The following is a 461,373-nucleotide window of genomic DNA, read 5'->3' as shown; positions in this document are numbered from 1 at the left end:
GTACATCCAAATGATGATGTAAACAAGTCTCAGTCTTCTAACGACACCTATCCTACAGCTATGCATATTGCAGCATATAAAAAGGTTGTAGAACATACTATTCCGGCTGTTGAAACATTAAAGAATACACTAAAAGCAAAATCGGAAGCTTTTAAAAACATCGTAAAGATTGGGAGAACACACCTAATGGATGCTACTCCACTTACGCTGGGGCAGGAATTTTCCGGTTATGTGGCTCAACTGGAATTTGGTTTGAAAGCATTAAAAAATACATTACCGCATTTAGCAGAGCTGGCACTAGGCGGAACAGCCGTGGGAACAGGGCTAAATACCCCACAGGGCTACGATGTAAAAGTAGCTGAATATATTGCTAAGTTTACCGGACTGCCTTTTATAACTGCGGAAAACAAATTTGAAGCTCTTGCTGCTCATGATGCTATTGTTGAATCCCACGGTGCACTAAAGCAACTTGCTGTATCTTTATTCAAAATAGCTCAGGATATCCGTATGCTGGCTTCCGGTCCAAGATCCGGAATCGGAGAAATCCATATCCCGGAAAACGAACCAGGATCTTCTATTATGCCTGGAAAAGTAAATCCAACACAAAATGAAGCTATGACAATGGTTTGTGCACAGGTCTTAGGAAATGACACAACCATTTCATTTGCCGGAACACAGGGAAATTATGAACTGAATGTTTTCAAACCTGTAATGGCCTATAACTTCCTGCAATCAGCACAGCTTATTGCTGATGCTTGTATTTCTTTCAACGACCATTGTGCAGTAGGCATCGAACCTAATGAACCACGAATAAAAGAACTGGTAGACAAATCACTGATGTTGGTTACAGCACTGAATACGCATATCGGTTACGAAAATGCTGCTAAAATTGCTAAAACAGCTCACAAAAACGGTACAACACTGAAAGAGGAAGCTATCAATCTGGGACTTGTAACAGCCGAGCAGTTCGATGAATGGGTGAAACCAGAGGATATGGTGGGCAGCCTGAAATAAGGTTAATTTGTTTTATCATTCAATAGACTCATGAAAATTCGGGATGAAAAACTCCGGGAAATAATAGACTGGGCTAATGGAAATGAAGATATCAGGGCTGTTATACTGACCAGTTCTCTTGTAAATCCTTTAGCTCCTGTCGACGATTTCAGTGATCTGGATGTAGAGCTTATATTTGAAGACAACCAAGCTTATATTGCAGATCGTAAATGGCTTAATCTTTTTGGCAAGCCAATTTCTATGATTGAAGAGGATGAAAGCTGTTTCAATGGAATACATGCCATGAAAATGGTTTTGTATGAAGACACTGTAAAGGTGGATTTCAAGCTTTATCGTAAGTCTTCTTTTCTACAGGAAATACAGTATGAAGAGCTTCCCGAAGACTGGGATATAGGATACAAAATATTGCTGGACAAAGATGGCATTACCCAAAATATGAAACCTCCGACACATCTGGTTTCAATTATCAAAAAACCAGATGAAAAAGATTTTACAAAACTGATCACAGATTTCTGGTGGGACTGTACCTATGTCGCAAAATGTCTGGCGCGTGGAGATATCTTCTATGCCAAATTCATGTCGGAAAATATCATCAGAACGGAATATCTGGTTCCGCTGTTGGAGTGGCATATTGCAAATCAGCACAATTGGGATATTACAACCAATAAACATGGAAGGCTTTTCAAAAAATATCTGTCGCAGGATCTCTGGCCTAAAACTGAGCAAACCTTTTCCGGAAGCAATATCGAAGAAAACTGGAAAGCCCTTTTCAGTATGACTGATATAGTAGGAGAACTTGGGGGGAATCTAGCAGAATCGCTTAATTATCCCTATCCTTCAGAAATGGAGAATAATATCAGAGCCTATCTGGAAACAGTATATAAATCCTGTAATTAGTTTGTCTTTTTGTTCATCCATAAAAGACACTAAGGAATAATAAAAAGCGGCCTCAATAATTTTGAGGCCACTTTTATATCTGTTTATATTCTAAACATTTACGATACAATCTGATCTGCAAAGTATTTCTCCAGATCCTGCAGTGTCTCCGGATTGGTTTGTATATCTCTTACTACCTCGCCTTTATTCAGAATCACAATCCTGTTGCAAACCTCCGTTGTATGGGAAAGGTCGTGACTGGAAATAAGAAATGTAACATTAGCATCCTGCGACCAGTTTCTGATCAGGTTTTTCAGTTTAATCTGTGTAGAAGGATCAAGATTGGCAAAAGGCTCGTCCAATACAATAATTTCCGGATTACCTATCAATGCACCTACAATACCAACTTTCTTCATATTCCCTTTAGAAAGATCCCGGATATATTTTCCGGCATTCAGAATTTCTCCATTAAACAGATCCGAAAATTGCTTCAGAAATTCGTCTACGCTAGCCCTGTTCTGCCCTCTCAATTCTCCCAGAAAATAAAAATACTCTTCTGGTGTAAGATAGCCAATAAGGAAGCTTTCATCTATAAAAGCACTAAGCTTTGTTTTCCAGGCTTCAGATTCGTTAACTTTAATATTATCAATACTGATAAATCCCGATGAAGGAGCTATAAGATCTAATAGTACACTGAATAAAGTAGTTTTTCCGGCACCGTTATTTCCTACCAGTCCGAATGTCTCACCTTTGGGAATGCTAAGCTCATGGATATTTAAAACTTTATTGGCACCGTAAACTTTTGATATATTTTGAATTGAAATCATTTTATTGAATTTGGATATTAATTTATAGTTATTCGTTAAACTGTATAATATTGTTAGTCTACCTTTTTGAAGGCTGCAAGTGTAGAATACTTTTCGGACCTATAGATCTTCACGATCTGATCAAAAATCTTATCTCTTAAAAGGAATCCAATAAGCCCAAGAATACCTAAACTGATTACTGCTGCAGACATTCCGGCAAAGTATTTTACAATCCCGAATACCGCCATCGGAACCAACATCTGCGGGATAATAATGATCAGAATCTTTATATTAAAATTATTTTGTCCTGCAGTGAATCCTTTTGAAGCTGAATTTAAATCAATCGGTTTTTTATTATAGGCACCGGCTAATAAAGTAAGGTAAGAGTTAACACCCAAGTTATACAGACCTGCCGCAAATATGGTGAAATAGAACTCCCAACTTGTGAAGAAAACGTAGAAAGTCGCCAATACCATAGAAACAGCTGTAACAATAACGAAAAGCCACCATTTAGCCTTCAGATACTCTTTATACGGAACATTCTGTGTCATCATCAGTGGATAATAGGAACTATCCCATGCCGGAACTCTTTGTCCGAACATTAAATTGAACCCACCGGTAACAAAAATCCCAAGAAATACCTGCATAAAGCTATGGGAATACCCTTTATTAAAAATAAGCAATCCGTAAAATAAGAACAGAAAACCACCAATAAGTGCACTTCTGGCAGCTTTACTTCTTTTAATAAGTTTAATATCATTATTAATAAAAGTTCCTATAGCACCAAAACGGTTTAGGTATTCAATATTTTCTGTTTTTCCAACCGTCTTCTTCATTTCCAAACCTTTATCCAGATAAAGATTCTGTTTAATAAAGCTAAAAGCCATTTTACCTAAAACAAGAACCAGAAGCAAAGGAATAAAAAACAACCACCATTTCTGATATACAGAATAGATTAGTGTTTCGGAAATATTCAATACATCAATAATCTTGAAATAATGTAATCCGCCTAATACAATAATAACTGCAAAAATGGAATACAACAGTGTATTATTCTTATTGATGAATGTATTGATAAAGGCATTGGAAAAGATAAGTGCTACTACAGAAATAAACACCGCCAGTACCGATAATATACTAAAACCGCCATCCACTAAAAGCAATACTGTAAACGGAAGCATAAACAACAAAAACACCCATGTAAAGAATGACAAAAGAATCTTTACCAGAGTATAGCTTGTAATTTTATTCTTGGGAATATTAAGGGTAAGTAATGGCTTTATATTATTGGCTGGCAGCTGTTGCATAAAATATTTAAGCAACAGATCCAGTACCCAGTATACGAGAAAAAATCTACTGAAAAGAATCAATGGATTGACTCCCTCTTTCCTGGCACCAAAAAATAAGGCAAATGCTCCTCCGAAGAATATTAATGCCATATAGGCGAAGATGAAGAACATACCAATCTTCATCAGGATACCGGCTCCTAACTGCGGACTTCTGAAAAAACTTTTAAATTCCAGACGAATTAGTTTTGCAAACATGTTAATTAGCTTTATCTAATTAGTTCATGATTTGCAAGAAATGTTACAAAAATTTATTTTTTCTGATCTGTATTTCTGAAAGGCATAGAACCCACGTTAAAGCTACCATCAACAACAGCTTTCTCCAGTTCCAGAATACCTTTTAGAGATTCATAATCAACCTTATCGGCATCATCCGTAGGTTTATGGTAGTCGTCGTGTCCGCCAGTATGGAAAAACAGAACAGGAATATCTTTTTCATAGAAAGATGTCTGATCCGATCCGCCACGTCCTTCATAGCCCGTATAGAATTTCACAAACTTATTAGGATCTATTTCTTTGAAAATAGTCTCAAATTCTGGTGATGTTCCGTAGCCAATAACAGAAACGCCTCTTTCTTTGTTCAATCTGCCAATCATATCCATATTCAGCATCCAAAGCACTTTACCAAGGTCATATGTTGGGTTCTTTACAAAATACCGTGAACCAACCAATCCTAATTCTTCTGCTCCGAAAGCAATAAACAGGAAATTCACTGGCTCTTTTATATTATTTTGGCTATATACGCGTGCTAATTCCAATAATCCGGCAACACCCGAAGCATTGTCATCTGCACCATTGTGTATCATACCATAACTGTCTTTTGCCAAAGAGCTTCCCTGTTTTCCTTCTCCAAGATGGTCATAGTGAGCCCCAATAACAACGGTTTTAGCCGCATTATTATCTAAAAAGCCAATCACATTTCTGGCAGGTCGGATGCTATCGGTAACTTTAACTTTTCTGACTTTAGCCTCAAAGTCCTGATAATAACCATTTACTCCTAAAGGCTCCAGTTTATATTTTTTAAATTGTGAAGTGATGTATTTTGCGGCTTCTTGATTTTGTTTGCTCCCTGTTCCACGGCCCTTCATTCGGTCACTAGCCAAAAAATAAACGTGCTTTTTCAGATTTTTAACTTCAATCTCCTGTGCATAAGAGCATAGTCCTAGTAATAAGAAAGTAAATAGAATAGTATTTTTCATGGGTATTAATTCGTACAAAAATAGAGAAAACCCTGCAACGTTGCCAGTTTTCGGAAAACGAAACTACAGCATCAGTTCTTTTGCCTGTTCTATTGCTGCTTCTGTAATCTTGCTACCACTAAGCAATTGGGCAATTTCCTGTAGCTTTTCGTCCTGATTCAGAGGAATAATGGTAGACTGTGTTTTTCCTCCTACTTCGGATTTCATTACTTTATAATTGTAATCTCCTTTAGCAGCAACCTGAGCCAGGTGGGTGATAACAATAAGCTGCATATCCTGCCCCATCTCATGCATTAATTTTCCAATTTCTTCGGCTACACGTCCGGAAACTCCGGTATCTATTTCGTCCAGAATCAGGGTTGGCAGTTCAGAATTTTCAGCCATAATCTTTTTAACAGCAAGCATTACACGGGATCTTTCTCCTCCAGAAATAGCTGTATGAACAGGTTTCATCGGAAAACCGGTATTAGCTTGAAATAAAAGCTGAATGGTATCACTACCATATTCATTAAATTCAGGATCTTCACTTAAATCTACTTCCATCCTGGCCTTTTCCAAACCAAGGCGCTGTAAAATATGCTGGCTTTTCTCAACAAATATTTTAGCTCCGGACTTTCTGTTTTTAGTAAGTTCCGCTGCTATTTTTTTGAGTTTCGTCTTTTGTTGTTCAATATACTGGAGCTGCTCTTTGATATGCTCTTCCAGATTTTCTGCAAGATTTTGCTCTTTAGCATACTCATCACGGATACTAACAAGTTCTTCCACAGTCTGTACCTGATGCTTTATCAATAATGTATTTACCAGATTGAGTCTGGTATTAAGCTCTGCAAGAGCTTCAGGATTCATTTGTACCTTTTCAAGTTCGTTTTCACAGGAATCTGCTATATCCTTTAGTTCAAAATACAAACTCTGGATTCGCTCTGAAAGTTGTTCATAATTCTCAGAATATCCTGTAATCTTTGAAAGTTTTGCTTTAGTTTCGTTCAGAATAGTAAGTACTCCGGCTTCATCCTGCTGCAAAAGCTGATAAGTCTGTGATAACTGTTCTATAATAGTCTCTGCATTTTCTTGTGCAGAAAGTTCATTCTTAAGTTCATCCAGATTCAACTGATCCAGTTGTGCTTCCTCCAGCTCCTGTAAAAGATATTGATGGTAATCTGCCTCTTTATTACCTTCCGCTAAGCGTTTTTCTAACTGCAGAAGCTTGGCTTTTGCCTGTGTATAAATTTTAAATTCCGACTGATAGTCGGCTAATAATTTCTGATTTTTTGCCAGTCCGTCGATTATTCCAAACTGGTATGTTTCTGAAAAAAGATTAGAAGTTTCAAACTGCGAATGAATATCTATAAGTCTTTCAGAAAGCTCTTGCAATACAGATAATGTAACCGGAACATCATTAACAAAAGCTCTCGATTTACCGGCAGGTGCAATTTCTCTGCGTATAAGTGTTTCTTTCTCAAAGTCAAGATCATTATCTTCAAAAAAGCTTTTAAACTTCGCTTCATCCAGTACAAAAGTTCCTTCAACGATACTTTTCTTTTCAGCATCGGCAATTGACTTCAAATCTGCCCTTTCGCCCATCATTAGGCGCAGTGCACCAAGAATAATCGATTTACCGGCTCCAGTTTCTCCGGTAATCACCTGTAGCCCCTTATGAAGGTCTACCTCCAGCCTATCGATCAATGCAAAATTCTGAATGAATATTTTAGATAACATTTTTCCTTCGTTTACGCTATTTATTTAGTGTAATTTTTCTTCTACTACGTTTAGGATATCCTCTGCTACTTCTGTCTTCTTTTTAAGGTCGAATACCTTACTTTCTCCTTCTTTTGTGAAAATACTGATCTTATTGGTATCTCTCTTAAATCCTGCTCCGGAATCCTGAAGTGAATTCAGTATAATAAGATCCAGATTCTTTTGTACCAATTTAGATTTAGCATATTCTACTTCATTTTGGGTTTCCAGTGCAAAACCTACTAATAACTGATGGCTTTTCTTTTCACCCATTGTCTTCAGAATATCAGGGTTTTTCACAAGCTCTATCATAAAGTCCTGTTCCTTCTTTTTGATCTTCTGATCCGAATAATATTTGGGGGTATAATCTGCTACGGCAGCACTCATAATGGCTACATCTACATTTTCATAATATTTGAAAACCTCTTCCAACATCTCTTTCGCTGAGATTACAGCATGTAATGAAATATTGGGATGTGTAGTATGCAAGCTGCTTGGACCAGATATAAGGATAACCTCAGCACCTCTGTCTGCAGCTGCTTCCGCCAATGCAAATCCCATTTTTCCGGAAGAGTGATTTCCTATAAATCGAACAGGATCTATTGGTTCAAAGGTTGGTCCTGCTGTAATCAGTACCTTTTTGCCTTTCAGCAGAGACTTTGAATTTTCTGTACTAAAGAATTGTTGTAAATGTCTGAATATAGTTTCTGGTTCAGCCATTCTGCCTAGCCCCGTAAGACCACTTGCAAGCTCACCTTCTTCGGCCGGAATAATCCGGTTTCCAAAGCTCTCAATCTTTTTCAGATTTTCGGTTGTTGTAAGATGTGCATACATATCCAAATCCATTGCGGGAGCTACAAAAACAGGACATTTAGCTGAAAGATATGTTGCCTGTAAAAGATTGTCACATAAGCCTGTAGACATCTTTGCCAGTGTATTCGCCGTACATGGAGCAATAAGCATTACATCTGCCCATAGTGCTAAATCAACATGATTGTTCCAGGTCCCCTCTGTATTATAAAAATCTGTATATACCGGATTTCTGGATAAGGTTGAAAGACTAAGAGGTGTAACAAACTGGTGTGCATCCTCCGTCATAATCACCTGCACTTCTGCACCGTTTTTCACCAGTTCTCTTATCAGAAAATGGATTTTATAGGCAGCTATACCGCCTGTAACGCCCACTAATACTTTTCTTCCTTGTAAGCTGTTCGCCATGCTGAAAAATTTGTAGTAATAATACGACAAAAAGATGTCTTAAAAAAACATCTTCCTGCCAATATTCATAAAAGTCGTTGTAAAACGCTTAGTTTCTGTCTTCTGTCTTACGGAAATAGATATCACCATCCATCCATTCCTGAACTGCAATTGAAGTTGGTTTTGGTAATCTTTCGTAGTTCTTAGAAATCTCAATTTGTTCTCTGTTTTCAAAAACTTCTTCCAGAGTTGAGTTATGAACAGCAAATTCATCTAATTTTTGGTGAAGTTCTGTTCTGATTTCAGCATTAATCTGCTCCGCTCTCTTACCCATAATTACGATAGCTTCGTAGATGCTACCTACTTTTTCTTCGATCTTATTCTTATCGTAAGTGATGGTGTTTACTGGTGCTTTAGAATCTTTAACGCTCATATCTGATTTACTTTAATTTAAAATTTTAGTTGCTTTTTCTAGGTATTTTGAAAGTCGCTGCCGGAGGTGGTGTATTCAATATAGCAGAATCCTTTTGCAACCCTCTTACCTTATCTTTATATTCTTTTACAGCTTTAGCCTTACGGTTATTCTCTGCTTTTTTTTCCATTTCAGCAGCTTGTTCAGCTGAAAGTCTTTTAATTCTTGCTTCTCTCTCTGCTCTTCTCTTATCGTATTCTACTTTAAGTTTAGCAAAGTTTTCTTTCTCATGCTCCAGAGACTCTCTTATTTTTACAGCATCTTTACTGTTATCAGAGTTAGGGAACTCACGTTCCACCTGTCTGGTAAAAGAAATAGCATTTTCAATTCTGTCTGATTTCAGATCATAACTAGACAATGTAGCCAATCTCTCTTTAGATCTCATCATATAATTAAAGATCTGCGGACGAAGTTTTGTAGAAGGATAATCTTCCAATACATTTTCAAATGCTATATCGGCAGCTTTATATTCCGCCATTTTATAATACTGACGGGCATTTTCGTAAGCTTTGAATTCTAGTTTGTAAGACAATTCATCTACAAGCTTAGAAATATTTTTTGATCTTTCCGAACCCGGATAAGTATTCAGGAACTCCTGAAGCTCATTAATCGCAGCAATTGTACTTTCCTGATCGAGATTATAATCTCTTGAATCCTGGTGGTAACAAAGCGCTGACATATAAGCTGCCTCTTCTCTGCGTGGATCTCTCGGGTTATTTACAGTAAAGCTTTTAAACTGGTGCCCTGCTAATTTATAACTTCTGTCATAGTAATTAGCATAAGCTTGTTTATAGCTCATATCGGCTAACTCATCGGTTCCTGCAAGCAGATTTGGTAATCTGTCATAAAGCGCTAGAGCCTGCTTCCAATTCTTTTTTTCGTAATATTTGTCAGCTGCTTTAAGAATAACTTCTTTGTCTGCGCTTTTCATTGCGTTGTCAAACTCTTTGTTACAAGAAACAACGATCAATGCAAGAGTAATAAAGGTTAGAATCTTTTTCATAAATATTTCCGGGCTTTACCTAAGGAATCTTTTCCTTATTAGTTTGCCTATTCGATCTGCAAAAATAAGATTTTTTTTACAATAGAATTGTTTTTATGATAGTTTAACAGTATAGTAATCTCTTTTTAAGAAACCACTACACTGTTATTATCTGTTTATTACGATTCCGGCACCTGTTTAGTGTGCTGCATCGGCAGGATTTATCTTTGATTTCCCCTGCTTGATGGAAAGCACAAACGGAATACAAATAAGGAATAGTATACCAAGATACAGGAATACATCTGCATAGGTCAGTACCATTGCCTGCTTCATCACCTGTCCCTCCAGTAGTTTATATGCTCTTCCTAATGCCTCCTGTGCTGTAGCTCCTTTTGACATCATCATTTGCTGATACATCTGTATTCTTTGTGCAACAATGTCTTTGGTGATATCAACATGGGCCATTAGGTTTACTCTGTGTTTTTGAGAGTCTCTCGCTATATATGTGGTAATAATTGCAATACCAAATGAACCACCTAACTGTCTCATCATCCCTGTAAATGCCGCTCCTTCTGCAATTTCTCTACCTTTTAAGGACGAAAGGGATAGTGTTGTAATCGGCACAAATAGCAGACCTAAACCAACCCCTCTAATTACCAGCGGCCAGAAAAACTCATCCGTAGAGGTATATGGGGTCATCTCATAGTACATCGCAAGACTGTACAGGAAGAATATCGCAAATCCAAGTGTAACCAAATATTTCTGAGGAACTCCTTTCTGTAGCAACTTCCCGATAATTGGCATCATGATTCCGGTCATAATAGATGACGGCACCAGTAGTAATCCGGCATCTGTAGCCGTCCACCCCAGGATAGATTGTGTATATATCGGGACAATAAATGTTGATCCGTATAAACCAAATCCTAATACAAAGGTAAGAACAGTTCCTACCGCCAGGTTAGTATTCTTCAGTACCCTCAGGTTTACAATAGGATATTTCGCTGTTAGCTCCCTCCATAAAAAGAAGATTGCAGACAATACAGTAACAATACTCAGGATAAGAATAATCTTATCATTGAACCAGTCGTCTTGTTGACCGTGCTCTAAAACGTACTGTAAAGATCCTACAGATGTAGAAAGCAGTATAATCCCCCACCAGTCTACCTCACTCGGTTTACGTTTCTCACCATATCTCGGACTTTTTACAAAGTTCATTGCCAGCAGTGCTGCAATAATACCAAGCGGAATGTTGATATAGAAAATATATGGCCAGGAGAAATTATCTACAATATATCCTCCCAGTGGTGGTCCCAATGTAGGTCCTACAATAACTCCCATCCCATAAATAGCTTGGGCCATACCTCTTTTCTCCACCGGGAAAATTTCGGTAATAATGGTTTGCGAGGTTACTAATAAGGCTCCCCCACCAAGTCCCTGTATAAACCTGAAGATAATAAGCTCTGCCATTGAGGTTGAATTTCCACAAAGGAAAGAAGCCGCGGTAAAGACAATGATCGAAGCTACAAAGTAATTTCTTCTACCAAACTGCTGAGAAAGCCATGCCGTCATTGGTACCATAATTACGTTTGCAATAGCATAAGCCGTAACTACCCAGGCAACATCTTCCAGTGTTACTCCCAGACTCCCTTTCATAGAGTCCAGAGCCACGTTCACAATGGTAGTATCTACGATTTCCAGAAGAGCACACAATACCGCCATTAAAACGATAATACCCCTTCTAAAACCATATTCTACCAGAGAATCCGGATTTTCCATTAATCAATTAAGGTATTTAGAACGGAGAAACCTCCGTTTCTTTTATTTATAAATTATTTAGTAGTCACATCAACATCCAGATTCATTCCCGGACGAAGATATTTCAGCATAGGATCTTTCGGGTTTACAAACTCGATAGATACTGGTAGTCTTTGTACCACTTTTACGAAGTTTCCTGAAGCATTATCCGGAGGTAAAAGAGAGAACTGAGCTCCTGTTGCCGGAGAGAAAGAGCTTACTTTAGCTTCGAATTTATGCTGTGGATAAGCATCCGCTTTAATTTCTACTTTCTGTCCGATTCTTATTTTTTCTAACTGAGTTTCTTTGAAGTTAGCAACAACCCAAATATGTTCGTCTACAATGTTAAATAATTGTTGACCAGGATTAAGCAATTGTCCCTGTTGCAAATCTACTCTTGAAACAAAACCTGAAACCGGTGCTGTAATTACAGTATAAGAAAGGTTGATTTTTGCAGCCTCTAAAGACGCTTTGCTTTTCTCCAGGTTAGCTTTTGCTACAGATACCTGAGATCCTACAGCGTGGCTTTGAGAAATTGTAGCTTGTGTCTGATTTTGAGTAGCTAATCTCTGGCTTTCATATCCTTTTACAGTTGCCTGAGCCTCTAGCATTGCTGTACGAGCTTGCTCAAATTGCTGTTTTGTAATACTGTGATCCTGATAAAGATTGCTGTATCTGTTATAATCTTGTGTTGCCTGCCAAAGTTTAGCTTTTGCAGCATCGATATTAGCGTTCATTGCAGCAACCTGATTATTTGTAATAGGTAATGTAGAAGTAGATGCCTCAGTCTGTGCCTGTGCTGCAGTAATACCGCTTTCAGCCTGAGAAACTCCGGCTCTTGCTTCTTCTACCCTAGTATTAATATCACTTGCATCAAGAATTAAAAGTGTATCTCCTTTTTTCACATATTGGTTATCTTTTACTCTTACCTCTTTTATAAAGGCCTGAATTCTTGGAGTGATAGCCGTTATATTTGTTTCTATCTGCGCATCATCAGTTGTCTGGTGCACTTGCGCATGCTGATATTTATAAAATCCAAATGCCCCACCTCCTACAATAAGAACCGCAAGGATGGCGATAAACTTTGAATTAATTTTCTTTTTATTTGGAACTTGTTCAGACATTTCTATGTTTATTATTTGCCGTTATTAATATTTTATTTCTCCTGTTTGTCTTAGTAAATTGAAATAAGACCATTTTTTATCTGCTTTTCCGTATACCAGATTAAGCTGAGCCTGAAGCTGCTCTACGTCTGCAGTAAGAAGATCTGTTGTTGTTGCAAGACCATTATCGAATTTGTTCTTCACAACTTTATAGTTTTCATTAGCCTGTCCCACAGCCTCTTCATAAACTTTAATCTTCTCGTTTTGCAGCTGATAATCTTCAAACGCATTGTGGATATCAGTTTTCACCTTATCGTTCAATGCTTTTTTATTCTCCTGAATTTCAACCTGCTGTAGTTTTGCTGTTTGTACAGTAGCTCTGTTCTTATACAGGTTAGCAAGATCATAGGAAAGAGATAAACCAGCCATTGTCATATGATTAATCTGCAAAATATTAGGCATCCATGCATTGATATACCCTGCAGTAAGAGAAACTGTTGGATAATATGCTGCTTTCGCAATTTCTACATTAGCTTTTCCAACCTTTTCCTGCTCCGAAAGAATTTTATATTCCTGTCTTTGTTGTAAAGACTGCTCCTGAAGATTTTGTTCGTTTACAAATTCCTGAGCCTCGTCTCCACCAATTTCAGGGTCTATTTCAGTTCCTTCAGCTAATCCTAAAAGGACTCCAAGATTGTAGTTTAGTACATTAACATTCTTTTTAGCATCCGCCAAAGACAATTTAACGTTACTTTCCTGAAGTTTTACTCTCATCAGATCGTTTCTGGCAACAACTCCGTTCAGTTCCAGTTTCTCGAAGTCAACACTTCTCTGATGTGATCTGGAAAGGTTTTCGTTGATTACACTGATAGCCTGCTTTGCCTTATAAAGGTTTACAAATCCCTGTGTTGCAGCTAAAGCAATATCCTGCTTGTCGTTTTCCAACTGATACTGCTGAATGCTCTTCTGATATTCCGCAACAGCAATTCCGTTCTTAATCTTAAATCCTGCAAAAAGAGGCATTCCAAGATTTAGCTGCTGTATTGCCACATAATCCGGAGCAGACGGAGATGCTCCACCACCATTCAGGAACGGAAGCTCTGATTTTATTTCCATTGTATTAAATGGCTTCATCAGGTTTCCGCTTAGTTTCAGATCTGGTAATCTTTTATTCTTTGCCTCCTGGACTTTCGAGTCCATTGTATTCAGTTGCGCTTCAGCAATTTTAACCTTAGAGTTATTTTTCATGCTTAGTACTATAGCTTCGGACAAAGTCAGCTTTTGTACTGTTTGCGCAAATTCCAAACCCGCGGCGCTAAATGCAGCCAACAGGAGAATTTTAGTTGTCATTTGTTTCATACCCTAGTAATGAAAATACGGTGTTGTATAAATGGGTTTTTAATCGTTCTTCTAATTTCTGATAGTAATCTTCCTCATTATGCTCAGGCAGGTAGGCCTGGTAAAACTCTCTGTTTCTGATGCTAAAGATGATCGTCCCGAGAATAGTTGCTAGAAGATTTTCAGGCTTTACAGCCTTTTTAAATTCACCTACTACTATTCCTTTCTGAACTACTTCTTCAAATTTGGTTACGCATAATGCGTAAAAATCACGAAGAAATTCTTTATTAGGTTCTGCAGTATGGCATTCATTAGTTACAAATCCATGGAAATAATTGAATTTAAGGATCTGTCCAAGGATAAAATTCAGAATTTCTTTCATTTGCATAGCCGGGCTTGCTGATGAAATCGTTTGTGTAAAATTGCTGAAATTTTCCTTTGCTTTCTGAACTCTGTACTGATACAAATGAAACATCATTTTATCTTTCGAACCGAAATAATATGAGATCATGGCAACATTTATATTCGCCTGACTACAAATTTCTCTTACTGATGTTCCTTTAAAGCCTTTCTCTGCGATAAGGCTTTCTGCAACTTCTAAAATATGCAGTTGCTTTTCACTAAGTTTTTTTATTTTTCTCATTTTACGGATGCAAATTTAATTCACTTTTATGTTATTAAACAAACGTTTAATTAATTTTTTTTCAATTATTTTATTTTTTAATTTTGGAAGATGATATTTGACTTTCATCATCACCATAAGATCCCTGACTATGAGGGAGTTTACAACAAATCTGTTCAGGAAGAATTTTCTCCGGAATTCTATTCCATAGGTTTGCACCCTCAGGATATCAATGAGGATTGGGAGTCTGTAATTGAAAAAGTACATACTGCGGCAAAAACCTCAAACTGCCTATCCATAGGCGAATGCGGCCTGGATGCTTTCGTAAATACATCTATAGAAGAGCAAATAAAAGTGTTTAAATCACAAATTGCAATAGCGGAAGAACTGCAAAAACCGCTAACAATTCACTGTGTCCGTCGTTACAACGAGGTTATAACAGTATGTAAGGGAGTTCGTATTCCAAAAATTATCCATGGATTTAATAAAAGAGAAACCATTGCAACACAATTATTGCAAAATGGTTTTTACTTGTCTTTTGGAGCTTCACTTCTGAATAATTTATCTTTGCAAAAAACTTTTCAGAAAATACCCAACGAAACTTTCGTATTAGAGACCGATACCGCGGAGATCAGCATTGAAATGCTTTATGAAAAAGCTGCAATGGTACGGGGTATTTCTATAATGGAGCTGGAAAATATAGTAGATTATAATTTAAAAACAATTTTCAGATGGTAGATATCTGGCTGGAGCGCACCGAATTACTAATAAAAGAAGCAGGCATAGAGAAACTAAAAAAATCCAATATCCTAATTGTAGGAATGGGTGGGGTAGGTTCTTTTGCAGCGGAATTTATAGCCCGTTCGGGTGTTGGTAATCTGACGATTGTGGACGGCGACGTTATAGATATCACCAATATAAACCGCCAGCTTCCCGCTCTTCACTCAACTGTCGGAGACGATAAAGTTGAATTAATGGCAAGAAGAATTCTGGATATTAATCCGGAATTAAACTTAACCAGAATTAATGAGTTTCTGAACCCGGAAAGAATGGAAGAAGTCATCCAGGCAGGAAACTTCGATTATATTTTAGATTGTATTGATAGTGTAAGTCCTAAGCTTGCGCTGATTAAAGCTGCCAAAAAAAATAAAATAAAAATAGTAAGCTGTATGGGCGCCGGCGGAAAGCTGGATCCAAGCAAAGTAATGGTACGTGACATCAGTAAAACTCGTAATTGCTTTCTGGCAAAGCAAGTTAGAAAAAGGCTGAAAAAAGAAGGTATTAATAAAGGATTCCGTTGTGTTTTCTCTACAGAAATACAGAGAGAAGACAGTCTGAAAATGACAGACGGCAGCAATTATAAAAAATCTTTTTACGGAACCATTAGCTATATGCCTGCTATATTTGGGCTGTATGCAGCATCAGAAGTTATAAGATATCTCATACAAGATAAAATAGCTGAATAAATAATCAGCCAAAAAAAATTAAATGAAAGAATTCGGGTTCCCATCTTCGGAAAAGTTAAAAGCGAAGAAAGATATAGACCGCCTTTTCAAAGAAGGCAAATGGGTTACTACAGGTAATCTTCGCATTATATGGCTTGCCAGTGAATCCGAGACCAAAGTAGGTGTAAGTGTCTCTAAAAGGTACTTTAAAAAAGCTGTATACAGAAACAGAGTAAAGAGATTGCTTCGTGAAGCTTACAGGCTGAATAAGCCTCTTTTGCATGAAAGATTCGGGGAGCATTTTCACATTATGCTATTTTGGGCATCCCCACAACTTCCTGAAAATCTGGATCAAGTAAAATATTTTTACGAGAAACTTTGTCGTAAAAATTAATCATCCTATTTGTTTTTTGCATACATTTAATAAAATTTATGGTATGCCGGAACATATTTCATACTTACAATATATTCTCGGAGCATTTATCGGAATAGGCTTAGCTGCTGCTTCAGGATTCAGGGTATTCATGCCACTCTTTGCAGTAAGTCTGGCATCATATCTTGGCTGGATTCCAATGAATGAAAGCTGGCAATGGCTAGCCGGGCTGCCAACTCTTATAGCAACAGGTATTGCCATGATCGTAGAAATACTAGCTTACTACATTCCTTTTATAGATCATTTACTGGATACTATCAATATTCCTTTAGCTACTATTGCAGGAACACTATTGTTTGCCAGTCAATTCACTCATCTCGGCACATTTCCACAATGGGCATTGGCCTTAATTGCCGGTGGCGGAACAGCCAGTGTAATAAGTTCAGGATTTGCGGGTCTAAGGGCTACATCTACAGCAACTACCGGCGGGACTGGTAATTTTATGGTAGCAAGTACGGAAACATTCGGCGGAAGTCTAATGTCTATACTGGCACTAGCTGCACCTATTATCGCTTTTATTATTACAATCTTATTGATTGTTCTGAGCATTCGGTACGGAAAAAAAATATGGCGCAGAATAAAGCAGTTCCGAAGCCCTGACACGGAAACAAAATAATCTGATACTATACCTGTTTAGATTTTAATCCAAAAAAATTAGCCTTCGGCAAGCTCAGTCTGACACCTCTAAAAGGAAGATATTTTGGGCTAGTAATGTTACTTTGAACCTGTCTAAGAACATTAACTATAAAGTTTAAACATATAATCAATAAAAAAGCCCGAAAGAAAATCTTCCGGACTTTTGTTTTATTTAATCTTCCTGCTGGATTTTACCAGACTTCAAATCTTTTATATAATTAATTTTCTCCTGGAATTCTTTCTTCTTTTCAGGGAATTTTCTCTGGAGAATCTCAAAGGCATTTATAGACTTATTATACAAACGCTGCCCCAAATATAAGTTGGCCAGAGTTTCCGTCATTAGATGCGAAATATCATCACCTTTATCTCTTATCACATAATCCGACTCGTCCTTTAAAGCACTAATTCTTGGATTGTTTTCGATAAACTTCTCAATTGCCTTATTCTTTTTCTCAACGTCTACATTCTCAGGCTTTTCTTTGTGCAGCCAGTTTTGCCAGGTGTTAATAAATGAAGAAACATTACTTGTTACAATTGTTTCTTGTTTAGGTTCAGTCATTATTTCCTCTTCCATTTTTTCTTCATTACTATCCTGTGGTTCTTCTGTTACAGCCTCAGGTTTTACTTCTTCTTTTCCTTTATCAGCGCCTGTTGCACCAAAGAAAGAATAGTTGATTACCGGTCTTTCAGAAGATTCTGTTGCAGAAACTTCTTCTACAATTTCGTTCTCTGTAACCTCTTCTGCTACAGGCGCTTCCGCATGAGCTTCTGCAACTTCAGGTTCCGGAATGGTCTCTTCTTTTAATTCAGGTTCTGGTAATTTTTCCTCTTTAACCTGCATTTCAGATTTTCCGATCAATGCATCAGGGATATGAGCATCAAAGCTCATTGGTTTCCAGTCGTCATTTATAACCGGAGCAGGTTCCGGAGTCGCATCTAATAGAGGCTCTTCTTCAATAATTTCATCAATTATTACAGGAGTATTTTCTTCAACCGCTTCTTCCTCTACTTTTATATCTTCCGGCTCTTGATTTTCAACTTTATCTGATATATCAGAAGAAATATTTTCTTCCACCGGTCTGCTTAGAAAATCAAAATGGGTATTGTCTGCAAAATCAAGCGTAGAGTGATCTATATGCTTCTCTTCTTCCTGTTGCTCCTCTACAGACGCAGGTGCATCGGTAATTATCGGTTGTGTAATTGTAGTAACAAATGAATGTTGGAATCCCGGAACAGCAGAAGGCTTTTTCTCCTTAGCATATTCGGTATGATTATCCGGTATACTGAACTTAACATCCGGAAGAAAATTATCTGCACCAGCGAAACTTGTCTGAGCCGACAAATGATCTTCTTCTGTATGTTCCGCTTCTTTCGGGAGATCTATAATACTTTCTTCTTCTGAATCCTGAATTACAGCAACTGGCTCTACATTCTCAGGAATAACCTCCTCTATTTTTTCTTCAAAAACAGGTTCTTTTTCAGGCTCAGTTGTACTTTCTTCAATTTCATCCACTTTTGGTTCTACAGCTGCAACAGTTATTTCTTCTGTAGCTTTCTGAACAGGCACTTCTGCCACCTCTTCCTGTTGATAAGACACCGGATTAATAAGCTGATACAAAATCTTTTTATCAGTTGTATAAGCTGCTGTTAATGCCAGTTCCTTTTGATAAGCCTCAGGCTGAAACTGATGTAACGCCATCAGAAATAAAGCCCGAATTGGCTGTACATATGGATAATTGGATATTTCTCTTCTGAGCTCTCCAATATCCGATGCTTTTAAACTTTCGGGGAACTTTATTATATGTAAAATTCGTTCATTCATCATTACCAGTTGGCTACAATATCATTAAAAATTTTATTTATAATTCTGTCTGTTGCTACCTTCACATAGGTTCCTTCTATTTCCTGCATGGATGCTGTATTACTAAAGACCGCTTCATCAGAATATGTTCTGTCAAAACTTTCGGTCGGATATTTAGCATTTTCATAATGCACTTTTACAGTAATTGTAAGCTTATTCTGTGCAGCCATCAGAACATTTCCTGTCGCCTGCGATGTAGAAGGGGTCGATATAGCTGTAGGTGTTGACGGCTGATAATCTACAATCTCACCTTCAATCAGGATATCCGGCATTTCTGTAGTACCCTTCAAGTTTGTTCTCTGTAAAAATCTGTTTTGCAAATCTGTTGAGAACTGCTGACTAAGATTGGGGTTAAAAGAAGTATTATTGGGAAAGTTCTTTATTAAAATTGTCTTTACATCCGGCTTTAAGGATGATCCCGTAAAGGAATAACAGGAAACCAAAAGCTGCGATATTAAAATCAAACTTCCTAAATGCAATATTTTAAATCTATTTTTAAAGGCTGCCTTCATAATCAATTTTTGGTTCTTCAAATCTAATCATAATATTTTTTGTTGCTGCATAACGCATACAAATTGCTAAGGGTAAAGTTAAAAGAATCCCTACACCACAAAGCAAAATTCCGACAGAAGTTATCATACCTATCATGATACTAAACAAAATGGAAGATAGTGCATTCTTCTTAAATAACTTCCAGGAAATCTTGAAAGCATTTGAAAAATCTTTTACACCAAAAAGAGCAACCACTGCAACATAATAGTACATTACAGAGCTTACAACCATCATAATAGCAAAAATGATAAGCACCGCAATAATCATAATCAAAACAAAAACCGGAGCTTGTCCCTGATTTCTTTCAGTAAGCACAGCAGAAACAAGAATTACAACCTCCACAGGTATCAGCAAAGCCAAGACACCGAAGATCATAATCCCGGCAAAGATAAGATAAGGGATCACATCATCGAAATTAAAAATATCTCCTGAGTCAGTCTTTTCTCCGTTTTCTATTTTACGGCAGGCCTTATAGAAATTACCCAGCCCCAAAAGACTGCATAACGGAATCATTCCCATAATAATCGTTAAAAGATAATTGATCAGAATAGTGCCTGTGTCTTTTTTGAAAAGCGCCAATCCATCCGAAAAAGCGTTTCCGATGTTTAGCTGATAGTCAGGATTAATAATGTATTTCGGTTGTGATAAATTCTCCACTTAATCTTCCAGGTTATATTGTTTTATTTTACGATAAAGCGTACGTTGTGAAATTCCAAGTTCATCAGCTGCTTTGTTACGTCTTCCTTTATGTTTTTCTAATGCTTTAATAATCAAATCTTTTTCATTATTCTGTAATGATAAAGATTCAGGTCTTGCTTCTTCCAATTCAATATCTTCTATGTCTTCATAGTTATCGTCGGCATTATTCGATATTATTGTGGGAGTCTGCGGTGTATTGTTGTTATTCTCGAAATACAATAAAGAATTCGGAACAACTGTCTGTTGAGGCTCAGGTGTATAAATCCTGTTGATCAGTGTTTTTTCCTGATTGCTAAGATCCGATGCTCCTCTGTTCTTTATAAGTTCTGAGGTCAGTGTCTTCAGGTCATTAATATCACTTCTCATATCGAAAAGGATCTTGTACATAATCTCTCTTTCGTTATTGAAGTCACTATTGCTATTATTCTGATTCGGCTGGGTAATAACCATTGGCGCGTTGGACACCATTGGAATATAATGGCTCAGTGCTTCCGATGTTATCTCTCGTTTCTGCTCTACAACAGTTAATTGCTCTACAAGATTCCTAAGCTGTCTGATATTCCCCGGAAATGAGTAATTTTCTATATAATGAACACCATCTTCAGTTAAATAAACCTCCGGCATCCTGTATTTCTCTGCAAAATCTATTGCAAACTTGCGGAACAAAAGGTGAATATCTCCTTTACGCTCTCTCAGAGGCGGCATATCGATTTGTACTGTGTTCAGACGGTAGTATAAATCCTCACGGAAACGTCCGTCCTGAATAGCCTTCATCATGTTTACATTGGTAGCAGCAACGATTCTTACATTGGTCTTCTGTACCACAGAAGATCCCACTTTCATAAATTCACCACTTTCCAAAACACGAAGCAAACGAACCTGCGTCTGTAATGGCAGTTCTCCAACCTCATCCAGGAAAATGGTTCCGCCATCGGCTACTTCGAAATAACCTTTTCTGGTTGTTGTAGCGCCTGTAAAAGCACCTTTTTCGTGGCCAAATAGTTCGGAATCGATAGTTCCTTCCGGAATTGCACCACAGTTTACCACAATATATGGCATGTGTTTACGATGCGAAAGGCTATGTATAATTTTAGGGATAAATTCTTTACCTACACCACTTTCACCAATTACTAAAACTGATATATCGGTGGGTGCTACCTGCATGGATTTCTCAAGAGCTCTGTTTAGAGCCGGATAATTTCCGATGATTCCAAAGCGGGCTTTTATATTCTGAAGTTCTGACATTTTAATTTAAGATTAAAGATTTTTGGTTTTTTACAAACCATGTTTTAGCTAAATAGAGTGTTCAATTTTTAAATTTTGTACACTGAATCCAGATAATCTTTATTTCTGATCTTTGAAAGCTTACTTTCTATTTTAAAAGGTGAACTTAAAAAAACGGTACTGTTATTTTTATCAAAAACAAAAGCTTTAACAGCATATTCATCTCTAAAACAAAAATTCTGTTTTTGTTGATTTTCTTTTAATTTGAAAAAGGTGAGTGAAACGAATCGACCAAGCTTTTCGATATGGACTGATGCCTGATCAACCTTAAAACATTCTCCTTGCTGTTTTTTACAATACTTTTCGAATGAAGCAGGTACACAAGAAGAACTTTCTGACTGGTAGCTACCAATCAAAGACATTAAAATGATAATGTATGAAAGACTTCTCATTTAATTTTTACTCAGCTGTTCTCCCCAAAAGCGTACCCTGAGTGTTATCATGTACAAAAACGGACACCATGTCACCTATTTTCTGCCCTTCCAGCTTATCGAATACACAAACTGCATTTTGGGAATTTCTTCCTTTCCACTGATTTTCATTCTTTCTGGAAGTTCCTTCAATCAGAATATCATGCTTTCTGCCAACGTAGGATTTCATCCGGTTTTTGGATAACTCTCCCTGTAATGCAATAACCTCAGCCAGACGCTTTTGCTTTATATCTGCAGGAATATCATCCTCCATCTTCTTATGTGCAGGTGTACCAGGTCTTTCGGAGTAAGCAAACATATAACCATAATCATACTCTACCTCTCTCATTAAGGAAAGTGTATCCTGATGATCTTCTTCTGTCTCTCCGCAGAAACCAATAATCATATCCTGTGAGAAAGAGATATCCGGTACAATTTTCTTTGCTTCCTTTATCAAGGACAAATATTCTGCACGTGTATGTTGACGGTTCATTGCTTTCAGCATATTGTCGCTTCCACTTTGTACAGGAAGGTGAACATACTTACAGATATTATCGTATTTTGCCATGGTATGGAATACATCCAGACTCATATCCTGAGGGTTGGATGTAGAGAATCTGATACGCATATCCGGAACAGCTGTTGCAACCATTCCTAATAAATTTGAAAAATCTACTGCTGTAGCTTTCTGCATTTCAGAAGCTTTTGCAAAGTCCTTTTTAGGCCCGCCTCCGTACCAAAGATAACTGTCTACATTCTGGCCTAGCAGGGTTACTTCTTTATAACCATTGTTAAATAGCTCCACGCATTCATTTAAAATAGAATGAGGATCACGGCTTCTTTCACGCCCTCTGGTAAATGGTACCACACAGAATGTGCACATATTATCACAGCCTCTTGTAATCGTTACAAAAGCTGTAACACCATTGCCGCCTAAACGTACAGGGTTAATATCAGCGTATGTTTCTTCTTTGGAAAGAATTACGTTAATAGCATCTCTTCCGCCTTCTGTTTCTTTTAAAAGATTGGGTAAGTCTCTGTATGCATCTGGCCCAACCACAAGGTCTACCAAATGTTCTTCTTCCAAAAACTTAGTTTTCAGACGCTCGGCCATACAGCCCAGCACTCCAACTGTTAAATTCGGATTGGATTCTTTCTGCTTTTTGAACTGAGAGAGGCGCATACGTACAGTCTGCTCTGCTTTTTCACGAATAGAACAGGTATTTAGTAATATAAGATCTGCTTCTTCTACTTTTAATGTTGTATTATATCCTTGCTCATTAAGGATCGAAGCTACAATTTCGGAATCAGAAAAATTCATCTGGCATCCATAGCTTTCCAGAAACAACTTCTTACCGTTTTCCGGTCTTTCAGCAATTGCAAAGGCTTCCCCTTGCTTGGTTTCGTCTATATATTTTTCCTGCACGGTTCTTATAATTTGAGAATCTGAAACATGAATTCTGTCGTCCATCGCAGTATCATACTGTCTGGAAAAATATTAACTCCTGTTTCGGATTAAGTTCAGTTTGCAAAGTTACGCTTTTTCTGCCAAAATGACAGAGCATTAATCTTTAAGAAAATTTATTTTTAAAGTATACCTGTGTCGAATTGGAATCCCTTTGTATTTTGCTGATGTCCAGCCTTTTCTCATCTTTTTCGTTACAGAATTAAGATCTTTAGGGAATATTCCTGTATTCTCCACCTTAGGATCTATATCGAATTCTGAAACTTAATCTCTTACAGTAACAAAAATAATTATTGTTCTTATCTCACTCCTTTAATCCAACAGATTATTGAATTCTTTCATTTTTTTGCGTCTTTCTGCTACAGCTTGATCTATAAAATCTTTGCTAAATCCACCGGCAATCTGAAACTGATTTCCGCTTTCGTCAACCATTGTTCCTTGCCTAAGCTTTACTCCCGGATCTTTAATATAGTTAGACAAAGCTTTTTCGTACTTGCTTTTGTCTACCACAATAGACTTTTCGTAGGCTGAGGGCAAGTATACTTTTTCAGCATTTTTATAAATCGCTTCAAGTACAAAACGGAAATCATTCTTTTCATCAGAAACCTCAACAATTAGCCCGGGAAGTCCGGAAAATTTATAAGGACCTTCAGGGAATAAAAGATCTGTAGTAAACCATGCTGTCCATTTTCTCCCCAAATATTCTGTTTCTGCTTTCTGACAATTCCAGTTTTTAATCTTTTTAGACTCTTTTAGTATTTTCCATGTCATTTTGCTTTCATCAGAAAATTTATATGAATCTCCATCTATAGTTTTAAATGAGTATTTCTTACCATTCTCTTTTATGTACACCAAAGGATATTTTGCTTTTGGCAGTGAATTGAGGTCAATATTAACACCACCTTCCCGTTCCGATTTTTCACTTAAAGCATTCATAATGGAGTCATTTTTATAATAACTATGATTATAAAAACTTGTCTTTTCCAGCTTCGGGAAAAGGTCCAGTGCGTAATAGTCTGTTATAACTGAATCTTTATCCTTATTAGGCTTAAATTTCAATTCATAAATAGCTCTGTAATTTTGGGCGGAAAGGACAAATGATATACTTATAAAAAGTAAAACATATATTTTCTTCATATCAACTTGGATTTAGAGTTTAGACAAAAGTAAATATTATCTGTTTTTATTGGTGAAAATTTTTTGCTCCTCCTCATTATCCGTATTTTAGCGGGGTTAAAAATAAACCGTAATGAAAAGATTATTCCTTTTGCTCACTTTTATGGTGAGTTTCGTACAAATGAGAGCCGACGAGGGAATGTGGCTAATGATGCTCATTAAGCGACTAAATGGTGTAGATATGCAAAAAGAAGGGCTACACCTTACACCGGAAGAAATTTATTCCGTGAACAACTCCAGTATGAAAGATGCTATTCTCCAATTCGGAGGGGGATGTACTGCAGAGATCGTATCTCCGCAAGGTCTTATTTTCACCAATCACCACTGTGGATACGGCGCTATTGCTGCTGCGTCTACCCCAGAGAAAGATTACCTTACCAATGGTTTCTGGGCAAAGAATAATGGTGAAGAAATTAATTCTAAAGGCTTATCAGTAAGATTCTTTGTAAGAATGGATGATGCGACAAAACGTATTACATCTAAACTGAACAATGATATGAGCGCTGATCAGAGAAAAGCTATTATCGATGCTGAAATCAAAGCTATCCAGTCTGAAAACTCTGAGAACGGAAAATACACTGTAGTGGTGAAGGATTTCTTCAAAGGAAATGAGTTTTACTACTTTGTATTTCAGGATTTCAAAGATGTTCGTCTGGTAGGTACTCCGCCGTCATCTATTGGTAAATATGGTGGTGATACTGATAACTGGGAATGGCCAAGACACACAGGAGACTTCTCTGTTTTCCGTGTTTATGCTGATAAAAATGGCAATCCTGCTGAATATTCAGCTAACAACGTTCCTTTAAAGCCTAAGCATCACTTACCAATTTCACTAAAAGGAAATAAGCCTGGTGATTTTGCAATGATTGTAGGATATCCTGGTACAACAAACAGATACCTTACTTCTTTCGGAATCGAACAAATGGTAAGCAAAGATTACCCGGCATGGGTTGAAGCTTCTAAAACAGCTATGGATGTTATGAAGAAGCATATGGATAAAGACGATGCTACAAGATTAGCTTACGCGTCTAACTATGCAAGTGTTGCTAACTATTGGAAAAACAGAGCCGGAACAATTGAAGCTGTTTATAAAAACGGAACAATTGGTGACAAAAAAGAAGTTGAGAAAAAATACCAACAATGGGCTGATAAAGCAGAAAACAAAGCTGTTTATGGAAATGTATTAGCGAATACTGATACCTACTACAAGCAAATTTCTAACAGAAATATCGAGAAAAATTACGGTGCACAGTTCCAGAGAAATGCTAAATACATCAGAAATTCTTTCCAGATCGGAGATGCCTTAACAAGCTACATGAAGCAGGATGCATCTGCTCAGGCAGCTATGAAACCTAAATTAGAAGCAGCTGTTAAGCAGGCTTATGAAGGGTTTAATACTCAACTTGAAGCAGAAATGCTATCTCAGATGGCTTCTTTATATCAGTCAAAAGTAGCAGCAGATGTTGCTTCTGCAACAGTAAAATCTGTAAATGTATCAGAACTTGCGAATATTGCACAGTCTTCAATTTTTGCAAACGCAGCTTCAGTAATTAACTTCCTGAACAATCCAAGCGCTGAAAAATTAGCGAATGATAAACTTTACAAGTTTGCTGCAGGCTATATCGGAGACAACAAAGTATTGGCTGAAAAATATGCTAAAACTGATGAAGGTTTCCAGAAAGACAGCCGTTTATTCATGGACGGATTAATGAAATCTATGCCTGAGAAAAAATTCTATCCGGATGCTAACTCTACGATCAGGTTAACTTATGGTCAGATCGAGACGCTTCCTAAAAGAGCAGACAGAGACTACACAGGTATCAAGCAGAATTACTATACCACAATGGAAGGTATGATTAAGAAGTACAAGAAAGGTGACGAAGAATTCGATCTTCCACAAGGACTTCTTGATCTTTATAAAAAGAAAGATTATGGTATGTACAAAGACAAAGACGGGCAACTTCATGTAAACTTCCTTTCTAATAACGATATTACAGGAGGTAACTCAGGTTCTCCAATTATCGATGGTTATGGAAGACTTATAGGTCTTGCATTTGACGGAAACAGTGAAGCTTTAAGTGGTGACATTGTTTTTGAACCTAAACTACAAAGAACAATTAACGTGGATGTTAGATACGTACTTTGGGTAATCGACAAGTTTGCAGGTGCTAAAAACTTAATTAGCGAATTGACTTTAGTAAAGTAGTCCTTTTGCAAATAAAATATAAACCTCACAATATTGTGAGGTTTTTTTGTGTAAATTCGTTAGACCTGATTGAAAAAGATGCTTATTGCTAAGAACATCACAAAATGGACGTTAATAGGATTGTTCATCTGGTTTTTCTTACTGATGTGTAGGATTACATTATTCTATGTACCCTTTTCGGCTACAGCTTCTTTTCTTAATATTAAACAAACTGAGGTTACTACTCTCCCTTTTTATCTTCCCTTTTTTTACACACATGTCTACAGCAGTATTTTTGTATTGCTCGCTGGATTCATTCAATTCTTTACAACACGTAAAAAGCATAAAACCATCCACCAATATTCAGGATACGTATATGTGGCAGGACTCTTATTATTTTCTGCTCCTTCAGGTATATATATGGGCATACATGCTAACGGGGGTTTCTGGGCACAATTGTCTTTTATTATTTTAGGCTGCTTATGGTGGTTTACCACTTTCATGGCAATGGTGAAAATTTTCAAAAAAGATATTAAGAGCCACCAGCAATGGATGAACAGAAGTTATGCACTTGCTGTTTCTGCTTTGACGCTGAGAATGTGGAAAGTTATTCTGGTTTATCTTTTTCAGCCCAATCCCATGGAAGTCTATCTGATTATTGCATGGCTAGGATGGGTTCCAAATTTATTAATCATCGAATTATTAATACTAAAAAAATATAAATATGAAAAAGCTCGTTATTTTCGGAGTCTTGCTCTCCCTGTTTTCGTGCAAAAAGGAAGCTAAGGTTACTTCCTTGGAGAATAAAAAAGATTCTGTTAAAGCGGCTCCGGAAAAAATTATGGCTCCGGAGTTCCATAAGGAATTGTATGGTATCTGGACAGGATCTTTCTATCCGGACTACAAACGGAATCCTGATGATGAAAGCGGAGATACCAAAAAAATAAGTATTAAAATAGACCGCATTACAGCAGATACTGTTTGGGCACAAAGTATTGTATCGGGAAATCAGCGCCCGTTAATCGGGAAAACCAGTGATCAGGGCAATAAAATTTCTTTTGTCCTGGATGAACCTGGGAATCGTAAAGACGACGGAAGATTCGAACTATTTACCCGAAACGATTCTTTAATTGGTCAATGGACAGCCTATAATACTACCGGTGTAAAATCTCCGTATAAAAAACTGGATCTTGCCCAAAAGCAATTTGTATACAATCCCAACTTTATGCTGAGTAAGGATACAGAATTCGTAGACTGGGCAACCCCTAAAGAGAAAAAGGAAACTTATAAAGATGATGACGGCAAAATGCAGACCTATACTCAGCAAGTATACCGTTCAGCATCCGATGATGTTTACAAGATCAATTCTTCTACTCAAAAACTTACTGAGAAACAGCTGAAAAATCTAAGAAAGCTGGATTTAGAAATTCTTCGTAACACCATTTTTGCCCGTCACGGATATTCTTTCAAAAAACAGACCTACCGTAACTTCTTTGAATATACAGACTGGTATGTACCTGTAAGCAATAATGTAGACAAAGAACTTTCGCCTTTGGAAAAAGAAAATGTACAACTCTTGAGCAGAATGGAGAAATACGCGAAAGACACCTATGATTCTTATGGCAGATAAGGTAAAATTTGATGCTATTATTCTTCAGCATCAGGATATGAATGCTGCTTATGTTGATTTTCCTTTTAGTACAGAAGAGTTATTTGGCAAAAAAGGACAGGTAAAGATAAAAGCTCTTTTTGATGGTGCCATTGAATATCGCGGAAGCCTTGCTAAAATGAAGTCTTCCTGTCATATGCTGGGATTAACACAGGAAGTACGAAAAAGTTTGAAGAAAACATTCGGAGACAGTGTTTCCGTTATTTTATGGGAAGACAAGGAGGAGCGTATTGTGGAAATTCCGGAGGATATCGCGGAACTTTTCGATAAGCACCCTGATGCCAAGGAACTTTACGATGCGATGTCTTATACACATCGCAAAGAATATATGCGTTGGATTACAGATGCTAAGAAACCGGAAACACGAGAAAACAGAAAGTCAAAATTAATTGACATGATAATTTCCGGCAAAAAAGGCATCTAAATTCATAGATTTTTTGTATATTGTGGCTATAACAAATTGAACATGTCTATCAAGATCTTTCAGCCTTTCTGGGCATTTATCCTCCCTCTTCTTGCGTGGGGGATTTATATGCTCGGAATCAATAATAATATAATTTCAGAAATTTTTGCGGGTGTTTTACTTATCGGTTCTGTACTTGCAGCAGTACACCATGCCGAGACAATTGCACACAGATTAGGAGAGCCGTTTGGAACAATCATTTTGGCGATAGCCATCACCGTTATAGAAGTAGCCCTTATTATTTCATTAATGGTAGCAGGTGGCCCCGAAGCGGAAACCTTGCCCAGAGATACAGTCCTTGCTGCAATTATGCTAATTCTGAATGGTATCATTGGTTTATGTTTATTGATCGGTGGTGCCAAATTTCATGAGCAGTATTTTGGAAAAAAATCTGCAAATACAGCCCTGATTACACTTATCTCTATTCTCGTTCTTACACTTGTACTTCCTAATTACACAACAAGTGTACGTGGTCCATATTATAACACTTCACAGTTAATCTTTGCAGCCGTTGTTTCCTTAATTCTATATGGCTCCTTTATTATGGTACAAACCGTAAGACACAAAGATTATTTTGTTACCGAAGGCGAAATCCAGCCACATGAAAAGGTTACCACACAAAAGATGATTTTAAGTCTTGTATTTCTTGTATTGTGTTTAGGAATTGTTGTACTACTCGCCAAAACACTTTCACCAAGTATAGAAAAAATGGTAATTGATATTGGTGCGCCAAAATCACTGGTCGGGGTGATTATTGCAGCTGTAGTATTGCTTCCGGAAGGGATTTCCGCTATTAAAGCAGCCCGAAAAAATCAATTACAAACCAGTCTTAACCTTGCATTAGGATCAGCATTGGCCAGTATTGGTTTAACTATTCCTGCTGTTGTTGTGGTATGTCTAATGTACGATATAGATCTTGTACTGGGTATAGATGTAAAGTCTATGGTATTACTGGCTCTGTCCTTCTTCATTGTAATGCTGTCGCTTAATCAGGGAAAAACCAACCTCCATTACGGAGTCGTATTATTAGTAAGTTTAGTCGCTTATATCTTTAATGTTATTGTCCCATAAATTATGAAAACATATGAAACTGAACGTCTGATTATAAAGCCTATAACGCTTGATGACGCCACTTTTCTTCTGGATCTGTATAACAGGCCTAAGTTCATTCAATATATCGGAGATAAAAATCTGCGAAGCATCGATGATGCTCAGACTTATATTCAGAACAGATTTCTTCCTCAACTGGAAAGATCTGGTTTCGGGAATTATACAATTACACTGAAAGAGAACAATGAGATTATTGGAGCTGTAGGTATTTTTGAAAGAGAGGGCCTTCCTATAATGGATATTGGCTATTCCTTTCTGGAAGAATATGAAGGAAAGGGCTACGCCTACGAAGCAGCCATAAAAGTAAAAGAAATCGGCATGAAAGATTTCGGGCTGGGAAAACTTTCCGCTATCACTTCCAAAGAAAACTTCGCATCGCAAAAGCTTCTTGGAAAGTTAGGATTAACTTATGTAAAAGATGTCTCCCTTCCAAATGACAATGAATTACTCATGTACTTTGAAACTGAATAAAATAAAAGACCGGCTCATTAGAGCCGATCTTTTTTGATAGATTTATATCTGAGTTTAATTTAGTTAAGGTTTTTGAATTCCTCAGCAGAAATCTCTCCACTTGCGATTTTCTTCAACTCAGCCATGTGCGCACGGATTGTTTTATCAATTTCAGGATTAACCTGGAAGTTGCTGGCACTAGGCTTCAAAGCAGGATCCTGTCCGTTTAACACATTGGAATAATAATAAAAGAAGTTCGAGTCAAAACCTGTTGCAGTTAAAGAATACTGACCTAATAAGAATCCTAAACGTACTGCAGCTCTTCTTTGAGGAGAAGTACCATGATGGTTAGGATTATTAACCTGGTTATCCCCAATAGATGCTGCAAACTCATAAGCTGCTGCAATCTGAGAGAAATCAGTTTTATTAAAACCTGCTGGTCTTCTTAGGTAATAACCTGCAAAACCATCGGCTTCCAATTCACTGGAACGCGCTGTACTTTCCTGAACTGAAGGAATATTGTATTTATATTGTAACTGATGCCCATATTCGTGAGCAAGGATCATAGCATTTACAATATTATCAGAACTTTTTGTTTTTGCATCCTGATAGATTGCATAGCCATAATAAATTTTCCCGGTTGAATACGAAATTGCATTGTAAGTAGATGAAGGATTTGATGGATCATCTACAAATCTAAGGGTAGGTGTACTTAGCCCCCAAAGCGATGCATTTTTCTGAACCTGAGTGTTCATAAAATTAGTATCAGCTGTTGTAGTAAGTCCAGTTTTTAAAACAGAACTAAAAGTCCAGTTTTGATCTACATAGCTACATAGCAATTCAGACGCAGAAGGCGATACCAGTGCTTCTGTTGTAATTGATTGTTCTGCTGTGTTGTCTTCTCTGCTACAGGAAACAAGAAGAGTCGTTGCTAGTGTCCCTACCAGCAACAGGGGAATGAATCTTTTTTTCATAATAAATTAATTTGTTATTTGGTTTATTCACACGATTAAATATGACTTTTATCATGCGGTGGTAAATCTACATTTATTCTACCAATCAACTATAATTTAATATTTTTTATTATTATGTTAAACATAATAATATCTTTACACCCCTTTATACAACACTATTCTTCTAATAATTGTTGCGCATGATCTTTGGTTTTGACCTTATCGATAACCTTTACACAGATCCCATTTTCATCAAAAACAAAAGTTGTACGTATAATCCCCATAAACTCTCTTCCCATGAATTTCTTTAGCTGCCATACACCAAAAGCCTCAATTACTTCTTTATTAGTATCGGCTAAAAGATCAAAAGGAAAACTGTATTTATCGGAGAAATTCTTTTGCCGTTTTTCATCGTCAGCACTAACACCCAGTAGCTGATATCCTTTTTCTTTTAGGATTGTATAATTGTCTCTCAGATTACAGGCCTCTGCTGTACATCCCGGAGTGCTCGCTTTAGGATAAAAGAAAACAACCAGCTTTTTACCTAAATAATTTTTTGAATCGATTTCAGCACCATTTTGGTTTATTCCTTTAAATTGAGGAAGCTTATCACCTACTTGTAACATATTCTTTATTTTTGTTTAAAATTACTACTTCTATGACCAAAAAGCAAAGAGCGGAAACTGTAATGACAGAACTTGAGAAGCTATACCCTCAGGTGCCAATCCCTTTAGACCACTTCGATCCTTATACGCTTTTAGTTGCTGTAGCGCTTTCTGCACAGACAACAGACAAAAAAGTAAATGAAGTAACACCTATGCTTTTTGCAAAGGCACAAACCCCCCAGCAGATGGCCCGTTTGGAAGAATTTGAAATTAAAGAGCTGATAAAAGAGATTGGTTTGTCGAATACCAAGGCTAAAAATCTGAAAAGAATGGCTGAGCTTCTTGTAGAAAGACATCAGGGAATTGTTCCGGAAAGTTTTGAAGATCTTGAAAATTTACCGGGTGTCGGCCACAAAACTGCATCTGTAGTAATGTCGCAAGCATTCGGACATCCTGCATTTCCGGTGGATACCCATATCAACAGACTCATGAAGCAATGGAAGCTTTCCGAAGGTAAAAACGTGGAACAAGTAGAGGCCGACGCTAAAAAATTATTCCCGAAAAACACATGGAACAAGCTTCATCTTCAGATTATATTTTACGGAAGAGAGTATTCTCCTGCCCGTGGTAAAGGCGAAAAAGACTTTTTAACTAAAATGTTATTTGATAAGTAGCGCTTATCTTTCATATAAAATAAACTCCATTTCAGGAGTGAAAATCAGCCCCGGTAAGAAAGTTCTCTTACCGGGGCTGTTATAAAGATTAATAATAATTTACAATTAAAGCTCATTGATATTAAAATTAATTCAATAATAATTATTTATTAAACAAAATATAACAAATAAATTACATCGGATTACATAATATTTTTTAATTTAGGAATGCTAAAGTGAAGGAATTGTTATTCTAAATACCCCCCCACAACACCAAATTACAACACAATGAGTACAAACAGGCAGAAAGAAAAAACATCGAACATTCTCTATAATTATGGCATATCCGAGGCTCTGATCGGAGGCCTTTATGAAGGAACCATTTCTGTTAAAAGCCTGAAGCAAAAAGGTGATTTTGGACTTGGCGCTCCCGGAATGTTGGACGGAGAATTAACAATACTGGATGGAAAGGCCTACCAGACGAATTCAGATGGAGAAACCATAATTCTGAAAGACGATCATATGGTTGCTTTTTCATCTGTTACATTTTTTGAGGCAGATTTAATTTCCCATATCAATGCCACAACAGCCAGAGAATCATTATTCAGAATTATCACGAATACTCTCGAGAACAAAAACGCTATGTATGCTATAAAAATAACCGGAGAATTCGAACATATAAGAACAAGAGCTTTTCCACCAACAGAAGCCCCTTTCCCTATTCTTTCTACTATTCTGGATAAACAGAGGGTATTTAATTTTAACAATGTCCAAGGGACACTTATTGGCTATTTTTTACCTGAATATTTAAACGGAATAAATGTGAGTGGTTTTCATTTCCACTTTCTCTCTGCCGATAAAAAGCATGGCGGCCATCTTTTAGACTTTACAGCTGAAAATCTTAAAATAGAGATTGCAGAACTAAAGAGTATGGAATTGGAAGTTTCTTCTGATCCTTCTTTTCACCAATTCAGATTCCGAAACAAACACAATGAGGATCTGGAAAAAGTAGGAAGAGGCTACTAAAACGTTTCTTCTTTAGTATTTCTATAAAAAAACATCATAGGTCAATACCTATGATGTCTTTATATTTAAAAGGATAATAAATCCGACTTTTATTGCTTCTTAGACCAAAGCTCCATTTTTCTTTCCAGAACACTTAGCGGCAGACATCCCTGACTTAGTACCTCATCATGGAAAGACGCCAGACTGAATTTAGCCCCAAGTTGTTTTTCATATTTTGTTCTTAGCTCTCTTATTTTTAAAGCTCCGGTTTTATAACTCAACGCCTGTCCTGGTATTGCCATATAACGTTCAATCTCCGCAGTTGCTCCCGCCTCATCATAAGCCACATTACTCAGAAAATATTTTATAGCCTGTTCTCTCGTCATTTGCCCTGTATGAATACCTGTATCAACTACCAATCGAACCGCTCTCATCATTTCGTCACTCAGCGAACCCAATTTTTGATAAGGATCCGTATAAAGTCCAAACTCTGGCCCCAGAGATTCACAATACAGCGCCCAACCTTCACCATAAGCTCCTAACCAGCCAAAACGCATAAACTTAGGCAGCTTTGTATTTTCCTGTTGCAAAGAAACCTGATAATGGTGTCCCGGAATTGCTTCATGCAGAAACAAAGATTCCATTCCACTAGTCACATTAAACTTCTTAGGATCAGGAATCGGAATATAAAAAATCCCCGGTCTCTTACCGTCAGGTGTTCCCTGCATATATTCTGCACTGGCAGTAGCCTCCCGGAATTTCTCTGTCTGACGTATTTCAAATGGAGTCTTTGGTGTTACGTTAAACATTGTTTTTAGCTTCGGGGTAATCTTTGTCAAAATCCCCTGAAATCCATCCAGAATCTCTTTTGAAGTTTTATACGGCATTGCTTTTGGATCATTTTTTACATGAGCCAAAAACTCTTCCAGCGATCCTTTATAACCTACCTGCGCTTTTACTTTTTCCATTTCTCTACGGATTCGTGCCACCTCTTCAAGACCGGTTTTATGTATTTCATCCGGAGTTCTGCTGGTTGTTGTCCATGTTTTTACATAATAAGCGTATATATCCTTACCATTTGGTAAAGCATTATAACCATCCGTATCACGGGCATTAGGCAAGTATTCTTCCTTCAAGAATTTACCCATACGAGAATACACAGGAATAATCTTATCTTTAATAGCTTCCTGGAAAAGTTTGGTATATTTCTGCTTCTGATCTGCAGTAAAGTCTTTTGGAAAATCCTTTATAGGTCCGTAAAAGATATTTTTATCAAATTCTGTTGTTATAATTTCAGTGGCATTCATCTGTGGAATCATTTTCACCACAAGCTTTTTAGGCAATACCATTTTATTTTTTATTCCTGTACGGAAGTTTTGCTCGGCAGTACCCATCCATGCAGGAAACTGATCTATACGTTTTAACCAGTTGTCATAATCTTTTGCTGTTTTGAAAGGCTGACTTCCCTTCCCACTTCCCAATAGAGGCATCGTAAGTGGCAGTCCATCAAATTGGCTAAACGGAATATATTCGGGATGATAAACATAGCTTTCGACCTTTGTTTTAAGCTGATTATCCAGCACATCAAAGATTACCTTGTGCTGATCATCCAAAGCTTCATAATTAATTTTAGAAAGCTCTTTTATCGTGTTATTGTAAAAATTAATTTCACCGGTAATAACTTTTGCATCGATATTATCAGGCAACAGATCATTATATCTTACATCTCCCTGATATGTAGCATCTAAAGGACTAAGCTTCAGATATGCCTCATAGTATTTATCTGCAAGTTTTACCAGTTTATCATTTTCTCTACTATCCGCAGCTTCATTTTTTGCAGAATCTTTCTTCTGACAGGATATCACAGCTAACGTCAATCCCATAGAGGCAAGCATTCCTATTTTAATTAGTTTTTTCATAGAAAAGATTGTTTACCCAAAAGTAACCATTCTTGGCATGATAAAAAACACAAAATCAATATTTACGTGTCATATCCTCTACCATCGGAGATGCTTTGGAAACTATGAACTACATGATAATGTCGAGCAGCCAGGCTGATCTCCTGCCCAGTCCGGTCGTTTCACAGAGAACTCCGGATATAATTCTTCATAGGGGTTCTCTAATGCTTTCAATAACTTGTTGAGCAATGTAAAATCTCCTTGATCTGTTTCTTCAATACATTGAAAAAGCAGGTAATTTCTTAAAATAAATTTAGGATTTGCACGCTGCATTTTTTGCAGGGATTCTTCTGTGGAAATTGTATTTTGTGATTTTCGGTCTACATAATGTTGCACGAAATTCTCCAGTTGTAATATTTGCGACTGGGTAAGATTATAATAAAAACAAGGCTCGAAATGAAGAGCTGCATTTGTTTGAGCATCCACTTTCTCTAATAAAGAAAAAAACAAAGTATAATCCAGTTTTAGCTCGTCCATTAGTTTTTGCCATTCCAGAAGAAGAGACTGATCACTTTCCTTAACACCATCTAACCCCAACTTTTCAGCCATCATCTTATCATAACCCGTCCAGAAGTATTTTGAAAAATCATTGAGTATTTCTTCTAAGCCTTCCTGATTATTCACAACAGGAAAAATAGCATTAGCCAATTGAAATAAATTCCAGTGTGCAATATTCGCCTGCTTTCCAAAGGCATATCTTCTTCCCGGCAGATCGGTCGTATTAGGCGTAAAATTCAAACTATATTCATCCAGCATACTGAAGGGACCATAATCTATAGTTAGCCCCAGAATGGACATATTATCGGTATTCATTACACCGTGAACAAAACCTACTCTAAACCAGTCAATAATAGTTTCAGCGGTTTTCTGAGCAACTTCCCGGAACCAACTCAGGTATTTATCAGCATCTGTTTCCCCTTTGATTTCCGGAAAATAGCGTTCTATTATCCAGTCCATTAACTGCTTTAGCGTATCCGTTTCTTGTCTTGCAGCCAATAATTCAAAATGTCCGAACCGGATGAAGCTTTCAGCTGTTCGTATAATCACAGCTCCGTTTTCTGCTTCCGGATGCCCATTATAAAACATATCCCGTATTACATTTTCACCTGTCTTTACAAGACTTAAAGCACGGGTTGTAGAAATTCCTAAATGATACATAGCCTCACTCATCATATACTCTCTGAGTGAGGAGCGGAAAACAGCTCTGCCATCTGCATTTCTGGAATAAGGAGTACTTCCGGCTCCTTTATATTGCAATTCTATATTCTTCCCGGATCGGCTCTTAACTTCTCCTATATTGATTGCGCGGCCATCTCCTAACTGACCAGCCCAGTTACCAAACTGGTGTCCGGCATAAGCTGTAGCATATGTTGTAACTCCTTCCGGAAGCATCTGCCCACTAAACAGACCGATGTTATCTTTAGCGATCATTAGTTGTTCTCCCAGTTCTTCATTGAAGAGAATCAGTTCAGGTTTTGGGAATTCCATCGGCTCAACAAGGGCATAAAGTACACCCGGAGTCTGCCGTGGATAGTTATCATATGTATTATCACCTGGAAAGGTTTCTTTAAAAGGCTGTTTGATTTCTGGCAAGTTCATCATGATAAAAAAAGCCGGATATTATCCGGCTAATGTTTATTTATTAAAATCAATATCGTCTGTCTTATTGATCTTATCGTTAATATTTTCTTCTTTTTTCGCCGGTTGCCCATTGTTATCAGGGTTACCATTATTCGATGGCGGTCTTGGGCTTCTCACCTCATCAATCGTCTGAAGTCCTCCTTCATCTCCATAACCTCCGAGCCCTTTTAGTGAGTTACAACCGTCATATGTGGAAGGTTTCACGAATCTGTCTTCCTGAGTTATACCCAATGATTTATCCTTGTAAACTCGCTGCATAAAGTATCCCCATATTGGTAGTGCCATTCTCGCTCCCTGTCCCTCACCAGTACTATAGAAGTGGGTTGCACGGTCTTCCCAACCTACCCATACACCGGTTGCAAGCTTAGGAGTAATCCCCATAAACCAACCATCGGAGTTGTTATTGGTTGTACCTGTTTTAGCAGCTATTTCAGCATTAATTCCTAATCTCTTTAGTCCGGAAGATGCCGTACCATACTCAGCAACACCTTTCATCATGTCAATCATTGTATAAGCATACACTTCATTCATGACTTCTTTAGACTCAGGCTTCACTTCTTTTATTAAACGGCCGTTTGGATCTTCAATACGCCATACCATTTCTGGTTTGGTATAAGTTCCAAAGTTAGCAAAGGTACTGTATGCACCCAACATCTCGTAAATGGTAATATCCGAAGAACCAAGAGCAATTGTATTATTTTTTGGAATATCACTTTGTACACCAAGATCACGTGCTAACTGTATAACCTTGTCTACACCTGTACTTTCAATAAGACGTGCAGCAACGGCATTCTGAGAATGTGCAAGAGCATCACGAAGCGCAAGAGATCCTCCGCTTCTTCCTCCTCTTACATTCCATCCTCCTTTGCTATAATTGGCATTAGATACTACCGTACAAGGCGTATACCCCAGGTTCATAATCGCAGTAGCATAAACAAATGGCTTGAATGTAGATCCTACCTGACGTTTACCTTGTTTTACGTGGTCGTACTGATAGTGCTGCCAGTTGATTCCTCCTACCCAGGCTTTGATGTTTCCTGTAGCAGGCTCCATAGACATTAAACCAGCCTGTGCAATTTGTTTATGATAACGGATCGAGTCCCAAGGAGACATTTCCACATCCTCTTCTCCATCCCATGTAAACCTTGTTAACTTAGTCTTTTTATGAAAATCCAGCATAATAGAATCTTCAGACATTCCTTCAGCCTTCATTTGCTTATAACGTCCTGTTCTTTTTACAGCTGCCATCATCAAATCATTTGCAGTTTTCTTACTGATCAGATAGTATGGTCTGTTTGGATTTCGTGCCTGTTCAGCATCAAAGTTTTTCTGAAGAACAGTCAAGTGTTGCTTTATAGCCTCTTCAGCATACTTTTGCATTCTTGAATCAAGTGTTACATAGATCTTTAATCCATCACGAAAAAGATTCAGAGGTCTTCCTGTTTCTTTTTCATAATCTTTAAGATATCCGTCAATTTCTTTTCTAAGATAGAACTTGAAATAAGCCGAGTAGCCTTCATTAACACTCTTTACCGGATGAAAATCCGTAACGATCGGTGTATTAATAGCCTGGTTATAGGTATTATCATCGATATATCCCGTATCCAGCATTTGCTTTAATACAACATCTCTACGAAGCTTTGCTCTCTCCGGATTTTTCAGTGGATTATTTGCATTCGGAGCTTCCAGCATTGCCACAAACATTGCAGCTTCAGGTAAGGTTAGCTCATTTGTATGTTTATTGAAATAGATTCTTGAAGCCATTTCAATCCCGTTTGCATTGTAGGTAAAGTCGAATTTATTGAAATACAGCGTTATGATTTCTTCTTTCGTATACCTCTTCTCCAAGCTTACTGCTACAGACCATTCTTTTAGCTTCTGGAATACCCTTTGAAACTTATTTTTAGAAACATTTCTTGTAAAAAGAAGTTTCGCCAACTGCTGGGTAATGGTAGATCCTCCACCACGTCCACCACCAAAACGAACAGCTCTGAAAATCGATTTCATATCAATTCCTGAGTGCTCTTTAAATCGCTCATCTTCTTTTGCCTGAAGTGCAAAAATAAGGTGAGGCGGCAGGTCTTTGTATTTAATCGGAATAACTTTTTCTTTTTCAAATTTCCCTAATGAAACACCATCGGATGAAATAATCTCTGATGCAACATAGATGTCAGGATTTTCAAGCTCTTTAACATCAGGCATTTCCCCAAGAAATCCCTGAGAAACCATAAAGAAAAGTCCGGCAATCCCAACGACAAAAGCCGCAAGAGCTAACCATATAAACTTTATCCATCTCTTCACCCCTTTATCCGAAGTTTGCTTTTTCTTTTTAGGGGGCAGCGGAAATGACTGCTGCTTATTTTTAGTGTTATTTTCCATTTAATATATTATGGCTTAACCGTTTCTATTTTTATTCCTATGTCTTCCAATCCCGTTAATGGGCTCTTAAACATCAGGTGCTTTAGTTCTATTTTATATTTCCCGTTACCCGGAAATCTGTAATTCATCTTATAACGACCTAAGGTCTCTTTTGTTGCACCAAATCCTGTACCGGTCCATATACCGTTAGGTTCTGCAAACATATAATTCAGAATTTCAGTTGCTTTTCCTTTTTCATTAATCTTTGATACAGAGGCCTGTAAGCGTAGATTCATGTAAGGATATTCATTATTATTCCGGATAACAAATATAATATTTTTTGGATTCTGTGCATCCTGAATATCAAACTCGAAACGAGCCGGATATTTAGACACCCACTTACCATCAAGAGAGATTGTTCTAACTTGTTCATCAGGAGATACACAACCCGTTAGTACTCCTAAAAAAGCAATAACTACAAGAAATTTATACCCCTGCATCAGGCCTTGGTGGTCTCTTTTTATTTTTATGGAAATTCGCTTTACTTTTATTATTCGGCTTATTCGGTTTCTTTTCTCCCTGAGGAGCAGTTTTAGCTGTATTTTCAGCTTCTTGCTTCTGTCTAGGTTTAGAAACTTGCTCTGCTTCCGATTTTGGCTGCGGCGGTCTGTTTTCCTGTTTATTGTTATTATTAGGTTTCTGCCCCTTTTGTCTGTTGCGGTTGTTTTTACTTTTCCTTTCAAAACGATCCACATTATTCTCCTGAATAAGATCTACAGTCTGCAAAGGTTTATCGTCTACCTTATAATCTTCTAAAGGTGGAATCTTTTCGCCTCTCTTATTCATACCGATAAACTTCTTCACAATCTGGATATCCAAATCGTACCAGCTCATAGAATTTTCTACATAAGCAAACCACATTTTTCTTTTGAAAACGTCAATTTTTATACAGAAAGCCCTTCCTTTTTCGGTATCTAAAACAGTCGATGAAGACGGGAAATCGCTAAGAGCATCTACATAACTATCCAACTCATAATTAAGACAACATTTCAATTTACCACACTGACCTGCCAATTTCTGTGGATTAATACTTAGCTGCTGGTATCTTGCAGCCTGTGTATTTACAGAACGGAAGTCTGTTAACCATGTGGAGCAGCATAATTCGCGTCCACAAGAACCTATACCTCCTACTTTAGCAGCTTCCTGGCGATAACCAATCTGTTTCATATCAATCTTAGTACGGAAAGCAACAGCATACTCCTTGATAAGCTGTCTAAAGTCTACTCTTCCTTCCGCAGTATAATAGAATGTTATTTTTGCGCCATCTCCCTGATATTCGATATCCGTAATCTTCATTTCAAGATTGAGATTTCGTGCAATTTTTCTTGCCTCCAGCTTAATAGCATCCTCCTTTCTGCGAGCTTCCTGCCAGATTTCGACATCTTTAGCTGAAGCAACTCGGTATACTTTTAAGGCCTGATCTTCTGAGGTCTTTTTCTTTTTCATTTGGATTTTCACCAGTTCTCCGGTGAGGCTCACTACACCTATATCATGTCCGGGACTTGATTCTACTGTGACAACACTACCTATATGAAGCGGCAGCTTATTTACATTATGATAAAAAGCTTTACGGTCATTCTTAAACCTAACTTCTACATAATGACATTGATTCGATGTAGGCTGAGCTACATTGGATAACCAGTCAAAAACGCTTAATTTATAACTATTCCCGCAGGTATCTACATTTTCACAGCCATTCGAGGAGATTTTCGGCCCACACGAATGGGAAGAATCGCCGGATGTCTTACATCCACAACTCATATTTTCTATTTATATTAATTACTGCAAATTTATAATATTTTTTTGATGCTTTTTTTATTTTATATTTTTCACAACTAGGCATATTTTAATAACATTTTCTCAAATAATAAAACCTATTATTAAAAATATAAAAACAGTACAATTTCTGAATACTCCGCTAATTTAACAAATACAAAAATTAAACAAAAAAACAAAGACTCCTAAACGCTCCTAATATAGTATATTTGTAGCTAAATAGTATTTTAAACATAGTTTTTCTTCCGATAAAACCTTAAATATTAACGAAGAATTAACAATTGTAAATAAAATAATTTTATATTTGAGAAAATTAATTATTCCAGTAATTATGAAAAAAGTTTTTTTATCTGTAGCACTAGCAGCAAGTATGGCAACATATGCAGGTGGTTTCAGGCTATCCTTACAAGGGGTTAAGCAACTTGCAATGGCTCATACCAGTGCTCACACAGAAGATGCCAGTGTAGCATTCTTCAACCCGGCAGGTATTTCATTTATCCCTTCTAAGCTTAGCGTTGCAGCTGGGGGCTTTGGGGTAAAAACATCAATGACATTTCAGAATCCTTCAACATTACAATCTTACAAAACAGACAATCCTATAAGTACTCCGATCTATGCGGCAGTAACTTATAAGGTTTTAGAGAATGTTTCTGTTGGTTTCAGTTTCACAACACCATATGGCAGCCACTTGGTTTGGGATAAGAACTGGGAAGGCAGAGAGGTTGTCCAGGAACTAAATCTAAGATCTTTCTTCTTCCAGCCTATGATCTCTGTGAAATTAGCACCATGGATGTCTGTGGGGGTTAGCTATATCCACGCAACAGGAAAACTGGACTGGACAAAAACAGCAACACTTGTTAATGGTGAAGCAAATCTGAAAGATGAAAAAGCAAAAGGAAACGGATTTGGATTAGGTTTCTATTTCCGTCCGGACGAAAAATTAGACATTTCTGTTGCATACCGTTCTGCAGTAGATATGAAAGCAGACAACGGTACTGTACAGCTTAGCAACGTATCACCAGCATTATATCCTGCATTAGGATTAAACAGCACCGGAGCAGATTCTTTCAAAGCAATGTTACCATTAGTTGACGAATATACAATTGGTTTAACTTATAAGGTAACTCCAAGATGGTCAGTGTCAGGAGACTTCAACTATTACGGATGGGATCGTTACAGCAAGCTGAACATCAACTTTGCTAACGCTAAATTAGGAAACGACCCAAGCGACATGAGAGTTTATTCAGCTCCTAAAAACTTCAAAAACACGAAATCTTACAGAGTAGGTACACAATACTGGTTTACTGATATGATTGCCGGAAGACTTGGATATTACTATGATGAGTCTCCTTACAATGATAACCAGTTTAGCCCGGAAACTCCTTCCATGAATAACAATGTATTAACAGGAGGTATCGGACTTAAGTTTGGAAAGCTTGGAGTAGATTTAGCAGCCAGCTACAACTTCTACAAGAGCAGAACTGTTAGCAATGACTTTTACAACATGAGCGGACAGATAAAAGGAAGTGCTTTTATCTTCGGACTTGGTCTTTCATATAATGCATTTTAATATTGAATAACATGAAAAAATATATTTTAACATCATTATCCGTTGCTTCATTTCTTGCTTTATCGAGCTGTAAAACAGACTTCGATCAAAATGTATCAAGTATAAAGCCTACCAACGGTGATGCTGACTTCAGTAATTATATCTCTTTAGGAAACTCTTTGACTTCCGGATATAGAGATAACGCTCTTTACCTTGACGGGCAGAAAGAGTCTTATCCTTCCATAATCGCAGCCCAGATGAAGCTTGCAGGTGGAGGTGAATTCAAACAACCATTAATGCCAAATAATACTGGTGGTTTTTCTAACCTTCCAGGTTTCTCAGGAAAATTAGAATTGAAAGTTGTTGACGGAGCACTAACTCCTGTACCTTCAGATCCAGGAGCAGCATTAGATAATGTAGCAGCCGGAAGACCTTACAATAATATGGGTGTACCAGGAGCAAAAGTTGCACATTTACTTGCTCCGGGATATGGTAATCCGGGTGGTCTCGCTGCTAAAACTGCAAATCCGTATTTTGTGAGATTTGCATCTAGTGCTACAACTTCTGTTATTGCAGACTTCATTTCTCAGAAACCAACATTCTTCTCATTATGGATCGGGAATAACGATGCTCTATTATACGCTCTGGCAGGAGCTGATGATACGAAAGAAACATTGACTCCTCCGGATATGTTTAAAACCTATTACAATGCTCTTGTTGCTCAGATTGCCAGCACAAAAGCAAAAGGTGTTATTGCAAATATCCCGGATGTTACAACAATTCCGTCTTTAACAACTGTACCTTATAATCCGCTTACAGCTGCTTCATTAGGTAAAGGAGATGTTACCGTTGGTAATGCAACCATTGATCAGTTAAACGCTAGTCTTTACGGACCTTTAAATCAGATATTAACAGCTTTTGGAGCAGGAGACAGAATTAAACCTCTATCCAAAACTGCAGCAAATCCTTTATTAATTCAGGATGAAAGTTTACCTAACTTGGGTGCACAGATTACAGCAGCAGCTCTCGCTAGCGGAAATCCAACGTTAGCAGCACTGGCTCCATATTTAGGAGCAACATACGGGCAGGCTAGACAGGCTGCTCCGGGAGACTTAGTTCCATTGACTACTAGAAGTGCTATCGGAGCGCAGGTTACATTACCTCCTGGAATTCCTGCAGCATTAGGAGCTAATGGTGTTGCTTATCCTTTCGCTGACAATTATGTATTAACTGTTAAAGAAGTTACAACTATAAATGCAGCAATTGCAAGCTATAACACAACTATTCAGGCAGCAGCTACTGCCAATGGTTATGCCTTCGTAGATGCTAACGCAAAAATGAAAGAATTGAGCTCTCAGTCAGGAATTCAGTACAATGGCGTAAAATATACTGCAACATTTGTTACAGGTGGAGCTTTCTCTCTTGATGGTGTACATTTAACAGGCCGTGGTTATGCAGTTATTGCAAATGAGTTTATTAAGGCAATTAATAAAACTTACAGATCTACTCTAACACAGGTTAATCCTAACGATTACTCTGGTGTTAAATTCCCGTAAATCAAATATTTAAATATTAATTATAAAAACCACTCGAGCAATTGGGTGGTTTTTTTTAAATTTGCACCAAATAAAAAGTAAAGATGATTGAGAGTCAACCAACCTACCTTTTCTCTACAAGAACTAGTAAAGAACTGGCAGAGAAAATTGCTACCCACTATGGCCAGAATCTTGGAGCCATTAATATCTTAAATTTTAGCGATGGCGAATTTGAGCCTATATTAGAACAGTCTGTAAGAGGCGGAAGGGTATTCTTAATTGGATCAACATTTCCTCCGGCAGACAATTTATTAGAGCTTCTTCTAATGATTGATGCTGCAAAGAGAGCTTCTGCAAAAAACATTACTGTTGTTATCCCTTACTATGGATTGGCAAGACAAGACAGAAAAGATAAGCCAAGAGCTCCGATAGGTGCTAAATTAGTGGCCAATCTTTTAACAGCAGCTGGTGCTACAAGAATCATGACAATGGATCTACATGCAGATCAGATTCAGGGATTCTTCGAAATTCCGGTAGACCATTTGTATGCTTCTACAATTTTCATAGACTACATTCAGTCTTTAAATATCGAAAACCTTACTATTGCATCTCCGGATATGGGAGGAGCTAAAAGAGCTAAAAACTATGCTGGCCACCTTGGTGCAGAAGTAGTAATTGCCTATAAGGAAAGAAAAAAGGCAAATGTTGTAGAAGAAATGTTCCTTATTGGTGATGTAAAAGACAGAAACGTTGTTCTTATAGACGATATGATCGATACAGCGGGAACTCTTTGCAAAGCAGCCGATATCCTTATGGAAAAGGGTGCTAAAACTGTAAGAGCAATGGCTACACACGGTGTACTTTCCGGAAAGGCATACGAAAACATCGAAAAATCTCAACTTTTAGAAGTAATCGTTACAGATACAATTCCTGTAAACACTGAATTATCCTCTAAAATAAAGGTATTATCGTGTGCTCCGTTATTTGCAGATGTTATGAGAAGTGTTCACGAACATCAATCTATTAGTGATAAATTTATTATTTAAAAAATAATTAATATCTTTGCACTCGAAAAATTTTAAACATTTTAAAATTCATTTATAATGAAATCTATTACAATTCAAGGTACAAAAAGAGAAAGCGTGGGCAAAAAGTCTACAAAAGCTTTACGTGATGCTGAATTAGTTCCTTGTGTTGTTTATGGAGGTACTGAAATTTTAAACTTCTCTACTGAAGAGAAAAGTTTTAAAGCTTTAGTTTACACTCCTGAAGCACACACGGTATCTATTGAGGTTGATGGTCAGGTAATCCCAGCTGTTCTTCAGGACATTCAGTTCCACCCAATTACTGACAAAATTTTACATGTTGACTTCTACCAATTATCAGAAGATAAGCCTGTAATTATGGAAGTTCCTGTAAGAATTACAGGACGTGCAAAAGGTGTTGTTAGAGGTGGTGTTTTACGTCAGTCTTTCAGAAAACTGAAAATTAAAGCTCTTCCAGCTAACTTACCAGATGAAGTTGTTGTTGATGTTACTAAACTAAACATCGGTAACAAAATTTATGTTGGTGATATCAAAACTGACGTTTATGCATTCATGCACCCAGACAACGCAGTTATTGCAGCTGTTAAGATGTCTAGAAATGCAATGAAAGCAGGAGCTGCTGCTGATGATGACGAAGAAGAAGAAACTGTATCTCCAGATGTTCCGACAACTGAAGAAAAATCTTTCGAAGGATAAGATCCCCAGAATATTTAAAAATAAAATCCCGCGTTATGCGGGATTTTTCATTTAGAACCTTATTTAAAAAATATTTGAAGAATAATTTTTTCTCTTAATTATAAACTCAGTGGTATACCTGCATAGAAATTCAGTAATTTCTGACTAAACAGATAATTGTACTTTGCCTGTGCTACAGACCCCTGAGCATTCGCATAGTTATTACGGGCAATATTCAGGTCATAAATTGTAGTTTTCCCTGCATCATAACTTTTCTGAGCAAAATCCAAAGCTAACCCCGTACTCTTTTCTGCTTCCTGTGCAGCCAAATACTTTTCATAATTAGCATTAACATCAAATGCAGCCTTTTGTACATTTTCTTTTACTGCTTGTTTCTGCTGAGCCAATGAGTTTTTCGCAATCTCTTCATTAATTTTAGCCTGCTCTACCTGTACTTTTGTATTTCCCTGATTAAAAATCGGAATATTAGCAGAAAGACCTAACTGTTGAGAAAAGTTGTCTTTATACTGTTTAAACAATGGTGGTGCAGTATACTGATTCTGATTCAGCGACGTATAATAGTTAGTTCCTATACCCGCATTTCCTGTTATTGTCGGCCAATAAGAGGCTTTTGTTATCAAAGTCTGGGTTTCAGAAGATTTTATTCTTGATTCTGCCGCTTTAATCTGAGGCTGAGTTTCGTATGCTTTGTTCAAAACACTATCATCAGATACCAAAGGAGCAGTTAAGCCATCTATTCTATGGTCTTCTACATCAAAAGTTTTATAATCTGCCAGTTGTAATAACTGTGCCAGATTAAACAAAGCTCTCTCAGTTTCGATACGGGCATTACTAAGATTTTGCTTTTCTCTTGCTAATGCAGCTTCAGCTTCGTACTGGACAGTCAATGGAGTTGTCCCTACATCTGTTGTCATCTTCGCTTTATCAAAAGCCTTCTGGGCATTGTTTACAGCACTCTCATTAATCTTTATAATTTCTTTATTCAGTAAAACCGAAAGATATTGCTGAGCAATCTGTAGTGAAACATCATTTTTTACCGTTTCCAGATCATAAATGCTTGCTTCTATATCATAGTTAGCTTTACGTACCTGCTTTTCAAGCCTGCCATTATTATAGATAAGGATATTAGCCCCTAGTCCGATAGAGTTATTGTAGTTATCGGTACGGTTAACAATACCTGTATTTGTTATGTTCTGCCCAAAGTTGGCATTATTGGATATAGACCCTCCCAGCGTAGGCAAAGAAGAATTTTTAGCCATTGAAAGGTTTTTATCCTGAATCTGTTTATTGTACTGATTCTGTATGACTTTCAGATTATTTTTCATTGCATATTCTACGCATTCCTGCAAGGTCCATTTTTTTTGGGCGCTTGCTGAAAAATAAAGTCCAACGCATAACAATAAACAACAGATTTTCTTCATAGTCTTGTTTTACTTCAATTAGACGTATAAAATATTGGTTTGTTACAATAACTTCTGAAAATTATTTTCCTACCTCATTTTCCATTATAATCAAGGCTTCCGTAAGGCTTTTAGGCCTATATCCTAATCGTTCTTTTGCACGAGAAAGATCAAATCCTGTTCTCACTGGTCTGTTTTTATCCTGCCCTATATCTTCTGATGAAATAGCTGTAATTAAACTCTCGTCTAAATGGTAAAACTGTGCAATTTTTCTGGCAAATTCTTCTATGCTGTATTCTTCCTCTCCACTAATGTTAAAGATTCCTCTAGCTTTCTTTTCTACTACCTGGCGACAGGCTACGGCAAGATCGTTAATAAACGTAGGCATCCTCCAATGGTTATTAACGACTTTAATTTCATTTCCTTCAGATAACATTTTCCTTACCCATAAAACAAAATTCCCTCTGGCCGGGTCGTCTGAATTTCCATACACCAGAATAGTTCTTAGTATGGCATAGTCGCATCCGGCCTCTTCCAACTTCTCTTCAGATAAAGCTTTAGTCCTTCCATATTCATTCACCGGACATTTCTTATCATCTTCTTTGTAGGGTCCATTCTGTCCATCAAACACAAAATCTGTTGATAATTGTATGACAAGACTCTTATGCTTTTTAGCCTGTTCTGCAATATTCACTACTGCATCAACATTAATAGCATAGGCAAAATCTTTATCTTTTTCACAGCCCTCTACATTTGTTACAGCTCCTGCATTGATTACAAAAGAAGGTTTGTATTCATTAAAAATATTATTTACCTCTTCTTTATCAGCAATATTCAATTTTCTGAAGGTTGTATTCTCTGGTAAATCTGAAATTTTGTTCTCACTAAGAGATGTTGCTATAACTTTATAATGCAGCCCCGAAAATTCTTTTATCAGGCGCCTTCCTAAAAAACCGTTACTGCCTGTAATAAGAATTATCTGAAGATTATCATTTTTACCATTCATTTTTATTATATTTATTGATACGAAGCTAAAAAAGATATTTTAATATTTTACTAAATTAGCGCAATGTTTATTAAGGAATATATTTCTAAAGACTATCCCGCCTTTCATCTATCAGATTCTCTGGAAGAAGTTAAGGCTATTGTGCGGGACTTTGGCTACTCCCATATTTTTGTAAAAAAGAATAGTGTATTTCTTGGAAATATAAGTACCGAACTTATAGAAGAAAGTGAAGCCAAGCATCTTAATGAACTAAGTCATCATCTGGAAAGATTTGCGATGCTGGAAGACAGCACTTCTCTGGACAGCATCAGACTTCTGCATACATTCAACGCGAATGTTGTTCCGATTATCAATCAGAATGAAAAGTATTTAGGTTACATTTCCTGCGAAGATGTCTTTGCGGACTTCTCTAAATATCCTTTGTTTTCAGAAAACGGAGCTGTTTTAATTGTCGAGACTGCTACCCGGAATTACTCCATGACCGAGATTGCTAAAATTGTAGAAAGCAATAACGGAAAATTTTACGGAGCCTTCATCTATCACATGACAGAAGAAACTATCCAGATAGCACTGAAAATAAGCAGCGAGAACCTGAGCTCTATTGATGAAACATTTGACCGGTACAACTATATTGTGGTTCACAAATTTTACCACAATGAAAAAGATGACTTATTAAAAGATCGTTTTGGTTTTTTACAAAAATATATGGAATTTTGATTTATGAAGGCAGCTATATACACACAAAAGAGAGATCTGGACACATTTCTATATCTGAGCAGGTTTATCTCTGAACTCAACAAACGAAATGTTACTGCTGTACTTCATAAGGACACTGCTGAAGGATTACAGTTTTCCAAGGTTTTTCCTATTTTTTCAAACAAAGAAGATCTTAAAGATCAGGAGATTGATTATTTTTTTAGTTTCGGTGGGGACGGTACCATTCTGAATGCATTAATTTTTGTTCAGGATTTGGGCATTCCTGTAGTCGGGGTCAATACCGGAAGATTAGGATTTCTGGCAAGCTTTACCAAAGAAGAAGTTTTTGATAATATAGATAAAGTTCTGAATAAGGAACTTATCATTACTCAAAGATCAGTCATTAGAGTAAACGGAGTGAATATAGATTTTCCGTACGCATTGAATGATGTCACTATTTCCAGAAAAGAAACAACCTCCATGATTACGGTTAATTCTTATATCAATGATGAGTTTCTGAATGTTTTCTGGGGAGATGGACTTATTATTTCTACTCCGACAGGATCTACTGCTTATTCATTGAGTTGCGGCGGACCTATTATCTCTCCTGAGAATGATAATTTTGCCATTACACCCATTGCACCACACAACCTTAATGTAAGACCGCTGATATTAAAAGACGATGTAAAAATCCGTCTGAAAGTAGAAAGCCGTGTACCACAGTATTCTCTTTCTCTGGATTCCAGATTATACCACATCGATACTTTAGAAGAAATTTCTCTTGAAAAAGCGCCATTCACACTATCTTTAGTGCAGCCTGATGATATCAGCTTTTTCGAAACAATAAGACAAAAACTACTTTGGGGGAACGATAAAAGAAATTAACCTGAATTTCTTATCTTTACCAAATAAAATTTCAAATAACCTACATCAAATAAAAAAATAAGAAAATGAGCAAAATGTTTCCAGCTGGCGTGGCCACAGGTTCAATGGTTACTGACATTTTTCAGTATGCAAAAGAAAACAAATTTGCCTTACCGGCAGTAAATGTTATCGGTTCCAGCAACATCAATGCAACAATGGAAACAGCCGCTAAACTTAACGCACCAGTTATTATCCAGTTCTCTAATGGTGGAGCAATCTACAATGCAGGAAAAGGATTATCTAATGAGGGACAAAGAGCTGCAATACTTGGAGCTATTGCCGGAGCACAACATATACACACATTAGCAGAAGCTTATGGAGCAACTGTTATTTTACACACTGACCATTGTGCAAAAAAATTACTTCCTTGGATCGACGGACTTTTAGATGCTAGTGAAGCATTCTATAAGCAAAACGGAAAATCTCTATATTCTTCTCACATGCTTGACCTTTCTGAAGAGCCCTTAGAAGAGAATCTGGAAATCAGCGCGAAATATTTCGAAAGAATGGCAAAAATGCAGATGACTTTGGAAGTAGAAATCGGTGTAACAGGAGGTGAAGAAGATGGTGTAGACAACTCTGGTGTAGACAACTCATTGCTATATACTCAGCCGGAAGATGTAGCTTACACATATGAAAAGCTAAAAGCAATTTCTGATAACTTTACTATTGCAGCAGCTTTTGGTAATGTTCACGGAGTATACAAGCCAGGTAACGTAAAACTTACACCAAAAATTTTAGATAATTCTCAGAAATATGTTCAGGAGAAATTCGGAACAGCGGATAAACCAATAAACTTTGTATTCCACGGAGGTTCAGGTTCAACACTTGAAGAAATTCGTGAAGCAATTGGTTATGGTGTTATCAAAATGAATATTGATACTGACCTTCAGTTTGCTTATGCAGAAGGAATCAGAGACTATATGAATGAAAAAATAGAATATCTGAGACATCAGATTGGTAATCCGGAAGGAGCAGATGTACCAAACAAGAAGTTCTACGACCCAAGAGTATGGGTTAGAAAAGGAGAGGAAACATTCTCTAAACGTCTTGTTCAAGCTTTCGAGGATCTAAATAATATTGATACCCTTAAATAATAAATCAACAGAAACAGAGTTAAAATTTTAGCTCTGTTTCTTCTCTTAAATAAATTAGAAAATGGCTTTTGACTGGTTTAAAAGAAAGAAACAAAACATCAACACACCAACGGAGCAGAAGAAAGATTCTCCGAAAGGATTGTGGCACCAAACACCAACAGGAAAAATTATTGAGCATGAAGAGCTGAAGAACAATAACTTCGTTTCTCCTGAGGATGGATTCCACGTGAGAATTGGAAGCAGAGAGTACTTCGATATGCTTTTCGATGGCAACAAGTTTAAAGAATTAGATGCTAATGTAGAAAGTGTAGATATTCTTAATTTTAAAGATACTAAAGCTTATACTGACAGACTAAAAGAAGTAAAAGGCAAGACAAAATTAACGGATTCTGTACGTAATGCTGTTGGTAAAGTAAACGGATTGGAACTTGTAGTTTCCTGTATGGATTTCTCTTTTATCGGAGGTTCATTAGGCTCTGTGATGGGAGAAAAAATTAGCCGTGCTATCGACTATGCAATGAAGCATAAATTACCATTTATGATTATTTGCCAGTCAGGTGGAGCAAGAATGCAGGAAGCGGCTTATTCACTAATGCAGTTAGCAAAAGTTCAGGCTAAATTGGCTCAGCTTTCAGACAAAGGCTTACCATATGTAGCTTATTTAACAGACCCTACTTTTGGTGGTATTACAGCTTCTTTTGCAATGACTGCTGATATCATTATGGCTGAACCTGGTGCACTTATCGGTTTTGCTGGTCCTAGAGTTATCAGAGAGACTATCGGTAAAGATCTTCCTGAAGGTTTCCAGACATCTGAATTCCTTTTAGAAAAAGGTTTTGTAGATTTTATCGTAAGAAGAAACGAAATTAAAGATACGGTATCCAGATCAATGAGGCTACTGATGAATGTTAACGCTTAAAACACAAGTTAATGAAAACCCTAAAAGTTTTTATTAATACTTTTAGACAATTAACATTTAAAAAATTTATAAGGTTGCTTAAACTCTCTTTAAGCAACCCTATTTTTTCTATATTGTCCTTTGTCGCAACTGTTCGGGCATATCTTATTGCAAAAAAATATTTCCCGAGAACCAATAGTACAGATGGTAAAGGAAATGCCTTCAGACATGCTTTATGGTGTTGTCTGATTCTGATGTATTGCTGTAAGGTATCTTCACCCCAAAAGTGTATCCGTTGGTGCAAAAGAGTCACAGATTTTCATGAAGAGCTTTTTCCCAATGAGCCCTTACAAACCAAGATGGACCTGCACAACAACGCAATAGGAATTCAGTTTTTTGAAAGCCTGTTACCTGGAATACACCGTCAATTTTTCGAAACTTCATTTTTTATCAACGGGCTTATCGAAAAAACACGCCATGCTGTATTTATTTCCAGTATGGATGAAGATGCTGGAGATCAGTTAATGTATATTCAGTTATAGTATTCCGGCACCTTATACTTAGTTTGTAAGTGCGAAACTTCCGTATTTGTATCTGGCAACAGGATCTGTTTTTTCTGCATAAATGATTTTATACCCACTATCCAAAACTATCGGTAAATACATTGCATTGAAATACAGAATTAATATTTTTCTGGGGTTTCTTATAAGAGACAATTCAATATTGTACAAAACAACCTTTAAGACAGGTGGTGCAAAAGGATTAAAAAAATAGAATACATTTACATCATCAGGAATTGCATATTTTGTGGCATCACAGTTATAAACGGCATAATCTATTTCTTTCTTTCCTATAAATTTTCTGATATTTTTCCGGCATTCTTCAGCCAATAAGGGAGATAATTCTACACCAATATATCTTTTAAAATTATAGCGTGTAGCCAATAAAATAGCAGCTCCTTTCCCACATCCAATATCTATAAAGGTACTCTCCTTCCAGTCCCAATCAATTCCTTTCAGCATTCTGTTGAATGAATAATGCATAATAGGTTCATACTTATAGGCATACATATTGGGCAAGTTAAGCTCATCCGGAGTAAATACTTTGGATAACTTTATCCCATATTTTAAGAAATAACCATAGCGGGAATACATAAACTTATAACTGTTAACAACTCCTCTTTCTTTAATCAGAAAAATTGTTCTTTTGATAATATATGGTATACTTCTCATTGTATATTGTGTGAAATGGTTTTAATGCAGATAAACAGCTATTATACAATCAAATATAAGTTTTTCAGCACTTATGATTGATTATTTAACAAAATTTTTATCATAACCTTACTGTACTTGCGAATAAGAAGCAGAATCAATATATTTTGATATTACGTAATAAATATTTAATTTTACACGTAAACCAAATTGTAATGAATACTAAATTAACGTTAAATTTAGATAAAAATATTATCGAAAGTGCCAAAGATTATGCAAAAAGCAACCATACCAGTCTTTCAAAACTGATCGAAAATTATCTAAATTCTTTAACAACAAAGGAAGAAATAGAAAGGAAAGTAAGTCCGCTGGTGCAAAGCCTAACGGGTTTAATCCCATATGAATCTGAAGAAGATTACAAAAGAAACTATTCTGAATATCTAAGCAAAAAATATTTATAATGGAAAATATTTTTGTAGATACTAATATTGTTATCGACTTACTTCAGAAGCGCCCGGAGTACTATGAAGAAGCTCAGGAATTATTTACACTTGCTGATAAAAAAGAATTAAAACTTCATATATCAGCTCTAACAATAGCCAATACTTATTATCTTTTGTCAAGGCACTACAATATTAATGATACAAGAAAGATTATTTCACAATTTAAGGTATTAGTGAATATTCTTGCTGTCGATGATAAAATAATAGAATTGTCTTTATCATCTGATTTCCGGGATTTTGAAGACGGAATACAATACTATACAGCTATTGAAAATAACATGAGTCATATTATCACAAGAAACAAAAAAGATTTTAAGTCTTCTATATTGCCTATACTAACAGCAAAAGAATATTTAAAACTCTAAATTGTATCGTAATAAGAATTCATCAAAAAGACAAAGAACAGAATTACAAATTTCTTACATTTACTAAAATTTAGCATAAATGGCTTTAAGCAGAATCTGGAGTGCTTTCATTATCGTTGCAATTGCCGTTGCAAGTATTAAATACCTCAGCTCTAATGATTATAAATCGGTCTACAATGACATGATTGTAGGAAAAAGCGGAGATACTATACAAATCGGAAAGAAAAATCTGTCACAATTTTCACCGATAATCCGGGATTCAATTGCTAAAAACCCGAATTATCAGGAGAGCAGAATTCACTATAGCAAGAAAGAAGGCAGTGAAGACGTTAAGATATACCGGATTCAAGCCTCAGACGGGGTAATTAGCACCAGTAAAACTGCTGTTGATATTTGTATTGGGTTGATCGGTATCATGACCTTATTCATGGGTTTTATGAGCATTGCCGAAAAAGCAGGAGGTATCAATTTCCTTAGCCGCTTAATACAACCTTTTTTCTCAAAATTATTCCCGGAAATCCCGAAAGGACACCCCTCTTTTGGTCATATGATGCTAAACTTTAGTGCTAACCTTCTGGGATTAGATAATGCAGCGACACCTTTTGGTCTAAAAGCCATGGAAAGCCTGCAATCCCTAAATCCAAATAAGGACAAAGCCAGCAATGCACAAATCATGTTTTTGTGCTTACATGCCAGCGGATTAACCTTAATTCCCGTTAGTATTATTGCTATCCGGGCTTCTATGAAGTCTGCAACGCCTACAGATATCTTTCTGCCATGTATGATTGCAACCTTTTTTGCAACAATGGCTGCAATGATCATAGTTTCTTTTAAACAAAAGATTAACCTGTTACAGCCAGTTGTTTTGGCTTATTTAGGTGGTATTTCTGCTATTATAGCGCTATTGGTAATGTTTCTTGTTCGCCTGAACAAGGAAGAGCTGGATGACTTTAGTAAGCTTCTGAGCAATGGTATTATTCTGTTAATCTTCTTACTTATTGTATTAGGCGGTATTTATAAAAAGATCAATATTTTCGACGCTTTTATAGAAGGCGCAAAAGAAGGTTTCTATACCTGTGTAAAGATTATCCCTTACTTAGTAGGAATTCTTATCGCCATCTCTTTACTTAGAACCAGCGGTGTTTTTGATATTATTATCGACGGAATGAAATATCTGGCAAACCTTTCACATCTAGATACGAGATTTGTAGACGGACTTCCGACAGCATTGATCAAGCCTTTAAGCGGCTCCGGAGCACGTGGTATGATGGTAGATACCATGCAGACTTTTGGACCCGACAGTTTTCAGGGAAGACTTTCTGCTATATTACAGGGGAGCTCTGATACTACATTTTATGTAATCGCTGTATATTTTGGAGCTGTTTCTATTCGTGATACACGCTATACAGTAGGTGCAATGCTTTTAGCAGACTTAGTAGGCGTTATTACCTCTATTTTATTAGCTTATATGTTTTTTGGATAAATTAAAAATATGATTCAGGATAAAGATTTTACAATACGATTAATCAGACAGCTTTCTCAGGCTTTGGAAAAGCTGCTTTTAGGAAAACCAGAAGAGAGCCTGATGCAGAAAGAACTGGATTTTGATTCTCTTATGAGGGATATTTTCAAAATGAATTTCCAGGATGTATCTTCCAAAACTTTGGAAGAACTGATTCAACTGGTTGAGGAAAGAGAACCAAAAGATCACCCCGATTATTACGAAATGCTGGGAAATCTTTTTTATTTCCATTACCAACAGGAAAATAACGCTGAATATGGAGAGAAAGCAAAAGCTATGTATCAGAAATACCTGCAAACCAGCGGAATCTTCGCTATGCCTGTTATCAACAGAATAAACAGTATTCAATAGCAATATTTCTCAGATTTATTTAGAAAAACAACATAAAAAAACTCCCTGAAATTCAGGGAGTTTTTATTTTATTTAGCTTTCTTCTGGTTTGCTTTTTCAATAATCTTTTCCAGAATTCTTAATGTAATCAGATATGTCGGTTTTACACCTGTAAGACCCAATCCGCCTGAAGATAGTGTACTACCTGTTTCCAGTGGATTATCCGATGCATAATAAGCATAGATTACAAACAAATCTTCTTCAATGTGATTTCTGATTTTAGATGCAATCTGAATTGCTTTCTGATAATGTGCACCCTCCATTTCAAGTCCTACAGCTTTCCATGAAGTCGTCATAAAGTAAGAAAGGATATCTTTATTCTGAAGTGAAGTTCCCAAAACGGTAATCATGCTTCCTTCGAATGCCTTCAGCTCATTGTCTGTAAAGTCATCTTTGCTCAATGCATTTTTGAAAACATAGTTATCTGCTGTTCCTTCAAAAATATGAGATGTAGGAATCATAATATCTCCTTTACCTCCGGTAAGAATACCAGCTTTACCCATTACAGAAACAGATTTCACATTCATTTTGAATGTAATGCTGTTTGTTTCAAACGGACGAAGCAATTCATCCATTACTTCAAAAGCCTGCTCTCCAAAAGCATAATCAAAGACCATAATAACATCGTCTCCGGAATACTTATAGTGTCCTAGCGGGCTATTTTTAAGATCTGTTTTTGCCAGATCAATGATCTGAACATCGATATTACTTCCACTGTTATCATCAATATAGATAACGCTTTTATTCTGAGCATAATCTGATATCTTATCTCTAAGCTCTTTTGTATTACTTATCTTCTGATACAGAAGGTAATCTACTTCTTTTGTAACTTTTTTGTTGAGTGCATCATTTGCAAAAAGCATATTCTGTACACTGTGCATATTGGCACTTATAATATGTAAAGGTCTTTCGTGAAGGTTATTTTCTACCAAGACTGTCTTTACATTATTCGCCCATTTCTCACCAAAGAAGTGATGCCCTACACGCTCCTGAAGAATTGAACTGAAATAAATTTCACGCTCTCTGCTTTCCTTCCAGTCTTCAAGACTTATCTGGCCTAACCAGTAAATAATCTTGAATAAACGATCTGGGTTGTCATCATCACCAAAGTTATTATAAGCTTCTAAAGTTTCATCAAATGGTCTTCCCAGCAATGCTGAAAGATGAACCAATGCCACTTCTTTTTCCTTTCTGGAAAACTTTTTTTCTCCTAATGCAACCTCTTCAATAATTTTCCAAACACGTTTAGGACGCCCGCCTTCATTCATATCGAAGCCAATATCACGTATTTTATCCGCTTCAAGATATAAGAATGTAAGGTGAGTTAGAATATCATAGATTTCTGATCTTCCCAAAAGAACTTCAATATTCATTTGGTGTTCATCTATACGATAACAATTTCTTCGACGTTTTTTAGGAACTATAGGGTCAAAGCTTCCTTTTTCGAAGCCTTCATCTGAAGTTAAATGAATAAAAGCACATTCTTCTATTCCTTCCGGAAGTCTGTCCAAAACATATAAAAGACCATTAAGCTCTACTTTGTTGGGATTCCCCATACTACCGTAGATCTCTGGTTGAATGATCATTAAAAGTTTTCGTAATGCTTCGCCGGAAATACCTCCAGGTTTGAAAAACCCTCTGTAGAATAAGTGTCGCATGGAAACATAGATACGCTCGATAGCCTCTGTCGTTTCTCTCGCTCTTGAATTTACCATACTATTTCTTTTAGCAAATATAGGAGATATTCTCATTCCGTGAAAGTTTTCTATCCTCTGCCCCACGTAAAAAAGCCTTTATTAAATAAAATTAATGATGCTTAAAGATCTCTTAAAACTATTTTACAACAAGGCAAATAACCCAGTATTTTTTCAGCCAAATAAAAAAGCCCTTACAGAATACTGTAAGGGCTTTATACTTATATCGTTAAGATTAGATTTTACTCAAAAGATTTCTGAAGTTAACCTTATCATCAATAATTCTTCTCAGTTCAGAAACCGGAACTCTTTCCTGTTGCATTGTATCTCTGTCTCTAAGTGTTACAGTATGATCATTTAACGAATCATGATCAATTGTAATACAGAATGGCGTTCCTATAGCATCTTGTCTTCTGTAACGTTTACCAATAGCATCCTTTTCCTCATAATAAACATTGAAATCATATTTCAAATCATCAAATACTTTCTCTGCATATTCAGCAAGACCGTCTTTCTTCATTAATGGTAATACCGCTACTTTAAATGGTGCTAAAGCTGGAGGAAGAGAAAGAACAGTTCTTTCAGATCCGTCTTCAAGCACTTCATCTTTCAGACAGTGAGAAAGGATAGAAAGGAATAATCTGTCCAAACCTACAGAAGTTTCCACTACGTATGGTACATAGCTTTCATTTCTTTCCGGGTCAAAATATTGTAGTTTTTTACCCGAGAACTTCTCGTGTGCAGAAAGGTCAAAATCAGTTCTACTGTGAATACCTTCCAATTCTTTGAATCCAAATGGGAATTTAAATTCTATATCAGCCGCAGCATTTGCATAGTGCGCTAATTTTTCATGATCGTGGAATTTGTAGTTCTCTTCACCAAGACCTAAAGCCAGGTGCCATTTCAAACGCGTTTGTTTCCATTTTTCATAATACTCTAGCTCTGTTCCAGGAGGTACAAAAAACTGCATTTCCATTTGTTCGAACTCACGCATTCTGAAGATAAATTGTCTGGCTACAATTTCGTTACGGAATGCTTTACCAATCTGGGCAATACCGAAAGGTAGCTTATGGCGGGAAGTTTTCTGAACGTTCAGGTAGTTTACAAAAATACCTTGTGCTGTTTCCGGGCGAAGGTAAAGATCCATTGCTGTTTCTGTCGTAGCACCTAGCTTAGTACCAAACATCAGGTTAAATTGTCTTACTTCTGTCCAGTTTTTAGAACCTGTATCCGGATCTGCAATTTCCAATTCTTCAATCAGAGATTTCACATCTGCCAGATCTTCATTTTCAAGAGATTTTGCCAAACGAGACAGAATAGTTTTCTGCTTCTCTCTGTACTCTATTACTCTTGGGTTTGTAGCTTCAAACTGAGCTTTATCAAAAGCTTCGCCAAAACGTTTTGCCGCTTTATCAATCTCTTTCTGAGCTTTATCTTCTAGTTTTGCGCAATAGTCTTCTACCAGAACATCTGCACGGAAACGTTTTTTAGAGTCTTTATTATCAATTAACGGATCATTGAAAGCGTCCACGTGTCCGGAAGCTTTCCAGATTGTAGGGTGCATAAAGATTGCTGAATCGATTCCCACAATGTTTTCGTTCAGTTGTACCATTGCTTTCCACCAATATTGTTTGATATTGTTTTTCAGCTCAGCACCATTCTGTCCGTAGTCATAGATTGCAGAAAGTCCGTCATAAATTTCACTTGACGGAAATATAAAACCATACTCTTTCGCGTGAGAAATCACCTTCTTGAAAACGTCTTCCTGTTTAGCCATAATATTATTTAAAGTGCAAAAATAAGTTTTTTAGGGAGTTCTTTCAATTTTTTCATAAAAGTCATGATTATTTAGATACTAAATAGTTCTTCTTTTCCGTTTCAGAATACTAATTTTACCGAAAATGAAATTTTTTTTCCAAAATCTTATATGTATTTTTGACATTAGAAAAATAAAAATCTACAATGCCTGATATCATTAGACTCCTTCCCGATCATGTAGCTAACCAGATTGCCGCCGGCGAGGTGGTGCAGAGACCTGCATCCATCGTTAAAGAGCTTTTGGAGAATGCTATTGATGCTGGTGCAACGTCCATAGAACTGATTGTAAAGGATGGTGGCCGGACTCTGGTGCAGGTTGTAGATAACGGAAGCGGAATGTCAGCTACGGATGCCAGACTGGCTTTTGAGCGTCATGCTACTTCCAAAATAAGAACGACGGAAGATATTTTCCGAATTGCTACTAAAGGTTTCAGAGGTGAGGCTTTAGCTTCTATTGCAGCTGTTGCTCAGATAGACCTTAAAACCAAACAGACTGATACTTCCTACGGAACACATATTATGATCCACGGTGGAGAATTGATTGAGCAGGAACCTGTACAAAGTACAGACGGGAGCAATTTCGCCGTAAAAAATCTGTTTTATAATGTTCCTGCAAGAAGAAAGTTTTTAAAATCAGACAATGTTGAAATTCGTCATATTATGGATGAATTCCAACGTGTTGCTCTTGCGCACCCGGGGTTAGAGTTTTCACTTTACAATAATGATTCCGAAGTATTCCGTTTACGAAAAAGTACAGAATTACAAAGGATCGTCGACATTTTCGGGAGACGCTTACATTCCCTTTTAGTTCCAATTAAAGAGGAGACTGACTGGGTAAGACTTAGCGGATATGTAGGAAAGCCTGAAGCTGCAAGAAAGAACAGAGGTGAACAGTTTTTCTTTGTTAATGGACGTTACTTTAAGAGTCCTTATCTTTCCCGCGCAGTTCAGGAAGCATTCGAAGGGCTTTTACAGCCTCAGTATATCCCAAGTTATTTCCTGTTTTTAGAAATAGATCCGGAGAAAATAGATGTAAACATTCACCCGCAAAAAACGGAAGTAAAATTCGAAGATGAGAATGTTATTTTCGCGATGTTGCGTTCCTCTATCAAGAGATCTCTTGGGATTTATAACATCTCCCCAAGCTTGGATTTCGATAGAGAACCCATGCATGATGAAATGATTGTTTCCCGTTCGCCTAGTGACAGAGTTGTAATCCCTACTATTCAGGTAGATCGCAATTATAATCCTTTTCGGGAAGAAACTACTACCCCAAAACCTCAGGAAATAGTTAGTCTTACAGAAATGTACCAGACCAGTGTTTCGCCTTCGCCCTCAAAAATCAACTTATTTGATGAAGACGATACAGAAGATGAGCTGATGCGCCTTCCTAACGGGTTTTGGCTTTACAATCACAACAACAAAACATTAATGCTCGATTTGGGCAGAATGCACCAATTGGTGCTTTATGAAAGAAAACAAAAGAAGAAAACTTCTCAAACACATAGTCAGAAATTATTGTTCTCTCACGAGATTTATCTTAATGAGATAGAAAAAATGACATATCTGGCCGTTCGTGAGAAGTTGATTAAAATAGGTTTTGATCTGAATCTGGATGGTAGTGAGCATGTTTTGCATGTACATGCCGTACCGGAAGACTTATCGGACAAAGATATTATCCCTCTTTTACAGAAAATTTTTGCAGAATATGAAGATGAAAGCTTAGACTTTTTTGAATTCTTTGAAAGCAAACAGGTAAAATTACAATCTAAATCCAACTTCGACTTTCATCAGAAAGAAGACGTAGAAAGCCTTATTCAAGATTTTTCAGCACTGGGATTCCCGGAATATAACCACAATAAAAAGAAGTGTTATATAGAGCTTCCTATTGAAGAACTGAAAAATAAACTTAAAATGTAAAAAATATGCAAAGATATATTCCACCTATTACCAAAACCCTCCTGATCGTTAATGTACTACTCTTTGCAGCTACTTATCTGATAAAATCGCTTGGCGTAAATTTAGAAGTCGTTCTGGGGGCTTTTTTCCCGGGATCACCTAACTTCCAGTTTTATCAGGTTATTACCCACATGTTTATGCATGGTGGTTTTGCACATATCTTATTCAATATGATTGCTTTATGGTCTTTCGGGTCAGCTATTGAGATGACTTTAGGGCCTAAAAAATACGCTATATTCTATTTTGTATGTGGTATCGGTGCTTATGTTTTATTTAATGTCGTTAACTATATCCAGGTAGACAGTCTTATTAACAGCCTTGTTGCACAGGGAACAGATATCGAACAGCTTTTTCACCTTTCAAAACTCGGCATTAATGGTAATCTGATAAATGATACTACAAATGCTACTTTCAGAGGAAATCCTGAGGAAGTTAAAGAGCTTTTCGGGTATTTAATAACACCTATGGTAGGAGCTTCGGGAGCTATTTATGGGCTTTTAGTCGCTTTTGCCATGCTTTATCCGGATGCTAAGATTATGATGCTGATTCCGCCAATTCCTATTAAAGCTAAGTATCTGATGCCTTTCCTTATCATCGTTGAGTTTTTCTTAGGTGTGAGAGATTCTCAGGGAGATAATGTTGCACACTTCGCGCATCTTGGTGGCGCAGTTATTGCTTTTATCCTGATCAAAATTTGGACTAAAAACAGATTCAGGATAAATCGCCGATGAAAGTTATTCGACTTATACTTACATTATTGCATCTGGTGCTATTTTTTGCCCTTGCTGCAATGTTACTCAATAGTTTTATACCACCTAAGGTTTTTAAGTGGTTTAATTTTATCCCGTTAGTATTTCCACCGCTTATAATCTCATATATTGTACTTACCATTGTATGGATTGCAACCTGGAAAAAGAGGGCTATATTTTTCCTTATTGGTCTTCTTTTCTTTTTCAATCCTATCAGAAGATGGGTTAATTACAGCCCCGGTTCTGCAGCAGGAAATCTAAAAGTTGTCACCTATAATATTCATGGCGGACAGGATCTTCCTGCCTTAAAATCCTTTTTGGAAAATGAAGCTCCTGATGTTATATTTTTTCAGGAAAAAGGCTATCACAATAAAGAATCTTTATCTATTCCTGGGTTTAAACATGTTGTAGAAGAACGAGTTGTCTCTATATATTCTAAATATCCGGTGAAAAATCAGGGTGAAATCATAAATGATGGCAGTAATGGACATTCTCTGTATGCAGATATCAGTATAAATGGAAAAACCATTCGTTTTATTAATGTTTATCTCGAGCCTTTTTATCTAAAAAAAGACATGCTTCGTCCAACTGGTGACAATAAAATTAATGAAGAAAAAGCAAAAATTTTAGGTTCCCGAATGGCGGAAAGTTTCAGAATTCACCAGGACCAGGTAGCTGCTGTGCGGGAATTTGTACAAAACTCCCCCTATCCTGTTATCCTGGGAGGAGATTTCAATTCTGTACCAAGCTCCTATGAATATTACCATTTAAGCAAAAACCTTAATGACGCATTCATGGATGCGGGCTCTGGATCTGCTACAAGTTTTCACGATTACAAATTTCCAATTCGTATAGATTATCTCTTCAGCAGCCCTGCAATAAAGGCAATGAGCTATACAGTAGACAGAGAATTAAAAATTTCTGATCACTTTCCTGTAATTTCTTCTTTTAAAGTGAAATAAATATCATTTTTTTGCGTTAAATTCACATCTCAAACATTTAATCAACTAAATATGAAAAAAACAATTTTAGGTGTAGCAGTATTCTCTGCACTAGCTCTTACTTCTTGTAAAAAAGAAACTACAAGTACTGAAACTAAATCTACAGATTCCGGTACAGTTACAACGACTACAACTACTGAAACAAAATTAGATAGCGCGAAAGTAAAAGAAGGCGTTCAGAAAGCTGAAGACAAAGTAGACAATGCAGCTAACAAAACTGGGGATGCAATAAAAAATGCAGCTGATAAAACTGGTGACGCTGTAAAAGACGCTGCTAACAAGACTGGGGATGCAGTGAAAGATGCTGCTCATAAAACTGGGGATGCTGTAGACAAAGCTGGTAAAGATATTAAGCAAGGTGCTCAGAAAGCAGGTGACAAAATAGACAGAGCTGCAACTGCTGCTAAAGAAGAGTTAAAAAAATAATTTAGATCTTCTTTTTCACAAGATATAACGGGCATTTCAATTGAAACGCCCGTTTTTTGGTTACGATTATTATATTTATCTATCAGAACAAGGCATTTCCATAAATGAAATTTTTCATATTTTTGACGACAATTCTTTATTTTTCCAACACTCAATTTAATACAACTACCAAATGATAGAAAACTATTTACTATGGGGAATAGGCATTGCCTTTGGCGTAATGCTCCTGGTGATGCTTGGACAAAGAATCCGCATTGCCTATCCTATATTCCTTACAGTCGCCGGACTACTGATAAGCTTTATCCCTGGTATCCCGACTTTTCAGGTAGATCCTAGTATTGTTTTCCTTATCTTCCTGCCTCCTATTCTTTTTGAAGCGGCATGGAATACCTCATGGAAAGATTTTCTAAGGTTCAGAAGACCCATACTGGGACTGGCCTTTGGTTTGGTCTTTCTGACATCCATAGTAGTAGCATATCTCTCTTCTAATATGATTCCGGGGATAACTGTAGCAATGGGGTTCTTACTGGGCGGGATTAATTCCCCACCGGATGCTGTTGCCGCTACATCCATCTTAAAACACCTAAAGATTCCTAAAAGAACTCTTAGCATTCTGGAAGGAGAAAGCTTAATAAACGATGCCTCGAGTTTAATTGTAATGAAGTTTGCACTGGCAGCCATACTTACCGGACAGTTCGTAATGCAGGAGGCCATAGGAAACTTCTTTGTAATGGCTATTATGGGAGCACTTGTAGGTCTTATAGTTGCTTTTCTGCTCATGCTGATTTTCAGAATACTGCCAACAACTTCTGATATCGACACTATCTTTACACTGATTACACCTTATATTATGTATATTGTTGCGGAACACTTCCATTATTCGGGGGTTCTGGCAGTTGTTACCGGTGGACTTGTTATGTCGTATAACTCTAACCGTTTCCAGACCCATACAACACGTATACAGGCTGTAAATGTGTGGAGCACGATTATATTCCTGATGAATGCTTTTATCTTTATTCTGATAGGTTTGCAAATGCCCGGCATTATAGATGAAATGTCTCCGGAAGCTATAAAATCTGGTTTAGGTTATGCCGTAATCATTGGCGGGGCTATTGTATTAACCCGCTTTGTGTGGACCTTTACCTGGACCTATCTCCCGCCTTTATTATTTAAGAGCATCCGTAAAAAAGACAAACATTTGGACTGGAGGGAACCTTTTATATTAAGCCTTGCGGCCATGCGGGGTGTTGTATCCCTTGCCGGAGCGTTGGCTATTCCTTTAGCTCTGCCATCAGGAGAAGCCTTCCCCCATAGAGATATGATTATTTTTGTAACGTTTATTATTATCCTGCTCACCCTAGTAGGACAGGGGCTTTTATTACCTATCATTCTGAAATATATTGATATTAAAGAAGTTGGAGCTACCATGTCTGAAGAAGAGCAGGAGACAAGAATATTGTGGAAATTAAAAAGAATTGCACTGCATACTCTGGATAAGAACTATTCGGAAGAAGTACAAAAATATTCTTTGGTCAATAACCGGAAAATGCAATTGCAGGCAGATCTGGAGCTACTGGAAAATCGATTAAAATGCATTAACAATAGTTTTCATGGCGATGCAGTAAAATCGGTTACAGAAATCCGAAGAGAGATTATAAAGGAGCAGAGAAAACTCCTCTCAGAGCTTCGCAGAATGGACGAATTTGACGATTCTGTCCTTCGAAAGCAGGAACTGAGTCTCGATCTGGACGAAGCAAAGATTACAGGATTCCAGCATTAAAATAACATCATAAAAAAATGATCGGAAAATTTCCGATCATTTTTATTTTATAAGAAAGATTTATCTTCTTGTTTTATGCCAGCATTTTTTGAGCTTTTTTTACACCCTCTGTTAAGATGTCTATTTCTTCAAATGTATTGTAAACAGCAAAACTTGCTCTTACTGTCCCTGCAACACCAAAGAATTCCATGATTGGTTGTGTACAATGGTGTCCTGTTCTTACAGCAATGCCTAATTTATCCAGGATCATACCTACATCCGAGGCAATACCTATTCCGGACAGATTAAAGGAGACAACACCTGCTCTATTGGCTTTTTCACCATATACTTTTAGACCTTCTATTTCCAGAAGCTTACGTTGTGCATATTCCAACAATGCATGTTCATGTGCTGCAATATTAGATCTTCCTACTTTTTCCATAAAATCCACTGCAGTTCCTATTGCAATATTACCCGCAATATTTGGCGTTCCAGCTTCAAATCTGAAAGGGAGCCCTGCATAAGTGGTTTTCTCGAAAGTACAATGGTCAATCATCTCACCTCCTCCATGGAAAGGATTTAACTGTTCTAAAACAGCTTCTTTACCGTATAAAATTCCGGTTCCTGTTGGTCCGTACATTTTATGACCAGAGAAAGCGAAGAAATCGCAGTCCATTGCCTGAACATCTATTTCGAAATGTGGTGCCGACTGTGCGCCGTCTATGAATACAAAAGCATTAGACTTTGCTCTTACTTTTTTAATAATTTCATCTATCGGGTTAATGATTCCAAGAGCATTGGAAACCTGATTTACAGAAACCAATTTCGTTTTCTCAGAAAGCCATTCATCCAGAACATCTATTTGTAAAATTCCATCTTCATTCATTGGAATTACACGAAGCCTTGCCCCTGTTCTCTGACATAGCATCTGCCAAGGAACAATATTAGAATGGTGCTCCAGATAAGAAATAATGATCTCGTCATCTTTCTTAATCAGATCAGTAATAGCATAAGCAACAAGGTTTATACCTTCTGTTGTGCCTTTGGTAAAAAGTACTTCATAGTCATGCTTTGCATTGATAAAGTGCTGTACCTTCTTACGGGCATCTTCCATCATCTCTGTAGCAACCTGACTAAGTGTATGAATACCTCTGTGAACATTTGCATTGTAATGTTCATAGTAGTTATTAATAGCATCCAAAACCATTTTAGGTTTCTGGCTGGTTGCTGCATTATCCAAGTAAACTAAATCTTTACCATTAACCTTTTCCTGAAGAATAGGAAACTGCGAACGGATTTCTTGTACATCAAACATTACTTTTAGTTTTTTTGTTCTGTTAAAGCCATTATATAGGCATCAACTTCTGCTTTTTCATCAGCATATTTCTGTTGAAGTTCAGAGCCCTCACCCATTCTTCCGTAATATATGTAAGCTTTGTCTGCAAAGAATTTTTTATGAAAGTCGGATAGTTCCGGTAACTGAGGAAAGCGTTTATGAAACAGCATTTCATAATAAGCCTGCCATTCTCTTTCATTTTTATCTTCAACAAAGTCTTTAGCTGCTCTTTGTGAAACATGAACCATCTCGTGGGCAATCACATTCATTACAAGAGCTAAATCAAAATCAAACAGATTTCGCGGAATTATAATCCGCTGAGCTTCTCCAAATTCTCCTTCTGTGGTTAACAAAATAGAATTTAGCTCTATTTCTTCCCGAAAACCGAAACCTTCAAAATCTTTATTCTCAAGACCAAACTGATGTACAACAAAATTTGCAGCATCCAGAATCTGGTTGTGCTCTTTATAAGCTTTGAGATTAAAGCTGATCTGATCCAGGTCCATTTTTCGGTCTATATAACTACTGCTGTTCCGCTTGCAGTAACCATCAACATTCCTCCATTCGGACCTACAGTTTCGTAGTCTAAATCGATTCCGATAACCGCATTAGCACCCATTTGTGCAGCGCGCTCCTGTAATTCTCTTAAAGCAGTATCTTTTCCTTCGATAAGAACTTTTTCATAAGTCGTAGATCTCCCGCCAAAAAAATCGGTTAATCCTGCCATGAAATCTTTAAGAGCATTCGCTCCGATAATAGTTTCCCCGGTAACAATTCCTTTGTATTCTTTTACCGGATGTCCTTCGATTGTGTTGGTGGTTGTTAGTATCATCTTTATGTTAATTAGAATTCGATATCTACTTCTAACTTTTCAGCTAAAAGTTTAGATACTTTCAGCTTCAAAGGTTCAATGTCAATATTCTGCATTGCATCATGAGCAAATGCATATAACAATAATGCTCTTGCTTCATTTTTAGAGATACCTCTTGCTCTCAGATAGAATAATGCTTCATCATCCAGCTGTCCTACTGTACAACCGTGAGAACACTTCACATCATCTGCAAAGATTTCTAACTGAGGTTTGGTATCTATTGTTGCTCCTTCGCTTAACAAAACATTGTTGTTTTGCTGATAAGCATTGGTTTTTTGTGCAATTTTATCTACAAATACTTTCCCGTTGAATACACCGTGTGATTTACCATTATAAACACCTTTATAATTCTGGTAGCTTTCACAGTTAGGGAAGTTATGATGTACAGCTGTATGGTGGTCTACTAACTGATCGTTATTAATGATCGTAATCCCGTTCATAAAGCTGTTGATATTCTCTCCGTTATGAATAAAATCCAGGTTGTTTCTTACCAGCTTACCTCCGAAAGAGAAAGTATTTACCGTTGCAAGGCTGTCTTTTTCCTGTCTTGCATAGGTATTATCCACTAAATAAGAAGTATCGCTGTCATTTTGCAGTTTATGCCAGTCTGCTTTAGCATTTGGATAAACAAAAATCTCGGTTACAGAATTGGTGAAGGTAAATGTATCGTCGAAGTTATGATGACTTTCAATAACCTCAATTTTAGATCCTGCTTCAGCAATCAGTAAATTTCTTGTATTGTAGAAAGTGTTTTCTTCCTGATTTTGTGATAAATAAAATACGTGAATTGGTTTTTCAATTACTGTATTTTTCGGTACATGAAGGAAAAAACCATATTTGCAGTACGCAAGGTTTAGGTCTGCAAACGGATTATCCTCATGGGTAATTGTATTGAAATACTTCTCAAAAACTTCTTTGTGTTTTTCATCATTCAACGCATAATTGAAAGATAAAAATTCTACATTTTCAATTGAAATCTTTGAAAACTCTTTGCGTAACTCTCCGTTAATGAAAACAATATAATCAAAGTTCTCTTCACCAATATGTAAAGCATCCAGATCCTTTTTAGATACATTATGCTCTTTTTTAGGAAAGAAATTATATTCCTTGTTAACAATTTCCGCAAGGTTGGTATATTTATATTCTTCGTTTTTCTTTTTAGGAAATCCTATCTCCTGGAACTTAGCCAAGGCCGCCTTTCTTTTATCATCCAGAAAGCGGTGTTTTAGGCTTTCTAAAAAAGCTTCGTGTTGTTGTAAAACTTGTTCTTGTAACATTGTAATGATTTAAGTTTGAATTTGATTATGATCTTCTTACTCTCCTTTTAAGGATTAGATAAGCCAGTCATAACCTTTAGCTTCAAGCTCTAATGCTAAAGTTTTATCTCCTGTTTTTACAATCTTACCATCTGCCAAAACGTGTACAAAGTCTGGCTGAATATAGTTCAGTAGTCTCTGATAGTGAGTGATAACTAAAACGGCATTTCCTTCGTTACGGAATTTGTTTACACCATCTGCTACAATTCTTAATGCATCAATATCCAAACCTGAATCCGTTTCATCCAGAATAGCTAATTTCGGGTCTAACATCATCATCTGGAAAATTTCATTTCTCTTTTTCTCTCCTCCAGAGAAACCTTCATTTAAAGAACGAGAAAGGAAATCTTTTTTGATCTCCAAAAGCTCAGATTTTTCACGGATTAATGCTAGCATCTCTTTTGCCGGCATTTCCTCCAAACCTTTTGCTTTTCTGGTTTCGTTCATTGCTGCTTTAATGAAGTTTGTTACAGAAACTCCAGGAATTTCTACCGGATATTGGAAAGAAAGGAAAATACCTTTATGTGCTCTTTCTTCAGGAGCATCTTCAAGAATTTCTTCACCCTCAAAAAGAATTTCACCTTCAGTTACTTCATACTCTTCTTTCCCTGCAATAACAGAAGAAAGTGTAGACTTTCCAGCACCGTTAGGCCCCATAATAGCATGAACCTCACCTGGTTTTATTTCTAAGTTGATTCCTTTTAAAATTTCTCTTTCTTCAATTCCTGCATGAAGATTCTTTATATTTAACATGTTAAATGTGGTAAATTATTGTTGATTATTTTTTATCCTACTGATCCTTCTAATGAGATCTCTAAAAGTTTCTGTGCTTCAATAGCAAATTCCATTGGCAGCTTATTCAGAACTTCTTTACTAAAACCATTTACAATTAATGCAATTGCTCTTTCGGTATCTATACCTCTTTGGTTACAGTAGAAAATCTGATCTTCACCAATTTTAGAAGTTGTCGCTTCGTGCTCTAGCTGAGCCGTAGGGTCTTTAATTTCTATATAAGGGAAAGTGTGTGCTCCACATTCGTTACCCATTAACAACGAGTCACATTGTGAGAAGTTTCTTGCTCCTTTTGCAGAAGGCATTACCTTCACCTGTCCACGGTATGAATTGTTAGACTTACCGGCAGAGATACCTTTAGAAATAATTGTCGATTTGGTATTCTTACCAATATGTATCATTTTAGTTCCGGTATCTGCATACTGATGGTTATTAGTAACTGCTATAGAATAAAACTCTCCTACAGAATAATCACCTTTCAGGATACAAGAAGGATATTTCCATGTAACTGCAGATCCTGTTTCAACCTGCGTCCAGGAGATTTTTGCTCTTTTCTCACAAAGACCTCTTTTTGTCACGAAGTTGAAGACACCTCCTTTACCGCTTTCATCACCAGGATACCAGTTCTGTACAGTAGAATATTTAATCTCAGCATCGTCCATTGCGATTAGCTCTACAACGGCAGCATGCAATTGGTTTTCATCTCTGGATGGTGCTGTACACCCTTCCAGATAAGAAACATAACTTCCTTCATCAGCAATAAGCAAAGTTCTTTCAAACTGCCCTGTTCCTGCCTGGTTAATACGGAAATAGGTAGAAAGTTCCATTGGACATCTTACCCCTTTCGGAATATAACAGAAACTACCATCAGAAAATACTGCAGAATTAAGTGCAGCATAGAAGTTATCTCCTCTTGGTACAACTTTACCAATATATTGTTTTACTAAATCTGGGTGATTTTTAATCGCTTCAGAAATAGAGCAGAATATAATTCCTTTTTCAGCAAGTGTTTCCTGGAATGTAGTTTTTACCGAAACGGAATCCATTACGATATCTACAGCAACACCTGTTAAACGTTTTTGTTCATCAATTGAAATACCTAGCTTTTCAAAAGTTTTCAGTAATTCCGGATCTACTTCATCAAGATTAGCAAGTTCCGGTTTAACTTTTGGTGCAGCATAATAACGAATCGCCTGAAAATCTGGCTTTTCATATTTAATATTTGCCCAGTCCGGTTCTTCCATTTTCAACCAGATACGGTAAGATTCCAGTCTCCATTCCGTCATCCATTCTGGCTCTTCTTTTTTTGCCGAAATAGCACGAATAATATCTTCATTCAGTCCAATCGGGAAATCTTCGTAATCGATCTTTGTTTCCCAACCGAATTCATATTTTTTATTCTCGAGGTCAACCCTTAGGTCGTCTTCTGTGTATTTACTCATTATTTATTTTGTTTTGGAAATTATGGACAAAAAAGTCCTAATCTCCGATGTCTCCTGTATTTTTATAAATTTATAAACTAAAGCTTTCTCCACATCCGCATGTTCTTGATGCATTTGGATTATTGAAGATAAAGCCTTTACCATTAAGCCCTCCGGAATATTCTAAAGTTGTTCCTACCAGATAAAGAAATGATTTTTTGTCTACGATAATTTTGATCCCGTTGTCTTCAAAAACCTGGTCAATATCGTGTTTTTCTTTATCAAAATTCAGAACATACTCCAATCCAGAGCATCCACCACTCTTCACTCCAACACGGATATAATCTTGTGTTGGATCAAAGCCATCCTCAGTCATTAACTGAACAGCTTTTAATTTTGCCTGATCGGATACTTTTATCATTATTTCAATAATTTAGAATAAATTTAGATTGCAAAATTAAGACAAATAATACCAAATTCAAATCTGTCCATCATATATTTATCTATAACAAGAATAGATAGCTTTAACTTTTTACAGGATACATCATCAAACCGGCATAAATTCTTTCTTAAAATGAAAAAGATATTTTTATTATGCCTTACCTTCATAACAGTTTCTTTATGGGCACAATCCCGTCGGTTTGTATACGAAGTAGCCATGAATCCTGATTCTACACAGCTTGTTCCTATGATTAAGGAACGAACACTATTGCAGATACAGAAGGACAAATCTTATTTCCTAAGCGAAAACAAACTCCGACGAGATTCCCTACTCAGTACTTTAGCCCCGGAATTAAAATCAGAAAACAGGAAAGACAAAAACAAAGCTCAACCATGGCCTGTTGCACACACTAATTACAATTACATTATTGAGAAAGATTACAATCCTGAGAAAATTGTTTTTGCTGAGAATATTGGTCCACAAGCCTCTGCCTACACTGAAGACCGACCGATGAAATGGACATTAACAGAGGATACAGATAATATTTCTGGTTATAAAGTTTTTAAAGCAACATGCAATTTTGGAGGAAGGAAATGGATTGCATGGTATACAAAAGATATTCAGATTTCCGATGGCCCATATAAGTTCCGAGGACTTCCGGGTCTTATCATAAAAGTTCAGGATGATAAAGGAGACTATATTTACACCCTCCTTGCGGAAGAAAAGATGAACAATAGCTTTCCATTAAACATAAAAGAGGATACAAAAATGTTATCCCGGTTAGATTTTGAACGTCAGCAAATAATTTTTGAGAGTAAGCCCCAAGATGAAAAACAAAAACTCTTTGCTGACTCTGGTTTCTCTGGAAAAAGAGGAGGCAATTTTCGCGGCAATAGTGGCCGTGGTGGTGGCGGTGGAATGAAAGGCTTCGGCAGTGGTGGACAAGGAAGAATTCGGGGTATGCAGGAAGGTTCTCCAAGCGGAGAAATGCCCCAGGATTCCGGTACAATGAGTTCTTATGAAAAGAATTTCAATGCTTTCAAACATAAAAATCCAACAGCACAAAATCCTATTGAGATTGGTCTGTAAATTTTTTATAGTTTCAATAATCCTATTGAACTTTATTAAATATTTTTTTGTTGTCATTTTTAACATTATATCTTTTTTACAATCCAAAAAGACAGAAATAATTACAATGAAAGTATTCAAACTATTACCAATATTTATCGTTTCTCTTGCATTTTCGCAGAGTACAAGGTTTGTATATCAGGTAAGCATGAAGCCTGACGCTACAAATAAAGGAGATATTAAAACAGAACAGGCCAACCTGGACGTAACACCACAAGGGTCTATATTTTATAGTGCTAAAACAATACAGAGGGATTCTATAATGGATCGTATGCGCCAAACAAGAAATTTTGACCGTACTCAGATGCAGGATCTTCGTTCTGCCATTAATTATATTATTGAGAAAGACTATCCAAAACAAAGTATAACTCTTAAAAACAGAATCGGCAGAGATCAGTACTCTTATTCTGAAGCTCAGCCATTCCAATGGAAAATACTAAACGAAACTGCCAAAATTGGGGAATACAATACCCAGAAAGCAGAAACACAATATGGGGGCAGAACTTGGTATGCATGGTTTACGACAGAAGTTCCTTTTCAGGATGGTCCATATAAATTTAGTGGGTTGCCAGGTCTTATTGTAAAAGCTGAAGATAGTAATGGCGACTATTCTTTTGACCTTATGCAGACTAAAAAAATTGCAGAGCCATATGCTATTCAAAACAGAGGCGGCCAAGTAATAACTGTAAAAAAAGCCGATTACCTGAAAATGGAAAAGAGATTCCAGGACGATCCCGGATCTTTCTTCACCAATAATTCAGGTGGTGGAGGTGGAAACGGCCGAAGAATGAACATGGATCCTCAGCGGATGAAACAAATGCAGGACCGTTTTAAAGAAGAACAGAAAAAGAACAATAATCCTATTGAACTAAATTAAAAAAGAGCGCCTATCGGCGCTCTTTTTAGTTATTTGCTAAACTTGCTTTTTCCATGTTTAATTCCTCAATAGGAGCTTTTAGCCATTGTGAAGAAGCAAGGTAGTTCTGATCCGGATAATATATAAATAATATATTCTTTTCTTTTATCGTATTGATAAGAGAAACTGCGATATCTCTTGGAACGGCCGGGCAGCCCCAGCTCCTTCCGATACGTTTGTGTTGTAATGCAAATGCCTCGTTAACATAATCTGCACCATGCATTACAATCGCTCTTTTATATGCAGCGTCGTTATAGCCTGTATCTAATCCTTCTAATTTCAGAGAATATCCATTATCACCTTCATAAGTGTTTTCAGTGGTGTAAAAACCTAAGCTACTCTGATGCGAGCTTTCTCTGTTTGAAAACTTTTCTGCAAACTCTTCTCCGGTACCTTTTCCATGTGCCACCAAAGAGTTGAAAATAATCTTCTTCTCTTTTACATCAATCACCCATAATCTTTTAAGATTGGACGACAGACTAAAATCGCAGATTGTTAGAAGATTGCTATTTTCAGGCACTTTTCCTGCCTTTTTCAGATTTACATATCCAAGATATGCTTTTTCGAAAACTGTTTCTGATAATTTGTTGAAGCCGGTAAAGTCAATTGCCCCGTACAATACTGAGGAGGAAGAGACAGCTTCATGTTTTGTTTCTGTTTTTTTTACTGTCACAGCAACGTCTTTCTTTACCAAAGATTTTGATGTCTCAAAATTGGTATCGTTGACAAAAAAAGAGGTTGACACAACATAAACAGAAATTAATGAAATGATTAATTTCTTCATGTAATACTATTTAAGATGTCTTTTTTGAAAATTGCTTCGGCAAAATTAGAACAAATTCAATATCAACACTTTAAATAGACACAAGTTTAACTTTATTTAAGAAACTTTAACGCTGAGATTCACTATCCGGAACAAAATCCAGACTAACAGAATTCATACAATAGCGTACCCCGGTAGGCTCCGGTCCATCGTTAAAAACATGACCTAAATGAGAGTCACATCTGCCACAAACTACTTCTATTCTTTCCATTCCGTGAGTAGAGTCTCTTTTATACTTTACTGCATCTTTTTCAGATTGAAAGAAGCTAGGCCATCCGCAACTGCTTGCAAATTTTGAAGATGAACGAAAAAGATGATTTCCGCATACGGCACAATAATACTCTCCTAACTCATCCGTTTCGTTATATTTTCCGGTAAAAGGACGCTCTGTAGCAGCTTCTCTGGCAACCGCATAAAGATCCGGAGACAATATCTTTTTCCATTCCTCATTGGAAACATTTAGTTTCGTTTTATCTGTTCTGGAATAGTATGGATTGTTTTTTGATGTTTCTGTATTCATAGAATTGGTTTTAACAGGCATTTTTATTTCTGAGCATTGTAAGAACAAACTCAGAATGCATAGATTAAATATAAGATGCCAGATTTTCATATTTCAAATTTACTAAATTTGTTCAGATGACAGAATCACAAAAAAGAAAACAACTCTTTAAGTACAAAGCTCTGGCTACCGGATTATTTCTTCTGATGGCCTGTATCTTTATAACAACAACTGTATTACAAAAACAATATACCTCTCACTGGATTGGCTATATACATGCGTTTTCCGAAGCTGCCATGGTGGGTGCTCTTGCAGACTGGTTTGCTGTTACTGCATTATTTCATTATCCTATGGGTATAAAAATACCTCATACCAATCTGATTGAGAACAGCAAACAGAAAATTGGAGATAACTTGGGGAATTTTGTAGTCGAAAATTTTGCTTCAGCAGAAAATATCCGTCCATATATAGAAAAAATAAAGGTAACCGGTTTTCTAAGTGAATGGCTTTTAAAAGAAAAGAATCAGGAAGTACTGGTTAAAGAAATTGCTGTTTTACTTAAAAATGCCATCTCCCAGTTTCAGGATCCGGATATCATCAGCTTTATTGCCGGAAAAATAAAAGAGGCTGGAGAAAATTTAAAAATCAACCATATCCTTTCTAATGGTATTTTCTATCTTCTGGAGAAAGGTGAGCAACAGGCAATTATAACCTTTCTGTCCTCAAAAATCAAGAATTATATCCTTGAAAATGATAAATTGATACGCGACAAAGTGCACCAGAACAGTTATTCGCTGGTTCCAAAATTTGTTGATAATAAGATAGCAAACAAGATCACGACAGGACTGGCCAGCTTTTTTGAAGATATAGAAAACAACCCTGATCATAAGGTAAGAAATGAAATCTCAGACAGTATTTATCAATTTGCAAACGAAATAAAAACTTCTGATCGATGGGAAAACGAGCTGAGCAAAATAAAAGCATCCATTCTGAATGAGGATAAACTAAATGATTACGCTACAGATATATGGCATTCTCTGAAGAAAACACTGATGTCCGAGCTGGACAATGATCATTCGGCGCTAAAACAATATGCACAAAAAAACATACGCCAGTTTGCAGAGGATCTGAACAAAAATGAATCCCAGCAAAACAAAATTGATCAGTGGATCCGTTTTAACGCCTACAGACTCATTCTAAAAAACACAGGAAAGGTATCTGAACTTATCAGTACTACTGTTGGCAACTGGGAAGGCAAGGAACTTAGCCGAAAGTTAGAATTAGAAGTGGGCAAAGACCTCCAATTTATTAGAATCAACGGAACCATAGTCGGCGGATTAGTTGGGCTAATTATATATACCCTGGCTGCTTTCATTTAGTAGCTAATCGACAAAAACAATCATTGAATTTATTTCAATAATTTATATAAATAATTATCCAACAATTCAATTTCACTGTTTAGCTTTAAAAATTAGATAATAAAACTAACATAATACTAGTTTTACCATAAATATATTTAAGCTTTTTCAATTCAAATTTTAACGCCATAACAGTAAAAAGTAAAAAGGTTCATACTTACAATAAATAAATAGATTAATTTTTTTCTTATTTAACAATTCATTAAATTTTATTCCTACATTCGTTAACATTGTGTTAATATAAACTTGACACAAGAAGTTATTAGTCCAAATTATAAAATTTAAGTTAGTATGAAAAAACGATCCATTATGATGGTTCTTTTAGCATCCTCTATTGGCCTATACGCCCAGGAAGGAAAAGCTAAAGATTCTACAAAAACAGCCAATATCCAAGAGGTAGTAATCACCTCTCTGGGTATTAAAAGACAAGCCAGATCACTGACATATTCCTCACAGCAAATTGGAGGAGATGACCTTACAGAAGTCAAAACTCCAAACTTACTGAACTCCATCAACGGAAAAGTATCCAATGTACAAATTAACAGAGCATCCGGAGGTGCTGGTGGATCTGTAAGAGTAATTATGAGAGGGGACAAGTCTACTAGAAACAGCTCCCCTCTATTGGTAATTGATGGTATACCGGTAACCAACTCTATCGGAGGTGGTCCCGGGGCTCCAACAGCAGATGCCTATAACGGAGGAACAGATTCAGGAGATATTTTCAGTACCATCAACCCTGAAGACATCCAGAGTATTAACTTTTTAAAGGGAGCTTCAGCTGCGGCACTATATGGCTCCCAGGGTAGTAATGGTGCCATTCTGGTTACCACTAAAAAAGGAGTTGCAGGACGAAGCAATATTTCATTCTCTTCCAGCCTTACTTTTGACAAAGCCTATAGCCTTCCAAAACTGCAACATAATTATCTACAAACTACACCTTATGATCCAAGTACAGGTTCTGCTGGCTCTACAGGAAGCTGGGGAAAAGAAGGTTCCTCTAAAGACTATGTAAAAGATTTTCTTCGCACTGGGACAACATGGACCAACAGTATTACATTCTCAGCAGGTACTCAAAAGTCTACAAACTTCTTCTCTCTTGCTAACACAACCAACAAAGGAATTGTTCCTAATTCCAAGTTTGACCAATACAACATTAACTTTAGAAATTCAAGTAAATTCTTTGATGATAAGTTAACTTTAGATGCCAACTTAATGGGATCTATTCAAAAGGTAGAAAACAGAATTGCTCCGGGACTTTATTTTAACCCTCTTTTCCAACTTTATACATTACCAAGAGGAGTAGACTTCGACCAATATAAAGATTATGAATATTTGGACAGAACCCGATATATACAGGATCAAAACTGGTTTGACAAAACCGGGAGCACCAGACAATATTCTCAAAACCCGTATTGGATTCTTAACAGAAACAAAGTTACCTCCAATAACAAAAACTTATATACATCTGTTGCTTTAAGCTATGCCATTAACGACTGGTTAACAGCAAAACTAAGAGGTAATTATACTTACTTCAATTCTGAAACCAGTAGGAATCTGTATGCCAATACAGCAAAACTTCTGGCAAATCCAAACGGAAAACTCTATTACGACCAGCTTGAAACTACAGCATTGTACGGAGACTTCTTGTTAATTGGTAGCCCACATATTTCTGATAACATAAGTTTTGATTTTACCGTTGGTACAAGTGTTAATGACAAGAAAGATAAGATCACTGCTATTCAAAATAATAATTTAAAGAATGCCAATTATTTTGAATTAAACAACCTTAACTGGACACCAACAGACACTTACAGAATTTATTATCCGCATGGAAAAACCACTTCTGTATTTGCCAGTACAACTTTTGGTTATAAGAAACTGGCATATATAGATTTAACTTTCCGTAATGACTGGTCTTCTACATTATTTGGAAGTTCCCAAAACGCATTTGATTATGAATCTATTGGTGGAAACCTTATCATGAGCGACATTCTCCAGATGCCAAAAGCTATTACTTTCTGGAAATTAAGAGCTTCTTATGCAACTGTTGGTAACGCCCTGGAACCTACATTTGCAAATCCACAGCCTACATTTAACAACGGTGTATTTGGGAATAGTGCAAACCTTCCTGACTTGCAACGCTATCCGGAACTAACTCCAAAGCCGGAATTAAACAGAACTTTTGAAGTTGGTACAGAATTCAGAATGTTCAACAATCGATTAAATTTTGATTTTACGTATTATAACTCAAATGTATCTAACCAGTATTTAACAAAAGTAGAAGCAGCTCCGGGACTTAGTAAGCAATCTGGAACATTGATAGATATGAATGCCGGAAAAATTCAGAATACTGGATTTGAATCTTCTTTATCCTATGATATTTTCAAAACTTCTTCATTCAACTGGACAGCTACATTAAATGCTTCGGCGAATAAGAACAAAATAAAGGAATTACTTCCTTCCAACTTCTATGATGCAAGTAAGTCACTATTCACATTAGCCGGAGGTAATTACAACAAACTAAAAGTTGGGGGCTCTTTCGGAGATTTATATGGCAAAGGATTTATGCGCAATGCTGATGGTAAAATTGTGGTAAACAAAGATGGTGTTCCATTAACTAATACCGACAACAACATCTACCTTGGCAATCCAAACCCTAAGTTTATCATTGGGCTTAATAATTCCTTTACTTACAAGAATATCAACCTAAGCTTCCTGATTGATGGTAAATTTGGCGGACATGTTTTAAGTCTTGCAGAAGCCGCTTATGATTATGCAGGAGTAAGTCAAAGATCTGCTGATGCCAGAAAAAATGGTGGTGTAAGTATTCCGAATGCCGTATATGAAGATGGTACAGCATATACAGGAAAAACAGATGCTAAAAAATATTACGAAGGAATTGGTGGACAAGACGCACCTAATATAGATGAAGCTTATATCTATAAAGCTACTGCGATAAGATTGAGACAAATTTCTTTATCCTATACTTTCAAAATGAACTCTAAGTATATGCAGGATGCAACTGTCAGCTTTATTGGTTCAAACTTATTCTTCTTCTACAAAAAAGCACCATTTGATCCGGAACAAGTTTCAGGAGTTAATCCCGGAGGTGTTGGTGTAGACGTATATGGAATGCCAATCACACGTTCTTTAGGACTTTCTGTAAAACTAAATTTTTAAAATTATGAAACTTAACATATTAAAAACATATTTACCTCTACTTGCATTAATTGGAGTATCCTCCTGTACAGGTGACTTTAAGGACATCAATTCCGAGTACGCCAATGTTACAGATGGAGTATTGCAGGCAGATTTCACCGGCTTGGTCAACAGATTAAACCAGGCACAAAGAAATATCATTTATCAGACAGATTACATGTACCAGCTTCAAAATAATCTGAACTCAGATTTTTACAGTGGCTATTTTAGTACTGCAACCGGAGGCTGGAACTGGAACAATAACTACTTCATGAATAGTGGATGGAATGAATGGATTATGAAAAATCAATTGGAAGAAGCTATGCAGCGCTATGTTGATTTTGAAGAAACACAAAAAAAACTATATCCGAATGTCGATTTCAAAGGCAGCTACGCTGTTTTCAATATTATAAAAGTATTGTCTTCAGCAGTTGTATCTGACAAACATGGACCAGTAATCTATAGTAAATTTGGTAAATCTAATCCTGATTATTCTGTAGACTATGACTCTCAACAAGATGCTTACAAATATTTCATGCAGGATTTATCGAAAGATATTGAAACGTTACAGTCAAACTTAGGTGTAGAAGATAAAGCTGTTATTCAGAAATCTGATGCAATTTTTAATGGCACTGCTCTATCATGGGCTAAATTTGCCAACTCTCTAAAGCTAAGACTTGCAATGCGTATGTCATATGCAGATCCTGCAGCATCAAGAAAATATGCAGAAGAAGCATTAAATTCTCCGATTGGGCTTATTGACAACAATAGCCAAAATGCACTAGCTCGCTATGGAGCCATATCACCGGTATACGTTGTTATTTTCAACTATGGGGACTCCAAATCCGGAGCATCCTTAACCTCTTATCTTAATGGCTATAATGACCCCAGAATTTCTTCATATATTACCAAAGCAACTGATCCGAGCGTGAAAGATCAATATGCGGGAGTACGTTTAGGGATAGATCTCGGAGGTAGTAAAGACCGTTATGGTAATTTCTCCAACAACATTGCACAATCTGCTTACGGAGATTATTTTTCTCAGTCCAATGGCCAAGCTAAACTATTCACGGCCGCTGAATCATGGTTCCTAAAAGCTGAAGCTGCACTTAGAGGCTATGCCGGAGCAGGAGATGCAAAAACAAACTATGAAAAAGGAGTACAAACTTCTTTGGATGAATGGGGCAAATCTGGCGCATACAGCACTTATATAAACGATGCTACATCCACTCAGCAACCTTATACAGATCCTAAAAACGCAACCAATAGTGTTGCTGCTGGAGATCCTGTACTAAGTACAATTACTATTAAATGGAATGATGCCGATAGCTTCGATAGAAAGTTGGAACGTATTATTACCCAAAAATGGATAGCTCTTTATCCAGACGGCTCTGAAGCTTGGGCAGAGCAAAGAAGAACGGGATATCCTAAAATATTACCTAATATTATTAATAATAGTCAGGGAACAATTAGCACAAAAGATTTCATCAGAAGGATACCTATTCCATTAAAATATCGTGAAAATAACGGACCTGGTTATCAAAGAGCAGCAGCTACACTCGGCGGACCAGATACTGGCGGCACCAAATTGTGGTGGGATAAAAAATAATTAAAAAAGGGACTCTTCTGGAGTCCCTTTTCTATTATAATTATGATCCCGGACAGAATTCATACCAACATCCCAATGGTCCGAATCCTACAGAACCATTAACTTTAGTATAGTTGATAAAACAAGCTACATAGCCGTCGTAACTACTATTAAAATTACAGGTTGCGGGTCTGCATGGCACATCTGCACATGTTTTCTGGGTTCCTCCGATAATGTTTTTCAACTGTCTTCTTGTTAAAGAAGTCGTTTTCAGGTTTTTCATAATAAATATTTTATTGATTAGTCCAACCAAAATACAACTTTTTCATTATCAACAACCTACCATTAGTCAAAGGCAATATTCTTCTTAAATATAACATCTAATTATGAAGATATTCTTGATTTCCTTTATTTTTCGTCTGTAAATATTCTTTTTTTATCACTGAATATGAACAGTATCCTTTCCAAAACAGCAATCCCTTTATCATAATTTTTTATCTTTGGGAAAAATTAATAAAATGGTTAGAAACTTCCTTTCTATTGCTCTTATGCTGGTTTTCGGACTGGGATTGGCTCAAAAAGGGCCTTACTATCAGCAAAAGGCAAAGTACAAGATGGATATTGATGTAGATGCTGCAAAGTTCACTTACCTTGGAAAACAAAGCATTCAGTATACCAATAATTCACCTGACGAATTAAAAGTTATTTATATGCATCTTTATTGGAATGCCTTTAAATCAGGCTCCATGATGGATGAAAGAGTAAGAAATCAGGGTAAAAATTCTGATAAAAGATTACAAAAGGACGGCGTATCACGTTTAGCATCAATTCCCGCAGATCAGGAAGGACGCCAAAATATTCACTGGATTAAACAAAACGGAAAGGATCTAAAGTTTGAAATACAGGAAACTGTAATGAAAGTTATCCTTAATGAGCCTTTAAAGCCTAACAGTACTACCTCTTTATCTATGGAGTGGGATGCTAATATCCCAATACAAATCCGTAGAGCCGGCCGTAACAATAGCGAAGGCGTAGATATGACAATGACACAATGGTATCCTAAAATTTCTGAATACGATTACGACGGCTGGGCAGCTTTCGACTACATCGGAAGAGAGTTCCACGCTCCGTTTTCAGACTTTGACGTTACAATAAAAATAGATAAAAACTACGTATTAGGTGCCGGAGGAACCCTGGAGAACCCTACAGAAGTAAAAGGTTATACTGCAGCATCAAATGTAAAAGCAGACCAGGATGGTAAGGCAACATGGAAATGGACAGCTAAAAATATTCTGGACTTTGCATGGGCTGCAGACAGAGATTATTCTGTTGACGAATTCACTGTATTAGGCGGGCCAAAAGTTTATTTTGTCTATCAGAAATCAGAAAAAACAAAATACTGGGAAGAGGCGAAGCCTTATGTAACCAAGTATTTCCAGATAATGAATGCACAGTTCGGGCAATATGCCTGGCCTTCTTATTCCTTTATACAAGGAGGAGACGGAGGAATGGAATACGGAATGTGTACCATGATCTTAGGAGAAGCAAAATCGGTAAAAGATTTATGTGGCCTTATGTTCCATGAAGGATCCCACTCCTGGTACCAGCAGATGCTGGCAACTAATGAAAGTGTGAGACCTTGGATGGATGAAGGATTTACAAGCTATGCAGAAGCTTATGTGAGCAACCAGCTTTTCCCACCTGCTAAACCACAAGCTAATCCTTTTGTTTCCAGCATCAATAATTACATAAAATTTGTAAAAACTGGAAAAGAAGAACCTGCTTCATGGTTAGGAGACCACCACGATGATGGAACAGCATATACCTTTGCTTCTTATGTAAAAGGTGAGTTATTCCTTGTAGAATTAGGCTACATTATGGGAGAGCAGAACCTTTCAAAAACGATGAAGAAATACTATGATGATTGGAGCATGAAGCATCCTACAGACAGAGATTTCATACACATTGCACAAAAGATTTCCGGAATGGATTTGAAGTGGTTCCAGAACTATTGGATCAACACTACAAAAACCATTGATTATGGTATTAAAAGTGTAAAATACGGAGATACTTCCACAACAATTACACTGACAAATAACGGGACCCTTCCGATGCCTATAGACTTCAATGTCTTAACCAAGGATAAAAAGGTATTAACATACCATATCCCGCTTAATATGATGCGTACTGCTAAAACTACAGATATCTATGGTCCGATTACCGTAATGCCTTTCTGGAACTGGACAATGAAAGACTATGAACTGACTATTCCATACAGTAAAGCTCAGCTTCAGGCTATCGGAATCGATTTCAGTCAGCGTTTAGCAGATGTTAACCCTGCTGATAATATTATCGAGGTAAAATAGTTTTATGAAATCAATAGTCATCAATATAGGAAATACCAATATCCGTTTCGGTTTGTTTAACGGGGATAGTTGTGAGATTTCCTGGGTAATCAATACAAAACCATACCGTACAAGCGATGAACTCTTTATTCAGTTCCTTACGCTTTATCAGTACAATAAAATTGATATTGATAATATTGAGAAAATCATCATTGGTTCTGTTGTGCCTCAACTTACCTATGATATTTCCAGAGCTGTACACAAGATCCATAATATGAAACCTATTCTGGTAGACCGCAGTACTCCTTCTGGTGTACAAGCCAAGTCTAAACAGATGGGCACAGATATCTACGCAAATCTTGTAGCAGCGCATAATCTTTATCCTGACAGAAAAAAGATTATTCTGGATTTCGGAACCGCACTTACGGCGAGCTGCGTTGCTGAAACAGGTGAAACATTGGGTGTTATTATCGCTCCCGGTATTATTACCTCACTTAATTCATTGATAAATCAAACGGCCCAGTTGCCTGAAATTGAATTAAAGAAACCAAAATCTGTATTAGGATTGGATACGGTAACCTGTATGCAAAGCGGAATGGTCTACGGCTTCCTTGGGATGGTAGAAGGCTTTGTGGACAGAATCAATAACGAAGTGAATGATGACTGCTTCGTAATTGCAACAGGCGGAGTATCCCATGTATATAAGCCTCTGACAGAAAAAATTCATGTTGCAGACAGGCTCCACACCCTTAAAGGGCTTTACTATTTAGGTAAAGATTTATAAAATGGAAGTTCCTTTAAAAATAGAAACAGAACGTCTGATTCTTTCTCCTTTGAAAGAATCAGATATTCCGTTGATTACAGAGTATTTACAGGAAAAAATTATTTCTGATAATACTTCTCATATACCTTATCCATATTCCGAATCTGACGCCCGAACCTGGTTAAAAATGTCTGACGATGCTCTGACAGCTAAAACCGGCTACACTTTTGCCATACGTGAAAAAGAAGGGAAAATAATTGGTGCAATTGGCCTACACGACAGAGGTGATGATAAAGCTGAATTGGGCTATTGGATTGCTGTTCCTTTCTGGAACAAAGGTTATGCTACAGAGGCAGCATCTGCAATTCTGAATTTCGGAATTAAAGAGTTAAAGTTCCATAAGATTTATGCCACACACTTTATTCATAATCCGGCTTCAGGAAAGATCATGGAAAAAATTGGCATGCAAAAGGAAGCTGTTTTAAAACATCATATGAAAAAGGAAGAGCAGTACTTAGACATCCAAATGTACTCTCTTATTGTCTAACGTTTCGATTTGAAAAAATCTTTGATAAGTGCCGAGCATTCGTTTTCCAGAATTCCGGAAACGATTTCTGTTTTAGGATGAAGAGACAAACCTTTATTCATAAATCCTCTCTTTTCATCCCTCGCTCCTATCACTATTTTTGAAAGTTGTGACCACGCCAGCGCTCCGGCACACATTACACATGGCTCAAGCGTAACATACATAGTACAGTCTATAAGATATTTTCCGCCCAACATATTTGCTGCAGCCGTTATCGCCTGCATTTCTGCATGCGCAGTTACATCATTCAGTAATTCTGTAAGATTATGTGCTCTGGCAATGATCCTGTCATTATAGACCACAATACAGCCTACCGGTACTTCATCCTTTTCCAACGCTGCCTGTGCCTCCTGAAAGGCCATTTTCATAAAATATTCGTCTGTAAACATCTAGTCAAATTTCATAGTAATCGGAAAGGTAAATCTGGATCGGACTGCTACTCCATGCAATGTTCCCGGAATAAACTTATCCGGTACAAGATACATACATATTTCTGCCTGTCTGTTGAAGACAATATTATCTCCCTCTGATTTTACCTGAGCAATGCTTCCGTCCTTTTCAACAACAAAGGTAACAACGCTTTTCAGCACAGCATTACGATCTACATCAGCATCAAAATAAAAAGAGCTGCTTACAATTTCTCTCAGCTTATCAATTCCGCCCGGATACTCAGCTGCGCGATCAGGATTTTTCTCTACTACCAATTCTTTTTTCTGGGGAACTTCCTTGTTTAGCTTTGCCAGTTGTTCAAGGTTTTTAGTCTTGATTAAAACTCCAAGATAAGCCTGATTGCGCACACTATCCAGCTTCTTGATAAAAAAACCATATTCACTTTCCAGTTTTATCTTTTCTTCGAAATTCCGAACCAGTCCCAGCCTCCGCTTAAACTCTTCGTTAACTTTTAACTGATGCTGATCATAAAAATTCTTGACCTCTCTGAACTCTTCAGTTTGTTGTGAAAAATAGAAAACAGAAAACAATAAAAAGCAAAAACAATATAGAGATCTTTTCATAACCAACGTTCCTCGAAATATAGTATCAAATATAGTCAAATAGTCTGTAAAGCGCAGCATCTTAAAGCACTCTTAGACACAAATTATGGAGCTTTTGCAATTTGTAACTATTCTAAATTAATGAAATCTAATGAAAGTCATTTCACCGTTTATACATATCAATTCTTTTTAACAATTAATAGCTTAAATTTGCACCCTGATATAATGGCAGCCAAATTGAATACATATCAAACCTCACAATTTACGGTTCTCAGTATTAGTTTTGAGAAAGCCGATGCTGTTACCAGAGGGAGATTTGCCTTTTTCGACGATCATATTAAAAGTTTTGTTAATCATATTCACGATCGCGAAATGGGTGACGCTTTTGTCGTTTCCACATGTAATAGAACCGAAATTTATACCACAACACATAATTATATGTTTGTGGCTCAGTTATTTTGTGAAACCGTTGGTGTGCAACTAATGGATTTCATGCAGTTTGTAACTGTAAAAAAAGGAACTGATGCTCTGGATCATCTTTTCAGAGTTGCTGCCGGTTTGGAAAGCCAAATTATCGGAGATTTTGAGATCATTTCTCAGATCAAAAATGCCTATAACCGTTTCAAAGAATACAAACTACATTCCAACGCATATCTGGAAAGAGCAATTAACTCTTCAATTCAGATATCAAAAAGAATAAAGAATGAAACCGGAATCAGCAATGGAGCCGCTTCTGTTTCTTATGCTGCAGTCCATTATATTCTGAAAACTCAGAAACAACTTCCTGAGAAAAACATTTTATTATTGGGTGTTGGTGAAATCGGGCAAAATACAATTGAAAATCTTGTAAAGCATATATACAAGCCAAAAGTAAAAATCGCAAACAGAACTGCCGAAAAAGCAGAGAAGATTGCCGAAAAATATCATATTCCTCATATCAATTTCGAGGACTTCCCTAAGGAACTGGAACAAACCGATATTCTTATCGTTGCAACTGGTGCAAGTAAGCCTATCCTGTATCCTGAGAATATGCCTAAAAAAGACATTCTGGTTATAGATCTTTCCATTCCTAATAACGTAGACAAAACAGTTGCTGATGTTGCCGGAGTAGAGCTCATCGATGTAGATGCTCTTTCTGTTCAGATTCAGGAGACGATGGAACAACGTAAGAAAGAAATTCCTAAAGCAGAAATCATCATCAGAGAAATGTCTAAGGATTTTATAGAGTGGGAGAAAAAAAGAAAGATGGCACCACATATCCACGTCTTCAAAAACAATCTGAAAAAAATTGAACAAAATGAAATTCATAAGGTTGCCCGGAAGAATGGTGAAGTAGATGAGGAAGATTTACATCTGACACGCAAAATGATTCAGAAAATCACCAATCGTTTTGCTAAATACATCATAGAAAATCCACACCGTTCGGAAGAAGTAACAAAGCTTCTGGATGATATCCTAAACCTTCAACCAAAGGAAGACAGTTATGAAGACCATTAAAATCGGTACACGAAACAGCCCGTTAGCTATGTGGCAAGCAGAGAGAGTAGCTTTTCAGCTTCAGACTCTGGGGCACAAAACAGAACTTGTTCCGGTTGTCTCTACAGGAGATAAAAACTTACAACAACCTTTATATGCACTAGGAATAACAGGTGTTTTCACAAAAGATCTGGATATTGCTTTGCTTAATAAAGAAATAGATATTGCAGTACATTCACTAAAGGACGTTCCTACAGCCCTTCCTACTGGAGTTATTATCTCTGCTGTACTGGAAAGAGATTTCCCTGAAGATGTATTGATCAGAAATCCAAAAGCAAAAGATAAGGATATATCTGAATTATCAGTTGCTACCAGCAGCCTGAGAAGAAAGGCTTTCTGGCTAAACCAATATCCAAATACTCATTTTTCAGATATTCGCGGAAACGTACAAACACGATTGAAAAAACTGGAAGATGGGCTTGCAGACGCTACCTTACTTTCTTTGGCCGGAATAAAAAGGATGGAAATGGATATTGAATATGAATATTTACCATTCCTGCTTCAGGCTCCATCACAAGGAGTAGTTTGTTGTGCATCTTTAGCTGAAAATGAAGAATTAACTTCAATATTAGCTCAGATTAACCATGAAGAAACCAATAAGTGCACTAAGATTGAAAGAGATTTCCTTAGACATCTGGAAGGCGGATGTACAGCACCAATTGGTGCCCGTGCAACAATTTCCGGCAACAGCATTGCATTTGAAGGAAGAATTGCTTCTTTGGACGGCTCTAAAGAAATTGATCTGAAAGAAATTGCCGAGTGGAATGATGATCTTGGAGTACGTTTTGCACAACAGGTTTTGGACAATGGCGGAAAAGCCATTATGGAAGAGATAAAAACCCAGTTATAAGACATGGCCATCCGTATTCTTTTCACAAAGGAATTGTCTAAAGAATACATCCAACAACAATTGGGTGATTATTTCGATCCCTCATTTCTTCCTGTTATCGGAATCCGTTATACCGAAGATCATATTGATATCGAAGATTATCATCATTTTATTTTCACAAGTATTCAGGGAGTAAAAGCAATTAAAGAAAAAATTATCTTCCCGGAAAATTCAAAATTCTATACTGTAGGCGAAAAATCCCGACAAGCTTTAGAAAAAATGGGATTTTCTGTGGAAATTGTAGCCAAAAATGCATTAGAACTCTCTGATAAAATTCAGGAGTTAAATCCCATAAAAATAATGCATTTTTGCAGTTCAAAAGCTTTATCTACATTAAAGAATCAATTGTCTGAAGCTGGCTTTGATTTTGCCGAAAAGATAGTTTATGAAACCATACCTTTGTATCCAGAGTGGAATCCCCCGACGGATGCGATTGTATTTTTCAGCCCTTCCGGTGTAGAAAGCTTTATGAAAAACAATTCTGTAAAAAATAAAAGATTATTTGCCATTGGCGAAACAACGGCCAACTATCTAAAATCTTTTACAGACAACGAAATTATAAAAAGTGAACAAGAAACCCTCGAAGATTTGCTTCAGGTAATAAAAGATACTTATAGAAATGATTAAGAACGACTTATACTTAAGAGCCCTAAAAGGTGAAACTGTTGAAAGACCTCCGGTATGGATGATGAGACAAGCGGGAAGATATCTTCCTGAGTTTATTGCTCTTCGCGATAAATATGATTTCTTCACCCGTTGTCAGACTCCTGAGCTGGCTGCTGAAATTACAGTACAGCCTATCAGAAGATTTCCGTTGGATGCAGCAATCCTGTTCTCTGATATTTTAGTTGTTCCTCAGGCAATGGGTATCGATTTCAAAATGAAAGAGAATGTTGGCCCTTGGCTGGACAATCCTATACGTACAAAAGAGGCTGTAGAACAAATTGTAGTTCCGGATGTAGACGATACATTATCCTATGTTTTTGATGCTATTACCTTAACATTGGAACATCTTGATAATGAAATTCCTTTAATTGGTTTTGCCGGCAGCCCATGGACAATCCTGTGTTACTGTGTAGAAGGTAAGGGAAGTAAGGCTTTTGATATTGCTAAATCTTTCTGCTTCCAACAGCCAGAAGCTGCACACCAACTTTTACAGAAAATAACTGATACTACAATTGCTTACCTGAAAAGAAAAGTAGAAAAAGGAGTTTCTGCGGTACAGGTTTTCGACTCTTGGGGAGGAATGCTTTCGCCTACAGATTATCAGGAATTCTCATGGAAATATATCAACCAGATTGTGGAAGCTTTAAGTCCACTAACTGAAGTTGTTGTATTTGCTAAAGGATGTTGGTATGCACTGGAGGATATGGCCAAATCTAAAGCTTCAGCCCTTGGTGTAGACTGGACAGTAACTCCTGAAATTGCAAGAAAGTTAACTGGCAGAAATATTACACTTCAAGGTAATTTCGATCCGGCAAGATTACATTCTTCACCAGAAACGATCCGCAAAATGGTTCATGAGATGATTGACCGTTTCGGAAAAGATAAATACATTGCTAATCTTGGACACGGAATTCTGCCTAATATCCCGGTAGAAAATGCTGAAGCCTTCATCAGAGCTGTTGTAGAATATAAAGCGTAGCATTAATATTATAAATTATAAGCCGGTCACTATGAACCGGCTTTTTTTAGCTCATTTGTTCTGAGGTTATTTTTATATATTTATCAATAACTTATAACCATGAACAAATTTCTTAAGCTTTTTATTCTGTTTTTTATTCCCTGCAGTCTTGCTGCTCAGGCTGTTAAAAAGCCTTCAAAACCTAATATTATTTTCATTTTAGTAGATGATTTAGGATACGGAGATATTGGTATTTTAAATCAGAACCAGAGAAAAAAGGAAGGAAAACCCTATATATCGACTCCGTTTCTTGACAAACTCGCTGCACAAGGAGCTATACTTACCCAATCCTATAGTAATGCACCTGTTTGTGCCCCTTCACGGGCATCTCTGCTAACAGGTCGTACACAAGGACATTCCGAGGTAAGAGATAATCAATTCGACAAGGCTCTTGAAGACAATTACACGATAGGAAATACCCTGCAGAAAGCTGGATATACAACAATAGCTATAGGAAAATGGGGATTACAGGGAACGGATGCAAACTGGTCCTCACATCCGCTTAAGAGAGGTTTTGATGAATATTACGGGTATATAAGACATTCCGACGGTCACGAGCACTATCCTAAAGAAGGAAAATACAGAGGTAAGAAGGAGGTATATGATAATTATACAAATGTAGCTGAAGATCTGGATAAATCTTACACAGGGGATCTATGGACAGCCCGTGCAAAATATTGGATTACCCAACACAATCAGAATCAAAAAGACAAACCATTCTTCATGTATTTGGCCTATGATACACCTCATGCTGTTATAGAGCTTCCTACGCAGGAATATCCAAAAGGAAACGGCCTAAATGGAGGCTTGCAATGGCTTGGTAAAAAGGGACAAATGATTAATACAGCATCTGGGGAAATAGATTCCTGGTATGCACCCGAATATGCAAATGCTACTTATAAAACAGCTGACGGAACAGAAAAACCATGGGCAGATGTAAACAAGAGATATGCAACGGTAATACAACGTTTAGACGCTCAGGTTGGTGATCTATTACAACTCCTGAAAGATCTGAAAATTGATCAAAATACGCTGGTTGTATTCTCTTCAGACAATGGTCCTTCACAGGAATCTTATTTAAAAGAACCTTATACTCCTGAATTTTTCGATGGTTATGGCCCTTTTGACGGTATAAAAAGAGATTTGTGGGAAGGCGGAGAGCGTATGCCTGTCTTTGTACAATGGAATAGCAAAATCACACCGGGACAGAAAATTGACCTCCCGAATATGCTGTCCGACTGGATGCCTACTTTTTTGGATGTAGCAGGTGCTGCAGCCCCACAGCGCGCAGATGGCATTTCTATTTTACCAATACTTACCGGAAGGCTTAAGCAACAAAAAGATCCTATTGTTTATGCAGAATATTTCGAAGAAGGACATACTCCCAACTATAGTGATTTTGAAGCCAAAAGACATAAAAGAATACGAGGACAAATGCAGTTGGTTCGTTTCGGAAAATACAGTGGTGTACGATACAATATTAAAGATGCGCAAGATAACTTTGAGATTTATAATGTCATTTCCGATCCTAAACAGAAAACAGATTTAGCAGCATCTATGCCTTCGCTGCAACAAAATATGAAAGATTTCGTTCTGCAGAACCGCCGTCCGGATTCTTCCGCCGTCCGTCCATACGATAAAGCATACATCCCTGGAATTTCCCATAAATCAGCAAAAAAAAGCATTCAGTGGTACAGTTATCAGACAATTGCTCTATGGATACCAGATACAAATAGTCTGAAACCCGTAAGTAATGGCAGTCTTACTACTCCCACCATTATAAATAAAAGCATCAAAGGAAATGTTATTACTATAAAAGGAGTTCTTAATGTACCACAAAATGCCAATTACACATTTTACATCAAAGCATTTGGAAAAGCTTTCCTGAGAATACATGAAGCGGCTTTAATCGATGCTGATTACAACTACATTTCCGGAACAGAAAAAAGTGCAGATATTTTGCTAAAAGCAGGTCTCCATCCTTTTTCACTCACTTATAAAAAGTCTGAAAAAGATATAGATGTAAAGGCTTTTATATTTGAATGGAGCAGCAAAAACTTCAATAGAAGAGCTTTCACTCCAGACGATTTCTATTAAAATACAATATAGTTTTTCCAATTACCTGTATTTGATGCTTTCAATAACAATACGTTTTTCAATAGATTAAGTTGTTGTAACTTTGCAAAAAATTTTTGTAGAATGAAAATTGTAGTCGGACTATCCGGAGGAGTAGACTCCAGTGTAGCAGCTTATTTACTAAAACAACAGGGACATGATGTTGTTGGACTTTTCATGCGTAACTGGAACGATGCTTCGGTTACTCTGGAAGATGAATGTCCATGGATAGAAGATAGTAATGATGCACTAATGGTTGCCCAAAAGTTGGGTATTCCGTTCCAGGTAATCGATATGAGCGAGCTTTATAAGGAGCGTATTGTAGATTACATGTTCGAAGAATATGAAAAAGGACGTACGCCCAATCCGGATGTTCTGTGTAACCGTGAAGTAAAGTTTGATGCCTTCATGGATGTTGCTCTTTCTCTGGGTGCTGAAAAAGTGGCTACGGGCCATTATGCGCAGCTTTCTTCTATAGAAAAGGAAGGTGAAACAATTTACCGCTTGTTAGCCGGTAACGATAATAATAAAGATCAGTCTTATTTTCTTTGTCAGCTAAGTCAGGATCAGCTTTCCAAAGCTCTGTTTCCGATTGGTCATTTAACAAAACCACAGGTAAGAGAAATTGCAAAAGAAATCGGTTTGGTAACCGCTGATAAAAAAGATTCCCAAGGACTTTGTTTTATTGGAAAAGTAAGTCTTCCTGAGTTTTTGAAACAACAGTTACAGCCAAAAGAAGGTGAAATTGTAGAAATATTCAGAGACTTCTCAGGATTTAATCAGTCTCAGCCTGAGTTCCAATCAAAACAAGAAGAACTGGAATATTTTTCTTCAAAAATCAAATATCAGAAAAGTGACGGAAAAGTCATTGGAAAACACCAGGGTGCTCAGTATTACACAATTGGTCAAAGTAAAGGTCTTGGTATTGGCGGTCATAAAGAATCTTGCTTTGTGATCTCCCGTGATATGGAAAATAATATACTCTTTGTAGGAGAAAGCCACAGCTTCCCGGGATTGTATAAAAAAGCTCTGAAAATAAATAATGACGAGGTAAAATGGATTCGCAAAGATCTGCAATTACAAAACGGTGAAAGCCGCGAAGTAATGGCCAGAATCCGTTACAGACAGCCTTTACAGAAAGCTACAATCTACCAGTTTGAAGATGCTTTCTATATAGAATTTGAAGAACCTCAGTCAGCGATTGCTGAAGGACAGTTTGCGGCTTGGTATGACGGAGAAGAAACGCTTGGAAGCGGTGTGATCTCTTAAGCATGAAACCTCGGATTTTAGCTGTTATTGGCAGCGTAAGACCTAATTCTTCAAATCAGAAGATTGTAGAAAAGATTGAAGAATTACTTTATCATGATTTTACATTCTCCTATTTCAATGGATTAACAAATCTTCCCTATTTCAATCCGGATCAGGCTTTTGAAAATACTCCTGAAAAAGTAGTCGCATTCAGGGAAGAAATACAAAATACGGACATTGTTCTGATCTGTACACCGGAATACATTTTCAGTATTCCGGGAGTACTAAAAAATGCATTGGAATGGTTTGTTGCAACAGATATATTCAACCAGAAACCAGTAGCACTCATTACAGCTTCTGCCTCCGGAGAAAAAGGTCAGGAAGAATTACACCTTATTATGAAAACTTTGGGAGCAAAATTTTCTGAGGAATCTACCCTTTTGATTCCTGGAGTAAAAGGCAGATTCAGTACTGATGGACAGCTTACAGATCCCAATACAATCAGGGCTCTTCAGAAATTATCAGAAAATATTAAAACCCTGCTGTAACTTTTTCTATTTTAGATTGTCTTTATCAAAAAGAACTATTTTCTATGAAAAAATTACTCTACACTACTTTTCTAGCCTCTACTATTCTTTCATCATGTTCGGGAACTTTTGGCTTCAGGGGAGTTTATGCCCAACTTTGGAATATTAATGCCCAGAAAGAATACATACTGACTTCTAACACCTCTAGAAACCACAAATTTGACTTAATTAACACTTCCACTGAGAATTCTACTTTTAAGATCTATACTCCTGACCGAAAATTGTATCAAATCATTAAAAAAGGCGAAAAAGCACGTTTTACGGATATGCCCTTTAACGGAATTATAATAGAAAATACGACCTCTGTAAACGGAAATGTACAATTCTATGCTTACATCCAGGAAAAAGGATCTCTTACTGCTCCCACAGTTAAGATTTCAGAAGTAAAGAAATAATAACTTTTCGCTTCTCTGAAGAACGGAGATTATACCTGATTATTTATTGCATCTGATTCGATTTAAGGTACCTTATTATGTATTTCGGGAATAATAATGTTCATTCATCTTGTTTCTTCAATGCAATATATTCTTCGAACATCCTTATTTTTAATACAATTCAGAATTTGAAAAATAAATTTGGAGGGTAAATAAAAAAACACTTACCTTTGTCGCCTTTCATTTTTACTTTTTATTAGATTTATTTCAAACTGCAGCGGCGTTCCGCTCGCAGTTTTTTTATTTTATTTACCTGTCCTCAGGAAAATAAGACCTGAAACAATTAGCATAGCACCACCAATCTGTACCAGATTTAAAGTTTCTCCGTCTATAATTCCCCAGCCTACAGCAACGATAGGCATCAACAAAGTCACTGAAGAGGAAAACAGAGGTGTCGAGATATTTACCAAACGATAATTAAGCATCATCGCCAGGCCTGTCCCAAAAACAGATAACAGAGAAACAAAGCCTAGGCCTTCCCAGAAGTTGGCATCTGCTTTAAAGTTGGTAAAAAAACCTGCAAAAGCCAGCGAAACGAGTGAAGGTAAAAATAATACCAATGAAAAAACATAGGCTGACAACATTTTCGCGGGAATTGAACCCAGTTTCGCTTTAACTGTTGTAACGTTTATAGCATAAAACACTGTCGCCAGTAAAAGCAATAAAATAGGAATGATCTCAATAGAACCTCCTTCATTTTTGGAAGCCAGCATCAGAATACAAGCGCCAACAAAGCTAATAGCAACACCAATCATCTGCTTCTTTGTCGAATTAATTCCCCACAGCAGAGGCCCAACTATGATTACAAAAATAGGCAGCATAGAATTGATAATTCCGGCAATACTGCTGCTGATTCTGGTTTCTGCTATCGGAAACAGAAACATTGGAAAAAAATTACCACAAAGCGCTACGACTACAACCCATTTCAGATGTTTTACAGGAAAGCTCTTCAGGTGTTTTATGGCAAGTGGCATCAAAATCAGAGAAGCAATCAGAATTCTCAATGCTCCTACTTCAAAAGGATTAAAATGCTGCAGAGATTTTTTAATCAGGATAAATGATGAACCCCATATTAAAGTAAGCACCATCAGAAGAACCCATTTTTCCTTATTCGTATCCATTTATTTTAAAAAGTTTAAATAGTCTAATTTGTCTATCATCCTTGCTCCAAGGCTTTCTAAATGAGCCGTATAAACCTGACAGTCTATCACATCATACGTCCCTTGATATTTTTTTGCGAAATAAATAAAACCGGCTTTTGAGGCATTACTTACTTTCGCAAACATACTCTCTCCACAGAAAACATTTCCCAGGTCAAGCCCATACAAGCCACCAACCAGTTCTTCATCCTGCCAGACCTCAATACTTTTTGCCTTCCCGAGTCTGTGTAACTCTATATAAGCTTCCTCCATCTCATCAGTTATCCAGGTTCCGTCCTGATCTTCTCTGTAAATATCTTTACAGCTCCTGATTACTTCGATGAAACACTGATTTTCGGTAAAAGAAAATGTTTCATCACGAAAAACCTTACGCATAGATTTTGAAATCTTTATTTCATTCGGAAACAAAACAAATCGCGGATCCGGGCACCACCACAATATTTCTTCGCCTTCATTAAACCATGGAAAAATACCCAGCTGATAGGCAAACCAGATTCTTTCGACGGAAAGATCTCCGCCAAAAGCCATAAGCCCTTCTTCCGGATTATATAATGCCGGATCCGGGAAAGAAATATCATTAGGGTCTAGCTGATACATAGGAAAAACAAAATCCTACTCGATAAACAGTAGGATTTATATGATGGTATAAAGATTTCTGATTAGAATGGTAAATCATCATCGTCATCGTTACCAAATACATTGGTATCCTGACTTGCAGTTGATTGATTAGCCTGCATAGGAGCAGCCTGAACCGGCTCATTAAAATCACCTGTTGCTTTTTCTACTCTCCATCCTGTAATAGAGTTGAAGTAACGGATTTGACCATCCGGCGCCTGCCATTCTCTACCACGAATGTTAATTCCGATCTTTACCTGCTCTCCTTCTGAAATAGTATTGAGCAAATCAATTTTATCTGATAAAAACTCTATACTTATAGGCTGCGGGTATTGTTCCTGAGTCAGAAGAATCAATTCTCTTTTCTGAAAACCGCTGTTAAAAGTCTGAACATCAAATAATTTCTTTACTGTACCTATTAATTCCATTTCAATATTTTTTACGAATTGTAAAGGTAATAAAATTGGAATGAAGAGTAATAAGCGGAAGTGACTTTTTGTCGATTTAAAAAAAAAATGAAATTTTTTAAAAATAAATTTGGAGGGAATACAAATTGTCTCTATATTTGCACTCACAAAAACGATAGAGAAGTTCTTTAAATAAAGCGGATGTGGTGTAATTGGTAGCCACGCCAGACTTAGGATCTGGTGCCGTGAGGCGTGGGGGTTCGAGTCCCTTCATCCGCACTATGCGAAAATAGCTCAGCTGGTAGAGCACAACCTTGCCAAGGTTGGGGTCGCGGGTTCGAATCCCGTTTTTCGCTCCACTTCACACCCTGGTGGTGGAATTGGTAGACACGCAGGACTTAAAATCCTGTGCCCATTTGGGCGTACGGGTTCAAGTCCCGTCTGGGGTACAAAAAGCATTGTTAATCTTTGATTGACAATGCTTTTTTCGTTTATAGCCTAATCCTTTCCCTCTCTATATAGATATCTGAAAATAAAAATCCCTATTTTTAAACTTATTTATAAAGTAAACATGAAATGAGGATAACCAGCATTGATCATATTGTATTAACAGTTGCTGACATAGAAAAAGCTGTACAGTTTTATACTGAGGTTTTAGGCTTTGAATTAGTCACTTTCGGGGACAACAGAAAAGCACTTCGTTTTGGAAACCAGAAAATAAATTTACACCAGAAAGGGCACGAATTTGAACCTAAAGCCCTGCACCCTACATCTGGTTCAGCAGATATATGTTTTATTACAGAAACCAATGTAGAGGATGTTTTAAAAGAACTTCAGACTAAGAATATTCAAATCACTGAAGGTATTGTTGAACGCACTGGTTCCCTTGGAAAAATACGTTCAGTTTATTTAAGAGATCCTGATAATAACCTCATCGAACTAAGTAACTACATCGGATAATCAAAAAATTATAAAAGGCTGCCTAAGAATTGAGCAGCCTTTACTTTTTATCAATTAAGCTTATTTATTACCAGCGAAGCAGCATGCCATATGCTGAATCCTGAGACCAGCTTAGCGTTTTATAAAAAGGAGCTAAATAGGCTTCGCTTTCAATCGGAATATAGCATGAAAGTCCTGAAAATGCATTAATGGGTTTTCCCAGGAAGTTTGGTGTATTCGCTTTATATACTACCGCTTTTGACAAAGCACTCTTTACTGATACCAATTGCTCCTGAGGGAAATATTTATCCAGCATATCAGCATAATCATACGCAGAAACAGGAGTGTTCGGGTCCAGGTCCAGACGCTGTACTCCGTTTCTGCCAATTTTAGCAATCACATCCGGGTTATTCTGCAGAAGCTTTTTTGTTTCCTGAGCCAGCAATGGCAATTGCTTTGTATCGACCACAGAAAAGGTAGCAGACTGCTCTAAACCTGATTTCTGACGGTAATATTCAACATAGGCTTTAGCGGTCTCTGTAAGTCCCGTTTTAACATCCGGCGTATACAATAAACGACCGATTTGATGATAAGGCATTCCCACACTAAGCACTTCCGTTGGGGAAGCCAATATGTAAGGAGCCACATTACGAAGTTCATAAAGCACCTCAACAGAAGCCATGGAGCATGCATCAAAAATCAGAAAATCCAGATTTGCCGGCAAAGCCGATTTCAGCTGTTGCACATCCATACTTTTAGAATTATCATCACCAAAAGAACGTGTTTTTAGCTGGCCAAGATTTGCAGGCACCCAGTTTGTAGCATGAGACCAAAGTATGGCTCCGTATGAATTTGCGGGAGCCAGGCTTTTCATATCTTCAAATATCATTTTCATTACCGCAGGATCAGAAGAATTATGATCTCCATATTTCTTCAGTACCTTACTTTTAATGTCAGGACTTGTATCATGGACAATTTCATATATTTTAGGCTCCTGTCCAAAGATGCGGGCATAAACGATTAATTTTCCGTCTATTCCGGTAAAGCCCTCTTCCATCTGATTGAGATTGGTATAGGCATCCGATGCCAGACTGTTATTAGCAGCCATATAGACCATTACAGTACGAGCCGCAACGGCATTGTTACCCGAAGGACTGTCATCATCTCTTGAACAGCTTGTCACAACAAGCAGTGTAAAGAAAAAATATATAAGTTTAATTGTACGCATAATTCCTGCAAAAATAATAATCTACTTTAATTCTTTTACCAAATAAATAAGCGTAGGGAAATGGTCTGAAAATCCATTTTGGAATACATTTCCTGAAAATGTGCGGAACGGATAGCCTTTATAGCGTCCTTCCTGAGTAATAAGAAATTCGGGATTGAATATTTCAGATTTCCAGAATTTAAGAGATGCTTTATCTTCTCCTAACAAAGGCTCCGAAACGATAATTTGATCAAAAAGATTCCATTTTCCCTGATAACCCAATGAGCCTATGCCTCGATCATAATGCTGCCACATGGTATTAAAAAGCCCGCCTTTTTCTACTTCACTCTGGTACTTTTTTGCTCCCAATACCACACGGACACTTTTATCTGTTGGATCATCATTCAGGTCACCCATAATAACAACCTTAGCTTTATCATCCGCTGCATATAAAGAATCGACTACTTTACGCACTATTGCTGCAGCATGCTCTCTTAGTTCAGAAGATTTGCCGCCGTAACGGGATGGCCAGTGATTAACAAGCACATGCAGATCTTCACCTGCTAATTCTCCTTTTACCAGAAGAATATCTCTCGTTCTATACTCTGGCATATCTTTAATATGGTAAGCAAATGTTTTTGAATCCTTTACTTTAAACAATGCAGGATTATACAATAAAGCAACATCTACCCCGCGTCGATCCGGGGAATCGTAATGAACAATACCATAGCCTGCAGAGGCTAAAGCCGGCTGTGCTACAAGATCTTCAAGAACTTTTCTGTTCTCCAACTCGCACAGACCTATAAAAGCAGGTCCTGTCTGACTGTACTTTTTACCCAGACGCGAAATTACTTTCGCCATATTTGCCTGCTTTTTATTGTACTTTTCAATAGTCCATCTGTTAGATCCTGCAGGTGTAAACTCTGTATCATTGATTGCAGGATCAGCTTCTGTATCAAAAAGATTTTCCAGATTATAAAAAGCTGCAGTGTATACCTGATACTGTTTTTGCTGAGCAGTCATCAGATTTGACTGCACCAGAAGAATCAGAAAAACTAATGCTGCTTTATACGATTTAGTCTTTATCATTGTTCTTCGTCTACTTTGTTGGCGTTACAATAATAGGTCCGCCTGGATTACCACCATTGGAAGAACCTCCGGTTAATTCAATATTATCCAGCCTGAAACCTACCTTGTTAGAGTCTGCTGCAGAAATAAATTCAAGTGTCAGGTTCGCTGCCTGAGCAATTCCCGGGATTGTTACCGTATAAAATTTACTGTTATCTCCACCTGCATTCGTCAACGGCTGATTTGGCAACGCTACGATTACGCCATTTACTTTTAGCTGAATATTATTGATATTTGCTGCACTTCCTGCATCGAATAAGTTAGCTGCCAGCTGGAAACTCAAGCTTACATCACCTTTATTCTGAGTATTTATTCCCGTTACTTTAATTATAACATCCTTAGTTGCCGGAAGCCATATATGTGCACCATTATCCCCAGATACACTACGAATATCTGCTACACCGGAATCATCTGTATAAACAACAGGCGCCTTCATATCAAAGTCCTTGAACTCACTGATTTTTGGTCTGTTTCCGGATGGGTATGTTCCTGTACCAAATGTTTCTTTAAAGAATGATCCTGTTTGAGGCTTTTCCGGCTCAATAGGCTTGCCATCGAAATTTTTAACATCTGCTTTTGTACGCAGTGTCAGCTGCCATGTTCCGTTATAACGTCCCAGCATCCCGACAAGTGTTCCTTTACCTACCGGAAGTATATCTTTTGCAAAATCAGAGAAATTACTTGTACGTACATCCAATGTTGTTCCGGATGCATCTTTTACCTGCTCACTTGTAATAGCATCTCCGGTTGTAAATGCATTTTTACCCCCTTTCACAAAGTATACACCTCTTATTTCAACAAGTTTATATACCATATCACTGGTTAGTTTATTCAGTTCTACTACCTGTGGTGTTGCATTTGCTACATTTGGCCAGGAATTACGGAATGCTTTCGCTTTAAACATTTCCCAACTGATACGGTTTGCATTAGTAGATCCCATCCCTATTTGCAGTTCACCACCGTATTTAACCATAAACAAATCTTTCAGCTGAATGTAGACTTCCTGACCTACCTGGTAGCTGGCATATATAGAATTCTGGTCTACTCCCAGATAAATACCACCGGAAGCATCCTGTACAAAAATCTGCTTATATATATTTCCTGACTCATCGTTCCCCGTAACAATCCCTTTGATAACAAGATTATCTTCTATAAGTTGAGGAGTTGTAATATTGGTAAAACGTTGCTTTAGTTGTGCAATGGAGATATTATCTAAAGGTCCTGTATATTTTGCTTCATTAAGTGGTGGTGGTGTATAATCACGCTCACATGATACATGGAGCACCAGCATACATATTGCAAAAAACAAGTATTTTATTGTTTTCATATTCATAGTGTATTAAAATCTATAGCTTACATTAAAAAAGATATTGATTCCCTGCATATAGAAATAGCGGGAGGCGAAGCGGTTTGGATATGTTACATCCAGACGCCCCTGTTCGTATCCGCCTGTACGGATATTTTTGTTATTCAAAAGGTTCATCACCGACAAGCTTAAATTAAGAGCCTGCTTGCTTTTAAGGTACACCAGCTTTCCAATAGAAGCATCCATTGTTACAGCATCACTCAGACGTTCCTGAGTTGTAAGCTCTTTGTAGGCATTGTAACTGGCTTCATCATTAGGATTCACGTTTTCATAGTTAGATGCCAGCCTGCGCATTGCTGAAGCCGATATATAATTTCTTGCAACGGCATTAGCACTCAGCTCAAAAAACCAGTAATTATGAAAATAACGTGCAGACAATACGCCGGCAAATTGTGGTGTTCCGGATACATGAAGGTTTTTCATGTATACTTTTTCTTCTGCATCTACTACTTTCCCATTCTCTGAGTTCATAATACCCATCGGATTATTATTGTAGTAATATTCCGCCATTGTACCCATAAAATCAAAGCTCCAGTTATCATTTAGTCGGTATGTAGCAGCAGCTTCGATACCATGATGCACTTTGTCTACTCCTGTAAGGTTATGATATACAAACGTACGTTGTGAATCATGATAGAAAGCCATACGCTCCAACTGGTTATAGAAATTGGTCTGGAAAAGTGAAACCCTTCCCGACAAGCGTGGCATAGAGAATACATAGTTAATATCTGTAGCAAAAATTTTAGAACTGCTTAGTCCTTTAACGACCTGTTCTGTAACCCTTGGCATGACATAAGCTCTGTCTGGTATAGGAGCCTCGGTTCCATAACTAATGTTGGCCGTTAAGAAATGTCTTCCATTAAATTTGTAAGTAGCTCCTCCTTTAAATACAAAGTCCGTAAAGCTATATTTAGCACCTTTTCCGTAAGAAGTATCCGGAAAGCGTCCGTTCATCATATTTCCCTGACGCTGAAAATCTGTATAAGTGAATTTTGCACCATAAAAGAAATCTAAAGCATGTGTCTGGTAGCTGTTCATTACCCAGGCATTAACAGCATTAATATCCAGGTTGAAATCGTAGCCAAAAATATCATCTACATAGGCTTTACGATCCGGAAACAACAAATCATTTTGCTTTGTATCATTATTTCCCGGAAAATCTCTTTCTGCAAACTTATCCCTATCCAGAACATAATCTGCTCCAAGCAGATCAGCTACTGTCTTATATTGATATGATCGGGACCTGCGGGCTTCTACTCCCGCTGTAAGACGCATATTATTATCGTACAATTTATTGAAAGTTGAACTGATCGTTCCTTCCAATAGGTCAGAGTGACGCTTTTCTACCATATAAAGTGCAGCGCCATTATATTTTCTCCTGTTCTCAGGATCCATATTCTGGCGGTACATTTCTGCCCAGTTTACCTGTGTTACATTCGGATCTTTAGATCTCCAGAGATTCTGATAATAATCGAATGTTGTTGTATCTGTTTTAGAGGCATCCATACTAAAATAAGATGGCAGATACCTGTAATAATCCGGACGGGGGTCCATAGCATTATACCAGTTCAAAGCCGAACCTGCATAACGCCCATAGTGAACTAAAGCTCCGGAAGTAAGGGATGTTTTCTCATCGATTTTCCATATGTGTGAAAGAACTGCAGTAGGATCATAAGCTGTTACCATACGTGAGTTTCTAACTTTTCCGTCCTGATAACCCCAGTTAGGATTATACAGGTTATTACCTGTCAGGTCATAAGCTTCCTGAAAAGAAGCCCCTTGCTGTCCTCGTACTACAGGAGATCCATAAGTAACAAGTGACAGGGAGTGCGCACCTTTTGCCCATTGCTTTTCAACAGATAAAGCATAAGATATATTCTGATAAGAAGTTCCGTCTATAAAACCTTCATCGGAATAGCGCCCTCCAATAGCCCCTGTAAAGGCCCATCCGTTATCCATAAGCCCTGTGGAATAGCTGAACATTGTTCGTGCATAATAATTTCTGTTGGTATAAGATCCTGTCACCTTTCCACCTTTCGCATAAGAACTTGCGCGCATGTTAATATTTTCTGCGCCACCAATCGCTCCGAAGGTATAACTTCCACCATTATTATAATTAACAGCATCTCCGTTACGTGTAAGATCATTCAATGCTCCGATAGAAGCATAATTGAATACCCTGCGGTATTGATCATTTGCTACGACTCCATTTACATAAGTCTGCTCAAATAAAGGTTCATAACCTCTTACTCTGAAACGAAAAGGAGAAAGTTTAAATCCTGCTTTGTTTAGATAAAGATCATTTGACATAATAACTGTTGACCGGATATCCTGACCGTTAACATCTTCATCATCCCTTAGCACATCGTCATTAATAACCCCTAAAATAGACTGTACATCAATTTGGTTTTCCTGCACCAAAGATATTACAGGTAATTTTTTAGATTCTCCGGTATTTATCGTTATTGTCTTTCTGTATGGTCTGATGCCTGCTGAGTTCACCACAAGCTGGTCTTCCCCGGCATCAAGATTTACAAAAACAAATCCGCCATCAGATCCGGTTGTGGTTCTCTGCTTGCTTTTTTCAAGCGAAACCACTGCTCCGATGATCGGTGTTTTACTCTTTTCATCCACCAGCGTCCCGGACAATTGCGCTTTTTGCTGCGCATAAGCCATCTGAACACAAATGGGGAGAAGAGACAATACGTATAGTTTTTTACGCATAGTAATTGTTTAAGATAAAAATACAAGGGAGTCTAAAAGAACCTTTAAGACTTTCATCAACACTGTTTTCAGATGTATCAGAAGTAATGGCTCTCTTTAACCCCCCTGCAAAAATGTTATTAATCTTCTCTAATAATGATTATTTTGTACCTACTAATTTGATATTAAGTACGCGCATCCCAACAGTATTAGTAGATCCTGTAATGAATTCTAATGTTCCTGTCGCACTTGCAGCAGCTGAACTTAGATCTATTGTTATTGGATAATATGTCTTGTTATCAGTAGAAATTGTACTCGGTATTGTATAAGTAATTCCATTATACTTAAATGTCATTGCATTCAAATCAAATGTTTTTCCTGCTCCAGTTACATTAGATAACATATCAAACGTTAACTTTAATTTCGTAACTCCATTTGTATTAATTCCATCAATTTTCAAAGCAGCTCCTGTTACAGTAGTCCCATTTGCAGCAGGAAACCAAATATTATGAGCTTGAGCTACTGTACCTGCACTACGAACCGATGCTGTACCAAATGAATCTGTAAAAGTTACATTTTGATTATCCCAACCTGTAAAGCTTGCTATAGGTGTATTACTAATTGTACCTGAACCCCCAAAAGTTTCTACGAAAATATTTTGCTCAGTTCCACCAGGTCCTGGCCCTGGTCCAGGTCCCGGATCAGTTCCTCCATCTTTATCTACATTAACTGAACCTCCTGGTACATTAGTCCAATCAGTAATCGTCCCAGCTCCTGTTACTGCTACCTGATTACCTGTAGATGATGTTTGTAATGTAATATCAAAAGTATATTTTTTGTTTACATCAAACGTTGTATTTGCAGGTAAAGTCCATGTATATGTCCCTGAAGCTAATGTAAATACTACTGTTTTCGCAGAGTAATCTCCCGGAAGCAATATAGCCTCTACAAACTGAGCAGGAGCTTTTGCTGTAGTTTTTGCTGTTACATCTTTTGGCGCTGCTGCACCACTTAATGTTCCTGTTGCAAGATCTAATGAAGCTGTTGTGTTTACATTTTTGTAAGCTACAGATAATCCATTTACATCTGCTACTCCGTTTCCTGCTTTAACAGTTAACTCAATTTTAGCTAGTTTGTGAGCAAAGTTCAGGTTAGCTGTTCCTGAAGTTTTGCTTAAACCTGTTGCATTGTTGGAATACAATACATCGATAGCAGAAAGATTGGTTTGTGTAGCAACAGAAACAGGCAATGTAGTACCTGATAAGTTTGCAGTATACGGATAGTATGCAATAAAGTCTACTGATCCCGTATCAGGATAATTGATAACTTCTGATCCGTCTCCGGAGAAATTACCATTCCCTTCTGTTGTATATTTTTTATTTGAAGCCAAAACATTGGATAAACCAGTTCCTTGCTTCATAAAAACACCAATAGCATCTTTACTATCCCAGGTATTACCTGTTACACGTGTTGTAGGAGCTCCTCCGATAGAAGAAGTGAACTGAGCTTTCCCATTTCCTCCCATTCCCGGACCCTGATCACGATAGTCATCATTCTTACATGATTGCACAAGAAGTGCCAGGGCAAAAGCTGTGCTTAGCCCCAAAAGTTGATTTTTTCCCATTTTTAAAGGTTGATTGTTACTAAATTTATTATTTACGCCAGATCTGTGTATTTATCGTTCCTTTAACATCCTTGCTTAGCGCCGGGAAGAAAGTAAATCCTGTTTCTTCCTCCAATGCACTAACGGTTGTTGTATACTGCATGTAATCCGAATTAGCCGGTGCTGCATTATCCATTCTGAAGCCTATGGTATAATAACTTCCACCCTGCTTCATAGCCAATACTTTGTAGTAATATTTAGGCTTTGCAACCTGTTTATTACTATTATCCATTACGAAGTCAACGTTTTTATCCGTCTTTGTTGTAACCATAGCTCCTGTTACAACATATAGTGTATCGGTCTGCGCAGACCATACCCTGATCTTACCTTCAAGATTAGCCCAGATTCCTTGATTTAAGGTACTGTTTTGCGGGGTCATGTTGGTATAGTAGAAAGTTGTTGCATTTTCTGCAGTGCTTGCTGTACGGTCAGCACTTGGCATTTGATGACCACGATCCAATCCATTAGTAGGATATCCTCTAGATAAGTTTGCCTGATAAATAGGATTAATAGAAGGATCATATGCCCATGCATCCGTTCTTTTTGCAGACCCTAAATAACTACTGCTCAATGGATAAGCCACCCAATATGCAAGTTTATAGTTAGTATCATATAACATTGAAAAGTTTCTTCTTCCCGGAGAGAACATTTTCAGGTTGTATTGTATATTTTCTCCTGCAGTGATAACGGGTTGTTCCATATATTTCACAGTAGGAACAGGATCTACTCCATCTTTCCCTAAAGTTACATCATACTGATAACGGTAGCTTTTCTGGAATGTGGTATTCGCAGCAAGCTGCCATGTATAAGTTGATCCGTCTGCTTTAGTAAATACTACTTTCTGTTGTGAACTTATTGCGCCCGGGAACAATGTCCATTCAACAATAGTTTCATTGGATGCATTCAGAGAAACTTTTGCCGGAATATCCTTTACATCAGCTTTAGGCAGTAACTCTCCTGATGAAAGGTTAAAAGCCGCTGAAGTTGGCATGGCTGTGAAAACAGCTTTCAATCCACTAAGATTAGTTCCTTTTATTTTAAGTTCCAGTTTCGCCATTTGTCTGTCGAATGCTAATTTCACAGGTCCCTGACCTGCTTCGGAACCTGATGTATTTTGAGCATACATAAAGTCAAGAAACTGTTGATCTTTCTGATCAGAGACATCAAGATTCAGTGTTAATCCATTTGTATTTCTGTATGGGTAATAAGCTACAAAATCAGTTTTTACTCCTGTAGTAAATTCCAGGCGGTCTGTTGCTTTCTTTGGAGAGAAGTTTCCATTACCTGATGTAATAAATGACTTATTAAATCCATTATTTATAATAGATGATTCATTTAGTGTACTTCCATTTTTAAACATAAAAATACCGATAGAATCATTCTGACTCCATTGTGTACCCTGGGCTTTTGTATTATATCCTCCGGCTATCGAGCTCGAAAAATAAACACCCTTTTCCGTATTATCATTAGAAACGGCTTCATATTCCTTACTACAGGAATATAGAGATAATACTAAACCACCCAGCATACAAAGCCATCCTCTTTTCATCAGCTTTTTAAAATCACTAAATAAACTACTCATCCTATTTATAAAAAATTATCATAATTAACTCAGCGAAAATAAGCCAAAAAGAAAATATGGGTGTTAACTCTCTATTACAAATGTGTTAACAAAGAAAAAAAACACATTATTAGGCCGTTTAAGTTTATATAAATTAAAATATTTAATGCTATACGAAAATAATTACATGATTTTTACTTTTGTGGCACTGTCAGAGACTTTATAGTTTTCTCTCCACAGGTAAATAATCCACTTGCGGGTGAAAAATTTGTTGAATTTTCTGATTTATAAAAATTTAATATTAATTGTACTGTTAAAGACCTTTTGTAAAAGATTAGAAAATTTTAATATTAAAACATTTGCAGTAAAACACAAGAAATTTTGTTTTTTTGCGTTAAATTTATGCTAAAATTATTGCAGCAGGCAGAAAGTCTGTATGTTTAATTTGTATCTTTGTCAACTTAAAAATCAGAAGAAAGAAATGGGTTTATTTGATATGTTCACGCAAGAAATTGCTATTGACCTTGGGACGGCGAATACGCTGATCATCCATAATAATAAAATTGTAATCGATCAGCCCTCTATCGTTGCAATAGAGCGTTCCACCGGAAAGCCAATTGCCGTTGGAGAGCAGGCTAAGCATATGCAGGGAAAAACCCACGAAGATATCAAAACTGTCCGCCCTCTTAAAGATGGGGTTATAGCTGATTTCCAAGCTTCTGAACATATGATTAAGGAATTCATCAAAAAAATTCCGGGAATCAAAGGAAAACTTTTCCAGCCAGCTTTACGTATTGTAATCTGTATCCCTTCTGGTATTACTGAAGTTGAAAAACGCGCTGTAAGAGATTCTGCCCAAAAAGTGAATGCTAAAGAAGTTCGTCTGATTTATGAGCCAATGGCCGCTGCAATAGGAGTTGGTATTGATGTACAAAAACCTGAAGGTAATATGATTATCGATATAGGTGGTGGTACAACCGAAATTGCAGTTGTTGCATTAGGAGGTATTGTTTGTGATAAATCTGTGAAAATTGCAGGTGATGTATTCACTAATGATATTGCATATTATCTGAGAACTCATCACAATTTGTATATTGGGGAGAGAACTGCTGAAAGAGTTAAAATTGAGGTTGGTTCCGCAGTTGAAGAACTGGATATGCCAATTGAAGATATTCCGGTACAAGGTAGAGACCTTATCACTGGTAAGCCTAAAGAGATTATGGTAGGTTACAAAGAAATTGCACGTGCATTAGACAAATCTATTATCCGCATTGAAGATGCTGTAATGGAAACACTATCTCTTACACCTCCGGAATTGGCGGCTGATATCTACAAAACTGGTATTTATTTAGCTGGTGGTGGTGCCTTACTAAGAGGTTTAAGCGACAGAATTCACAGAAAAACAGGTTTACCTGTGTTCGTAGCTGAAGATCCGCTTAGAGCTGTAGTTCGTGGTACTGGTATCGCGTTGAAAAACATGGACAAATTTAACTTCCTGATTAAGTAATTATAACCCTATATTCCCTCTGAAAATTAAATGAGCTTTCTGATAAGATTATTTTCGAAGAATGGATTCTTCGTCTTCTTTATCGTCTTGCAGATTATTGCTGTAATCTTAATTTTCAGAAAAAATTCTATGCAGCAGTCTTTTATTGCTGCACAAACTTCTGCTTTTAACTCCAGGATTTCCGGATATATAGACGAAGGAACTAATTATCTGAAACTAAAACAGATAAATGAAGATCTCGTTGCCCAAAATAAAGCCCTTATGATAGAGCTTTACGGAAAGGATTATTCGGGTCCTGCAAAACTTACAAAAGTAAATGACTCTGTAAAAGGAGAACAGGTTTACACATTTGTAGATGCCGATGTTGTCTTTAACTCTATTAACAGGAGTGATAATTATTTTACTATAAACAGAGGGTCTCAGCAGGGAATTGCACCAGAAATGGGTGTAATTTCACCACAAGGGATTGCAGGAATTGTAATTAATACAACGAGCAATTATTCTCTTGTACAATCTGTACTGAGTATCCACAAAATAAGAATCAATGCCTCTCTTAAAAATTCGGGGTACTTTGGTACACTAACATGGAGAGGTGAAGATTCCAGAACGATGCATCTTTCGGATGTACCAAAATATGTTCCGCTGAAAATCGGAGATACCGTTGTTACTGATGGTAAATCTTCTATTTTTCCAAAAGGAATTATGATTGGAAAAATTGCCGGTTATGATGTAGATCCAAAAACCGGTTTCTGGGATATCTCAGTAGAGCTGAGTGAAAAACTGGGGCAGACCCAGAAGGTATTCATCGTGAATAACCTTAAAAAAATGCCTGCAAAACAAATTCAGGATACTTTAATCAAAGTGCAGAATGGTAAGTAGAAATGTTATAACAGACCTTTTAATGATTGCATTGCTTATTGCGTTGCAAATATTTCTGTTTAACAGACTTGTAATTTCCGGATATATTCCCGTGGTATACCCTATTTTTGTAATGTTCTATCCATTCTACCGTAATAATTATATTTATTTATTTTCAAGCTTTTTATTAGGCCTTGGTATTGATGCTTTCCTTGGAACATGGGGAATTAATGCATTTGCTACATGTCTTATAGCTTATTTCAGAACACAATTATTTCAGTCTTCTATATCTAATGAAGCTGATAGCTTTTCATTTCAGTCCATTCAGTGGACACAATTTTTGTTTTTTATATTTATCAATATTTTTATCCATCAGCTATTGGTACAATATCTTGAATTTTTTAAATTGAGCAGAATTCTGGAAGTCTTTATAAATGTTATTTTTACTACAATTATTTCATTTGTATTTATCCTCCTGTATGCCTTAATTTTTAGAATCAAACAAAAAGTGTGAAACCGTATTTCAGAATATTGGCCTTTATTAGTATTATCGCGTGCATTTTCGTTGCGCGCTTGGCCTATTTACAGTTGTTTACCGACAGGTATGCTTTGAATGCAGCCAATACCTCTATTAAAATCGAATATGTTATCCCTCAGCGCGGTGTCATATTTGACAGAAATGGTAAAATTATGGTAGGTAACCAGCCTTCCTTCGAAATATCATTCACTCAGGCGCTTATGAAGCCTGATTTTGATACTATTTCTTTCTGCACCCTGGTAGGAATGAACAAAACACAGTTTATTCAACGTATAGAAGAGGTAAAGGCCGAAAAATATTACTCGAAGCTTACTCCTATGACCTTTATCAAGGATTTGGGAAGAGAGGATATTGCCAGAATTCAGGAACGTATTTTTAAATATCCTGCATTTTCAATTGTTTCGAGACCACAAAGGCAATACGAAATAAATACTTCAGGAAACCTTTTAGGTTATACCAATCAGGTAAACCCTTCTTATATCAAAAGAGATTCCACCTATTATCTTCCGGGTGATATTGCCGGCATGACCGGAGTCGAAAAATCTTATGAAAAGCAGCTTCGCGGTGTTAAAGGAATGAAGTATATCCAAAAAGATATCCGTCTGAGAAATATTGGTTCGTATAAAGATGGTAAACTGGATAAACAAGTTGTTCCCGGGGACGACCTAACACTGACAATAGACTATGACCTTCAGAAAATAGCTGAAGAAATGCTGGTTAACAAACATGGCGCTATTGTCGCTATAGATCCTAATAACGGAGAAATTCTGGTTTTAGCTTCCGGTCCGGATATCGATCCGAATCAGTTTACTGGTCCTGAGAAAAATAAAAACCTGTACAGACTACAGGTAGATACACTTTACGATAACAAACCAACATTCGACAGATCATTACAGGCAGCTTATCCTCCGGGATCTACATTCAAACTACTCACAGCTTTGGCCGGGATGCAGATGGGTGTAATGGATGAAAAGACAGTATATCCTTGTGGTGGTGGATTTAATTACAGAGGTCTGAGAATTAAGGGGCATGGCGGAGCTGATCCGTTGATCCCTGCAATACGAGTTTCCAGTAACTGTTATTTCTCCTATGCTTTTATTTCAATTATGAATAAATATCCGGGAGATCCTACCAAAGGAGTGGACGAATGGAAAAAAATAATGAATAGCTTTGGCGTTGGTGAATTCCTGAACAATGACTTAGCCGTTGGTTCCAAAGGACGTATTCCGTCCGGAGAATTCTATGAAAAAAGAAGTGGAACTAAAAACTGGTTCTCCGATATTACCAGAAACGGAGCTATATTCAATGGTATGGGACAGGGAGATGTACTTCTTACGCCTCTTCAGATGGCTAATGCAGTTGCTGCAATTGCCAACAAAGGGTGGTATATAACACCACATATTGTAAAACTTGTCAACGGAAAACCTAATCCAGACCCTCGCTTTAAGGAAAAGCACAAAACTCTTGTAGATCCTAAGCATTTTGAGCCAATTCTGAAAGGTATGGAGCAGGTGGTATTAGCCGGTACAGCAAGAAGTTTGAGATCTTCAGACTTTACACAGCTGGCCAAAACAGGTACAGCACAGGTTCCACAGGGTAAGGATAACTCTATTTTCGTTCTGATTGCACCTGCGGACAAACCAAAAATTGTGGTAGCAGCAGTAATGGAACATGCCGGATTCGGTGCCACATGGGCAGGTCCTGCTGCAACAGTAGTAGCTGAAAAATATATAACCGGTGAGCTTAAACGTGAGCACCTGTACAAAAAAATGATAACTTCCAGCTTTATGCCGGAGTATAAGAGACAATGGATTGTTGACCTGAAGAGAAAAGGCCTTTATGTAGAGCCTAACAAACAAGATTCTATCCAGAAAAAGAAAAAAACAGAAGATAGCCTGAGGGCATTGAGAATATCCGCGGAACAACCGAAACCGCAGCAACAAAATAAAACCAAAAATTAGTATGAAGTGGGCCGAAGGAATTGATAAGCTAGGACTAGGATTATACTTCCTGCTTTGTATTTTCGCTATTGCAAATATCAATAGTGTAGATGCCGAATTAGGTAAGAAGCAATTGGTATTCTTTGGTCTTTCTGTGTTTGTTGGTATTATCATATTTTTTACCCGGAATAAGTTTTTCGAGAATATGGCCTCGATTATTTATGTTGGCGGGGTATTATTACTTATTGGTTTATTTCCTTTCGGAAAAGAGATTTTAGGTCAGAAAAACTGGTATAAATTCGGAAGCTTTACCATGCAGCCTGTAGAGTTTGCTAAGATTGGAACAGCTCTTATGCTAGCCAACTATGTTGCCGGGCCCGATTTTAATATAAAAAATAAGAAATCCCTGTGGACCGCTCTTGGTATTATTGCGATTCCTGCAGTTGTCGTTCTCGCGATTCCGGATGTAGGATCACTTTTAGTATTTGGCGCTTTTTTTATAGCCTTATACCGTGAGGGGCTTAGTGGATGGCTATTTGGCTTAGGTTTCCTTTTTGCTGTGGTTTTCTTAGTCTCTTTGGCCATAAACCCGCTTTATGTTGTTTTAGCAATTCTTATTATTACTGGATTACTTATCTTTTTTAACTACTACAAAATCTCCTGGAATATTATATCCATCGCTTCTATTGTCGGCTCGGTACTTGTTCTGAGCGGATTGGCTATGGCTTCTCCAAAAATCCTTGAAAAGCTACCTAAACACCAGAGAGAAAGAATTGAGGTCCTTTATAAAGGTGAAAGAATGTTTCGTGACACCTCTGGTTACAACCTTTTATATTCCAAAACTGCTATTGGTTCCGGAGGACTATGGGGAAAGGGCTATAAAGAAGGTTCTGTAACTCAAGGTAAGTTTGTACCAGAGCAACAAACCGATTATATCTTCTGTACAGTAGGCGAAGAATGGGGCTTTATAGGAAGTGCTACGCTTATTATTTGTTATGTTTTGTATATCGGGCGAATATATTATTTGGCAGAAAAGCAGAAAAGTACTTTTAACAGGGTTTTTGGCTACAGCTTTGCCTCTATACTTCTTTTACACTTTTGCATCAATTTAGGCATGGTTATGGGCTTATTTCCGACTGTTGGTATTCCTATGCCCTATTTCAGTTATGGAGGTAGTTCCTTATTGGCCTTTTCTATGATGACATTTATATTCTTCAAACTAAACTACGCAGACCGCAATAGTCTGGTATAAACCGTTTTATTCTAAGCTTATAATACACTCCCTGACAATCGGGATTAGCTAATCCTGTCTATATATTTCCATATAGTTCCGGTATTATCCATTAATATAGAGTCTGTTTAAATCTTAATTCAAAAAAGACAGGCTGAGCCTGACAGCTCAAAGAAGAGGATAATTGACACGAGCAATGTCAATATGAGCCAGAGCCTGTAATGAGTTTATAGTGAGCTTGACGAACTAAATTATTGAAGAGTATTATAAACAGGCTCGTGCTTTTACAAAGAATTCTAGCCGTTCGTTAATTGCCAGATAAATATATTAAGATTATGACACTATAATTGTGTCAAGGATATAATAACGAATATAAAAGCCATTTACAGACAGTAACATTGTTTTCCTGAGTAAGATTCACTTGTATAAATTAGGACTTAAATACGACCTATAAAAAACAAAGCCTTTAGAAATCTAAAGGCTTTGTTTTTGTTATTTTCATTTATTCTACAAAATACTAGTTCTCTGAAATAATTCTTTTCGCAGATCTGTATTTTCCTCTCCAATATGAATCATCCAGTGAAGACACCATTACTCCTCTTGATGTAGAAGCATGGATAAACTTAATTTCACCAGAAGATGTTACTTCTTCAACAATTCCTACGTGAGAAATTCTTCCTCTTCCTGAATGTGCAAAGAAAATAAGGTCTCCCTTCTGTAAGTTTTCTTTTGCTATAGCTTCTCCTTCATGAGCCTGAGATGCCGCTACTCTTGGTAATTCTACACCTGTAGCTTCTTCATATACTGACAAAACAAAAGCAGAACAATCTATTCCGCTTCTAGTTGTACCGCCTAAACGGTACGGTGTACCAAGGTATGTATATGCCTGCTTCAGGACATTATCGATTGTATTATTTCTTTTTACTGATGCGTTTAATGCTTCTTCCATTCCCGCCTTCTCTAAGCTCGCAAATGTAGCCACAGATTCGCCTACATTTTCTTTGATTTCTTTTTTAGCTTCCGCTATTTTTTTCGGGCTTAGTTTCGCCAGTTTGGCATCGGTTTTGTATTGTACAGGACTGGAAACAACATAATTAGAAACACACGATTGTAGTGACATAGCTCCTACAATTGCTATTAAATAAAGTGAAATTCTTTTCTTCATATATATTTAATTACTGTGTTAAAATGTACTCTTTTTTTGAAAATTGCTTCACAAATTTAGACAAAGGTGTTTTTCGAGCACTGCTCAACCACCATGCACCCTGTACATTTTAACACTTTTTAACGTTTATATAGAGAGTGTTAAAAAAAAAGAAACCGCAAACTGCCTTTTTTGGCGATTTGCGGTTTCTTTTTATTAAGATTCTTTAACAAATTTATTTCAATCTGTCTATAAATACCATTGATACTAGAAATTAAAGGTATATGAAAGATTAAATGTTCTTCCTCTTCCTTTATAATAGAATAAGTCCGGAACACCGTAAGCGCCATACAGAATCTGCGAACGCTTGCTCCATATCGTTTGATAATCGGTATTGAAAAGGTTCTGAATACCGAGGTTAAATTTACCCCATGACAGCTGATAGCCAATCATAAGATCTGCTGTATCGTATGCATCGATTACATTTCCTAGATCGTCTTTAAGTTTAAAGTTTTGTAAATGCTGGTATCTGAAGTTCCAGTTTTTAATCTGATAACCTATATAAGATACCATTTTGGAAGGTGAAGCATTGTAAACCTCCTGCTTGTTCCACGTTCCTTTGTTATCTACTTCAGACTTTATTAAAAGTCCACTGGCTCCAAAATATACTCCGTTAGGCATGTAATAAGATATTTCTGCCTCTATTCCGATATTTCTAAGCTTCAGATCATTGACAATTAACTGAAATGTTTGTTTGTCTACTGTTATGCTTTTATCGGAATTGCTTAGGAACCCTGAAACCTGGGCTTTAAAGCCATTACTGTTAATACGGTAACCAACTTCATACTGATTTGTTTTAATGCCCTGTAATGGCTGCTCTTTAACGTTAATGCTGGATACTACATTCCAGTTTCCAGTTTTCTGATCCAGTGCATAAGTTCCGGCACCATAATACTTGGAAGGGTCTGCAAGACTCACTCCTTGAGAGAAAGTTCCCCACACCTGATTCTTTTCATTAATCTTATATAAAAGTCCTGCATTGGCAAGTGTCATATTGTAATCGCTTTTCCCGCCAGGAATAGCTGAAGCAGATTTACCATAACCCATTGCTACCTGCACCTGCTGAGTTGCTCCCACAAAATCATCTACCTCTACATTAATTCTCTGATAACGTACTCCTGCATTAAGCTGTAATTTAGGAATGATATCATACTTTACCTGTGCATATCCTGCATAACTTCTGGAGTGGTTGGTTGGATATCTGCCAAGCTCATATTGCGTTGTGTTAATCAGTCCACCGCTCGACATTGTCTTTTCAAGGTTATATACTGACTGATTTGCATCGAATTTTTCAAAATCTATATCGACTCCGTAAGTAATATTTAGTTTATTCCAGTTTTTAGAAAGCAAAGCTTTTATTCCTGTATAATAAGTATTCTGTTGGGAAGACGACATATAACTTATTGTACCAGTTTGTAACTTCAGATTCCCCGGAAAAGGATAAAAGCCTAATTTTTCACCTCTTGTAGCGACCTGCACATAAAGATCCTGCCCTCCTAATATATTGTTTCCGGTATACGCTAAAGTTCCCATATAACGTTCCGTTCCGATATTTTTATCTGAAGAGAATCCGTCTCTCATAGATAAGATTTTAGGATCTCTTTTTGTAAAAGCACTAAGATTCTCACCCAGAAAAACACTTCTGTCACCATTGAATTTGGAATTATAATACTGTACAGATGCTGTAATCTTATGCTTGTTATTAAATTTGTAGCCTCCTGTTGCCAAGATGTCTATGGACTGATTATACTGTAAATCTGTCTGGGTGATATCAGTGATCAGCTGCTTCTGGTCGGCTCCATATACACCACCATTCTGCTGGTAGGCAACACCTAGTCTTCCAAATAACTTTTCGCCTTTTCCTGCGATAGACTGGGCAGCACGAAAGTCATGGTCATCTTTTCCCATAAATCCGGTACGCACTCCTAATTCAGTCTCACCACTTAAGCCTTTTTTAGAAGGAGTTTTGGTAATAATATTAATAATACCACCTGTAGCGTTACCTCCATAAATTGAACTTGCCCCGGAAAGAACCTCAATTCTCTCAATATTAAAAGGATCTATGGCATCCAACTGACGGCTGATCGTTCTTATACTGTTTAGAGAAACACCATCAATCATTACCAATGCAGAACGGCCACGCATATTTTGACCGTAATTGGTTCTACCCTGTGGTCCTATGTCTAAACTCGGTATGAGAATAGAAAGCATTTCTTTAATAGGAACTCCGTTCTTAGCCTGTAGCTCAATTTTATCTTTTGGTACTACCCAAACTGTTCCTGGAATATCCGATATCTTCGTCGGCTTTCTGGAAGCTACAATTACAACATCATCTATATTCTTAGTATTTCCGGAATCTTTTACACTTTGTGCATATCCAGGAAAATAAGCCAGTACAGCTATAGCAGGTAATATTATTTGTTTTTTCATAAACAGAAATGAATATATTTTAACTGGCAGCAAATATAGTTTTTATTAATTCTAAATTAAAACAAAATAATAGTGAAATTTGTCAGGGTGGCTATTCTAAGGATAAGAAACAAACCGATAACATCAGTTAATCAGATTCTGAAGCAGTAATAGCAAAATAAGAACAGAATGGTTAAAGAAATAAAGTGCATAAAAAAAGCACCTACATTTCTGTAAGTGCTTTATAAGAAGCTCCTCCTGCTGGGCTCGAACCAGCGACCCTCTGATTAACAGTCGGTTTTATTGTGTTTTATTATAATTTGCTTAATCTTTATTATGCTTTATTTTCTTTGATTATCAATTGTTTACAAATATTTTTCTTGTACAGTATTTTATAATATTTTACTTTTGGAGCGCAAATGTTCGTGAAATGTTCGTGAAAAAATTTTTGTAAAACACGATAAACAGGAATATCTGAAAAAAATGTTCGTGAAAAACGATAAAAATTGACACAAAATGGTAAGTTACACCTTTACACTTGCTCCAAAAGCGAATAAAACAGGGGAGAGAAGTATCATAATTTCATTTATAAAAGACCGCAAAAACACAAGTCTTTCAATCGGGAAAACTTGCAAGGAGAAGGACTGGAGTTTTGACGCTTGTCGTCTGAAAACTTCGCATCCCAATCACGCTAACCTCAACAAATTTATTGAGCGCAGAATTAAGATCATTGACGAGATTATCGACGATTTCGATAAAAATGGAATCTACTTCACGCTTCCTGATCTCATCAATAAACTAAAGACGAGCAGCGGACAAAGCATTTCCTTAACCTATACGAGTTTCCACGAAGATTTGATTAGAAATCTTTTGGCATCGGATAAAACCGGAACAGCGAAAGTGGAAAAAGATACTCTGAATGCGCTGCAACGGTTCTTTGGCAAAAAAGACATTAGCTTTAATGAATTGGATTATTCTAACTTGAAAAAATTTGAAGCCTATTGCATTTCTCGCGGGAATAGGGAGTCCAGTATCGCTATTAGAATGCGGACTTTGCGTTCGGTTTTTAATCAAGCCATTAGAAACCAAGTAATTACGGAAAAACAATATCCTTTTAGGCAATATAAAATTTCAAAACTGAAGGAAAGTGGGAAAAAGGAGTATCTGAATGAAGAAGAAATAGAAAAACTCAAGAAATATGAGCCAAAAGACGAAAAACTTTCTTTTGCAAAAGATATGTTTTTGTTCAGTTATTATGCAAGAGGAATCAACTTTTTGGATTTGATTAAGTTGGAAAAAAAATTCTTGAATATTGATCGTATTGATTATATCCGCAGTAAAACAGGCGTTCCGGTGAGTTTTAAAATCAATGATTACGCTGGGAATATCATGGAAAAATACAAATCCGAAGACAGTTCAAAGTTCATTTTCAAAATAATGAATACCGAAAAGCCAACGCAGATTTACCTAAAAAACAGATCCAAAAAAGTGCTGACCTATTATGTGAATATGCAGTTAAAAGAAATAATGAAAGAACTGCAAATCAAGAAGAATATCTCTTATTACTGCGCCCGTCACTCGTTTGCCACAGTTTTGAAGTTCAATAATATTTCAATTGAGACTATTCGCGAAGCACTTGGGCAAAAAGATATAAAATCTACAATGTCTTATTTAAACAGTCTTCCGGATAATAAATTGGATAAGATTATTGACGAGGTTTTGAAGTAAGAGTATTTGTTTAATATTTTAGCAAAACCTTTTCCCTTAAATCATTTCCCAATTGAGGCTGTTGATTTTATCTTTCAGTCTTTTAAGAGTTTCAATTATTTTAGAAAAAGTTGGTCTGTTTTCGCCACAAACCATTTCTTCTCGCATTTTGGCATAATCTTTTTCCCATAATTCAATGATATTTTCTGGTGGAATAGGGTTTATTGTGGCTGGCCTGTGCAGGCTATAGTCGATACCGGAGATTTTGGCAAACTCCATTCTGTGCTTTACAATGGTTTCATAGAGTTCCTTATTCTGTAGGGCACTTTCTGAATATTATGTTTTTGAAAAAGCATATAGATCGTACAAATGGCGGCTGAGCAGATCTACCCTTATTTTTTAAGCGGTTTTCTGAAACTCTTCATGCAGAAGGAAAATTTTTTCTAAAAAAGTCCTTTCCGGATTAACGGATGGTATTTCTTCGCTTTTTTCCGAAAAACTCTGCTCTGGATATTCATCATCAACCATCGCGGAAATTTTTTTCATCGTAAATGGCTCAATTAATGAACGGCACCCGACTTCTATTTGAACTCTCGGCTTCAGATATTCCGTAACTTCAATTATATTTGGATAAAAAATATTGATAATACGAGGATCCTGATCGGAATTCTGGGTTTCGGCCAACGAGAAAGTGACATTTTCCAAGCCTTTCTCTTTAAATTTTTCCTGTAATTCTAAATAAAAAACCTCGCTGATATATTGGCCGGAAGCCTTCCTTAATTTGGTTTTCTTGTTTTTAGTCAAACTTCCTTCGAAGCCAAGAAACTCTCTTTCGATGGCCAAATCAATGTCTTCGGAAAACCTTTCTATGAGGTTCCACGCCTTGCTCAGCGAGGTGCCACCTTTGAAAACCAAATGCTCGGCTACATCCAATTCAAAAACCGCTTTCAAAGTTTGCGATACCCACCAGTCTTTTTCGACGGCAAACGGTGTTATTCCTCTTTTTTCGGCAACTTGTGTAAAAGCAAGGACCCTCGTTTATTGGGGAAGGGCTAAAAATTTATTTGTCATTATTTTTATTTATGGCGTTCCGCATTATTATCCTAATCCATTCTGGCGCAAGGCGAATGTCGTGTTCCAAGCGGTATGGATTTTCCTTTTTAAGCTTTTCTATAACTAAATCCTTTTCCTGTTGAGTGACATTGTCCTTCCCGATTTCTTTCAAAGCTTGGATTACAAGTCCGCTTATTTCACCAATCGCAGCGAGGTTTTTCGGGCTTGTTTTTTTGAATTTTATTTTTCTTTTGCCGAGATCAACTGTTCGTGCAGAACCGTCTGTAAGATACACCAAATTGAGGGGAATCTGGGTGGAGAGTCCTAGTGCATTGAGCGCCAGAATTCCCGTTGGAATAATGCGCGCCTTGTCTCTTTTGCGAATTACCTCTGCAATCTGTTCGGCAGAAGGCTGAATATTTCCCAAAACTGGATCCGTTTGTAAAACAGCGTAAATCCCCTCGCAACACGGGAAATACCGCCGTTATTGACCAATCTTTCCAATTCTTTTGCAACTGCTCTGGCATTGCCGAAAGCAAGAAAGCCTTCAATAAAAAACAACGTACCCCTCTTCGCTTTTTTATTTTTACAAGTATTTTATCATCAATGCTTTGCATATGCAATTTACGGTTATTTTGTCGCAAATTTAGAAAATATTTGCGACGAAAAAGAAGATTCGCTTCTCAAATAATTAGAGAAATCGGACGAATAAAGATTGAAAATATTCTTTCTAGAACCTGGAATAAAAAATAAATTATTAAAACACTTAATTAAACACAACCTCGGTTTTATAAAAGAAAGTCTTTGTTGTTTCGAAACCTTCTGCCCTTTTCATAAGATAATAATCCAATTTTTCGATGCTTCCGCTGGCTAATTTAATAATCTTCATAAAGTCAGAAAGTTCCATTATATTGAGATAACAGTTATATTGTGAAATTAATTTAAAAATTGAAATGTTAAAATCTTCCCATTCCCCAAATGAGGGTAATTCTGAAACTAAAATAATACATTGTGGTACTAACCCTTTGTTAATCTCAATTTTCAGATTTGATTTAGAGTCAAATACCGATATTTCATTTGATACACTTCTCAAAGCTCCGGCAAGTTGATTAACCGCCTTTAATATTTGCTTTTTAATATTATCCTGTTGTTTGGAAATGGATTTATCAAAAGCCTTTTGAGAAGATAAAACCTTGGATTCAATATAAAATGTTCCCAATTCATAATGGGCAAAAATATCGGTGAGTTCCTTTTTTCTGCCTGAAGAATTAAAATAAGGATTGAGAAAAATATTATTGGTTTTAAATATAGATTCTAAGGGTACGAACACTTTTTTTTCAAGTTGATCTCCCTCTTTTTCCTCTAAATAATGAGTGGTAATATTTTGATCAGTAATAAAAGCAGATTGTATCGCAACTCCATTGGAGACATTTATTTCTATTCTCTGAAAATCTTGATAGTTTTTGGCGTCAAAATCCAATTTCATTTGATCTAAAACTTTCTTCCAATTATCATTGTTATATTCAGTATCAATGTTTTGCCATTGAATTTCAACAGTATTCTCACTTAGGGTAGCATTGCTTGATAAAACGGGAACCCCCAATTCATCATAAAAGTCCACTAAAATTGAATTCCCACTTTTCAATATTATTTTAAGTGCATCTATTTCAAGCAGAAAATTACTGGATTGAGTTACAATCAAGGGATTATCAATATGGTCATAAATGAATAATCCAATAACAGGGTATGTTTTTTCTGAAACAAAATACTGCCCTACTAACATTTCTAATTTACATCCTTGGTTGATGGCTCTAATAATATGATTAGGCAACTTAATAATAAACTTCTCTAAACCATTGTCATAAAACCAGATTCCCACTTCTTCATCATTAAGGCGGGAAGAAATAAAATCATCCAATGTTTCATATTTATTATTAAAATCCAAAATCTATTAATCCAGTTTTTTTAAGTATTTGAATTTTACAAAACTTGCAACTATATCGACTTCTGGAAATAAAGTAGCTTGGTTGAAACCAAAGCTTTCCAGTTGTTGTAATATTTGAGTATTAGACTTTTTATCGATAATAATTCGTTGATCTGAATTACTTCCTCTTTCAATCCATTTTTTGTTAAATTTAGCCATTGGTTTATATAACCCGAAAATAGTAAATAATGATGGACTAATACCAAAAATTAAGAATGCCCCATGTTGCTTGGCAATCCTTGGGTTGTCAAGTTTAGGTTTAACGGCATAAACAGAAGAAACATCTTTCGGATCGAGATTTATCTTCACGAATGTTATGTAGTAATTTCCAAAATATGTTTGACTGCATACTTCAATTGAGTCCTGAAGTTCTTTGCGGAAGTGACTTTGCAACTTTTCAACAAAAAAATATCTAAAAATGTTAACTTCTGAATTTGTTACAAGAGGAAACCTTACTTTAAATAAATTTAGAAAAGAATTAAAGACATGCTGAAATGGGTGCCCGTCATTTTCTTCGTAGCCCTCAATTATCTTCTCTTCATTGTCATTTAAAAAATTTAAAACTTTTGGGTGAATTTCATCAAAATGCTCATGTAGTTCCACAGGGAGTTTTTATTTAAACCAATAAAGCAATGTAAGTCATCATTTTGCTGACAGTAAGCAAGTTAGATAATTTTATAAAAACATAAGACATCGTATAAACCATTAAACAATCCCCGATTTAGTCCCTGATTTTAGAGGGAGGGACTAGAAATTGATACTTCAAATTTCTTCGTAATAAGTATTTTCCCCCTTCCTTTATTACATATCTGGCTGCGTACGAGCAAAATAAAGTGCAATCGGTCTTTATTTAACGTGTTGCACCCTATTAAACATTGCTCATCAACAAGTATCTTAATAATTCAAAGTAATCCCTGCACCCCAGCTCATATCGCTGTCGTAGTGGGTTGAGATTCCGATATTTTTTGTGACGATATATTTAAGACCTGCCATATATTCTTTGTCGGTATTGACCATGAATGCCCCGCGCAAACGCGCAGTCAACGGAATGTCTTCACGTTTCAGCTGGAACCTTACAATTCCGTCTGTAAATATTTCTGCCTGCAGGTCCACCAACATCGGGAGTTTATACATGATACCAGCGCTGAAAGTTTTTCTTTCATCTTTAGTAGATGCCTGTCCAAAAAGGTTTTTTTCAATATAATTCCTGTCAATCTTTCTATAACGATAGTTAAATCCGATAAATGGTTTCAGCCACTGCATACGGTCCACATACCTGCCGAGTTGGGTTTCCACCTCGTAGCCGTGATGGGGATTGTAACCTAAACGCCATTCTGTTCCCAATTCCCAGCGGGCATTTGAGATCCTCGCCATCCCGTCGTTACCATTAGTAGCAAAATCGTTTTCGGCCATAAGGTGCCACATGTTACTTTCGCGCTGGAGCTTTTTGTAAGCTGAAGCTTTATCGGGCAGCAAAGGATTCTGATAATCACCAACAGCAAAAACACGGTTCATCCCCGCCATCATGTGATAGAGGATGTGACAGTGGAAGAACCAGTCCCCATCCGTTTTTGATTCAAATTCTATGACATTGGTTTCCATGGGCATAACATCCAACACATTTTTGAGGGGTGCCTGAACACCATTTTTGTTGAGTACGCGGAAATCAAATCCGTGCAGGTGCATCGGGTGGCGCATCATCGAATTATTGAATAGGGTAATGCGGAGAATTTCGCCTTTCTTCACCAATATTTTGTCCGATTCTGCCAGAACTTTATCGTCCATGCTCCAAACGTAGCGGTTCATGTTTCCCGTAAGGGTAAACTTGAGCTCGCGCACGAGACTGTCTTTCGGGAGTGAAGTGTCATAGGGCGACTTCATCATTCCGTAATTCAATGTCGTAATCCCTGACGCAGGCATCTGGTGCTTTGAATGATCCATTTGCGCATCGTTGTTGTCCATCTTGTCCATTGGCATTGCTTCATTATTTTCCGCGATGATTTCGGGATACATCACCTGATTCATATCCATCGTCTGGTAACTCATGTCCATGCCCATATCCTTCATGTCGCCGTTCATTTTCATCATATCGTTCATCATTTTCATGCCTTCAAAATATTTGAGTTTTGGCAATGGATGATGGAATTTACGGACGCCTTCTCCAATATAAACAGATGCTGATTTCGTTCGGTCTTCGGGGGTAACGAGGAGTTCATAGGAGGTGTTTTCTTCCGGAATTTCAACTACAATATCCACAGTTTCAGAAACAGCAAGGATTAGACGGTCTACCTCCACGGGTTCAATATCCAGTCCGTCACTGGCCACTACTTTAATTTTTCCGCCCGCATAATTAAGCCAGAAATAAGAGGAAGCCCCGCCGTTGGCTATTTGCAGCCGTACTTTGTCACCGGCTTTGTATCCTGCCAGCTGGCTTTCGGTTTTCCCGTTAACCAGAAATGCGTCATAGTAAACGTCGCTCACATCCATGGCCAGCATGCGCTTCCACTCATTGGTAAGCTTGGTTTTGAAATGTCCCTGTTTTATGGCTTCAGAATAGCTCTGCGTAGCGCCCTTCTTGATTGCGAACCAGTCGTTCGCATTGCGGAGCATCCGCTGAACATTATTGGGGTTCAGGTTTGTTCACTCGCTCAGGATAAGGTGCTCCGTGGGCAAATCATCAATCCCCGGTCGGAAAGTAGGATCTTCGGGACGTTTTTTCAGAATCATCATCCCATACATTCCAATCTGCTCCTGCAGACCAGTATGTGAGTGATACCAGTGGGTTCCGTTTTGGATGATCGGAAACGAATACGTGTAGGTTGAATGTGGTGGAATGGGTTTCTGGGTAAGCCAGGGAACCCCATCTTCTTTATTTGGAAGATGAAGACCGTGCCAGTGCAGAGAAGTTTCTTCATCCATTAAATTATGGACAATCACTTCCGCCGTATCGCCCTCATAAAACTCCAGCTTTGGCATCGGAATCTGCCCGTTTACGGCAATGGCGCGTTTTTGTTTGCCCGCGAAATTTACCAGGGTGTCTTTAACATAAAGATGGTAGGTCACTTTGCGTCCGCCTTTTAGGTGCTTTTCAGGCATCGGCATGACCATTTTGTGTTCACTATGCATCTGCATGTTTCCATGTGCAGAATGATCTTCCTTCTTTCCTTTTTGAGGGACCAGATTCATACCGCACTTGGGACACTTTCCCGGTTTGTCCGAAATCACCTCGGGATGCATCGGACAGGTGTAACCTTTTTGCGCTGCTTCATGCTGATGCGGATCTGAAGTTTGATGTTCGGGGGTTTTGCCGGTACCCTGATGCTGGCCGCTTTCCTTTTGAGGAACCAGATTCATACCGCACTTGGGACACTTTCCGGGTTTGTCCGAAACCACCTCGGGGTGCATCGGACAGGTGTACATCTTTTGCGCTGCTTCATGCGGATGGGGAGCAGTTGTTGAATGTTCCGGCGTTTTGACGCTTGTTGGATCTTTCGGTACTGCTTTAGTCTTTGGCATCACCGGTTTTTTAACTTCCGCTTTTGTCTTTGTTTTTGCAGGGGTCACTTCAGGTTTCTTACCCGTAGTTTTTTTAACTGCGGTGGCCTTTTTAGGAGCGGGCGCGGATTTGGCCGCCGTTTTTTTCTCAGTAAGGGTTTTCTTTACCAAGGTCATACCGCAAATGGGGCAGTTACCGGGTGCTGATTTCACGACCTGCGGATGCATCGGGCAGGTGTACACGGTTTTGGTGCTCTGTGAATAACTGTTTATGGACATTGCCATAAATAGAAAGAGCGAAAATATATATTTCATCTTGTGATTATTTAATTTTTAACAAACTTGCATTAAGTGCGACCACGATGGTACTGACACTCATCAGCACTGCGCCCATGGCGGGACTCAGGACATATGTGGGATACAGAACACCTGCAGCAAGTGGAATAGCCACGACGTTATAGCCCACTGCCCATACGAGATTCTGGATCATCTTGCTGTAAGTTTTCTTTCCAAAATCTATCATTTTCACCACGTCTCGAGGGTCACTATTGACCAGAATAATATCTGCGGTTTCGGCAGCAACATCAGTTCCGCTGCCAACTGCAATGCCTACATCTGCTGCTGCCAAAGCCGGTGCATCATTTACGCCGTCTCCTGTCATGGCAACGATTTCTCCTTTATCCTGAAATTCTTTTACTTTTTCCTGTTTGTGGTGCGGAAGTACATTTGCCAAATATCCGTCCATTCCTAACTGCTTTGACACCGCCGCCGCTACCTTTTCGTTATCACCTGTAAGCAGGAATGATTTAATGTTCATGCTTCGAAGTTGGTCAATAGCTTCTTTTGCGCCTTCGCGAATGGTATCTGCTAAAGAAACAATACCCACGGGCACGTCATCAATCAAAATAAAGTTCACTGTTTCTGCATCCTGGTTGATTTCTTCCGGAATGGCAGGTACCTGTTTATTGTTTTGAACAAAATAATTAGGACCAGCCGCGACAACCGATTTACCGTTTACGATTCCTGTCACTCCAATTCCCTGCATGTAGCGGAAATTATCTGACTTCCATAGCTCCAGTTTTTTCTCGGAAAGGGTCTGCATGATTCCTTTTGCAATGTGATGTTCGGAGTTCTGCTGCACTGCTGCTGCATACTGGAGTAAATCGTTTTCCGAATAGTGTTCCGTTAGAGGAATGATTTTCTGCACAGTGTGGGAACCTTTCGTAAGGGTGCCGGTTTTATCGAAAATAATGGTCGATAATTTTCTGGTGGTTTCAAAAGCCGTGCGGTTTCTGATGAGTAAACCATTTGTCGCTGAAAGTGTAGTGGAAATGGCCACCACCAGAGGGATTGCCACTCCTAAAGCATGAGGGCAGGCCGTTACCATTACCGTTACCATCCGTTCCAGAGCAAAAGCCAAATCTCCCATGGTGATGTACCAGTAAGCGAAAGTTCCTACTCCCACCACAATTGCTACTATAGTAAGCCATTTGGCTACTTTATCCGCCAGATTCTGAGTGTTCGACTTTGCTGCCTGCGCATCCTGAACCAAATTAATGACCTTATTGAGGTACGAATCCTTTCCAACCCCTGTTGCTTTTATCTTTAAAGCCCCGTCTCCATTGATAGACCCTGCGATAACCTTTCCACCGGACTCTTTTCTTACAGGAACACTTTCTCCGGTCAGCATGCTTTCATTTAAATAGGAACTGCCCTCGACAATCAGACCGTCAGCGGCGACTTTTTCGCCCGGTCTTATGATTACGGTATCTCCGTTTTTCAGCTGTTCCAGTTTTATTTTAACCGGACTTCCGTTCTGCTCGACGGTTACGTCATTTGGTAGTAAGGCAACTAGAGATTGCAACGCTTTTGAAGCAGCCATCTGCGAACGCATTTCGAGCCAGTGACCCAGAAGCATGATGACAATTAGGGTGGCGAGCTCCCAAAAGAAATCCATGCCCGGCAGCCCGAATACGACGGCAACGGAATAGACATAAGCTACGGTAATCGCCACAGCAACGAGCGTCATCATCCCAATAGCTCCGGCTTTCACTTCACCCAAAAACCCTTTGAAAAATGGCATTCCACCGTAGAAATAAATAATACTTCCCAAAACCAACAGCACGTATTTATCGCCTTGAAAAGCTATGGTGAAACCAAGCCACTGCTGAATCATGTGGGAAAGCAGCAGCACCGGGACAGAAAGTACCAGTGTAATCCAGAATCTTTTTAGAAAATCCGGAGTATGATGACCTGCATGTTTGTCAAATCCCGCCGCTGAACTATCAGATTCTGAGTGATGATCATGATTCTGATGATGATGGCTGTGTTCGTCTTTTTCAGCTGGGGCGGTTCCTCCCAAGGGAATTAAGTTCATTCCGCAAAGTGGACATTTCCCCGGTTCGTCCTTCAATATCTGGGGATGCATGGGACAGGTGTATTTTTTCATAATTCAATTTTTTTGTGTTAAATTCTGCTATTTGAGATTACTTCCGGGTTTGAAGTTCCTTAATTTTCGCCTTCATGACGGCAATTTCCTCCTCCTGTGCTTTGATAATTTCCTCGCCCAACTTTCTCACTTCCGGATCGACCAGATTACTTTCTTCGACCATAAGAATAGCCCCTGCATGGTGTGGAATCATGGACTTTAGGAACTGGACATCTCCCACGGCTGTCTGCTGCCGAATGCCAGACCAAAACAGCACCATCGCCAACACACCGACACCCATCAGTACCTTATTGAGTTTTTTATTGGGATACATCTTTGCCATTAACAGCAGTTCGATGATCAACATAGGAGAAGCCATTAGTCCGGCCATATAAAACTGATTAATATTGGGAATCACATTGGATAACCGATCAACCATCGCATACATTAATATAAACATGGATACGAAGGAAATGAGAAGCATCCAAAACAACTTTTTGTATGCAGAGGCGTGGCTTTTTTGCGCGTGCTGGACAGACTCCTTGCCCGATTCCATTTCATGTTTGGAATGATTGCCTGTTGCTGAATCAGTATCCTTAAGCATGTTGTGATCATGTTCTGAATTTTTCATAATAATAATTTCTTATATGTTAACAATTTGGATGAATATTTTTTGTTCATAAATTATCTAAAATGAATTTCACTCTTTCTTCGGGAGGCAAAACCGGAACAAAAACGATAGTGAAACCGAGATTGGTATAGCTTTCTATTATCAACTGATGAATTAGTTTTTGATCGTCTTCATTTTCGGTTCTCGCATAGTCTTTGGTAAACGGCAATCGGTCTAGAATAAAGATTTTTTTGTAGGAAACCCCGTTGACGGCATTAAGTAACTTTTCATCATAATCCAAGTTTAAAAATTGATAATAAGCCATTGCGTCCGGGATAGCCCTGTCCAAAAAAACCATATCCTCCTTATTGAGCGATCCTTCTTGGGCAATCTGCATATCTAACACGCCCAATTGAAATTTCGTTTTATTGCTTCTGATTTCTTCAACAGAATTTCCTTCATTATGCATGGTATCAATGTAATGCCTGGCGTGCTCAATTGTCGTAAGGTAACCTTGCTTCTGAAGCAAATCAATGGTCGTTGTTTTTCCGGTACTGGGTCCGCCGGTAATCACATACCAGTTGGTCTCATTTGAATGCTTGATTTTACTGTCCGTTATATGATTCATCTCTCCAAATTATAATTCTTCAATATCATAAAGTTGCGGTATTTGCGAATCCCAGCCGTAGGTTTCTTTTATGCCCAGCTGCAGCGCTTCTGCGCTTTCCTTTTCTCCATGTACGATGAAAATTCTTTCAGGAATATTTGTTATTTCATTCATCCAACCAATGAGTTCATTGTGGTCTGCATGTGAAGATAGTCCTTCAATTTCCGCTATTTCCATATTGAAAGGAACCCATTTTCCATACACTTTTAGTTCTTTCTCACCATCCAATAGTTTTCTTCCACGGGTTCCTTCGGCCTGATAGCCGACAAAAAGCAGGGTATTATCAGGGTTTTGTGCCTGGGTTTCAAGATAGTTGAGCATTCTGCCACCGGTGAGCATCCCGCTGCCGGCGATAACAATTTTTGGTTTGTTGTCGGACCGCAACTCCATGGTTTCCTGATAGCTGCTGACCACCGTGAAATGATCGCACATTTCATCACATTCGTCGGTTGTTAACCGGTGCCAATCTCTGGTACGGTAAAACAGATCGAGTATGCTGGCTCCCATCGGACTGTCCATGATTATCGGTACTTTGGGTATTTTATTTTCGTTAAGCAACCTCCATAAAATAAGCATCATCAGTTGAGCACGTTCAACCGAAAAACTGGGAATAAACACGCTGCCTCCACGGTTAATGGTATCGTTGACTAATTTTTCAATCTCCAGAACCGCTTCCACTTCATCCGGATGAAACCTTCCTCCGTAGGTTGACTCTATGAAAAGAACATCCGCCTTTTCGGGTTTCAGGGGTGGATATAGCAGTAGATCATTTGTGCGTCCAATATCTCCCGAAAAAACAAAGCGTTTTCCCTGTAGATCCAACTCTATAAAGGTGGCGCCCAAAATATGTCCATTGTATTGAAATCGGGCGCTCACACCATCAAACAAAGGAATCCACTGTGATGGCGGAACCTCCTTAAAATGGGAAATGGTTTTTGCTACATCCTTCACACCATACAGCGGTTCTGCCGGACTGTGTTTGGAGTAGCCTTCCTTATTGGCTCGCGCTGCTTCCTGTTCCTGGATTTTGGCACTGTCGTTCAGAATGATTGTGGCAATATCCAAAGTTGGATTTGTTCCGTAAACCAATCCACTAAAACCATATTTTACCAATCGGGGAAGGTATGCTGTGTGGTCGAAATGGCCATGAGTCAATAAAACGGCATCAATGGCTGAAACGTCCACAGGCGGATATTCCCAGTTTTTAAGCCGTAATTCCTTTAATCCTTGAAAAACTCCGCAGTCGATTAGGAGTTGATGTGCTCCTGTATCGATTAAATATTTGGAACCCGTTACTGTACCCGCAGCGCCCAAAAAATGAATGGTAATTTTTGTATTTTTCATTGGTCAGATTGATTTAGTGTTGAGTGCATAATTCTTTTGCGTCTTCGATAATGTTTTTGTGTCGCGGTTTTGAAATTCCAATTTGGTTTAAAACATCCGGTTGTTCATAAATTTCTCTGCAAAGGACTAATCCAATGTCTAATAATTTTGTTTTTTCGTTTTTTGTCAGGGTCGTTAAAGCGGTTAATGGGTGCAGCCCGGATATGTCTATTCTCTCTTTTAAACCGTTACCAAGAGGATAGTCCCAACTTGCCATCAGTAAACCTGCACATTTACCGTATTGTATCGCGTCGGTGGTGAATCTTGTATTGGTATACACCCCTCCTTTAGAAATTTTTCCTTCATTACTTTTTTGCTTTTTCCACTGTTTTTCTACATCCAGAAATCTGGAATTGACATATAAAGGAATTTTCACATTGCAAAACCTTCCTTGGTCACTATGAAATTTACACTCAATAAAATAATGATTATCTTCTTTCTGTGCGATTACATCTATCTCATGCGATACGCAATTTCCTGGCACAATGATCCCAACCTCGGTGGCAAATCCCTCATGTGCCATCAGTTTGCCAACTAATTTTTCAAAAGGAAAACCCGAGGGACCCAATTCAAGGAGTGCGTTTTTGAGTTTGTATTTTGAAGCACTTACGCGGGAATATTTTTTTAACAAATCAAAAGCAATTTTATAGATCTTTGTGGTGGTCATGCCTTCGTAAATCTTGGACTGAACCTCACCAACGATTTGCTGAATGACGTTTTCCCCAGCAGACGCGCGCCTAAGTGAATTAATGAGTTTTTCGACATCAAATGCGACAATATCTCCGGACTTTTTTACGATGCTAATGGGAATCTTCATTTTCTGATAGTTTGTTGAAACTTATTTTAGGCAACTGTTATCTTATTATCGAGATATACACTCTGTACCCTTTGTAGCAAGTTCACACCGTCTTTAAACGGGCGCTGAAATGCCTTCCGACCCATAATCAGTCCAGTGCCGCCCGCTCTTTTGTTGATGACCGCTGTTGTAATGGCCTCAAGCAGATCTGACTCACCTTTTGAATCGCCACCGGAGTTAATTAATCCGATTTTGCCCATGTAACAGTTCGCTACCTGCAGCCTGCAGAGGTCAATCGGGTGGGGAGTTGTTAGTGCCTCATACATCGCGTCATCGTATTTACCGAACTTAATGTTTTTGAATCCAAAATTATTTGTCGGCAATTTTTGTTTAATAATATCAGCTTGAATTGTTACTCCGATATGATTGGCTTGTCCTGTCAAATCCGCAGCGGAGTGATAATCCTGATCTGCTGTTTTAAATGCCTCATTTCGAAGATAGCACCATAATATAGTCGCCATACCGAGCTGATGGGCATGCTCAAACGCCTCGGAAATTTCTGTGATCTGCCTGTCGCTTTCTTCCGAACCAAAATAGATGGTTGCTCCTATGGCAACTGCCCCCATATCCCAGGCGTTTTTTACTTTTCCAAATAGCGTTTGGTCATATTTATTTGGAAAGCTCAGTAATTCATTGTGATTAATCTTTACAATGAAAGGGATTCTGTGCGCATATTTTCGGGCATTCAAGGCTAACCCGCCGAAGGTAGAAGCCACACCGTTACAGCCGGCTTCGAGTGCAAGTTTTAAAATGTTTTCAGGGTCGAAATAGTCGGGGTTTTTATAAAACGAGTATACAGCACTATGCTCAATACCCTGATCAACAGGAAGAATGCTCAGATAACCCGTGCCGCCAAGATTACCCTGACCGTAAAGTTGAGCGAGACTCCGCAGAACCTGCGGGTTTCTGTTGCTATCGCCAAAGACCTTTTCCAGACTGTATTTGCCTGGAGTCAGCAGTTCATCTTTTGTAATTTTTTGGCAAACGTGATCCAAATAGAAGGCTGCCTTCTTGCCTAATAAGTCTGCAATGTTATCGTTCATTTTCATTTTTTTTTAAACTTTAATTTAATCCCTAAATTTCTATTTGTTTTAGAAATAGGCATTTGCGGAAGTGCGCGTCTTACAAATATTTGCAGGGTACAAAACCATTTTCCTTAACATTTCGTTTTATTAATTTGATAATTTACTTTTTGCTTACTCCTAATAAAAACTCTGTTTTACTCCAAGGCTTTCGTTGGTCTTTTTTATTGACTTCTCAGCGTCTGGTTCTATTCCCGCCAATGCACGTATAGCGTCGATAGTTTCGGGGATTACTATAGCCTGGTTATCTACTATGTATGCATAAAACAACTCATCCCCAACTACTTTCAGCATATCTTTCCACACTGCTACTTCATACATATCTCCATAAGGGCGGCCTATTGCAAGCATTAATTCCTTAACTGTATTATTAGCTGCTAACTCATCGCTGTATTCAATCATTGCAATTCTGGTAGATTTATTGAACGCATCCAAAACTTCTTCCTTATCGGTTTTTCTGGTCAACTGTACATTCCAGTAATGTAGATGGCTTAACGTTTCCGGCACTTTAACTGCCGATGTGATAACGTTAAAAGAGGGGTCAACAGATTGCGCATCGGGTCCCTGATGGCTGGGTATATCTTTTTCGGGAACCAGGGTATTCATAATCCCGGTCAAATGGCTTTCCCATGGGTCGGTTGCACGACGAAGTAAAGTGCCTCTTGCTTTTAAGAGCAAGCCTGCATTCTTCAGTGCGGTTAGTGTTCTTACAATGGAAGTAGTGTTACAGGAAACTACTCTTGTAGCATCAAGGTTAATTGCAGTTGCATAATTATTTTCGGCACTAAAGGAATGACCGGTTGCTTCATGCTTTTCACCTCCTTGTAAGATAAACTTTTTACCAAGTTTTTTATAAAGCTCTATATTTTGAGCCGCAATTTTTTTGGGCGTACAATCCACAATAATATCTGAGGATGCAAGCAGATCGTTCAACGTGCCTGATGAATTTATGCCTGCTTCGTTCATCTTTGTTTTAAACATGTCATCGGAAGCAAACACGGGATATTTTTTCAATACTGCCATTTGAATGCGCCAGTCTGTTATTACATCGCATACACCTGCCAGTTCCATATCTTCTTGCAAATGCACTGCATCGGCAACCCGTTTGCCAATGACACCATATCCGTTAATGGCAACTCTTATTTTTTCCATAATATATATATTTAGCTTATCGATTAAATTAAAAGGTTTCCGATGTGGATTTCCTTTAATATTCTGTTTATGGCATTCCACCAGTTTCAAACCAATATCTTATTCCATTAGGGCCTTTGCCAACCGGGATTGTGTGGATCACTTTTTGACTTGCCACATCAATCACAGAAACGGTATTATCTAAAGTATTTGTTACAAAAACTGATTTACCATCGTTGCTTACTACTACACCGTGAGCCTTCTTAAATCACCACCCGTTTTAAATTACGCTGCCATTTTCCGGCATTCTTCGGCGCATTTTCTACAAGCTTCTGCACATTCACGGCAATGATCCATTCCATGTTGTGCATGTTTTTCACATTCTGCAGCACATGCTTCACAGATGTCGGCACAAATGCGGCAAATTTCTTTTGCTTTGTCGCTGCCGAGGCTCATTAACTGTGCTGAGGCATAGCAGATCGCTGCGCATTCCATGTCTAACTGAATGCATCTCGCCATCATTTTTACATCTTCTTCCTCAGTGCATGATGAAGCACAGTGATTACATATTGCAGCACATTTTAAACATGCTTCAATACAACTTTGGTACGTGTGATAACCTGTCATAATTGTTGGTTTTTATGTTAATAAATAGGTTGGTTTTTTCAATAAATATGCAGTTCCTGCGCTGATCCTGTCGCAATCATAAGTGCGTTTGATCAGGCAAGCTATTGCTGGCTACTTTGATTTTTTTTAAAAAATTTATTTGCTTCTTTAACTTAGTTTTCAGCGGAGCATTTCTACCGTTATCGTTCACATCGTACTAACATTATACTTGCCCGCGCAGTTCATACTTTTCAACAGCAACAGGAGCCACCAGACTTTTTTAAATTCTCATCTACGGAAGCGCCGGCAATACTATAACCTACTTTCGCCAAGGCTTGCGTTAACTGCGCGGTATTAATCGATTTCTCTGCTTCAATAACTGCGCGTGGTGGATGCAGACTCGCTTTTACATTCTGTACGCCATAAATTTCTTTCAACGCTTCTTCGACATTTTTAACGCAGCCTTCGCAGGACATTCCTGTTATTTCAATTTGTTGTTTCATTTTGTTTGATTTTATTCTTTTATATATTGTTACTTTCCGACTATCTGTTTTACAATACGTTCTGTGAGCCTTACTTGGCCAAACTCGTGTTGCAATAAAATAGTTTTTTGAAAGCGAGCTGGCTGTAATTACTACTGTAAAAGTACAAGTTTCTTAAACGGATGTTCTGCATAATTTTCGTTAGTTTCTGTATAATTTCGCTTTGAAAAAAAGGCCAAGTAACATCAAAACTATACCTGAAGTTTATCGAGAGTTGCGCAAAAGTCCCTGTGATTGCCGTTTCTATTTCGCAACTATTTCCTATTTATAATTTCATACGCCTAAGTTCTAAGGTTAACTAATTTCATCATAGGGTCTTCGATTGGCTAGTTCAGCATTTTTATACTCAGTCATGCTCTCTCCGGTAATCTCTTTAAACTGTCTAGATAGGTGGTTGACGCTGCTGTAATCCAGGAGATGCCCTATTTCTGAAAAGGTGTACTGCCTGAGTTGAATAAGTTGCTTTACTTTCTCAATTTTTAATTTAATAAAATATTTTTCGAGCGTTGTATTTTCAAAGTGTGAGAACAACTTGCTCAGTGACTTATATTCGTGGTTGAACTCCGTGCTTAAAATTTGAGATAGGTTTACCGTGGAATCGAGAGGGGGCTCTTCTATTTTACAAAGCAAAAAATGTTTAATTTTTTCGACGAGCACTTCCTCTGGACTATGGATTATTTCAAATTTATTGGTATGGAGAACGCTTTCAATTTTCGCCAAGATTTCAGTATGATTACCAGCCATCTCGTCGATTACCAATACCCCGAGTTCAATTGATGAAACCTTAATTCCCAGTTGTTCAAGCTCTTGCCTAAGCACTTTGAGACATCGGCTGCAAACCATATTTTTAATATTTAATTTCATCACGTTGTTTTTAATTTTTGTTGATTCTACAGCACAGTCTTTTCCGATCCTTTTTTATTCTAAACGACCATTTCTGATACTCTAAAGACCACAGGCGAGCGTCATTTCTTATGTTCTGCGTTACTTACTATATTCGTTGTCACGAAAAAAATCTAACAGTTCTTTTTTTTTATCTGCTGATAATCTCGCGTTTCCGTGCATCATGCGGTATGATTTTAAAGGCATTTCGTCTTTCTCAATCTGGCTGATGATGCTTTTTATTTTTGCTTTTTTACGTCTTTTTGAATAGTTATTGAACTCATCAAAATTGAGTTCTTCTTTGCCTTTTTTAATATGCCGGGCCATGAACCACGCGCCCGGCTGTAATACCGAATACCAGGGATAACGGGTATTATTTGAATGACAGTCATAGCAGGAAACTTTAAGGATTGCAGCCACGTTGGCGGGCACCTTTTCGGTTTTTTCAAAACTTTGACCTGCCGGAACGGTGGAGACATTACGCTCCACCGGTATGAAGTAAATGGCTAATACAACCGCCACCACGATCACCGACAGCCAACCTATGATATTCAATTTTCTCATATTACATTGTGCTCATATCGTGACCCGCCATGGGATCTGCCCCTTTCTTAAATATATATTCGCTGTTCAGAAGGTAGGCCCCGGAGACCACTACTTCGTCTCCCGCCTTAATTCCTGATGTGATTTCTATTCTGTCTTCATATTCGAGACCCGTTTCCACCATTCTGTTGACGAAGGTGTTCTTCGCGGTTTTCACCCACACCGTGGAAGATTTGCCATCCCTGATTACCGCATCCACAGGCATTGAAAGGCCATCGCGGGATTTGTTTTCCACCAGAACATATACCGGCATTCCGGGTTTCAGTAGCTTTCCTTTGTTGGGCACGGAAATGCGAACCAGATTTATCCTGCTGGAGGCGCTTATTTCAGGGTTTGTGAAATCGATCTTCCCATTAATCTTCAAATTATCCAGATCGGGAATATATACGGTGACTTTACTGTCTTTCTGAAGGAGAGCCATTTGAGAGGAATAGACCTGCGCCTCCGCCCACAGCGATGAAAGATCTGCCAGATTCACGATGGTGCCACCTTCGGCAAGATAATCCCCTTCGGCAATGCTGAGATCGGTGATGTAACCGGCTGCATTGCTGAACACGGTAGTGGTAGGCGTAGCTTTTCCTGATCTTTCCAGTTGTTTGATCTGGCTTTCGGACATTCCCCATAAATAAAGCTTGTTGCGGGAACTTTGGAGCAACTGATCAAAATCAATGGAAGTATTACCGACGAACAGCTTGCGTCTTTCTAATGCCAGCAAATATTCCTGCTTTGCATTATTGAGTTCTTCACTGTAAATATCGACCAACGGCGCCCCCTTCGGAACAAAATCGCCAATGTTTTTATAATACAACCGTTCAACTCTACCCATTACTCTGGAACTTACTGCCTGCATTTGGTACTGATTAAAATTGAGTGTTCCAGTCAGGGTAAGTTTGTCGGCCATAGACCCATCAGATAGCGCGACTGTTTTGATATTCCCAAGTTTAACCTGCTCGTCATTCAGGATGATTTCATTGGGATCCGCGTTCTTTTTCTTCTCGACAGGCACCAAATCCATGTGACAAATGGGGCATTTTCCGGGTTTATCGGAGACTACCTGCGGGTGCATGGAACAGGTGTAGTAGATATCGTGGCCGGCATGCGGATCTTCCTCCTTTTTACAAGAGTAAAGAAAAACCAGCAAGGCCAGCATTAAAATATTAAATTTCATCTTATCAATTTTTATCTGTTAATTTTTATGAAACTTTCGCTGTCCATCAGGTACTGTGCATTTTCGGCAACTCCATCTTCAGGAAGCAAACCACTGACGATCTGAATTTTATCGCCTACCACCGCGCCGGTAACAACCTTGTGGGCAATAAAACCGCCTTCAACTTTTTTGAACGCAATTTTATCAATCCCCAAAGAAACCACCGCTGATTTCGGCAGCCAATCTGCCATTCTGTTGTGGCTCATAATCTCCGCTTTAACCTGACTTCCGACAGGAATTTTTGCGGTGGAATTATCAAAATAGACGCGCGCCGTTACGGTTTTGCTGCCCTGCCTGAAAAAGGGTTCAATAAAACCGATGATTCCTTTGAAGCGATTTTCAGGATTGGCTTCAGGGATGATCATGACTGACTGTCCTTTGCTGACCAGTGCAATGTCTTCAGAGAAAATATTGATCAGGGCCCAGGTTCTGTTGGGATTGTAGACACTGAAAATATTCTGTCCTTTCTGGAGATACATTCCCTCTTTTAGGGGTAGTTCAGCGGTGGCTGCCGTATTTGAAGCCATTGCGGGTGCAGATTGTGGTGATGACCCCATGCTTCCGGCCGATCCTGCCTGCTGAATGTGTCCGCTGTAATTGCTGAAAACCGGAACTGTGAGATCAGGTTTCCCTCGCTGGATGACTTTCTGTATCTGTGAAGCCGGCATTCCCAAAAGAAGGAGTTTCTGGCGTGAAGCATCGATCATTGTTTTGTTTGAGCGGTCATTTTTAATAACGAAGAGCAGGTTTTGCTGTGCGGTTAAAAGTTCCGGGCTGTATATATCTAAAATACGCTGCCCTTTCGACACTTTCTGGTATTTATACCGCACATAGAGTTTCTCGATACGGCCCGCAACGCGTGAGGAAATACTGCCAATCTGTCGAGTATCGTATTCTACCGTCCCTAAAGCATCAACCGTGGTGGGTATGTTTTCTCTTTTTACTTTTATTACGGGCTGTTCCGACACTACAAATTCATTGGTTGGTTTCAACAGATCGTCGAGTTTAATCCCCTCTTCCTTTTTTTCAGGGGCATCTTTCAGGACCAAATCCATCCCACATTTGGGACATTTGCCGGGTTTGTCTGAAATCACTTCCGGGTGCATCGGACAGGTATAAGCATGCATTGCAGCTTCTGCCGAGTGCTTATCTTCCCAGAACTTAACTTTGTCACACGCCGTCAAACCAAATAAAAGCATAGTGAATATTATAATTTTTCTCATCTTCTTTCAATTAAGCGGTCAATTTCAGTTTGCGTCTGCAGTGCTTTGGTAAGGATCTCGAAATATTCCAGTTGGGCCATATTCAGCTGTTCCCATGCGTCATATAACATGAAGAGTTCTTCCGTATTCTGCTCGTAGCCCAACTGCATGGATTTGTAGTTGTTTTTTAAGGCCGGAATAATGGTGTCTTCATAGAGTTTCAGCTGATTTTTATTCAGGTCCAGCTCATTGCGCATTCCGTAGGCCATTCCGCTGTATTCGTTCACCATCATTTCTTTCTGTGCCTGCAAGGCTTCTTCTTTCAGTTTCAGGCTTTCAATATTGGCTTTATTCATGCCTGAAGCCCAGGATACGAAAGGCAGTTTTGCCATCAGCATCAGAGAAAACTGCATGGGCTGGCCGCCAAAACCGAACATGTTTTCGAACTTTACGCCAAATTCCGGCTTTAGATTCTGCTTTTCCAGATCCTGTTTGAGTTTGGCAATATTGATTTCCCGGTCGATGCCGCGGAGATCACTTCTGTTCTGATAAAAGAGATCCTGACCAAAAGTCTCGAGAGAGTAGTCATTCAGGTTGTATTCGGGCTCAATCTCCAGCGGTGCGAGCGCGTCTCTTCCCATGAGGGCATTCAACCGGATCCGGTTGACGCGAAGGTCATTCTCGTACATGAGCTGCATGTTTTTGGAACTGCCAAGCGCAGCTTTTGCTTTGTAATAGGCCGATATTTTACTGAGTCCGTTTTTGTACCGGATTTCGGCGTTTCTGATCATGAAATCCAGCATCTTTTCGTTTTCCTTTACGACCTTCAGCTTTTTATCCAAGACGATTGAACTGTAATACAGTTTTTTCGCATCCTGAAAGTTTTCATTGAGGGCGGCAAAAAGTTTTTCCTTTTCCACAGAGGACATTGCCTTCATCAGATTCTCGTTGGCATCGAGTTTCTTTCTGTTGGGCAACATCTGTTCTACCGAAACTGCTACTGAGCCCATACCGAGCATATCGCCGTCGCGCTGCCAGAGTTTTGGATTATAGGGCGTCATGAAAAGACCTGCTCCCACCGTTGGCGCCATCCAGCTTCTTGCGCCTTTGGCCGCAGCGTCCATTGACCGGACTTCCGCATTATACATTTTAACCACAGGATTGTTGGCTGCAATACTGTCCATTACTGCCGGCAACGGCATCCGCTGAGCATAACTGGTGGTGCAGAGCAAAGCAAGTACTCCTGTTATTATGAATTTTTTCATTTTGTAATCATTTTAGGATTAATGGGAAGCGTCGAGGACGTCAATTTTCCCCAGTTTATTCAGCTCCCATTCCTTCTGCATATAAAAGATAATGGGTGTTACCAAAAGGATGTGAATGGCCGAAGTGAAAACACCACCAACCATCGGCAATACAATTGGTTTCATCATGTCACTTCCCACACCGTGGCTCCACAGGATGGGAACGAGTCCGAAGAGGGTCACGCAAACCGTCATAATTTTAGGTCTTAATCTTTTCGCTGCACCGTTGATCACATATTCACGAAGTTCTTCATTGGTAATGGTCTCCCGTGAGTTGCCATTTTTTGCAATAAGCTGAACCATAGCGTCGTTCAGGTAAATTACCATCACGATTCCGGTTTCCACCGCAAGTCCGAACAGGGCAATAAAGCCCACTGCTACAGCTACCGAGAGATTCACTCCCCAAATCGAAATCATAAAGACACCCCCGATTAGGGCAAAAGGAATACTGATGAGATTAAAGAAAGCTTCGCGGTAAGAATTGAACGCAAAATACATCGAAAGGAAAATCACTATTAATACGAGGGGCATAATCATTTTTAAAGTCTGCTCGCCCCGAATCAGGTTTTCGTACTGACCGCTCCATTCCACGAAATAACCTTTTGGCATTTTGTTAACCATGTTATTGAGTTTTGCCTGGGCTTCTTTTACGGTACTGCCTAAATCCCGGTCGCGTACGTTGAATAGAACAGTTCCACGCAACATTGCATTTTCAGAATTGATCATTGGTGGTCCTTCTGTAAGACGAATGTCAGCCACTGCGCTTAGCGGAATGGAACCAAATTCCATCGTCTGCATGGGCAATCTTCTCAGAGATTCCAAATTATTTCTGAAATCCTGGCCGTATCTGGCATTTACCGAAAAGCGCTGTCGGCCTTCCACGGTGGTGGTGAGTTTCATTCCGCCGAGCGCACTTTCCACGACGGCATTTACATCATCCACACTTAGGCCGTATCTTCCTATTTCTTCGCGTTTCACTTGAATGTCCACATATTTTCCGCCGGTAATGGGTTCTACGTACATGTCTTTTATTCCTTCAATACCGGTGAGTTCCTTTTTAATCTTTTCTGAAAGGACGGCAATACTGTCCAGGTTCTGTCCGTATACTTTTACGCCCACATCCGTTCTGATCCCGGTTGAAAGCATATTGATTCGGTTGGAAATCGGCATGGTCCAGCCATTGGTTACGCCTGGAATCTGCAGTTTGGCATTCAGCTCATTGATGAGATCATCTTTTGTTTTGCCCTCGCGCCATTCGCTTTGCGGTTTCAACAAAATAATGGTTTCAATCATGGAGATGGGTGAATTATCTGTCGCCGTGTTGGCTCTTCCGGCTTTTCCGAGGACATGATCCACTTCCGGAATTCCCTTAATGATTTTATCCTGTACCTGCAGTAATCTTTTGGCTTCAGAGTTTGAAATATCGGGAAGGGTAACCGGCATAAAGAGCAGGGATCCTTCATCCAAAGGCGGCATAAACTCGCGTCCCAGATTCATAATTAAAGGGATGCTGACCAAAAGAGCAAGAATATTAATGCCAAGCGTTGTTTTTTTCCATTCCATGCACCAGCGAATGATGGGTTCGTACACCCGCTGCAAGCCACTGTTTATTGGGTTTTTATTATCGTCTTTAAATTTTCCCTTCATGAAAAAGGAGATGAGCACCGGGGCAAGGGTAAGCACCAGGATTGCATCAACAATCAGGATGAATGTTTTAGTGTACGCCAGCGGATGAAAAAGTTTACCTTCCTGACCGGTCAACATAAATACCGGGAGAAAAGAAACCACGATGATTACCGTAGAGAAAAAGACCCCTCTGGATACCTGTAAGGATGATTTTTCGATAATCTTCAACCGAATGTCTTCGGGAATTTTAACGTAACTGTCTTTCTCTTTGTCTTTTTTTCTGAATATATTTTTAAACCAGTTGGTCTTCATTGTTATGGGTTTTTATTTTGTTGATGGTTCTGCCAATCGGAGAGATTTTTATAGGCATTTTCAGACATGATAATTCCGTTATCCACGATCACCCCAATTGCCAGCGCAATTCCTGTAAGGGACATGATATTGGAGGAAAGTCCAAACGCATTGAGCAGAATAAAACTGATGGCAATGGTGACTGGAATCTGAAAGATGATGCTCAATGCACTTCGCCAGTGGAATAGGAACAGAATAACAATGATTGCCACCACGATAATTTCTTCAATCAACTTGGTTTTAATATTGTCTATTGCCCCTTCAATCAGCGTACTGCGGTCGTACGATGTCTTGAAGGTGACGCCTTCAGGGAGTCCTTTTTCAACGTCCTTCATTTTCTCTTTCACATCGTTGATGACCTTATCCGCATTTTCGCCATACCGTGCCACCACGATACCGCCCACAACTTCGCCTTCACCGTCCGCATCAAAAATACCCAGCCGAAGATCTCCACCCATTTGTACCGAGCCAATATCTTTCACCCGCACGGGAATACCGTTGTAATTTCCCACCGCGATTTCTTCGATATCGGCTACGTTCTTGATGTAACCAAGACCGCGAATGATATAGGCCATATCGGCCATCTCAAATTTACGTCCGCCCACATCATTATTGTTGGCTTTCACTTTGTTCATGACATCCATGAGGGATACGTTATAGTACTGGAGTTTTACAGGATCTACAATGAGTTGGTACTGTTTTTCGAAGCCGCCAAAGGAGGCTACTTCCGCCACACCGGGAACCGTCTGCAGGGCAAACTTGACGTACCAGTCCTGGAGGGCGCGCTGGTCTCCTAAATCCATTTTAGGTGCATCCAAATGGTACCAGAAAACGTGACCAACACCAGTGCCATCCGGTCCGAGCGTAGGGGTGACATCTTGTGGGAGTAAACGCTGCGCATAATTGAGGCGTTCCATTACCCGGGTTCTGGCCCAATAAATATCTACGTTATCTTCGAAAATGACATACACGAAACTCATCCCAAACATAGAGGAAGCCCGGATGTTCTTAATTTTCGGAATGCCCTGAAGGTTGCTTACCAGAGGGAAAGTCACCTGATCTTCCATAATCTGGGGACTTCTGCCCATCCACTCCGTAAAAACGATGACCTGGTTCTCACTCAGATCCGGAATGGCATCGATGGGATTGTCCCTTACCGCAAAAATACCCCAGATAAAAAGGCCGATTGCAATCAGCAAAACGAAATACCTGTTGCGGAGGGACAGTTTGATTAAATTTTGAATCATGATTCTGTACGGTTTTACTTAATTTCTTCCTGAACCTCGCCACATGACAGCATTTCTTTGCCTAAATAAGGATTCTTCACCTCACGTGAATCGCTAAGCCAAAAAGCGCCTTTGTTATCGTTATACATTGGACAAAATACTTTGTACACCGGTTTTGGAGTTCCGAAATCTTTCAGCAGGTCGTAAAAATCGGCGCTCATTAAATCCAGATGTTCGCGCTGATGATCAATCTTTCCGGCGTTATCTGCAATGTGCTCGGCGTTTTCACTGATGCTTGATTCGAGGTCAGCAAATTCTTTTTTCTGTTCAGCAGAAAAACCGTTTTTGTCTATTTTGGGAAAAGAAGCGAGGATCCCTTTGGCTGCACTCACCGCTTCTTTATCATCATCACCGGACAAAGCGAATGTAAGGTGAGTGTAATGGGAATAAAGCTCCGTAAGATCAGCGGAAGACTTTTTGGCTTCAGTAACGGTTACCTCTTTATCCGTTGCCATATTGCCCATCGCTGAACTGTCAGACATCATGCTCATATCGTGCTGCATGGATGTTTCAGTGGTTTTTTTCTGTTCTTTATTCTCTTTGCAGGAAGTGAGTGCAAGTGTGCCGATTGCCAAAAGGCTGAATACTAGTGTTTTCATTATTTTATAAGTTTAAAGATTATTTATTATTAAAAAAGGCTTCGTAGTTTGCTTTATTTTCGAAGTACACGACATTATCATTTTTATCAGAGATTGCAATAATTGCGGTTGCTTTATCGATGAGTTGATGAGATATCGGATCATACGCCATGCGAGCATTTTCTTCCTGCGGGATTCTGAGTTTGCAGTTTTCGCAGCAACCGTAGTAGGTTTTGCCGTCATGCTTTACTTCGAGCTGCTTTTTGCCCATGTAGGCGTTGTTTACCATACAGACCTGGTCGTGGGGAACAATGTCGCCGGTCTTGAACTGTGCATTGGTAATTTGGGTAGTTTCTGCTTTTGAATTGGTGCAGGAAACGAGGAACACTGCTACAAAAGCCAGTATTCCTAAAAGAATATTCTTCATTAAATTATCGTTAAAGGTTAATTTTGAGCCTCCGTCTTGAGAGACTGTGTACGAAAATCCTGATCTTCAAGTTGTTCTTTAAAGAACATTCTTTTCTAAAAGATTACTTAAACGAGAAGTGGAAGTTCGAAGGGACATTCAGCACCGCTAAATAATCTGCGGAAAGTGTCATAAACACTTCACGACCAGACACAATTCGGGCTGTAAAAGAAAGTGATTAACCTATTTTGGGCGGTTCCCAAATGGTATGGAATCCACCAGAGTAATGGGGATTCTGATAAAAGAAATTAGAATTTTTGTCATCGTAACCGGACGCTTCGTTTTTAGAATCCTCTAAAAATTTGCTGTCTGCTAGAATGGTATACTGAGCAGTGCTGCAAAGGTTACCGCTGCAATTTCCTGAGCATCCATCGGTTTGACAATTGTGTGATTTTGGGTGACAGCATTCTTCTTTGCAATCGCCGCTGTCGCAAGACGGCTGTATCTGTGCGAATGACTGTTTTATGAAAGTTTGCGAACTGGTCGCGGTTTTAATAACCTGCTTCTCCTTTGTACTGCAAGCCTGAGAAATCCCTGGCGCCAGAAATAACGCGAGTGTAAGGGAAAGCAACAGTATTTTAAAATTTCCGACCATTGTAAGTAAACAGCACAAAGATAGGGAATTATTTTAGAAGCTAAACTACTTCCTTAAAACGAAATTTATTTTTCCTAAATTATTCACAATGTTACTCTTAGCAAACTGTAATAAATACGTCAATAAATGTCCAGTTTTTTAATAAAAAACTGGACAAATAATTTTTAGTCTACCTACTCTCATACCCCTCCTTAAACTTCAAAAACTTTTCTGCGTCCTTTGGATTTTTCTTCATCCATTTTTTCATTAGTGCGGTATTGTGCTCCAGCTGTTTTACTTGCTCTGTTTCATAAATCGCCTTGTTTTCATCCTTGATCTCCTCCAGGATTTCCTCTCGAACCTCGGTCTTGGTGCGGATGCTTTCGCTGTACCAGATTTTTCCGAGATAAACAGTTGCTGATAAAATAAAAAATGCAACCAGCAATATAGGCAGGATTCCGAAAAACCAATATTTAACTGTATCTGATTTCTGATGGAATTTTTCCAGATGCTTTATAACGTCCGGAGATAATTCCGCGATAATATTGTTGGGGATGGATTTAAGCAATTCCTGCCGTTTTAGATTTTCTTGATGTGCCAGTTCTTGGATTTTCTTCACATCCTCCTTGATATCGCAGTACATGTGGAAAATCGCCTTCCCCGAAATTTCTACCGCCTTATTGCTTTCTATGACGCGGTGCAAAAGTTCGATGCCTGCATCTTGTGAAGAATAATTTTCTGTATTCATGTCATGGTTGTTAAATTCGTTGTTATTCATTTTCTTTTTTTTATTGATGTTTTTTAAACCTATCGCCTTCTTTTTCTCTTCCTCAGCAATTCATCGTCTGCCGCCTGTGCGTAGCTCGGTTTGAGCAGTTCCTTCACGGCATTCTCAATCTCCTTGAGCCCTGATTTTTCCGGATGTTTTATTTCATTCGTTTGCGGATTACTCTGACTGAAAATTGCCGACTGGTGGTTTTCCGCATTCCGGTTTAGGATTTCTTTGATGTCCTTAATCTTCAGTTTGCTGGTGATCTCCGAAAGTTTGTAACCTGGATGGTACTGCCTCTGGGTTTGGTCGTTGATGTCCTTTAATCTAACAATCCGCATCCCCGAAATACCGTCCTTCACATTCTGCGAGAGCGTCACTCTGTAACCACATCTCCGCATATAATCCACCAAGTCGTCAAAATTTCTTGAGACCTTCAGACAGTTTTGCAGGATTTTCAGCATCTGCTGCTTTTTCTCTTTCCCTATTTCCACATCTGTTTTCAGGTTCATCTCTTTGCAAACATTTCTCACTGATTCACCGAAGCGTTTCCCGACATTGGCAGATTTTACCGTGCATTTACCATAAACATCTATGCGGTTCACGATGAAGTGGATATGTTTCTGCTTCGTGGAATTGTGGACATCCAAGACGATTTGGTTATTTTCTGTAAGTCCCACATCTTTCAATGATTTTAAAGCCAGTTCCTTCAATTCGTCGTTGGTCAGTATGTCTCCAATTTCCTTTGCCGGAGAAATGTAACCTGTGAGAGCCCATTTCTTTAAATTCGGATTTCTCTCGGCGACAATCTTCATCTCTTCAAATCTTTCCTCCGGCATTGTTGAAAGCAGGTTGTTGGAATAAATACATTCCGCCGTGCCTTTGTCATTGCCATTGTATTCAATCGCGATCTTACTGATCCTCCTCGTCGTTGCCGAATTGTTCATGCTTGATGATTTGTTGGTAGAGGAATTCTCTGATTAATTTGGTGACGGTGTGAATTTCTTCAAGGATCTCTTTCTTGTTTTCAAACTCGTTCCATTCTCTGTTCCTGAGCAGATTGGATATCCTTATAAAATTGTTGCCGTAATTCAACAGAACCGCGTCGGTTTGAAACTCGTTTATTTTGAGTTCTTTTTCGGTTGAAACCAGTCTTAAATATTTTGATATTTTGAGTTTGTAGAAGTCAGCCTCCTTTTGAATTTTCTCAAACTCCTTTTCGGTAAAACGAACTGAGACTACCTTCGAAAATTGGTTCGCCGTCTTCTTTTTCAAACCTCCCTTTCGACCAATTTCGCGAAAGCGGTTCTTTCTTTTTTCTTCTGCAACCTTTGCAATTTGCTGCTCGGAAATCTGCCTGACAAACTGTTTTAAAAAGTCATTTTTCATCTTGTGTTTATTTTGTGTTTAATTTTTTTATGATTTTAAATTACTGGCTTGAATTCCATTTCCAAACAAGTGTTTCCGACGACAGGAGGAAACCAAAAAGCCCGATTTTTACGACAAGCCCCACGCTTGTTGTAAACATTGGGTACTTTTTGCACTAACTATCTGCCGATTTTGCACTAACTATCTGCCAATTTTGCGTGGAGTTATTTTACGCAGGTCTTCATTTTCCATGCCTGTATCTATTTTACGCAGGTTAGTGCCGAGTAAAAACTCATTTAAGTCTTTGTGATTTTTGAATAAAATCCGTTCGTCCGAAACTTTGGAATTTTGTTTTTTCAGAATCTCGGTCACAGAATCTCCTGTCCTGTCATTGTCCAAAAAGAGTTCAACATTTTTATAATTTTCGAGTTGATTTTTGACCTTTGAAATCATGGTGACGGAATTTAAAATGATGTAATTCGAAGGTTCCTTTTCGAGTGATTTTTCCAAAATTTTGAACGACAGATAATCTGCAAATCCTTCAAAAATTCTTAACATATTGGATTGATTATTTATCGAAGTGAGGTCTTTTTTACCTAAGCAAAGTTTGATGTATGGATTCCTGATTTCATACCCATCCGAATCGTTTTTGAAGCCCAAACCGAAATAATTTTTTCCGTTGAGTTCATAATGAATTTCTTTGAGCTCTGATTTCAGTGAATCGAGTTTTCTTGATTTTAAATAGTCAATCAAACTTGGATGTTCAACTTCCTTGATTTCGAAAATCTGATATCCTGATTTTGGTTTGAAATTATTTGTTTCTATTTCCTCTTTAGTCGGAAGTGAATAATCAAATCTCTTAAGATATTCCAACGCTTCGGAAACTGAACATTTTTTGATGCCTTGAACCAAGGAAACATTATCGTATTTCGCTCCTGTTCCAAAATCAAATGCGGTGTTCTTTTCAAAATTCACAGAAAGACTTGGTGTTTTTTCTTCTCGGTCAAAAGCAAGATAAAAAGCAGTTCTTCGGTTGTCTTTGCTCGGGAAAAGAGAAAAACTCTCCAATATTTCCCTGATACTGATATTTTCGTTGGCTTGTTTGCAATTCATTTTTTGTGTTTTTAATATTTATTTCTTTATATCCAGTTATATTTTCACCGTTTTTCCATACCTGCCTACCTAAATATTGAATATCAGTTAGTTATATCAATTAATGACTTACCTTGTTGTTACCTGTTAATTGGATCCCTTCTTTAACTATGGTAGTTTAGGTAAAGTCTTAGCTATTTTATTACCTTGATAAAAATTTGGAAATGAGTTCTGTAAGTCCACTTAGGTAAGTAGGTAGGATAAATTGAATGTCAATGATTTAAACTTTCTTTCAGTCAATCTTTCTTCGGATCAGGTAGCCGTAAACCTGGAGTTTCGGATGCTTGATTCTTTCATACTTGAGCCTGGTGAGCGCCTTTCCGACCTTGATGTTGTTCAATCTTAAATTCAGGGCGTTGTTCATTGCCACAACGATGTCCGTCGCCGTAAGAAAATCCTTGATGTCCTTCGATTTCTCGAAGTGTGCGGAAACGATTTCCTGCTCAAGTGAAAGCTGGGAAAACTGCTCGTTTCTCAGCTCATTAGCCTCTATGTCCGAGAGCGTCATTTCCGGTTGGTAATTTTTTCTTTCAAAAGCATTGTGGTACGCCTGCGCCCATACCTTGTCTATGTCTATTTCCTTGGAATAATTGAAGTCAATGCTTAAAACTTCGAAAACCAGCCACCTTACGCTTCCTGTCTCGTCGGTAAGGAAATCTGTTCTGTTGGTGGAGGCAACAAAGGAACATATCCTGTCCATGTTCTCCGGCTTTCTCCCATACGGAACCCTTACTTTCGCGCCGCCCATCGAGATGAAGGACTTCAGGGTGTTGACATCCGATTTGGACAGGACGGCCAGCTCGTCCGCATTGAGGATGAAATTTTTGCAGATAGCAATGATGCCGTCCTTGTCCACCGTGACATTTTCGGAATAATAATCCCTGAGCCCGTCTGGGATGAGGAACCGCAGGAAGGTGGTTTTGCCCGTGTTCTGTTTGGAGCTTGCCAGCACGAGGCACTGCTTGTTGACATAGTCTTTCTTCAATGCGCAAAGCACGGCGCGGGTCAGCCACTTCTCGAGATGGTAGTGGAACGCTTCGCTGTCGTTGGTCCGAACAAATCCCGCCAGCTTCCGGATATGGTCTTCGCCGTCCCAGCCCGCGAGTTTTTTAAAGTATTCCGCTATCGGGTTGTATCTCTTTATCAGGTGGCTCCGTACGAGGATCTCCAACTTCTGCATGGTGATCTGCATCCCGGCCTGTACGAGTTCTATCAGCAGGGAGTTGATGTTTAGCTCTGTCCAGTCATCCTTTCCCTTGAGCGATATTTCTATCTCCAGGGCGATGGCGTTAAAGCGAAGGTCATACTTGCTTTCAAGATACTTCATCACCATATCGAAAATGGTAGTGGTCTCGGAAGCGGTTTGGTAGAGTACTGGGATTTTTTGCTCTTCAGCCGGCTTGTTGGTTATTTCTTCCATCGCTCCAGAATTTCCTGCTCGAATGCATCGTAGTCATCATTTTGTATTTCCTCCACATTATCCCCCAGAAGATAAGCTTCCAGGTCCTCTTTGCGAAAGTAGATTTTCTTTTGCCCCTTCTTTTTGTAGGCCTTCAATTTGCCGTGGTGTTTGAGTTGGTAGAGATAGTCCGGATCCAGGTTGAGGAACAGCGCGGCCTCTTCCTTAGAATAGATGTTCTTGGTTCTGAGGGCGAGCATCTGTAGCGCCTTCGAGGTAAACTCTTTTTGCGAGTTTACCAAAGTGGACATTTGGCTTTCTAGCGCAGCTAGTCTTTCTTGGTCTTTCATTTCGTTGAATTTTGTTGAGGCCAAGATATTTCCCAAAGAAATAGCCGCCTAAAAGCGACTTAAAAAGTTTTTTGTAAAATAAAACAACCTAAAGAAATGTGCGTTCAATAGGAGGTTTTGTTTGATAATGGTTTAGTCAATAAACCATTAAAAGCGACTAACTGTCGCCTTTATAATTATGGTTATCAAACAAATATGATTTTTAAAGAGAAAATGTTTTTTTGGATTTTAGACTATATATCATCCTGAACATCGCTGTTGGAAAGATATTTTGAGAGGTTCCTGCTGTTTATTGGCTCTTCTGCGATATTTCCGAGCCTGTCTTTTGCCGAGGTGACGGCGTTGATAATTTTGCAGGTTTCGGCTTGGGTTATTGTGCCGGATTTACAACTTTCCATAACATTAGTAAAGGCCGATAAAAAGTCCAAAATAGGCTGTACGCTCACGCCGTTCCTTGCAGGCTTTGTAAACAGAATCTTTCCAGAGTTTTTCTTCCGCAGTAAAAAGTCCGATAAAACCCTCTCGGAATCTTTAGAAATAAAATAATCCCGCAAAATGTCATCAATGACCATATTCGGATTCTTTTTTATTTCAAAAGCAAAATCGGATTCCTGTAGGATATTATTGTTGTGTTTTGCGAGTTCGTTGGTTTCAGATAAAATGATTTGTTGATTATTTAATTCGTTTGAAATCTTAGTGCCAACTTTCAAAAATTCTCTTTTTAACTCATTGGAATGGTGTTCTATTTTATCTGCCGTGTCTTGCTTTTCTCGGAACTCAAACCTTTCGCTATAACTGTTTTTCTTGAATTTTTTGAATGCCTGAATTGGCTTAAATGGGTGTTCCATTTTTACCTCGAACAGTATTACGGCGAGAATTTGAAGAATGATATAGAATAGGATTTGGGTAAAGTCGATCTTCTCGGCATGGATATCTTCCAGTATTTTCCCGCCCCAGAAAAAGGAAAGCGACAATGAAACCAAAAATAAATTCAAAACGATTAAAAACCGCTGGGTGTTCCACTCGTTATACCAGTTTGCCTTTTCCTTGGAGTAATAGTTTATCGCAAACGGACTGAACGCAAACCAAAGCCGCCCTGCAAGATATAAGGGGACAATGATTGTAAAGGTTACCATTAGAATATATATTGCGATATAGAAGTTAGTCATAGATAACGTACTAAAATATTCTTACACAAAAATAGCATTAAAATAAAATACTTTTGTTCGTGAAATGTTCGTGACAAATATAAAAAAAGACACTCACATTTCTGTAAGTGTCTCGTTTTCAGCGCTCCTCCTGCTGGGCTCGAACCAGCGACCCTCTGATTAACAGTCAGATGCTCTAACCAACTGAGCTAAGGAGGAATGTCCTTTGTTTTAAGTGGTGCAAATATACACACATTTTATATTCACTGCAAATATTTTTTTACATTTTTTTGCAATAAAATCTCTATCAATTGAAAATCAGCTTATAAATATCACTGCCGAATATAAGAATCATAAGCCCTAACAGGAATATCACCCCTATCATCTGTGCATTTTCTAATACTTTCTGTGGAACGGGCTTCCCTGTTACCATTTCCCACAGTGTAAATAAAACATGCCCTCCATCCAATCCTGGAATAGGAATAAGGTTAAGGAATGCTAACCATACAGAGAACATTGCCGTAAACGACCAGAATGCAACCCAGTCAATCTGTGCAGGCATTTGCTTTATAATACCAATTGGTCCGGAAACTTTAGTATAGCCTTTTGTTTTCTGATTAAAGATAATTTTAAACTGCTTTATCTGCATTACCAGTACATCTATGGTTCTGGTAAACCCTCTCGGAATAGCCTGAAGAAATCCATATTCTTTTGTTACACTAGTTTTTTCAAAAGAAGCCATCATTACTTTAATATCTGGTGTAAAGCCTATTTTTCCTTTAGCATCTACATTTACCGGAAGTTCCAGCTTTTCACCATTTCTTTCTACTCCGATGGTAACGGTTTTATTTTTATTCGCAGTTACCTCTCCCGAAATTTCATCAAAGAAAAGTGCGGGCTTTCCATTTACAGAGACAATCTTATCACCTTTTAATAATCCTGCCTTCTGTGCTCCCATATTAGGTGCAATAGAATCTATAACAGCAGGAAATCTTGGGGAGAAATAAGCTTTTGCCTCGTTGGATTTAATAACTTCAGCAACTCCGTTCTCATTAACAGGGAAAGTAACTTCTTTTCCATTACGCAATACTGTAGCCTCATTCGCAAACAACATATTGATCATAGACGTTTCCATTCTCTCGGCAGGCTTTCCGTCTATTTTAAGGATTTTATCACCTGTTTCTAGTCCCATTTTACGGCCTTCTTCGGAAACGGCTATACCATTCTCGAATTTAGCATTATCATGGTAAGTCTCCCCATTAAAGAAGGAAAGACAAGAGTATATTAACCAGGCCAAAAAGAAGTTAACAGTTACACCGCCAAGCATGATAATAAGACGCTGCCAAGCCGGTTTAGATCTGAACTCCCATGGTTCAGCAGGTTTCTTCAATTGTTCAGTATCCATACTTTCGTCTACCATTCCGGCAATTTTCACATAACCACCGAAAGGAAGCCAGCCTATTCCATACTCAGTTTCTCCGATCTTCTTCTTTACAAGAGAAAACCAGGGGTCAAAGAACAGATAAAACTTTTCAACTTTGGTCTTGAAAAGCTTAGCCGGGATAAAGTGTCCTAATTCGTGTAGGATCACTAAGATTGATATACTTAAAACGAATTGAAATATCTGATTAAATAACTCCATTTGTAATATTTGAATTGCAAAAATAGGAATAATATTCGAGCCTGTGGGAAATAAAAAAGTTGCCTTATAATAAGGCAACTGTACTATTTTTTAATGTTTATGGATTACAATGTAAACTTGAATCCAAATCCGAATCTACCTACATTAGAATCTCCACCATTTGAAAGCCAGAATGCTGGTCTCCAGTCGAATGAAAATGCAATAGGTGCTCCGTTAATCTTGTACTCTAAGCCTGCCATCGGACGGATTGCAAACTGAGTATCTCCACCTTTAACAAAACCTAAAGCCGGTCCGATACCTAAATACCAGTTAAGACCTTTAGCTCCGGAAATACCTTTGTTGTAAGAGTACATTGCCTGTAGCATAGTAACGTGGTTACCAAATACTACTTCTGCCTGTCCGGCATTGTTAGCGTCGAAGAAGTGCTTTACAGCTGGTCCTACCAAAGTAGATCCATCTCCAAAATCTACAGAAAGCCCTAAGCTCGTTTTGTAGATCTGTGCCTTTGCCTGAGTTGCTCCAATTGCTAAAAAAACAACAGCAAATAAAGATTTCAATAAATTTTTCATAATCGTCAATAGTTTATATTTATTTGTTTTTACTTTTCTTTTTATTATTTCAGGTTGAATACTACACCGATCCCACCTCTGTTACCTACTTCAGCAAAAGCTCCGATCGTAGGTGTAAAGAAATATCTGAATCCTATATGTGCTCCAAAATCAAATGTATCACCAAGAACTCCCATTGTTATACCTGGATAAATATCGAATTTATCCGGAAGTTCCAATACATCCTTCAGATGGTAATTTGCGCGTGCATATACAGATATCGCTGTTTTTTTATTTCCGTCAACCGTTTTACCTTCAGAATAAATACCAACTCCGGCACCTATAGAGATTGCATCAGCAATTCCGTAATCATAAGACCCTTTAACACCAAAACTTCCTTTTCCCCATACATTCATGCCTGCTTGTATTTTTTGGTCACCTTGCCCATTCCAAGCCTGAGCACTGGTCATCTGAATAGCAAACACTCCTATTATAGAAAACAATACCTTTTTCATAAAATAATCTTATATTCCTTTATTATCAATAACTTTACTAACGCAATTTTAATAAATTTATTCTTACTGTTTATGAAAAATTTAAAAATATTAGGCTTACAGCATGATATTCAATGGAAAAATAAAGTTAAGAATTTTGAAATAATCGAAAATCTTTTGCCAAAAGAAGATAAACCTGATATTTTTCTTCTCCCTGAAATGTTTGCTACAGGCTTCTGTATGGATATAGAAGAAATTGCCGATCAGGATGGTGAAGTTCTGAACTGGATGACATCTTTAGCTGTAGATAACAATATTGCTGTAGGCGGAAGTGTTGCTGTAAAAGAGAATGGTAAATTCTACAATCGTTTTTATTTTATAGAAAAAGATGGAACAGTAAATCATTATGATAAAAGACATCTTTTTTCCTATGCAAAAGAGGATCAGTTTTATACACCGGGAACAGAAAAAATAGTTATTGAATATATAGGCTGGAAAATCTGTTTGCAGGTTTGTTATGATCTTCGCTTTCCTGTTTTTGTAAGAAATACGGAAAATTACGATCTGATCCTGAATGTTGCCAGTTGGCCATCTTCCCGAATAGATGCCTGGGATACACTGCTAAAAGCAAGAGCAATTGAAAATCAGTCTTATGTTTTTGGCCTTAATCGTGTAGGAGATGACGGCAATAAGCTACATTATAACGGATCCTCTCATTGCTTCTTTGCAGATGGTTCAGAAATAGCACTTCTAAAGGATAATCTTATTTATGCCGAATTAGATAAAGATTTATTAACTGAATTCAGAAATAAGTTTCCGTTTTTAACCGATCAGGATATTTTCAGCCTTTCTTTATAGGGCGAAACCATTTATTATAATAATTTACTGAAAATCAATTTAATAAAACCCGTGCTATCAACTTGATTGTGCTATAATTTTCTGATTATTAATTGGAAAATAGACAAAATTAAATTAGCCTATAAAAGTGATAGATTTTTTCATTGGATTTTGTTTATAATCGTTCTAAACAATACCGTTTTCTTCCCGTTTGTGTTAAGAAAATTTAATATTTTTGCATCATAAATAAAATGAAATGGGACTTATTCTTAAACCGATTGATGTTGTAGACGACATTTCACAGGAAGATTTCCGCGAAAAATATCTAAAGCCACGTAAGCCAGTGGTAATAAAAAATATGGCTAAAAAATGGCCTGCTTATCAGAAGTGGACCATGGAATATATGAAAGAGGTGGTTGGCGATGTAACCGTTCCTTTATATGACAGCTCAAAAGCTGATCCTTCTGCACCTATTAATTCATCAGCTGCAGAAATGAAATTTGGCGATTATATTGACCTTATTCAGAAGGAACCTACTGACCTCAGAATTTTCCTTTTTGATCCGATAAAATTCGCTCCGAAATTACTGGATGATTATATCTCTCCAAAAGATTTAATGGGAGGATTCTTGGATAAATATCCAAACATGTTCTTCGGAGGTAAAGGTTCTGTAACCTTCCTACATTTTGATATCGATATGGCTCATATCTTCCATACACACTTTAACGGACGAAAACATATTCTGCTTTTCGACTACAAATGGAAAGAGCGTTTGTATCAGATTCCATATGCAACATATGCACTGGAGGATTATGATATTGAGAATCCTGACTTCAGCAAATTTCCGGCATTGGACGGTGTAGAAGGAATTGAATGTTATCTGGAACATGGAGATACTTTGTTTATGCCAACCGGATGGTGGCACTGGATGAAGTATCTGGATGGTTCATTTTCTATTTCACTTCGTGCATGGGATAAGAGCTGGGGTGTAAAAGCTCATTCTCTTTGGAACCTTACCGTTCAACGCAAGTTTGACAACTTCATGAAATCGCGTTATAAAAAACGTTACATGGATTGGAAAGAAAAAAAGGCTTTTGAAAGAGCGAATATCGCACTGAAAAGAGACCTTCCGAAATAAAATAAAAATCTCAGCAATGCTGGGATTTTTTATTTAGCTTTATATATATGAAAGTTTTCCAAATTCTTTTACTCTCAGTTTTGTTTCTTCAATGTAAAAAGGAAGAAAAAATTTCTGACGGGATTACTTTTCAATATGATAAAAGTATTATGATGACGTTTCAGGCATTTGATGAAGGCTATGGAGAAATAGGGGGAAAAATACTCTATATTGGTGTTAAACCATCAAAAATTCCGGTAAAATACTATTTCAGCGGAATGGCACCGCCACCAGCTCCTCCAAAAGAAGAACATGATTATAAGCCAACCCTCCAAAGTATTCAAAGAGACTCTTTAATTAGCAAATATTTCAAAGGTTATCTAAATTTTGATTCAGACTATAAGAATACTAAATATGATTCTTTAAATAATAAAAATTTTTCCCTTAATGCTAACTATAAAGATACCATCCCTCTTTATACAATCCTTCTAGATAAAAACATCATAAAAGCATATTATTCATTTCCTGTTATCATCAAAAATATATCTACAAGAGACTTAAGATTGAGTGGCTTCTCAATGTCTATAGCTTATGAGGTTTTAAATCATAATAAAAAATGGCAGGTTATTTATAATTCAGATTCTACAGAATCTTGTTGCTTTTGTGGAGATCAGGGTCCTGGTTTTTTGTTAGAACGAGAAACTTATATGGTTATGAGTATTCCATACCTTCACGGCAACTTTAAAACAAAAATGCGCATCCGGTTTGGATACGCAATTTCTGATGAATTTGATGCTTCTGTTGATTCTGAAATTTTCAAAAAGCAACATGAAGCTATTTTTATAAAATAAAACTTATAGTATCCTGTAAATTGGATACTGTCTGTGAGTTTTTTTCTCATAATAAGGAGAGTTTTCATACACCCAGTCAAGTTGTGCTTTGCCATCTTTCGCAAAGTCCTTATCTATTTTCTTTTTAGCTTCGAATGCTGTTCTTAATGCCAAATCATTCTTCATAAGCTCTGCTGCCGTATCTTCAAATATATAAGCAGAATAGTATTCTTTTTGTCCCAGCATGGCATCAAAGAAATTCCAGTTAAAGAAAGAATCTAATGCTTCAGGCTCTAATGTTTCTAATATATATTTCACACCTGACTGCTGTGTTGGTACCACATAATCTCCTGCCAGAAATTTAATTTGTTTATTAGATTTCCCTACAACTGTTTCATAGTGTGTATAATGGCCTTCGTAAGGGTTTTTCACTGTTTTAAAATCATTGATTTTATATGCCTCTACAGTAGCTACACTATCCCGCTTCAGTACATTCATATGAATATGATTTCTTTTCAACTCTTCTATTACACGGTATTCCGATTGTGGAATTACATAATACCTCGGGATGCTTACAAATCCTGTTGGAGCATAGGTATTGAAGAGTTTTATCTTTTTTGTAAAAGGCTTATTACGGTCATAGTATAATCTTTTCTGTCCGGAAATTCCACTTGGTTTATACCCTGCCTCAAAACCTTTAAAATCCATTGTTGAATACTTCGTAGAATCTACTTTCCAACGAATAGGATATTGTTTCCCGGCTGTATATTGTTTAAGATTTTCTTTACGAAGCTCTTTTATTTTCTTATAATTATTATCAATATTTTCAAGATTTACCAGCATATATTTGTAGGTAGCATCTACTCTTTTATCATAAGGCTTTAACATATGGGTTTCCACAACCGTCCCAATAGAGTTGAATAAGCTGGTATAGCCCGTTGCATAACGTGGCGAATCTTCGAAAGAAGCAAAGCCAATTTCCGGAACATCTCCATGAATATTAACATAAGGAGTGCTTTCGTATCCCAATGCCTGCATTTGCTTTAGGTTGTAAGCCTGAAATTCATTGAAAAAGTAATCACCAAGTAATTTTCCAAGCCTTTCTTTATGTGTGGAAATATAAGTGAAAGTATACTGATAATCGGCTCCATTGCTCACGTGATTATCAATAAATACATCGGGATTTAGCCATTGGTATATCTGTTGGAAGCTTCGGGCATTTTTAGTATCAGCTTTTATAAAATCCCTGTTCAGGTCGTAGTTTCTGGCATTGCCACGGAATCCATATTCTTCAGGCCCGTTCTGATTTGCCCTGGAATATGAACCTCTGTTCAGCATTCCGCTAACATTATAAGCTGCAATAGCTGCTATAACAATATTTTTAGGAGCCTTTACCTTCTGTGTTGCCAGATCTCGCATCAGCATCATGGTAGCATCTATACCATCGGGTTCTCCGGGATGAATCCCATTATTAATCATCAGGATAGTTTTGTCTTTACCCAGCTTTTCTATTTTCTCTTTAAACGGATTGAAAATAACCACATAAATTGGCTTTCCGTTATCGTCTTCTCCCTTTTGCAGGTATTGAATATTTTTGAAATTTTTAGACAAATCTTTGTAGAAAGTATTCATCTCGTCATAAGTAACGGACTGATTACTGTTTCCTTTTTCGTAAGGTGTCTGAAATGTATTCTGTCCAAATACCAGCCCTGAAAAACAAGACAATAAAAGAAATTTAAGCTTCATGAGTTTATTATTTTTCAAAACTTAAATTTACAACATTGTCTTCATTATTTATTTACAGATCAGGGATTTCTTCCCTTTTCATCCGGATACAGACCCGGAAGTGGTTCACTTTGCCAAAACTCTTTGGTATCGATATCCATAATAGATACAACTCCGGTAAAAGCTGCTCCGGTATCTATATTCCAAACATTAGCCTTATTCAGGGGGTATGATACTCCTAAATGGAGTGTGGGTGTATGACCTATAAAAATTTCATTGAATAAAAGTAATCGTTTTGGGTATTGTAAAGAGTCTTTCTCAATTCTTGTATCCAAAGCTACAGCTGTTTCCCAAAGTGTTCTGTCCCACCTGTAGTTACTGGAATGCATTTCTTTCTCGGGTCCATGCATAGAAGAGTAACCGGCATGTATAAAAAGCCGGTTCTGTTCATCGGTATAATAATTATGCATCTGACCAAAAAATTCCAGATGCTTATCAATTTCTTCGTCAGAATAATCAGCATAACTTTCCATAGTTGCTACACCTCCGTTTAGCAGCCACATTTCAGGTTTGTGACCAAAAGCCAACCACTCTTCACAATAAAGATCATGATTACCTTTAATAAATATACATTCCTGTTTTTGTGAAAGTTCTATAAGAGCATTGATTACCTGCGAGGATTCGCTCCATCCATCCACATAATCTCCAAGAAAAATCAGCTTATCTTTATCTGTAACCTTTGCACGCTCCAATACCTGTTCCAGAGCCTTAAGCCCACCATGAATATCTCCTACAACTAATGTCCTGCTCATTTATTTCGAAATGTATTTTGTGTTTATATGATCTGTTAACCATACTCCGTTTTCAGATTGATAAAAAAGAATTCCCTCTTCATACATCTTCCCCGTTCTGATGGTTAAAACAATGGGCTCACCATGGCGGGATCCAACTTTTACAGCGGTTTCTTTGTCACTACTTAAATGTACATGCTGCCTGCTTCTTTTCTCTATTCCGGTTTCAAGAATTGAAGAAATATTTGCTCGGGCTGTACCATGATATAAAAATTCGGGTGGCTGTTGTGGTCTCAGGGCAAGATCGATAGCAATCGAATGCCCCTGACTGGCTCTTATCTTCGTTTTGTCTTCATTGAAAGCAAAACGTTTTTTATTGTTCTTTTCAACAACTTCATTTAGCTCTTCTATCGTAAAACGAATTCTGCTTTTAGCGGACTTTATAATTAATTCATTTACATCTGCCCAGCCGTTTTCATCCAATTTTAAATTAATCGATTGTGGCTGATGCCGGAGAATAAGACTTAAAAATTTGCTTATCCTCTTTATTTCAACTTCATTCATTGCTTATATTAGTTTATTTTCGAGTCTTTTACATAAATGTAGTATATCATCTTTTCTCACTAAATCCAATACCCATTCTTCTGGAATATCTTCAAAACCATAATATATGCCGGCTAATCCACCAGTAATTGCTGCTGTTGTATCGGTATCTTTTCCAAGGTTCACGGCCTCCAGAACACATTCTTTATAAGTTTTTTTACTCATAAAGCACCAGAATGATGCTTCCAGTGTATCAAGAACATAACCACTACTTTTAATATCATTTTCAGAGTACATTAAGATATCTTCTCTCAGCAATTTTTGAAAAAGTACCATTTCTTTTGGATTAAATTCTTTTTCTTCTGAATACTCTAAGACTGTCTTTTGCATATACTTATAGGCATCCTTCTTATCATTTCCCTTTATAAGCTGAATAGCAAATATTATATAAATAAAGCAAGCAAGTACTGATCTGAAGTGCCCATGTGTAATTGAAGATACTTCTTTTACAATCTGATAAATATTCTCTATATTTTTTTCTTTTTCTAGATAAAAAGCCAAAGGTAAAATTCTCATCAAAGACCCATTTCCGTTATCTTCTTCAAAAAGATTACCTGAAAATGCCGCACTTTCTCCTTTTATAAGCCTTGCAATGGCATGCTTTGTTGTTCCACCTATATCAAATAATTTTCCATGTGCAGTCCAGTGTCCATATTTATACCATTTTACAAAACTTTCACCTAACTTTTCAAGATTATAACCTTTTACAAGTATCTCTGCTAGACACAAAGTTAAAGAACTATCATCACTCCATGTACCTTTTGGTTGATTCCACGACATATATTCTAAATATCCTGTCACTGGTTGTTCTTTCAGATAAGATCTTTCCTTAAACTCAACCGGAACCCCTAGTGCATCACCTATACATACTCCAAAGATCCCAGATTTTATAGTATTTCTCATCAATTATCCTTTAAAAGTTGTTTGTATATCCTCTCGTTTTCTTCATCAAAGCAAACAAAAATAACTTTCCCTATTGTATTAGATTCCAGATTTTGAGCTATTTTAACTGCTATTTCCGCTGCCAGATTTTTTGGAAACCTATATATTCCTGTACTAATATTAGGAAAAGCAATTGTCTTAGCTCCTAGTATTTCCGCTTGTTTTAATGCATTTTTATAACAGTTACCCAATAACTTTTCACATCTTTCTCTATCACCATTCCATACGGGCCCTACGGTATGAATTACATACTGTGCAGGAAGATTACCAGCCGTTGTAACAACGGCTTCACCTGTATTACATTTTCCTTGTTTATTTCTGATCTGAATACATTCATCAAGGATTTGTTTTCCTCCTGCACGATGGATAGCTCCATCAACTCCACCTCCTCCTAATAATGAAGAATTAGCAGCATTAACTATTACATCTGCCTGAATTTTTGTGATATCTCCTTTTATAATTTCAATCGTTGTTTTCATTATATAGATTCAAATAGTTTTAACATTTTTTTATTTATGTTTTTTAATTTCATTCAAAATCATATACATATACGTCAACTTTTCTATGTATTAATGTTCTGATAATTATCTGCTCAATTATTTCCCACTTTCCACCAGCCAGGCCACATCCTATCCGTGGCATACATACAACTGCATTTAAACTCAGCGCTTCTTCAGCAAGTTTTTTCAGGCATATTTCTACAGCTTCATATCTTATAGGTGGAATTCCATTGGGGTTTTGATTAATCTTATGCTGTCCTATCATATTGGCCATCCATATATCGGATGTTACCTGTACAAGCCGGATCTCTCCAAGATTAAAATTTTCCCCTGATTTATACCATTCTCTGTAAGATAGCTCGGGTTCTTTCCATCTTTTGGAAACAGCAACAACAAAACCTTTTCCCCACCCTCCAATGTCGTTACAGATATGCGCTATTATTTTATTTCCAACTATCTCAGGTTTGGTAGCATCTCCTTTTAAATAATTAATCGTTTTCATCTGTTCTGCTTTCTATTTATTAAGTTTTTTATTTCCTGATCCTTAGATTCTAGAAACTGATCGCCAATAAATATTTTCAACACCTTAATAGGGCCTATTATTGACTGATTAAATTTCTCCAGTTCTTCAGCCGGAACCCATATCTCATTATGATTCCGTGCACCTACATTTTGTACAGGATACTTATCTATAATATCTTTTGAGACATCAAAACAAGTAACAATCCCCAGATAGTTACCAAACTCATCTCTTGTATTCCATTTTTCAGCAATTTCTGCCGCGTAATTTTCATCTAATACAGGATAGAAAATAGGCTGCCATTCCAATCTTGGAGGAAATTTCTGTATCCACTTTCAATAATCAGACTCATTTCTTTTTCTCCTACAGGTCTATAAAGTTTTTGTGTTTTCATCACTTTTAATTTAATACTAGAACAGCTTCTTCATCTGATAATCTGATTTCGGCCGTTGTTCCGCTGTTAAACTGTAAGAAATCCTGTTCTATTCCATCACTAAATATAAAGCCATTATTTGGCATTAGAGATTCTACAATTAGCTTATTTCCTTTTTTAATAGCTCCACCACAAATATCTGTTTGTGTTCTCATACTTTTGAAAGGTTCTCTTACCGCAAAATACAACTCATCCTCATTCAGTTTAGGATATTTTAGTTTTTTAGAACCCAGAAGCCCGTAAGCCATATTAAAAATAGAACTTAGCCAGCCTGTGCTACCCGTTTTAGTAGAAACAATGATTCCACTAGATGAGTGTGTTTCCTCTTTTCCGTTCAGTGTAATTTTATATCTGGCTGAACTGTGAGAAGAAATCCCGATAAATAAATCATTTACCGCCAATAATCGCTGACCATCATTAAGAACAGCTTCAGCAAATCTCATTCTTTTGGTTTTAAAATCCCTATTCAAAACAGCTTGTACGCCATATAGAAAATCATTTACATCAAAAGGAAGCAATACACCATCATATCTTTCTTTATCGGGATTTACCGCTACAATAGGTATATGTTTAGAATATTTAGCCACATTTGCCACCAGACCGTCTTGACCAACTACCACGATTATATTTTTTTCAGAAAAAATATAAGAAGAAATGAATTCTCTTTCCACAATCTTATTTTTAATGACCTTGGAAAGACTTGTCTGTACTTTCAGAAAAGACTGATAAAACATTTCATGCTCCTCCACATATTCCTGGAAATTCCCGCCGGAACTTTCAATATAAAACTGAGCTTGCGCTTTTGTATTAAACCTCTCGATTAATAGCTCCAATCGTGTTTTATTCTTGATGATGATTGCATATTCAGCTTTCATTTTCTTTTAATTTTCAGTGAGTAAGTTCTCTAGCAAATCTGGGCTAATATTAAGATTACCTATTTTACCGGCATTCTCCGCAAGCTCTCTGAAGGCCAATGCAATATTGGTTCTGGCATCGTGACCTCCATTTAAAGCTGTAAGAATTTTCCAGTCGATATCTTTATATGCATTCAGAGATGTTTCCAGTATATATCCTTGTGTTTCTGCCTCTTTTCTGTCATTTTCCGTTTTCTGATCTATAAGTTGCTTTCTCTGATTTTCGACTGCAATATCAGCAGAGATTTTCATTTCTCTAAGAATTTTATTATTCTCTTCTCTCTGAACATCTGCCTCCATCCTTTTCTCATCTATTTGCTTCTGTTTTTCTTCTATAGCAATTTCAGTATTCAGTTCAGACTCTTTAATTTTCCGTTCTTGTTCTACTGCAAAGTTCCTTCTTTCATAAATCGCTTCATCTGCCTGTTGCTGTAGTTTTTCTCTTGTTTCCGTTTCCAAAGCCCTTGCCATTTCAGGAGTTGTCTGTACCGCCAGAATATTTACACCAATAATTTCAATACCCATAGCCTGAATAGTTTCAGACACTTTTAACCCTTCCAATATATTCCCTTCGATATTCTGTGCAGAACGGATTGCTTCTTTCAAGCTAAGATGATGAATAAAGGATGATGTAGAAGTCTGTGCCAGGTTAATGATTCGTTGATTCAGCTTTTCTATATCATTTTTCTTGTATACTCCAGATTCGTCTACAGTAAAATCAAGTGTATTAGAAAGCACTTTTGGATCTGTAATTTTGTAGCTTATCTGTCCCTGAATTTTTACACTCTGGTAATCCATTGTATTCTCACTAAAGATAAACGGAAGATCGTTACTCCCCATAGGAATTGCAGCGATAGAGCTGTTTGGAGCAAAATAGAAGAACGATAAACCTCTTCCTTCTTTTACGATTTTTCCATTTCTAAAATGAAGCACGTAAGTCATTGAGTCGAATTTAATGTGTCTGAAACCAAACATAGCCTTGAGTTTTATAATTAATATTTGTGTCATTTTTACGCTAATTAAAGAAGATACAATTATATCTCTACGATATAAAAACAATTTCTAATTGCGTTATTATTACACAAATATAAAAAGATATTAAATTACCAACAAAGTATATTTGCGTCTATTTCACGCTAATTTATTTAACTTATTGATTTACAGAAGTGAAAATTATAGGAGCTTTATTTCAAAATAGAATCCATCTTCTTCAAGTTCTTTATATTTCTCTTGATTGAATGTAAATAGTTTACCTGGTCTTCCACTTCCCTCTTTTTTAAAGTTTTGGGTTTCATTAAGCAACCCATAGCTCATCATTTTTTTCCGAAAGTTCCTCCGGTCAATCTCCTGCCCAATAATCGTTTTATAGAGGTTTTCCAGGTCCGAGAAAGGGAATTCTTCTGCCAGAAGATTAAAACCAATGGGTTGATACTGTATTTTGGTACGCAGTCTTTTTAAAGCTGTATCTACTATACTCTTATGATCAAATGCCAGATTTGGCAATTTATTAATGCTAAACCATTGTGCATCCTCTGCATCAGAATCTGCAAAAAGTTCATGATACGAAGGATTTACAAGTCCGAGATAGGCAATTGAAACAACCCTGTTTCTCGGGTCCCTTCCTACATGCCCAAAGCTGTACAATTGTTCCAGAAAATCAGGTTTTATTCCGGCTTCTTCATACAATTCTCTCTTTACAGCAGTATCCAAATCTTCATCATCAAGAACCAATCCTCCCGGCAAAGCCCACCCTCCTTTAAAAGGATCAATTTTTCTTTTAATAAGAAGAATCTGTAGGTCTTCTTTATCAAAATATCCAAAAACAACTGCGTCTACTGCTACTTTAATATTCTGCATAATACAATTTGCGTTACCAATACACAAAAATAAGATTTAAATTGATTTCTATCTGTCATAAAATTTCATAATTTTATTTGATTATAAACGAAACCATGATTATAAAAAGAGTTGACTCAACTGATAAGGATTTTCAAAACCTTGTCAGGTCATTAGATGCTGATTTGGCCATTCGCGATGGTGATGATCATGCTTTTTACCACCAGTTCAACAAAATAGATTTACTAAAAAATTGTGTTGTAATCTATATGGATAAGCATGCCGTAGCATGTGGAGCCTTCAAATCCTTTTCGGAAGACAGTGTGGAAATAAAAAGGATGTATACTAATCCTGAAAAGCGGAAATCTGGCTTGGCCTCCAGAATACTATATGAACTGGAGATTTGGGCTAAAGAAAACGGATATAAAAAATGTGTATTGGAGACAGGTATAAAGCAACATGAAGCAATTGCTCTTTATCAGAAAAACAAATACTATAAAATACCTAATTACGGCCAATACATAGACGTTGAGAATAGCATATGTTTTGAAAAACAATTGTAATTATTTAATAAAAAACAGACTCAAAAATTATATAAATTAAATAAATAAACAACTTAATAATAAAAATTCATAATTTTAATATTGAAATATAAACCTTTTAAAATTAAACAATTATGAAAAAATTATTATTGATTTTTGGGACAGCAATGCTATTTGTTGCCTGTGATAAAATGAAAAATACCAGCGAGAAAGAAAGTGAGAAAACAGACCCCTCTACAGCAAGCTCTGACTGGAAACCTGTAGATTCTGCTACAGCAAATAAAGCATGGATGGAATATGCTACTCCCGGCAAACTGCACAAAGTACTTGCAAAATATGACGGAAACTGGACTGGTGAAACAACTACATGGATGGAAGAAGGCGGCCAGCCTGCTAAAAGTACTTCGGATTGTACTAATAAAATGATTTTTGGCGGACGCTACCAACTAAGTAATTACAAAGGAAATTTCATGGGAATGCCTTTTGAAGGAATGAGTATTATGGGATACGATAATGCCAAGAAAAAATTTGTAAGTACCTGGATTGACAATATGGGAACGGGAATGATGACGGCTGAAGGAGAATGGAATCCTTCAAAAAAGTCTATAGAATTTAAAGGGAAAATGACTGACCCTACACAGGCTAATAAAGAATGCGGAATAAGAGAAGTCTACACTTTTAATGATGACAATACACATACTCTGGAAATGTTCGGACCAGGCTCTAAAACTGGTAAGGAAATGAAAACAATGGAGATTAAGTTTGTACGCAAGAAATAACAATAAATAAAAAGACCGGAAACAGTTCCGGTCTTTTTTATATTTAGTCATTAAGCTTTAATACTGCCATGAACGCTGATTGTGGCACTTCTACTCTACCAATCTGTTTCATTTTCTTTTTACCCTCTTTCTGTTTCTCCAAAAGCTTACGTTTTCTGGAGATGTCACCACCATAACATTTTGCTGTTACATCTTTTCTAAGGGCTTTAATAGTCTCTCTTGCGATAACTTTAGTTCCTAATGCTGCCTGAACTGCAATATCAAACTGTTGTCTCGGGATTAGTTCACGCAGCTTCTCACACATTTTCTTACCGATGTGGTATGCGTTACTATCGTGAATTAATGAAGACAAGGCATCCACCATATCACCATTAATCAGAATATCCATTTTTACAAGCTTAGAAGCTCTGAATCCAATTGGATGGTAATCGAATGAAGCATAACCTTTAGAAATTGATTTAAGACGGTCGTAGAAGTCAAATACAACTTCTGCCAATGGCATATTGAAGATTAGCTCAACTCGCTCTGAAGTCAAATAACTCTGGTTAACGATTTCACCTCTTTTCTCAATACATAAAGTCATTACCGAACCTACAAAATCCGATTTAGTAATGATAGATGCTTTAATATAAGGCTCTTCTACTCTGTCCATAATTGATGGATCCATCATTTCTGAAGGGTTATTAATCAGAATCGGAACTTCAGGTTCCTTTTTAGAATACCCAAAGTAAGACACGTTCGGAACCGTAGTAATAACGTTCATATTAAACTCTCTATCCAGACGCTCCTGAACAATTTCCATGTGCAGCATTCCAAGGAATCCGCATCGGAAACCGAAGCCTAATGCTGCTGAACTTTCTGGTTCAAAAACCAGAGAAGCATCATTAAGCCTTAGTTTTTCAAGTGAAAATCTAAGTTCTTCAAAATCCTCAGAGTCAATCGGGTAAATACCGGCAAATACCATCGGTTTTACTTCCTCAAAACCTTCAATTGGTCCTGATGCAGGTCTGTCAAAAGAAGTAATGGTATCCCCTACTTTTACCTCTCTTGCATCTTTAATACCGGAAACCAGATAACCAACATCACCACACTGAATGGTTTTCTTTGGTACCTGCTTTAGTTTCAAGGTTCCTACTTCATCTGCACCATATTCTTTACCAGTAGCAAAGAATTTAATTTTTTCATTTTTAGAAATACTTCCGTTTACAACTTTAAAGTAAGCTTCAATACCTCTGAATGGGTTGTATACCGAGTCAAAGATCAATGCCTGAAGTGGTGCTTCAGGGTCTCCTACAGGTGCAGGAATTCTTTCAACAATTTGCTCTAACAGGTTATGAACTCCTTCTCCTGTTTTACCTGAAACACGAAGTACGTCTTCATATTCACAACCGATAAGATTCATAATCTCATCTGTTACTTCTTCAGGGTTTGCAGAAGGAAGGTCTATTTTATTAAGAATAGGAATAATGGTAAGATCATTCTCCAATGCCAGGTAAAGGTTGGAAATAGTCTGAGCCTGAATACTCTGTGCAGCATCTACAATAAGCAAAGCTCCTTCACATGCAGCGATTGAACGGGAAACTTCATATGAAAAATCCACGTGTCCCGGGGTATCAATAAGGTTAAGGATAAACTTTTCCCCTTTATACTCATAGTCCATTTGAATTGCGTGGCTTTTAATGGTAATTCCACGCTCTTTTTCCAGGTCCATATCATCAAGAGTCTGCGACTGCAATTCTCTTTGTGATACAGTATTTGTATATTCTAAAAGCCTATCAGCCAAAGTACTTTTACCGTGGTCGATATGGGCGATAATGCAAAAATTTCTTATATTCTTCATCGAATCTATTAGTATCTGCAAAGATATTGATTTTGAACCAAAAACCTAAAAATAAAAAACCCTGCCTAAGCAGGGTCTAACACTAAAACTACTATTAATGAAAAATGCTATTTTACAAGCGTTTATCCAATTTTTAAGGAGGATATGTTAGAGTCATTCCTCATTGACTTAGTATATTTACTTTTTCTCTTCTTCCTGATGTTTTTTATCCATTATCCTCCGCCCCATTCTTTTCTCCATTTCAAACATTTTTTCAAGTTGTTTAGGAGTCAGAACTTTCAAAAACCGATCAGCATATGTTCTTTTGTTGTTTAATAGTTTCTGTGAAACATCAAACCCTGTATAAATTTTTTCTTTTGTTTCTTCTTCAGAAAGTTCCGGCTTGTTATATTTTTCCTTGAACTCCTTCATTACAAACATCTGGCTTACCTCATAATTATTGTAAACCTCTCTGAAAGCTTTTTCCTGATTTTCATTCAGTCCAAGATTTTTAACAAGGATATCAACTCTTGCCTGATGGTAATCGTTCATTCTTTCCTCCTTCGTTTCTGTATTTCCACCAGAAGAAAGGTTGCTTTTAATCTGAGCATGTGTTGAAGAAAACATTCCTAACAATACTAAGAAGCTTAATATTTGTGCTGTTTTTATCATTATTAATATAAGTCTAAATAAGTATCAATCTCATATTTTTTACTCTGCTCAGCCAACTCCTGAGAGCTTAAATTGCTTATAGCTTTGTCAAATTTTTTATCAACTGCATTGATAGCTTTTGGTCTGCTATATGCATTTTTAGAATCTGTAAGCATTGCTTTCTTAGAGTTAGATGCAGAATTTTCAGCAAAGTTAAATCCGTCATCAGATTTTTTTCGATTTTCTGCAATTCCTTCGCCAGAACCCTCATCAGAAGGCTGTTTTTTATCATCAGAATTTTCTGCAACCTTAGGCTGTATATTCTCTGCCACTATTTCCCTGTCTACTATTTTCTCCTGTGTCTGTACAGCACTGTTGTTTGTATAGTAGAATAAAATAGTTCCTACAATAAGAGCCAAAGAAGCTGCAATACCGGACAGCATTCTCATAGAAAGTATTTTTCCCTTAGGCTTCTTGTGTTCTGCCACTCTTTCAAGGACATTACTCTGCATATCTTTGAAAAAGCCTTCAGGAACATCGTAAATATTACGGCGTTCAAAATCTTCAATATCTGTCTTTTTCATCTTTATTTATTTCCTTTTTTATTCAAATTCCTCAATGTTCTGCCGCAAATACTCTGTTACTTTTTCTTTTGCGTAATGATAGTTTGTTTTTAATGTTCCAACCGACATATCCAGTATCTTAGACATTTCTTCATAAGGAAGATCGTCATAGTACTTCAGCGTGAAAACCAATCTCTGCTTTTCGGGCAGGCACTGGATTGCCTTCTGTAACATAATTTCTAATTCTTCAGCATCGTGCTTTGCATTTTCTGCAACAGCATTCTGTAGATAATACTCTGCTCCCTCATCAGTCAACTTCATTTTTTTTATCTTATTCAGGTGTTGCAAAGCTTCATTTGTAGCAATCCGATAAAGCCATGTATACAACTGGCTACCTCCTTTAAATTTATCAAAATTATGATAAACTTTTACAAATGTATCCTGTAACAAATCCTGAGCATCATCATGCTGAACCACCAGCCTTCTAATATGCCAGTATAATCGACTCTGATAGGCACTCATAAGCATCCGAAGTCCCTCTTCACGGGTCTTCGGAGACTTCATTTGTTCAATAATGAGCCCCTCATCGATTTTCATTCCTTTGTTGGATATCAAATTCTATGAAAAGTTAAATTATTTTTTTCTTACATATACTTTATTTTATAAAAAAGCCCTGATCATTGTCTGACCAGGGCGTATAAATTAAATATAAAATTTTAATACTAATTGAATAAAACTCCTACTCTGTCAGGAATTCGGCTTCCTGAATTTTATGATTACAATTTTGTTCTCTGTTTTTCTTCAGATAAGAGTTAATAGCGAGAATAAGCAGAGAAATAATACCAAACGCTGCTCCTATCCATGGTGTAACAGAAATTCCTTTTGAAACAATAATCCACCCTCCTATTGAGGTTCCTAAGGCAACACCAAGGTTACCTGTTGAGTTTTGCAAACTGTTGGCAAACTCTAGTGCATAAGAGGGTGCATTAGAAACCATATAAACAACAGCTATCATTACACACGGACCATACCAGAATCCCCAGATAGAAATGATACCAATTGTAAGTACCGGATTGGTATTGAAATTCAATAAAAAAGGAAGTACAATCGTTCCTAAAGAAAACAATACTACTGCCGGCATCATTTTCCTGTTAAGCATTTTTCTGGCAACCCAATTAGAAGCAACCCCCATTACTCCAAATAAAAAGATCATATAGCTGGTTGTTTTTTCATCCATTGCCAGGCTTTTTTGGAGGTATTCTGCAATATAACTGTAAGTGCAGAACCATGCAGTTATAAGAAACAAGTTAAAAGCCATGCTTAGTAGGAATACGGGATCTTTAAGAATAACCAACTGTTTCTTTAGTGAGGTTGTTTCTTTAGGTGCCGGAACTGATGGCAGCATTTTATAAATAATAATAATAGTAAGAAGGCTAATAATTGCCTGTAAAACATAGGCAGCCTGCCATTGCTGAAAAACTCCTGATACATAGCCTGAAAGTGGAACTGTAACTACTGAAGCAACAGCAATTCCGCTTATAACTATTCCTATAAGTTCATTCTTATATTTCTCGTCTCCCAAAGCCACTGCCGCATAAATAGCTGCAGCAATACAGGTAGGCTGCAGGAAGGCTGGCAACATTCTAACAATGAGTAAAACCCCAAATGGAGGAGCCAGAATCGATAAAATATCCGATAATAAAAATAAGACCATCGCGACTAACATTATCTTTTTCCGATTAAATCCGGAGGTAAGAAGTGTAATTACAGATCCGGTAACTGCTATTGTAATCGAAAAAATACTCAAAAGACTTCCGGCCTTATCTATAGAAACTCCATAATATTCTGAGATCTGAGGAAGTATACTGATAACTCCAAACTCTGTACTAATAATTCCAATTAATGTGAGGCACCCTATATAAGCTGCTTTTTTCATTCTGATTTTTCTTTCAAAATTAGATTTATACGTCTAAATTTGCATATAGTACGTTAAATTGTATGTTACTGTAAAAAAAGTAAGTAATGGGGAAAATAAAAGAAACATCAACCAATAATATAAATAAACAATACATTATAGAATGTGATACGCCTTATGCTATCTCACAGATTGGAGGGCGGTGGAAACTTCTTATTTTGTGTCAGTTAGAGGGTGGAAAAAAGCGCTTTGGAGAACTTCACAAGAGTATTTGTAATATTACCGAACGAATGCTTACCACACAACTTCGTGAACTGGAAAAAAGCAGTATTATCAAAAGAACTGTATATGCTGAAGTTCCGCCACGGGTGGAGTATGAATATACTGAAATGGGGTTGGAGCTGGTTCCTATTCTAAAGCAATTAGGCTGTTGGGGAGCCAGAATCCGTAAAATTACTAAAGAAGAATCTTCAGAAGAATAAGACCACATCCTAAAATCTTATACCTATATTTGTAGTATGACGACAGTAATAATAGGCTCAGGGAATGTTGCCTGGCACATGGCTAAAGCCTTTAAAGAAGCAGGAATAGATCTTATTCAGCTTTATGGAAGAAATGAACGGGATCTAAAAAAATTATCCTCAGAAATTAATGTTGAATATTCCACCGATCAGCTAAAACAAGCAGATTTTTATTTGATCTGTACCAGTGATAAGGCAATAGCTGAAGTTTCTAAACAGATACCATATGAACAAGTTCTTGTAGCACACACATCAGGATCCTTATCACGTGATGTGCTGGAAGGACCATACCGAAAAGCCTGCTTTTATCCGCTGCAGACTTTTTCTAAAAGCAGAAAATTAGATTATTCAAAAATTCCGCTTTTTGTAGATGCAGGGTGGGAGAGTGACAATATTCTTTTAACTGATCTGGCAAATAAAATCAGCACTAATGTGATGCGCATCAATCATGAGCAAAGGAAACAAATGCATCTTTCTGCTGTATTTGCCTGCAACTTTGTCAACCATCTTTATGCTCAGGCTGAAGTAATATGTAAGCAGAATGATATTCCGTTCAATTACCTTTTACCATTAATAGAAGAAACTGCTGATAAAATAAAAACAATTTCTCCTAAAGATGCGCAGACAGGCCCCGCTGTAAGAAATGATCAGAATGTAATCCGGTTTCAGGAAAATCTGATTGACAATGATAATCAGCTTAATATTTATAAAATACTTACCGAATCTATAACCAAAATGTATGAGCTATAAAGAGAATCTGAAAAATATAAAAGCATTTGTATTCGATGTAGATGGCGTTTTTACGGATGGATCTATTATCCTTCAACCAGATGGAAGCATGAGCCGTATTATGAATGTACTGGACGGATATGCAATCGTAAAAGCTATTAAAGAAGGCTTTGTAATCGGCATTATTACTGGCGGGAATGACCCTATGGTAAAAAACAGAATGCAGTATCTGGGAGTAACGGACATTTACATGAAATCTCATGATAAAATGGAAGACTTTGAAGATTTTGTTTCAAAATATCAGTTTCAGAACCACGAGATTTTATTTATGGGGGATGATATCCCGGATAAATATGTTATGGAAAAAGTAGGAATTGCTGCATGCCCAATTAATGCAGTCCCGGAAGTAAAAGAGATCTCTCATTATATTTCCAATATCCACGGAGGAAAAGGATGTGTCCGTGATGTTGTAGAGCAGGTGATGAAGGCTCAGGGAAAATGGCATGATGATAATACCCAAAGCATCTGATAAAGTACGAAGTTAGAAGTACTAGATCAGAAATAATAAATACGAAAAAAAAGAGAATAAGAAATATGAAGATTTTATTAGCTTCACAATCTCCGAGAAGAAAAGAGCTTATTTCGGCTCTTAGTTATGACTTTAGCACTGTAAAAATAGATTGTGAGGAAATCTACCCGGAATCTTTACCGGTTGCTGAAATACCATCTTATTTGGCCGAATTAAAGGCTAAAGCATATACTGCCATAAAAAATGACGAAATCCTGATTACTGCAGATACTATCGTCGTACAAGATGGGGAAGTACTGGGAAAACCAAAAGGAGAGGAGGGTGCAAGAGAAATGTTGAGAAAACTTTCCGGAAAAACACACCAGGTAATTACAGCTGTCCGTATTTCATCAGGTGAAAAATTCTTTACATATACAGATATTGCCGATGTTGAAATGGAAGATATTTCGGATGAGGAAATAGATTTCTATATCAGTAATTACAAGCCAATGGATAAAGCCGGAGCCTACGGAATACAGGAATGGTTAGGTATGGCCAAAATAAAGCGTATTAATGGAAGTTTTTACACCATAATGGGACTTCCGACACATTTGGTTTATAAAGGACTGAAGGAATTCGGATTATAATTCAAAATTCTATACAGGTTCCGCTCCATAGGAGTGGTTCTGTAATGCTTTTTTGTAGTTTTTATTTTATGTTTTTAAAACGATTTGTAAAATTACAATACTCCAGCGCAAAAGTACAATTTATCAGTCTTGGCAAGGTTTGAAACCTTGTCAAGACTACAAATAAACGATTTTACAATTTTGCAGTTTGGATAACATTAATTACCTGCCGATTTTTTCTTTACCCCTTGAAAATCTTTCAGATAAAAAGGCTCAAAATAAGCGATATCTTCAAAGTTTTTATTTTTTACAGCTTCTGATGCCTTGCGTACAAGATATTGAGCAGAAGGATAGATCTCATCTTTGTATTCCGCTTTTGAAAGCTGCAGTATTTCCTGAGATTTTTTTGCTCCATCTCCAACAAACAGAACTTTATAATCCTGATACTCCGAAAAGCTATTCTCATCCAGGATTTTGGCTTCAGTGGGAGAGACTTCCTCTCTTTTCTGATTAAACACCTTGGTATAAACTTCCATTCTGCGGGCATCCATCATAGGAATGATATAATCATATTCACCATTGAAATATGGCTCAGCCATTGCATCAAGAGAGTTAACAGTTACCAAAGGAATATTCAAACCAAAACAAAAGCCTTTAGCTGAAGCTGCTCCAATACGCAAACCTGTATAAGAACCAGGCCCTTTGCCCAGGCATACAGCTTCTATATCTTTAAGACTAAGCTCAGCTCCTTCTAATGCCCATTCTACAAAAGTATGCAGACTTTCAGATTGTTTATAATTTTCAGAAGTTTCCTCACAAAGGCTCAACAATTTCTCATCATCAGAGATTGCTACTGAGCAGTTTTTAGAAGAAGTTTCCAGGTACAAAATTTTCATGCTGCAAAGTTATAAAAAGTTAAGAGGTTATGAGAACACTGTAATCATTTCCCAATATCTATTTTCTGAAAATCTGGGTAGGAGAGGCCTGCGCAGAAGGGTAGATGGTCATATCAGCAATTGTCACATGCTTTGGAGCATTTACAACATAGGAAATAACATCTGCAATGTCTTCAGCTTTCAGCGCTTCATATCCTGCATAAACTGTTGCTGCTCTGTCTTTATCACCTTTAAAACGAATTTCTGAAAATTCTGTTTCTACAGCTCCTGGTGCAAGATCAGTTATTTTAATTCCAAATTCTGTAAGTTCCAGACGCATACCTTCACTTATTGTTTTTACTGCTTTTTTGGAAGCACAATAAACAACTCCATTAGCATAAGTCTGCAATGCTGCTACAGAGCTAATGTTGATGATATGTCCGGAAGTTCTTTCTTTCATCCCGGGAATAATGCATTTAGACACATATAAAAGCCCTTTTACATTCCCATCCATCATCATATCCCAGTCAGAAACTTTACCCTCTGTAAGCGGCTCTAAACCGTGTGCATTTCCGGCGTTGTTAATCAGTATATCTATAGCTTGCCATTCTGCAGGAAGGCTTCCAACAGCATTCTGTACTTCTTCATAATTTCGAACATCGAAAGTAAGTGTATATACATCCGTTTTTTGTGCTAATTCTCCTGCAAGTTCTTCAAGAATTTCTTTTCTTCTTCCACAAAGAATAAGTCTGTAGTTTTCACCAGCAAGTCTTGTCGCTGCTGCTTTTCCTATTCCGGATGTTGCTCCGGTTATGAATGCTGTTCTCATAAATAAATGTAGCAATGTAATAGCCTGACAGCCTACCAATAATTGGTATATTTTCACACTGTCAGCTGGTTAGTATAATATTCAATCGATGCTTTCAAAAGCATCATCTATATATTCAAGGGTATATTTTCCGTTTTCAGACAGGATACTGATAATATCAAATTGGACTTCTACTTCTTCATCCAGATTTTGCACAAATTCATTAGCTGCCATAATCAGTAATTTTCTCTTTTTCCGATTAACTGCTTCCTCAGGTGAGATAAAATCATCTGAAGTTCTGGCTTTTACTTCCACAATATGGATTATATTACCCTTTCTGGCAATAATATCTATTTCCGATTTTTGCCAGTACCAGTTTCGGGCTAAAATCTGATAATGATTTTGCTTTAAAAAAATGACAGCCTGTTCTTCTGCCAGCTTCCCAAAATCATTATGTTCAGCCATTCGTTTTATTTAAAAGTAATCTGTGCTTTATCTTTTACATTCATTTCTACTTCAGCACCTATTATCAGAGGCTGATTATCGAAAATATGTCCGTTTGCCAATCCGTATGCAACCGGAAAATCGTATTTATCTAATTTCTGAGCAATAATTTCATAAGCCATAGGATCGAAAGAAGATTCATAATGCTCATTGGTTTTCTCATCTCCCATACCTGTCATTCCACCAACAATTAATCCTTTTATCTTCCCAAAGACTCCGTTTAATTCCAGATTCATGAGCATGCGGTCCAATGCATAGAACTGCTCTCCGATATCTTCAATGAATAAAATTTTGTCTTTGAAATCAAAAGAATATTTAGATCCCATAACACTGTAAATCATTGCCAGATTTCCACCTACAAGCTGAGCTTTGGCTTTGCCTTTCTTATTTAAAGAATTATTTTCAATAATATATTGAGTTTTCTTACCACTCAGAATATTAAAAATTCCTTCATAAGAAGCTTCGGAAACGCCCTGAGAAGATGTTTTAATACTTTGTCCGTGAACAGAAGCAAAACCATTTTTCAGTAAATAACTCTGCAGCACAGTAACATCAGAGTATCCGATAAGGTATTTAGGATTCTTTCGGTATTTTTTCAGATCTATTTGTTGTAGAAGCTGTGCACATCCATATCCGCCGCGCGTAGTCCATATAGCACCAAAATCACCATCTAAAGCCCATTGAAGATCGGATAATCTTTCTTCAGGAGTTCCGCCGTAGTTATAACCATTACTGTACTTTGAATAGACATTTGAGCCTAAAACAGGTTCGTAACCTTTGCTTTTTATAAGCGCTAAAGTTTTATCCAGCTGTCCCGGCTCTATAGTGCCTGCCGGAGTTATTACCGCAATAGTACTTCCTTTTTTAATCTTATTCGGAAAAACAATCTCTTTCATTATTTTTTCTGATCTGTGTTATGGTCAAGTTTATGGTATCCGCTTTCCTCTAATTTCTTATCAAACTGATTGAATTTTTTAAAACTCTGTAGGAATATAAATACGCTGAAAGCAACCAGAATGAAGCCTACCAGCTTCCTGATTTTATTCGCAACCTTATCATTTAGTTTATTATGAAACTGTTTTGCCAAAAGAATTTTAAAGACATCAATACTGAGATAGGTGAGGATTACAAGGCCTATATATAGCAAAAATTCATCTGCACTTGGATAATTTTTTCGTACCGAAATTACTGTTACAAGCCAAAAAAGTACTACTCCTATATTCAGAATATTGAAAAGAAAACCATTAATAAAGGTTTTAAAATAATTCTGACTAATAAGTTTTTGCTCTCCTTCCACATGCATTTTTGTCTTGGTGAGGATCATAAAAACAGCGTACATAAGGACAATGAAGGCTGTAATTCTGTAAAAACTAGGATGCCGGTCTATAATTGTTACCAGATCGTGACTGCTGTAATATGCAGCAACAATACAGGTAATATCAGCTAATATAACACCCAGATCTAAAGCCAATGCATGTCTGGGGCCCCGCGTAAAACTAGTTTCAATCAACAGGAAAAATATAGGTCCAATGAAGACCAGACTAAGCATAATGCCTAATCCTACAGCAGATAAAATTAGTTCTAACATAAATTTTTATTGAATCAGTTTAAAATCCAGCTGCTTGGCAATTATATTCGCCTTTACAACCTTTATCTCTACTTCGTCTCCTAATTGATATGTATTTCCGTGCGTCATGCCTACAATAGCATAATTCTTTGCATCAAACATATAAGAATCATCTGTAAGATCACGTAATCTTATGAGTCCTTCGGCACCATTTTCAGGGATTTCTACATAGATTCCCCAATCGGTAACACCCGAAATAACTCCTTTGAAGGTTTCTCCCACATGTTTCTCCATAAATTTAACCTGCATAAATTTGATGGAATCTCTTTCAGCATCAGCTGCTAAACGTTCCATCTGGCTACAGTGCTTGCATTTTTCTTCATATTCAGCCACATTCGGAGACTTTCCTCCGTCCAGATAATGCTGCAAAAGTCTGTGAGCCATAACATCCGGATAACGACGAATAGGGGAGGTAAAATGCGAATAATATTCAAAAGCTAACCCATAATGCCCAATATTCTCGGTAGAATAAACGGCCTTACTCATACTACGCATAGCAAGAGTTTCAATCATATTTTCTTCTCCTTTTCCTTTTACTTCGGAAAGAAGTTTATTCATAGATTCCGAAATTTTATTCCGGTTAGAAATATTCATTTTATATCCGAAAGTATGTACAAAATCTCTTAATGAAGCCAATTTTGTAGGATCCGGATCATCATGAATACGATAAATAAATGTATTGTTTGTTGGTTCGTTCTTTCTGGTAAGAGAAACAAACTCCGATACTTTTTTATTAGCCAGAAGCATGAATTCTTCAATCAGGTGGTTAGCATCTTTACTGATTTTGAAATAAACGCCGATTGGCTGACTTTCTTCATTCAGGTTGAAACGTACTTCCGCTCTGTCAAACGCAATAGCTCCATGCTTCATACGATCCTTACGAAGTATTTTTGCTAAAGAATCCAAAAGGTTTATTTCTTCTGCAAGATCTCCTTCTTTAGTTTCGATTCTTTCCTGTGCTTCTTCATAGGTAAATCTTCTGTCTGAATTAATAACTGTTCTACCGAACCATTCTTTTTGAATTTCGGCTTTGTCATTTAATTCAAAAACTGCTGAAAAAGTAAATTTCTCTTCGTTTGGACGAAGAGAACATAATTCATTACTCAATACTTCCGGAAGCATAGGTACCACTCTGTCTACAAGATATACAGAGGTAGCTCTGTCATAAGCCTCCTGATCCAATAACGTTCCGGGCTGTACATAGTAAGATACATCTGCAATATGAACTCCTACTTCAATATTACCATTTTCAAGTTTGCGTAGTGAAAGAGCATCATCAAAATCCTTTGCATCCTTAGGGTCTATTGTGAAAGTAAGTATATCACGCATATCCCAGCGCCTAGCAATTTCCTGTTCCGATAATGTCCGGTCAATTTTTTGAGCTTCAGCCTCAACTTCAGGAGGGAAATTATAAGGTAGTCCGTATTCGGCAAGTATAGAATGGATCTCAGTTTCATGATCTCCCGGATGTCCAAGTACTTCAGTAATTTCTCCTTCAGGATTTTTACTCTTATCGTCCCAACCCAGCATTTTGACAATAACTTTGTCACCATCTTTTGCACCGTTAAACTTAGTCTTAGGAATAAAGATATCGGTATTAATAATTTTTTTATCAAAAATAACAAAGCCAAAGTCCTTGGAAGCAATGTATTGGAATGTCCCTACAAACTGAGTACGGCTTCTTTCAATAACATCTACTACTGCTCCTTCCAGTTTTTTTCCTTTAAAATGAAAAGGAACTATTGTAACCGTATCTCCCTGTAGAGCATTTTTTACATTTTTCTGATGTACAAATACATCATCACTAACGCCTTCTACTTTTACATAAGCGTTGCCAGATTGGTTAAAATCTATTACACCAGTAAGAGTATCGCTTATTTCTATATTCAGGATATATTTACCCTTTTCTACTTCTTTTATTTTATTTTCTGACAACAAAATATGCAATGTCTGTATAACCTGCTCACGCTGCCTTGGGTTTTTAAACTCTATGCCTTCAGCAATCTGTTTATAATTATAGATTTTAGAAGTTTTCTTAGACATAAACCTTACAATCAATCTTCCTATATCATGTAATTTGTCATTATTTTTTTTACTTAAATTTCTCTTCTTCCTAGGCATAGTATAGTGTTTAAAAAATTATAAACTATAAATATAGTTTATTAACAGAATTTGATTTTATTAACTCTGTTTTGGTGTCTTCCTCCTTCAAAATTAGTTATAAGAAAAGCATCTACCATTTGCTTTGCTAAATCTTCAGAAACAAATCTTGCAGGGATAGACATCATATTTGCATCGTTGTGCTGTCTTGCTAATTCTGCTATTTCTACTTCCCAGCATAATGCACATCTGATTCCCTGGTGTTTGTTAGCAGTAATCTGTACTCCGTTTCCGCTTCCACAGATCAGAATTCCTAATTCGAATTCTCCGTTTTCAACAGCAGAAGCTGCAGGATGTACAAAATCCGGATAATCTACACTGTCTGTAGAGTAAGTTCCGAAGTCCTTTATCTCGTATTTTCCATCAAGGTATTTCTTTATGATCTCTTTATATTCGAAACCAGCGTGATCTCCTGCGATAGCAATCTTTTTCATTTTCCTTTTTATCTTTATTATTAGTATAGATACAAATTTACTCTAAATTTAATTATAAAGAACGAAATACAAAATATGAATTATAGGACACCTGTCTGTTTATAATCAAATTCAGCTCAACTTATCAACTATATATTAATATAGGTAATCCTTACAGAAACGCACCAGTAAAAGGTTTCCATAAAAACGCCAATAAAATGTGGGAAAGTATGTTAATAACTATGGAAAACTATCCGAGAACTTTATTTTCTATTTTAAGAAAAATTAACTAATGAGAATTTTTAGTGAAATAAAAAAAACTTTTTTCATTTTCTTTTCAGGGATAAAACAAAGAAGTTATACCCAGAGAAAAAGAACAACTTTATCCCTATCCATAGTTATCCACAGAGTGTGGATAACGTTATAACTCATTGATTTTTATATATTTTTAGTGTTAATAAAGTATTAGTTATGTAAAGATTAAATATGAGTAAAAATGAGCTTATTTTTTTTCCACAATTCCTAACGCTACAACAGTATAACACATTCTTTTTTTTTCTTTTATAAAATTTAATTGTTAAAATCTGTGAATGCATTGTTGATTTCTCGTTTGGCTTTCTTCGTTTTTTTTCGCTGAGATGTCCTACATTTGTGCAAATAAGTTTTGTATATGAAAAGCATTAATGAATTTAATTTTTCAGGAAAGAGAGCATTGATCCGTGTGGATTTTAATGTTCCCCAGAATGAAGAAGGCAAGGTTACTGATAACACCAGAATTGTAGCTGCCAAACCAACTATTGACAAAGTTCTGAATGATGGTGGATCCGTTATACTAATGACACACCTTGGAAGACCAAAAGGGCAGAAGGATCCTAAATTTTCTCTTGAAGCAATTGTTGATGAAGTTTCTTCTGTTTTAGGAAGACCGGTTAAATTTGCAAAGGATTGTATTGGCGCTGTTGCTGAAGAAGCTGTAGCTGAATTAAAGCCTGGAGAAGTTCTTCTTTTAGAAAATCTAAGATATTATAACGAAGAAGAGGAAGGAAATAAGGACTTTGCTGGCCAGTTGGCAAAACTTGGTGATATTTATATTAATGACGCATTTGGGACAGCTCACCGTAAGCATGCTTCTACAGCAGTTATTGCTGAATTTTTCCCGGAAAACAAAACTTTTGGTTTCTTAATGGCTCAGGAACTTGATGCTATTGATAAAGTTCTCCATAATGGTGAAAGACCTATTACTGCAATTTTAGGTGGATCTAAAGTTTCTTCTAAAATCACTATTATTGAAAATATTCTCCCGGCTGTAGATAATCTTATTATTGGTGGTGGAATGGCTTTCACTTTTATTAAAGCAAAAGGAGGACATATTGGTAATTCTCTTGTAGAAGATGATAAACAAGAATTGGCTCTGCAAATTTTGAAAAGTGCTGCGGAAAATAATGTTAAGGTTTATCTGCCGATAGATGTAATAGCTGCTAAAGAATTTAATAATGATGCTGAATCAAAGCAATTTGATGCATATGATATTCCTGAAGGATGGATGGGGCTTGACGCAGGAGAAAAAACTTCTGAGAAATTTAATGATGTTGTCCTTTCTTCCAAAACAATTTTATGGAATGGTCCGCTTGGAGTTTTTGAAATGCCAAATTTTGCAACCGGAACAATAAAATTAGGAGACAGTATTGCTGAAGCGACAGAACTTAATGCTTTTTCTCTAGTAGGAGGAGGAGATAGTGTTGCCTTTGCTAAACAATACGGATATGACGAAAAAGTTTCTTACGTTTCCACAGGAGGAGGAGCAATGTTAGAAAGTTTGGAAGGAAAAGAACTTCCTGGTGTTGCAGCTATTAAAAATTAATTTATAAGATTTTTGCAATGCTAAATATTGAATCCTTCAGAAAAGAAGGATTCATTTCACACAAATATTTTGTGGTAGTTATCTATTTCTTCAGATTAGTTTTTTTTCTGCAGAGTTTTTTGGTTATGCAGTAATAAAATAATTTCAACAAAATTTCTTTTTCGAATTTTGTTAAAAATACCCAGATCAGTAAAATGACTGTATAGTTTATTATAAATAATTTTGATAATAGAGTAGAGGAGGATTATTCTTATTCAGGAATCTTAGTTTGTAAATTATAACTCTGTTCCTGGAATTGGAAATGTAAAATTTCTTTTCATTCGATTATTGAATTTGTTCCACAAGAATTAAATTTAGTAATGAGTTGGATTTTTATTTTCTGAAGGAACTAAGAATATAAAATTGGAGGATCTGGAATACTTTAAGATTTCTAAATTTTCATAACATAAAAGAGCAAAACATCAGTTTTTGCTCTTTTATGTTTAAAATCGACCTTCAGAAATAGGTCTTATTTCTATTTTCTATATTTTTTCGATAATATATATCAATGAGGAAAAATCTCCTGTTTTTGACGCTTTACTGTTAGAAATTACTCCGCGAATTCCTCCTTTTAGCCAGGAAAATGAATTTTTCTTATACTTTTCACTTATTATAGAGATGTAATAGGAGTCGAGTAGGAGAGGGCTAATTTTTTTTAACGACCACCTTTCATTATTGAAAATAGATTTTATTCCTTCTTTAGAAAAATGGAAGATGTGACGTGGAACATCATAAGCTGCCCAGTATTCTTTATAATACTCAGCATCGTGACTTTTGTAATTTGGAACAGCTATTATCAATTTTCCTTTTGGCTTAATTTTTTTGTAAACTTCTTCTAAAAATTCTTCATAGTTGTCAATATGCTCAAAGACATGCCATAAGGTCATTGCATCTAAAGAATAATCTTCAATTTCAGAAAGATTATTTTTAATATTCGCTTCTCCTGTTTTTTGTTTTGCAGCATTCCTGGCACTTTCATTTGGTTCTATGCCGTATACTTCATAACTGGTTTTTATAAAATTCAGAAATTCTCCAGCTCCACATCCGTAATCCAAGATCTTTTTTCCCGTTTTTACTTCTGTATCTAAAATAGATTTTTTGTATTTTAAATTGAATTGTTGAAAGAATTTATAAATCTTTGTTTTTAAAGATTTGTCTTCCTGGTGATGCGAAATATAATCTTTGCTTTCGTAATATTTTGATAAATTTTCGGGCACTGGAAATGTTTTCAGGATTCCTTCCGAAATTTCTTTTACTTCAAATTCTTCCTGAGTGAGGAATAAATCTTTTATTTTCATCTAAAAAATCTTCTTTATACAAACATATAGAAAAAATTAAAACAACCATAACTTATGATTGTTTTAATAGTATTTTTCGTTAATGTTTCACGTGAAACATATATAATTATCTACCAAGAAAAATAAGCAGAATATTTATATCGGCAGGGGAGACCCCGCTAATTCTTCCTGCTTGTGCAATTGTTTCCGGACGAACAGAAGAAAGCTTTTGTTTAGCTTCTGCTGAAAGGCTGTTTACTTTAGAATAATCAAAATTTTCAGGAATTTTTATATTTTCAAGTCTGTGAAGTTTGGCAACATTTTCCTTTTCTTTATCTATATATCCCTTGTATTTTATATTGATTTCAGCCTGTTCTCTTACTTCGTCTGTATATTCTGCAGCCTTATTCTTGATTTCCTCTATAGCACAAAGTTTATTAAGGTCTATATTAGGTCTTGTCAGTATTTGTGCTGCTCTAAAACTTTGATTTACAGGGCTTGAACTGTTTTCTTCCAGAATTGGGTTTATATCATCTACTTTTACAGATGTAGCCTTAAGAAATTCTTCCAGTTCTGAGCTTTTAGCTATCTTATTTTCAACCTTTTGAAGTCTTTCATCGGAAGCTAAACCTAGTTTATGGGCTTTTTCTGTAAGTCTGATATCTGCATTATCCTGGCGGAGTAGAAGACGGTATTCAGCACGTGAAGTAAACATCCTGTATGGCTCCTCTGTCCCTTTTGTAATAAGATCGTCTACTAATACACCTATATAAGCTTCGTCTCTGCTTAGTATAAATTCCTCTTTATCAAAGATTTTGTTATGGGCATTTATACCAGCAATTAAACCTTGTCCTGCAGCTTCTTCGTAGCCTGTAGTACCATTGATCTGACCAGCAAAATATAGGTTGTCAATTATCTTGGTTTCTAAAGTATGCTTTAACTGGGTTGGTGGAAAGTAGTCATATTCAATAGCATATCCTGGTCTGAATACCTTTACATTCTCGAATCCCGGAATATGACGCATCGCTTTAATCTGTACGTCTTCCGGTAGGGAAGAGCTGAAGCCATTCACATATATTTCTATAGTATTCCAGCCTTCAGGTTCTACAAATAATTGATGTCTGTTTCTTTCTGCAAAACGGTTGATCTTATCCTCAATACTTGGGCAGTATCTTGGTCCTATACTCTGAATTGTTCCATTAAACATTGGAGATCTGTCAAAGCCAGATCTTAAAATATCATGAACAATCTCGTTAGTATAAGTAATGTGACAACTTCTTTGTTCTTTTAATTTAGGAGTGTCTAGATATGAAAACTTTTGTGGGTTTTCATCACCAGGCTGTTCTTCCATTTTAGAATAATCTAAGCTTCTTCCGTCTATGCGGGGTGGGGTACCGGTCTTCATTCTTCCGGCATCAAATCCTAAGCTTTCCAATTGTTCAGTAATTCCGAAAGCTCTTGGTTCACCCATTCTTCCTCCACCTAGCTGTTTGTCTCCAACATGGATTAATCCGTTTAGGAAAGTTCCGTTGGTTAGAACAACTGCTTTGGCTTTTATTTCTATTCCTAAAGAAGTAACAACACCTGCTACTTTGTTATTTTCAACAATCAGACTTTTTACCATATCCTGGAAGAAATCCAGATTCGGTGTCTGCTCCAGCATTGATCTCCATTCTGATGCGAAAAGCATTCTGTCATTTTGTGTTCTTGGAGACCACATTGCAGGTCCTTTAGAAAGATTAAGCATTTTGAATTGTATTGCACTTTTATCTGCTACAATCCCGGAGTATCCTCCCATTGCATCTATCTCTCTTACAATTTGCCCTTTGGCTATACCTCCCATAGCCGGGTTGCAGCTCATCTGTCCGATGGTTTGCATGTTCATTGTAACCAATAAAGTTTTTGATCCTAAATTGGCTGCAGCGGCTGCAGCTTCACTACCAGCGTGACCTGCTCCGACTACTATTACATCATATATTTGATCGATCATTTTTGAAATTGTTTCACGTGAAACATTTAGTATTTTTCTATGTAATAATCCTCCTTAGATCGCATTATTTTTTGCTCTTCCTCTGTTTTGTCTTTATAACCGCAAAGGTGTAAAATACCATGAGCTAAAACACGATTTAATTCTTCTTCCTGCTTTGTTTCGAGCATGGATGCATTATCTAAAACGCGCTGCAAAGATAAGAAAATATCACCGGATATTATTTTGCCTTTACAATAATCGAAAGTAATAATATCAGTATAATAATCATGATCTAAATACTGGCGGTTTATCTCCAGAAGATATTCATCATCACATAAAATATAATTAATATCTCCAGGTTTTTTACCTTCTTCCAGGATCAGTTGTTCTAACCATTTTGCTCTCTTTTCTTCATCCGAAACGGGAGCTACATTTTCATAAAAATAATTTATCATAAATTTTTGTTGACAGTTGAAAGGGGTAGGGTAGGGGTTGTAATTATTTAATATTCTAAAACCAGTGTCCTAAAACTACGTTGAAAATTCCCTTGCCTCCCTGATTAAGTGGTTGGCTATAGTTAAGCTTAATTTGTCCGAATGGAGAACTGTACCCTGCAGTAAGTCCTACAGAATTATTTCTGAAACTTAAGAATTCTGTATTCTTAATATTCGGAAAAAGACTCGCTGTATTATAGCTGGCAATAAGATAATAATTTTTCAGTATTCTGTACTGAAAACTATTCGTTATCCGAAGTACATTGTTATCTGTTTTTTGCCCAAACTGATATCCGTCGAATGAAACAAATGAACCTAAATTTTGTTCAAATATTCCACCCAGTCTGTACTTGTAAAATTCCGGAACTTCTCCGAATGTTACACCCATAAATCCGGAAACTCTATAAGTAAGTCTTTCTGAAAATTTAATATTCAGTTTTACATTTCCGGAGACCTGCGCACCTTTATCTTCAAGTTGTTTGTCTTTGAATAGATCTAAAGCTTTTGCCTGTATATCTATATAAATACCTCTTGTTGGAAACTCTGTATTATCCTGCGTATCACTTTTAATAAAGATATAAGGATTGTAGTAATGGAATGTATTCTTATTGGTTCCTATTTTCTGATTGAATATATCATAACTCATTCCTCCTCCGATAGCATATCTGTCTTTCCATACAGACTGAATATAAATTTCATTCCGGAACCAATTCCAGTTTTGATATACATTTGCATCCTGGTCTTTTAAATCAAGTTTCATTCCTGAAGAAAAAATACCAAAGCCTGGAATATACCCGTTATCCATTAGATAATTGAAATAATAACGAGGCTTGTCTCCAAATACAACATCTAAACTTGCATTTGAGTTTTTGAATAATGCTCTTTTTGCAGTAAGGTTTGCCAAAAGACCGGTTTTGAAAACTTCGTCGTAATGAAGTCCAAATTTCATAAAGATCCGGTTCTGATCTTCTGCAACATTTAACTTCAGAATATTTCTTCCGTTGTCATTTACTATGTCATAATTGATGAAGCTATAATTGTTTGTGGCATACAACTGATCAATCTTACTATTGATGTTGCTATAGGTATAGCGGGAAGGGATTTTAAGCCCCATTTTACCCTTAATATAGTCTTTGTTATATATATTGTCGTTTTCTATCTCGAAACCGTCTATTTTGTATACTTCTGACAGTATTATCTTTTTGTTTGTTACAACCGGAGCATCCTTTTTAGGTAATTGCCTAAGAATGCCTGAATAACGTAATGTTTCTTCATAACCAGCTTTAATGGTTTTATCTTTTTCTTCAAAGCTGGTCACATTAACTCCGGTAAGAACAGGCTGAATATTAATATCGGTATAAGGTAGTTGCTTTCTGGTTTCTTTAGAAATGCCAAACGTGATAATCTGATTGAGGATAGATACAATATTATTTAGCTGGTCTCTTTTTTCAAATCCCTGGTCAAGATTTACCCCAATTACAATGTCCATTCCTTTCTTTTTTAGAGGGCCGGAAGGATAATTAATTGTAATACCACCGTCAACATAAAGACTGTCTCCGATTTTCACAGGATCCAAAAGTCCGGGGAAAGCAGAACTAGCCATAATGGCTTGAGATAAATCTCCGGTTTCAAGTTGCTTTACACCTCCGGTTTCAATATTGGTTGCTATACAAAAGAAGGGGATAGGGAGTTTGCTGAAGTCCTGAACGGAAGAATAGTTCTGAAATAATTCTTTGAACATGGCCAGGTTTTTCTGACCTGAAGAAATACTTGAAGGTAATACGATTTTTCCCTTTTGTATTGGGATTTTCAAAAGATACTTATCTACATTTTTACTGAAAAATGAGGTTTGCTGGCGTGGGCTGGAACTGCTCAGGACATTATAAAAGTCAGTATTCAGTATAATGTTTTCAATATCTTTTCCTGTATACCCGGTTGCATATAATCCTCCGATAATCGCCCCCATACTGGTTCCGCCAATATAATCTACTTTAACTCCCATGGAGTCCAATACTTTCAGCACTCCTATATGAGCAAAACCTTTTGCACCACCGCCACTTAGCGATAAACCTATCTTTGGATGTTGTGGGATGACTAAGTTTTCTTTAACCTGAGAATAGCTAAAGATGCTTATAATAACCCCAAGAAAAAGAAATAGTTTTTTCATCCCTATATTGTATTTAATTTTATCGATGAAATTCAGAAAAGTATTACTTTATTTCATCAGTCTTTTATATATATTCTTTTTACACGTCTCGAAACTGAAGTTAGCACTTCGTAGGGAATCGTCTGACAATATTCAGCAAATTTTTCCAGACTTGGATTTCCATTGAAGATAATTACATCATCACCTTCTTCTATTGGATCATTGCCAATGTCTACCATCAGCATATCCATACATACATTTCCCTGAATAGGATAAAGCTTTCCTTTAATACCGACAAAGCCTTTTCCGTTACTTAGTAATCGTGGTATACCATCGGCATACCCAACAGCTATTGTCGCAATATTAGTATCATTCGTAGCTTTAAATCTTCTGTTATAACCCAGTGATTCTCCGGGGTGTAATGGAGAAATCTGAGTGATAACTGTTTTAAAACATACAGCACTTTGTAATAGAGGTTGTATAGCTGGGTTTGTTGTATAGCCAATCATTCCTATGCCAATTCTTACCATGTCGAACTGATATTCCGTATAATTGGTAATTCCCGGTGAATTTAGACAATGTCTTAATGGTTTATCTTCTGTTCTGGCTAATATATAGTCTGAATTATTTGTATACAGATCAATCTGGGCTAAAGTATATTCTCTTTCTTCCGGATCGTCAGCCGAAGAAAGATGAGTGAAAATACTGGCTATTCTGAGGTTGTTTTCCTTAATTTTGAGAAGGAGTTCATCCAGGTCTTCTCTGCGGAATCCTAAACGATGCATACCTGTTTCCAATTTTATGTGGATAGGATACCTTTCATGGATTCCTTTTTTCCTTAAAGCTTTAAGGAAGAGATCTAAAACTTTAAAACTATAGATTTCCGGTTCCAGCTGATAATCGATAATGGTATCATAACTATTGAGCTCCGGATTCATTACCATGATAGGTAAGGTTACTTTATTCTTTCTCAGGTCTACACCTTCATCGGCGTAAGCGACACCCAGATAATTGATATTATGATGTTGTAAAAACTCTGCAATTTCATAACCGCCTAATCCATAAGAGTAAGCTTTTACCATAGCCATCATTTTGGTTTCCGGCTTTAAAAAGCTCCTGTGAACATTAATGTTATGCAGAATGGCATTTAGATTTACTTCCAGAACAGTATCATGAGACTGAAGCTCTAATTCTTTTTTTAGATTCTCAAGCTCAAATTTACGGGCTCCTTTCAATAAAATTAATGAATTTTCAATACTATTAAATTCCTGATCTTCAATTAATTCCTGAATGTTATCGAAAGAATAAGTTTTAGAATTAAATAGATGAGCAAACTTTGTTATTTCAGTTCCTATCAGGTATATTTTACCTAACGAATGTTCGTTAACTAAATTTGCAACGGTATGATACAAATGTTCAGAATGATCTTTTACATCATGTATATCTGTAAGTACCAATATCTTTTGTGATTTATTTCCATACTGGTTTAATGTACTCAATGCTATTTTCAAAGAGTCAAGATCCAGATTATAAGAGTCATTAATAATAAGATTGTCTCTTTCTCCTTTAATGCTTTCCATACGCATCTCCACAGCCTGCAAATTGTTGATTTTTTCTACAATTTTTGAATGTGTGATTTTTAGAAAGTTAAGAACTGCAATAACGGCTAATGCATTGTGCAGAGTAGCCTGATCCCGATTGGTAAAAGGAATCTGAATATGACCATCCAAAACCTTGATATTAAAGGCCTCTTCTTGATCTATAGGGCTTTCAATTAAAATATCATTTGATGTATCTAACCCGTAAGAAATCAAGGTTTTATTGCTATATAAACTCTGTATTTTGGATTTTACCAAAGGATGATCCCCGTTATAAATAATAACTTCTGATTTTTCAAAAAGCTTTAGCTTTTCATTCAGAAGCTGTTCTTCATTTTCAAAATATTCTGAATGTGCCGAACCAAGATGTGTGAATACTCCAATCTGAGGTGAAAACACTTCAGATTGTTTTTCCATTTCGTGAGGCTTGGAAATTCCAACTTCAAAAATTCCCAGTTCATCATCATTATTAGCCTGCAGTATAGATAGAGGAAGTCCTATCTGGGAGTTATAACTTTTTGGACTTTTTACAACTCTCATTTCATCCCATAAACATTGATATAGCCATTCTTTTACAATAGTCTTACCATTACTTCCGGTAATACCAATGGTTTTAATATTTAGATTTTGTAAATGATGATGAGCTAACTGTCTAAGAAAATTCTGCGTATCAGAAGTTATGATCCAGGTTATATCCTGTCCGGAAGATTCATATATTTCATCGGCTATAATTACTTTTATTCCTTTCTCTATAGCTTCTTTAATATATTTGGAACCATTATTTTTCTGAGTCTTCAGAGCAATGAAGGCATTATTTTTTGAAGAAAAAATAAGCCTGCTGTCGAAAATCAATTGTTCAACAACTTCATTTTTATTTCCGGTAATCCGGGAGTTGGTCATTGAAGCTAACTCCTGTGCAGTATATTTCATTTATTTTTCTCTTGCTTTTGCATCTCTTCCCAAAAGATACGGCGGCTAACAGCTTCATAGCTGTCTGTTTCTCCTAGCTGAACCAAATCTTTGCTGGCAGATGTTCTTAATGAATAATTGGCTAAATTTCCTGTTCTTTTACAAATAGCGTGAACTTTTGTAACATATTCGGCTGTTGCCATAAGATTAGGCATAGGACCAAAAGGACGACCCATAAAGTCCATATCCAGCCCGGCAATAACGACCCTTGTTCCGCTATTGGCTAACTGATTGGCAACTTCTACAATGCTTTCATCAAAAAATTGCGCTTCATCAATACCCACAACATCACAATTGGATCCCAGTAACAGAATTTCATTAGGAGTATCAACAGCTGTACTCCGGATCTTATTATCGTTATGCGAAACGATATCTTCATCGGAGTAACGAACATCAATTTTTGGTTTAAAAATTTCTACTTGCTGACCTGCCATTTCTGCTCTGCGCAGACGCCTAATTAGCTCTTCCGTTTTACCGGAAAACATTGAGCCACATATCACTTCCATCCACCCGCTTTGCTTGGCGTGGTTAATTGTATTTTCTAAAAACATTTGTTAACTTAGCACATATTATTCCACATCAAAATTACATAAAATAATGATGCAAAACTCTCATGACATTCAGGACAGGATCCTTGAAGACGTAAAAAAAATTGCCTCTGATATCGCTTCTGTTGAATCAACGGCAGGATTAATTACTAATTATCAGAAAGTTCAGGAGCTATATGAAAAAGTAGCTTTTCTGAAAATGCTGGAAGTAGAAAGTATTGATATCCATCAGAGAAAAAATGAATTGGATGCTATGATTGAGGCTAATCCTACTCATGATAAATCTGAAGAGGCTCTTGAAAAAGAAAGAGAGGTAGAAGCTGAATTTGAAGAAGATCTTGCTAAAGATGAAGCTTCCACAGAAATTGCTGAGATTACTGACGAAGAAATACCAACAGAAAAGGCAAATGCTGTTATTCCGAAAACAGAAAATATTATAGAAAATGATTATTCTGAGGAAGAAGAATATGTAAATACTTTGGAAGAAGATCACTATGAAGCACCTGAAGAGATAGTTGCAGAAGAGGAACAAACTGAACCAGTTGCTGAAACTGAAGAAATCTCTGAAGAACCTAAGGAAGAAGCATCAATAACTGAGACTGAAGCAGAACCTGTAATTACCGAAGAAACAATATCAGCAGCATCATCACCAGCAGCAGCAGAAGAAGAGGTGAATGAAACAGAGGCCGTAGAGGAGACTGTTTCAACTGAAGAAGAGCATGCTGACGAGGAAAAAGAAGTTGCAAAAGAACCGGAATATCAGATTAAAGAATTATTTGTAAGGGAAGAGGAAGGTTCCACACACTTGGATGAAGAAGCTGCTCATAAAGTGAAGCTGGCTTCCATTAAGGGATTGAAACCAATTTCCAGAGAAGAAATAACAAATATTACAGAAAATAATGAGGTACCTGAAAAGGTAAATGAATATGTAAATACAGAAGAAAGTCCTGCATTTACACCAACAAATGCTAATACTTCGGTACAAACTGGACAATTCAGACTAGACTTGAACGACAGAATGGCATTCCTGAAAAAATTATTCAACAACGACGAAGTAGAAATGAAATACGTATTAGAAAGATTAAATGAAGCCCGGAATTTAGATGATGCAAAAGAATATCTTAGCGATCTGTATTATGACAGAGATTGGAAGCCGGTAGACGAGTATGCACAAAGATTATGGTCACTAGTAGAAAGCCGTTTTAGATAATGAGTGGCATATTATACTTTGTACCAACACCAGTAGGTAATCTGGAAGATATGACTTTCAGAGCAATAAAAGTTCTAAAAGAAGTCGATTATATACTTTGCGAAGATACCCGTACTTCAGGGATTCTTCTTAAACATTATGAGATATCGAAGCCGCTGAAATCATATCATTTGCATAACGAACATCAGGCTACGGAGAAAGTTGTTCAGGATCTTAAAAATGGACAGGATATAGCCATTATTACTGATGCCGGGACTCCAGGAATATCGGATCCTGGTTATCTTCTGGCAAAAGCAGGTCGGGATAATGATATTGAAATGATCTGTCTTCCCGGAGCGACAGCTTTTGTTCCTGCTTTAGTGGTTTCAGGACTTCCTAATCACGATTTCTATTTCGCTGGGTTTTTGCCACAGAAAAAAGGGCGTCAGACGAAACTAAAGCAACTGGCTGAAGAGAAGAAAACAATTGTTCTTTATGAAAGCCCCCATAAGATTAATACCACACTGGAGCAGATAAAGGAATTCTTCGGAGAACAGACGCAGGTAAGTCTAAGCCGTGAAATTTCTAAAAAATTTGAGGAAACTAAACGCGGAACGATTGATGAATTAATAGAGTTTTCTAAGAGTAAAACGCTAAAAGGAGAAATTGTTCTGATTGTAAATAATTCAGTGTAAATGTGAGAAAGAATTTATCTTTTATTTCAGCATTCTTTTGGTTGATTGGATTTTCCCAAAGCGATCTGAAGTTGCAATATGATTTAAGAGATAAATTAAAACTCGATATTGAACGGTTTGAAGGAGGATATGCTGTTTTCAAAAAAGCAAGTCTTTCAGGGATTATAGATTCTACCGGAACTGTAACACTGCAGCCTGTAAATGGATATTTAGTACCCTTTAGAAAAGGATATTTTTTTCATTATACCGGGGAAAATAATAATAATAGAAAAGTCGGATTGATAGATTTCAAAGGGGATTATAAAATTCCTTTGGACAATTATGATTTTGGTTTATCCTGGAATAGTGAGAATGGTTACCTGGTAGTCTCCAAAAATAAAAAGTTTGGATTAGTCAATTATCTTAGCGACAAGTATGAATTAGATTTCCTTTACGACTCTATTGAATATGCCGGGGAAAGCATGTTTTTTGTAAAAAAGAACAATAAATGGGCTATTTACAATCCTGAAAAAGGATTTGTTTCTGATTTTGTATATCAAAGAAATTCATATTTTACAAAGGAGAAGTCTTGCGTGGAAGTTGGCAGAAATCAATATTTTTTAGTTGATAAAGAGAATAAGATTCTTTTAAAATCAAAATATGAGCTAATCAATACTGAAGCAAGTAACGATTATTTTGTAAGCCTGGACAGAAATATAGATAAAGAAGGGCTAATAGATTCCGAAGGAAAAGAAGTTCTGCCATTGGAATATTCGCATATCACTATTTATGGAGACTATGCCATTGTGGACAAAAACAATACCCAGTTTTTTCTATTTAATTTAAAAACAAAAGAGAATAAGAAAGTAAAAGAAGGGAGTATATCTTTTTTGTTTGACAAATACTTCTTATTGAATGTAAAAAATCAGGAATTTATTATTGATGATTCCCTGAATAAGATTGTTAATGAAAGCTTTGACAGAGTCACTTTTATTTCAACAGATAAATTACAATATCTTATTACCGAGAAAAATAAAATAAATAACCTGCTGAATAAGGATTTTCAACAGATTTTTCCTGATGGTTTTACTATTTATGCATTGGATGAAAACCAACTGGTGATTAAAAATAAAAACGGTTACCAACGTCTGGAATGGGACACATGGAAAACAGAATCTTTAAATTTTGATGAGATTTTACCAACATCTGATCCTTTCTTTTTTCGAGCACAGAAGAATATAGGCCTGATTGCTAAAAAAGGCGGGAAATATGGCTTTATTGAACCCAGCGGGAAAGAGATTTTACCTTTTATATATGAAGAAATTGCCGGCTTTAGGAATAACAAGGCTTTTGTAGTCAAACTGAACGGTAAATACGGTCTTATCAATAATAAAAATGAAATTATAAGGCCTTTTGTATATGATTCTTACGGATTTAGTAAAGAATATATGTACCTTTCGGATAAAGGAAAAAAAGAAATAATATCTACTTTAAATTAAAATAAACACAATTATTTAAAAAAAAGCTGCCACTATTCACAGTCTTAAAAATTGAATAGTAATTCAGAAAAACTAATACCAAAAAACTATGCTAAAAAAAACATTATTAACAGTATTACTGGGAAGCGCGCTTCTTGGCTTTTCCCAGCAAAAGTATCAGCCAACACAAGCAAACTTAAAAGCAAGAACCGAGTTTCAGGATGAAAAATTCGGAATGTTTATCCATTTTGGATTATACAGTGAATTGGGAAGAGGAGAGTGGGTCATGAATAATGACAAAATTCCGGTTAATGATTATGCGAAACTGAAAGACTTTTTTAGTCCTATCGGATTCAATGCTAAAGAATATGTTTCTATGGCTAAAAATGCCGGTGTAAAGTACATTACTTTGGTCACACGTCACCATGATGGATTTAGTATGTGGAATACAAAGTATTCGGATTTTAATATTATGAATACCCCTTTCAAAAGAGATTTGGTAAAAGAATTAGCAGATGAATGTCATAAACAAGGGGTGAAAATAGCATTCTATTATTCGCTTCTGGACTGGACAAGAACAGATTATTCGTACTGGACAGGCAGAACAGGAAAAGGAACCGGTCGTACCGAAAAAGGTAACTGGAATGATTATATTCAGTTTATGAAAAACCAGCTGACAGAACTTTTAACCAATTATGGGGAAGTTTCAGGAATATGGTTTGATGGCTACTGGGATCAGATGGAAGAAGAAAAAGCAGGCAGAAGTGAAAAAACATATATTGACTGGAAAATGCCGGAGATTTATGAGCTAATACACAAGCTTCAGCCACAATGTCTGGTCGGAAATAATCATCACATTACACCTTTAGAAGGTGAAGATTTTCAGATGTTCGAAAGAGATATTCCGGGGCAAAACGAGCACGGATTGAGTTTCCAGAAACCTTCCCAGCTTCCTTTGGAAACCTGTGCTACGCTTAATGATTCATGGGGATTTGATTTAAAGGATAACAAGAATAAGACATTCAAAGAGTTTCTGAATCTGTTGGTAAATGCTGCAGGAAGTAACGCCAATTTACTCATGAATATAGGGCCTATGCCTAATGGTAAAGTTCCACAGCCATTTATCAATTCTTTTAAAGAAATGGGTGAATGGATAAGAGTTTATGGAGAGAGCATTTATGGAACCAGAGGTGGTTATCTTCCGCTTCAGAAATGGGGGGCTGTTACCCAGAAATCTGGAAAAATATACGTTCATATACTTAAAAATAATGAGGGTAAAGCAATTACTCTCGAAAAATTTCCATTTAAAAAGATTAATTCCGCATATTTGCTGAAAGATAAAAAAACTGTAAAGTATACTTTAAAGAATAATACTTTAACGTTTGACAGCTATGCAGTGGATGATCAGAATCCCGATGCTGTGATTGTTTTTGAAGGAAAATAAACATACATTAAATATGAAACTATTAGAAGGAAAAGTAGCCCTTATTACAGGAGCAACCCGTGGAATCGGGAGAGGTATAGCAGAAGTTTTTGCTCAGCAGGGGGCGAAAGTTGCTTTTACCTATGCAGGTTCTGTAGATAAAGCGAAAGAATTAGAAGCCGCATTAAGCTCTGTTACCCAGATAAAAGGATATCAGTCGGATGCTTCTGATTATGATGCAGCACAGAAGTTGGTAGATGATGTAATGGCGGAATTCGGACAGATAGATATCCTGATTAATAATGCAGGAATTACAAGAGATAACCTTATGCTTCGTATGTCTAAAGAAGATTGGGATACAATTATTAAAGTAAACTTAGATTCTGTATTCAACCTTACAAAGGCTGTTATTAAGCCAATGATGAAGGCTAAAAGCGGATCTATTATCAATATGTCTTCCGTAGTCGGTGTAAAAGGAAATGCAGGACAAGCTAACTATGCAGCTTCTAAGGCAGGAGTTATTGGATTCTCTAAATCTATTGCATTAGAGCTTGGTTCCAGAAATATCCGTTGTAATGTTGTTGCTCCGGGATTCATTGAAACTGAAATGACAGCTGTTCTGGATGAGAAAACAGTACAAGGCTGGAGAGACGGAATTCCATTAAAAAGGGGTGGACAGCCGGAAGATGTAGCCAATGCATGTGTATTCTTAGGAAGTGATATGTCTTCCTATATTACAGGTCAGGTTATGAATGTAGATGGCGGAATGTTAACTTAATATATAAAGGCTTTGAAAAAAGCCTTTTTTATTTGATATATGGAAATAACCATCAGCGGAAAAACATATAATAATCCTGTTTTTGTCTTTGCAATGGAGAAAGAAGCAGGAAATGAATTTAAGGATTTACAACTGGTATTTACCGGAATAGGTAAAGTAAATGCAGGTTATTATTTAATGAAATATCTGTCAGTAAATAAACCGGATATTATTGTCAACTTAGGAACTGCAGGAAGTACTGCTTTCAGAAGAGGAGATGTAATTTGCTGTACACAATTTGTTCAAAGAGATATGGATGTATCACCTTTGGGCATAGAAAGATTTAAAACTCCTTTTTCGGATGATGATGTGGTTTTGGATTACGGAATAGACATAGATAATCTGCCAAAGGGGATCTGCGGTACCGGAGACAGCTTTGAGACTGAACACAATACCGATTTGTATAATGTGCTGGATATGGAGGCCTATGCTCTGGCTTTAATAGCTAAAAGAGAACAAATTCCTTTTCTTTGTCTGAAATATATCTCGGATGGAGCTAATGATGATGCAGTAGAAGACTGGACGCAGGAAGTTAATAAAGCTTCAAAAATTCTTCGTGAAGTTATAGCAACCAGATTTTAGATATGATTGATTTTCCGGCAACATTACACCTTTTTGGTAAAGATATACTCCTGCATCCAGTATTAGAATCATTAGGGATTTTTCTGGGGATGCGCTATTATTTCTTTCTGAAGAGAAAATCTCCGGAAAAACTTCCTCTTACAATCTCCCTGGCTATTATTGCCGGGGCAACTGCTGGAGCCCTTTTAGGCTCAAAAATTATTGGAAATCTGGAAAATCCATATACATTATTTTCAACAGGTTTTTCATTTAAAAGATTTTGGTCCAATAATACGATTGTTGGAGGTTTGGCATTTGGTTTAATAGGAGTAGAACTTGCTAAAAAAATAGTCGGACATAAAGAAAGCACAGGAGATCTGATTACATTTCCTTTGATGCTGGCAATAATTATTGGCAGAATCGGCTGTTTTTTTACCGGAATTTATGAAGAAACCTATGGCCTGCCTACAGATTCAATCTTCGGAATGCATTTGGGAGATCAGTATCTGCGCCATCCGGTGGCATTGTATGAGATTGCTTTTCTCATATTGCTTTGGGGGACTCTAAAAGTTATTCAGAAGAAACATTTTCCTTCAGGATTTGTTTTTCAGATATTTATGTTGTCCTATTTTACGTTTCGTTTTTTTCTTGATTTTCTAAAGCCGAGAATCGAAATTGTTGGAAATTTAGGGGCTATTCAACTCACTTGTTTGTTAGTGATTATTTATTACATTTATAAAATTAATATCACTTTGAAATCTAAATATTTAGCACCAATAATTTAATATGAACCACTCTTTAACCATTTTAGAAGTAGGCGGCCTAGGCGGAATAGTTGTCATGATCATTAGTATGATTGTAGTGGTGGCTTTCGTTTTTGGATTAGTTGTAGCCGCTATTATAAAACTGATCTATGAATCAGGCGGAGATAAAAAATACTCGAAGAGTAACTTCTGGCTTACTGTATTAATCGTGATGCTGATTTGCGGTTTAATTAGTGGAGTTATTTGCGGAGGAATGTAAAAATAACGGAATATGCCAGTTAGAAATTATACTTATTACGATTATACGACAAGTCTTTGCCCGGACTGTTTGAAAAGAGTCGGAGCGAAAATAATCATTGAAAATGATGAAGTTTTTATGACTAAAAGATGTCCGGATCATGGTTTTTTTAAAACTAAGATTGCTACGGATGTTCATTATTATAAAAACATCAGAAACTATAATAAAGCATCAGAAATGCCACTGCATTTTGGGACAGATGTAGCCTATGGATGCCCGTACGATTGTGGGTTGTGTGTAGACCACGAACAACACAGTTGTCTTTCCATTGTGGAAGTTACAGATCGTTGTAATCTTACTTGCCCTACCTGCTATGCAATGTCCTCACCACATTATGGCAGCCATCGATCACTAGAGGAAATAGAAGCAATGTTCGATGTAATTGTAAAGAACGAGGGAGAGCCGGATGTTGTTCAGATTAGTGGGGGAGAACCGACAATTCATCCCGAATTTTTCAAAATAATGGACATTGCAAAGTCTAAACCGATAAAACACCTGATGCTGAACACAAATGGTGTAAGGATTGCCAATGATCCCGGATTTGCTGAAAAACTGGCCACATATGCTCCGGAATTTGAAGTTTATTTGCAGTTTGATTCGTTTAAACCAGAAGTATTACAGGATTTCCGTGGGAAAGATCTTACAGATGTTCGCATAAAGGCTCTGGAAAAACTAAATGAGCTCAACCTGTCTACGACATTGGTTGTGGTCCTGCAACAGGGAAAAAATGTAGATGAAATAGGTAAGATCATTGATTTTGCACTTAAACAGAAATGTGTACGTGGAATTACTTTTCAGCCGGTAGAAATTGCAGGCAGAAACAGAGACGATTCTGCACATGAGAAAATAACACTGACAGAAGTCCGCCAGGAAATACTTAATCAGTTTCCGGTACTAAATTCAGATGATATAATTCCTGTACCTTGTAACCCCGATGCTTTGGCAATGGGATATATTTTGAAGCTTCAGGGAGAAATAATTCCTTTAACCCGTTATATTAATCCTGCTGATTTACTGAATAACGAATCTAAAAATACAATTGTATATGAACAGGATGAAGGACTGAAAATGCAGCTGATTGATATTTTCAGTACAGGAATATCGGTAGATAAGGTACAGCCTAAAGTGAACCAGTTATTATGTTGTTTACCTGAAGTCTGCGCTCCGGAGATGGAATATGAAAATCTTTTCAGGATCATTATAATGAACTTTATGGATGCTCATGATTTTGATGTACGTGCAGTGAAAAAATCCTGTGTTCACATTGTAAACAAAGATTTGAAGCTGATACCTTTTGAAACTATGAACCTCTTTTATAGAGATCAGAAACAAGAATATTTAGAAGAACTTAGGAAAGATACAAGAGTATTATTCTAATAAAAAGCCACCTGTCAGGTGGCTTTTTATTTATGTTTAGAACGTTAAAACATTCTGTAAATCTTTTAGATATTCGTAGGCTGTAAGGTCAAATTTAACAGGAACAACAGATATATAACCATCAGAAAGAGCTGTTTCATCCGCATCTTCGGATTTGTCCATATTATTGAAATAACCAGATAACCAATAATATTTTTTACCGTGTGGGTTTACTCTTTCATCAAAGCTTTCTTCCCATTTAGCATTCGCCTGCTTGCAAACTTTTATTCCTTTTATTTCTTCAGCAGGTAATTTCGGAATGTTTACATTCAGCACAATTCCTTTTGGAATAGGATTTTCTAAGACTTTTTTTACAATGTTTTGTATAAAAGTTTTTGCCTGAGAAAAATCGGCATCCCAACTGAAGTCTAATAAAGAAAAGCCAATGGCCTGCAAACCTTCAACTCCTGCTTCAACAGCAGCAGACATTGTCCCGGAATAGATTACATTGATAGAAGAGTTTGCCCCGTGATTAATTCCCGATACAACAAGATCAGGTTTTCGGGTAAGTATTTTATCCAGTGCAAATTTTACACAATCTACAGGAGTTCCGCTTAATGAATAATCTTTTTGCGGTCCCTCCATGCTAATTTCTTCATAGGTTAATGTAGAATTGATCGTAATAGCATGTCCTTTTCCACTTTGTGGAGAATCCGGAGCAACTACAACAACATCTCCAATTTCATTCATAAAGCTTATAAGATTACGAATTCCCGGAGCAGTTATTCCGTCATCATTGGTAACCAGAATCAATGGTTTTTTCATTTATTTCAAATTATTGTAACAAAATTAAAGAAAATAAGACCTATTTTTATAAATAAGATATTAAATTTGATCTTCGAAATTTCGTAAAAGATGTTTAAAAAATTCTTTGGTTTTAATAAACTACTGCTGTTGTCCTCATTAGGGACACTTATTTTTTGTTTTAATTCCCCGCAAAATGATGACGAAAAGATGCAGACCATTATGGTCAGCGTAAGCAATACGCTGTCGTATCTTAGTTATAATGCGAAGCCAATCAACGATGCATATTCTCAGGATGTTTATAAAGAATATTTTGAAAAGTTAGATCCAAGCAAAAAGTACTTTTTGCAGTCTGATATGGATGAGTTTGCAAAATATAAAACAAAGTTGGATGATTACCTTAAAACAGGTGATATCTCCTTCTTTAAACTTACTAATGATAGATACCTTCAGAGGCTTGCAGATATAGAAAAGATGTCACAGGATATCTTTGCAAAACCTATCAATCTGGATGAGGATGAAGATATTATCATGGAGCCGAAGCTTAAAAAGAATCCGACAAACCAGAAAGAAATGTATGCAGAATGGAAGAAGTTTATTAAATATAATATTCTTCAGGAGATGCAGACTCTAAATGAGAAAGAGGAATCGCAAAAAAAGAAAAAGGATTCGGCAATTGCTAAAAAGCAAAAAGATACCATAAAGTATGAGCCACTAACACTGGAGCAAAAGAAAGTAAAAGCAACTGGTGAAATCAAAGATCTTGTTTCCAGTATGTTTAACAGAATCAAAAAAAGAAAGAAAATGGACTGGTTCTCTGCTTCTTATATGAATTCTTATACAGAAGTATTTGATCCGCATACCAACTATTTCTCTCCAAAAGATAAAGAAGACTTCGATGCTAACTTTAGTGGTAAGATTATCGGAATTGGAGCACAGATTTCGGAAAAGAAAGGTCGATTATTTATTGGACCACTGGTAATTGGAGCCCCTGCTTGGAAATCTAAACAGGTAAGCGAAGGAGATGAAGTTCTAAAAGTAAAATCGGATCCTAAGAAAGAAGCTGTAAACGTTGTAGGGATGCTTGTAGATGAAGCGGTACGTTTAATCCGTGGGGCTAAGGGATCTGAAGTAACACTAACGCTTAGAAAGAAAGATGGTTCTGTAAAAGAAGTTAAGCTAATCCGCGAGGAAGTAGAAATGGAAGATACATTTGCTAAAAGTATCGTTGTAAACTCTCCGAACGGTAAGAAATACGGATTTATATACCTGCCAAGCTTCAATGCTGATTTTAACGACTCTAAAGGAAGAAATGCTTCTACAGACGTTAAGAACGAAATTACAAAGCTAAAAGCTCAGAATGTAGAGGGTATTATTCTGGATCTTAGAAACAACGGCGGTGGATCTTTAACTGAGGTTGTGGATATTATGGGGCTATTTATGAATAGCGGACCAGTAGTACAGGTAAGAAGCCAGGACGGGAAAATTCAGGTTCTGAAAAATAAAAACAATGCACCTGTATGGACAGGACCATTGGTACTGATGCAAAATGAACTTTCTGCTTCAGCTTCCGAGATTTTAACCGGTGCAATTCAGGATTATAAAAGAGGAGTAATCTTAGGTGCCCCACATTCATTTGGAAAAGGAACGGTACAGACTTTTGTTTCTCTTAACAGGTTCCTGAATACCAATGATGATTACGGAGATCTGAAACTTACGATTCAGAAGTTTTACCGAATCAGCGGAAATTCTACTCAGCTTGAAGGTGTAAAATCTGATGTTGTAATGGATGACTACTTTACATACGATGAAATTGGAGAAAAATATGATGAGCATGCATTACCATGGGATCAGATAAAATCTTCAGATTACAAGCCTCTGAATACAATTGACATGGCTGGTATCGTAAAAAGAAGTACAGAAAGAATTAAGGCAAACAAACCATATCAGCTATTAGTAGAATCTGCAAAATGGCGTCAGGCACTTGGTAAAGAAGAAACAGTTACGCTCAATCAGACTAAATTCTTTGAATTAATGAAAAAGAGAAAAGAAGAATTGAAGAAGTTTGAATCTTTAACCAAGTACGATAATGGATTGCAGTTTACTCAGTATCAGAGTGAAATAGAACGTATGAAAAAAGACGAAGCTTTCTCTGTAAAAAGTAAAAACTGGATTAAAAATCTTAAACGAGATTTATATCTTCAGGAGGCGATGAATGTCATATCTGAAATCAAATAATAAAACTAAAGGCTGTCCGTTTAAAAGACAGCCTTTCTTATAAAAAACACAAACAGAAACAAATGGAGTTAACATTAAAAGAAATCTTAGAGTACCACATTTTTGCACTAGGGCAATATTCATTAACCGTGTATCAGCTGATATCATCAGCTGTTATTGTTTTAGTAGGTTTAGGAATTGTACGCGTATTTAAATCACTTATTTATAAATCCGAAAAAATTGATGTCGGTAAAAAGTTCGCTTTTGCTCAGATTTTAAAATACATTATTATTGTTTTTACTGCTATATTGGCATTCAGAACGTTAGGTGTAGATGTTTCTCCGCTTTTACTTGGAGGAAGTGTTATACTAGTGGGTATTGGTCTTGGTTTACAAAACCTGTTTCTGGATTTTATCTCCGGAGTTATTATCCTTTTGGACAGAAGTATAAAAGTTGATGATGTTGTAGAGATTGAAAATGTTGTAGGGAAAGTTCAGCAGATTAATATCCGTACGTCCACCATCCTTACGAGAGATAATAAAAGTATGATTATCCCGAATTCTATTCTGACAAAGAATAAGATCGTAAACATGTCGTATGACGATGATGTTGCCAATTTTGGGATTGTTATAGGGGTAGGATATGATTCCGATGTTAATCTGGTTATGAAACTAATGCTGGATGCGGCTAAAGAACATCCTGAGGTTTTTCAAGAAAGGCCAGCGGTAGCCCGTTTGTCTAACTTTGGGGATTCCTCATTAGACTTTAGCTTGTTTTTTAATTCAAGATATTTATTTAAAGCCGAAGCCATTAAGAGTGATTTAAGACTTTCAATTCTTAATAAGTTCAAAGAGAATAATATAGATATTCCTTTCCCAATCCGGACGTTATATACCCCGGATCTCCAGAAGCAGGGGCAAAATCAGTAAAATTTAAGGTGTAAAAAACGCAATAACTGGTATTTATCATCCCAATTTCAATTTAGATTTAATTAAAATAAGGTATATTTGTATTTTTAAATACAAGCCTTGAAGAATTTAGACTCTAATAAGCTTTGCTGCTTTCCGATGGACAGAACTGGAATTATTGTCGATTATGACAATAACAATATGGAAATGCCCGGTAAAATTATTGAAATGGGACTTTTGCCTAATACGCCTTTCAGGATATTATATCAGGCTCCGTTTGGAGGTCCCCTGTATGTAGAATATGGAGAAGAACGCTCCAAAGTGGCATTACGGGAAGAAGAAGCTAGATATATTATTGTGGAAGAATTAGCAGATGGAAAATAAAAAAAAATCCACCAGAATTTTATTGGTTGGAAACCCAAACGTAGGTAAGTCTACCATTTTTAATCAGTTATGTAACCGTAATCAAAAAACGGGAAACTATTCAGGTGTAACAGTCTCCAGCCTAAAAGGAGAATATATTTATAAAGAAAATAAGGTTGAAGTAATTGACCTTCCGGGAACCTACAGTGTTTATCCTACTTCTGAGGATGAAGTTATCTGCGTAGAATATCTGATTAACGAAAGAAGCAACTATGACGGTGTGTTGTATGTTGCCGATGCTCTGAATTTTAAGAGGAGTTTGTTGTTGTTTGAACAAATCAGAGATTTGGGGATACCGGTAATAATGGTAGCTAATCAGATTGATGAAGCCGAAAAAAGAGGTTATTCTCTGGATGTACAGAAGTTATCTGAAGAAACAGGAGTAACTGTAAATGTCACCAATGCCAAGAAAAATAGTGGTATAGATGCTGTAAGAGAAAGTATACATCTCAATAAATTTACTGTTGCAGAAGAAGCTCTTTTTCAGGTTCCGGCTGAACACAAGAGCAAAATTGAAGAAGTAGTACAAAAAACAGGCGATAAGAACTTGTATAAAGCATGGTTCCAGCTTTCTTCCACCAGAAAATATGTAAGCGGACAACATCATGTTTTTCAGAATGATACTAATACAGAGATAAAAGGAATTGTTCCGAAACGTTTGCAGACACAGGAAACGTTGCGTCGTTATGATAATATAGATCAGATAATAGATAAAGTAAGATCTAAAAGAACAATGCTGAAGGATTTACTTACCGAAAAGCTAGATCGTCTGATGGTGCATAAATTCTGGGGATATGTTCTTTTCCTGGTTGTTCTTTTGATTATTTTCCAGAGTGTATTCTTTCTTGCGGAATATCCAAAAGGATGGATTGAGGATTTATTTACATGGTTCTCCTCTCTTGCAGCAACTTATTTACCAGAAGGACCTTTGAACAGTCTTATTGCAGAAGGTGTTCTCCCTGGAATTGGTGGTATAGTTGTTTTTGCACCACAGATCGGAATATTAATGTACTTCCTGTACATTATGGAAGATAGTGGCTATATGGCCAGAGTAATCTTTTTAATGGACAGATTACTGCGACCATTTGGCCTAAATGGTAAAAGTATTATTCCGCTTGTTTCAGGTACAGCTTGTGCAATTCCGGCAATTATGTCTGCCAGAAACATTGAAAACACTAAAGAAAGACTTATTACAATCCTTGTAACACCTTTTATGACGTGCTCTGCAAGACTTCCGATTTACAGTATTATTATAACATTGGTAATTCCGGATGAATATATTTTAGGAATAGGTTACAGGGCTTTAGCATTGCTGGCAATGTATATGCTGGGATTTGTTACAGCGTTGGTATTCTCTTTCTTCCTGAAAAAAGGGATTAAGAATACAAACAAAAGTTTCCTGATCCTGGATTTGCCAACCTATAAAATGCCTTTATGGGGATATAACTTCAAAATGGCTTTACTGAAAGCCTGGGGGTTCATTACGGGAGCTGGAAAAGTTATTTTTGCTGTTAGTATTATTATATGGTTCCTTAGCTATTTCGGACCGCATGATAAATTTGATATAACATCACATAAGTCTAATGTAGAGCTGAATGACTCTTATTTAGCACTTATGGGAAAGAGCATAGAGCCTGCTATCAGTCCTCTTGGCTATGACTGGAAAATGGGTGTAGGAATTCTGACTTCATTTGCTGCCAGAGAAGTTTTCGTAGGGACAATGTCTACGCTATATTCTCTTGGGGATGGAGCAGAAGACGGAAGATTGATTGATAAAATGAAAGCTGATAAGAAAGCAGACGGGACTCCATTATTTACATTGGCTACCGGAGTATCTATTCTTGTTTTCTATGCATTTGCTATGCAGTGTATCAGTACAATTGCTATTGTTTATAAAGAGACAGGAAGCAAAAAATGGACATTTATTCAGCTGATAGGAATGTCTGGTTTGGCGTATTTTGCATCGTTATTTGTATTTCAGATACTAAAATAATTAAAATGAATACACTTGTTATTCAGTATATAGTAATTGGAGCACTTCTGCTTTTTGCCTGTTTTAGGGTTTGGAAAATTTTTTCAAAAAACTTTAGTAAGAAAAAAAGCGGTGGTTGCGACAAAAACTGCGGATGTTCATAAATCATGTCCGTAGTTGAATAATTTTTTCTTATTTATTCCGTATTTTTGCATAAAATTTAGCAAACAAATTTATGTCATTAATTAAGAGTATTTCTGGAATTAGAGGGACAATAGGAGGTAAAACAGGAGATAATTTAACTCCTCTGGATATCGTGAAATTTGCGTCTGCATTCGGAGCATGGCTTCAGCAGAAGAACAACAAAAAAGACATTACTTTAGTTGTTGGGCGAGACGCAAGGATATCCGGTAAGATTGTTTCTAATCTTGCATCTTCTACACTACAGTCCTTAGGGATTAATGTAATAGATTTAGGCCTTAGTACAACTCCTACAGTAGAAGTTATGGTGCCGGAGCTTAATGCAGACGGCGGGATTATCTTTACAGCAAGCCATAATCCTAAAGAATGGAATGCTCTGAAGCTTTTGAATGAAAAAGGAGAGTTCATCAATGCTCAGGATGGAGCAGATGTTTTGGACATTGCAGAGAAAGAAGCTTTTGAATATATTGACGTAGATCACTTAGGAAATTACTCAGAAAACAATGAAGGAATACAAATCCACATAGACAAAGTGTTGGAGCTTCCTGAAGTTATCCCGGGTATCGTAAGAGAAAAAAGATATAAAATAGTACTGGATGCAGTAAACTCCACAGGAGGAATTGCAATTCCAAAGCTACTGGAAAGAATGGGATGTGATGTAGTAAAACTGTATTGCGAACCAAACGGACAATTTCCCCACAACCCTGAACCATTAAAAGAACATCTTTCAGAAATCTGTGAACTTGTTGTAAAAGAAAAAGCTGATCTTGGAATCGTTGTAGATCCGGATGTTGACAGATTGGCACTTGTAGATGAGAATGGCGAGCTTTTTGGTGAAGAATATACATTGGTTGCAGTTGCAGATTATATCCTTAGAAACAAAAAAGGAGTAGCAATTTCTAACCTTTCATCGAGTAGAGCGTTGAGAGACGTTGCTAAATCACTGGATTCAGAATACTTTGCATCTGCAGTAGGAGAAGTGAATGTTGTGAATCTGATGAAAGAAAAAGGAGCTGTAATCGGAGGAGAAGGTAACGGTGGAATTATATTCCCTGAATTGCATTATGGTAGAGACTCTTTAGTTGGTGTAGCATTATTCTTAACCCACTTAGCACAACAGGATAAATCAGTTGCAGAACTTAGAGCAACATATCCGGATTACTATATGGGGAAAAAGAAAATTGAATTAACCCCGGAAATCGATGTAGACAAACTTCTTGAGAAAGTAAAAAAAGAATTCAAAAAAGAAGATATATCTACTGTAGATGGTGTTAAAATAGACTTTCCAACGAACTGGGTTCACCTTCGTAAGTCAAACACAGAACCTATTATCAGAATCTATACTGAAGCATCTTCTCAGGAAGAAGCAGACAAGTTGGCTGATGATATGATTGCTAAAATAAAAAGCTTAATTTAGTTGGTGATTTTGGAAATTTTTCCGAAATTCATGATATAATCAAAAATACATTTGGAAGAATTTTTTGAAAATGAAGCTGTAAAACGCTTCGAGGATATGCTAGAGAATAATGAAGAGGTGTTTTTCGATACTGAAGAATACGAGGACATTATTTCTTATTATCTGGAAATCGGCGACTATCAGTATGCCGAAACAGCTATTAAGTATGCACAGAAACTTTATCCGGATTCAGTTAATATAAAAGTTCGCAGATTGGAATTTCTTCTTGAAAAAGAAGATAATGCAAATGCGAAAATTCTAATGAAGGAATTAGCGGGTATAGCAGACGATAATCTAGACTTTATGATCTGTTGTGCCAAATATTATTCCAACATGGGGAATCCGAGAAAGGCGATTGATCTGTGTGAAAAAGCTCTGGAAAAAGAAGAAGACGAAGATTTCGTTCATAACTTCATTGCGGACGAATATAAGAATCTGGATGATCCTTTCTCTGCATTAAAACATTATAAGCTCGCGCTAAATTTCGAGCCAAATGATGAATATGCTCTGGAAAGCATCATGCTTTGTTATACCGAAATGAATAGGAATGAAGAAGCCCTGACTTTTATTAATGATTATCTGGACAATTATCCATTCTCTGAAACCGCATGGTACGAGTATGGAATTTTCCATTTCAATAAAAAGAACTATCAGGAAGCGATTAAAGGATTTGATTACCTGTTGGCGATTAATCCTAACTCTATGGCCGTTTATACCAACAAAGCAGCTTGTTATGAAGCTCTAAACGAATGGGAGAAGGCGATAGAAACATATATTGATTCACAGGAATACGAGTTTACCAAATCTTATTCTTTTTATAAGATAGGACAGTGTTACCAGAAAATGGAGCAGTTGATCCCTGCACTCAATGCTTTACAAAAGAGCTTACACGAGGATCCTCAGTTCCATCCGGCAATGATTGCCATTTCGGATATTTATGAAGAACTGGGTAATCTGAATGAAGCTGCACATTTTGCACTGGAAGCATCCAGACTTAGTGAGAATAATCTGGACATACAAAAGAAGCTTGCATTTCTGTATATCAGCTTGGGAAAACTGGAAGAAGCTCTTATTTGCTTGAAGAAAATGGCAGAAACAGAGCCCGGAAGATTCTATAACTGGTATGCCTATACAGAAGTATTAATGTTGGTAGGTGACTATGATAAGGCTGAAGAAAAACTTTTGACAGCCTTGAAAAGGCATCAGAGAGCAGAACTGTACTATCAGCTAAGTAATTGCTATTTTAATCTGAAAAGAGATACAGAGGCCAGAGCAGCTTTAGATCAGGCATTAAGACTGGATCCGACTTTAATGAAAGATATGCAGATGAAATATCCTTACATAGACGCTGAAATAGAAAAAGAGCGCTCTAAAACGAAATAAGGAATAGAAATTCTGAAAATGATAAATAAAAAAAGCAACTGATTACAGCTGCTTTTTTTATTATCGATAATATTGATTTGCGAAAGTTATGAACTCGGTTAGTCTGTAGATGTTATTAAAGCCTAAATAAGCGAATAAAATAATTAAAACAACCCAGATAGCCGAAATAGTTTTTGGATTTCCTTTTTGGCTGTAAAAAAGCCATCCTAATAACATAGGGACAACAAATATAAAATGGCCTCCGTAAATATAGGATGTATGTAATCCGAACTTTAATACACAATGTATAATAACATCACACAAAAGTGATAATCCAAGTATTATAACCAGTTTGTTTTTATAATTGGAAATAAGGCTCCAAATAAGGAGTAAGGCAATTAGAGCAACAAAAAGATAAGATGCCCAGGAAGAATAAACATCCATGAATAATGCTTTATATTCAAAACCTGTTCTACTGGTGTAATCTCTGGTGATAAAGCTCGGAAATAACATGCTGCCACCCCAAAACCATGATGTCATCATATCCCACAAAGGCGTTACTTTTGGTTTGGAAAACCGCTCGTATTGAGAGGATGTTTGATTAATAATTAATTGAAGTCTGAAATCAAGCCTCCATAAATATAACAGGATAAATACACCGACTGAGATAATACCATATAAAATAGTTCGGCCAAAATGTTTCCACTTTCTGAATAAACCTTTTTCAAAAAGAACAGGAATATAAACCTTCACAATATTAGTAATGGTAAGACCTCCGATTAGAATAGAAAAGCAGGTTAACGGAATAAGACCAATTTTCTTTTCCTGAGAAAGCTTTAGTGCTGCGAAATAATTAAAGAACACTAAAAGAAAAAATGAAAAAGTATAGGTTTCAGGGGTAAATGAAAGGAGAATAGGAGTTGTAAATAAACCAAAAAAGAAAAGTAAGAATAGACTTACTGAAAGTGGTAATTTAATAATATTTCTGAAGTACTTGTAGCATTGTAACATTGTAAATGCAACCGTTATTGTACTAAACATTGATAAGGCAATACGAAATGTTGCATTTGTTTTTCCACCAGAAAACCATAAAGCGGCCTCCCTAATTACATTAAAAAAATAATTAGAAAACGGATGGCGTTCCCAAGCTCCTCCAGACACTATAATTGAATAATTATCGAAACTGAAATAAGCATCCCAAGGGATACGATCATCATAAACCAAACGAAACTGGCTCGCGATAAACCATCCAAATACACCATAAACAACCATAAAGAATAGTAAAACAAATAATTCAGTTGAGTTTACCGGGAATATGGTCTTAAAAAAGTTGATAATTTTTGCCTTCACGCGGCAAAAATAATGCTTAATGATGATTTATAAAGAAAAATTAATCATCATAGCGATAATATTTTTTTCTTTGCCCCGGAGCATAATCTTTTGCAGATCCACCATACATTTTTTTTGCCTGTCCTGGAGGCAGTTTTTTATATTCCCGGCCATTATAATAGTAAGAATTATCATAACGATTCGGGTTTCTTCTGTATGCATAACCATCATAATAAGTATCACATGATACTAGAAACGTTATTGTAAATGCACCGGCAAGTATATATTTTATAGTTTTCATTTTTATTAAGGATTAACAATTATTGTGGTATTGTTACGTTGTTTTTTCCTTTGTCCTGGAGCATAATCTTTAGCTGATCCTCCATATATTTTTTTAGCCTGTCCCGGAGGCATTCCGTTATTACCATTATTATACCGTGCATCACATGATCCTAATAATATAGTTGCAAGAGCAAAGGCTGTTAAATATTTTATAGTTTTCATTTTTCTGATTTTATATCTGATAATCTATTTCAAAACCAATGCCATTGTTGATTATCAGTGTTTTAGGTTATGAATGTTTGAGTTGTATATTAAACCTTAGTGGTAATAATAACGGGGAATACATAACAAAAATTGTATTTGTCTGTAACAAAAAAATACTTATGAATACTAATTGTATAAACAATATTACAATGAAAAAACTGACCCTCCTTTTTGTATTAACATTCGGAGTAATGGTTATGGCTCAGGAAACGGCTAACCGTTTTATTTATGAAATGACGTATAAGCCGAAGAAAGACTCTACAAAGTTAGAGAAAGAATTAATGGTTTTAGATATTTCTAAATCTAAGTCTATATATCAAGACTATACTAATGTATCACAGGACTCCATCATGAAAGATGCTGTGGAAAAAATGAAAAGAGCAGGAGCTTTCAATCCGGATTTTAGTAAGAATATGAAAAAGGCAAAAATCTCATATAGAGTAAATAAGTCTTATCCATCTATGAAAATCCAATATGTGGAAGTATTGATGTCTATGGGTAAGTTTACACCAATAGCATACTCTGAAGATCTAAAATTTAACTGGAAAGTTCTTCCGGATAAAACAAAAATAGGAGAATATAATGCACAGAAAGCAACTACAGAATTTGGAGGAAGAAAATGGACAGCGTGGTTCAGTACCGATTTACCTTTTCAGGATGGACCTTATAAATTTTATGGACTACCAGGACTCATTGTAAAAATTGAAGATGAAGCCAAAGACTATTCGTGGGTACTCCAGGCAAATAAAAAGGTCTCTGATTACAATGAGAAAACTTATATGGAACAGACATTTATGCCTAATGCAACTGTAGCTGAGCTATCGAAAGAAAAATTTGACAAGACTTTCAATGAGTATAAAAAGGATCCGTTTGGATCTATGAGACAGTATCTTACACCAGAAGTAATGAAGCAAAAGATACCAGGATCTGAAAAAACGATCGGAGATATGATGAAGGAAGGAGAAAGGGATATGAACAGACTTTATAACTCTGTTGATAATCCAATTGAAGTTAAATCAACAGTACAAATGGGTAAAGGCTCCCAGGAAGTAGTAAAATAATATTCAATTTCATATCAATCTAAATGGATACGCTTCGCTAAAGGACTTTAGGGAAGCGTATTTTTTTGTAGAAGACCTCTATATATCAGAATAAATAAAAATGAAGACTATTTAGTCTTCATTTTTATTTTCTGGATTATTTAATTTCTACACATCCAACTCGTCCGCCAGCATTTCCAGTAGGCTGAGTATGAAAGTCGTCTGCAGCTGCATGGATGATTAGTCCGTGATTCAGGATATTTTTAGTATTATCAGTGCAGCCAATACACCATTTACTTGTTTTAAAAGTCAATTTTGCATTACCCTTATCATCAGCATTAAGGTTACCTATATCTCCCATATGGAAATGTTCTGCACCCCATTTGCCATGGTCACTTCCTGCAGGATTCCAGTGTCCGCCGGTAGATGTTCCGTCCGGAGCTGAGCAGTCTGGCTTGTCATGAATATGAATAGCATGTACCCCTGGTGTTAATCCTTTTGCATCAACATTCATTACAACATTTTTTCCCATCTGTTTAAAGGTTACTGTTCCTCCTGTTGCTGTTCCGCTTTTAGGGGTAATAGCATAACTTACTTCCTTAGTTGCACATGAAACTGTAAATACAGCTCCCAGAATACCTAAGGATAATATTTTTAAATTTTTCATAAGCTCAGAATTTGAGATTTTTATTATATGTTAAAGGTACAAAACTTTCAAGAATTACCGTTTAGTATCAAAAACCAACCCTTCAGTAATCTTTTTTTAAAAGATTCGAAATTCTGATATTTCTTTGTAACATAAATCATAACAAAATGCTACTAAGACTACTATTTTCGATTTTTATTTTTGTGTTCTCTCTAATGCAGGCACAGGTGACAATCTCCGGAAAAGTTACTTCTAAAGGAAAGGGACTAAAAAATGTTTCTGTGACTTTGAAAGATACCTATGATGGTGCTACAACTGATGCTAATGGTAATTACACATTTCAGACTTCCGAAAAAGGGACTCAGACACTGGCATATAGTAGTTCTGATTATGCGGAAGTAGTAAAGGAAGTTGTAATAGTTTCTCAGAATCTTGTAGTCAATGCAGAAATGAAATCTTCTTTTAACGAAATAAATGCTGTTGTCATTACTGCCGGATCTATTGAGGCAAGTGATAAAAACAGAGCCTCGGCATTGCTGAAGCCATTGGACATTTATACTACCGCCGGGGCAGATGCACAGATTACATCGGCTTTAGGATTTCTTCCCGGAGTTCAGAAAGTAGGTGAAAGCGAAGGTTTGTTTGTAAGAGGAGGAACAGGAACGGAAAGTAAAATATTTATGGACGGTAATCTTATTAATAATTACTTTACAAATTCAGTTCCGGGAATAGCAGGAAGAGATCGTTTTAATACTTCGTTGTTTAAAGGAAATGTCTTTTCTTCTGGTGGATATTCTGCCCTTTACGGGCAGGCACTTTCTTCAGTTTTAACTTTAGAGAGCATTGATTTACCGGAAAGGACATCTGCAGACTTTGGATTATCTCCAATATTTGCAACGGGATCTTTTCAGAAAGTAGACAGTGCCAGAACTCATTCATATGGTATTCAAGCCGCTTATTCTAATTTGGCACTGATGACCAAAGTATTTAAATTCAATACTAATTTTGACAACGGCCCAGCAGGATTTTCAACCAATGCGAACTTTAGAATAAAGACAAAAAAGGGAGGATTTATTAAATATTATGGAAGCTATGATAGCAATGATATGTCCTTGAAACAAGAAAGTCTGGAATCAAAGTATAATGAAACAGGCGTAAAAATGAAAGGAGACAATACTTTTCATAACCTGTCTTATAGAGAAAAATTAGGCAGATATACATTAAATCTGGGCTCCACATTTACCTATAATAAAAATAATATGAATCTCGATTTTCTGAATAACGGACAAAGAGTTTACGGAATCGGAATTGAGAATCACGGATCATATTTCAATGCAAAAGCCGTTTTGGAGAGAAAAATCAACAAAGCCTCTATTATTCGTGGTGGAGTGGAATTTCAGAATAGTATTGAAGATATGACCTATCAACCAGAAAATGCAGCTCGATTTAAAAAGCATTATCAGGATCTTATATCTTCAGTTTTTGCTGAAACAGATTTGGCTTTGGATCAGCGGTTTTCAGCGCGTATAGGAGTAAGAGCAGAAAACTCCTCTTACCTTTCCCAGTGGAATTTTTCACCAAGACTGGCACTAGCCTACAGAATTTCAAAAGAGTGGACCAGCTCATTAGCCTATGGTATTTTCTATCAGAATCCAGAATCTAAATATATCAATTATCCGGCGCCATTAGGCTTCCAGAGAGCAGATCACTACATATTTCAGATTCAGAGAACAGCGAATGAAAGAAGTTTCCGTCTGGAAGCCTTTTATAAGGATTATAGAAAGCTTACAAAAACTTATAATTATGGAGATCTGCAAAATCAAACTTCTTTTAATAATATTCAGTCAGCTGTTAATGTAAATGGAGATGGATTTGCTAAAGGATTTGAATTATTCTGGAGGGATAAAAAAACGATTAAGAATGTTGATTATTGGGTTTCTTATTCTTATTTGGATAGTAAGAGAGATTTTTTAAACTATCCATATAGTCTGAATCCTAATTTTGCATCAAAACATACACTTTCATTTGTGGCAAAAAGATTCTTTACCAGTCTTAAAACACAGGTCAACGCATCTTATACCTTCAATAGTGGAAGACCATATTATGATATTATTTCACAAAACGGGCAAAACATCATCCGAAATGAAGGAACAGTAAAAGATTTTAGTGCTCTGAATTTAAGCATTAACTACCTTCCCAATCTTGGAAAGAAAAATGCAAAATCATTTCCGGTATTTGTACTGAGTGTGAATAATGTTCTGAATACTAAAAATATATATGGATATAACTTTGCTTCGAATGGACAAAGCTCAGCTCTCAGACCACCAGTAAATACATTTGTTTTCGTTGGAGTGTTCATCAGTTTTGGAATCGATAGAACTCAGGATGCCATTAACAGTACATTATAATAACAATATTTAATTTCTAAACTTTAATATTATGAAAAAACTATTTTTAACAACAGCACTTCTTTTAACTGGTTTTATAGCCTTTGCACAAAGTGCTTATGAAAAAGCAATGACCGATAAGATGAGCAAAATTGTTCAATGCAAAACCAATGATGATTTTACAGCATTGAGCAATGATTTCTCCAGAATTGGAGATAAAGAGAAAACACAATGGCTACCTTATTATTATGCAGCCTTGTCTACAATACAAGGAGGGCGTGTTCTGATGCGAGATCAAAAAACAGACGGATTAGATGCTTCCGGAGATGCAGCAATTAATTATATTGCAAAAGCAGAAGCTCTGAATCCCAATAATGCAGAGCTCTTTCTTCTGAAAAAGATGGCACATGGGGTTAAAATGATGGTAGATCCGATGTCCCGTTATATGACAGAAGGACAGGAAGCCCAAAAGGCATTGGGTGAAGCAATTAAATTGGATCCGAATAATCCGAGAGTATATGTGCTTCAGGCTGAAGATCTTTATTTTACGCCAGAACAATATGGTGGAGATAAAAAGAAAGCGAAAGAAATGTTTCTGAAAGCAAAAGAGCTTTTTAAAACGAATAAGCCAAAGACGGCATTAGACCCAAACTGGGGAGAAAGTGAAGCTGATTATTTCCTTTCTCAGATGAAATAAATAAAAAGCCCGGATTTTAAATCCGGGCTTTTTTGTATCCTTTTGATAGGAAACGGATAACTCCTTTACCATTCAGTATATAAAAATAACCCCTCAGGTACAAAAATTTTAAATATTTACCAATTCCTGAGTATGTTTGTAACAGAAATTAAGAAAATGAACCGAAAATTTTTTATCATATGTGCCTGGATTACGATTGTATGCACAATAATATTTGGTATTATTGAGCCAGGCTATATCTCTTGGGAAAACATATGGAAATCTTTCGTCATTTCTTCTATGTATTGTCTTCTTTTATCCATGTCTCAGGGGTATCTTAATGGATTCTTAGATAAAAAATGGAGCTGGATAGAGGACACTAAAAAAAGACTTATTTACGGAGTATCATTAACCGTTGTGGTCACAATTGCTACTGTGTTTTTATGCAACTATGTTAACTTCGTTCTGATACAAAATGTAAGTACTGAGAAGTTTTTCTCAAGGGATTATAATTTTGTCAATTGGTTTTTTATCAATTTTGCTTTGCTTATTTCAGCTATTTTCCATGCCAGAGGTTTTATGAATGCATGGAAGTCTGCAGCGAAAAAAGCTGTTACTGAACAGAAGATTATTGCTTCTTCAGCAAATGCACAATTTGAAAGTCTTAAAAATCAGTTAGACCCACATTTTTTGTTTAATTCTTTAAATGTACTGAGTGCACTAATTGAAGAAAACCCGGATAATGCACAAAAGTTTACTTCCTCAATGTCTAAGATTTACAGATATGTTCTGGAACAAAAAGATAAAGAAGTGGTTTCTTTGGAGGAAGAGATGAATTTTGCCAGAACCTATATAGAGCTTTTGAAATACCGCTTTGAAGACAGTATCGTATTTCATTTGAACATAGATGCAGATAATTCTAAAGATTTCGTGGTACCGCTTTCATTACAGTTACTTTTGGAAAACTGTATTAAGCATAATCATGCCACATCTGCCAAGCCATTAAATATAGAAATATTTGTCCACGAAGGATATCTTGTTATCAGAAATAACCTTCAGAAAAGAGAAGTTCCAAATGAAAAATCAGGAATTGGACTTTCTAATATTGTGCAACGATACAATCTTTTGACAAAGAGAAATGTTTTCATTGAAAACGATGAAGAATACTTCAGTGTAAAAATACCAATACTAACTCATAAAAATAACGCCATGCAAGTAAATTATGAAAACGATGAAAGAGAAGCTTATAAGAAGGCTTCGCGTAGAGTAAAAGAAATTAAAGATTTCTATTCCAATCTTATTTCTTACTGTTGTGTGATACCGTTTTTAGTTGTTATCAATCTAATGACGTCACCAGGATTTTACTGGTTTGTTTTCCCTATGCTGGGGTGGGGGCTAGGAGTAGCAATCCATGGATTTACCACTTTTGGAATTGGTAAAAGTTGGGAAGAAAGAAAGATACAAGAGCTAATGAACAAAGAAAAAAATACACAGCAATGGAAATAAATGATCAACAAGAAGCTTATTCAGAAGCCAGAAAACAGGTTCGAAGAGAAGCACGACTTTATGGAAATGTACTAATGTGTTGTGCTTTCTGGGGCTTTGCGGGGCTCAATGATATTTTTGATTTTGTGAATATCCCACGATGGATCGTAATAGTGTTTATCATTATAACCATATTTACGGCATTAAAACTTATAAAGGTTATCTTCTCCGGGATGATTTTTAACAAAAGCTGGGAAGAAAACAGAATCAGAGAGTTAATGAGAAAGAATAATTAATTTCTAATAAAATGAAAAGTTATTTTAATAATGATTCAGAATCCTTTTCGGATGAAGAAATAGAATTTCTTGAAGCCAAAAGAAGAGTAAAAGAAATTAGAGGGTTTTATATCCATTTTCTGATATATTTGGCAGTAAATGTTTTCATATTGGCGGAAAATTTTTATAATTATCATCAGATAGGATGGACAAATATATATGTACCTGTTTTATGGGGAATTGTAGTCCTTATTCATGCAGGATCTATTTTTCTTCCGGGGATAATTTTTGGAGACGACTGGGAAAAAAAGAAAATAAAAAAGTTAATGGAAAAATATAAATCTCAGAATAAATATGATTAAAACACTCATTATTGAAGACGAAAAACCCGCAGCACGACGTCTGGAGCGAATGCTCTCTACGTTTCCGGAACTTGAAATCCAAAAGGTTATACATTCCGTAGAAGACGGGGTACAATGGCTTTCGGAGAATGAACATCCTAAGCTGATTTTTTCTGATATTGTTCTGGGGGATGGGCTTTCGTTTGACATTTTTGAGAAAATACCGACCAAGAGTTTTATCATTTACACAACTGCTTTTGATCAATATACGCTGAAGGCATTCAAGCTAAATAGTATTGATTATCTCCTTAAACCAATTGATGAAGAGGATCTTACAAAAGCTATTGATAAGTTTAAAAGCTTCATTCCGTCCGGAGAGGTGACGCCGTCTTATGAAGTAAAATCAATGCTCGGAAAAGAAAAAACAACTCTTTCACGTATACTGGTGAAAATAGGTTATAATCTGAAGATTGTAATGACATCAGAAGTTAGTTGTTTTTATAGTGAAAATAAAATAGTATATCTCCAGACAGCAGAGCGTAGTTTTCCTACAGACTTTTCTCTTGAAGAACTGGAAAATGTTCTCGATGAGACACAGTTCTTCAGGGTAAACAGACAGTTCATGATTAATCTGAATTATATTAAAAGTATTCATACATCACCTGTTTATAAAGTTGAAATGAGCTATCAGCCTGATGTTGAAATTACGGTGAGCCGAGACAGGGTGAAAGATTTCAAAGACTGGCTGGTTCGGTAATTAATATGGATTATGGTTTTGTTTAAAAATTAGCAGTGCCTGACTTAACTAAAGTCAGGCACTGCTAATTTTTACATACTTTTGCAGCAATAAAAACGAATAATCAATTGATTAGAAATCTTCAAAGAGTTCTTTTGAGCGTAAATTGATAAAAAGGAATATCTAGATATTGTATTGATTATGAGGCTTTTTTATACTGTAGATCAATTGATTGTGATTTATTTGTATAAATTTTATAAAATTAACGCAACCATTTTTATTATAGGCGTCTTATATAGAGACAAATAGAAAAATCAAATATTATGAAGTTTTTAAAATTCGCATTCCTTTTAGGGATTTTTGGGGTAATTTTCACCAGTTGTTTAGGAGATAACAGAGGAGACAATGTCATGTATGGCTATCTTGCTACTACTAAAATTGAACAAAAAGAGATAAAACCAGTAGGGGAGTCAAGTAAGTTATCTATAACTTATACAACCACAAACACTTGTCAGGCTTTTGTACAGTTTCAACTAGTAAAAAATGCAGATAATGTTATTGAATTAGGAGTGGTAGGTTCTCAAAAAACAGGAGACGGATGTACTGATAAAGTAGAAGATAAAATTGTAGAATATCCATTCACTCCTACAAAAGCTGGTATTTATACTTTTAGATTCTGGGCAGGAAAGAACAGTGATAATACGGATAAGTTTATAGAAGAAAAAGTAGAAATTAAAGCATTAGAACCAGCTAAATAGCATAACTTAATTTCTTTGGATAAAGAACTAATTGAGATTATTGAACAGTGCCAAGAAAACGATAGGAAAGCACAAGAACTTTTGTATCGGAGGTATTCTAATGTTTTGTTCTCAATATGTCTGAGGTATTCCGGCAGTTATGAAAATGCACAGGATGTATTTCAGGAAGGTTTTATCCTTATTTTTAAAAAAATCACACAGTATAGCTTTTCAGGCTCCTTTGAAGGCTGGATAAAGCGTGTGATGGTTAACCTAAATCTTGAAAAACACAGGCAGAAAGAGATTTGGTTAACTGAAATAGAGGAAAATATGCCTCTTATAGATGAAGAAGATAATGATTCAGATGATTTTCAGAACGTTAATTATCAAGATCTTATAAAATATGTTCAAAACCTGCCAACACAGTATAGGCAGGTTTTTAACCTTTACGTTTTTGAAGAATATACACATAACGAAATTGCAGAAAGCTTAAAAATATCCCCCGGAACATCCAAATCCAACCTATCCAGAGCAAGAGAGATTCTTAGAAAAGAATTGATGAAAATAAAACATAAAGCAGAATGAAAAATATAGACAAAATATTTAAAGACCAGCTTAGTCAGCCGCAGAATCCGCCGGCTGAAGCATGGGATTTTATTCAGTCTGCACTGGATGGAGAAAAACGACGAAAACCTGCGGCCTATATATGGCTTCCTGTTTCCGGAATTGCTGCAATGTTTCTAATTGGTGTTTTTATTTTTAAATCAAATGAAGGTTCTTCAGAAAAGAAAAAAGAGACAAAATTTGTTAAACAAACTCAGCCTCAGAAATCTGATACTGTTGAAACAGAGAAAGAGAATCCGAATGAAATAATACAGGAAAACAGAGGAGCAGATTATATTTCCGGGATCAAGGATAATGTTATAGCCTGGACTAAAAATGTTTTTATACCAAAAGATAAAGCTTCTGATATATCAGAGACAAATAAAGAGCTTATTTCTCAGTATAAAAATGAAACTACTACAGGCAAGGAAGGGAATGAAAAGACAACAATAGTACAACAGGATAAGAACGGAAATAAAACAGAGAACAAATACGAGCAGATTTTTCCAGATAAAAATAATGAGTCTGATCTTCTGACGGGAAGAAGCAAAATATTGCAGCAACCAAATAAAGGAGTTCAGAGTGGTGGAGATAAGTTTTCTATTTCTGCATTTTTTGCGCCTACACAGGTGAATTCTTTCGGAGGTAAATCTTTACTGTCCAATGATTTCAATAATCTGGACATCCAGAACTCTGTAAACATGTCTTATGGAGCACGAGTAAGCTACGCAATAAATGACAAAATAAAGATCAGAACAGGAGCCGGAATGTTGGATATAGAACAAAGAACAAAGAATGTTCCTATTACCGTAAGTGTTTCTGGTGGAAGAGGAGGAGCAATGTTATATCAGCTTGCACCTATTCCTCCTGCTCATAATATTTCTTATTCCGGAGATCTCAGGGTAGGAAGTATCGAGCCAGTATCCAACTTACAAGCAGACGGAGCTTTTGCAAAAAGTTATTTACAAGGAGATATTGCTCAGAAAATCCGATATGTAGAAATTCCTTTGGAAGCAGAGATAAATTTTGCCCAACTTAATAAACTAGGTTTTAATGCAACACTTGGAGCAAGTTCATATGTACTAACCCATAATAGCATTTCGGCAGTTACACCAGAATCGTCTGTAAAACAGGATCTAGGAACAGCAACTAACCTGAATGATTTAAGTTTCAGTGCGAATGCCGGGATTAAAATTGACTACGAAGTTTCTAAAAAAATGAAACTGAATGTAGAACCAACATTTAAATACATGATAAAACCAATGAATAAAGTAAATGATACGAAACCTTACATTATAGGAGTGAGTACCGGAGTTACTTTTTCATTTTAACATAATATTAAATTTAATTTCTTTTTTTATTCAGATGGGGGTTTGGCTATATACCAGCCCCTTTTTGATTGGATTTCAAGTTTACATTCAGTATTTTTGAAAAAACAAAATAAACATGCAAAGATTAAATCTATTAGAAGAGACCAGATTTGAAAAAATTCCAGTAACGGTCTATTCTTCAGAAACGGAAGCTACAAAGACTGTTGCAAACAGAATAGCACAGTTAATTAAAGATAAACAAGCTAAAGGAGAAAAAGCGGTGCTAGGCCTTGCGACAGGTGTTACACCAATAAAGGTTTATCAGGAATTGGTAAGACTTCATAAAGAGGAAGGACTAAGTTTTCACAACGTTGTTACCTTCAATCTGGACGAGTATTATCCAATGCTGCCAAACGAACCTCAGAGTTATGTAACTTTCATGAATGAAAATCTTTTCAATCATGTTGATGTGCCAAAAGAGAACATTCATATTCCTGATGGTAGTATTAAAGAAGAAGAGGTAGCAGAGTTCTGTAAAGAATATGAGCAAAAGATCAACGCTTTCGGAGGTTTAGATATCCAGGTTCTTGGGATCGGGCGTACCGGGCATATTGGTTTTAACGAGCCAGGAGCAGCGCCAAATTCAGGAACAAGAATGGTGACACTGGACGATCTTACACGTAAAGATGCATCCAGAGATTTCGGAGGAAAGGAAAACGTTCCGAAGAAAGCAATCACAATGGGGGTCGGGTCTATATTCAAAGCCAGAGAGATTATTCTAATGGCTTGGAATAAGAAAAAAGCTCCGATTATTAAAAAAGCTGTTGAAGGAGAGGTGTCTTCTGATATTCCGGCAACTTATCTGCAACTTTCACAGAACGTTGAGTTTATCGTTGATGAAGATGCTGCATCGTTATTAACAAGGTTTGATAAGCCTTGGTTGGCTCAGGATATTGAGTGGGATGATGTAATTACTAAAAAAGCTGTTGTATGGTTGTCTCAGAAATTAGGCAAACCAATTCTTAAACTTACGGATGACGATTATAATACTCATGGTATGGATAAGCTGATTACCGAGAAAGGTCCGGCTTATAACATGAATATTAAGATCTTTAACGAATTACAACATACTATTACCGGATGGCCAGGTGGAAAACCTAATGTAGATGATTCTCAGAGACCGGAAAGAGCAAATCCAGCAAAGAAAAATGTATTGTTATTCTCTCCGCATCCTGATGATGATGTAATTTCTATGGGAGGAACCTTCATAAAGCTGGCGGATCAGGGACATAATGTCCATGTAGCATACCAGACTTCAGGAAATGCAGCTGTTTGGGATGATGATGTATTGAGATATTTAGAATTTGCTGAAGATTTCTCTAAACTGGTTGGCTTCGACGATCAGAAAGTAAAAAATATCTACAAAGATAATGTAGAGATTTTCGACCAGAAAAAGCCAAATCAAACGGATACGGAATTTATAAGAAAAGTTAAGTTCCTGATCAGAAAAGGAGAAGCAATTGCCGGAGCTCGTTTTGTAGGGTTGAATGAAGACCAGATTCATTTTCAGGATCTTCCGTTCTATGACAGAAGAAAATTCGATAAAAGCAGCTCATACGAAGATGATATCCAGCAGACAATTGAGCTACTGAGAGAAGTAAAGCCTCATCAGGTTTTTGCAGCAGGAGATTTTGAAGATCCACACGGAACTCATAAGGTATGTTTCGATATTATTTTAGAGGCTTTAAAAAGGCTAAAAGAAACTGATGAGTGGACAAAAGACTGTTGGTTATGGATGTACCGCGGTGCATGGCATGAATTCCCGATCCATGAGATCGAAATGGCAGTACCACTTTCCCCACAGGAAGTTTATAAGAAAAGATTAGCAATATTCAAACACCAGTCACAGAAAGATTTACCGGTTTTCCCTGGTGATGATGCCCGTGAATTCTGGGTAAGAGCTGAAGACAGAACGAGTGAGACAGCACAGTTGTATAACAACTTAGGTTTAGCTGAATATGAAGCAATTGAAGCTTTTGTACGATACAAGTTTTAACTGTCTGATAATGAATTGATATAGAGAGCGGAATTTTCCGCTCTTTTTTGTTTAAATAAACATTTATGCGTAATTTAACAGAATATTAATAAACAGTTTTTTCCGAAAGGAACACTATTTGCAGTATTTGTACCACTTAAATTACAATGAAAATGAACAAGAGTATTGGAGTTTTATTAGCGAGCGCTGTTGGATTAGTAACAGTATTAGGAGTTTTTGGCCTACGTAAATTGGTTTCAAAACATGATCACGATGACTATTATGATTATCTGACAGATCGTAACTCGCAAAAGAATGATGAAGCTGATAGTGTGGAACTTAATGCGTATTTGTAGTAAATAAACTTATTTATATTTATAGCAGAAAGCTTTAACTATCGGTTAAAGCTTTTTTTGTGGAAAACTATCTGCGACAACTGAATATATTTTTAGAAAGTTTGATCTAAATTCGTAAACAGAAACACAAAATAGTAATGGCTATAGATCCCGTAAAAGGGCAAGGCGCTCAGCAGAATGTACATAACAGATTCGATCGGTATTCGTTTGATTCTGAGGATGAAGATTTGGATCTAAGAAAAACTGACTTTACAGAAGTTTTCCCCAAAACTTTGGTCAATCAGGTGAAAAGCCCTGATCTGCCTATGGAGTATTCGCTAAATCCTTATCAGGGATGTGAGCACGGCTGTTCTTACTGCTTCGCTAGACCTACACATGAATATTGGGGGTATAGTGCAGGAGTAGATTTTGAGAGAAGCATTATGTTTAAGAAGAATGCTCCGGAGTTACTTGAGAAATTTTTTAAGAAAAGAGGTTATCAGCCAAAGCCTATTTTAGTTTCCGGTAATACAGATTGCTATCAGCCGGTAGAACGTAAGCTGGAGATTACCAGAAAGCTATTGCAATTGTTCCTGGATTACAGACACCCTGTTAATATTATTACCAAGAATGCATTAGTACTTCGGGATATAGATATTTTAAAACCTTTAGCAGAACAGAACCTTGTTTCTGTGGCTTTGAGTATTCCTACGATTAATGAAGATTTAAGAAGGGTAATGGAGCCACGGACATCTTCATCCAAAAATAAATTGCATGCCGTAGAAGAGCTTACTAAAAACGGTATTCCGGTACATATTATGGTTGCACCAATTATTCCGGGGCTGAATAGTGATGAAATACTCAACATTATGAAAGTGACCTCTGAAGCAGGAGCACTATCTGCTGGTTATACACTAGTAAGACTTAATGATACTGTAGAGCCTGTATTTGTAAAATGGATTGAAACATATTTTCCTGATAGGAAAGACAAGGTGCTTAATCTTATAAGATCTATGCGGGGTGGAAATCTGGGTGAAAAAAGATTCTACAACCGATATGAAGGAGAGGGAAATATTGCAGAAATGATTCATAATACCGTAAAACTTGGAAAAAGAAAGTTTTTTGCCGGAAGGGAAAGAATCGTATTAGATACAAGCAATTTTACAGGCACAAAAGACCAGCAACTCCGGTTGTTTTAGTATATTTGTTAGCACAGACATTAATGTAGAAAATGGAAGAAATCAGATTCAGACAGGCAGAAGATAAAGACAAACATATAATTTGGGAAATTCTTCAACAGGCTATTGAAAGAAGAAAAAATGACGGAAGCAATCAGTGGCAGGATGGGTATCCAAATCTGCAGACTGTTGAAAATGATATTGCAAAAGGCCAGGGATATGTTCTGACACTAAATGATGAAGTTATTACCTATGCTGCTTTAATTTTCAATGACGAACCAGCCTATGAAAATATAAAGGGAGAATGGCTTACTAATGGTGATTTTATGGTTGTTCATAGAGTTGCTGTTTCTGATAAGGCTGCAGGGAAAGGAATCGTAAAAAAATTCTTTGGTACCCTGGATGACTTTGCCAGATCTAAACATGTTTACAGTATAAAGGTAGATACCAATTTTGATAATCTTGCAATGCTGGCCATTCTTGAAAAATTAGGATATGTTTATTGCGGAGAGGTAGTTTTCCGTGAAAGTGCCCGTAAAGCTTTCGAAAAAGTATTAACGGCTTAAGCTTTGAAGGCTAAGCCTTTTTCTTTAGTTTTGTATTCTGGTTTTTATCCAAATTAATTTCATGAAGCAGTATTCCTCTAAACGCAGTATTCAGATTTTAGCACATATCCTGAAGCAATACGGGATTAATCACATTGTATTATCTCCGGGCTCCAGGAATGCGCCTATTACCATTCATTTTTCTGAAGATGATTTCCACTGTTACAGTATTGTAGATGAAAGATCTGCGGCATTCGTTGCCATGGGAATGGCTAAAAGTATGCACAAACCGGTAGCGGTTTCATGTACCAGCGGATCTGCTGCAACGAATTATTATCCTGCAATTGTAGAAGCATTTTATCAGAATATACCATTATTGATTCTGACCGCGGACAGACCGGAAAATTATGTGGATATTTTCGATGGGCAGACGATTCGCCAGAAGGATCTTTTCCATCAGCATTCATACGGAGATTTCCAGATGAAAGAAGATCAGGAAACAGATGCAGATGAATACAATTTTGAAACAGTAAAAAAAGCTGTTGAGCTTTGTCTGGAGAAGCAGGGGCCTGTACATATCAATATTCCTCTTATGGAACCATTGTATGAAATGGTAACGGAGCTGATGCCAATGCCGGAAATAGAAAAGCATATCCAGGAAAATACATACGAGATACCTTCAAATGTGATTGCTGAATGGAATACAAGCAAAAGAATATTGATTCTATTGGGAACATTGGATCCGTCTCCGGAACTTAATGTACTGCTAGAGCAGTTGGTAAAGAACCATTCTGCGGTTGTACTTACAGAAAGTACTTCTAATCAGTACCATTCCAAGTTTTTCAACCATATAGACCGCTATATATTTGATTTTACAGAAGAGGATTTTAAAAAATATGCTCCTGATTTATTGATTACAGTCGGGCAAAACGTAGTGTCCAAAAAAGTAAAACTTTTCCTCAGAAAAGCCAATCCTGCACATCATTGGCATGTAGATCCTTATTGGCAGCCTGATACTTATTTTGCGCTGACAGAAAAGATTTACTCAGATCATGAAGCATTTTTTACCCAATTAGTAAAGAAAGTCAATCTGGAGCCTCAGGCTTATTATAACCTATGGGATGCCAGAAGGGATAAAAAGGACGCCAGACATGAAGAGTATTCACAACAAGTGCCTTTCTCAGATTTCATGGTATTTAGGGACCTTGCAGAAAGTATTCCGGAAAACTATAGTGTACATGTATCCAACAGTTCAGCAATTCGTTATACATTGCTATTTAACTTCTCTGAAAAACATGAAGTTTACTGTAACAGAGGAACAAGTGGAATAGATGGCTGTACTTCTACAACTATGGGGTTTGCCATGATGAATGATAATCCTGCTGTTCTTATTACCGGAGACCTAAGCTTCTTCTATGATATCAATGGCCTTTGGAACAAATATATTCCACCATATACAAGAATCATTATTGTAAATAACGGAGAAGGTAATATTTTCCGTATTATTCCAGGGCCGGGAGACACAAACGCAATAGGAGAATATATTGCGACAAGTCATAAAATGAATGCTTCTAATCTTGCAAAACACTTTAAGTTCGACTACTTCCAGATCGAAACAAAAGATGAATTTCACAGATCGCTGGAAAACTTCTTTAAGCCAAGTGTGCAGCCTAAAATTCTGGAGATTAATACCAGAAGCGAAGATAATGCTGATGTACAGAAAGACTACTTTAAATTTCTAAAGTTTTGATACTAAAAAGATTCTGAATCAATGCAATAGGATATTCCTGAGTGTTGAACGGAATCATAGCATTAATCATTTGGAAATGAGAAAACTCTTTAATGTTTTTTAAACCTATTTCTAATGTTTTTATCTTTCCAGATTTTAATAAATGCTGACGCATAACACCATTAAGTAAAAAAGTTTCAGGAGTGTACCACTCATTGTCTTTTCTGAAAATAAGATTAGAATATGAGGTATCGGTTATCATTCCGTTTTGATAAAATATTACAGCTTCTGCATCTGCAGAAGCTTTTAATTTATTAATCTCCTCTCTGCTTTCATACTTAAATGAATACTCTAAATGATTTCCGTTAATCAGCTCAAAATTATTATGAATCTCAACAGCATAGGGTATCATCTGACAGTGTATACTACCATTAAGATCATATACAATACGCCATTTGTAAAGGCCATGTTCATCATGATTTTGTTGCAGGAAATACTCTTTAAGCAAGTAAGGATTTTCTTTTCCATAATGGGAAAATACACGATCCATCCTTTCCTGATGAAGATCAGTCAGGAATATTTGAGAATCCTCTACGCGTATAGTTTCAATAAACCGGAACATATATTTTGTTAATCATTTCCTGATATTCTGCAGAAGCATCGCTCTGATGCGTAATCCCGCCGCCACTTTTAAAATAAAACTGGTTATTCTCATTTTCTATAAAACGAATCATAACACCAGAATCCAAGTCTTTACCATCAAAATAGCCACACACACCAGTATAAAATCCTCTGTCGTAGCTTTCGCTTTTTAATATTACCTCCTGTGTTTTTTCTTTTGGTGCTCCTAGAATAGAGCCTGCAGGAAGCAATTTTTGCATGATACTACCAATTTTGTTCTGAAAAGAAGGTTTTATAGTTCCTTCAATTTCCGAGCTCATAGTATAAAGATTCTTTTTCAGAGTCTTAAGATAATCAATTCTTTGGAAATCAACTAATTTTACATTATCCGCCACCATACTCAGATCGTTACGAAGTAAATCGACAACCGTATAATGCTCTGCTTTTTCTTTCGGATCATTTTTCAGAATATTTTCTGCGTCCGGAATGTCAGCATCAATGGTTCCTTTCATTGGAAATGTTGAAATCCTCTGATTTTCAATTTTTACAAAAACTTCAGGTGAGAAGAATACCCAATTATTCTTATAACAGATTTTATATTTAGCCTCGGAGTGGTTAAAAATATCTTGAAGGGTAAGATTTGTTTCTATTCTTGTTTTCCTGGTGTAATTAATCAGGTAAGAATTACCTAATTGCAGATTTTCCATAACAAGATCAAATCCTTTTTTATAGGATTCAAAAGTTTCCGGAAAGGACTGCATGTGTATTTTTTTGTTTAGAGAAGTTTCTGGAGTATAGTTTCTATAATTCTGAAAATGAACCAAGATATCAGGATTTTTATTCAGTTCATCCTCTGTAAAAAGCAGAATATTTTGCTTTAAAAAATCAATAATAAAAATAAAAGGCTCTCCTTTTTCGGAAAGTTTATCCATTTCGGAAAATTCTTTCGTATTTATTGCTTTCATGATGCAAAAGTACGGAAGAAGATGTGTAATTTTGCGCAAAATTTAATGATGCAGCCGCGAGAAGTAATTTCCTTTTCTGAAATCCCCGGAAAAGCTTTTGAATACTGGAGTAAAACAATCATGTTTCAGGTTTTGTTTTCTATCTGTTATTTTGCCGTTTATTTAGGACTAACGTTCTTTCTATTCAGTTATTATGGTGTAATGGAACAGATACATGACCTTTCAGCATACTTTAATACGGATCAGGATCTTGCAAGGGAAAAGTATATGGAAATTATTGCTTCCGAAAACTTCAGATATGTTACACTTTGGATTGTTGTTATTACAGCACTTCTGTTTCCTCTGAACCTTGGACTTTTTAATATTTACCGGAAAATGGATAAAGCCGAAGAAATCTCTGTTGGAGATTTATTTGTTGGCTTTGAGGGAAGTAGTTTCTTCAAATATATTGGCTACGCTTTATTCTGGGGTGGTATTTATTACATCTCTAAAATGACTTTGTTTCTGGCTCCTGTCTGGGTCTTATTAACTTTGTTTGTTGGGCCTTTGATGTTTTTCAATAATCTGAATATTCAGGAATCGCTAAAGTTAAGTTTTCAGGCAGTTGGAAAGAATATTGTTGGCTGCTTAACAGCATTATTACTGGCAGTATTTGGAAGCTATATCGGAGCAGCATTATGCGGAGTCGGTATACTATTAACATTTCCTTTCTGGAATGCTGTTTTATATGCTTATTATCAAAAGATCTTTCCTGAGAGCCATTAATTTTATTTCAACTTACCCATAACTCATAATAAGTTAATATATTTGGTATAAACAACAAATCTTAATTTATTATGTCTGAATTTGAAGAATTTGATAGCTCTGCAAAACAACCGCAGAGAGATTTCGGTGATATATTATCCCATGCTTTTAACCTTTATAAAGGGATTATAGGTTACGCAATTGTTGTAACCTTATTGATTATGGCAGTTTCGTATTTTCTGTCTTTTTTAACAGGCGGATGGTCTAAAATGGTTACGATGAGCCAAAGTAGCGGATATGGGTATAATGCTGATGCTTATAGAGAAATGTATACCAGTGGCCCTGTTTTATGGTGGGCCGGAAGTTCTACATTATTTTTCATTTTGGTATCTCCAATCATTATCGGGATTATTTATATGATGCATAAAAAGAATTCCGGACAGGTATTAGATTTTTCGGACCTGTTTATTGGATTCAAACAAAATACCGTAAATATTATGCTTTATAGCCTTATTTATGTTATTGTAGCGACAATTTCTACCAATTTGTGCTACCTTCCTGCTGTATTTATTATGCCGCTTTTCTTTCTGGGCTATCCAATTTTATTATTTGAAAATGCCGGTGCTATAGAAGCAATATCTAAATCTTTCAATATTGTAAAAGAAAATTATGGTGCCTTTTTGCTCCTTAATCTAGTAGCTTTTATTATTTCCGGTTTAGGAATCATTGCCTGCTGCATAGGTATTGTAGTGACTGCATTTTTCTATTATGCAGCGATGTATTCTGCTTATATTGCTTACAAAGGAGTACCAAAGCAACTGACTCATACAACATAATACTGCATGCCGATAAAACAGGATAAACCAATTAGTGAAATAGCAATCAAGCAGATTGCCCTTATTTGTATTATTATCATATTAGCAGGGCTTATATGTTATAATCTGTCAATGTTTATTCCCTCACTTCTGGGTGCGATTACATTGTATATTATATCAAGAAAATATTTATTATACCTGATTGAAGAAAAGAAATGGAAGCCTTCTTTAGCAGCTATAGTAATTATAGTTGCAACACTATTAATTCTGATTCTTCCTGTTTATCTCATTATAGATGTTCTTATAGACAAGCTTGGAAATGCTCAGGCTTATATGCAAAAGTTCAATGTTTTTATTGATAAAATTCATGATTTTGTCTTTAAAGAAATAGGCATTGACCTGCTGAGTAAAGAAAATATCAATAAACTGAAAGATACAGCCGGGAAGCTTTCTACATCATTGCTGAATACAACATTCAATGCATTAACAGTTATTGCTTCCATGTATTTTGTTTTATATTTTATGCTGATTTCCCCACGGAAATTCGAGAGTCTCTTAGAAAATGCAGCACCTTTCAAAAAATCCAATAACTTCTTATTAGGAGAGAAGATCCGCAAAATGGTGATAGCAAATGCTATAGGTATTCCTGTGGTTGCATTGGGGCAAGGGATAGCCGGCCTTATTGGTTATATTATCTTTGGAGCGCCCAGTCCGGTATTGCTATTTGCACTTACATTTGTAACCTCCATGATTCCTATTGTAGGAGCTGCAATTGTATATGTGCCTATCTGTATATTTATGATTGCAGAAGGACAGACAGGAGCCGGAATTGGGCTGGCAGTTTACTGTATTGTTGTTGTTGGACTTATTGATAATTTATTGAGATTTACACTGCTGAAAAAACTTGAAGATATACATCCGCTAAATACTGTATTCGGAATTATAGCAGGGATGAATATATTTGGCTTTTTAGGGCTTATTTTCGGACCTATTCTGGTTTCGGTAACAATATTGCTCATGCAGGTATATAAAGATGAGTTTCTAGGCAGGAAAAATACTCCGCCTGATGACGAGCTACTCTTAGAAAAAGACGAATGATAAAAATTAAAACGAATAAATGAATCCGGAAATCTTAAAAGATATTGTAACCCAGAAAATGCCGTTTGGAAAATATAAAGACACAATTATTGCAGATCTTCCTGTAAGTTATCTGGAATGGTTTCAGCGGGAAGGAATGCCTCCCGGAAAACTGGGGATGATGCTTTCCACTATTTATGAAATAAAATTAAACGGACTTGAATATCTTCTGACAGAAATCAAACGACAAGTACAGAAATGATAAAACCTGCCATTTGGCAGGTTTTATTTTTATTTATCAGCCCTTTAAAGCCGCTATTTCATCACGTAATTTTGCCGCAGCAATGAAGTCTAAGTTCTTGGCAGCAAGCTCCATTTCCTTTTGCTTTTTAGCAACAATCTTCTCAATCTCATCAGATGAATAATTAGCCTGTACTTCAGCAACTTTCTGTAAAATTTCTTTCTGAATATATTTTTGATCCGGGAAGTCTGGATTACGTCTTACCAGAGATTCACTAATCTTTTTATTAAGTGCCTGTGGTTCTTGACCATGCTCCTTGTTATAATTCATCTGCTTTTCACGACGGTAGCTGGTCTCATCAATAGCTGCCTGCATACTTTTGGTGATTTTATCAGCATACATAATCGCTTTCCCGTTAAGGTTACGGGCTGCACGACCAATTGTCTGTATTAGAGATCTTCTGGAACGTAACATTCCCTCTTTATCAGCATCTAAAATTGCAACTAACGAAACTTCAGGGAGGTCTAATCCTTCTCTAAGAAGGTTAACACCCACTAAAACATCAAATAATCCGGCTCGGAGATCCTGCATAATCTGTATTCTTTCCAGGGTTTCCACATCGGAGTGTATGTAGCGCGTGCGGATGCCAAAACGTGTAAAGTATTTGGTTAGTTCCTCTGCCATTTTCTTTGTCAGTGTTGTCACCAGTACACGTTCATCTTCCTCCGTTCTCTTCTGTATTTCTTCAATCAAATCATCAATTTGATTCTGGGTAGGCTTTATCTCGATAACAGGGTCTAATAAACCAGTGGGGCGAATAATCTGCTCTACATATTCACCGCCTGTTTTTTGCAGTTCATAATCTGCAGGAGTTGCACTTACATAGATTACCTGATTCTGTAGCATCTCGAATTCTTCAAATTTTAATGGACGATTATCCATTGCTGCCGGAAGACGGAAACCATGCTCTACCAAAACTTCTTTCCGGCTTCTGTCGCCGCCATACATCGCATGAACCTGTGGTACTGTAACGTGGCTTTCATCAATTACCATCAGATAATCTTCAGGGAAATAATCTAAAAGACAGAAAGATCTGGATCCAGCTTCTCTTCCGTCCATATATCGGGAATAATTTTCTATTCCGGAACAATAGCCTAATTCTTTTATCATTTCCAGGTCAAGCTCTGTTCGTTCTTCCAATCTTTTCGCCTCATAAGGTTTTCCTATTTCCTGGAAAAAAGCAGTTTGTTTTACCAGATCATCCTGAATTTCCTTAATTGCATTCTGCATTGTTTCAGGAGAGGTCACAAACAGATTGGCAGGATAAATATTGATTTTATCGAAGTTAGAAGTTACATTTCCGGAAACAGGATCAAAACTCTGAATTTTTTCGATCTGATCTCCAAAGAACTGAATACGAATAGCACTATCGGCATAAGCAGGATAGACATCGATAACATCTCCTTTTACGCGGAATGTTCCCCGAATAAATTCGTTTACACTTCTGGAGTATAACGAGCTTACCAGTGTATGCAATAACTTGGTTCTGGATATCGGGACTTCAACATCTAAAGAAATCACCGATTTATGGAACTCCGTAGGGTTACCAATACCATAAATACATGAAACGGATGCAACAATCAATACATCCCGTCTTCCGGAAAGCAATGAAGCTGTTGCAGAAAGACGCAGTTTTTCTACCTCCTCATTAATACTCAGATCTTTCTCAATATAAGTATTGGTAGTAGGAATAAAGGCTTCTGGCTGATAGTAGTCATAATAACTTACAAAGTATTCTACAGCATTGTCCGGAAAGAACTCTTTGAACTCCATGAAAAGCTGAGCTGCCAGAGTTTTGTTATGTGCCAGTACCAATGTTGGTTTTTGTATTTCCTGAACAACATTGGCAATTGTAAAGGTTTTACCGGATCCGGTAACCCCTAATAGGGTTTGGTATTTTTCGCCTAATAAAAGGCCTTTGGAAAGTTTTTCAATTGCCTGGGGCTGGTCGCCGGTAGGTTTGTATTCTGATTGTATCTGGAAATTCATGAGACAGGTATTCCTTACAAAAATACGAAATAGGGAAGAATATTACATAAGTTTCTGTATTCCGCACAATAGGTCTGTTAATGTATTTAAGAAGCAAAAGCTCTGGAAAGGCCAGAGCTTTTGTTGTATTAAATTTTCTATAACTTTTTAGTGCCTTCAAAATTCATGGTTACAGGAAAGTGGTAACGTGAAACTACATTTTTGCCATTTAGCTGAGCCGGAATCCATTTTTTCTTTGCAACAATTGTTGCAATAGTTCTTTTTATTTCTGCATTGAGGCTTTCGTTAGGACCTGTTGTAACTATATCTTTTACATCTCCGTTCTGATCGATAATATATGATGCTGTGGATTTAAGAGTCCCTTTGCCATCAACTTTACTGTTATCAAAAGTCTGAACGAACAAATTCCGGAAGCCTTCAATACCTTCAGAGAATGTTGCTTCCCTGTCTACTTTTTCTGAGGGACTTATGGGAATTAATTTTGCCATAGGGTCTGGTGGAATTGGAGGAGCAGGCGGTGCTGCTGGAGGTGTAGGAGGTACTGGGGGAGTGGGAGGGAAATCTGAATTTTTTAATTCCCCGGACTTATTGTACTTCTTGATAATTTCTGCCCGTTTTGTAGCTGTTTCTGCGTTAAGTTCCTCTATTTTTTTTGAAATAATAGCTTTTCGTTCCTGTTTTGTGGTATCGGACTTTGTAGCTGATAACGCCAGAGTATTGTCTGTAATTTTATCTAACTTAGCTGTAAGGGAGGTTGTTATAGATTCTTTTTCTTTTGCATTCATACTTATTGTAAATGCAGTAGCGGCTATCAATAAAGTAGCGCCGGATAATTTTAAAAAGCGTACTTTGTTTTTGGATGTTTGCTTTGTCATCATAATGAAACGTTTTTTAGTAAGTAAAAAATTGAAATTACTTGCAAACTGGTTATGATATGGCGCCATTGTTTTTGATATAATCAATTTGCGGTAATGCTGTATATCTTTAGACAAACGAAGCGTATGCTCGTCTGCCAGAAATTCATGATTGGCAGTAATAGACCGTTTAATAAGCCAGAAAAAAGGATTGAACCATGCAAATGCCAATACCAGCTGAATAAACATAATGTCTAATGTATGCTTCTGAAAAAGATGAGCCTGCTCATGCTGTAATATTTCAGATTCGATGTTTTTGTGAAGAAAATCTTCTCCAGGGACAAATATATAATTGAGAAAACAATATGGAATTTGATTGTTGTCGAGTAGTATATAGTGGATATTATCGACAGTTTTCTTTTTGTTTTTATAAATCCTGTGAACAATTTGAAGTATGCCTAGTATAAAGCGAATAATAAAAAAGGTGGTTATTACAATATAGCCATAAGCAGCAATCTTATACCAGTTGAATGACGGCTGTGGAGCTTTACCAATAATAACTTCCTGAATATAGTAAATGTTTACATTTCGGGTAACCGGATTACTTTCTCGTGCAATGTCAATTTGTATAAACGGTATAACAAGACTAATAATGACAGCTCCTAAAAGAAAAAATCTGTTGAATACAAATAATTTATGATCCGCCAACACCGACTTATAAATAAGCCAGCATAGGAAAGAAATTCCTAAAAGCAGAATAATTTTTGAGCTATCCATCTTTTTGTTTTTTCTCTATTTCCAGATCTATCATATCACGCAGCTCTTTTAGCTGCTTTTCACTAAGCTTAGCATTCGCTGTAAAGTAAGATGCAAACTGAGATACAGAGTTGTTGAAGAACTTTTTCATCATGCTTTGCATTTCTCCACTGAAATATTGTTCTTTTTTCACCAGAGAATAATATTGTCGCGAGTTTCCAACTGTTTCATATCCTACCAGGTTTTTGTCCTGCATACGTTTTAGTACAGTAGCTAAAGTTGTACTGGCTGGCTTAGGATCATCATAGGCCTCCATAATATCTTTCATAAAAGCTTTTTCTTTAGACCAGATAACCTCCATTATAAATTGCTCAGCTTCAGTTAATTTTATCTTCGACATTGTTTTTATTTTTAGTTGCTCTACAAATGTAGAATTTATTTTTAATATTCCAAATGAAAAATAAAAAAACTCATCTTAAAAAGATGAGTTTAAAATATTATGCTTCGGTAAGGTGAACGGTAAAGTGCCTTAGAATGTCGGGTTCCCAGGTAATTTTATAACCTTTTGTAATCTCATTTCTTCGTTCAAAAACATTTTTCAGGGCAACGGCAATATAATCCATGTGATTGTTGGTATATGTTTTTCTTGGAATTGCCAGCCTGAGGAGTTCCATTTTTGGATAGCGATTCTCTCTGGTTTCGGGATCTCTGTCAGCTAATAAAGTTCCTATTTCTACACCACGAATACCCGCTTCTTTATACAATTCTATAGCCAGAGTTTGCGCAGGGAACTCAGCTCTGGATACGTTCGGCAGGAAGGTAAGAGCGTCTATAAAAACAGCATGTCCACCAATTGGTCTCTGAATAGGAATCCCATATTCAATGAGTTTGTTTCCAAGATATTCAATCTGTGAAATTCTGCTTTCAAGATAGGTAAACTCTGTTGCTTCATCCAATCCCTGAGCAAGAGCGGCCATATCACGGCCGGCCATTCCGCCATAAGTAATAAAGCCTTCATAAATAATTGTGAAATTTGAAGCTTTCTGAAATACTTCGTCATCATTAAGAGCAATAAAACCACCGATATTTACCAAGCCGTCTTTTTTGGAAGACATAGTCATTCCGTCCCCATAAGAGTACAATTCTCTTACAATCTCTTTAATGCTTTTATCCTGATATGCGGCTTCTCTTTTCTTGATGAAATAAGCATTTTCTGCAAACCTCGCTGAGTCAAAAAACACCGGAATACCATATTGATTGGACAATTCCCGAACGGCTTTTATGTTTTCCATAGAAACAGGCTGGCCTCCTGATGAATTACAGGTAATGGTAATAAGGCAAAACGGGATTTTTTCCTTACCATATTCCTGGTAAACTTTTTCCAGTTTATTGAGATCAATATTTCCCTTGAAAGGATAAAGATTATTAATGTCGAAAGCTTCGTCAATCGTGCAGTCTATTGCATGGGCTTTACGGAATTCAATATGGCCTTTGGTTGTGTCGAAGTGTGAATTTCCCGGAATAATATTGCCTTCTTTTACCAAAACAGAAAAAAGAACATTTTCTGCAGCACGCCCCTGGTGAGTTGGTAAAAGGTGTTTGAATCCGGTAAGTTTATTAACGGTATTATAAAGTTGCTCAAAAGAACGGGAACCTGCATAGCTTTCATCTCCGGTCATAAGGGCAGCCCATTGCTTGTCAGACATAGCACCGGTACCACTATCCGTTAACAGATCTATAAAAACCTGTGAGCTTTTTAAGTTAAACAAGTTATAATGACTGGCTTTAATCCATTCCGCTCTCTCCTCGGGAGCAGATTGGTGGATTTCTTCTGTCATTTTTATACGATAAGGTTCAGCATAAGGAAGTTTCATGTTGATAATATTTAAGATTGAAAAGAATTTTAGAAATTGTAAACAAAGCCTTTCAAATACTATGGAAGGCAAAATGTTGCTTTTATAATACTTATACAAAAACAACAGACTCACAATTTTCTAAAGCATCATTCCGGTGCCTTAAATATATTTTCGTCAGAATGGAAACCTGATACACCGCCACTAACGGCAAATTTCATGGCTTCCACAGAATTCATGCCTTCGACTTCCCGCACATTATCGGGTTCGGTAAGAATTACCCAGCCGGAAATTGCATATGAATGGGGAAGGTAAACGGCAATTTTTTCGTTCAAACCTACAGGTGATAAATCGTGTTGTGTAAGGAAACCGATACGCCATACTTCCGGATTATTGTTGGTTTTTACCCATACCGGATTACTAAATTTCTTTTTATCACCGACAAAGGAGCTCATTACATCCTTTAGTGAAGAATAGATGTATTTAATCCCGGGAGTATGTTCCAGCAAATTATCCATAGCATCTACAAGGATACGCCCCAGCAGAAACTTGGTGCCTATAAAACCAACAAGTGCGGTGATAATGATGACAGAAATAAATACAAGTCCGGGGAATCTCTCGGAAATGGACGGGATAATATTATCGATAGAGGAAACAAGATACCAGATCAGTCCAATGGTAGCACCAATAGGTCCAAGAATCACTAAGCCCTGTAGCAGTGATCTGAAGCATAAACCTATATAATAATTGATTCCTCTTTTTTCCATTAATTAGCCGTGGATGGTTTCTTTTTTTCCGTAAGACTGGATAATTTTGGCCTCATATTCAAGCCATTCTTCCCAGCGCTGGTTTACTTTTTCAGGATCACCCAATTGTCTTGCGAATTTAATGAAAGTTGTGTAATGATTGGCCTCAGAAATCATTAAATCGTTATAAAAAACTTTTAGCTCCTCATCTTTTATATTTTCTGTCAGTACTTTGAAGCGTTCGCAGCTTCGTGCTTCAATCATTGCAGCAAATAACATTTTGTCTATAATAAGCTCCTCACGGGTTCCCTGAACAATAAATTTAAAAAGATCATTTACATAATCGTCTTTACGGGATCTGCCTAATGTATAGCCTCTTTGTTTGATAATTTCATGTACCTGATTGAAGTGATCCAGCTCTTCCTGAGCAATAGCCAATAGTTCTGTTACTATTTCCGGGTATTCTGGAAGCATAGTGATAAGGGTAATAGCATTGGTTGCAGCCTTCTGCTCGCACCATGCATGGTCGGTTAATATTTCTCCGAGATTATCTTCAGCAATGTTTGCCCAGCGTGGATCGGTTGGTAATTTTAGCCTGAACATGAATTATAATTTTTCACAAAATTAAGAATTTGGAGGATGAAATCAGTTATATTTGATAAAATGAGTTCTATGAAAACAGTATTTTTATTAGGAGCCTTTGCAATACTTTCTTCCTGCCAGAAAAATGAAACCTTATCGGCAAAAGTACCGGCAAAAAATGATTCTGAAATTCAGGAGCGTTATGTTGATGAAAAATCCAATACACTAAAAGGAAGACTTTTAGTTCCAAAAGGTTTTACCCGGGAAGCTACCAATGAAAATACATGGGAGCATTTTATTCAAAATCAGGTATTGGTAAAATATGGCAGTCCGATCCTGAAATATGACGGAACGAAAATATCGGATCAGACACATCATGTTGGAATTCTGACATATGATGTTGGAGAAAAAGATTTACAGCAATGTGCAGATGCTTTAATAAGGCTCCGGGCTGAATACCTTTTTGGTCAAAAAAGATATAGTGAAATAGGTTTTAATTTTACAAGTGGGGATCACTTCTCGTGGAAAAGTTATACAGAAGGGATGCGGCCATTAATTAATGGAAATAATGTAAAATTCATAAAAAGAGCGCCAGAGAATGCGTTGAGCTCTTATTCAGATTTCCGGCAGTATCTGGATATTATATATAACTATGCAGGTACAATTTCACTCTCTAAAGAACTGAAAGACAGTAAGAGTAGTGCAGAGCTAAATATTGGGGACTTGATTATAACTCCGGGAAGTCCCGGACATACAGTAATGATAGCTGACAAAATTTCTGATGGTGAAAATGAAAAATATGCACTGATAGAAGGATTTACTCCGGCACAGTCTATCCATGTACTTTCTTTAAATGGCAATCCATGGTTTAATATCAATCCCGGAGCCATTATTGAAACACCGAGATATACTTTCCAAAATGCTGTTATAAAAAGATTTGAATAGGTTTACTTTAATACCTTTTTCCACTCGCCATTCTCTGCAAAGTCTTTTATGACTTGATTCCTGTCTAATAGGAATTGTCTTAGATAGCTAGTCAGAATAAGTTTATTAAATATCTTACCTAAAATACCAAAAGGAGAATCATATCTGAAAATATCGGTCATTAGTGTTCCGGTATTTGTTTTCTCAAAATAATGATCGTGTTTAATATATTTAAAGGCTCCTTTTAACATTTCATCCCGAAAATGAAAAGGTGGATCTAATGCTGTTATTTTTGATGTCAAAGTTTGTCGGATTCCTAAATGTGTTGCCTGCCATGTAACTGTTTCTCCATTGCTTATTAAACCAGAAGTGACTCCGGCAATAGCTTTTTCATTAGTTTTGGCTGTGGAAATAGAATGTAAATCAATACTTCTTGATAGATCAAAGACTAAATGAATATCAGCATTTATATGGGTTTTTAACTCTATTACTGGCATTTAAATTCTTCTAGCAGTTAATTCTCTCAGTTTTTCCAAAATTCTCCAGCCCAAAGCATCTGCTTTTTTCAGTACTTCAGCAATAAGAATTGCCAGAATAACATTGATTACATATATTATAACCATCAGTACTGCCCAATGGATATAGCCCTTTAGCGGAACAACAATGAAGTACACCAATGATGAGCTGATCCCCTGTGCGAAATAAAAGAATATGGCATTCCGGCCAATATTATTGATGAAGGTGTCTTTCGTAATTTTTAATCGGTTGTACAAAACAAAAACAGTAATCAGAGAGAGTAGAGACCAAACAATATAAGGTATCTGTGGCGGGAATTTCTGTTTGTTGATTTTATAATAAATATCTGGTCCGTAAATGTAACCTATTGTAATAATACTTATCGCTGCTAATACATATAAAACAGGAATGTAAACTTTTTTTATAGTTTTTCCTTTTAACTGAAACCCTATAAGGAATACACCTAAATAATACACAACATAACCAACTTGTCCGGAAGGATAGTTGTTTGGATCAATATTGAAAATAAGGGTAAGAGCTACACAAAGAGCGATAAACCATAGAATATGCTGCTTGAAGAAACGGAGAATTAAGACCCCTAAAATAGTAACAATATAATACACCTTGAGGTACCAGAAACTACCCATAACCACAGGGAAGGTGTCGCAGTTGGTGTAACTATGCAGGTACCAGTTGCCTAATTGAGCCCAGTCGATAGCAGCAGACGGATTCTGAGGAATGTATTTCCCTCCAAATGTGGAGTAGAAGCTTTTCAGTGTATCTGTATCCCAAAAGGTAATAACGCCTGCTTTGAAGATCCAGTCCGCAAAAAATAATCCGGTCACAAAGATCATATAGGTGATTTGTAGTTTCAGAAGGCGGTAAAGAGTTTTTTCTATATTTCCTGAAGATGTAATTCCGCTTAAAGCAAAGAAAATAGGAACATCTATCAGAAGACTTAATACTCTGAATTCACTTGGAATATAAAATTGGCCGGACCAGAATGCAGTATGAATAAAAATAATACTAAGTGTAGCCAGTCCTTTGGCAAAGTCAATATAGAGATCTCGCTTCATGAATTTCTTTTTTCAAAAATAGAAAATAAAACAGCCGCTTAAAACTTTTTAAGCGGCTGCAGCATTATTTAACTAATTCTACGAGTTTTAGGAATTCATTCCGGTAGCTGTCCGGATCATATTTTGCAGCTGATTTTCCGAGGTTTAAAATACTTTTTGTTTCTTTATCTTTTAGGTATTGGGAATCGCGTAATTTCATTCCGAACCATGCAACATCAGCAGCAAACCTGAAGTCATCGGAAGTATTGCTTAGAGCAATATTTCTATTGTCAATATTTTTAATGATCTCAATACTTTTGTCTCCGTCAGGCTTTTTATATCGGAATTTTATGGTTGCCAATTCTTTTCCAAAATTATTGGCTGTTTCTGTTTTTTTAGAGTATTTCAGATTTATATTTTTTGGAGAAAATTCATCTTCTGTGCCTGCAGGTATAATTTCATAGAGAGCAGTAACCTGATGTCCTGCGCCAATTTCTCCGGCATCTATAGCGTCATTTACAAAGTCTTCATCTTTCAGCAATCTGTTTTCATATCCAATCAGTCTGTAAGCCTGTACATTTTGCGGGTTGAATTCTATCTGGATTTTTACATCCTTGGCTATTGTATACATCGTTCCTGCAAATTCCTTTACTAAAAACTTATTAGCTTCCTGTAGGTTATCTATATACGCATAGTTTCCATTTCCTGCCTTTGCAAGGGTTTCCAGTGTTGTGTCTTTATAATTGCCCATACCATACCCTAGACAGGTTAAGAAAACTCCGGATTTTCTTTCTTCTTCAATAAGACTTGTAAGGTCTTTTCTGGAAGAAATACCAACATTAAAATCTCCGTCGGTAGCTATTACCACTCTGTTGTTTCCGTTTTTAATAAGGTTTTCTCTTGCTATTTTATAGGCCAGCTGAATTCCGGCACCACCAGCAGTACTTCCGCCGGCAGAAAGTCGATCGATAGCTTCAAGAATTTTTTTCTTATCACTTCCGGGAGTAGCTGGTAAAACAAGTCCTGCTGAACCTGCATAGGCTACCAAGGTTACCTTATCTTCAGAGCTAAGCTTTTCTGTCATGAGAGCTAATGATTTTTTTAACAGTGGTAATTTGTTTTCCTGATCCATTGAGCCTGAAACATCCACCAGAAAGACCAGATTAGATTTGGGTGCCTTGCCCAGGTCTAAATTTTTACCTTGTAAACCTATTTTTAAAAGTTTATGCTTCGGATTCCATGGTGCAATACTGTATTCTGTACTGATAGAAAAAGGATGCTGATCCGTTGGCTGAGGATAGTTATAAGGGAAATAATTAATCATTTCTTCAATTCTTACAGCATCTTTGGGCACAGTTTGTCCATAACTAATCATTCTTCTGATATTGGAATAGGCGGCTTTGTCTACATCAACAGAAAAAGTTGAAAGAGGAGCTGTTGCAGGGCTCTCAAAACTATTTTCTGTAAATTCAGGATATTCCTCTTTTGAGACTTCAATTTTCGGTTGGGGGAGTGTAATTATTGGATTTTCTTTTTCTAATTTCTTTGCTTTACGCTTTATTTTTCTCAGTTCTCGTTTAGATAAATCTTTAGTTGTGATAACAATTACACCGTTTGCCGCTTTTGCGCCATATAATGCAGACGCCTTTTCACCTTTCAGTACATTTATAGATTCAATATTGTTGGGAGACAGTACTTTTAAATAGTTATTATTTACCACTTCACCGTTCATTACATATAAAGGGTCGTTGGTTTGTGAAGGCGCAGACGCTCCTCTGATAACAACATTATTTATATCTGCATTAACTGGAGATCTCTTGATTCCCATTGCAGGTGAAATTGTGTTTACTCCTTTTTCAGCAGTAACTTTTTTATATGCTCTTGCTGAATACCCGGTAACAACAACTTCTTTCATATTGTTTTCCGATGATATTGCAAGACCAGCCACCTTTCCTTGCAGATTCATACTATTAGCTCCATTTGCATTACTAAGTCTTTTTTCATCTTGCATGCGGGGGGCTTCTATATTTTTTCCGGCTGCTGTACTTGCTGGCGGTGGTGGCAGAGCATAGCTGGCAGAAGGGCTTATTCCAAGAGAGGGTGCTGCATAATAAGCTTCCGCTTTAGCAGGTTCCTGATATGCAATAATATCTTTAGGGGTATTTAGTTTCTTTTTCTCTTTTTTTATTTTTTCTACCTGATCTTTTGTAATATCATTTTGAGCAATGGTTTGCGGAGTTTTAGAAGAACCCGTTGGTGTATCTGTTTTTCCAACGGTTTCCGTTTTAACCATAATCGGGGGTTGTTTATCTGTAGGTTTGAAGAACAGATAAGTAACTCCTGCAAACAGTATTACTGCAGCTGCGGCAAGCCATTTCCGATTGACTGAAAACTCTTTTGTCTCTTTTTTAGCAGGCTGTTCCAGTTTGTTTTCCAGCATAGCCCATACCTTCTCTTTAGAAGAAAGGTCGTTAGATTCCGAATGGTCTAACTTTTTAAATATATCGTTAAGTGGATCTCTTGGGTTCATTTTAGTTGGTTTTTGAAAAGTAAAACTGATGTACCAATTTCTGTAGCTTGTTTTTCGCAAAGTTTAGCTGGGATTTGGAGGTTCCCTCGCTTATTCCCAGTTGTTCAGCAATCTCTTTATGAGAATAGCCTTCAATAGCATACAGGTTGAAAATGGTCTTGCTTCCCGTCGGAAGGGTGTCCATTAAGCGTAACAATTCTTCTTCATTATACGGGAAATCCTGTATAACGGGATCCGGTATATTGAGTTCAAACTCATCAATAGAGATGGAGGCCAGCTCTTTTCTGCGCAGAAAACTAAGGCATTGATTGACTGTAACCCTTCTTGCCCAGGCATCAAATGCCAAAATTTCCTTCAGCTGTGACAATTTGGAAAAGATACTGAAGAAGGCATCGGCCAGAACTTCTTCTATGTCTTCCTGAGACTTCAGGTATCTTTTGCAGACAAAATGCAGCTTCGGATAGTAGGCATCATATAGCTTTCGCTGTGCAATACGATCGTTACCGATACATTGTTGTAGAATTTCCTCGTTCATTTTGGTGGTTTCTATTGATAAAGACTCTGTTTCTTTTCAAAAGGTTGGAAAAGATAATTAAGTTTTATCTTTTAAAAAACAGTCTCATGCTTTTCAGTATGAATTATTTGCTAATTTTGTCGTTCTCTATTTACTAAAAATGATCAAGAATTTTAGAAAAAATGAATATCTGGCTTTGGCATACCGCCTATTTTTAGCCTACTTTTTTTATTTTGTAACCAGAGTTTTATTTGCTGTTTTCAACTGGGATCTTTTAAAGATTGATTCAGTCGGTGAGCTGCTGAAACTTTGTTTTCACGGGATAGCATTCGATACTACAGCAATTTTATATACCAATGCGCTGTTTATTCTATTCTCGATTTTACCACTATTCGTCAATACAAGAAAAGGTTATCAGAAGTTCCTGATGATTCTTTATTTTGTCTGTAACCTCGTAGCAATCACTTTCAATTTTGTAGATTTTATTTACTATAAATTTACTTTCAGCAGAAGTGCAGTTAACATATTGGAAAGTGTTCAGCATGAGTCGAATAAAGGAAAACTTTTTGCTGATTTTCTCATAAATTATTGGTATGTATTCTTATTATATTTTGCGTGTGCATTTTTATGGATTTTCCTCTATACAAGAGTTAAGGTAAAGGAAAAAAAATATGAGCATAAAGGAATGTATGTGCTAACATCAGTTATCGGTGTTTGTATCATCACGGTTTTGGCAGTAGGTGGAATCAGAGGCGATTTCAAAAAGAGTACAAGACCTATTAATCTGGTAGATGCCAATAAATTTGTAGATAAATATGTACAAGCCAATGTGGTTCTTAATACACCATTTTGTATCATCAGAACAATTGGTACAACGTCTTTCAAGAAGCTCACCTTTATGCCACAGGAAGAAGCAGATAAATTGGCTCATCCTGTAAAACAGTATCAGAATAATGCTCCTTCCAAACCCAATATTGTGATCTTCATTCTGGAAAGTTATTCACGGGAATATATTGGTGCCTTTAATAAGAATAACGGAATCAAAGATTATGTAAGTTATACACCGTTTTTAGACTCATTATCACAGAAGAGTATGATTTTTACCAATGCCTATGCCAATGGTTATAAATCTATTCATGGTATGTCTTCCGTTCTGTCTGGCATTCCGTCATTTAAAGATGCATTTACATCTTCTCCTTATCCCAATCAGACGATCCAGTCTTTGGTTTCTATTTTAAACGGTGAAGGCTACGATACCTCTTTCTTTCATGGTGCTCCAAACGGATCTATGGGATTCTTAGGCTTTGGAAATATCCTGGGCTTCAAGCATTATTATGGCAAAACAGAATATAATAATGATGCAGATTTCGACGGAGTCTGGGGGATCTGGGACGAACCTTTCTTTCAGTATATGAACAAGACGCTTACTCAGAAAAAAGGACCTTTTATGTCGACAATATTCTCTGTAACTTCACATGAACCGTTCCAGGTGCCAGCTAAATTTAAAGGAAAATTCCCGATGGGTAAAGTACAGATGCACCAGGTTGTTGGTTATACGGATTATGCTTTGAAAAAGTTCTTTGAATCTGCTTCAAAAGAGCCGTGGTATAAGAATACTATTTTTATTCTGACAGCTGATCACGATAATCAAAGTTATTACAAAGAATATCAGGAAGGTCTGAACAAGCAGGCTGTACCAATTATTATTTATAAACCGGACGGAAGTTTGCAGGGTGTAAATGATGAATGGGCACAGCAGATAGATATCTATCCAACAGTTCTGGATATGATTGGCTATCAGAAACCTTTCCGAAGCTGGGGCGTAAGTTTATTCGGAGATAAAAATCAGTTGCCATTTACAGTAAACTATATGGATAATACATACCGTTATGCATCTGGAAATTATATTTGTGTTTTTGACGGACATAAAACTTTAGGCTTTTATGACAAGAATGATAAAGGTCTGAAAAACAATCTTATCGGTCAGCGGAACGCAGAGATGAATCAATTAGAGCTGCAGTGTAAAGCATTCCTGCAAGATTATTTCCACAGAATAGTAGATAAGAAACTGAACTAATTGATTTTGTGTGCAAAAAATGTTGATAAACATATTGCTAATTGCAAAAAAATAAATATCTTTGCACCTCGAATAATTATAAAAAATATATACAATGTTTGCAATCGTAGAGATAGCAGGGCTTCAATACAAAGTTGAGCAAGACCAAAAATTGTATGTTAACCGTTTGAAAGGAGATAAAGGAAACAAAGTTTCTTTTGAGAAAGTTCTTTTAACTGTTAACGGAACAATCACTGTGGGCGCCCCAGCTGTAGAAGGAATCGCTGTAGAAGCGGAGATTATTGATCATGTTCAGGCTGATAAAGTAATCGTTTTCAAAAAGAAAAGAAGAAAAGGTTACCAAGTTAAAAACGGTCACAGACAACAATTAACTCAAATCCAGATTACTTCAATCACAGGATTTGACGGAGCAAAGCCAGCTAAAAAAGCTGCTGCTAAAAAGACAACTAAAAAAGCTGCAGAAGAAACATCTGAAGAAGCTGCAGGAGAATAATATTTAACCCGAAAAAAGTTAAAATAAAATGGCACACAAGAAAGGGGTAGGTAGCTCCAAAAACGGTAGAGAATCACACTCTAAAAGACTAGGTGTTAAAATTTTCGGTGGTCAAGAAGCTATCGCGGGTAACATCATCGTTAGACAAAGAGGTACTCAGCACCACGCTGGAGAAAACGTAGGTATCGGTAAAGATCACACGCTTTTCGCTCTAGTAGACGGTAAAGTAGTATTTACTAAAAAGAGAGATAACAGATCTTATGTATCTGTAGCACCAGACGCTTAATTTTAGCGTTTTATAAAAATTAAAACCCCAACGAAAGTTGGGGTTTTTTGTTTTTTATCAAATAATGTTATATTAGTAAAACCAAAACCTTATAAATATTACATTATGAAAAAGTTATCCAAAAAAGAGCTGAAAACAGTTCACGGAGCTATCGGAAGATGTCCTAAACCGGCTACCACTTGTGGCCAATGGTGTGGCTGGACAGAAGATCAAAAAGCAAGCTGCATGAGTTTAGTTATTGAAATTTGTGACTGCTAAAAAACGAGTCCCGGTTAAATTCCGGGATTTTATTTATGAATACATTAAATAATCTAAAATATTAATTATGAAGAAATTATCTAAAAGAGAGCTTCGATTTATTGAAGGAGGCTGTGGAGTAGTGATTAACCCACCAATGAATTGTGATGAATATTGTGATATTCAGCGAAAATATGGCGGTGTGGAAATATGCTATAACAATCCTCAGATTCCTTTGTCGTGTGAAGCATCTTGTCAATAAATTAAAACCTCAGTATTTACTGAGGTTTTTTTGTCATTTTATTTGTTCTAAAAATTGAAGAGTAATAATGAAGTAATGAGGAATATTATATTTCTTGCCTAATTGATCCGGGGAAATTTCTGATCCGGAGACTTCACAATAAGAGGCCGAACCGTCTGGCAGTACATGAGGTGTCATAATAATGAAAATCGGAGTTTCTTTTCTCAAATCCAGGTTATTGATTTTTTGTGTGCTTATCAAATCGTGGAGAACATAAGAATATTTGTTTTCTTTAAGTAAAAATTCTTTTTTAGGTGTTCCAAAATGATTTGCTCTGAAAGCTATATTCAGGATATTATTTTTTTTATCAGTTTCAGTAAATAAACGTAATGTAAAAGGTGTTGACTGTATTGCAAGCCTATCTTCGGGAGAAATAATATTTTCTGTTTTTGAAAGTTTCCCATTAGTAAACTCTTTTATTTTTACTAAAGAGTATTTACCAATAAGTTCTTTAGCCTGAAGCGTTAAAGCAATTGATGTAATGTCTTGAAAGTCCATTAATTGATTAACAACTGGATCCTTGCTGCCATATTCGGATGATACTTTTGCTGTTTGTCCAAATGTAGAATGTGCTATTAGTGCTAAAAAACAAAATGTAATCTTTTTCATTTTTTTTTATGTAAAAGTACCTTGTGCTAATAACTATGATAGTTATTTACTGAAAATTAGCGTTAATTAGTGTTAATGAAATTTTATTTCCAAAGAGAAAAGTATTTATTTTTGAAACGTGAATCTGAAAATTAAGATAGCAATTACATTGGTAGTTGGCTTATTGCTAACTGTTACGGGTTTACAGTTTCTGTATAATTACAATCTCTATAGAACAGAGACGGTGGTTTTTACCAGAATAGCTGACGAATCTTTAAAAGAAGCTATTCAGCTGTCCAGAGATCAGAAACGACAAACAATGCTCAGAAATTTAAAATGCTACCTGGAAAATCCAAAGTATTTTAAAATTATTGTCGAAAAACAAGAACCTCTAAAATTTTCTTTAATAGAGCGCTCTCCTAAAATTAAGAATCATGATCGCCTAACTATGAGTTTTCAGGATTTGAATTTAGATAATGGAGATTTAAAAGGAAAAGAAAAAGATATTTTTATTTCACGTTTTTTGAAAAATGTAGATGATGATTTAAAAGAATATTATACATGGTATTACACGCCATTAGTTGGAGACTTTATTGATCATCAGTTTGAAATAAATGTTATAACACTAAATAAAGTACAGGAAAACTACCTAAATATATTGAAGCAAAAAGGGATTAATGAAGCCTTCGTATTTAACAAACCCAATAGAGATGAAATAACCACACATACTTATGAAGTAGAGCCTCGTGTAAAAGATAGAATAAATGTTTATGTGGCTTTTCCTAATCCTATGAAGTATTTTCTTCGTCAGCAAATATGGACAATCTTAGGCTCTTTTTTACTGGTTTGTATTATTCTGATTAGTAGTGTTTACTTAACAAGATTACTTTTAAGTCAAGAGCGACTCAATAAGGAAAAAGATCAGCTAATGCTACATCTATCACATGAACTAAGGACTCCAGTAACCTCAATCCAGATAGCGGCAGAAGGTATGCGGGATCATGTACAGGATGAAAAAGAAAGAATAGAATATATAAATATTATATTAGACAAAGCAAAAGAACTTTCTTCTTTTACACATGATGTATTAAATGAATTAAGTTTAAATAAAGCCCATTTTTTTGTTGAAGAATATGATCTGAGTGATTTAATAATAAGATTAAAAGGTAGATTTGAAAATGATAGAGTTATAATTGATGTTAAAGAGATTAATTCTACGAAAATATTTATTAATTCCAGACATTTTGAAAATGCACTTAATAACATTATTGGTAATGCAATTAAATATAACAAAAATGAGAATCCAAAAATTGTTATAAGATCTAGAGATACAAAGGAGGCAATAGAGATAATGTTGGAAGATAATGGAGAAGGGATTGAAGATCAGTATAAAAAGAAGGTGTTCAAGAGATTCTTTAGAATCCCAAAAGAATCTGGTTATATATATGAAACAAAAGGATTTGGAATAGGGCTTAGCTATGTAAAATATGTAATGGACTTACATAAAGCATCGATAGAAATTTTGGATGCTAAGCCGCAAGGGACAATTTTTAAAATTATTTTACCTCATGCAGAAGCATAGATTACTTTTGGCTGAAGATGATATTACTTTGGGAAAATTAATTAAGGATAGCCTTGATAAACTTAATTATGAGGTTGTGTGGGCAACAGACGGAGTAGAATCACTGAAACTTATTAATAAACAGACAGATTTATGTATTTTGGATGTTATGATGCCTGGAAAAGATGGATGGAGTGTTGCTAAAGAAATTAAAAAAAATTATCCCGCAACTCCTGTAATATTTCTCACCGCATTATCCGAAACTAAAGATTTGGTAAAAGGGTATGAAGCCGGGGCTAATGATTACCTTAGAAAGCCATTCAGTATAGATGAACTGCATTTAAGAGTCAGGGAGTTGTTGAAAAGAAATAAACCTGAATCCAATCAGATGAAAGTTGGAGCATATCTTTTTGATATTCAAAGACAGGAACTTCTCTATGAAAATCGACAAATTATAAAACTTTCATATAAAGAAACGGAACTGTTGAAAAGGTTGCTTTTTCATAAAAATGAACTCCTGAATAAAATAAAGGTTCTAAAGGAATTATGGGGAGATGATAACTTTTTTACCAGTCGAAATCTGGATGTCTATATTACTAAATTACGAAAGAAATTAAGCCTTGATAATAATATTGAAATCATTAATGTGCGTGGATTCGGATATAAGTTGCTAATCAAAGAAAATAGATTTAATTAGAATTCTTAGAATTAAGAAAACTTCCCTATTTTTGGTAAAACCAATTCTATGAAGTATAAAAAACTATCTGTGGCAGTTGCAGCTTTCGCTTTTGCAGCTGTTTCAGCACAAAATTCTAACTCATTGAAGTATCCCGAAACAAAGAAAGTAAATCATACCGATACCTATTTTGGTAATCAGGTATCAGACCCATACCGTTGGCTGGAAGATGACAGAGCTGAAGATACCAAAGCATGGGTACAACAGGAGGTGAAATTTACACAGGATTATCTTGCGCAAATTCCTTTCCGTGGACAGATTAAAAAACAACTTTTAGATATCTGGAATTATGAAAAGATTTCAGCACCATTTAAAAAAGGTAAATACACTTACTTCTATAAGAATGACGGGCTACAAGCACAATCTGTGTTGTACAGAAAAGATGCTTCCGGAAAAACAGAAGTATTTTTAGATCCGAATAAGTTTTCAGATAAAGGGACAACCTCTTTAGCTAATCTTTCATTCAATAAAAAAGGTACATTAGTAGCTTATAGCATTTCTGAAGGAGGTTCTGACTGGAATAAGATTATTATTCTGGATGCAGAAACTAAAAAACAAATCGATGAAACGCTTCTTGATGTAAAATTTAGTGGCATCTCCTGGTTAGGAGATGAAGGTTTCTTCTATTCCAGTTATGATAAGCCGAAAGACGGAAGCGTGCTTTCCGGAATGACGGACAAGCATAAAGTGTATTTTCATAAGCTTGGAACAAAGCAGTCTCAAGATGAGTTGATTATTGGTGGTGATAAATTCCCAAGAAGATACTTAAGTGGCTATGTAACAGAAGACCAGAGGTATCTTGTCGTTTCTGCAGCTAACGCAACTAATGGTAACGAACTCTATATTAAAGATCTTAAAAATAAAACAGATTTTATTCCGATTATTACAGGCTTCGAGAGCAATGTAGGATTGGTTGATACAGATGGAGATACACTGTTCCTGCATACTGATAAAAATGCGCCTAATATGCGTATGGTAAAAACAACGATTCAGAATCCGAAGCCGGAAACCTGGAAAGATGTTATTGCTGAAACAAGTGAACCAATGCGTGTAAATTCTGGTGGAGGCTACTTCTTTGCAACTTATATGAAAGATGCACTGAGCCAGATTAAGCAATACGATAAAACAGGAAAGCTGGTTAGGGAAATTAAACTGCCGGGTAGCGGTACTGCAGGTGGTTTTGGTGGTGAAAAAACAGAAAAAGAATTGTATTATTCATTTACCAATTATATTACGCCTCCAACGATCTTTAAATTTAGCATAGACTCAGGAAAATCCGAGGTGTACCAAAAGCCTAAAGTGAAATTCAATCCTGAAAACTATGTTTCTGAGCAGGTATTCTATACATCTGCAGACGGAACTAAAATTCCGATGATGATCAGCTATAAAAAAGGACTGAAGAAAGACGGAAAGAATCCTACAATATTGTACAGCTACGGAGGATTTAATATCAGCCTGCAACCTGCATTCTCTGTTGTAAATGCTATCTGGATGGAGAATGGCGGAATTTATGCTGTTCCGAATATCCGTGGTGGAGGTGAATATGGTAAAAAATGGCATGATGCGGGAACCAAACAGCAAAAGAAAAATGTGTTTAATGACTTCATTGCTGCAGGGGAATATTTACAGAAGAATGGTTATACTTCCAAAGATTATATGGCGCTTTCAGGACGCTCGAATGGAGGATTGCTTGTTGGTGCTACGATGACAATGCGCCCGGATTTAGCTAAAGTAGCCTTCCCGGGTGTTGGTGTACTGGATATGCTGCGTTATAATAAATTTACTGCTGGTGCCGGATGGGCATATGACTACGGAACCGCTGAGGATAGTAAAGAAATGTTTGAATATTTAAAATCTTATTCACCTGTACACAATGTAAAAGCTGGCACATGTTATCCTTCTACTATGGTGATCACAAGTGATCATGATGACAGAGTTGTTCCTGCACATTCATTTAAATTTGGTGCAGAATTACAGGCAAAACAAGCGTGTAAAAATCCAGTGCTTATCCGTATTGAAACTAATGCAGGACATGGAGCGGGACGCTCTACTGAGCAGGTTGTGATGGAAAATGCAGATTTGCTTTCATTTGCATTATATGAAATGGGTATTAAAAACCTGAAATAGCATATATTTCCAGTTTAGATATAAACAGACAAGCCAAAAGCTTGTCTGTTTTTTTATTATGTTAAAACGAGAATGAATAATTTTTATTCGCATGGAAATACTTAACTTTAGTAGACTAAATTACAGACAATGGAAAATAATGACATGACAACTCTGGTACAGGTAATGAATACCCTGAAAAGAAGAGGTGTAGATAAGGAAATTCAGATGAATGAAAATAAAAAATTTGTTCTTCAGAATTCTGATAAAGAATACCAACCGGAAGATCTTACAATTATTAAAGTTTATCGTTTCGAAGGCGATTCAAATCCATCTGATAATGCCGTGCTTTATTTAGTAGAAGATACAACAGGGCAAAAAGCTTATATTATCGATTCATATGGTGCTGAAAGCAACTATGCCGGATCAGAATTCAATAACTTTCTTACAGGAATAGCTGTAGACGAGAGAGAAGGGAGAAATCTGAGTATTTAGTCTGTTGTTGCTTCTTTCTTTTTAAAGAGACCATTAAAAAGTCCTTTTTTAGCCTGATCCTTTTGCTTTCGGGCGTCAATCTTCTGCTTTATTTTCTCCTTTTTTTCTTTGATGTCATCTACCGTCTTTTCAATTTTGGAGGTATCACCAATCAAAGAACCTTTTAATCCGGTTTCTATACCGCGCCATAATAAATTGAAAAGAGATCTTTTTTCGGTTCTGGTATAATCTACATCAATTTGCTTAGGCGTATTACCTGTGTTATTTTTGATAAACCAGTTGGTCAGAAAGCTCAGGAATTTTTTCTTTTTCTGGTTTTTATCATCCAGAAGTTCTACTTTCAGATTGGTATTTGTCATCAGAAAAGGCCCTTTTATACCATATTTATTCCCTTTGAAATCAAAATCAACACTATTAATCATTCCACTGGTGCTTACGTGCAGATAAGGCCTTATAAAGTCATTAATTCGCGATGCGTCCAGATTGATGATATTAGCTTTGAAGTTAAAGGCATCTTGCGGGTTTGCAACATCAAAAGTCCACAAAACTGTGGTTGGGGAAGTTCCGAAGAAGCTGGTTTTCCCATTTACGGTAACCATAGTATTCTTTCCTTTTAATTGGGCTGTGTTTATATTTTCAATTCCAACATTAAGGTTCGCAAAAGAAAGTTTTCCCGGAGCTAAGGCTCCTTGATCTGTCTCCTCATATTCCAGAAGACTATTGATTACTTTCGTATGATGTATAGTCAACGGAAATTTAATTTTCCTGAATTTTTCTGAAAAAAAAGTTCTTGGAGTAGGATCCGGTGGTGGAAGGTTACTGCTGAAAATATTCATGTACATCTGATATACATTCAGATTGTTGACTTCTACCTGCAAATTGTTGTTTAGATTTGAAACTTTATATCCGGTGAGCTCTATTTTAGGGATCTTTACCGTATACAAGTCTTCCTGTACCGGAATTGATTTATTGAACTGAGTTCTGTTCATGGTCGGGAGAAAGCTGAAATCCGAAACAGTAATTTTATGATTGTCCAGAACAAGAGATGATAATGATAGCTTGTAATATTTACCAGGGTTATAGTGGAAATCATGTGTCTCGAATCTATAAGCGCCATATTTAAATGGTATTTCTCCTTTTGATGTTTCCTCGTTCATCAGGATTTTATTCATATTGGCAGAAACTCTTTTTAGCTGGAAATGTTGGCTCCCGTCTGGTTTCAGCATTAGGATATTCCCATTTTTTAGAGAAATGTTATCCAATTCAATATCATAAGAGAAGTTTTTCTGAGATTTAGGACTCTTCCCATTAGTTGACATGATTCTGACATCAGGACTGTCAAACTTTACTTCTGCCAGAGAAATCTTGTTGTCTTTAAAGCTAATATCTTTAAAAGTCATTTCTCTGGAAGTAACAGCAAACAGATTTGTTTTATTGGGGTATTTTTGGGCAAACTGCTGCTGGGTTAGTAAAGGTTTCATTTCAAAACCTTTAATGCTCATTTGTCCATTTTCAGTAGCAATTCTTTTTGCTTTATAATCATAAATATTTTCATCACGGTAGATGAAATTCTCTCCTGAAATAGAGTAGGAGTCAAAAACGACAGGAAGTTTTTGTTTTACCTCCTTTTCTGTCATTCTGAAGTTTGTTAGCTCAAGATTCAGATTCTTTACTGTAATAAGAGAATCTTTATTGAACTTCAAAATATCAATATCGCCATTCTGTACATGAATGTTTTTAAAAAGTATAGGCTGTTTACTATTATTGCCTGCCTTCTCATCTTTTGGCTTTGCCAGTACAACTCTTAATTTTGGCTGTACAAATGTGACATCGTCAGTATTGATTACTTTATTGTATAAAGCGTCCCATATTCCGAGGCTGCTTATTTTTAGTTCCCCGATACTTCCGTCTAAGCCAATTTCATTTTGATTATTCGGTTTTTTGTTAGAAATATTAATCTTTTTCGCGGTTATATTTCCTGTTTTAATATCTACATCCAGATGTTGGTATGTAATATTATACGGAGATCTCTTTTTAATGATCTCCGGTAGATTATTTTTTAGCCAGTAATTGAATCCATAAGAAGCAGCAAAAGAAAGAATCGCTAATATACCGATACCAAAAGCGAATATTTTTAAAAATCTTTTGTACTTTAATTTCATCCGTGTATTGTGTTTTCGGTTATCCGGCCGAAAAATCTATTACATAACCTTCATGGCTTCGTACGTTGATGAAGTTTCCACCTTCGAAGTAAAGATATTGGCCTTTTATACCTTTTAGTAATCCTGTAAATTCAGGCTTCTTATCCAATGTAAATACTTTTATGTCATTTGGTGCTTCATATGGATAATCCAGTCTCCAGATTTCCTCATCGGAAGAATAGAATTTTTGCGAATCTTTTGGGAAATACTCTTTTATTTTTTCACGGAAATCAGCAAGATCAACATCCGATTCCAGTGTTTGCAGCATTTTTTTCCAGTTGGTCTTATCTGCAAGGTGATTTTTCATCTCTACCTCTATAACTCCCGCTTCATATCGGTTGTCAGTTCTTGCAATGGGAAGAGCAAATGTGGCACCTTGATCAATCCATCGTGTCGGAACCTGAGTTTCCCTTGTTACACCAACTTTTACATCACCTGTGTATGCCAGATACACAACATGAGGAACTAACTGAATTTCTTTTTCAACCTCCAGATCTCTCTCTTCAATACCTAAATGAGCTGTTGACAATTCAGGGCGAAGGATTGTTTCACTGGCATACGGACTTTCAAAAAAACATTTTTTACAGAATCCCATACGGAAAATAGGTAGATCCAGCCCGCAGGAAACACACTGATATCCGATATGCTTTATGCTTATTTCTTTATCAAAAAGCTGATTCATACTAATTAAATCACCCGAAAGATTAAGGTAATATTGTATTGGTTTACCGTTTTCAGTGATCATTTTTAGTATTTGTCCGGAGAATTTCATGTGTATATAAATTATGTATATGTAAAAGTAAGTAATATTTCAGAAATTTATTTATTTTGAAATTAACATAAATGTCTATAGAAAAGGTTATTTTTGTTAGGAACAGGAAAAAGATGAATTATTTAGTAACGGGAGGGTCTGGTTTTATAGGATCACATCTGGTAGAAAAATTATTGAGAGAAGGACATTCTGTCATAAATGTGGACAACTTTGATAATTTCTATGACTATCAGATAAAAGTTCAAAATACACTGGAATCAGTAGGTGATGACGGTGCTTTTGATTTCGATCATAAGCTTACAGATATAGCTAAGCTTATTGACAGAACAAAGTCCGAACAATACAGACTTTACTATCAGGATATCAGGGATAAAGACGGACTGGAAAAGATCTTTCAGATGCATTCCTTTGATATGGTAATACACCTTGCTGCATTAGCAGGAGTACGCCCATCTATCGAAAGGCCTCTTGAATATGAAGAAGTGAACATTCGTGGTACCATGAATCTTTGGGAGCTTTGCAAAGATTTTGAGATCAGTAAGTTTGTATGTGCTTCATCTTCCAGTGTTTATGGTAATAATGATAAGGTGCCATTTGCAGAAACAGATTTTGTCGACGAGCCTATATCTCCTTATGCAGCTACCAAGAAATGTGGCGAAATACTAGGGCATGTATACCATAGCCTGTATAAAATTGACATGATTCAACTGCGTTTCTTTACAGTATACGGACCAAGGCAAAGACCGGATCTTGCTATCCATAAATTTGCTGAGTTACTGCATCTTAACGAAAAAATTCCTTTTTATGGAGATGGTACTACTGCCAGAGATTATACCTTTATAGATGATATTATAGATGGTGTCACCAAATCAATTAGTTATCTGCATAATCATGAAGGTGTTTATGAGATACTAAACCTGGGGGAGAGTGATGTAATAACCCTACAGGAGATGGTTTCTGTACTATCAGAAGAGTTAAATACAGTCCCTGTTCTTCACCGGCTGCCTATGCAGGCCGGAGATGTACAGAGAACAAATGCTGACATCCTGAAAGCAAAAACTTTAATAGGCTATCAGCCAAAGACTAAGTTCCAAAATGGCATAAAAATATTTGTGGAATGGTTTTTGAGAAAAAAAACAAAAAAATAGTGAGTTAGAGGTGGAAAATTGATTAATATACCACCTAATTTTTTACATTTGCAAAAAATTCAAAATATGTACTGGACATTAGAATTAGCTTCATATCTTAGTGATGCACCATGGCCAATGACTAAGGCAGAATTAATCGATTATGCTATTAGAACAGGCGCACCGATGGAGGTTGTGGAAAACCTTCAGGCTATTGAAGATGAAGGTGAAATTTATGAAAGTATCGAGGAAGTTTGGTCAGATTACCCGACCGATGAGGATTTCCTTTGGAACGAGGACGAATATTAATAAAACGTTTGGCTGATTGCATAGTGCTATCGGCTTTTTTTAATGATTAACTAATGCAATTAGCCAAAATGCTATTTGCCAAATGCGATATAAATGGGTTTTTTAGACACGATTCTCAAGGGTTTTTTAGGTAACAAAAACGAAAAAGACCTGAAGGAAGTAAAAAAAGTAGTAGAGAAGATAAAAAAAACTGAGCCGGCTATTGGACAGCTTTCCGATGATGGGCTTAGAGAAAAGACCAGAGAGTTTCAACAAAAAATTCAGGATGCTGCAGCTAATGTGCGTAAGCAGATAGAGGATATCCAAAGCAAAATCGAGACAACTGATAATGTTGACGAGAAAGAAGCGCTTTACGGGCAGGTAGCAGATCTTAATAAAGTTGCATATCAGCACGAAGAGAAAGTTTTAGGAGACATTCTTCCGGAAGCTTTTGCATTGCTGAAAGAAACTGCAAGAAGATGGGCACAAAATGGTGAAATCCGAGTAACTGCATCAGACAGAGACCGTGAACTGGCTGCGACAAAAGATTTTGTTGTAATAGAAGGGGATCAGGCAATCTGGAAGAGTGAGTGGGATGCTGCCGGAACTGCTGTGAAGTGGGATATGGTACATTACGACGTTCAGTTTATCGGGGGAACAATACTTCACCAAGGTAAAATTGCTGAGATGGCAACTGGTGAAGGTAAAACTTTAGTAGGAACATTACCTATTTTCCTTAATGCACTTCCGGGCCGTGGTGTACACGTTGTAACGGTAAACGATTATCTTGCAAAACGTGACTCGGCATGGATGGCTCCTATCTTCGAATTCCACGGACTTTCTGTAGATTGTATCGACAATCACCAGCCAAACTCAGAGAGCAGAAGAAAAGCATATAAATCCAGTATTACTTACGGAACCAATAACGAATTTGGTTTTGACTACCTGAGAGATAACATGGTAAACAGTCCTGAAGAATTAGTTCAGGGTGAACTAAACTATGCGATTGTGGATGAGGTAGACTCTGTATTGGTGGATGATGCAAGAACTCCGCTTATTATCTCCGGTCCTGTTCCGCAAGGAGACAGACAGGAATTTGATCTGTTAAAACCAAGTGTTGACCGTATTGTAGAGGTACAGAAAAAGACCATTACTGGTATCTTCGGTGAGGCTAAAAAACTTATCGCAGCCGGAAACAAAAAAGAAGGAGGATTCAAACTTCTTCAGGCGTTCAGAGGATTGCCAAAGAACAGACAATTAATTAAATTCCTTTCTGAGGAAGGAAACAGAGCGCTTCTACAGAAGACTGAAGCGCAATATATGGCAGATAACAACCGTGAAATGCCAAAGGTAGATAAAGACCTTTATTTCGTTATCGACGAGAAAAACAATCAGGTAGACCTTACCGATAAAGGGGTAGAATACATGTCTCAGGGTAACTCAGACCCTAGCTTCTTCGTTCTTCCTGATATTGCAACTGAAATTGCAGAACTAGAAAAGCAAAATCTCCTTAAAGAAGAAGAATTTGCTGCCAAAGAAGAATTATACCGTGATTTTGCTGTAAAATCTGAACGTGTACACACTTTAAGCCAGTTATTAAAAGCTTATTCATTATTTGAGAAAGACGATGAATATGTGGTAATTGACGGCGAAGTTAAGATCGTTGATGAGCAGACAGGTCGTATTATGGAAGGAAGACGTTACTCAGATGGTCTTCACCAGGCGATTGAAGCAAAAGAAAATGTGAAAATTGAAGCGGCAACCCAAACCTTTGCAACGATTACATTACAGAACTATTTCCGTATGTACAACAAGCTTGCAGGGATGACAGGTACTGCAGAAACAGAAGCAGGTGAACTTTGGGAGATCTACAAATTGGACGTAGTGGTAATCCCTACCAACAGACCAATCCAGAGACACGATAAGCACGATTTGGTATACAAAACCAACCGTGAGAAATATAATGCAGTAATTGAAGAAATTGAGAAGCTTACAGCTGCCGGAAGACCTGTACTTGTTGGTACAACTTCAGTAGAGATTTCTCAGTTATTGTCAAAAGCACTTCAATTAAGAAAAATACAACACCAGGTACTTAATGCTAAGCTTCACAAGAAGGAAGCTGAAATTGTTGCCGGAGCCGGACAACCAGGAGTTGTGACTATTGCAACAAACATGGCAGGTCGTGGTACCGATATCAAGCTTTCTAAGGAAGTAAAAGATGCGGGCGGTTTAGCAATTATTGGTACAGAAAGACATGACTCCAGACGTGTAGACAGACAGTTAAGAGGTCGTGCAGGACGTCAGGGAGATCCAGGTAGTTCTCAGTTCTATGTTTCTTTGGAAGATAACTTGATGCGTCTTTTCGGTTCAGAAAGAATTGCGAAAATGATGGATAAGATGGGGCACAAAGACGGAGATGTGATTCAGCACTCTATGATCAGCCGTTCCATCGAAAGAGCTCAGAAGAAAGTGGAAGAGAATAACTTTGGTATTCGTAAGAGATTATTGGAGTATGATGATGTAATGAACAAGCAGCGTGATGTTATCTATAAGCGTAGAAAAAATGCTTTATTCGGAGAACACCTGAAGTTTGATATTATGAACATGATCTACGAAACAGCAGGCTCTATTGTTAATCAAACAAAAGCAGATAATAATTTCAAAGAATTTGAATTCGAAATTATTAAGAACTTTACAATGGATGCTCCGGTTTCTGAATCCGAATTCAAAAATATGCAGGCACCTGCATTAATCGATAAAGTATACCATACAGCTGTAGAAGACTATAAGCAGAAGTTAGCTTTATTGAAAGAGAAAGCTTTCCCTATCATCGAGAATGTATACCAAAACCAAGGTAGTATGTTCAAAATGATTCAGGTTCCTTTCAGTGATGGTCATAGAACTCTGACTATTGTTACTGACCTCCAGAAGGCTTATGAAACACACTGTGAATCTTTGATTACAGATTTCGAGAAGAATATTTCTTTAGGTATTATCGACGAAAACTGGAAGAATCACCTTCGTGAAATGGATGACCTTAGAAGATCTTCTCAGGGAGCTGTTTACGAACAAAAAGATCCGTTAGTAATCTACAAGCAAGAATCTTTCTTCTTATTTAGTGAGATGGTAGATAAAATTAACAAGGAAATCGTTTCTTTCCTCTACAAAGGAGAGATCCCGGCTTAATAATCTTTAATTTAAATATTGTTGAAAACCGTCAGCCTTAGGCTGGCGGTTTTTTTATATCATATTGCGACATTAAAATATATATGATAAATGATAGGTTTATATATATGATCAGTATTTCACTTATTAGTGATGGCCTTTTATTACTAAGATTGTTTCAGGTTATTTATATTTATAATAAATAAAAGAAATTTGATAGAAAAATAAAATTTATTTAGAATTGTTAAAGATAATATATTTGCAAAAAAATTACACACATGAATAAAGCACTAATATGTGCCTCTTTACTAGGTTCTGTATTGTTTTTTGCGCAGGAAAAAGACTCTCTTAAGTCAAAAAATATAGATGAAGTAGTCATTAGCGGGAAATATTACCAAAAATATAAGCTAAATGAAGTTTCGGGATCACTAAGATTACAGACCCCAATTATAGAACTCCCTCAGAATGTTCAGTCCATAAGTTCTCAGATTCTGGCTGATCAGATTACCTTAAATATGTCAGAAGGCATCGTCAGAAATGTAAGTGGTGCCAGAAAAGTAGAGCATTGGGATAATGTTTATTCTAATGTATTTATGAGAGGGGCTAGTATTGCAACTTTTATGAACGGAATGAATGTTTCGTCTACATGGGGGCCAATTAATCCGGATGCAGCTATTATTGACAGAATAGAATTTGTAAAAGGTCCTGCTGGTTTTATGGGATCTATGGGAGATCCTGCCGGATTTTATAATATCGTAACCAAGAAGCCAACAGGTAGGTTTAATAATAGTGTAAGATTTACAACAGGCAGTTATAATCTTTTCAGAGGAGAAGCAGATTTAGATGGCGTATTGGTGAAAGGCGGCGTACTGGACTATCGTTTAAACCTTATGGGAAGTACCAATAAAAGCTGGGTAGAGAACGATAAGACCAACAAGATAATTGTAGCACCTTCCATTACATTCAGACCTACAAAAACAACAACTTTTACAGCTCAGTATAACTATCAGTACCTTAAGTTTGCACAGCCCGGGGCTTATCTGATGTCTAATGACGGATATGCATCACTGAATGTACATACCAACTTTAATGATCCTAACTTTAAAAAGACTGAGGTAAAAGATCAGAGTTTATTTTTAAGCTTAGATCAGAGGTTATTCAACGATTGGGTTTGGAGTACTCAGTATGCTTATATGGACTTGAATTATGATGGTGGTTCATGGTGGGGAACATTTGATAAGAACAATAAGAATATCCTGAACAGGACTTTGAGCAACTGGCAGGCTGTCGGAAAAAATCATATTTTCCAAACCTATGTTAGAGGTAGTTTAAAAACCGGAAATGCTGTTCACAAGATTATTGCGGGATTTGATTTTGGAGACAGAAAATACAATGCTGATTTTTCTTCTTATTCAAAACTTGTGAATGATCAAGAAACCCTAACGTTCCCAATCGATATCTATAATGTTCAATATGGTGTAGATCCATCAAAATTACCATCATCCGACTTTTATACACTAAATACAAAAGCTCCATTTTATAACGATCAGGGCGTAAAATATACTTCATATTATGCTCAGGATCAGATAGAGTTATTTAATAACAAACTTCGTATTACTCTGGCCGGAAGATATACAAGCGGTACAACCTATGCAGCTTATCCAAATTTAGCACCAATTAAAAAAGATAAAGCCGGAGAGTTTACACCAAGAGTGGGAGTTAGCTATTCTATAATGAAAGACTTCTCTGTATATGGGGTCTATGATAAGACTTTTATACCACAGTCAGGAACTGGTATGAATGATACCACAATTACGGATCCACTTAGAGGTCAAAACCTTGAAGTTGGATTGAAAAAAGACTGGTTTGGAGGAAAATGGAACTCAACATTTGCAGTATATGAGATTAGAAGAAAGAATATCCTAACAAATGGTGATGACAAACAAAATGGTGGGAAGCCTTTTGTGATTGCAACAGGTGAACAAAGAGCCAGAGGTTTTGAGGCAGATATCAAAGGTGAAATATTTAAAGGGCTGAATGTTGTAATTAACTATGCTTACACCGATGCAAAAACTATTAAAGATAATGATCCAACAAGGATAGGGGTTCAGTCTCCGGGGAATGCTAAGAATGTTCAGAATACCTGGCTGAGTTATAGATTTGGAGATGGATTTTTGAAAGGATTTGGCCTTTCTGCAGGTTATCAGTATCAAGGTGGAAGACAATCCTGGTTTGGATCTAATACACAATATGATCAAAGATTACCAGACTATTTTGATACCAACTTCGGAATCTCCTATGTGGCTAAAAAATTCGATGTTAATTTGTTGTTGAACAATACACTTAACAGAAAGCTCTATAGCGGATACAGAGGTGGGGCAGGAGAATATGCATGGATCTATAATGCTCCAAGAAACTTTAGATTATCAATAGGATATAAATTTTAAATAATGAAGAGCTAAACCGGTGGGCTCCCGCCGGTTAACTTTTTTTAGAATGAAGAAGAAACATCATCATAAAAAGAAACCTGGATTTTTTAAAATATGGTCTGCCAAATTACATCTTTGGCTAGGGCTATCCGTCGGGTTTATTGTTTTCATAGTGTCCTTATCAGGGACTTTATTTGTTTTTAAGGATGAAGTACAGAACGTACTCCGAAAAGAGGCTATTTATGTAAAACCACAGACAGTAAAGGAGCAGGCTCTGCCCATAGAAATACTCCGTAAAAAGGTGATGACTAATGTTCCTGAGAAATATCCTGTGAGCGCTGTAGAAATCCCTTTAGACAAAAATAAGTCCTATATGTTCTCTTACTATGAGAAGAGCAAGAAAGGATGGAATTACTTCGGTCAGGTAAAGATCAATAAACTTATTTATGTGAATCAGTATACAGGTGATATACAAGCAGTATATAATGAGAAGTACGATTTTTTCATGCTTATGAAATATCTTCACTGGAGTCTTTTACTGAATTCTGAATGGGGAGCATATGTTATCGGAATTCCTGTTGTACTCTTTATTTTTATGTTGATTACCGGAATTGTATTATGGTGGCCGAAAAATAAAAAAGCAAGAAAAGGACGATTTAGTTTCGACTGGAAGAATGTGAAAACATGGAAGCGTAAAAACTATGATCTTCATAATATTTTAGGTTTCTATGCTTCATTTATTGGGCTAATAATGGCTGTCACCGGAATCTATTTTACCTATCCGTATGTGAAGAATGTATTCGATTATACGCTGTCCGGATCCATAGAGCTCAAAAAAGAGAAAGATATTAAATCACCGGATTCACTTACAATAAAGAACAGTTCTGTGTATGATCTTACCGCACAGCAGACAAGATTACATTATCCCGGATCATCAAGTTTTAGAATTCCCCTAAGCGGAAAGAATAAGAAAGGAAAGGAACTGAAAAATATCCCCGTAACGGTCTATCAGAAAGAGGGCAGATACAGCGAAAGACATCAGATCATTTTTGATAAATATTCAGGGAAAATCCTTCTGAATAGATCTCATGAAAGCCTAAATGCTGCAGAGAAATATTCTAACGCCAACTATGACATTCATACCGGGTCCTATTTTGGCCTGTTTGGAAAAATAATCTGGTTTATTACAGGGCTTATATGTACATCTTTACCTGTAACAGGATTTTTAGTATGGTGGGGAAAACAGAAGAAAAAGAAAATATAAGCACACTTTAAAAATGAATAAGGCAATACTAACTGCAGCTTGTCTGGCTGCAATCAATATATTTGGGCAAAAAAATGACAGCCTGAGCACCAAAAGTGTAGACGAGGTTATACTTACTGCTTCAAGAAAAAAAGAGAATATAAAAGAAGTACCAAGTTCTGTTACTATTGTAGGAGAAAAACAGGTACAATCCCAGTTAACTGTAAACTCTGATATTACAAGTATTTTACAATATACAGTTCCCAGTTTAGGGCCTAGTGCCGGACAGACTTCCAATACAGGGCAAACCCTTAGAGGCAGACAGGTGCTGGTACTGATAGATGGTGTGCCACAATCGACGCCTTTGAGAAACGGAGGAAGAGATATCAGGGTAATAGATCCCTCTTCAATAGAACGTATAGAAGTTATTAAAGGAGCGTCTTCCATCTACGGAAACGGAGCCGATGGAGGTATCATTAATTACATCACGAGAAGAGGCAAATCTGACAAGAAGATATCCGGAATTTCTCAGGTTGGTTTTACAGGACAACCTTATGGCGGGACGCTTGGAGTAAGAGCGAGCCAGCTTCTTTCGGGTAAACTTTCGGATAAATTCGATTATGTTGCCTCATTAGCCTATGAAAGAACGGGATATATGAAAGATGCCAATGGTGTAAATCTTAGCCCTTCTTACAGCACAGCAAAGATGGATAACTATAATGGGATGCTGAAGCTGGGTTATAACATCAACGAAAATCAGCGAATAGAAGCCTCTTATATTGGTTATGCCTCAAAATCCGATTTGAATTTAGGATTAAAAACCGGTAAATATGGTATTACTCCAACCATTGGAGAAGGAAAAGGTCTTGGATTGGAAACTACGCCACAAGGAACACCCAGAAATCATAATTATAAATTGAGTTACGATAACAGAAATCTCTTCAATGGTACTTCTCTGAATGTAAATCTTTATTATCAGGACTTCAGAACTGTTTATGGGTATAGTGATACTTTCCTGAATGGAGGACAATCCAACGTAATCTCAAAGAAGAAAGGAGCGAGAATAAACCTGGATACACAGTTATGGAATACAACAAATTCTCAGGCTGAAGTTATCTATGGAGTAGATATTCTAAATGATCAGACTGTTCAGAAGCTGGAAGACGGACGCTATTGGACTCCGGATATGGATATGACAAACATAGCGCCCTTTGCATTAATAAAAATTGATTTATTAAAAAAGCTAACGATAAAAGGAGGGCTGCGCTATGAAAATATGAAAGTAAAAGTTGGGGATTTTAACACCCTGTCTACACTTAAAAGTGACGGAACTTTTACCAAGAGCATATTTGTAAAAGGTGGAAATTTGGAATATAATGCCCTTGTTGGAAATATAGGTGTACGTTATAATGTTCAGCCCTACATCAACTTATTTGGTAGCTTTTCACAGGCATATTCCATTAATGAGTTGGGAAGGATATTAAGAACGTCTACAGCCAGTACAATCGCCAGCCTGGAAACCAAGCCGATTATTGTAAACAATTATGAATTTGGAGCAACCGGACAACTTGCTAAGTGGATTAACTATGAGATTACGTCTTATGTAAGTACTTCCAAACTAGGGGCAACATTTGTGCAAAGTCCAGACAGGTCTCTTACTATACTCAGAGCACCGGAAGTTGTGTATGGGGTAGAAGGATTTCTGCACTTTACACCAGCCCGATGGATCAACTTCGGAACCAGCTACAGCTGGATGGAAGGTGTTACATCGCTGAATAACGATGGTGATTATTCTGCAAAGATTAATAATAGTAGGATCTCCGCACCCAAAGTTTTAGCCTATGTACAGGTTAGACCAATTCAGGCACTTTCTGTAGGATTAGATATGATGCATTCCTTCAAGCAGGATCGTTTCCAGCCAAACCCTAAAACGGGCCAATTTACATACGGCGAAGGTTTTGTTCCGGAATACACCATTTTTAACTTGAAATCCAGCTATGAGGTAAATAAGAACTGGAAACTGTCATTAGGCATTGAGAACCTTTTTGACAAACTTTACCAGCCAGCCGTTGCATGGTGGAATGCACGGGACAATGAATTTGTCAATTCTATGGGGATGAGAGGAACTTTTATGATTGAATATAAATTTTAATTAATCTAAATAAAAAAAAGAAGCTTATCTTTGGGCGAATTTATTTTCACTGACAGGATATGAAAAAACATCATCATAAAAAGAAGCCGGGATTCTTCAAAAAATGGTCTGGAAAGCTGCACCTTTGGTTTGGCCTTTCTATTGGCTTTCTCATATTTATTATTTCTATAACCGGAGCTTTGTATGTTTTCAAAGATGAGGTTGAAAACTATACCCGAAAAGATGTAATCTACCATAACGAACAGAATATTGAAAACAAGCAGATCCTTCCGATAAAGGTTATGGAAAAGCTGGTGGTAGAGCAGGTGAAAGAAAAATATCCCGTTCACTGGGTAAATATCCCGATAGATAAGAAACAGTCTTACATGTTCTTCTGGTATGAGCATAATCCGAAAGCCTGGAACTATTTTGATGAATTTCCGGTTTACAAGCAAGCCTATGTAAATCCCTATACAGGAAAAGTTCTAAGAGTATATGATGAGAAAAACGGGTTTTTCAATATTGTAAAGATGATCCACTGGAGCTTCCTGCTAAAACAAGAATGGGGTTCCTATGTGGTAGGTATTCCGGTGATTATTTTTATGCTTATGTTAATTACAGGAATTGTTCTTTGGTGGCCTAAAAATAAAGCGGCGAGAAAACAACGATTTTCTTTTAAATGGAAAAACATTAAAAGCTGGAAAAGGAAGAACTATGACCTTCATAATGTTCTGGGCTTCTATGCCTCTATATTTGCTTTGATCTTTTCCATTACAGGTTTGTTTTATGCATTTTTCGTTGTTCAGGCAATGATCTATGTCGTTTTCTCCGGAGGGAATACAAAATATCCGGATTTTACACATATTAAGACCAAGGCACCTGTAGAAATGAGAACAGACAGAACACTGGATAAGATTATTAATACTGTTAAGGAAAAGTACCCTGAGTCTTATGGTTTTGCATTAGACCTTGGACATGAGCATATGGATGATCATGAGCATGCCAACTTTGAAGTTTATGTAAAGCATTTATCCTATTCTTATCATAAAAACAGCAGCCTTATTTTTGATGAAAACTCTGGTGAGTTGCTTCATACACATGACCCTAAAGACAAAAACTTTGGAGAGAAGGTTGTAGGAGCTAATTATGATATCCACGTAGGAGCTATACTGGGACTGCCGACTAAGATTATCGCCTTTATTGTGAGTCTGATCTGTGCATCATTACCTGTAACCGGATTTATGATCTGGTGGGGCAGAAGGAAGAAAAAGAAAGCTTAAATTTTTTTAAAGATTATAATAATTGACGAAGCCGGAACCTAAGTTCCGGCTTCTGTATTTCAGTATAGGATCATTGTTTACTGAATGTATATGTCTTTTTTAAATCAGTTTTCTACTCGGCTATGCAGTCTGAATATAAACTATTTGTCTTCTTAAGAATTTGATACATCAAAGTTATTTAAATTTAGTCTAAATAAAATATGATTAATTTCATGTCTTAATTTAGAATAAATAAATATAATTTTGCACAAAAGAAGATTATGAAAAAAGCTGTCTTGTTTTTCTGTCTTTCAGCTTCTATGGCTGTGGGTGCTCAACAACAATCTGAGAAAGAAAAAGAGATTGAAGAAGTTGTGGTATCCGGAAATACTTTCGAGCAGAAGGTAAAGGAAGTTCCTATTCCTATAAAGGTTATAGATAAAAAACAGATTCAGCAGTCAGGAAGTGTACGATTAAGTGATATTCTTGCAGAGCAAACGGGTCTTATTATTACCCCAAACCATGGTACAAGCCTGCAAATGCAGGGGATGACCGGTGAATATACACTAATACTTATAAATGGAGAACCTTTGGTCGGAAGGACTGCGGGAACACTGGATCTTTCCAGAATTACCGTAAATAATATTAAGAGAATAGAGATTATAAAGGGACCCAGTTCCTCACTATACGGATCAGATGCTTTAGCCGGAGTGGTTAATATCATCACCGAAACAGCAACCAAAGATTCAGGAAGTTTAAGCTTGCGCTACGGGACCAATACCAACATAGATTTTGGTGGAGACATCAACATCCGAAGAGATAAATTTTCAGTAAACCTATCTGCTAATCGTTATAGTTCCGAAGGCTACAGCCTTAACTCCGGAGCAGACAGCTATGGGCAAACAGTGAATCCATTTGAAAACTTCACTTATTCCACCAATATCAATTTTACACCTAATAGTAAATGGAAGTTTGGGTTGTATGCCAGATATTATTATGACGATCAGGATGGGAAAATGCTTAGCCAGGGGCAAAAAGTTGATGGTTACTCTAAAAACAAAGACTACAACATTGCCCCACAGGCTACCTGGACACCAAATGATAAAGTGACTTCCAGATTAAGGCTTTATATGTCTGCATCGAACAACGACTCTCAGTATAAGTTTGTAGATGGAGGGCAGGTGATGGATGAAACCTACTTTAGAGAACGCTATGCTAAAGCTGAAAACTTTACAGATATCAAGTGGAGCAAAAAATGGCAGACAACTTTAGGTGCAGGTATTATTTATCAGGATATTGAAGCCAATAGATATAATGAGAGGAAATCTTCGAATCAGTTTTATGGTCTAGGGCAGATTGCTTATACGCCTATGCAGGGTTGGAATATCCAGGCCGGATTCCGTTATGATAACAACAGTGTATTCGGATCTCAGTTTAGTCCAAAGTTGGCAACAGATATACAGGTCTTTAAGTTTCTAAGTATTCAGGCTTCCGCAGGACGTGGATTTAAGGCTCCGGACTTCAGACAGCTCTATCTTAACTTCACCAATAATTTAGTAGGTTATTCTGTATTAGGAACACAGGAAGTCGGTGTAGAACTGGCCAAAATGATAGCGCAGGGAATTGTAAAGCAAGAAAATGTACTTATAGATCCTTCAAAAATTAGTGAGCTAAAACCTGAAAGTTCATGGGCCTATAATTTAGGAGCAACATTAAAACCAGCTAAAGGAGTAGTTGTCAAAGTGAATATATTCCGTAATGATATTGACAATCTTATTCAGACGGTCCCTATTGCCAGAAAAGAAAACGGGCAGAGTGTTTTCTCTTATCAGAACTTTAACAAAGTCTTTACTCAGGGAATAGAAACAGAGTTGTCTGTAAGTTTCCTGAACAATTTTACGTTTGCAGGAGGCTATCAATACCTTGAGGCAAAAGATAAAGATGTATTAGACCGTATAAAAGCCGGACAATTAGGTGGGAATAATGACAGAGGAAACTATATCATATTAGGCCCCGGAGATTACTATGGAATTCCGGGAAGAAGTAAACATACTTTTAATGCTAAGCTATTTTATGAGGACAAAAATGGCTGGTTCTTCAATGTAAGAGGAATATATAGAGGCGAATATGGCTTTGCAGACACAGACGGCAACGGAATTATCAATAATAAATCCGAAATGGCACCGGGTTATTTCTTACTCAACGCTTCGCTAGGAAAGAAGATTTTCAAAAACTATCATATCAGCATAGGTTCTGATAATATCACGAATTTCAAAAATATACAATTTAACCCAGAGTTTGCCGGAAGATTACTATGGGTGAGCTTTAAAATAACTTATTAATATATTATATATGAAAAAATTACTTTTTACTACAGCAATCGGATTACTATCACTGGCATCATGTTCCAGTAATGACAGAGGCTCTGAACCAGCACCAGTAAACCCATCAGCAACTGTTAAGACACAAGATGTGAAAGACGTTGATGGTGCTACAGTTGCAACAGATAAATTTACATTATACAGCCTTCGTGAAAATAAAGTTATTGCTTCTACAGAACAAGACACAGATAAGTGGGATATAGGTTTTAATAAAACAAAAATTATTATTAACGGCGGAACTGCAAGAAAAGGAAAGGGTGCTGCTACGATTGTAAAAGGAACTTCTTTTGATGCTATAAAAACAGCACCGGAAGATGCTGCCTTTAAAACAGACAGTGGAAATAGCGGAGATGACTTGGCAATTACAACCGGAACAGGGAAAGGATGGTATTCTTATGATCCTATAAAACATCTTATTACCCCAATCGCAGGGAACATTATTGTTATTAAAACAGGAGATGGTAAGTATGCCAAAATTCAGATAACAAATTATTATAAAGGAGCTCCGGCTACAATTTCAGATCAAGCTGCCTTAAATGATTCTGGGTATTACAACTTTAAATTTGCCTTGCAAACTGACGGAAGCAAAACTTTCAGCAAATAATAAATACACCATAAATTAAATAGTTTGTTTTTTTACTTTACTTTTGGCCAGCCGGATTCCGGTTGGCTTTTTTTGATAAAGCAATTGATAAAAACTAATAGATAATAATCTGAGAAATAACTAACTTCGTATAAGATTATGAAAAAAGTATTTTTCCTTATTCTTAGTTTACTATTAGTTTCCTGTCAGGGGCAGGAGAAGAGGAAGAGCACGGTTAAGCAAAATAAAATGGAAAATAAATTAGCGTATGCAACCATTGGAGGTGGTTGTTTTTGGTGTGTTGAATCATGCTTTAATATGTTAAAAGGGGTAGACTCTGTTATTTCAGGTTATTCCGGCGGGCATAAAGCGAATCCTACCTATGAAGAAGTTTGTACCGGAGATACAGGTCATGCTGAGGTTGTACAGATAGCCTATGATCCTGCGGTAATCAGTTACAAGCAACTGATGGAAGTATTCTTATTTCTTCATGATCCTACACAGCTAAACAGACAAGGGAATGATATAGGGACACAGTACAGATCTGTTGTATTCTATAACAGTGAAGAGCAGAAAAAAGAAGCAGAAGAGGCTTTAAAAGAATCTGAGGCTAAACAACAATGGAGTGGTAAATATGTGACACAGGTTGTTACGTTTGAAAAATTCTGGCCGGCAGAAGCATACCATCAGGGATATTACAAAGAGAACCCAAATCAGCCTTACTGTAGCGCTGTTGTAGGTCCTAAAATTCAGAAGTTCAAAAAATACTTTGGAGAAAAGGGTTGGTTGAAATCCGAAGAAAACTAAGTATTTATTAATCATAAAAACAGTAAGAAGCAAAATGCTTCTTACTGTTTTTTATGTCTATTGAGAGATTAAAATCTTCCCTTTTTTAGATGTAAAACTATAAAGAATGCTTTCTTAGCATTTCAGTATGAGGAATGTTATCTTCAAGATAGCTTTCTCCCACAGGTTCGAAGCCAAGGCTTCCATAGAATTTTAATAGATAATTTTGTGCACTGATTCTGATATCAGGATTGGCATATCTGTTTTTAATAGTTTCCAGAGTCAGGTTTAGCAACGGTCTCCCTAGCTTGTGATTACGATATTCCGGATGAGTAACAACTCTGCCGATACTGCTTTCAGGATACTTTATTCCCTGATCAAACATTCTGCAATAAGCAACAACTTTACCACCCATTTCTGCCCACAAATGCAATGCCTTCTGATCTGCGTTATCTACATCCTGATACGGGCAATTTTGCTCTACAACAAAAACTTCTGCTCTCAGCAGAAGGATTTGATATAGTTCGGTTGTTGTAAGCTCTTCAAAAGCCTTTACTTTCCAGACAGGAGTTTCCATTAAAACTTTACCTTATTTTTTTCTAAAATAATATTAGTTTCCCCAATGAAATCAAGAATAGCATCTCCACCTTCTTTTTTCTCAGCAGAAGTGATATAAGATTGTGGCAGCTCTTCCCAGAATTGTAAAAGCTCATCGTGATATGCTTTTACATGGTTTTCAATAGCTTTGGGCTTTAGCTTGTCCGCCTTAGTAAATATGATAGAAAACGGAATTCCGGATTCACCACACCACTGCATAAATTCGATATCAATTTTCTGAGGAGCATGACGAATGTCTACCAATACAAATAGATTCACCAGATTATTACGGTTTAGGATATAATTGGTGATTAGTTTTTCAAAACTTTTACGAAGAGTCTTCGATACTTTTGCATATCCATAACCCGGTAAATCGGTAAGATACCAGGTCTCATTTACAAGAAAATGATTAATAAGCTGTGTTTTTCCGGGAGTCTGTGAGGTTTTTGCAAGGTCCTTTCTGTCCATCATCGCATTGATGAGAGAAGATTTTCCCACATTGGATCTTCCGATAAATGCGTATTCCGGAAGATTAGCTTCAGGGCACTCCTGCCATTTGCTGCTACTTTTTACAAAGTCAACTGATTTTATCAGCATTTATATTTTGTCTTTTAACCAGTTATACAATATATCACTAAACTCTTTTGGCTTTTCCATCATGGCAGCGTGGCCGCATTCATCGATCCAGAAAAGATCAGAGTTTGGTATTTCTTTATGCATTTCTTCTGCTACCTCAGGTGGAGTAACATTGTCCTGCTTGCCCCAGATAATACATGTTGGACATTTAATATCCGGAAGGTCATTCTGCATATTGTGTTTGATGGCACTTCTGGCAAGCATAACTGTTTTTATACCTTTCATTCTGTCATTCACCACTGCAAAAACTTCGTCCACAAGTTCATCTGTTGCCACTTCAGGGTTGAAGAAAACTTCTTCTGTTTTTCTTTTGATATAAGTTTTATCGCTTTTTCTTGGAAAAGAATCACCGAAAGTACGCTCATATAATCCTGAACTCCCAGTAAGAACAAGGTGTTTAACAAGATCTGGTCTCGCTAGTGCTGTTATAAGTCCTACATGTCCGCCCATAGAATTCCCCACAAGAGTTACCGGGGCTTTAATATGTTCTTCTATAAAACGGATTACATATTTAGATATACTTGTAAGATTAGTATTTAAAACAGGCAAATCATAAATAGGAAGTTGTGGTACGAATACTTTAAATCCTTTTTCCGAGAAGTATGCTGACATTTCATCGAAATTGCTCAAACCACCCATTAATCCGTGCAATAGCACCATAGGATGTCCTTCTCCTGCTTCCATATAGGTGAATTTCTTCTCTTTTTTTGTTTTAAAAATCATAATTATATGTTGCCTAAACCCTGCAAAAATACGAAAAAATCAAGTCTTGATTAGAGGTAAAGTTGATTAATATGTCAGAAATTACAAAATTTTAATATCAATCAGATCTCTTTTTATGAAAAAAAATAAAAATATATGATAAACTGTTATAAACCAAAATATTAGAAAACACAGGAGATTCGTTAAAATTTTGAAAATCAAAAGTTATCCACATTAAACAAAATAGTGGTATGAAGTGGTAAAAAGTGGAAATATTTGTATAAATTTGTCCCAAATGAATAATTTCATCGGGACATATGAGTGTAAAATTGACGATAAAGGCCGCTTGAAAGTACCTGCGTCGCTGGTGAAGCAAATGGAGAATTTTGCTGACCAGCCGTTTGTTGTTAAGCGATCTGTTTTTCAGTCATGTCTTGAAGTGTATCCGATGAGTGGTTGGGAAAAATTAATGGTCAAAATTAATAGCCTTAACCGATTTGTAAAGAAAAACGCAGATTTTATCAGAATGTTTACGGCTGGTGTAAAAACAGTGGAGGTGGATAATGCAGGCAGATTGCAGATTTCTAAAGACTTGGTACAATACTCAGGTCTGAAGAAAGATGTTGTGGTTACGAGTGCCGGAGAGCTTTTCGAGATTTGGGACAAAGAGACGTATGAGCAGGTAATTTCAACAAATGATGTTGATTTTGCTGCATTAGCGGAAGAAGTAATGGGATCAATAAATCCAGAAGATGTATCATAACCCAGTATTATTAGATGAAAGTGTCAGTGGCCTTATTACTAATCCGGACGGAATCTATGTAGATTGCACTTTTGGAGGAGGAGGTCATTCACGGGAGATTCTTTCCAGACTCTCCGACAAAGGACGTTTGTTTTCCTTTGATCAGGATCTGGATGCTCTTGAGAATAAAATAAATGATGAAAGATTTACGCTGGTAAATCAAAATTTTCGTTTCCTCGAAAATAGTTTGTTAATGTATGGTGTAAGCCAGGTTGACGGTGTTTTGGCGGATCTTGGTGTTTCTTCTCATCAGTTCGATGAGGCAGATAGAGGATTCTCTATAAGAACAGACGGGCCTTTGGACATGAGAATGAATACCATGCAGGGACTGGACGCCAAGAAAGTGGTGAACGAATATGAAGAGGAACAGTTGGCAGATATTTTTTACCTCTACGGAGAATTACGTGATGCCAGAAAGCTTGCAAGAGAACTGGTAGCGGCTCGTAAAAAAGGAGAGATTAAAACAACAGAAGATCTGAAGAAAGTCTTCTTTTATATCCCGACACACAAGAGCAATAAATTTTTTGCTCAGATTTTTCAGGCTATAAGAATAGAGGTGAATCAGGAACTAGAGGTGCTGAAAGAAATGTTGGAGCAATCTTACAGAGTTTTAAAGCCTGAAGGCAGGCTTTCGGTAATATCTTATCATTCACTGGAAGACAGACTTGTAAAACGTTTTCTGAAAAACGGAATGTTTGAAGGGGAGCCTGAAAGAGATATTTACGGGAATTATAAAAAATCTTTCGAACTACTGAAGAATAAAGCAATTGTTCCGACAGAAGAGGAGATTGAAGAAAACTCTCGTGCGAGAAGCGCAAAACTGAGAATAGGAGCTAAGGTTTAAGGTAAAAAACACAATATTAATGGCTAAAAAAGCTTCAACGCCTAAGCAAAGGAAACGATTAACCTTCATAGATGTTGTGAAGGGGAATTTCCTTAATAGGGATGAAGTAAAAGAACATTATAAATATTTTACACTGATTTTTATACTGATGATGGTAATGATTTATTCTAACCACTTGGTAAACCAAAAAATAGAAATTGTTAACGGGCTTAAAGAACAAAGTGAAGAATACAAATCCAGAAATGCTTATGCGCAGAGCAGACTGATCCATATCAAAATGGAATCAGAGCTTAGCAAAGAAATGGGAAAGGATTCATTAATGACGTTGGAGAGTCATCCGACTAAACTTTTAATAAAAATGGATTCAATTGATGGTAAGAAAAGGAAGTGAATACAATGAAAAAAGAAGCAAGATGCTTTTTTGGGGATATGCCTTTGTTGGTGTAGCCCTATTGACTTTTGTTGTATTTGTTGCCCGGATTATCATTCTTCAGAATACAAATGTTGAAGAGTATAAAGACAACATTATTAATAAGAATTACCGGGAAGCAACATTAAAGGCGGCCCGGGGAAATCTTTTTGCCTCGGATGGTTCTATTCTGGCGACAACAGTAATGCGCTATGATATTTATCTTGACTTCAAAACTATGCGGGATACCATTTATAAAAATAACGCAGGTAAATTGTCGGATTCTTTGGGCGCCATGTTTGGTAAGCCCGCTTCTTATTTTAGGCAAAGACTGGATCAACAGAAAAAATCCGAAAATCAGTATTATCCTTTGGTAAAGGGACTTGATTTCGATCAGTATGACAGAATTCGCAAGTTTCCGATCTTTAACAGAGGAAAAAACAAAGGTGGATTTATTGTAGATCGCGAATACCGTAGAGAGATTGCTACAGCTCAGATTGGATCCGGGACTATAGGAATGGATCGCGACGGAGCAAAATCAGGATTTGAAGGTGCTTTTAGTAAATTCCTTACTGGTACAGACGGAACCCGTTTAGAACAAAGAATTAATTCCACCCAATGGAAGCCAATTGACTTCTGGAAGGTAAAAGAACCTGTAAACGGAATGGATGTTTATACAACATTAGATCTTCGTGTACAGGATATTGCGCACTCGGCATTGGAAAAACAATTGGTAGAATTTGATGCGGATCATGGCAGCGTTATTGTAATGGAGACCGAAACAGGTAAGGTGAGAGCTATGGTAAACCTTCGCAGAACGGAACCTGGTATATATGTAGACGCCTATAACTATGCAATAAAAGATGCTACAGAGCCGGGATCTATTTGGAAAACGGTAACATTGCTGGCTGCAATGGATGATGGATTTGTAGATGAGAATACAAAAATAAATATCGGAGGTATAGAGTGGACTTATGCCGGGCAAAGGATTACAGATAGCCATTCCGGTGGTGTTTATGACATCAGTGATATTATGGCGCAGTCTAGTAATATCGGAGCGGCAAAAGTGATCACCTCTCATTATGCAGATAATCCTCAGATTTTATTTGATCACCTTAAAAAATGGAAGCTGTATGAAAAAATGAATATCGAGCTTCCTGGTGTGACAAGACCTCGTGTTCTTACACCTGCTAATAAAAGATGGTCAAAAGGAGCTTTGGCTTCTATTGCCTTCGGATATGGTGTTAATGTAAACCAGTTACAACTTACAACTTTCTATAATGGTGTTGCCAATAAAGGAAAGATGGTAAAGCCTTTATTCATCGATAAGATCATGAAAGAAGGGAAAGTTGTTTATGAGGCTAAACCAGAAGTAATGGTTCAGAAAATGGCTTCTGATAAGGCGATAGAAATGATGACACATTCTTTGACAAAGGCTGTGGAAAAAGGTACTGCAAAAAGTATCTATACACCGAACCTAAAGATTGCCGGAAAAACAGGAACCGCTCGTTTTGAATACTGGAAGCCGGGACCAATGAAGTATATAGCATCATTTGCCGGATATTTCCCTGCGGATAATCCTAAATATACATGTATTGTGGTGGTTAATCAGCCGGACAACTCAAAGGGCTTTTATGGGGCCAGAGTGGCAGCCCCTGCTTTTAAAGAGATCGCAGGAAAAATATTCCTTAAAACACCACTAAATGTGAACAAGGAAATGTTGGTGAACAAGAAAGTGGACATGAGCAGAATGATTGAACCAACACGGAAAGTAAGTGTAGATAGTAACAAGATGCCAAATTTAGTAGGGTTGATGGGACGGAATGTAATCCCGCAGTTGGAAAATTTAGGTTATCGTGTTGAGTATAAAGGTGCAGGGAAAGTATTAGAACAATTTCCGGCAGAAGGAACAAAGATTAACGGGAATCAGAAAATTTATTTAAGTCTTCAGAATTAATGTTATTAGAAAAAGTATTACATAGAATATCCGTTTTAAATTCTCAGGGAGAACTTTCCCGTGAGGTTTCAAAGATTGTTTTCGACTCAAGAAAAACAATAGATAGTGCTATGTATGTAGCAATGAAGGGGGTAGTAGCAGATGGACATCAGTTTATAAACGCTGCAATAGAGAAAGGAGCTAACGTTATTGTTTGTGAAGAAATTCCTTCTGATAAGAAAGAAAATGTAACCTATATTCAGGTTAAAGATACAGCTGTTGCTTTAGGTCATCTGGCAAGCAATTTTTATGGTAATCCATCGGAGAAATTAAACCTTATTGGGGTTACCGGAACCAATGGAAAAACTTCTGTAACAACATTATTATTCGATGTGTTTACTCAGTTAGGGCATAAATGTGCGCTGATATCTACTGTTGAGAACCGTATTGGAGAAAAAATTATCCCGTCGACTCATACAACACCAGACGTGATAACGCTGAACGAACTTCTATCAGAAGCTGTATATGAAGATTGTGAATATGCTTTTATGGAAGTAAGTTCACATGGTATTCACCAGCACAGAACAGAAGGACTGCATTTTAAAATTGCAGGATTTACTAATATTAGTCATGATCATTTAGACTACCATAAGACTTTTCTGGAGTATCTGAATGTTAAGAAATCATATTTCGATAACCTTCCGGATACTGCGATTGCTATTACCAACATAGACGATAAGAACGGAATGGTAATGCTGCAGAATACCAAAGCAAAGAAGAAAACTTATGCTTTGAAAACGCTTGCAGATTACCACGGTAAAATTCTTGAATCCGACTTTAACGGTATGCTGCTAAACTTCAATGGTAAAGAATTCTGGACAAGCCTTACAGGAAGGTTTAATGTATATAACCTTTTATTGGTATTCGGAATTGCTGTTGAATTGGGTATTGAAGAGGGAGAAATACTAAGAGCTGTAAGTCTGCTGAAAAGAGTAAAAGGGCGCTTTGAAACCCTGAAATCCAGAACAGGAATCTTCTTTGTTGTAGATTATGCACATACTCCGGATGCGCTTGAAAATGTTTTGAATACCATCAATGATATCAGAACCAAAAATGAAAGACTGATTTGTGTTTTTGGTTGCGGTGGAGACAGAGACCATTCCAAAAGACCCGAAATGGGTGATATAGCATCGAAAAATGCAACACTGGCTATTATCACATCAGATAATCCGAGAACAGAAGATCCGTTAGCTATTATCAAAGAAATAGAAGCCGGAGTTCAGCCACAGAACTACAGCAAATATCTTTCGGTTCCGGACAGAAAAGAAGCGATTAAAATGTCTATAAAATTTGCTGAAGGCGGAGATATTGTGCTGGTAGCAGGAAAAGGACATGAAGATTATCAGGAGATTAATGGTGTAAAACATCATTTTGACGATAAAGAGACGATACAGGAATTACTAACCATAATGGGAAAATAAATTATAAGAGATCATTGATTAATAATAACTGATAAAATATAGAGCAATGGAAGAAAATTACAATCAGATTTTTGTTCAAAAGACTAAAGCTTTAGCGGTCAGATTAATCAATGAGTTGTCAGAAATACCATATTCAGATAAAGTCTCAGTTATACGAAAACAGATATTTAGATCATCAACATCTGTCGCATCAAATTATAGAGCAATGTGCAGAGCAAGATCAAAAAAAGAAAGATATGCTAAAATATGTATTGTTGTAGAGGAAGCAGATGAAACATTATTTTGGTTGGAAATAATAGAAGAAATCAAGATGTTGCCTAAAGAAATATTAACGGATCTAATGGGTAGATGTTTAGAAGTTTTGAAAGCAACATCAAGTTATAAAAAGAAACTTAATTTAGGTAGTTGATCAATTATCAATAACCAATTATCAATAATAAGAAAGAATGTTATACTATCTATACGAATACTTAACCGCACACGGAATCCACATTCCAGGTATGAATTTGCTGAAGTATATTTCCTTCAGAGCAGGGTTGTCTATTTTAATGTCCCTGGCGATAGCTATGATCTACGGAAAAAGAATCATCAACTTTTTACGCAGAAAGCAAATGGGGGAATTGGTAAGGGATTTAGGTCTGGAGGGACAGAAGCAAAAAGAAGGGACTCCTACAATGGGGGGGCTCATTATAATTCTGGCCACCATTGTTCCTGTATTATTATTTACACGTGTATGGAATGTGTACATCGTTTTGCTTATTGTTTCTATGGTTTGGATGGGAGCAATTGGTTTCCTGGATGACTATTTGAAAAAAGTAAAGAAAAATAAAGATGGACTTCGAGGTATTTTCAAAGTAATCGGACAGGTAGGACTTGGCCTTATTGTAGGTGTTACCATGTATTTCCACTCAGATATTACTGTTCAGCGTAAATACGCCAATGCAACACCGGAGACTAGACAAAATATTGAAAAAAACTTTGCACCGCCAGAAAAGGCAGTTGTATCTACAGTGCCATTTGCGAAAAACAATGAGTTTGATTACAGCAAAATTTTATTCTGGATGGACGATGCTCAGGCACAGGAATGGGCATGGGTTATTTTCATTCCGGTGGTTATCTTTATTGTAACAGCTGTATCTAACGGAGCCAATATTACTGATGGTATAGACGGGCTTGCAGCAGGTACCAGTGCTATAATATTGTCTACACTGGCATTCTTTGCCTATTTGTCGGGGAATATTGTTTTCGCGGATTATCTCAATATTATGTTCCTTCCAAATATGGGTGAAACAACCATATTTGCGATTGCAATGGTAGGAGCTGTTATTGGTTTCTACTGGTATAATACATATCCGGCTCAGGTTTTTATGGGTGACACGGGAAGCCTTATGTTAGGTGGTGTAATCGCGGTACTGGCTATTATCCTTAGAAAAGAATTATTAATCCCTGTGCTTTGCGGAGTGTTCTTAATAGAACTTGTATCTGTAATGCTTCAGGTGGCTTATTTTAAATATACGAAGAAGAAATTTGGAGAAGGAAAAAGAATTTTTCTGATGTCTCCATTACATCACCATTATCAGAAAAAATCTTATCACGAATCTAAAATCGTGAACAGATTTATGATTATAGGAATTATGCTGGCGGTTATTTGTCTAATTACACTAAAAGTAAGATAAAATGGAAAAGCATGCAGAGATCCAGAGCGGAAGGATGAAAATTGTTATCCTGGGTGGCGGTGAAAGCGGCGTTGGTGCTGCCTTTCTGGCTAAGAAAAAGGGTCTGGATGTTTTTTTATCAGATCAAGGATCTATAAGAGATAATTATAAGAAAATACTTCTCGATAATGCAATAGATTTCGAGGAAGGAAGCCATGATGAAGATCGGATATTACAGGCAGACTGGATTATTAAAAGTCCGGGAATACCGAAGAAAGCCGAAATCGTAGGTAAAATTCATCAGAAAGGTATTAGGCTTTCCTCAGAGTTGGAGTTTGCTTATCACTTTACCGATGCTAAAATAATTGCAGTTACCGGAAGTAATGGTAAAACTACTACTACGTCACTAATCTATCATATCCTGAAAAACGACGGATATAATGTAGGATTAGGTGGAAATATTGGAAAAAGCTTTGCTTATCAGGTAGCAACTGAGGATTTTGACTATTATGTACTTGAAGTAAGTAGCTTCCAGCTAGATGATATTCAGAATTTCAGGCCATATATTAGTTTGCTTCTGAATCTGTCTCAGGATCATTTAGACCAATACAACTACAATTATGAAGAATACGCTTTAGCAAAATTCAGAATTGCAGAAAATCAGGAAAATGATAATTATTTCATCTATAATAAAGATGATGAAATGAGCCAGAAAATTCTGCAGTCTCTGGAGATTAATGCGACAATGATTCCCTTCTCTATGAAAGAGAAGCTAAGTGAAGGTGGTTATTCAGTTGATAATGAATTAGTCATTAAACTTCAGGACGACTTCAGAATGAAAATTTCTGATCTTTCACTTGTAGGAAATCATAATGTTGCCAATAGTTTAGCGGCAAGTATAGCAGGTAAACTGTTAAATATTAGTAATGAAAGTATCCGCAATAGTCTGATGACATTTCAGGCTGTTCCACACAGATTGGAGCAGGTTGCTGTTATTAATGATGTGAAATACATCAATGACAGTAAGGCAACCAATGTAAATGCTGCATATTATGCACTGGAAAGTGTGAAATATCCTGCAATATGGATTGTTGGCGGAATAGATAAAGGAAATGATTATACAGAAATTGAAGATCTGGTAAAGAAGAAAGTTCGTGCCATCGTATGTCTGGGACTGGATAATGAAAAGATCATTCAGTTCTTCAGAAATAAAAAAGATTTGATTTTTGAAACCTCTAGCATGGAAGAATGTGTAAAGCTTTGTAAAAGCATTGCTGAACCGGGCGATACTGTATTACTGGCACCATGTTGTTCAAGCTTCGATTTATTCAAAAGCTACGAAGATCGTGGAGATCAATTCAAAAAGTATGTATTAGAAGGAGAAGAAGTAAAAGAAGATTAAGCAAACGTAAAATGGAAAATAATAACGATAACAAATTTGAATTTCTGAAGGGAGATAAAGTCCTTTGGATGGTTATCATTTTGATTTCCATTTTTTCCATATTTCCTGTGTATTCAGCCAGTTCTAACTTGGAATATATTGTGAATAATGGTACTACAACCGGTCACGTAATCAAGCATATTTTCTTTGTACTTCTGGGATTAGGAATTATGCGTCTTGTAGGGGTTGTTAAGTATGAATATATCGGAAAGCTGAGTAGTATTTTACTCGGAATTACCGTTTTTCTATTGTTACTAACCACATTTACGGGGCAGAAAATCGATGGAGCCAGTGCATCTCGTTGGTTAAAGATACCTGGTACGCCAATATCTTTCCAGCCGTCTACATTTGCTTATTTAATGCTAATCATATACATCTGCAGATATCTGACAAAAAAGATCACTAGGGAAAGGTTGCCAATAGAGAATATTATTTACCTGTTCGGACCTACACTATTGGTGTTTGGTCTTGTAGCAAAGGATAATGGTTCCACAGCATTAATGATCATGTTTGTGTCTTTAATCGTTATGGCACTGGGCAGGCTTCCGTTGAAGTATATTGTAGGCTTCTCCGGGGCACTGGGAATATTTGCAGGAATCTTCCTTGTGGTTGCTCTCAATACTAATCTTATTGGCGGAAACCGTGTACATACATGGAAGAGTCGTATTGAGGCATTTAGCAAGAAAAAAGATGAAGCTTTAACCGAAGAGGATAAAGCAAAAAACTATCAGGTAATGCAGGCGAAAGCTGCGATAGTACATGGGGGTGCTATAGGAATGGGGCCCGGTAAAAGTGCATTAAAACAAACTTTGCCACAGTCTGTATCCGATTTTATTTTTGCAATTATTGTAGAAGAGTATGGCGCTATTGGAGCAGCAATACTTATCACATTATATTTCATTATGATTGTAAGGATTGTAATGATCGCCAGTAAGATTCCAATGTTCTTTGGTTCTTTGCTGGTATTGGCATTAGGAATTATGATTTTTGTACAGCTATCCGTAAATATAGCGGTGGCAGTAAATCTTATTCCGGTTACAGGGCAGCCATTGCCACTGATTAGCTACGGAGGTACATCCATGTTGGTGACCTATCTGCAGTTAGGAATTATATTAAGTGTAAGCTCAAGAATTCTGACTAATGAAGAAGAAGGAATGGGTAAAAAACAAACAGTAGAAGAAATAAATGACATCGCCTAGAGTATTATTAAGCGGAGGAGGAACCGGAGGACATATTTTTCCGGCGGTTTCTATTGCTCAGGAAATTCAAAAAAGATTTCCGGATGCAGAGTTCATGTTTATCGGAGCTTTGGGAAAGATGGAAATGGAAAAAGTTCCACAGGCCGGATTTAAAATTGAAGGACTGGATATTGCAGGTTTCGACAGAGGCAATATTTTATCAAACTTTAAACTGCCATTCAGGTTACTGAGTAGCATTTCTAAAGCAAAGAAAATTATCAGAAACTTCAAACCCGATTTTGCTATCGGAACCGGAGGTTTTGCAAGTGGGCCCGCTTTATGGGCAGCCTCTCAGTTAGGAGTTCCTACATTTATTCAGGAGCAAAACTCTTTTCCTGGAGTTACTAATAAAATTCTGTCGAAAAAGGCTAAAGCAGTATTTACCGCTTACCCTGGAATGGAAAGTTTCTTTCCAAATACAGAAGTGAAATTTCTTGGAAATCCAATACGTCAGAATATTATAGATGATAAACTGGCTCCGGAGGCGGCAAAAGAAAAATTAGGATTACAGAATAAATTAACCATTCTTTCTGTAGGAGGAAGTCAAGGGTCCAGAACATTGAATAACGGATGGAAAGATAATCTGGATAAGCTGACTGAAAAAGGCTATCAGTTGATATGGCAGACAGGAAAGCTTGATTATGAAGCTCTAAATAAAAATCAGGAAATTCAAAATCTGAGCAGTGCTGAAGGTCAGATTTCACTGAATGAATTTATTAAAGATATGGGAACAGCTTATTCTGCAGCAGATGTTATTGTTTCCCGTGCAGGGGCAATTGCTATTTCTGAGCTTGCAGTAGCAGTGAAGCCCATCTTACTGATCCCGTTACCAACTGCAGCAGAAGATCATCAGACCAAAAATGCACAAAGTCTGGTTGATCAAAAAGCAGCCTTTATGGTTAAGGATATAGAAATGAAAGATAAATTCTGGAATACACTGGAGCAGATTTGTGAAAATGAAGCTCTGAGAAAAGAAATGATGGTAAATCTGGAGAAATTTGGAAAGCCAGAAGCTACAAAGCAAATTGTAGACGAAATATTGAATAAAACAGGATTTAACCACAATAAAAATTAAAAAAAGCAAGAAGTCAGATGGCTGATGTTAATACATACGAAAACTATTATTTTATAGGAATTGGAGGAATTGGAGTGAGTACGCTGGCGCGTTACTTCCATTCTGTAGGTAAAAAGGTGGCGGGTTATGATAAAACGCATACAAAACTTACGAATGCCCTTCAGACGGAAGGAATAACAATAAATTTCGATGATGTATTAACTAATGTAGAAGAGAACCTGACTCCTGAAAATACATTAATTGTTTTTACACCAGCAATTAAGAATCTTAAGATTTTAGACTACTTTACAGAGAAGGGGTTTATCATAATGAAAAGAGCTAAAGTTTTGGGAATTCTTACTGAAACTACAGAATGTGTAGCCGTAGCCGGGACACATGGGAAAACTACAACTTCTACACTGATAGCACACTTATGTAAAGTTGCGAATCTTCCTTTCTCGGGTTTTTTAGGAGGTATTGCAGAAAATTATGGGTCTAATTTCATTTTCAATGGTACAGATATATCCGTTGTAGAAGCAGATGAATATGATCGTTCTTTTATGAACCTTCGTCCAAAATGGGCAGTTGTAACCTCAATGGATGCGGATCATTTAGATATTTATGGTGATAAAAATACAATAGAAGAATCATTCAGAGATTTTGCAGGGCTGGTTCCTGAAGATCAGCAGTTATTTGTCCGTAAAGGACTTGACATTGGCAGAGAATCAGTATCCTATGCTGTAAATGAAGAAGCAGACTATTATTCCGATCATATTCGTATGGAAGGAGGAACGCTTAGATTTGATTTTCATGCCGGTGATGAAACTATTGAGGATTTTGAATGGCATTTACCAGGAATTCATAATGTAGAAAACGCGACTGTAGCAATAGCAATAGTACACCAGTTGGGAGCAAGCTATGAAGATCTTAAAAAAGGAATTAAATCTTTCAAAGGGATTAAAAGAAGATATACCAAGCATTTCTTTGAGAATGGGAAAATATATATAGATGACTATGCCCATCACCCAACTGAGCTAAATGCTGTAATTGGTTCCATAAAAACCTTTTATCCCGATAAAAAGCTGTTAATAGTCTTTCAACCGCATTTATTTACCAGAACAAGAGATTTTGTAGATGGTTTTGCTGAAAGTCTGAGTAAAGGAGAAGAGTTGATCTTATTAGATATATATCCAGCTCGTGAATTACCAATAGAAGGGGTGACTTCTGATTGGTTATTGGAAAAAGTAAAAAGTGAAAAGAAAGAAATAAGCAGCCTTCAGGATGCATTTGAAAAAATTAAAAATAAAGAATTTGATATTCTCCTTACAGTCGGAGCAGGAAATATAGATACTTTGTACGATCCGATTATGGAATGGATGGGAAAAGAAAAAGAATAGGAGCAGAGCGTTTCAAAAGAATATGAAAAATAAATACAGAATATTAAAAATCTTCGTAGTAATAGTGCTTTTGGCATTTTTACTCAATTTTTCATTGAAACGATTCAGTACCAAAGAACAGAAACTAAAAATAGACTTAACACAGGAAACGCCTGTATATTTTATAGATGAAGCAACAGTAAAAAGTATTGTAAAGAAAAGTAACCCCTCAGGAAAAGTAGGAACTTTAGATATACCCGCACTAGAAAAAAAATTGAATGCCCTTAAAGCAGTAGATAGTGCAAATGTGTATCTTAACCTGAACGGAGTGTTAAATGTAGATGTAAAGCAAAGAGTGCCGTTTATGAGAATAAACAATGGTGCGAAGCAATATTATGTTGATAGCAATGGCGAAGAATTTCCTCTTTCAGATAAATTCTCATACCCGTGTATGTTGGTTTCAGGGGATATTCCGAAAGAAGATTATAAAGGACTATCAGAGCTTATTGCTAAAATAGGAAAAGATGATTTCAACAAAAGATATTTTGTAGGAATAAATAAAGAAGGCGGAAATTATGAGTTGCTTACTGATGAAGGAAACTTCAAGGTGCAATTAGGGGATCTGGAAAATGTAGACTTTAAACTAAAAGGATTTAAAACTTTTGCTGAAAAGTATCTTATCTATCAGGATCCAATGAAGTACAGACAAGTGTCGGTAAAGTATAATAACCAGATTGTAACAACATTACGAAAAGGTTTTAAATCTGATGCTGACAGTCTGTTAACTCAGAAATTACCAAATAATATTATTGCAAGACCAGTATTGGTCTCGGATAGAAAAGCCCCGGAAAAGAAGAAAGCTCCTCCCGAGAAAAAGCCCGAGCACAAAAAGGAAAAGGGCAAAAAGACACAAGCTAAAGATAAAAAGAAAGAAAAAAAATAATAAATCAAACTGAATAATTAGAGATAGGATGGAAACAAACGAATTTGCAGTAGGGCTCGACATTGGGACTACCAAGATTGTAGCCATTGTGGGCAGAAAAAATGCCCATGGAAAAATAGAAATAATGGGCGTAGGACGAAGTAAAAGTCTTGGCGTTCATAAGGGCATTGTTAACAATATTTCACAAACTATAAGCTCTATTCAGGCAGCTGTTTCCGAAGCTGAGAAAAGTGCGGGAGTGAAAATAAAGAATGTTACAGTAGGTATTGCCGGTAAGCACATCCGAAGCTTACAACATTCCGATTATATAATGCGAGAGCATCCGGATAGATATATTACTGAAGACGATATAGAACAACTTAAAAATCAGGTGAAAAAGCTGGTAATGCTTCCTGGTGAAGAGATTATTCACGTATTGCCTCAGGAGTACAAAGTAGATTCTGAAGGAGAGATTCAGGAACCTATAGGAATGCACGGAAAGAGGCTGGAAGCTAACTTCCATGTTGTTGTTGGACAGATGGGATCTATCCGTAATATTGCACGTTGTGTAAAAGAAGCCGGATTAGATATGGAAGCTCTTACACTAGAGCCATTAGCATCTTCCGAAGCAGTTCTTACAAAAGAAGAAAAAGAAGCAGGTGTTGCGATCGTAGATATCGGAGGTGGTACTACAGATGTAGCAATATTTAAAGATAATATTATCCGTCATACATGCGTTATTCCTTATGGCGGAGGAATTATTACAGATGATATTAAAGAAGGATGTTCTATCATCGAGAACCATGCAGAAAAACTAAAAGTAAAATTTGGTTCTGCTGTTCCCGAGTTAGAAAAAGATTCAACTTTTGTTACCATTCCTGGACTTCACGGAAGGCCAGACAAAGAAATCTCTTTAAAAACTTTGGCGCAAATTATCAATGCGAGAGTAGAAGAGATTCTGGAAATGGTAAATAATGAACTAAAAGGCTATGGTGCATACGAGCAAAAGAAAAAACTTATTGCGGGTATTGTACTTACAGGAGGCGGATCTAATCTTAGACACCTTCGTCAGCTTTCCAATTATATAACCGGATTTGATGCCAGAATCGGTTATGCAAATGAATATGTAGCGAATGATAAGAACCAGTTTTTAAAAGGTCCTGAATTTGCTACTTCTATCGGACTTCTGATGGAAAGCTTAAAAATCAGAGATAAGAGAGCTTTTGAGGAACCTGAGATTGTTGAACAGGTAACCGAAACAGTTACTGACAAGAAAGAAACAGTAACCGAAAATACGACAGAAGTTGTAGCACAAACTCCGGTAGCAGAAGCAAACAAGAGTAAAATGAAACCTACTCTGGGACAGTCTATTATGGAGAAAGTTCGAAAATTTTTCGAAGAAGTTGAATAATTTTTTTTAAATATCATTAAAGTTTGCTAAATTTTGCAGACCGTTATATAAACGAAACAAAGAATGGAAAATATAAGTGTACAAGGATTTCAGTTTGATTTGCCAAAAGGAAATTCATCAATTATAAAAGTTATCGGTGTTGGAGGAGGTGGTAACAACGCACTGAAGCACATGTACGAGAGAGGGATTCATGGAGTAGATTTCGTCATTTGTAATACCGATGCACAGACATTAGACAATAACCCTGTTGCCAACAAAGTACAGTTGGGTATAACCATGACTGAAGGTCTTGGTGCCGGAGCAGATCCTGAGGTTGGAGAAAAGGCAGCTATTGAAAGTATCGACGATATCAAAGCCTCTATGGGACAAAATACCAAAATGGTATTTATCACTGCCGGGATGGGTGGTGGTACTGGTACGGGTGCAGCCCCAGTAATTGCTAAAGTAGCAAAAGAAATGGGCATCCTTACCGTAGGTATTGTAACTATTCCGTTTAGCTTCGAAGGGAAAAGAAGATTAGAACAGGCAGAACTTGGTCTTGAAAAGCTTCGCAATAATGTTGATTCATTAATTGTTATTAATAACGATAAGCTTCGTCAACAATTTGGTAACCTTGGTTTCAAATCAGGTTTCTCAAAAGCCGATGAGGTTTTAACTAATGCTGCAAAAGGAATGGCCGAGGTTATTACCGGTTATTTCGATGTAAACATTGACTTCCGTGATGCTAAATCTGTACTTCAGAATAGTGGTACAGCATTAATGTCTAACGGTATTGCTTCTGGTGAGAACAAAGCAGAAGATGCGGTTAAGAAGGCATTAGATTCTCCATTATTGAATGATAATAAAATTACAGGAGCAAAGAATGTTTTGCTGTTGATCAGAAGTGGAAACGAAGAAGTTACCATGGACGAAATCGGTATTATTATGGACCACATCCAGAAGGAAGCGGGTCATACAGCGGATATCATTTTCGGAGTTGGTTCTGATGAAGAATTAGGAGATTCTGTAAGCGTACTTGTTATTGCTACAGGATTTGCAAAAGAACACCAAAAATATTCAGGACCTACAGAGAAAATTGTACACAGCCTTTCCGAAGATAAATCTGCACCTCAGATAAAAAGAGAATCTCCATTCAAAACTTCCGAAGAGCAAGTTGTTACTTCCGGAAAAGATTTATTTCGTTTAGATGATGAAGATGATGCTCCAAGACCTGAATTTCCGGTTAACTCTGTAGAAAGAAGTGCAGACAGAGCACAGTTTTTTGTAGAAGAAACACCTACTGAAATTCAGTTTTTAGATAAAGAAGATGAAGGTTTTGGTGATCAGAACTGGAAACTGGAGAATGATAGTAACGAGTTCAACCTATTTTCTTTTACCGGAGAACCTCAGGCAAAAGAAGGTCAGGCTCAGGATTTCCAATTTAACGGAGAATTATTCGAAGAAGAAGAGAAACCTGTAGCTTTTACATTCAACTTTGCTGATGATAGAGTTGAGGTACAGGAACCTGCAAACAGAATAGAAGAAACACAGGTTAATGAAGTTGTAGAAGCTGAAGTTACACAAACACCAGTAGAAGCACCTTCAGAAGTAACAATAGAAAATATTACTATTGTTGAAAAACCATACGAAGAAGAAATCAGTATTGTAAACAAAGCTCCTTTAAATGAAAATCAGTTAAAGATTGAAGAGCGTCGTAATAAACTGAAAGAGTTTAACTCCAGATTCGTTAATACTGAGGCTGAAAATGCTTTTGAAACGATTCCTGCATTCAAAAGAAAGAACATTAATATTGATGGAGAAAACGCTTCCGATCATACTATTAATTCATTCTTTTCCGAGAACAAAGGACAGATGAATCTTCGTGAAAACCGTTTTTTAAATAAAGACGTAGACTAAAACTATAACAATGTAAAAATGTACCAATGTAACAACCCTCCTCTGAGTAATTATTGGTAAACTGTTATATTGATACATTGTTAAATTTTAAAATAAAATGAGCTTAGAAGTACAAGTAATGGACGCAATGAAAACAGCCATGAAAGAGAAAGACAAAGTCGCTCTGGATGCATTGCGTGCTATTAAAGCCCAAATAATATTAGTAAAAACCGACGGAAAAGGAGCAGATGTTACACCAGAGCAAGAAATTGCAATCCTACAGAGAATGGTGAAGCAGCGTAAAGACTCTATGGAGCAGTTCAATGCTCAGAACCGTCAGGACCTTGCTGAGGTAGAAGAAGCTCAGACAAAGGTTATAGAAAAATTCTTACCTGCACAGTTAAGCACAGAAGAACTGGAAGCTGAAATAAAGAAAATTATTGCAGAATCCGGAGCAGAAGGAGCAAAAGACTTAGGTAAAGTAATGGGGTTAGCCTCCAAAGCATTAGCCGGAAAATCCGATGGGAAAAGTATTTCGGAAATGGCTAAAAAACTATTGAGTTAGATATGAAAGAAAAGAGGAAAGAAGTCTGTTCTTTCTTCTCAATTCATGAGCTAGCATTTAATTTGAGATATCATTAATCTGTATATCGGTTTGATTTAAACCCGGAACTACGAGTTGGTTCTGGGTTTTTTGTCAGAATGTCCGATTACTATTGAGCATATTTTTCATAGATGTAGTATATTGATACATCTGTAAAATATGTTTACTTTTGTATTAGATATTTCAATTATTATAAAAAAATTAAATTATGTATCCATCAGATTTAGTATTGCCTATGAAGGCAGAACTTACCAGCAACGGATTCGAAGATCTTACTACTCCTGAGGCAGTAGATGAGGCTATAAAACAACAAGGAACAACCCTGTTAGTAATTAACTCTGTATGTGGTTGTGCAGCAGGTGCAGCAAGACCAGGTGTTATAGCATCTTTATTAGGTGATAAAAAACCAGATCATCTTACAACTGCTTTTGCAGGATATGATACAGAAGCGGTAGCAGAAGCAAGAAAACTTTTGGCTCCGTTCCCACCTTCTTCTCCGGCAGTAGCATTATTTAAAGATGGTGAATTAGTACACATGCTAGAGCGTCACCACATCGAAGGTAATCCTGCAGGAGCTATAGCAGCTAACCTTCAGGCAGCATACAACGAATATTGCTAATTAGCTATTTGTAATGATAAATTTAAGCCATCTTTTTAAGGATGGCTTTTTCTTTGTCAAAAAATCTTTACAAAAGCTAAAAAACATTATATTTGTTTTTTAGGCATTTTATGGCAACAAAAGCGCTTTTCAATTCTGTGGTAAACTGGTTTATTGGGAGAAGAATAGACCAGATAGAGCGCTTCATTGCTCATCCTTACGAAACGCAAAAAGGAGTGCTTTTTTCTCAGCTTTTTCTGGCAGAGGATACTGAATACGGACTTAAATATGGTTTCAAAAGTATTTCCAGTATCAGCGATTTTCAAAATAGAATCCCCATTGTTAGCTACGAAGATTTTGAACCTTATATAGAAAAGGCTCGTCAGGGTGAACCAGATATTATCTGGCCCGGACAAATTAAGCGTTTTGCTAAATCCTCGGGTACTACTAATGCCAAGAGTAAGTTTATTCCAATCACAGAAGAAAGTCTTGAGGATTGCCATTATAAAGCGGGAAAAGATCTTATTGCACTTTATGTGAATAACCATCCTGAATCGGAACTCTTTCAGCATAAAAACCTTCGCTTGGGAGGAAGTTCAGAAATGTATCAGGATTTCAATACCAAGTTTGGAGATCTGTCAGCCATACTTATTGAGAATCTGCCTTATTGGGTAGAAGTCATTAATACTCCGAGCAGAAAAGTTTCATTAATGGGAGAGTGGGAGAGTAAGCTAAAAGCGATAACTGCTGAAGTTAAAAGCCAGGATGTAGGCAGCCTTACCGGAGTGCCAAGCTGGATGATGGTTTTGTTGCTAAGATTACTGAAAGAAACCAATGCAGACAATATAGGTAAACTATGGCCAAATCTTGAAGTGTTTTTCCACGGTGGTATAAGCTTTATGCCTTACAAAGATCAATATAAGCAGTTGATGGGTAAAGATATCAATTACTACGAGATTTATAATGCATCCGAAGGGTTCTTTGGTATTCAGGATAGGTCCGGAGCCGATGATATGCTTTTGATGCTGGACTATGGAATCTTCTATGAATTTATTCCAATGGAACACTTTGGAGAATCTCATCCTAAAACAATTACTCTTGAAGATGTAGAAATCGGAAAGAACTATGCAATGGTATTGACAACAAATGGTGGACTATGGCGCTACCTGATAGGTGATACCGTGAAATTTACTTCAACCAACCCATACAGAATAAAGGTGTCGGGAAGAACCAAACATTATATCAATACCTTTGGTGAGGAACTGATGATTGATAATGTAGAAGTTGCTCTTAAAAAAGCCTGTGATTATACTAATGCAGAAATTATAGATTATACAGGAGCACCAATATATATGAACGGAAACGAATCCGGTGCACATGAATGGGTGATAGAATTCTCAAGAAAACCATCCGAAATAGAAGCTTTTGCCCGCATATTTGATGATACCCTAAAGAAAGTCAATTCAGATTATGAAGCAAAACGTTATAATAATATAACACTTAAGCATCCAGTAATTCATATCGCCAGATCAAACTTGTTTTATGATTGGATGAACAGCAGAGGAAAACTCGGTGGACAAAATAAAGTACCGAGGCTAAGTAATAATCGGGAATACATCGAACCGCTTTTAGATATGAATTAACCAGCGTATAATTTTATATAAATAAAAAATAAGAGCCACTGATTTAATCAGTGGTTTTTGCTTTCCATATTTTATTATGCTAAATAATATTATTGCCTTTTGTTTTTATAATAAAAATTATTTAACATAAGTAAATTTTAAAATAATTAATTTATTTTAAGTGTTTTTTTTATTTAAATTTAATCGTTGATTTAAAAATATAAAGTCGCGAATTTATTTTTTAAATCATAATGACGTCATTCACAGTTATTAATACGTTTAACGATTAAAAATTAATTTAAACAATGAAAAAATTATTTTTATTTTCAGCAATTCTTTTAGGAGTCGGACAAATGTTTGCTGCTAAATGGACAATATCCACTTCTTGTGGTACTACAGTCACTAAAGAGATTTCAGACAATGCAACTGTTGACCAAATTAAAGCAGCAGTAAGTCAGGTTAATTATAACGAATGTGGAGTTAGGCCCTCAACAATCACCCTGATAGTATGACTTTATAAAACTATATAAATATGAGGCAGCTGAATTGCTGCCTTTTCTTAATAATTTATGAAAAATATAATTTTATATATATTACTACATCTTTCAGTTGTTTTGTATTGTCAAAAAGAAAAATTTGATTTTGTAGCTGCATACAGTCTGACATATCCTATAAACAAAGTGAAAAATGATGAACAGTTTCTCTTATTTATGAATAGTAAAAAAAATATGAGCTATTTCATCGGTACAAATAATTATGTATTGGATTCACTTAAACGGTCGGGTAAAATTAAAAATGATGACGTTATGGGACAGCTGAAATATAATTCAGCCTTTAATGAAGAAGTGATTAATCAGTCTGGAAATTTAATTGTTTTAGAGAATATAATTGGAAAGAAATATACTTATAGTGAAGCTCCTGATATAAAATGGAAAATACTAAACGACAGAAAACCATATAATGATACAACTATACGAAAGGCAGAAGGTTTTGCCTTTGGTAGAAAATGGACTGCGTGGTATGCTGAAGACCTGACATTGAACTTCTTTCCATACAAATTTACAGGACTACCGGGGCTTGTATATATTCTTTATGATGATAAACAGAATTATTATTTTAAGTTAACTCAGTTTAAAAGGAAAAATAGAGAAATATTAATACCAGATTCTAAAAAGATTAGTAAGGTTACAAAAACTAAACTAAATACCATTCGATATAACACAAATGTCTATGGGACTGCACAAGTTGTTAGCTTTGAAACGGCGAAAGAGAGAAAGGATTGGATTGATAAAGCTAAAGAGATATATAATAATTCTCCGAGATTAGATCTGGAATAAAGCTTTATTAATAATTTGAATTTATAGAACAAATAAAAAATCCCTCAGAATTTTCTGAGGGATCTTGTTTTTATGAAGTTTTAGGCTCTTTTTCTTTCTTTTTAGGAGTCTTCTCTGCTTCCAGAGCATCTTTGGCCTCATTGACCTTAAGAGTGATTTTATCGCCTTCTTTCATCTGTTTGTTTACAAGCATTTCAGCCAGCAAATCTTCTATGTATTTCTGAATTGCACGCTTCAACGGACGGGCACCAAAATCTTTATCCCAGCCTTTTTCAGCAATGAATTCTGTAGCTTCTTCGGAAAGCTCAACATGGTAGTCAAGTTTTTCCAGTCTGCTGTACAATTTACCTAACTCCAGACTAATGATTTTCTTAATATCATCTTTTTCAAGAGAGTTGAAGATAACAATATCATCAATTCTGTTTAGGAACTCTGGAGCAAACGCTTTTTTAAGGGCATTTTCGATTGTACTTCTGGCTCTGCTGTCTGAAGTAGACTTTTTAGCAGAAGTTCCGAATCCTACACCATCACCGAAATCTTTAAGATCTCTGGTTCCGATATTGGATGTCAAGATGATAATAGTGTTACGGAAATCTACTTTTCTGCCTAAGCTGTCGGTAACATGTCCTTCATCCAGAATCTGAAGAAGAATATTGAACACATCAGGGTGAGCCTTTTCGATCTCATCCAGAAGAACTACAGCATAAGGCTTTCTGCGTACAGCCTCTGTAAGCTGCCCGCCTTCTTCGTAACCTACGTATCCCGGAGGCGCTCCTACTAATCGGCTCACGGCAAATTTCTCCATGTATTCACTCATGTCTATTCTGATTAGCGCTTCGTCTGAATCAAAAAGTTCACGCGCCATTACTTTGGCTAATTCTGTTTTACCAACACCAGTTGTACCAAGGAAAATAAATGTTCCTATAGGTCTGTTTGGATCTTTCAGTCCGGCACGGTTTCTCTGAATTGCTTTTACAACTTTGCGAACGGCGTCTTCCTGACCGATAACTTTGCCGTTAAGCATGGCATCCATCTGGGAAAGTTTATCCAGCTCGTTTTTGCCTACTTTGGTTACCGGAACACCACTCATCATAGATACTACTTCAGCAACATTCTCTTCGGTAACAACTTCTTTCTTCTCTTTTACCTCTTTGTCCCAGTTTTCCTGAGCAAGGTTAAGTTCGATTTGCAGACGCTCTTCCTCATCTTTAAGCTTGCGGGCTTCAAGATAGTCCTGTGCTTTTACAGCTTTCTGTTTTTGCTCTTTTACCTCTTCTATCGCTTTTTCGTACTCGATGATTTCAGTAGGAACTTTCATGTTTTTGATATAGACACGAGATCCGGCCTCGTCTAAAGCATCAATTGCTTTATCCGGAAGGAAACGGTCGGTAATATATCTTGCTGTTAAATTAACACAAGCTTTGATAGCATCATCAGTGTAAGTTACATTGTGATACTCCTCATATTTATCTTTGATCTGATTAAGGATCTGAATACTTTCTTCGATAGTGGTAGGTTCTACCATTACTTTTTGGAAACGACGCTCTAAAGCACCATCTTTCTCGATGTACTGACGGTATTCGTCCAGAGTTGTAGCACCAATACATTGGATTTCGCCTCTTGCCAAAGCAGGCTTGAACATGTTTGAAGCATCCAGAGATCCTGTAGAACTTCCGGCACCAACAATAGTATGAAGTTCGTCAATAAACAGAATTACATCTCTGTTTTTTTCCAACTCAGACATAATAGCCTTCATTCTTTCTTCAAACTGTCCTCTGTACTTAGTTCCTGCAACAAGACTTGCCAGATCCAGAGTGATTACTCTTTTATTAAATAATACACGGGATACTTTTTTCTGGTGTATTCTTAGTGCTAAACCTTCAGCAATAGCAGATTTACCTACTCCTGGTTCACCGATTAGAAGAGGATTGTTTTTCTTTCTTCTGGAAAGAATTTGAGATACTCTCTCAATCTCCTTTTCACGGCCGATTACAGGATCCAGTTTTCCGTCTCTTGCCAGCCCGGTAAGATCTCTACCGAAGTTATCAAGAACCGGAGTTTTACTTTTACCTGTTCCCAGATTTCCGGAAGGTTTCTTCATCTGACTGAACGCATCATCTTTGTCTTCGTCATCATCGAATGCCTGATTTTTAGGCAAATCGCCGTTTTCCTTTAGCATAGATTTATAATGCTTGGACACAGCTTGATAATCGATGTCGTAAGACTCCAGAATGCTGGTTGTCGGATCTTCGGTTTTATACAAAATACCCAGTAACAGGTGTACAGTATTCACTTCTGTAGATTTATACAATCTGCATTCAAGCGCTGCACGTTTAATAGCCTGGTCTGCCATTTTAGTTAACGGAATTTTTTCCGTTACCATAGCATTCGGGTTGTTACTAGTTATATTAAGGCTTTCAATCTTTCTTCTTATTTGTGTTAAGTCGGCATTGAAATCCTCAAGAATAGCGTATGCGGAAGAGTTTTCAGACTTTATAATACCCAATAATAGATGTTCAGTATTGAGGAATTCACTCTGCAATCTCTTGGCCTCATTACGGCTATTGTTGAACACTTGGTTCATCCCTTTTGAGAATTGATATTCCATGATTTTAAAATGTATACTAATTTAAAAGTTATTTCTGAAAAAGTTCTTGTTTTGTTATAGAAGTTTTTCAGGTAATTGAAATTTGCAAACATCTTACCAAAGAAAAAATGTGCCGTTATGGCACAAAAAGATTTGATTTTAAGCGAATTGTTTATTAGGTTTGCGCCAAAATTATATTCGTTATGAATGAAAGCTGGGTTGAAATTGTAGGTTATTTAGCATCAGTACTAATAGTTCTGGGCTTTATACCGAAAGACGTACTAAAAATCAGACTTATTAATCTGGCAGGTTGTATTTGCTTTGTAATTTATGGTATTTACAGAGGAATGCTTTGGCCGATTATTATACCCAATGCGATAATCTGTTTCATTCAGGTTTATTACCTTCTTCAGAAAAAGGTAAAAAAGTAGATTTATGATCATTTCTTCCAAAATCTTTACCTTTGCATAAAGCATTTTAATAATGACAATTCAAGAAAAACAGAGGGCTTTAGTAGATGATTTTGCTTTCCTGGAGGACTGGGAGCAGAAATATGAATATATCATTGATTTGGGTAAAGAATTAAAAGGATTATCTGAGGATAAAAAGACCGACGAGAACCTTATTCGAGGGTGTCAGTCCAAAGTATGGATTGATGCTGAATTTAAGGATGGTAAATTATTCTTTCAGGCAGATTCCGATGGAATACTCCCTAAAGGTATTGTAGCAATGCTTACTCAGGTATACAGTGGCCATTCAACACAAGAAATTCTAGACTCCGATTTTAAATTTATTGAAGAAATAGGTCTTCAGGAGTTTCTTTCGCCATCTCGTGCAAACGGACTGATGGCAATGACCAAGCAAATTAAATTTTACGCAGTTGCATTTCAGTTAAAAAGTTGAAAACTATTTTAGCATACCGCTTCTCTGCATTTGGAGATGTAGCGATGACTGTACCAGTTTTTCGGGAATTTCTCGAACAAAATAAGGACGTTCGTATTGTAATGGTTTCCAGAAAAGGCTTTTCGGGGCTTTTTGAAGGGATCGAAGGAATTGAATTTGTTGGAATTAATATAGACGACTATAAAGGAATTCTTGGTATGCGAAAGCTGGCCAAAGAACTTCTGAAAAAATATAATCCCGATTTTATTGCAGATCTGCATGATGTGATCAGATCTAAAATTCTTTACCTGTTCTTTAAGAGAAGAGGTTTTAAGGTTTATAAGATTAATAAAGGAAAAGAGGATAAAGAAGAGCTTACCGATGTATGGAATCTGAATAAACACCAGTTGAAGAAAACAACTGAACGATATGCAGATGTTTTGCGCTCTATGGGGTATTCTGTAAATCTTTCTCATACATTAAGACCTTTAGTTGAAGATAAATCCGGAATAGGTTTTGCACCATTTGCTCAGCATAGAGGCAAAATGATGCCTCTTGAAAAATCTTTTGAACTTGTCAGGGAGCTTGCAAAAAGTGAGCATATTTACTTTTTTGGAGGTGGAGCGTCTGAAGTGGAGGTTCTGTCCAAATGGGAGAAAGAAATACCTAATACAACGTCCTTAGCCGGTAAACTAAGCCTTTCTGACGAATTAAATATGATATCCAAACTTCGGGTAATGATATCTATGGACTCTGCTAATATGCACCTTGCGTCTCTGGTCGGGACACGAGTGGTTTCTGTATGGGGGGCAACGCATCCATATGCAGGATTTCTTGGATATGGTCAAAAAGAAGAAGATGTGGTTGGAGTGAAAGATTTGACTTGCAGACCTTGCTCTGTCTTTGGAGATAAAGAATGTTACCGCGGTGACTGGGCATGCCTGGAGGAACTGAAAATACAACAAATAATAGATAAAATAAAGAAATAAGCAAAACTCTCAGGAAACTGGGAGTTTTTTGTTACCCCCGTCTTTTCGTTTTAAGAGGCTTCGAATATATTCAGTAGAATAAAGAAAAGATAGGTTAGAAATTTTGAGTGATAATATTTAAGGCATAAAAAAAACTCTCAGAAAACTGAGAGTTTTTTTGTGGGTCCTGAGGGATTCGAACCCCCGACCCTCTGGGTGTAAACCAGATGCTCTGAACCAACTGAGCTAAGAACCCGAATTTTTTAAAGGATTTCGAACCTTTTGTGGGTCCTGAGGGATTCGAACCCCCGACCCTCTGGGTGTAAACCAGATGCTCTGAACCAACTGAGCTAAGAACCCTCTTTTAGAGTTGTTTTCTCTTTTTGAGTGGTGCAAATATACAACTTATTCGTGAATTGCCAAATTTTTTTCTAAAAAATCTCCAACAACAAAGTTACTTCCGCCAATAAATATCATATCGTCTGGAATACAATTTTCTTTAGCAGCTAAATAACCTGACTGTACATCGTTGAATATCTGATAGTTTAAGTTTTCTTTTTGGATGAGGTTTTCATATTCCTGAGGATTTCTTCCTCTGTGAATAGATGGTTTCACAAAATAAAATTTTTCATTTTTTGGAAGCAAAGGAATTACATCGTCTATATTTTTATCATTTACAAAGCCAAGAACAATATGTTTTGACTGGGAATAAGTTTTTAACTGATTGAATACATATTCCAATCCTGCCTGATTGTGTCCGGTGTCGCAAATGGTAAGAGGACTTTGAGAAAACTCAAACCAGCGACCAATAAAATTTGTGTTTTTGTGAACGTGCAAAAGACCTTTTTCTAAAGATTCTTCCGAAATAGAAATATTCTGAAGGCGTAGTTCTTCGACTAATGTCAGAACAGCTCTTATATTATTTTTCTGATAAGTTCCCTTTAAATCGGAATCTAATTCAGAAATCAGGTTTGTAGCGTCTATAAACTTAGCATTAAGCTCGTTTGCCTTTTGCTGGATGATATTCCTTACTGACGGGTTTTCATCGCCAGAAACAACAGGAATTCCAGCTTTTATAATTCCGGCCTTTTCTGTAGCGATTTCTTCTTTTGTATTGCCTAAAATATTGGTGTGATCCAGCGCAACATTGGTAATAGCTGTAAGTATAGGTGAGATAATATTAGTTGCATCTAATCTGCCTCCAAGGCCTACTTCTATAATAGCATAATCTACTTTCTGCTGACGGAAGTACTCGAATGCCATAATGGTTGTAAACTCAAAGAATGAAGGCTTTATGTCCTCAGGAAGATTCTTCAGTTTCTGAATAAAATCGTAAACAAACTCATCGTTTGCATTCTTTCCGTTTATTTTTATTCTTTCTGTGAAATGAATAAGGTGAGGGGAGTTGTATAATCCGATTTTATAGCCCTCTTCCTGTAATACAGATGCCAGCATATTGCTGGTAGATCCTTTTCCGTTGGTACCACCAATATGAATCATTTTGAGTTCCTTTTGCGGGTTTCCAAAATATTCACAAAGTCGGATAATATTATCAAGTCCAGGTTTATAAGCCTTTATACCGTCCGTTTGATAATTAGGCATTTGTACAAAAAGCCATTCTAAGGCTTCTTGATATTCTGATTTTGTCATGATGATTTCATCGGTTTAGAAAGTGATGCGATATGTTCCGGTAGAAGAAAAATTAGCTTTTTCAGCTTTTACATATTGTTTTACCCATTGGATAGAAGTAGAAACGATACACGGGTCTGAAATACCTCCTGAACGTCTTACAGATATTACATTTCCGGCTTTATCTACAGTATAGGCAAGTGTAATAGAACCTGATGCTTTGCACGAATGCACGGGTTGAGCTCCACCACGGCCCATGGTGCCAGGAATGTAGCCGGTAAGTTTTCTGTCGACACCAATTTTGCTGTCACCATTACCATCGCCGCCTAAAGGATCGCCTGCGTTTCCGGCTTTTCCGCCGTCACCCTGAGAACCATCTTTTGTTCCGCGTCCTTTTAGTAGGTTTCCTATAGCTGCGGTTCCTTTTCCATCGCCACTTGCTCCCTGTTTTTTGTTAGGGCCTTCAGCTTTTGTATTTCCGGTAGTGGTTTTCTTAGCGTCGCTTTTTTTAGTCTCTCTAACAGAAGACTTAGTGGCCGTTTTTTTCTCTGCCTTTTCTACTTTGGCAACAGGTATTTTTTCATTTTTACCTGTAATAATTTTCTCTTTGGCCTCAAGAGGTGGTTCTGGCTTTGCAATTTCTTTAACGGGCTCTTCTTCTACAACAGGTTTGGTTTCCAAAGGAGCGAAGCTGCCTTCTTGTTCTTTTGGTTCTTCTGTTCCATTACCATTGCGGTTATCACCGAAGTTTACAAGCATTGTATTAATAACTTCAGCTTCTTTCGGGAGGTTTACTTTAACAGAATAGAGTGCAATAAAAAGCAGGAGTGTAGTCCAAACTATAGTGGTTATTACAGCACTTTTTAGTTTGTCTTTTTTTTCTTCCTTTTTATTTACTGAGAAATAACTCATCTTTTGTGTTTATTCAGCCTCTGTAGTAGTGGCTATCGCAATGTTGTATTTGTGCTTTTCTGCAATTTCCATAACGAAAACTACATCTTTATGTAAGCAGTCTTTATCGGCTCTTATTGTAAAAGAAGGACTTGTTACATTCTGTAATCTGTTTACAATAAGGCTCTCCAGTTCGTTTTTTTGTACTTGTTTTTCATCTATAAAATAAGATCCATCCGGTTTAATGCTTACAGACAGCGGATTAGGAATATCCATTGCCTCGCTTTCTCCTTTAGGAAGCTTCACATCTATTGCATTTTGATTGGCTGCAGAAGAGGTGATCATGAAAAATATAAGAAGTAGCAATATAACGTCTGTCATTGCTGCCAAACTGAATTCAGGATTTGCTTTATTTCTTCTTGAAATTTTCATGATATTCTTACAAAGGTTTGTTGATGATATCTAAGAACTCTGCAGACAAGTTTTGAATTTTCAGAATGAATTTGTCAATTTTTGTCAACAACAGGTTATAGAAGAAGTTAGCCGGGATTGCCACTGCAAGACCCGTAGCTGTTTGTCCTAATGCTGTATAAATACCCTCTGAAAGAGTTTTCGGAGAGAAAGAACCTGTAGAGTTAGACAAGTTAAAGAAGGCTAAGATCATCCCGATTACGGTACCTAAAAGTCCTAACATAGGTGCGATACTTGGTACTGCTGCTAATAAGTTAAGATTCATTTCCATGTTGGCAACCTCAGCTTGCCCCTGACCTTCCATTGCATTTACAATATCCGATACCGGCCGGCCGATACGGGACAGTCCTTTTTCCAGAATTCTAGCTTCAGGAGAGTCCTGACGGGAGCAATAATCTATCGCTGCATCTACCTTTCCATCTTTTAAGAAGTCTTCAATATTTCTCATAAGGTTAGGATCGGTATTGGAAGACATTCTTTTAATAAAGAAGAATCTTTCCAAGAACAGGTAAAAAGAGAATATACCCAGTAATAAAACGGTTATCATTACCACATTGGCAAATATATTACCGTGGAACATTATTTTCCAGAAAGAAAATTCCTGGGTTGTTGCCGCCACCTGAGTATGTGCCTGCAATATGGTTGATATTTCTAAAAATGCCATTAATGAATTTGTTTAAATTTTAAAACGCAAGTTTCCTATAGATATTGTTGAGAACAATATATTAGAATACTTGTTTACGGAAAAGTTAAATTTTACTCTTATTCGTCGTCTGCCTCGGAAGTATCTTGTCTAAAGTGACATTTTAGCTTAAAGGCAATTGGTTCGTCCGAAAAAGTATAAAAATCATCTATATTTCCTTGCCAGATTAACTGAAGGTCTCCATTCTCATCTTTCGAGAATTTTAACTCATTATCATGAATGAAGGCATCTTCGTCATCATATAAATTTACACCACAATAGGTTTCTTCTTCAGAATCATTCACATTGAATGTTTGCCCTACAAGTTTGTCTGTATCAATAGGGAAGTCCGAAATGCTTAAAGAAAGCTGTGGAAAGTTATACTGCAAAGAGTCGTCATCAACGTGATCCAGATCATCATCCGTAATGATTTCTACTTCCAGGAAGTTTTGCTTATTACTATAGACTGCCTTGCAGTAACTACTTTTAATATTGTACTTAAGGATCTCTTCCGGATGGTAGATTTTCAAAATCCCTTTCATAGGATAGTTTAAATGCTTTTAGTTAATTAATAATCAGTATATGGAACAAAGATAAAAAACATTTTTTTTCAGACAAGATACAAGGCTTCAAAATTATTTAAAATTAAATTTCACCGTAAACATAATCTGGCTTGGACGGATATACATTCTTCTGTATGTAGTTCCAATAGAGCTGTTGCCTATTTGTTCATATATCTTTGTATTGGCAATGTTTAGCCACTTTAATTCAAAATCTATCTTCTTTTTAGCCCATGTATACTGGTACGTTAGATCATAGAATGGGTTTTGAAAACTTTGTCCACCTTGGGAGAAATTTGTCTGATCCCAGTTAAGTCCAATTGAATGATTCTCGATAGGGTAGAATATTAAGTTTAGATTTTGAGTCCAGTTATTAGATTTTACAGTTGTCTCTCTTCCTTGTGTTGTATATAGGTTATTTCCCCATCCATAGCTCATTGTATAATCTAAACTCATCCAGCTGAAGTAAGCATTGTTAAATTTGAATGCTATATTTTCATTGTTGTTTTTAGAACGCTGAAGAATATTATCGCTTAAGCTTAAAGACTTGTTGTTGCTATTTGTAAAACTTACAGAAGCATTCGTTTTAAATTTAGGGAAATATTTACCAACCTCGAAGCTTTGTGAGTTAGTATTAATATCATTATCCCTAACTATATATGCAAGTGTTACATTCCCTCCGTTGTAAGAAGTGTTTGCCATAAGATTATTTCTGGTATTGGAAACGCTGCCTCGTATATTAAAGAATAAGTTATTCAAAGGATTTCTATACTCTATTCTCGCTCCCGATGACTGTACTCTGTTTTGGGATAAAACACCATCTGCGGCTGTTGCAATAAGGCTTGATGGAGTTTGTAATATATAACCAGCATATACACTGTTAATAGTCCCGAAATTATAATTAATATTTCCGCTAACGGACGCTTTCCAAAACGATGCAAATTCATATTGGGCAAATAAACTAGGCTCAAATGTAGTTTTTTGAAGATCGATTGCTACCTTTCTTGCAGGATCTGTTGCTTTAATATTATTAAAGTTGACAGGAAGCGTTAGATACATACTAAAGTTTGCTCCTTTATAATTAATCTGGGTAGAAGCTGTTGGAGTTGTGTTGGTGAATTCCAAATTATTGGAATATTTATCTCCATAATTTTCTCTATATCCGTTGTTATCTACACCAAACAGAGTTGTATTCAATTTATTGCTTATATATGAGATACCAATTTCTGGTGTGAATGTCCATTTTTTAGCAGAGAAACTAACATTTACAGCATTATTGGTTTCAAAAGTTTTAGTTCTTAAATATTGCTCAGCAATTTTTGCGTTAGGTGAATATGAAAATATAGGTGTGAAAACAGGCTTCCCTAAAGAATCAAAAGACTGTCTGTCTGTAAATTTGATAGGATCTACACGAAGTGTTTGTCTGTCAGTCTGATAATTGATGAAAGATCTGACATTAATTAATTTTTCTTTCCAAGGGATAATAGTACTCAATGAGTTTTGGAAACTTGTTGTAGGTGATTCCAAAGCTTCATTGGCAGGATTCGCAATAAATCCAGAGCTTTGACTAATACTTCTGTCAATAACAGCACGATCTCCGTTCCAGAACTGGGAGAAGGTTGTAGTATTTTTAAAGAAGCCTTTCTTAGCATTTTTAGTAAAGATAACTTCTCCTTTTACTTTATCTGTGTAAAAGTTGTTTTTAATTGCATTTGTTACTTTTGCTCCTTGGTTAAACTGAGGTATGTATTGTGTTTCATTATATGACTCTCTTTCTACAGCATTGTTAGTATAGCTGGCATTGGCTTTGAATTCCCATTCTTTATTTTTATTCAGATTGGTTAATAAATTTCCGGACAGATAATGAACACTATTCATTAAATATCTTTTCTGCGGAATATTAGGGGCATCAGAATTATCTACATTCAACCAGCTATTTTGAGTTATATTTCTTCTGATACCTTCATAACGACCTCCGAAAGATAATATGTTTCCTTCGTTTTCTACGGCATCACCATTATTATTGGATTTGTAATTAAACAACCATTGTATCTTATCGGTAAAGAGCATTGGTGTTAATTTTACATTCCATAAAAGAGGAGAGGCGCCTAATCCTATTTCTCCTCGGCCAGTCATGGTTACAGATTTCTTTAATTTGATATTGATCGCAGCACGATCACTCGGAACTTTGTCCTGAAGTATTTTTACCGGCTGGTGGTTTTCCATAATTTCTACCTTACCAATGGCATCGATAGGTAAGGAATTATTGATAGTGCCATAGCCTCCTTCCATTAAGTCTTTCCCGTTGACATAGAATTTATTAAGTGGCTCACCTTGGTATAAAATGGTTCCGTCTTTGTTAACGTCGATACCTGGGATTTTCTTTAGAGCATCTGCTAAAACACGGTCGTTTTTATTGGCAAAAGCTTTAAGATCATATGCTATTGTATCTCCTCTTTTTGTAATGAGTTTAGTTTTTAGTACCACCTCTTTTATCTCGGTAACATCAGATGCCAGGCTGAAATTGACAGTCTGATCCTGGTTGCTAACTTCTTTAGTTTGTGGTTTTTGATTGAATGCTTTAACCTTTATATTGATTTTGGATAAATCTGTGTTGAAAACAATTTTGTAATTCCCTTTGCTGTCGGTAATTCCGTAAGCAATAATTACAGGGTTATCTGGATTTTCGATAGTGACACTTGCGCTTGCAATTCCGTTGCCACTTGTATCCGAAACTTTTCCGGAAATAGTCTTCTGCGCAAACAAGAAAAAGGTTGCCATGAAGAACAAAAGAGTTAAGAGTTTTTTCATATCAAATTTTATAACTAAATAATTAGTAAACGAGATTGTGATTTTGTTACAGATAAAAATAAATAAATTTAATAATAGTTAAGATAAATGATAATGCATAAAGTTAAATGTAGCCTCAAAAAATGTGAATAATAGCAATAAAAATCATGTTATATATTGAGTTTACGGTATGGTCTTTGACGCAAAAGTTGTACTTTAGATGGCTATTTTATTCATAATAAATTAAATTAAAATGAAAGTAGAACAAATATATACAGGATGTTTGGCTCAGGGAGCATACTATATTGTATCTCAGGGAGAAGCAGTAATTATAGATCCTTTAAGAGAGGTACAACCATATCTGGATAAATTGCAACAGGACAATGCGACGCTTAAATACATTCTTGAAACCCACTTTCATGCGGATTTTGTTTCCGGACATGTTGATTTAAGTGAAAAAACCGGGGCTGCAATTGTCTATGGCCCAACTGCAAAGCCTGAATTTGAAGCAATTATTGCTAAAGATGAAGAGGTATTTGAGATAGGTAATATCAAAATAAAGGTATTGCATACACCCGGGCATACAATGGAAAGCTCATGTTACCTGCTTATTGATGAAAATGGAAAAGAAACAGCTCTGTTTTCAGGAGATACTTTGTTTTTAGGAGATGTCGGAAGACCAGATCTTGCACAAAAAGGTAAAGACCTTACACAGGAAGATCTTGCAGGAATGCTTTATGATAGCCTGATGAATAAGATTATGCCTTTATCAGATGAAACAACAGTTTACCCTGCTCACGGAGCCGGGAGTGCTTGTGGTAAAAACATGCAGAAGGAAACAGTAGATACTTTGGGTAACCAAAAGAAAACGAACTATGCGTTGAATCAGCCGGATAAAGCAAGCTTCATTAAAGAAGTTACAGACGGATTAACACCGCCACCAGGATATTTTGCCATGAATGTTGCCATGAACAAAAAAGGATATGAAAGTTTTGATCATGTTCTTGAACAAGGGCTTAAACCATTATCTGCAGAAGATTTTGAAGCTGTGGCAGATGAAACAGGAGCATTGATTCTGGATACAAGATCTGCAGCAGAGTTTCATAAAAACTTTATTCCTCAGTCTGTAAACATCGGAGTAAAAGGAGATTTTGCACCATGGGTGGGAGCAATGATAGTAGACGTAAAGCAGCCACTATTATTGGTAACAGATGAAGGAAGCGAGGAAGAAGTTATTACCCGCCTTAGCCGTGTAGGCTTTGATAATGTATTGGGCTATCTGAAGGGAGGGGTTTCTGCATGGCAGTCAGCTGGAAAAGAAACTGATTCTGTGGACAGAATTACCCCTGAAGAATTTGCACAACGATATACAGAAGATGTTAAAATAATTGATGTAAGAAAAGAAGGAGAATATGCTGCAGAACATATAGCAGATGCTTATAGCCGTCCGTTAGCTTATATCAATACATGGATAAAGGATGTTGACCCGAAAGAGCATTTCTTTCTGCACTGTGCCGGAGGTTACAGAAGTATGATAGCGGCAAGTATTCTTCAGGCAAGAGGATATCGTAACTTTACAGAAGTGGAAGGTGGTTTTGGTAAGATTAAATTAACAGAAGTGCCAACAACTGATTTTGTATGTCAAAGCAAATTATAGGAACTATACTGGTTATTCTGTTATCTGGTGGTATGATTTCTTGTTCGGTAACTCCAAAAACAGAGAATCAGAAAATAAGCAAACTTGTAAATGATAACAGGACTTTCTTAGTAGATGTCCGTACTCCGGAGGAATATAATGCTGAAAAAATAGAAGGAGCTGTTAATATTCCGTTGGATCAGATTGAAAACAGATTATCTGAATTTCAAGGTAAGAAGAACATAGTTGTTTATTGTCGCTCCGGAATAAGAGCCGGGAAAGCAAAAGATTTGTTACAAAAAAATAATATTCCGGATGTTTATAGCGGAACGTCTTATCAGAATGTTTCGGAATTAAAAAAGAATAAAATAAAAAACTGAGAAAATGTCAGCAAAATTTAATGAACTTATTCAGTCAGAGAGACCTGTCTTAGTAGACTTTTTTGCCACATGGTGCCAGCCTTGTAAAGTAATGTCTTCAGTTTTGAATACCGTTAAGCGGAATGTCGAAGAAGAAGCTAGAATTGTAAAAATAGATATAGATCAGTATCAGGCTATTGCAGCAGAATATGGTGTTAGAAGTGTTCCTACACTACTTATTTTTAAAAAAGGAGAACTCTTGTTTCGGCAGAGTGGTGTAATGGATGTCAACAGTCTGACAGCAGAACTGAAGAAACATATATAGAATAAAAGAGCCTGATTTATCAGGCTCTTTTATTTTAGAATGTATAAGAACAGGTAAGAGAAAAGTTTCTCCCAGGTGACATAAACCGCTGTGTATATCCCGAACTGTACATAGTCTTGTTCAGGTATTCAGTATAGGCTCTGTTGAATATATTTCTGAGCTGTAAGGTAGCATTGAAGTTTTTGAAAATTTCAATTCTGGCGTCAAGATTGAATAATGTAAAATCTTTGGTTGCGAATTCTCCGAATAAAGGATTTGTTCTGTTTTGTTGCCCGGTATAACGCATTTCTGCACCCAAAGTGATGTTGTTGAAATTTCCTTCCAGTCGCAATCGGGTTTCTAAAGGTGCAATTTCCGATAGCGGAACATCCTGACTCATATTCTGAGCATAAGTATAAGCTGCACCGGCTTCAGTCCTCAAATAATTTGTGATATTCCATTGTACAGATCCTTCAATACCAGCTTTATAAGCATTGTCAATATTGGTCATCTGTCGTACACCTTTGGACATCATAGAAGTGGGTTTAATATCCGGAGCAATTTGTGATGATATAAAATCATTTAGTCTGGAATAAAATGCATCTGCCTGAAAGTTCAGGTTATCACTTTTATAAGAGTATACAATGTCAATTTGATAATTTTTTTCGGATTTAAGGAAAGGATTTCCTACATATTGATAGTTGTCATTTCCAAGAGGGAAGAAGTTGATATAACGTTCGGTAATACCCGCACTTCTTTCTCCGCGACCTATTAGCACAGTTATCTGTTGATGTTGATCTAGTACTCTGTTGTAAGAAAGGCTGAAACTATGAGTTGTTTGGTTTGTCGACAAATTATTTCCGTATTTCATCATGAAAAAATGAGAAGGATCATTAGCTGTAGCGTGAGAATAATCCAGCCTGTAAGAAGCTGTGATTTTGTTATTTCCCCAATGGCGCTGGAATTCGTTAAACCAACCTAGGCGGTTAATTTGGCCGTTCTGCCAAGCATTATTATGTCCCATTGCCATAGAATTCCCACCTCCGTGACTCGGCATTTCCATTTTTTGTTGTGGGAGATCTTTTTCTCCATCATGGCGAAAATCGACACCTGTGTAAAGCAGATTATTGTCCCATTGTAATTTAAGTTCAGAACGTCCTCCTCCGGACCTGCTTTTTATTCTGGAAATCATGCTCATATCAGGAGTTCCCATTGTATGATCTACTTCTGATAAATAGCTGCTCAGGCTTAATTTTTTGAAAACAGAATTCTGGAAAGTCATATCATGCTTTAGAGAGTATAGCCATGTATTATCTTTTAGAAGATCCATCATTCCGGTTGCAAATTTTACGTCTCTGGCCTGGTTGGTTGTTACCTGTGCTGTTGTAATATTATGTTCATTCCATTGATAGGAGCCACGCGAACCCATACTGTATCTTTCGAATGCAGATGGGACTTTATTACCACTACCGTCTTTATAATCGTCGGCTTTTTGGTAAGAGCCAAATAGGTCTACATTGAATTTTCGGGTAGAAAGACGGGTAATAAGCTCGTTGCGGAATCCATTTCCATTGGTCTCATATCCGGTAGAAAGCCTGCCGCTAAAAACAGGCTTTTCAGTAAATTTTGGGTCGATGCTCACAAAATTAATGGTTCCACCAAAGGAATTTCCAAAACGGAACTGATATGGTCCTTTGTAGATTTCGGCTTCTTTAACCAGGTTTAAATTAACCTGACTTGCCGGTGGATCCATTCTGCTTGGGCATGCCTGTATACTTGTAAGAGATCCGTCATTGACAATATTGAGCTGTTCGAATTTAAAGCCTCTTAAAACAGGATCTGTTGCATAACTTCCGGCAATTCTCCGTCCACCGATTTCCGGAAGGTTAGTCAGAAAATTTCCGGCATCATGATTCAAAAAATCAGAATGACTTGCAGAGATTTTTTTACTAGTGTTGTTTTTGAGAATACGTACTACTTCAATATTTTGCTGAAGTATTGAATCTGATTTCTGTGCGTATATATTGCTTCCGCCAAGACTTAAAAAGGCCATGACAGCGATGTTTTTATTAGATAATATCATAATGTATTATAATAAGTTTAAGAATGATGTTTTCTGATTATCAGAGGAATAATCAGGTTGAAACAAACATTGTACAGCTTGTACTTGTTTATATTTTCGGAAAAATTAAACTTATAATACAGGAGGCCTTAGATGCAGGCGCAGAAACCCAAATAACGGGGTCTGGATTTTATGAGAAACTTCCTGAAAAACAGGTGAGATTTTATGAATAGAAACTAAAACTTCAATGGCAGGCAATCCTATAAATTCCGAAGCAATTTTTAGCCATGTAAAATTAGGATTTCGTGTTTCTTCCAGACTCAACTGGCATTTTCCGTTACAATGTAGTTCCGGTTTATTTTTATTTGTACAGTTTTCAAGATACCAGTCCATATTGATTTTGTATTCTGCCCATACCCATGTCTTCTGAAAAACAAGAAGGGTACAGATAACACTAAATAAATATGGAGTAAGCCTGTTCAAGAATATTAAATCTATGCAAAATTAACAATTAATATTCCCTTTGTTATGAGGATTGTTAATGATTTTTATCAAGAGAAAAATCGTTCAATATTAAAAAATATGTCCTGTTCTCAACCAAAATTTCTAAATTTATCCGTCAAAAATATTTTTAGATGGCAGATAAAGGAAAATTTATTCAGGAGCTTACAGCTAGATATCAGTGCAATGGTGAACATATTGTACTGGGGAAAGGTATTTTTAATGGAGAAGTAGTTCCTGAAGTGGATGTGTGTATTCCTTTGAGCACAGTAAACCGACATGGGCTCATAGCAGGAGCAACAGGAACCGGAAAAACAAAGACTCTTCAGGTTTTTGTAGAGCAGCTTTCCCGTAACGGCATCCCGTCCATGGTTATGGATATTAAGGGAGATTTGTCCGGGTTGGGAGCTGCGGGAGAAAACAATGCTAAGATCCAGGAGCGCTATGCAAAAACTCAACTGCCATATAGTCCACAGGCATTTCCTGTAGAGTTTATGAGTATTTCCGATGAGAAAGGAGTGCGACTAAGAGCTACAGTAACCGAATTTGGACCTGTATTACTAAGCAAAATTTTAGGACTAAATGATACCCAGTCGAGTATCATGTCTATTATTTTTAAATATTGTGATGATAAAGCTCTTCCGTTACTGGATTTGGATGATTTGAAGAAAGTACTGCAATATGTAACAGATGATCCACAAGGAAAATCTGAACTAAGCAGTAATTACGGAAGTATTGCTTCAGCATCATTAGGTGCAATCCTACGTTCTATTGTTGCTTTGGAGCAGCAAGGAGCAAGAGAATTCTTTGGAGAATTATCTTTTGAAGTAGAAGATTTGTTACAAACCCGAAATGGTTTGGGGGTTATTAATATTCTACGTGTAACCGATTTGCAGAGCAGGCCACAGTTGTTTTCTACCTTTATGTTGTCATTGCTGGCGGAAATTTATGATAAATTTCCAGAGGTGGGAGATAAGGGGAGACCAAAATTTGCATTGTTTATAGACGAGGCACACTTGTTATTCAAAGAAGCGCCTAAAGCATTGTTGAATCAAATTGAAACTATTGTAAAGTTAATCCGTTCCAAAGGGGTAGGAATTTACTTTATTACTCAGGTGCCGGGGGATGTGCCGGATGGTGTTTTGAGCCAGCTGGGTTTAAAAATTCAGCATGCGCTAAGAGGCTTTACAGCTAAAGATAAAAAGGAAATAGATAAAGCGGTTGAAAACTATCCTACAACGGAGTTTTATAAAGCATCGGAACTTATTCAGAACCTTGGGATTGGTGAAGCATTTGTGACGGCTTTAGATGAAAAAGGAATTCCTACGCCTTTGGTAGATACATTCCTTATTTCTCCGGAATCCAGGATGGATATCCTTTCACCACAGGAAATAGACAATCTGGTAGGTTCATCTTCTCTGGTACAAAGATATAAAGATGCCATAAACAGAGAATCTGCGTATGAGATTCTTAGTGACAGAATGAATCAGATAGTGCAGAATCAACAACAGGCTCCTTCTTCAAATGGAAGACAGCCAAAACCAGAACCCGGAATGTTTGACCAGGTTCTTAAAAGCCCATTAGCAAAATCTGTAGGAAATACCATCGTAAGGGAGGGTATGAATATGCTTTTCGGAATGCTGGGACTGAAAAAAAGAAGATAATTTTATTTAATTAATAGAGAACATTGTATTCAATTATAGATATTGAAAGTAATGGCGGTGCTTTCAAGAAAGAAAGTATTATCGAAATTGCTATATACCGATTCGATGGACACGAAATCGTAGATCAGTTTATATCTCTGGTAAATCCGGAAGATGTAATTTCTCCGTATGTCCAGAAGCTAACAGGAATCACAGCCAAAATGGTGAAAACTGCACCTAAGTTTCACGAAATTGCAAAAAGGATTGTTGAAATCACGGAAGGTTCCGTAATCGTGGGGCACAATGTAGAGTTTGATTATCGAATGATCAGACAGTCATTTCACAGATTAGGGTATAACTACGAAAGAGAAACAATAGATACTATTCCGTTAGCAAAAAAACTAATTCCAAATGAAGAAAGCTACTCCCTGGGTAAGCTTTCTAAGTCTTTGGGAATTCCTCTTACAGATAGACACCGTGCATCTGGGGATGCAAGAGCGACCGTGGAATTATTCAAAATATTATTGGCAAAAGATCAGGAAAAAGAAATTCTGAAACACCAGAAGGAGACGCAGGTATCTAATAATCTGAATAAAAAGATTATGACACTTACAGAGTTTCTTCCTGCAGAAAACGGAATTATCTATTTTCAGAATGCAAAAGGTGATATTCTGTATACCGATTATTCATCTAATATTTATCAAACAGCAACAAAGATTTTCCATGCCCGGACGAAGAAATGGGATAAGCTAAAAGCTGAAACTACTCAGATTCATTATGAATTTACGGGGAATGAGCTTATTGCAAAACTTATGATGCTGCAAAAAGCGAAAAAGAAAACGCCTTCGTTGCCTTTCGGATTGTATTATAAGGATGATAAATACATAATAGAAAGAACCAAGGGGCAGACAGGTGATTTACTGAAGTTTAAATCTTTTTCACAAGGAAACAAGGTGAAAACTTTTATTAATGAACAAGAACGTTTTCAGGATAACCCAATAGCTTTAAAAGAGTTTCTTTCATTAGATAATCGTAATGAAATATGGATTTCAGATGGAAGAACTAAAAGTGAAAAATCATTTTTAGTACTGGAAAAAGGAAAACTGACAGGATACGGATTTTATGAGCTTCATCACCAGATAAAGTCTTTAAATAAGATTAATAAACTGAAAATTGAAATTCATGCAGTAAATAATATGATATACAACGAATTAAAATTATCTTTGCTGCGCAATAATTATGAGATAAAAAATCTGCCAACAACATAATGTTAAGTACAAAAAGTACAAGAGAAGCCATATGACAAATCAAGAATTACTAAAAATTGCAGGAGAGTACGGAACACCCGTATATGTTTACGAAACTGATAAAATCAGAGAACAGTATGAAAAGCTTACCAAATCGTTCGATGATAAAACCAGATTTTTCTATGCAGCAAAGGCTTTAACCAATATCAACATTCTGAAGTACATACAAAAGTTAGGTGCTAATATCGATTGTGTGAGCATTAACGAAGTGAATTTGGGTCTTAAGGCCGGATTTACGCCAGAGAAGATCTTGTTCACACCAAACTGTGTGGATATTACCGAGATTGAAGAAGCAATGAAGCTTGGTGTACACATCAATATTGATAATATTTCTATTCTGGAGCAGTTCGGGAATAAATATGGAAATACATATCCTGTATTTATCAGAATCAATCCGCATATTTTTGCTGGAGGTAACTACAAAATCTCTACCGGGCATATTGATAGTAAATTTGGTATTTCTATTCATCAGCTGAGACACATTCAGCGTATTGTAAAAACAACAGGACTAAATGTTGAAGGTTTGCACATGCATACCGGAAGCGAGATTAAAGATATTGATGTCTTTATCCAGGGTCTTGAGATAATGTTTGAGATGGTGGAAGACTTCCCGAATCTTAAATATATCGATATGGGAAGTGGTTTCAAGGTGCCATACCAGGAAGGAGAACTGGAAACTGATGTAAAAACATTGGGTAAAAAAGTTCTGAAAGCAGTGAACAATTTCAAAAAAGAAACAGGAAAAGATTTTGAACTATGGTTCGAACCAGGGAAATACCTGGTAAGTGAAAGCGGACACTTCCTTGTAAGAACTAATGTTATCAAGCAGACTACAGCAACTGTTTTTGTTGGAGTTAATTCGGGATTCAATCACTTGATTCGTCCAATGTTCTATGATTCCTACCATAAAATAGAAAACCTTTCCAACCCTACAGGGCCGGAGCGCATCTATACTGTTGTTGGAAATATCTGTGAAACCGATACTTTTGCATGGGACAGAAAAATAAATGAAGTAAGAGAAGGTGACATCCTTGTCTTCAGAAATGCAGGAGCTTATGGTTTTGAAATGAGTTCTAACTTCAATAGTCGCTTAAAGCCTGCTGAAGTAATGGTAATGGACGGAAGTGTACACTTGATTAGAAAAAGAGATGTTTTTGAAGATCTTCTTAAAAACCAGATCGAAGTGTTGTAATTTTTAACATTCGGATAACACGATATAAAGGCATTAAAGACTATATTAGCAGACTCTTTAATGCCTTTTTTATGAAAAATTTATGATGAAAAAATTACTTCTTTTTACTTTATTAGGATCTTTATTTTTTGCACAACAAAAAGAGGAAGCAGCTCCTGCTATTTATGACAAATATCCCAAAGGACAGAGCGATTATAATGGAGGTAATATCCAATTCTATAAAGAACTTCATCAATTAATTGTAGATAAGAAGATTCAACCATGTGAAAGTAAGACAGAACTGTATTCTGTGAGATTTGTGGTTTATCCAGATGCTACAATAAAATTTGTAAAAGAGGAATACCCTGAAAATGTAGAGAAAAATAAATGTGCTTTTGATCTAACCAGAAAGCTATTTAAATATTTAGATGGCTGGAAGCCTGCTGAAGTAGATGGACAAAAAGTCGCAGCTATTACAAGCATGATTATATTCCCGGATGCATTGTTCGATAAGTATACTGAAGGTTATGATGCTGTAAAGTATTTTGGACCTCCTGCCGAGTTTCCGGGTGGAATTGAAGCTTTTAGAAATAAGTTTAGTCGTAATGTAAACGCAAATGGTTTTAAATGGGATCAGAGAGTTCAGCTTGTGATGTATTTTAAAGTGGATGAGAATGGTAATGCAATAGATTTTAGAATGGATCCAAGTTCAGGTAATGTTGCTTTTGATGAAATGCTTATAAAATCTGCAAAATGGGTTAAAGGTAAATGGAAACCCGCAACACTACATGGAGTTAATATTAAAACCGGATTTAGATTTCCAATAGTTCTCAGTGAAAATTAATAAACCCAACACCAAAATATGAAATCACAACTATTATTAGTTTTTACACTTATGTGTAACCTGTTTTTCTCTCAAAGTTCTGAAAAGCTTAAAGAATTTGTATTGGATAAATATCCTGATGATCAGGTTTTTTACAAAGGAGGATTAAAGGCTTTTTATCACGATGTACATAATGTGATTGTACAAAATAAAATAAAAGCTTGTGGTCAAGATGATCCGAATCAGTACTATAAGCTTAAACTTAAAATTTATCCTGACGGAAGAACAGAAAAACTTAAGAATGTAGATTCATTAATCAACGCAAAAAATGAATGCGCACGAGTATTGGCTAATAATGTTGTAAAAGATCTTAAAAACTGGAATCCCGGAGTGTATCATGGGAGGCAGGTTCCGGCCATAGCCGAGATTTTTATTTTCCCGTATGACTTATTCGGGAATTACAAAGATGGGCTTAATTCTGTGGAAAACTTTAAACTACCAGAGTTTCCGGGTGGTAAGTCTGTTATGATTAATACAATTCATAGAGAATTTTACGCCATTTTCAGGGATTTTGATATTCAAGGGGGAATTCTATTGAACTTCGATATCAATGAAAAAGGAGAAATGAACAATCTTACAGTATGGCCAAAAATTATGGAGCAGAGTTTTGTATGGGAAGCAATGAGGACATTTAAAAGAATAAAAAAAATCTGGAGTCCTGCTACGAGAAACGGAGTTCCGATGACTTATCATTTTGAATATGGAATGGAGATGTCAGTGGGATACAACTATGATAAAACAAACAAAGACAACAATTAATGAAAAGAATTTTAGCCGTTATTGGATTTATGCTGGTAACGATGTGTGTTACTGGGTGCGCAGTCACTCAGAAAGAAATAAGCACCAACCTTAAACGACAATGGATGCTTGTTTCTATGAAGGAATTTTCTAAGGATGAACTTATACATGCAAAAGCATCTGTAGATTTAACAACCAAAGAACCTGGTACTGTGGGTTACTCCGCTTTTATGGGGTGTAATAATCTAAGATTCCAATTGAATGAATTAAACGGGAATAAGCTGTATGTGTCCGGTGTTTCCGGAACAAAAATGTTTTGTCCAAATCACCTTGATTTAGAAAATCAGTTTATAGCTCTTTTTCCAACAATGAAGTTTTATAGTGTAGAAGGGCATTTTCTTACACTAAGAAACAGAGACGGAGAGGAAATGAAGTTTGTGGCAGCGGACTGGGATTAGTCAGAAGAAACTATCTGCCAAAATATATCAGCATTTCTAGGAAGCATTATTTCATGAGGGCTTATCAGAAATATATCAGCGTCCTTATCACAGGTTGCCATATTTTTAAAATATTTTAGCAAATCGCTATTAGAAAAACCTATCCGGAACTCATTTCTGAGCTCCGGATTTTCGTGTACAAAGCACAGATTTCCGGGGTTCTCCTCCGGCAGGTATTCTAATTTTAATACCTTTTGTAAATAATCTTTTAATATTTGTATTTCGTCTCTCATAACACTTTAAAATTAATAAAAAGTATAATTATACATAACTGTGTTACTAAGGGTTAAAATATGTTTTATATTTAATTCTGTAAACTTTATTTCACAATTCTTATTTTTGTATATGCTAGAAAAAAAAGAACATCAGTATGAAAAGGCAGTCTTGGTAGGTCTTATTACCAAAGATCAGGATGAGGAAAAACTAAAAGAATATATGGACGAACTGGAGTTTCTTGCTTATACAGCAGGAGCTACAGTCGAAAAAAGATTTACTCAGAAAATGTCCCAACCGGACTCCAAAACATTTGTAGGAAAAGGTAAAGCTGAAGAAATACGAGACTATGTAAAGGAAAATGAGATAGGAACTGTTATTTTTGATGATGAACTTTCTCCTTCTCAGTTAAAGAATCTGGAAAGAGATATAGAAGTTAAGATTCTGGACAGGACCAATCTTATTCTGGATATTTTTGCTCAACGTGCTCAGACATCCTACGCAAGAACGCAGGTAGAACTTGCACAATACGAGTATCTATTACCACGTCTTACTAGGATGTGGACCCACTTGGAGCGTCAGCGTGGTGGTATCGGGATGAGAGGACCTGGTGAAACTGAGATTGAAACTGACCGTCGTATTATCCGTGACAGAATATCTTTATTAAAAGATAAACTGAAAACAATAGACCGTCAGATGGCAACCCAGAGAAATAACCGTGGAAAAATGGTTCGTGTTGCTCTGGTAGGTTATACCAATGTGGGGAAATCTACTCTGATGAATTCCTTATCTAAATCTGAAGTATTTGCAGAAAACAAGCTTTTTGCAACACTGGATACCACAGTAAGAAAAGTAGTAATAGGAAATCTTCCTTTCCTGTTAACAGATACTGTAGGATTCATTCGTAAGCTGCCGACACAGCTGGTAGAATCTTTCAAATCAACATTGGATGAGGTACGTGAGGCAGACTTATTGATTCACGTTGTAGATATTTCACATGAAAGCTTTGAAGACCACGTTAATTCAGTAAACGAAATTTTACAGGAAATAGATGCTCATAAGAAGCCTGTATTGATGGTGTTTAATAAAATTGATGACTTCAGCTATGAGAAAAAAGCGGAAGATGATCTGACACCAGCTACCCGGAAAAATGTTTCCTTGGAAGAATGGAAAAATACATGGATGGCAAAATCTAAACATCCTACCGTTTTCATTTCTGCTCTTACAAAGGAGAATTTCCCCGAGATGAAGAAAATGATTTATGATGAGGTACTGAAAATTCATATCTCAAGATTCCCATATAACGATTTCCTTTTCGAATACTATGACGATGAAGAAGTAGAATAATAAATAAACTAAAAAACACAACAAGAAGAAAAAAGAAGGATGGAGTTATATTATTCGTTTTCTGCACTCATAGTGCTGGCATCTATTTTTGCCTATATCAATTACCGATTTCTGAAACTTCCAAGTACAATTGGGATTATGGTTATTGCCATTGTTGTTTCTACATTTCTGGTAATATTCGGAGAGAGTGTACTGCCTAAAACATTTGTGAGGCTAAACCGCCTGATGGATAGTATTGATTTTACAGAGGTACTGATGGGTGCAATGCTTAACTTTTTATTATTTGCCGGAGGAATCCATATTAATATCAATGACCTCAAAGAACAGTTTCGACCTGTTTTTATATTTTCAACAGTAGGTGTGGTGATCTCCACCTTTGTGGTAGGTTTTGGAGTTTATTATATCTTTCCGCTTGTAGGGGTACATATTCCTTTCCTGTATTGCCTTGTATTTGGGGCCTTGATTTCACCAACTGATCCTGTGGCGGTACTCAGTATTCTGAAACAGGCAAAAGTGTCTAAATCGCTCGAAACAAAGGTTGCCGGAGAATCGTTATTTAATGATGGTATGGCTGTCGTTGTTTTTACAGTGGTACTGCAGTTGGCGGTGGGTAAAGAAGTGGATCTTGGAATAGAGAATATCTCTCTTTTATTACTGCATGAAGCCGGCGGCGGATTGTTACTCGGCGTTTTGTTAGGTTGGGTTACTTCCCGACTGATGAGAGAAGTAGACGATTACATTATATCGGTACTGGTTACACTGTCTGTAGTAATGGGAGGTTATCTTATTGCACGGCAATTACATATTTCAGGGCCATTAACGATGGTTGCTGCAGGTTTGTTCATGGGGAATTTCAATGTTAATTTCAAGATGAAATCTGTTACCCAGGATTACCTTATTAAATTCTGGGAGCTGATAGATGAAATTCTGAATGCCGTTTTGTTCCTTTTTATAGGTTTTGAACTTTTAATGATAAAGGATCTTCAGAACTTTGTAATCCCTGGAATTATAGCCATTGCCGTAGTATTGTTAGCCAGAGTTATTTCTATATGGGGGCCAACACAGTTTATGTCTTTCAGAAGCCGATTCAGTCCGCAAACGATTAAGGTTTTGATATGGGGTGGAATTCGGGGTGGAGTCTCCATTGCCTTGGCGATGTCTATTCCAAAGAACGAATACAGTACAGCTATTCTTAGTATTACTTACTTTGTTGTGGTATTTTCTATTATAGTTCAAGGACTTACTATTGGTAAGGTAGCCAATCCTAAGAAGATTGCAAACGAAGAGATGGAGCAGGAACATATTTCAGAATAATAGCATATGAAAGGAAAAGCGGATCATATAGGACAACAGATAGAAGAGGCTCTTCAAATGCTTTCTACACCAGAAAGAGCTGTTCAGATGCCGCGGTATTTCAAAACCGGTAAAGGAGAGTATGGAGAAGGAGATATATTCTATGGTGTTTCTGTTCCGGATCAGCGAAGTGTAGCGAAAGAATTTTATAAAGAGATTTCACTGGAAGAGCTTTCGGAGGTGTTGAAATCTGAGGTACACGAGATGCGTTTAACAGCAATCCTTATTCTGGTTGCCAAATATGAAAAGGCAAAAAGCACTACAGAAAAAAGAAAGTTGGCAGATTTTTATCTCGATCATCTTAAATATGTGAACAACTGGGATATTGTAGACTCTTCTGCACATAAAATATTGGGCGATTATGCTTTTCACAATAGCGAGGAGGAAATATTATACAGGCTTTCCTCGGATGAGAATATGTGGAAGAAGAGAGTAGCAGTTGTGGGTTCGTTCTGGTTTATAAAGAATAAACATTACGAGCTTACACAGAAGCTAATACTCAATAATCTGAAACATCCGCATGATTTGATGCATAAAGCTAATGGTTGGATGCTTCGGGAAATAGGGAAGAAGGATGAAAGTGTAATGTTGAATTTCCTCAACAAGCACTATAAAGAAATGCCGAGAACAAGCCTTCGCTATGCTATTGAAAGATTGGATGAAGATCTGAGGCAGGATTATCTTAAGGGGAATATTTAGAGTCTTCGGGCCATTTCCATTTTATAGGCCATAAGACTTGCAATGTTATTGGCTTTGTATATCGCTAAATCTGCATTTTTTCCGGAGAAATTCTCTTCTACTGTTTCTGTCCACAGCTTTATCCAATGCTCAAAATGTTCCTTCTCGATGGCTTTTATTTCATTAACCGGAAAATGCATGCGCATAGGGTTGCCTTTATAGGTCATCTGTCCAAAAAGAATCGATTCCCAGAAGTCATACATTTTAGGCAAATGTTTGTTCCAGTCAACTTTAGCTATATCATTGAAGAATAAGCCTATCTTATTGTCTGTCTGAATTTTATGGTAAAATTTGTTTACCAATAACTCTATATCTTCTCGGGTTTCCAGGTCATTCATTCCCACTATTTTTATCAAAGGTACAATGAGAAGCAATGCTTTACAAAATTTTAAAGACTGATTAATTACATATCCTTAATTTTGTAGCTTATTATGGATCTAAAATATTACGCAGAACAGGCTAAACTAAAACAGAAAGAACATAAAAAGTTTCTGGATTCCCTTAAAAAGAAACCCCCTAAAAATCTGGATTATGTTGTACAGGAAACTCACGATGAGGTTTTCGAGGAAATTGATTGCCTGCAATGTGCCAATTGCTGTAAAACAACGGGACCATTATTTACTGAAAAAGATATAGAGCGCGTTGCAAAACATCTTCGTATGAAACCGTCTGACTTTGAAGATAGATTTCTAAAAGTAGATGAAGATCGGGATAAGGTTTTACAGGCTTTGCCTTGTTTTTTTCTGATGGATGATAATAAGTGTTCCATTTATGAGGTAAGACCTAAAGCTTGTCGTGAATATCCCCATACAGACCGAAAAAAAATTTACCAGATTAATAATCTTACATTAAAGAACACGATTATTTGCCCTGCAGCTTATACCTTCGTAGAGAAAATTAGAAGAAATTTGGAAAAAAAGTAAACGTATTCCCAATGAGTATTAAATAATGTCAAAGTGCGTTAAAGTTATATAATGTGAACAATTTCAAATAGATAATGATCGTTTTAAAACTGAACACTAAAATTTAATTTTTAAAAACGAAACATTATGAAAAGGTTATTTTTCTCAGCCATTTTACTGGCTTTAGGTACAGGTGCTACATTTGCTCAGTCAACAACTCAGGACACTACTAAGAAAACTACTACAACGACAACAGAAGTAGCAACAACACCTTCTACAAGTACAACAACTACAGCTCCGGCTAAAACATCGACAGAGGTGAGTACAACAACTAGTGTAAATACAGATGACAAGAAGCAGCCGGAAACAAATGATCCGAAAGCGACTCACGAGAAAAAGAAGAAAAAAGAAAAGAAAATTGAGTAATTCAAATCTTCGCTATTTAGTTTTTCTTCAAAATAAAAAGGATGGTTCAAAACCATCCTTTTTACTTCTTCATATTTTACTTTTTGTTTCTATACAACACCTTGTGCAAGCATAGCTTCTGCTACTTTCACAAATCCGGCAATGTTAGCTCCTTTTACATAGTTTACGTAACCATCTTCATCTTTACCGTAGTCTCTACAAGCTTTGTGGATACCAATCATAATTTCTTTCAGACGAGCATCTACTTCCTCAGAAGACCAGTTAAGACGTAGAGAGTTTTGCGTCATTTCAAGACCAGAAGTTGCAACACCACCAGCATTAGATGCTTTACCAGGAGAGAACAATACTTTGTTGTCCAGGAAGTAGTTAATAGCATCTAAAGTAGAAGGCATGTTAGCAGCTTCAGTTACACAAATACATCCATTAGCTACAAGGTTTTGAGCATCTTCTAAATCTAATTCATTCTGAGTTGCAGAAGGAATAGCAACATCACATTTTACCTCCCAAGGTCTCTTACCAGCAACAAATGTTGCAGAAGGGTATTTCTTAGCATAATCCTCAGCTCTGTTATTTCCTGAAGCACGAAGTTCTAATAGATAATCAATCTTGTCTCCAGAGATTCCTTCCGGATCGTAGATGTATCCATCCGGGCCAGAAAGCGTAATAGCTTTACCCCCCAGCTGATCGATTTTTTTAATTACACCCCATGCTACGTTTCCGAATCCGGAAACTGCAAAAGTTTTACCGCTGATGCTTTCACCGATAGTTTTTAGCATCTGCTCGCAGAAGTATACTACACCGTATCCTGTAGCTTCAGGACGGATAAGTGAACCTCCATATGCAAGTCCTTTTCCGGTAAGTACACCGGTAAATTCGTTTCTTATTTTTTTATACTGACCAAATAGGTAGCCAATTTCTCTTGCACCAACACCGATATCTCCAGCAGGAACGTCAGTATCTGGTCCGATGTGTTTGCAAAGCTCTGTCATGAAAGCCTGGCAGAAACGCATAATTTCATTGTCAGATTTTCCGCTTGGATCGAAATCTGCACCACCTTTTCCTCCACCCATTGGTAGAGTTGTTAAGCTGTTTTTGAATACTTGTTCAAAAGCTAAGAACTTTAGTACACTTAGGTTAACTGTAGGATGGAAACGTAATCCTCCTTTATATGGTCCGATTGCAGAATTCATCTGAATTCTGAAACCTCTGTTTACCTGAATTTCTCCTTTATCATCAAACCATGGAACACGGAAAATAATCACTCTCTCTGGTTCAGCCATTCTTTCCAATAGCTTGAATCCTTTGTATTGATCTTTTGAAAGAATAAACGGAATCACCGTTACAGCTACTTCGCGTACGGCTTGAATAAACTCTGGTTCATTAGGGTTTTTGGCTTCAATATAAGCCATAAAGCGGTCAATTTCCTGTTGTACTTCTGCACTAAATTGTTCCATTAGAATTTGATTTTTGTCCGAACAAAGTTAAAATTTTTCCCATATCTACCAAGGAATATTTTGAATTTCAGTAAAATTTAAAAAAAATACGGGTTTGTTTTAAAAATTTTACAATTTACTTTTGTTTGTTAGAAAGTTTCATTCTTTATTCATTAAATAATATAATATTAAGAAATTGTTAATTCTCAGCTTGGGTAATATTGTCTCCCGGAAGAGGCTTTAATGTGCCCCAAAAGTTCCAGATCTAATATTATGGGTAAAATTTTATAAACAGGAAGAGATACTTTTTCGGCAATTTCATCCGGGTTTATATTAGGAGAATCTGCTATTGCAGATAGGATCAGTTTTTGCTCCGATGTAAGGTTCACAGGGATCTCTTTTTCATGAAATAGAGGGAGCTGTTCCACAGGTTTGGCAACAAGGCCCAGATAGTCAATCGTATCAGGGATGGAAACAATAATTCTTGCTTTATTTTGCGAAATCAAAAGATTGCATCCCTGGCTGTATTTATCCTCAATCGACCCCGGAAGAGCAAGGACTTCACGGTTATATATATTGGCATAATTAGCCGTGCTTACAGAACCTCCACCATAAGCCGTTTCTGTTATGATTGTTACGGGCGATATTCCGGCAATAATTCTGTTTCTTTGGATAAAACTTTCTCTTATCGGTGGTTGTGATGAATTGAATTCAGTAAAAAGGCAGCCATTATGCTCCAGAATTTTATCAGCTAATTTTCTGTTCTTATCAGGATACAGCATATGAAAACCATGTGCTAATACTGCGACAGTGGGAATGTGATTTGTTAAAGATTCTTCATGCGTACAAGTGTCTGTGCCTATTGCGAGTCCACTTACTGTTTGGATATTATTATCTTTTAGAGAATACAAAAATTCGGTAATAAACTCTTTACCATACTTCGAACTTTTTCTTGTACCTACTATGCTAATATTTGTTCTAAGGTGATCAAATTTTCCTTTCTGATAGAGTATTGCTGGTGCATCATCGCATTGATATAATAATTCCGGGAAATGTCCCTGATGAGAAAGTAAAATCTGAATGTTATTCTTATAGCAGAACTCTAGTTCTCTTTCTGCAAATTGTAAATGAGAATTTTTCCCTATATCTTCTGCTATTTTGTTCCCAATACCATATAATTTAATCAGCTCATGTTTGTGCAGGTTCCATGCATTTTGAGCAGAGCCTGTTGTGCTGACTATTTTCTTGAAGTATAAATCGCCGATCTGCGGGCAATGTCTTAGCGCTATGGAATAAAGATGCTCTTCGGAAAACATTTAAAATGTATTTCCTTAAAAATAAGAAAATTATTAATTATTTTTTTCTTATTTCATCTAAAAAATCCCAAATATCTTCTTTTTTTCTGTAAGGAAGTTCTCTGAAGTCTTCCGGGTTTTCCTGAATATATTTCTGCCAAAGGATATCGTCTTTCTCGTTATAATACTCAGGATATTCCCAAATGAATTTTCTTCTTTTCTCCCCTTTATCTTTATAAATAAAGGCCATAATAATGCCGATAACAGCTCCTGATAAATGGGATTGCCAGGATATCCGGCTTGGCTCATTTAGAGTGAAGAGAAGCTCTTCAGGAATCATTCCCCAGATCATACTGCCATAATAAAGAGCTACTATAAGCGATACTGTTAATAATTTTAGGTTCCATCGTATAACACCACTGGCGAAGAGGAAGAAAGCGAGTACATATATAACACCACTGGCACCAATAATACAAGAAGTATAGGTCTGGTGGTCGAATAAATTAATTGATGGTGTCATCCAAACTGCTAACCCGGAAAACAGCCAGCCATAAAGCATAACTCTATCTGCTACGGATCCGTAAAATTGGTATAGTAACGAGCTTAATACAACCAAAGGTAATGAGTTGCCGAGTATATGCTCCCAACTGCCATGTAAAAAAGGTGAAAAGAAAATGCCTTTAAGCCCTGAAGGAACTAATGGTATAATAGCACCATCACAACCTTCGATCAGTCCAAGGTTCTGTACGAGAAATCCTAACCATATTGCGGCTAAAAAAAGTAAAGGCATAATGATAGCCTTTGGGTGTATAACTCCTTTGAACATAATTAGAAGGTGCGCAAAAGTTTTGCCATACTATTTACGATTTATTTTTGGCATCTTTTGACATAAAATGAGTATTTATTCGTTTTTAAATAGTCATAGAAGTGACAAAATTTCTTTTTTTATAAAGAAGTTGTATTTTTGAACGAATTTTAAAAAGATTGGAAAAAATGAATAGGGTTTTAATAGGTACGTTGTTCTTTTTTGCAATGCTGGTTTCAGCTCAGCATGCAAAAACAAAAGCTGTTATCGATTCTATTAATCAGGCTAAATGGAAAGAAAACAGTGTAAACGTGGATAGTCTTTCTAATTTCAGCATGGTGAAAATTCCAAGAATAAAAATAGATACTATTATTATTCAGCAGCCTGTCGTTATAGCTGCACTAACAGAGCCAATTCCGGTTACGCCTTATCAGATTATGAGATCCCCAAGTCTTAGAAGATGGTATGTATATGGACAGAATAATGTTTTGTTTAATCAGGCAGCCTTCTCTAACTGGAATGCAGGTGGAAATAATAGTGTCGGAATAAATGCTAAGGTGAATTACAGCCTGATTTATAAAAAAGGAAGACATTTCCTGGACAATAATTTTCAATTAGGCTATGGATTGGTATCTTCTCAAGGGCAATCCTCCAGAAAGACAGATGACTACATCAATATCATGTCCAACTATGGTTATGACCTTAGAAAGAATTATTATCTGTCTGCTGGTATACAGTTTCTTTCTCAGTTTTCTCCGGGATATAATTATTCTACGACACCAGAGCCTGTTTATAATGACAGAATATCGAAATTTATGGCTCCGGGATACCTGAATATAGGTCTCGGTATCTCTTTTAACCCGAAAGAGAATTTTCAGGTAATATTCCGTCCGGCAACAGGAAGATTTACTTTTGTATTGGATCCCAAGCTTCAGGTAGCGGGTAATTATGGTTTGGAAAGAAATGGACAAAGTGTAAGAACGGAGTTTGGTGCATTAGCTAATATTATGTACAAAATCCAGATTATGAAGGATTTTAGCTTTACCAATCAGCTTAACCTTTTCTCCAGTTATACAAGCCACCCGGAACGTGTTGATATTGCCTATACAGGTGTAGTTAATATTAAATTCAATAAATTTATTTCTACTATTATATCTGTTGATTTGTTGTATGATCACGATCAGATACAAAAACTACAGCTAAAACAGACTTTAGGAGTAGGTATTTCTTATAATCTCGGTTTGCAGGCGGAGGACAGGCCTGATGGCAAAAAATTCATCAAACCTTTTGGAACCGGAGTAAGAGGATAATCGCCTTCAGACATTCCAAAATTCCCGATCCAGACTCCTGTATTGTATAGCTTCTGAAATGTGAGCTGTAGACAGATTATGAGAATTTTCAAGATCAGCAATCGTTCGGGCAACTTTTAATATCCTGTCGTAGGCTCTGGCAGAAAGGTTTAATTTTTCCATAGCAGTTTTCAGTAACTTCAGGGATGACTCATTGAGTTCACAGAACTGATCTATTTCTTTTGGTCCCATTTGAGCATTGCAGTTAATATTCAGGTTATTGAATCTATCGGACTGAATTTTTCGTGCCTGAATAACACGTTGGCGAATTTCAGAACTCGTTTCTCCTTTCTTTTTGTCAGAAAGCTGCTCAAAATCTACTTTGTCAACTTCTATATGTATATCGATACGATCTAGTAATGGTCCTGAAATTTTGTTCATATACCTTTGCATTTCGAAGGTTGAAGAAGTGTTGTTGGGGTCATCGGGGAAATAACCTGAAGGACTTGGATTCATGGAAGCAACTAGCATAAAACTTGCAGGGTAATTCACCGTAAACTTGGCTCTGGATATATTAACCTCACGATCTTCGAGAGGTTGTCGCATCACTTCCAACACACTGCGTTTAAATTCAGGCATTTCATCCAAAAATAATACACCATTATGAGCAAGTGAAATTTCTCCGGGCTGAGGATAGCTTCCCCCGCCTACCAGAGCGACATCTGATATTGTATGGTGAGGATTTCGGAAAGGTCTTGTCGTAATTAGTGAAGCTTCATTTTCTATTTTTCCGACAACAGAATGTATTTTTGTTGTTTCCAGAGCTTCTTTTAAATTCAGAGGAGGCAATATTCCCGGAAGCCTTTTAGCAAGCATGGTCTTTCCGCTTCCGGGTGGACCGATTAATATAATGTTATGTCCTCCTGCAGCAGCTATTTCTAAAGCTCTTTTTGCCATTTCCTGACCTTTTACTTCACTAAAATCCGAGCTAAAACTATCAGTCTTTTGCTCGAATTCTTTTTGAATGTCGAATACTGTTTTAGGTAAAGGTTTACCTTGGTCGAAGAAATCTATAACTTCCTTAATATTAGTAATACCATAGACATCCAGCTTATTTGTAATAGCAGCTTCCTGTGCATTTTGTTTAGGTAAAATAATTCCCTTGAAGCCCTCTTCGGCAGCCTGAAGAGCAATTGGAAGAATGCCTTTCAGTGGTTGTAAGCCTCCGTCCAGAGATAATTCTCCCATGATAATATATTTATCGAGATTTTCAGCCTTTATGGAATTGTTTGCAGCCAATATACCAATAGCGATTGTGAGATCATAGGCAGAACCTTCTTTGCGAAGATCAGCAGGTGCCATATTGATGGTTATTTTCTTCCCAGGGAGCTTATATCCTACATTTTTCAGAGCAGCAGAAATTCTGTGGCTGCTTTCTTTAATGGCATTGTCCGGTAAACCAACAAGATAATAGCCAACACCTTTATCGATATTGACCTCTACAGTAATACAACGGGCTGAGATACCATGTATGGCACTTCCATAAACTTTCACTAACATATATTTTCAATCATTTGTTAGTGAAAGGTATAAAAAATAAATTAATATATAGAATTGTGTTTTATATTTATGCTTATTTGATTTATGAAATTAATTTAAATTACATAGTTTAATTAATAAAGGCGGATAATCTTTTTTACTTCAGAATTACCCGCCATTTACAAACAAATGATGAAGTTGTTAAACTTATTTTCTATTTAAGTATTCGGAGTTGATGATGTCCTTACACAACGAACCATACGGCCCTCTGTTTTGGCTCCGGATCTTACTTCTGCATTACTCCAGCCCACAAACCATGCAAATCTGGAATAGCTCATATACCAATAATTAGCATTGTTAGTGTTAGCAGAAGAGGAAGACCAGTAATATGCACCACCTCCACCTAGGGCGCCCAGAAAAATCCCTCCGGGAGAATCACTTACACTTGTACCTCCTAAAAATCCGGGAGAAGTACGATATCCGTAAAAAGAAAGGAAAAGCCTTTGGGAATTTGTAGGGAAGGACGTATTTAAATTATTTCCTGCATCCAGATTATACACAGCACTAAAATTCGCACCTAAGAATAATCCATAATTTTCTTTTTTGTCATCAGGTTGTCCCAGATTACTAAATTCGGTACTGGTAGGCATACGCCACATTCCTTCAGGATAAACTTTAGAACAGGCATCAGTATTGTCAGATGAAGATCCCGTTGGTGTTGCTGCCATCCAGTTCCAGTATTCTGTATCTTTATCTGGCTGAGAATATTCATTATCCGGTCGGAAACGGTATTTATCGGCTTGAGAGGAATAGATTAAGTTTGTACGCGCCCATAATAAACCATCTAATCTCACACCGGACTCTATCAGACGTACATTGAGTGTATAACGGTTTCCTAAAGCAGGTGTAACCGGAATATTGCTATATGGGACGATACTGTTGCTAAAGCTTCGCGTGCTGTTGTCATCCATGTTAAGATCTAGCTGATTCAGTCTTATCCTTAGATTATTTGCAGGTACAGGTGTTGAGCTTACAGTATAAAAAGTTGCTGTTTTCGTAGCTCCAGCTGCACCGCCGGCTCCAGCTTTGTTGATCATATTGCCTCCTGTAACTGCGGATACATTCTGAAGATTAGAATATTGTCCGGTAAGTACATTAAGGTCTCCTGTTTTAATTATGCTGGAAAAAGAAGATCCTGTACCTGTTCCAACCTCTACGGAGGTTGTATTATTGATGGTTCCAAACATTCCTCTTGTATCCAAGTCTAATTGTATACGTGCCGTGTTGCGTTTAAGGACAATGCTCATATTGTTTTGTCCATATTGTGCATCTATAACTCCCTGATTCCATAATACGTCTTTATTGGCCAGCGAAGCTGCAGAAACAATTCCCGTAGAAGTATTTACTGATGGTGTTGAATTGTCATTAGTAGATACGATATACCATTTGTATTGTTTTCCTGCATCTACCTGGATATTTGGATTTGTTCCTGAAGTTGCATCAACATTTTTAATAAGTGTATTGCTTGCTGCATCATAAATTAACAAACGATATTTTGTACCCGTTATCATAGGAGTATTGGTTACTGCAGCCATAGTCCCTGTGTATGAAGGGGTAAGAGAGGCTGATAACCCCTGTGATTTATTAGACGTTTGGCCTTCAGCGCTGATCAGGGCATCGAAATTTTCTGTTGAAATTACTTTTTCAGGGGCAATTGAAGCTGATGAAGATTTCCCTGTATTTTTTATAGATGCTGTAGTGAGGTTCGTTATATTTTCCTCTTCTTCGATACCAGCAATATTAAAGCTTAGAAATGTTCCCTGCATTCCGGCATTTCCATCCGGGTTTTTGGTTTCCTCATCCCTTGAAGAACAGGAAATGAAGCCGAGCAACAGGGTTCCTGTAAGAATAAAAGAACTCGTTGCCTTAATTAAATTTTTGTGTATAGATGTATTCATAGTTGTGTTTTACCTGATTAATGAGCTTTTAATTACAAGTCAAAATCTTTACCGCCCAGACTTCCACCATCATTCCAGTCTTCGACTTGTGGCGTATTGGGAGAGCCTGCATCCCCAGGGTTTAAAGAGGCTGATGTTGCGGCAAAACCATGCTCCATCTCTATTAAAATGACTTCTAATACAGGTGGAGAGTATATCTTTTTGCCGGAAGCATAAATCTCAGGTAAGACTTGTTTGTTTTTCTCTTTTTTCATCACTCTGATTTTTAATGTTTTATGCTGTAAAATTAGAATGATGACAGGCTTGGCTGTTAGTGTTGTAAAAGCAGAATTCTGGAAAATTGCTTTTATTGAGGCTTTAATTTATTGTATATCAGTGTTTTGTGAAGTTTTGTTTTTTCTTTTTAATGTTCTTATAAACTCGGAAGGGGACAGTCCGACTTCTTTTTTGAAGATATAAGCAAACCGGCTTTGTGAAGAAAAACCACCTATATCTGCCAGATAACTAATTTTGTAATTCTGAAATTTGGGTTCTTTACAGAGGCAGTGGACAATGTATTTTATTTTCAAGCCATTAATATAATCGTTGAAATTTTTATTCCGGTGGGCCTTCAGGAGGTAGTGTACATACTTTGTGTTGGTATCGAGAATCGATGCAAGGTTTGAAAGAGTAAAGTTTTTTGTCATAAAATCGGTTCCGGTTTCAAATTGGTTTAGTTTTTCCAAAAGCTCAGATTCTTTAGCTTCAGAAATAAGAGTAGATGTCCGTGTAATGTTTTCGTAATTGAGATTGATAAAACTAAAGTTTTCAGGAGGCAGTATGTCTTTTTCAGATACATGCTTTATTTCTTTAGCGAGGGTAATTCCAACGTTTTCTGTATGATTTGAAGATTTTTTCTTATATATTTTTTTATCTTTTATAATAATATATAAGGTTAAAATGGCGGTTAGCAAGATAAAAAAGCTTTTCCAGTGCTCTATCTGGCTATTCTGATCGGTAACTTTCTTTTCTTCCCGCTCAATCTCCAGTTCGTTTACTTTTTGAATTTCGGTTAAGATTTTTTTGAAAAACTCTTTAAAACTTTTAGAGCTGTGATCATCCAATTGGCCAATTTTGCTTAGAATTTTCTCTTCTGAAATTCGTTTAGCGAATACCTGGTAGCCTTTCTTTTCTGCGATTTTTTCTGCAGAATCAAACCACTTTCGGGCTTCTGCTCTTTTGTTTTCCTTTGTTGCTATCATTGCTTTGCAGAGATCATAATAGGGCGTCTGATAGTGAGAGGCAATATTTATATCCTTTAAATAGAACTCTGTTTTTTCAAAATTTTTTTTAGCCTCATGGAGATTATTGTTTTTTAAATAATCATATGCAATGATATTATGTTCCAAAGCGAGATCAATCTTTTCCTGAAAAATAAAAGGCTTTGATTCAGGGAGATTTAAATATTTTTTCTTTAGCAGGCTTATGTTTTCCTGATGGTATAAAATAGCTAAATAAAACTGGTTACTATGCTCCATTCTTCGAGCTTTATACAGGTTCGTCATTATAGCAGAATCCATTCTGTCAAGAGAGTTGAAAAATGAACATGTTATTCCCCAATATTCATTGGCTTTATTAGAAAAACCGATACTTCGGTATATATCACTCAGGAAATAATTAATGACAAAACGCTCCTTCTTATGATGATTCTTCAACGCATAATAATCGGCCTGTTCATAAAATTTGATGGCTTCGGTATATCTTATCTGTTTGTAGAGGGAATCTGCCATTTGCATATATGCTAATATCTTTTCCTGATCTGTGCGTGGTGTAGAGGAGCGAGAATTAGTATCTAAATAGTAGAGCTTTCGGATGTATCCGGAGATATTGAAGCTGTCTGTTGCTTGTGCAGATGTAAGTGCAGAAAATAGCACCAGAGCGTAAAAACATTTTATCATCATTCCTTTGTTTGTGTAAAAACAAAGAAAGGAAGAAGCTTTCTCTAATGCAGTGTTATTTGCATTAAATGTTGGACAGTTTTCTGGAATATTGCGAAAAAAGGAGGACTTAATTCCAGAAAACTGATCATAATTTGACAGAATTTCTGAAAAATAAAAAAAACAGGGTGAAATTCCCTGTTGTCTGTTTAGTTATATCTTCATGTGTATTGCTGAAAAACGCATTGAAAATATAATCGGCAAAATTGAATTTCACAAAAAATAAAATTGAATGTCCAAAAAAAATAAAGCCTTTCAAGAATATTGAAAGGCTTTTTAAATAGTGTTTAAACAGTAGTTAATTTATTACTGTTAATTCTGCAATAATTGCTTTGCATTCATTCAGAACACCTTCTCTTAATGTTTCATCTCCGGGCTTTGAACCAGTAGCTTCAAATTGGAATTTATCATTCTCTGGAAAATATGACCCAGTCATTGCAAAATTTCCGGTAAAATCCTGATCTCCGGTTTTTCCTCTTTGTACACTAAATGTGATTACAAATGGTGGTTTTTGCGGGTTTACTACATAATTATAGTTAAATGTTACGGTATTCCCTGAAATAATAGCTCTTGCAATTATTTGGCGATTATCAGAGATAATTGTTCTTTCTGTGTTTGTTGTTGTTTCCATTATATTAATTTTTGTTTGCTATTTATTAAGGGTGTATAAATTCTGATCCTGACATGGATATATTTTTTGTCTGTACTTGATCGCCTCCTGCCAACCGTATACATAGTATTGTAATGCTCCAATTTGACATTCCACCAACAGGTGCATCAGAACCTTGCGCATGAGCAGGCATTGCATACCAGCCATCCCATTTTTTAGGAGTAGAAGGTCCTGGCTTTTGTTTGCTATTGTCTGTGTCGTAGTAAAACTTTTCATACTGCTTATAATTCGCTGAATCATAAGAAACCCCAGCTGAATATCTCCAGTAAGTAGTATTTTGATTTAAATCAACATTACACCATCCTTCGGTATCATTTTGATGGGTAGTAATATTCAATTGGCCTCTTAGGAAATTTTCTAAATCAGCATCAGTGTTGGTACTACCTGCGGGAATAGTAAGCAATGTATAGCTGTCCCAACTATCAGGAATATAATTTGAGAAAATAATCCCCTGTGAACCCATTTCCATAGTTTTGTTGCCAGAATTGTCATAGACATTGAAAACAAGCTTTCCATTAACGATGCCCATTTCAAAACCTAGTACCCCATTCGGGTGATGCATCTGAATTAAGCCTTTATCGATAAATGCTAAAGGAGCTTTATTTTTATTCGCATAATTAGTACCTAAAAAGAATCTAACCGAATCACTACCTCGATCAGTAACACCAGTCATTCCGGCATTCCCTCCATTTACATCACCTACGAGCATTGTCCCGGAAGCCACTACATTGCCGTCTACAGTAGTATTCATAAAAGAAGTTAACTGACTTACTCTGTTTGCTGTATTCTGCGCATTGTTTGCCTGTGCCATTGCAAGTGCTGTCTGCTGCTCGTTTTGCTTGATTTTATTATCAACATCCTCCGGTGCAGGTGTCCAGTCTGTAGACTTGTTACCACTTTCCAACTGTAGCCATGATATTTCAATTCTGCCTGTTAAAAAGGTCATGTATAATTTTTCAAAATTGCCACTGTTAGTAAATTGATGTGTAACAATAGTTTCTGTTGTTATGTTAGAAGTATTTGGTATTTCCTCGTAACCTGTACCATTGTAAAACCTAATATTTCGACCATCGCCTTGTCCTTCAAGTCTTTTAATTTTAAAGGATAGAATGAGTAACCCTTGTTGAACATTGGAAGTATTCCACTTGCAATATTCAGTTGCATTGGTCAATTGAAATCCCCCAGCTTCCAATTGTAATGATGCCCCACCGCCCATTTCTACAGGTGTTTTTTTGGATTGCAATATTAAATTACGACCTCCTACCTGTACATTATTAACCAAAGTTTGGGCGTGATTTTTCGCTGTCTCCATTTTTGCGGTTGCATCCGCAATGGCACGAGCTTCCTCGGCATCTACTACGCCATCTGCATAGGCATTAGCGGCGATTTTTGCAAGATTATCCTGTGCATCAGAGTAAGCTTTTGCAGCGGCTAAATTATTTTGAGCTTGTTGGATTCTTGCGGCTTCCTCGATGTCTATTTGTCCATCAGCATAGGCTTCTAGTTGAATTTTTAGAAGATTATCCTGTGCAGTTGCGTATGTTTTAGCTGCATCTGCTTTATTAGTAGCATCTATAATGGATCTGTTCTCAGCTTCGGAGATTTTTTCATCAGAATAGGCTTTGATTATTGTTTCTTTGAGTGCATCTTGGGCATCACTGTAAGCCTTGGAGGCTGTGACACTGTCGGTTTTGGATTTCAAAATGCTTGATTCCACATCTTCTGGTGCAGGTGTCCAGTCGGTGGCTTTGTTGCCACTTTCCAACTGTAGCCATGATATTTCAATTCTGCCAGTTAAAAAAGTCATATACAGGCCTTGAATATTCCCGGAATTACGGAAGCTATACGTAACAATAGTTTCCGTTGTTATGTTAGAAGTATTTGGTATTTCCTCGTAACCTGTACCATTATAAAACCTAATATTTCGACCGTCTCCAGAGCCTTCAATTCTTTTAATTTTAAATGACATAGTGAGTAACCCTTGTTGAACATTGGAAGTATTCCACTTGCAATATTCAGTTGCATTTGTCAATTGAAATCCACCAGCTTCCAATTGCAATGAAGCTCCTCCGCCCATTTCTACAGGTATCATTTTGGATTGTAATATTAAATTTCTACCTCCGACCTGTATGGCATCAATTTTTTCCTGCACCTGGTTAAGTGCCGGGCTATCGGATGCAAAGGTTACTTTTCCCTTAATTTCAATGCCGTTTTCATTGAAAGCAATATAATCACCGCCTACGGGTGAAGTCCATCGACCGATGCTTATTTCTTGCGGGTTGATCTGAGCAAAGCCATACGTCATTTTACACACACGGAACCCGTTTTGGATAGATGAAATATAACCCGCTTCAAAATGGAAGAAATCCGGGTCTTGCTCTACTGTTATTTGATTAGGTGTTACAAGTATGTTTGCATTCGTTCCATTACGTTGGCATTTAATATAAACATACTGGTATACTGCACTAAGATTTAAAATTGTAGTTGCAGGAATGTACCATGTGCGGGGCGTATCTGCTATTGTTGCATGAACAATTCTCCCGGAAGTATATCGTAGTGAGGTATAGTTATTTTCTAAGTAGAAATTAACATCAGGCAGAGCGAACTGCTGCATGCGTCCTCCTAACGAAATAAGCTTTGTATTTATGGATGCAGGCTTTATATTGTTTACATCAAAGTAACCCTCGGAATCAAAAGTTTTTTCCGAAAGCTCTAATCCGAAATAATAAGCAGCACGAGCAGCAGCAGCATTGTACCGTTGCTCTTTAATTATTGTTTGTTGTTGTTTTTCCTGCTTATAAAATTGCCGAACAATAGATGAAGTATAGGTAACATCGGAAAAGTCCGGCTGTACATCATACGGGTTTTGTAGGTCTTCTGTTAATCCGGTTATACGAACATCAGAATCCAGACTAAATTCAACAGATTTTAAACGGATCATGGAACCCAAAGAAAGCTGATAATTCAACGCTTTAAATAATAACGGATCGCTTTCACCTGTATATGTGAAACGCTGAGTACTATTTAAATTTAAATAATCCTGTCCTTTGGCTTTTAGTAAGGCTTCTGCATTAGTTACATATTGAGCCGGCATTTGGATATCCGACAAAATATAAGTATCACCAACAGCCGGACGTATAACATTGGACGGAATATTCCACGCTTTTTCCTCTTTATTTGGTAATAGAGTAAATGTTTTAGTTTGGCTATTGTAACCGTACTCTTTAATTTCCAGTATATACCCAGCTAATTGCCCGGTTTGGAAAGTTACTTTAGCAGAAAGCCCTTTGATAAGTACTGTTGTATTACCGTGTCCATCGGTTGCGTTTAAATCAAAATCAATAGTGTTATCCGTAAATACAAAAGGATTGTTTGCATCCACAGAGGTCACCGTTCCGATTCTATGCGGGTAGATATCGTCAAAAGTTTCGGTATGTTCAATCACTCCATATTTATCAATATTCTTTTCTAAATATGGAACATCAATTCTAAGGCTCTTTTGACCGTTACGATATTTTATCGGTAAGTTTTTATCTGATCCTTTCACACGTAACCGGGTTACAATGGAAGCATCCGCCAAAGGTGCTTGTGTAAGTGTTTTTAATCCTTTATTACGCCCGTATTCAAGTGTAATATTTGCCTGTGGTTTTCTTTCGGTAAAATGTATGCTTTGGTCTGCATCAATCCAGTATTCCAATTTAAATTCATCGGCAATTTTTGCAAGTGCAGAGAGACAATTTATATCGTCAAAGCTAACAAGCTTTGTTTCGGTATTATCAATGATGCCTTTTGTCCATCCTGACTGATCTCTGTTTGCATTTGTAATTACCAGATCAATCATTTTTTCAGCCGTTCCCATAATATCAAATGTGGGAACAGTAAGATTATTTAATTCATCATAAAATAGCATTGAAACATCAGTTAAACGATATTTAACTGATTTAAAATTTAGAGTGTATTGCCATTCTTTTGTCGATTTCTGAACAATAGTCGGAGAATCTAAAAGATAATACCTGCGTCCTTTTACATCTACATAATCACCCATAGCAAATTCAATCTTTCGCACTAATGCAAAGGACATATTAACCAATTCCTCACCCATGATCCGGGAAGTTATTTTTCCGGTTGGACGAATATTGGCAATAACTGTATTTCCTCTTTTTATATCGTATCTCATGCGAATTTAACTTGTATTGTTAATTGAAATTTTACAAACACTGTTGGCACATCTTTGAGCCTTTTTAGTGACTTTACAAAGCCACTGGTTTTTTTATAGAATACCTTGTACGTTTGGGAATGGTCATATATGTAAAGGTCTTGCCATCCGGGCTTTGCGATTTCTGAAAATAACGCCTGATAATAAAACCAGAAATCACCATCATCCGGAGCCATCATAGCGCAACTGAGTGTTACTTCCTTATCTTTAAATTTTGGTGAAGACAAATCATATTCCTGCCCGTTTTCCTCCGCCCAATCATTGGAAAGGCTTTCCTTTCTTTCTGGATAATCTAAAAGCCCGGCAGTTCCTGTCTGAATAACTAAATTAAAATCTGATAACAGATTTTTACCGTTTAGGGTATCTTTAAATTTATTTGCATTCATGGTTATTACTTTATTATTCCCGCAGCTTGCAGGGCTTTATATTCTTTAGTCAATGATTCTCCCAAACTATCAATACCTTCATCGATATCGTGTAGTTTTTCGGTATTGTCTGCCGTTCTACGGGTATTCTTTTCAATATCCATTTGTACGGCTAATTGACGACTGGCTACTTCCATCATTGCTGCAAAGCCATTTTTCATTATTCCGTTACCTTCCAATATAGCCAGACGCATTCCTGCGGTATTACCTGATAATAAATCAATGCTTTCCTGTGATGCTGCTTTATATGCTCCCTGTAAGGAATTAGCACCGCCAATTTCGTTACCGATATTTATTCCGGATTGGTTGATTAAGTCCATGTAATCCTTTGCCTCTTTGGCAACTTTCATATACATTTCTTGGAACTGCTTCCTTTCATCATCCGTAAGCACACCGTCACCCAGATATTCTGCCAAAGCATCCTGAAGCTTCTGCATTTGTGGCTCGATCACTTTTGCCTCCATTCCGGCAATAATCCCTTTCCGCAAAATATCTTCAATATCATCGGCAAAATCTGCAAAGGATTTCTTTCCGGATAAAATACCCTCACGTATAGAATCCCCGATATTCTGGGCGGTTACTCCGGTAATAGTATCTTTATACTGCTTTTCAAGTTCCCGGTTCATTTGTTCGATAGAACCGTATTCTTCACGAAGCTTTAGTAATTGGTCATACGCTGCTTTAGCGTCTCCGGTTAGTGGCTTTTCAGCGTTAAGCTTTGCAAGACGATCGAAAAGTTCATCTGTTAAACCTATGGTTTCGGTTAGGTCGTTGTTTACTGGTGACTTAATGCCAAAGAACTTTTTCATAAACTCGGACATCCCTTTGAATGGGGCAATCTTATAGCCTTTCAAGCCTAACAGATCACCAACCTTTGCCATATCTTCTACGGCTCTTGTCTTTCTTCCTATTCCTAAGAAACCACCGTATTTTTCCGTGTGCATACCCACAACAGTGTCGGCATTTAAAAGGCGTTTTAAAACGGCTTCCTGATCACGGATTATAGATTCTTTATTCTTCGTATTGGCTGCCATTTCATCCTTGATATTCTGGATGCGGGCTTTATATACATCATTCAGTTTTAATTCGTCCAGTATACGCTTACGGAGCATTTCGTTATAATCCAGACCGGACTGAAAAATAGAATCATTATATTTTTTGATTTCCTCCCGTGCTTTACGTTCTGATTCACGAGCTGCTTTGCCTAATGAGAATATTCCAGCAATCGCATTAAATGTTTGACTTATCCCTCCGATAATGTCCCCAGATGCAAACGAAGCAAAGGCTCCTGCTGCATTTTGTGCGATGTTCATTATATCTCCTAGAGTATTTAAAGTATCTGCCAGCCCCTCATTAGTATCATCAACAGAACTTGCTATAGCTTTAAAACCTGATGCCATTGCTCCCGCAATATTTGAAGCCATCTGAGCTTTTTTAGCAAGAATATCTTTTAATTTGCCGTTTACAACTTCTAAAGCTTCACTTTCCTCTTTAATATCAGTGATACCTTTTTTTTGTTTATCCTGAATCCTTCTTATTAAAACATCCTTTTGTTGTAAAAGTGCTTTTTCTTCTACTCCAATATTAAATGTGGATTTTATGGCTTTTGCCCTACCTATTTCGGTTGCAATAAATTTTTGTTGTTCTGTATTTAAATTATTCTTAGCTAGTTTTATATATTCTTCTAAGGAAGCAATGCGAATAGCTAGTTCACGTTTTGTAATCCCCAGTAAATTTTGAGAAAATCTTTCGTAAATTGTTGATTTAGCATACTCCGCAGATTGAACAACATCAATTTCATGTTGTTTTTCCCTCTCTAATTCAGCTAAAAGTTTAGCAGCATCTTCAGGAGATAATTTTCTTTTCTCAATTTCTTGACGAAGAGTAGCATATCTGGAAGTAATCTCAGTTATCTTTACTTGTAAAGATTGATGAGTATTAATTACTTCAGTTACCATATTGGTCAATTCCTGCTTTTTTTCAACCCATTTTCCCGTAAGCATTGCGTACACACCATTACTTTTGCTTTGTCCGTCGTTTTCAGCTTTAGTAATTTCTTTTTCCAGATATGAAATCTGATCTGCAAGTATTGGAAGCTTTGCCAAAGCTACTTCTACAGAGCGAGTTGTATTTTCCAATATTGGCTTATCTCCTCTAAGCTCTTTTATTTTTTGGTTAAGCAGATCAAGGTTTTTCTGTTGCCCTTCAGAAAGTACACTACCAGAGGAAACAAGATTGTCAAATACTGATTTTTGGTTTTCTAAGTAATCGAAGTATGATGCTGCAAGCTTTTTGAGTTCAGGAAACTGTTTATTTGCAGCTTCTGAACCATATTCTTTTTCATACGCATAATATTTTTGCCATCTGGATTCCATAGCGGAAACCATTTCTTCAAAGCTTTTATACTTAACAGCATTTTTCTTTTCTTCCAGTTCAACTTCCAATGCATCACGGCGTTTTTTTGCTTCTGCTTCAGAAACAACCTCTCCGGTGAAATATGGATTTCCTTTTTTATCCTTAGTTTTTCCGAATTGATCTATTTTTTGAAGCCTAACCTGTCCGTCTTTTATTTTATCCAAAGCTTCATTGTACAGGCTTATTCTGCGCTCTAAATCCTTTATAGAGCCATCTGGATAAATTTCAGCCATCTGACGTTCACGCTCTTTTTTGGTTCTTGTCTTTTTACCAAGAGCAGCATCTAACTGTTTTTGTAATTTTTCTCTTTTGGCTACCAATTCCGCTAAAGCACGTGTACCAACTGTACCATCATTGATTTGTTTATCTAATGACGATATTTGATCTCTTAACCATTGAACAGTACCACGTTTTGCAGGATCAGTTGTCATTTTAATTCCGGCATCTGATAATTTTTTAGCAGCCTCATTAGTATGTTGAATATTGGCATTAATCATTTTCCACTGATCTTGGAAAATTTTATTCATGTCGTCAACCGTTTTATCACCTAAGCCCATGGGAGAAAGAATATTTTTCTCTGTCCACCTTCCTACACCTCCAAAAGTAGCTTCATTATAGCGTTTATTATTAGCCATTACTTTATCGTAATTGGTCAAATATTCTTTCCATTTATCCTGAGCAATTTCCAATTCAGCAGCAGCCCTTGCACGTAATTGCATCGCTTCAATAAATGCAGAGGTATTTTTTACAAATAAATTCTCAGCATCTGAAACAGAATAAACTTTTACACCTAATTTTTCAAAGGCTGCCGCATTATCATGTATATACTGTTCTTTGGCTTTGATATCGTCTGCTAAAGCATTCCATTCAGTTTTCATTTTCTGATACTGAATGATAGGGTCTGCAAGGCTATTAGCAATTGTTTCGGTCATTTTTTTGTGATCTGCTGCCGTTTGGGCTTGTGCAGCCTGCCATGATTGCAAAACAGCTATCAAAGCAACAATAGCAACGGAAAGCCCCATTGTTATAGTTGCGGTAAATACCTGTGCAGCAGTTGTGGAAATTCCTAAGGATGTTGCAACCTTTAAATTGGCAGCAGCCCAAATTTCCTTTGCCTTTGCCAGTACAATTGTACTGAATGCAGATTTTTTATTTAATGCATCACTGATTTGTTGTAACCCGATGGTAATTGCCAGTAATGATTGTACTTTCAGCATTATTTTTTGGAGATTCTCTTCTTCTACTCCCAATAATGCCATTACGCCCTGAGCAACGCTTATTGTACTAATAAGCATATTGAGACCTTCGACCTGTCCCTGCAATAATGTATTGCCGTCTTTAATGTCATTATTTACTTTTTCTGATGCCTCTTTAAATTCCTGGGCTTTTTCCTTTAATTCTTTATATCTATCTGAACCTTCCTGACCGTTTGCAGCCAATTGCTTTAATTCATCATTAACATCACGCTGTTTTTTTGCAAATGATTCTGACTGATCTTCGGCTGATTTAACCAACTGGCTCATCTGCTCTATAACTGAGTTGTAACCATCAATGGTTATTTTTAAATCATCAGCTTCTTGTTTTATTTTATCATAAGCTTCACCTTTTGGGGTCTTAGATAATTCTTCGTTCAATTGTGCATGGGCAGATTCTATTTCCTTTAACATAGATTTAAAGGCATCAAGAGTATTTTTGGATTGAATTATACCTTCCTGAAATTCCTTTCCTTTCTTTGTAAACTCCCAATCTTTGCCAATATTTTTCACTGCATCGGCTAAATCTCTGGCACCTTCAACACCCAGAACCTGAGCAGCCGCCAGTTCCTGATAACGTTTTTTTATTGCGTCAACGGAATCATCAACATTCTTTCCGGAGGCAATCATTTTATTATACTCTTCCAGTAATGCCGGAGTATTGAGAATAAATTCTATATTAATTGATTCGTCTGCCATGATTATTGAATTTCTGCACCGAAGAAGTTTTCGAGTTCTTCATCGGTTGATATTGTTTTTGGTGCCTCTTTACTCTTTTTCAGTTTTGGAGCATCAGCAAGCATTAATAGTAATTGTGTAAATGGAGTGTCCAGTATTTTGTTTTGGCTCCAACCTGTCTTTTCTGCAATTGTATAAATGAACCCTAAGACGCTATGAAAGCTTTCGCTTTTTAACTCGCCTTTTCCGTCGGACTCAGATTTGTCATCGGTTTGGTTATCCTCATCGTCTTGATCAATCTGATAGTGGCTATAAAATCCTCAACACCACCATGAGTCATTAATAAATTGAACAGAAATAAAAAATGTTGTTCGGTAAGCTTTCTGCGTAACCACCACGCCAATGGTTTGTGAAACCAGTTTAAGTATGGAGAATTCAAAAAACCTAAAGCAACAATTTCATGAACCTTTTTTCCATGATCTGCATAAGCTTTGATAGCATCCGGAAGGCTCAAATCTTCATCATTGATTACTCCCATTGAAAGGTACTTTGATGCTATTTTTAATAGCGTTCGCCCTGTAGGGTGAAATAGTACCAGTTTTATTGTTTTCTTCTTAAATACCCTAAGAAAAAGAGGTGCCGTGACTGGCACTGGAACACCTCTTTTTAAAAGTAAATCGGGAGCAAGCTTTTCAATATCGATTGCTTTCTCGTCCATTATGGTAATTTTTTAAGCTGAGGCTGTGATAAAACTTTAACTGTACAATCAATTAATGCAATACCGTTTCTCACCAGTTTTAAATTTTTCTTTGCGATAACCTTTACCTTTGGATATGTGATCTGGTGACCACTGTCTGTTTTGAAGCGTAATGCTGTTACAAAACCTAAGTTTTTACCAAATGTAAATGCTGAATCTACTACAGTTCCGGTTGGGAAAAGCTTTTGTAAGGTTACAGTATCGAATTGGAAAGTTGAAAATTTCCCGTTTGTTGCTCCGGGTTCCACCAAAGATTCAATTGGATCATCATCCTGATCGCTGAATTCATCCTGAACGTTTGGATCATCATCGACAAACTCAACAGAGTTTCGATAAGTTTTACAAAGTTCTGTAAACTTTGCATCTGCCGGAATAGAGCCGTCAACTTCTACAGGTGCGCTCTCCAATGCTTTAGTTCCAAATAATGTTGACATTTTAATTTAAGTTTAAATGGTTATTAAATAGTTTTAATTACTCCTGAGGAGGGTTGCTTCCTTTAGCCAATTCAGATTCCTTATCGGTTATTGCGGCTTTTAGTTTATCAACTCTAATCATGTGATGAGGGGGCTTACCGAATAATTCCGTATATTTTTCAACTAAAGCCGGGCGTTCTGCATCGTCTTTTTTTGGATCAGCATCCTTTTTTGTTTTTTCACCCTCAGAATCCTGCTCATCATCAATAAAGCTATCTTCAAAACCTCTGGTGAATTTTTTCACATCTTTGTTTTTTAGATATCTCGCTTGATCCTTTGCTTTCTCTTCGTCTGTGAAACCTTGACTATCTGAGGTAACAAAGATTTCATCTAAGTTTTTATGTGTTGCAAAAATTGCAACTGCCGCCGCAGCGAATACGTTTTTAAATGTTTTTGACATGATATATTTTTTAAAATTCTACTAAGTTGTAATTGGCACCTATGCCGAAGTATGGCAGTAGTTTCATGGTATTACCATCTTTTGCAATACCATATCCGGCATTTAATCCGAATCCGAACCGTTTTTGGGGCTTTTCTTTGATCCTAAAGGATTTTACACCATTTATGGTTACTCTGGGATCATCAGAATACATATCAATGTAATTATGTTCTGCTCCCAGAAACCAGTTTTTCTTTTTATACCGGACATCATTCATCATTATATTGTATGACATCTTTACAGAATCAGTGTCCGGATAATAGGCTAAATCAAGATACCTGTCTTTATGTGTTTTAATGGTTTGCCCCGAGGGTGTCTGCTTTGTAAATAAAGCCAGTTGCGCTTCAAGCCTACCGTTTATTTTAGTGACCTGATCTATTTTATCTAAGCTTATTTTTAAAGCTTTCTGAATACTATCTGCATAGGTTTTATCTAATGCAGCTATTTTTTCAGAATTAGTATTGTTGATTATTTTTTCATTAAAGACAGTATGTGTTACACTGTCTCTAGTATATTTTTCAACAACTTTGTTATTACCCCCCTGAGTTAACAGGGATGTCATTTCATTTTCCTTTTCAGCTCGTTTTAATTCCTGTTTGATATTTAATCCAATGCTTGCAAGCAACAGAATAACAACAAGAATAAAAGCAAAAATATTGGCTGTTAGTGATTTCATTGTTGTAATGCTTTTGTAACTAATGGTTGGGTTAATTCTTTTGTTTTTTTCTCTTTTTCTTCAAATGAATCTGATTTCTTTTTGTAGAAAATCATAGCTTCATAGGTATCAATCCTTTTATTACGCTCTTTTATTATTGTAAAATAAAGACTGTCTATTTTCTCTGAGCAGTCATCTGTCTGCTGCTCTTTGCGGTTGTAAAGAACTCCAATAACACCTCCAAATATTAATAGAAGTCCTATGAGTAGCCCGATAACCACCGCCTTAGGGTCTTTCCTGATATCTTCTTGAGAATAGGGCTGCGGTAGTTCTGGAGACATATTATTTTTGTTTTCTATAATCCCAACGGGTTGGTTGCTTTCTAATGTCGTAGTGTACGAAAGTGTCATACAATCCTAAACCTCCATTGTACATTTTGCCTTGTGAGATTAGTTCTAAAATTGTAGCTCTTACCTGTACCGATGTCATTCCGGGAACTCGAATATCAGCAGCAGATGCTGTAAGGTGTTGAGATTTGGGCGCACCACCTACACGCTTATTATAAGTAGGACTACGATATCCACTATTTACAGTAATAGGTTTTCCCAGATAATCTCTTAATACTTGCAAATTTTCAGCTACCTTTTTTACGTTAGGTATATAAGCTTCCGGTACTTGATTTCCATCGTGGCAGGCAAACTCTTCGGATTTAAAATTATTTGTAAGTTTCATGGCTTGTTTTAGTTTTTAATAAACACCCGGAAGCTTTGACCCTTCCGGGAGTTGGTATAATAGATATGAAGAAGAGTTATGCGGATGCAGCTTGTTTTAAGACTACAAGACCTTCAAAGTTTTTACGTCTTGCACGCCCTCCAACTCTTACAAGGAACGAATACACATCACCGTACATGGTTGGTGAACCGATATCTTCAAATGCTTTAGTTGTACCAATAGCTTTTTCAAGCATATTTTTATTCCATGCAAATATTCCTTCGCAATCTGTAGGAGCTACAACGGAACCGTAAGCTTTAAATGATTTATCCTCAGCCAGTGTATAAACACTTGATCTTACGAAAATGTTAAAGCCTTGGCATTTATACATAATTCCTGAGCGTCTTTCTGCTTCAGTCACAGCAGCCATATAAGTTGCTGTAATCGCAGATTCCGCAGGGAACATTTGTGTAGCAGCATCAGGAGTTAGCAGTACGTTCATCACCCCTTCATTCCAAGCCTTTTGCTTGATCAAAAAGTTTCTAAGTTTTTGAAGGTCTCCAATTGCGTATGCTTTTCTTTTTCCTGTCGATCCTGCTAACCCGGAATCAACAGCTGCTCCGGAAGTTTCCAGAATACTGGCAGTTGGCAGTGTTGCATTATCTCCGGTCGGTGATACGATAAAGTTTGTCAGCATACCCTCGGCAACTTCTTCAGATAAGTTTTGCACATCCTGATCTAATACACTTCTACGCTTATCATAGGATAATTCCACTGTTTCAGCATTTGGTATATATACAGGGTCTGTTGTATACTCATCGATTAAATAAAGAACTTGTCCGTCCGTCCTTCTTTTTGGAGTAGCAGGAACCTGAGTTCTGTTTTTTACTACAGCAGAAGGATCACCAGCTTGTGGAAGGTGAACAATTGTTCCGTTGATAATATTATCAGAAGAAACATCTGCAACCTGTGTTAGAAAGCTGTTATCTTGTGTTAGTTTTTCTTGGATTGTGGAATCCCAAACTTCGATTTCTAATGGCATTGTTATGAGTTTTTATGGTTATTAATTTTTATTTTTTGTTAGGTTTTCTACCATATTGCTGTTCAAACCTTTGCTCGTAATACTCCGGATGCTTTGATTTTAATGTCGCAAGGTGATTTCCTTTATCAAGCTGCTCCCAGCTTAATTTTTCGTACTTCTCTGTCGTAGATTTTCCATCGGTGCTTTCGATAGCTTCTTTTACAGTACCTCTCTTTGGTAGGGTGTTTAGTAAGTCTATGCGTTTTTCCAGTGGCAATTCTTCAATAGTAGGAACAGCAGCAGCATCGATTCTACCGTCTTTTAATGCCGCAGTCTTTAAACCTTCGTAATCAGCCTGAAGCTTGGCATTCTGTTTTGCTTCCAGTGCATCATATTTTGTTTTTAACTCTGTAAACTGAGTTTTTGACGCTGTTAATTGTGATTCTGTCGCTTTAATAGCGGTTAGGATTGCTTCCTCCGTTGATCCTTCAGGGAGTTGCAAATGCGCAAGTAAGATTTTCATTGTTTTATTGTTTTCAAATGGATTAACGGTTTGTAATGAAAGGCAAAGGGATTTGATATCAGCCTCAGAAAGCCTTTCTTCGTTCATGTTAAATAATGCGATTGCATTACCGTTAGATGGTACTGCTACAATTGAGACTTCAAACAGTACACATTTTTTAAGAATAAGTTTTCCGCCTTCATTAACCAGATCAGCAGGATCGAACATAATTCCCAGTGAACAACCTTTAAGAGTTCCTGATAATACTTTTCTGACAACTTCTTCACCTGCCGGGTCTTTTGTATCAAATGCAGGGCGCATTAAAAGTTTACCGTCCTTAACTTCGATATCAATCCATTTACCCAGTACATCCTTTGTATCATTAGAATGATTATTGAGACAAACCGGATTTGTATCGAATCGGCTTTTTAAATCGATTCCTGCGGTATCAACATAGAATCCGTACGAGTTTCGGACTTGTTGATCGTTGGTTATAAATAGCGGAGCTTTATTCATGGTTATTAGCTTTTTTATTTGCTTTTGTTGATGCAAATTTTGCCTGAAAAATCACCGATAAAAAGCTGGCTCCGTATCATACCCCGATATCTCGGGTATGATACCCCCGATTTAAGGGTATGATAGATCGTCAGCTTCTCTAAGCCCTTCTATAAAGGGAACTTTGCTACAACTAATAACCAAAACAATGGCAAAGAAAGGACGATTAAGCAAAGATGAACTGCTTGAAAAGCAGGAACTGGCAAAGCTGATTTACCTTACTGAAGACATTACCCAGAAAGAACTTTCCGAAAGAACAGGAGTAACCGAAAAAACGATATCCAAATGGATTGAAGAGGAAGGCTGGGCAAAACTTAAAAGGAACATTCCATTAACCCGGGATGAACTGTTGTCTTCATGGTATGATGAATTAGCTGAGCTAAAAGAATTTATTAAGAAAAAGCCCGTAGGACAACGTTTCGCAGACTTTAAAGAGGCACAATTGAGAAGGTCTTTATTAAAAGATATTGCGGTACTGGAACATGATTCCGGAATTCCCGGAACGGTTGACGTAATGACAGCATTTGTGAAATTTATTCGTAGAAGTGATTTGCAAAACGCAAAGGAAATTTCGCATCTGGCAGATGCTTTTATTAAATACAAAATCCGGGGGTAATGGTTATTAAAAAGAAACTTGTTACTACCCGTGAGGAAAGGGAGGCTTTAAGTTTTTGGGATGAGTACTACAAATCACTTCAAAATACTGAAGTTGTAGATACTACCGAAACTCCCGAAGAAAAGCAGGATCGGATAAAAAGCTTAGAATCAGACCCTGAAAAATGGTTCAAGTACTATTTTGAAAAATACTGTACTGCTGAACCTATGCCTTTTCATAAGCGATCTACTCGCAGGGTATTAGAAAATGCAGAATTTTATGAGGTTCGACCATGGTCACGGGAGCTTTCAAAGTCCGGGCGTACAATGATGGAACTCTTATTCTTGCACTGTACAGGTAAAAAGAAGTTTACATTAATGATTTCTGCCAATAAGGATGCAGCGGTACGACTTCTAAAACCTTATAAACTGGCATTTGAGAAAAACCCACGTTTAAGAAACGATTACGGGGATCAGGTCAATTATGGAAACTGGGCAGAAGATGAATTTGTAACCCGTTCAGGATCGATGTTCATTGCTGTAGGTGCCGGACAGGCTCCCAGAGGGGCGAGGAATGAAGAATTCCGTCCCGATAGTGTTGTAATGGACGACTTCGATACAGATGAGGATTGCAGAAACCCTGATATCATAGATAAGAAATGGGAATGGTTCGAGCAGGCAGTATATGGTACACGTTCAATTTCTAATCCTTTGTTAGTCATATTCAATGGAAATATCATTGCAGATTACTGCTGCATTAAAAAGGCAATGGAAATTGCCGATTTCTACGAGATTGTAAACATCCGTGATAAAAACGGAAAATCTACATGGCCGACAAAGAACACTGAAGCAATGATTGACAGGGTACTGTCTAAGATTTCAGCAGCATCTGCACAAAAAGAATACTTCAACAATCCTATTGTTCTGGGTAAGGTATTCAAAAAATTGCACTACGGTAAGGTACAGCCATTACATAAGTATAAATATCTGGTAGCATACACCGATCCTTCCTACAAGAAAAACGGAGACTATAAAGCAACCTTTATTATCGGAAAATACAAAGATGAATATCATGTGCTTTGGGTTAGATGTCAGCAAACCTCTGTTTCAAATATGATCGAATGGCAGTTTGAAGCTTTAAAGTTCGTGAACGATAAAAGCGCATTATTCCTGTACATAGAATACCCGTGGATTGATGACACTTTAAAAAGGGAAATCAAGAAAGCTAATAAACGCCATAACCGGACATTAAATCTAAAAGCAGATGAAAGGTCAAAGCCTGATAAATTTTACCGTATAGAATCAAATCTGGAACCTTTAAACAGTAGTGTGAAGCTGATTTTCGCAGATTATCTGGAAGGTACACCGGATATGAAGACTGTTGAATTCCAATTTCTGGCACTTTCACCAAAAAGCCGTGCAAATGATGATGCACCAGATGCTTGTGAGGGTGGTGTATGGATCATCAATCATAAAAACCTTATACAAACAGCCCCGCCTTCACATTACAGACCACCAATAAATAAAAAACGATACTAAAATGAACCAGTTTATTACACCGGACGAACTCCGGACACACGCATACGATGAAGAAATAAAAGCCATTATCCGGGAAGATGAGACTATTGCACTTGCCAGTATTGATATGGCGATAGAGTTTGCAGAAAGTAAGTTAATGAAAGACTATGATACAGCCGAAATTTTTGACAAAAGGGGTGATGCTCGAAGCCCTTTGCTGGTTAAAATCATTAAAGACATTGCAATATGGGAACTAATTGGCTTAGCAAACCCGAGTATTGATTATGATGATAAGAAATTGCGGTATGAGGATGCCAAAGGATGGCTAACGGCAGTTTACAAAGGAATGCCTACTAGCTTACCCCGGAAGGAAACCAAAGAAGCATCCTCCTTTAAATATACTTCTAACCCAAAACGTGAAAATTACTACTAATCATGGAAGAAACAAAAATCGGCTTTGAAACATTAGCAGCGAAAGCCAAAGGCAGTAATAACGGACAGAATATAAAAATCAGTCAGGTTCTTGTCGTGCAACCTCCAAAAAGGGATTCAACAGATGTGGTAAAATGGCGAAGTGCAATAAAATCCGCAGATAAAGGAAAACGAAGCCCGTTAACATTACTCATTAATGATTTATTACTCGATCCGGTTATGGCTGATGCACTAGACCGTAGAATTAGAAAAATAACAAACCACGATATTGTTTTTCTGAGTGATGGTGATGAGATAGATGAAATGTTCGACTTAATAGACAGTTTGAAATTTGAAGAACTATTGCAGGAATTGATTTTATCCAAAGCTTATGGAAAGTCTGTTGTAGAACTTGCATTCAATCCTTCTTTTGATATTTATTCGATACCCAGACAGAATTTAGATACCAAAAGAAAAGTAATATTAAAGGACGTTTCACAAGATGATGGCATTTCTTATGAAAACGATGATTTTATTTTAAACATCGGAAAGGATGATGATTTAGGTTTTTTAACCAGAGTTGCACCGTATGTTATATTCAAAAGAAATGGGGGCGCTGATTATGCGCAATTCTGTGAGTTGTTCGGAATTCCCATTCTTGCAGGACTTTATGATCCGGAGGATGAAAACGCTCGCACAGAAATGGAAGATTCAATGACAAAACGAGGTGCCGGAGGTTCTATTGTTATGAGTAAAAATAGCGATATAAAACCAATAAGCAGTGGCGAAGGTAAAACCGTAGTACACGACAAATTTCTTTCATGGCTTGATGAACAAATATTGATTGGTATTATCGGACAGACAATGACCACAAAAAACGGTTCCAGTCTATCACAATCACAGGTACACCAGAAAACAGAAGAAGAAATTGCAGAGAGTGATCGCCGTTTTGTACAGCGATATTTGAATACGTATTTGGTGCCAATACTTGAAAAAAGGGGTTACCCGGTAAAAGCAGGCTTTTTTAAATTCTTAGATAAAGATGATACGCCTCTTATAGATAAACTGGATATTGCTCTGAGAGTTGATGAAAAGACCGCAGAAGGTGTGGACGATGAATACTTCTATACTACATTCGGTTTACCAAAAGGTACTAAAACCAAGACAAAGGAATCGAATCCAAGCAAGGAAGAAGCACCTGCGGATCAGCCTCCAAAGGAGGAAAAGAAACCTAAAAAAGTAGATGCCAAAAGTTTATCTCTGTATGATAAGGTATTAAATTTTTTCGGCAACGCTCCTCAGTAGAGTATTTTCTATATGAGGAGCTGGACTGGCAACGTCTTGAAAATGAGTACAGGCATATTTGTAGCCATGGACACCAGCTTTCACATAAACCACAACCAGACTGGGCGGATTTATTGGCGTATGAATGGATTAATGCTTTAGAGGACATCTACCGCAATAAAGGCAATGACGGAAGTATTAACAAGCCTATTGTTACTAAAACCACTCGAGAACTGGTAAAACCAATAGATAACGTATTCGGACAAAAGATTGATTATGATTCTCCGGATTATGTTATGCGGGAAATGCTGAAAAAAAACGTCTGGAAGTTTGCTGTAGCTAAAAACTATAATGACTGTGTAAAGCTTTCAAATCTTCTTTTGCGTCCTGATGGAAGTGTTCGCCCATGGAATGAGTTTAAAAGAGAAGCGCAGCTCGTTGTTGGAACCTCAAACCGATATCTGAGAACAGAATACGATACAATTGTAGCATCGGCACAAATGAGCCGTTTATGGCAGGAAATACAACAGGATAAACATATTTTTCCTTATGTACAGTTTGATGTCGTAATGGACGACCACACAAGCGAAATATGCAGTCCGTTGCACAATGTTATTATGTCGGTTGATGATAAAAGATTAATATACTTTTTCCCACCGAATCACTTTAATTGTAGAACAACACTCCGGAAGCTAAGAAACGGTACGCCTACACCTGATGTTGAGTTGCCGGAAATACCGGAAGCTTTTAAAAATAATGTTGCCCTGAGTGGTGAAATTTTCACAGATAAGAATGCTTATATCGAAAATACCCCTAAAAAGGTTCTGGCTATGTCAGACGAGTTCGCAAACCGCTGGCAGAAATATGAGCAGTTTTTAAATGATAAAAACTATCAGGAAGTACAATTTGGAAAGGATGGAGGATTAAAAGCAATTCACATCGGTCATAACTTCAATAAAATAACCGGAAAATATGAGAAACTAGTTCAGGATCTTTTTTTTCAAAAGGGTGACGAAATTATTCTGACAAATGAAAGTTCTAATATCCCCGGAAAGAAAGTAGATGGATTATTGAATGGAGAATCATTTGATATTAGCTCTATAATGGGTACAGGTAAGAATACAATAAAAAGAGCTTTAAATCATAGTAAGGATAAAGAAGCGAAAATTGCAATTCTGTACTTCCCAAACAGTGACGCTTTTAATATAGAATGGCTTGGTAATTCTATTAGAATGTATAACGGTCAAACTAGCTACCGCTTTGATAAAATCATTTATATCGTAGAAGATAAAGTTTACTATTATCCATAAAAAAACCACTTCCGTGGAAGTGGTTTTAAGCACAATGAGCAGCCGAACTGGTCTCTTTGTTACACAAATATACAAAATATTCTGAATATCAATTAAAAACTATAATAATGTACAAACTAATATTGTCATACGACATCCAAAACGAAAAAGGAGAAAGTGTTTTAAAAGACTATATCCCAAATACAGCCAGTTATCCACTGAGTGAAAATGATGCGGAAGAATTCAGCTGTTCTATTGCTAAAGATAGGCTTTCAATATTTTTAACGCACTTTCTGGCAACGGGCTTTCTTGTGAAAAATCCAAAGCCTCAAATTCGAGGTATAATTCCAGAGGTGAAAGATTGTAATTACAAGATAAGTTTGCCTTTAGAGCCGCTTGCAATTCAGTTTTATCACTCCAATACAAAGGTACATGAAAGAATTTCCCACGATTCACAGCAAGTATATCCGTACGAATCAGTGGTGAAATCTTCTCTATGCGATCAATCTCAAGATAAAAATTAAAATTTTTAGTATCTGCAATTAATCTTGAGTTTTCAGTAAAGTACATTTCATTGTACTGATACAATTTTGAAGCTTGTAAAAACATAAAATAAAATTTCACCAAAAGTAAACAAATGGCAAAATCATTAGAAGAAATTTTAGCAAAAAAGAAAGAAAGGCTAGCCCAGACCTTTAGAGACCTTCCGGCTATTATCGGAAATGAAGTGGTCAATTTCACCTTAGAAAATTTTGAAAAACAAAGCTGGCAGGGTGATTCTTTTGAACCATGGGAAAAACGGAAAAATCCTACAGCATGGGGAAAGAAAGACGATACAGGGCGAGCATTACTCGTTAAATCTGGAAAATTAAAGAGAAGTATCAGGATTGCGTCCATTCAAGCTGATAAAGTAACCATTGCAGTAGGTGGTGCAGATGTTCCGTATGCACGTGTACACAATGAGGGCTTTAAAGGCACAATAAATCAGCAGGTGAAGGAACATATCCGAAGAGGTAAGAACTTTAAAAATATAAAGGTTTCTGCTTTTAACAGGACTATTCAGCAAAATATACCAAAGCGTCAATTTATCGGATCAGAAGAACAATCCCCGGTACTTAAAGAACGTATTAAAAAAGTATGCCTTGATGAAATAAAAAAAGCAATGGAATAATTTAAAAACTATTTAAACAATGGAAAAACTGTATTTAAAAATCGTAGAATTATTAGGAACCATTCCGGAGATAAAATATATTGATCTGGATTCCGGACAACTTCAGGAAGAAAAACCCCCTTTGGCTTACCCTGCGGTTTTAGTACGTATTAATGAAATTAGAGAAGATGTGGATAATGTCTTTCAAATTGTAATCGGAAATATTCAGCTATTGGTAATTGATAAAACATATTCGGAAACAAATAATATTACACCTGAAGCCGTTCGAAAAAAAGGACTTGGCTATATGGCTCTTAACACTAAAATACATAGTATTTTGCAAGGTTATCAGGATTCTGAATTTAGAAGCTTTACCAATACCGCTAAAACGGATCAGCAACTTAGAAAAGGTTTAAAGACGATTGCACAGCAATGGACAACGTCTTGGCGGGAGAGTATGTATAATTCCAACTAAAAAAAGGGAATCGGGATTTTAACTGTTGTATAGATACCTGGTTCCTTTCAAGTTCTGAAATAATGTCGCCGCATTCTGAGATCAAATCACAGATGCGGCTTTCTGATATGTCGAATTCCTGTTCTAATTCGCTAAGACAACGAGAGAAATTAAGTCCTAAAAGGCAGCTGTACCAATAAAAACGAGCCGCTAATTTGTTGTTGCGATTTTGGATTAAGAACGGGCTGCGACCTTTTGATATGTTAGTAACACTTGACATTACTACAAAAATAAAAAAACGCCTGAACTTGTGCAAGTTGGCGTTTATTTGTATTGTGCTAGAAATCATTGTCTGATTTTCGATTTAGATAATTGACAATATCTTTAAGTACTATTTTATAAAATGATAGAGATACATCTATCTGTTTTTTATTGTATTTATATGTGATATCATCACTTAGGTCTATATTATTTTCTGAATCTGTCAAATAAGAATATCTTAAATCTGTCAATATAATTCTATACTTTTTATCTTTAATAAGAAATTTCCCTGTATAAAATATTTTAATTGGAAGGTATGTATCTTTACCATTCTTTTTTACTCCTGTTAAAAAATCTTCTTGATAAAAACACTTAAATGTAATTTCACCCAAATTAATGTCTTTAGTTTCTATAACATTCCTTGAATCTTTAAAGTTATTACTAAGCCAAGCTAAACTATTACTAAAAACACTCTCTTTTGTTTGGTTAGATACCATTACAGTATCTATTTTATATACTTGCTTTCCATACTTATTATAATTCCCATTATCAGGCTGAAATGTCTGTGCATTAACAAATATTGTTGATAGAGTAAGAAATAATAACAGCTTTTTCATAGTTTAAAATTTTTCAAATTTAATTAATAATCTCTTCCTACAAAGTAACCAAGCCAAAATAAATCTTTAGCTGAAATTTCTTTTCCCATTTTAGGTGAAAAAATAATTGTCTGGCTATTTGTTGCAATAGTTTTAATCGTAATATCTGTTTTAGTTGCAATACCTATACCAATAGAACAGTCCTTCAATGCTGTCTGTATATTTTTTATAATTTCTGTTTGTGCGTTTATTTTAATTTCTTCCATTTTAGTTTTATTAAAAGTTATCAAAAAAGCCCCGGTTTCCCGAGGCTAACCAATGATACATTCATATTAATCTACTTCTTAGCCTCCTTCATTGTTTTTATAACCAAAGATAATTCCAGATTATTTTTATCTATTACGGCAATCCGTAAGGAATTTTAAAATTATTTATTAAGTGTTTTTAAAAGCTTTTTAACTTCTGTTTCAAACACCTTTAAATACAATGTATTTTCGCTTTGTTTTTCATCCTGCTTTGTTGCTGTAAAGGTGTAAACTTCTGTTTTTGGTTCATTTACCAACATTTCTTCGGTAGCGGGTAATTTTTGAATAAAAGCTTTGATTTCGTAGCCTTCTATTTGTAGAAAACTGATGATATCGCTTTGCGGAATATGCATTTTTATTTCCATTCTGATAACGTCATTTACTTGTGTTAACTTAATCATTCTTGAACATTTAGCCATTTTAATGGTATAGTAAAGAAAAACAGAGGAGAAATACCAGAACCATCATCTACAGCATACATTTCTCCAAAATCAGGATGTTTTCCTTCATACCTGTATATTTTAACTTTTTTGCCGGGGCATACATGTGGATTTGTTTTAATTCCAATTTTTTCTAACTGCTCTACTAAGCAATCTACGATAGCTATTTTACCAATGAGACTATTTCTTTTTTTCATTTCTTCTTTCTTTTTCTGCGATTAAAATTTCATGTGCTTCAGGACAACTAAATGCCGTCGCTGTAATTTGCTGTGCAAGGTCTTTTTTAGATAGTATCTTGCATGATTCTGGTAAGTTTTCTAAATAGGTTACAAAACTTATTGAAGAATCGCGGGTTAAATTATACTGATGTGGTTTTGCTTCTAAATCCTTTACAGGACTGCTAAGCTTAGAAATAAGTAAATCAAGTTTTTCAATAGCTTTATCCGAAATATCTGAATTTTGTTCCTCTTTCTTGCGCTGTGATTCTTGCTTTCGGTATAATCTTTCCCTTTCTTCTGCCTTATATTCTAAATATTGAGGAACCCAGCTCATAATTACCATTCCGTCAATTCGATATACTTGCCCAAATTCGCCCTTTCTAGCCATTTTAAACATGAGAATGATATCTTCTATCGTATCACCTGTAAAAGCGTCTAAAAGATCGCCTGCAAGTACTTGAATTTGGAAAGCTTCCATTTTCTTGTTAACATTAGTAAGCTCCTGAAAGTATTCTATAATCTTGCATATTTGCTCGATAGCAGAAATCTTACTTTCTTTATCCCGTACTACATTAGTTAATACTAACCCTGTTTCGATAGATTCCTGAACACTGAGTCCTTGTTCTATCTTCACCAATTGCATATTAAATGCTTTTCTATCAGTCGCCGTACATTGCTGCAATATCGCCAAGGTCGTCGGCTGGCTTGTAGACTTTATTAAGCTTTTCATAGTACTGTTTGTATTGTTGTGGGTTGGCTTTTACTGTTTCCACTTGGTTTACGTACTTATCGAAGTTGGACGGGCGAAATATTGTCGTTGGACATAGATGCTGCGCCATTACCTCGTTATTCTTCCATTCTAGGGTCTTAAGCTGAATAACTTCTTGCATCTGCTCTTTTGTATATCCTGCTTTAAATCTTGCTGATATCGGGTTTGTATTGCTTTTTATCGGTTTGAATCGCTTTCCTGTAATCTCATTGAAATAATTTAGTATTTCAATTTCTGGGGTGATGGTTTCTGTATTCATTTTTCATATTTTAAATCTGTCCAGTGGATAATTTTACCCTTAAACCAATAGTTCCCAGTCTTTCTACCATTTTCTTCAATTATATCATAGAAATACTTAACAAAATCAGAATAACTGTCGAAACCGTCGTTTATGGATAATTGTTCTTTTGCATCATAATACAAATAGAAGTCATCACCACCGATGTAAGAATGTTCTTTTGATATTGTAATTTCCAAATCAGAACCCTTGCGGGTCATGAAAATTTCCTGAACTGATATCACCTGAGCTTGAGGAGCAAAACGAAACATATTTTTTGTTCTGACATTAATGAAAAAATCAATCATCATTCCGACTTTCCAACGACTGGAACTGTCTTCACGAATCGTATGAATTTTAGGAGTTAATAGCCTAATTAACATTGGAGGCATTCTATAGCACTTGAAAAACTCTTTTGATTCGGGAACAATTTTGTTTTTGATCAGACCTGCGAAAATCTTTTCCGGAAATAATGTTGGCTTTCCGTTAATCTGTGTTTTGAAAGATAGTATCATAATTAATTTAAATTTTTAAGTTTTTGCCCTTTTCTCCACCATGCCTCATTCATTGGTTTTTCAGCACTCTTTGCATTATTATACTTTAATGTCTGCATTTGTGTCAACAAAGTTTTTAGTTCTGATAGATCATAGGAATTCAGATGCTTTTTACAAACAGAGTACTGTAACATCCAGTTATTGAATTTTTGAAAGTCTCCGGATTCTTTTATTCCTTCCTGTTCTGCAACTGCTAAAATTTTGCTTCTCCATTCTTTACATAGTATTTCTTCCAGTAAAGCATTATTTCTCGCTTCGATATCCTTTGGTAAAGGCTTATGAATAGCCAAAAGGTTTATAGCTTCTTCTGTTGAAAGATCATCTATTTTTGAAGTTCTAAACCCGGTAAATCCGCTAATCTCTATTGCAACATCCATTGGTTTTCTGTCTGCAAATAGTTCTTTAAGTTGTTCGTGTGGGGTTGTCATCATATTAGTAGAGTTTTAGGTGAATTCGAGTCTTCTATCTTGTTTAACTATGGTTGTTTTAAAAGGAAACTTGTCTTTAGGAACCTGCCTAATCATGAATATTAAATTTGCTGATCCGCAAAAGAGTATATTTTTATCGCCTTTTCTTTCTATTTGCAAAGTGAGAAGCTCTGTTCCGGGCTTTACCTTCGACGGCTCCACTTTGTAATCAAATATCAGTATTTCAGTGTTTATAATTTTATCTATGCTTATTTTATCACCTATGAAGGTGCTTTCTTTTGGCTTTATTCCTAATTCGCTAAAGTTGAACATCCCAGTTTTTTAAGTAAGTTTTTTGAATCACAATGCTTTGTCCAACCTTTATAAGAAGCAATTGAAGCTTTGTTTGGTCTTTTTTTGAGCATTCGGGCAAAACGTTTTTTGATTGATTTACGTAGTAAAACGTGCGAGTGATAATGTTTGTAGCCTACAAAGTCAATTCCTCGTTTTGATACTGGAAATACTTGCCAGTTATTTTTTACTGTTAATTTTAAACGCTCTTTAAAGTAGGTTTCAATTTCTTTTAAAAGCTGATGCAGATATTCTTTACTATCAGATAAAATAACCAGATCATCTGCATACCTGAAATAATACTTTACTGATTTTTTTTCTTTGATCCAGTGATCGAAATAGGTTAAGTAAAAGTTTGCTAAAAACTGACTTAAATAGTTACCAATAGGAAGCCCCGGCGCACTATCTATAATTTCATCCAGCAACCAAAGCAGATCAGTATCTTTAAATTTTCTTCGTAGTAATGTTTTTAGTATTTCGTGGTCGATGTTTGGATAAAATTTTTCAACATCCAATTTTAGACAATAGGTAGTTTTTTCGACATTTTTTAAAGCTTTGCGTACTGCAAAAGAAGCTGCATGAATACCTTTTCCTTTTATACAGCTATAAGAGTCAGCAGTAAAAGTTGAAACGAATATCGGCTCTAAGATGTTCATTACTGCATGATGTGTAATTCTATCAGGGAAGAACGGCAGACGGTATACTTCACGCTCTTTTGGTTCATACACTTTAAACACTGAGTATTCAGATGTTTTATAGCTTTTCATACGTAACTGGGTGTTAAGCTTCATAATATTATTTTCTTTATTCTTATTATGCAGCATAATGCCGTATCTGTTAGCCTTTCCTTTCTGGGCTTTTTCATCAGCAAGCATCAAATTTTCGATGCTGATAATTTTCTCGTATAGATTGTTTAATCTTTTCATTTTGCCTTTGCTTTTAAAAAAGTCGTTTTCGGAATATCCTACCAACGCCTTTTGGAAAGTGAGTTGTTTTTTGCCAAGAGGCAGGGTTTGCAGTGTTAAATAACATAGGTGAGAGCTGACATTCGAATTCGAGTTATCGTAATCGTAGTCGTTGTACGAGAACCTGCCAGACGAAGAACTACAGCAACACACTGCACAACCTTATTATCAATTATTCAATCACAAAGTATTCTCTGTAAATTGCTTCAAACTGTTTTCCAGCATATTCTGCTAAATCTCTGCTTTTAAAGCAAAGGCGAGAGCCGACAATCGAATACGAGCAAACGCAAACGAAGTCGTCGCACGAGAACCCGCCAGACGAAGAACCTTCCATATCAAACCAAGGGTAATATTTGTACTCGTCGTCATTATCCCAGTCAGGTTCCCATCCTTCATTTAACGCCATTGCAATAATACATAGCTTGTAATGTGCGAATAAGGGTTTTTGTAATTTAGTAGGAATAGTTTCCAAATCTGGGTTTTGTGGGGTGATTCCCAGAACATCGCAAGCCTCTTCGAAACTTTTTACTCTGTCTTTGATATCCTTAGGCTTTTCAGCAAACTTTACAACACCTGTCGCTTTATCAAAAGTGTCAATTTTGTACCCTTCCGGGATTTCAATTTTTAATTCGTTCATAATAAATGTTTTTTAAAGGGTTGTGAATTTTTTATAGATACTTATAAACTGAGTTCCGGCATATTTTGCAAGCTCACTGCTCTTGTAGCAAAGGCGAGAGCCGACAGCCGAACCCGAGAAATCGTAATCGCAGTCGTCGCACGAGAACCCGCCAGACGAAGAACCCATTCTAAACCATGGATAATATTTGGTCTGGTTACGATCGTTCCAATCTGGTGTCCAACCTTCATTTAATGCCGATGCAATCAGTTTTATTTGTTTGTATGCAATTTCATCATCTGTTAGGCTAAGACATTCCATTGCAAATGTTTCAGATTTTATCCCGTGATACTGCAATACATCATTAAAAGTTTTAATGCGTTCTTTAATGTCTTTAGGTTTAGCTTCGAATTTTACTACACCTGTAACTTTGTCGAAAGCTCCAATCTGGAAGCCTTCAGGAATTTGAATTTTTAACTCGTTCATAATGATTATTTAAATTGTTTTGAAATATTGTTTAAAAGCCTTTACGTTTTTTCCAGAACTCTACCCCCATCAATGTGAGAGTTGTTAGGCAGCATACAAAGGCTATAATTGCTGCTGCTCCGGCTGCTACTCCTATGTAAAACATTACAATGAAGAAAAGTTTAATACTAAAGGCTTCCATGCTCCGTTTCGCTCTTTTTTAGAGACAGTCACATAATCTTTACTATGAATAAAGCTGTAACTCTCTTTTAAAAGCTTAATTCCTTCTTTCCAGTTTTCATCATTGAAACGGTCTTCCATGGAATAAAGCTTCTGTACCTGATCTACATCCAAAGCACCCTTTTTTCTTTCCAGACATAACATGATGAAATCTCTGGTGTCTTCATCACCACCAAAACGATTATTAATAAAGTCTATAATGTGCTGTTCTGCTTGGTGTGATCTCTCGTCAAAGGTTCCTTTGCCTTGGCGTTTAAATTGAATTTTGTAATCTTCATTAGATATTTCAAAATTTCCTTTTCCATCCTGATGGCGTTTACTGTAGACTTGTAAAAGTTCATACAATGCGCCAAGCTGGGAAAATGCTTTACTCTTGTATCGCATCAATTGCAAATGAATATCTTCAGCAATTGGTGCCAGTTCTTCAATGGTTTCTTTTTTTAAGGCTTCATAGTCAGTACGCTGTTTTTCACGTGCCAACCTTTCAGCTTCTTTCTTTTCTGCCAGTGCCGCCTCTAATGCTTCTGCGGAAACTGTTGTAAGGTCGATTGTTTTCATATTTATTGTTAATTTTTATCTACGATAAATTTTCTGATTTTCATTTTGGGATCATAGTCCCAGTGTCCTTTTCGCTTTGCCTGAATTTCTTTTGCTTTTGCAAGGGCTGCGAATGCTTTTATGCGTTCCTGTTCTTTGGCATTTGCTTTTGCAACAATGTGCGCTCCGGTGTCTCCTGTCGTCATATTAATAGTTCTTTGGTTAATTCTGGGTTGTTATTCTTGTATTGTTCAATTGGAAGCCAGCGTTCCTGTTCTTCTTCGAAGTAGTACAGTAATCTGTCTTGATCATATCTCATATCGGGAGCATACCAGCTGAATTCTTCAATTAGCGCAAGTAAAACATGTATTGATTCATTAGAATCTTTAGTTTTATTTTGCATTAATAAATGAACTTGTATTCTATCGTCCCACGTAAGCAACCTGTATATGCTGTCGAGTTGTAATAATGTTAAATATTGATGTTTCATAGGTTTTATTTTGTTTCGGTTGTTCCCCAATATTTTTGTGCGCCTTCGTCCCAAATGGTGTAAATGCCTCCGTTGTGTCCGATATATCGACCTTTGGAAAATGCACGGAAACCTTCAATCCAGATTTTTAAACTTGCATCATACATTACTTTTACTGCTGATTTTCCGGACGGGTTCTTTCCGTCTGCCTGACTGGTGAAAATGAAAAGCTTGTTTGGATATTTCCGTTTCATGGCTAAATACTGCTGAAAGGTTTGATTTGTATATTGCCAACTATCATTTACTATTATATCAGGGCTTTTACGTCTGGAAAGGCGTTCGTCTAAAGCCTGCATATCTTCACATATTAACTGTACTTTTCGCCCGCATTCGTGAACCCTGTGCCGTTTCCATGCATTTTGCATGGTGTGACTGGTTCCTTCCTCTAAGGAGTTGTAAAGAACCCGACCAAACTTGCTCAGTTCCTTTACTAATTCTAAAATGAAGCTTGTTTTTCCGTTTCCAGAGTTTCCCCAAATGAACCAAACGCCACTAGTCTCAGGTGTGTCAAAGGCATCATACCATTTTCCGTCGAAGTCAAAGAGCTTATATTTTTTACTGAGAATATCCGTTGAGGATAGGGCTTTGTTCATGGTTACTGTTTTGGCATATTGAGTATTTTTCTTACTAGATTTTCGGTAACTGGTTCACCAAGTCTTTCGGCTTCTCGAAGTGCAGGAACTAATACATCATGTAATTCTCCATAGTTCTCACACTCTCTTTGAAGGAACTTAACCAAATTTTTATCCTCAATACCTTCCAAAAATTCTTTATATCTGGTGTCAATTGGCTTTAATTCCCTGATTCCGTACTTTACACGGCGGTAAAACTGTGGCATCCCTGCTGCATTTTTATTTTTCAGCTTTTCAATCTTTGTTTTTAGCTGATCGGTACCAATAAGAATAAGTGCGCATTTTCCGTTTAGATGATCGTGGAACTCCTTTATATTACATAATGTTGCCTGTTTCATATATTCCGATTCATCCCAAATAACAGATGGATTTCTGCCGTTTAGTCGTAATCTGTTTAATTCTTTGGTAATAGTGTGGATTTTTCGGGATTTTGAACCAGCAATAGGTAATCGCATAGCTAATCCTAATTTATCTAACAGGTCTCCGATAGTGTCCATTGAACCGACAGTTATTTTAAATCTGTTTTTGGGATTTTGCTTTACAAATAAATCTGTTATATAAGTTTTACCACACCCAGTGGAACCGATTATAATATTTGTATATCCAAACTTTTCAGCATCTTCTAAGACAGAAAGCATCTGATTAAGCTGCGGGGTTTGTTTTAATGTCCAGTGGCTTTTATTTCCGTAGTTATAACCGATTACATCGGCAACCATACGAAAATATTTATCGTCAATATCTACTTCCTTTCCGCTTACAGTAATAAAATACTGGCTTTTTCTCATGTATGACAGATAATTGGCTGGTACTGCCGTTTCTGTTGAAAACTCATTGGCAGAAAAATTATGTTCATCCATCCATAACTCAGCGGCTGCCATTATTTGGTCTTTGGTAGTTTTATTCATCGTTATCTAGGTATTTATTGAGGTTTACTTTATTTGCGTAATAATCATTTTGTTCTTTTTCCCAATCAAAATCGTTTTCTTGTTGTATTTGCTTTTCCTGCTTATTGAGTAGGTTTTTAGAGCGATCTAAACGTTTTGCATTCCGTTGGTCTTTATGTTGCCCTCTGCTATTTACTATCACCATCTTTGCCAGTGTTCCGTCTAATTCAGGGTTTCGGATAAACATTTGGTTAACTTCTTTGTAATCTTCTGCCTGAGTATCAAGAATCACCTGCTTCATTTCCTTATTAAAGCGACCTATTTTTGCTAATTCTTCGGCATCACCTTCTTCGCGGTCATATAAAGCCATTGGCTGTACATATTTTTCCTGAAGCATGAAACTGATATTGTGTTCTTCATTGTAGGCAAGAACCTCATTGAGATTATTGCTATCATATTTTATCGTCCAATCGAGGTGCGAATACATTCTGAAATTAATATCAAAGCTGTCGTACTCATGTTTTTTACCATTAATAGCGATATGAAGACCGTTGTGATTAACTTTATTTGTGTAACCTGTTGTTTCTCCAAAGTGTAAAAGGAAATCCTGATTACTGATCTCTTTTTTAGCATCCTCAGGCATATTATTATAAGCTTCGATATATTGCTCTTTTAGCCTTTCCCTTTCTATTTCGATCATCGTTATAATTTGGGTCATACAACCATTTTCGTCTGGGAATGAGTGTCGAATCTTATTTAAATATTCTTCATTTGGCTGCGTTTCGGATTTCACCCCTTGTCCGCTCCAATTCGGTGCTAACTGGCAATACTTTTTATTAAAGAATTTAAACCATGGCTCAATTACTTTAGATTTTGCATTACCAACCTTTGCAGGAGTAAAGTTTTTAGACATCATTTCATAAATCGGTGTCATTTTCTTCTTAGAATAGTTATCAGACTGTATCTGTAATACTTTATGCTTTTGTCCAAATAATTCTTCAGTATGTAGAACTGCATTTCTAAGAGCCTGTTGTATAAGACCTGAACTTTCCTCTCTTCCAATTGCATAACCGATAGGGTATTTTATTACTGGGTCTAAAACAACCACCATTGTAAGGCGATTATGATAAGTTGTGATCTTATCACCTTTTAAATTCTTGCTTTGTCTCTGATATAGCAACTCGATATCCCATCCATCAACAGTCCAGAACAATAATGGAGCAGAAGGTGCTTTTCTTTTCACCTGCATACCTATGTTATCATTAAATGCCTTTTCTCCATTGGTTCCGGCATATACTAACAGATTCCACTTTTTACGATAATTGCCAATTGTTCCGGCAGATAGTTCTGGAAAGCCTTGTATTTTAGCAACTGAGTTGTAAATCATGGCGATTTGCTCATTATCCAGATTACGGTGATCTCTTAATAATTGGCGCAATAAAGCTTCCTGTGTAGCATCTTTTACTTTTATCGCTTTTTTCTTTCCGAAATTTTCAGAAACCAATGATTTGTAGCCATCTTTTGCAAATTCAGCCAGTTTATCACGCAAACGTCGATCTGTACCCGGCAAAGTATGCCCGATTTGACCTTTTACTTCTTTTACTGCAATTGCAGCTTCTTGCCAAATTTTTGTTATCGATCCGCCTCTGGATTTTCTGAAAGCTTTCATATCCTTCATATAAGCGTCAACAGCTTGTATCATCTGAGCATTTCTAACATATTCATCCTGTTTTTCCGGAGAAAGCCTTCTGTAATCCTCTAGCAAATGAGTCGCATAGAAGTCAATCGCTTCATAATCTGTCTTGTAATACTTTAAAATCAGATGTTGAGCCTCTTTTTTTGGAGGAATACCAAGCTTTCTTACAATTTCAACTCTGAATCGTTCCGGTATGCTATCAAACTCTACAAGAGCACAGTTATCTAAGCCTTTACCCTGTCTAACTCGATTTAATTTACCTTGTCTACATTGTTTATCATAATTAGATTTAGACATAACGCCCAAATCCTCATACAAGGCTCGTCCGGGAATCGTTAAAGTGTTATGATAAAAATCGTACATAGTTTAAAAAAAATTGTTCCCGCCGTGGTGTCGAATCCACGCTATGCCGTGGCGGGAGATTTACTATATTTGTTATTCCACTAAAAAATATAGTTATGACTAATTATTCAAGATCAAAATGTCCTAAATGTGAAAACTCTCGTTTTGAAATGGTTGAAGATGCACCGGAAGGTTCTAATTTTAAGATGATGTTTATCCGATGTACCTCATGTAAAACGGTTATTGGAGTAGGTGATTACTATAATATTGGCACCTTAATCCATGAACTTGCTAGAAAGCTTAATGTTCGTTTGGATTAATAGTTTTTTCAATTTCTTTAATCTTTTTCCATACTTCCTCATACTGTTCTGGTGGAAGCAATATTCCTTTTTGCTCTATAGAAATAGCTAGTTTCTTTTTTTGAGATTCAAAAGATGTTTGAGAAATGCTAGATGCTGTATTTGAGATAATTAATAGAATTTCCATTTCTAAAGGGCTTTATAGGTTGTTTTATAAGTGAATCCCAAGAGTTGGTATGAAGTTGCCAACTCTTTTATATGGCTATCAACATTTTCTACTTCATAAGTTGAAATACAGAAGATGTTCTGCAATAATTTTTGCAATAATTTCATAATGGTTGTTTTTTGAAGTTTTCAAGTGCTTTTATTGAAGGATTAGCCAATTCATAATATTTTTTACGAATGGTTTCTGCTGTTAAACTATGTTTCTCTTTACGGACACACATTCTTACAAATCGTGTTGACACCAAGAATTCTTGAGAAAGAGCATTGATGATTTCCGTATTGTAACTTTCTCTTTTTTTTGTTTCTTTGTTCATTGCTTTATTTATTCCGATTATGGAACAAATATATAGAGATTTCTCAATTAACTACAAATAAAAATGAGAGAAAAATCAATTTTAAAAGAAAGAATTATGCAATACCTTGATTATAAAGGTATTAAAAGAAGTAAGTTTTATGAAGATACAGGTGTGTCTAACGGTGTTTTATCACAAAACAATGGATTATCAGAAGATAATTTAATGAGATTTCTCAATTTTTATACAGAAGTTAACCCTGCTTGGCTTTTAACAGGTAGTGGAAATATGTTAAAGAAAGAATTGTATCTATATGAAAAGCAAGTTGAAAATTTACCTGACTTAAAAGAAGAAGAGACGGTATACAAGAATGATAAAACTATAAATTTAGGAATTCCATTAATCCCAATTGATGCCATGGCAGGTTATGGTACCGGATCAATGCAAATTATGGATTATGAAACAAGCTATTATGAGGTTCCTGAATTTACAGAACTAAAAGCAGAATTTATGATTAGGGTAAAAGGTTCTTCAATGTATCCTAAATATAGTTCGGGAGATTTAATAGCTTGTAAAAAGATATCTTCAAATACCTTTTTTCAATGGAATAAGGTATATGTGCTAGATACAGAACAAGGAGCTTTAATAAAACGTGTAAAGAAATCTCAAAAAGAAAATCATATTTTACTAGTTAGTGATAATTCTAATTATGATCCATTCGATATACACCTTGACAATATTTACTCAATTGCTTGCGTCTTAGGTGTCATAAGATTAGAATAACCTCCCTTTTTAATCAGGTTACCTTTGTAATTCGTTGCAGGTAAAGGGTTTTGATATTTTTATTATTAAAAAATAGGGGTGTTAAAATGTATTTTTGATGCTTTTTTTAATGCTTTTAAGTAATAATGCACTATTTTAAGGCTATTATTTTTCATATTTAAGGTATGCCTAAAAGTATGCCTAAAGGTATGTTTTAATATTTTGTTTTTAAAATTTTAGCATTCTAGCATATATGCAAAAAACTAATAATCATGATGTTTCCAGAATTAACAAATCTTTATAAATAGGGCATTCAGTACATATTTGTATATATAAACAATAAATGCCCCAATAGGGACATTTAATTTGTATTTAATTTTAATTGAAACGGTATTTAAATGGTATTTTTTGACATTTTATTTTGATTTTATAAGAACGCCTACTTGCACCGTTTTTCTTTTATTTATCGGCATTTGCACCCGTTTTTTTTGATTTTTATTTTTGACATTTTATTTTAGGGGGTATAAAAAGATAAATTTCATAGTATTCCCAACTAGTTGAAGAAAATAAAAAGATATTTAGATGAATTTATCTCCCTTTTTTGTTGTTTTAAGATCAATTACATAATCTTTGATTTCCTGATCGTGACTTCGTGGGCAGATTAGTAATGCCTTATCAGTGTCTACAACAATATAATCATTTAATCCGTCTATAATAACAGCTTTATTTTTATTTTTAATATGTATGATATTACCCGTAGAAGCATAAGATAATACATATTTAGAATTTTCAGCATTGTTATGCTCATTCTTTTCAGCATTTTCAAACACTGATGTCCATGTACCCAAATCGGACCAACCTAAATCAGCAGGAATTACAGCTACGTTTTTAGTTTTTTCCAGAATACCATTATCAATGGAAATTTTCTGAACCTTTGGATAAATGGTTTCTATGCAGGTTTTTTCAGACTCATTGTTGTATTCACATTCTGTAAATTGCTGATACATTTCAGGAAGGTTTTCCTGGAATGCCTTCAGAATGTCCTGAACATTCCATACAAATATCCCGGCGTTCCAAAGGAAATCACCAGATTCAATAAGTGTTTTGGCTACTTCCAGAGTTGGTTTTTCAGTAAAGGTTTTTACTTTGAAAACATTTTGCCCCTTTTTCTCTAAAAACTGAATATATCCATACCCTGTTTCCGGGCGTGTTGGTTGTATACCGATAGTTACAAGCGTATGATTTGTATTTGCTTCTTCAAAAGCAAGTTCTACGGTATTTAAGAAAACGTCTTCTTTTAAAATAAGATGATCTGAAGGAAGGACTGTTATTACAGCATTTGGATTAATTTCCGCAATTTTCATCCCCATAAAGATGTTACAAGCTGCAGTATTCTTCATCACTGGCTCGCCAACAATATTTTCTGGTTTTAATTCTGGTAACTGATTTTGGACCACACTAACATGCTCACTGCTGGTAATAACAAAAATATTTTCAACAGGAACAATTTTACTAATCCTGTCATAAGTTTGCTGAATCATGGTACGTCCTACCCCTAATATATCCTGAAATTGCTTTGGAAACTTGGAGGTACTGATAGGCCAGAATCTACTGCCCACACCTCCTGCCATTATTACACAATATCTGTTTTCAATCATCATGAGTCAATTTTTTAACCTGAACACAGGTTCGAAATAAATATTTTCTTCCCGAATGCAGGTTTTTGCAAATATAGCGTTTTTTCCTTACTTCGAGGATCTCAAAAGTCTGATTTTGATATTCAAAAATATGGCCAGGATCCAGGTCTTCAATAAAATCCTCAATTGTGTTTTTACTGAAATAACGAACTATTTCCGGCGTTGCCATATAGTTTGCTTTTGGGGTTTTAGAAAAAGCTATAACCATTGGCCGGAAATCTTCTTCATAAATATTCAGGCTTTCCAATAAAAGGTTACGATAGCAAGTTTTCCATTCTTTACCGTGTGGTAATATTTTTCTGTCAGCAGAAAATGTAATGAGATGTGCAATTTCGTGTGTTAATACAAAGAAAAAGAGCTGTGGTTCCAGATCTCCGTTAATCGATATTTGCTGGGTTTCGCCAGAGCGGTAACGATAATCTCCAAGCTTAGAGTTCCGCTTCTTTGTTATCCTGATGTGACAGGAATAAGGTTTCAGCCATTTTTCGATAAAGAAAACGGATCCTTCCGGAAGGTATTTTTGTAAGACTTGCAGACTCATGACTTTCATAACAAAGGTCTTAAATTTTTCAATAAAATCAATACCTTTATTTAATACATTTGTAAGAAACAACGACAGAAAATATGCTGAGTATAATTGTAGGTATTGTAATTCTTCTTATTATAATTTGTTTTGTATTGGGTTATGGATATCTCTTTACAGCGGTAAGGAAAACTTATCTCAAAGGAAAGACCGGGGCGCATATTTTTGATGGTCAGGATTTTTCATCGAATACTATTGGAAACGGAAAAGTTTTGCCATGGGAGAAAACTTCGGAATATAACAGAATATCTCTTTCTCAAAAGCTTGTAGAGCATCTCAATACAACCAAAAGCGTTTCTTTTCTTATTATTAAAGATGGGAAACTTCTAAGTGAAAACTATTGGCAAGGAAATAATCAAGCCTCCAGAACTAATTCTTTTTCTATGGCTAAAAGCGTTACCGTTATGCTTTTAGGATGCGCAATTCAAGACAGGAAGATAGAAAGTACAGATACTAAATTATCCTATTTTTATCCCGAATTTGCTAAAGACCCAAACGGGAAAGATTGTACTCTCGGCAATCTTTCGGCAATGGAGAGCGGACTGGACTGGGATGAAAATTATGCGAATCCGTTTAAACCAAATGCAAAAGCTTATTATGGAGATGATCTTGCAGATTTTATGTTGAAAAGAAAATTTAAAGCGGTATCCGGAACTCAGTTTGAATATCAAAGTGGTACCACACAGCTTTTAGGCTTTGCTATTCGTAAGGCGATAGGAGAGAGCTTGAGTAGTTATGCTTCTGAAAAGCTTTGGAAGCCGCTAGGGATGGAATATCCCGCTTTCTGGAATCTAGACAGAGAGAATGGGATGGAGAAAACCTATTGTTGTATCAATGCAACATCAAGGGATTTTGCAAAATTTGGACAATTACTTCTCGATAACGGTGTGTATAATGGACAGCAACTTCTGAGTTCGGAATTTGTGCAAAAAATGATTACAGGCACAAAACTGTCGAAGGAATCCTATGGTAATGGGATTTGGGTGAATAATGATGCAACAATTAAACATTACTATTTGCGGGGACTATACGGACAGTATGTGATTTGTATTCCTGATTATAATATGATTGTCGTAAGAACGGGTTCTTCCAGAGATGAAGCTAAAGATACCAAGGAACGTCCGGAGGAAGTTGAGATGTTTGTGAATGAAGCAGTGGCCTTATTCGGAAAGTAAGTTTATATTTTGTTAAATTGCATACTTATAGCAGATGTGTTATTCCATTTATGGGTTTCACGGTAGCGGAAAATGATACAAAATGATTCAGAATATTCCTTTTGAAAAAATCCTGTTTTTAGATATTGAGACGGTGCCACAGGCAGGTAACTGGTCCGACTTGGATGAAGCAACGCAGAAGCTATGGGATAAGAAAACTAGGTTTCAGAGAAAAGAAGATGTTTCAGCTGATGAATTTTATGAAGACAGAGGTGGAATAATGGCCGAATTTGGTAAGATTGTCTGCGTTTCTGTAGGAATGCTGGCAAAATCCGGAAAGCTGAAAATTCATTCATTTAGTGGGCACGACGAAAAAAAATTGCTGATAGAGTTCGGGGAAATGTTCAATAATCCACGAATGAATCAGGTTGTACTATGTGCACATAACGGAAAAGAATTCGATTTCCCTTATATCTCCAGAAGAATGCTGATCAACCAGATGCAGCCACCGGTTCCGTTACAAATGTTTGGTAAGAAACCATGGGAAATTCCACATATCGATACAATGGAACTCTGGAAATTTGGGGACTGGAAAAATTTTGTTTCATTAGAATTACTGGCACATATATTTGGTGTTCCTACACCTAAAGATGATATCGACGGATCTATGGTCGCATCAATTTATTATATAGAAAAAGACTTAGAGCGTATTCGTGTGTATTGTGAAAAAGATGTCTTAACTTTGTGCAACGTTTTCAGGAAGATGCGACAAGAGGATTTGTTGCAGCGTGAGGACTAAAAACAGGAGACAAATTATAATGGAGACACCTTATACAGACGAATTTATAGCAGAAATCGGAGATAACATCATAAGAGTTCTGAAGACTATTTTTGACCCGGAAATTCCGGTAGATATTTATGAACTGGGGCTTATTTATGATGTACAGATTAGCGAAACAGGAGAAGTAAAAGTACTGATGACGCTAACAGCACCTAACTGCCCGGTAGCAGATACTCTTCCACTGGAGGTAGAACAAAAAGTAGGTATCGTAAAAGGAGTAACAAAAGCTTCGGTAGAATTAACATTCGAACCTACCTGGACAAAAGATATGATGAGCGAAGAAGCTCGATTTGAACTTGGGATGTTATAGTCCGTAATAAACTATTTTTATATATAGAAAGAGCCTTCATATGGAGGCTCTTTTATTTTTATCCGTAAGTGAAACTTACCGTTTTTTTAACGTCCGGGTGAAGACTTAGGGCAACAGGGCAATTTAGAGCTGTTTGTTCAATAAATTGCTTTTCCTCGTCGCTGTAATTCATCGGGAATTTCAGATCACAGATTATCTCTGCAATCTTACGCGGAGCCGGATTCATTACTTTTGTAATATCACAGGTTGCACCTTCTATATCTATATTCTTACCTTTTCCCAGAATAGCGATGGTAGTAAGCATACATTGTCCTAATGAGGTTGCACAAAGGTCTGTGGGTGAGAATGCAGCGCCTTGTCCGTGATTATCTGTCGGAGCATCTGTAATAACAATGCTTCCGGATTGCAAATGCTGAGATTCGCATCTAAGCTGGCCTATATATTTTATTGCTGATGTCATATTTTATAGATTTATTAAACCGTATGTCTTTCTAAATGGGTATACGATTTTACAGTTTTACATTAAATTAAAAATGAAAGATATCTTTTGCCTGATTGTAAGAACTTTCAAAGTTTAACAGGTTAAGCCTGTTATCAATTTTTTCGATCTGAAGGAAATTAATAAGCTGTTCTGTAGGCATGTTTCCGACAAGCTCATCTTTAGCCATTGGACAGCCTCCGATCCCTTTAATTGCGGTATCAAAACGTCTGCAGCCGTTATCATAAGCTGCTTTTAGTTTTTTATAAGAATCTTCATATCGATTATGAAAGTGGGCTCCGAATTCTATATCCGGAAACAAAGGCGGAATTTTGGAAAATAGAAGAGCAATTGTCTCAGCGTCTGAAACTCCGGTAGTGTCAGATAACATAACTGTCTTAACTCCCATATCGCTAAAACGCTGTGCCCATTCTTCCACATCCTGCCATTTCCACATTTCTCCATAGGGATTACCAAAAGCCATAGAGAAATATAAAATAAGGTCTTTGTTTTTACTTTTGGTCAGATCAAAGATTCGCTGTACTTCTGTAAAAGCTTCTTCTCTGCTTTTATTGGTATTTCTGTGCTGGAAGGTTTCCGAGATAGAAAAAGGAAAACCCAGATAGTCTATCTTTTCATGTTCCAAGGCTTTCTCGGCACCTCTGAAATTGGCAATAACCACAGAAAGTTTGGTATTGGAACGGCTTTTATCAATGTTGTCTACAACTTCACCGCTATCTGCCATCTGTGGAACCATTCGGGGATTTACAAAGCTACCACAGTCCAGAATATCATACCCGACATCCATCAGGCTGTTCATGTAATCGATCTTCTTGTTGGTCGGAATAAGTTCCGGCCAGCCTTGCATAGCATCTCTGGGGCATTCTGTTATAAACATATTCTAAAACTTTTATTAGGAAAACCCTGAAAAACAAGGGCCTCATAAAATTTGTCATTCGTTCTATAAATATATAAATTTGTTCAACACAAACAAAAAGTATGAAAACCTCAAAGAATCTGTAGGTTAATAAGGTAAAAGAGGTTTTAACAGAATGTAATAACAGCTGCCGGAAGAGGCAAATAAAAAATAGTAGAATGAATAAAGTAGAATTGAATAAGGAATGGGAAGAAAAACTTTTAGAGAGATTTTTAACCTATGTAAAAATATATTCAACAAGTGATCCGGAAAGCGAGAAGACACCAAGTACGGAACAACAATGGGATATGGTAAACTATCTTTATGAGGAGTTACAAAGAATTGGTCTGGAAGATGTTTCCAAAGACGAAAATGGATATGTATATGGTTTCGTTCCTTCTACCTTAGATAAGGAAGTTCCTCAGATTGGTTTTGTATCTCACTTTGATTCTTCACCAGACTTTAACGGTAAAGATATTAAGCCAATTGTATGGGAAAATTATGATGGCGGAGATTTACTATTGAATAAAGAAACAGGATTTACACTTTCTTCGACTAAATTCAAAGAGCTGGCAAACTATAAAGGAAAGACTATTATTACAACTGACGGTACTTCTCTTTTAAGTGCCGACGATAAAGCAGGTATTGCTGAAATTGTAACAGCAGCTGAATATTTGATCGCAAATCCTGAGATCAAGCATGGTCGTATTTCTATTGGTTTTACACCAGACGAAGAAATAGGGCGTGGTGCCGATAAATTCAACGTTGCACACTTCAATGCAGAGTGGGCTTATACAATGGATGGTGGAGAGATAGGAGAATTGGAGTATGAAAACTTTAATGCTTCCGGCGCAGTAGTAAAGATTCATGGATTAAGTGTACATCCTGGTTATTCTTATGGTAAAATGGTAAATGCTGGTTTACTGGCAGCAGAATTTATTCAGAGTCTTCCGGCGAATGAAACTCCGGCAACAACACGTAGTTATGAAGGGTTCTTTCATTTAACGGATGTTAAAGCTGATGTTTCAGAAGCTAAGCTGCAATATATTATTCGTGATCACGATGATACTAAATACGAGCAACGTAACGAATTCTTAAAACAAAAGGTTGCAGAATTCAACCAAAAGCATGGAGAAGGAACAGCTGAAGTAGAGATTAAAGAGCAATATCTGAATATGCGTAAACATATTGAAGATAAAATGTACATTATTGACTTCGCTGAGGAGGCGATGAAGATTTCAGATGTTACGCCAAATATCAAAGCAATTCGTGGTGGAACAGATGGTGCAAAGTTATCTTATATGGGACTGCCTTGTCCTAATATTTTTGCCGGAGGTCATAACTTCCACGGACCATATGAATATGTTCCGTTGCAGTCGATGTCTAAGGCAACAGAAGTTATACTACACCTTGTACAGTTAGTAGCAGAAAAATAAGAATAGCGGGCAATTGCCCGCTATTTTTTTGAGTTTTTCTTTTTTAAAAGGTCCTTTTATTCTCTTTTATTAACTAAAACGTAAAGAAGTATTAATAATTCCTTAATCATAAATATGTTTCAGGTTTTTAATTTTGTCAAAACCCTGTTACAATGAGAAACAGTGAAGTTGTTATTATTTCAGATGTGCATTTGGGAACCTATGGTTGCCATGCAAAAGAGTTAATTTCTTATTTAAAAACCATAAAGCCTCGTTTACTGATACTTAATGGTGATATTATAGATGGCTGGGCATTCTCAAAAAGATATTTTCCGGCTTCTCACATGGAAGTTATAAATGAATTCTTTCGATTATTGAAGGAAGGGACAAAGATTGTCTATATCACAGGAAATCATGATGAATTTCTGCGCAGGTATTCTGATACCCAGATGGGAGAAATATGGCTGACGGATAAGCTATTATTTGAACTGGACGGAAAAAAACATTGGGTTTTTCACGGTGATGTGTTCGATAATACGACAAAAGGTTATGCAAAATTTATGGCTAAACTCGGTGGAAAAGGTTATGACCTTCTTATCCTTTTGAACCGGGCGATTAATTATACTTTCAGCTTATTCGGCAAATCAAAGATTTCATTATCCAAAAGAGTAAAAAATAGCGTTAAAGAGGCTATAAAGTTTATTGCAGATTTTGAACAAACAGCTGCTGAATTAGCTATAGAAAACAAGTATGATATTGTGATCTGTGGACATATTCACCAGCCTGTGGACAAAATGATAGAAACAGAGAAAGGAAGTGTAAGGTACCTAAATTCCGGAGACTGGATAGAAAATCTGACAGCTCTTGAATATCATAATGGTGAATGGAGCCTTTATAAATTCGACGAAAAGAATTACAAAGAGCCGGTTATCTCGAAAGAAGATATCGGAATCAATATAGATGAACTTATCCGACCTAGCCAAATCGCGGCATTCTTAGGAAATAAAAAGGGAAGATTTATCTAGGATAGTATAACAATATAACAGTGTACCAATGTATCAATGCGGAAATATTTTCTTTTAATTGTTACATTGATACATTAGCAAATTGTTACATTAATTATAATTACTCACCTTTGTTCAGGAAGGCATCCCATCCCTGAGCGGTAAGTTTTATAAGCTCGTTAGAACCTCTTGCAACCATATAGTTGCCCTGATTAGCTTCTACAGCATGGCCGATAATAGTAAAATCAGGATGATTCTTGATTTTGTCATAGCTATCCGGGCTGATGGTAAATAATAATTCGTAGTCTTCTCCACCATTAAGTGCAGCAATTACCGGATTAAAATTAAGTTCCTCAGCGGTATTAATCATCTGTGTATCCATAGGGATCTTTTCTTCATACAGATGGAATCCTACCTTAGACTGATCTGAAAGATGAAGAATTTCAGAAGCGAGACCATCCGATATATCAATCATAGAAGTTGGTATAATATCCATTTCTTCCAGAGTTGTTCTTATATCTGTACGAGCCTCAGGTTTCAGCTGACGCTGAAGGATATAATCATAGCCCTCCATTTCAGGTTGCATATCCGGATTTGCTAAATAAACAGCATGTTCTCTTTCCAGAATTTGTAATCCCATATAGGCACCCCCAAGATCTCCGGTTACAACCAGAAGATCATTAGGCTTCGCTCCGGATCTTTTAACAATTTTCTGTTCGTCCTGTAGGCCTATTGCAGTAATACTCATTACAAGTCCTGCATTGGAACTTGTAGTATCACCACCTATTAGGTCTACATGATAATGCTGACATGCCAAAGCAATACCTGCATATAACTCTTCAAAAGCTTCTACCGGGAAACGGTTAGATGCAGCTAATGAAACCAGAATCTGAGAAGGTACAGCATTCATTGCTGCAAGATCACTTAGGTTAACAACTACAGCTTTATATCCCAGGTGCTTTAGTGGAGCATATCCCAGATTAAAGTGTACACCTTCGGCTAAAATATCTGTTGTTACAACTACTTTTTTACCTTCCGGATTTATAACAGCCGCATCATCTCCTACACCTAATTCCGAAGAAGAGTTTTCCAATGGAAAATTCTCTGTGAGGTGCTTTATAAGCCCAAATTCGCCAAGTTGGGAAACAGGGGTTAATTGAGGTTTTTTATCTTCTAACATAATATTATTTAAAAACGGATGGATCTATATTTTCTGGTCGGTTAGAAAGTTTTTTTAAATCTTCCTTGGTCAACAGTTCAGTCTGATCAGTTTTATATTTTAATAAACTTACCAGAATATCGTCTGGTGGGGTTGTCATTTTACGAAGCATCATGTCAATCCATACACCTGTAACTTTAGATGTTGCACAATGGGTACCGTCCGGCATATAAAACTTGTGAGTGAAAGAATAAATAGAGCTGTCTTCAGACATTCCGGAAATTTCCAAACTTACATATACTGTCTGGTCTGCCGTAATCTCTTTAAAGAAAGAATATTCTTCATTCAAAATTACAGGCCCAATTCCCCAATGAACCAGCTTGGATACACCCATGTTATGAGCATTCATAAAGGCCATACGGGTTTGGGCACAATACATTACGTAAGATGAGTTGGCTAAGTGACGATTGGCATCAATATCCGACCATCTTACTTCAAATTTATGATAATATACAGACATGTTTATTTTGAATTTTTAATGAAAAAAAGACTTTGTTGATGATTTTTATCTAATCTTCAAAATTAAGGATAAATGATGGTTTATAAAAATTGTAATTTTGTGCCTTGCATTGTATTACTATGAATCTGGAAAAGAAAAAACTTGTTATTATCGGAGGTGGGGCTGCGGGCTTTTTTACAGCGGCGAATGTGGATGGAGAAAAATATGATATCCATATTCTGGAGCAGGCTTCAGATGTTTTACAAAAAGTGAAAATTTCAGGCGGAGGCAGATGTAATGTCACCCATGCCTGTTTTGATCCTCGTGAACTCACTTCTTTTTATCCGAGAGGAAATAAAGAATTATTGAGTGTTTTCACAAAGTTTCAGCCGGGAGATATAATGGGCTGGTTTGAAGAACGTGGTGTTGCACTAAAAATTGAGGATGATAACCGTATTTTTCCAGAAAGTAATTCTTCATTAAGCATAATGAATGCCCTTGCAGATGCTGCAATTAAAAATGAAACAAAAGTTTCGACTAAACAAGTCGTTAAAAAAATAGAGCAACAAGGAGAACAATGGATAATTACAACATCTTCTGAAGAATTTATTGCAGATATAGTTGTTTTTTGCACCGGAAGTTCACCAAAATCTTATCAACTTTTAAAGCCGTTGGATTTTAAAACTGTAGACCTTGTACCATCATTGTTTACTTTCAATATCAAAAATAAAAGCATAGAAGGATTAATGGGAACTTCGTTTCCGAATGCATGGGTAAAACTCCCGGCATTAAAGAAAGAAGAAAGTGGACCATTATTAATTACCCACTGGGGGCTGAGCGGACCAGCTGTGCTGAAATTATCTGCATGGTGCGCGCGGGAATTATTCGCAATGGATTATAATTTTGATGTTGTTGTCAATTTTTTAGGTATTGATATTTCAATTGCTGAAGATATTCTGAATCAGTTTAGAGCAGATAATCCTAAGAAAAGTGTAGGGCAGTCCAAAATTTTTGATATTACCAATCGTTTCTGGAACCATTTATTGGAGATAAACAACATTGATCCGCAAAAGCAATTAGGAAATATAAGTAATAAAGAAGTTCAGCAGATTTTAGAAAGTCTTTGTCAAAACAAAATGCAGGTAAAAGGGAAGAGTACTTTTAAAGACGAATTTGTAACAGCCGGAGGGGTAGATTTGAAAGAGATAGATTTCAAAACAATGCAGAGCAAAAAATATTCTAACTTCTACCTTGCAGGCGAAGTACTGAATATTGATGCGGTTACTGGTGGATTTAATTTCCAGGCATGCTGGAGTGAAGCATGGTTAATTGCACAGGATCTGAATTCGAAATAATAGCTAGAGATAAAAATTAATTATCTTTAACTATTATCAAAAGTTAACTAAATATTGGCCCTTTATGCTAAATAAACTCACTTTTCTTTTTAGCGTGTATTTAATAACTTATTCATGTGAGGAAAAGCAGCCTATAACTAAGCAAAAGGAATATTTTGTGCTTTCCCAGTATCTGAAAGAACAAGATAGTCTGCATAATGTAAAGCTGAAAAGAGCAGAGGATAATAAAGAAATTCCGCCACCCCCTTAAAAGAGATACTACAGCTGTAGGAAGCCTGAACTTCCTTATTAAAAATAATGATTCTGCTTATTTTTATAAAAAATCTTTAGATGTAAATTTCTATATGTGTGGAAATGGAATAAAGGAAGAGAGGGAGTTTAGGAAGCCAATCTTAGAAGAGGATCTTTTTATGAAAATAAGTACTGCCGAAATCACTTCAATCATAAATCTGTATAAAGTCCCATTCAGTGAATATAGTACAAGAAGAAATAATATACCTCTTGTTATTTTTGCTCTTATGAGAGATTCTATTAATAATGATATGATGAAAAACTTTACATCAATTCTTGAAGCTAATGGAATGAAGAGTTATAGATTTCGTAAAGTCTCGAATTATGAAAAGAAAGCTGTTAGTTTGTGGAATTCCTTAACCTTTCAACAACAAAAGCAATTAAACAACCAGCGCCATAACAAATTATATCAATCCAACTAAAACTATTGCCTACAACAATGTAAGCAATGCTTCCACGTTTTAATCCTAATACATCGGCTATGTTGAAGTATTGTAATACTTCTATAAAAACAGAAAAGATGAAAATACCGATCAATAGTTTTCCGGGACTGATGTTAAAGAAGCTTTTTACAAATGTATAAATCAGAATAGTTACGAGAACATCACCCAGATAAGCACGGACAAAGAATAAATCTTTAAAAACAGTAGCTATAAGGACTTCTGTGATGAACAGGATAATTGTGGCAATAAAATAATAGAGGTTGAATTTCATTTTGTTACATTTGTTCTATGAGTCACAAATATATCTTACTTTTTTCAATTTTATTTTCCGGATTTGCTTTTTCTCAGGTAGTCAAGAATACACCTACGGTTACTAGGCAGGTAGAATCACCGGATAATCTCACCACTTTCTATAAGGATTTAAGCCAATCTTTTAATACACGTAATTTTGTAGGGAAAGGCGACTTGTCTTGTGTTCTTTCTTTTACAATTGAGAAAGACGGAAGTATGACCCGAATTAGTGCAGCAGGAGATAACCAAAAGTTTAATGATGAAGTAATTAAAACTTTAAAGCGCATTAGAACAAAAATAAAAGTAAGACTTGAAAATGGTCAGCCTGTTGCGGCTAACTATAGATTACCTTTTAGGTTTAATGACAATTAAAATTTCAACTACTTCATTACTAATATACTTTTCCTTAGCTGCCTATCATTTTTTTGATAGAATTCAGCTTCATCAGAGCTTCAATAGGTGTAAGAGTATTGATATCGATTTTAGTCAATTCTTCACGAATATTTTCCAGAACCGGATCATCCAGTTGGAAGAAGCTTAATTGCATATTTTCTTCGGTAACTCTTTTTATTTTTTCAGATGAACCGCCTTGTGCTCTGGAATCCTCCAGTGTCTTCAGAATTTCCTCTGCACGGTGAACAACTTTAGAAGGCATACCTGCAAGCTTTGCTACATGAATACCAAAACTATGCTCACTACCGCCAGGGACTAATTTTCTCAGGAATATAATATTTCCTTTATTTTCCTGAATGCTTACACTAAAGTTTTTAATCCGCTCAAAGTTTACTGTCATTTCGTTTAGCTCATGGTAATGCGTCGCAAAAAGTGTTTTAGGCTTTGTTGTATGTTGGTGCAGGTATTCTGCAATTGCCCATGCAATGGAAACTCCATCGTAGGTACTTGTACCACGTCCAATCTCATCCAGTAATATTAGTGAGCGGTCGGATATATTGTTCAGAATATTGGCTGCCTCGTTCATCTCCACCATAAAGGTAGATTCACCAGCTGCAATATTATCTGAAGCTCCTACACGGGTGAAAATTTTGTCGAGTAATCCCACTTCGGCATGTTTTGCTGGAACATAACTACCAATCTGAGCTAAGAGACAGATAATAGCTGTTTGTCTTAATATAGCTGATTTACCGGCCATGTTGGGCCCTGTAACCATAATAATCTGTTGTGAGTCCTGATCCAGATAGATATCATTCGGAATATATTTTTCACCCAAAGGCAAAGACTTTTCTATAATAGGGTGGCGTCCTTCCGATATACTGATTATAAAGCTATCATTGAGAACAGGTTTTGTATACTGCTCCTGTACGGAAAGCTCAGATAAACCTAATGCACAATCCAACTGAGCAATTAAAGCAGAATTCTCCTGAATAAGATCTATATATTGTAGTAGATAAGCGCAGGTAGTACGGTATAATTGTGTTTCCAGTAGCGAAATCTTTTCTTCGGCTCCCAGAATCTGGCTTTCATATTCCTTTAATTCTTCGGTAATATAACGTTCTGCGTTTACAAGTGTTTGCTTACGGATCCAGTCCGTCGGAACTTTGTCTTTGTGAGTATTTCTTACTTCAATAAAGTAGCCGAATACATTATTGAAATCTATTTTCAGACTCGGGATACCCGTACGTTCAATCTCACGATCTCTCATTTCATCCAAAAAGCCTTTACCTTTGGACTGGAGATTTCTCAGGCGGTCTAATTCTTCGGATACACCTTCTTTTATTACGTTTCCTTTGTTAAGGTGTACAGGAAGTTCCTCATTCAGATGTTGGTATACATACTGAAGAATTTCATCCAGATCATTTAAAGGATCCAACCATGCCAGAACATCCGGATGCGGAATCAGTAATTTTTTGATTTCCTGAATATTTTCCAGTGACTGACGAAGATATCCCAACTCTTTAGGACTTATTTTTTCAGCAGCCAGTTTACCCATTAGTCTGTCAAGATCGGAAATCGTTCTAAGCCTTAAAGAAATTTCATATTTCAGTTGATCCTCTTTATTCAGAAATTCAACGAGACTTAGTCTGCGGTTAATTTCATTGATATTTTTCAGGGGAAGGATTAGTCTTCTGCGAAGTAATCTTCCACCCATTGGTGTTGAGGTTTTATCGATGATGTCGAGTAAGCTTTTCCCTTTCTGCTGGCTGGAAAATACAATTTCCAGATTGCGAAGAGTGAATGCGTCCATCATTAGGTAATCTTCCTGCGGGATAGACTGAATTTTGGTGATATGATTTAGAAGACTGTGGTGAGTGTCTTCTACCAAATAGGCGAAAATAGCTCCTGAAGCAACAACTGCCAGTTTTTGATCATCTATACCGAAACCTTTTAGAGACTTGGTTTTAAAATGCTGTGTAAGCTTCTCATAAGCATAATCATACTGATACGCCCAGTCTTCCAGTTTGAATGTATTTCTGTTTTTAAGAACAGCAGGAACTTCGGTACTTCTTTGAAGAATAATCTCACTAGGATCAAAGGTATTGACAATGTGGAGTAATTTTTCAAGATTACCTTCGCTTACCAAGAATTCTCCGGTAGAAATATCAACCAGTGCTATTCCGTACTTTTCTTTTTCTTTGTGAAGCGACAAAAGGAAATTATTTCGCTTGGCATTCAGAACCTGATCATTGAAGGTAACCCCCGGAGTTACCAGTTCGGTAACACCTCGTTTTACAATACCTTTAACCATTTTCGGATCCTCCAGCTGGTCGCATATAGCAACACGCATTCCGGCACGAACCAATTTGGGCAAGTAGCTGTCCAGTGAATGATGTGGGAAGCCGGCTAATTCTATATGAGAAGCAGAGCCATTTGCTCTTTTAGTTAAAACAATACCTAATATCTGAGATGTCTTAACTGCGTCCTGTCCAAAGGTTTCATAAAAGTCACCAACTCTGAACAGTAGAAGAGCATCCGGATATTTTGCCTTTATACTGTTGTATTGTCCCATTAAAGGAGTTTCCTTCTTTTCTTTCGCCATTTTTTATAGGTATAGGTCCCAAATTTAAGGATTAAATTCAGGCTTTGAAAGTTTGTTCTTTGTAAAACTCATTTTCACATTTTATGACTTTGTACTTCTGGTATTTTAGATTCCGGAATGTGCCTGTGTACCATAAGCTTTTTTGTAAATTTGTAGCTGAAAAATGAAGTTTCATGGTAGAGAAGTTAAAACTGGAAGAACTCGGCAGAGTAGATATAGAAACCTTTAAACAATCGGAAAAAATTCCGGTGATTGTTCTGTTGGATAGTATCCGTAGTATGAACAATGTAGGAGCAGTATTCAGAACAGCTGATGCTTTTATTATAGAGAAGGTCGTATTATGCGGTATTACGCCGCAGCCACCACATCGCGAGATTCATAAGGCAGCATTAGGAGCTACTGAAAGTGTAGACTGGTATTATGAGAAAGATGTAACCGATGCTTTACAAAAACTAAAGTCCGAGGGATATAAAATTTTAGCCATAGAGCAGACTACAGGTAGTATCGCTCTGAATGAGCAGGTAATCTCCAAAGACGAGAAGTACGTGGTGATTATGGGAAATGAAGTAGACGGTGTATCGGATGAAGCATTGGCTTTATGTGATGGCTTTATTGAAATCCCACAGATGGGAACAAAGCACTCGCTGAATGTAAGTGTATGTGCAGGTATTATCATGTGGGAATTTTTTAAAAATCTGAAGTAATGGAATTTCCTGTTTTAGAAACCGAAAGACTTATTCTGCGTCAACTTACTCAGGCCGATGCCGAAGATATGTTTGAATACTTCTCGAAAGATGAGGTTACAGAGTATTACGATCTGTATACTTTTAAAGGGGTTGACGAAGCAGAAAAACTGATTCAGGATTTTAATAAAAGCTTTGACAATAAGAGCGGCATCCGCTGGGCAATTCAGCTAAAAGAAAATGCTAAGATGATCGGAACCTGTGGTTATCATAACTGGGCTCACGAGCATTTTAAAATAGAGATGGGGTATGAGCTGAATCCTTTATACTGGCGAAAACATTATATGGAAGAAGCAATAGCTGCTATCCTTCCTTATGCTTTTTCAGAAATGAATATCCATAGAGTAGAAGCGTTCACTGACCCCGATAATCTTGCTTCAGAGAGGCTATTGCTGAAACTGCATTTTAAAGAAGAAGGATTGCTTAAAGATTTCTTCTTTGAAAAAGGAAGATTTGTAGATGCAAAAATATTTGGACTAGTACCATAGAAAATAAACCTATAAGGTTTGAAAAGTAAGATGCTATCCGAAAAGTTTGGACAGCCTCACTTTTTGTGAATTTTGTTTGTACCCCTATTCAGGAAGCATGTTTGATAAAAAATAAACCGATAAGGTTTGAAAAGTAAAAATCCTGCGAAAGCAGGATTTTTTTATTTATCGTAGCAAAGCATTGAATGTGTCGCCTTGTTTTATATCGCCGGTATTGTAACCCTTCATAAACCATTCTACACGCTGTGCAGATGATCCGTGCGTAAAGCTTTCCTGATTCACATATCCTGAAGATCTCTTCTGGATATTATCATCTCCTACTGCCTGTGCAGCACTTACTGCAGATTCAATATCTCCTGGTTCCAGGATCCCTCCCTGAACACGTTCGTTGTTCTTTTTAGCCCATAAACCAGCATAAAAATCTGCTTGTAATTCTACGGCTACAGATACACGGTTCATTTCTGCTTCCGAATAACGCCCGCTTCTTCTTAACTGATCTACTTTCTGTGTTGTTCCTAATAAAGTCTGTACGTGATGCCCTATCTCGTGCCCTAAAACATAAGCAACTGTAAATTCACTTACCTTGGCTCCGTATCGGGATTGTAATTCATTAAAGAAGCTCATATCTACATATACAGACTGATCTGCCGGACAGTAAAAAGGCCCCATGGCAGATTGAGCAGGACCACATCCGGAATTTGTACTGTTACTGAACATGATAATTTTGGGAGCAACATATTTCATTCCATTTTCTTGGAAGATTTGTGTCCATGTCTTAGTATTCCACGCATCCAGCATGCTTACCAGTTCGTAGAGCTGTTTATCCTGTTCACTGGATGGCTGGCGTTGTTCTGTACGTACAGGAGTTGCAGAGCCTCCGGAATTAAGTATAGCAGAAGGATCTCCGCCCAGGAAGAATATAATAGCGGCAATGATCAGAGTGCCTAAGCCACCGCCAACCATCATTCCACCACCGCCCATACCGCGGCGGTCTTCTACATTTCCTCCTCTTTCGTCAGTCCATTTCATTTTTTATTGTTTTTTGTGATGTTAAAAGTACAAAATTATCTGTTCAGTTTATTTTCCTTTAGCCATTTGGAAACCGTTTCATAAGTTGCAATTGTTTCATCTACAAATGGTTGTTTTGGCTGTTTTACCGGTATTTCTTCATAGTAAATATTAAACTCAGCCGGTAGGTCTGAAGGTTTTTGTTGTAGTTGGTACTGTTTTACTTTTCTGGTTGGAGAGATAATGGTTAAATAATTATCCTTTATATAACCCAGATCCTGATAGGTTGCTACATAAGCTCTCGGTATATAAGCTGGTTTCAGAACATCCTGTCCCAGGAATTTTGAAGTATAATTGAAATTTAAAAGTCCAAATACAGTTGGCATTAAATCGATTTGTGACATTAGTTTACCGAACTGCTGAGGTTGTACAGATCCGTCCGGAACGTAAACCATAGCAGGGATACGGTATTTATCCATTGGAAGCTCTGTTTTACCTGCACTGGATGCACAGTGATCGGCGACAATAACAAAGACTGTATTGTTATACCAGGATTGCTTTTTAGCCATCTCGAAAAACTTCCGAAGAGAGTAATCAGTATATTTAACACCTCCATCACGGGATTTTGCGGTTCCCGAAATGTCAATTCTGCCATCAGGATAAGTAAACGGACGGTGGTTACTTACCGTCATCCAATGATTAAAGAAAGGCTTTCCGGTTTGGGCTTCCTGATTCATCACCTGGATAGCTTTTTTAGCCATATCTTCATCAGCAACACCCCAAACATTGGCAAAGCTTATTTCTTCTGGTTTAAAGTTATTTCTGTCAACAATATCATAGCCATTTCCTTTGAAAAAATCTTCCATATTATCGAAATAGCTATAGCCACCATATAGGAATTTTACATGATAACCTTTGGATTTGAAAAGGCTTCCTGTGGAAAATTTATTTTTATTATTTTCTCTTTTTACAATACTTTCTCCGGCAGTTGGCGGAATATTCAGCGTAAGTGCTTCTAATCCGCGAACAGTTCTGTTACCTGTAGCGTATAGATTGGTAAACATTAAACTTTTGTTAGCCAGACTATCCAGGAAAGGGGTGATCTTATCTTTATTTCCGTAGTGTTGCATAAAATCTGCTGAAAGACTTTCTATGGAAATCAAAACCACATTCTTATGCTGTTCTATAGAATCACTTGTAACAGGCATTGGCATAGTTGGCGGAACAAACTGTGACAGATACAGTTTTTCAGCTTTATTTTCAGCCAGTGTTGGATAGAATTTAAAGTAATCCAGTTCACTATGCGTAAATGCATAATAGAATTTATATAATCCATTAGACTGGATCTCTTCGGCAAAATTGTTATCATCTCTTATTTTCTGAAAAGGTGCTATTAAAAAATAACAACCAGTTGCTAATACAAGATAAGAGAATAATAGAACAAGTTTTTGTTTAAATGTAGGGAGCTCTACAAGGTTTTCTTTTGTTCTTTTATAGATAAGCCATGTAATAATTGATGTTACGGCAATTATTATGGAGAATAAAGGAACAATAGGATAGGACTCCATAATGTTGCCGATTACCTCATTGGTGTAGATAAGGTAGTCTACTGCAATAAAGTTATAGCGGACTCCAAATTCATTCCAGAAGAAGTATTCACTAACAGCATTGAAAATAATAAGCAATACATACAGAAAAATTGCAAAGAAATACAGAATATTTCGGATGGCGAATCTCTGTCGGGGAAGGAAAAGCATTAAGGCAAATAATAGCGTCTTGATGCCTAAAAATGCTAGTACAATCTCTGAAACCGATCCTCCGTACTGTTTGAAAATGTTATTAGGATAAAAAGCTACGTATAAAATTGCCAGAACAAAAATGGCAAGAATGATTTTTCCCCAGGGTTTACTGTATTTAGAATCAGAGAGGAAAAGTGTATAAAGAACAAATAATGAGCTGGCCAGGACAAAGATGAAAAAATCATTAACCAAACCTATCGACAGCACTTTAGTACATTCCCAAATACTAAAATTACTCGTTGTAATAGGATGGAAAATAAAAACGAATCTTAAAATAAAAGACACCAGAATATACAATGCCCCAAGACAGAAAAATGGCTGTAACCTTTTTAGATACATGAAATAGTTTTATATCCCAAAATTAGACAAAAAAAGGAACATTTTGAATGTTCCTTACAGATATGGCACTTATTTTAATGTAAATTTCACAGGTTTGAAATATTCTGTATAATTTACTTTGTAAATAATTCCGTTTTCCTGTGATGTTCCTTGCGGTCTGTAGCCATGTATTTTTCTGGTCTCGGCAATAACATTAATGTGGTAAGTATTGTCTTTTTTATCGGATGGATTTATTTCTTTTCTGATGCGGTTAATGATTACAGCAACAGGTTCTGCTCCCTTACCGGTAACATCAAAAGTCACATTGTAGCCCCTTTCTCCGCCAATGTCATACATTTTGTAGGTGGCATTTTTTACATCCCTGGTATCATTTGGAACATTATTCTTACAAGATTCGCAAATGAAAAATATAGCGCCTAAAAAAAATAAGCTGTATATTAATCTGTTTTTCATACTTTTAATTTTGGATTTAAGATAAACAAATCTACCTGAAAAATATGAGATTTATAAATAAATTATTGTTTGTTTCTGTTACCGGGGCAATGCTTCTTACTTCATGTAACAGAAATAATCCGGATCCTGTGGAACCTGAAAAGGCAAAAGAGGAGAATGATTTTGTTTGGAGAGGGCTCAATTCCTGGTATTACTGGCAGGAAAAAGTTCCGGAACTTGCAGATAGTTTTAAAAATTCTGCACAATATGTGAGCACTATCAATAGTAAAACGCCGGATGCTTTATTTTACAGTCTTCTTTATCAGTACAGAACTATTGATAGAAATTCATGGATTATATCTGATATAGATAAGCAATTAGCAAATTCTAATGGAGTATCTAAAAGCAACGGAATGGATTTTACAATTTATTCTAAAGTTCCGAACGGAGATACAAAAGTGGGTATTGTAAATTATGTTGTTCCAAACTCTCCAGCTTATACAGCGGGAATTAAAAGAGGAGATGTTATTACAAGGGTTAATGGAGCAATTCTTAACAATTTTAATTATGGCCAGCTATTAAGTGATAGTTTCAGTGTTACTTTTGCTCAGAGTGCTAGTGGAGATCCTGGCTCTGGTGTAATAACAACTACCGGTGAAAAGCCTGCAATTACACTTACAGCTGTGGATAATCTTGTAGAGCATGCGGTTGCCGCTCAACAGGTTTTTACAGAAGGCAATAAAAAGATTGGTTATCTTGTTTACAACGCATTTCAGAATAGTAATAGTGAACTTGTTACAGCATTTGGAAATTTAAAAAGCCAGGGAGTTACAGATCTTATTTTGGATTTAAGATATAATGGTGGAGGCTTTGTAGATACGGCGGTATCACTTGGTGGCCTTATAACCGGTCAGTTCTCAAATTCTCCGTTTGTTATTATGGATTTTAATAAGAAACATCTGGAAGAAAATGAGACTAAATATTTAGGTTCAGAAGCGGGTAGTTTAAATCTGAGTAAAATTTATGTTCTTACAAGTGGTGGAACTGCATCGGCAAGTGAACTGACGATAGACTGTCTGCGCCGCTATATCAGTGTAATTACAGTAGGAGAGGAAACTTATGGTAAGTTTGTAGGATCTAATACGATATATGACTCTCCGACGATGTATTCCTCTGCAGGAAGAAATTTGTCTCATAACTGGGCATTACAGCCTATTACATTTGCATACTACAATAAAGATCGTGTAGCGCCACAAGTGGGATCGAAAGGTGGATTACTGCCAAACTATGTTATTCAGCCTGCACAATATGCCGGACAACTTAAAGAGTTTGGTGACAGATCAGATGCCGCCCTAGACAGTGCCATAAAATTAGCGACAGGACAGCTCCAGCCATCTGCAGCTAGTGCAATAGCCTCTACAAGAAGCCGTGGTGCTTATTCTCTTGCTTCCGGAGCTGATTCTTTTATTGCCAGTAAAAGAACGATGACTCCTTTCGGTACAGATGTATATACGAAACCTAAAAATAGATAAATAAACAAGCACAAATTATAACTTATTCTTATATGAAAAATTTAAATAAATTATCCTTAGTTTCTTTAATAGGACTTCTCTTTTTTACATCTTGCACAAGAGATACTATATCGACAGATAATGGTAATGGAACTTCAACTCCTGAGAATGATTTTGTATGGAAAGGACTTAATTCTTGGTATTATTGGCAGAAAGATGTTTCGGTACTTGCAGATGGATATAATAAAACGGCTGAATACTTTAAGCTTGTTAATGGAAAGTCTCCGGATAAATTATTTTACGATTTGCTTTATCAATACCCAGTAATTGACAGGTTCTCTTGGATTGAAAATAACGGTGTAATACAAGAAAAGGCTTTGGCCGGTCTTAATGCTGCAGATAAAAGTTCAGGATTAAACTATACTATTTTTTCTACAGATAATACAGGAAGTCTTATTGGATTAGTGAATTATGTTGTTCCCGGATCTCCTGCAGATCAGCAAGGAGTAAAAAGAGGCGATGCAATTACTAAGATTGGCGGAAGTAAACTTAATACAAGTAATTATGCAGGTTTACGAAATGATAGCTACACCATTACTATTGAGAAAGCTACTAGAGATGAAAAAAATTTAATAGTGCTTAGTAACCCAAGGGACGTTACTTTATCAAAAGTTGATATGAATGAAAATCCTGTGATTCCGTATAAGCTTTTTAAAATGAATGGTAAAAATATAGCTTATTTAGCATACAATGGTTTTAAAGCAGACTATAATGGAGAGTTAAATGATGAGTTTGCCAAAATGAAACAAGATAATGTTACGGAGTTAATATTGGATTTGAGGTATAATGGTGGAGGATCTGTAGAAACTGCAGTTGCCTTAGGTGAAATGATAACCGGCCAGACCAACAAGCCATATGTAGCGCTTAAATTCAATGATAAGCATACTAAGGAGAATGAGACGAAGGTTATGAAGAATACAGTTCCTCTTTATGCTAAAGGAGATACCAGAACTCCAATTAATGCAGGAATTCCAGTTAATATATTGGGAACCATAAAGAAATTATATGTGCTTACAACAAAAGGAACAGCTTCTGCAAGTGAACTGACCATAGATGCACTTAGGCCATACATAGATGTTTTTACAATCGGAGAAACAACCTATGGTAAATTTGTAGGTTCTATTACTTTATATGATTCGCCAAATGATGACTATATTTCTTATAATAACAGAAGTAAGTCACATAACTGGACTATGCAGCCAATTGTCTTTGCATATTCGAACTCCAGAAATGATCAACATCCTGCTAATAGTGCCGGATTCTCACCTGACTATTCTATGGATGCAAGCACATATTTTGGAAGAATAAAAGAGTTTGGTGATACCTCAGATCCTGCTCTGGCGAAAGCTCTGGAACAAATAACCGGGCAACAGCCTGTTGCTAAAGCTATGTTATCTGCTTCCATAGGGAAGGTTAGTCTTAAACTGCCTGCCGAAATAGGGATGACTTTTATAGGAAGTAATAAAACGCTTACGCCTTATGGTACGGATGTTTACATTAACAACTTCAAGCAGAAATAAAAAAAGGAGCCGAAAGGCTCCTTTATATTTTTATAGAGGTTGAGATTATTTGCTCAGGTTCTTTTTGAATTCAACCATCTCCATTGCTGTAACAGCAGCTTCAATACCTTTATTACCTAATGCTCCGCCGCTTCTGGCAATAGATTGCTCTTTGTTATCATCTGTCAATAAACAAAAGATAGCGGGTATATCTGTCATTAAATTGATGTTGGTGATACCTTGGGTCACTCCGGAACATACGTAGTCAAAATGAGCCGTTTCTCCACGAATTACACACCCGATAGCAATGACTGCATCATACTTCCCGGTTTTTGCTAGTTGCATAGAAGCATAACTTAATTCAAAAGCACCCGGAACAGGAAATACATGGATGTTATTTTCTTTTAAACCTTCCTTTTTCAGAGTTTCAATTGCTCCGTCACGAAGGTTATGAGTTACAAAATCATTCCACTCAGAAAAAACAATGCCGATAATCATTTCATCGGCATTTGTTATATGGAGTGGCTTATAAGCTGAAAGATCAGTTGTTGCCATTTTTTAATAATATTTTACCATTTCAATATAAGCATCAGATGCTCCATTGTCATAATCTTTATATTTTTCTTCAATTGAAGAGAAGTATTTTTTAGCAGCGTCGTTCTTTTTTAAAGATAAAGAAAGAAGACCTGCTTTTCTTGTAAAGTAGTATGATGTATAATCATCATCTGAAGAGCTTACCGCTTTTTCAAACTGAGAAAGAGCATCGTCACCTTTGTTAAGGTTAGCAAGACAATCGCCCATTACACCATATTTAAGAGCCATAAGAATTTTGTTGGAAGAACTGAAATTGTCCATCATATCATATGCTTTCTGGAAATTCCCTTTTTTAAATTCTAAAACAGCAGCATTGTAAGCAGCAAGTTTACCTACTTTGGTTCCGGAATACTCATTATAAGTTCCAATAAATCCAGGATTAGCAGCAGACTTTCCACCAAGGGCTACGTCTTCTTTTCCTTGGCTAAGATTTTTCTGTGCAGCAAGGAATTCAGTTGTTGCTTCTTCATTTTTCGGACCTAATACAAATTGGTCATAAGCAAAGTAACCTAAGATACCAAGAAGGATAACACCTAGTGCAATCCCAATTTGCTTTGAGTATCTTTCAATGAATTTTTCAGAATTCAGATTTCTTTTGTCCAAATCTTCGAAAAACTCTACAGTTTCTTTTCCGCTGTTATTATTTTTAGTCATTTTCTGATTTTAATGAATTGCAAATTTAATGTTTCTCTGTTGATATACAAATAATTCATTTGAGATTTAAAACCTTAGGTTAGAAATTCTTTTATGATACTTTATATTTTATCAGGAAGCACTTTTAAAAGCTTCTAATTTTGTTATTAGTAATTTGTATTTAGCTAGTATGAAAGGATTTTATAAACTTCAGCATTGAACGGACGAAGTTTTTCTTCTCCATTCAGAAAATCCAGCCCAATTAAGAAACTAAACTGAGAAACGACAGCTCCTTGCTTTTCTACAAGTTTTGCTGCTGCCTCAGTCGTACCACCTGTAGCAAGCAGATCATCATGGATAAGAACCCGTTGTCCGGCTTTTAGCTGATCGGCTTTCATTTCTATTTCAGAAGAACCATATTCCAGATCATATTTTTGAGAAATAAAAGGTGGAGGTAATTTTCCTTTTTTCCGGATCAGAATAAAAGGAACTTCCAGCTTTACAGCCAAAGCAATTCCGAATAAAAAGCCACGGCTTTCGATTCCGCATACAACATCTACTTTCCCACGGCTGAAATTAGCTAAATCATCAATTACCTCCTCATAGAGTTTTGGATTTAGAAATACAGGTGTAATATCCTTGAACTGTATTCCTGGTTTCGGGAAGTCTGGAATATTTTCAATTGTTGCTTCTAGCTTTTGGATTAAGCTTTCAGATGCCATATTATATTATTTTGCAGAATTTATTTTATAACCAGTAATTTTCCAACCGTCGGCTGATGCTTTCAGTGTGTAAGTCACATTCAGATCTGTATTTTTACCAGCATTGTCTGTTACAGTATAGTTGGCATTTACAGTTGCCTGATCAGCTGTTTTGTTAGCTGTATTTACAGATTTTACACTGATAGATTTTATAGCTCCAAAACCAGAATTTGCATTTGAGAAAGATTCATAAGATCCCCAGCTTGGGTTATTAGACATTTCGTAAGCAGCTTTTAGATTTTTTGCCCCTATGCTTCCGATAAATTTGGAAACTGATGCTTTTGGATCAGCCAATGGTTTCGGAGTTTCTACTGGAGCAACAGGAGGAGTTGTAGTTCCGTCCGGATTGGTTGCTGGAGTTGTTGTCCCGTCAGGATTTGTAATCGTACCATCAGGATTGGTTACAGGTTCTGTTGGTTCGGTAATTACAGGTTTATTCAGAGCATTAGGATTAAGAGATATTCCTGTCTTAGTCATCTGCAATGTTTTCTTAGCCGTTTTTACACTTACTTTTACATCAATGGTGTTATCCATTATTCTGTCGAAAGGTAAAGAGCTTAGCTTTAGATAAAAACCTTTGAAGTTATTATTAACCATCAAATTTTTGGAGGTTGATATTTTGGTACCGCCACTTGATACTTCCAGTACTGTTTCTAATGCAGCATTACTAAATTCTATTTTATTCCCTTGTGCATCTACTAAGCGAGGAATAATCATAAGGGCTTTAGGTCCCGAAATTGAATCTACGCTTGCAGGTTGTACAGAAAGGCTGATACCAGAAGCCTGAATATCATTCGGGTCTACCTCTGTAGGTTTGCTTTCTTCGAAGATATTCATTTCACCTAATGAAGGAGGAGCAGTACTTGCCCATTCAATTCCCTGCTTTTGTGCAATACTATCTGCTAATGCAAGAATTTCGGCAACATTCTTCCCGTTAAGTAGTTTTGCTGTTGCATTCATCTGATCGATATCTCCCTCTGTATTGGTTCCGAATTTCTTGATGATGTATAACGCCTCATTAAACTTTATCTGTTTAATGGTAGTTAGGGAAGAGGCCATATCATTTACACTACTCTGAAATGATTTTAGCGACTCACCGTCAACTTTGTCTTTCTTACAACTTACAAGAAATAAAAACGACATTAAGAAAAGATATTTAAGGTATCTCATAATATAAGTTTAGTTTGTGCAAAATTAAAAAAAAATCCCGTCGTTGGACGGGATTAAATTTGTATTGATCAAAATTTTAGAATGGATATTCATAAATTTCGGATTCTTTTAAGAATGGGTTACCTGTAGGTATTAGTTTCAACTTAGAAAGAGCTGACATTACGGCGAAGATAAACAGACCGATAATGAATAAAGTTGCTCCGATTTCCAGTAAACCAATATTCCAGAAAGGACCTACTGTACCAGGCATTACAATGTTGAAATAATCTAACCAGTGTCCGCAGATTACAACAACCGCCATAGTACTAACTACTTTGTAGTTTCTCTTAATGCTGCTACTTACTAATACCAATAATGGTAATAAGAAGTTAGGAATCAGCATTGGAAGGAAAGTCCAACGGTAATATTCAAATCTTCCGTAGAAGTAGTTAACTTCTTCCGGTACGTTAGCATACCAGTAAAGCATGAACTGTGCAAACCAAAGGTAAGTCCAAAGCATACTTGTTGCAAATAAAAATACACCAAGATCATGCAAGTGGTTATCATTGAACTGAGGCAATACTCCTTTTTTCTTTAAATAAACACAGATAAGGATAATAATACCTATTGCAGTAGACAGGCAGCTTACCATTGTATACCAGATATAAAGAGTAGAGTACCAGTGAGGGTCAATAGACATCATCCAGTCCCAAGCCCAAGCGGCAGAAGCGAAACCAAAAAATGCGATGTAACCAACACTCCAGTTATAGTACTGTTGATATACTGCTCTTGACTTAGTTTCGTCTACTTTTTTAGACATTGCCTTTAATTTCCATACAAAGAAACTAGCTCCGATAACGAAGATAAGAGTTCTTGCAATATAGAAAGGAATATTCAGGTATTTGCTCTTTTCATATAAAATCACATCAAAGTGTGGTGAATTTGGATCAACAAGGCTTCCATCCATCCAGTGGTAAAGGTGACTCCATCCGATTGTGTTAGCGATAACAATAATCAGCATTAATACACCACCATAAGGAATGAAGGATGCCACTGCTTCCATAACTCTCAGGATAATGATAGGCCATCCTGCGTGAGCTGCATTTTGTACACAATAGAAGAATAATGCTGCACAGGCAATACCAAAAGCAAATACAGATACCTGTAATAATGCTGCCATTGGCTCATTATGAACCTGATGTAAAGCAGTTTCTATATGCTCATCATGCGTTTTGTCGTGCTCCTGCATAGAGTTGGACTTTGGTCCGTGCTCCAGATCAACGTGCTTCGCAGCAACCATTTGTTCTACTTTAGCTTTATCGATGCTGTGATTTACAGCGTAGCCAATACCAAACAGAACAAGTCCCACAACAATTAAAATAATGGAATACAGTCTTAATTTAGGTGAAAAACTATACATCTTTTTTCTTTTTATTTTTTAGTATTAGCATTATCAGCCGGAGCATCTTTAGCCGCAGCATCTTTATTTTCAGCCGCCGCCGGAGCCGCCGCTTGTTTTTTAAATTCGTTCATAACGTACATTGCTACTCTCCATCTGTCACCAGCATTTAACTGACCAGCGTAAGATCCCATGTTGTTACGTCCGTTTTCCAATACATAATGTACAGAACCTACAGTGATTTCTCTGTCTGCATAGTTAGGAACACCACTATAAGCACCAGATTCTACGATAGGACCTTTACCATCACCACCTGTACCATGACAAGCAGCACATGTATGATCAAATAGTTTCTTTCCTCTTTCTAAATCCTTCTCTTTATTAGCAGGATTTAAAGGAGAAGAAGTTATTTTTTTGGACTCATCGTATAGTCTGTTATAATCTTCCGTATTTTTTGGAGCTTCAGATGGTAACACACCATCTTTATTTTGAGCTACAGTTCCATCTACAGGAGATAAACCTGTTTGTCCATTTCTTGATGCAAATGCCGGAATTTCGTTCTCATGATCTGAATAAGGATCCTGAGCTTTCATTAACGGGTCATATGCTACCGGAAAATACATGTCCGGGAAGTATACTAAAGGCGGTTCAGTTTTATCCCCGCAAGAATTTAAGGTAATTACTCCAACGCTAAGGATACCTGCTATTTTTAAAAAGTTCTTTTTCATTTTAGGCATCTTTAATTGTTATTTCTTCAACTCCTGTATCCACAAGCAATTGCTTGATCGTTTCCACATCATCAGATACAAATTCAATTAAGAATTTATCATCCGTAGTTCTTGGATCCGGATTCTGAGGTTTAGCACCAGGATACATTTTATTTCTTACTAAGTAAGTTAGTGACATTAAGTGCGCAGCACAGAAAACCATTAACTCGAACATTGGTACTACGAAAGCCGGCATGTTGTGTGCCCAATCGAAGTTTGGTTTACCACCAATAACCTGAGGCCAGTCGTGGTTCATCATGTACCATGTTGTCAATGCTCCGATACTTACACCATAACAAGCATAGATAAACGCAGCATCTGAAATTCTGGTTTTTTTCAACCCTAAAGCTTTATCTAACCCGTGAACAGGGAACGGAGTATAAACTTCAGCAATTTCAATTCCTTTATCTCTGAACAATTTAACACCGTGCATTAAATCGTCATCGTCGCCATAAAGGCCGTATATTCTTTTAGTGGTGCTCATCTCCTTCTTTTGCTTTATAAGTTTCACCAGAAATTTTCAAAATCGTTTTCAATTCCGCCTGTGCAATTACAGGGAATGTTCTTGCATATAAAAGGAATAATACAGAGAAGAATCCGATAGTTCCTAAATATACACCCACGTCTATAATAGTTGGCTTAAACATTGTCCATGAAGATGGTAAGTAGTCTCTTGAAAGGTTGATAACGATGATATCAAAACGCTCAAACCACATACCGATGTTGATGATTAATGCTACTATAAATGTCCAGATAATATTGGTTCTTAATTTCTTAAACCAGAATGATGCAGGGATAACAAGGTTACAGATAATTAACGCCCAGAATGCCCACCAGTAAGGACCGGTTGCTGCTCCTGGAGATAAATAGGTGAAATCCTCGAATCTTGAACCTGAGTACCATCCGATGAAATATTCAGTTGCATAAGCTACAGTTACCATACCACCAGTTACAATGATTACGATGTTCATAATCTCGATGTGGTACATTGTAATATATTGCTCCAAGTGACATACTTTTCTTGCAACTAAAAGAAGGGTCTGTACCATTGCGAATCCTGAGAAGATCGCACCCGCAACGAAGTACGGAGGATAGATGGTAGAGTGCCATCCTTTGATTACTGAAGTGGCGAAGTCAAAGGATACCGTGGTGTGTACCGAGAATACAAGTGGCGTTGCCAAACCTGCAAGAACTAATGAAAGCTCTTCAAATCTTTGCCAGTGCTTTGCTTTACCTCCCCATCCAAAAGCAAGGATAGTGTAAATCTTTTTGGTGAATGGAGTCTTCGCTCTGTCACGGATCATTGCAAAGTCAGGAATAAGTCCCATGAACCAGAATACTACTGATACCGAGAAATAAGTTGAGATTGCAAATACGTCCCAAAGTAGAGGCGAGTTAAAGTTTGGCCAAAGAGATCCAAACTGGTTTGGTAATGGGAATACCCAATATCCAACCCAAACACGACCCATGTGAATTACCGGGAATAACGCTGCCTGAACAACGGCAAAGATTGTCATTGCCTCTGCAGAACGGTTAACCGACATTCTCCATCTTTGTCTAAATAATAATAGTACGGCAGAGATCAATGTACCGGCGTGACCAATACCTACCCACCATACGAAGTTGGTAATATCCCAACCCCAGTTGATAGTCCTGTTTAACCCCCATGCACCAATACCTGTACCAATTGTATAAGCTATACATCCAACTCCGTAGATAAATAGTACAAGTGCTGCATAAAGTGAGTACCACCATAATTTTCCGGCTCTTTCCTCGATTGGACGAGCAATATCTTCCGTAATATCATGGTAAGTCTTGTGACCAATAATAAGCGGTTCCCTAATCGGGGCTTCGTAATGTCCTGACATTTGTTACTTTATTTATTATTTAAACTTCTTTTTCTTCTCTATTTCTAATTTTCGTATGGTAGAAAACGTTTGGTTTTGTACCAATTTCCTCTAGCAGGTAATATCTTCTCTTGCTACCGAATAAGCTTCTTACATGAGATCCGTTATCATTCATGTCTCCGAACTGCATAGCTCCTGTAGAACAAGCTTTAGAACAAGCTGTCTGGAATTCTCCATCAGCAACTCTTCTGCCGTCTTTCTTAGCTTCAAGGATTGATGCCTGAGTCATTTGGATACACATTGAACATTTCTCCATTACCCCTCTGGTTCTAACCACAACATCCGGGTTTAGTACCATACGGCCAAGGTCATTGTTCATGTTGTAATCAAACTTATCGTTTAATGCATAGTTGAACCAGTTGAATCTTCTTACTTTGTAAGGACAGTTGTTTGCACAATATCTTGTACCAATACATCTGTTGTATGCCATTTGGTTTTGACCTTGCTTACCGTGAGATGTTGCCGCTACCGGACATACAGTTTCACATGGAGCGTGGTTACAGTGCTGGCACATTACCGGTTGGAAGATTACGTCCGGAGTCTCAGATGGTTCGATAAGAATATCGTAAAGCTGAGGAACGTTAAGTCCTTTATCAAGACCTTCTTTAGTTTCGATTTTCTCTTTAGAAGAATAGTAACGGTCAATTCTTAACCAGTACATATCACGAGACATTCTGATCTCTTCTTTACCTACTACAGGAACGTTGTTTTCTGCCTGACAAGCAATTACACAAGCTCCACAACCTGTACATGAGTTAAGGTCGACAGAAAGGTTGAAGTGAGGACCATCAGTGTCATCATTATTATCCCAAAGGTCAATTTTACCCATTGGTAAAGAACCTCCGTAAGTGTGCATTTCTAATGGTTTGTTCCAATCGTTAACATCTTTGTGTAAGAATGTTTGTAACGGAACTTCTTTTGCGATTTCATAACGTCCCATTAGGGTGTTTTGAAGCTGCATTCCTGCAAACTGGTGCATTTCACCTGTTTTTTCAAGTGCAACACCTGAAAGAGCAAGGTTAGATCCGTCGAATAATGGATAAGCATTGATACCAGTTTTAGCTACTTCACCATTGTCTGTTTTACCATATCCAAGGGCTAAACCAACAGATCCTTCTGCTTGTCCTGGCTGGATGAATACAGGAACATCTTTTAATGTTACACCATTTACAGTAAGGTTAACGATAGAACCGTCTAACTGCATTCTGGCATTAAGATCATTATCTAAACCTAATTTCTTAGCATCAGCAGGAGAAATAGTTAAATAGTTATCCCACGACATTCTTGTGATAGGATCTGGTAATTCTTGCAACCAAGGGTTGTTAGCTTGTGTACCATCTCCAATCGCAGTATTGGTGTTTAATACTAATTCTAAATCAGAAGCTTTGAATGCCTGTAACTCAGAAACAGCCTGAGAAGCATTACCTCCTGAATAAGAAAGGTTGTTACCACCACTTACATTATTGAAACCGTTGTATAATGCCTGGTTGAATGAAGTACCACCAAGGATTGATACAGCGTTTGCTTTAAGGTAATCGTAGTAATTATTGTTAGTAGCTCCTTTTCCGTTTGTCCAGATTAAAAGAGACTCTTCAGTTTGTCTTGATTTGTAAACCTTTTGGATAGTTGGCTGCATTAGAGTGTAAACACCTGTTTCAGGCATTACATCACCCCAAGATTCTAACCAGTGCGTTGCAGGGATAACAACTTTAGCTGCTTTAGCTACTTCGTTATTTTTATCTGCAATTGCTACTACAAAGTTTGCTTTTGATAAAGCAGCTTTGAACTGAGCGCCTTTGTTAGAAGAATATACAGGATCGATGTTATTTGTAATAACAACACCTACCTGACCACCGTTTAACCAAGAAAGGAATTCATTATAACGAGCTCCGTCAAATTCTTTCAGGTAAGAAGCCTTACCAGTGAAAGCATTAGAAGCTAATTTTTGGTTAATTAAGTGTGCTAAAACGTGTGCCGCTTTAGAACCATCAGCAAATACTACTGCATTGCTTCCTTTAGCCTGAAGTTCTTTAACGATAGAAGCAGCAATCTTATCAGAAGTACCACCATTTAATCCATTATAAACTTCTACTAAAGTTTTGTAAAGCTGAGAAGGCTTTTGCTTAATTCTTGTATCAGCGTTTGCTCCTGTTAAGGACATGTTAGATTCAATCTGTACGTGTCTCAACATTTTATCTCCAGGAACTCTTGCTGCTGCATAAGAAGTCTCTAAGCTAGCGCCGTTGAAATCTCCTAAGAAATCTGCGTTGAAAGATACTACCAACTGAGATTTGCTTAGATCATAAACTGGGATGTTTCTGCTTCCGAATACTTCCTGAGCTGCATCTAGTGCAGCAGCATATGGGAATGCATCGTAAGTTACTAACTCAGCATTAGGATATTTAGCTTTGAAGTCACCAAAAAGTTTTTTGAAAGTAGGGCTTGGTATTGAGTGAGAAAGTAATACTACTTTCTTGTTTGATGCCTGAGCATCTGCCAAAGCCTTAAATACAGTATTGTCTACTTCATCAAAAGTAGCTTCCTTACCGTTAACTTTTGGTTGCTTTATTTTATCATTGTCATAAAGAGAAAGAACACTTGCCTGAGCTCTTGCATTTGTTTTACCAAGGTTGCCTGCTGCCGGGTTTGGTTCAATTTTAATTGGACGCCCTTCTCTTGTTTTTACCAGTACACTAGCAAAATCGAATCCGTCAAAATAAGACGATGCATAGTAGTTTGGTACACCCGGGATAATATCGTGAGGTTTCACAACATAAGGAATAGTCTTAACTACCGGAGCTTCACAAGCAGCAAGTGTTACTGCTGCTGTAGAGAATCCTAAAAGTTTTAGGAAATCTCTTCTGCTGGTAGAAGAACCATTCATTTTTTCCTCATTCCCTAGGAATTCATCTACCGGAATTTCTTCGGCAAATTCTTTCTGAGCCAACTTGTTTGTTAAAGTTGGATCTTTTAGTTCGTGAATACTTCTGAATTGTATTTTATTTGAAGCCATTGATACTTCTAGTTTTCGTTATTAATAATGACATTTACCACATTCGATACCTCCAATAGCATCTACAGTAATCTTAGCACCGCTACCATATTGTTTCTTCAACTTATCGTGAAGCTTTTCAAAGTAAGCCTGGTTGTAAGTGTTACCCATATCTACTTCTGTAGTTCTGTGACATTCGATACACCATCCCATAGTGAAATCGTTAGCCATTTGTACTACGTTCATAGTATCGATTTTACCGTGACAAGCTTTACATACTACATCGATTTGCTCGTTAGGATGCTTTTTGTTGAATGAATTGATAATTGCTTGTTCTCCGGCAATAACGTGCTGAGAGTGGTTGAAGTATACAAAATCCGGCATGTTGTGGATTCTTGTCCATTCAACTGGAGTCCCTTCTTTTGTATATGCCATTTTAGCTGGATCCCAACCTGTTGCAGCATAAAGTTTTTTAATCTCCCCGTTGTAGAAGTCTCTGTCGTGACCTGGCTCTAGGTATTCACCTTTGTATTCAGGGATAGCTTTGTGACAGTTCATACATACGTTAAGTGAAGGGATTTCAGATACTTTACCATATTTAGCACCAGAGTGACAAAGCTGACAGTCGATCTTGTTGATTCCTGCGTGAATTTTGTGAGAGAAGTAGATTGGTTGCTCAGGCTTGTAACCTTTGTAAACACCGATCCACATTAACCAGTTCCATACACCATATGCCGCAAGGATTGCTAAAAGAGCAACAACACCTTGTCCTACAATTTTGTATTTTGCATAAAGCTCGCTGAAAGACTGAATTCTTGTAGCGTTAAGAGCAGTAATCTCTTCGGATTGGTTAAGTTTTACTAGTTGTCTTATTTTGAATAAGATCCAGATTAACAGACCTGCAATAGCGAAAAGTGAAATCATTACGATTTTAGCATTTCCTTCGCTAGCTTTAGCTGCATTTACAGCGTTTAAGTCTGGGGAATCAGTAGCCTTAGCATCTTTCTTTGCATCAGCTGCTGGTTCAGCAGGAGGGTTGGATGTATAGGCTAAGATATCATCGATATCTTTTTCAGAAAGATTCGGGAATTGTTGCATCTCAACTTTTCCGTTTTCTTCGAAGATTTTGTTTGCGTACTTGTCACCGGAAGCTCTTAAAGCTTTGTTGTCTTTAATCCACTTTTGGAACCAGTCGCGTCCTAGACCTTCTTCTGCTTTTACCTTTTCTACAATGCCTTTTAATGGTGGCCCAATTAGTTTTGAGTCAAGTTTGTGGCAGGCTGTACAATTTGTTTTAAAGAGCTCTGCCCCTTTTGCAGGGTCGCCTTCCTGTGCGTTATAAAGAGCACTGGTTGATAGCAAAATACCAATTGCAATCAGCCCTTTCTTGTAATGCTTTCTCCAATTAATCATTTAATTAATCTTGATTAGTTAATCTTTGATATTATATCATTCAATTCGGCAAAAATACTATTTTAACACTATATTAACAGGGCTAAAATATGTCTAAATGTCATTTTTCGGTAATTTATATCAATTCTAAATTAGTTTCAGGAATTAGTCTTATTTTTGCATAAATTAACTATTAATAGATGAAAAAGATATTTCAGATAGGAGCTGTTATGATGTTGTTTTGTTTTCAAAATATTTATGCTCAGAAGATTATCAGCAAGAAAGATAGTGTGAGCGGTAATGTTTATACTACGCAAATGGATAGCAGAATAGACGAATTGTTGACCAGATCTGAAGAGAGCTGCAATCGTCCTGCAGGTCCTAAAATTGTAAATAACACAAGTGGAGGATCGATAATAAGCGAAGACAGAACTGTTACAAGTACGCCTCGTGTTATCAATACCAAAACACTATCTACAGCAGATATCTGTAGAAACAGACCTAAGCTTAGTGGTTATAAGATTCAGGTGGCTGTGACTAACAATAGTAATGATGCAAATAAGATAAGATATGAGGTTAGACAGAGCTTTCCGGATCTTAGAACGGAGCTTGATAGTAGCCTTAGACCTAACTATAAAATTCTTGCCGGTAGTTTCTTTAGTAAACAAAGTGGTAGTGAAGATCTAAGAAGGGTGAAAAGAGTATACAGCGGAGCAATACTTATTCCTTACAGAATCTTCTGTGTGGAAGCAAAATAAAAATAAAAAAAGGAAGCCAATCAGCTTCCTTTTTTTATTGTAATCAGTACTTAGTTTTTTACTAAAAGTCTGAATCCTTCACCGTGTACATTAATGATTTCTAAACCTTCATCTTCTTTCAAGAGTTTACGAAGTTTAGCAATGTAAACGTCCATACTTCTCGCTGTAAAATAGTTCTCTTTTTTCCAGATTTTTCTTAGTGCCAGATCACGAGGCATAAAATCATTTCTGTGGATACAAAGAAGTTTTAATAACTCGTTTTCTTTTGGAGAAAGCTTGTATTCCTGATCATTTACACGTAGCTGGCGCAACATGGAATCGAAGAATATGTTACTAATTTTAAACTGTTCCTGTTCTTCATCTTCAATAGAAGAGCTTCTCTGAAGGATTGCTTTAATTTTGTAAAGCAATAATTCAGTATCGAAAGGCTTTGTGATATAATCATCGGCTCCGATTTGGTACCCTTTAAGGATATCCTCACGCAGGTTTTTAGCTGTAAGGAAGATGATCGGAATATTTTTATCAATTTTTTTAATTTCTTCTGCTAAAGAGAATCCATCCTTTTTTGGCATCATTACATCGGTAATGCAGATGTCAAATTCATTTTCGGTAAATTCTTTTAGTCCTTGTTCACCATCGGCAGCCAGAGTTACATCGAAGTTATTAATAGTTAAATAATCCTTCAGTACAGCTCCGAAGCTTTGGTCGTCTTCTACGAGTAAGATTCTGTTGTTCATTTTTTTAATATTTTGTTGTTAGACGATTAACGGAAGTTTTATGGTAAAGGTGCTTCCTTTTTCCTTTTGTGATTCTACAATTATTTGTCCTTTATGGAGTTCTATAATCTTTTTAACATAAGAAAGGCCTAATCCTTGCCCCTTTACATTGTGAATATTTCCGGTTTCTTCACGGAAGAATTTTTCAAAAATCCGGCTCTTGTTTTCTGTTTCCATCCCCATTCCTTTATCAGAAATTTCTATGACATACCAGTGGCCTTCATTTCTTGTTTTTATTCTTATATCAGGCTTTTCAGGGGAGTACTTGTTTGCGTTGTCAAGTAGGTTTACCAGCGCGTTTGAAATGTGAAACTCATCAATTTTGAAGTTGTATCTCTCTGCCTTGAATTCCTCAGTAAGGGAACCTTCTCTTTGTTCAACAATCAGGCGGAACGAACGGGTTATTTCCTTTATCAGCTCTCTTACATTTGTTGTTTTCAGGAAAAGCTTCATTTCATTACGCTCCAGTTTGGACATGTTCAGTACATTTTCTACCTGTTTCTTCATACGCAGGTTTTCCTGCTTAATAAGGCTTGAATAATATTTTACCTTTTCCGGATTGGTCGCTATTTTATCATTGTTCAGAGAGTCTGTAGCAACAGAGATAGTGGCTAGTGGAGTCTTGAACTCATGAGACATATTATTGATAAAATCAGTCTTTACTTCAGAAATTTTCTTCTGCTTGCTCATGTAGTTGATGGAAATGATGTATATCCCTAGAATTGTAAGCAGTGATAGCATAGTTCCCAGAAGCATCGGTAAATTATTTTCTACAAGTGAATAGTCTTTGCTTGGGAAAATTAATGCTAAAGTATAAAGTGTTTTATACTGATTGTCAGTAAAAAGTTCGAATGTGTAATTTTGTTTATCGGGCTGCGCTAAAAAATTATTATTAGCAACCTTTGTAGGATTGTTATTCTTATCTAAAATGGCAAATCCAATCGGGGTATTAATGCCCTTCATGCTTAGCTCGCGTTTGATAAGGCTGTCTAGTTCCTTTGTATTGATACGCTGCTGTATAGGCATATTGCTGGCATTAATTTTAACCAATTGCTTAAGGGTGAAATTATTGCTGGATAAATCCTGATTCATTTCAGAGGTCAGTGGCTTTGGCGCAGCATTTTTTAGCTTTATCAGTCCTTCATCTCCATACAGGTTAGTTAGTTCTACATTGTCCCCCGGAGTTGGCAACGGAATATCTTTCTTTTCAATAATATTTTTAGAGAATGCAATAACTCTTTTGTTGTTAGTAGAGTCTGTAGTGGACTGAATGTATTGTTGGGTAGCTTGTCCGCTGGAGTTTTTTACAGCTTCCGAAAAATTTGTTTTGTTGTTGGCGTAATATTTATCCACCTCCATTTCATTTACCTTTTCACGGATATTTTCCATGGAAGAATATACCTTGTTAGAGAACTCCTGTTCCAGAGCTCTGTAATATTCCTTCAGCCAGTATAGCTGCATAGATACGAAGACGATAAGGGAGATCGTCATAAAAACAGATATGATAGGAATGAACTTGTTATTCATTGTTTGCTCAAATATTTGTTAAAATTAAAAATAAATTGAGATAAAAAGAAAATAAATTGAAAAAAAATGTTTCAAATTTCTTAAAACGGCCATTTTTAACATAAATTTCAATATCTATTATGCTTGGATGGCATGTGTGGTTAAGAATTATGTGAAAATTTTGAAAAAGAATTGAAAATAATTCTTTAAAAGAAATTAAATTTGGAAAAAATAGAGAAATGCTGTACATTAAAATTCCTAAATTACAGTGTGTTATAAAAGAAAATACCGGAGTAGACTGTCCGGGGTGTGGTCTCCAAAGGAGTGTAGAGTATCTTTTGAATGGTGAAGTGATGAAGTCTTTACAAATATACCCTGGCCTTATCCCGCTTGTCTGTGTATTTCTGTTTTTAGGTCTTCACTTATGGATAGATAAGACTTGGACATTGAGACTAATGAGTTTTACTTTCTGGTTGACCTTAATTGTGATTCTTGGGAATTATATTTTAAAATTTATTTAAGCACCAAATATTAATTTGCAAACTATTTAACTTATGAATGAAAACATCGAAATTTATCCTATGGGAGGCGGTAAATTGCCAAATGATCAGACAGCTCTGATATTGTCTATCTCTGCAGCTGTTTTATTGCTTACAGGTTGCTGCTGTGGACTTTTTACAACAATACCGGCTTTAATCTGTGCTATTATAGGTTTTGTTCTTGCTAATAAAGCAACAACATTATACAAGCTCAATCCAAGTATTTATACTCAACAGAGTTTTAGTAATGTAAAAACAGCTAAGCTTATAGCGCTTGTTGCTCTTATTTTATCAGCTATATGGGCTATTTTCAGCATATTGGCTATAGTTGGGGCTGTGACTTCACCGGAATTCCTGAAGGAATATCAAAGCCAGATCAGGAACATGTAATACTACCTCTTAATGAAACAAAAAAAACACTGCAAAATGCAGTGTTTTTTATTTATTCTTCAAAAAGATCTTCGTCGATAAAATACTGAATAATAGACTTTCTCATTAAAACGCTTTGCTCATTGGGTCTTAATTCCGGAACCTCCTGAAGTTGCTCGTACTGAGGCCAGCCATCATCATAACCATTGAATTTGTAATAGCCATAAGGTTCTAATAATCTGCAAACAGCAATATGTATAAGATTTAGTTTATCGTCTTTAGAATATTTTTGTTGTCCGCTGCCTAGCTCCTGAATGCCAATAAGGAACAAAATAGTTTCTATCGGAGGATTAGGTTCCATATCAAAGTTCTTCTGGAAAAAAGTATCTACTTTCTTCCATAGTTCCTGTTCTGTCATTTTTAGTTTTTTTGAAGTTCAACTTCGGTTTTATTCTCCAGTTTAAGAAGAAACGCATATTCAAATGCATCATCTTTCAGGGATTCAAAGCGCCCTGAAGCGCCGCCATGACCAGAAGACATATCTGTTTTGAAAAGCAGAAGCTTATCATCTGTTTTCAGTTCACGCAGTCTTGCAGTCCACTTTGCAGGTTCCCAATATTGTACTTGGGAGTCGTGGAAACCAGTGGTGATCAGAATATTTGGATATTCTTTCTCTTCAATATTGTCATATGGAGAGTAGGATTTCATGTAATCGTAATATTCCTTTTCATTAGGATTTCCCCATTCATCATATTCTCCTGTAGTTAAAGGAATATCCTCGTCCAGCATTGTAGTTACAACATCTACAAAAGGTACCTGTGCTACAATTCCGTTAAATAGTTTAGGTTCCATATTGATTATGGCACCCATTAGTAATCCGCCTGCGCTTCCACCCATTGCGTACAGATGTTCCGCAGAGGTATAGTTTTCTTTAATCAGAAATTTACCAGCATCTATAAAGTCATAGAATGTATTCTTCTTGTGCAGCATTTTTCCGTCTTCATACCATTCTCTGCCCAGGTATTCTCCACCGCGTATATGGGCAATTGCATAAATGAATCCACGATCAAGTAACGAAAGACGTACATTGGAAAATGCAGCATCTACTGTATAGCCATAACTGCCATATCCGTATAACAAAAGTGGTGTATTCCCGCTTTTCGAAGTGTCTTTATGGTAAACAAGAGAAATAGGTACTTTCTGTCCGTCTCTTGCTGTTGCCCATATCCTTTCAGAGATATAGTTTTCTGCCTTAAATGTCCCGCCTAAAACCTCCTGCTCCTTAAGGATTTTATTGGTTTTAGTTTTCATGTTGTACTCAAACGTAGTTGATGGACGGGTCATGGAAGTGTATCCGTATCGCAGAACCTCTGAATTGAATTCAAGATTTATACTGATATAAGCCGTATAAGTAGGGTCATGGAATGGTAAATATTCTGTTTCTCCGGTTTTCCAGTTGCGAATATTAATTTTCAGAAGGCCTTTTTCTCTTTCTTCAATTACAAGATAATTGTTAAAAATCTCGAAACCTTCCAGTAAAATTCCTTCTCTGTGTGGAACGATATCTGTCCAGTTTTCTTTTGTTGTTTTATCAACAGGTGTTTTTACAAGCTTGAAATTGGTGGCGCCATCAACATTTGTTATGATATAAAAATCATTTTCAAAATGCTCTACAGAGTATTCCAAATCTGCTTCACGAGGCTGAATAATTTTCCATTCTGCAAAAATATCGTTGGCTGGTACAAAACGCATTTCGTCGGAAATTGTGCTGGAGCTGGAAATAATAATATATTCAGACGATTTTGTTTTGAATACATTGACATCAAATGTGTCATCCTTTTCATGATAAACAAGAACATCTTCTTTGGAATCTGTTCCTATTTTGTGTCGGTGTATTTGGTAAGCGCGTAAGCTTTTATCTTTACGGATATAGAAAACATATTGTCCGTCTGCAGACCATACAGCTTTTCCGGTCGTGTTTTCTATCTTGTCCTCCAGTATTTCTCCGGTTTCAATATTCTTGAAGTATATAGTGTAGATTCTTCTGCTCAGATTATCATAAGAATAGGCAACCATATTGTTGTCTTCGCTTACGCTAAGGCTTCCAATTTCAAAGAAGTCCAGGCCCTCCGCGAGAATGTTAGAATCCAAAAGGATTTCTTCATTAGCCTCCAGAGTAAGATGCTTTCTGCAGAAAATAGGATATTCTCTACCTTCTTCATAGCGTACAATGTACCAGTATTCATTAAAGAAATAGGGGAGTGAAGAATCGTCTTTCTTGTAACGGGATTTCATTTCTTCGTAAAGAAAATTTTGAAAATCTTCAGTATCTCTCATTATTTCAGAGGTGTACTTGTTTTCTTCGTTTAGGTATGCAATAACTTCAGGATTTTCCCTTTCGTTTAGCCAATAGTATGGGTCGATTCGCTGATCGCCGTGTTTACTAAGGATTTTATCTATCTTTTTTGCCTTTGGCGCTTTCATTTATAAGTGAATAAAAAATTAAAGTTAAATAAAAAACCATCACAACCCGAAGGTAATGATGGCTTTTGTATTATTTATAGATTTTTACTTGTTGTTAGCTTTGATAAACTTTTCCAAAGCCATTGTCATAGAAGGAGATTCTTTTGTAGGAGCCATAAGATCTACACGAAGTTTAAGCTCTTCTGCTGCCTGCTGGGTTGTTAGCCCGAATACTCCGATCTTAGTGTCTTCCTGTTTGAAGTCCGGGAAGTTCTCAAATAGAGAACGCACGCCCTGTGGACTAAAGAATATCACAAGATCATACTCTTTTATGTTAACATCTTGCAGGTTGCTGCAAACTGTTCTGTACATAATAGCTCTTTTCCATTCTACGCCAGCTTCATTTAGTACATTAGGGATGTCCTCTGTGAAAACGTCAGAAGATGGAAGAAGATATTTTTCAGTATTATGCTTCTTTAATAATGGTAAAAGATCTTTTGCTGTTTTTTCACCAAAGCTGATTTTTCTTTTTCTATAGACAATATGCTTCTGAAGGTAGTTGGCTACAGCTTCAGACTGGCAAATGTATCGCATAGAATCTGGTACAGCAAAGCGCATCTCTTCTGCTAAGCGGAAGTAATGGTCAATAGCATTCTTACTGGTAAAAATAATACCAGTGTACTGACTAAGATCTATTTTTTGAGAACGAAGTTCTTTCGCATCTGCTCCTTCTACATGTATAAAAGGTCTAAAATCAATCTTCACCTTTTCTTTTTTAGCTATCTCACCATAAGGTGATGTAGCTAAGTTAGGAGCTGGTTGAGAGACTAGAACGGACTTTACTTTCATCAATTTATTTTTATAATGACTAAAAAAATAAAAATTTCCATACTACCAAATGAGGTAAAATTTGGAGTGTGCAAATATACAAAAATTTATAATACCATTCTTTAGGAAGAGTAGGATTCCTGTTAAAAAGTAGAAATGCTATTTTGCCGGCAAAGATAAAAACCAGCATTCCTATGTAATAATTGAACACCCGGAAGTGATCTATAGGATAGAAATAGTGAACTAGTGTAAGTGCACAAAATAGCAAAATAATAATCCGGAAGAACTTGTTAATGTTGAAAGTATATGACTTCCAGCGATCTGCATTGCCGGAGCTGGCAAAAAACAGATAAGATAAGACACATTTTATTCCGTATAATAATAGGTAGGTAATAAAGATAAAACCAAACTTATTGAGAGTATAGCCGCCAAGGTTTATATGATCATTAATAAATCTTGGTACAACAGGAATATACTGTGATAAAAAAACAGATAAGATGAAAACATAAATAAAACCGGAAATAAACCAGTTGATAAAGATATTGCTGCTATCTTCTATAGAAAGCCGCAGATGCTCTACAAAAGAAATATCTTTATTCAGCACCCTGGACGATATAATATATATTATAGCAATACCTAAGATACTGTAGATTACCCAGTCATTGTTTTCTACAATTCTAATCAATGATTTTTTTTTTGCAAAAGTACACACATTCATCTCCTGTACAAAATTTAGATCAGAATAACTTATCTTTGTGCTCGATTTGTATGAAAAAATTAGTCGTTATCCCAACTTTCAACGAGAAAGAAAACATTGCTGATATTATAAAAGCTGTAATGGATTTGCAGCAGGATTTTCATATTCTGGTGGTAGATGATTCCTCTCCGGACGGTACTGCCAGTATTGTAGAGGATCTTATGCCTGTTTACACAGGGAAGGTTTTTCTTAGTGTAAGACAAGTAAAAGACGGATTAGGGAAGGCTTATATCCATGGGTTTAAATGGGCTTTGGAGAATGGTTATGATTATATATTCGAGATGGATGCCGATTTTTCGCACAACCCAAATGATTTACCAAAACTATATGAAGCTTGCCAGGATGCTGATATGACTATCGGATCGCGTTATTCCAAAGGAGTAAATGTGGTAAACTGGCCTATGGGCAGAGTATTGCTTTCTTACTTTGCTTCCAAGTATGTACGTTTTATTTTGGGAGTACCAATTCATGATACGACTGCCGGATTTGTATGTTTCTCCAGAAAAGTGCTGGAAGAAATAGGTTTAGACAAAATTAAACTAAGAGGTTATGGATTTCAGATCGAGATGAAATTCCGGACCTATAAAAAAGGCTTTAAAATTGTTGAAGTCCCTATTATTTTTACAGACAGAACTAAGGGTGAATCAAAAATGAGTGCAAACATTTTTCAGGAGGCTTTATTCGGAGTGCTCAACCTGAAGTGGAAAAGTATAATAAACAGATTATGAGAAAACTATTTTTTTTCATATTTATAGTGTTCCTTTCTGCATGCTCGCAGGTGGATAAACCAAAGAAGCTTATTTCTAAAGACGAAATGGCGGATATTTTTGTGGAGATGGCCATTTATGATGGAGCATTGAATATAAATCCGCAAGCTAATATGGAGGGAACAAGCAAATATATTTTGCAGCAACATAAAATTACAGGAACTGTTTTTATGGATAGCTATAACTATTACATATCCCAAAAACAAATGGAATCTATTTTTGAATCGGCAGAAAAGAAGTTGATGAAAAAGGATCCGAAACTGGAAGCATATATTAAAAAGAAAAATAAAGGAACTGAAGTTCCGAAATAACATATGGAGAAGTTTTTTGAAGTAGAACAATTTTCAGCAAAAGGTAAGGCCAGAGCTGGTGTTATTACAACAGATCATGGTAAAATACAGACGCCTATATTTATGCCGGTGGGTACTGTAGCAACAGTGAAAACTGTTCATCAGAGAGAACTGAGAGACGATATTAAAGCTCAGATTATCCTGGGAAATACTTATCACCTGTACCTGAGGCCAGGTATGGAGGTTATGCAAAATGCAGGCGGTTTACATAAATTTATGAACTGGAACGGTCCTATTCTTACAGATAGTGGTGGTTTTCAAGTTTTTTCACTGGCTTCCAGCCGTAAGATGACTGAAGAAGGTGTGAAATTCAAATCTCATATCGACGGAAGTTATCATTTTATCTCACCTGAAGTTTCTATGGAAATTCAGCGTAAAATTGGTGCAGATATTTTTATGGCATTTGATGAATGTACTCCATATCCATGTGAATACAATCAGGCAAAGCTTTCTATGGAACTTACGCATAGATGGCTGAAGAGATGTATTGAATGGACGGAAAATAATCCCGAATATTATGGACACAAACAAAGATTGTTTCCGATCGTTCAGGGATCTGTATATTCGGATCTTAGAAAAGCTTCTGCGGAAGTTATTGCTGAGGCAGGAGCTGAAGGAAACGCCATTGGTGGCCTTTCTGTTGGTGAACCGGAAGAGGAAATGTACAGAATTACAGATGAAGTAACAGATATTCTTCCTAAAGATAAACCTCGTTATCTGATGGGGGTTGGGACACCATGGAATATTCTAGAATCTATAGGTAATGGTATCGATATGATGGATTGTGTAATGCCGACCCGTAATGCCAGAAATGGTATGTTGTTCACATGGGGTGGTGTTATCAATATCAAGAACGAAAAATGGAAGAATGATTTTTCTCCGCTAGACGAATTTGGTACATCATATGTAGATCAGGAATATACAAAAGCATATGTAAGACACTTATTCTCAGCAAGAGAATATTTAGGAAAACAGATTGCTTCTATTCATAATCTTGCTTTTTATTTAGATTTGGTAAAAGTCGCAAGAGAACATATCTTAGCAGGAGATTTCTATGAATGGAAAGATAGCATTATTCCACAACTAAAAAGCAGAATGTAGTCCTTGAAGATTATAGATAAATATATTATCCGGAAATTCCTGGGAACCCTGGGATTTATGTTGGCATTGCTGTCTATTATTGTATTGGTGATAGACGTTCAGGCAAAGATTCCGCGTATTGAAAGTAATGGTTTTACAACAAGTTACTTTCTGATCCATTTTTATCCATACTGGTTAGTATATCTTGTTATAACCTTTATGTCTATTCTGGTATTTATTTCGGTTATTTTCTTTACATCGAGAATGGCCAATAATACCGAAATTGTAGCTATTATTAGTAGTGGAGCCAGCTTTCACAGATTTGCCAAGCCTTATCTTATTGCCGCTTTATTACTGGCATTTTCTGCACTGGCAATTAATCACTTTATATTGCCATGGGCGAATATTAAGAAAAATAAGCTAATCATCTATACCTATAGTGCGGCCAATAGAAGTAAATTTACGGATAGCCGTCAGATTTCTACACAGTTATCGCCTACAGAGTATGTTTTTATCAATAGCTATAATCCTAAAGAGAAAAGAGGTTTCTCCTATCTTTATCAGAAATTTGATAAAAACAGACGACTGATTTATCAGCTTACTTCAAGTGATATGGTGTGGGAAGAAAAGAAGAAAAGCTTCATGCTGACCAATTATTACGAAAAGTGGGTGAATAAAGATGATACCGAAAAACTAGCTAAAGGAGATACAAAGTACCAGAAGCTGGGGGCATCTCCTGAAGAAATTTTCCCGGATGAACTTGTCGGTGAAAACAAGACAACACCCGAACTTATTAAGTTTATCAATAACGAAAGAAGGAAAGGTAATGCAAATGTTGCCGCCTATCAGAATGAGCTGCATCTGCGTACTGCCATGCCTTTTTCTATTATTATACTAACCTTTTTGGCACTATCACTTTCTTCCCAGAAGAAAAGAGGAGGACTTGGAGCAAACCTGGCAATTGGTATTGCCCTGGCCTTTGTCTTTGTCTTCTCATTCGAAGTGCTGAAACTGGTTTCCTCTTCACAAACTTTATCACCTTTGGTGGCTATGTGGCTCCCGAATATTGTATTTGCTCCGATTGCGTTCTATCTATACTGGAAGCGTGCTAATCAATAAAGCAGGGTGATTTCTTTGTGGAAAAACTTTTTCATTTCGTTTTCATTTTCCAGTTCTACATTTAGATAACCGTCTTTGTCAACATATCTTATGATGCCATTTTGTCTGATATTGTTAATCTCAAACACGGATATCTGGTCTTTTCGGAACAATGCCTCATTGTATCGTGCCAACACTTCTTCATCTGAAGGAAACTGAACAAGATGCTCAGAAAAATGATTGTGCATATTTTCTGCAAACTGATGCAGGTCGAAGCTTAAACCAGTTTGTGTCTTTATAGAACCCGCTTTTGTAATCTCCTCAAAATTATCCTGAAGAACATTTACTCCAAAACCTGCAATATAATAATCTACATGTTCCACTGTAATTTTCTCTATGAGAATTCCCACAATTTTTTTATTTTGCAGAATTATATCGTTGGGCCACTTCACTTTTGCCTCTTTATCGGTAATTTTGACAATAAAGTCACGAAGTAACAAAGCGGTATAGAAGTTGAATAGATTTGGAGACAATCTCACTAGCTTTGTTGGTAAGATAAAAGAGTAAGCCACGTTCTTATCTTTTGGAATTTTCCAGGTGTTGCCATATTGTCCACGTCCTTTGGTCTGGTCAAATGTATATACGGAGGATATTCCTGTAGCGTTTGGATTTGCAAGTTCAGAAACGATATCGTTTGTGGATCCAACACTTGGAAGGTAAAGCAGGCTGTTCATTTTTTAAAGCTAATTAAAGAGGATTTGAGATAAAAAAAAGTAACTTTGCAAATATTACAATTTTTTGAATGAGTAAAAATACAGAAAAACAGCAACTAATAGACAAAATACTAGAAGCGATTCAGGATACTAAAGGTGAGGATATCCAAGTTCTTGATCTCTCGCATATTGAAAATACAGTTGCCGATACATTTATTATATGTAGTGCCAATTCTAATACACAGGTTTCAGCAATCGCAGGAAATGTAGAAAAGAAAGTAAGAAATGAACTACAGGATCGTCCATGGCATGTGGAAGGTGCTGAAAACTCATTGTGGGTATTAGTAGACTATGTATCGGTTGTTGTGCATATCTTCCAAAGACATATTCGTGAATATTACGATATTGAAAGCCTTTGGGGGGATGCCAAAGTCACAAAAATAGAATCTTAACAGAGAGAACGCTCTCCTAATTATTTAAAAGAAGTAATGAAAAGTAAAGGATTTAATTGGTTTTATTTAATCTTTGCAGCAGTATTGCTTATGCTTTTCCTTCCTGGTTTAATGTCTTCATCGGACACCAGAAAACTAGATGAGAAAAGTTTTTATGCATTATTGAGTCAAAATAAAATCAAAAATGTTGTCGTATTAAAAGATACAGACGTTGCTCAGGTTTTTTTAACGCCTGAAGCTAAAAATGATCCTGCATTGGCTAAGAAGAAAACGACTCCGTCGCCAATGATGGGATTCATGAAAGAAAACCCGGATTTTACTGTAAATATTGGTGACCTGAAGTATTTTCAGGAACGCTATAATGCTATCACAGATAAAGATTCAAATATCAAATCTAAACTTACGTTCGATACGGAAAGCTCTCCATGGAGTAGTTTCCTTATGAATATTCTGGTTTGGGTAGGTATTATGGTTTTATTCTATTATATCTTCTTCAGAAAGATAGCTGGTGGCTCAGGTGGGGCTGGTGGCCAAATCTTTAACATTGGAAAATCGAGAGCGAAACTTTTTGATGAAAAAGAAAAAGTAAACGTTAGCTTCAAAGATGTTGCTGGTTTAGAAGGTGCTAAAGAAGAAGTACAGGAAGTTGTAGACTTTCTGAAAAACTCTGAAAAATACACCAAGTTAGGAGGTAAAATACCAAAAGGTGTTCTTTTAGTAGGCCCTCCGGGAACAGGTAAAACCTTATTGGCAAAAGCTGTAGCAGGTGAAGCAAAAGTTCCTTTCTTCTCACTTTCAGGTTCTGATTTTGTGGAAATGTTTGTAGGGGTAGGAGCATCCAGGGTACGTGACCTTTTTGCACAGGCAAAAGCAAAATCTCCGGCGATTATATTTATCGATGAGATTGATGCTATTGGTAGAGCCAGAGGCCGTGGAAATATTACAGGTGGCAACGACGAAAGAGAAAATACACTAAACCAGTTGTTGACAGAAATGGATGGTTTCGGTACTGATACCAACGTTATTGTAATGGCAGCTACTAACCGTGCAGATATCCTGGATAAAGCATTAATGCGTGCAGGACGTTTTGACAGATCTATTTATGTGGATCTTCCGGAATTGCACGAGCGTAAGCAAATCTTTAATGTTCACCTTAAAAAAATTAAACTGGATTCTTCTGTAGATGTTGACTTCCTAGCGAAGCAAACACCTGGATTCAGTGGGGCTGATATTGCCAATGTTTGTAATGAAGCTGCTCTTATCGCAGCTAGAAACGGGCATGAATCTGTTAATAAACAAGACTTCCTGGATGCTGTAGACAGAATTATTGGTGGTCTTGAAAAGAAAAATAAAGCAATTAAGCCATCTGAAAAACGCAGAGTTGCTTTCCATGAAGCAGGTCACGCTACTGTTAGCTGGTTGGTAGAACATGCAGCACCTTTACTGAAGGTTACAATTGTACCAAGAGGACGTTCTCTTGGAGCAGCATGGTATCTTCCGGAAGAAAGACAACTTACTACAACTGAACAAATGCTGGACGAGATGTGTGCAACATTAGGTGGTAGAGCTGCAGAGCAGGTTGTATTCGGAAATATTTCTACAGGTGCCCTTTCCGATTTGGAAAGAGTAACTAAGCAGGCACAGGCAATGGTAACAATCTACGGACTAAGTGATGCTGTAGGTAACCTGTCATATTATGACAGCTCAGGTCAGCAGGAATATTCTTTTGGAAAACCATATTCAGAAGAAACCGCTAAGCTTATAGATAAGGAAATTTCCAAAATTGTAGAGTCTCAGTATCAGAGAGCTGTAGAAATTCTTTCAACTCATCGCAATAAATTGGATGCTTTAGCGTCTAAGTTATTAGATAAGGAAGTTATTTTTAGAGAAGATCTGGAAGAAATCTTTGGAAAAAGAGCCTGGGATCCGGAGTTAACAGAGCAACCACTTTCTGCAACGACAGAGAATGATACTGTTAGCCCAATAAATGAGGAAGCAAAAGAGCTTTAATTAAAAATAATTTTTATTTTTGTTAGGCTAATTAAAAATATTCAGATTGAGCATTTTTAAAAAAATTGTTAATAAACTGTTTAATAAAGACGAGGAGGAGGAAATAACTTCTGTTCGTCTGGGGGATCAACTGAAAAATGCTGATCTCGACTATAAATTTGCTCAACTTTTCACACATTCAGGAGGTTATTTTAACTATTGTGCGGACGAGGCAGAGGCTCTTCAAGCTTTGAATAGTATACTCAAACTTGAACAGGTAAAATCTGTTTTCTGCTGCGACGAAGATTTACAAAGCTTCCTGGATGTTGTAAAAGTTCCTTACACCGAAAGTCTGGAACTTGTAAATGATACTGCCTTTATTTCATGCGAATATCTTATCGCTTTCGATGGCAGAATCATGTTGTCTTATAATAATATCAGACATTTTCCTTCATCTTCATTACCCGAGAAGATCATTATTATAGCAAACGTCTCTCAGATTGTTGCTAACCTCAACGACGCTATGATGAAAGTTAAGCGCAGAGGAACCCTGAAAAATCTTACATCAATTAGTGGAAATATTTCCAAATTAGATTCTCCTAACCCGGATAATACTAAACTTTTCTTACTTTTGCTGGAAGATTAAAAGGCATCATTTTGGATAAAAACCTCATACAGCGTCTTATTTCAGGACTGATATACGGATTGGTTATTTTTCTGTGTACAACCCATTACGGCTCCACACTTATTTTAAAAACATTTTCAGTATCTGTTAATCAGTCTTATCTGTATTACGGACTGATGACTTTTTTTGTAATCGTTGGCGTTTATGAATGTGTGAAGATTACAAAATTGAAATCCTGGTTATGGATTCTTATAACCGTTATTCTTGGCGGATACATCTATTACAGATTTTCTTATAAATTTTTCTATCAGTATTTCTATTTAGGAATTAACATGATGGATATTTTTGGCATTATACTGATGGCATTGGCCATGATTACTATTTTCAAGTTTCCGCAGGAAATTAAAAATGATAATGGTAAAATGATCTTTACTATCCTGTATGTAACAATTCCTTTTGGTTTTGCACTTGGGTTACCAGACTTTTTACCTTATGATACCCACTTCAGCTGGGAGGCTTTTATGCTGTTTGTCCTGATCTGGAGTAGCGATTCTTTTGCATATTTTGCCGGTAGATTGTTTGGTAAGCATAAAATGGCACCAACGATCAGTCCTAAAAAAACATGGGAAGGTTTTGCCGGTGGTGTTATATGTACAGTGATTTTAGGGTATTTTATTGAATATAAATTCCCTGAAATGAAAGGAAACTGGATGGTGGTTGGACTTTTAGTTGCTATCTTTGCACCGTTGGGAGATTTGGTAGAGTCACAGCTCAAAAGAACTTTCAAAGTAAAAGATTCGGGGAATATAATCCCGGGACACGGAGGTGTATTGGACAGGCTGGACAGCTTTATACTTTGCGCTCCTGTCGTTTATATTTATTTTATGATTTTAACAAGGTTTTAGATGAAATTTCACAAAGAAGGTAAAGGTACTTTACTTACGGTTTTATTAGCCATTATTATTATTTCAGGAGTTAGTATCTACTTTCTGGAGATGTGGTCATTGCTTATTATTATACCATTACTGGTACTATATGGTTTTGTAATGTGGTTCTTCAGAGATCCTGAAAGAGATATTCTGGATCAGGTGGATAATGTTATTGCTCCGGTAGATGGTAAAGTAGTAATGATAAAGAAGGTCTTCGAAGGAGAAGTTCTTCAGCAGGAATGTCTGCAGATTTCTATTTTTATGTCACCACTTAATGTACACGTTTGCCGTTATCCGGTTACAGGGGAGGTAACATATAAGAAATACCATAAAGGTAAATATCTGGTTGCATGGCATGAGAAATCCTCTGAGCTTAATGAAAGAACAACTATGGCAGTTAAAACTTTAACAGGTGCTAATGTTGTATTCAGACAGATTGCAGGATATGTGGCTAGACGTATCGTATTCTACCCGGAAATCGGAGATTCTGCAAAAGCCGGACACGAATATGGTTTTATTAAATTCGGGTCCAGAATGGACGTTTTCCTGCCTTTAGATACAGAAGTAATCTGTAAAATAGGAGATATTACAAAAGGAGGTATAGATGTTATTGCAAAGCTTCCTACGGAAAATAAATAAATCTTCGTTAGCAAGATTAGAATAATAAAAAAGCAGGTCCCATTTTCAGGACCTGTTTTTTTGTTGTATTTTTAACTCATGGCAAAAGCATTAATTTCACAACAGAACTATTATACAGATGTTGAATTGGATTCTTACAGAGTTCATGTAGATGAACCTAAGAATGTCGGAGGTCAGAATCTTGGCCCAAAACCAACAGAACTTTTAGATGCAGCACTGGCTTCATGTACGGCAATTACACTAAAAATGTATGCAGACCGTAAACAATGGGAACTTGGTGATTTGTATGTAGAAGCTAAGAGAATAGTAAACACAAAAGGAGAAAACACTTTCAGAATAAGTTTATCAACAAATGTTGAGCTTAGCGACGAACAGAAAGATAAGCTTCTGGAAATAGCAGACAAATGCCCTGTGCATAAAATGCTGGACCAGAATGATATGAAAACTTCCTGGATTTAAGAAAGGAAGCAGTACGAATTCTGGGATTATACCATAAGTTTAGTTAATCAAGATAAAAAAAAGATTTTGTCTTAAGTCTTCTGGTATCGGAAGTTTTTAATACTCTATGCTAGGATAACGTTCTTCTGGAACGCTATGATTTTTAATTATTAGAATCTATAGAGATAAAGTTCCTAAAGGAACTTTTGTCTATTATAAGGAACTTTTTTGTGTAAAATTCATGTTATTATATGTTAGCTCCGGAGGAGCTTGATCTGTGTAAAAACAGATGCGCCAGTAAGTAAGTATTCCAGAGGAATACTATCTGAAAACAGGAATTATCTATTTCTCATCAGAATTTGTATATGATCCACCAATAAAATAAAGCCTGGCTAAATTAAATATAAAGGCACAAAAGAAATTTCTTTTGTGCCTTATAAAATATTTTAGTTTTTTGTCAGACTTGATTAATCAAAGTTCTGAAGATCTACTAATTTACGGTATACACTATTATTGTCCATCAGATTATGATGGGTACCCTGCTCAACAATAACACCTCTTTCCATCACAACGATCCAGTCTGCTTTCTGGATTGTCGACAGTCTGTGGGCAATCACCAGAGAGGTTCTGTTTTCCATCATTTTTTCCAAAGCTTCCTGTACAAAACGTTCAGACTCTGTATCCAGAGCCGATGTAGCCTCATCCAGAATCATAATTGGTGGATTCTTCAGCACGGCACGGGCAATTGAAACTCTTTGTTTCTGACCCCCGGATAGCTTGTTCCCATCGTCTCCAATATTGGTTTCATAGCCGTCGGGAAGACTTTCTATAAACTGATGTGCATTAGCAATTTTTGCAGCTTCAATAATTTCCTCACGGGTAGCATTTTCTTTACCCATGGCAATATTGTTATAGATTGTATCATTGAATAATACTGATTCCTGAGTTACCATACCCAGAATAGCTCGGTATTCCTTTAATTTCAAGTCTTTAATATTGTTGCCGTCTACTGTTATAGTGCCTTCAGTTACATCATAGAAACGAGCCAGAAGGTTGGCTATCGTTGTTTTTCCGCTACCACTTTGTCCTACCAGAGCAACAGTACTGCCTTTTGGAATACTAAGATTAAAGTTTTTCAGAATCAGATTTTCCTTGTTATAATAGAAACCTACGTTTTTGAACTCAATACGATCTTTCAGCTCAGAAACCGGAATAGGATTCGCTATTTCGTCAACCTTAACATCGGCATCTAATATGTCCATTACTCTTACAAGCGACGCTTCACCTTTTTGGATATTGGATATAGATGTTGCTAAGCTCTTTGCAGGAGGTAAGATCTGAAAGAACATACCCAGAAAAACTAAAAAGTCCTGTGGCTGCATATTCTTATTTACCAGAATCTGGTAACCTCCGTACCATGTAATAATAAGGAAAGTAATAGCTCCTAAGAATTCACTCATAGGAGAGGCGAGCTCTCTTTTTCTGCCAAGACTGATGGAGTGATTGATCCATTTGGTCATTGAACCGGTAAAACGATTGTCGAGTAGCTTATCGGCATTGAAAATCTTAATAATCTTTGCGGACTTCAGTGTTTCATCTACGATGGAGAAAACATTCCCCAATTCATTCTGTGCTTTGTGAGAATCCTTTTTCAGACTTTTCCCTATAAGAGAAATTAATGTTCCCATTACAGGTAATACAAGTAAACTGAAAAGTGTTAACTGTGGATTTAAAAAGAATAAAGAAGCCAGTGTACCTATTAACATAAACGGTGAGTTTACGAGGTCTACAAGGCTTCCCAGAATATTATTTTCTACTTCGCCGACATCATTAGACATTCTGGACATAAGATCTCCTTTTCTTTGCTCCGAAAAGAAAGATACAGGAAGCGTAAGAATCTTTCTGTACATAGATCCTCTAAGATCTTTTGTTACTCCAACGCGGTAGAAGATCAGAAGGTAAGCTCCAAGATAACGGACAATGTTTCTCAGAAAGAAAGCAACGCCGGTAATAATACAAAGCCAAAGCAATACATTTAAACTGCCATGCTTTTCTATTTCATTATTAATAAAAGTGTAGAGCGTCCTTTTAAGGTTGTCGGAAAAACCGTCGCCTTTTATTTCCTGCTTTTCTGTACCGAAGAGTATTCCCAGTACAGGTAAAAGCGTTCCGATGGATGCTATCTGAAGTAGAGAGTATAAAATGTTGAAGAATAAACTCCCGTAAATATATTTTTGGTGTGGTTTAGCAAATTTTAGAATCCTAAAGTATAAGTTCATCAATTTTTAGATTAAGCTACAAATGTAATGCATTTACATTTACTATACAGCATACATGAAAAAACCGTCCTTCTCAGGACGGTTCTCACTCAAAAAAATCGTTGTAAGTCTACCGGAATCTGTCTACAGATTTTACAAGTTTCTCATCTTTTTTAATGTAGATGTTTGCTATAATCAAACCTACAATTGCGATGAGCGGAAATGTTAACTCAATACCCTTCTCAGGAAAACTAATTCCTCCGGGTAAGTTTAGTAGCCAGTAAGCCAATAAGCCGATCAACAAGGCGTTTATAAAAATGCTGATATTATTCAGCAAGATTTGTCTTTTTCTGTTTTTATAACTGAAAATGCTTAGCAAAGAGATTAATATCAATATGACTGTTGCAATAGTTATAACAGGAGTTGTTCCTAATACGTCTACATCCTGCCCTGTATAAAATAAAAAAACAGCGGCTAATACAGCAAGAAACATCCAGATAGTTTGTATTCTTTGAAGCATCTATGCAATTAATTTATGCAAAAGTAATAATATTTTTTTGGTTTTTATAAAAAATGTGTAGATTTGCATTACACAGAATCGCAAAATGGACATTATCAATCTGATAGGTTCACTCTCATAAAGATTTTAAATTACAATTTTATACCTTACATACATTATTAATTTCATATGTTTGACATTGAAAGTCTAAAGTCAAAATCGGATACCGAATTGACGAAAATCTCAAAAGATTTAGGTATTGGTGTGAAGAAAACTTCCGATATTAACGAAAAAATTTACGCTATATTGGATTTTCAGGCATCCAACCCTCAAACGATTAAGGATTACCTCGGACCACAGGATAAAGGAAATGATGCCGGAAATGAAGAAGCTGCACAACCTAAGAAAAGAGGAAGGAAGCCTGCTGCCAAAGCTGAAGTTGTAAAAACTCCAGAGGAACCGGCTAAGCCTGAAGCGCCTGTAAAGGAAGTTAGAAAGAAGGCCGAGACTACTAAAGCTGAAGTTCCTGTAGAGGAGGCTGCTAAAGTTACCGAGGAAATTAGTCAGCCAGAAAAAAAGCAAAGAAGAAGAGTTACCAAAACTCCACCGCCTGTAGAGGCAAAGACAACACCGGAAGAAACTGCTCCGGAAGCTTCAGAACCTGTTGAAGTTGTGGCACCTGCCAAAAAAGAAACACAAGCTGTTCCTCAGCAAAAAAATAACAACCAGAACAATAACAACAATAATCAGAATAGACAACATCACCATAATCAAAACAGAAATAATGGTGATGCAAAACATTCTGAACCTCAGAAGAAAGAATATAGCTTCGATGGTATTGTAACTGTGGAAGGTGTTCTGGAAATTTTACCAGATAATTATGGATTCCTTAGATCTTCAGACTTTAGTTATATCTCGTCTCCGGATGATGTATATGTGTCTACAAGTCAGATTAAGAACTACGGATTAAAAACTGGTGATACCGTAAAAGGTATTGTTCGTTTGCCTAAAGAAGGAGAGAAGTATTTCTCTTTACAACGTCCTACAGAAGTAAACGGGAGAGATCTTGCTTATATTAAGGACAGAGTAGCTTTCGAATTTTTAACGCCACTTTTCCCACAGGAGAAATTTAACCTGGCTGGAAAAAATGCAACACTATCAACAAGAATTGTAGACCTTTTTGCACCAATTGGTAAAGGACAGCGTGCGATGATCGTAGCACAGCCTAAAACTGGTAAAACAATGTTGTTGAAGGATATTGCCAACAGCATTTCTGCAAACCACCCGGAAGCCTATATGATGGTCTTACTAATTGACGAAAGACCTGAAGAAGTTACCGATATGCAGAGAAGCGTAAATGCGGAAGTTATTGCATCTACATTCGACGAAGCTGCTGACAAGCACGTAAAAGTTGCCAATCTGGTATTGTCTAAAGCGCAGAGGCTTGTAGAATGTGGTCATGATGTAGTAATCCTTCTGGATTCTATTACACGTTTGGCTAGAGCTTACAACACAGTAACTCCTGCATCCGGGAAAATACTTTCTGGTGGTGTGGATGCTAATGCATTGCATAAGCCAAAGAGATTCTTTGGTGCAGCGAGAAAAATTGAAGGTGGTGGTTCGTTAACTATTATTGCAACTGCATTAATTGATACAGGTTCTAAAATGGACGAAGTGATCTTTGAAGAATTCAAAGGAACAGGTAACATGGAACTTCAATTAGACAGAAAAATCGCGAACAAGCGTATTTACCCTGCTGTAGATCTTATCTCTTCCAGTACACGTAGAGACGATTTATTACTTGACGAGGTAACCCAGCAAAGAATGTGGATTATGCGTAAGTATCTTGCAGATATGAATCCTGTAGAAGCGATGGAGTTTGTAAAAAAACACATGCAGTCTACTGTAAATAATGAAGAGTTCTTAATGTCCATGAACAAATAGTCATGAAGATTTTTCTTAAAATATTACCTGCGTTTTTGTTGCTACTTTCAGTAGCAGCAAAGGCTCAGCTAACAGTACACCCAATGGTGCATGCCGGATATGCTTATCAGAACCAAAGCTTTGGAGAAGTAGGCGGGCGTCTATTATTTTTAACCAACGACGATACTCTTTTCAGAGTAGGAGCAGCCGCAATGATGGGTGAGACTAATGGTAAGTTTGCTGTTATGCCAAAAGTACAGGCAGATATTTTATTGAACTTCGAAAAGAACGTAGATATTTTTCACTCATGGTATTTTCTCCTAGGTGCTGAAAGTACGAACAAGTATATTGCACCAAAAGCAGGATTCAGCCTTTTCGGGATTATAGATCTTACCGGAGGTTATGCCTTTAATTACGGAGATGCTACTTTAAACGGGAAACAGTTGAAAGGCTTTAATTTTAATCTGACTTTTAATATTCCTTTAGTAGCTTTATCTAAAAAATAGCACGATTTCTTTTATTAAAAGTTGGTGTTATTAAATAATTTTATAATTTAGCAGTTCAAACAAACAAATAATATTACTATAAGCAGGAAGTTTACTTTAAAACAATGATTCGAAGAGATGGCAAAATAATTTTGCTACTGCTTTTCGGCATTTTAAAGTAAATGAATAATGAAGACACTGCCAGATAGTAAACTTATTGCTGATTTTCAAAAAGGAAATGAAGCAGCTTTGGAAATCCTCTTAAAGCGCCACCAACGCGAAATTTTCACTTTTATTTTTTACAAATTAGGAGACGAAGACCTCGCCAATGATGTTTTTCAGGATACTTTCATGAAAATTATTGTGACCCTGAAAGAAGGGCGCTATAAAGATGAAGGCAAATTCTCATTATGGGCTAAACGTATTGCTCATAATCTGGTTATTGACCACTACAGACAAAAATCAAAAAACTTCAAGATATCCGAATCTTCTTATGATAATGAAGAATTCTCTATTTTCGACATCATAAAGGAACCTGATGCGAATATAGAAGATAGGCTAATCCAGATTCAGATTAATGATGATCTGTACAAAATGATAGAATGCCTTCCGGAAAATCAAAGAGAAGTGTTGGAACTCCGCTTCTTTAAAGAATTAAGTTTTAAAGAAATTGCCGAACATACCAATTCAAGTATTAATACGACCTTAGGCAGGGTGCGCTATGCACTTATTAACCTACGGAAAATGATGGAGGAACATCAAATTATCCTTACTAAATAATAAATTGAAAATCGGTGCGTTATATAGATATAATAACGAAACGATTTTCTATGAAACAACTCGACTCTTTAGGAAAGGCTAAGTTCAAGCCAAGAAAATCTACAATAGATTTCTTGTTAAGCTATTCCAAAAATATTAAAATAGTGGATACACGTACTATAAAAGTTGTATTCTCTAAAAACTAACTAGCAATTTTCTTTAAATTTGTGTCTGAATTTTACATTATGAAATTTAGACACATTTTTTTTGACCTTGACAATACTTTGTGGGACCACCGCAAGAATGCATATTTAACACTTAAGGATCTTTTCAACCGCAAAGAGATAAATAGTCTTTATGGAATAGACTTTGAAGAATTTCATAACAAATATGATGAAATTAATGAGAGATTATGGGAACAGATAAGAGATGGTGAAATTGATAAGGAATATCTAAGACAACATCGCTTCTATGATACCTTCCTGTTCTTTGGTGTAGACAATACGGAACTGGCTGAGCATTTTGAAATAAATTTCCTTGATGAAATTGTTGGTTACAACGAACTTGTAGACGGAACAAAGGAAGTGCTAGACTATCTTAAAGATAAAAATTACAATATCCATATTATTTCGAATGGCTTTTATGATGTTACTCACCGTAAAATAAAAGGTTCGGGCTTAACTCCTTACTTTGAAACCATAACAAGTGCAGATGATGTAGGCGTAAGAAAACCAAATCCAAAAATATTTGAGTTCGCATTGGGAAAAGCTAACGCTCAGAAAGAAGAAAGTATTCTGATAGGAGACGATTGGATTGCTGATGTAAAAGGCTCACAAGGATTCGGTATGGATGTTATTTTCTTTGATGCTTTGAAAGAAGATAAGCAAGAAGAAAAACTAAAATCTGTAAAACATCTTTTGGATATAAAAAGCTTTCTGTAAACGAAGTGTATACTTCAGTTTTTGAAAAACTAAGATTATTCTCCTTTCTCTAGAAATTAAATATTGCTTTAATATAGAAACGTCATAGGCTTTCAAAACCTATGACGTTTTTCTTTAATTTCTTTTGTAATTTATAAATAATTCCCGCCAGAGATTTATACAGGAAGCGCAGAAACCTGGTGTTGATCTCTGAACTTTGTAAAATAATCCAGGGTGTATTCCGGGCAGGCTCCTTCTTGTGCAGTAATAAATGCACCCAGTGCGACAGCCTGGTGCATAATCTGTTGAGCAGAAGTACCTGTTTCTAAGCGTTTGGATAAAAAGCCGGCAAGAAAAGAATCGCCGCTGCCTACGGTATCTTTTACTTCAACAGACACTGTTGGATACAAATAGAAGTTATCTTTATTGGCATATAATGCTCCTTTGCTGCCTTTAGAAACAATTATTTCCTTCATACCAAATACATCCTGGAGATATTGTATACTGTCTTTTTCGGTAACGTAATCTTTACCCATAAAATCCAGCATCATGCGAAGCTCCGCTTTGTTGAACTTTGCCAACTGAGTCCTGTGCAATAAGTCTTTAATCAAGTGTATATCGTAATAAGGAGGACGCAGGTTAATATCGAATACATTATAATTGCTGGCTTCTGTTAACTCGAACAATGTATTTTTGGATTTTTCATTTCTGGCGGCCAATGTTCCGAATACCAATGCATCAGTTTCTGTTAGGAGGTTTAGATCTGCAGGTCTGGTTTCAATATAATCCCAGGCTACATGCTGAATGATATCATAGTGGGCATCATTATTCTCATCTATAGTAGCTACGACTGTACTGGTAGGATATTGGTCATTTATCTGAATCCCATTAATAGGAATGTTCCAGTTTTGGATTTTTTCCAGTAATTCACTTCCTAAGTGATCACTACCAACGCTGCTAATCATATGAGCATCTACACCCATTCTGGAAAGGTGGTAAGCGACATTAAACGGAGCTCCTCCGGCTCTTTGCTGCCCTCCCGGAAATATATCCCATAATACTTCGCCATAGCAGGCAACTTTTATTTTATTTTCTTTCATTATAATTATTTAATAGCCTTTTCGGTTATGAATGATTTCTTCATTAAAAATAATGTATTTCTTTTTTATAGATGTAATACTAAAAAGAGTATACCTGTGCTGAAAATTGTAGAATCGCACGATTATCTACTGGATTCCACATTCCCCATAATCCTAGCGGGATCTTGTAATTGCCTATTGACAAAGGCTTCGATATCATAAGGCTGATTTCGTTGAAACCTGCCCTCTTCGAAAAGAAGTTGTTCTGTTCTCCGGGATTGTTTATTGCAAAGCTATAACCAAGTCTCCCACGTACTTCCAAATCATCCTTTTTGTATACCGGATATTCTGCAAAGACAAAAGTAGAATACTTATTGTGTGTGTTCTCTTTATTTCTGTCCCTGCCGGAGATTACAGTATTCCAGCTTAGGATCAATGGTATACGGTCACTGATTGTATAATAAGATCTGAAATCCATGAAGCGTCCGGTCTCCCTGGCATTGTAATTAAAAAACTCTTTGTTATTGTAGGTTGCATTAGGAGAGAAATTATAAATATCCCATAGCTCTAGTGTCAGATGTTTGTTTTTGTATCCGATATAGTTATTGAATTCTTTGTAATCGCCATTCGCTGTTCCGCCTGCCCAGAATCCCCCATAAAAATTCTTATAATCCAAATGGATATCTCCGGTATATACTAGACCAGAGGCTACTTCTATACCTCTCCACAAGTGGTTATTACGAAGTTGTAATGCGGAGTGTATTTCCTGGCCATATAGTAATATGCTTCCTGTGATCATTGAAAAAATGATCATTAATTTAAATTTATACATAAGTGTGTCAGGGTTTAGTTTTACTGAATAATATCTTTGGGCCTTATACGAGAACCGAAAAGTGCATAGGAAAGCATAAGTAGTTCACATATAACGGTGAGGCTCCATGTCCATCTCCATGAACCAAATATATCAGCCAGACCACCTTGTATTAAGGTAAATACAGCACCTCCAAAAACTGCTGAAATAAATACACCGGAAGCTTTTGATGTGTATTTACCTAAACCTTTTATTGCAAGGGAGAAAATACAACTCCACATTGTGGAATGTAGCAGACCAATAGCTACCAGATACCACAAATTTTGGGTAAGCATAGAGATAATAGCCAATATAGTAGCCAATACGGTTGTTACGGTAAGCTGTGTTTTTGCAGAAATTTTACTGAAGAAGCTGGAAATAGCCCTGCCGACTAAAAAGCCACCCCAGTACAGTGTAGATAGTAAAGCATGTATTCCCAAATCCATTCCGCCGATAATAATATCACTTTTACCAAAAAATGTCATTGGATGTCCGGATTCAGCAAGTTCGAATGCATGCAGATTAATATTAGCGCCTATGGCAACTTCTGTTCCTACATAAAAGAAGATAGCCAGTACACCCAGTGCAAAATGCCTGAAGGACCAGAGACTTCTTTCCAGTTTTTCACCTGTTACAGCACGTGTATTGGCAATGTCCGGAAGATGAAGTTTCTTAGTAATTAAAGTTACAATAAGGACCGATGTTATTAGTATTACTAAAGGCAGTATCAGCTGCCGGATTTCGATATTTGCAATGGACACACCACTGAACATAACAACTGTTACAAAAAATGGCGCTGAAGTAGTACCAATGGAATTGATAGCAGTTAAAATATTTAAACGCTGTACTGGTTGCGTTCCCGGCAGCTCATAAGCCGCAGCATATGGATTGACAACAACCTGTATAATGGCTGCTGATGTCCCCATAAGATATGAGCCAATAACAAAAATTATAAAACCATAAGGCAATGCAGCATTACCAAAATGTATTGCCAGGTGTGGATACTGATAACCAAACCATGAAGAACAGAGATACATACATAAACCAGACATCATAAATAGTAAACCTCTAAGAATGGTATTTTTATAACCATAAGCATTAACCCATTTACTTCCCAGAGTACCGTTGAGCAAATAGCCCAGAAAGAAAAAGAATGAAATGAGAGTTGTAAAAGTATTTTTCAGGCTTCCGGCTTCTGCAAGAAATGTAAACTTTAATGGAGCCTGTAATTGTTCGTTTACTGTGGTAAGAAAACCTACAATAAAATAAATGAAGGTAATAATTGCAAAGGGCAATAGACTATTACGATGTTTAGTTTCCATAATTTTATGAGCTTATCTTAGGTTGAACAATAATGGATTGTAGCACAGGTTTGATCCCTTCGTTTTTGATCCTTTCTGTAAAGGATATATATGGTGTGGTAAAAATGTTTACAGTATCAAGGTTGATACTTCTGAATGCAGAAATATTCAAAAAGTCAAGAAGATTATCGCTGGAGATGAGTTCCTGATCTTCCGGAGTGATCCAGGGTTCTGCGATTTCATAAGATAAACCATTGTCGTCTACTTTGTACTTCAGGTAATGCCTGTAAGCTGCGATAAGAAAAGCTATTCGGGAAAGATCCTGTTTGCTATTAATCATTTTAATTAGATTAGGCATTATATAAACGGGGAATTTTGAGATGCCATCAGAGCATAATCTGCTGATCTGATCACTTACAGAACTATTGGCAAATCTTTCGATTAAAGTTTGTTTATATTCGTCCAGATCTACACCTTCCGGAGCCGGAACATGAGGCGTAATATCAATATCCATAAAACTGCGGATAAAGCTTACAATATCTTTGTCATGTATGGCTTCGTCTACTTTGCGGTATCCGGCTAAAAATGAAGGATAGGATAGCAGGGTATGAGAGGCATTAAGCAAACTCAACTTCATATTTTCGTAAGCTGTTACATCTTTTGTAAAAGTAACACCAACTCTTTCCCAAGCAGGCCTTCCGGCAATGAAGTTGTCTTCTATAACCCACTGAACAAAATCCTCACAATATACAGGGGCTTTGTCGGTGATACCGCTTTTTTCGTTCAGTCTTTTTATATCTTCTGGAGTAGTTACTGGAGTTATTCTGTCGACCATGCTATTCGGGAATGTTACATTTTCCTGGACCCATTCTGTCAAATCTTCATCCAAGGCGGCAATAAATGTGGTAAATGCATTTCGGGCAGTATTACCATTATGCTGAAGGTTATCACAGGATAGAATGGTAATGCTACCATTACCCTTAATTTTTCGCAGACGAAGACCTTCGGCAATGAAACCGAAAACAGTAGTCGGAAATTCAGGATTCTTCAGGTCGTGTTGTATACTTTCATTATTCAGTATAAACTCGTTTGTCGCTTTATCCAGATTATAGCCACCTTCAGTGATTGTTAGTGTAATGATTCTGGTGTTGCTGTCAGCTATTTTATTTAGTAAATCCTGTGGAGCTTCTACTGCCCAGATGAGGTCGTTTATAGCCCCGATTTTATAAACTTCGTCTTTGTCATCTCTTCCGCATACTGTTAAAGTATACTCCAGATCTTGTGATTTTAGATTATTGACGATTTTTTCATCAGAAGGTAATAAACAGGCACCACATATCCCCCAGGAATATTGGTCTTCATCCTTTAGCAGCTGATTTGTATAGAATGCCTGATGGGCACGATGAAAGTTGCCAACGCCGATATGTAAAATACCTGTTTGGATAGCTTTACGGTTGTAATAATAATCTGATACTTTCATAATTACATTGATTTTTTTAACTTAAGTATCTCAAGTTTAGGACAATAAGTTTGTTGCTAAATCATTTGTACTTAAAAAAAGTATATGGGAACGTTCCCAAAATTCAGGGAACGTTCCCGGGAATAATTGTTTTTATTATTTTTGATTAAAATGTAATCATCAGCTTATGAAACGTATCACCATTAAAGACTTGTCTAAACACCTTTCGATATCTAAATCCACGATATCCAGAGCTTTAATGAATGATAAGAACGTTCATCCGGAAACGAGAGAAAAGATATTGGCAGCAGCTCAGGAATTAGGATATAAGCCCAATCCTGCAGCACTTAACCTTAGATATGGACAATCTAAAAGTATTGGTTTTGTTGTTCCGGAGATGACAACCCCTTTTTCTTCAAAAGTGCTTCGCGGTATTCAGAATATTTTATATCCGTTGGGGTATAGGGTAATTATTACACAGTCAGATGAAAATCCTTTAATCGAAAGAAAAAATCTTCTTTTATTGGAAGAGTTTAATGTGGATGGGATTATTATTAATCCGTGTCATGAAAATTATAATAAAGATATATACCAGCAAATCATAGAAAGGGGAACTCCTGTGGTCTTTTTTGACAGGATTCCGGATAATTCTCTGGATGCTTCTAAAGTAATGGTAAACGACCAGCTTAAAGCTTCTTTGATGACAGAACACTTAGTAAGTACCGGGAGAAAAAGAATTGTTCATATTACTGGTCCAGACACTATACGGAATGCTGTTGAAAGAATTTCCGGCTATAAACGGATCCTGACAAAGTATAATATTTATGATCCGGAATTACTCATAAAACCTGAAGGAATGATGTTTGAGCATGGGCGGAATGCAGCCAAACAATTGTTGGATAGAGAAATTGAATTTGACAGTATTTTTGCTTTTACTGATACATTGGCTATTGGGGCGATGAACTATCTGTTGGAACAGGGGATGAAGATTCCGGATGATGTTGCTGTTGCCAGTTTCTCGGGAACAGAACTAGCAACAATTGTATATCCACAGTTAACCAGTGTGGAGCAGCCACTAACAGAAATGGGAGAGGAGGCAGCAGGATTAATTCTGGAAAGAATAAAAGATAATTCAGCATTAAGCAGAACTGTAATGATGGATGCCGAATTAGTTTACAGAGCTTCAACAGGTAAATAAAAAAACTCACAAGTCAAACTTATGAGTTTTTTTATTCTTTTCATAGGTATTAATACCCTAAAGCTTTTCTTGTTTTGTCTAGTGTTGTACGGGCAATAACTCTTGCTTTTGCAGCACCTTGTTGCAGCTTTTCTTCCAGTTCATCCAGGTGGGACATATAGTAACTGAAAAGTTCTCTTTCTTTTGCAAAACGTTCCAGAATTAGATTTAGAAGTTCTGTTTTAGCATGTCCATATCCATAATTTCCGGCAAGATATTTCTCGCGTAGAGCTTCGGTTTGTTCCGGAGTAGCAATAAGAGCATAGATTGTAAATGTCTTATCCGTTTCAGGATCTTTTGGTTCTTCAAGACTTTTGCTATCCGATTCAATAGACATAACCTGTTTTTTTAGCTCTTTTTCTGGCAGGAAGATATTGATGATGTTTCCTCTGGACTTACTCATCTTGTGACCATCGGTTCCGGGAACATACTTGGTACTTTCCTGAATTTCTGCGCCAGGTAGTACAAATACTTCTCCCATTTGTCTGTTGAACTTCTCTGCAACGTCTCTTGTAATTTCAAGATGTTGTAACTGATCTTTACCTACTGGTACAACTTCGGCATCATATAATAATATATCTGCAGCCATCAGAATAGGGTAGTTGAATAGTCCCGCATTTACATCCTGAAGTCTGTCTGCTTTATCTTTAAAAGAGTGAGCTAATGTTAATCTTTGGAAAGGGAAAAAGCAATCCAGGTACCATGTCAATTCACATGTTTCAGGAATATCACTTTGTCTGTAAAAGATTGTTTTTTCAGTATCTAAACCACAAGCAAGCCACGCAGCTGCAATCTCGTAAGTGTTTTGTCTTAGCTGTGCTGCATCTTTTATCTGCGTTAATGTGTGCAAATTGGCGATGAAAAATAACGAATCATTTTCGGGTTTTTTTGCCAATTCGATAGCAGGAATAATGGCTCCTAAAAGGTTTCCCAAATGGGGCGTTCCTGTTGCTTGTATTCCGGTTAGAATTCTCATATATTTATATTATAAATTAAGATTTATATCTCTTGATATGCAAATTTACAGGGTTTTAGTGCGATAAGAAAATTTATTTGCTACTTTATTTCCTGATAAATAGTGGTAAGAAACATCCCGTAAGATTTTTCCAATCGTATAATGTCTCCGGATTTCAGGTTAATTCCTGCCTGTCCGTATGGATTAGACTTCACTTTGAAACCTGAGACCTGAAAGTAATTAGTATTTTCATTATCCGAAGCCGTAAGCTTTATAGACGATCCCAGGAACTTTAATGTAGAAATGGTATAGATCTCTCCGGGATTTAATTTGATCTTTTTAAAAGAACGTTCCGGAATTGTAATTTTCTCCTGGTTTACACCGATCTTTTGAGAAGTTGTCGGACTGCCGATAAGGAAAGCAATGTTGTTTTCTTCTTTCTCTGCAGATTCAGAAGGCACGTAATAAACACTCAGGAAATAATGGTTCGGATCAAAAGGTTCCAATTTTCCGTCTATAGTTTCAATAGGTCTTAGCTTAAATGCATTAGCCCCCATTTTCTTTGCTCTGGAATAGATATTACTAAACATCAATGCATCATCATTGCTAAAGCCTCCTATTTCAATTTCGCCCAGATATTCTGCCTTGCTGATATCTTCAATTTTATAAAGATGTTTGTCTTTATTTTCATGAATGTTAGCCATCTTGGAAATGGTAACTGATTGTGCTCCTATAATTGTAAAAGAGAGGATAGAAAATATAAAAAGAAACTGCTTCATAATTATTTCTGTAAAATATTAATACACTCTTCCAGACTGTTTTCCCAGTACTCCGGAGTTATTTTATAATCCTGTTCTATTTTGTCTAAACACATTGTACTTCTTTCCGGTCTTTTTGCAGGTGTTGGATATTCCGCAGTGGTCAAAGGTTTTAATCGGATAGAAGAGCCTGATAATTCAGCAATTTTAGCAGCGAAATCATACCATGTGGTTTCACCGTAGTTGGAGAAGTGGTAAATGCCGAAAATTTTCTTTGGAGTACTTATGATTGTCATAATAGCTTCTGCAAGGTCAGCAGCATTAGTTGGCTGTCCGTACTGATCTGCAACAATCCCCAACTCTTCTTTAGTACCGAAAAGGTTAAGCATTGTCTTTACAAAGTTCTTATTAAATTCTGAGTACAACCATGAAGTACGAAGAATAATGGTATTAGGGTTAGCTTCCAATGCCAGAATTTCACCTTCTCTTTTGGAGTTTCCATACACCCCGATAGGATCAGTAAAGTCATCTTCTGTATAGGCAAGATTAGTTAGACCATCGAATACATAATCTGTTGATACATGTATAAAGATAGCATTGTTTTCTGCTGATACTTTTGCCAGATTTTCTACACCATAGGCGTTAACTGCATATGCCTTTTCTTTTTCAGTTTCGGCAAGGTCAACAGCTGTATACGCAGAAGCGTTGATACAATATTGTGGCTGAAAATCTTCAAAGACTTTTTTTACAGAACCTTCATTTGTTATATCTAATTCGGAAGATGAGGTGAACAAGAATTCGTAATCAGAATATTGTTCCTCTAATTTTTTTAGACAGTTTCCAAGCTGGCCGTTCCCGCCTGTTACTAAGATTTTCTCCATTGTTTATTTTCTTTTCTTAAAGATTCTGTTCTTTGTTCGAAGTGTTGTTCAGGAATTTCTACCCAAAAGTCTTTGAAAAACTCCATTAGTTCCGGAGAGTGGGGTACAGATCTCCTTTCCTTCATGCTAAAGTAAATAGCAGTTGTCCATAGTACAGCATGTATAGCTTCATTTTTTTCATCTCTCATCAAAATTTCCACTACAGAAGTTCTTTCTCCCAGTTTTATAATTTTGCTGCTGATGTTTACAAGTGTATTAGGACGTACTTCTTTTAAATATGCGATCTGATTCTGGATAGCTACCCATGTACAGCCTGTAAGGCGGATATGCTCTTCGTAAGTGAAGCCATAAGTTTCTACCACGTGATCTTCACGGGCATTAAGCATATAATCAAGATATTTTACATTATTAAGATGGCCTATAGGGTCACAATCGTTAAAGCGTATTTTGGTTTGTGTAGTTGTTTCTCCTTTCATAAATTTTTATCAGTTACAAAAATAAAAAAACCACCGCAAAGGGTGGTTTTATTTATGATACTTTAAGAGCTTATTAAAGACCTAATTGCTTTTTGATATCAGCAGTTACATCTGCACCTCCTTTGTATACTAAACCTTGACCGTTAGCATCAAATACATATTCTAAACCTTTAGCTTTAGCCACAGCGGTAATAGCATCGTTAAGTTTTTTATCGATTGGAGCATAAAGAGCTTCTTGCTTATCAGCAACGTCTTTTTGTGCAGCCTGGTTCATTTTCTGAAGATTTTCTCCTTCTTTTTGCAATTCAGCTTGTCTTTGCTGATTTACTTGTGCTGTTTGTTTTGCAGCTTCTTGTTGGTAACCTTGTGCTTTTGTTTCTAAAGCTTGTTGTAATTTACCAAGCTCAGCTTGCTTCATTTTTCCAAGAGCTTCAAGTTGTTCGTTAGCCTTTTTCATTTCCGGCATTGCTGTAAGAATTCCAGCAATATCAGCGTGAGCTAATTTCTGAGCTTTGATAACAGTGAAAGACACCATCATTAATACCGCTGCGAATAATACGCTTAATCTTTTCATAGTATAATCTAAAATTTAATTTGTTTTTAATTTAATTCCTTGTTTTTTATCAAAAACTATACCTAAATAGTTTTACAGTTGTTGGTTCATTAAGAAGTGAGTCTTCCATCCGTTTGGCTGAGTTCCTCCGATTGTTTTATCGAATCCGTAAGCAAAGTCAAATCCAATAAGACCAAACGCTCCCATATAAACTCTGATACCTATACCGGCAGATCTCTTCAGCTGGAATGGGTTATAACTACCCCATCCTTGCCATGTATTACCCCCTTCCAGGAAGGTTAATGCATAAATCTTCGCTGTTTGTGACATAGAGATTGGGTATCTTAACTCGAAGTTAATACGGTTATAGATTGTACCCCCTCCATATGGTGTAATATCCTGGTTAGTACCTCCGGTAGAAGATGCATCTTCATAACCTCGAAGTGGAATAAGTTCACGTCCGTCGAAACGTCCGTTAAATAGTCCTACACCACCCATATAGAATCTTTCGAATGGTGGAGCTCCCAATTGTTTGTTATAACCATCCAGGAATCCCATTTCGATAGAACTTCTTAGCACTAATTTACCAATAATCTGGTTATAAGAGTCAGCTTTTAGTTTAATTTTATAGAATTCCAACCATCTGTACTTGCTAATGGCTGACATATTGTTGTAATCTTTCTTAGCGAATAAAGAATATGGCGGCGTAAGCTTCGCTGAAATCTCAAAGTCAGAACCAGACGTTTTAAAGAATGGATCCGGACCTGCTGCATTTCTGGAGATACCTATGTTAACAGCAAAGTTGTTCGCTTCCCCATTATATAGAGTTTCAGTACCAAACTGGAACGGATAATTGTTAAACTCATATCGCTGGTATGATAAACCAGTGTATAAAGAGAAGTAGTCATCCGGCCAACGAAGTAATCTGTTCAGACCTGCGTTAGCAGAGAATATATTCAACTTCTGAGCAGCACCATATTGGTCCGTATATTTAACTCTGGAATAGTTGAAACCAACTGATAATGCTGTAGGTTTTGTACCAAATAACCAAGGTTCAGTAAAGGAAATGCTATAGTTCTGGAAGTACTGACCTGCCTGTGCCTGTAATGAAAGGATTTGTCCGTCACCTTGAGGAACTGGTCTGAAGTCTTTCAATCTCAAGAAGTTTTTCAAAGAGAAGTTGTTGAATGTAAGACCTAAGGTTCCGATGAAAGAGTTACCACCATAACCTGCCTGAACCTGAACCTGAGAAGATCCTTTCTCTACTACAGTCCAGTGAATATCTGCTGTATTGTCTACTGCATTAGGTTTAATATCCTGTCCGATTTGCTGAGGGTCGAAGTAAGACATCCCCGCAAGGTCGAAATAGGTTCTTTTAATATTTGCCTTAGAGAATAAATCTCCAGGACGTGTTCTTAATGATCTTAAGATAACATGGTCATGTGTAGTAACGTTTCCGCCCCATGTTACACGATTCCATGTTGCTTTTGTACCCTCGTGGATACGAACCTCCATACTGATGGTATCGTTCTTAATAGATTTCTCTACTGCGTTTACATTAGAGAAAAGGTAACCACTATCCATATAAGATGAAGCGATATCAGAATTATCTTCTTTACCACCTTCTTCACCTACTTTTTTCTTGAAACCTACGGAATCGTAAATATCACCTTTTTTGTAACCAAGAAGTTTTGTCAAAGCTTCAGTAGAGAATACCGTATTTCCTACGAATGTAATATCTCCGATATAGTATTTTTTACCTTCATCTACTTTTACTTTGATGTTGTATCCTTTATTATTACGTGTAACAGAATCGGATACGACTCTCATATCTCTAAACCCTAAAGAGTTGTAGTAGTCTACAAGAGTTTTCTTATCTTCATCATATTTATCTTTGATGAATTTTGAAGGCTTAAGCAAACCAAGAAGGAATCTTTTTTGCTTCGTATTTTTAAAACCGTTTTTACGAAGTTTAGATGCAGAAACACTGCTGTTTCCTTCAAAATCTATACGGTCTATCTTAACACGTTTTCCTTTATCTACATTAATGGTCCAGTCGATAAGGCTAGGATCTTTTGCATTGATTTTATCTTCAATGGTAATCTTAGCATCCGGGAATCCTTTTGTAATGTATTGCTGAGGTACATTATGTTTTAGATTTGTAACCAGGTTCTCGGTAATTTTCATACCAGGCTTCAGGTTATTATCCTTAATAAGTTTTTCGTTTTTAGATTTCTTGATCCCCTTTCCGGTAAATTTTACTTCACCAAGCTCCTTTAAATCCTGAAGAGAGAATTTTAAGACAATGTTTTGCCCTTCAATGCTCTGTACGTATACTTCGACCTCTGAAAAATATTGGCTATCCCAAAGTTTTTTGATAGCTGTACTCAGTCTTTGTCCGGGAATTTCAACAGATTCACCTTTTACAAGACCTGTAAAGCGTAAAATTTGCTCAGGTGTGTATTTTTTAACACCATCTACTACAATATCTTTCAGAACATAAGTGCCCTCATGCTGAGCAACTGCTTCACTGTCCTGCGTTGTTTGCGGAGGCGTCACCTGCCCATAAAAATGAGCAGAAGCAATGAAAAGGAATATCGGTAACGATCTAAACTTCATTTTTAATGTATCTTTTCTTATATATACTCTAAGCTTTATCAGCTTCTATTTGTTCACTAGTTTTTCCATATCTGCGCTCCTTATCCTGATAGTTAAGAATACAGTTGAAGAAATCATCCTTGGTAAAGTCTGGCCAGAAAATATCCAGGAATTGTAATTCCGCATAAGCAATCTGCCATAACAAGAAATTACTAATACGAATTTCTCCGCTCGTTCTTATCATAAGATCCACAGGAGGCATATCCTTTGTATAAAGATGGCTTTCGAATAATTGGTTATTGATGTCTTCAGGATTTATCTTTCCGTCTTTAGCATCTTTGGCAATAGATTTTACAGCATGAATAATTTCATCCTGAGATCCATAATTTAATGCCAATACCAAAGTTCCGCCTTTGTTGTTTTCGGTTAGATTCATTACATTTTGTAATTGTTCCCTTACCATTTCCGGCATTTTGGAAACATCACCAATTACTTTCAGGCGTAATCCTTTTGTGTATATCTCATCCGCTTCATTTAATAATGTTTCCGAAAGAAGAGACATCAGGGTAGATACTTCATCTTCCGGGCGGTTCCAGTTTTCTGTGGAAAAGGTATATAGCGTTAAATAAGGAATGTGAATTTCATTACAGGCATTGATGGCATTGCGTACAGATTGTATTGCACTGCGGTGTCCATAAGTCCTTTCCTCACCACGAGATTTAGCCCAACGACCATTACCATCCATAATAATGGCAACGTGTTTCGGCAGTTTTGTCATATCAATTTTCGACTTCAATTCTTCCATAACATTAATTGCGGTAGTCCTGTGGCTTTTGTATTGAGCGAATAACAGAATACTTTAGACTATTATAACCGGAAAATTGCGGCAGCAAAATTCTACCCGTTCCGGTAAGAGAACTGATAAAGGATAAAATAGAATATTGTAGTTGCTTCATTCTGTTATTTACTATTCCGTAGAATAATTATTTATAATATCAATGGTGCAAATATAAAACAAATTTATATTAGGAATATTCATAATGTTTAGTTAAATAATCCATTAATTTTCAGCAATTATTAACGTATTTTTAGAAAAAAAGCTTTTTCCAAGTAGAACATATTTTCCTTATATAACTTTGGCCTATTCTTCAAATCTTAGTAGCCTGTTATTAAGATGTCCGGCCTTGGCATTTTCAAAGTCAGATTTTGCGCAAGGCAGACATTCTGCAATATTTGGGCTCTTTCCAAAATACCATAGATTACTAAAGGTATCGCGTTTAAAAGCAACCTCATGATCGCCGATCATAATCCAGAATGTTTCGTATTCTCTTTCTTTAGGATGGCTCCTCTGAATATTAATTCCCTCCAAAAGGTACCATATCATTTGAGCCAATAGTTGTTGGTTCAGATAATTTTTAGAAGATGTTTGATAATTGAAGATACCTATGGACTTGAGGTTTTCAGACAAACCTGCTTCTTTCATATAGGCACAAATCTCTCTTCTGTTTAATCCGTTAACCTGTGGCTGGACTGAAAAAGGCTCAGCAATACTTTCTACAGCATTACAACTAATCGTAACCAGATCCGCTTTTCGGAAGTATGGTTCAATAGGTTCTGTAGAATTCATCATCTCCGCAAGTCTGATAATGTCAAAGTTTACTTCATTCATCAGCTTCACAGCATCATATTCATTAGAGTGCTTCTGGAAGCCAAGGTGATGATACTTTCCTACAGGATTAGTTTCGGAGCTAAGAATCTTAGCCAAGAAATTCTTTTCTGTTAAGGTTTCATCAGAGTGGTCCAGACTAAGCATATTATTAATCTGTACATAAGTCAGATTTTTATAAATATGGTTAATGGCTGAGAATATTGAGTAAGATATATCATTAGAACCTCCTATAACAATTGGAAGAACATGCTTGCGTAAACAATAGGTAAGGAGTTCCTGTAATGCAAAATGAGTGTTTTCAGGAGTTTTACCGGAAATAAAATCTCCAAGATCCGCAATAGGAACTTCCCAATCATGTCGGGATAGTTGGTATAATTGTTTTCTTACCTCTGTGAAGTTTTTCGGAGTTGCTGTTCCGCCAGCGCCTCTTTCATCAGAACAGAAAATAAGAGCAATACCTCCTTCTTTGATTTCTGGTTTTATCATTGCTCCTAATTGCCACTTTTCAGTAGGGATATTAGGAGCAGGAATAAGAAGATCTTCAATATTCATGACTAACCTTATTTTTTAGAAGGTTTTTTAGCAGCAGCTTTCTTGGCAGGTGCTTTTTTTGCTTTTGGTTTTTCTTTAAAAGCAGTTTCATCCTGAGCAATGATCCATTTCTTTACTTCATCGAAGGAAATATCCTGCAAATCTTCAGCAGTATATTTTTCTCCTTTTCCTTTCAATGGGATTTTTAGCATTTTCTTTCCAAAACGAATGAAAGGTCCCCATCTTCCGTTTTCAAGAGAAACCTTCTGGTCCTCCCATTGCTGAATATATCTGTTCGCTTCTTTTTCCAGTTTGGCATCAATTAGTTCGTTGATGTCACTTTGAGAAAGATTATTAAAATCATATTTCTTCGGAACATTTACAAAGATGTCCTTATATTTTATGAAAGGTCCGAATCTTCCGGTTCCTTTTGTTACTGGTTCTCCTTTGTAAGTTGCGATAGGAGCATCAGCTCTCTTCTTTTCCTCTATAATCTCGATAGCTCTGTCATTATCTACAGACAGGGGGTCTTCGGTTTTAGGAATGCTGATATAAGCTTCTCCCCATTTGATATAAGGTCCAAAACGTCCAACACCCACCACAACTTCTTTACCTTCGTAGTCGTTAAGATTAAAAGGTATTTTGAAAAGCTCCATTGCTTCCTCAAAAGTAATTGTAGTGATATTCTGATTCGGCATCAGAGAAGCAAAGATTGGTTTCTCTTCATCATCTGTCTCTCCGATTTGGATCATAGCACCAAATCTTCCGATTCTTGCATGTACATTTTTGCCCGTTTTAGGATCTACTCCCAGCACACGGTCACCGTTTGCTCTGTCAGCATTTTCTTCTACATCAGCAATTCTTGGGTGGAATTTTCCATAGAATTCAGTCATTACATCTTTCCATGCTCTGTTTCCTTCCGCAATAATATCGAAAGCTTCCTCAACGCGAGCTGTAAATCCGTAATCAAGAACTTCGTTGAAGTTATTAACAAGGAAGTCATTAACAACAACGCCTATATCAGTTGGTAAAAATTTGTTCTTATCAGCACCATACTTTTCTGTAAGTGTTTCTTTTTTCAGAGAAGAAGTTAAAGTAAGCTGAACGATTTCACGTTCCTTAGCCATAATTTCTCTCTTGTCCACATATTCACGATTCTGAATCGTCTGGATAGTTGGAGCATAAGTAGAAGGTCTTCCGATTCCCAGTTCTTCCAGTTTTCTTACCAGCGATGCTTCTGTAAATCTTGCAGGAGCTTTTGTGTATTTCTCGGTAGCAATGATTTTTTTGTATTTAAGAGCCTCACCAATATTCACTTTTGGCAGAAGTTTATCGTCGTTCTCATCATCTTCCTCATCATTTTTAGTAATACCATATACTTTTAAGAAACCATCGAAAATAATCACTTCACCAGTTGCTTCAAAATGTTGCGGAAGTTTCTGGTTTCCTATTTCAATTACTGTTTTCTCAATTTTAGCATTGGCCATCTGACTTGCCATTGCTCTTTTATATATCAGTTGGTATAATTTGTTAAGCTGTGCATCTCCTACTGCTTTTACACCAAAATCGGTAGGACGAATTGCTTCGTGTGCTTCCTGGGCAGATGCGTTCTTAGTAGTATAGTTTCTCGGTGCAGAATATTCCTCACCGAATTCTTTTGTAATAGTTGCTTTTGCCGAATTAATAGCCTCCTGAGAAAGGTTAACGCTGTCCGTTCTCATATAGGTAATGTAACCTTCTTCGTACAGACGTTGCGCAACGCGCATCGTAGAAGTTACGGAATATCCTAATCTGTTTGAAGCTTCCTGCTGTAGAGTAGAAGTGGTAAACGGAGCTGAAGCAGAACGTTGCCCCGGTTTTTTTTCTACATTTAAAACTTTGAAGTCCGCAGTACTGCATTGGTTAAGGAAAGACTCAGCTTCTTGTTCTGTAGAGAAGTCCTTTTTTAGTTTTGCTAAAATTTCTTTCTTCTCATCATTAAGAAAAGTTCCTTCTACTTTATAAGAAGCCTGAGACTGGAATCCGTGGATTTCTTTTTCCCTTTCAACAACAAGACGTACGGCTACCGACTGTACACGTCCTGCAGAAAGGCCTGGTTTTACTTTTTTCCATAAAACAGGAGACATTTCAAAACCTACAATTCTATCCAGTACTCTTCTTGCCTGTTGAGCATTGACAAGATTATTGTCTATTTTTCTCGGATTCTCTATAGCTTTAAGAATTGCATTCTTAGTAATCTCATGAAATACAATTCTTTTAGTTTTATCTTCTTTTAATTTTAATTCCTCCGCCAGATGCCATGCAATAGCTTCCCCCTCGCGGTCTTCATCGGAAGCCAGCCATACCATATCGGCTTTTTTTGCTAAAGACTTAAGCTCTGTAACGAGCTTCTTCTTATCCGGAGAAACTTCGTAATCAGGAGTAAATGTTTCAAGGTTAATACCCATGCCTTTTTTAGGAAGATCACGGATGTGTCCCATACTAGAGGTTACTTCAAAGTCATTACCAAGATACTTCTGTATCGTCTTAGCCTTCGCAGGGGACTCCACAATTACGAGATTTTTCGACATAGAAAATTTTTTGCAAAATTAGGATTTATTTTGAAAATCAAATTTTTCTTTATCATTCAAATTTTCTATTTAGACAACAAGCTGTGTTATTGCCTATTCCTAAAAAGAAGAATGCTTAATATTTAAAAGCTTAAATTTCAATAGATTTAAGCTTTCTTAATATAGGATAAATTCGACAATTTTTTTTATATTCGCAATCTTAATTTATAAAGGACTAGAAATATTTTTTAACGTCACATGAAGAAGTTTACCGAGTATAAAAACTTAGATCTTATCGGTTCTGCCGAAAATGTATTGAAATTCTGGGAAGAGAACGATACTTTCGAAAAAAGTGTAGAAAATCGCCAGGGTAGCCCCGAGTATGTTTTCTATGAAGGTCCGCCATCTGCAAATGGGATGCCGGGTATTCACCACGTTATGGCCAGAAGTATTAAGGATATTTTCTGCCGTTTCCAGACTCAGAATGGTAAGCAGGTTTTTCGTAAAGCCGGCTGGGATACTCACGGACTTCCGATTGAACTTGGTGTTGAAAAAGAATTAGGCATCACAAAAGAAGATATTGGTAAGAAAATTAGTGTTGAGGATTATAACAAAGCTTGTCGTGAAGCGGTAATGCGTTATACAGATGCATGGAATAAGCTTACTGAAAAAATTGGTTATTGGGTAGATCTGGAGAATCCTTATATTACCTACGAGCCAAAATATATGGAAACTGTATGGTGGCTATTGAAGCAACTTTACAACAAAGAATTATTGTATAAAGGATATACAATACAGCCATACTCACCGGCAGCAGGAACAGGGCTTTCTTCACACGAATTAAATCAGCCTGGAACTTACCGCGATGTTTCCGATACAACAATCGTAGCGCAATTCAGAGTTAAAAAAGAAAGCTCAGATCTATTTAACGATATAGACGGAAATGTAGATATCCTTGCATGGACAACTACACCGTGGACATTACCTTCGAATACTGCTTTAACAATTGGAAGAGATATCGAGTATGTAGTTGTTAAAACCTTCAATCAGTATACGTTTGAACCAATCAATGTAGTATTGGCAAGAGTTCTTTTAGAAAAGAACTTTGGTAAAAAATATGCTGAAGGAACGGATGAAGATTTTGCTAATTACACACCGGAAAGCAAAGTTATTCCCTACAGAATATTAAAAGAATTTACTGGAGAACAACTGGCAGGTTCACACTATGAGCAGCTTGTACAATGGTTTACTCCAGAGGAAAATGCTGAAAAAGCATTCCGTGTAATTATCGGAGACTTTGTAACTACCGAAGACGGAACTGGGGTAGTGCACACGGCACCTACATTTGGTGCGGATGATGCTCGTGTATCCAAAGAAAATGATATCCCGCCAATGTTGGTAAAGGATGAAAACGGAAACCTTATCCCGTTGGTAGATTTGCAAGGACGTTTTATCCATGGAGAAAATGTTCCTGAACTATTTGCAGGTAAATACATTAAGAACGAATACTATGACAATGGCCAGGCACCTGAAAAGTCTTGGGATGTTGAATTAGCAATTTTATTGAAGACTGAAAACAAAGCCTTCAAAGTAGAAAAATATGTACACAGTTATCCACACTGCTGGAGAACAGATAAACCAGTTCTTTATTATCCGCTGGATTCATGGTTTGTAAAAATGACGGCTGTAAAAGACCGTTTGGTAAACCTGAATAAAGAAATTAACTGGAAGCCAAAGGCTACCGGAGAAGGACGTTTTGCAAACTGGTTAGAAAATGTAAACGACTGGAACCTTTCCCGTTCACGTTACTGGGGTATTCCATTGCCAATATGGAGAACCGAAGACCTGAGAGAAGAGCTGATCATAGGTTCGGTTGAAGAATTGATGCAGGAAATTCAGAAATCTATCGATGCCGGGTTTATGACTTCCAATCCTTACGAGGGCTTTGAAGTTGGAAACATGGATGAAGCTAACTATGCTAAAGTAGATTTACATAAAAATATTGTAGATCAGATTATTTTGGTTTCTGCTTCAGGAAAACCAATGAAGAGAGAATCTGACCTTATCGATGTATGGTTCGATTCAGGATCAATGCCATATGCACAATTACATTATCCTTTCGAGAATAAAGAGCTGATAGATGAAAGAAAAGCTTTCCCTGCGGACTTTATTGCAGAAGGTGTAGACCAGACAAGAGGATGGTTTTATACGTTGCATGCAATCGGAACAGCAGTTTTCGATTCTGTAGCCTACAAAAATGTAATGTCTAACGGATTGGTGTTAGATAAAAACGGACAAAAAATGTCTAAGCGTTTAGGAAATGCAATTGATCCTTTCAAAACCTTAGAAACATACGGACCAGATGCTACCCGTTGGTATATGATTTCCAATGCGATGCCTTGGGAGAACCTTAAGTTTGACCTAGACGGAATAGATGAGGTAAGAAGAAAATTCTTCGGAACATTATACAATACCTATTCTTTCTTTGCGTTGTATGCTAATGTAGATGGATTTAGATATGAAGAGGCAGATGTAGAAAATCGTCCGGAAATCGACAGATGGATTTTGTCTGAACTTAATCTTCTGGTAAAAGAGGTGAAGTCTTTCTATGAAGATTATGAACCAACAAAAGTAGCAAGAGCAATCAATACTTTTGTTAATGACAATCTTTCCAACTGGTATGTACGTTTGTGCAGAAGACGTTTCTGGAAAGGAGATTATACTGAAGACAAGATTTCTGCATATCAGACTTTATATACCTGTCTGGAAACAATTGCTAAAATCTCCGCCCCAATTGCACCATTCTTTATGGATCAATTGTATCAGGATCTGAACAATGCAACACAAAAAGAATTAACAGGATCTGTACATTTAACAGATTTCCCTGTTGTTGATGAAAATAAGATCGACTACTCTTTAGTAGAAAAGACTCATCTTGCACAGCAGATAACCTCTATGGTATTCTCTCTGAGAAAAAAAGAAAATATCAAAGTACGTCAACCGTTACAAAAGGTTATGATTCCTGTTTTAGATGCTGCTACCGGAGAGCAAATCAATGCAGTGTCTGAGCTTATCAAACAAGAAGTAAATGTGAAAGAGCTTCAGTTGATTAATGCAGAAGAGGCTTCTCATCTTATTGTTAAGCAAATTAAACCAAACTTCAAGGCATTAGGGCCAAAGCTTGGTAAAGATATGAAGACTGTAGCTGCAGAGATCTCTGCATTCTCGGATGATCAAATCGCTGCATTAGAGAAAGAAGGTAGTTTAACAATTCAGGGATATGAAATAACTACTGACGATGTAGAGATCCTAACAAAGGATATTCCGGGATGGACAGTGGCTTCTGAAGGAAAATTGACAGTAGCATTAGATCTTACATTAACAGATGATCTAAAAGCGGAAGGTATTGCACGTGAATTCATTAACAGAGTACAAAACCTTAGAAAAGAGAAGAATTTTGAAATAAGTGACAAAATTCTTATCGAATTAGAAGAAAATAATCCATTTTTACAAGATATCTTGAAGAATAAAGATTATATTAGCGCAGAAGTTCTTGCAAATGATATAGCGGTTAAGGCTAATATATCAGGGGAAGAAGTAGAAATTGATGAACATAGATTCAATATTAATATTATTAAAAATTAAAAGAGTTTGAAAAGTACTTGTCTGCGATTATGCAGAAAGTACTTTTCAAAATATAAAGTACCAATTATCAAATTAGAAATATTATGGCAGAGGAAAGAGTAAGATACAGCGATGCTGATTTGGAGGAATTCAGAAAAATTATTGAAGAAAAAATAGAAAAAGCCGAGAAAGATTTATCTCTTATACGTGAAAGTTTCATCAATGATAGGAATAACGGAACAGATGATACTTCGCCAACATTTAAAGCTTTTGAGGAAGGAGCTGAAACTTTGAGCAAAGAGCAGAATGCTCTTCTGGCTTCACGTCAGGAAAAGTTTATCAGAGACCTGAAAAATGCTTTAATTCGTATTAAGAACAAAACTTATGGTGTATGTCGTGTTACCGGAAATCTTATTTCTAAAGACAGATTGAAAGCGGTTCCGCATGCTACTTTAAGTATTGAGGCTAAAAATATGCAACGATAAAATTATACCAATTGGTGTAACTGATTAATGTACAAAGCAAAATGTGTTCAGTAAATACATGATGCTTTGTACATTTTAATTATATGATACAGAAATTATGAAGAAAATTGTGCTTATTACCCTGCTGGTTCTTTTCATTGACCAGGCTTCCAAAATTTATATCAAAACACATTTCACTTTAGGACATAGTGTAGACGTATTTAAGTGGTTCAAACTGGCTTTTGTTGAAAATCCAGGAATGGCCTATGGCCTTCACTTTGGAGGAGCGATTGGTAAATATGCATTGTCCCTGGTTCGTATTGCATTAGTAATAGGAATTATAGTGATGTTCAAAAAATGGTTAAAAGAAGGAGCTTCCAATTATTTAATAGTTCCGATGTCTTTGATATTTGCAGGAGCAATTGGTAATCTTATAGACGGAATGTTCTATGGATTGATTTTCGATACAGGAACAACCTTTAATGCTTCAGTAGGACATTGGATTCCTTATGAAGGACTTTCAAAACTTGGCGGCGGTGGATATGCCTCCTTTATGAATGGCTGTGTTGTCGATATGCTTTATTTTCCATTATTCAAGTTCAACTGGCCAACCTGGGTTCCCGGAATTGGTGGTACAGAATTTGAATTCTTCAGACCGGTCTTCAATATTGCTGATAGTGCTATTACTGTTGGAGCTGCAATTATATTAATATTTAAGAAAAAAGCTTTCCCGAATGGTTTGAATTTCTAAAAACTATATGGGTATCATTTATATGATATGAATAATCTAATCAAAAGAGTATTTTTACTTTTAATTATTATAGGGTTGCTTGGGGCAACCTTTATAATTTATGCCAATTGGAAAATAGGATCCGAAACCAAAAATTATATTACATCGGATCCTAATAAATTACCAATTGAACATGTTGGTCTCGTACTGGGCACTTCCAAGCTTTTGGCTAACGGAAATATGAATCCGTATTTTAAATATAGGATTGATGCTGCGGAAGAATTATATAAAGCCGGTAAAATAAAAAATATTATCGCTAGCGGTGATAACAGCCGCAAAACATATAATGAACCAGAAGATATGAAAAACGAATTGCTGAAAAGAGGCATTCCGGAAATTGATATCTATATGGATTTTGCAGGTCTTCGTACATTAGATTCTGTAATACGAGCAAGAGAAATATTTGGACAACATGAGTATATTATCATTTCTCAGGAATTCCATAATGAAAGAGCTGTATTTATTGCACGGGAAAATGGGATCAATGCATTTGGTTTTAACGCCCAGGATGTGAATAAGTCTATAGGCATCAAAACAATGATTCGTGAAAAGTTTGCAAGGGCGAAAGTTTTCTGGGATTTTCTTTTCAGTGTTCAGCCTAAATTTGGAGGTGAGAAAATTTTTGTTGAATAAACATTATACATATATATAGTATATAAGATCCGGTGTAAAGCCGGATTTTTGTTTTTCTTATATATATAAAGGAGGTGCTAAAGCTAAAAAAATGGCTTCTGAGCTATTAGAAAGAGCTTATTCCAGTAAATGCTGACAACAAGAATCTGGTTTTTAAAGCGTGTGCAGCGATATATGGAGTATATATAAAGAAGGGAAGTCTTTTCAATATGAACATAATATTAAATTTTTCTCACCCGTAGTCAGATAGTTACGAATATTATGTTAAAAAATGAGTAATAAAGTTTGGTGTGTAGTAGAAGTTTTTCTACTTTTGCAGTCCTAAACAATGAGAGTTGTGAGGGGAGCAGGAGATAATTGAGACTATAAAATCGGTTAAAATTTTTTAGAAAAAAAGATTTGGTCATGTTAATAAAATTTATTAGTTTTGCCCACGCAAAAATGGTTAATAAAAGGACTGTTAGAGCAGAGTAGAGTTAATAAAGATGACTGAAAAAAAAACTTCAAAAAAAGTTTTGTAAATCGGGAAAAAGTTTTTATCTTTGCACTCGCAAATCTGAAACAACTGACAGAAGAGATTTCGGAGAAAGCGAAAAGAATAAAAGATCATTGAAAATAAAATAACAACCAAGTAAGAAAAACCAAAGCGTCAATTTTAAATTGAGTTGAGTTTAAGGAACACAAACATACAATGGAGAGTTTGATCCTGGCTCAGGATGAACGCTAGCGGGAGGCCTAACACATGCAAGCCGAGCGGTAGAGATTCTTCGGAATCTTGAGAGCGGCGTACGGGTGCGGAACACGTGTGCAACCTGCCTTTATCAAGGGGATAGCCTTTCGAAAGGAAGATTAATACCCTATAATATATGATTCGGCATCGGATTATATTGAAAACTACGGTGGATAAAGATGGGCACGCGCAAGATTAGCTAGTTGGTGAGGTAACGGCTCACCAAGGCGACGATCTTTAGGGGGCCTGAGAGGGTGATCCCCCACACTGGTACTGAGACACGGACCAGACTCCTACGGGAGGCAGCAGTGAGGAATATTGGACAATGGGTGCAAGCCTGATCCAGCCATCCCGCGTGTAGGAAGACGGCCCTATGGGTTGTAAACTACTTTTATCTGGGGATAAACCTACTTACGTGTAAGTAGCTGAAGGTACCAGATGAATAAGCACCGGCTAACTCCGTGCCAGCAGCCGCGGTAATACGGAGGGTGCAAGCGTTATCCGGATTTATTGGGTTTAAAGGGTCCGTAGGCGGACTGATAAGTCAGTGGTGAAATCCGACAGCTTAACTGTCGAACTGCCATTGATACTGTTAGTCTTGAGTAAGGTTGAAGTGGCTGGAATAAGTAGTGTAGCGGTGAAATGCATAGATATTACTTAGAACACCAATTGCGAAGGCAGGTCACTAAGTCTTAACTGACGCTGATGGACGAAAGCGTGGGGAGCGAACAGGATTAGATACCCTGGTAGTCCACGCCGTAAACGATGATTACTCGTTTTTGGATTTTAGGATTCAGAGACTAAGCGAAAGTGATAAGTAATCCACCTGGGGAGTACGTTCGCAAGAATGAAACTCAAAGGAATTGACGGGGGCCCGCACAAGCGGTGGAGCATGTGGTTTAATTCGATGATACGCGAGGAACCTTACCAAGACTTAAATGGGAAATGACAGATTTAGAAATAGATCCTTCTTCGGACATTTTTCAAGGTGCTGCATGGTTGTCGTCAGCTCGTGCCGTGAGGTGTTAGGTTAAGTCCTGCAACGAGCGCAACCCCTGTCACTAGTTGCTAACATTAAGTTGAGGACTCTAGTGAGACTGCCTACGCAAGTAGAGAGGAAGGTGGGGATGACGTCAAATCATCACGGCCCTTACGTCTTGGGCCACACACGTGCTACAATGGCCGGTACAGAGGGCAGCTACCTAGTGATAGGATGCAAATCTCGAAAGCCGGTCTCAGTTCGGATTGGAGTCTGCAACTCGACTCTATGAAGCTGGAATCGCTAGTAATCGCGCATCAGCCATGGCGCGGTGAATACGTTCCCGGGCCTTGTACACACCGCCCGTCAAGCCATGGAAGCTGGGGGTACCTGAAGTCGGTGACCGTAAAAGGAGCTGCCTAGGGTAAAACTAGTAACTAGGGCTAAGTCGTAACAAGGTAGCCGTACCGGAAGGTGCGGCTGGAACATCTCATTTTAGAGCGTCCAAAGGACGATAAACAAAATTAAGGTACTTAAATGTACTGCTTACTTAAACAAAGCACAGCTTTGGTTTTACTTTGGTTGCTATAAAAAAGATAACCCCTTAGATTAGTAACAGGGATAGAGAGATTTTAGATTATAAATAATAGGTTTTAGATTGAATTTAAAATTAAGGATTTAAAATTTAAAATTAAAATTGAAGTCTCGTAGCTCAGCTGGTTAGAGCGCTACACTGATAATGTAGAGGTCGGCAGTTCGAGCCTGCCCGAGACTACTAATTAAATTAGAGGTTAGAAATAAGAAATTAGAATTTAGTTTAATACTAGAATCTAAGGACTAAAGACTAACATCTTAACTAAGAGGGGGAATTAGCTCAGCTGGCTAGAGCGCCTGCCTTGCACGCAGGAGGTCAAGGGTTCGACTCCCTTATTCTCCACAGTTTTGTTGGACTGATACAAGTATACGAATAGAGCCAAAACAAATATTCGTTTATCAGGAAGACAGAAAGAATTAAAGATCATTGACATTAACGGTAAAATTGACATCACAAAGAGATAACCGAGCACTCCTTGAGTGCAGAGTAAAATAAAATTAGGAAAGAAATCGTTAAGGGCGTATGGCGGATGCCTAGGCTTTCAGAGGCGAAGAAGGACGTGGTAAGCTGCGAAAAGCTGCGGGGATTGGCACACACGAGTTGATCCGCAGATGTCCGAATGGGGCAACCCGGCATATTGAAGATATGTCATCTCGTCTTCGGACGAGAAGCAAACCCGGAGAACTGAAACATCTAAGTACCCGGAGGAAAAGAAATCGAAGAGATTCCGTAAGTAGTGGCGAGCGAAAGCGGATTAGCCCAAAAGTCTTTATATGTTTAATAGAACACACTGGAAAGTGTGGCCATAGAGGGTGATAGCCCCGTATATGAAAGGCATACATAGATGATAAATGAGTAGGGCGGGACACGTGAAATCCTGTCTGAATATGGGGGGACCATCCTCCAAGGCTAAATACTCCTGAAAGACCGATAGTGAACAAGTACTGTGAAGGAAAGGTGAAAAGCACTTCGAATAGAAGGGTGAAATAGAACCTGAAACCGTACGCCTACAAGCGGTCGGAGCAGCTATATGCTGTGACGGCGTGCCTTTTGCATAATGAGCCTACGAGTTAATCTTACTAGCGAGGTTAAGGACTTAAGGTCCGGAGCCGTAGCGAAAGCGAGTCTGAATAGGGCGCTTAGTTAGTGGGATTAGACGCGAAACCTTGTGATCTACCCATGGGCAGGTTGAAGCTTTGGTAACACAAAGTGGAGGACCGAACCGGTTGACGTTGAAAAGTCTTCGGATGACCTGTGGGTAGGGGTGAAAGGCCAATCAAACTGGGAGATAGCTCGTACTCCCCGAAATGCATTTAGGTGCAGCGTCGATATAGTTTATTAGAGGTAGAGCTACTGATTGGATGCGGGGGTTTCATCGCCTACCAATTCCTGACAAACTCCGAATGCTAATAAATGATTGTCGGCAGTGAGGGCATGGGTGCTAAGGTCCATGTCCGAGAGGGAAAGAACCCAGACCAACAGCTAAGGTCCCTAAATATATGCTAAGTTGAAAGAACGCGGTTGGACTGCATTGACAGCTAGGATGTTGGCTTGGAAGCAGCCATTCATTTAAAGAGTGCGTAACAGCTCACTAGTCGAGCGGTCCGGCATGGATAATAATCGGGCATAAGCATATTACCGAAGCTATGGCAGTATTTAATACTGGGTAGGGGAGCATTCTATTTGCGCCGAAGCAGTACTGTGAGGTATTGTGGAGCGGATAGAAAAGAAAATGTAGGCATAAGTAACGATAAAGGGGGCGAGAAACCCCCTCACCGAAAGACTAAGGTTTCCTCAGCCATGCTAATCAGCTGAGGGTTAGTCGGGGCCTAACGCGAAGCCGACAGGCGTAGTGGATGGACAACGGGTTAATATTCCCGTACCAGTATATTAATAAAAGTGACGGAGTTGGAAACTAGGTGCGTACTGACGGAATAGTACGTTGAAGTAACTGCGAGGTTACGATAGTACAGCAAATCTTCGGATGCGCTGATAATCCTGGGGACCCGCTTCCAAGAAAAGCGAAATATACTGCCCGTACCAAAACCGACACAGGTAGTCGAGGAGAGAATCCTAAGGTGCTCGAGTGAGTCGTGGCTAAGGAACTAGGCAAAATAGTCTCGTAACTTCGGAAGAAGAGACGCCTCCCTCCGGGGAGGCCGCAGTGAAGAGGCCCAGGCGACTGTTTATCAAAAACACAGGACTCTGCTAAATCGAAAGATGCTGTATAGGGTCTGACACCTGCCCGGTGCTGGAAGGTTAAGGAAGGTGCTTAGAGGTAACTCGAAGGCATTGACTGAAGCCCCAGTAAACGGCGGCCGTAACTATAACGGTCCTAAGGTAGCGAAATTCCTTGTCGGGTAAGTTCCGACCTGCACGAATGGTGTAACGATCTGGGCACTGTCTCAGCCACGAGCTCGGTGAAATTGTAGTATCGGTGAAGATGCCGATTACCCGCAATGGGACGAAAAGACCCTGTGAACCTTTACTATAACTTCGTATTGACTTCGAGTAAACAATGTGTAGGATAGGTGGGAGGCTGTGAAGCAGGCACGCTAGTGTTTGTGGAGCCAACGTTGAAATACCACCCTTTGTTTACTTGGAGCCTAACTTCTACGGAAGGACATTGCGTGGTGGGTAGTTTGACTGGGGTGGTCGCCTCCAAAAGAGTAACGGAGGCTTTCAAAGGTACCCTCAGCACGCTTGGTAACCGTGCGTAGAGTGTAATGGCATAAGGGTGCTTGACTGTGAGACCTACAAGTCGATCAGGTGCGAAAGCAGGACATAGTGATCCGGTGGTTCCGTATGGAAGGGCCATCGCTCATAGGATAAAAGGTACTCCGGGGATAACAGGCTAGTCTCCCCCAAGAGCTCACATCGACGGGGAGGTTCGGCACCTCGATGTCGGCTCGTCACATCCTGGGGCTGGAGAAGGTCCCAAGGGTTGGGCTGTTCGCCCATTAAAGTGGCACGCGAGCTGGGTTCAGAACGTCGTGAGACAGTTCGGTCTCTATCTATTGCGGGCGTTAGATGTTTGAGAGGGCTTGATTCTAGTACGAGAGGACCGAATTGAACAAACCTCTGGTGTATCAGTTGTACCGCCAGGTGCACCGCTGAGTAGCTATGTTTGGAAGAGATAAGCACTGAAAGCATATAAGTGCGAAACTCGCCTCAAGATGAGACATCTTTTAAGGGTCGTTGTAGATGACGACGTTGATAGGCTATAGGTGTAAAGGCAGTAATGTCATAGCCGAGTAGTACTAATTACCCGTAGATTTATAGCCTAATAAGGCTTAAAGCTAAAAGCAATAAGTAAGCTTTGCAAAAATACTTAAGGAGTGCGCTAAAGGTTATGCCTTTGTGATGTTGAAACTACCGAAAATGGTTTGTAGTTATTGGATAAGAGTTGTAGGTGTAAGACCGATAACCAGAAACCGATAACGAACAACCAAAAATATATAACAAACTTTAGGGTGGTTATAGCGGTGGGGCTCACCTGTTCCCATTCCGAACACAGAAGTTAAGCCCACCAGCGCCGATGGTACTGCTAACGCGGGAGAGTAGGTCGCCGCCAGTTTTTATTTTTGAAAAGCCTTTGCATATTCATGCAGAGGCTTTTTCGTTTTTAGGATATTCCTAAAACATTCTATCAAACCAGGAGGGTTATACTGGTTATGTAAGTTATGCAGGTTATAATAGTTACGGATGTGATAGAGTTATAATGGCTGCAGAGGTTATAAAGACTGGGGATAAAGTTATAAAAGCTCTTAAACCTATAAACCTTGCGATCTTATTACTATTCATTCTTAACTTATAACTTCCTCGCTTCTTCAATATAACTGAATACTTTCTTTAATTGATTGGTTACTTCTGCAGTGTCGAAATCTGCAGGGAATAAACTGGAGCCAAGTCCAACAGAAGTAACTCCGGCTTCAAACCAGCTGTGTATATTTTCCTTATTTAGTTTCACTCCTCCGGTTGGCATGAATTTTAAGCCAGGAAATAAGGGCTTTATAGCCTTTAAAAACTTTGTTCCGAGTAAATCCCCCGGAAATAGTTTAATAAGCTTACAATTGGCTTTTTCTGCCTGATTGATTTCTGAAGGGGTCATACATCCTGGAATCCATAGTTTGCCATGTTGATTGGCTATTGGTGCAATGTCTGCATCAAAAACAGGGCTTACCAGAAAATCTGTATTAAGATTTAAAAATGTTTGAGCCTGTTCTTTGCTTTTAATTGTTCCAATGCCCAATTTTAGATCGGGAAAGTATTGATCTTTATATTGCTGTAATATTTCAAAATTGGAGATTGCATTTGCACCTCTGTTTACAAACTCAAATACCCTTACTCCTCCATCATATGAAGCTTTTAATGCTTTTTTACAAACTTCAGGATTGTCGTGATAAAAAACCGGAATTACCGGATGCTTTTCAATATAGTTGAGTGTCTTTTCCATTTTACTTATTTAGTATTACTAAAATCTCCTGTTACAAATAACTTGTGATAACCTTCCTGTACTGCATTGTCTATTATATTCTGTAAATCGAGATCCTGATACAATGAGGCTATTGCACCAGCCATAAATGCATCACCACTGCCAATACGGTCTATAATGTCATTGGTTTCATATATCGGGCTTATTAAGCTCTTATTTCTTGAATGAATGGATCCAAAAAGAAGGTTATGGTTTGAATTATCCATAAAGCGGAAGGTATTTGCCACAATTCTGGCATCTTTATATTCAGAAAACAGATCTATGCTGTTCTTTTTAGCAAATTCAAAATACTCTTCAGGGCTTGTATTTCTATTTAGATTACTATCAATGGAAGTTCCCAACATATTATGAGAGGCCCAAATATTTCCCATGATAATATGACAATATTTTACCAGTTCGGGCATTACTTCCAGAGGACTTTTTCCGTATTGCCATAATTTATTCCTATAGTTTAAATCTACAGATATAGTAATTCCTTTTGAGTAAGCAATCTCTAATGCTTCCTTCATTACTTCTGCAAGCTCCTCGTTTAAAGCTGGAGTAATCGCTGTCCAATGAAACCAGCTACAGTCTTCAAAAATTTTATTCCAGTCAATTTCACCTGTTTTTATCTGACTAAACGAAGAATATTTACGATCATATATAACTTCGCCTTTACTTAATCCATTTGCTGAAAGCAATATGTAAGAGCCAATCCTGTCACCTCTGTATAAAAAACCGTCAGTTTCAACGTTATTATCTTTCAATATTTTCAGAAATTCCCTGGTAATTTGATTGTCGGGTGCTGCCGAAATATAAGAAACCGGGAGCCCCGTCTGACCCAGCTTCACAGCAACATTGGCTTCGGATCCGCCAGGAAAAGCCATAACCTTATTAGATTCATTAAAGAATGAATCTTCTGCGGGCTGATATCGTACTAATGCTTCCCCGAAGCAGATAATTTTTCCTTTCATATTTTACTATCACTAAGTTAACTTAATTTAATATATTGAATATTTAAAGATTATTAATTTATACGAAAACGTTTTAGTAGATTTTAATAATTATTTAATACTGTGATGTTAAATCTTGTTAATTTGGCTTCAGATTCAAAAACGGAATATGAGCATTTTAGAAAAGTTTTCACTTAACGGAAAAGTAATTGTCGTAACGGGAGCAACAGGCATCCTGGGACAATCATTTGTTAAAGCCTTGGGTGAAGCAAATGCTAAAGTAGCAATATTAGGAAGGAATGAAGAAAGAGGAAGAGAAAGAGTACAAGAGGTAGTTAATGCGGGAGGTGAGGCTGAATTTTTTCAGACTGATGTACTCAATGAAGAACAGTTAATAGAAACTAATAACATCATCATAAATGGATGGGGGAAGATAGATGGTTTGGTCAACGCTGCCGGTGGTAATATTCCGGGAGCGACCATTCCCCCAAATGAAGATTTGTTTGATACAAAAATTAGTGATACAATTAAAGCGATTGAACTCAACTTATATGGCAGCATTATTCCAACCTTCATTTTCGGGAAAGAAATTGCTAAAAATGGGAAAGGTTCTATTGTGAATATTTCTTCACTGGCAGCAAGCAGGCCTCTGACACGGGTATTAGGTTATACAATTGCTAAACATGGTATAGAAGGTCTTACTAAATGGATGGCAACAGAACTCCCTCTAAGATATGGAGACAGCGTAAGATGTAATGCTATTGCGCCCGGCGTGTTTTTAACAGAACAAAACCGTACATTACTTACAAATAGTGATGGAACTTATACAGAAAGAGCACAGAAATTTATTAACGGAACACCTTATTCAAGATTAGGGAATCCCGATGAACTGGCAGGTACGTTAGTCTATTTACTAAGCGATGCATCTCAGTTTGTAAATGGAGAGACCATTTTTGTAGATGGAGGTTTCAATTCATGGTGCGGGGTTTAATGCAGGAGTAGTATGAAAAGATTAGAACAGACATGGCGTTGGTACGGACCAGAAGATCCGGTAAGCTTACAGGATATAAAACAGGCAGGAGCAACGGGAATTGTAACGGCACTACATCATATTCCACATGGAGAAATTTGGCCGTCGGATGAAATTGCTAAAAGGAAGGAAATTATTGAAGAAGCAGGATTCAGATGGTCAGTAGTTGAAAGCGTACCAGTACATGAAGCTATTAAAACAAGATCTGAACATGCGGCGCATTATATTGAAAACTACAGACAGACTTTAAAAAATCTGGCAGAAAACGGAATAAAAACTGTTTGTTACAATTTTATGCCGGTATTAGACTGGACGCGCACTCAGCTGGATTTAGAGTTAAAAGACGGATCAAAAGCTTTGTATTTTAACTGGATAGATTTAGCCGTTTTTGATCTGTTTATGCTGAAACGTAAGAATGCAGAAGCTGATTATACAGATTCTGTAAGAAAAGAAGCAAAAGAACGCTTTGAGAATTATACTAAAGAACAATTGAATCAGTTGCAAACCAATATTCTGATGGGAATTCCCGGAGAAAAGAATATTGAAGTTGAAGAACTGAACAAGAGTATTGAGCTTTACAGTACAATTGGAGCTGAAGGATTAAGACAGAATTTACTTTACTTTCTTCAATCAATTGCTGACATATGCGAGGACTATGGAATTTCGATGACGATTCATCCGGATGATCCGCCATATCCTATTTTGGGGCTTCCTCGCATAGCCGGTAATTTAGAAGACTTTAAATATATCATCAGGGGAGTCGATAAAAAGTTTAACGGAATTTGTTTTTGTACAGGTTCTTTAGGAGCAGGAAAAGCAGAACAGCTTGCACAAATGTTCAGTGAACTAAAAGATAGAGTATATTTTATACACCTGAGGAATGTGCAGAAAGATGCGCACGGAAATTTTTATGAAGCAGATCATTTAGATGGTGATGTAAACATGTATGAGGTAATGAAGGTTATTGTTGCAGAAAATCAAAAAAGAGAGACCGCAATTCCTTTCAGACCAGATCATGGACATCAGATGCTGGATGATTTACAAAAAACAACTAACCCCGGATATTCTGCGATTGGCAGATTAAGAGGATTAGCAGAGTTGAGAGGACTAGAATTAGGAATATTAGGTAAATAGTATGTCGTATTTTTTAAATGATAATTTTCTGTTACAATCAGATATTGCAGTAGTATTATACAATGATTATGCAAAGGATTTACCGATTATAGACTATCATAATCATTTGTCACCGCAACAGATTACAGAGAATAAAAACTTTGAAAATATTACAAAGGTATGGCTGAAAGGAGACCATTATAAATGGCGTGCTATGAGAGCCTACGGTATAGACGAATATTTTATCACCGGTAATGCTTCTGATGAAGATAAATTCCGCAAATGGGCCGAAGTAGTACCTAATACATTGCGTAATCCATTGTTTCACTGGACGCATATGGAACTTAAAAATCCATTTGATGTAAATGAATATCTGAATGCAGCTTCGGCCGACAGAATATATAAAGAGACAACCGAAAAATTGCAACAGGAAAATTTCAGGCCACAAAGTCTGTTGAATAATTATAATGTTGAAATGTTGGGAACAACGGATGATCCGACAGATGATCTTAGTTTTCATCAGAGTATGCGACAACAAAATAAAGAAATAGACGTAAAGCCTAGTTTTCGCCCGGATAAAATTTTTGCCATAAGTAAAGGTGATAGCTTCCGGGATTATGTAAGAAAGCTTTCAGAGGTGAGTAAAGTAGAGATCTCAGATTTGAATACTCTTCTTGAAGCTTTACAGAAACGGGTGAATTTTTTCGATGATATGGGGTGTGTAGCATCAGACCATGGTCTGTTGTATATTCCACAGCCGGGAAAACATAGTTTAAAAGAAATTAATCATGTCTTTTTTACTGTTTTACTGGGAGATGATGAAGAGGCCAAGGATGTAGAAGAAGGCTATACTCATTATATTTTGACAGAGCTATGCAAAATGTATTATGAAAAAGGATGGGCGCAACAATTTCATTTAGGAGCATTAAGAAATAACAATACCATAAAGTTAAAAGAAATAGGGACAGATACAGGTTATGACTCTATTGGGGATTACCCACAAGCACAAGCATTATCCGCATTTTTAAACAATTTAGAGAATCAACAAAAACTAACCAAGACCATATTATATAATCTCAATCCGGCGGATAATGCGGTGTTTGGGTCCATGACAGGTAACTTTCAGGGAGAAGGTATAAAAGGAAAAATACAGTTTGGGTCTGCATGGTGGTTTCTGGATCAGCTGGACGGAATGGAACAGCAGATTAATACACTTTCCAATCTGGGGCTAATCAGTACATTTATTGGAATGCTTACAGATTCCAGGAGTTTTCTCTCCTTCCCGAGACATGAGTATTTCAGAAGGTTACTGTGCAATCTTTTTGCAGAAGATATCAGAAAAGGTTTATTGCCAAATGACCTGAAATGGGTAGGAGGTATAATTAGTGATATTTGTTATCACAATGCCAAATCTTATTTTAAGAATTAAAATTTTCCGGAAAATAACCACATGACTTTCTAATGACCAATTGGGTTTCCAGTTCAATAGTTTTGTAATCCTTAGTTGGTTTATTTAGTAATTCTATCATTTTCTCGGTGGCTATCTTACCAATTTCGTATGCTGGCTGTACAATTGTAGACAGAGGTGGGTTTAGTGAGAATGCAAAAGTTGTATTGGCAAAACCTAAAACAGCTATATCTTTCGGGACTTTAATACCAGCTTCCATAAAAATTCCAAGACTTCTGGTAGAAATGGTTTCGGAACCGCAAATAACCGCATCCGGAGGATTTTCAGATTTTAGTTTTTCAGATATAAATTCTTTAATTTTCTCATCGTGCTGGTTAATGTTTTTAAGGTCTACAAATAGTACATTTTCCTCAAGATAAGGAATGTTATATTGTTTTAAAGCATTTTTATAACCCTCTAAGCGCAAATCACTGACACCTAATTTATCCGCAAGTATAATCAGAATATTTTTTTTCCCGATCCGTAATAGGTGCTGTGTTGCCTTAAAACTTCCGCCAACGTTATTAGCTCCTACTTTATGTGTATTCAGTGAGCTTTGTATTCTGTCGAAAAGAACAATAGGATAGTTCGGCTGAAGCTTTTTTAAGAGATCAAAATTAGATGTTTCTGTCAATGGAGACATCAGAATACCATCGACTCCCTTGTTAATGAGAGATTCAATGCATTGTCTTTCTGTAGCTTCGTCATGATGGCTCTGCATGATAAGGGTGTCGAAGCCTTTATCCATAAAATTACTTTGTATCCCGTCGAGAACCTGGGATATAAATGTATTGGAAATATCACAAACAATAACTCCTATGGTATTTGTTTTACCAAATTTTAGATTTTTTGCAAGCCTGTTAGGGTGATAATTGTGCTTTTCAGCGTATTCAATTATCTTTTTCTTGGTAGCCGCACTAATCTCATAACTATCGGACAGAGCCTTAGACACTGTAGATACAGAGACACTCAATGCTTTGGCGATATCACGAATTGTTACTTTAGACATGGATATAATAAGTCTCCTAATTTACAAAATTATATCAGCAATAAAGAAGAATCAAAAAAATAGCTATATTTATACCTAAGACTTTAGGGTTATGAAAATAAAAATCAGCTTTATTCTATTTCTGTTTTTGTCGGCTTTGTGTTTTTCACAAGTTATAAAAGGAAGTGTTGTTTCCACAGCAGATCAGCCTTTGTCTAATGTGAAAATATATATTGATGGCAGTCAGGTTTCTTCGATAACGGATACCAAAGGAATATTTGATATTAGCATTCCCAATATAAAACAAGGAAATATTGTTTTTCAGAAAGATGGCTATCAGGATTTTGTTTATCCTTTACAGCAGGCTATGAATAAAACCCTTAAAGTTGTACTGGAAAAAGAACGACTTATAGAAGAGGTAAAGTTAATTGGGTACTCAAGTAAGGATTATGAAAAATATATCAATACTTTTTTTGACAATTTTTTAGGAATAAGCAGAGAGGGCGTAAGTATTGAGAATCCGAAAGAAGTGAAATTTGCTTATGATAAAACAGAAAGAATTCTCAGAGCCCAGGCCAAGAAACCTTTAATAATTTTCAATAAAAAACTAGGTTATACAATAGAATACAAACTCATGTCTTTCTATATTGATCATAGAAATGGTATTTCCCAATATACAGGAACATCGTTTTATACACCAATAAAAGCATCTGAATCTAAAAACAGAGTTTATAAAATGAACAGGCTGAATGCTTATTACGGTAGTGTGCAACATTTTTTTAAATCAGTGTTTAATAACAGTGTTAATAAAGAAGGATTTATTCTGGACCGGATTAAGCATATGGAAGGTCAAAAAGCCCTTGCTTTGGTAGAAAAAGATCTTCAGGCATCTGCATACAGAAGTGAAGCGGATGGGAAAGTGTATTTTGAATTTCCTGATATACTAATGGTGAGCTATAAGAAATATCTTTTCGATATTTCTAAACGGGAGGTTGTAAGAACAAACTCTTATAGTACGATAAACTCTTATGTTGAAACGCGTGGTATCCGTTATCACATAACATCTGACGGTAATTATTCAGATCCGGATCAGATGTTGTTTCAGAAGTCCTGGGCTATGGATAAAGTAGCAAAGATGCTTCCGCTGGACTACGAACCTGAAAAATAAAAAGCCCTTGTTATACAACAAGAGCCTTAATTTAGAGATATGAAATATAATGTTTTTTAATTTATTGATTTGCTTTTACTGGCCATATTGACAATATTGGAAATATCTTCCGGGGTAAAATTACCTCTTACATCTACAAAAACTTTTTCTCCATCTTTATCACCATCTACAGCAATGAGTAATTTGTTAATCTGATCGCCATTGGTAATGGCTCGGATATTTACTTTTTGCCCTTCAGAATTCAGAGTCATCCACTCTTCATATTTATTTTCTGTAAAGAAACGGTTCAGCTTTTCCTGATAATTGGCATTTGGGGCGATAACAGTCATAACACGGACTTTTTTTACCTTCTTTATCAGTGCGATCACTTCCTCGCTCTCTCCGTCTTCACGAAGTGCCTTTTTTACAAAAGGTTTCACCAGGAACATTGGAGGATTGATAGCAGTAACCTGTGCTCCTTTTCCCAGGCTTTCACGATCCAGAAACTCCATATTCGGACTGGAGGAAACAATACAAGACTGCAATAAAGCGAGAAGAACGAATAAAGCGAATATTTTGGAAAAAGCTTTCATTATATTATTTTTTACCTTTATCACCCTTTGGTCCTTTGCCTCCTTTATCACCTTTTTCGTCGCTGTTAACCAGTTTAGAAATATCGTCTACATTTACTTTACCATCCAGAAGAAGGAAAAGATTCTCATCGTCTCCGGTGATGCTCAGTAATAAGTCTTTTACCACACTAGTTGTTGTGTCTTGAGTTAAGAATTTAATTTTCTTTCCATCACTGTTAACTGTCATTAGCTCCTCATATTTCAGGTTTTTAATAGAAGAGTTAATTTCGTCTCTTATTTTCGACATATTAACAGTAGGAGCAATACTATCTTTTTTATTCTTTTCGAAAATCAGAATTTTAATAGAATTAACATCCTTTATCAATGGTCTGATCTGGTCTATACCTGCATCCTGAATGTCCAGTTTGTTAAGCAGGTTAAACATAGGCTTTGCTATTTTAATAGAGGTCACTCCTTTGGTGTCCTGATACTGATCGAAAAGTTTTTCGAGCTTGCTGATCTGGGCATTTACACCAATGCCGGCAGCAATTATAAATAATGTTAGAAATATCTTTTTCATGATGGTTTGATTTAAAAATTAACAGAAAGATGTTTTATGAGTCCAACTTTTTCAATTCCCTTATCCAGATTGCTGGCCAGAAGATTAAGCGATTTCTTTGTAAGATCTGCAGCTTCTTCTTCATCGTATACGGGCTTTCCGTTGATAAGGACATAGTTCGGATTATAGCTGGTATCTGTGCCGGTTTCCGGAACACTGTTTACAGAAGCAGCTTCAATAATCTCTTTCTCTTTTTTTGCTAAAGGTTTTTTCTGAGCTAAAACCTTACTATTTTCTTTTTCTGTTATTTCTTTTTTCTCTGTCTCAGGAATGCTAACAGAGGGCTGGATATTAGTTTCAGGTACGGTTGTTTGCTGTTCCAGATTGATTAATGTATTATTTTTTACAGGCTCAGTTTTGGCTACAGAAGTTGTTGTAACATCTGTCATCGGTTTCTGATTAAAAAACATATAACCACCAAAACTTAAGAAAATAATGAAACCTGCTGCCATCCAGTACCATTTACTAAGTCCTGGTTTTGTCGTTAGCTGAATTTTCTTTGCAGGTATTGGCTGCTCTTCAACTTTTTCCATAAAGTCTTCAAAGTTCCAATCCATTGTCACCTCTTTTTCTTCCCGAAGTGTTTTAAAGAAAACATCATCCGAAAAATCTTTCAGCCATTTTTCTTCAGCCTCGGAAGAATTT

General features: G+C 36.7%; 443 protein-coding genes, 8 tRNA genes, 3 rRNA genes and 3 pseudogenes (2 of these 457 only partly in view). 212 read left to right on the top strand and 245 right to left on the bottom strand.

The features are described from left to right. Together fumC and AYC65_RS18400 are read left to right on the top strand one after the other, a co-directional pair. Positions 1 to 1,014: the 3' portion of a class II fumarate hydratase gene (fumC, locus tag AYC65_RS18405; protein ID WP_034871766.1), read on the top strand. Its footprint begins 381 nt before the window's first position; only the last 1,014 of its 1,395 coding nucleotides appear in the window; the start codon falls outside the window, past its left edge; the stop codon is at positions 1,012 to 1,014. A gap of 30 nt (positions 1,015 to 1,044) precedes the next feature. Next, the gene (locus AYC65_RS18400) at positions 1,045 to 1,911 is read left to right on the top strand and encodes an AadS family aminoglycoside 6-adenylyltransferase (RefSeq protein WP_034871767.1); all 867 of its coding nucleotides are present in this window, start codon (positions 1,045 to 1,047) and stop codon (positions 1,909 to 1,911) included. Between the two features lie 98 nt (positions 1,912 to 2,009). Here the strand turns inward: AYC65_RS18400 and AYC65_RS18395 are convergent, their stop codons facing one another. The 11 genes from AYC65_RS18395 to AYC65_RS18345 all read right to left on the bottom strand — a co-directional run bounded on the left by AYC65_RS18395 (position 2,010) and on the right by AYC65_RS18345 (position 14,504). Then, positions 2,010 to 2,717, bottom strand: coding sequence for an ABC transporter ATP-binding protein (locus AYC65_RS18395; protein ID WP_034871768.1), 708 nt, complete (start codon positions 2,715 to 2,717; stop codon positions 2,010 to 2,012). A gap of 53 nt (positions 2,718 to 2,770) precedes the next feature. Further along, positions 2,771 to 4,240 (bottom strand): DUF5687 family protein, encoded by a 1,470-nt coding sequence (locus tag AYC65_RS18390; RefSeq protein ID WP_034871769.1) that lies wholly within the window; start codon positions 4,238 to 4,240, stop codon positions 2,771 to 2,773. Between the two features lie 53 nt (positions 4,241 to 4,293). Beyond that, positions 4,294 to 5,241, bottom strand: coding sequence for a M20/M25/M40 family metallo-hydrolase (locus AYC65_RS18385; protein ID WP_034871770.1), 948 nt, complete (start codon positions 5,239 to 5,241; stop codon positions 4,294 to 4,296). 63 nt (positions 5,242 to 5,304) lie between these two features. Beyond that, complete coding sequence (recN, locus tag AYC65_RS18380; protein WP_034871771.1) at positions 5,305 to 6,957, bottom strand: DNA repair protein RecN; 1,653 nt, start codon at positions 6,955 to 6,957, stop codon at positions 5,305 to 5,307. A 24-nt stretch (positions 6,958 to 6,981) separates the two neighbouring features. Further along, a complete protein-coding gene (coaBC, locus tag AYC65_RS18375; RefSeq protein ID WP_034871772.1) occupies positions 6,982 to 8,193 on the bottom strand; it encodes a bifunctional phosphopantothenoylcysteine decarboxylase/phosphopantothenate--cysteine ligase CoaBC in 1,212 nt (403 codons plus the stop codon). An 88-nt stretch (positions 8,194 to 8,281) separates the two neighbouring features. Continuing rightward, positions 8,282 to 8,605: a DNA-directed RNA polymerase subunit omega gene (locus tag AYC65_RS18370; RefSeq protein ID WP_009086749.1), complete on the bottom strand. Its 324-nt coding sequence runs from the start codon at positions 8,603 to 8,605 to the stop codon at positions 8,282 to 8,284. Positions 8,606 to 8,630: 25 nt separating this feature from the next. Further along, on the bottom strand, positions 8,631 to 9,647 hold the full coding sequence (locus AYC65_RS18365) for an outer membrane protein assembly factor BamD (protein WP_034871773.1): 1,017 nt from the start codon (positions 9,645 to 9,647) through the stop codon (positions 8,631 to 8,633). Between the two features lie 177 nt (positions 9,648 to 9,824). Beyond that, complete coding sequence (locus tag AYC65_RS18360) at positions 9,825 to 11,402, bottom strand: DHA2 family efflux MFS transporter permease subunit (protein ID WP_034871774.1); 1,578 nt, start codon at positions 11,400 to 11,402, stop codon at positions 9,825 to 9,827. A 53-nt stretch (positions 11,403 to 11,455) separates the two neighbouring features. Beyond that, complete coding sequence (locus tag AYC65_RS18355; RefSeq protein ID WP_034871775.1) at positions 11,456 to 12,544, bottom strand: HlyD family secretion protein; 1,089 nt, start codon at positions 12,542 to 12,544, stop codon at positions 11,456 to 11,458. A 24-nt stretch (positions 12,545 to 12,568) separates the two neighbouring features. Beyond that, on the bottom strand, positions 12,569 to 13,882 hold the full coding sequence (locus AYC65_RS18350) for a TolC family protein (protein WP_034871776.1): 1,314 nt from the start codon (positions 13,880 to 13,882) through the stop codon (positions 12,569 to 12,571). Further along, positions 13,863 to 14,504: a TetR/AcrR family transcriptional regulator gene (locus tag AYC65_RS18345; RefSeq protein ID WP_034871777.1), complete on the bottom strand. Its 642-nt coding sequence runs from the start codon at positions 14,502 to 14,504 to the stop codon at positions 13,863 to 13,865. The genes AYC65_RS18350 and AYC65_RS18345 overlap by 20 nt, the downstream gene beginning before the upstream one ends. A 90-nt stretch (positions 14,505 to 14,594) precedes the next feature. Between AYC65_RS18345 and AYC65_RS18340 the strand changes: the two genes are divergently transcribed. From AYC65_RS18340 to AYC65_RS18325, 4 genes are read left to right on the top strand one after another with little or no spacing between them, the layout of a single operon-like run. Further along, positions 14,595 to 15,221, top strand: coding sequence for a TatD family hydrolase (locus AYC65_RS18340; protein WP_034871778.1), 627 nt, complete (start codon positions 14,595 to 14,597; stop codon positions 15,219 to 15,221). Further along, entirely contained in the window at positions 15,215 to 15,949 is a 735-nt protein-coding gene (locus AYC65_RS18335; protein ID WP_059333869.1) for a tRNA threonylcarbamoyladenosine dehydratase, read from the top strand. Before AYC65_RS18340 ends, AYC65_RS18335 begins: the two co-directional genes overlap by 7 nt. Positions 15,950 to 15,971: 22 nt before the next feature. Next, positions 15,972 to 16,322 carry a ribonuclease P protein component gene (gene rnpA / locus AYC65_RS18330; protein ID WP_034871779.1) on the top strand — a complete coding sequence of 117 codons (351 nt, stop codon included), beginning with the start codon at positions 15,972 to 15,974 and terminating at the stop codon, positions 16,320 to 16,322. A gap of 43 nt (positions 16,323 to 16,365) precedes the next feature. Continuing rightward, positions 16,366 to 16,977, top strand: coding sequence for a DUF4126 domain-containing protein (locus tag AYC65_RS18325; RefSeq protein WP_034871780.1), 612 nt, complete (start codon positions 16,366 to 16,368; stop codon positions 16,975 to 16,977). 192 nt (positions 16,978 to 17,169) lie between these two features. Here the strand turns inward: AYC65_RS18325 and AYC65_RS18320 are convergent, their stop codons facing one another. From AYC65_RS18320 to AYC65_RS18290, 7 genes are all read right to left on the bottom strand, one after another. Next, complete coding sequence (locus AYC65_RS18320; RefSeq protein ID WP_034871980.1) at positions 17,170 to 18,819, bottom strand: hypothetical protein; 1,650 nt, start codon at positions 18,817 to 18,819, stop codon at positions 17,170 to 17,172. 2 nt (positions 18,820 to 18,821) lie between these two features. After that, positions 18,822 to 19,370, bottom strand: coding sequence for an LPS assembly lipoprotein LptE (gene lptE, locus AYC65_RS18315; protein WP_034871781.1), 549 nt, complete (start codon positions 19,368 to 19,370; stop codon positions 18,822 to 18,824). Further along, positions 19,354 to 20,067, bottom strand: a complete 714-nt coding sequence (locus AYC65_RS18310; protein WP_034871782.1) for a DUF2189 domain-containing protein — start codon at positions 20,065 to 20,067, stop codon at positions 19,354 to 19,356. Before AYC65_RS18310 ends, lptE begins: the two co-directional genes overlap by 17 nt. Next, on the bottom strand, positions 20,068 to 21,354 hold the full coding sequence (locus AYC65_RS18305; protein ID WP_034871783.1) for a sigma-54 interaction domain-containing protein: 1,287 nt from the start codon (positions 21,352 to 21,354) through the stop codon (positions 20,068 to 20,070). Positions 21,355 to 21,422: 68 nt separating this feature from the next. Further along, on the bottom strand, positions 21,423 to 21,785 hold the full coding sequence (locus AYC65_RS18300; RefSeq protein ID WP_034871784.1) for a hypothetical protein: 363 nt from the start codon (positions 21,783 to 21,785) through the stop codon (positions 21,423 to 21,425). Between the two features lie 7 nt (positions 21,786 to 21,792). After that, positions 21,793 to 23,229, bottom strand: a complete 1,437-nt coding sequence (gene miaB / locus AYC65_RS18295) for a tRNA (N6-isopentenyl adenosine(37)-C2)-methylthiotransferase MiaB (protein ID WP_034871982.1) — start codon at positions 23,227 to 23,229, stop codon at positions 21,793 to 21,795. A gap of 351 nt (positions 23,230 to 23,580) precedes the next feature. Further along, positions 23,581 to 24,405, bottom strand: a complete 825-nt coding sequence (locus tag AYC65_RS18290) for a GLPGLI family protein (protein WP_034871785.1) — start codon at positions 24,403 to 24,405, stop codon at positions 23,581 to 23,583. 112 nt (positions 24,406 to 24,517) lie between these two features. Between AYC65_RS18290 and AYC65_RS18285 the strand changes: the two genes are divergently transcribed. The 6 genes from AYC65_RS18285 (at position 24,518) to AYC65_RS18260 (ending at position 30,342) form a co-directional block, all read left to right on the top strand. Then, positions 24,518 to 26,650, top strand: a complete 2,133-nt coding sequence (locus AYC65_RS18285; protein ID WP_034871786.1) for a S46 family peptidase — start codon at positions 24,518 to 24,520, stop codon at positions 26,648 to 26,650. A gap of 78 nt (positions 26,651 to 26,728) precedes the next feature. Beyond that, complete coding sequence (locus tag AYC65_RS18280) at positions 26,729 to 27,415, top strand: DUF2306 domain-containing protein (protein WP_034871787.1); 687 nt, start codon at positions 26,729 to 26,731, stop codon at positions 27,413 to 27,415. Then, positions 27,354 to 28,259 (top strand): YARHG domain-containing protein, encoded by a 906-nt coding sequence (locus AYC65_RS18275; RefSeq protein ID WP_034871788.1) that lies wholly within the window; start codon positions 27,354 to 27,356, stop codon positions 28,257 to 28,259. Before AYC65_RS18280 ends, AYC65_RS18275 begins: the two co-directional genes overlap by 62 nt. Then, positions 28,249 to 28,722, top strand: a complete 474-nt coding sequence (locus AYC65_RS18270) for a YdeI/OmpD-associated family protein (RefSeq protein ID WP_034871983.1) — start codon at positions 28,249 to 28,251, stop codon at positions 28,720 to 28,722. Before AYC65_RS18275 ends, AYC65_RS18270 begins: the two co-directional genes overlap by 11 nt. Positions 28,723 to 28,764: 42 nt before the next feature. After that, entirely contained in the window at positions 28,765 to 29,832 is a 1,068-nt protein-coding gene (locus AYC65_RS18265; protein ID WP_034871789.1) for a calcium:cation antiporter, read from the top strand. A 3-nt stretch (positions 29,833 to 29,835) separates the two neighbouring features. Next, positions 29,836 to 30,342: a GNAT family N-acetyltransferase gene (locus tag AYC65_RS18260; RefSeq protein ID WP_034871790.1), complete on the top strand. Its 507-nt coding sequence runs from the start codon at positions 29,836 to 29,838 to the stop codon at positions 30,340 to 30,342. A gap of 59 nt (positions 30,343 to 30,401) precedes the next feature. Here AYC65_RS18260 and AYC65_RS18255 read toward each other — a convergent pair whose 3' ends face one another. Next, positions 30,402 to 31,295 (bottom strand): neutral zinc metallopeptidase, encoded by an 894-nt coding sequence (locus tag AYC65_RS18255; protein WP_034871791.1) that lies wholly within the window; start codon positions 31,293 to 31,295, stop codon positions 30,402 to 30,404. 155 nt (positions 31,296 to 31,450) lie between these two features. Next, complete coding sequence (gene bcp, locus AYC65_RS18250; protein WP_034871792.1) at positions 31,451 to 31,900, bottom strand: thioredoxin-dependent thiol peroxidase; 450 nt, start codon at positions 31,898 to 31,900, stop codon at positions 31,451 to 31,453. Positions 31,901 to 31,932: 32 nt separating this feature from the next. On the opposite strand from bcp, the gene nth reads away from it, so the two are divergent. Both nth and budA read left to right on the top strand, forming a co-directional pair. After that, entirely contained in the window at positions 31,933 to 32,553 is a 621-nt protein-coding gene (nth, locus tag AYC65_RS18245; protein ID WP_034871793.1) for an endonuclease III, read from the top strand. A 267-nt stretch (positions 32,554 to 32,820) separates the two neighbouring features. Beyond that, the gene (gene budA / locus AYC65_RS18240; RefSeq protein WP_034871794.1) at positions 32,821 to 33,558 is read left to right on the top strand and encodes an acetolactate decarboxylase; all 738 of its coding nucleotides are present in this window, start codon (positions 32,821 to 32,823) and stop codon (positions 33,556 to 33,558) included. A gap of 89 nt (positions 33,559 to 33,647) precedes the next feature. Here the strand turns inward: budA and AYC65_RS18235 are convergent, their stop codons facing one another. The 5 genes from AYC65_RS18235 to AYC65_RS18215 all read right to left on the bottom strand — a co-directional run bounded on the left by AYC65_RS18235 (position 33,648) and on the right by AYC65_RS18215 (position 41,315). After that, positions 33,648 to 35,456, bottom strand: a complete 1,809-nt coding sequence (locus AYC65_RS18235) for a DUF885 domain-containing protein (protein WP_052114809.1) — start codon at positions 35,454 to 35,456, stop codon at positions 33,648 to 33,650. A 102-nt stretch (positions 35,457 to 35,558) separates the two neighbouring features. Further along, positions 35,559 to 37,097, bottom strand: coding sequence for a protein adenylyltransferase SelO (locus tag AYC65_RS18230; protein WP_078674603.1), 1,539 nt, complete (start codon positions 37,095 to 37,097; stop codon positions 35,559 to 35,561). A gap of 33 nt (positions 37,098 to 37,130) precedes the next feature. After that, complete coding sequence (locus AYC65_RS18225; protein WP_034871795.1) at positions 37,131 to 39,515, bottom strand: penicillin-binding protein 1A; 2,385 nt, start codon at positions 39,513 to 39,515, stop codon at positions 37,131 to 37,133. 8 nt (positions 39,516 to 39,523) lie between these two features. Further along, positions 39,524 to 39,994, bottom strand: coding sequence for a gliding motility lipoprotein GldH (locus tag AYC65_RS18220; RefSeq protein WP_034871796.1), 471 nt, complete (start codon positions 39,992 to 39,994; stop codon positions 39,524 to 39,526). Next, entirely contained in the window at positions 39,981 to 41,315 is a 1,335-nt protein-coding gene (locus tag AYC65_RS18215; RefSeq protein ID WP_034871797.1) for a PSP1 domain-containing protein, read from the bottom strand. Before AYC65_RS18215 ends, AYC65_RS18220 begins: the two co-directional genes overlap by 14 nt. A gap of 346 nt (positions 41,316 to 41,661) precedes the next feature. Between AYC65_RS18215 and AYC65_RS18210 the strand changes: the two genes are divergently transcribed. From AYC65_RS18210 to AYC65_RS18195, 4 genes are all read left to right on the top strand, one after another. Beyond that, a complete protein-coding gene (locus AYC65_RS18210; RefSeq protein ID WP_034871798.1) occupies positions 41,662 to 42,900 on the top strand; it encodes an OmpP1/FadL family transporter in 1,239 nt (412 codons plus the stop codon). Between the two features lie 11 nt (positions 42,901 to 42,911). After that, the gene (locus tag AYC65_RS18205) at positions 42,912 to 44,435 is read left to right on the top strand and encodes an SGNH/GDSL hydrolase family protein (RefSeq protein ID WP_034871799.1); all 1,524 of its coding nucleotides are present in this window, start codon (positions 42,912 to 42,914) and stop codon (positions 44,433 to 44,435) included. A gap of 83 nt (positions 44,436 to 44,518) precedes the next feature. Then, positions 44,519 to 45,460: a ribose-phosphate pyrophosphokinase gene (locus AYC65_RS18200; protein ID WP_034871800.1), complete on the top strand. Its 942-nt coding sequence runs from the start codon at positions 44,519 to 44,521 to the stop codon at positions 45,458 to 45,460. A 57-nt stretch (positions 45,461 to 45,517) separates the two neighbouring features. After that, on the top strand, positions 45,518 to 46,156 hold the full coding sequence (locus AYC65_RS18195) for a 50S ribosomal protein L25/general stress protein Ctc (protein ID WP_034871801.1): 639 nt from the start codon (positions 45,518 to 45,520) through the stop codon (positions 46,154 to 46,156). 98 nt (positions 46,157 to 46,254) lie between these two features. Here the strand turns inward: AYC65_RS18195 and AYC65_RS18190 are convergent, their stop codons facing one another. Then, positions 46,255 to 47,577, bottom strand: coding sequence for a TolC family protein (locus AYC65_RS18190; RefSeq protein ID WP_034871802.1), 1,323 nt, complete (start codon positions 47,575 to 47,577; stop codon positions 46,255 to 46,257). Positions 47,578 to 47,638: 61 nt separating this feature from the next. Continuing rightward, positions 47,639 to 48,562 (bottom strand): SDR family oxidoreductase, encoded by a 924-nt coding sequence (locus AYC65_RS18185; RefSeq protein ID WP_034871803.1) that lies wholly within the window; start codon positions 48,560 to 48,562, stop codon positions 47,639 to 47,641. A 63-nt stretch (positions 48,563 to 48,625) separates the two neighbouring features. On the opposite strand from AYC65_RS18185, the gene AYC65_RS18180 reads away from it, so the two are divergent. The 5 genes from AYC65_RS18180 to AYC65_RS18160 all read left to right on the top strand — a co-directional run bounded on the left by AYC65_RS18180 (position 48,626) and on the right by AYC65_RS18160 (position 52,719). Beyond that, positions 48,626 to 49,279 carry a CBS domain-containing protein gene (locus AYC65_RS18180; RefSeq protein WP_034871804.1) on the top strand — a complete coding sequence of 218 codons (654 nt, stop codon included), beginning with the start codon at positions 48,626 to 48,628 and terminating at the stop codon, positions 49,277 to 49,279. Between the two features lie 3 nt (positions 49,280 to 49,282). Next, positions 49,283 to 50,143, top strand: a complete 861-nt coding sequence (locus AYC65_RS18175) for an NAD kinase (RefSeq protein ID WP_034871805.1) — start codon at positions 49,283 to 49,285, stop codon at positions 50,141 to 50,143. A 65-nt stretch (positions 50,144 to 50,208) separates the two neighbouring features. After that, the gene (gene fbaA, locus AYC65_RS18170; RefSeq protein ID WP_034871806.1) at positions 50,209 to 51,279 is read left to right on the top strand and encodes a class II fructose-bisphosphate aldolase; all 1,071 of its coding nucleotides are present in this window, start codon (positions 50,209 to 50,211) and stop codon (positions 51,277 to 51,279) included. A gap of 61 nt (positions 51,280 to 51,340) precedes the next feature. Beyond that, complete coding sequence (accD, locus tag AYC65_RS18165; RefSeq protein WP_034871807.1) at positions 51,341 to 52,198, top strand: acetyl-CoA carboxylase, carboxyltransferase subunit beta; 858 nt, start codon at positions 51,341 to 51,343, stop codon at positions 52,196 to 52,198. An 11-nt stretch (positions 52,199 to 52,209) separates the two neighbouring features. Next, positions 52,210 to 52,719: a DUF6973 domain-containing protein gene (locus AYC65_RS18160; protein WP_034871808.1), complete on the top strand. Its 510-nt coding sequence runs from the start codon at positions 52,210 to 52,212 to the stop codon at positions 52,717 to 52,719. A gap of 18 nt (positions 52,720 to 52,737) precedes the next feature. Here the strand turns inward: AYC65_RS18160 and AYC65_RS18155 are convergent, their stop codons facing one another. After that, positions 52,738 to 53,409, bottom strand: coding sequence for a methyltransferase domain-containing protein (locus tag AYC65_RS18155; RefSeq protein WP_034871809.1), 672 nt, complete (start codon positions 53,407 to 53,409; stop codon positions 52,738 to 52,740). A 194-nt stretch (positions 53,410 to 53,603) separates the two neighbouring features. Between AYC65_RS18155 and AYC65_RS18150 the strand changes: the two genes are divergently transcribed. From AYC65_RS18150 to AYC65_RS18135, 4 genes are all read left to right on the top strand, one after another. Next, on the top strand, positions 53,604 to 53,849 hold the full coding sequence (locus tag AYC65_RS18150) for a DUF6364 family protein (RefSeq protein ID WP_034871810.1): 246 nt from the start codon (positions 53,604 to 53,606) through the stop codon (positions 53,847 to 53,849). Then, on the top strand, positions 53,849 to 54,256 hold the full coding sequence (locus AYC65_RS18145; protein WP_034871811.1) for a type II toxin-antitoxin system VapC family toxin: 408 nt from the start codon (positions 53,849 to 53,851) through the stop codon (positions 54,254 to 54,256). Before AYC65_RS18150 ends, AYC65_RS18145 begins: the two co-directional genes overlap by 1 nt. A 79-nt stretch (positions 54,257 to 54,335) precedes the next feature. After that, positions 54,336 to 55,739 carry a nucleoside recognition domain-containing protein gene (locus tag AYC65_RS18140; protein ID WP_034871812.1) on the top strand — a complete coding sequence of 468 codons (1,404 nt, stop codon included), beginning with the start codon at positions 54,336 to 54,338 and terminating at the stop codon, positions 55,737 to 55,739. A gap of 9 nt (positions 55,740 to 55,748) precedes the next feature. Then, on the top strand, positions 55,749 to 56,129 hold the full coding sequence (locus AYC65_RS18135; protein WP_034871813.1) for a hypothetical protein: 381 nt from the start codon (positions 55,749 to 55,751) through the stop codon (positions 56,127 to 56,129). A gap of 68 nt (positions 56,130 to 56,197) precedes the next feature. Here AYC65_RS18135 and AYC65_RS18130 read toward each other — a convergent pair whose 3' ends face one another. Further along, positions 56,198 to 57,883 carry a DUF6909 family protein gene (locus AYC65_RS18130; RefSeq protein WP_034871814.1) on the bottom strand — a complete coding sequence of 562 codons (1,686 nt, stop codon included), beginning with the start codon at positions 57,881 to 57,883 and terminating at the stop codon, positions 56,198 to 56,200. Positions 57,884 to 58,097: 214 nt separating this feature from the next. Beyond that, the gene (locus AYC65_RS18125) at positions 58,098 to 59,639 is read right to left on the bottom strand and encodes a glycine--tRNA ligase (RefSeq protein WP_034871815.1); all 1,542 of its coding nucleotides are present in this window, start codon (positions 59,637 to 59,639) and stop codon (positions 58,098 to 58,100) included. 185 nt (positions 59,640 to 59,824) lie between these two features. Here AYC65_RS18125 and mutL point away from each other — a divergent pair, with 185 nt between their 5' ends. The 5 genes from mutL to AYC65_RS18100 all read left to right on the top strand — a co-directional run bounded on the left by mutL (position 59,825) and on the right by AYC65_RS18100 (position 65,595). Beyond that, positions 59,825 to 61,600 (top strand): DNA mismatch repair endonuclease MutL, encoded by a 1,776-nt coding sequence (gene mutL / locus AYC65_RS18120; RefSeq protein ID WP_034871816.1) that lies wholly within the window; start codon positions 59,825 to 59,827, stop codon positions 61,598 to 61,600. Between the two features lie 5 nt (positions 61,601 to 61,605). Continuing rightward, positions 61,606 to 62,370 (top strand): rhomboid family intramembrane serine protease, encoded by a 765-nt coding sequence (locus AYC65_RS18115; protein ID WP_034871817.1) that lies wholly within the window; start codon positions 61,606 to 61,608, stop codon positions 62,368 to 62,370. Next, a complete protein-coding gene (locus AYC65_RS18110; protein ID WP_034871818.1) occupies positions 62,367 to 63,350 on the top strand; it encodes an endonuclease/exonuclease/phosphatase family protein in 984 nt (327 codons plus the stop codon). The genes AYC65_RS18115 and AYC65_RS18110 overlap by 4 nt, the downstream gene beginning before the upstream one ends. A gap of 51 nt (positions 63,351 to 63,401) precedes the next feature. Further along, a complete protein-coding gene (locus tag AYC65_RS18105; protein ID WP_034871819.1) occupies positions 63,402 to 63,815 on the top strand; it encodes a hypothetical protein in 414 nt (137 codons plus the stop codon). 172 nt (positions 63,816 to 63,987) lie between these two features. Next, the gene (locus tag AYC65_RS18100; protein WP_034871820.1) at positions 63,988 to 65,595 is read left to right on the top strand and encodes a Na+/H+ antiporter; all 1,608 of its coding nucleotides are present in this window, start codon (positions 63,988 to 63,990) and stop codon (positions 65,593 to 65,595) included. Between the two features lie 73 nt (positions 65,596 to 65,668). Here the strand turns inward: AYC65_RS18100 and AYC65_RS18095 are convergent, their stop codons facing one another. From AYC65_RS18095 to AYC65_RS18065, 7 genes are all read right to left on the bottom strand, one after another. Beyond that, entirely contained in the window at positions 65,669 to 66,889 is a 1,221-nt protein-coding gene (locus tag AYC65_RS18095; protein ID WP_034871821.1) for an aminotransferase class V-fold PLP-dependent enzyme, read from the bottom strand. A gap of 5 nt (positions 66,890 to 66,894) precedes the next feature. Then, positions 66,895 to 67,416 (bottom strand): hypothetical protein, encoded by a 522-nt coding sequence (locus AYC65_RS18090; RefSeq protein WP_034871822.1) that lies wholly within the window; start codon positions 67,414 to 67,416, stop codon positions 66,895 to 66,897. An 8-nt stretch (positions 67,417 to 67,424) separates the two neighbouring features. Further along, positions 67,425 to 67,742, bottom strand: a complete 318-nt coding sequence (locus tag AYC65_RS18085; protein WP_009086675.1) for a YbjQ family protein — start codon at positions 67,740 to 67,742, stop codon at positions 67,425 to 67,427. A gap of 11 nt (positions 67,743 to 67,753) precedes the next feature. Then, positions 67,754 to 69,058: a Fe-S cluster assembly protein SufD gene (gene sufD / locus AYC65_RS18080; protein WP_034871823.1), complete on the bottom strand. Its 1,305-nt coding sequence runs from the start codon at positions 69,056 to 69,058 to the stop codon at positions 67,754 to 67,756. Positions 69,059 to 69,112: 54 nt separating this feature from the next. Next, positions 69,113 to 69,850, bottom strand: coding sequence for a Fe-S cluster assembly ATPase SufC (gene sufC, locus AYC65_RS18075; RefSeq protein WP_034871824.1), 738 nt, complete (start codon positions 69,848 to 69,850; stop codon positions 69,113 to 69,115). 32 nt (positions 69,851 to 69,882) lie between these two features. Continuing rightward, entirely contained in the window at positions 69,883 to 71,331 is a 1,449-nt protein-coding gene (gene sufB / locus AYC65_RS18070; RefSeq protein ID WP_034871825.1) for a Fe-S cluster assembly protein SufB, read from the bottom strand. Positions 71,332 to 71,401: 70 nt separating this feature from the next. Further along, positions 71,402 to 71,731, bottom strand: a complete 330-nt coding sequence (locus tag AYC65_RS18065) for a HesB/IscA family protein (protein WP_009086664.1) — start codon at positions 71,729 to 71,731, stop codon at positions 71,402 to 71,404. Positions 71,732 to 71,884: 153 nt separating this feature from the next. On the opposite strand from AYC65_RS18065, the gene AYC65_RS18060 reads away from it, so the two are divergent. Both AYC65_RS18060 and AYC65_RS18055 read left to right on the top strand, forming a co-directional pair. Further along, positions 71,885 to 72,841, top strand: coding sequence for a GLPGLI family protein (locus AYC65_RS18060; RefSeq protein WP_078674602.1), 957 nt, complete (start codon positions 71,885 to 71,887; stop codon positions 72,839 to 72,841). Between the two features lie 106 nt (positions 72,842 to 72,947). Continuing rightward, positions 72,948 to 73,757: a GLPGLI family protein gene (locus AYC65_RS18055; RefSeq protein WP_034871826.1), complete on the top strand. Its 810-nt coding sequence runs from the start codon at positions 72,948 to 72,950 to the stop codon at positions 73,755 to 73,757. 25 nt (positions 73,758 to 73,782) lie between these two features. Here AYC65_RS18055 and AYC65_RS18050 read toward each other — a convergent pair whose 3' ends face one another. Further along, positions 73,783 to 74,580 (bottom strand): murein L,D-transpeptidase catalytic domain family protein, encoded by a 798-nt coding sequence (locus AYC65_RS18050; RefSeq protein WP_034871827.1) that lies wholly within the window; start codon positions 74,578 to 74,580, stop codon positions 73,783 to 73,785. Between the two features lie 106 nt (positions 74,581 to 74,686). Then, a complete protein-coding gene (msrB, locus tag AYC65_RS18045; RefSeq protein WP_234300396.1) occupies positions 74,687 to 75,139 on the bottom strand; it encodes a peptide-methionine (R)-S-oxide reductase MsrB in 453 nt (150 codons plus the stop codon). A gap of 116 nt (positions 75,140 to 75,255) precedes the next feature. Between msrB and AYC65_RS18040 the strand changes: the two genes are divergently transcribed. The 3 genes from AYC65_RS18040 (at position 75,256) to AYC65_RS18030 (ending at position 81,343) form a co-directional block, all read left to right on the top strand. Further along, positions 75,256 to 76,497: a DUF445 domain-containing protein gene (locus tag AYC65_RS18040; RefSeq protein ID WP_034871829.1), complete on the top strand. Its 1,242-nt coding sequence runs from the start codon at positions 75,256 to 75,258 to the stop codon at positions 76,495 to 76,497. Positions 76,498 to 76,827: 330 nt separating this feature from the next. Next, positions 76,828 to 79,716, top strand: a complete 2,889-nt coding sequence (locus AYC65_RS18035; protein WP_234300394.1) for a SusC/RagA family TonB-linked outer membrane protein — start codon at positions 76,828 to 76,830, stop codon at positions 79,714 to 79,716. Positions 79,717 to 79,720: 4 nt separating this feature from the next. Beyond that, positions 79,721 to 81,343, top strand: coding sequence for a SusD/RagB family nutrient-binding outer membrane lipoprotein (locus AYC65_RS18030; RefSeq protein ID WP_059333870.1), 1,623 nt, complete (start codon positions 79,721 to 79,723; stop codon positions 81,341 to 81,343). Between the two features lie 40 nt (positions 81,344 to 81,383). Here the strand turns inward: AYC65_RS18030 and AYC65_RS18025 are convergent, their stop codons facing one another. Further along, positions 81,384 to 81,605, bottom strand: a complete 222-nt coding sequence (locus AYC65_RS18025) for a hypothetical protein (RefSeq protein ID WP_034871832.1) — start codon at positions 81,603 to 81,605, stop codon at positions 81,384 to 81,386. Between the two features lie 235 nt (positions 81,606 to 81,840). Here AYC65_RS18025 and AYC65_RS18020 point away from each other — a divergent pair, with 235 nt between their 5' ends. The 3 genes from AYC65_RS18020 to AYC65_RS18010 are packed head-to-tail and all read left to right on the top strand — an operon-like array spanning position 81,841 to position 84,977. Further along, entirely contained in the window at positions 81,841 to 83,688 is a 1,848-nt protein-coding gene (locus tag AYC65_RS18020) for a M1 family metallopeptidase (protein WP_034871833.1), read from the top strand. Positions 83,689 to 83,692: 4 nt separating this feature from the next. Further along, positions 83,693 to 84,451 carry a type III pantothenate kinase gene (locus tag AYC65_RS18015; RefSeq protein ID WP_034871834.1) on the top strand — a complete coding sequence of 253 codons (759 nt, stop codon included), beginning with the start codon at positions 83,693 to 83,695 and terminating at the stop codon, positions 84,449 to 84,451. Position 84,452: 1 nt separating this feature from the next. Then, entirely contained in the window at positions 84,453 to 84,977 is a 525-nt protein-coding gene (locus tag AYC65_RS18010) for a GNAT family N-acetyltransferase (RefSeq protein ID WP_034871835.1), read from the top strand. Here the strand turns inward: AYC65_RS18010 and AYC65_RS18005 are convergent. After that, on the bottom strand, positions 84,974 to 85,405 hold the full coding sequence (locus AYC65_RS18005; protein ID WP_034871836.1) for a nucleoside deaminase: 432 nt from the start codon (positions 85,403 to 85,405) through the stop codon (positions 84,974 to 84,976). The two genes, AYC65_RS18010 and AYC65_RS18005, sit on opposite strands and share 4 nt — an antisense overlap. After that, positions 85,406 to 86,029 carry an energy transducer TonB gene (locus AYC65_RS18000; protein ID WP_034871990.1) on the bottom strand — a complete coding sequence of 208 codons (624 nt, stop codon included), beginning with the start codon at positions 86,027 to 86,029 and terminating at the stop codon, positions 85,406 to 85,408. Positions 86,030 to 86,233: 204 nt separating this feature from the next. On the opposite strand from AYC65_RS18000, the gene hemA reads away from it, so the two are divergent. The 8 genes from hemA (at position 86,234) to AYC65_RS17960 (ending at position 94,462) form a co-directional block, all read left to right on the top strand. Beyond that, entirely contained in the window at positions 86,234 to 87,505 is a 1,272-nt protein-coding gene (gene hemA, locus AYC65_RS17995) for a glutamyl-tRNA reductase (RefSeq protein ID WP_034871992.1), read from the top strand. Further along, the gene (gene hemC / locus AYC65_RS17990; protein ID WP_034871837.1) at positions 87,492 to 88,394 is read left to right on the top strand and encodes a hydroxymethylbilane synthase; all 903 of its coding nucleotides are present in this window, start codon (positions 87,492 to 87,494) and stop codon (positions 88,392 to 88,394) included. The genes hemA and hemC overlap by 14 nt, the downstream gene beginning before the upstream one ends. Positions 88,395 to 88,397: 3 nt before the next feature. Continuing rightward, complete coding sequence (locus tag AYC65_RS17985) at positions 88,398 to 89,060, top strand: uroporphyrinogen-III synthase (RefSeq protein WP_034871839.1); 663 nt, start codon at positions 88,398 to 88,400, stop codon at positions 89,058 to 89,060. Then, a complete protein-coding gene (gene hemE, locus AYC65_RS17980) occupies positions 89,053 to 90,078 on the top strand; it encodes a uroporphyrinogen decarboxylase (RefSeq protein WP_034871841.1) in 1,026 nt (341 codons plus the stop codon). Before AYC65_RS17985 ends, hemE begins: the two co-directional genes overlap by 8 nt. A 99-nt stretch (positions 90,079 to 90,177) precedes the next feature. Further along, positions 90,178 to 92,214, top strand: a complete 2,037-nt coding sequence (locus AYC65_RS17975) for a sulfatase-like hydrolase/transferase (protein ID WP_034871842.1) — start codon at positions 90,178 to 90,180, stop codon at positions 92,212 to 92,214. 102 nt (positions 92,215 to 92,316) lie between these two features. Next, positions 92,317 to 93,501: a tRNA 2-thiouridine(34) synthase MnmA gene (gene mnmA, locus AYC65_RS17970; RefSeq protein WP_034871843.1), complete on the top strand. Its 1,185-nt coding sequence runs from the start codon at positions 92,317 to 92,319 to the stop codon at positions 93,499 to 93,501. Between the two features lie 2 nt (positions 93,502 to 93,503). Next, positions 93,504 to 94,028 carry an NADPH-dependent FMN reductase gene (locus tag AYC65_RS17965; RefSeq protein ID WP_034871845.1) on the top strand — a complete coding sequence of 175 codons (525 nt, stop codon included), beginning with the start codon at positions 93,504 to 93,506 and terminating at the stop codon, positions 94,026 to 94,028. A gap of 44 nt (positions 94,029 to 94,072) precedes the next feature. Then, entirely contained in the window at positions 94,073 to 94,462 is a 390-nt protein-coding gene (locus AYC65_RS17960) for a hypothetical protein (RefSeq protein ID WP_034871847.1), read from the top strand. A gap of 284 nt (positions 94,463 to 94,746) precedes the next feature. Here the strand turns inward: AYC65_RS17960 and AYC65_RS17955 are convergent, their stop codons facing one another. The 3 genes from AYC65_RS17955 to AYC65_RS17945 all read right to left on the bottom strand — a co-directional run bounded on the left by AYC65_RS17955 (position 94,747) and on the right by AYC65_RS17945 (position 96,704). Continuing rightward, positions 94,747 to 95,622 carry a DMT family transporter gene (locus AYC65_RS17955; protein ID WP_034871849.1) on the bottom strand — a complete coding sequence of 292 codons (876 nt, stop codon included), beginning with the start codon at positions 95,620 to 95,622 and terminating at the stop codon, positions 94,747 to 94,749. After that, the gene (aat, locus tag AYC65_RS17950) at positions 95,623 to 96,258 is read right to left on the bottom strand and encodes a leucyl/phenylalanyl-tRNA--protein transferase (protein WP_034871851.1); all 636 of its coding nucleotides are present in this window, start codon (positions 96,256 to 96,258) and stop codon (positions 95,623 to 95,625) included. A gap of 62 nt (positions 96,259 to 96,320) precedes the next feature. Beyond that, entirely contained in the window at positions 96,321 to 96,704 is a 384-nt protein-coding gene (locus AYC65_RS17945; protein WP_009089942.1) for a DUF3127 domain-containing protein, read from the bottom strand. A 176-nt stretch (positions 96,705 to 96,880) separates the two neighbouring features. Here AYC65_RS17945 and AYC65_RS17940 point away from each other — a divergent pair. From AYC65_RS17940 to AYC65_RS17925, 4 genes are all read left to right on the top strand, one after another. Further along, positions 96,881 to 96,962, top strand: a tRNA-Leu gene (locus tag AYC65_RS17940). Positions 96,963 to 96,966: 4 nt separating this feature from the next. Further along, positions 96,967 to 97,042 (top strand) — tRNA-Gly (locus tag AYC65_RS17935). Positions 97,043 to 97,048: 6 nt separating this feature from the next. Continuing rightward, positions 97,049 to 97,132: transfer RNA gene (locus AYC65_RS17930), tRNA-Leu, on the top strand. Positions 97,133 to 97,259: 127 nt separating this feature from the next. Next, positions 97,260 to 97,643, top strand: coding sequence for a VOC family protein (locus AYC65_RS17925; protein ID WP_034871853.1), 384 nt, complete (start codon positions 97,260 to 97,262; stop codon positions 97,641 to 97,643). 67 nt (positions 97,644 to 97,710) lie between these two features. On the opposite strand, the gene AYC65_RS17920 is transcribed toward AYC65_RS17925, so the two are convergent. From AYC65_RS17920 to AYC65_RS17895, 6 genes are all read right to left on the bottom strand, one after another. Further along, a complete protein-coding gene (locus tag AYC65_RS17920; RefSeq protein ID WP_034871854.1) occupies positions 97,711 to 98,850 on the bottom strand; it encodes a clostripain-related cysteine peptidase in 1,140 nt (379 codons plus the stop codon). Positions 98,851 to 98,871: 21 nt separating this feature from the next. Continuing rightward, positions 98,872 to 99,918, bottom strand: a complete 1,047-nt coding sequence (locus tag AYC65_RS17915) for an endonuclease/exonuclease/phosphatase family protein (protein ID WP_034871855.1) — start codon at positions 99,916 to 99,918, stop codon at positions 98,872 to 98,874. 10 nt (positions 99,919 to 99,928) lie between these two features. Then, positions 99,929 to 101,284 (bottom strand): DUF5689 domain-containing protein, encoded by a 1,356-nt coding sequence (locus AYC65_RS17910; RefSeq protein ID WP_234300392.1) that lies wholly within the window; start codon positions 101,282 to 101,284, stop codon positions 99,929 to 99,931. Between the two features lie 12 nt (positions 101,285 to 101,296). Then, positions 101,297 to 104,047: a TonB-dependent receptor gene (locus AYC65_RS17905; protein ID WP_034871857.1), complete on the bottom strand. Its 2,751-nt coding sequence runs from the start codon at positions 104,045 to 104,047 to the stop codon at positions 101,297 to 101,299. Between the two features lie 139 nt (positions 104,048 to 104,186). Next, positions 104,187 to 105,650, bottom strand: coding sequence for a fimbrillin family protein (locus tag AYC65_RS17900; protein WP_034871859.1), 1,464 nt, complete (start codon positions 105,648 to 105,650; stop codon positions 104,187 to 104,189). Positions 105,651 to 105,678: 28 nt separating this feature from the next. Next, positions 105,679 to 107,271: a DNA/RNA non-specific endonuclease gene (locus tag AYC65_RS17895; RefSeq protein WP_078674601.1), complete on the bottom strand. Its 1,593-nt coding sequence runs from the start codon at positions 107,269 to 107,271 to the stop codon at positions 105,679 to 105,681. 460 nt (positions 107,272 to 107,731) lie between these two features. Between AYC65_RS17895 and AYC65_RS17890 the strand changes: the two genes are divergently transcribed. From AYC65_RS17890 to rodA, 5 genes are read left to right on the top strand one after another with little or no spacing between them, the layout of a single operon-like run. After that, the gene (locus AYC65_RS17890; protein ID WP_009089961.1) at positions 107,732 to 108,757 is read left to right on the top strand and encodes a rod shape-determining protein; all 1,026 of its coding nucleotides are present in this window, start codon (positions 107,732 to 107,734) and stop codon (positions 108,755 to 108,757) included. Between the two features lie 30 nt (positions 108,758 to 108,787). Next, positions 108,788 to 109,636 carry a rod shape-determining protein MreC gene (gene mreC / locus AYC65_RS17885; RefSeq protein WP_034871861.1) on the top strand — a complete coding sequence of 283 codons (849 nt, stop codon included), beginning with the start codon at positions 108,788 to 108,790 and terminating at the stop codon, positions 109,634 to 109,636. After that, positions 109,626 to 110,129: a rod shape-determining protein MreD gene (gene mreD / locus AYC65_RS17880; protein WP_034871863.1), complete on the top strand. Its 504-nt coding sequence runs from the start codon at positions 109,626 to 109,628 to the stop codon at positions 110,127 to 110,129. Before mreC ends, mreD begins: the two co-directional genes overlap by 11 nt. Continuing rightward, positions 110,126 to 112,114: a peptidoglycan D,D-transpeptidase FtsI family protein gene (locus tag AYC65_RS17875; protein ID WP_034871864.1), complete on the top strand. Its 1,989-nt coding sequence runs from the start codon at positions 110,126 to 110,128 to the stop codon at positions 112,112 to 112,114. The genes mreD and AYC65_RS17875 overlap by 4 nt, the downstream gene beginning before the upstream one ends. Position 112,115: 1 nt before the next feature. Next, a complete protein-coding gene (gene rodA, locus AYC65_RS17870; protein ID WP_034871866.1) occupies positions 112,116 to 113,345 on the top strand; it encodes a rod shape-determining protein RodA in 1,230 nt (409 codons plus the stop codon). 496 nt (positions 113,346 to 113,841) lie between these two features. Here rodA and AYC65_RS17865 read toward each other — a convergent pair whose 3' ends face one another. Next, a complete protein-coding gene (locus tag AYC65_RS17865) occupies positions 113,842 to 114,489 on the bottom strand; it encodes a C40 family peptidase (RefSeq protein WP_034871867.1) in 648 nt (215 codons plus the stop codon). 246 nt (positions 114,490 to 114,735) lie between these two features. Next, a complete protein-coding gene (locus AYC65_RS17860) occupies positions 114,736 to 116,958 on the bottom strand; it encodes a TonB-dependent receptor (protein ID WP_034871868.1) in 2,223 nt (740 codons plus the stop codon). Between the two features lie 495 nt (positions 116,959 to 117,453). Between AYC65_RS17860 and AYC65_RS17855 the strand changes: the two genes are divergently transcribed. Beyond that, positions 117,454 to 118,665 carry a site-specific integrase gene (locus AYC65_RS17855; RefSeq protein WP_034871870.1) on the top strand — a complete coding sequence of 404 codons (1,212 nt, stop codon included), beginning with the start codon at positions 117,454 to 117,456 and terminating at the stop codon, positions 118,663 to 118,665. Positions 118,666 to 118,701: 36 nt separating this feature from the next. Here the strand turns inward: AYC65_RS17855 and AYC65_RS21135 are convergent, their stop codons facing one another. From AYC65_RS21135 to AYC65_RS17675, 39 genes and pseudogenes are all read right to left on the bottom strand, one after another. Then, the gene (locus AYC65_RS21135) at positions 118,702 to 118,923 is read right to left on the bottom strand and encodes a hypothetical protein (protein WP_234300390.1); all 222 of its coding nucleotides are present in this window, start codon (positions 118,921 to 118,923) and stop codon (positions 118,702 to 118,704) included. 120 nt (positions 118,924 to 119,043) lie between these two features. Continuing rightward, positions 119,044 to 119,595 (bottom strand): nucleotidyl transferase AbiEii/AbiGii toxin family protein, encoded by a 552-nt coding sequence (locus AYC65_RS21130; RefSeq protein ID WP_234300389.1) that lies wholly within the window; start codon positions 119,593 to 119,595, stop codon positions 119,044 to 119,046. A gap of 109 nt (positions 119,596 to 119,704) precedes the next feature. Then, a pseudogene (locus AYC65_RS17845) lies at positions 119,705 to 120,258 on the bottom strand (DUF6088 family protein). 205 nt (positions 120,259 to 120,463) lie between these two features. After that, positions 120,464 to 121,615 carry a hypothetical protein gene (locus AYC65_RS17840; RefSeq protein WP_059333871.1) on the bottom strand — a complete coding sequence of 384 codons (1,152 nt, stop codon included), beginning with the start codon at positions 121,613 to 121,615 and terminating at the stop codon, positions 120,464 to 120,466. A gap of 33 nt (positions 121,616 to 121,648) precedes the next feature. Then, on the bottom strand, positions 121,649 to 122,284 hold the full coding sequence (locus AYC65_RS17835) for a hypothetical protein (RefSeq protein WP_034871872.1): 636 nt from the start codon (positions 122,282 to 122,284) through the stop codon (positions 121,649 to 121,651). A gap of 291 nt (positions 122,285 to 122,575) precedes the next feature. Further along, positions 122,576 to 124,291 carry a multicopper oxidase family protein gene (locus AYC65_RS17830; protein ID WP_455709023.1) on the bottom strand — a complete coding sequence of 572 codons (1,716 nt, stop codon included), beginning with the start codon at positions 124,289 to 124,291 and terminating at the stop codon, positions 122,576 to 122,578. A 30-nt stretch (positions 124,292 to 124,321) separates the two neighbouring features. Continuing rightward, positions 124,322 to 125,101: a multicopper oxidase domain-containing protein gene (locus AYC65_RS21280; RefSeq protein WP_455709024.1), complete on the bottom strand. Its 780-nt coding sequence runs from the start codon at positions 125,099 to 125,101 to the stop codon at positions 124,322 to 124,324. A 246-nt stretch (positions 125,102 to 125,347) separates the two neighbouring features. Further along, positions 125,348 to 125,455, bottom strand: a pseudogene (locus tag AYC65_RS21210) (heavy metal-binding domain-containing protein); the annotation flags it as partial. Between the two features lie 43 nt (positions 125,456 to 125,498). Further along, the gene (locus AYC65_RS17825; protein ID WP_034871873.1) at positions 125,499 to 127,625 is read right to left on the bottom strand and encodes a heavy metal translocating P-type ATPase; all 2,127 of its coding nucleotides are present in this window, start codon (positions 127,623 to 127,625) and stop codon (positions 125,499 to 125,501) included. 37 nt (positions 127,626 to 127,662) lie between these two features. Beyond that, a complete protein-coding gene (locus AYC65_RS17820) occupies positions 127,663 to 128,235 on the bottom strand; it encodes a DUF305 domain-containing protein (protein ID WP_234300387.1) in 573 nt (190 codons plus the stop codon). 46 nt (positions 128,236 to 128,281) lie between these two features. Next, positions 128,282 to 128,842: an AAA family ATPase gene (locus tag AYC65_RS17815; RefSeq protein ID WP_034871875.1), complete on the bottom strand. Its 561-nt coding sequence runs from the start codon at positions 128,840 to 128,842 to the stop codon at positions 128,282 to 128,284. A 9-nt stretch (positions 128,843 to 128,851) separates the two neighbouring features. Continuing rightward, entirely contained in the window at positions 128,852 to 130,225 is a 1,374-nt protein-coding gene (locus tag AYC65_RS17810; protein WP_034871876.1) for an MBL fold metallo-hydrolase RNA specificity domain-containing protein, read from the bottom strand. A 13-nt stretch (positions 130,226 to 130,238) separates the two neighbouring features. Beyond that, the gene (locus AYC65_RS17805) at positions 130,239 to 131,081 is read right to left on the bottom strand and encodes an ATP cone domain-containing protein (protein ID WP_034871878.1); all 843 of its coding nucleotides are present in this window, start codon (positions 131,079 to 131,081) and stop codon (positions 130,239 to 130,241) included. A 26-nt stretch (positions 131,082 to 131,107) separates the two neighbouring features. Then, a complete protein-coding gene (locus tag AYC65_RS17800; RefSeq protein WP_034871880.1) occupies positions 131,108 to 132,169 on the bottom strand; it encodes a class I fructose-bisphosphate aldolase in 1,062 nt (353 codons plus the stop codon). A gap of 153 nt (positions 132,170 to 132,322) precedes the next feature. Further along, complete coding sequence (locus tag AYC65_RS17795) at positions 132,323 to 133,354, bottom strand: type II glyceraldehyde-3-phosphate dehydrogenase (RefSeq protein WP_034871882.1); 1,032 nt, start codon at positions 133,352 to 133,354, stop codon at positions 132,323 to 132,325. 67 nt (positions 133,355 to 133,421) lie between these two features. Further along, a pseudogene (locus AYC65_RS21270) lies at positions 133,422 to 133,571 on the bottom strand (YVTN family beta-propeller repeat protein); the annotation flags it as partial. Positions 133,572 to 133,618: 47 nt separating this feature from the next. Then, on the bottom strand, positions 133,619 to 133,960 hold the full coding sequence (locus AYC65_RS21275; protein ID WP_059333872.1) for a four-helix bundle copper-binding protein: 342 nt from the start codon (positions 133,958 to 133,960) through the stop codon (positions 133,619 to 133,621). 230 nt (positions 133,961 to 134,190) lie between these two features. Next, positions 134,191 to 134,442 carry a heavy-metal-associated domain-containing protein gene (locus AYC65_RS17780; protein ID WP_052114811.1) on the bottom strand — a complete coding sequence of 84 codons (252 nt, stop codon included), beginning with the start codon at positions 134,440 to 134,442 and terminating at the stop codon, positions 134,191 to 134,193. A 333-nt stretch (positions 134,443 to 134,775) separates the two neighbouring features. Beyond that, entirely contained in the window at positions 134,776 to 135,345 is a 570-nt protein-coding gene (locus tag AYC65_RS17775) for a helix-turn-helix domain-containing protein (RefSeq protein WP_059333873.1), read from the bottom strand. A 120-nt stretch (positions 135,346 to 135,465) separates the two neighbouring features. Continuing rightward, complete coding sequence (locus AYC65_RS17770) at positions 135,466 to 135,927, bottom strand: heme-binding domain-containing protein (protein ID WP_034871885.1); 462 nt, start codon at positions 135,925 to 135,927, stop codon at positions 135,466 to 135,468. 1 nt (position 135,928) lies between these two features. Continuing rightward, entirely contained in the window at positions 135,929 to 137,134 is a 1,206-nt protein-coding gene (locus tag AYC65_RS17765) for an efflux RND transporter periplasmic adaptor subunit (RefSeq protein ID WP_034871887.1), read from the bottom strand. Between the two features lie 11 nt (positions 137,135 to 137,145). Next, positions 137,146 to 138,396 carry a heavy metal-binding domain-containing protein gene (locus tag AYC65_RS17760; protein ID WP_234300384.1) on the bottom strand — a complete coding sequence of 417 codons (1,251 nt, stop codon included), beginning with the start codon at positions 138,394 to 138,396 and terminating at the stop codon, positions 137,146 to 137,148. Beyond that, positions 138,393 to 139,640 (bottom strand): TolC family protein, encoded by a 1,248-nt coding sequence (locus AYC65_RS17755; protein ID WP_034871888.1) that lies wholly within the window; start codon positions 139,638 to 139,640, stop codon positions 138,393 to 138,395. The genes AYC65_RS17760 and AYC65_RS17755 overlap by 4 nt, the downstream gene beginning before the upstream one ends. Before the next feature lie 18 nt (positions 139,641 to 139,658). Further along, positions 139,659 to 141,617 carry an efflux RND transporter permease subunit gene (locus AYC65_RS21155; protein WP_034871890.1) on the bottom strand — a complete coding sequence of 653 codons (1,959 nt, stop codon included), beginning with the start codon at positions 141,615 to 141,617 and terminating at the stop codon, positions 139,659 to 139,661. 2 nt (positions 141,618 to 141,619) lie between these two features. Next, positions 141,620 to 142,903, bottom strand: a complete 1,284-nt coding sequence (locus tag AYC65_RS21150; RefSeq protein WP_034871892.1) for an efflux RND transporter permease subunit — start codon at positions 142,901 to 142,903, stop codon at positions 141,620 to 141,622. A 14-nt stretch (positions 142,904 to 142,917) separates the two neighbouring features. Beyond that, on the bottom strand, positions 142,918 to 143,541 hold the full coding sequence (locus AYC65_RS17740) for a DUF3347 domain-containing protein (RefSeq protein ID WP_034871893.1): 624 nt from the start codon (positions 143,539 to 143,541) through the stop codon (positions 142,918 to 142,920). A 19-nt stretch (positions 143,542 to 143,560) separates the two neighbouring features. Then, complete coding sequence (locus AYC65_RS17735; protein WP_034871896.1) at positions 143,561 to 143,947, bottom strand: hypothetical protein; 387 nt, start codon at positions 143,945 to 143,947, stop codon at positions 143,561 to 143,563. A gap of 217 nt (positions 143,948 to 144,164) precedes the next feature. Then, positions 144,165 to 144,581: a hypothetical protein gene (locus AYC65_RS17730; RefSeq protein WP_034871897.1), complete on the bottom strand. Its 417-nt coding sequence runs from the start codon at positions 144,579 to 144,581 to the stop codon at positions 144,165 to 144,167. Positions 144,582 to 144,750: 169 nt separating this feature from the next. Continuing rightward, positions 144,751 to 145,338: a hypothetical protein gene (locus tag AYC65_RS17725; protein ID WP_078674600.1), complete on the bottom strand. Its 588-nt coding sequence runs from the start codon at positions 145,336 to 145,338 to the stop codon at positions 144,751 to 144,753. Between the two features lie 29 nt (positions 145,339 to 145,367). Further along, complete coding sequence (locus AYC65_RS17720; protein ID WP_034871901.1) at positions 145,368 to 146,276, bottom strand: relaxase/mobilization nuclease domain-containing protein; 909 nt, start codon at positions 146,274 to 146,276, stop codon at positions 145,368 to 145,370. Next, on the bottom strand, positions 146,242 to 146,718 hold the full coding sequence (locus AYC65_RS17715) for a plasmid mobilization protein (protein WP_034871902.1): 477 nt from the start codon (positions 146,716 to 146,718) through the stop codon (positions 146,242 to 146,244). Before AYC65_RS17715 ends, AYC65_RS17720 begins: the two co-directional genes overlap by 35 nt. A 180-nt stretch (positions 146,719 to 146,898) precedes the next feature. Next, the gene (locus AYC65_RS17710) at positions 146,899 to 147,810 is read right to left on the bottom strand and encodes a toprim domain-containing protein (protein WP_068801175.1); all 912 of its coding nucleotides are present in this window, start codon (positions 147,808 to 147,810) and stop codon (positions 146,899 to 146,901) included. A gap of 271 nt (positions 147,811 to 148,081) precedes the next feature. After that, the gene (locus tag AYC65_RS17705; RefSeq protein WP_052114812.1) at positions 148,082 to 149,269 is read right to left on the bottom strand and encodes a VapE domain-containing protein; all 1,188 of its coding nucleotides are present in this window, start codon (positions 149,267 to 149,269) and stop codon (positions 148,082 to 148,084) included. Next, the gene (locus tag AYC65_RS17700) at positions 149,257 to 149,598 is read right to left on the bottom strand and encodes a helix-turn-helix domain-containing protein (RefSeq protein ID WP_034871904.1); all 342 of its coding nucleotides are present in this window, start codon (positions 149,596 to 149,598) and stop codon (positions 149,257 to 149,259) included. The genes AYC65_RS17705 and AYC65_RS17700 overlap by 13 nt, the downstream gene beginning before the upstream one ends. 233 nt (positions 149,599 to 149,831) lie before the next feature. After that, positions 149,832 to 150,734, bottom strand: a complete 903-nt coding sequence (locus AYC65_RS17695) for a hypothetical protein (RefSeq protein WP_131828173.1) — start codon at positions 150,732 to 150,734, stop codon at positions 149,832 to 149,834. A gap of 157 nt (positions 150,735 to 150,891) precedes the next feature. Next, positions 150,892 to 150,965, bottom strand: a tRNA-Asn gene (locus AYC65_RS17690). An 88-nt stretch (positions 150,966 to 151,053) separates the two neighbouring features. Next, the gene (rseP, locus tag AYC65_RS17685; RefSeq protein ID WP_034871908.1) at positions 151,054 to 152,388 is read right to left on the bottom strand and encodes an RIP metalloprotease RseP; all 1,335 of its coding nucleotides are present in this window, start codon (positions 152,386 to 152,388) and stop codon (positions 151,054 to 151,056) included. A 104-nt stretch (positions 152,389 to 152,492) separates the two neighbouring features. Then, positions 152,493 to 152,957 (bottom strand): hypothetical protein, encoded by a 465-nt coding sequence (locus AYC65_RS17680; RefSeq protein WP_034871910.1) that lies wholly within the window; start codon positions 152,955 to 152,957, stop codon positions 152,493 to 152,495. A gap of 44 nt (positions 152,958 to 153,001) precedes the next feature. After that, entirely contained in the window at positions 153,002 to 153,451 is a 450-nt protein-coding gene (locus AYC65_RS17675) for a DUF6646 family protein (RefSeq protein ID WP_034871912.1), read from the bottom strand. Positions 153,452 to 153,523: 72 nt separating this feature from the next. Here AYC65_RS17675 and AYC65_RS17670 point away from each other — a divergent pair, with 72 nt between their 5' ends. The 3 genes from AYC65_RS17670 (at position 153,524) to AYC65_RS17660 (ending at position 156,235) form a co-directional block, all read left to right on the top strand. After that, on the top strand, positions 153,524 to 154,288 hold the full coding sequence (locus AYC65_RS17670) for an amidohydrolase (protein WP_034871914.1): 765 nt from the start codon (positions 153,524 to 153,526) through the stop codon (positions 154,286 to 154,288). A 235-nt stretch (positions 154,289 to 154,523) separates the two neighbouring features. Then, positions 154,524 to 155,405 (top strand): cupin-like domain-containing protein, encoded by an 882-nt coding sequence (locus AYC65_RS17665; protein ID WP_034871916.1) that lies wholly within the window; start codon positions 154,524 to 154,526, stop codon positions 155,403 to 155,405. A gap of 47 nt (positions 155,406 to 155,452) precedes the next feature. Beyond that, positions 155,453 to 156,235, top strand: coding sequence for a hypothetical protein (locus AYC65_RS17660; RefSeq protein WP_034871918.1), 783 nt, complete (start codon positions 155,453 to 155,455; stop codon positions 156,233 to 156,235). Positions 156,236 to 156,238: 3 nt separating this feature from the next. Here the strand turns inward: AYC65_RS17660 and AYC65_RS17655 are convergent, their stop codons facing one another. The 10 genes from AYC65_RS17655 to AYC65_RS17610 form a co-directional block, all read right to left on the bottom strand. Next, positions 156,239 to 157,960 (bottom strand): M14 family metallopeptidase, encoded by a 1,722-nt coding sequence (locus AYC65_RS17655; RefSeq protein ID WP_034871919.1) that lies wholly within the window; start codon positions 157,958 to 157,960, stop codon positions 156,239 to 156,241. A 59-nt stretch (positions 157,961 to 158,019) separates the two neighbouring features. Beyond that, complete coding sequence (locus tag AYC65_RS17650) at positions 158,020 to 158,751, bottom strand: metallophosphoesterase (protein ID WP_034871920.1); 732 nt, start codon at positions 158,749 to 158,751, stop codon at positions 158,020 to 158,022. Continuing rightward, a complete protein-coding gene (locus tag AYC65_RS17645; protein ID WP_034871922.1) occupies positions 158,752 to 159,294 on the bottom strand; it encodes an RNA 2'-phosphotransferase in 543 nt (180 codons plus the stop codon). A 3-nt stretch (positions 159,295 to 159,297) separates the two neighbouring features. Next, on the bottom strand, positions 159,298 to 160,236 hold the full coding sequence (locus AYC65_RS17640; RefSeq protein WP_034871923.1) for an ADP-ribosylglycohydrolase family protein: 939 nt from the start codon (positions 160,234 to 160,236) through the stop codon (positions 159,298 to 159,300). After that, the gene (locus AYC65_RS17635) at positions 160,236 to 160,754 is read right to left on the bottom strand and encodes an O-acetyl-ADP-ribose deacetylase (RefSeq protein WP_034871924.1); all 519 of its coding nucleotides are present in this window, start codon (positions 160,752 to 160,754) and stop codon (positions 160,236 to 160,238) included. Before AYC65_RS17635 ends, AYC65_RS17640 begins: the two co-directional genes overlap by 1 nt. 49 nt (positions 160,755 to 160,803) lie before the next feature. After that, on the bottom strand, positions 160,804 to 161,277 hold the full coding sequence (locus AYC65_RS17630) for a macro domain-containing protein (RefSeq protein WP_034871926.1): 474 nt from the start codon (positions 161,275 to 161,277) through the stop codon (positions 160,804 to 160,806). Continuing rightward, a complete protein-coding gene (locus AYC65_RS17625; protein ID WP_234300383.1) occupies positions 161,274 to 161,603 on the bottom strand; it encodes an ADP-ribosylation/crystallin J1 in 330 nt (109 codons plus the stop codon). The genes AYC65_RS17630 and AYC65_RS17625 overlap by 4 nt, the downstream gene beginning before the upstream one ends. A 91-nt stretch (positions 161,604 to 161,694) precedes the next feature. Further along, a complete protein-coding gene (locus AYC65_RS17620; RefSeq protein WP_034871928.1) occupies positions 161,695 to 162,603 on the bottom strand; it encodes an NAD(+)/NADH kinase in 909 nt (302 codons plus the stop codon). Between the two features lie 6 nt (positions 162,604 to 162,609). After that, positions 162,610 to 163,650, bottom strand: a complete 1,041-nt coding sequence (locus tag AYC65_RS17615) for an SPFH domain-containing protein (protein ID WP_234300381.1) — start codon at positions 163,648 to 163,650, stop codon at positions 162,610 to 162,612. Between the two features lie 165 nt (positions 163,651 to 163,815). Then, entirely contained in the window at positions 163,816 to 164,499 is a 684-nt protein-coding gene (locus tag AYC65_RS17610) for an NUDIX hydrolase (RefSeq protein ID WP_034871929.1), read from the bottom strand. A gap of 95 nt (positions 164,500 to 164,594) precedes the next feature. Between AYC65_RS17610 and AYC65_RS17605 the strand changes: the two genes are divergently transcribed. Together AYC65_RS17605 and AYC65_RS17600 are read left to right on the top strand one after the other, a co-directional pair. Further along, positions 164,595 to 165,041, top strand: coding sequence for a GNAT family N-acetyltransferase (locus tag AYC65_RS17605; RefSeq protein ID WP_034871931.1), 447 nt, complete (start codon positions 164,595 to 164,597; stop codon positions 165,039 to 165,041). A 113-nt stretch (positions 165,042 to 165,154) separates the two neighbouring features. Then, positions 165,155 to 165,799 (top strand): DUF1579 domain-containing protein, encoded by a 645-nt coding sequence (locus AYC65_RS17600; RefSeq protein ID WP_034871933.1) that lies wholly within the window; start codon positions 165,155 to 165,157, stop codon positions 165,797 to 165,799. 43 nt (positions 165,800 to 165,842) lie between these two features. Here the strand turns inward: AYC65_RS17600 and lepA are convergent, their stop codons facing one another. The 5 genes from lepA to AYC65_RS17575 all read right to left on the bottom strand — a co-directional run bounded on the left by lepA (position 165,843) and on the right by AYC65_RS17575 (position 170,768). After that, complete coding sequence (gene lepA, locus AYC65_RS17595; RefSeq protein WP_034871934.1) at positions 165,843 to 167,639, bottom strand: translation elongation factor 4; 1,797 nt, start codon at positions 167,637 to 167,639, stop codon at positions 165,843 to 165,845. A gap of 177 nt (positions 167,640 to 167,816) precedes the next feature. Then, a complete protein-coding gene (locus tag AYC65_RS17590) occupies positions 167,817 to 168,290 on the bottom strand; it encodes a hypothetical protein (protein ID WP_223200193.1) in 474 nt (157 codons plus the stop codon). 2 nt (positions 168,291 to 168,292) lie between these two features. Then, a complete protein-coding gene (locus tag AYC65_RS17585; RefSeq protein ID WP_034871936.1) occupies positions 168,293 to 168,853 on the bottom strand; it encodes a hypothetical protein in 561 nt (186 codons plus the stop codon). 18 nt (positions 168,854 to 168,871) lie between these two features. Beyond that, positions 168,872 to 169,429 carry an RNA polymerase sigma factor gene (locus AYC65_RS17580; RefSeq protein ID WP_034871938.1) on the bottom strand — a complete coding sequence of 186 codons (558 nt, stop codon included), beginning with the start codon at positions 169,427 to 169,429 and terminating at the stop codon, positions 168,872 to 168,874. A gap of 142 nt (positions 169,430 to 169,571) precedes the next feature. After that, positions 169,572 to 170,768 (bottom strand): MFS transporter, encoded by a 1,197-nt coding sequence (locus tag AYC65_RS17575; RefSeq protein ID WP_034871939.1) that lies wholly within the window; start codon positions 170,766 to 170,768, stop codon positions 169,572 to 169,574. Between the two features lie 86 nt (positions 170,769 to 170,854). Here AYC65_RS17575 and AYC65_RS17570 point away from each other — a divergent pair, with 86 nt between their 5' ends. The 4 genes from AYC65_RS17570 to AYC65_RS17555 all read left to right on the top strand — a co-directional run bounded on the left by AYC65_RS17570 (position 170,855) and on the right by AYC65_RS17555 (position 173,152). Next, positions 170,855 to 171,229, top strand: a complete 375-nt coding sequence (locus tag AYC65_RS17570) for a winged helix-turn-helix transcriptional regulator (protein ID WP_034871940.1) — start codon at positions 170,855 to 170,857, stop codon at positions 171,227 to 171,229. 36 nt (positions 171,230 to 171,265) lie between these two features. Continuing rightward, positions 171,266 to 172,018: a Rossmann-like and DUF2520 domain-containing protein gene (locus tag AYC65_RS17565; RefSeq protein WP_034871941.1), complete on the top strand. Its 753-nt coding sequence runs from the start codon at positions 171,266 to 171,268 to the stop codon at positions 172,016 to 172,018. Beyond that, positions 172,008 to 172,526, top strand: coding sequence for a KdsC family phosphatase (locus AYC65_RS17560; protein WP_034871942.1), 519 nt, complete (start codon positions 172,008 to 172,010; stop codon positions 172,524 to 172,526). The genes AYC65_RS17565 and AYC65_RS17560 overlap by 11 nt, the downstream gene beginning before the upstream one ends. Positions 172,527 to 172,591: 65 nt before the next feature. Then, entirely contained in the window at positions 172,592 to 173,152 is a 561-nt protein-coding gene (locus AYC65_RS17555; RefSeq protein ID WP_034871944.1) for a Maf family nucleotide pyrophosphatase, read from the top strand. Positions 173,153 to 173,349: 197 nt separating this feature from the next. Here the strand turns inward: AYC65_RS17555 and tsaB are convergent, their stop codons facing one another. The 7 genes from tsaB to rpiB form a co-directional block, all read right to left on the bottom strand. Then, entirely contained in the window at positions 173,350 to 174,027 is a 678-nt protein-coding gene (gene tsaB / locus AYC65_RS17550; RefSeq protein ID WP_034871945.1) for a tRNA (adenosine(37)-N6)-threonylcarbamoyltransferase complex dimerization subunit type 1 TsaB, read from the bottom strand. 58 nt (positions 174,028 to 174,085) lie between these two features. Further along, on the bottom strand, positions 174,086 to 174,835 hold the full coding sequence (locus AYC65_RS17545; protein ID WP_034871946.1) for an SDR family NAD(P)-dependent oxidoreductase: 750 nt from the start codon (positions 174,833 to 174,835) through the stop codon (positions 174,086 to 174,088). 81 nt (positions 174,836 to 174,916) lie between these two features. Then, positions 174,917 to 175,279 (bottom strand): YraN family protein, encoded by a 363-nt coding sequence (locus tag AYC65_RS17540; RefSeq protein ID WP_034871947.1) that lies wholly within the window; start codon positions 175,277 to 175,279, stop codon positions 174,917 to 174,919. Positions 175,280 to 175,284: 5 nt separating this feature from the next. Beyond that, the gene (locus AYC65_RS17535; RefSeq protein WP_034871949.1) at positions 175,285 to 176,214 is read right to left on the bottom strand and encodes a S66 peptidase family protein; all 930 of its coding nucleotides are present in this window, start codon (positions 176,212 to 176,214) and stop codon (positions 175,285 to 175,287) included. Further along, positions 176,214 to 176,906, bottom strand: a complete 693-nt coding sequence (locus tag AYC65_RS17530) for a LysE family translocator (RefSeq protein WP_034871950.1) — start codon at positions 176,904 to 176,906, stop codon at positions 176,214 to 176,216. Before AYC65_RS17530 ends, AYC65_RS17535 begins: the two co-directional genes overlap by 1 nt. 6 nt (positions 176,907 to 176,912) lie before the next feature. Continuing rightward, positions 176,913 to 179,066 (bottom strand): ribonuclease R, encoded by a 2,154-nt coding sequence (gene rnr / locus AYC65_RS17525; protein WP_034871952.1) that lies wholly within the window; start codon positions 179,064 to 179,066, stop codon positions 176,913 to 176,915. 41 nt (positions 179,067 to 179,107) lie between these two features. Next, on the bottom strand, positions 179,108 to 179,539 hold the full coding sequence (gene rpiB, locus AYC65_RS17520) for a ribose 5-phosphate isomerase B (protein WP_034871954.1): 432 nt from the start codon (positions 179,537 to 179,539) through the stop codon (positions 179,108 to 179,110). Positions 179,540 to 180,188: 649 nt separating this feature from the next. On the opposite strand from rpiB, the gene AYC65_RS17515 reads away from it, so the two are divergent. After that, on the top strand, positions 180,189 to 181,379 hold the full coding sequence (locus tag AYC65_RS17515; RefSeq protein WP_034871955.1) for a phosphoglycerate kinase: 1,191 nt from the start codon (positions 180,189 to 180,191) through the stop codon (positions 181,377 to 181,379). A gap of 521 nt (positions 181,380 to 181,900) precedes the next feature. On the opposite strand, the gene AYC65_RS17510 is transcribed toward AYC65_RS17515, so the two are convergent. The 6 genes from AYC65_RS17510 to AYC65_RS17485 all read right to left on the bottom strand — a co-directional run bounded on the left by AYC65_RS17510 (position 181,901) and on the right by AYC65_RS17485 (position 190,422). Then, positions 181,901 to 182,716, bottom strand: coding sequence for a class I SAM-dependent methyltransferase (locus AYC65_RS17510; RefSeq protein ID WP_034871956.1), 816 nt, complete (start codon positions 182,714 to 182,716; stop codon positions 181,901 to 181,903). A 106-nt stretch (positions 182,717 to 182,822) separates the two neighbouring features. Next, positions 182,823 to 184,685, bottom strand: a complete 1,863-nt coding sequence (gene mnmG, locus AYC65_RS17505; protein WP_059333874.1) for a tRNA uridine-5-carboxymethylaminomethyl(34) synthesis enzyme MnmG — start codon at positions 184,683 to 184,685, stop codon at positions 182,823 to 182,825. A gap of 26 nt (positions 184,686 to 184,711) precedes the next feature. After that, entirely contained in the window at positions 184,712 to 185,119 is a 408-nt protein-coding gene (gene ybeY / locus AYC65_RS17500; protein WP_034870783.1) for an rRNA maturation RNase YbeY, read from the bottom strand. Positions 185,120 to 185,174: 55 nt separating this feature from the next. Next, positions 185,175 to 187,325, bottom strand: a complete 2,151-nt coding sequence (locus AYC65_RS17495) for a patatin-like phospholipase family protein (protein ID WP_034870785.1) — start codon at positions 187,323 to 187,325, stop codon at positions 185,175 to 185,177. Positions 187,326 to 187,381: 56 nt separating this feature from the next. After that, complete coding sequence (locus tag AYC65_RS17490; RefSeq protein ID WP_034870786.1) at positions 187,382 to 189,832, bottom strand: bifunctional UDP-N-acetylmuramoyl-tripeptide:D-alanyl-D-alanine ligase/alanine racemase; 2,451 nt, start codon at positions 189,830 to 189,832, stop codon at positions 187,382 to 187,384. Next, entirely contained in the window at positions 189,829 to 190,422 is a 594-nt protein-coding gene (locus tag AYC65_RS17485; protein WP_034870787.1) for a thymidine kinase, read from the bottom strand. The genes AYC65_RS17490 and AYC65_RS17485 overlap by 4 nt, the downstream gene beginning before the upstream one ends. Positions 190,423 to 190,468: 46 nt before the next feature. Here AYC65_RS17485 and AYC65_RS17480 point away from each other — a divergent pair, with 46 nt between their 5' ends. From AYC65_RS17480 to AYC65_RS17440, 9 genes are all read left to right on the top strand, one after another. After that, positions 190,469 to 191,629, top strand: coding sequence for a hypothetical protein (locus AYC65_RS17480; RefSeq protein ID WP_034870788.1), 1,161 nt, complete (start codon positions 190,469 to 190,471; stop codon positions 191,627 to 191,629). Further along, positions 191,629 to 192,303, top strand: a complete 675-nt coding sequence (rsmI, locus tag AYC65_RS17475) for a 16S rRNA (cytidine(1402)-2'-O)-methyltransferase (protein WP_034870789.1) — start codon at positions 191,629 to 191,631, stop codon at positions 192,301 to 192,303. The genes AYC65_RS17480 and rsmI overlap by 1 nt, the downstream gene beginning before the upstream one ends. A gap of 2 nt (positions 192,304 to 192,305) precedes the next feature. Beyond that, the gene (locus AYC65_RS17470; RefSeq protein ID WP_034870790.1) at positions 192,306 to 193,781 is read left to right on the top strand and encodes a WG repeat-containing protein; all 1,476 of its coding nucleotides are present in this window, start codon (positions 192,306 to 192,308) and stop codon (positions 193,779 to 193,781) included. Between the two features lie 88 nt (positions 193,782 to 193,869). Further along, positions 193,870 to 195,204 carry an alpha-L-fucosidase gene (locus tag AYC65_RS17465; RefSeq protein ID WP_034870791.1) on the top strand — a complete coding sequence of 445 codons (1,335 nt, stop codon included), beginning with the start codon at positions 193,870 to 193,872 and terminating at the stop codon, positions 195,202 to 195,204. A 13-nt stretch (positions 195,205 to 195,217) separates the two neighbouring features. Next, on the top strand, positions 195,218 to 195,961 hold the full coding sequence (fabG, locus tag AYC65_RS17460; protein ID WP_024563849.1) for a 3-oxoacyl-[acyl-carrier-protein] reductase: 744 nt from the start codon (positions 195,218 to 195,220) through the stop codon (positions 195,959 to 195,961). 39 nt (positions 195,962 to 196,000) lie between these two features. Then, the gene (locus tag AYC65_RS17455) at positions 196,001 to 196,582 is read left to right on the top strand and encodes a 5'-methylthioadenosine/S-adenosylhomocysteine nucleosidase family protein (protein WP_034870792.1); all 582 of its coding nucleotides are present in this window, start codon (positions 196,001 to 196,003) and stop codon (positions 196,580 to 196,582) included. Between the two features lie 2 nt (positions 196,583 to 196,584). Next, positions 196,585 to 197,346 carry a prolipoprotein diacylglyceryl transferase gene (locus AYC65_RS17450; protein WP_034870793.1) on the top strand — a complete coding sequence of 254 codons (762 nt, stop codon included), beginning with the start codon at positions 196,585 to 196,587 and terminating at the stop codon, positions 197,344 to 197,346. A gap of 1 nt (position 197,347) precedes the next feature. Next, a complete protein-coding gene (locus AYC65_RS17445; protein ID WP_009090090.1) occupies positions 197,348 to 197,584 on the top strand; it encodes a hypothetical protein in 237 nt (78 codons plus the stop codon). Between the two features lie 12 nt (positions 197,585 to 197,596). Further along, on the top strand, positions 197,597 to 199,000 hold the full coding sequence (locus AYC65_RS17440) for a radical SAM protein (RefSeq protein WP_034870795.1): 1,404 nt from the start codon (positions 197,597 to 197,599) through the stop codon (positions 198,998 to 199,000). A 36-nt stretch (positions 199,001 to 199,036) separates the two neighbouring features. Here AYC65_RS17440 and surE read toward each other — a convergent pair whose 3' ends face one another. After that, positions 199,037 to 199,804, bottom strand: a complete 768-nt coding sequence (gene surE / locus AYC65_RS17435) for a 5'/3'-nucleotidase SurE (protein ID WP_034870796.1) — start codon at positions 199,802 to 199,804, stop codon at positions 199,037 to 199,039. A gap of 90 nt (positions 199,805 to 199,894) precedes the next feature. Here surE and AYC65_RS17430 point away from each other — a divergent pair, with 90 nt between their 5' ends. The 6 genes from AYC65_RS17430 to AYC65_RS17405 all read left to right on the top strand — a co-directional run bounded on the left by AYC65_RS17430 (position 199,895) and on the right by AYC65_RS17405 (position 208,343). Beyond that, on the top strand, positions 199,895 to 202,021 hold the full coding sequence (locus AYC65_RS17430; RefSeq protein WP_034870797.1) for a carboxy terminal-processing peptidase: 2,127 nt from the start codon (positions 199,895 to 199,897) through the stop codon (positions 202,019 to 202,021). A gap of 62 nt (positions 202,022 to 202,083) precedes the next feature. Beyond that, on the top strand, positions 202,084 to 202,929 hold the full coding sequence (locus tag AYC65_RS17425) for a mechanosensitive ion channel family protein (protein WP_034870798.1): 846 nt from the start codon (positions 202,084 to 202,086) through the stop codon (positions 202,927 to 202,929). Between the two features lie 138 nt (positions 202,930 to 203,067). Then, positions 203,068 to 203,292 (top strand): FeoA family protein, encoded by a 225-nt coding sequence (locus tag AYC65_RS17420; RefSeq protein WP_009090100.1) that lies wholly within the window; start codon positions 203,068 to 203,070, stop codon positions 203,290 to 203,292. Beyond that, positions 203,282 to 205,324 (top strand): ferrous iron transport protein B, encoded by a 2,043-nt coding sequence (gene feoB, locus AYC65_RS17415; protein ID WP_034870799.1) that lies wholly within the window; start codon positions 203,282 to 203,284, stop codon positions 205,322 to 205,324. The genes AYC65_RS17420 and feoB overlap by 11 nt, the downstream gene beginning before the upstream one ends. Before the next feature lie 214 nt (positions 205,325 to 205,538). Then, the gene (gene glmM / locus AYC65_RS17410; protein ID WP_034870800.1) at positions 205,539 to 206,921 is read left to right on the top strand and encodes a phosphoglucosamine mutase; all 1,383 of its coding nucleotides are present in this window, start codon (positions 205,539 to 205,541) and stop codon (positions 206,919 to 206,921) included. 51 nt (positions 206,922 to 206,972) lie between these two features. Next, a complete protein-coding gene (locus AYC65_RS17405; RefSeq protein WP_034870801.1) occupies positions 206,973 to 208,343 on the top strand; it encodes a tetratricopeptide repeat protein in 1,371 nt (456 codons plus the stop codon). Positions 208,344 to 208,403: 60 nt separating this feature from the next. Here the strand turns inward: AYC65_RS17405 and AYC65_RS17400 are convergent, their stop codons facing one another. The 3 genes from AYC65_RS17400 to AYC65_RS17390 are packed head-to-tail and all read right to left on the bottom strand — an operon-like array spanning position 208,404 to position 210,155. Further along, positions 208,404 to 209,672 (bottom strand): DUF6080 domain-containing protein, encoded by a 1,269-nt coding sequence (locus AYC65_RS17400; protein ID WP_034870802.1) that lies wholly within the window; start codon positions 209,670 to 209,672, stop codon positions 208,404 to 208,406. Between the two features lie 40 nt (positions 209,673 to 209,712). Next, positions 209,713 to 209,952 (bottom strand): hypothetical protein, encoded by a 240-nt coding sequence (locus AYC65_RS17395; RefSeq protein WP_034870803.1) that lies wholly within the window; start codon positions 209,950 to 209,952, stop codon positions 209,713 to 209,715. 5 nt (positions 209,953 to 209,957) lie between these two features. After that, the gene (locus AYC65_RS17390) at positions 209,958 to 210,155 is read right to left on the bottom strand and encodes a hypothetical protein (RefSeq protein WP_034870804.1); all 198 of its coding nucleotides are present in this window, start codon (positions 210,153 to 210,155) and stop codon (positions 209,958 to 209,960) included. A 191-nt stretch (positions 210,156 to 210,346) separates the two neighbouring features. Between AYC65_RS17390 and AYC65_RS17385 the strand changes: the two genes are divergently transcribed. Next, entirely contained in the window at positions 210,347 to 211,258 is a 912-nt protein-coding gene (locus AYC65_RS17385; protein WP_034870903.1) for a GLPGLI family protein, read from the top strand. 136 nt (positions 211,259 to 211,394) lie between these two features. Here AYC65_RS17385 and AYC65_RS17380 read toward each other — a convergent pair whose 3' ends face one another. Further along, positions 211,395 to 211,904, bottom strand: coding sequence for a superoxide dismutase family protein (locus tag AYC65_RS17380; protein WP_034870805.1), 510 nt, complete (start codon positions 211,902 to 211,904; stop codon positions 211,395 to 211,397). A gap of 146 nt (positions 211,905 to 212,050) precedes the next feature. On the opposite strand from AYC65_RS17380, the gene AYC65_RS17375 reads away from it, so the two are divergent. The 14 genes from AYC65_RS17375 to menD all read left to right on the top strand — a co-directional run bounded on the left by AYC65_RS17375 (position 212,051) and on the right by menD (position 226,276). Then, positions 212,051 to 214,291: a TonB-dependent receptor gene (locus tag AYC65_RS17375; protein ID WP_034870806.1), complete on the top strand. Its 2,241-nt coding sequence runs from the start codon at positions 212,051 to 212,053 to the stop codon at positions 214,289 to 214,291. 31 nt (positions 214,292 to 214,322) lie between these two features. Next, positions 214,323 to 214,967 (top strand): tetratricopeptide repeat protein, encoded by a 645-nt coding sequence (locus tag AYC65_RS17370; RefSeq protein ID WP_034870807.1) that lies wholly within the window; start codon positions 214,323 to 214,325, stop codon positions 214,965 to 214,967. A gap of 132 nt (positions 214,968 to 215,099) precedes the next feature. Next, the gene (locus AYC65_RS17365) at positions 215,100 to 216,452 is read left to right on the top strand and encodes a 2TM domain-containing protein (RefSeq protein ID WP_034870808.1); all 1,353 of its coding nucleotides are present in this window, start codon (positions 215,100 to 215,102) and stop codon (positions 216,450 to 216,452) included. Then, positions 216,443 to 216,727 carry a 2TM domain-containing protein gene (locus AYC65_RS17360; protein WP_034870904.1) on the top strand — a complete coding sequence of 95 codons (285 nt, stop codon included), beginning with the start codon at positions 216,443 to 216,445 and terminating at the stop codon, positions 216,725 to 216,727. Before AYC65_RS17365 ends, AYC65_RS17360 begins: the two co-directional genes overlap by 10 nt. An 11-nt stretch (positions 216,728 to 216,738) precedes the next feature. Beyond that, on the top strand, positions 216,739 to 217,068 hold the full coding sequence (locus AYC65_RS17355) for a 2TM domain-containing protein (RefSeq protein ID WP_034870809.1): 330 nt from the start codon (positions 216,739 to 216,741) through the stop codon (positions 217,066 to 217,068). Next, complete coding sequence (locus tag AYC65_RS17350) at positions 217,061 to 217,804, top strand: LytR/AlgR family response regulator transcription factor (protein WP_034870810.1); 744 nt, start codon at positions 217,061 to 217,063, stop codon at positions 217,802 to 217,804. The genes AYC65_RS17355 and AYC65_RS17350 overlap by 8 nt, the downstream gene beginning before the upstream one ends. Before the next feature lie 302 nt (positions 217,805 to 218,106). Further along, positions 218,107 to 218,541 (top strand): hypothetical protein, encoded by a 435-nt coding sequence (locus AYC65_RS17345; protein WP_034870811.1) that lies wholly within the window; start codon positions 218,107 to 218,109, stop codon positions 218,539 to 218,541. Between the two features lie 15 nt (positions 218,542 to 218,556). Beyond that, on the top strand, positions 218,557 to 219,105 hold the full coding sequence (locus AYC65_RS17340) for an RNA polymerase sigma factor (RefSeq protein WP_034870812.1): 549 nt from the start codon (positions 218,557 to 218,559) through the stop codon (positions 219,103 to 219,105). Continuing rightward, positions 219,102 to 220,454, top strand: a complete 1,353-nt coding sequence (locus tag AYC65_RS17335; protein ID WP_034870813.1) for a hypothetical protein — start codon at positions 219,102 to 219,104, stop codon at positions 220,452 to 220,454. The genes AYC65_RS17340 and AYC65_RS17335 overlap by 4 nt, the downstream gene beginning before the upstream one ends. A gap of 115 nt (positions 220,455 to 220,569) precedes the next feature. Beyond that, positions 220,570 to 222,489 (top strand): glucosamine-6-phosphate deaminase, encoded by a 1,920-nt coding sequence (gene nagB, locus AYC65_RS17330; protein WP_034870814.1) that lies wholly within the window; start codon positions 220,570 to 220,572, stop codon positions 222,487 to 222,489. A 152-nt stretch (positions 222,490 to 222,641) separates the two neighbouring features. Then, on the top strand, positions 222,642 to 222,824 hold the full coding sequence (locus tag AYC65_RS17325) for a hypothetical protein (RefSeq protein ID WP_199161549.1): 183 nt from the start codon (positions 222,642 to 222,644) through the stop codon (positions 222,822 to 222,824). A gap of 137 nt (positions 222,825 to 222,961) precedes the next feature. Then, complete coding sequence (locus tag AYC65_RS17320) at positions 222,962 to 224,002, top strand: PA0069 family radical SAM protein (protein WP_034870815.1); 1,041 nt, start codon at positions 222,962 to 222,964, stop codon at positions 224,000 to 224,002. Positions 224,003 to 224,034: 32 nt separating this feature from the next. Continuing rightward, on the top strand, positions 224,035 to 224,547 hold the full coding sequence (locus AYC65_RS17315) for a GNAT family N-acetyltransferase (protein ID WP_034870816.1): 513 nt from the start codon (positions 224,035 to 224,037) through the stop codon (positions 224,545 to 224,547). 61 nt (positions 224,548 to 224,608) lie between these two features. Next, positions 224,609 to 226,276: a 2-succinyl-5-enolpyruvyl-6-hydroxy-3-cyclohexene-1-carboxylic-acid synthase gene (gene menD, locus AYC65_RS17310; protein ID WP_034870817.1), complete on the top strand. Its 1,668-nt coding sequence runs from the start codon at positions 224,609 to 224,611 to the stop codon at positions 226,274 to 226,276. Here the strand turns inward: menD and AYC65_RS17305 are convergent. Then, positions 226,257 to 226,877 (bottom strand): aminotransferase class IV, encoded by a 621-nt coding sequence (locus AYC65_RS17305; RefSeq protein WP_034870818.1) that lies wholly within the window; start codon positions 226,875 to 226,877, stop codon positions 226,257 to 226,259. The genes menD and AYC65_RS17305 overlap by 20 nt on opposite strands. Further along, positions 226,861 to 227,841 (bottom strand): aminodeoxychorismate synthase component I, encoded by a 981-nt coding sequence (locus tag AYC65_RS17300; RefSeq protein WP_034870819.1) that lies wholly within the window; start codon positions 227,839 to 227,841, stop codon positions 226,861 to 226,863. Before AYC65_RS17300 ends, AYC65_RS17305 begins: the two co-directional genes overlap by 17 nt. Positions 227,842 to 227,886: 45 nt before the next feature. Between AYC65_RS17300 and AYC65_RS17295 the strand changes: the two genes are divergently transcribed. From AYC65_RS17295 to AYC65_RS17280, 4 genes are all read left to right on the top strand, one after another. Beyond that, positions 227,887 to 228,606 (top strand): hypothetical protein, encoded by a 720-nt coding sequence (locus AYC65_RS17295; protein ID WP_234300379.1) that lies wholly within the window; start codon positions 227,887 to 227,889, stop codon positions 228,604 to 228,606. 71 nt (positions 228,607 to 228,677) lie between these two features. Beyond that, positions 228,678 to 229,421 (top strand): hypothetical protein, encoded by a 744-nt coding sequence (locus AYC65_RS17290; protein ID WP_034870821.1) that lies wholly within the window; start codon positions 228,678 to 228,680, stop codon positions 229,419 to 229,421. A gap of 6 nt (positions 229,422 to 229,427) precedes the next feature. After that, positions 229,428 to 230,498 carry an AI-2E family transporter gene (locus AYC65_RS17285; RefSeq protein WP_034870822.1) on the top strand — a complete coding sequence of 357 codons (1,071 nt, stop codon included), beginning with the start codon at positions 229,428 to 229,430 and terminating at the stop codon, positions 230,496 to 230,498. 19 nt (positions 230,499 to 230,517) lie between these two features. Next, positions 230,518 to 230,739: a DUF3820 family protein gene (locus AYC65_RS17280; protein ID WP_034870823.1), complete on the top strand. Its 222-nt coding sequence runs from the start codon at positions 230,518 to 230,520 to the stop codon at positions 230,737 to 230,739. A 36-nt stretch (positions 230,740 to 230,775) separates the two neighbouring features. Here AYC65_RS17280 and uvrB read toward each other — a convergent pair whose 3' ends face one another. From uvrB to AYC65_RS17250, 6 genes are all read right to left on the bottom strand, one after another. Beyond that, positions 230,776 to 232,767: an excinuclease ABC subunit UvrB gene (gene uvrB, locus AYC65_RS17275; protein WP_034870824.1), complete on the bottom strand. Its 1,992-nt coding sequence runs from the start codon at positions 232,765 to 232,767 to the stop codon at positions 230,776 to 230,778. Between the two features lie 137 nt (positions 232,768 to 232,904). Further along, positions 232,905 to 234,398 carry a M56 family metallopeptidase gene (locus AYC65_RS17270; protein WP_034870825.1) on the bottom strand — a complete coding sequence of 498 codons (1,494 nt, stop codon included), beginning with the start codon at positions 234,396 to 234,398 and terminating at the stop codon, positions 232,905 to 232,907. Next, positions 234,391 to 234,777, bottom strand: coding sequence for a BlaI/MecI/CopY family transcriptional regulator (locus tag AYC65_RS17265; RefSeq protein WP_034870826.1), 387 nt, complete (start codon positions 234,775 to 234,777; stop codon positions 234,391 to 234,393). The genes AYC65_RS17270 and AYC65_RS17265 overlap by 8 nt, the downstream gene beginning before the upstream one ends. Positions 234,778 to 234,874: 97 nt before the next feature. Then, positions 234,875 to 236,251 carry a tryptophanase gene (locus tag AYC65_RS17260; RefSeq protein ID WP_034870827.1) on the bottom strand — a complete coding sequence of 459 codons (1,377 nt, stop codon included), beginning with the start codon at positions 236,249 to 236,251 and terminating at the stop codon, positions 234,875 to 234,877. A gap of 128 nt (positions 236,252 to 236,379) precedes the next feature. Continuing rightward, positions 236,380 to 236,997, bottom strand: coding sequence for a DUF502 domain-containing protein (locus AYC65_RS17255; protein WP_045182626.1), 618 nt, complete (start codon positions 236,995 to 236,997; stop codon positions 236,380 to 236,382). Positions 236,998 to 237,000: 3 nt separating this feature from the next. Continuing rightward, positions 237,001 to 237,579, bottom strand: a complete 579-nt coding sequence (locus AYC65_RS17250) for a MiaE family protein (protein ID WP_034870828.1) — start codon at positions 237,577 to 237,579, stop codon at positions 237,001 to 237,003. A 69-nt stretch (positions 237,580 to 237,648) separates the two neighbouring features. Between AYC65_RS17250 and AYC65_RS17245 the strand changes: the two genes are divergently transcribed. After that, entirely contained in the window at positions 237,649 to 238,503 is an 855-nt protein-coding gene (locus AYC65_RS17245) for a DUF4846 domain-containing protein (RefSeq protein ID WP_234300377.1), read from the top strand. Positions 238,504 to 238,505: 2 nt separating this feature from the next. Here AYC65_RS17245 and AYC65_RS17240 read toward each other — a convergent pair whose 3' ends face one another. The 4 genes from AYC65_RS17240 to AYC65_RS17225 all read right to left on the bottom strand — a co-directional run bounded on the left by AYC65_RS17240 (position 238,506) and on the right by AYC65_RS17225 (position 243,118). After that, on the bottom strand, positions 238,506 to 238,979 hold the full coding sequence (locus AYC65_RS17240; protein ID WP_034870830.1) for an SRPBCC family protein: 474 nt from the start codon (positions 238,977 to 238,979) through the stop codon (positions 238,506 to 238,508). Further along, positions 238,980 to 240,074 carry an acyltransferase family protein gene (locus AYC65_RS17235; protein WP_034870831.1) on the bottom strand — a complete coding sequence of 365 codons (1,095 nt, stop codon included), beginning with the start codon at positions 240,072 to 240,074 and terminating at the stop codon, positions 238,980 to 238,982. A 64-nt stretch (positions 240,075 to 240,138) separates the two neighbouring features. After that, positions 240,139 to 242,583, bottom strand: a complete 2,445-nt coding sequence (locus AYC65_RS17230; RefSeq protein WP_034870832.1) for a vWA domain-containing protein — start codon at positions 242,581 to 242,583, stop codon at positions 240,139 to 240,141. A 1-nt stretch (position 242,584) separates the two neighbouring features. Continuing rightward, a complete protein-coding gene (locus AYC65_RS17225) occupies positions 242,585 to 243,118 on the bottom strand; it encodes an RNA polymerase sigma factor (RefSeq protein WP_034870833.1) in 534 nt (177 codons plus the stop codon). A 139-nt stretch (positions 243,119 to 243,257) separates the two neighbouring features. On the opposite strand from AYC65_RS17225, the gene AYC65_RS17220 reads away from it, so the two are divergent. The 5 genes from AYC65_RS17220 to AYC65_RS20850 all read left to right on the top strand — a co-directional run bounded on the left by AYC65_RS17220 (position 243,258) and on the right by AYC65_RS20850 (position 246,452). Continuing rightward, entirely contained in the window at positions 243,258 to 245,174 is a 1,917-nt protein-coding gene (locus AYC65_RS17220) for an LTA synthase family protein (RefSeq protein ID WP_034870834.1), read from the top strand. A 94-nt stretch (positions 245,175 to 245,268) separates the two neighbouring features. Next, positions 245,269 to 245,667, top strand: coding sequence for a 50S ribosomal protein L21 (gene rplU, locus AYC65_RS17215; RefSeq protein ID WP_034870835.1), 399 nt, complete (start codon positions 245,269 to 245,271; stop codon positions 245,665 to 245,667). 28 nt (positions 245,668 to 245,695) lie between these two features. Continuing rightward, positions 245,696 to 245,953, top strand: a complete 258-nt coding sequence (gene rpmA / locus AYC65_RS17210) for a 50S ribosomal protein L27 (protein WP_016199026.1) — start codon at positions 245,696 to 245,698, stop codon at positions 245,951 to 245,953. Positions 245,954 to 246,058: 105 nt separating this feature from the next. Continuing rightward, a complete protein-coding gene (locus tag AYC65_RS20855; RefSeq protein ID WP_157757823.1) occupies positions 246,059 to 246,211 on the top strand; it encodes a bacteriocin-like protein in 153 nt (50 codons plus the stop codon). Between the two features lie 67 nt (positions 246,212 to 246,278). After that, positions 246,279 to 246,452, top strand: coding sequence for a hypothetical protein (locus AYC65_RS20850; protein WP_157757824.1), 174 nt, complete (start codon positions 246,279 to 246,281; stop codon positions 246,450 to 246,452). A 33-nt stretch (positions 246,453 to 246,485) separates the two neighbouring features. On the opposite strand, the gene AYC65_RS17205 is transcribed toward AYC65_RS20850, so the two are convergent. Next, the gene (locus tag AYC65_RS17205; RefSeq protein WP_034870836.1) at positions 246,486 to 247,100 is read right to left on the bottom strand and encodes a hypothetical protein; all 615 of its coding nucleotides are present in this window, start codon (positions 247,098 to 247,100) and stop codon (positions 246,486 to 246,488) included. A 118-nt stretch (positions 247,101 to 247,218) separates the two neighbouring features. Here AYC65_RS17205 and AYC65_RS17200 point away from each other — a divergent pair, with 118 nt between their 5' ends. From AYC65_RS17200 to AYC65_RS17185, 4 genes are all read left to right on the top strand, one after another. Next, the gene (locus tag AYC65_RS17200) at positions 247,219 to 248,661 is read left to right on the top strand and encodes a sensor histidine kinase (protein WP_034870837.1); all 1,443 of its coding nucleotides are present in this window, start codon (positions 247,219 to 247,221) and stop codon (positions 248,659 to 248,661) included. Continuing rightward, positions 248,648 to 249,337 carry a response regulator transcription factor gene (locus AYC65_RS17195; RefSeq protein ID WP_034870838.1) on the top strand — a complete coding sequence of 230 codons (690 nt, stop codon included), beginning with the start codon at positions 248,648 to 248,650 and terminating at the stop codon, positions 249,335 to 249,337. Before AYC65_RS17200 ends, AYC65_RS17195 begins: the two co-directional genes overlap by 14 nt. Before the next feature lie 48 nt (positions 249,338 to 249,385). Beyond that, positions 249,386 to 251,503, top strand: coding sequence for a prolyl oligopeptidase family serine peptidase (locus tag AYC65_RS17190; RefSeq protein WP_034870839.1), 2,118 nt, complete (start codon positions 249,386 to 249,388; stop codon positions 251,501 to 251,503). A 129-nt stretch (positions 251,504 to 251,632) separates the two neighbouring features. After that, positions 251,633 to 251,977 carry a hypothetical protein gene (locus AYC65_RS17185; RefSeq protein WP_034870840.1) on the top strand — a complete coding sequence of 115 codons (345 nt, stop codon included), beginning with the start codon at positions 251,633 to 251,635 and terminating at the stop codon, positions 251,975 to 251,977. Here AYC65_RS17185 and AYC65_RS17180 read toward each other — a convergent pair. Next, positions 251,974 to 254,139, bottom strand: coding sequence for an AsmA family protein (locus tag AYC65_RS17180; protein WP_034870841.1), 2,166 nt, complete (start codon positions 254,137 to 254,139; stop codon positions 251,974 to 251,976). The genes AYC65_RS17185 and AYC65_RS17180 overlap by 4 nt on opposite strands. Positions 254,140 to 254,158: 19 nt before the next feature. Beyond that, on the bottom strand, positions 254,159 to 254,950 hold the full coding sequence (locus AYC65_RS17175; RefSeq protein ID WP_034870842.1) for a DUF2797 domain-containing protein: 792 nt from the start codon (positions 254,948 to 254,950) through the stop codon (positions 254,159 to 254,161). Between the two features lie 113 nt (positions 254,951 to 255,063). Here AYC65_RS17175 and AYC65_RS17170 point away from each other — a divergent pair, with 113 nt between their 5' ends. The 10 genes from AYC65_RS17170 to msrA all read left to right on the top strand — a co-directional run bounded on the left by AYC65_RS17170 (position 255,064) and on the right by msrA (position 270,363). Next, positions 255,064 to 256,098 carry a GDP-mannose 4,6-dehydratase gene (locus tag AYC65_RS17170; RefSeq protein WP_034870906.1) on the top strand — a complete coding sequence of 345 codons (1,035 nt, stop codon included), beginning with the start codon at positions 255,064 to 255,066 and terminating at the stop codon, positions 256,096 to 256,098. Positions 256,099 to 256,164: 66 nt separating this feature from the next. Further along, the gene (locus AYC65_RS17165) at positions 256,165 to 256,386 is read left to right on the top strand and encodes a DUF2795 domain-containing protein (protein WP_002662059.1); all 222 of its coding nucleotides are present in this window, start codon (positions 256,165 to 256,167) and stop codon (positions 256,384 to 256,386) included. Positions 256,387 to 256,479: 93 nt separating this feature from the next. Then, positions 256,480 to 259,551, top strand: a complete 3,072-nt coding sequence (gene secA, locus AYC65_RS17160; RefSeq protein WP_034870843.1) for a preprotein translocase subunit SecA — start codon at positions 256,480 to 256,482, stop codon at positions 259,549 to 259,551. Between the two features lie 257 nt (positions 259,552 to 259,808). Beyond that, positions 259,809 to 261,977: a TonB-dependent siderophore receptor gene (locus tag AYC65_RS17155; RefSeq protein WP_034870844.1), complete on the top strand. Its 2,169-nt coding sequence runs from the start codon at positions 259,809 to 259,811 to the stop codon at positions 261,975 to 261,977. Between the two features lie 49 nt (positions 261,978 to 262,026). After that, positions 262,027 to 263,223, top strand: coding sequence for a PepSY-associated TM helix domain-containing protein (locus AYC65_RS17150; protein ID WP_034870845.1), 1,197 nt, complete (start codon positions 262,027 to 262,029; stop codon positions 263,221 to 263,223). A gap of 13 nt (positions 263,224 to 263,236) precedes the next feature. Next, a complete protein-coding gene (locus tag AYC65_RS17145) occupies positions 263,237 to 265,354 on the top strand; it encodes a TonB-dependent receptor (protein WP_034870846.1) in 2,118 nt (705 codons plus the stop codon). A gap of 59 nt (positions 265,355 to 265,413) precedes the next feature. Beyond that, positions 265,414 to 266,613, top strand: coding sequence for a PepSY-associated TM helix domain-containing protein (locus AYC65_RS17140; RefSeq protein WP_034870847.1), 1,200 nt, complete (start codon positions 265,414 to 265,416; stop codon positions 266,611 to 266,613). Between the two features lie 260 nt (positions 266,614 to 266,873). Further along, positions 266,874 to 268,934, top strand: a complete 2,061-nt coding sequence (locus AYC65_RS17135) for a TonB-dependent receptor plug domain-containing protein (RefSeq protein WP_034870848.1) — start codon at positions 266,874 to 266,876, stop codon at positions 268,932 to 268,934. Positions 268,935 to 268,944: 10 nt separating this feature from the next. Then, positions 268,945 to 269,577 carry an HmuY family protein gene (locus AYC65_RS17130; RefSeq protein ID WP_034870849.1) on the top strand — a complete coding sequence of 211 codons (633 nt, stop codon included), beginning with the start codon at positions 268,945 to 268,947 and terminating at the stop codon, positions 269,575 to 269,577. Between the two features lie 138 nt (positions 269,578 to 269,715). Next, a complete protein-coding gene (gene msrA / locus AYC65_RS17125) occupies positions 269,716 to 270,363 on the top strand; it encodes a peptide-methionine (S)-S-oxide reductase MsrA (protein WP_034870850.1) in 648 nt (215 codons plus the stop codon). A gap of 97 nt (positions 270,364 to 270,460) precedes the next feature. On the opposite strand, the gene AYC65_RS17120 is transcribed toward msrA, so the two are convergent. From AYC65_RS17120 to AYC65_RS17110, 3 genes are read right to left on the bottom strand one after another with little or no spacing between them, the layout of a single operon-like run. Then, on the bottom strand, positions 270,461 to 270,919 hold the full coding sequence (locus AYC65_RS17120) for a GNAT family N-acetyltransferase (RefSeq protein ID WP_034870851.1): 459 nt from the start codon (positions 270,917 to 270,919) through the stop codon (positions 270,461 to 270,463). Next, positions 270,919 to 271,536 (bottom strand): ribosome biogenesis GTP-binding protein YihA/YsxC, encoded by a 618-nt coding sequence (yihA, locus tag AYC65_RS17115; RefSeq protein WP_034870852.1) that lies wholly within the window; start codon positions 271,534 to 271,536, stop codon positions 270,919 to 270,921. Before yihA ends, AYC65_RS17120 begins: the two co-directional genes overlap by 1 nt. Continuing rightward, a complete protein-coding gene (locus tag AYC65_RS17110) occupies positions 271,537 to 272,298 on the bottom strand; it encodes an alpha/beta fold hydrolase (protein WP_034870853.1) in 762 nt (253 codons plus the stop codon). 274 nt (positions 272,299 to 272,572) lie between these two features. Between AYC65_RS17110 and mraZ the strand changes: the two genes are divergently transcribed. From mraZ to AYC65_RS17015, 19 genes are all read left to right on the top strand, one after another. Next, entirely contained in the window at positions 272,573 to 273,040 is a 468-nt protein-coding gene (gene mraZ / locus AYC65_RS17105) for a division/cell wall cluster transcriptional repressor MraZ (protein WP_034870854.1), read from the top strand. Continuing rightward, positions 273,030 to 273,923 carry a 16S rRNA (cytosine(1402)-N(4))-methyltransferase RsmH gene (rsmH, locus tag AYC65_RS17100; RefSeq protein ID WP_009090268.1) on the top strand — a complete coding sequence of 298 codons (894 nt, stop codon included), beginning with the start codon at positions 273,030 to 273,032 and terminating at the stop codon, positions 273,921 to 273,923. Before mraZ ends, rsmH begins: the two co-directional genes overlap by 11 nt. Before the next feature lie 19 nt (positions 273,924 to 273,942). After that, entirely contained in the window at positions 273,943 to 274,314 is a 372-nt protein-coding gene (locus AYC65_RS17095; RefSeq protein ID WP_034870855.1) for an FtsL-like putative cell division protein, read from the top strand. Continuing rightward, the gene (locus AYC65_RS17090; protein WP_034870856.1) at positions 274,295 to 276,289 is read left to right on the top strand and encodes a penicillin-binding protein; all 1,995 of its coding nucleotides are present in this window, start codon (positions 274,295 to 274,297) and stop codon (positions 276,287 to 276,289) included. Before AYC65_RS17095 ends, AYC65_RS17090 begins: the two co-directional genes overlap by 20 nt. Beyond that, positions 276,289 to 277,749, top strand: a complete 1,461-nt coding sequence (locus tag AYC65_RS17085) for a UDP-N-acetylmuramoyl-L-alanyl-D-glutamate--2,6-diaminopimelate ligase (protein ID WP_034870857.1) — start codon at positions 276,289 to 276,291, stop codon at positions 277,747 to 277,749. Before AYC65_RS17090 ends, AYC65_RS17085 begins: the two co-directional genes overlap by 1 nt. A 46-nt stretch (positions 277,750 to 277,795) precedes the next feature. After that, complete coding sequence (locus AYC65_RS17080) at positions 277,796 to 278,158, top strand: four helix bundle protein (RefSeq protein WP_034870858.1); 363 nt, start codon at positions 277,796 to 277,798, stop codon at positions 278,156 to 278,158. Positions 278,159 to 278,195: 37 nt separating this feature from the next. Further along, on the top strand, positions 278,196 to 279,425 hold the full coding sequence (gene mraY / locus AYC65_RS17075) for a phospho-N-acetylmuramoyl-pentapeptide-transferase (RefSeq protein WP_034870859.1): 1,230 nt from the start codon (positions 278,196 to 278,198) through the stop codon (positions 279,423 to 279,425). A gap of 34 nt (positions 279,426 to 279,459) precedes the next feature. After that, positions 279,460 to 280,806, top strand: coding sequence for a UDP-N-acetylmuramoyl-L-alanine--D-glutamate ligase (gene murD, locus AYC65_RS17070; RefSeq protein ID WP_165689187.1), 1,347 nt, complete (start codon positions 279,460 to 279,462; stop codon positions 280,804 to 280,806). A gap of 11 nt (positions 280,807 to 280,817) precedes the next feature. Further along, complete coding sequence (locus AYC65_RS17065; RefSeq protein WP_034870861.1) at positions 280,818 to 282,044, top strand: FtsW/RodA/SpoVE family cell cycle protein; 1,227 nt, start codon at positions 280,818 to 280,820, stop codon at positions 282,042 to 282,044. Beyond that, a complete protein-coding gene (gene murG / locus AYC65_RS17060) occupies positions 282,031 to 283,158 on the top strand; it encodes an undecaprenyldiphospho-muramoylpentapeptide beta-N-acetylglucosaminyltransferase (RefSeq protein ID WP_034870862.1) in 1,128 nt (375 codons plus the stop codon). The genes AYC65_RS17065 and murG overlap by 14 nt, the downstream gene beginning before the upstream one ends. A gap of 17 nt (positions 283,159 to 283,175) precedes the next feature. Beyond that, positions 283,176 to 284,534, top strand: coding sequence for a UDP-N-acetylmuramate--L-alanine ligase (gene murC, locus AYC65_RS17055; protein ID WP_034870863.1), 1,359 nt, complete (start codon positions 283,176 to 283,178; stop codon positions 284,532 to 284,534). 22 nt (positions 284,535 to 284,556) lie between these two features. Continuing rightward, a complete protein-coding gene (locus AYC65_RS17050; RefSeq protein WP_034870864.1) occupies positions 284,557 to 285,456 on the top strand; it encodes a cell division protein FtsQ/DivIB in 900 nt (299 codons plus the stop codon). Positions 285,457 to 285,484: 28 nt separating this feature from the next. Next, on the top strand, positions 285,485 to 286,846 hold the full coding sequence (gene ftsA / locus AYC65_RS17045) for a cell division protein FtsA (protein ID WP_034870865.1): 1,362 nt from the start codon (positions 285,485 to 285,487) through the stop codon (positions 286,844 to 286,846). A gap of 63 nt (positions 286,847 to 286,909) precedes the next feature. After that, positions 286,910 to 288,742 carry a cell division protein FtsZ gene (gene ftsZ, locus AYC65_RS17040; protein WP_034870866.1) on the top strand — a complete coding sequence of 611 codons (1,833 nt, stop codon included), beginning with the start codon at positions 286,910 to 286,912 and terminating at the stop codon, positions 288,740 to 288,742. Positions 288,743 to 288,839: 97 nt separating this feature from the next. Next, positions 288,840 to 289,286 (top strand): GatB/YqeY domain-containing protein, encoded by a 447-nt coding sequence (locus AYC65_RS17035; protein WP_034870867.1) that lies wholly within the window; start codon positions 288,840 to 288,842, stop codon positions 289,284 to 289,286. 247 nt (positions 289,287 to 289,533) lie between these two features. Continuing rightward, entirely contained in the window at positions 289,534 to 289,944 is a 411-nt protein-coding gene (locus AYC65_RS17030; RefSeq protein WP_009090298.1) for a BrxA/BrxB family bacilliredoxin, read from the top strand. Between the two features lie 110 nt (positions 289,945 to 290,054). Next, a complete protein-coding gene (locus AYC65_RS17025; protein ID WP_034870868.1) occupies positions 290,055 to 291,566 on the top strand; it encodes a GH3 auxin-responsive promoter family protein in 1,512 nt (503 codons plus the stop codon). 284 nt (positions 291,567 to 291,850) lie between these two features. After that, positions 291,851 to 292,057, top strand: coding sequence for a hypothetical protein (locus AYC65_RS17020; protein ID WP_034870869.1), 207 nt, complete (start codon positions 291,851 to 291,853; stop codon positions 292,055 to 292,057). A gap of 57 nt (positions 292,058 to 292,114) precedes the next feature. Continuing rightward, on the top strand, positions 292,115 to 292,882 hold the full coding sequence (locus AYC65_RS17015; RefSeq protein WP_078674596.1) for a GLPGLI family protein: 768 nt from the start codon (positions 292,115 to 292,117) through the stop codon (positions 292,880 to 292,882). Between the two features lie 70 nt (positions 292,883 to 292,952). On the opposite strand, the gene AYC65_RS17010 is transcribed toward AYC65_RS17015, so the two are convergent. Next, the gene (locus tag AYC65_RS17010) at positions 292,953 to 295,490 is read right to left on the bottom strand and encodes an ATP-dependent Clp protease ATP-binding subunit (protein WP_034870870.1); all 2,538 of its coding nucleotides are present in this window, start codon (positions 295,488 to 295,490) and stop codon (positions 292,953 to 292,955) included. A gap of 182 nt (positions 295,491 to 295,672) precedes the next feature. On the opposite strand from AYC65_RS17010, the gene AYC65_RS17005 reads away from it, so the two are divergent. From AYC65_RS17005 to AYC65_RS16995, 3 genes are read left to right on the top strand one after another with little or no spacing between them, the layout of a single operon-like run. Beyond that, on the top strand, positions 295,673 to 295,900 hold the full coding sequence (locus AYC65_RS17005) for a hypothetical protein (RefSeq protein ID WP_009090305.1): 228 nt from the start codon (positions 295,673 to 295,675) through the stop codon (positions 295,898 to 295,900). 52 nt (positions 295,901 to 295,952) lie between these two features. After that, on the top strand, positions 295,953 to 296,372 hold the full coding sequence (locus AYC65_RS17000) for a SufE family protein (protein WP_034870871.1): 420 nt from the start codon (positions 295,953 to 295,955) through the stop codon (positions 296,370 to 296,372). Beyond that, positions 296,369 to 297,340, top strand: coding sequence for a glycosyltransferase family 9 protein (locus AYC65_RS16995; protein ID WP_034870872.1), 972 nt, complete (start codon positions 296,369 to 296,371; stop codon positions 297,338 to 297,340). Before AYC65_RS17000 ends, AYC65_RS16995 begins: the two co-directional genes overlap by 4 nt. 160 nt (positions 297,341 to 297,500) lie before the next feature. Here AYC65_RS16995 and AYC65_RS16990 read toward each other — a convergent pair. From AYC65_RS16990 to AYC65_RS16955, 8 genes are all read right to left on the bottom strand, one after another. After that, positions 297,501 to 297,575, bottom strand: a tRNA-Val gene (locus AYC65_RS16990). Between the two features lie 29 nt (positions 297,576 to 297,604). Then, positions 297,605 to 297,679 (bottom strand) — tRNA-Val (locus AYC65_RS16985). A 45-nt stretch (positions 297,680 to 297,724) separates the two neighbouring features. Then, positions 297,725 to 298,969 carry a bifunctional folylpolyglutamate synthase/dihydrofolate synthase gene (locus AYC65_RS16980; RefSeq protein WP_034870873.1) on the bottom strand — a complete coding sequence of 415 codons (1,245 nt, stop codon included), beginning with the start codon at positions 298,967 to 298,969 and terminating at the stop codon, positions 297,725 to 297,727. A gap of 15 nt (positions 298,970 to 298,984) precedes the next feature. Further along, positions 298,985 to 299,860: an energy transducer TonB gene (locus AYC65_RS16975; protein WP_034870874.1), complete on the bottom strand. Its 876-nt coding sequence runs from the start codon at positions 299,858 to 299,860 to the stop codon at positions 298,985 to 298,987. 9 nt (positions 299,861 to 299,869) lie between these two features. Then, positions 299,870 to 300,271, bottom strand: coding sequence for an ExbD/TolR family protein (locus AYC65_RS16970; RefSeq protein WP_034870875.1), 402 nt, complete (start codon positions 300,269 to 300,271; stop codon positions 299,870 to 299,872). A 7-nt stretch (positions 300,272 to 300,278) separates the two neighbouring features. Continuing rightward, positions 300,279 to 300,974 carry a MotA/TolQ/ExbB proton channel family protein gene (locus AYC65_RS16965; RefSeq protein ID WP_034870876.1) on the bottom strand — a complete coding sequence of 232 codons (696 nt, stop codon included), beginning with the start codon at positions 300,972 to 300,974 and terminating at the stop codon, positions 300,279 to 300,281. A 98-nt stretch (positions 300,975 to 301,072) separates the two neighbouring features. After that, positions 301,073 to 301,534, bottom strand: coding sequence for a hypothetical protein (locus AYC65_RS16960; protein WP_034870877.1), 462 nt, complete (start codon positions 301,532 to 301,534; stop codon positions 301,073 to 301,075). 93 nt (positions 301,535 to 301,627) lie between these two features. Then, positions 301,628 to 304,363, bottom strand: coding sequence for a carboxypeptidase-like regulatory domain-containing protein (locus AYC65_RS16955; protein WP_034870878.1), 2,736 nt, complete (start codon positions 304,361 to 304,363; stop codon positions 301,628 to 301,630). A 232-nt stretch (positions 304,364 to 304,595) separates the two neighbouring features. Here AYC65_RS16955 and AYC65_RS16950 point away from each other — a divergent pair, with 232 nt between their 5' ends. The 3 genes from AYC65_RS16950 to trxA are packed head-to-tail and all read left to right on the top strand — an operon-like array spanning position 304,596 to position 306,662. After that, positions 304,596 to 305,999: an MBL fold metallo-hydrolase gene (locus tag AYC65_RS16950; RefSeq protein WP_034870879.1), complete on the top strand. Its 1,404-nt coding sequence runs from the start codon at positions 304,596 to 304,598 to the stop codon at positions 305,997 to 305,999. Beyond that, complete coding sequence (locus AYC65_RS16945; RefSeq protein WP_034870880.1) at positions 305,981 to 306,358, top strand: rhodanese-like domain-containing protein; 378 nt, start codon at positions 305,981 to 305,983, stop codon at positions 306,356 to 306,358. The genes AYC65_RS16950 and AYC65_RS16945 overlap by 19 nt, the downstream gene beginning before the upstream one ends. Positions 306,359 to 306,362: 4 nt before the next feature. Beyond that, a complete protein-coding gene (gene trxA / locus AYC65_RS16940; protein ID WP_034870881.1) occupies positions 306,363 to 306,662 on the top strand; it encodes a thioredoxin in 300 nt (99 codons plus the stop codon). 34 nt (positions 306,663 to 306,696) lie between these two features. Here trxA and AYC65_RS16935 read toward each other — a convergent pair whose 3' ends face one another. Together AYC65_RS16935 and AYC65_RS16930 are read right to left on the bottom strand one after the other, a co-directional pair. Next, positions 306,697 to 308,694 carry a TonB-dependent receptor domain-containing protein gene (locus AYC65_RS16935; protein WP_234300375.1) on the bottom strand — a complete coding sequence of 666 codons (1,998 nt, stop codon included), beginning with the start codon at positions 308,692 to 308,694 and terminating at the stop codon, positions 306,697 to 306,699. Positions 308,695 to 308,835: 141 nt separating this feature from the next. Continuing rightward, complete coding sequence (locus AYC65_RS16930; RefSeq protein WP_234300373.1) at positions 308,836 to 309,186, bottom strand: hypothetical protein; 351 nt, start codon at positions 309,184 to 309,186, stop codon at positions 308,836 to 308,838. 152 nt (positions 309,187 to 309,338) lie between these two features. Between AYC65_RS16930 and AYC65_RS16925 the strand changes: the two genes are divergently transcribed. The 6 genes from AYC65_RS16925 to AYC65_RS16900 all read left to right on the top strand — a co-directional run bounded on the left by AYC65_RS16925 (position 309,339) and on the right by AYC65_RS16900 (position 315,404). Next, on the top strand, positions 309,339 to 310,868 hold the full coding sequence (locus AYC65_RS16925) for a helicase HerA-like domain-containing protein (protein WP_034870884.1): 1,530 nt from the start codon (positions 309,339 to 309,341) through the stop codon (positions 310,866 to 310,868). Between the two features lie 23 nt (positions 310,869 to 310,891). Next, positions 310,892 to 312,115: a 3'-5' exonuclease gene (locus AYC65_RS16920; protein ID WP_034870885.1), complete on the top strand. Its 1,224-nt coding sequence runs from the start codon at positions 310,892 to 310,894 to the stop codon at positions 312,113 to 312,115. 31 nt (positions 312,116 to 312,146) lie between these two features. After that, positions 312,147 to 313,346, top strand: a complete 1,200-nt coding sequence (lysA, locus tag AYC65_RS16915; protein WP_034870886.1) for a diaminopimelate decarboxylase — start codon at positions 312,147 to 312,149, stop codon at positions 313,344 to 313,346. Between the two features lie 85 nt (positions 313,347 to 313,431). Beyond that, positions 313,432 to 314,169, top strand: coding sequence for an energy transducer TonB (locus tag AYC65_RS16910; protein ID WP_034870908.1), 738 nt, complete (start codon positions 313,432 to 313,434; stop codon positions 314,167 to 314,169). An 18-nt stretch (positions 314,170 to 314,187) separates the two neighbouring features. Continuing rightward, a complete protein-coding gene (locus tag AYC65_RS16905; protein WP_034870887.1) occupies positions 314,188 to 314,967 on the top strand; it encodes an energy transducer TonB in 780 nt (259 codons plus the stop codon). Next, positions 314,967 to 315,404: an META domain-containing protein gene (locus AYC65_RS16900; RefSeq protein WP_034870888.1), complete on the top strand. Its 438-nt coding sequence runs from the start codon at positions 314,967 to 314,969 to the stop codon at positions 315,402 to 315,404. The genes AYC65_RS16905 and AYC65_RS16900 overlap by 1 nt, the downstream gene beginning before the upstream one ends. Here AYC65_RS16900 and AYC65_RS16895 read toward each other — a convergent pair. Then, complete coding sequence (locus AYC65_RS16895; RefSeq protein WP_034870889.1) at positions 315,401 to 315,676, bottom strand: hypothetical protein; 276 nt, start codon at positions 315,674 to 315,676, stop codon at positions 315,401 to 315,403. The genes AYC65_RS16900 and AYC65_RS16895 overlap by 4 nt on opposite strands. A gap of 112 nt (positions 315,677 to 315,788) precedes the next feature. On the opposite strand from AYC65_RS16895, the gene hflX reads away from it, so the two are divergent. Genes hflX through AYC65_RS16880 form a run of 3 tightly spaced genes read left to right on the top strand, consistent with a single transcriptional unit; the run spans position 315,789 to position 319,055 of the window. Next, positions 315,789 to 317,003, top strand: coding sequence for a GTPase HflX (gene hflX, locus AYC65_RS16890; RefSeq protein ID WP_034870890.1), 1,215 nt, complete (start codon positions 315,789 to 315,791; stop codon positions 317,001 to 317,003). A 39-nt stretch (positions 317,004 to 317,042) separates the two neighbouring features. Further along, entirely contained in the window at positions 317,043 to 318,317 is a 1,275-nt protein-coding gene (locus AYC65_RS16885) for a cation:proton antiporter (RefSeq protein ID WP_034870891.1), read from the top strand. A 6-nt stretch (positions 318,318 to 318,323) separates the two neighbouring features. Further along, on the top strand, positions 318,324 to 319,055 hold the full coding sequence (locus tag AYC65_RS16880) for a DNA alkylation repair protein (protein WP_034870892.1): 732 nt from the start codon (positions 318,324 to 318,326) through the stop codon (positions 319,053 to 319,055). Here the strand turns inward: AYC65_RS16880 and AYC65_RS16875 are convergent. Beyond that, positions 319,052 to 319,432, bottom strand: a complete 381-nt coding sequence (locus tag AYC65_RS16875; RefSeq protein WP_034870893.1) for a group III truncated hemoglobin — start codon at positions 319,430 to 319,432, stop codon at positions 319,052 to 319,054. The two genes, AYC65_RS16880 and AYC65_RS16875, sit on opposite strands and share 4 nt — an antisense overlap. Before the next feature lie 93 nt (positions 319,433 to 319,525). On the opposite strand from AYC65_RS16875, the gene AYC65_RS16870 reads away from it, so the two are divergent. Together AYC65_RS16870 and AYC65_RS16865 are read left to right on the top strand one after the other, a co-directional pair. After that, entirely contained in the window at positions 319,526 to 320,017 is a 492-nt protein-coding gene (locus AYC65_RS16870) for a YkgJ family cysteine cluster protein (RefSeq protein ID WP_034870894.1), read from the top strand. Between the two features lie 126 nt (positions 320,018 to 320,143). Then, positions 320,144 to 320,422, top strand: a complete 279-nt coding sequence (locus tag AYC65_RS16865) for a hypothetical protein (RefSeq protein ID WP_034870895.1) — start codon at positions 320,144 to 320,146, stop codon at positions 320,420 to 320,422. Positions 320,423 to 320,511: 89 nt separating this feature from the next. On the opposite strand, the gene gdhA is transcribed toward AYC65_RS16865, so the two are convergent. From gdhA to AYC65_RS16850, 3 genes are all read right to left on the bottom strand, one after another. Beyond that, positions 320,512 to 321,876 (bottom strand): NADP-specific glutamate dehydrogenase, encoded by a 1,365-nt coding sequence (gene gdhA / locus AYC65_RS16860; protein WP_034870896.1) that lies wholly within the window; start codon positions 321,874 to 321,876, stop codon positions 320,512 to 320,514. A gap of 185 nt (positions 321,877 to 322,061) precedes the next feature. Further along, on the bottom strand, positions 322,062 to 323,171 hold the full coding sequence (dprA, locus tag AYC65_RS16855; RefSeq protein ID WP_034870897.1) for a DNA-processing protein DprA: 1,110 nt from the start codon (positions 323,169 to 323,171) through the stop codon (positions 322,062 to 322,064). Positions 323,172 to 323,208: 37 nt separating this feature from the next. Beyond that, entirely contained in the window at positions 323,209 to 323,976 is a 768-nt protein-coding gene (locus AYC65_RS16850; protein ID WP_034870898.1) for a rhomboid family intramembrane serine protease, read from the bottom strand. Between the two features lie 167 nt (positions 323,977 to 324,143). Here AYC65_RS16850 and AYC65_RS16845 point away from each other — a divergent pair, with 167 nt between their 5' ends. After that, positions 324,144 to 325,265, top strand: coding sequence for a DUF3078 domain-containing protein (locus AYC65_RS16845; protein WP_034870899.1), 1,122 nt, complete (start codon positions 324,144 to 324,146; stop codon positions 325,263 to 325,265). Positions 325,266 to 325,271: 6 nt separating this feature from the next. Here AYC65_RS16845 and AYC65_RS16840 read toward each other — a convergent pair whose 3' ends face one another. The 16 genes from AYC65_RS16840 to AYC65_RS16765 all read right to left on the bottom strand — a co-directional run bounded on the left by AYC65_RS16840 (position 325,272) and on the right by AYC65_RS16765 (position 345,448). Next, the gene (locus tag AYC65_RS16840) at positions 325,272 to 326,804 is read right to left on the bottom strand and encodes a YifB family Mg chelatase-like AAA ATPase (protein ID WP_034870900.1); all 1,533 of its coding nucleotides are present in this window, start codon (positions 326,802 to 326,804) and stop codon (positions 325,272 to 325,274) included. A gap of 197 nt (positions 326,805 to 327,001) precedes the next feature. Beyond that, complete coding sequence (locus AYC65_RS16835) at positions 327,002 to 328,741, bottom strand: fibrobacter succinogenes major paralogous domain-containing protein (RefSeq protein WP_034870901.1); 1,740 nt, start codon at positions 328,739 to 328,741, stop codon at positions 327,002 to 327,004. Between the two features lie 32 nt (positions 328,742 to 328,773). Beyond that, positions 328,774 to 328,995, bottom strand: a complete 222-nt coding sequence (locus AYC65_RS16830) for a hypothetical protein (RefSeq protein WP_034870902.1) — start codon at positions 328,993 to 328,995, stop codon at positions 328,774 to 328,776. Positions 328,996 to 329,103: 108 nt separating this feature from the next. After that, positions 329,104 to 330,681: a helix-turn-helix domain-containing protein gene (locus AYC65_RS16825; RefSeq protein ID WP_234300371.1), complete on the bottom strand. Its 1,578-nt coding sequence runs from the start codon at positions 330,679 to 330,681 to the stop codon at positions 329,104 to 329,106. A gap of 334 nt (positions 330,682 to 331,015) precedes the next feature. After that, positions 331,016 to 331,348, bottom strand: coding sequence for a hypothetical protein (locus AYC65_RS16820; RefSeq protein WP_034868171.1), 333 nt, complete (start codon positions 331,346 to 331,348; stop codon positions 331,016 to 331,018). Positions 331,349 to 331,373: 25 nt separating this feature from the next. Beyond that, positions 331,374 to 335,564, bottom strand: coding sequence for a hypothetical protein (locus AYC65_RS16815; protein ID WP_059333857.1), 4,191 nt, complete (start codon positions 335,562 to 335,564; stop codon positions 331,374 to 331,376). Beyond that, a complete protein-coding gene (locus AYC65_RS16810) occupies positions 335,561 to 335,989 on the bottom strand; it encodes a hypothetical protein (protein WP_034869649.1) in 429 nt (142 codons plus the stop codon). Before AYC65_RS16810 ends, AYC65_RS16815 begins: the two co-directional genes overlap by 4 nt. Before the next feature lie 5 nt (positions 335,990 to 335,994). Next, on the bottom strand, positions 335,995 to 340,395 hold the full coding sequence (locus tag AYC65_RS16805; protein ID WP_079114102.1) for a hypothetical protein: 4,401 nt from the start codon (positions 340,393 to 340,395) through the stop codon (positions 335,995 to 335,997). 211 nt (positions 340,396 to 340,606) lie between these two features. Further along, positions 340,607 to 341,092, bottom strand: coding sequence for a hypothetical protein (locus AYC65_RS16800; protein ID WP_052114728.1), 486 nt, complete (start codon positions 341,090 to 341,092; stop codon positions 340,607 to 340,609). Next, on the bottom strand, positions 341,092 to 341,565 hold the full coding sequence (locus AYC65_RS16795; RefSeq protein ID WP_034870407.1) for a hypothetical protein: 474 nt from the start codon (positions 341,563 to 341,565) through the stop codon (positions 341,092 to 341,094). Before AYC65_RS16795 ends, AYC65_RS16800 begins: the two co-directional genes overlap by 1 nt. Before the next feature lie 37 nt (positions 341,566 to 341,602). Then, the gene (locus AYC65_RS16790) at positions 341,603 to 342,004 is read right to left on the bottom strand and encodes a hypothetical protein (protein WP_034870408.1); all 402 of its coding nucleotides are present in this window, start codon (positions 342,002 to 342,004) and stop codon (positions 341,603 to 341,605) included. A gap of 10 nt (positions 342,005 to 342,014) precedes the next feature. Further along, positions 342,015 to 342,719 carry a DUF6808 domain-containing protein gene (locus AYC65_RS16785; protein WP_034870409.1) on the bottom strand — a complete coding sequence of 235 codons (705 nt, stop codon included), beginning with the start codon at positions 342,717 to 342,719 and terminating at the stop codon, positions 342,015 to 342,017. Further along, positions 342,716 to 343,039: a hypothetical protein gene (locus AYC65_RS16780; protein ID WP_034870410.1), complete on the bottom strand. Its 324-nt coding sequence runs from the start codon at positions 343,037 to 343,039 to the stop codon at positions 342,716 to 342,718. The genes AYC65_RS16785 and AYC65_RS16780 overlap by 4 nt, the downstream gene beginning before the upstream one ends. 1 nt (position 343,040) lies before the next feature. Continuing rightward, a complete protein-coding gene (locus AYC65_RS16775; protein WP_034870411.1) occupies positions 343,041 to 343,430 on the bottom strand; it encodes a YcbK family protein in 390 nt (129 codons plus the stop codon). A 76-nt stretch (positions 343,431 to 343,506) separates the two neighbouring features. After that, a complete protein-coding gene (locus AYC65_RS16770; RefSeq protein WP_034869334.1) occupies positions 343,507 to 344,451 on the bottom strand; it encodes a hypothetical protein in 945 nt (314 codons plus the stop codon). Between the two features lie 28 nt (positions 344,452 to 344,479). Continuing rightward, the gene (locus tag AYC65_RS16765; RefSeq protein ID WP_034869333.1) at positions 344,480 to 345,448 is read right to left on the bottom strand and encodes an HK97 family phage prohead protease; all 969 of its coding nucleotides are present in this window, start codon (positions 345,446 to 345,448) and stop codon (positions 344,480 to 344,482) included. Between the two features lie 187 nt (positions 345,449 to 345,635). On the opposite strand from AYC65_RS16765, the gene AYC65_RS16760 reads away from it, so the two are divergent. From AYC65_RS16760 to AYC65_RS16725, 8 genes are all read left to right on the top strand, one after another. After that, positions 345,636 to 346,103: a MerR family transcriptional regulator gene (locus AYC65_RS16760; protein ID WP_034869331.1), complete on the top strand. Its 468-nt coding sequence runs from the start codon at positions 345,636 to 345,638 to the stop codon at positions 346,101 to 346,103. Beyond that, positions 346,103 to 347,620: a hypothetical protein gene (locus tag AYC65_RS16755; protein WP_034869330.1), complete on the top strand. Its 1,518-nt coding sequence runs from the start codon at positions 346,103 to 346,105 to the stop codon at positions 347,618 to 347,620. Before AYC65_RS16760 ends, AYC65_RS16755 begins: the two co-directional genes overlap by 1 nt. Position 347,621: 1 nt before the next feature. After that, positions 347,622 to 348,032: a hypothetical protein gene (locus AYC65_RS16750; RefSeq protein ID WP_034869328.1), complete on the top strand. Its 411-nt coding sequence runs from the start codon at positions 347,622 to 347,624 to the stop codon at positions 348,030 to 348,032. 2 nt (positions 348,033 to 348,034) lie between these two features. Continuing rightward, positions 348,035 to 349,315 (top strand): phage portal protein family protein, encoded by a 1,281-nt coding sequence (locus AYC65_RS16745; protein WP_034869326.1) that lies wholly within the window; start codon positions 348,035 to 348,037, stop codon positions 349,313 to 349,315. Positions 349,316 to 349,428: 113 nt separating this feature from the next. Beyond that, positions 349,429 to 350,604 (top strand): phage minor head protein, encoded by a 1,176-nt coding sequence (locus AYC65_RS16740; protein WP_052114666.1) that lies wholly within the window; start codon positions 349,429 to 349,431, stop codon positions 350,602 to 350,604. Positions 350,605 to 350,711: 107 nt separating this feature from the next. Next, positions 350,712 to 351,107, top strand: a complete 396-nt coding sequence (locus AYC65_RS20845) for a hypothetical protein (protein ID WP_131828166.1) — start codon at positions 350,712 to 350,714, stop codon at positions 351,105 to 351,107. A 113-nt stretch (positions 351,108 to 351,220) separates the two neighbouring features. Continuing rightward, complete coding sequence (locus AYC65_RS16730; protein ID WP_034869323.1) at positions 351,221 to 351,754, top strand: phage virion morphogenesis family protein; 534 nt, start codon at positions 351,221 to 351,223, stop codon at positions 351,752 to 351,754. Between the two features lie 19 nt (positions 351,755 to 351,773). Further along, complete coding sequence (locus AYC65_RS16725) at positions 351,774 to 352,208, top strand: hypothetical protein (protein ID WP_034869321.1); 435 nt, start codon at positions 351,774 to 351,776, stop codon at positions 352,206 to 352,208. 317 nt (positions 352,209 to 352,525) lie between these two features. Here AYC65_RS16725 and AYC65_RS16720 read toward each other — a convergent pair whose 3' ends face one another. The 21 genes from AYC65_RS16720 to AYC65_RS16625 form a co-directional block, all read right to left on the bottom strand. Beyond that, positions 352,526 to 353,065, bottom strand: coding sequence for a DUF4468 domain-containing protein (locus AYC65_RS16720; protein ID WP_034869320.1), 540 nt, complete (start codon positions 353,063 to 353,065; stop codon positions 352,526 to 352,528). A 23-nt stretch (positions 353,066 to 353,088) separates the two neighbouring features. Further along, a complete protein-coding gene (locus AYC65_RS16715; RefSeq protein WP_059333855.1) occupies positions 353,089 to 353,310 on the bottom strand; it encodes a hypothetical protein in 222 nt (73 codons plus the stop codon). 161 nt (positions 353,311 to 353,471) lie between these two features. Further along, complete coding sequence (locus AYC65_RS16710; protein WP_034870764.1) at positions 353,472 to 353,750, bottom strand: hypothetical protein; 279 nt, start codon at positions 353,748 to 353,750, stop codon at positions 353,472 to 353,474. Continuing rightward, entirely contained in the window at positions 353,747 to 353,986 is a 240-nt protein-coding gene (locus AYC65_RS16705) for a hypothetical protein (RefSeq protein ID WP_034870765.1), read from the bottom strand. Before AYC65_RS16705 ends, AYC65_RS16710 begins: the two co-directional genes overlap by 4 nt. Beyond that, positions 353,970 to 354,737, bottom strand: a complete 768-nt coding sequence (locus AYC65_RS16700; protein WP_131828170.1) for a hypothetical protein — start codon at positions 354,735 to 354,737, stop codon at positions 353,970 to 353,972. The genes AYC65_RS16705 and AYC65_RS16700 overlap by 17 nt, the downstream gene beginning before the upstream one ends. Continuing rightward, entirely contained in the window at positions 354,667 to 355,035 is a 369-nt protein-coding gene (locus AYC65_RS16695) for a conserved phage C-terminal domain-containing protein (protein WP_034870767.1), read from the bottom strand. The genes AYC65_RS16700 and AYC65_RS16695 overlap by 71 nt, the downstream gene beginning before the upstream one ends. Continuing rightward, a complete protein-coding gene (locus AYC65_RS16690; protein WP_034870768.1) occupies positions 355,032 to 355,568 on the bottom strand; it encodes a hypothetical protein in 537 nt (178 codons plus the stop codon). The genes AYC65_RS16695 and AYC65_RS16690 overlap by 4 nt, the downstream gene beginning before the upstream one ends. Positions 355,569 to 355,570: 2 nt before the next feature. Next, a complete protein-coding gene (locus AYC65_RS16685; RefSeq protein ID WP_052114762.1) occupies positions 355,571 to 356,038 on the bottom strand; it encodes a hypothetical protein in 468 nt (155 codons plus the stop codon). 12 nt (positions 356,039 to 356,050) lie between these two features. Beyond that, positions 356,051 to 356,347 carry a hypothetical protein gene (locus tag AYC65_RS20840; RefSeq protein ID WP_034870769.1) on the bottom strand — a complete coding sequence of 99 codons (297 nt, stop codon included), beginning with the start codon at positions 356,345 to 356,347 and terminating at the stop codon, positions 356,051 to 356,053. Further along, positions 356,326 to 357,291 carry an RNA-directed DNA polymerase gene (locus AYC65_RS16675; protein ID WP_059333856.1) on the bottom strand — a complete coding sequence of 322 codons (966 nt, stop codon included), beginning with the start codon at positions 357,289 to 357,291 and terminating at the stop codon, positions 356,326 to 356,328. Before AYC65_RS16675 ends, AYC65_RS20840 begins: the two co-directional genes overlap by 22 nt. Positions 357,292 to 357,502: 211 nt before the next feature. Continuing rightward, positions 357,503 to 357,967, bottom strand: coding sequence for a hypothetical protein (locus AYC65_RS16670; RefSeq protein WP_052114588.1), 465 nt, complete (start codon positions 357,965 to 357,967; stop codon positions 357,503 to 357,505). 12 nt (positions 357,968 to 357,979) lie between these two features. Further along, positions 357,980 to 358,432, bottom strand: coding sequence for a hypothetical protein (locus AYC65_RS16665; RefSeq protein WP_052114589.1), 453 nt, complete (start codon positions 358,430 to 358,432; stop codon positions 357,980 to 357,982). A gap of 144 nt (positions 358,433 to 358,576) precedes the next feature. Next, positions 358,577 to 359,209 carry a DUF3164 family protein gene (locus AYC65_RS16660; protein ID WP_034866311.1) on the bottom strand — a complete coding sequence of 211 codons (633 nt, stop codon included), beginning with the start codon at positions 359,207 to 359,209 and terminating at the stop codon, positions 358,577 to 358,579. Positions 359,210 to 359,217: 8 nt separating this feature from the next. Continuing rightward, a complete protein-coding gene (locus AYC65_RS20835) occupies positions 359,218 to 359,394 on the bottom strand; it encodes a hypothetical protein (protein ID WP_153246860.1) in 177 nt (58 codons plus the stop codon). After that, positions 359,391 to 359,708 carry a hypothetical protein gene (locus AYC65_RS20830; protein ID WP_146343656.1) on the bottom strand — a complete coding sequence of 106 codons (318 nt, stop codon included), beginning with the start codon at positions 359,706 to 359,708 and terminating at the stop codon, positions 359,391 to 359,393. The genes AYC65_RS20835 and AYC65_RS20830 overlap by 4 nt, the downstream gene beginning before the upstream one ends. Beyond that, positions 359,684 to 360,310 (bottom strand): ATP-dependent serine protease, encoded by a 627-nt coding sequence (locus AYC65_RS16650; protein WP_034866316.1) that lies wholly within the window; start codon positions 360,308 to 360,310, stop codon positions 359,684 to 359,686. Before AYC65_RS16650 ends, AYC65_RS20830 begins: the two co-directional genes overlap by 25 nt. A gap of 2 nt (positions 360,311 to 360,312) precedes the next feature. Further along, positions 360,313 to 361,254, bottom strand: a complete 942-nt coding sequence (locus AYC65_RS16645; RefSeq protein WP_034866318.1) for an AAA family ATPase — start codon at positions 361,252 to 361,254, stop codon at positions 360,313 to 360,315. Beyond that, complete coding sequence (locus AYC65_RS16640; RefSeq protein ID WP_131828167.1) at positions 361,247 to 363,292, bottom strand: hypothetical protein; 2,046 nt, start codon at positions 363,290 to 363,292, stop codon at positions 361,247 to 361,249. Before AYC65_RS16640 ends, AYC65_RS16645 begins: the two co-directional genes overlap by 8 nt. Before the next feature lie 279 nt (positions 363,293 to 363,571). Further along, on the bottom strand, positions 363,572 to 363,757 hold the full coding sequence (locus AYC65_RS16630; RefSeq protein WP_034866323.1) for a hypothetical protein: 186 nt from the start codon (positions 363,755 to 363,757) through the stop codon (positions 363,572 to 363,574). A 2-nt stretch (positions 363,758 to 363,759) separates the two neighbouring features. Next, complete coding sequence (locus tag AYC65_RS20825; RefSeq protein ID WP_153246861.1) at positions 363,760 to 363,903, bottom strand: hypothetical protein; 144 nt, start codon at positions 363,901 to 363,903, stop codon at positions 363,760 to 363,762. Next, positions 363,900 to 364,109 carry a hypothetical protein gene (locus AYC65_RS16625; RefSeq protein ID WP_034866325.1) on the bottom strand — a complete coding sequence of 70 codons (210 nt, stop codon included), beginning with the start codon at positions 364,107 to 364,109 and terminating at the stop codon, positions 363,900 to 363,902. The genes AYC65_RS20825 and AYC65_RS16625 overlap by 4 nt, the downstream gene beginning before the upstream one ends. Before the next feature lie 63 nt (positions 364,110 to 364,172). Between AYC65_RS16625 and AYC65_RS16620 the strand changes: the two genes are divergently transcribed. Further along, entirely contained in the window at positions 364,173 to 364,871 is a 699-nt protein-coding gene (locus AYC65_RS16620; RefSeq protein WP_034869893.1) for a S24 family peptidase, read from the top strand. A 557-nt stretch (positions 364,872 to 365,428) separates the two neighbouring features. On the opposite strand, the gene AYC65_RS16615 is transcribed toward AYC65_RS16620, so the two are convergent. Both AYC65_RS16615 and AYC65_RS16610 read right to left on the bottom strand, forming a co-directional pair. Further along, the gene (locus tag AYC65_RS16615) at positions 365,429 to 366,511 is read right to left on the bottom strand and encodes a mannose-1-phosphate guanylyltransferase (protein ID WP_034869895.1); all 1,083 of its coding nucleotides are present in this window, start codon (positions 366,509 to 366,511) and stop codon (positions 365,429 to 365,431) included. Then, the gene (locus tag AYC65_RS16610) at positions 366,501 to 367,097 is read right to left on the bottom strand and encodes a SprT-like domain-containing protein (protein ID WP_375600668.1); all 597 of its coding nucleotides are present in this window, start codon (positions 367,095 to 367,097) and stop codon (positions 366,501 to 366,503) included. The genes AYC65_RS16615 and AYC65_RS16610 overlap by 11 nt, the downstream gene beginning before the upstream one ends. A gap of 74 nt (positions 367,098 to 367,171) precedes the next feature. On the opposite strand from AYC65_RS16610, the gene AYC65_RS16605 reads away from it, so the two are divergent. From AYC65_RS16605 to AYC65_RS16595, 3 genes are all read left to right on the top strand, one after another. After that, entirely contained in the window at positions 367,172 to 368,305 is a 1,134-nt protein-coding gene (locus AYC65_RS16605) for a serine hydrolase domain-containing protein (protein ID WP_034869896.1), read from the top strand. A gap of 82 nt (positions 368,306 to 368,387) precedes the next feature. Next, positions 368,388 to 369,083, top strand: coding sequence for a ribonuclease H-like domain-containing protein (locus AYC65_RS16600; RefSeq protein WP_034869897.1), 696 nt, complete (start codon positions 368,388 to 368,390; stop codon positions 369,081 to 369,083). Positions 369,084 to 369,102: 19 nt separating this feature from the next. Beyond that, positions 369,103 to 369,435 carry an SUF system Fe-S cluster assembly protein gene (locus AYC65_RS16595; RefSeq protein WP_009086500.1) on the top strand — a complete coding sequence of 111 codons (333 nt, stop codon included), beginning with the start codon at positions 369,103 to 369,105 and terminating at the stop codon, positions 369,433 to 369,435. Between the two features lie 58 nt (positions 369,436 to 369,493). Here the strand turns inward: AYC65_RS16595 and AYC65_RS16590 are convergent, their stop codons facing one another. Next, positions 369,494 to 369,895, bottom strand: a complete 402-nt coding sequence (locus tag AYC65_RS16590) for an OsmC family protein (protein WP_034869898.1) — start codon at positions 369,893 to 369,895, stop codon at positions 369,494 to 369,496. Between the two features lie 67 nt (positions 369,896 to 369,962). Further along, positions 369,963 to 370,811 (bottom strand): hydroxymethylglutaryl-CoA lyase, encoded by an 849-nt coding sequence (locus AYC65_RS16585; protein ID WP_034869899.1) that lies wholly within the window; start codon positions 370,809 to 370,811, stop codon positions 369,963 to 369,965. A 197-nt stretch (positions 370,812 to 371,008) separates the two neighbouring features. On the opposite strand from AYC65_RS16585, the gene pepT reads away from it, so the two are divergent. Further along, positions 371,009 to 372,265: a peptidase T gene (gene pepT / locus AYC65_RS16580; RefSeq protein ID WP_034869900.1), complete on the top strand. Its 1,257-nt coding sequence runs from the start codon at positions 371,009 to 371,011 to the stop codon at positions 372,263 to 372,265. 152 nt (positions 372,266 to 372,417) lie between these two features. Beyond that, positions 372,418 to 373,269 carry a UDP-2,3-diacylglucosamine diphosphatase gene (locus AYC65_RS16575; protein ID WP_034869902.1) on the top strand — a complete coding sequence of 284 codons (852 nt, stop codon included), beginning with the start codon at positions 372,418 to 372,420 and terminating at the stop codon, positions 373,267 to 373,269. Positions 373,270 to 373,369: 100 nt separating this feature from the next. On the opposite strand, the gene thiL is transcribed toward AYC65_RS16575, so the two are convergent. Together thiL and AYC65_RS16565 are read right to left on the bottom strand one after the other, a co-directional pair. Next, complete coding sequence (gene thiL / locus AYC65_RS16570; RefSeq protein ID WP_034869903.1) at positions 373,370 to 374,428, bottom strand: thiamine-phosphate kinase; 1,059 nt, start codon at positions 374,426 to 374,428, stop codon at positions 373,370 to 373,372. A gap of 4 nt (positions 374,429 to 374,432) precedes the next feature. Further along, positions 374,433 to 374,927 (bottom strand): acyl-CoA thioesterase, encoded by a 495-nt coding sequence (locus tag AYC65_RS16565; RefSeq protein WP_034869905.1) that lies wholly within the window; start codon positions 374,925 to 374,927, stop codon positions 374,433 to 374,435. 119 nt (positions 374,928 to 375,046) lie between these two features. Here AYC65_RS16565 and AYC65_RS16560 point away from each other — a divergent pair, with 119 nt between their 5' ends. Continuing rightward, entirely contained in the window at positions 375,047 to 376,261 is a 1,215-nt protein-coding gene (locus tag AYC65_RS16560) for a BaiN/RdsA family NAD(P)/FAD-dependent oxidoreductase (protein ID WP_078674706.1), read from the top strand. 64 nt (positions 376,262 to 376,325) lie between these two features. Continuing rightward, entirely contained in the window at positions 376,326 to 376,511 is a 186-nt protein-coding gene (locus AYC65_RS21115; protein ID WP_234300352.1) for a hypothetical protein, read from the top strand. 380 nt (positions 376,512 to 376,891) lie between these two features. Here the strand turns inward: AYC65_RS21115 and AYC65_RS16550 are convergent, their stop codons facing one another. Then, positions 376,892 to 377,266 carry a ribosomal maturation YjgA family protein gene (locus AYC65_RS16550; protein WP_034869906.1) on the bottom strand — a complete coding sequence of 125 codons (375 nt, stop codon included), beginning with the start codon at positions 377,264 to 377,266 and terminating at the stop codon, positions 376,892 to 376,894. 17 nt (positions 377,267 to 377,283) lie between these two features. Between AYC65_RS16550 and AYC65_RS16545 the strand changes: the two genes are divergently transcribed. Next, positions 377,284 to 377,658, top strand: coding sequence for an energy transducer TonB (locus AYC65_RS16545; protein ID WP_034869907.1), 375 nt, complete (start codon positions 377,284 to 377,286; stop codon positions 377,656 to 377,658). 34 nt (positions 377,659 to 377,692) lie between these two features. Here the strand turns inward: AYC65_RS16545 and mutS are convergent, their stop codons facing one another. After that, on the bottom strand, positions 377,693 to 380,281 hold the full coding sequence (gene mutS, locus AYC65_RS16540; RefSeq protein ID WP_034869908.1) for a DNA mismatch repair protein MutS: 2,589 nt from the start codon (positions 380,279 to 380,281) through the stop codon (positions 377,693 to 377,695). A gap of 173 nt (positions 380,282 to 380,454) precedes the next feature. On the opposite strand from mutS, the gene AYC65_RS16535 reads away from it, so the two are divergent. Both AYC65_RS16535 and AYC65_RS16530 read left to right on the top strand, forming a co-directional pair. Continuing rightward, complete coding sequence (locus tag AYC65_RS16535; RefSeq protein ID WP_034869910.1) at positions 380,455 to 380,985, top strand: RNA methyltransferase; 531 nt, start codon at positions 380,455 to 380,457, stop codon at positions 380,983 to 380,985. Then, positions 380,985 to 381,512 carry a GNAT family N-acetyltransferase gene (locus AYC65_RS16530; protein ID WP_034869911.1) on the top strand — a complete coding sequence of 176 codons (528 nt, stop codon included), beginning with the start codon at positions 380,985 to 380,987 and terminating at the stop codon, positions 381,510 to 381,512. The genes AYC65_RS16535 and AYC65_RS16530 overlap by 1 nt, the downstream gene beginning before the upstream one ends. A 165-nt stretch (positions 381,513 to 381,677) precedes the next feature. Here AYC65_RS16530 and ypfJ read toward each other — a convergent pair whose 3' ends face one another. The 3 genes from ypfJ to AYC65_RS16515 form a co-directional block, all read right to left on the bottom strand. Further along, positions 381,678 to 382,541: a KPN_02809 family neutral zinc metallopeptidase gene (gene ypfJ / locus AYC65_RS16525; RefSeq protein WP_009086533.1), complete on the bottom strand. Its 864-nt coding sequence runs from the start codon at positions 382,539 to 382,541 to the stop codon at positions 381,678 to 381,680. A 35-nt stretch (positions 382,542 to 382,576) separates the two neighbouring features. Further along, positions 382,577 to 384,658, bottom strand: a complete 2,082-nt coding sequence (locus AYC65_RS16520; RefSeq protein WP_034869913.1) for an LTA synthase family protein — start codon at positions 384,656 to 384,658, stop codon at positions 382,577 to 382,579. Between the two features lie 69 nt (positions 384,659 to 384,727). Continuing rightward, positions 384,728 to 385,111 carry a hypothetical protein gene (locus AYC65_RS16515; protein ID WP_034869915.1) on the bottom strand — a complete coding sequence of 128 codons (384 nt, stop codon included), beginning with the start codon at positions 385,109 to 385,111 and terminating at the stop codon, positions 384,728 to 384,730. A 44-nt stretch (positions 385,112 to 385,155) separates the two neighbouring features. Here AYC65_RS16515 and AYC65_RS16510 point away from each other — a divergent pair, with 44 nt between their 5' ends. Next, the gene (locus tag AYC65_RS16510) at positions 385,156 to 386,622 is read left to right on the top strand and encodes a S41 family peptidase (RefSeq protein WP_034869916.1); all 1,467 of its coding nucleotides are present in this window, start codon (positions 385,156 to 385,158) and stop codon (positions 386,620 to 386,622) included. A gap of 32 nt (positions 386,623 to 386,654) precedes the next feature. After that, a complete protein-coding gene (locus AYC65_RS16505; protein ID WP_034869918.1) occupies positions 386,655 to 388,181 on the top strand; it encodes a S41 family peptidase in 1,527 nt (508 codons plus the stop codon). 45 nt (positions 388,182 to 388,226) lie between these two features. On the opposite strand, the gene ribH is transcribed toward AYC65_RS16505, so the two are convergent. The 10 genes from ribH to AYC65_RS16455 all read right to left on the bottom strand — a co-directional run bounded on the left by ribH (position 388,227) and on the right by AYC65_RS16455 (position 399,775). After that, positions 388,227 to 388,715 carry a 6,7-dimethyl-8-ribityllumazine synthase gene (ribH, locus tag AYC65_RS16500; protein WP_034869919.1) on the bottom strand — a complete coding sequence of 163 codons (489 nt, stop codon included), beginning with the start codon at positions 388,713 to 388,715 and terminating at the stop codon, positions 388,227 to 388,229. Positions 388,716 to 388,718: 3 nt separating this feature from the next. Continuing rightward, the gene (locus AYC65_RS16495; protein ID WP_021347667.1) at positions 388,719 to 389,408 is read right to left on the bottom strand and encodes a tetratricopeptide repeat protein; all 690 of its coding nucleotides are present in this window, start codon (positions 389,406 to 389,408) and stop codon (positions 388,719 to 388,721) included. Between the two features lie 164 nt (positions 389,409 to 389,572). Continuing rightward, a complete protein-coding gene (locus AYC65_RS16490; protein ID WP_034869920.1) occupies positions 389,573 to 390,109 on the bottom strand; it encodes an adenine phosphoribosyltransferase in 537 nt (178 codons plus the stop codon). Between the two features lie 6 nt (positions 390,110 to 390,115). Next, positions 390,116 to 391,318: an NTF2-like transpeptidase gene (locus tag AYC65_RS16485; RefSeq protein WP_034869921.1), complete on the bottom strand. Its 1,203-nt coding sequence runs from the start codon at positions 391,316 to 391,318 to the stop codon at positions 390,116 to 390,118. A gap of 76 nt (positions 391,319 to 391,394) precedes the next feature. Further along, entirely contained in the window at positions 391,395 to 392,717 is a 1,323-nt protein-coding gene (locus AYC65_RS16480; protein ID WP_034869922.1) for a hypothetical protein, read from the bottom strand. Between the two features lie 11 nt (positions 392,718 to 392,728). Next, positions 392,729 to 393,433: a c-type cytochrome gene (locus AYC65_RS16475; RefSeq protein WP_034869923.1), complete on the bottom strand. Its 705-nt coding sequence runs from the start codon at positions 393,431 to 393,433 to the stop codon at positions 392,729 to 392,731. Continuing rightward, complete coding sequence (locus AYC65_RS16470; RefSeq protein WP_009086545.1) at positions 393,426 to 393,947, bottom strand: DUF3341 domain-containing protein; 522 nt, start codon at positions 393,945 to 393,947, stop codon at positions 393,426 to 393,428. The genes AYC65_RS16475 and AYC65_RS16470 overlap by 8 nt, the downstream gene beginning before the upstream one ends. Further along, a complete protein-coding gene (nrfD, locus tag AYC65_RS16465) occupies positions 393,934 to 395,331 on the bottom strand; it encodes an NrfD/PsrC family molybdoenzyme membrane anchor subunit (protein ID WP_034869924.1) in 1,398 nt (465 codons plus the stop codon). The genes AYC65_RS16470 and nrfD overlap by 14 nt, the downstream gene beginning before the upstream one ends. Positions 395,332 to 395,350: 19 nt before the next feature. Next, entirely contained in the window at positions 395,351 to 398,383 is a 3,033-nt protein-coding gene (locus tag AYC65_RS16460; RefSeq protein ID WP_034869925.1) for a TAT-variant-translocated molybdopterin oxidoreductase, read from the bottom strand. A gap of 21 nt (positions 398,384 to 398,404) precedes the next feature. Continuing rightward, complete coding sequence (locus AYC65_RS16455; RefSeq protein ID WP_034869926.1) at positions 398,405 to 399,775, bottom strand: c-type cytochrome; 1,371 nt, start codon at positions 399,773 to 399,775, stop codon at positions 398,405 to 398,407. Positions 399,776 to 399,954: 179 nt separating this feature from the next. On the opposite strand from AYC65_RS16455, the gene AYC65_RS16450 reads away from it, so the two are divergent. After that, positions 399,955 to 400,512: an SPOR domain-containing protein gene (locus tag AYC65_RS16450; RefSeq protein ID WP_052114691.1), complete on the top strand. Its 558-nt coding sequence runs from the start codon at positions 399,955 to 399,957 to the stop codon at positions 400,510 to 400,512. Between the two features lie 50 nt (positions 400,513 to 400,562). Here the strand turns inward: AYC65_RS16450 and AYC65_RS16445 are convergent, their stop codons facing one another. Beyond that, the gene (locus AYC65_RS16445) at positions 400,563 to 401,249 is read right to left on the bottom strand and encodes a response regulator transcription factor (RefSeq protein WP_034869927.1); all 687 of its coding nucleotides are present in this window, start codon (positions 401,247 to 401,249) and stop codon (positions 400,563 to 400,565) included. A gap of 18 nt (positions 401,250 to 401,267) precedes the next feature. Beyond that, positions 401,268 to 402,815 (bottom strand): sensor histidine kinase, encoded by a 1,548-nt coding sequence (locus tag AYC65_RS16440; RefSeq protein ID WP_034869928.1) that lies wholly within the window; start codon positions 402,813 to 402,815, stop codon positions 401,268 to 401,270. A 218-nt stretch (positions 402,816 to 403,033) separates the two neighbouring features. Here AYC65_RS16440 and AYC65_RS16430 point away from each other — a divergent pair, with 218 nt between their 5' ends. Further along, the gene (locus AYC65_RS16430; protein WP_034869931.1) at positions 403,034 to 403,315 is read left to right on the top strand and encodes a DUF2752 domain-containing protein; all 282 of its coding nucleotides are present in this window, start codon (positions 403,034 to 403,036) and stop codon (positions 403,313 to 403,315) included. 33 nt (positions 403,316 to 403,348) lie between these two features. Continuing rightward, on the top strand, positions 403,349 to 403,723 hold the full coding sequence (locus tag AYC65_RS16425) for a CCC motif membrane protein (protein WP_034869934.1): 375 nt from the start codon (positions 403,349 to 403,351) through the stop codon (positions 403,721 to 403,723). Between the two features lie 52 nt (positions 403,724 to 403,775). Here AYC65_RS16425 and AYC65_RS16420 read toward each other — a convergent pair whose 3' ends face one another. The 4 genes from AYC65_RS16420 to AYC65_RS16405 all read right to left on the bottom strand — a co-directional run bounded on the left by AYC65_RS16420 (position 403,776) and on the right by AYC65_RS16405 (position 407,678). Then, complete coding sequence (locus tag AYC65_RS16420) at positions 403,776 to 404,120, bottom strand: hypothetical protein (RefSeq protein ID WP_034869935.1); 345 nt, start codon at positions 404,118 to 404,120, stop codon at positions 403,776 to 403,778. A gap of 2 nt (positions 404,121 to 404,122) precedes the next feature. After that, a complete protein-coding gene (locus AYC65_RS16415; RefSeq protein ID WP_034869936.1) occupies positions 404,123 to 406,186 on the bottom strand; it encodes a S9 family peptidase in 2,064 nt (687 codons plus the stop codon). A gap of 84 nt (positions 406,187 to 406,270) precedes the next feature. Continuing rightward, entirely contained in the window at positions 406,271 to 407,014 is a 744-nt protein-coding gene (locus tag AYC65_RS16410; RefSeq protein ID WP_009086556.1) for a uroporphyrinogen-III synthase, read from the bottom strand. Between the two features lie 19 nt (positions 407,015 to 407,033). Next, the gene (locus AYC65_RS16405) at positions 407,034 to 407,678 is read right to left on the bottom strand and encodes a DUF4271 domain-containing protein (RefSeq protein ID WP_045185301.1); all 645 of its coding nucleotides are present in this window, start codon (positions 407,676 to 407,678) and stop codon (positions 407,034 to 407,036) included. An 83-nt stretch (positions 407,679 to 407,761) separates the two neighbouring features. Here AYC65_RS16405 and AYC65_RS16400 point away from each other — a divergent pair, with 83 nt between their 5' ends. Genes AYC65_RS16400 through AYC65_RS16385 form a run of 4 tightly spaced genes read left to right on the top strand, consistent with a single transcriptional unit; the run spans position 407,762 to position 411,066 of the window. Then, positions 407,762 to 408,478: a polyprenol monophosphomannose synthase gene (locus AYC65_RS16400; RefSeq protein ID WP_034869938.1), complete on the top strand. Its 717-nt coding sequence runs from the start codon at positions 407,762 to 407,764 to the stop codon at positions 408,476 to 408,478. Next, complete coding sequence (locus AYC65_RS16395) at positions 408,475 to 408,828, top strand: DUF4296 domain-containing protein (RefSeq protein ID WP_034869985.1); 354 nt, start codon at positions 408,475 to 408,477, stop codon at positions 408,826 to 408,828. Before AYC65_RS16400 ends, AYC65_RS16395 begins: the two co-directional genes overlap by 4 nt. 3 nt (positions 408,829 to 408,831) lie before the next feature. Continuing rightward, positions 408,832 to 409,968 carry a tRNA guanosine(34) transglycosylase Tgt gene (gene tgt / locus AYC65_RS16390; protein WP_034869940.1) on the top strand — a complete coding sequence of 379 codons (1,137 nt, stop codon included), beginning with the start codon at positions 408,832 to 408,834 and terminating at the stop codon, positions 409,966 to 409,968. A 3-nt stretch (positions 409,969 to 409,971) separates the two neighbouring features. Further along, positions 409,972 to 411,066: an LptF/LptG family permease gene (locus AYC65_RS16385; protein WP_034869941.1), complete on the top strand. Its 1,095-nt coding sequence runs from the start codon at positions 409,972 to 409,974 to the stop codon at positions 411,064 to 411,066. Here the strand turns inward: AYC65_RS16385 and AYC65_RS16380 are convergent. Further along, the gene (locus AYC65_RS16380; protein ID WP_034869943.1) at positions 411,060 to 411,779 is read right to left on the bottom strand and encodes a biotin--[acetyl-CoA-carboxylase] ligase; all 720 of its coding nucleotides are present in this window, start codon (positions 411,777 to 411,779) and stop codon (positions 411,060 to 411,062) included. The two genes, AYC65_RS16385 and AYC65_RS16380, sit on opposite strands and share 7 nt — an antisense overlap. A 68-nt stretch (positions 411,780 to 411,847) precedes the next feature. Between AYC65_RS16380 and rsfS the strand changes: the two genes are divergently transcribed. The 6 genes from rsfS to AYC65_RS16350 all read left to right on the top strand — a co-directional run bounded on the left by rsfS (position 411,848) and on the right by AYC65_RS16350 (position 416,851). Next, the gene (rsfS, locus tag AYC65_RS16375) at positions 411,848 to 412,210 is read left to right on the top strand and encodes a ribosome silencing factor (RefSeq protein ID WP_009086569.1); all 363 of its coding nucleotides are present in this window, start codon (positions 411,848 to 411,850) and stop codon (positions 412,208 to 412,210) included. Positions 412,211 to 412,246: 36 nt separating this feature from the next. Then, a complete protein-coding gene (ftsH, locus tag AYC65_RS16370) occupies positions 412,247 to 414,220 on the top strand; it encodes an ATP-dependent zinc metalloprotease FtsH (RefSeq protein ID WP_034869944.1) in 1,974 nt (657 codons plus the stop codon). A 46-nt stretch (positions 414,221 to 414,266) separates the two neighbouring features. Beyond that, on the top strand, positions 414,267 to 414,845 hold the full coding sequence (locus AYC65_RS16365) for an LUD domain-containing protein (RefSeq protein ID WP_034869945.1): 579 nt from the start codon (positions 414,267 to 414,269) through the stop codon (positions 414,843 to 414,845). Positions 414,846 to 414,856: 11 nt separating this feature from the next. Beyond that, entirely contained in the window at positions 414,857 to 415,729 is an 873-nt protein-coding gene (locus AYC65_RS16360; protein WP_034869947.1) for a phosphatidate cytidylyltransferase, read from the top strand. Further along, positions 415,730 to 416,392, top strand: coding sequence for a phosphatidylserine decarboxylase family protein (locus AYC65_RS16355; protein ID WP_034869948.1), 663 nt, complete (start codon positions 415,730 to 415,732; stop codon positions 416,390 to 416,392). 78 nt (positions 416,393 to 416,470) lie between these two features. Beyond that, positions 416,471 to 416,851 (top strand): OsmC family protein, encoded by a 381-nt coding sequence (locus tag AYC65_RS16350; protein ID WP_034869949.1) that lies wholly within the window; start codon positions 416,471 to 416,473, stop codon positions 416,849 to 416,851. Between the two features lie 446 nt (positions 416,852 to 417,297). Here the strand turns inward: AYC65_RS16350 and AYC65_RS16345 are convergent, their stop codons facing one another. Together AYC65_RS16345 and AYC65_RS16340 are read right to left on the bottom strand one after the other, a co-directional pair. After that, positions 417,298 to 419,109 carry an ABC transporter ATP-binding protein gene (locus AYC65_RS16345; RefSeq protein ID WP_034869950.1) on the bottom strand — a complete coding sequence of 604 codons (1,812 nt, stop codon included), beginning with the start codon at positions 419,107 to 419,109 and terminating at the stop codon, positions 417,298 to 417,300. 109 nt (positions 419,110 to 419,218) lie between these two features. Then, on the bottom strand, positions 419,219 to 419,608 hold the full coding sequence (locus tag AYC65_RS16340; protein WP_034869951.1) for a DUF4293 family protein: 390 nt from the start codon (positions 419,606 to 419,608) through the stop codon (positions 419,219 to 419,221). A gap of 168 nt (positions 419,609 to 419,776) precedes the next feature. Here AYC65_RS16340 and rho point away from each other — a divergent pair, with 168 nt between their 5' ends. The 5 genes from rho to AYC65_RS16320 all read left to right on the top strand — a co-directional run bounded on the left by rho (position 419,777) and on the right by AYC65_RS16320 (position 423,695). Continuing rightward, positions 419,777 to 421,531 (top strand): transcription termination factor Rho, encoded by a 1,755-nt coding sequence (rho, locus tag AYC65_RS16335; protein ID WP_034869952.1) that lies wholly within the window; start codon positions 419,777 to 419,779, stop codon positions 421,529 to 421,531. A 2-nt stretch (positions 421,532 to 421,533) separates the two neighbouring features. Continuing rightward, positions 421,534 to 422,016, top strand: coding sequence for a hypothetical protein (locus AYC65_RS16330; protein ID WP_034869954.1), 483 nt, complete (start codon positions 421,534 to 421,536; stop codon positions 422,014 to 422,016). Between the two features lie 168 nt (positions 422,017 to 422,184). Next, positions 422,185 to 422,775 (top strand): RNA polymerase sigma factor, encoded by a 591-nt coding sequence (locus tag AYC65_RS16325; RefSeq protein ID WP_034869956.1) that lies wholly within the window; start codon positions 422,185 to 422,187, stop codon positions 422,773 to 422,775. A 50-nt stretch (positions 422,776 to 422,825) separates the two neighbouring features. Further along, positions 422,826 to 422,960: a hypothetical protein gene (locus tag AYC65_RS21205; protein WP_256379382.1), complete on the top strand. Its 135-nt coding sequence runs from the start codon at positions 422,826 to 422,828 to the stop codon at positions 422,958 to 422,960. Between the two features lie 39 nt (positions 422,961 to 422,999). Then, a complete protein-coding gene (locus tag AYC65_RS16320) occupies positions 423,000 to 423,695 on the top strand; it encodes a YjjG family noncanonical pyrimidine nucleotidase (RefSeq protein ID WP_034869957.1) in 696 nt (231 codons plus the stop codon). Positions 423,696 to 423,850: 155 nt separating this feature from the next. Here AYC65_RS16320 and AYC65_RS16315 read toward each other — a convergent pair whose 3' ends face one another. The 4 genes from AYC65_RS16315 to AYC65_RS16300 form a co-directional block, all read right to left on the bottom strand. After that, a complete protein-coding gene (locus AYC65_RS16315) occupies positions 423,851 to 424,774 on the bottom strand; it encodes a carbohydrate kinase family protein (protein ID WP_034869958.1) in 924 nt (307 codons plus the stop codon). Between the two features lie 79 nt (positions 424,775 to 424,853). Next, positions 424,854 to 425,567, bottom strand: coding sequence for a hypothetical protein (locus AYC65_RS16310; protein ID WP_234300354.1), 714 nt, complete (start codon positions 425,565 to 425,567; stop codon positions 424,854 to 424,856). 38 nt (positions 425,568 to 425,605) lie between these two features. Next, positions 425,606 to 426,925: an MFS transporter gene (locus tag AYC65_RS16305; protein ID WP_034869960.1), complete on the bottom strand. Its 1,320-nt coding sequence runs from the start codon at positions 426,923 to 426,925 to the stop codon at positions 425,606 to 425,608. Positions 426,926 to 426,929: 4 nt separating this feature from the next. Further along, the gene (locus AYC65_RS16300) at positions 426,930 to 428,384 is read right to left on the bottom strand and encodes a mannitol dehydrogenase family protein (RefSeq protein ID WP_034869961.1); all 1,455 of its coding nucleotides are present in this window, start codon (positions 428,382 to 428,384) and stop codon (positions 426,930 to 426,932) included. 166 nt (positions 428,385 to 428,550) lie between these two features. On the opposite strand from AYC65_RS16300, the gene AYC65_RS16295 reads away from it, so the two are divergent. Beyond that, positions 428,551 to 429,561, top strand: a complete 1,011-nt coding sequence (locus AYC65_RS16295) for a LacI family DNA-binding transcriptional regulator (RefSeq protein WP_034869962.1) — start codon at positions 428,551 to 428,553, stop codon at positions 429,559 to 429,561. 49 nt (positions 429,562 to 429,610) lie between these two features. Here the strand turns inward: AYC65_RS16295 and trpS are convergent, their stop codons facing one another. The 9 genes from trpS to topA form a co-directional block, all read right to left on the bottom strand. Beyond that, positions 429,611 to 430,576 carry a tryptophan--tRNA ligase gene (gene trpS / locus AYC65_RS16290; protein ID WP_034869964.1) on the bottom strand — a complete coding sequence of 322 codons (966 nt, stop codon included), beginning with the start codon at positions 430,574 to 430,576 and terminating at the stop codon, positions 429,611 to 429,613. A gap of 80 nt (positions 430,577 to 430,656) precedes the next feature. Then, a complete protein-coding gene (locus AYC65_RS16285; RefSeq protein WP_034869965.1) occupies positions 430,657 to 431,334 on the bottom strand; it encodes a hypothetical protein in 678 nt (225 codons plus the stop codon). Positions 431,335 to 431,336: 2 nt separating this feature from the next. Next, positions 431,337 to 432,194 carry a dTDP-4-dehydrorhamnose reductase gene (gene rfbD, locus AYC65_RS16280; RefSeq protein ID WP_034869966.1) on the bottom strand — a complete coding sequence of 286 codons (858 nt, stop codon included), beginning with the start codon at positions 432,192 to 432,194 and terminating at the stop codon, positions 431,337 to 431,339. Further along, a complete protein-coding gene (locus AYC65_RS16275) occupies positions 432,179 to 432,670 on the bottom strand; it encodes an acyl-CoA thioesterase (RefSeq protein ID WP_034869967.1) in 492 nt (163 codons plus the stop codon). Before AYC65_RS16275 ends, rfbD begins: the two co-directional genes overlap by 16 nt. 73 nt (positions 432,671 to 432,743) lie before the next feature. Beyond that, the gene (locus tag AYC65_RS16270) at positions 432,744 to 433,244 is read right to left on the bottom strand and encodes an OmpH/Skp family outer membrane protein (protein ID WP_034869968.1); all 501 of its coding nucleotides are present in this window, start codon (positions 433,242 to 433,244) and stop codon (positions 432,744 to 432,746) included. Between the two features lie 72 nt (positions 433,245 to 433,316). Further along, positions 433,317 to 435,842 carry a BamA/OMP85 family outer membrane protein gene (locus AYC65_RS16265; protein ID WP_034869969.1) on the bottom strand — a complete coding sequence of 842 codons (2,526 nt, stop codon included), beginning with the start codon at positions 435,840 to 435,842 and terminating at the stop codon, positions 433,317 to 433,319. Positions 435,843 to 435,870: 28 nt separating this feature from the next. Continuing rightward, entirely contained in the window at positions 435,871 to 436,626 is a 756-nt protein-coding gene (locus AYC65_RS16260) for an isoprenyl transferase (RefSeq protein ID WP_034869970.1), read from the bottom strand. 336 nt (positions 436,627 to 436,962) lie between these two features. Beyond that, on the bottom strand, positions 436,963 to 438,042 hold the full coding sequence (locus AYC65_RS16255) for a formimidoylglutamase (RefSeq protein ID WP_034869971.1): 1,080 nt from the start codon (positions 438,040 to 438,042) through the stop codon (positions 436,963 to 436,965). A gap of 8 nt (positions 438,043 to 438,050) precedes the next feature. Next, positions 438,051 to 440,591: a type I DNA topoisomerase gene (topA, locus tag AYC65_RS16250; protein ID WP_034869972.1), complete on the bottom strand. Its 2,541-nt coding sequence runs from the start codon at positions 440,589 to 440,591 to the stop codon at positions 438,051 to 438,053. A gap of 237 nt (positions 440,592 to 440,828) precedes the next feature. Between topA and ileS the strand changes: the two genes are divergently transcribed. The 9 genes from ileS (at position 440,829) to rrf (ending at position 451,962) form a co-directional block, all read left to right on the top strand. After that, positions 440,829 to 444,215 carry an isoleucine--tRNA ligase gene (ileS, locus tag AYC65_RS16245; RefSeq protein WP_034869974.1) on the top strand — a complete coding sequence of 1,129 codons (3,387 nt, stop codon included), beginning with the start codon at positions 440,829 to 440,831 and terminating at the stop codon, positions 444,213 to 444,215. A gap of 83 nt (positions 444,216 to 444,298) precedes the next feature. Next, positions 444,299 to 444,679 (top strand): TraR/DksA family transcriptional regulator, encoded by a 381-nt coding sequence (locus AYC65_RS16240; protein WP_034869975.1) that lies wholly within the window; start codon positions 444,299 to 444,301, stop codon positions 444,677 to 444,679. A 97-nt stretch (positions 444,680 to 444,776) separates the two neighbouring features. After that, the gene (locus AYC65_RS16235) at positions 444,777 to 445,409 is read left to right on the top strand and encodes a lipoprotein signal peptidase (RefSeq protein WP_034869976.1); all 633 of its coding nucleotides are present in this window, start codon (positions 444,777 to 444,779) and stop codon (positions 445,407 to 445,409) included. 27 nt (positions 445,410 to 445,436) lie between these two features. Continuing rightward, entirely contained in the window at positions 445,437 to 446,081 is a 645-nt protein-coding gene (locus AYC65_RS16230; RefSeq protein WP_034869978.1) for a SanA/YdcF family protein, read from the top strand. A 688-nt stretch (positions 446,082 to 446,769) separates the two neighbouring features. After that, positions 446,770 to 448,286: ribosomal RNA gene (locus AYC65_RS16225) — 16S ribosomal RNA — on the top strand. Between the two features lie 205 nt (positions 448,287 to 448,491). Continuing rightward, positions 448,492 to 448,565 (top strand) — tRNA-Ile (locus tag AYC65_RS16220). A gap of 88 nt (positions 448,566 to 448,653) precedes the next feature. Further along, a tRNA-Ala gene (locus AYC65_RS16215) sits at positions 448,654 to 448,727 on the top strand. A 160-nt stretch (positions 448,728 to 448,887) separates the two neighbouring features. Then, a 23S ribosomal RNA gene (locus AYC65_RS16210) occupies positions 448,888 to 451,669 on the top strand. Positions 451,670 to 451,854: 185 nt separating this feature from the next. Then, a 5S ribosomal RNA gene (rrf, locus tag AYC65_RS16205) occupies positions 451,855 to 451,962 on the top strand. Together the 16S, 23S and 5S rRNA genes with 2 tRNA genes alongside form the textbook arrangement of a ribosomal RNA operon. Before the next feature lie 234 nt (positions 451,963 to 452,196). Here the strand turns inward: rrf and AYC65_RS16200 are convergent. Then, entirely contained in the window at positions 452,197 to 452,841 is a 645-nt protein-coding gene (locus AYC65_RS16200) for a beta/alpha barrel domain-containing protein (RefSeq protein ID WP_034868104.1), read from the bottom strand. A 5-nt stretch (positions 452,842 to 452,846) separates the two neighbouring features. Next, the gene (locus AYC65_RS16195; protein ID WP_034868103.1) at positions 452,847 to 453,833 is read right to left on the bottom strand and encodes a sugar kinase; all 987 of its coding nucleotides are present in this window, start codon (positions 453,831 to 453,833) and stop codon (positions 452,847 to 452,849) included. A gap of 148 nt (positions 453,834 to 453,981) precedes the next feature. Between AYC65_RS16195 and AYC65_RS16190 the strand changes: the two genes are divergently transcribed. The 3 genes from AYC65_RS16190 to uxaC are packed head-to-tail and all read left to right on the top strand — an operon-like array spanning position 453,982 to position 457,384. Next, positions 453,982 to 454,803 carry an SDR family oxidoreductase gene (locus AYC65_RS16190; RefSeq protein ID WP_034868102.1) on the top strand — a complete coding sequence of 274 codons (822 nt, stop codon included), beginning with the start codon at positions 453,982 to 453,984 and terminating at the stop codon, positions 454,801 to 454,803. Positions 454,804 to 454,815: 12 nt separating this feature from the next. Beyond that, the gene (gene uxuA, locus AYC65_RS16185; protein ID WP_034868101.1) at positions 454,816 to 455,976 is read left to right on the top strand and encodes a mannonate dehydratase; all 1,161 of its coding nucleotides are present in this window, start codon (positions 454,816 to 454,818) and stop codon (positions 455,974 to 455,976) included. A 1-nt stretch (position 455,977) separates the two neighbouring features. Further along, a complete protein-coding gene (uxaC, locus tag AYC65_RS16180) occupies positions 455,978 to 457,384 on the top strand; it encodes a glucuronate isomerase (protein WP_034868100.1) in 1,407 nt (468 codons plus the stop codon). On the opposite strand, the gene AYC65_RS16175 is transcribed toward uxaC, so the two are convergent. Further along, positions 457,374 to 458,411, bottom strand: coding sequence for a LacI family DNA-binding transcriptional regulator (locus AYC65_RS16175; RefSeq protein ID WP_034868099.1), 1,038 nt, complete (start codon positions 458,409 to 458,411; stop codon positions 457,374 to 457,376). The genes uxaC and AYC65_RS16175 overlap by 11 nt on opposite strands. A 91-nt stretch (positions 458,412 to 458,502) precedes the next feature. On the opposite strand from AYC65_RS16175, the gene AYC65_RS16170 reads away from it, so the two are divergent. Further along, the gene (locus tag AYC65_RS16170; protein WP_034868098.1) at positions 458,503 to 459,558 is read left to right on the top strand and encodes a carboxypeptidase-like regulatory domain-containing protein; all 1,056 of its coding nucleotides are present in this window, start codon (positions 458,503 to 458,505) and stop codon (positions 459,556 to 459,558) included. A 56-nt stretch (positions 459,559 to 459,614) separates the two neighbouring features. On the opposite strand, the gene AYC65_RS16165 is transcribed toward AYC65_RS16170, so the two are convergent. The 3 genes in view from AYC65_RS16165 to AYC65_RS16155 are tightly spaced (at most 11 nt apart) and all read right to left on the bottom strand, a layout consistent with a single transcriptional unit that may run on beyond the window. Next, positions 459,615 to 460,130 (bottom strand): DUF4252 domain-containing protein, encoded by a 516-nt coding sequence (locus AYC65_RS16165; protein WP_034868097.1) that lies wholly within the window; start codon positions 460,128 to 460,130, stop codon positions 459,615 to 459,617. A 4-nt stretch (positions 460,131 to 460,134) separates the two neighbouring features. After that, positions 460,135 to 460,689: a DUF4252 domain-containing protein gene (locus tag AYC65_RS16160; RefSeq protein ID WP_034868096.1), complete on the bottom strand. Its 555-nt coding sequence runs from the start codon at positions 460,687 to 460,689 to the stop codon at positions 460,135 to 460,137. A gap of 11 nt (positions 460,690 to 460,700) precedes the next feature. Continuing rightward, a protein-coding gene (locus AYC65_RS16155) for a hypothetical protein (protein ID WP_034868095.1) crosses the window boundary here: on the bottom strand, positions 460,701 to 461,373 show its 3' portion. 47 nt of this gene lie beyond the right edge of the window; the window shows 673 of its 720 coding nt (coding positions 48–720); the start codon falls outside the window, past its right edge; it ends in the stop codon at positions 460,701 to 460,703.

Source organism: Elizabethkingia bruuniana (genome assembly GCF_002024805.1).
Classification (GTDB): Bacteria; Bacteroidota; Bacteroidia; order Flavobacteriales; family Weeksellaceae; genus Elizabethkingia; species Elizabethkingia bruuniana.
This window is presented reverse-complemented; position numbering and strand designations above follow the sequence as displayed.

Excerpts from the sequence above, each read along its gene's own strand:
- secA (WP_034870843.1), top strand. The coding sequence starts at position 256,480 with ATGGGTTTTTTAGACACGATTCTCAAGGGTTTTTTAGGTAACAAAAAC.
- AYC65_RS18060 (WP_078674602.1), top strand. The coding sequence starts at position 71,885 with ATGAAAAAGATATTTTTATTATGCCTTACCTTCATAACAGTTTCTTTA.
- AYC65_RS16825 (WP_234300371.1), bottom strand. The coding sequence starts at position 330,681 with ATGATGATAAAATGTTTTTACGCTCTGGTGCTATTTTCTGCACTTACA.
- AYC65_RS17865 (WP_034871867.1), bottom strand. The coding sequence starts at position 114,489 with ATGAAGAAAAGAATTTCACTTTATTTAATAGCAATTGTAGGAGCTATG.
- AYC65_RS17700 (WP_034871904.1), bottom strand. The coding sequence starts at position 149,598 with ATGAAAGACCAAGAAAGACTAGCTGCGCTAGAAAGCCAAATGTCCACT.
- AYC65_RS18050 (WP_034871827.1), bottom strand. The coding sequence starts at position 74,580 with ATGAAGAAATTAATCATTTCATTAATTTCTGTTTATGTTGTGTCAACC.
- rho (WP_034869952.1), top strand. The coding sequence starts at position 419,777 with ATGTTTGACATTGAAAGTCTAAAGTCAAAATCGGATACCGAATTGACG.
- AYC65_RS18340 (WP_034871778.1), top strand. The coding sequence starts at position 14,595 with ATGATATTTGACTTTCATCATCACCATAAGATCCCTGACTATGAGGGA.
- AYC65_RS17855 (WP_034871870.1), top strand. The coding sequence starts at position 117,454 with ATGGTAAGTTACACCTTTACACTTGCTCCAAAAGCGAATAAAACAGGG.
- AYC65_RS16255 (WP_034869971.1), bottom strand. The coding sequence starts at position 438,042 with ATGAATATTGAAGATCTTCTTATTCCTGCTCCTAATATCCCTACTGAA.
- AYC65_RS17650 (WP_034871920.1), bottom strand. The coding sequence starts at position 158,751 with ATGAGCAGGACATTAGTTGTAGGAGATATTCATGGTGGGCTTAAGGCT.
- AYC65_RS18230 (WP_078674603.1), bottom strand. The coding sequence starts at position 37,097 with ATGATGAACTTGCCAGAAATCAAACAGCCTTTTAAAGAAACCTTTCCA.
- AYC65_RS17465 (WP_034870791.1), top strand. The coding sequence starts at position 193,870 with ATGCTAAAAAAAACATTATTAACAGTATTACTGGGAAGCGCGCTTCTT.
- AYC65_RS17220 (WP_034870834.1), top strand. The coding sequence starts at position 243,258 with ATGATCAAGAATTTTAGAAAAAATGAATATCTGGCTTTGGCATACCGC.
- AYC65_RS17065 (WP_034870861.1), top strand. The coding sequence starts at position 280,818 with ATGGAAAATAATAACGATAACAAATTTGAATTTCTGAAGGGAGATAAA.
- AYC65_RS17260 (WP_034870827.1), bottom strand. The coding sequence starts at position 236,251 with ATGAAACTTCCTTATGCTGAACCTTATCGTATAAAAATGACAGAAGAA.
- AYC65_RS16575 (WP_034869902.1), top strand. The coding sequence starts at position 372,418 with ATGAGAAACAGTGAAGTTGTTATTATTTCAGATGTGCATTTGGGAACC.
- AYC65_RS16460 (WP_034869925.1), bottom strand. The coding sequence starts at position 398,383 with ATGGCTTCAAATAAAATACAATTCAGAAGTATTCACGAACTAAAAGAT.
- AYC65_RS17130 (WP_034870849.1), top strand. The coding sequence starts at position 268,945 with ATGAAAAAATTACTTTTTACTACAGCAATCGGATTACTATCACTGGCA.
- AYC65_RS17645 (WP_034871922.1), bottom strand. The coding sequence starts at position 159,294 with ATGAATGAAGTTGAAATAAAGAGGATAAGCAAATTTTTAAGTCTTATT.
- AYC65_RS16885 (WP_034870891.1), top strand. The coding sequence starts at position 317,043 with ATGGAGTTATATTATTCGTTTTCTGCACTCATAGTGCTGGCATCTATT.
- AYC65_RS20825 (WP_153246861.1), bottom strand. The coding sequence starts at position 363,903 with ATGAAATTATTGCAAAAATTATTGCAGAACATCTTCTGTATTTCAACT.
- AYC65_RS16760 (WP_034869331.1), top strand. The coding sequence starts at position 345,636 with ATGGCAAAGAAAGGACGATTAAGCAAAGATGAACTGCTTGAAAAGCAG.
- AYC65_RS16935 (WP_234300375.1), bottom strand. The coding sequence starts at position 308,694 with ATGGCCTTTTTAAGTCTTGGCGGAAGCAATATATACGCACAGAAATCA.
- AYC65_RS16505 (WP_034869918.1), top strand. The coding sequence starts at position 386,655 with ATGAAAAATTTAAATAAATTATCCTTAGTTTCTTTAATAGGACTTCTC.
- AYC65_RS17325 (WP_199161549.1), top strand. The coding sequence starts at position 222,642 with ATGAACAAGAGTATTGGAGTTTTATTAGCGAGCGCTGTTGGATTAGTA.
- AYC65_RS17360 (WP_034870904.1), top strand. The coding sequence starts at position 216,443 with ATGGAAATAAATGATCAACAAGAAGCTTATTCAGAAGCCAGAAAACAG.
- AYC65_RS17230 (WP_034870832.1), bottom strand. The coding sequence starts at position 242,583 with ATGAACCCAAGAGATCCACTTAACGATATATTTAAAAAGTTAGACCAT.
- AYC65_RS16950 (WP_034870879.1), top strand. The coding sequence starts at position 304,596 with ATGAAAGTAGAACAAATATATACAGGATGTTTGGCTCAGGGAGCATAC.
- AYC65_RS17090 (WP_034870856.1), top strand. The coding sequence starts at position 274,295 with ATGGTAAGAAAAGGAAGTGAATACAATGAAAAAAGAAGCAAGATGCTT.
- AYC65_RS16815 (WP_059333857.1), bottom strand. The coding sequence starts at position 335,564 with ATGAGATACGATATAAAAAGAGGAAATACAGTTATTGCCAATATTCGT.
- AYC65_RS16450 (WP_052114691.1), top strand. The coding sequence starts at position 399,955 with ATGAAAAAGATATTTCAGATAGGAGCTGTTATGATGTTGTTTTGTTTT.
- AYC65_RS17170 (WP_034870906.1), top strand. The coding sequence starts at position 255,064 with ATGAATTATTTAGTAACGGGAGGGTCTGGTTTTATAGGATCACATCTG.
- AYC65_RS17110 (WP_034870853.1), bottom strand. The coding sequence starts at position 272,298 with ATGATTTTTAAAACAAAAAAAGAGAAGAAATTCACCTATATGGAAGCA.
- AYC65_RS17915 (WP_034871855.1), bottom strand. The coding sequence starts at position 99,918 with ATGATAAAGACTAAATCGTATAAAGCAGCATTAGTTTTTCTGATTCTT.
- AYC65_RS16230 (WP_034869978.1), top strand. The coding sequence starts at position 445,437 with ATGAATAATCTAATCAAAAGAGTATTTTTACTTTTAATTATTATAGGG.
- AYC65_RS17615 (WP_234300381.1), bottom strand. The coding sequence starts at position 163,650 with ATGACACAAATATTAATTATAAAACTCAAGGCTATGTTTGGTTTCAGA.
- ribH (WP_034869919.1), bottom strand. The coding sequence starts at position 388,715 with ATGGCAACAACTGATCTTTCAGCTTATAAGCCACTCCATATAACAAAT.
- uvrB (WP_034870824.1), bottom strand. The coding sequence starts at position 232,767 with ATGAATTTCCAGATACAATCAGAATACAAACCTACCGGCGACCAGCCC.
- mreD (WP_034871863.1), top strand. The coding sequence starts at position 109,626 with ATGGTAAGTAGAAATGTTATAACAGACCTTTTAATGATTGCATTGCTT.
- AYC65_RS21155 (WP_034871890.1), bottom strand. The coding sequence starts at position 141,617 with ATGAAGACCAACTGGTTTAAAAATATATTCAGAAAAAAAGACAAAGAG.
- AYC65_RS18355 (WP_034871775.1), bottom strand. The coding sequence starts at position 12,544 with ATGTCTGAACAAGTTCCAAATAAAAAGAAAATTAATTCAAAGTTTATC.
- AYC65_RS17430 (WP_034870797.1), top strand. The coding sequence starts at position 199,895 with ATGTTTAAAAAATTCTTTGGTTTTAATAAACTACTGCTGTTGTCCTCA.
- AYC65_RS17285 (WP_034870822.1), top strand. The coding sequence starts at position 229,428 with ATGCCGATAAAACAGGATAAACCAATTAGTGAAATAGCAATCAAGCAG.
- AYC65_RS16610 (WP_375600668.1), bottom strand. The coding sequence starts at position 367,097 with ATGAAAGTCATGAGTCTGCAAGTCTTACAAAAATACCTTCCGGAAGGA.
- AYC65_RS17140 (WP_034870847.1), top strand. The coding sequence starts at position 265,414 with ATGAAAAAACATCATCATAAAAAGAAGCCGGGATTCTTCAAAAAATGG.
- AYC65_RS17175 (WP_034870842.1), bottom strand. The coding sequence starts at position 254,950 with ATGAAATTCTCCGGACAAATACTAAAAATGATCACTGAAAACGGTAAA.
- hemC (WP_034871837.1), top strand. The coding sequence starts at position 87,492 with ATGAAGACCATTAAAATCGGTACACGAAACAGCCCGTTAGCTATGTGG.
- AYC65_RS16415 (WP_034869936.1), bottom strand. The coding sequence starts at position 406,186 with ATGAAAGCGCCAAAGGCAAAAAAGATAGATAAAATCCTTAGTAAACAC.
- AYC65_RS16240 (WP_034869975.1), top strand. The coding sequence starts at position 444,299 with ATGGCAGAGGAAAGAGTAAGATACAGCGATGCTGATTTGGAGGAATTC.
- AYC65_RS17180 (WP_034870841.1), bottom strand. The coding sequence starts at position 254,139 with ATGAAATTAAAGTACAAAAGATTTTTAAAAATATTCGCTTTTGGTATC.
- AYC65_RS16705 (WP_034870765.1), bottom strand. The coding sequence starts at position 353,986 with ATGAAAAAAAGAAATAGTCTCATTGGTAAAATAGCTATCGTAGATTGC.
- AYC65_RS16775 (WP_034870411.1), bottom strand. The coding sequence starts at position 343,430 with ATGAAACTTACAAATAATTTTAAATCCGAAGAGTTTGCCTGCCACGAT.
- AYC65_RS17660 (WP_034871918.1), top strand. The coding sequence starts at position 155,453 with ATGAAAGTTTTCCAAATTCTTTTACTCTCAGTTTTGTTTCTTCAATGT.
- AYC65_RS17945 (WP_009089942.1), bottom strand. The coding sequence starts at position 96,704 with ATGGAATTAATAGGTACAGTAAAGAAATTATTTGATGTTCAGACTTTT.
- AYC65_RS18190 (WP_034871802.1), bottom strand. The coding sequence starts at position 47,577 with ATGAAGAAAATCTGTTGTTTATTGTTATGCGTTGGACTTTATTTTTCA.
- hflX (WP_034870890.1), top strand. The coding sequence starts at position 315,789 with ATGCTAGAAAAAAAAGAACATCAGTATGAAAAGGCAGTCTTGGTAGGT.
- AYC65_RS17670 (WP_034871914.1), top strand. The coding sequence starts at position 153,524 with ATGAAAAATTTAAAAATATTAGGCTTACAGCATGATATTCAATGGAAA.
- AYC65_RS16265 (WP_034869969.1), bottom strand. The coding sequence starts at position 435,842 with ATGAAGTTTAGATCGTTACCGATATTCCTTTTCATTGCTTCTGCTCAT.
- AYC65_RS17035 (WP_034870867.1), top strand. The coding sequence starts at position 288,840 with ATGAGCTTAGAAGTACAAGTAATGGACGCAATGAAAACAGCCATGAAA.
- AYC65_RS17245 (WP_234300377.1), top strand. The coding sequence starts at position 237,649 with ATGAAAACAGTATTTTTATTAGGAGCCTTTGCAATACTTTCTTCCTGC.
- AYC65_RS16755 (WP_034869330.1), top strand. The coding sequence starts at position 346,103 with ATGGTTATTAAAAAGAAACTTGTTACTACCCGTGAGGAAAGGGAGGCT.
- AYC65_RS16560 (WP_078674706.1), top strand. The coding sequence starts at position 375,047 with ATGAATCTGGAAAAGAAAAAACTTGTTATTATCGGAGGTGGGGCTGCG.
- AYC65_RS17020 (WP_034870869.1), top strand. The coding sequence starts at position 291,851 with ATGAAAAAATTATTTTTATTTTCAGCAATTCTTTTAGGAGTCGGACAA.
- AYC65_RS17350 (WP_034870810.1), top strand. The coding sequence starts at position 217,061 with ATGATTAAAACACTCATTATTGAAGACGAAAAACCCGCAGCACGACGT.
- AYC65_RS17370 (WP_034870807.1), top strand. The coding sequence starts at position 214,323 with ATGAAAAAACTATTTTTAACAACAGCACTTCTTTTAACTGGTTTTATA.
- AYC65_RS17890 (WP_009089961.1), top strand. The coding sequence starts at position 107,732 with ATGGGTTTATTTGATATGTTCACGCAAGAAATTGCTATTGACCTTGGG.
- trpS (WP_034869964.1), bottom strand. The coding sequence starts at position 430,576 with ATGAGAATTCTAACCGGAATACAAGCAACAGGAACGCCCCATTTGGGA.
- AYC65_RS18345 (WP_034871777.1), bottom strand. The coding sequence starts at position 14,504 with ATGAGAAAAATAAAAAAACTTAGTGAAAAGCAACTGCATATTTTAGAA.
- AYC65_RS17365 (WP_034870808.1), top strand. The coding sequence starts at position 215,100 with ATGTTTGTAACAGAAATTAAGAAAATGAACCGAAAATTTTTTATCATA.
- AYC65_RS16895 (WP_034870889.1), bottom strand. The coding sequence starts at position 315,676 with ATGAGAGACGAAATACAAATATTAAAAGATTATTTACAAAAGGTATTA.
- AYC65_RS16900 (WP_034870888.1), top strand. The coding sequence starts at position 314,967 with ATGAAAAGAATTTTAGCCGTTATTGGATTTATGCTGGTAACGATGTGT.
- ftsA (WP_034870865.1), top strand. The coding sequence starts at position 285,485 with ATGGAAACAAACGAATTTGCAGTAGGGCTCGACATTGGGACTACCAAG.
- AYC65_RS16630 (WP_034866323.1), bottom strand. The coding sequence starts at position 363,757 with ATGGAAATTCTATTAATTATCTCAAATACAGCATCTAGCATTTCTCAA.
- ftsH (WP_034869944.1), top strand. The coding sequence starts at position 412,247 with ATGAAAAGTAAAGGATTTAATTGGTTTTATTTAATCTTTGCAGCAGTA.
- AYC65_RS18395 (WP_034871768.1), bottom strand. The coding sequence starts at position 2,717 with ATGATTTCAATTCAAAATATATCAAAAGTTTACGGTGCCAATAAAGTT.
- AYC65_RS17320 (WP_034870815.1), top strand. The coding sequence starts at position 222,962 with ATGGCTATAGATCCCGTAAAAGGGCAAGGCGCTCAGCAGAATGTACAT.
- AYC65_RS21275 (WP_059333872.1), bottom strand. The coding sequence starts at position 133,960 with ATGACAGGTTATCACACGTACCAAAGTTGTATTGAAGCATGTTTAAAA.
- AYC65_RS18155 (WP_034871809.1), bottom strand. The coding sequence starts at position 53,409 with ATGAGAAGTATACCATATATTATCAAAAGAACAATTTTTCTGATTAAA.
- AYC65_RS17815 (WP_034871875.1), bottom strand. The coding sequence starts at position 128,842 with ATGAATCATATAACGGACAGTAAAATCAAGCATTCAAATGAGACCAAC.
- AYC65_RS16425 (WP_034869934.1), top strand. The coding sequence starts at position 403,349 with ATGAATGAAAACATCGAAATTTATCCTATGGGAGGCGGTAAATTGCCA.
- AYC65_RS17665 (WP_034871916.1), top strand. The coding sequence starts at position 154,524 with ATGGGACTTATTCTTAAACCGATTGATGTTGTAGACGACATTTCACAG.
- AYC65_RS18285 (WP_034871786.1), top strand. The coding sequence starts at position 24,518 with ATGAAAAGATTATTCCTTTTGCTCACTTTTATGGTGAGTTTCGTACAA.
- AYC65_RS18145 (WP_034871811.1), top strand. The coding sequence starts at position 53,849 with ATGGAAAATATTTTTGTAGATACTAATATTGTTATCGACTTACTTCAG.
- ypfJ (WP_009086533.1), bottom strand. The coding sequence starts at position 382,541 with ATGAAATGGACTGACGAAAGAGGAGGAAATGTAGAAGACCGCCGCGGT.
- yihA (WP_034870852.1), bottom strand. The coding sequence starts at position 271,536 with ATGCTGATAAAATCAGTTGACTTTGTAAAAAGTAGCAGCAAATGGCAG.
- AYC65_RS17775 (WP_059333873.1), bottom strand. The coding sequence starts at position 135,345 with ATGAAATTAAATATTAAAAATATGGTTTGCAGCCGATGTCTCAAAGTG.
- AYC65_RS16530 (WP_034869911.1), top strand. The coding sequence starts at position 380,985 with ATGGAATTTCCTGTTTTAGAAACCGAAAGACTTATTCTGCGTCAACTT.
- AYC65_RS16165 (WP_034868097.1), bottom strand. The coding sequence starts at position 460,130 with ATGAAAGCTTTTTCCAAAATATTCGCTTTATTCGTTCTTCTCGCTTTA.
- recN (WP_034871771.1), bottom strand. The coding sequence starts at position 6,957 with ATGTTATCTAAAATATTCATTCAGAATTTTGCATTGATCGATAGGCTG.
- mnmG (WP_059333874.1), bottom strand. The coding sequence starts at position 184,685 with ATGATCGATCAAATATATGATGTAATAGTAGTCGGAGCAGGTCACGCT.
- AYC65_RS17560 (WP_034871942.1), top strand. The coding sequence starts at position 172,008 with ATGAGCTATAAAGAGAATCTGAAAAATATAAAAGCATTTGTATTCGAT.
- AYC65_RS21280 (WP_455709024.1), bottom strand. The coding sequence starts at position 125,101 with ATGTACACCTGTCCGATGCACCCCGAGGTGGTTTCGGACAAACCCGGA.
- rsmH (WP_009090268.1), top strand. The coding sequence starts at position 273,030 with ATGTATCATAACCCAGTATTATTAGATGAAAGTGTCAGTGGCCTTATT.
- AYC65_RS18255 (WP_034871791.1), bottom strand. The coding sequence starts at position 31,295 with ATGAAAAAAAGATTCATTCCCCTGTTGCTGGTAGGGACACTAGCAACG.
- AYC65_RS17765 (WP_034871887.1), bottom strand. The coding sequence starts at position 137,134 with ATGAAATTTAATATTTTAATGCTGGCCTTGCTGGTTTTTCTTTACTCT.
- AYC65_RS18100 (WP_034871820.1), top strand. The coding sequence starts at position 63,988 with ATGATAGAAAACTATTTACTATGGGGAATAGGCATTGCCTTTGGCGTA.
- AYC65_RS16805 (WP_079114102.1), bottom strand. The coding sequence starts at position 340,395 with ATGGCAGACGAATCAATTAATATAGAATTTATTCTCAATACTCCGGCA.
- AYC65_RS16650 (WP_034866316.1), bottom strand. The coding sequence starts at position 360,310 with ATGAACAAAGCCCTATCCTCAACGGATATTCTCAGTAAAAAATATAAG.
- AYC65_RS16160 (WP_034868096.1), bottom strand. The coding sequence starts at position 460,689 with ATGAAAAAGATATTTCTAACATTATTTATAATTGCTGCCGGCATTGGT.
- AYC65_RS17565 (WP_034871941.1), top strand. The coding sequence starts at position 171,266 with ATGACGACAGTAATAATAGGCTCAGGGAATGTTGCCTGGCACATGGCT.
- AYC65_RS18010 (WP_034871835.1), top strand. The coding sequence starts at position 84,453 with ATGGAAGTTCCTTTAAAAATAGAAACAGAACGTCTGATTCTTTCTCCT.
- AYC65_RS17800 (WP_034871880.1), bottom strand. The coding sequence starts at position 132,169 with ATGAAAATGAACGATAACATTGCAGACTTATTAGGCAAGAAGGCAGCC.
- AYC65_RS16850 (WP_034870898.1), bottom strand. The coding sequence starts at position 323,976 with ATGTTCAAAGGAGTTATACACCCAAAGGCTATCATTATGCCTTTACTT.
- AYC65_RS17450 (WP_034870793.1), top strand. The coding sequence starts at position 196,585 with ATGATTGATTTTCCGGCAACATTACACCTTTTTGGTAAAGATATACTC.
- AYC65_RS17050 (WP_034870864.1), top strand. The coding sequence starts at position 284,557 with ATGAAAAATAAATACAGAATATTAAAAATCTTCGTAGTAATAGTGCTT.
- AYC65_RS16880 (WP_034870892.1), top strand. The coding sequence starts at position 318,324 with ATGAAAGGAAAAGCGGATCATATAGGACAACAGATAGAAGAGGCTCTT.
- AYC65_RS18085 (WP_009086675.1), bottom strand. The coding sequence starts at position 67,742 with ATGATACTAACAACCACCAACACAATCGAAGGACATCCGGTAAAAGAA.
- AYC65_RS16830 (WP_034870902.1), bottom strand. The coding sequence starts at position 328,995 with ATGAAAAAAGAGAAAAACAAACAAGTCTTACCTGAGATTTATGCTTCC.
- AYC65_RS17265 (WP_034870826.1), bottom strand. The coding sequence starts at position 234,777 with ATGTCGAAGATAAAATTAACTGAAGCTGAGCAATTTATAATGGAGGTT.
- msrA (WP_034870850.1), top strand. The coding sequence starts at position 269,716 with ATGAAAAAAGTATTTTTCCTTATTCTTAGTTTACTATTAGTTTCCTGT.
- accD (WP_034871807.1), top strand. The coding sequence starts at position 51,341 with ATGGCTTTTGACTGGTTTAAAAGAAAGAAACAAAACATCAACACACCA.
- menD (WP_034870817.1), top strand. The coding sequence starts at position 224,609 with ATGAAGCAGTATTCCTCTAAACGCAGTATTCAGATTTTAGCACATATC.
- AYC65_RS18035 (WP_234300394.1), top strand. The coding sequence starts at position 76,828 with ATGAAAAAACGATCCATTATGATGGTTCTTTTAGCATCCTCTATTGGC.
- AYC65_RS18065 (WP_009086664.1), bottom strand. The coding sequence starts at position 71,731 with ATGATAAAAGTATCCGATCAGGCAAAATTAAAAGCTGTTCAGTTAATG.
- AYC65_RS16485 (WP_034869921.1), bottom strand. The coding sequence starts at position 391,318 with ATGAGATACCTTAAATATCTTTTCTTAATGTCGTTTTTATTTCTTGTA.
- AYC65_RS17600 (WP_034871933.1), top strand. The coding sequence starts at position 165,155 with ATGAAAAAATTATTATTGATTTTTGGGACAGCAATGCTATTTGTTGCC.
- ftsZ (WP_034870866.1), top strand. The coding sequence starts at position 286,910 with ATGGAAAATATAAGTGTACAAGGATTTCAGTTTGATTTGCCAAAAGGA.
- AYC65_RS16330 (WP_034869954.1), top strand. The coding sequence starts at position 421,534 with ATGAAGATTTTTCTTAAAATATTACCTGCGTTTTTGTTGCTACTTTCA.
- AYC65_RS18005 (WP_034871836.1), bottom strand. The coding sequence starts at position 85,405 with ATGTTTACAGACGAATATTTTATGAAAATGGCCTTTCAGGAGGCACAG.
- AYC65_RS16810 (WP_034869649.1), bottom strand. The coding sequence starts at position 335,989 with ATGAATGCAAATAAATTTAAAGATACCCTAAACGGTAAAAATCTGTTA.
- AYC65_RS18020 (WP_034871833.1), top strand. The coding sequence starts at position 81,841 with ATGGTTAGAAACTTCCTTTCTATTGCTCTTATGCTGGTTTTCGGACTG.
- AYC65_RS16795 (WP_034870407.1), bottom strand. The coding sequence starts at position 341,565 with ATGTCAACATTATTTGGAACTAAAGCATTGGAGAGCGCACCTGTAGAA.
- AYC65_RS17445 (WP_009090090.1), top strand. The coding sequence starts at position 197,348 with ATGAACCACTCTTTAACCATTTTAGAAGTAGGCGGCCTAGGCGGAATA.
- AYC65_RS18390 (WP_034871769.1), bottom strand. The coding sequence starts at position 4,240 with ATGTTTGCAAAACTAATTCGTCTGGAATTTAAAAGTTTTTTCAGAAGT.
- AYC65_RS18160 (WP_034871808.1), top strand. The coding sequence starts at position 52,210 with ATGAAAACCCTAAAAGTTTTTATTAATACTTTTAGACAATTAACATTT.
- AYC65_RS17825 (WP_034871873.1), bottom strand. The coding sequence starts at position 127,625 with ATGAAAAAATACACCTGTCCCATGCATCCCCAGATATTGAAGGACGAA.
- AYC65_RS16295 (WP_034869962.1), top strand. The coding sequence starts at position 428,551 with ATGAAACGTATCACCATTAAAGACTTGTCTAAACACCTTTCGATATCT.
- AYC65_RS17570 (WP_034871940.1), top strand. The coding sequence starts at position 170,855 with ATGGGGAAAATAAAAGAAACATCAACCAATAATATAAATAAACAATAC.
- AYC65_RS17965 (WP_034871845.1), top strand. The coding sequence starts at position 93,504 with ATGAAACCTCGGATTTTAGCTGTTATTGGCAGCGTAAGACCTAATTCT.
- AYC65_RS17495 (WP_034870785.1), bottom strand. The coding sequence starts at position 187,325 with ATGAAAAAACTATTTCTTTTTCTTGGGGTTATTATAAGCATCTTTAGC.
- AYC65_RS18275 (WP_034871788.1), top strand. The coding sequence starts at position 27,354 with ATGAAAAAGCTCGTTATTTTCGGAGTCTTGCTCTCCCTGTTTTCGTGC.
- AYC65_RS17205 (WP_034870836.1), bottom strand. The coding sequence starts at position 247,100 with ATGAAAAAGATTACATTTTGTTTTTTAGCACTAATAGCACATTCTACA.
- AYC65_RS18225 (WP_034871795.1), bottom strand. The coding sequence starts at position 39,515 with ATGGAAAATAACACTAAAAATAAGCAGCAGTCATTTCCGCTGCCCCCT.
- AYC65_RS17635 (WP_034871924.1), bottom strand. The coding sequence starts at position 160,754 with ATGAAAACAACGATTGAAATTATAAAAGGAGATATCACAAAAATTCAG.
- AYC65_RS16520 (WP_034869913.1), bottom strand. The coding sequence starts at position 384,658 with ATGTATCTAAAAAGGTTACAGCCATTTTTCTGTCTTGGGGCATTGTAT.
- AYC65_RS17925 (WP_034871853.1), top strand. The coding sequence starts at position 97,260 with ATGAGGATAACCAGCATTGATCATATTGTATTAACAGTTGCTGACATA.
- AYC65_RS17165 (WP_002662059.1), top strand. The coding sequence starts at position 256,165 with ATGTACTGGACATTAGAATTAGCTTCATATCTTAGTGATGCACCATGG.
- gdhA (WP_034870896.1), bottom strand. The coding sequence starts at position 321,876 with ATGGAACAATTTAGTGCAGAAGTACAACAGGAAATTGACCGCTTTATG.
- AYC65_RS16960 (WP_034870877.1), bottom strand. The coding sequence starts at position 301,534 with ATGAAAGGGATTTTGAAAATCTACCATCCGGAAGAGATCCTTAAGTAC.
- AYC65_RS16765 (WP_034869333.1), bottom strand. The coding sequence starts at position 345,448 with ATGAATAAAGCTCCGCTATTTATAACCAACGATCAACAAGTCCGAAAC.
- AYC65_RS17390 (WP_034870804.1), bottom strand. The coding sequence starts at position 210,155 with ATGAAAACTATAAAATATTTAACAGCCTTTGCTCTTGCAACTATATTA.
- AYC65_RS18185 (WP_034871803.1), bottom strand. The coding sequence starts at position 48,562 with ATGAATGGTAAAAATGATAATCTTCAGATAATTCTTATTACAGGCAGT.
- AYC65_RS16955 (WP_034870878.1), bottom strand. The coding sequence starts at position 304,363 with ATGAAAAAACTCTTAACTCTTTTGTTCTTCATGGCAACCTTTTTCTTG.
- AYC65_RS17305 (WP_034870818.1), bottom strand. The coding sequence starts at position 226,877 with ATGTTCCGGTTTATTGAAACTATACGCGTAGAGGATTCTCAAATATTC.
- AYC65_RS17920 (WP_034871854.1), bottom strand. The coding sequence starts at position 98,850 with ATGCGTACAATTAAACTTATATATTTTTTCTTTACACTGCTTGTTGTG.
- AYC65_RS17655 (WP_034871919.1), bottom strand. The coding sequence starts at position 157,960 with ATGAAGCTTAAATTTCTTTTATTGTCTTGTTTTTCAGGGCTGGTATTT.
- AYC65_RS17610 (WP_034871929.1), bottom strand. The coding sequence starts at position 164,499 with ATGCAGAATATTAAAGTAGCAGTAGACGCAGTTGTTTTTGGATATTTT.
- AYC65_RS16515 (WP_034869915.1), bottom strand. The coding sequence starts at position 385,111 with ATGAAAAACAGATTAATATACAGCTTATTTTTTTTAGGCGCTATATTT.
- AYC65_RS18130 (WP_034871814.1), bottom strand. The coding sequence starts at position 57,883 with ATGGTAAATTCAAGAGCGAGAGAAACGACAGAGGCTATCGAGCGTATC.
- AYC65_RS16325 (WP_034869956.1), top strand. The coding sequence starts at position 422,185 with ATGAAGACACTGCCAGATAGTAAACTTATTGCTGATTTTCAAAAAGGA.
- AYC65_RS16315 (WP_034869958.1), bottom strand. The coding sequence starts at position 424,774 with ATGAAAGAAAATAAAATAAAAGTTGCCTGCTATGGCGAAGTATTATGG.
- AYC65_RS18180 (WP_034871804.1), top strand. The coding sequence starts at position 48,626 with ATGTTTATTAAGGAATATATTTCTAAAGACTATCCCGCCTTTCATCTA.
- AYC65_RS17910 (WP_234300392.1), bottom strand. The coding sequence starts at position 101,284 with ATGAAAACAATAAAATACTTGTTTTTTGCAATATGTATGCTGGTGCTC.
- AYC65_RS17025 (WP_034870868.1), top strand. The coding sequence starts at position 290,055 with ATGGCAACAAAAGCGCTTTTCAATTCTGTGGTAAACTGGTTTATTGGG.
- murG (WP_034870862.1), top strand. The coding sequence starts at position 282,031 with ATGACATCGCCTAGAGTATTATTAAGCGGAGGAGGAACCGGAGGACAT.
- AYC65_RS17190 (WP_034870839.1), top strand. The coding sequence starts at position 249,386 with ATGAAGTATAAAAAACTATCTGTGGCAGTTGCAGCTTTCGCTTTTGCA.
- AYC65_RS17395 (WP_034870803.1), bottom strand. The coding sequence starts at position 209,952 with ATGAAAACTATAAAATATATACTTGCCGGTGCATTTACAATAACGTTT.
- AYC65_RS17820 (WP_234300387.1), bottom strand. The coding sequence starts at position 128,235 with ATGAAAAATTCAGAACATGATCACAACATGCTTAAGGATACTGATTCA.
- AYC65_RS17830 (WP_455709023.1), bottom strand. The coding sequence starts at position 124,291 with ATGCTCCGCAATGCGAACGACTGGTTCGCAATCAAGAAGGGCGCTACG.
- AYC65_RS18260 (WP_034871790.1), top strand. The coding sequence starts at position 29,836 with ATGAAAACATATGAAACTGAACGTCTGATTATAAAGCCTATAACGCTT.
- AYC65_RS17440 (WP_034870795.1), top strand. The coding sequence starts at position 197,597 with ATGCCAGTTAGAAATTATACTTATTACGATTATACGACAAGTCTTTGC.
- fbaA (WP_034871806.1), top strand. The coding sequence starts at position 50,209 with ATGAGCAAAATGTTTCCAGCTGGCGTGGCCACAGGTTCAATGGTTACT.
- AYC65_RS17135 (WP_034870848.1), top strand. The coding sequence starts at position 266,874 with ATGAAAAAAGCTGTCTTGTTTTTCTGTCTTTCAGCTTCTATGGCTGTG.
- AYC65_RS18055 (WP_034871826.1), top strand. The coding sequence starts at position 72,948 with ATGAAAGTATTCAAACTATTACCAATATTTATCGTTTCTCTTGCATTT.
- AYC65_RS16820 (WP_034868171.1), bottom strand. The coding sequence starts at position 331,348 with ATGGAAACAACAACAAACACAGAAAGAACAATTATCTCTGATAATCGC.
- rnpA (WP_034871779.1), top strand. The coding sequence starts at position 15,972 with ATGAAAGAATTCGGGTTCCCATCTTCGGAAAAGTTAAAAGCGAAGAAA.
- AYC65_RS17760 (WP_234300384.1), bottom strand. The coding sequence starts at position 138,396 with ATGAGAAAAATTATAATATTCACTATGCTTTTATTTGGTTTGACGGCG.
- AYC65_RS16480 (WP_034869922.1), bottom strand. The coding sequence starts at position 392,717 with ATGTATAGTTTTTCACCTAAATTAAGACTGTATTCCATTATTTTAATT.
- AYC65_RS17780 (WP_052114811.1), bottom strand. The coding sequence starts at position 134,442 with ATGAAACAACAAATTGAAATAACAGGAATGTCCTGCGAAGGCTGCGTT.
- AYC65_RS17955 (WP_034871849.1), bottom strand. The coding sequence starts at position 95,622 with ATGGATACGAATAAGGAAAAATGGGTTCTTCTGATGGTGCTTACTTTA.
- AYC65_RS16270 (WP_034869968.1), bottom strand. The coding sequence starts at position 433,244 with ATGAAAAGATTAAGCGTATTATTCGCAGCGGTATTAATGATGGTGTCT.
- AYC65_RS17185 (WP_034870840.1), top strand. The coding sequence starts at position 251,633 with ATGGAAAATAATGACATGACAACTCTGGTACAGGTAATGAATACCCTG.
- AYC65_RS18115 (WP_034871817.1), top strand. The coding sequence starts at position 61,606 with ATGCAAAGATATATTCCACCTATTACCAAAACCCTCCTGATCGTTAAT.
- AYC65_RS16590 (WP_034869898.1), bottom strand. The coding sequence starts at position 369,895 with ATGACATCAGCAATAAAATATATAGGCCAGCTTAGATGCGAATCTCAG.
- lysA (WP_034870886.1), top strand. The coding sequence starts at position 312,147 with ATGACAAATCAAGAATTACTAAAAATTGCAGGAGAGTACGGAACACCC.
- AYC65_RS17085 (WP_034870857.1), top strand. The coding sequence starts at position 276,289 with ATGTTATTAGAAAAAGTATTACATAGAATATCCGTTTTAAATTCTCAG.
- AYC65_RS16305 (WP_034869960.1), bottom strand. The coding sequence starts at position 426,925 with ATGGAAACTAAACATCGTAATAGTCTATTGCCCTTTGCAATTATTACC.
- AYC65_RS16770 (WP_034869334.1), bottom strand. The coding sequence starts at position 344,451 with ATGCCATTAGAAATCGAAGTTTGGGATTCCACAATCCAAGAAAAACTA.
- nagB (WP_034870814.1), top strand. The coding sequence starts at position 220,570 with ATGCAAAGATTAAATCTATTAGAAGAGACCAGATTTGAAAAAATTCCA.
- AYC65_RS16195 (WP_034868103.1), bottom strand. The coding sequence starts at position 453,833 with ATGAAAGGAAAAATTATCTGCTTCGGGGAAGCATTAGTACGATATCAG.
- AYC65_RS16640 (WP_131828167.1), bottom strand. The coding sequence starts at position 363,292 with ATGTACGATTTTTATCATAACACTTTAACGATTCCCGGACGAGCCTTG.
- AYC65_RS20850 (WP_157757824.1), top strand. The coding sequence starts at position 246,279 with ATGAAGAAATTATCTAAAAGAGAGCTTCGATTTATTGAAGGAGGCTGT.
- AYC65_RS17605 (WP_034871931.1), top strand. The coding sequence starts at position 164,595 with ATGATTATAAAAAGAGTTGACTCAACTGATAAGGATTTTCAAAACCTT.
- nrfD (WP_034869924.1), bottom strand. The coding sequence starts at position 395,331 with ATGTCAGGACATTACGAAGCCCCGATTAGGGAACCGCTTATTATTGGT.
- sufC (WP_034871824.1), bottom strand. The coding sequence starts at position 69,850 with ATGTTAAATATAAAGAATCTTCATGCAGGAATTGAAGAAAGAGAAATT.
- surE (WP_034870796.1), bottom strand. The coding sequence starts at position 199,804 with ATGAAAAAACCATTGATTCTGGTTACCAATGATGACGGAATAACTGCT.
- AYC65_RS16665 (WP_052114589.1), bottom strand. The coding sequence starts at position 358,432 with ATGAACGAGTTAAAAATTCAAATTCCTGAAGGCTTCCAGATTGGAGCT.
- AYC65_RS17225 (WP_034870833.1), bottom strand. The coding sequence starts at position 243,118 with ATGAACGAGGAAATTCTACAACAATGTATCGGTAACGATCGTATTGCA.
- AYC65_RS17545 (WP_034871946.1), bottom strand. The coding sequence starts at position 174,835 with ATGAGAACAGCATTCATAACCGGAGCAACATCCGGAATAGGAAAAGCA.
- AYC65_RS16925 (WP_034870884.1), top strand. The coding sequence starts at position 309,339 with ATGGCAGATAAAGGAAAATTTATTCAGGAGCTTACAGCTAGATATCAG.
- rpmA (WP_016199026.1), top strand. The coding sequence starts at position 245,696 with ATGGCACACAAGAAAGGGGTAGGTAGCTCCAAAAACGGTAGAGAATCA.
- topA (WP_034869972.1), bottom strand. The coding sequence starts at position 440,591 with ATGTCGAAAAATCTCGTAATTGTGGAGTCCCCTGCGAAGGCTAAGACG.
- AYC65_RS16310 (WP_234300354.1), bottom strand. The coding sequence starts at position 425,567 with ATGATCATTTTTTCAATGATCACAGGAAGCATATTACTATATGGCCAG.
- AYC65_RS16565 (WP_034869905.1), bottom strand. The coding sequence starts at position 374,927 with ATGTCTGTATATTATCATAAATTTGAAGTAAGATGGTCGGATATTGAT.
- AYC65_RS18110 (WP_034871818.1), top strand. The coding sequence starts at position 62,367 with ATGAAAGTTATTCGACTTATACTTACATTATTGCATCTGGTGCTATTT.
- uxuA (WP_034868101.1), top strand. The coding sequence starts at position 454,816 with ATGAAAAGATTAGAACAGACATGGCGTTGGTACGGACCAGAAGATCCG.
- AYC65_RS17255 (WP_045182626.1), bottom strand. The coding sequence starts at position 236,997 with ATGGAAAAAAGAGGAATCAATTATTATATAGGTTTATGCTTCAGATCA.
- AYC65_RS16200 (WP_034868104.1), bottom strand. The coding sequence starts at position 452,841 with ATGGAAAAGACACTCAACTATATTGAAAAGCATCCGGTAATTCCGGTT.
- AYC65_RS17155 (WP_034870844.1), top strand. The coding sequence starts at position 259,809 with ATGAATAAAGCACTAATATGTGCCTCTTTACTAGGTTCTGTATTGTTT.
- AYC65_RS17385 (WP_034870903.1), top strand. The coding sequence starts at position 210,347 with ATGAAAAAACTGACCCTCCTTTTTGTATTAACATTCGGAGTAATGGTT.
- AYC65_RS20845 (WP_131828166.1), top strand. The coding sequence starts at position 350,712 with ATGTACAAACTAATATTGTCATACGACATCCAAAACGAAAAAGGAGAA.
- AYC65_RS18220 (WP_034871796.1), bottom strand. The coding sequence starts at position 39,994 with ATGCAGGGGTATAAATTTCTTGTAGTTATTGCTTTTTTAGGAGTACTA.
- AYC65_RS17010 (WP_034870870.1), bottom strand. The coding sequence starts at position 295,490 with ATGGAATATCAATTCTCAAAAGGGATGAACCAAGTGTTCAACAATAGC.
- AYC65_RS16535 (WP_034869910.1), top strand. The coding sequence starts at position 380,455 with ATGGTAGAGAAGTTAAAACTGGAAGAACTCGGCAGAGTAGATATAGAA.
- AYC65_RS17620 (WP_034871928.1), bottom strand. The coding sequence starts at position 162,603 with ATGAAAGCTGAATATGCAATCATCATCAAGAATAAAACACGATTGGAG.
- AYC65_RS17575 (WP_034871939.1), bottom strand. The coding sequence starts at position 170,768 with ATGAAAAAAGCAGCTTATATAGGGTGCCTCACATTAATTGGAATTATT.
- tgt (WP_034869940.1), top strand. The coding sequence starts at position 408,832 with ATGGAGAAGTTTTTTGAAGTAGAACAATTTTCAGCAAAAGGTAAGGCC.
- AYC65_RS16445 (WP_034869927.1), bottom strand. The coding sequence starts at position 401,249 with ATGAACAACAGAATCTTACTCGTAGAAGACGACCAAAGCTTCGGAGCT.
- AYC65_RS16780 (WP_034870410.1), bottom strand. The coding sequence starts at position 343,039 with ATGTCTCCAGAACTACCGCAGCCCTATTCTCAAGAAGATATCAGGAAA.
- AYC65_RS17150 (WP_034870845.1), top strand. The coding sequence starts at position 262,027 with ATGAAGAAGAAACATCATCATAAAAAGAAACCTGGATTTTTTAAAATA.
- AYC65_RS16870 (WP_034870894.1), top strand. The coding sequence starts at position 319,526 with ATGGATCTAAAATATTACGCAGAACAGGCTAAACTAAAACAGAAAGAA.
- AYC65_RS16975 (WP_034870874.1), bottom strand. The coding sequence starts at position 299,860 with ATGAGTTATTTCTCAGTAAATAAAAAGGAAGAAAAAAAAGACAAACTA.
- AYC65_RS18335 (WP_059333869.1), top strand. The coding sequence starts at position 15,215 with ATGGTAGATATCTGGCTGGAGCGCACCGAATTACTAATAAAAGAAGCA.
- AYC65_RS17290 (WP_034870821.1), top strand. The coding sequence starts at position 228,678 with ATGTCTGAATTTGAAGAATTTGATAGCTCTGCAAAACAACCGCAGAGA.
- AYC65_RS17585 (WP_034871936.1), bottom strand. The coding sequence starts at position 168,853 with ATGAAAAAGACAGATATTGAAGATTTTGAACGCCGTAATATTTACGAT.
- AYC65_RS17145 (WP_034870846.1), top strand. The coding sequence starts at position 263,237 with ATGAATAAGGCAATACTAACTGCAGCTTGTCTGGCTGCAATCAATATA.
- AYC65_RS17695 (WP_131828173.1), bottom strand. The coding sequence starts at position 150,734 with ATGGTAACCTTTACAATCATTGTCCCCTTATATCTTGCAGGGCGGCTT.
- AYC65_RS17005 (WP_009090305.1), top strand. The coding sequence starts at position 295,673 with ATGAATGAAAGCTGGGTTGAAATTGTAGGTTATTTAGCATCAGTACTA.
- AYC65_RS16395 (WP_034869985.1), top strand. The coding sequence starts at position 408,475 with ATGAGAAAACTATTTTTTTTCATATTTATAGTGTTCCTTTCTGCATGC.
- AYC65_RS16340 (WP_034869951.1), bottom strand. The coding sequence starts at position 419,608 with ATGCTTCAAAGAATACAAACTATCTGGATGTTTCTTGCTGTATTAGCC.
- AYC65_RS16440 (WP_034869928.1), bottom strand. The coding sequence starts at position 402,815 with ATGAATAACAAGTTCATTCCTATCATATCTGTTTTTATGACGATCTCC.
- AYC65_RS16300 (WP_034869961.1), bottom strand. The coding sequence starts at position 428,384 with ATGAAAGTATCAGATTATTATTACAACCGTAAAGCTATCCAAACAGGT.
- AYC65_RS17805 (WP_034871878.1), bottom strand. The coding sequence starts at position 131,081 with ATGAAGATTCCCATTAGCATCGTAAAAAAGTCCGGAGATATTGTCGCA.
- AYC65_RS17740 (WP_034871893.1), bottom strand. The coding sequence starts at position 143,541 with ATGAAAACACTAGTATTCAGCCTTTTGGCAATCGGCACACTTGCACTC.
- AYC65_RS18365 (WP_034871773.1), bottom strand. The coding sequence starts at position 9,647 with ATGAAAAAGATTCTAACCTTTATTACTCTTGCATTGATCGTTGTTTCT.
- AYC65_RS18290 (WP_034871785.1), bottom strand. The coding sequence starts at position 24,405 with ATGAAGAAAATATATGTTTTACTTTTTATAAGTATATCATTTGTCCTT.
- aat (WP_034871851.1), bottom strand. The coding sequence starts at position 96,258 with ATGTATCAGCTAGACCCTAATGATATTTCTTTCCCGGATCCGGCATTA.
- AYC65_RS17240 (WP_034870830.1), bottom strand. The coding sequence starts at position 238,979 with ATGCCAGTAATAGAGTTAAAAACCCATATAAATGCTGATATTCATTTA.
- budA (WP_034871794.1), top strand. The coding sequence starts at position 32,821 with ATGAGTACAAACAGGCAGAAAGAAAAAACATCGAACATTCTCTATAAT.
- AYC65_RS16190 (WP_034868102.1), top strand. The coding sequence starts at position 453,982 with ATGAGCATTTTAGAAAAGTTTTCACTTAACGGAAAAGTAATTGTCGTA.
- AYC65_RS17580 (WP_034871938.1), bottom strand. The coding sequence starts at position 169,429 with ATGAAAATCGATGAGGGGCTCATTATTGAACAAATGAAGTCTCCGAAG.
- AYC65_RS18150 (WP_034871810.1), top strand. The coding sequence starts at position 53,604 with ATGAATACTAAATTAACGTTAAATTTAGATAAAAATATTATCGAAAGT.
- AYC65_RS18175 (WP_034871805.1), top strand. The coding sequence starts at position 49,283 with ATGAAGGCAGCTATATACACACAAAAGAGAGATCTGGACACATTTCTA.
- AYC65_RS16845 (WP_034870899.1), top strand. The coding sequence starts at position 324,144 with ATGAATAGGGTTTTAATAGGTACGTTGTTCTTTTTTGCAATGCTGGTT.
- rseP (WP_034871908.1), bottom strand. The coding sequence starts at position 152,388 with ATGGAGTTATTTAATCAGATATTTCAATTCGTTTTAAGTATATCAATC.
- AYC65_RS16620 (WP_034869893.1), top strand. The coding sequence starts at position 364,173 with ATGAGAGAAAAATCAATTTTAAAAGAAAGAATTATGCAATACCTTGAT.
- AYC65_RS17315 (WP_034870816.1), top strand. The coding sequence starts at position 224,035 with ATGGAAGAAATCAGATTCAGACAGGCAGAAGATAAAGACAAACATATA.
- AYC65_RS16700 (WP_131828170.1), bottom strand. The coding sequence starts at position 354,737 with ATGAAAAGCTTAATAAAGTCTACAAGCCAGCCGACGACCTTGGCGATA.
- AYC65_RS18030 (WP_059333870.1), top strand. The coding sequence starts at position 79,721 with ATGAAACTTAACATATTAAAAACATATTTACCTCTACTTGCATTAATT.
- AYC65_RS18320 (WP_034871980.1), bottom strand. The coding sequence starts at position 18,819 with ATGAATGAACGAATTTTACATATAATAAAGTTCCCCGAAAGTTTAAAA.
- AYC65_RS16980 (WP_034870873.1), bottom strand. The coding sequence starts at position 298,969 with ATGACAAAATCAGAATATCAAGAAGCCTTAGAATGGCTTTTTGTACAA.
- AYC65_RS17975 (WP_034871842.1), top strand. The coding sequence starts at position 90,178 with ATGAACAAATTTCTTAAGCTTTTTATTCTGTTTTTTATTCCCTGCAGT.
- AYC65_RS16490 (WP_034869920.1), bottom strand. The coding sequence starts at position 390,109 with ATGGCATCTGAAAGCTTAATCCAAAAGCTAGAAGCAACAATTGAAAAT.
- rodA (WP_034871866.1), top strand. The coding sequence starts at position 112,116 with ATGAAGTGGGCCGAAGGAATTGATAAGCTAGGACTAGGATTATACTTC.
- AYC65_RS17530 (WP_034871950.1), bottom strand. The coding sequence starts at position 176,906 with ATGTTAGAACTAATTTTATCTGCTGTAGGATTAGGCATTATGCTTAGT.
- AYC65_RS16410 (WP_009086556.1), bottom strand. The coding sequence starts at position 407,014 with ATGAAAGTAAAGTCCGTTCTAGTCTCTCAACCAGCTCCTAACTTAGCT.
- mraZ (WP_034870854.1), top strand. The coding sequence starts at position 272,573 with ATGAATAATTTCATCGGGACATATGAGTGTAAAATTGACGATAAAGGC.
- AYC65_RS17535 (WP_034871949.1), bottom strand. The coding sequence starts at position 176,214 with ATGAAAGAGATTGTTTTTCCGAATAAGATTAAAAAAGGAAGTACTATT.
- lptE (WP_034871781.1), bottom strand. The coding sequence starts at position 19,370 with ATGAAGGCAGCCTTTAAAAATAGATTTAAAATATTGCATTTAGGAAGT.
- AYC65_RS16600 (WP_034869897.1), top strand. The coding sequence starts at position 368,388 with ATGATTCAGAATATTCCTTTTGAAAAAATCCTGTTTTTAGATATTGAG.
- AYC65_RS17455 (WP_034870792.1), top strand. The coding sequence starts at position 196,001 with ATGGAAATAACCATCAGCGGAAAAACATATAATAATCCTGTTTTTGTC.
- AYC65_RS17675 (WP_034871912.1), bottom strand. The coding sequence starts at position 153,451 with ATGAAAAAGGTATTGTTTTCTATAATAGGAGTGTTTGCTATTCAGATG.
- AYC65_RS17555 (WP_034871944.1), top strand. The coding sequence starts at position 172,592 with ATGAAGATTTTATTAGCTTCACAATCTCCGAGAAGAAAAGAGCTTATT.
- glmM (WP_034870800.1), top strand. The coding sequence starts at position 205,539 with ATGTCATTAATTAAGAGTATTTCTGGAATTAGAGGGACAATAGGAGGT.
- AYC65_RS17380 (WP_034870805.1), bottom strand. The coding sequence starts at position 211,904 with ATGAAAAATTTAAAAATATTATCCTTAGGTATTCTGGGAGCTGTATTT.
- AYC65_RS17120 (WP_034870851.1), bottom strand. The coding sequence starts at position 270,919 with ATGGAAACTCCTGTCTGGAAAGTAAAGGCTTTTGAAGAGCTTACAACA.
- AYC65_RS16355 (WP_034869948.1), top strand. The coding sequence starts at position 415,730 with ATGAAATTTCACAAAGAAGGTAAAGGTACTTTACTTACGGTTTTATTA.
- AYC65_RS17860 (WP_034871868.1), bottom strand. The coding sequence starts at position 116,958 with ATGAAAAAACAAATAATATTACCTGCTATAGCTGTACTGGCTTATTTT.
- AYC65_RS18040 (WP_034871829.1), top strand. The coding sequence starts at position 75,256 with ATGACAGAATCACAAAAAAGAAAACAACTCTTTAAGTACAAAGCTCTG.
- AYC65_RS18360 (WP_034871774.1), bottom strand. The coding sequence starts at position 11,402 with ATGGAAAATCCGGATTCTCTGGTAGAATATGGTTTTAGAAGGGGTATT.
- AYC65_RS17335 (WP_034870813.1), top strand. The coding sequence starts at position 219,102 with ATGAAAAATATAGACAAAATATTTAAAGACCAGCTTAGTCAGCCGCAG.
- AYC65_RS17895 (WP_078674601.1), bottom strand. The coding sequence starts at position 107,271 with ATGAGTAGTTTATTTAGTGATTTTAAAAAGCTGATGAAAAGAGGATGG.
- AYC65_RS17810 (WP_034871876.1), bottom strand. The coding sequence starts at position 130,225 with ATGAAAAATACAAAAATTACCATTCATTTTTTGGGCGCTGCGGGTACA.
- AYC65_RS16720 (WP_034869320.1), bottom strand. The coding sequence starts at position 353,065 with ATGAAAAAGCTGTTATTATTTCTTACTCTATCAACAATATTTGTTAAT.
- AYC65_RS17710 (WP_068801175.1), bottom strand. The coding sequence starts at position 147,810 with ATGAATTGCAAACAAGCCAACGAAAATATCAGTATCAGGGAAATATTG.
- AYC65_RS16835 (WP_034870901.1), bottom strand. The coding sequence starts at position 328,741 with ATGAATACATCTATACACAAAAATTTAATTAAGGCAACGAGTTCTTTT.
- mraY (WP_034870859.1), top strand. The coding sequence starts at position 278,196 with ATGTTATACTATCTATACGAATACTTAACCGCACACGGAATCCACATT.
- AYC65_RS18095 (WP_034871821.1), bottom strand. The coding sequence starts at position 66,889 with ATGTTTGATGTACAAGAAATCCGTTCGCAGTTTCCTATTCTTCAGGAA.
- AYC65_RS16420 (WP_034869935.1), bottom strand. The coding sequence starts at position 404,120 with ATGACAGAACAGGAACTATGGAAGAAAGTAGATACTTTTTTCCAGAAG.
- AYC65_RS18105 (WP_034871819.1), top strand. The coding sequence starts at position 63,402 with ATGAAAAAAACAATTTTAGGTGTAGCAGTATTCTCTGCACTAGCTCTT.
- AYC65_RS16790 (WP_034870408.1), bottom strand. The coding sequence starts at position 342,004 with ATGTCAAAAACATTTAAAAACGTATTCGCTGCGGCGGCAGTTGCAATT.
- AYC65_RS16875 (WP_034870893.1), bottom strand. The coding sequence starts at position 319,432 with ATGAATGACCTGGAAACCCGAGAAGATATAGAGTTATTGGTAAACAAA.
- AYC65_RS16170 (WP_034868098.1), top strand. The coding sequence starts at position 458,503 with ATGAAAATAAAAATCAGCTTTATTCTATTTCTGTTTTTGTCGGCTTTG.
- AYC65_RS16275 (WP_034869967.1), bottom strand. The coding sequence starts at position 432,670 with ATGAAAGGAGAAACAACTACACAAACCAAAATACGCTTTAACGATTGT.
- AYC65_RS16785 (WP_034870409.1), bottom strand. The coding sequence starts at position 342,719 with ATGAAATCACTAACAGCCAATATTTTTGCTTTTATTCTTGTTGTTATT.
- AYC65_RS17485 (WP_034870787.1), bottom strand. The coding sequence starts at position 190,422 with ATGTTTTTAGAAAATACAATTAACCACGCCAAGCAAAGCGGGTGGATG.
- AYC65_RS18090 (WP_034871822.1), bottom strand. The coding sequence starts at position 67,416 with ATGGACCTGGATCAGATCAGCTTTAATCTCAAAGCTTATAAAGAGCAC.
- AYC65_RS16510 (WP_034869916.1), top strand. The coding sequence starts at position 385,156 with ATGAGATTTATAAATAAATTATTGTTTGTTTCTGTTACCGGGGCAATG.
- AYC65_RS16455 (WP_034869926.1), bottom strand. The coding sequence starts at position 399,775 with ATGATTAATTGGAGAAAGCATTACAAGAAAGGGCTGATTGCAATTGGT.
- AYC65_RS17295 (WP_234300379.1), top strand. The coding sequence starts at position 227,887 with ATGATGCAGCCGCGAGAAGTAATTTCCTTTTCTGAAATCCCCGGAAAA.
- AYC65_RS16660 (WP_034866311.1), bottom strand. The coding sequence starts at position 359,209 with ATGAAAACAATCGACCTTACAACAGTTTCCGCAGAAGCATTAGAGGCG.
- AYC65_RS16945 (WP_034870880.1), top strand. The coding sequence starts at position 305,981 with ATGTCAAAGCAAATTATAGGAACTATACTGGTTATTCTGTTATCTGGT.
- tsaB (WP_034871945.1), bottom strand. The coding sequence starts at position 174,027 with ATGAAAATTTTGTACCTGGAAACTTCTTCTAAAAACTGCTCAGTAGCA.
- AYC65_RS18000 (WP_034871990.1), bottom strand. The coding sequence starts at position 86,029 with ATGAAAAGATCTCTATATTGTTTTTGCTTTTTATTGTTTTCTGTTTTC.
- sufB (WP_034871825.1), bottom strand. The coding sequence starts at position 71,331 with ATGAGTAAATACACAGAAGACGACCTAAGGGTTGACCTCGAGAATAAA.
- rnr (WP_034871952.1), bottom strand. The coding sequence starts at position 179,066 with ATGCCTAGGAAGAAGAGAAATTTAAGTAAAAAAAATAATGACAAATTA.
- thiL (WP_034869903.1), bottom strand. The coding sequence starts at position 374,428 with ATGTTAGAAGATAAAAAACCTCAATTAACCCCTGTTTCCCAACTTGGC.
- murC (WP_034870863.1), top strand. The coding sequence starts at position 283,176 with ATGGCTGATGTTAATACATACGAAAACTATTATTTTATAGGAATTGGA.
- AYC65_RS16320 (WP_034869957.1), top strand. The coding sequence starts at position 423,000 with ATGAAATTTAGACACATTTTTTTTGACCTTGACAATACTTTGTGGGAC.
- AYC65_RS21115 (WP_234300352.1), top strand. The coding sequence starts at position 376,326 with ATGCTAAATAAACTCACTTTTCTTTTTAGCGTGTATTTAATAACTTAT.
- AYC65_RS17905 (WP_034871857.1), bottom strand. The coding sequence starts at position 104,047 with ATGCGTAAAAAACTATACGTATTGTCTCTTCTCCCCATTTGTGTTCAG.
- AYC65_RS18210 (WP_034871798.1), top strand. The coding sequence starts at position 41,662 with ATGAAAAAAGTTTTTTTATCTGTAGCACTAGCAGCAAGTATGGCAACA.
- AYC65_RS18200 (WP_034871800.1), top strand. The coding sequence starts at position 44,519 with ATGATTGAGAGTCAACCAACCTACCTTTTCTCTACAAGAACTAGTAAA.
- AYC65_RS17195 (WP_034870838.1), top strand. The coding sequence starts at position 248,648 with ATGCAGAAGCATAGATTACTTTTGGCTGAAGATGATATTACTTTGGGA.
- hemE (WP_034871841.1), top strand. The coding sequence starts at position 89,053 with ATGATTAAGAACGACTTATACTTAAGAGCCCTAAAAGGTGAAACTGTT.
- trxA (WP_034870881.1), top strand. The coding sequence starts at position 306,363 with ATGTCAGCAAAATTTAATGAACTTATTCAGTCAGAGAGACCTGTCTTA.
- AYC65_RS18385 (WP_034871770.1), bottom strand. The coding sequence starts at position 5,241 with ATGAAAAATACTATTCTATTTACTTTCTTATTACTAGGACTATGCTCT.
- AYC65_RS18025 (WP_034871832.1), bottom strand. The coding sequence starts at position 81,605 with ATGAAAAACCTGAAAACGACTTCTTTAACAAGAAGACAGTTGAAAAAC.
- AYC65_RS21150 (WP_034871892.1), bottom strand. The coding sequence starts at position 142,903 with ATGATTCAAAATTTAATCAAACTGTCCCTCCGCAACAGGTATTTCGTT.
- AYC65_RS16175 (WP_034868099.1), bottom strand. The coding sequence starts at position 458,411 with ATGTCTAAAGTAACAATTCGTGATATCGCCAAAGCATTGAGTGTCTCT.
- AYC65_RS17705 (WP_052114812.1), bottom strand. The coding sequence starts at position 149,269 with ATGGAAGAAATAACCAACAAGCCGGCTGAAGAGCAAAAAATCCCAGTA.
- mutS (WP_034869908.1), bottom strand. The coding sequence starts at position 380,281 with ATGGCGAAAGAAAAGAAGGAAACTCCTTTAATGGGACAATACAACAGT.
- AYC65_RS16965 (WP_034870876.1), bottom strand. The coding sequence starts at position 300,974 with ATGGCATTTTTAGAAATATCAACCATATTGCAGGCACATACTCAGGTG.
- AYC65_RS17540 (WP_034871947.1), bottom strand. The coding sequence starts at position 175,279 with ATGGCTGAACATAATGATTTTGGGAAGCTGGCAGAAGAACAGGCTGTC.
- bcp (WP_034871792.1), bottom strand. The coding sequence starts at position 31,900 with ATGTTACAAGTAGGTGATAAGCTTCCTCAATTTAAAGGAATAAACCAA.
- AYC65_RS18140 (WP_034871812.1), top strand. The coding sequence starts at position 54,336 with ATGGCTTTAAGCAGAATCTGGAGTGCTTTCATTATCGTTGCAATTGCC.
- nth (WP_034871793.1), top strand. The coding sequence starts at position 31,933 with ATGACCAAAAAGCAAAGAGCGGAAACTGTAATGACAGAACTTGAGAAG.
- AYC65_RS17270 (WP_034870825.1), bottom strand. The coding sequence starts at position 234,398 with ATGGATAGCTCAAAAATTATTCTGCTTTTAGGAATTTCTTTCCTATGC.
- AYC65_RS18400 (WP_034871767.1), top strand. The coding sequence starts at position 1,045 with ATGAAAATTCGGGATGAAAAACTCCGGGAAATAATAGACTGGGCTAAT.
- AYC65_RS17375 (WP_034870806.1), top strand. The coding sequence starts at position 212,051 with ATGCTACTAAGACTACTATTTTCGATTTTTATTTTTGTGTTCTCTCTA.
- AYC65_RS16550 (WP_034869906.1), bottom strand. The coding sequence starts at position 377,266 with ATGAAATTCAACCTCTATTATTTTATTGCCACAATTATCCTGTTCATC.
- AYC65_RS17420 (WP_009090100.1), top strand. The coding sequence starts at position 203,068 with ATGGACAGAACTGGAATTATTGTCGATTATGACAATAACAATATGGAA.
- AYC65_RS16645 (WP_034866318.1), bottom strand. The coding sequence starts at position 361,254 with ATGAATAAAACTACCAAAGACCAAATAATGGCAGCCGCTGAGTTATGG.
- AYC65_RS16585 (WP_034869899.1), bottom strand. The coding sequence starts at position 370,811 with ATGTTTATAACAGAATGCCCCAGAGATGCTATGCAAGGCTGGCCGGAA.
- fabG (WP_024563849.1), top strand. The coding sequence starts at position 195,218 with ATGAAACTATTAGAAGGAAAAGTAGCCCTTATTACAGGAGCAACCCGT.
- AYC65_RS16345 (WP_034869950.1), bottom strand. The coding sequence starts at position 419,109 with ATGAACTTATACTTTAGGATTCTAAAATTTGCTAAACCACACCAAAAA.
- AYC65_RS17755 (WP_034871888.1), bottom strand. The coding sequence starts at position 139,640 with ATGAAAAAATTCATAATAACAGGAGTACTTGCTTTGCTCTGCACCACC.
- AYC65_RS17250 (WP_034870828.1), bottom strand. The coding sequence starts at position 237,579 with ATGTTCAGGCTAAAATTACCAACCGATCCACGCTGGGCAAACATTGCT.
- AYC65_RS17630 (WP_034871926.1), bottom strand. The coding sequence starts at position 161,277 with ATGAAAACGATTAATTATTTAAAAGGAGATGCTACCAAACCTGAGATA.
- AYC65_RS16675 (WP_059333856.1), bottom strand. The coding sequence starts at position 357,291 with ATGAAAAGATTAAACAATCTATACGAGAAAATTATCAGCATCGAAAAT.
- AYC65_RS17715 (WP_034871902.1), bottom strand. The coding sequence starts at position 146,718 with ATGAAAAATGACTTTTTAAAACAGTTTGTCAGGCAGATTTCCGAGCAG.
- AYC65_RS16725 (WP_034869321.1), top strand. The coding sequence starts at position 351,774 with ATGGAAAAACTGTATTTAAAAATCGTAGAATTATTAGGAACCATTCCG.
- AYC65_RS16695 (WP_034870767.1), bottom strand. The coding sequence starts at position 355,035 with ATGAATACAGAAACCATCACCCCAGAAATTGAAATACTAAATTATTTC.
- dprA (WP_034870897.1), bottom strand. The coding sequence starts at position 323,171 with ATGTTTTCCGAAGAGCATCTTTATTCCATAGCGCTAAGACATTGCCCG.
- AYC65_RS20840 (WP_034870769.1), bottom strand. The coding sequence starts at position 356,347 with ATGTTCAACTTTAGCGAATTAGGAATAAAGCCAAAAGAAAGCACCTTC.
- AYC65_RS17490 (WP_034870786.1), bottom strand. The coding sequence starts at position 189,832 with ATGAAATATACTGCACAGGAGTTAGCTTCAATGACCAACTCCCGGATT.
- AYC65_RS16380 (WP_034869943.1), bottom strand. The coding sequence starts at position 411,779 with ATGAACAGCCTGCTTTACCTTCCAAGTGTTGGATCCACAAACGATATC.
- AYC65_RS17640 (WP_034871923.1), bottom strand. The coding sequence starts at position 160,236 with ATGAGAAATACTATAAAATCTGGGATCTTTGGAGTATGTATAGGTGAT.
- AYC65_RS16495 (WP_021347667.1), bottom strand. The coding sequence starts at position 389,408 with ATGACTAAAAATAATAACAGCGGAAAAGAAACTGTAGAGTTTTTCGAA.
- AYC65_RS21135 (WP_234300390.1), bottom strand. The coding sequence starts at position 118,923 with ATGGAGTTTGCCAAAATCTCCGGTATCGACTATAGCCTGCACAGGCCA.
- AYC65_RS17510 (WP_034871956.1), bottom strand. The coding sequence starts at position 182,716 with ATGAAAATAAAAGATTTATTCCTCACTCAGGAAGAATTTGAAGTAAAA.
- AYC65_RS16400 (WP_034869938.1), top strand. The coding sequence starts at position 407,762 with ATGAAAAAATTAGTCGTTATCCCAACTTTCAACGAGAAAGAAAACATT.
- AYC65_RS18265 (WP_034871789.1), top strand. The coding sequence starts at position 28,765 with ATGTCTATCAAGATCTTTCAGCCTTTCTGGGCATTTATCCTCCCTCTT.
- AYC65_RS16470 (WP_009086545.1), bottom strand. The coding sequence starts at position 393,947 with ATGAGCACCACTAAAAGAATATACGGCCTTTATGGCGACGATGACGAT.
- AYC65_RS17900 (WP_034871859.1), bottom strand. The coding sequence starts at position 105,650 with ATGGGAAAAAATCAACTTTTGGGGCTAAGCACAGCTTTTGCCCTGGCA.
- AYC65_RS17095 (WP_034870855.1), top strand. The coding sequence starts at position 273,943 with ATGGCTAAAAAAGCTTCAACGCCTAAGCAAAGGAAACGATTAACCTTC.
- mreC (WP_034871861.1), top strand. The coding sequence starts at position 108,788 with ATGAGCTTTCTGATAAGATTATTTTCGAAGAATGGATTCTTCGTCTTC.
- AYC65_RS17770 (WP_034871885.1), bottom strand. The coding sequence starts at position 135,927 with ATGAGAAAATTGAATATCATAGGTTGGCTGTCGGTGATCGTGGTGGCG.
- AYC65_RS16800 (WP_052114728.1), bottom strand. The coding sequence starts at position 341,092 with ATGGACGAGAAAGCAATCGATATTGAAAAGCTTGCTCCCGATTTACTT.
- AYC65_RS16285 (WP_034869965.1), bottom strand. The coding sequence starts at position 431,334 with ATGAAGCAGTTTCTTTTTATATTTTCTATCCTCTCTTTTACAATTATA.
- AYC65_RS16235 (WP_034869976.1), top strand. The coding sequence starts at position 444,777 with ATGAAGAAAATTGTGCTTATTACCCTGCTGGTTCTTTTCATTGACCAG.
- AYC65_RS18215 (WP_034871797.1), bottom strand. The coding sequence starts at position 41,315 with ATGAGTTGTGGATGTAAGACATCCGGCGATTCTTCCCATTCGTGTGGG.
- sufD (WP_034871823.1), bottom strand. The coding sequence starts at position 69,058 with ATGTTACAAGAACAAGTTTTACAACAACACGAAGCTTTTTTAGAAAGC.
- rsfS (WP_009086569.1), top strand. The coding sequence starts at position 411,848 with ATGAGTAAAAATACAGAAAAACAGCAACTAATAGACAAAATACTAGAA.
- AYC65_RS18270 (WP_034871983.1), top strand. The coding sequence starts at position 28,249 with ATGGCAGATAAGGTAAAATTTGATGCTATTATTCTTCAGCATCAGGAT.
- AYC65_RS16905 (WP_034870887.1), top strand. The coding sequence starts at position 314,188 with ATGAAATCACAACTATTATTAGTTTTTACACTTATGTGTAACCTGTTT.
- AYC65_RS17345 (WP_034870811.1), top strand. The coding sequence starts at position 218,107 with ATGAAGTTTTTAAAATTCGCATTCCTTTTAGGGATTTTTGGGGTAATT.
- AYC65_RS17590 (WP_223200193.1), bottom strand. The coding sequence starts at position 168,290 with ATGATAAAAACAGCACAAATATTAAGCTTCTTAGTATTGTTAGGAATG.
- AYC65_RS20835 (WP_153246860.1), bottom strand. The coding sequence starts at position 359,394 with ATGACGACAGGAGACACCGGAGCGCACATTGTTGCAAAAGCAAATGCC.
- AYC65_RS16715 (WP_059333855.1), bottom strand. The coding sequence starts at position 353,310 with ATGGAAGAAATTAAAATAAACGCACAAACAGAAATTATAAAAAATATA.
- pepT (WP_034869900.1), top strand. The coding sequence starts at position 371,009 with ATGAATAAAGTAGAATTGAATAAGGAATGGGAAGAAAAACTTTTAGAG.
- AYC65_RS16595 (WP_009086500.1), top strand. The coding sequence starts at position 369,103 with ATGGAGACACCTTATACAGACGAATTTATAGCAGAAATCGGAGATAAC.
- feoB (WP_034870799.1), top strand. The coding sequence starts at position 203,282 with ATGGAAAATAAAAAAAAATCCACCAGAATTTTATTGGTTGGAAACCCA.
- uxaC (WP_034868100.1), top strand. The coding sequence starts at position 455,978 with ATGTCGTATTTTTTAAATGATAATTTTCTGTTACAATCAGATATTGCA.
- AYC65_RS18280 (WP_034871787.1), top strand. The coding sequence starts at position 26,729 with ATGCTTATTGCTAAGAACATCACAAAATGGACGTTAATAGGATTGTTC.
- AYC65_RS16750 (WP_034869328.1), top strand. The coding sequence starts at position 347,622 with ATGAACCAGTTTATTACACCGGACGAACTCCGGACACACGCATACGAT.
- ybeY (WP_034870783.1), bottom strand. The coding sequence starts at position 185,119 with ATGATAAATTATTTTTATGAAAATGTAGCTCCCGTTTCGGATGAAGAA.
- rsmI (WP_034870789.1), top strand. The coding sequence starts at position 191,629 with ATGAGTGGCATATTATACTTTGTACCAACACCAGTAGGTAATCTGGAA.
- AYC65_RS17795 (WP_034871882.1), bottom strand. The coding sequence starts at position 133,354 with ATGGAAAAAATAAGAGTTGCCATTAACGGATATGGTGTCATTGGCAAA.
- AYC65_RS17735 (WP_034871896.1), bottom strand. The coding sequence starts at position 143,947 with ATGAAGAATATTCTTTTAGGAATACTGGCTTTTGTAGCAGTGTTCCTC.
- AYC65_RS16690 (WP_034870768.1), bottom strand. The coding sequence starts at position 355,568 with ATGATACTATCTTTCAAAACACAGATTAACGGAAAGCCAACATTATTT.
- AYC65_RS17730 (WP_034871897.1), bottom strand. The coding sequence starts at position 144,581 with ATGGTCGGAAATTTTAAAATACTGTTGCTTTCCCTTACACTCGCGTTA.
- AYC65_RS17280 (WP_034870823.1), top strand. The coding sequence starts at position 230,518 with ATGAATCCGGAAATCTTAAAAGATATTGTAACCCAGAAAATGCCGTTT.
- AYC65_RS18370 (WP_009086749.1), bottom strand. The coding sequence starts at position 8,605 with ATGAGCGTTAAAGATTCTAAAGCACCAGTAAACACCATCACTTACGAT.
- AYC65_RS18235 (WP_052114809.1), bottom strand. The coding sequence starts at position 35,456 with ATGAAAAAACTAATTAAAATAGGAATGCTTGCCTCTATGGGATTGACG.
- AYC65_RS18125 (WP_034871815.1), bottom strand. The coding sequence starts at position 59,639 with ATGGCTAAACAGGAAGACGTTTTCAAGAAGGTGATTTCTCACGCGAAA.
- AYC65_RS16670 (WP_052114588.1), bottom strand. The coding sequence starts at position 357,967 with ATGAACGAATTAAAAATTGAAATCCCGGAAGGGTACAAAATTGACACT.
- mnmA (WP_034871843.1), top strand. The coding sequence starts at position 92,317 with ATGAAAATTGTAGTCGGACTATCCGGAGGAGTAGACTCCAGTGTAGCA.
- mutL (WP_034871816.1), top strand. The coding sequence starts at position 59,825 with ATGCCTGATATCATTAGACTCCTTCCCGATCATGTAGCTAACCAGATT.
- AYC65_RS16350 (WP_034869949.1), top strand. The coding sequence starts at position 416,471 with ATGGCAAAAGCATTAATTTCACAACAGAACTATTATACAGATGTTGAA.
- AYC65_RS18195 (WP_034871801.1), top strand. The coding sequence starts at position 45,518 with ATGAAATCTATTACAATTCAAGGTACAAAAAGAGAAAGCGTGGGCAAA.
- AYC65_RS17515 (WP_034871955.1), top strand. The coding sequence starts at position 180,189 with ATGAAAAGCATTAATGAATTTAATTTTTCAGGAAAGAGAGCATTGATC.
- AYC65_RS16685 (WP_052114762.1), bottom strand. The coding sequence starts at position 356,038 with ATGATGACAACCCCACACGAACAACTTAAAGAACTATTTGCAGACAGA.
- AYC65_RS17960 (WP_034871847.1), top strand. The coding sequence starts at position 94,073 with ATGAAAAAATTACTCTACACTACTTTTCTAGCCTCTACTATTCTTTCA.
- hemA (WP_034871992.1), top strand. The coding sequence starts at position 86,234 with ATGGCAGCCAAATTGAATACATATCAAACCTCACAATTTACGGTTCTC.
- AYC65_RS16430 (WP_034869931.1), top strand. The coding sequence starts at position 403,034 with ATGCTGTACATTAAAATTCCTAAATTACAGTGTGTTATAAAAGAAAAT.
- AYC65_RS20855 (WP_157757823.1), top strand. The coding sequence starts at position 246,059 with ATGAAAAAGTTATCCAAAAAAGAGCTGAAAACAGTTCACGGAGCTATC.
- rfbD (WP_034869966.1), bottom strand. The coding sequence starts at position 432,194 with ATGGAGAAAATCTTAGTAACAGGCGGGAACGGCCAGCTTGGAAACTGT.
- AYC65_RS17235 (WP_034870831.1), bottom strand. The coding sequence starts at position 240,074 with ATGAAGCGAGATCTCTATATTGACTTTGCCAAAGGACTGGCTACACTT.
- AYC65_RS16745 (WP_034869326.1), top strand. The coding sequence starts at position 348,035 with ATGGAAGAAACAAAAATCGGCTTTGAAACATTAGCAGCGAAAGCCAAA.
- AYC65_RS17725 (WP_078674600.1), bottom strand. The coding sequence starts at position 145,338 with ATGAATAACAACGAATTTAACAACCATGACATGAATACAGAAAATTAT.
- AYC65_RS16625 (WP_034866325.1), bottom strand. The coding sequence starts at position 364,109 with ATGAACAAAGAAACAAAAAAAAGAGAAAGTTACAATACGGAAATCATC.
- msrB (WP_234300396.1), bottom strand. The coding sequence starts at position 75,139 with ATGAATACAGAAACATCAAAAAACAATCCATACTATTCCAGAACAGAT.
- AYC65_RS17425 (WP_034870798.1), top strand. The coding sequence starts at position 202,084 with ATGGAGTTAACATTAAAAGAAATCTTAGAGTACCACATTTTTGCACTA.
- AYC65_RS17300 (WP_034870819.1), bottom strand. The coding sequence starts at position 227,841 with ATGAAAGCAATAAATACGAAAGAATTTTCCGAAATGGATAAACTTTCC.
- AYC65_RS17680 (WP_034871910.1), bottom strand. The coding sequence starts at position 152,957 with ATGAAAAATTTATTGAAATCTTTATTTGCTGTTGTTTTTTTAGCAATT.
- AYC65_RS18135 (WP_034871813.1), top strand. The coding sequence starts at position 55,749 with ATGATTCAGGATAAAGATTTTACAATACGATTAATCAGACAGCTTTCT.
- AYC65_RS17000 (WP_034870871.1), top strand. The coding sequence starts at position 295,953 with ATGACAATTCAAGAAAAACAGAGGGCTTTAGTAGATGATTTTGCTTTC.
- ileS (WP_034869974.1), top strand. The coding sequence starts at position 440,829 with ATGAAGAAGTTTACCGAGTATAAAAACTTAGATCTTATCGGTTCTGCC.
- AYC65_RS16605 (WP_034869896.1), top strand. The coding sequence starts at position 367,172 with ATGCTGAGTATAATTGTAGGTATTGTAATTCTTCTTATTATAATTTGT.
- AYC65_RS16865 (WP_034870895.1), top strand. The coding sequence starts at position 320,144 with ATGAAAAGGTTATTTTTCTCAGCCATTTTACTGGCTTTAGGTACAGGT.
- AYC65_RS16910 (WP_034870908.1), top strand. The coding sequence starts at position 313,432 with ATGAAAAAATTACTTCTTTTTACTTTATTAGGATCTTTATTTTTTGCA.
- AYC65_RS18300 (WP_034871784.1), bottom strand. The coding sequence starts at position 21,785 with ATGAGAAGTCTTTCATACATTATCATTTTAATGTCTTTGATTGGTAGC.
- AYC65_RS17480 (WP_034870788.1), top strand. The coding sequence starts at position 190,469 with ATGATGCAAAACTCTCATGACATTCAGGACAGGATCCTTGAAGACGTA.
- coaBC (WP_034871772.1), bottom strand. The coding sequence starts at position 8,193 with ATGGCGAACAGCTTACAAGGAAGAAAAGTATTAGTGGGCGTTACAGGC.
- AYC65_RS17355 (WP_034870809.1), top strand. The coding sequence starts at position 216,739 with ATGAAAAGTTATTTTAATAATGATTCAGAATCCTTTTCGGATGAAGAA.
- AYC65_RS17030 (WP_009090298.1), top strand. The coding sequence starts at position 289,534 with ATGTATCCATCAGATTTAGTATTGCCTATGAAGGCAGAACTTACCAGC.
- murD (WP_165689187.1), top strand. The coding sequence starts at position 279,460 with ATGAAAATTGTTATCCTGGGTGGCGGTGAAAGCGGCGTTGGTGCTGCC.
- AYC65_RS16545 (WP_034869907.1), top strand. The coding sequence starts at position 377,284 with ATGAGTCACAAATATATCTTACTTTTTTCAATTTTATTTTCCGGATTT.
- AYC65_RS16710 (WP_034870764.1), bottom strand. The coding sequence starts at position 353,750 with ATGATTAAGTTAACACAAGTAAATGACGTTATCAGAATGGAAATAAAA.
- rpiB (WP_034871954.1), bottom strand. The coding sequence starts at position 179,539 with ATGAAAAAGATTGCTATCGCAGGAGATCACGCTGGTTTCGAATATAAA.
- AYC65_RS17720 (WP_034871901.1), bottom strand. The coding sequence starts at position 146,276 with ATGAACAATTCGGCAACGACGAGGAGGATCAGTAAGATCGCGATTGAA.
- AYC65_RS17985 (WP_034871839.1), top strand. The coding sequence starts at position 88,398 with ATGGCCATCCGTATTCTTTTCACAAAGGAATTGTCTAAAGAATACATC.
- AYC65_RS16970 (WP_034870875.1), bottom strand. The coding sequence starts at position 300,271 with ATGAAAATTTCAAGAAGAAATAAAGCAAATCCTGAATTCAGTTTGGCA.
- rplU (WP_034870835.1), top strand. The coding sequence starts at position 245,269 with ATGTTTGCAATCGTAGAGATAGCAGGGCTTCAATACAAAGTTGAGCAA.
- AYC65_RS16615 (WP_034869895.1), bottom strand. The coding sequence starts at position 366,511 with ATGATGATTGAAAACAGATATTGTGTAATAATGGCAGGAGGTGTGGGC.
- AYC65_RS21205 (WP_256379382.1), top strand. The coding sequence starts at position 422,826 with ATGAAACAACTCGACTCTTTAGGAAAGGCTAAGTTCAAGCCAAGAAAA.
- AYC65_RS18305 (WP_034871783.1), bottom strand. The coding sequence starts at position 21,354 with ATGTCAGAACTTCAGAATATAAAAGCCCGCTTTGGAATCATCGGAAAT.
- lepA (WP_034871934.1), bottom strand. The coding sequence starts at position 167,639 with ATGAAGAATATAAGAAATTTTTGCATTATCGCCCATATCGACCACGGT.
- AYC65_RS16475 (WP_034869923.1), bottom strand. The coding sequence starts at position 393,433 with ATGCCTAAAATGAAAAAGAACTTTTTAAAAATAGCAGGTATCCTTAGC.
- AYC65_RS18350 (WP_034871776.1), bottom strand. The coding sequence starts at position 13,882 with ATGAAACAAATGACAACTAAAATTCTCCTGTTGGCTGCATTTAGCGCC.
- AYC65_RS17015 (WP_078674596.1), top strand. The coding sequence starts at position 292,115 with ATGAAAAATATAATTTTATATATATTACTACATCTTTCAGTTGTTTTG.
- AYC65_RS18325 (WP_034871780.1), top strand. The coding sequence starts at position 16,366 with ATGCCGGAACATATTTCATACTTACAATATATTCTCGGAGCATTTATC.
- AYC65_RS16260 (WP_034869970.1), bottom strand. The coding sequence starts at position 436,626 with ATGGAAGAATTGAAGTCGAAAATTGATATGACAAAACTGCCGAAACAC.
- AYC65_RS18015 (WP_034871834.1), top strand. The coding sequence starts at position 83,693 with ATGAAATCAATAGTCATCAATATAGGAAATACCAATATCCGTTTCGGT.
- AYC65_RS16840 (WP_034870900.1), bottom strand. The coding sequence starts at position 326,804 with ATGTTAGTGAAAGTTTATGGAAGTGCCATACATGGTATCTCAGCCCGT.
- AYC65_RS16730 (WP_034869323.1), top strand. The coding sequence starts at position 351,221 with ATGGCAAAATCATTAGAAGAAATTTTAGCAAAAAAGAAAGAAAGGCTA.
- AYC65_RS17080 (WP_034870858.1), top strand. The coding sequence starts at position 277,796 with ATGGAAGAAAATTACAATCAGATTTTTGTTCAAAAGACTAAAGCTTTA.
- AYC65_RS18205 (WP_034871799.1), top strand. The coding sequence starts at position 42,912 with ATGAAAAAATATATTTTAACATCATTATCCGTTGCTTCATTTCTTGCT.